General features: G+C 42.9%; 301 protein-coding genes, 1 tRNA gene and 1 pseudogene. 174 read left to right on the top strand and 129 right to left on the bottom strand.

Features of this window, described 5'->3' with window-relative positions:
- Both FHS24_RS01970 and FHS24_RS01965 read left to right on the top strand, forming a co-directional pair.
- Positions 1–490, top strand: a pseudogene (locus FHS24_RS01970) (DNA polymerase III subunit gamma/tau); the annotation flags it as partial.
- 235 nt (positions 491–725) lie between these two features.
- Positions 726–1,625 carry a LysR family transcriptional regulator gene (locus FHS24_RS01965; protein ID WP_183618283.1) on the top strand — a complete coding sequence of 300 codons (900 nt, stop codon included), beginning with the start codon at positions 726–728 and terminating at the stop codon, positions 1,623–1,625.
- A gap of 105 nt (positions 1,626–1,730) precedes the next feature.
- On the opposite strand, the gene FHS24_RS01960 is transcribed toward FHS24_RS01965, so the two are convergent.
- Entirely contained in the window at positions 1,731–2,912 is a 1,182-nt protein-coding gene (locus FHS24_RS01960) for an aspartate aminotransferase family protein (protein WP_183618281.1), read from the bottom strand.
- Positions 2,913–2,960: 48 nt separating this feature from the next.
- On the bottom strand, positions 2,961–3,164 hold the full coding sequence (locus FHS24_RS01955; RefSeq protein ID WP_183618279.1) for a DNA gyrase inhibitor YacG: 204 nt from the start codon (positions 3,162–3,164) through the stop codon (positions 2,961–2,963).
- Between the two features lie 248 nt (positions 3,165–3,412).
- Between FHS24_RS01955 and FHS24_RS01950 the strand changes: the two genes are divergently transcribed.
- A complete protein-coding gene (locus FHS24_RS01950) occupies positions 3,413–4,075 on the top strand; it encodes a class I SAM-dependent methyltransferase (protein ID WP_183618277.1) in 663 nt (220 codons plus the stop codon).
- 178 nt (positions 4,076–4,253) lie between these two features.
- Here FHS24_RS01950 and FHS24_RS01945 read toward each other — a convergent pair whose 3' ends face one another.
- Both FHS24_RS01945 and purD read right to left on the bottom strand, forming a co-directional pair.
- The gene (locus tag FHS24_RS01945; RefSeq protein WP_183618275.1) at positions 4,254–5,663 is read right to left on the bottom strand and encodes an ABC1 kinase family protein; all 1,410 of its coding nucleotides are present in this window, start codon (positions 5,661–5,663) and stop codon (positions 4,254–4,256) included.
- Between the two features lie 488 nt (positions 5,664–6,151).
- Positions 6,152–7,477 (bottom strand): phosphoribosylamine--glycine ligase, encoded by a 1,326-nt coding sequence (gene purD / locus FHS24_RS01940; protein ID WP_183619103.1) that lies wholly within the window; start codon positions 7,475–7,477, stop codon positions 6,152–6,154.
- Between the two features lie 568 nt (positions 7,478–8,045).
- On the opposite strand from purD, the gene FHS24_RS01935 reads away from it, so the two are divergent.
- Entirely contained in the window at positions 8,046–12,935 is a 4,890-nt protein-coding gene (locus tag FHS24_RS01935; protein ID WP_183618273.1) for an NAD-glutamate dehydrogenase, read from the top strand.
- A gap of 171 nt (positions 12,936–13,106) precedes the next feature.
- Here the strand turns inward: FHS24_RS01935 and FHS24_RS01930 are convergent, their stop codons facing one another.
- The 9 genes from FHS24_RS01930 to FHS24_RS01890 form a co-directional block, all read right to left on the bottom strand.
- Positions 13,107–14,153: a WG repeat-containing protein gene (locus tag FHS24_RS01930; RefSeq protein ID WP_183618271.1), complete on the bottom strand. Its 1,047-nt coding sequence runs from the start codon at positions 14,151–14,153 to the stop codon at positions 13,107–13,109.
- Positions 14,154–14,210: 57 nt separating this feature from the next.
- Complete coding sequence (locus tag FHS24_RS01925; RefSeq protein WP_183618269.1) at positions 14,211–18,161, bottom strand: AAA family ATPase; 3,951 nt, start codon at positions 18,159–18,161, stop codon at positions 14,211–14,213.
- A gap of 90 nt (positions 18,162–18,251) precedes the next feature.
- Complete coding sequence (locus FHS24_RS01920; protein WP_227671774.1) at positions 18,252–19,847, bottom strand: exonuclease SbcCD subunit D C-terminal domain-containing protein; 1,596 nt, start codon at positions 19,845–19,847, stop codon at positions 18,252–18,254.
- Positions 19,848–20,315: 468 nt separating this feature from the next.
- Positions 20,316–20,720 (bottom strand): hypothetical protein, encoded by a 405-nt coding sequence (locus FHS24_RS01915; protein ID WP_183618267.1) that lies wholly within the window; start codon positions 20,718–20,720, stop codon positions 20,316–20,318.
- 388 nt (positions 20,721–21,108) lie between these two features.
- Positions 21,109–22,710, bottom strand: coding sequence for a siroheme synthase CysG (cysG, locus tag FHS24_RS01910; RefSeq protein WP_183618265.1), 1,602 nt, complete (start codon positions 22,708–22,710; stop codon positions 21,109–21,111).
- A 279-nt stretch (positions 22,711–22,989) separates the two neighbouring features.
- Positions 22,990–23,940, bottom strand: coding sequence for an acyltransferase (locus tag FHS24_RS01905; RefSeq protein ID WP_183618263.1), 951 nt, complete (start codon positions 23,938–23,940; stop codon positions 22,990–22,992).
- Between the two features lie 313 nt (positions 23,941–24,253).
- Positions 24,254–24,892, bottom strand: coding sequence for a phosphoadenosine phosphosulfate reductase domain-containing protein (locus tag FHS24_RS01900; protein ID WP_183618261.1), 639 nt, complete (start codon positions 24,890–24,892; stop codon positions 24,254–24,256).
- A 65-nt stretch (positions 24,893–24,957) separates the two neighbouring features.
- Complete coding sequence (locus FHS24_RS01895; RefSeq protein ID WP_183618259.1) at positions 24,958–25,554, bottom strand: DUF934 domain-containing protein; 597 nt, start codon at positions 25,552–25,554, stop codon at positions 24,958–24,960.
- Entirely contained in the window at positions 25,547–27,238 is a 1,692-nt protein-coding gene (locus FHS24_RS01890; protein WP_183618257.1) for a nitrite/sulfite reductase, read from the bottom strand. Before FHS24_RS01890 ends, FHS24_RS01895 begins: the two co-directional genes overlap by 8 nt.
- Before the next feature lie 253 nt (positions 27,239–27,491).
- Here FHS24_RS01890 and sat point away from each other — a divergent pair, with 253 nt between their 5' ends.
- Entirely contained in the window at positions 27,492–28,775 is a 1,284-nt protein-coding gene (sat, locus tag FHS24_RS01885) for a sulfate adenylyltransferase (protein ID WP_183618255.1), read from the top strand.
- A gap of 84 nt (positions 28,776–28,859) precedes the next feature.
- Here the strand turns inward: sat and FHS24_RS01880 are convergent, their stop codons facing one another.
- Positions 28,860–29,393, bottom strand: coding sequence for a hypothetical protein (locus tag FHS24_RS01880; RefSeq protein ID WP_183618253.1), 534 nt, complete (start codon positions 29,391–29,393; stop codon positions 28,860–28,862).
- Between the two features lie 383 nt (positions 29,394–29,776).
- On the opposite strand from FHS24_RS01880, the gene FHS24_RS01875 reads away from it, so the two are divergent.
- From FHS24_RS01875 to FHS24_RS01855, 5 genes are all read left to right on the top strand, one after another.
- Positions 29,777–30,958, top strand: coding sequence for a sulfate ABC transporter substrate-binding protein (locus tag FHS24_RS01875; protein ID WP_183618251.1), 1,182 nt, complete (start codon positions 29,777–29,779; stop codon positions 30,956–30,958).
- A gap of 304 nt (positions 30,959–31,262) precedes the next feature.
- Positions 31,263–32,366, top strand: a complete 1,104-nt coding sequence (locus tag FHS24_RS01870; protein ID WP_183618249.1) for a sulfate ABC transporter substrate-binding protein — start codon at positions 31,263–31,265, stop codon at positions 32,364–32,366.
- A 226-nt stretch (positions 32,367–32,592) separates the two neighbouring features.
- Entirely contained in the window at positions 32,593–33,477 is an 885-nt protein-coding gene (gene cysT, locus FHS24_RS01865) for a sulfate ABC transporter permease subunit CysT (RefSeq protein ID WP_183618248.1), read from the top strand.
- On the top strand, positions 33,477–34,436 hold the full coding sequence (gene cysW, locus FHS24_RS01860; protein ID WP_183618247.1) for a sulfate ABC transporter permease subunit CysW: 960 nt from the start codon (positions 33,477–33,479) through the stop codon (positions 34,434–34,436). Before cysT ends, cysW begins: the two co-directional genes overlap by 1 nt.
- 86 nt (positions 34,437–34,522) lie before the next feature.
- On the top strand, positions 34,523–35,245 hold the full coding sequence (locus FHS24_RS01855) for a sulfate/molybdate ABC transporter ATP-binding protein (RefSeq protein ID WP_183618246.1): 723 nt from the start codon (positions 34,523–34,525) through the stop codon (positions 35,243–35,245).
- 121 nt (positions 35,246–35,366) lie between these two features.
- Here the strand turns inward: FHS24_RS01855 and FHS24_RS01850 are convergent, their stop codons facing one another.
- Positions 35,367–35,690, bottom strand: coding sequence for an ArsR/SmtB family transcription factor (locus FHS24_RS01850; RefSeq protein WP_068405491.1), 324 nt, complete (start codon positions 35,688–35,690; stop codon positions 35,367–35,369).
- A 285-nt stretch (positions 35,691–35,975) separates the two neighbouring features.
- Here FHS24_RS01850 and FHS24_RS01845 point away from each other — a divergent pair, with 285 nt between their 5' ends.
- The 3 genes from FHS24_RS01845 to bfr (FHS24_RS01835) all read left to right on the top strand — a co-directional run bounded on the left by FHS24_RS01845 (position 35,976) and on the right by bfr (FHS24_RS01835) (position 37,609).
- The gene (locus tag FHS24_RS01845; RefSeq protein WP_183618245.1) at positions 35,976–36,167 is read left to right on the top strand and encodes a (2Fe-2S)-binding protein; all 192 of its coding nucleotides are present in this window, start codon (positions 35,976–35,978) and stop codon (positions 36,165–36,167) included.
- Between the two features lie 392 nt (positions 36,168–36,559).
- The gene (gene bfr, locus FHS24_RS01840) at positions 36,560–37,048 is read left to right on the top strand and encodes a bacterioferritin (protein ID WP_183618244.1); all 489 of its coding nucleotides are present in this window, start codon (positions 36,560–36,562) and stop codon (positions 37,046–37,048) included.
- Between the two features lie 78 nt (positions 37,049–37,126).
- Positions 37,127–37,609, top strand: coding sequence for a bacterioferritin (gene bfr, locus FHS24_RS01835; protein ID WP_183618242.1), 483 nt, complete (start codon positions 37,127–37,129; stop codon positions 37,607–37,609).
- A gap of 154 nt (positions 37,610–37,763) precedes the next feature.
- On the opposite strand, the gene FHS24_RS01830 is transcribed toward bfr (FHS24_RS01835), so the two are convergent.
- The gene (locus tag FHS24_RS01830; protein ID WP_183618240.1) at positions 37,764–39,140 is read right to left on the bottom strand and encodes a DHA2 family efflux MFS transporter permease subunit; all 1,377 of its coding nucleotides are present in this window, start codon (positions 39,138–39,140) and stop codon (positions 37,764–37,766) included.
- A 290-nt stretch (positions 39,141–39,430) separates the two neighbouring features.
- Between FHS24_RS01830 and yghU the strand changes: the two genes are divergently transcribed.
- The 4 genes from yghU to FHS24_RS01810 all read left to right on the top strand — a co-directional run bounded on the left by yghU (position 39,431) and on the right by FHS24_RS01810 (position 45,708).
- On the top strand, positions 39,431–40,276 hold the full coding sequence (gene yghU / locus FHS24_RS01825; protein ID WP_183618238.1) for a glutathione-dependent disulfide-bond oxidoreductase: 846 nt from the start codon (positions 39,431–39,433) through the stop codon (positions 40,274–40,276).
- A 393-nt stretch (positions 40,277–40,669) separates the two neighbouring features.
- Positions 40,670–41,950: a DUF1176 domain-containing protein gene (locus tag FHS24_RS01820; protein ID WP_227671773.1), complete on the top strand. Its 1,281-nt coding sequence runs from the start codon at positions 40,670–40,672 to the stop codon at positions 41,948–41,950.
- Between the two features lie 598 nt (positions 41,951–42,548).
- Positions 42,549–44,225, top strand: a complete 1,677-nt coding sequence (locus tag FHS24_RS01815; RefSeq protein WP_183618236.1) for a DEAD/DEAH box helicase — start codon at positions 42,549–42,551, stop codon at positions 44,223–44,225.
- 238 nt (positions 44,226–44,463) lie between these two features.
- Positions 44,464–45,708, top strand: a complete 1,245-nt coding sequence (locus tag FHS24_RS01810; protein WP_183618234.1) for a DUF819 family protein — start codon at positions 44,464–44,466, stop codon at positions 45,706–45,708.
- A gap of 72 nt (positions 45,709–45,780) precedes the next feature.
- Here the strand turns inward: FHS24_RS01810 and FHS24_RS01805 are convergent, their stop codons facing one another.
- Positions 45,781–48,126: a WG repeat-containing protein gene (locus FHS24_RS01805; RefSeq protein WP_183618232.1), complete on the bottom strand. Its 2,346-nt coding sequence runs from the start codon at positions 48,124–48,126 to the stop codon at positions 45,781–45,783.
- Positions 48,127–48,468: 342 nt separating this feature from the next.
- Between FHS24_RS01805 and capB the strand changes: the two genes are divergently transcribed.
- The 7 genes from capB to FHS24_RS01775 all read left to right on the top strand — a co-directional run bounded on the left by capB (position 48,469) and on the right by FHS24_RS01775 (position 56,048).
- Positions 48,469–50,232, top strand: coding sequence for a caprolactamase subunit beta (gene capB / locus FHS24_RS01800; protein WP_183618230.1), 1,764 nt, complete (start codon positions 48,469–48,471; stop codon positions 50,230–50,232).
- A 40-nt stretch (positions 50,233–50,272) separates the two neighbouring features.
- Positions 50,273–52,354: a caprolactamase subunit alpha gene (gene capA, locus FHS24_RS01795; RefSeq protein WP_183618228.1), complete on the top strand. Its 2,082-nt coding sequence runs from the start codon at positions 50,273–50,275 to the stop codon at positions 52,352–52,354.
- 201 nt (positions 52,355–52,555) lie between these two features.
- Positions 52,556–53,650 (top strand): helix-turn-helix transcriptional regulator, encoded by a 1,095-nt coding sequence (locus tag FHS24_RS01790; RefSeq protein WP_183618226.1) that lies wholly within the window; start codon positions 52,556–52,558, stop codon positions 53,648–53,650.
- Between the two features lie 85 nt (positions 53,651–53,735).
- Complete coding sequence (locus FHS24_RS12680; RefSeq protein ID WP_233449072.1) at positions 53,736–54,341, top strand: virulence RhuM family protein; 606 nt, start codon at positions 53,736–53,738, stop codon at positions 54,339–54,341.
- Positions 54,329–54,727: a type II toxin-antitoxin system death-on-curing family toxin gene (locus tag FHS24_RS12675; RefSeq protein ID WP_233449071.1), complete on the top strand. Its 399-nt coding sequence runs from the start codon at positions 54,329–54,331 to the stop codon at positions 54,725–54,727. The genes FHS24_RS12680 and FHS24_RS12675 overlap by 13 nt, the downstream gene beginning before the upstream one ends.
- Before the next feature lie 97 nt (positions 54,728–54,824).
- Positions 54,825–55,568 carry a M90 family metallopeptidase gene (locus FHS24_RS01780; RefSeq protein ID WP_183618224.1) on the top strand — a complete coding sequence of 248 codons (744 nt, stop codon included), beginning with the start codon at positions 54,825–54,827 and terminating at the stop codon, positions 55,566–55,568.
- Positions 55,569–55,628: 60 nt separating this feature from the next.
- On the top strand, positions 55,629–56,048 hold the full coding sequence (locus FHS24_RS01775; protein WP_183618222.1) for a hypothetical protein: 420 nt from the start codon (positions 55,629–55,631) through the stop codon (positions 56,046–56,048).
- A 149-nt stretch (positions 56,049–56,197) separates the two neighbouring features.
- Here the strand turns inward: FHS24_RS01775 and FHS24_RS01770 are convergent, their stop codons facing one another.
- Positions 56,198–56,872, bottom strand: coding sequence for a hypothetical protein (locus FHS24_RS01770; RefSeq protein WP_183618220.1), 675 nt, complete (start codon positions 56,870–56,872; stop codon positions 56,198–56,200).
- 245 nt (positions 56,873–57,117) lie between these two features.
- Between FHS24_RS01770 and FHS24_RS01765 the strand changes: the two genes are divergently transcribed.
- On the top strand, positions 57,118–57,591 hold the full coding sequence (locus FHS24_RS01765; RefSeq protein WP_183618218.1) for a hypothetical protein: 474 nt from the start codon (positions 57,118–57,120) through the stop codon (positions 57,589–57,591).
- 180 nt (positions 57,592–57,771) lie between these two features.
- Here the strand turns inward: FHS24_RS01765 and FHS24_RS01760 are convergent, their stop codons facing one another.
- Positions 57,772–58,785, bottom strand: a complete 1,014-nt coding sequence (locus FHS24_RS01760) for a glycosyltransferase (protein ID WP_183618216.1) — start codon at positions 58,783–58,785, stop codon at positions 57,772–57,774.
- A gap of 836 nt (positions 58,786–59,621) precedes the next feature.
- Between FHS24_RS01760 and FHS24_RS01755 the strand changes: the two genes are divergently transcribed.
- Both FHS24_RS01755 and FHS24_RS01750 read left to right on the top strand, forming a co-directional pair.
- On the top strand, positions 59,622–59,837 hold the full coding sequence (locus FHS24_RS01755) for a hypothetical protein (RefSeq protein WP_183618214.1): 216 nt from the start codon (positions 59,622–59,624) through the stop codon (positions 59,835–59,837).
- A 212-nt stretch (positions 59,838–60,049) separates the two neighbouring features.
- Complete coding sequence (locus FHS24_RS01750) at positions 60,050–60,373, top strand: nitrite reductase (NAD(P)H) small subunit (RefSeq protein ID WP_183618213.1); 324 nt, start codon at positions 60,050–60,052, stop codon at positions 60,371–60,373.
- 84 nt (positions 60,374–60,457) lie between these two features.
- Here the strand turns inward: FHS24_RS01750 and FHS24_RS01745 are convergent, their stop codons facing one another.
- Together FHS24_RS01745 and FHS24_RS01740 are read right to left on the bottom strand one after the other, a co-directional pair.
- Positions 60,458–61,204 (bottom strand): hypothetical protein, encoded by a 747-nt coding sequence (locus FHS24_RS01745; RefSeq protein WP_183618212.1) that lies wholly within the window; start codon positions 61,202–61,204, stop codon positions 60,458–60,460.
- A gap of 167 nt (positions 61,205–61,371) precedes the next feature.
- Entirely contained in the window at positions 61,372–62,430 is a 1,059-nt protein-coding gene (locus FHS24_RS01740) for a hypothetical protein (RefSeq protein ID WP_183618210.1), read from the bottom strand.
- 257 nt (positions 62,431–62,687) lie between these two features.
- Here FHS24_RS01740 and FHS24_RS01735 point away from each other — a divergent pair, with 257 nt between their 5' ends.
- From FHS24_RS01735 to FHS24_RS01690, 10 genes are all read left to right on the top strand, one after another.
- Positions 62,688–63,719 carry a LysR family transcriptional regulator gene (locus FHS24_RS01735; protein ID WP_183618208.1) on the top strand — a complete coding sequence of 344 codons (1,032 nt, stop codon included), beginning with the start codon at positions 62,688–62,690 and terminating at the stop codon, positions 63,717–63,719.
- Positions 63,720–64,035: 316 nt separating this feature from the next.
- Positions 64,036–65,328, top strand: coding sequence for an NRAMP family divalent metal transporter (locus tag FHS24_RS01730; protein ID WP_183618206.1), 1,293 nt, complete (start codon positions 64,036–64,038; stop codon positions 65,326–65,328).
- Between the two features lie 393 nt (positions 65,329–65,721).
- A complete protein-coding gene (gene prpB, locus FHS24_RS01725; protein WP_183618204.1) occupies positions 65,722–66,612 on the top strand; it encodes a methylisocitrate lyase in 891 nt (296 codons plus the stop codon).
- Positions 66,613–66,727: 115 nt separating this feature from the next.
- Positions 66,728–67,867 (top strand): bifunctional 2-methylcitrate synthase/citrate synthase, encoded by a 1,140-nt coding sequence (gene prpC, locus FHS24_RS01720; protein ID WP_183618202.1) that lies wholly within the window; start codon positions 66,728–66,730, stop codon positions 67,865–67,867.
- Positions 67,868–68,118: 251 nt separating this feature from the next.
- Positions 68,119–70,752, top strand: coding sequence for a Fe/S-dependent 2-methylisocitrate dehydratase AcnD (gene acnD, locus FHS24_RS01715; RefSeq protein WP_201599027.1), 2,634 nt, complete (start codon positions 68,119–68,121; stop codon positions 70,750–70,752).
- A gap of 297 nt (positions 70,753–71,049) precedes the next feature.
- Entirely contained in the window at positions 71,050–71,427 is a 378-nt protein-coding gene (locus FHS24_RS01710; RefSeq protein ID WP_183618198.1) for a hypothetical protein, read from the top strand.
- Positions 71,428–71,489: 62 nt separating this feature from the next.
- Positions 71,490–72,746, top strand: a complete 1,257-nt coding sequence (gene prpF, locus FHS24_RS01705; RefSeq protein ID WP_183618196.1) for a 2-methylaconitate cis-trans isomerase PrpF — start codon at positions 71,490–71,492, stop codon at positions 72,744–72,746.
- Positions 72,747–72,824: 78 nt separating this feature from the next.
- Entirely contained in the window at positions 72,825–74,678 is a 1,854-nt protein-coding gene (locus tag FHS24_RS01700; protein ID WP_183618195.1) for an ABC transporter ATP-binding protein, read from the top strand.
- A gap of 118 nt (positions 74,679–74,796) precedes the next feature.
- Positions 74,797–75,387 (top strand): GNAT family N-acetyltransferase, encoded by a 591-nt coding sequence (locus FHS24_RS01695; RefSeq protein WP_183618194.1) that lies wholly within the window; start codon positions 74,797–74,799, stop codon positions 75,385–75,387.
- Between the two features lie 197 nt (positions 75,388–75,584).
- The gene (locus tag FHS24_RS01690; RefSeq protein WP_183618193.1) at positions 75,585–77,102 is read left to right on the top strand and encodes a bifunctional 2-methylcitrate dehydratase/aconitate hydratase; all 1,518 of its coding nucleotides are present in this window, start codon (positions 75,585–75,587) and stop codon (positions 77,100–77,102) included.
- A gap of 63 nt (positions 77,103–77,165) precedes the next feature.
- On the opposite strand, the gene FHS24_RS01685 is transcribed toward FHS24_RS01690, so the two are convergent.
- Complete coding sequence (locus FHS24_RS01685) at positions 77,166–77,921, bottom strand: SDR family oxidoreductase (RefSeq protein WP_201599006.1); 756 nt, start codon at positions 77,919–77,921, stop codon at positions 77,166–77,168.
- A 237-nt stretch (positions 77,922–78,158) separates the two neighbouring features.
- Between FHS24_RS01685 and FHS24_RS01680 the strand changes: the two genes are divergently transcribed.
- Positions 78,159–79,529 (top strand): DUF2868 domain-containing protein, encoded by a 1,371-nt coding sequence (locus FHS24_RS01680; protein WP_183618191.1) that lies wholly within the window; start codon positions 78,159–78,161, stop codon positions 79,527–79,529.
- A gap of 56 nt (positions 79,530–79,585) precedes the next feature.
- Entirely contained in the window at positions 79,586–81,238 is a 1,653-nt protein-coding gene (locus tag FHS24_RS01675; protein ID WP_183618189.1) for a DUF3482 domain-containing protein, read from the top strand.
- A 44-nt stretch (positions 81,239–81,282) separates the two neighbouring features.
- On the opposite strand, the gene FHS24_RS01670 is transcribed toward FHS24_RS01675, so the two are convergent.
- From FHS24_RS01670 to FHS24_RS01660, 3 genes are all read right to left on the bottom strand, one after another.
- The gene (locus tag FHS24_RS01670) at positions 81,283–82,299 is read right to left on the bottom strand and encodes an ArsA family ATPase (RefSeq protein ID WP_183618187.1); all 1,017 of its coding nucleotides are present in this window, start codon (positions 82,297–82,299) and stop codon (positions 81,283–81,285) included.
- A gap of 33 nt (positions 82,300–82,332) precedes the next feature.
- Complete coding sequence (locus FHS24_RS01665) at positions 82,333–82,626, bottom strand: cory-CC-star protein (protein ID WP_183618185.1); 294 nt, start codon at positions 82,624–82,626, stop codon at positions 82,333–82,335.
- Positions 82,627–82,738: 112 nt separating this feature from the next.
- A complete protein-coding gene (locus FHS24_RS01660) occupies positions 82,739–84,418 on the bottom strand; it encodes a carbon starvation CstA family protein (RefSeq protein WP_183618183.1) in 1,680 nt (559 codons plus the stop codon).
- Between the two features lie 302 nt (positions 84,419–84,720).
- Here FHS24_RS01660 and FHS24_RS01655 point away from each other — a divergent pair, with 302 nt between their 5' ends.
- Positions 84,721–85,389 (top strand): hypothetical protein, encoded by a 669-nt coding sequence (locus tag FHS24_RS01655; RefSeq protein ID WP_183618181.1) that lies wholly within the window; start codon positions 84,721–84,723, stop codon positions 85,387–85,389.
- Between the two features lie 90 nt (positions 85,390–85,479).
- Complete coding sequence (locus FHS24_RS01650) at positions 85,480–86,043, top strand: hypoxanthine-guanine phosphoribosyltransferase (protein ID WP_183618179.1); 564 nt, start codon at positions 85,480–85,482, stop codon at positions 86,041–86,043.
- 116 nt (positions 86,044–86,159) lie between these two features.
- On the opposite strand, the gene recD is transcribed toward FHS24_RS01650, so the two are convergent.
- From recD to FHS24_RS01635, 3 genes are all read right to left on the bottom strand, one after another.
- Entirely contained in the window at positions 86,160–88,385 is a 2,226-nt protein-coding gene (gene recD, locus FHS24_RS01645) for an exodeoxyribonuclease V subunit alpha (RefSeq protein ID WP_183618177.1), read from the bottom strand.
- 45 nt (positions 88,386–88,430) lie between these two features.
- On the bottom strand, positions 88,431–92,879 hold the full coding sequence (locus FHS24_RS01640) for a UvrD-helicase domain-containing protein (RefSeq protein ID WP_183618175.1): 4,449 nt from the start codon (positions 92,877–92,879) through the stop codon (positions 88,431–88,433).
- A 77-nt stretch (positions 92,880–92,956) separates the two neighbouring features.
- Positions 92,957–97,315, bottom strand: coding sequence for an exodeoxyribonuclease V subunit gamma (locus FHS24_RS01635; RefSeq protein ID WP_183618173.1), 4,359 nt, complete (start codon positions 97,313–97,315; stop codon positions 92,957–92,959).
- Positions 97,316–97,812: 497 nt separating this feature from the next.
- On the opposite strand from FHS24_RS01635, the gene FHS24_RS01630 reads away from it, so the two are divergent.
- The 3 genes from FHS24_RS01630 (at position 97,813) to FHS24_RS01620 (ending at position 99,408) form a co-directional block, all read left to right on the top strand.
- Positions 97,813–98,355 (top strand): hypothetical protein, encoded by a 543-nt coding sequence (locus FHS24_RS01630; protein WP_183618171.1) that lies wholly within the window; start codon positions 97,813–97,815, stop codon positions 98,353–98,355.
- 65 nt (positions 98,356–98,420) lie between these two features.
- A complete protein-coding gene (locus FHS24_RS01625) occupies positions 98,421–99,260 on the top strand; it encodes a hypothetical protein (protein WP_183618169.1) in 840 nt (279 codons plus the stop codon).
- Between the two features lie 72 nt (positions 99,261–99,332).
- Positions 99,333–99,408: transfer RNA gene (locus FHS24_RS01620), tRNA-Arg, on the top strand.
- 97 nt (positions 99,409–99,505) lie between these two features.
- Here the strand turns inward: FHS24_RS01620 and FHS24_RS01615 are convergent.
- The 3 genes from FHS24_RS01615 to FHS24_RS01605 form a co-directional block, all read right to left on the bottom strand.
- Positions 99,506–100,204: a hypothetical protein gene (locus FHS24_RS01615; protein ID WP_183618167.1), complete on the bottom strand. Its 699-nt coding sequence runs from the start codon at positions 100,202–100,204 to the stop codon at positions 99,506–99,508.
- A gap of 357 nt (positions 100,205–100,561) precedes the next feature.
- Positions 100,562–101,500, bottom strand: coding sequence for a response regulator (locus FHS24_RS01610; protein ID WP_183618165.1), 939 nt, complete (start codon positions 101,498–101,500; stop codon positions 100,562–100,564).
- Between the two features lie 33 nt (positions 101,501–101,533).
- On the bottom strand, positions 101,534–103,891 hold the full coding sequence (locus FHS24_RS01605; protein WP_183618163.1) for an ATP-binding protein: 2,358 nt from the start codon (positions 103,889–103,891) through the stop codon (positions 101,534–101,536).
- 537 nt (positions 103,892–104,428) lie between these two features.
- Between FHS24_RS01605 and FHS24_RS01600 the strand changes: the two genes are divergently transcribed.
- The 7 genes from FHS24_RS01600 (at position 104,429) to FHS24_RS01570 (ending at position 112,879) form a co-directional block, all read left to right on the top strand.
- On the top strand, positions 104,429–106,615 hold the full coding sequence (locus FHS24_RS01600; RefSeq protein ID WP_183618161.1) for an FAD-dependent oxidoreductase: 2,187 nt from the start codon (positions 104,429–104,431) through the stop codon (positions 106,613–106,615).
- Between the two features lie 188 nt (positions 106,616–106,803).
- Positions 106,804–108,111: an ABC transporter substrate-binding protein gene (locus tag FHS24_RS01595; protein WP_183618159.1), complete on the top strand. Its 1,308-nt coding sequence runs from the start codon at positions 106,804–106,806 to the stop codon at positions 108,109–108,111.
- A complete protein-coding gene (locus FHS24_RS01590; RefSeq protein ID WP_183618157.1) occupies positions 108,108–109,868 on the top strand; it encodes an ABC transporter permease in 1,761 nt (586 codons plus the stop codon). The genes FHS24_RS01595 and FHS24_RS01590 overlap by 4 nt, the downstream gene beginning before the upstream one ends.
- Before the next feature lie 117 nt (positions 109,869–109,985).
- Positions 109,986–110,618 carry an ATP-binding cassette domain-containing protein gene (locus FHS24_RS01585; protein ID WP_183618155.1) on the top strand — a complete coding sequence of 211 codons (633 nt, stop codon included), beginning with the start codon at positions 109,986–109,988 and terminating at the stop codon, positions 110,616–110,618.
- 50 nt (positions 110,619–110,668) lie between these two features.
- Positions 110,669–111,310, top strand: coding sequence for a CDP-alcohol phosphatidyltransferase family protein (locus FHS24_RS01580; RefSeq protein WP_183618153.1), 642 nt, complete (start codon positions 110,669–110,671; stop codon positions 111,308–111,310).
- A 48-nt stretch (positions 111,311–111,358) separates the two neighbouring features.
- Positions 111,359–112,177: a sterol desaturase family protein gene (locus FHS24_RS01575; protein WP_183618151.1), complete on the top strand. Its 819-nt coding sequence runs from the start codon at positions 111,359–111,361 to the stop codon at positions 112,175–112,177.
- Positions 112,178–112,225: 48 nt separating this feature from the next.
- Positions 112,226–112,879 (top strand): DsbA family oxidoreductase, encoded by a 654-nt coding sequence (locus FHS24_RS01570; protein WP_183618149.1) that lies wholly within the window; start codon positions 112,226–112,228, stop codon positions 112,877–112,879.
- Positions 112,880–113,084: 205 nt separating this feature from the next.
- Here FHS24_RS01570 and FHS24_RS01565 read toward each other — a convergent pair whose 3' ends face one another.
- Positions 113,085–113,846, bottom strand: coding sequence for a TetR/AcrR family transcriptional regulator (locus FHS24_RS01565; protein WP_233449070.1), 762 nt, complete (start codon positions 113,844–113,846; stop codon positions 113,085–113,087).
- A gap of 55 nt (positions 113,847–113,901) precedes the next feature.
- On the opposite strand from FHS24_RS01565, the gene FHS24_RS01560 reads away from it, so the two are divergent.
- A complete protein-coding gene (locus tag FHS24_RS01560; RefSeq protein ID WP_183618147.1) occupies positions 113,902–114,600 on the top strand; it encodes a haloacid dehalogenase type II in 699 nt (232 codons plus the stop codon).
- Between the two features lie 47 nt (positions 114,601–114,647).
- On the top strand, positions 114,648–115,184 hold the full coding sequence (locus tag FHS24_RS01555) for a peroxiredoxin-like family protein (RefSeq protein WP_183618145.1): 537 nt from the start codon (positions 114,648–114,650) through the stop codon (positions 115,182–115,184).
- 161 nt (positions 115,185–115,345) lie between these two features.
- Here the strand turns inward: FHS24_RS01555 and FHS24_RS01550 are convergent, their stop codons facing one another.
- Positions 115,346–116,710, bottom strand: coding sequence for an MBL fold metallo-hydrolase (locus FHS24_RS01550; RefSeq protein WP_183618143.1), 1,365 nt, complete (start codon positions 116,708–116,710; stop codon positions 115,346–115,348).
- Between the two features lie 515 nt (positions 116,711–117,225).
- On the opposite strand from FHS24_RS01550, the gene FHS24_RS01545 reads away from it, so the two are divergent.
- The 5 genes from FHS24_RS01545 (at position 117,226) to FHS24_RS01525 (ending at position 122,585) form a co-directional block, all read left to right on the top strand.
- Positions 117,226–117,825 (top strand): YceI family protein, encoded by a 600-nt coding sequence (locus FHS24_RS01545; protein ID WP_183618141.1) that lies wholly within the window; start codon positions 117,226–117,228, stop codon positions 117,823–117,825.
- Between the two features lie 84 nt (positions 117,826–117,909).
- Positions 117,910–119,295, top strand: a complete 1,386-nt coding sequence (locus FHS24_RS01540; RefSeq protein WP_183618139.1) for a cytochrome c — start codon at positions 117,910–117,912, stop codon at positions 119,293–119,295.
- Positions 119,296–119,368: 73 nt separating this feature from the next.
- Positions 119,369–121,000 (top strand): flavin monoamine oxidase family protein, encoded by a 1,632-nt coding sequence (locus FHS24_RS01535; protein WP_183618137.1) that lies wholly within the window; start codon positions 119,369–119,371, stop codon positions 120,998–121,000.
- 72 nt (positions 121,001–121,072) lie between these two features.
- Positions 121,073–121,744 (top strand): c-type cytochrome, encoded by a 672-nt coding sequence (locus tag FHS24_RS01530; protein WP_183618135.1) that lies wholly within the window; start codon positions 121,073–121,075, stop codon positions 121,742–121,744.
- Positions 121,745–121,883: 139 nt separating this feature from the next.
- On the top strand, positions 121,884–122,585 hold the full coding sequence (locus tag FHS24_RS01525; protein WP_183618133.1) for a DUF1003 domain-containing protein: 702 nt from the start codon (positions 121,884–121,886) through the stop codon (positions 122,583–122,585).
- A gap of 17 nt (positions 122,586–122,602) precedes the next feature.
- Here the strand turns inward: FHS24_RS01525 and FHS24_RS01520 are convergent, their stop codons facing one another.
- Positions 122,603–123,379, bottom strand: coding sequence for a UTRA domain-containing protein (locus FHS24_RS01520; RefSeq protein WP_227671772.1), 777 nt, complete (start codon positions 123,377–123,379; stop codon positions 122,603–122,605).
- A gap of 268 nt (positions 123,380–123,647) precedes the next feature.
- On the opposite strand from FHS24_RS01520, the gene hutU reads away from it, so the two are divergent.
- The 5 genes from hutU to hutI all read left to right on the top strand — a co-directional run bounded on the left by hutU (position 123,648) and on the right by hutI (position 131,012).
- Positions 123,648–125,381 carry a urocanate hydratase gene (gene hutU, locus FHS24_RS01515; RefSeq protein ID WP_183618130.1) on the top strand — a complete coding sequence of 578 codons (1,734 nt, stop codon included), beginning with the start codon at positions 123,648–123,650 and terminating at the stop codon, positions 125,379–125,381.
- A gap of 88 nt (positions 125,382–125,469) precedes the next feature.
- Positions 125,470–126,861 carry a YjiH family protein gene (locus FHS24_RS01510; protein ID WP_183618128.1) on the top strand — a complete coding sequence of 464 codons (1,392 nt, stop codon included), beginning with the start codon at positions 125,470–125,472 and terminating at the stop codon, positions 126,859–126,861.
- Positions 126,862–126,951: 90 nt separating this feature from the next.
- Positions 126,952–128,514, top strand: coding sequence for a histidine ammonia-lyase (gene hutH, locus FHS24_RS01505; protein WP_183618126.1), 1,563 nt, complete (start codon positions 126,952–126,954; stop codon positions 128,512–128,514).
- A 47-nt stretch (positions 128,515–128,561) separates the two neighbouring features.
- Positions 128,562–129,632, top strand: coding sequence for a formimidoylglutamase (hutG, locus tag FHS24_RS01500; protein ID WP_406947785.1), 1,071 nt, complete (start codon positions 128,562–128,564; stop codon positions 129,630–129,632).
- 24 nt (positions 129,633–129,656) lie between these two features.
- On the top strand, positions 129,657–131,012 hold the full coding sequence (hutI, locus tag FHS24_RS01495; protein ID WP_183618123.1) for an imidazolonepropionase: 1,356 nt from the start codon (positions 129,657–129,659) through the stop codon (positions 131,010–131,012).
- 159 nt (positions 131,013–131,171) lie between these two features.
- Here the strand turns inward: hutI and FHS24_RS01490 are convergent, their stop codons facing one another.
- From FHS24_RS01490 to FHS24_RS01450, 9 genes are all read right to left on the bottom strand, one after another.
- The gene (locus tag FHS24_RS01490) at positions 131,172–133,397 is read right to left on the bottom strand and encodes a PhoX family protein (RefSeq protein ID WP_183618121.1); all 2,226 of its coding nucleotides are present in this window, start codon (positions 133,395–133,397) and stop codon (positions 131,172–131,174) included.
- 217 nt (positions 133,398–133,614) lie between these two features.
- Entirely contained in the window at positions 133,615–134,478 is an 864-nt protein-coding gene (locus tag FHS24_RS01485; protein WP_183618120.1) for a hypothetical protein, read from the bottom strand.
- A 54-nt stretch (positions 134,479–134,532) separates the two neighbouring features.
- The gene (locus FHS24_RS01480; RefSeq protein ID WP_183618118.1) at positions 134,533–135,075 is read right to left on the bottom strand and encodes a DUF3124 domain-containing protein; all 543 of its coding nucleotides are present in this window, start codon (positions 135,073–135,075) and stop codon (positions 134,533–134,535) included.
- Positions 135,076–135,092: 17 nt separating this feature from the next.
- Positions 135,093–135,794 carry a potassium channel family protein gene (locus tag FHS24_RS01475; RefSeq protein WP_183618116.1) on the bottom strand — a complete coding sequence of 234 codons (702 nt, stop codon included), beginning with the start codon at positions 135,792–135,794 and terminating at the stop codon, positions 135,093–135,095.
- Between the two features lie 91 nt (positions 135,795–135,885).
- Positions 135,886–137,646 carry a TrkH family potassium uptake protein gene (locus FHS24_RS01470; protein WP_183618113.1) on the bottom strand — a complete coding sequence of 587 codons (1,761 nt, stop codon included), beginning with the start codon at positions 137,644–137,646 and terminating at the stop codon, positions 135,886–135,888.
- Positions 137,647–138,182: 536 nt separating this feature from the next.
- Positions 138,183–139,070, bottom strand: a complete 888-nt coding sequence (locus tag FHS24_RS01465) for an ABC transporter ATP-binding protein (RefSeq protein ID WP_183618112.1) — start codon at positions 139,068–139,070, stop codon at positions 138,183–138,185.
- 441 nt (positions 139,071–139,511) lie between these two features.
- Positions 139,512–140,282 (bottom strand): tRNA pseudouridine(65) synthase TruC, encoded by a 771-nt coding sequence (gene truC, locus FHS24_RS01460; RefSeq protein WP_183618109.1) that lies wholly within the window; start codon positions 140,280–140,282, stop codon positions 139,512–139,514.
- A gap of 196 nt (positions 140,283–140,478) precedes the next feature.
- The gene (gene ppiC / locus FHS24_RS01455) at positions 140,479–140,757 is read right to left on the bottom strand and encodes a peptidylprolyl isomerase PpiC (RefSeq protein WP_183618107.1); all 279 of its coding nucleotides are present in this window, start codon (positions 140,755–140,757) and stop codon (positions 140,479–140,481) included.
- Positions 140,758–140,993: 236 nt separating this feature from the next.
- Positions 140,994–141,989: a phosphatase PAP2 family protein gene (locus tag FHS24_RS01450; RefSeq protein WP_183618105.1), complete on the bottom strand. Its 996-nt coding sequence runs from the start codon at positions 141,987–141,989 to the stop codon at positions 140,994–140,996.
- Positions 141,990–142,170: 181 nt separating this feature from the next.
- On the opposite strand from FHS24_RS01450, the gene FHS24_RS01445 reads away from it, so the two are divergent.
- The 17 genes from FHS24_RS01445 (at position 142,171) to FHS24_RS01365 (ending at position 156,547) form a co-directional block, all read left to right on the top strand.
- Positions 142,171–143,889: a phosphoethanolamine transferase gene (locus tag FHS24_RS01445; protein WP_183618103.1), complete on the top strand. Its 1,719-nt coding sequence runs from the start codon at positions 142,171–142,173 to the stop codon at positions 143,887–143,889.
- A gap of 74 nt (positions 143,890–143,963) precedes the next feature.
- Positions 143,964–144,650, top strand: a complete 687-nt coding sequence (locus FHS24_RS01440) for a response regulator transcription factor (protein ID WP_183618101.1) — start codon at positions 143,964–143,966, stop codon at positions 144,648–144,650.
- A gap of 204 nt (positions 144,651–144,854) precedes the next feature.
- Positions 144,855–146,111, top strand: coding sequence for a sensor histidine kinase (locus FHS24_RS01435; protein ID WP_320158073.1), 1,257 nt, complete (start codon positions 144,855–144,857; stop codon positions 146,109–146,111).
- A gap of 198 nt (positions 146,112–146,309) precedes the next feature.
- A complete protein-coding gene (locus FHS24_RS01430; RefSeq protein WP_183619093.1) occupies positions 146,310–146,717 on the top strand; it encodes a diacylglycerol kinase in 408 nt (135 codons plus the stop codon).
- The gene (locus FHS24_RS01425) at positions 146,714–147,442 is read left to right on the top strand and encodes a PAP2 family lipid A phosphatase (protein WP_227671771.1); all 729 of its coding nucleotides are present in this window, start codon (positions 146,714–146,716) and stop codon (positions 147,440–147,442) included. The genes FHS24_RS01430 and FHS24_RS01425 overlap by 4 nt, the downstream gene beginning before the upstream one ends.
- A gap of 270 nt (positions 147,443–147,712) precedes the next feature.
- On the top strand, positions 147,713–148,321 hold the full coding sequence (locus FHS24_RS01420) for a cytochrome b/b6 domain-containing protein (RefSeq protein WP_183618095.1): 609 nt from the start codon (positions 147,713–147,715) through the stop codon (positions 148,319–148,321).
- 22 nt (positions 148,322–148,343) lie between these two features.
- The gene (locus FHS24_RS01415; protein ID WP_183618093.1) at positions 148,344–149,018 is read left to right on the top strand and encodes a response regulator; all 675 of its coding nucleotides are present in this window, start codon (positions 148,344–148,346) and stop codon (positions 149,016–149,018) included.
- Between the two features lie 67 nt (positions 149,019–149,085).
- Entirely contained in the window at positions 149,086–150,540 is a 1,455-nt protein-coding gene (locus tag FHS24_RS01410) for an ATP-binding protein (protein WP_183618091.1), read from the top strand.
- An 82-nt stretch (positions 150,541–150,622) separates the two neighbouring features.
- A complete protein-coding gene (locus FHS24_RS01405) occupies positions 150,623–151,234 on the top strand; it encodes a hypothetical protein (RefSeq protein WP_183618089.1) in 612 nt (203 codons plus the stop codon).
- Positions 151,224–151,550, top strand: a complete 327-nt coding sequence (locus FHS24_RS01400) for a hypothetical protein (RefSeq protein ID WP_227671770.1) — start codon at positions 151,224–151,226, stop codon at positions 151,548–151,550. Before FHS24_RS01405 ends, FHS24_RS01400 begins: the two co-directional genes overlap by 11 nt.
- 53 nt (positions 151,551–151,603) lie before the next feature.
- Positions 151,604–152,707, top strand: coding sequence for an FAD:protein FMN transferase (locus tag FHS24_RS01395; protein WP_183618087.1), 1,104 nt, complete (start codon positions 151,604–151,606; stop codon positions 152,705–152,707).
- Between the two features lie 75 nt (positions 152,708–152,782).
- Positions 152,783–153,475 carry a ferric reductase-like protein gene (locus tag FHS24_RS01390; RefSeq protein ID WP_183618085.1) on the top strand — a complete coding sequence of 231 codons (693 nt, stop codon included), beginning with the start codon at positions 152,783–152,785 and terminating at the stop codon, positions 153,473–153,475.
- 80 nt (positions 153,476–153,555) lie between these two features.
- Positions 153,556–154,254, top strand: coding sequence for a VIT1/CCC1 transporter family protein (locus FHS24_RS01385; RefSeq protein ID WP_183618083.1), 699 nt, complete (start codon positions 153,556–153,558; stop codon positions 154,252–154,254).
- Between the two features lie 524 nt (positions 154,255–154,778).
- Complete coding sequence (locus FHS24_RS01380) at positions 154,779–155,012, top strand: hypothetical protein (protein WP_183618081.1); 234 nt, start codon at positions 154,779–154,781, stop codon at positions 155,010–155,012.
- A 318-nt stretch (positions 155,013–155,330) separates the two neighbouring features.
- Complete coding sequence (locus tag FHS24_RS01375) at positions 155,331–155,564, top strand: ArsB/NhaD family transporter (protein ID WP_183618079.1); 234 nt, start codon at positions 155,331–155,333, stop codon at positions 155,562–155,564.
- Between the two features lie 216 nt (positions 155,565–155,780).
- A complete protein-coding gene (locus FHS24_RS01370) occupies positions 155,781–156,101 on the top strand; it encodes a hypothetical protein (protein ID WP_183618077.1) in 321 nt (106 codons plus the stop codon).
- 125 nt (positions 156,102–156,226) lie between these two features.
- A complete protein-coding gene (locus tag FHS24_RS01365; protein ID WP_183618075.1) occupies positions 156,227–156,547 on the top strand; it encodes a hypothetical protein in 321 nt (106 codons plus the stop codon).
- A 431-nt stretch (positions 156,548–156,978) separates the two neighbouring features.
- Here FHS24_RS01365 and FHS24_RS01360 read toward each other — a convergent pair whose 3' ends face one another.
- Entirely contained in the window at positions 156,979–158,118 is a 1,140-nt protein-coding gene (locus FHS24_RS01360; protein WP_183618073.1) for a M14 family metallopeptidase, read from the bottom strand.
- A 334-nt stretch (positions 158,119–158,452) separates the two neighbouring features.
- Between FHS24_RS01360 and otsB the strand changes: the two genes are divergently transcribed.
- From otsB to FHS24_RS01330, 6 genes are read left to right on the top strand one after another with little or no spacing between them, the layout of a single operon-like run.
- Positions 158,453–159,373: a trehalose-phosphatase gene (otsB, locus tag FHS24_RS01355; RefSeq protein ID WP_183618071.1), complete on the top strand. Its 921-nt coding sequence runs from the start codon at positions 158,453–158,455 to the stop codon at positions 159,371–159,373.
- Positions 159,370–160,968, top strand: coding sequence for an alpha,alpha-trehalose-phosphate synthase (UDP-forming) (locus FHS24_RS01350; RefSeq protein WP_183618069.1), 1,599 nt, complete (start codon positions 159,370–159,372; stop codon positions 160,966–160,968). The genes otsB and FHS24_RS01350 overlap by 4 nt, the downstream gene beginning before the upstream one ends.
- Positions 160,969–160,987: 19 nt before the next feature.
- Positions 160,988–162,136, top strand: coding sequence for an acyl-CoA dehydrogenase family protein (locus tag FHS24_RS01345; protein ID WP_227671769.1), 1,149 nt, complete (start codon positions 160,988–160,990; stop codon positions 162,134–162,136).
- On the top strand, positions 162,124–162,945 hold the full coding sequence (locus tag FHS24_RS01340; RefSeq protein WP_183618067.1) for a PIG-L deacetylase family protein: 822 nt from the start codon (positions 162,124–162,126) through the stop codon (positions 162,943–162,945). Before FHS24_RS01345 ends, FHS24_RS01340 begins: the two co-directional genes overlap by 13 nt.
- A gap of 34 nt (positions 162,946–162,979) precedes the next feature.
- Positions 162,980–163,696 (top strand): class I SAM-dependent DNA methyltransferase, encoded by a 717-nt coding sequence (locus FHS24_RS01335; RefSeq protein ID WP_183619089.1) that lies wholly within the window; start codon positions 162,980–162,982, stop codon positions 163,694–163,696.
- Between the two features lie 43 nt (positions 163,697–163,739).
- Positions 163,740–164,408 carry a glycosyltransferase family 2 protein gene (locus FHS24_RS01330; RefSeq protein WP_183619087.1) on the top strand — a complete coding sequence of 223 codons (669 nt, stop codon included), beginning with the start codon at positions 163,740–163,742 and terminating at the stop codon, positions 164,406–164,408.
- 44 nt (positions 164,409–164,452) lie between these two features.
- On the opposite strand, the gene phoR is transcribed toward FHS24_RS01330, so the two are convergent.
- Both phoR and phoB read right to left on the bottom strand, forming a co-directional pair.
- Positions 164,453–165,523, bottom strand: coding sequence for a phosphate regulon sensor histidine kinase PhoR (gene phoR / locus FHS24_RS01325; protein ID WP_221184996.1), 1,071 nt, complete (start codon positions 165,521–165,523; stop codon positions 164,453–164,455).
- A gap of 168 nt (positions 165,524–165,691) precedes the next feature.
- A complete protein-coding gene (phoB, locus tag FHS24_RS01320; protein ID WP_183618065.1) occupies positions 165,692–166,390 on the bottom strand; it encodes a phosphate regulon transcriptional regulator PhoB in 699 nt (232 codons plus the stop codon).
- Between the two features lie 541 nt (positions 166,391–166,931).
- Here phoB and pstS point away from each other — a divergent pair.
- From pstS to phoU, 5 genes are all read left to right on the top strand, one after another.
- The gene (gene pstS, locus FHS24_RS01315) at positions 166,932–168,092 is read left to right on the top strand and encodes a phosphate ABC transporter substrate-binding protein PstS (protein WP_183618063.1); all 1,161 of its coding nucleotides are present in this window, start codon (positions 166,932–166,934) and stop codon (positions 168,090–168,092) included.
- Positions 168,093–168,357: 265 nt separating this feature from the next.
- A complete protein-coding gene (gene pstC, locus FHS24_RS01310; protein ID WP_183618060.1) occupies positions 168,358–169,308 on the top strand; it encodes a phosphate ABC transporter permease subunit PstC in 951 nt (316 codons plus the stop codon).
- An 83-nt stretch (positions 169,309–169,391) separates the two neighbouring features.
- Complete coding sequence (gene pstA / locus FHS24_RS01305) at positions 169,392–170,306, top strand: phosphate ABC transporter permease PstA (RefSeq protein ID WP_183618058.1); 915 nt, start codon at positions 169,392–169,394, stop codon at positions 170,304–170,306.
- A 213-nt stretch (positions 170,307–170,519) separates the two neighbouring features.
- On the top strand, positions 170,520–171,299 hold the full coding sequence (gene pstB / locus FHS24_RS01300; RefSeq protein ID WP_183619083.1) for a phosphate ABC transporter ATP-binding protein PstB: 780 nt from the start codon (positions 170,520–170,522) through the stop codon (positions 171,297–171,299).
- A 142-nt stretch (positions 171,300–171,441) separates the two neighbouring features.
- The gene (gene phoU, locus FHS24_RS01295; RefSeq protein ID WP_183619081.1) at positions 171,442–172,182 is read left to right on the top strand and encodes a phosphate signaling complex protein PhoU; all 741 of its coding nucleotides are present in this window, start codon (positions 171,442–171,444) and stop codon (positions 172,180–172,182) included.
- 275 nt (positions 172,183–172,457) lie between these two features.
- Here phoU and FHS24_RS01290 read toward each other — a convergent pair whose 3' ends face one another.
- Positions 172,458–173,402 (bottom strand): bestrophin family protein, encoded by a 945-nt coding sequence (locus FHS24_RS01290; protein ID WP_183618056.1) that lies wholly within the window; start codon positions 173,400–173,402, stop codon positions 172,458–172,460.
- A gap of 298 nt (positions 173,403–173,700) precedes the next feature.
- Between FHS24_RS01290 and FHS24_RS01285 the strand changes: the two genes are divergently transcribed.
- Positions 173,701–174,402 (top strand): hypothetical protein, encoded by a 702-nt coding sequence (locus tag FHS24_RS01285; protein ID WP_183618054.1) that lies wholly within the window; start codon positions 173,701–173,703, stop codon positions 174,400–174,402.
- Between the two features lie 164 nt (positions 174,403–174,566).
- On the opposite strand, the gene FHS24_RS01280 is transcribed toward FHS24_RS01285, so the two are convergent.
- On the bottom strand, positions 174,567–174,872 hold the full coding sequence (locus tag FHS24_RS01280; protein WP_183618052.1) for a hypothetical protein: 306 nt from the start codon (positions 174,870–174,872) through the stop codon (positions 174,567–174,569).
- Between the two features lie 358 nt (positions 174,873–175,230).
- Between FHS24_RS01280 and FHS24_RS01275 the strand changes: the two genes are divergently transcribed.
- From FHS24_RS01275 to FHS24_RS01260, 4 genes are all read left to right on the top strand, one after another.
- Entirely contained in the window at positions 175,231–175,875 is a 645-nt protein-coding gene (locus tag FHS24_RS01275; protein ID WP_183618050.1) for a DedA family protein, read from the top strand.
- A gap of 362 nt (positions 175,876–176,237) precedes the next feature.
- Complete coding sequence (gene nirK, locus FHS24_RS01270) at positions 176,238–177,764, top strand: copper-containing nitrite reductase (protein ID WP_201599003.1); 1,527 nt, start codon at positions 176,238–176,240, stop codon at positions 177,762–177,764.
- A 283-nt stretch (positions 177,765–178,047) separates the two neighbouring features.
- A complete protein-coding gene (locus FHS24_RS01265; protein WP_183618047.1) occupies positions 178,048–178,950 on the top strand; it encodes a formylglycine-generating enzyme family protein in 903 nt (300 codons plus the stop codon).
- 132 nt (positions 178,951–179,082) lie between these two features.
- Positions 179,083–179,880 carry an SCO family protein gene (locus FHS24_RS01260; protein WP_183618045.1) on the top strand — a complete coding sequence of 266 codons (798 nt, stop codon included), beginning with the start codon at positions 179,083–179,085 and terminating at the stop codon, positions 179,878–179,880.
- A 196-nt stretch (positions 179,881–180,076) separates the two neighbouring features.
- On the opposite strand, the gene FHS24_RS01255 is transcribed toward FHS24_RS01260, so the two are convergent.
- Positions 180,077–181,624 carry an acetyl-CoA hydrolase/transferase family protein gene (locus FHS24_RS01255; protein WP_183618043.1) on the bottom strand — a complete coding sequence of 516 codons (1,548 nt, stop codon included), beginning with the start codon at positions 181,622–181,624 and terminating at the stop codon, positions 180,077–180,079.
- Between the two features lie 1,123 nt (positions 181,625–182,747).
- Here FHS24_RS01255 and FHS24_RS01250 point away from each other — a divergent pair.
- A complete protein-coding gene (locus tag FHS24_RS01250; protein WP_183618041.1) occupies positions 182,748–183,611 on the top strand; it encodes a universal stress protein in 864 nt (287 codons plus the stop codon).
- 220 nt (positions 183,612–183,831) lie between these two features.
- Here the strand turns inward: FHS24_RS01250 and FHS24_RS01245 are convergent, their stop codons facing one another.
- The 3 genes from FHS24_RS01245 to FHS24_RS01235 all read right to left on the bottom strand — a co-directional run bounded on the left by FHS24_RS01245 (position 183,832) and on the right by FHS24_RS01235 (position 193,396).
- Entirely contained in the window at positions 183,832–190,797 is a 6,966-nt protein-coding gene (locus FHS24_RS01245) for an ESPR-type extended signal peptide-containing protein (protein WP_183618039.1), read from the bottom strand.
- 335 nt (positions 190,798–191,132) lie between these two features.
- Positions 191,133–192,674, bottom strand: coding sequence for a sensor histidine kinase (locus FHS24_RS01240; RefSeq protein ID WP_227671768.1), 1,542 nt, complete (start codon positions 192,672–192,674; stop codon positions 191,133–191,135).
- Positions 192,675–192,688: 14 nt separating this feature from the next.
- A complete protein-coding gene (locus FHS24_RS01235; protein WP_233449069.1) occupies positions 192,689–193,396 on the bottom strand; it encodes a response regulator transcription factor in 708 nt (235 codons plus the stop codon).
- Between the two features lie 337 nt (positions 193,397–193,733).
- On the opposite strand from FHS24_RS01235, the gene FHS24_RS01230 reads away from it, so the two are divergent.
- From FHS24_RS01230 to cysE, 9 genes are all read left to right on the top strand, one after another.
- Entirely contained in the window at positions 193,734–194,267 is a 534-nt protein-coding gene (locus FHS24_RS01230; RefSeq protein ID WP_183618035.1) for a Spy/CpxP family protein refolding chaperone, read from the top strand.
- Between the two features lie 234 nt (positions 194,268–194,501).
- Positions 194,502–196,466, top strand: a complete 1,965-nt coding sequence (ggt, locus tag FHS24_RS01225; protein WP_183618033.1) for a gamma-glutamyltransferase — start codon at positions 194,502–194,504, stop codon at positions 196,464–196,466.
- A gap of 353 nt (positions 196,467–196,819) precedes the next feature.
- Positions 196,820–198,067 (top strand): NAD(P)/FAD-dependent oxidoreductase, encoded by a 1,248-nt coding sequence (locus tag FHS24_RS01220; RefSeq protein WP_183618031.1) that lies wholly within the window; start codon positions 196,820–196,822, stop codon positions 198,065–198,067.
- Positions 198,068–198,169: 102 nt separating this feature from the next.
- Positions 198,170–198,292, top strand: coding sequence for a hypothetical protein (locus FHS24_RS12495; RefSeq protein WP_265088156.1), 123 nt, complete (start codon positions 198,170–198,172; stop codon positions 198,290–198,292).
- 95 nt (positions 198,293–198,387) lie between these two features.
- Entirely contained in the window at positions 198,388–202,110 is a 3,723-nt protein-coding gene (gene dnaE / locus FHS24_RS01215; protein WP_183618029.1) for a DNA polymerase III subunit alpha, read from the top strand.
- A 55-nt stretch (positions 202,111–202,165) separates the two neighbouring features.
- Positions 202,166–202,543 carry an Hpt domain-containing protein gene (locus FHS24_RS01210; protein WP_183618027.1) on the top strand — a complete coding sequence of 126 codons (378 nt, stop codon included), beginning with the start codon at positions 202,166–202,168 and terminating at the stop codon, positions 202,541–202,543.
- A complete protein-coding gene (locus FHS24_RS01205; RefSeq protein ID WP_183618025.1) occupies positions 202,543–203,445 on the top strand; it encodes an RNA methyltransferase in 903 nt (300 codons plus the stop codon). Before FHS24_RS01210 ends, FHS24_RS01205 begins: the two co-directional genes overlap by 1 nt.
- Positions 203,446–203,562: 117 nt before the next feature.
- Positions 203,563–204,006, top strand: a complete 444-nt coding sequence (locus tag FHS24_RS01200) for a YtoQ family protein (protein ID WP_183618023.1) — start codon at positions 203,563–203,565, stop codon at positions 204,004–204,006.
- Between the two features lie 162 nt (positions 204,007–204,168).
- Positions 204,169–205,080: a serine O-acetyltransferase gene (cysE, locus tag FHS24_RS01195; RefSeq protein WP_183618021.1), complete on the top strand. Its 912-nt coding sequence runs from the start codon at positions 204,169–204,171 to the stop codon at positions 205,078–205,080.
- 109 nt (positions 205,081–205,189) lie between these two features.
- On the opposite strand, the gene FHS24_RS01190 is transcribed toward cysE, so the two are convergent.
- On the bottom strand, positions 205,190–205,732 hold the full coding sequence (locus FHS24_RS01190) for a DUF924 family protein (protein ID WP_183618019.1): 543 nt from the start codon (positions 205,730–205,732) through the stop codon (positions 205,190–205,192).
- 155 nt (positions 205,733–205,887) lie between these two features.
- On the opposite strand from FHS24_RS01190, the gene FHS24_RS01185 reads away from it, so the two are divergent.
- Entirely contained in the window at positions 205,888–206,622 is a 735-nt protein-coding gene (locus tag FHS24_RS01185; protein ID WP_183618017.1) for a glucose 1-dehydrogenase, read from the top strand.
- A 58-nt stretch (positions 206,623–206,680) separates the two neighbouring features.
- On the opposite strand, the gene FHS24_RS01180 is transcribed toward FHS24_RS01185, so the two are convergent.
- The 6 genes from FHS24_RS01180 to pheA all read right to left on the bottom strand — a co-directional run bounded on the left by FHS24_RS01180 (position 206,681) and on the right by pheA (position 213,863).
- Positions 206,681–207,214 carry a 2-amino-4-hydroxy-6-hydroxymethyldihydropteridine diphosphokinase gene (locus tag FHS24_RS01180; RefSeq protein WP_227671767.1) on the bottom strand — a complete coding sequence of 178 codons (534 nt, stop codon included), beginning with the start codon at positions 207,212–207,214 and terminating at the stop codon, positions 206,681–206,683.
- Complete coding sequence (gene folB, locus FHS24_RS01175; protein WP_183618015.1) at positions 207,204–207,614, bottom strand: dihydroneopterin aldolase; 411 nt, start codon at positions 207,612–207,614, stop codon at positions 207,204–207,206. The genes FHS24_RS01180 and folB overlap by 11 nt, the downstream gene beginning before the upstream one ends.
- 83 nt (positions 207,615–207,697) lie before the next feature.
- Complete coding sequence (rarD, locus tag FHS24_RS01170) at positions 207,698–208,660, bottom strand: EamA family transporter RarD (protein ID WP_183618013.1); 963 nt, start codon at positions 208,658–208,660, stop codon at positions 207,698–207,700.
- Between the two features lie 304 nt (positions 208,661–208,964).
- Complete coding sequence (locus tag FHS24_RS01165) at positions 208,965–211,274, bottom strand: bifunctional prephenate dehydrogenase/3-phosphoshikimate 1-carboxyvinyltransferase (RefSeq protein WP_183619073.1); 2,310 nt, start codon at positions 211,272–211,274, stop codon at positions 208,965–208,967.
- Between the two features lie 165 nt (positions 211,275–211,439).
- Positions 211,440–212,585 (bottom strand): histidinol-phosphate transaminase, encoded by a 1,146-nt coding sequence (gene hisC / locus FHS24_RS01160; RefSeq protein WP_183618011.1) that lies wholly within the window; start codon positions 212,583–212,585, stop codon positions 211,440–211,442.
- A gap of 96 nt (positions 212,586–212,681) precedes the next feature.
- Positions 212,682–213,863, bottom strand: coding sequence for a prephenate dehydratase (gene pheA, locus FHS24_RS01155; RefSeq protein WP_183618009.1), 1,182 nt, complete (start codon positions 213,861–213,863; stop codon positions 212,682–212,684).
- Between the two features lie 549 nt (positions 213,864–214,412).
- Here pheA and FHS24_RS01150 point away from each other — a divergent pair.
- Both FHS24_RS01150 and FHS24_RS01145 read left to right on the top strand, forming a co-directional pair.
- The gene (locus FHS24_RS01150; protein ID WP_183618007.1) at positions 214,413–215,354 is read left to right on the top strand and encodes a transaldolase; all 942 of its coding nucleotides are present in this window, start codon (positions 214,413–214,415) and stop codon (positions 215,352–215,354) included.
- A 154-nt stretch (positions 215,355–215,508) separates the two neighbouring features.
- Complete coding sequence (locus FHS24_RS01145; RefSeq protein ID WP_183618005.1) at positions 215,509–216,003, top strand: hypothetical protein; 495 nt, start codon at positions 215,509–215,511, stop codon at positions 216,001–216,003.
- An 87-nt stretch (positions 216,004–216,090) separates the two neighbouring features.
- On the opposite strand, the gene FHS24_RS01140 is transcribed toward FHS24_RS01145, so the two are convergent.
- Entirely contained in the window at positions 216,091–216,660 is a 570-nt protein-coding gene (locus FHS24_RS01140) for an adenine phosphoribosyltransferase (RefSeq protein ID WP_183618003.1), read from the bottom strand.
- Between the two features lie 343 nt (positions 216,661–217,003).
- On the opposite strand from FHS24_RS01140, the gene FHS24_RS01135 reads away from it, so the two are divergent.
- Positions 217,004–217,168, top strand: a complete 165-nt coding sequence (locus FHS24_RS01135) for a rubredoxin (RefSeq protein WP_183618001.1) — start codon at positions 217,004–217,006, stop codon at positions 217,166–217,168.
- A 28-nt stretch (positions 217,169–217,196) separates the two neighbouring features.
- Entirely contained in the window at positions 217,197–218,243 is a 1,047-nt protein-coding gene (locus tag FHS24_RS01130; protein WP_183617999.1) for an alpha/beta fold hydrolase, read from the top strand.
- 130 nt (positions 218,244–218,373) lie between these two features.
- Here FHS24_RS01130 and FHS24_RS01125 read toward each other — a convergent pair whose 3' ends face one another.
- The gene (locus FHS24_RS01125) at positions 218,374–219,438 is read right to left on the bottom strand and encodes a WG repeat-containing protein (RefSeq protein WP_183617997.1); all 1,065 of its coding nucleotides are present in this window, start codon (positions 219,436–219,438) and stop codon (positions 218,374–218,376) included.
- A 319-nt stretch (positions 219,439–219,757) separates the two neighbouring features.
- Between FHS24_RS01125 and FHS24_RS01120 the strand changes: the two genes are divergently transcribed.
- Positions 219,758–220,690: a DMT family transporter gene (locus FHS24_RS01120; RefSeq protein ID WP_183617995.1), complete on the top strand. Its 933-nt coding sequence runs from the start codon at positions 219,758–219,760 to the stop codon at positions 220,688–220,690.
- 132 nt (positions 220,691–220,822) lie between these two features.
- On the opposite strand, the gene FHS24_RS01115 is transcribed toward FHS24_RS01120, so the two are convergent.
- Positions 220,823–222,142: a solute carrier family 23 protein gene (locus FHS24_RS01115; protein ID WP_201599018.1), complete on the bottom strand. Its 1,320-nt coding sequence runs from the start codon at positions 222,140–222,142 to the stop codon at positions 220,823–220,825.
- Between the two features lie 661 nt (positions 222,143–222,803).
- Here FHS24_RS01115 and FHS24_RS01110 point away from each other — a divergent pair.
- A complete protein-coding gene (locus FHS24_RS01110; protein ID WP_183617991.1) occupies positions 222,804–224,237 on the top strand; it encodes an L-serine ammonia-lyase in 1,434 nt (477 codons plus the stop codon).
- Positions 224,238–224,363: 126 nt separating this feature from the next.
- On the opposite strand, the gene FHS24_RS01105 is transcribed toward FHS24_RS01110, so the two are convergent.
- The 3 genes from FHS24_RS01105 to xthA all read right to left on the bottom strand — a co-directional run bounded on the left by FHS24_RS01105 (position 224,364) and on the right by xthA (position 227,378).
- The gene (locus FHS24_RS01105) at positions 224,364–224,762 is read right to left on the bottom strand and encodes a DUF4377 domain-containing protein (RefSeq protein WP_183617989.1); all 399 of its coding nucleotides are present in this window, start codon (positions 224,760–224,762) and stop codon (positions 224,364–224,366) included.
- Positions 224,763–225,202: 440 nt separating this feature from the next.
- The gene (gene argJ / locus FHS24_RS01100; protein ID WP_183617987.1) at positions 225,203–226,426 is read right to left on the bottom strand and encodes a bifunctional glutamate N-acetyltransferase/amino-acid acetyltransferase ArgJ; all 1,224 of its coding nucleotides are present in this window, start codon (positions 226,424–226,426) and stop codon (positions 225,203–225,205) included.
- Positions 226,427–226,553: 127 nt separating this feature from the next.
- A complete protein-coding gene (gene xthA, locus FHS24_RS01095) occupies positions 226,554–227,378 on the bottom strand; it encodes an exodeoxyribonuclease III (protein WP_183617985.1) in 825 nt (274 codons plus the stop codon).
- Positions 227,379–227,695: 317 nt separating this feature from the next.
- Between xthA and FHS24_RS01090 the strand changes: the two genes are divergently transcribed.
- The 5 genes from FHS24_RS01090 (at position 227,696) to FHS24_RS01070 (ending at position 234,420) form a co-directional block, all read left to right on the top strand.
- Entirely contained in the window at positions 227,696–228,289 is a 594-nt protein-coding gene (locus tag FHS24_RS01090; RefSeq protein WP_183617983.1) for a hotdog domain-containing protein, read from the top strand.
- A gap of 20 nt (positions 228,290–228,309) precedes the next feature.
- Positions 228,310–229,107 carry an ABC transporter ATP-binding protein gene (locus tag FHS24_RS01085; protein WP_183617981.1) on the top strand — a complete coding sequence of 266 codons (798 nt, stop codon included), beginning with the start codon at positions 228,310–228,312 and terminating at the stop codon, positions 229,105–229,107.
- A gap of 26 nt (positions 229,108–229,133) precedes the next feature.
- A complete protein-coding gene (locus FHS24_RS01080; protein ID WP_227671766.1) occupies positions 229,134–229,922 on the top strand; it encodes an ABC transporter permease in 789 nt (262 codons plus the stop codon).
- Between the two features lie 398 nt (positions 229,923–230,320).
- Positions 230,321–232,018: an AMP-binding protein gene (locus FHS24_RS01075; RefSeq protein ID WP_183617973.1), complete on the top strand. Its 1,698-nt coding sequence runs from the start codon at positions 230,321–230,323 to the stop codon at positions 232,016–232,018.
- A 701-nt stretch (positions 232,019–232,719) separates the two neighbouring features.
- Positions 232,720–234,420 carry an AMP-binding protein gene (locus FHS24_RS01070; RefSeq protein WP_183617971.1) on the top strand — a complete coding sequence of 567 codons (1,701 nt, stop codon included), beginning with the start codon at positions 232,720–232,722 and terminating at the stop codon, positions 234,418–234,420.
- 118 nt (positions 234,421–234,538) lie between these two features.
- Here the strand turns inward: FHS24_RS01070 and FHS24_RS01065 are convergent, their stop codons facing one another.
- From FHS24_RS01065 to sohB, 5 genes are all read right to left on the bottom strand, one after another.
- Positions 234,539–235,408, bottom strand: a complete 870-nt coding sequence (locus FHS24_RS01065) for an SDR family oxidoreductase (RefSeq protein ID WP_183617969.1) — start codon at positions 235,406–235,408, stop codon at positions 234,539–234,541.
- Between the two features lie 213 nt (positions 235,409–235,621).
- Entirely contained in the window at positions 235,622–236,377 is a 756-nt protein-coding gene (locus tag FHS24_RS01060; protein ID WP_183617967.1) for a histidine phosphatase family protein, read from the bottom strand.
- Positions 236,378–236,461: 84 nt separating this feature from the next.
- The gene (locus tag FHS24_RS01055; protein WP_183617965.1) at positions 236,462–237,745 is read right to left on the bottom strand and encodes a phosphotransferase family protein; all 1,284 of its coding nucleotides are present in this window, start codon (positions 237,743–237,745) and stop codon (positions 236,462–236,464) included.
- Between the two features lie 177 nt (positions 237,746–237,922).
- Positions 237,923–239,173: an acyl-CoA dehydrogenase family protein gene (locus FHS24_RS01050; protein WP_406947786.1), complete on the bottom strand. Its 1,251-nt coding sequence runs from the start codon at positions 239,171–239,173 to the stop codon at positions 237,923–237,925.
- A 266-nt stretch (positions 239,174–239,439) separates the two neighbouring features.
- Positions 239,440–240,426 (bottom strand): protease SohB, encoded by a 987-nt coding sequence (sohB, locus tag FHS24_RS01045; protein ID WP_183617961.1) that lies wholly within the window; start codon positions 240,424–240,426, stop codon positions 239,440–239,442.
- Between the two features lie 455 nt (positions 240,427–240,881).
- Here sohB and aspS point away from each other — a divergent pair, with 455 nt between their 5' ends.
- The 4 genes from aspS to FHS24_RS01025 all read left to right on the top strand — a co-directional run bounded on the left by aspS (position 240,882) and on the right by FHS24_RS01025 (position 246,287).
- A complete protein-coding gene (gene aspS / locus FHS24_RS01040; RefSeq protein ID WP_183619069.1) occupies positions 240,882–242,708 on the top strand; it encodes an aspartate--tRNA ligase in 1,827 nt (608 codons plus the stop codon).
- A 67-nt stretch (positions 242,709–242,775) separates the two neighbouring features.
- A complete protein-coding gene (locus tag FHS24_RS01035; protein ID WP_183617959.1) occupies positions 242,776–243,702 on the top strand; it encodes a lysophospholipid acyltransferase family protein in 927 nt (308 codons plus the stop codon).
- A gap of 264 nt (positions 243,703–243,966) precedes the next feature.
- A complete protein-coding gene (locus tag FHS24_RS01030; RefSeq protein WP_201599016.1) occupies positions 243,967–244,683 on the top strand; it encodes a glycosyltransferase in 717 nt (238 codons plus the stop codon).
- Positions 244,680–246,287: a glycosyltransferase family 2 protein gene (locus FHS24_RS01025; protein ID WP_227671765.1), complete on the top strand. Its 1,608-nt coding sequence runs from the start codon at positions 244,680–244,682 to the stop codon at positions 246,285–246,287. The genes FHS24_RS01030 and FHS24_RS01025 overlap by 4 nt, the downstream gene beginning before the upstream one ends.
- A 51-nt stretch (positions 246,288–246,338) precedes the next feature.
- Here FHS24_RS01025 and FHS24_RS01020 read toward each other — a convergent pair whose 3' ends face one another.
- The 4 genes from FHS24_RS01020 to glnE all read right to left on the bottom strand — a co-directional run bounded on the left by FHS24_RS01020 (position 246,339) and on the right by glnE (position 252,542).
- Positions 246,339–247,319, bottom strand: a complete 981-nt coding sequence (locus FHS24_RS01020; RefSeq protein WP_183617955.1) for a glycosyltransferase family 4 protein — start codon at positions 247,317–247,319, stop codon at positions 246,339–246,341.
- Between the two features lie 2 nt (positions 247,320–247,321).
- Positions 247,322–248,320: a glycosyltransferase family 4 protein gene (locus tag FHS24_RS01015; protein WP_227671764.1), complete on the bottom strand. Its 999-nt coding sequence runs from the start codon at positions 248,318–248,320 to the stop codon at positions 247,322–247,324.
- A 160-nt stretch (positions 248,321–248,480) separates the two neighbouring features.
- Positions 248,481–249,410, bottom strand: coding sequence for a branched-chain amino acid transaminase (locus tag FHS24_RS01010; protein ID WP_183617953.1), 930 nt, complete (start codon positions 249,408–249,410; stop codon positions 248,481–248,483).
- 282 nt (positions 249,411–249,692) lie between these two features.
- The gene (gene glnE / locus FHS24_RS01005; protein ID WP_183617951.1) at positions 249,693–252,542 is read right to left on the bottom strand and encodes a bifunctional [glutamate--ammonia ligase]-adenylyl-L-tyrosine phosphorylase/[glutamate--ammonia-ligase] adenylyltransferase; all 2,850 of its coding nucleotides are present in this window, start codon (positions 252,540–252,542) and stop codon (positions 249,693–249,695) included.
- A 297-nt stretch (positions 252,543–252,839) separates the two neighbouring features.
- Between glnE and tusD the strand changes: the two genes are divergently transcribed.
- The 4 genes from tusD (at position 252,840) to FHS24_RS00985 (ending at position 254,545) form a co-directional block, all read left to right on the top strand.
- Positions 252,840–253,283: a sulfurtransferase complex subunit TusD gene (gene tusD, locus FHS24_RS01000; protein WP_183617949.1), complete on the top strand. Its 444-nt coding sequence runs from the start codon at positions 252,840–252,842 to the stop codon at positions 253,281–253,283.
- Positions 253,284–253,379: 96 nt separating this feature from the next.
- Entirely contained in the window at positions 253,380–253,703 is a 324-nt protein-coding gene (locus tag FHS24_RS00995) for a hypothetical protein (protein WP_183617945.1), read from the top strand.
- Between the two features lie 138 nt (positions 253,704–253,841).
- Positions 253,842–254,195 (top strand): hypothetical protein, encoded by a 354-nt coding sequence (locus tag FHS24_RS00990; RefSeq protein WP_183617943.1) that lies wholly within the window; start codon positions 253,842–253,844, stop codon positions 254,193–254,195.
- Positions 254,192–254,545 carry a TusE/DsrC/DsvC family sulfur relay protein gene (locus FHS24_RS00985; protein WP_183617941.1) on the top strand — a complete coding sequence of 118 codons (354 nt, stop codon included), beginning with the start codon at positions 254,192–254,194 and terminating at the stop codon, positions 254,543–254,545. The genes FHS24_RS00990 and FHS24_RS00985 overlap by 4 nt, the downstream gene beginning before the upstream one ends.
- A gap of 79 nt (positions 254,546–254,624) precedes the next feature.
- Here the strand turns inward: FHS24_RS00985 and FHS24_RS00980 are convergent, their stop codons facing one another.
- Positions 254,625–255,197, bottom strand: coding sequence for a tRNA (cytidine(34)-2'-O)-methyltransferase (locus tag FHS24_RS00980; protein ID WP_183617931.1), 573 nt, complete (start codon positions 255,195–255,197; stop codon positions 254,625–254,627).
- A 254-nt stretch (positions 255,198–255,451) separates the two neighbouring features.
- Between FHS24_RS00980 and FHS24_RS00975 the strand changes: the two genes are divergently transcribed.
- A complete protein-coding gene (locus FHS24_RS00975; protein ID WP_011280495.1) occupies positions 255,452–255,592 on the top strand; it encodes an entericidin A/B family lipoprotein in 141 nt (46 codons plus the stop codon).
- Positions 255,593–255,693: 101 nt separating this feature from the next.
- On the opposite strand, the gene hemW is transcribed toward FHS24_RS00975, so the two are convergent.
- Positions 255,694–257,019, bottom strand: coding sequence for a radical SAM family heme chaperone HemW (gene hemW / locus FHS24_RS00970; RefSeq protein ID WP_183617929.1), 1,326 nt, complete (start codon positions 257,017–257,019; stop codon positions 255,694–255,696).
- A 238-nt stretch (positions 257,020–257,257) separates the two neighbouring features.
- Here hemW and FHS24_RS00965 point away from each other — a divergent pair, with 238 nt between their 5' ends.
- The 4 genes from FHS24_RS00965 (at position 257,258) to accC (ending at position 261,666) form a co-directional block, all read left to right on the top strand.
- A complete protein-coding gene (locus FHS24_RS00965) occupies positions 257,258–257,752 on the top strand; it encodes an EVE domain-containing protein (RefSeq protein WP_183617927.1) in 495 nt (164 codons plus the stop codon).
- 345 nt (positions 257,753–258,097) lie between these two features.
- Positions 258,098–259,465 (top strand): MATE family efflux transporter, encoded by a 1,368-nt coding sequence (locus FHS24_RS00960; protein WP_183617925.1) that lies wholly within the window; start codon positions 258,098–258,100, stop codon positions 259,463–259,465.
- 251 nt (positions 259,466–259,716) lie between these two features.
- Positions 259,717–260,145, top strand: a complete 429-nt coding sequence (gene accB / locus FHS24_RS00955; protein ID WP_183617924.1) for an acetyl-CoA carboxylase biotin carboxyl carrier protein — start codon at positions 259,717–259,719, stop codon at positions 260,143–260,145.
- A 159-nt stretch (positions 260,146–260,304) separates the two neighbouring features.
- Positions 260,305–261,666, top strand: coding sequence for an acetyl-CoA carboxylase biotin carboxylase subunit (gene accC / locus FHS24_RS00950; RefSeq protein ID WP_183617923.1), 1,362 nt, complete (start codon positions 260,305–260,307; stop codon positions 261,664–261,666).
- 141 nt (positions 261,667–261,807) lie between these two features.
- Here accC and FHS24_RS00945 read toward each other — a convergent pair whose 3' ends face one another.
- Both FHS24_RS00945 and leuA read right to left on the bottom strand, forming a co-directional pair.
- Positions 261,808–262,425: a hypothetical protein gene (locus FHS24_RS00945; RefSeq protein ID WP_183617922.1), complete on the bottom strand. Its 618-nt coding sequence runs from the start codon at positions 262,423–262,425 to the stop codon at positions 261,808–261,810.
- Between the two features lie 290 nt (positions 262,426–262,715).
- Positions 262,716–264,500 (bottom strand): 2-isopropylmalate synthase, encoded by a 1,785-nt coding sequence (leuA, locus tag FHS24_RS00940; RefSeq protein WP_183617921.1) that lies wholly within the window; start codon positions 264,498–264,500, stop codon positions 262,716–262,718.
- A gap of 229 nt (positions 264,501–264,729) precedes the next feature.
- Between leuA and FHS24_RS00935 the strand changes: the two genes are divergently transcribed.
- Entirely contained in the window at positions 264,730–265,218 is a 489-nt protein-coding gene (locus tag FHS24_RS00935; protein ID WP_183617920.1) for an Lrp/AsnC family transcriptional regulator, read from the top strand.
- A 49-nt stretch (positions 265,219–265,267) separates the two neighbouring features.
- On the opposite strand, the gene FHS24_RS00930 is transcribed toward FHS24_RS00935, so the two are convergent.
- The 5 genes from FHS24_RS00930 to FHS24_RS00910 form a co-directional block, all read right to left on the bottom strand.
- Positions 265,268–266,581, bottom strand: a complete 1,314-nt coding sequence (locus tag FHS24_RS00930; protein ID WP_183617918.1) for a YbfB/YjiJ family MFS transporter — start codon at positions 266,579–266,581, stop codon at positions 265,268–265,270.
- A gap of 107 nt (positions 266,582–266,688) precedes the next feature.
- Positions 266,689–268,044: an ABC1 kinase family protein gene (locus tag FHS24_RS00925; RefSeq protein WP_183617916.1), complete on the bottom strand. Its 1,356-nt coding sequence runs from the start codon at positions 268,042–268,044 to the stop codon at positions 266,689–266,691.
- Positions 268,045–268,112: 68 nt separating this feature from the next.
- Positions 268,113–268,907: a HesA/MoeB/ThiF family protein gene (locus FHS24_RS00920; protein WP_183617914.1), complete on the bottom strand. Its 795-nt coding sequence runs from the start codon at positions 268,905–268,907 to the stop codon at positions 268,113–268,115.
- Between the two features lie 92 nt (positions 268,908–268,999).
- Positions 269,000–269,905, bottom strand: coding sequence for a peptide chain release factor N(5)-glutamine methyltransferase (prmC, locus tag FHS24_RS00915; protein ID WP_183617912.1), 906 nt, complete (start codon positions 269,903–269,905; stop codon positions 269,000–269,002).
- Between the two features lie 66 nt (positions 269,906–269,971).
- Positions 269,972–271,882 (bottom strand): AmpG family muropeptide MFS transporter, encoded by a 1,911-nt coding sequence (locus FHS24_RS00910; protein WP_183617910.1) that lies wholly within the window; start codon positions 271,880–271,882, stop codon positions 269,972–269,974.
- Between the two features lie 475 nt (positions 271,883–272,357).
- Between FHS24_RS00910 and FHS24_RS00905 the strand changes: the two genes are divergently transcribed.
- From FHS24_RS00905 to FHS24_RS00895, 3 genes are all read left to right on the top strand, one after another.
- Complete coding sequence (locus FHS24_RS00905; RefSeq protein WP_183617908.1) at positions 272,358–273,287, top strand: LysR substrate-binding domain-containing protein; 930 nt, start codon at positions 272,358–272,360, stop codon at positions 273,285–273,287.
- A 370-nt stretch (positions 273,288–273,657) separates the two neighbouring features.
- Positions 273,658–274,659, top strand: a complete 1,002-nt coding sequence (locus tag FHS24_RS00900) for an LLM class flavin-dependent oxidoreductase (RefSeq protein ID WP_183617906.1) — start codon at positions 273,658–273,660, stop codon at positions 274,657–274,659.
- 48 nt (positions 274,660–274,707) lie between these two features.
- Positions 274,708–274,860, top strand: coding sequence for a hypothetical protein (locus tag FHS24_RS00895; protein ID WP_183617904.1), 153 nt, complete (start codon positions 274,708–274,710; stop codon positions 274,858–274,860).
- Positions 274,861–274,973: 113 nt separating this feature from the next.
- On the opposite strand, the gene FHS24_RS00890 is transcribed toward FHS24_RS00895, so the two are convergent.
- From FHS24_RS00890 to ispF, 6 genes are all read right to left on the bottom strand, one after another.
- Positions 274,974–275,993 carry an ornithine cyclodeaminase family protein gene (locus tag FHS24_RS00890; protein WP_183617902.1) on the bottom strand — a complete coding sequence of 340 codons (1,020 nt, stop codon included), beginning with the start codon at positions 275,991–275,993 and terminating at the stop codon, positions 274,974–274,976.
- Positions 275,994–276,072: 79 nt separating this feature from the next.
- On the bottom strand, positions 276,073–277,032 hold the full coding sequence (locus tag FHS24_RS00885) for an AEC family transporter (RefSeq protein ID WP_183617900.1): 960 nt from the start codon (positions 277,030–277,032) through the stop codon (positions 276,073–276,075).
- Between the two features lie 273 nt (positions 277,033–277,305).
- On the bottom strand, positions 277,306–279,204 hold the full coding sequence (mnmG, locus tag FHS24_RS00880; RefSeq protein WP_183617898.1) for a tRNA uridine-5-carboxymethylaminomethyl(34) synthesis enzyme MnmG: 1,899 nt from the start codon (positions 279,202–279,204) through the stop codon (positions 277,306–277,308).
- 259 nt (positions 279,205–279,463) lie between these two features.
- The gene (locus FHS24_RS00875) at positions 279,464–280,012 is read right to left on the bottom strand and encodes a hypothetical protein (RefSeq protein WP_183617896.1); all 549 of its coding nucleotides are present in this window, start codon (positions 280,010–280,012) and stop codon (positions 279,464–279,466) included.
- Positions 280,013–280,214: 202 nt separating this feature from the next.
- Positions 280,215–280,565 (bottom strand): Grx4 family monothiol glutaredoxin, encoded by a 351-nt coding sequence (gene grxD, locus FHS24_RS00870; RefSeq protein WP_025653310.1) that lies wholly within the window; start codon positions 280,563–280,565, stop codon positions 280,215–280,217.
- 121 nt (positions 280,566–280,686) lie between these two features.
- Complete coding sequence (gene ispF / locus FHS24_RS00865; RefSeq protein ID WP_183617894.1) at positions 280,687–281,223, bottom strand: 2-C-methyl-D-erythritol 2,4-cyclodiphosphate synthase; 537 nt, start codon at positions 281,221–281,223, stop codon at positions 280,687–280,689.
- Positions 281,224–281,500: 277 nt separating this feature from the next.
- Between ispF and mnmA the strand changes: the two genes are divergently transcribed.
- Positions 281,501–282,727: a tRNA 2-thiouridine(34) synthase MnmA gene (gene mnmA / locus FHS24_RS00860; RefSeq protein WP_183617892.1), complete on the top strand. Its 1,227-nt coding sequence runs from the start codon at positions 281,501–281,503 to the stop codon at positions 282,725–282,727.
- 88 nt (positions 282,728–282,815) lie between these two features.
- A complete protein-coding gene (purB, locus tag FHS24_RS00855) occupies positions 282,816–284,207 on the top strand; it encodes an adenylosuccinate lyase (RefSeq protein WP_183617890.1) in 1,392 nt (463 codons plus the stop codon).
- Positions 284,208–284,342: 135 nt separating this feature from the next.
- Here the strand turns inward: purB and FHS24_RS00850 are convergent, their stop codons facing one another.
- Complete coding sequence (locus FHS24_RS00850) at positions 284,343–284,534, bottom strand: NF038104 family lipoprotein (RefSeq protein ID WP_183617888.1); 192 nt, start codon at positions 284,532–284,534, stop codon at positions 284,343–284,345.
- Between the two features lie 158 nt (positions 284,535–284,692).
- Here FHS24_RS00850 and FHS24_RS00845 point away from each other — a divergent pair, with 158 nt between their 5' ends.
- Complete coding sequence (locus FHS24_RS00845; protein ID WP_183617886.1) at positions 284,693–285,865, top strand: cupin domain-containing protein; 1,173 nt, start codon at positions 284,693–284,695, stop codon at positions 285,863–285,865.
- Between the two features lie 197 nt (positions 285,866–286,062).
- Here the strand turns inward: FHS24_RS00845 and guaD are convergent, their stop codons facing one another.
- The 8 genes from guaD to FHS24_RS00805 all read right to left on the bottom strand — a co-directional run bounded on the left by guaD (position 286,063) and on the right by FHS24_RS00805 (position 300,780).
- Entirely contained in the window at positions 286,063–287,496 is a 1,434-nt protein-coding gene (guaD, locus tag FHS24_RS00840; RefSeq protein WP_183617884.1) for a guanine deaminase, read from the bottom strand.
- A 99-nt stretch (positions 287,497–287,595) separates the two neighbouring features.
- On the bottom strand, positions 287,596–288,705 hold the full coding sequence (locus FHS24_RS00835) for an XdhC family protein (RefSeq protein ID WP_227671763.1): 1,110 nt from the start codon (positions 288,703–288,705) through the stop codon (positions 287,596–287,598).
- The gene (xdhB, locus tag FHS24_RS00830) at positions 288,698–291,286 is read right to left on the bottom strand and encodes a xanthine dehydrogenase molybdopterin binding subunit (protein WP_183617882.1); all 2,589 of its coding nucleotides are present in this window, start codon (positions 291,284–291,286) and stop codon (positions 288,698–288,700) included. Before xdhB ends, FHS24_RS00835 begins: the two co-directional genes overlap by 8 nt.
- Positions 291,283–292,977, bottom strand: coding sequence for a xanthine dehydrogenase small subunit (locus tag FHS24_RS00825; protein ID WP_183617881.1), 1,695 nt, complete (start codon positions 292,975–292,977; stop codon positions 291,283–291,285). The genes xdhB and FHS24_RS00825 overlap by 4 nt, the downstream gene beginning before the upstream one ends.
- Positions 292,978–293,134: 157 nt before the next feature.
- The gene (locus tag FHS24_RS00820; RefSeq protein WP_183617879.1) at positions 293,135–294,496 is read right to left on the bottom strand and encodes a uracil-xanthine permease family protein; all 1,362 of its coding nucleotides are present in this window, start codon (positions 294,494–294,496) and stop codon (positions 293,135–293,137) included.
- A 353-nt stretch (positions 294,497–294,849) separates the two neighbouring features.
- Positions 294,850–295,542 carry a 1-pyrroline-5-carboxylate dehydrogenase gene (locus tag FHS24_RS00815; protein WP_183617877.1) on the bottom strand — a complete coding sequence of 231 codons (693 nt, stop codon included), beginning with the start codon at positions 295,540–295,542 and terminating at the stop codon, positions 294,850–294,852.
- 11 nt (positions 295,543–295,553) lie between these two features.
- Entirely contained in the window at positions 295,554–298,781 is a 3,228-nt protein-coding gene (gene putA / locus FHS24_RS00810) for a bifunctional proline dehydrogenase/L-glutamate gamma-semialdehyde dehydrogenase PutA (protein ID WP_183617875.1), read from the bottom strand.
- A 703-nt stretch (positions 298,782–299,484) separates the two neighbouring features.
- Positions 299,485–300,780, bottom strand: coding sequence for an NCS2 family permease (locus tag FHS24_RS00805; protein WP_183617873.1), 1,296 nt, complete (start codon positions 300,778–300,780; stop codon positions 299,485–299,487).
- A gap of 568 nt (positions 300,781–301,348) precedes the next feature.
- On the opposite strand from FHS24_RS00805, the gene tolQ reads away from it, so the two are divergent.
- The 4 genes from tolQ (at position 301,349) to FHS24_RS00785 (ending at position 305,090) form a co-directional block, all read left to right on the top strand.
- A complete protein-coding gene (tolQ, locus tag FHS24_RS00800; RefSeq protein ID WP_183617871.1) occupies positions 301,349–302,095 on the top strand; it encodes a protein TolQ in 747 nt (248 codons plus the stop codon).
- Positions 302,092–302,550, top strand: a complete 459-nt coding sequence (gene tolR / locus FHS24_RS00795) for a protein TolR (protein ID WP_183617869.1) — start codon at positions 302,092–302,094, stop codon at positions 302,548–302,550. The genes tolQ and tolR overlap by 4 nt, the downstream gene beginning before the upstream one ends.
- Positions 302,551–302,655: 105 nt before the next feature.
- The gene (locus tag FHS24_RS00790; protein WP_183617867.1) at positions 302,656–303,669 is read left to right on the top strand and encodes a cell envelope integrity TolA family protein; all 1,014 of its coding nucleotides are present in this window, start codon (positions 302,656–302,658) and stop codon (positions 303,667–303,669) included.
- A 128-nt stretch (positions 303,670–303,797) separates the two neighbouring features.
- A complete protein-coding gene (locus FHS24_RS00785) occupies positions 303,798–305,090 on the top strand; it encodes a PD40 domain-containing protein (protein WP_183617865.1) in 1,293 nt (430 codons plus the stop codon).
- Between the two features lie 228 nt (positions 305,091–305,318).
- On the opposite strand, the gene FHS24_RS00780 is transcribed toward FHS24_RS00785, so the two are convergent.
- The 3 genes from FHS24_RS00780 to FHS24_RS00770 all read right to left on the bottom strand — a co-directional run bounded on the left by FHS24_RS00780 (position 305,319) and on the right by FHS24_RS00770 (position 309,416).
- The gene (locus FHS24_RS00780) at positions 305,319–305,951 is read right to left on the bottom strand and encodes a c-type cytochrome (protein WP_183619061.1); all 633 of its coding nucleotides are present in this window, start codon (positions 305,949–305,951) and stop codon (positions 305,319–305,321) included.
- 76 nt (positions 305,952–306,027) lie between these two features.
- A complete protein-coding gene (locus FHS24_RS00775) occupies positions 306,028–307,629 on the bottom strand; it encodes a flavin monoamine oxidase family protein (protein WP_183617863.1) in 1,602 nt (533 codons plus the stop codon).
- 347 nt (positions 307,630–307,976) lie between these two features.
- Entirely contained in the window at positions 307,977–309,416 is a 1,440-nt protein-coding gene (locus FHS24_RS00770) for a cytochrome c (RefSeq protein WP_183617861.1), read from the bottom strand.
- A 689-nt stretch (positions 309,417–310,105) separates the two neighbouring features.
- On the opposite strand from FHS24_RS00770, the gene FHS24_RS00765 reads away from it, so the two are divergent.
- Entirely contained in the window at positions 310,106–310,399 is a 294-nt protein-coding gene (locus FHS24_RS00765; protein ID WP_183617859.1) for a hypothetical protein, read from the top strand.
- 113 nt (positions 310,400–310,512) lie between these two features.
- Here FHS24_RS00765 and FHS24_RS00760 read toward each other — a convergent pair whose 3' ends face one another.
- On the bottom strand, positions 310,513–311,112 hold the full coding sequence (locus FHS24_RS00760) for a flavodoxin family protein (protein ID WP_183617857.1): 600 nt from the start codon (positions 311,110–311,112) through the stop codon (positions 310,513–310,515).
- A 525-nt stretch (positions 311,113–311,637) separates the two neighbouring features.
- Between FHS24_RS00760 and FHS24_RS00755 the strand changes: the two genes are divergently transcribed.
- Positions 311,638–312,900, top strand: coding sequence for a YeeE/YedE family protein (locus tag FHS24_RS00755; protein ID WP_221184995.1), 1,263 nt, complete (start codon positions 311,638–311,640; stop codon positions 312,898–312,900).
- Positions 312,901–313,017: 117 nt separating this feature from the next.
- Here FHS24_RS00755 and FHS24_RS00750 read toward each other — a convergent pair whose 3' ends face one another.
- Entirely contained in the window at positions 313,018–313,914 is an 897-nt protein-coding gene (locus FHS24_RS00750; protein ID WP_183617855.1) for a polyphenol oxidase family protein, read from the bottom strand.
- An 89-nt stretch (positions 313,915–314,003) separates the two neighbouring features.
- On the bottom strand, positions 314,004–315,080 hold the full coding sequence (locus tag FHS24_RS00745) for an RluA family pseudouridine synthase (protein ID WP_201599012.1): 1,077 nt from the start codon (positions 315,078–315,080) through the stop codon (positions 314,004–314,006).
- A gap of 912 nt (positions 315,081–315,992) precedes the next feature.
- Here FHS24_RS00745 and FHS24_RS00740 point away from each other — a divergent pair.
- From FHS24_RS00740 to yfaE, 15 genes are all read left to right on the top strand, one after another.
- A complete protein-coding gene (locus tag FHS24_RS00740) occupies positions 315,993–317,156 on the top strand; it encodes an outer membrane protein assembly factor BamD (RefSeq protein WP_183617853.1) in 1,164 nt (387 codons plus the stop codon).
- Positions 317,157–317,334: 178 nt separating this feature from the next.
- The gene (locus FHS24_RS00735; RefSeq protein ID WP_183617851.1) at positions 317,335–319,491 is read left to right on the top strand and encodes a DNA primase; all 2,157 of its coding nucleotides are present in this window, start codon (positions 317,335–317,337) and stop codon (positions 319,489–319,491) included.
- 697 nt (positions 319,492–320,188) lie between these two features.
- Positions 320,189–322,102, top strand: a complete 1,914-nt coding sequence (gene rpoD, locus FHS24_RS00730) for an RNA polymerase sigma factor RpoD (protein WP_183617850.1) — start codon at positions 320,189–320,191, stop codon at positions 322,100–322,102.
- Positions 322,103–322,364: 262 nt separating this feature from the next.
- Complete coding sequence (locus FHS24_RS00725) at positions 322,365–323,612, top strand: multidrug effflux MFS transporter (protein ID WP_183617848.1); 1,248 nt, start codon at positions 322,365–322,367, stop codon at positions 323,610–323,612.
- Complete coding sequence (locus tag FHS24_RS12490; protein WP_183617845.1) at positions 323,599–324,189, top strand: TetR/AcrR family transcriptional regulator; 591 nt, start codon at positions 323,599–323,601, stop codon at positions 324,187–324,189. The genes FHS24_RS00725 and FHS24_RS12490 overlap by 14 nt, the downstream gene beginning before the upstream one ends.
- A 433-nt stretch (positions 324,190–324,622) precedes the next feature.
- Positions 324,623–325,270 carry a thiaminase II gene (tenA, locus tag FHS24_RS00715; RefSeq protein WP_183617843.1) on the top strand — a complete coding sequence of 216 codons (648 nt, stop codon included), beginning with the start codon at positions 324,623–324,625 and terminating at the stop codon, positions 325,268–325,270.
- Between the two features lie 72 nt (positions 325,271–325,342).
- A complete protein-coding gene (locus FHS24_RS00710) occupies positions 325,343–326,041 on the top strand; it encodes a class I SAM-dependent DNA methyltransferase (RefSeq protein WP_183617841.1) in 699 nt (232 codons plus the stop codon).
- Between the two features lie 127 nt (positions 326,042–326,168).
- Complete coding sequence (locus FHS24_RS00705; RefSeq protein WP_183617839.1) at positions 326,169–326,549, top strand: YbeD family protein; 381 nt, start codon at positions 326,169–326,171, stop codon at positions 326,547–326,549.
- A gap of 545 nt (positions 326,550–327,094) precedes the next feature.
- Positions 327,095–329,371, top strand: a complete 2,277-nt coding sequence (gene nrdA / locus FHS24_RS00700) for a class 1a ribonucleoside-diphosphate reductase subunit alpha (protein ID WP_183617837.1) — start codon at positions 327,095–327,097, stop codon at positions 329,369–329,371.
- Positions 329,372–329,609: 238 nt separating this feature from the next.
- Positions 329,610–330,428 (top strand): DUF2971 domain-containing protein, encoded by an 819-nt coding sequence (locus FHS24_RS00695; RefSeq protein WP_183617835.1) that lies wholly within the window; start codon positions 329,610–329,612, stop codon positions 330,426–330,428.
- Between the two features lie 190 nt (positions 330,429–330,618).
- The gene (locus FHS24_RS00690; RefSeq protein ID WP_183617833.1) at positions 330,619–330,870 is read left to right on the top strand and encodes a type II toxin-antitoxin system Phd/YefM family antitoxin; all 252 of its coding nucleotides are present in this window, start codon (positions 330,619–330,621) and stop codon (positions 330,868–330,870) included.
- On the top strand, positions 330,860–331,147 hold the full coding sequence (locus tag FHS24_RS00685; RefSeq protein WP_183617831.1) for a type II toxin-antitoxin system RelE family toxin: 288 nt from the start codon (positions 330,860–330,862) through the stop codon (positions 331,145–331,147). Before FHS24_RS00690 ends, FHS24_RS00685 begins: the two co-directional genes overlap by 11 nt.
- Positions 331,148–331,186: 39 nt before the next feature.
- Positions 331,187–331,540 carry a hypothetical protein gene (locus tag FHS24_RS00680; RefSeq protein ID WP_183617830.1) on the top strand — a complete coding sequence of 118 codons (354 nt, stop codon included), beginning with the start codon at positions 331,187–331,189 and terminating at the stop codon, positions 331,538–331,540.
- A gap of 91 nt (positions 331,541–331,631) precedes the next feature.
- Entirely contained in the window at positions 331,632–332,765 is a 1,134-nt protein-coding gene (gene nrdB, locus FHS24_RS00675; RefSeq protein WP_183617828.1) for a class Ia ribonucleoside-diphosphate reductase subunit beta, read from the top strand.
- Between the two features lie 195 nt (positions 332,766–332,960).
- On the top strand, positions 332,961–333,227 hold the full coding sequence (yfaE, locus tag FHS24_RS00670) for a class I ribonucleotide reductase maintenance protein YfaE (RefSeq protein WP_183617826.1): 267 nt from the start codon (positions 332,961–332,963) through the stop codon (positions 333,225–333,227).
- A 213-nt stretch (positions 333,228–333,440) separates the two neighbouring features.
- Here yfaE and FHS24_RS00665 read toward each other — a convergent pair whose 3' ends face one another.
- A complete protein-coding gene (locus FHS24_RS00665; RefSeq protein WP_183617824.1) occupies positions 333,441–334,769 on the bottom strand; it encodes a S1C family serine protease in 1,329 nt (442 codons plus the stop codon).
- Between the two features lie 437 nt (positions 334,770–335,206).
- On the opposite strand from FHS24_RS00665, the gene FHS24_RS00660 reads away from it, so the two are divergent.
- On the top strand, positions 335,207–336,064 hold the full coding sequence (locus FHS24_RS00660; protein WP_183617822.1) for a Nif3-like dinuclear metal center hexameric protein: 858 nt from the start codon (positions 335,207–335,209) through the stop codon (positions 336,062–336,064).
- Positions 336,065–337,150: 1,086 nt separating this feature from the next.
- A complete protein-coding gene (locus FHS24_RS00655) occupies positions 337,151–338,359 on the top strand; it encodes a transglycosylase SLT domain-containing protein (RefSeq protein ID WP_183617820.1) in 1,209 nt (402 codons plus the stop codon).
- A gap of 153 nt (positions 338,360–338,512) precedes the next feature.
- On the opposite strand, the gene FHS24_RS00650 is transcribed toward FHS24_RS00655, so the two are convergent.
- From FHS24_RS00650 to FHS24_RS00640, 3 genes are all read right to left on the bottom strand, one after another.
- A complete protein-coding gene (locus FHS24_RS00650) occupies positions 338,513–341,590 on the bottom strand; it encodes a LysM peptidoglycan-binding domain-containing protein (RefSeq protein WP_183617818.1) in 3,078 nt (1,025 codons plus the stop codon).
- A 241-nt stretch (positions 341,591–341,831) separates the two neighbouring features.
- Positions 341,832–342,326 (bottom strand): nuclear transport factor 2 family protein, encoded by a 495-nt coding sequence (locus FHS24_RS00645; RefSeq protein ID WP_183617816.1) that lies wholly within the window; start codon positions 342,324–342,326, stop codon positions 341,832–341,834.
- 473 nt (positions 342,327–342,799) lie between these two features.
- On the bottom strand, positions 342,800–344,137 hold the full coding sequence (locus FHS24_RS00640) for a CNNM domain-containing protein (RefSeq protein ID WP_183619055.1): 1,338 nt from the start codon (positions 344,135–344,137) through the stop codon (positions 342,800–342,802).
- Positions 344,138–344,666: 529 nt separating this feature from the next.
- Between FHS24_RS00640 and yajC the strand changes: the two genes are divergently transcribed.
- The 6 genes from yajC (at position 344,667) to FHS24_RS00610 (ending at position 351,242) form a co-directional block, all read left to right on the top strand.
- The gene (gene yajC / locus FHS24_RS00635; RefSeq protein WP_183617814.1) at positions 344,667–344,993 is read left to right on the top strand and encodes a preprotein translocase subunit YajC; all 327 of its coding nucleotides are present in this window, start codon (positions 344,667–344,669) and stop codon (positions 344,991–344,993) included.
- A gap of 324 nt (positions 344,994–345,317) precedes the next feature.
- Positions 345,318–347,195 carry a protein translocase subunit SecD gene (secD, locus tag FHS24_RS00630; RefSeq protein WP_183617812.1) on the top strand — a complete coding sequence of 626 codons (1,878 nt, stop codon included), beginning with the start codon at positions 345,318–345,320 and terminating at the stop codon, positions 347,193–347,195.
- Positions 347,196–347,204: 9 nt separating this feature from the next.
- Positions 347,205–348,464: a protein translocase subunit SecF gene (secF, locus tag FHS24_RS00625; RefSeq protein ID WP_183617810.1), complete on the top strand. Its 1,260-nt coding sequence runs from the start codon at positions 347,205–347,207 to the stop codon at positions 348,462–348,464.
- Positions 348,465–348,640: 176 nt separating this feature from the next.
- Positions 348,641–350,065, top strand: a complete 1,425-nt coding sequence (locus FHS24_RS00620) for an MATE family efflux transporter (RefSeq protein WP_183617808.1) — start codon at positions 348,641–348,643, stop codon at positions 350,063–350,065.
- Positions 350,066–350,161: 96 nt separating this feature from the next.
- Positions 350,162–350,893, top strand: coding sequence for an AzlC family ABC transporter permease (locus FHS24_RS00615; RefSeq protein WP_183617806.1), 732 nt, complete (start codon positions 350,162–350,164; stop codon positions 350,891–350,893).
- Positions 350,883–351,242 (top strand): AzlD domain-containing protein, encoded by a 360-nt coding sequence (locus FHS24_RS00610; RefSeq protein WP_183617804.1) that lies wholly within the window; start codon positions 350,883–350,885, stop codon positions 351,240–351,242. Before FHS24_RS00615 ends, FHS24_RS00610 begins: the two co-directional genes overlap by 11 nt.
- 109 nt (positions 351,243–351,351) lie before the next feature.
- Here FHS24_RS00610 and purF read toward each other — a convergent pair whose 3' ends face one another.
- The 11 genes from purF to FHS24_RS00555 all read right to left on the bottom strand — a co-directional run bounded on the left by purF (position 351,352) and on the right by FHS24_RS00555 (position 362,248).
- A complete protein-coding gene (gene purF / locus FHS24_RS00605) occupies positions 351,352–352,887 on the bottom strand; it encodes an amidophosphoribosyltransferase (RefSeq protein ID WP_183617802.1) in 1,536 nt (511 codons plus the stop codon).
- Between the two features lie 242 nt (positions 352,888–353,129).
- Positions 353,130–353,627, bottom strand: coding sequence for a CvpA family protein (locus tag FHS24_RS00600; RefSeq protein WP_183617801.1), 498 nt, complete (start codon positions 353,625–353,627; stop codon positions 353,130–353,132).
- Positions 353,628–353,707: 80 nt separating this feature from the next.
- A complete protein-coding gene (locus tag FHS24_RS00595; protein ID WP_183617799.1) occupies positions 353,708–354,742 on the bottom strand; it encodes a quinone-dependent dihydroorotate dehydrogenase in 1,035 nt (344 codons plus the stop codon).
- A 217-nt stretch (positions 354,743–354,959) separates the two neighbouring features.
- The gene (locus FHS24_RS00590; protein WP_183617797.1) at positions 354,960–355,385 is read right to left on the bottom strand and encodes a DUF4870 family protein; all 426 of its coding nucleotides are present in this window, start codon (positions 355,383–355,385) and stop codon (positions 354,960–354,962) included.
- A gap of 154 nt (positions 355,386–355,539) precedes the next feature.
- Positions 355,540–356,109 carry a type II secretion system protein GspM gene (gene gspM, locus FHS24_RS00585; RefSeq protein WP_183617795.1) on the bottom strand — a complete coding sequence of 190 codons (570 nt, stop codon included), beginning with the start codon at positions 356,107–356,109 and terminating at the stop codon, positions 355,540–355,542.
- 2 nt (positions 356,110–356,111) lie between these two features.
- Positions 356,112–357,425: a type II secretion system protein GspL gene (gene gspL, locus FHS24_RS00580; RefSeq protein WP_183617793.1), complete on the bottom strand. Its 1,314-nt coding sequence runs from the start codon at positions 357,423–357,425 to the stop codon at positions 356,112–356,114.
- A gap of 150 nt (positions 357,426–357,575) precedes the next feature.
- Complete coding sequence (locus FHS24_RS00575; protein ID WP_183617791.1) at positions 357,576–358,034, bottom strand: SixA phosphatase family protein; 459 nt, start codon at positions 358,032–358,034, stop codon at positions 357,576–357,578.
- Between the two features lie 110 nt (positions 358,035–358,144).
- The gene (locus tag FHS24_RS00570) at positions 358,145–359,437 is read right to left on the bottom strand and encodes an NAD(P)H-dependent glycerol-3-phosphate dehydrogenase (protein ID WP_183617789.1); all 1,293 of its coding nucleotides are present in this window, start codon (positions 359,435–359,437) and stop codon (positions 358,145–358,147) included.
- Positions 359,438–359,649: 212 nt separating this feature from the next.
- Positions 359,650–360,339, bottom strand: coding sequence for a nitroreductase family protein (locus FHS24_RS00565; protein ID WP_183617787.1), 690 nt, complete (start codon positions 360,337–360,339; stop codon positions 359,650–359,652).
- Between the two features lie 19 nt (positions 360,340–360,358).
- Positions 360,359–361,465, bottom strand: a complete 1,107-nt coding sequence (gene zapE, locus FHS24_RS00560; RefSeq protein WP_183617786.1) for a cell division protein ZapE — start codon at positions 361,463–361,465, stop codon at positions 360,359–360,361.
- A gap of 126 nt (positions 361,466–361,591) precedes the next feature.
- Complete coding sequence (locus FHS24_RS00555; protein ID WP_183617784.1) at positions 361,592–362,248, bottom strand: alpha/beta hydrolase; 657 nt, start codon at positions 362,246–362,248, stop codon at positions 361,592–361,594.
- Between the two features lie 486 nt (positions 362,249–362,734).
- Between FHS24_RS00555 and FHS24_RS00550 the strand changes: the two genes are divergently transcribed.
- The 3 genes from FHS24_RS00550 (at position 362,735) to xseB (ending at position 365,166) form a co-directional block, all read left to right on the top strand.
- Positions 362,735–363,103, top strand: a complete 369-nt coding sequence (locus FHS24_RS00550) for a hypothetical protein (RefSeq protein WP_183617782.1) — start codon at positions 362,735–362,737, stop codon at positions 363,101–363,103.
- Positions 363,104–363,338: 235 nt separating this feature from the next.
- The gene (xseA, locus tag FHS24_RS00545; protein ID WP_183617780.1) at positions 363,339–364,853 is read left to right on the top strand and encodes an exodeoxyribonuclease VII large subunit; all 1,515 of its coding nucleotides are present in this window, start codon (positions 363,339–363,341) and stop codon (positions 364,851–364,853) included.
- A 67-nt stretch (positions 364,854–364,920) separates the two neighbouring features.
- Complete coding sequence (xseB, locus tag FHS24_RS00540; protein WP_183617778.1) at positions 364,921–365,166, top strand: exodeoxyribonuclease VII small subunit; 246 nt, start codon at positions 364,921–364,923, stop codon at positions 365,164–365,166.
- A 12-nt stretch (positions 365,167–365,178) separates the two neighbouring features.
- On the opposite strand, the gene pncB is transcribed toward xseB, so the two are convergent.
- The 5 genes from pncB to FHS24_RS00515 form a co-directional block, all read right to left on the bottom strand.
- Positions 365,179–366,426, bottom strand: a complete 1,248-nt coding sequence (gene pncB / locus FHS24_RS00535) for a nicotinate phosphoribosyltransferase (RefSeq protein ID WP_183617776.1) — start codon at positions 366,424–366,426, stop codon at positions 365,179–365,181.
- 282 nt (positions 366,427–366,708) lie between these two features.
- The gene (gene msrAB / locus FHS24_RS00530) at positions 366,709–368,559 is read right to left on the bottom strand and encodes a bifunctional peptide-methionine (S)-S-oxide reductase MsrA/peptide-methionine (R)-S-oxide reductase MsrB (RefSeq protein ID WP_183617774.1); all 1,851 of its coding nucleotides are present in this window, start codon (positions 368,557–368,559) and stop codon (positions 366,709–366,711) included.
- A 494-nt stretch (positions 368,560–369,053) separates the two neighbouring features.
- A complete protein-coding gene (locus FHS24_RS00525) occupies positions 369,054–369,956 on the bottom strand; it encodes an ATP-binding cassette domain-containing protein (protein ID WP_183617772.1) in 903 nt (300 codons plus the stop codon).
- 93 nt (positions 369,957–370,049) lie between these two features.
- Positions 370,050–371,981 (bottom strand): glycine betaine ABC transporter substrate-binding protein, encoded by a 1,932-nt coding sequence (locus tag FHS24_RS00520; RefSeq protein ID WP_183617770.1) that lies wholly within the window; start codon positions 371,979–371,981, stop codon positions 370,050–370,052.
- 357 nt (positions 371,982–372,338) lie between these two features.
- Positions 372,339–373,841: a coniferyl aldehyde dehydrogenase gene (locus tag FHS24_RS00515; RefSeq protein ID WP_183617768.1), complete on the bottom strand. Its 1,503-nt coding sequence runs from the start codon at positions 373,839–373,841 to the stop codon at positions 372,339–372,341.
- A 461-nt stretch (positions 373,842–374,302) separates the two neighbouring features.
- On the opposite strand from FHS24_RS00515, the gene lipB reads away from it, so the two are divergent.
- The 4 genes from lipB (at position 374,303) to FHS24_RS00495 (ending at position 377,331) form a co-directional block, all read left to right on the top strand.
- Positions 374,303–375,181: a lipoyl(octanoyl) transferase LipB gene (gene lipB / locus FHS24_RS00510; RefSeq protein WP_183617766.1), complete on the top strand. Its 879-nt coding sequence runs from the start codon at positions 374,303–374,305 to the stop codon at positions 375,179–375,181.
- Positions 375,182–375,402: 221 nt separating this feature from the next.
- Positions 375,403–375,933, top strand: coding sequence for an inorganic diphosphatase (locus FHS24_RS00505; RefSeq protein ID WP_183617764.1), 531 nt, complete (start codon positions 375,403–375,405; stop codon positions 375,931–375,933).
- Between the two features lie 178 nt (positions 375,934–376,111).
- Positions 376,112–376,576, top strand: coding sequence for a hypothetical protein (locus tag FHS24_RS00500; protein ID WP_183617762.1), 465 nt, complete (start codon positions 376,112–376,114; stop codon positions 376,574–376,576).
- A 293-nt stretch (positions 376,577–376,869) separates the two neighbouring features.
- Complete coding sequence (locus tag FHS24_RS00495) at positions 376,870–377,331, top strand: DMT family transporter (RefSeq protein WP_183617760.1); 462 nt, start codon at positions 376,870–376,872, stop codon at positions 377,329–377,331.
- Between the two features lie 301 nt (positions 377,332–377,632).
- Here FHS24_RS00495 and FHS24_RS00490 read toward each other — a convergent pair whose 3' ends face one another.
- The 5 genes from FHS24_RS00490 to FHS24_RS00470 form a co-directional block, all read right to left on the bottom strand.
- Complete coding sequence (locus FHS24_RS00490) at positions 377,633–378,520, bottom strand: SDR family NAD(P)-dependent oxidoreductase (protein ID WP_183617759.1); 888 nt, start codon at positions 378,518–378,520, stop codon at positions 377,633–377,635.
- A gap of 167 nt (positions 378,521–378,687) precedes the next feature.
- Entirely contained in the window at positions 378,688–379,725 is a 1,038-nt protein-coding gene (dusB, locus tag FHS24_RS00485) for a tRNA dihydrouridine synthase DusB (protein ID WP_183617758.1), read from the bottom strand.
- A gap of 120 nt (positions 379,726–379,845) precedes the next feature.
- Positions 379,846–381,888 (bottom strand): BCCT family transporter, encoded by a 2,043-nt coding sequence (locus tag FHS24_RS00480; RefSeq protein ID WP_183617756.1) that lies wholly within the window; start codon positions 381,886–381,888, stop codon positions 379,846–379,848.
- Between the two features lie 328 nt (positions 381,889–382,216).
- The gene (locus FHS24_RS00475) at positions 382,217–384,265 is read right to left on the bottom strand and encodes a BCCT family transporter (protein WP_183617754.1); all 2,049 of its coding nucleotides are present in this window, start codon (positions 384,263–384,265) and stop codon (positions 382,217–382,219) included.
- A gap of 219 nt (positions 384,266–384,484) precedes the next feature.
- A complete protein-coding gene (locus tag FHS24_RS00470; RefSeq protein ID WP_183617752.1) occupies positions 384,485–384,925 on the bottom strand; it encodes an HIT family protein in 441 nt (146 codons plus the stop codon).
- Positions 384,926–384,952: the final 27 nt, after the last annotated feature.

The following is a 384,952-nucleotide window of genomic DNA, read 5'->3' as shown; positions in this document are numbered from 1 at the left end:
ACCTGTTGTTGAGCCTGACGCAAATGATTCTCAATTATTATCCCAGCTTGATGACCCGCGCACCTTGTTACGTTGCGCCCTGCAAGAGTTGACGGGCGAGTGGACGCCAGACAAATGGGATTATTGGTTACAATGTGCGCGTGAAGCCGGTAGTTTGGCGCCAGATGAGTTAGCACTGGCGCGTCAAGGTATGATGACAGGTCACTGTAATGATAAAGCCGTATTCGTCACCGCAGTGGATAGCAAGCATTTACAAGCCACCTTTCAGCAGCTCGCGGAAAAATTGCAAGCACAATTTCCGCAAGCGGACATCAGCTTGCAGATAGATGGCAGTATCATGCAGGCCGATGATAAGACGCCTGAACGTCGTCAACAAAAACGCCACATACAAGCTCGTGCAGTGGCAGAGTCTAGATTACTCAATACGCCCGTCATGCAATATTTGACTGAGCGCGGCGAAGGAAAGATGGGCAAAGTTCAGTTATATTAAATAATCAGTAGTTTTACAATAGTTGTTATTTTAATAGTTAGATAATTATTAAACCTATTATAGTGAATAAAATATCAAGGTGAGATTATGTTATCGCCTTGATATTTTTGGTTTTATTGAGGGGTAAATCACCTTAATTAACCGTTAGAGGTATATTAAAAAACTGTAAGATTTATGATAATCCGCTATAATGGTTAAGTTATATTAAAAACTAAAAAGCAGCTTAGGTGAGAATATGTTAGATAATTTACGTGGTATGGCTGTGTTTGCCAGTGTGGTCGGACACGGCTCTTTTAGTGGTTCAGCTCGTGAACTGGGTATCACAACCAGTGCGGTTAGTCAGCAGATACGTTCTTTAGAAAATGAGCTGGGCGTGGTGCTACTACATCGCTCGACTCGTAAGCTCAGCTTAACAGAAGCGGGCGCAAGCTTTTATGAAGCGGCAAAAGACGTGGTTAGCGCTGCTGAGCAAGGGCGTATCAAGGTCAATCAATTACGTGATGAGCTGGCTGGTAGCTTACGCATTGCAACGACGCCTGAGCTTGGCGTCCATCACATTTTGCCAGCTCTATCAACTTGGATGTCTGCGCACGACGACCTTAGTATTACGTATTTCGCCGACAATCACTATATCGATATGATCGATGAGCGCATTGATATTGCGGTACGCATGAGCCCAAATATCAATGATTCAACGTTAAGTAATCATCCGTTATCTGATGTGCGCCAACTGTTGGTTGCCTCGCCGCAGTATTTACGTCAACATAAAAAGATCGAAACGCCAAAAGATTTGGCAGACCATCAGCTGATTTGCATCGATATTATGAAAGATGCTAGCCATGTAGAGCTTACCCAGACTGAGACTGGTAAAAAAACGCGGATTAAGATGAACTCACGTATTCATACCAATAACGTTTTTATGGCAATGACCTTAGCAAAAGAAGGTCATGGCTTAATTCGAATCATGGAAATGGACGTCAAAAAAGAGCTTGAAAGTGGCAATTTAGTCGAAGTCTTAACCGGCTATCAGCTACCAAGTTTTGTGTTATATGCTGTCACCTTAAACCGCGATCAACAACCTGCAAAAATCACCCGCTGCTTAGAGGTGTTAAAAAAGTACTTTCATGCCAATTAAGCTAAGCGCTTAATAACATTTACTCTAAAGTGCTAAAAAGCAAAAAGCCTATATATAAGCTATCTATAGGCTTTTCTAGCTTTAAACTTTTGTTAAATCAATCATTTAAAATGAAGGCTTTAATAAGTCAACCAAGCGCTCAACCACTTGTGAGCTTTCATCACGGGTCATATTAAGCGGCGGCAATAGACGAATTACATGCCCACCTGTGACGTTGATGATTAATTTTTGCTCATCACGGGCACGGTCAACTAACTTACTACAGTCCATCTTTTCAGGGAGGGCAATACCAATCATCATTCCAGCGCCGCGAGTGCTGACGTCATATTGTCCAAGTGCATCAACCACGCCCTCACGGATGAACTCTCCTTCGGTGACGGCATTGTCCATGATATCACTATTGGCAAGTACTTCATAAACGCTATGTACCACGCGACTGGCTAATGGTGTGCCACCATAGGTTGAGCCATGACTGCCAGCGCCGAACAAGCCATTGGCGCGTCCCCGCACCATGCAAGCACCAACAGGGAAACCATTACCTAAGCCTTTGGCAGTCGTTAGTACATCAGGGCGTGCGTTGCTATGCTGATACGCAAAGTACTTGCCCGTACGACCGTTACCAGTTTGCACTTCATCGAGCATAAATAACCAATTATGGTTATCGCATGCGGCTTGTAGCTGCTCAAGGTACGTAAAGCCATTCGCTGCTGTATTAAGACCGCCTTCACCTTGGATAGGCTCGACAAATACCGCACAGATATCATCATGGTCTTGAGCTGCTTGTTCAATGGCAGCAATATCACCAAAGGGCACACGGATAAAATCTTCATCTAAAGTATAAAAACCTTCACGTGCTTTAGGATTGGCGGTTGCTGATAACGACAGCAAGGTACGCCCATGAAATGATTGTTCCATGACGATGACTTTTGGGCGTTTAAACCCCTGCTGATATGCATACAGTCGCGCCAATTTTAATGCCGCTTCGTTGGCTTCAGCACCACTATTTGCAAAAAATACGCTGTCCATTTGTGCGGCATTACATAAGGCTTCGCCAGCGCGCTCTTGCCAATCGATGCCAAATAAATTGCTGGTATGTACCAAGGTCGCTGCCTGCTGCTGAATAGCCTCCGTCACCTTTGGGTGACAATGCCCTAAGCCGCATACTGCGATGCCCGTCAAGGCATCTAAGTAAGGCGTCTCATCTTTGGTATAAAGCCAACTGCCTGAACCGCATGTGAAGCTGATTGGTTGACGATTATAAGTGGGCATCAGGTAAGTAGCAGACATGTAGAACATCCTTGGAATTATAAAAGGTTAAAGAGTTAGAGTGATTGGTTAGAGCTCATCAGAAAACGGCGTAGATTCGGCAGGTAAGGTGTATTCTTCACTTGCCCATGCGCCTAAGTCGATAAGCTTGCAGTGATGACTACAAAACGGCTTATATTTATTGTCTTGCCAGGCGGTTTGATTGCCGCATTCTGGACAAGGATAGGTTTTGGGTAAGGGGTTGATACTGTTGCTAGAAGTAGATTCAGTCATAATAAAAGTGGGTATATCCTATGGGCTATCAATAAAAGCTGTCACTGACAACAGCACTGCTCATCAATAGCGAGTATGAATAAAGGTTGTAAAACCAAAACGTCATCAAACGATAATCATTAATTGCAATGAGCAATTAATGATTATCGTTTGATGAGCACGGTCGTTATATTACTATTGGGCTGGATTGACTATATAATAGCATGTGGTCGAATAATGACAAATGACAAATACCTTAAGGATAGTAGATGACTCATCATCTTGAGCTTTCACATCAGCAGCAGCGTGCCTTTCAACCACAAAAACTCTCAGCCCCACGTGATTTTATAGTGCCCGATAGATCGATCAACGCTGAGCTACCTTTGGTGTTAGAGATTGGCGCAGGGAAGGGCAAGCATGCCCTTAGCTTTGCGCAACAAAATCCTGACAAGCACCTGATAGCTATCGAGCGTACGCGTAATAAATTTGATGCTTTTGCTAAATTGGCAGCGCAACAGAAATCAAGCAATTTAAGCGCGATTCATGCTGATGCCATTGCTTGGATTGTCCATGCCATTGCGCCAAACAGTATCGAGCGTATCTTTATATTATATCCCAATCCTGAGCAACATAACCCTAACCAGCAGTGGTTAAATATGCCTTTTTTTGAGTTCTTACTTTCTCGTTTGCAGGTAGGTGGAGAAGTGGTTCTGGCGACCAATATAGAAGCATATATGGATAATGCAGAACAGCAAGCCAATGAGGTCTGGTGCTTACCGAATACGCGTCATAAGGTAGCAAGCGATAGTCAACGCACACACTTTGAAGTTAAATACTTAGCGCGCGGTGAGACTTGTTGGCAGCTAAACATGCGTAAATCTGAAGGTTATAAAACCAGATTCGATACATGGCAAGCGAGCAGTGAAGCATAGTAAGATAAATAGCCTAAGTATTTATATATACGCTACGAAAAAATGATAAGTTAAAAAATAAAAATGGATAACCTTATCTTATTAAGATATCTATATAAAATAGCCTAAGCAAATAGAAAGAAAAACACAAAAAAGACCGCCACAAAAGGGCGGTCCAAAAAATATCAACTTTTTCATACTAAAAAAAAGGCTTTACCAGTTTATTAGAATCCGTATGAGCATCTAGCACCGTTAAAAAGGTATAAGCACCGATAAACTTTCTGCTGATAAACATAAATTCTTTAGGCGGCAGATTAAACTCGAAAGACTGCATTGCTCGCGTGGCATCGTTTGAGAGGCGAGTATGCAATTTACTGTTCGCCCAAATATAACGCTGCTGCTCATCCAAACAATCAAGAGGAATATCCGGATTTAATGCAGGGTCGCTAAAAGGTTCGGTGGCCAATAAAAACAATGAGGCAATATCGGAGCGGACTTTATCACTCATGCTATCAAAGAAATCGTAACCGGTCATAGCGCGTTTCATTGCTTGATGGTCATGACGATATCCAGCTCGTAATAATCCGTGCGCAATCGTCAATAGGTTGTTATCGAATTGGCGAATGGCTCCGAAATCTAGCAACACCAGTTTATCGATCTCTTGTTCATCAGTAGCGACACGAACGAGGTAGTTACCAAAGTTCGGATCCGTCTGCATCTCGCCCCAAACAAAAATCTCTTGCATCATGATTTCAATAGCCGCTTGCCCGATAGCACTGCGGCGCTCATGCGGTAATAATTGCAGCGCTTCAGAGACAACAGTGATACCCGGCTCATAAGACATGCATAACAAGCGTTTGGTTGAGTAAGTACGATTGATTTTAGGAACGATATAACGAGGATCTTCAGCCAACCGCTCATAAAAACGCTCTGTGGTCGCAGCTTCCGCTTCATAGTCGACTTCGTGATGCAATAGGTCGCGTATCTCCTCAAACCAAGCATCGAGGGCGCGTGTTTGCGGAACGATATTACTAACCTTTAATAAGCGTTTAAATAAAGCCAAGTCAGAATTGATGGCGTCCGCTACACCTGGGTATTGGATTTTTAAGACTACTTGTTCGCCCGTCGCCAACACGGTTGCTCGATGAACTTGGGCGAGGGAAGCGGTGCCGATAGGAATAGGGTCGACGTCAAGCTCACCTAACTTTGCACCCAATAACTGTCGTAATGTCTGCTCAATTTTTGGCCACGCTAAGGTTGCGGTATCGTCATTGAGCGTTTGCAGAGCACGTGTGATTTCGGGCGGTAATATATGCTCGCCATAAATCGCCAGCATTTGACCAATTTTTACTACCGACCCTTTTAGTTTACCCAGCTCTTCTGCCAGATAATTGGCCTGTTCTTCCATAAAAATCTGATTACGTGCCGTACGGGCTTCTTTGTCCAAAAACATACCAGACACGCTATTACCTGCCCAACGACGACCGATATTTAAGGAAGTTTTAGCAATAGACATCCGACGCTCAAACCCTGACGTTTTTAGGCTGTCGATGGATTGTCTGTTATTAGACTGCTTATTATTAGAAGGTCTAGAAGTATCATTTGCCATAAATATAATCATTCATCTGGTTGCTATTGATTTGCGGGTTCAAAACCGACAATACAAGGGAGATGCGACGTACTGGTACAAAATTGTATCATATAACGGGAGGTAGTTTGAGGCGCGTGAGCTCCTGCTGTCACTTACTTTGTAAGCTAAAATATGACTTTTAATGGGTACAGCGATTAGCGGCTCATCCTACTGATAGGTTAAGTCACTAAAAATCTGGCGGCGCTTCACTCTGATGATCTTTATTCTAACACTAAGCGGTCAAAGATAGATTTTTAAAAGCAAGTGCTTCAAAAACAACCTATTGAAAACGAGCGTTAAACACTAGATTAAAAGAATCAGGAAAAAGTGTGGTCAAAAAAATACGACCTAGCGCTACACTAGGTCGAATTATTATAAAAACTCTGTAGGTTTTAAAACGCATCTCTTAAAGCAGAACTTTTAAAACTGAGCTTATAAAATCTAACGTTTAAATCAGCTCAGCCGTATTAAACGTTTTCGCGAGCAATCGCATGGTGTCCGATATCGCGGCGGTAATGCGCACCATCAAAACTAATAGCGCCCGTCACTGCCAATGCTGCTTGCTGTGCATCAGAGATAGTGTCAGCCAATGCCGTCACGCACAATACGCGCCCGCCATTAGTCACGACTTCTTTTTCATTGCTAAGCGCATCTTGATTAGAGAAAGCCGTGCCAGCATGGAATACTTTTACCGATTTTTTATTACCACTATCTAATTTTGGCAAGCCTGTAATCACATCACCTTTTGAAGAGGTTTCAGGATAGCCTTTTGAAGCAACGACAATACCTAGCGCAGGGCGCTCATCCCAATTGGCTTCGGTTGGTAATTTACCCACTAACCCTTGTGCGACCAAATCAACCATCGATGATTGCAAGCGCATTAAAATAGGTTGTGTTTCTGGGTCGCCAAAACGGCAGTTAAACTCAATCACATACGGGTCGCCTGCATCATCAATCATCAGCCCTGCATATAAAAATCCGGTATAAGGGTGACCGGCAGCTTTCATCGCATCAACAACAGGCTGGATGACTTGCGCCATAACCTTATCATGAACGTCTTGAGTGACGACTGGCGCAGGAGAGTAAGCGCCCATGCCACCGGTATTTGGCCCAGTATCACCTTCAAAAGCACGCTTATGGTCTTGGCTAGTTGCCATCGGTAAGATATTTTCACCATCTACCATGCAAATAAAGCTGGCTTCTTCACCTTGCAAGAATTGCTCAATGACCACGCGACTACCAGCATCACCAAATTTATTGTCAGCAAGCATATCGTCAATCGCTTCATGCGCTTGCTCGATGGTTTCAGCGACGATAACACCTTTGCCTGCAGCAAGACCGTCGGCTTTGATAACAATCGGTGCGCCTTGCTCATCGATATAAGCTTTAGCAGCAGTAGCGTCCGTAAACCCTTGATAAGCAGCCGTTGGAATATTATTTTGCTCCATAAACTCTTTAGCAAAAGTTTTTGAGCCTTCTAATTGCGCACAATAAGCAGTTGGCCCCCATGCTTTGATACCAGCTGCACGGCAAGCATCGACGATACCCGTTACCAATGGCGCTTCTGGACCGACAATAACCATGTCGATGGCATTATTTTGGCAAAATTCGATGACCGCACTGTGTTCATCAGCATCGGCTGCATCTTCTAACAGGACGTTTTGGCATTTAGCTTCAAGGGCAGTGCCAGCATTACCAGGCGCAACATAGATGTTTTGTACGTTGTCGCCTTTTGCACACTGCCATGCTAGTGCATGTTCGCGACCACCTGAGCCGATCACCAAAATATTCATCATACGTCTTGCCCTTAGCATTAAAAGTCATAATATTGAGTGAGTATTGAGCCAGTAAAATACGGTTCAATATAGTGCGGTATTCTAACAAAAAAACGCCGTGATTGTCATGAGTATCCACCTGCCAGCAAGTATTAGACTACATTAGGATGGTATTGTCTCATTATTAAAGGTTATCGACATCTTCGTGATTCATGAAATGATGTTGTACGCTTTAGCTATGGGCTGAGGTGCGTTACACTTTGATAGATTGGCAGTAGTAAAGACTAGAAATAATAAAGACCAGTAAATGGCTATTTATGCAATGTAAGTCATGTAATGCCAATAAATGTTAAATAAAATATTAAAAAAGGGGAAATTAACTATATACCAGATAGCTAAGTGTCATGTTAAACCGGCCAACTATGTTAAATAAGCAGGCTTGGCTAAATAAGTACGCTTGTATAACAACCATGGTTATATAGAAATATGAAAAAATACCACTGATAGCTGGCATTAAGCAATCAATAGAAACAACTCATTCATAGAAGAAACTAGAACAACAAACTTATAACAAAGGACAATGGATATGCCTAACACCCTAAATATCGCAAAAGAGCGGATCAGCCAGATAAGCGATATTGCCACCAGTTATGTGCAACAGGACAAATTATTATTTGACCATTTTATTCATAGCTATTACCAGAGCTTGCACCAAGAAGCCGCCAAAGATATTAGCAATATTGATTTGGCTGGAATGGCGCTACATCACTTCACTCTCCTCAAAGCCTATGATGGTAGTCAGCCGCAGCTCGCTATTTTAAATCCGATAGCCGAAGAGCAGCATTTTCATAGCTCTCATACCGTTATTCAAATAGTCGCTTACGATAGACCCTTTTTAGTAGATACGCTTTTGATGAGTCTGGAAGCGGAAGGTATCGACGTCCATCGTACTTACAATATCATTGTGGGTGTTGAGCGCGATGAAAATGGCGGCATCACCCATATCGAAAGCGCGCATGAAAGCGACACCTCAAAAATGTCTTTGATTCATTGTGAAATTGCTTATCAAAACAATGATGAGTTGGCAGCGCTACAGCAAATGCTACTCGCAAAAATAGATACCCTTGATGTCGTCGTTGATGATTGGCAAAAGATACGTGCCAAGCTGACGGATATAAAGGCTGAGCTGGCCGATCAAAATTTACCAGAAGTGTTTTATTCGCAGCAAGAGATTCAAGCGTTTTTGGATTGGGTATTAGAAGATCGTTTTATCTTTTTAGGCTATCGCGAATACCGCTTAGAAGGCGGCAGTTTCATTAATATTCATGACGATGTGAATGATAAGAACGATGACAGTAGTCATAAAGACAGCCATAAAAATAATGACAATGCCAATTTGGATTTATATGCCATTGGCGATAGTGGTCTTGGGCTGTTACGTGGCGGTAGTGAAGATACTTTATCAAAGAGCTTTGATGAGCTGCCAAGTAACCTCAAAAAGTTACTCACTGAGCCACGTATATTGATGTTATCTAAATCAAGCCGTGTGTCACCGGTGCATCGTCCGGTGTATATGGATTTTTTAGGTATTCATAAGTTTGATGCGAATGGCACATTGATTGGTGAATATCGCTTTATTGGACTCTTTACCGCCCAAGCCTATCAGCTTAGTGTACAACAGATTCCACTACTGCGTGAAAAAGCCAATAAAATCATGGCGATGGCAGACTTACCGCGAGACGGTCATGCTTATCACAAAATGATGCACGTGATTAATTCTCTACCGCGTGATGACCTGTTTCAAGCCAGCGTCGAAGAGTTATATCCTATCGTATCTGGCATTAGCCAATTGCAAGACAAGAAGAGCTTACGTTTATTTAGCCGCGTCGATCATTATCAGCGTTTTGTTTCCTGCTTGGTGTATATCCCACGCGATAAATTCAATACCGAACTGCGTATTAAAGTACAAAACGTCCTAAAAGACGCTTATGGCGGCATGTCATCTGGCTTTACAACGGAATTTAACGAGTCAGAACACGCCCGCGTTCATGTGCATGTGCGCACGGTGCCCGGTCAAGTAAATGAGGTAGATACGGTAGCGCTACAGGATAAGCTTTCAGCGCTGATGCAGTCATGGAGCGATCATTATCAAAAAATGCTACTTGATAATGTGGGCGAGCAGCAAGCCAATGCCTTAATGCGTCGTTTTTTAAGCTATATTCCTGCGGCCTATCAAGAGCGGTTTGATGCGCGTACGGCAGTTGAAGATACCAAGCGTTTGGCGGGCTTGAGTGATGAGCAGCCCATGATTTGGCATTTATATCAATCAACGGGCGATGCCAGCAATCAGCTACATCTAAAACTGTATGGTCGTCAAAATCCTGTGATCCTCTCAAAAGTCTTACCAGTGCTAGAAAACTTTGGTGTATCGGTCATCTCAGCACAAACCTATGAGTTTGATTTGCCAGAGCAATCGATTTGGATGCAAGAATATGAGCTGGTATTGGAGCATGTCGATACCATCAATATGCAAGTAGTACGCGCGCAGTTTGAGGATAGCCTAAAGCAAATTTGGGCAGGGCGTATCGAGAGTGACTCGTTTAATGAGTTGGTATTGACTACCAGATTAGACACTTATGACGTGGTGGTACTGCGAGCCTTGTCGCGTTATATGATGCAAGCAAAAGCCCCGTTCTCAAGTACTTATATTCAGCAAACCGTGGTAAAAAATAGCGCTATCAGCGTGGCATTAGGCGAGCTGTTTGATGCACGGATGAATCCTATATACAGTGCTGAGGAACGTGCCAGCAAGACCAGTCAAATTCAAGCGCAAATTACCACCGCATTAGCAGGTGTCAGTAGCTTAGATGAAGACCGTATCTTCCGTTGGTATTTGGACTTGATTAATGCCATGGTACGTACCAACTTCTATCAAAGAGAAGCAGATGGGCAACGTAAAGACCGTTTGTCGTTTAAATTCTTAGCGGCAGATATTCCAAACTTACCAAAACCTAAGCCGATGTTTGAGATATTTGTCTACTCGCCACGTGTAGAAGCGGTGCATTTACGCGGTGGTAAAGTCGCTCGTGGTGGTCTGCGTTGGTCAGATCGTATGGAAGATTTCCGTACCGAAGTCCTCGGTCTGGTCAAAGCACAAATGGTCAAAAATGCGGTGATTGTACCGGTTGGCTCTAAAGGTGGTTTTATCGTTAAGACCAAAACGATGGCCGATGGTCGTGAAGCCTTCCAAGCTGAGGGGATTGCCTGCTATCAGACGTTCCTGCGCGGTATGCTTGACGTCACTGACAACATTGTAGACGGGGTGATTGTCCCGCCAGCCAACACCGTGCGTCATGATGAGGATGATCCATATTTAGTGGTAGCTGCGGATAAAGGTACTGCTACTTTCTCAGATATCGCCAATGCTTTATCGAGCGAGTATAACTTTTGGCTTGACGATGCCTTTGCCTCAGGTGGCTCGGTTGGCTATGACCATAAAGCGATGGGTATCACCGCACGCGGCGGCTGGGAGTCGGTCAAACGTCACTTCCGTATGCGTGGCATGGACATCCAAAACCGTGATGATTTCACCGTCGTTGGTATCGGCGATATGAGCGGCGACGTATTTGGTAACGGTATGCTCAGATCTACTCATACCAAGCTGGTCGCGGCCTTTAATCACTTGCATATTTTTATCGACCCAAATCCAGATACTGCCGCATCTTATGCCGAACGTGAGCGCTTGTTTGAGATGCCGCGCTCAACGTGGGACGACTATGAAAAATCGCTCATCAGTCAAGGTGGCGGCGTCTTTTCACGTCAAGATAAAACCATTGCAATCAGCACTGAGATGAAAGCGCTATTTGATATCAGTGAAGATAGCCTTGCGCCCAATGAGTTAATCAGTGCCTTATTAAAGTCGCCTGTTGATCTGATTTGGAATGGGGGTATCGGTACCTATGTGAAAAGCGCAAACGAGATTCATGCTGATGTTGGTGACCGTGCCAATGACGCCGTGCGCGTCAATGGTGGTGAGCTGCGTACGGCAGTCGTTGGCGAAGGTGGTAACTTAGGGTTTACTCAACAAGGGCGTATCGAATACGCACAAACGGGTGGGCGCATTTATACTGATGCTATCGATAACTCGGGCGGCGTCAATTGCTCAGATCATGAAGTGAATATCAAGATTTTACTTGGTAAAGTGGTCGAGCAAGGCGACATGACGCTCAAGCAGCGTAATGAGTTGTTAGAGTCTATGACCGACACGGTCGCTGAATTGGTGCTGCGCCAAAATTATCTACAACCGCAAGCGCTTGAGCTTAGCCATCTGCGCGCTGCGACAAACTTAAGTGACCATCAACGCTTTATTCAAATGTTAGAAGCCGAAGGTCGTCTTGACCGCGCGATCGAGTATCTACCATCCGATGAAGAGATTGCCAAACGCCAAAAAGCGGGCACAGGCCTCACCAATCCTGAGCTGGCTATCGTCATGGCTTACGGAAAAATGTGGGTTTATGATCATTTATTATCATCAGATTTACCTGATGCGCCGTACTTCGTCAATGAGCTGCGTCAATATTTTCCTGATGAGCTGGCATCACGCTTCTTTGATGAGATGAAAGAACATCGTCTGCACCGTGAAATCATCAGTACTTATTTGACCAATAGCATCGTGAACCGTCTGGGTATCGAAGCGTTATTCCGCCTACATGAAGAAACAGGGCAAACGCTTGCCACCATTGCGCGCGGTTATGCGATTTCCCGTGATGTCTTCCATGTGTCAAAAGCATGGGATTTGCTTGAGTCGCTGGATAATCAAGTCGATGCCACCTTGCTGCTCGAGCTTGAGCTGCGTCTGCGTGATGCACTCGAAAATGGCGTGGTATGGTTTATCAATGCCTTTGGTCAAGATTTGCAAGTTGCCGATATGATCAAGCGCTTTGAGGACAGTGTCGAGAAATTGACCAAAGCAGGTGGCTTTATCGAACAGCAATTCTCAGAATACTTGCAAGAAGACGTCACAAGCTTGATGGAGGATGATCTCTCTGCTAATGATGCGGCGATGTTTGCCATGTTGCCTTATCATGTCGATGCGCTTGATGCGGCGCTTTTGGCTGAGCAGTATGAGCGCCCAGTTGATGAGATTGCGACCTTATACTTTGAGGCCTATCATGTCTTACAATTAGATTGGATGATGGACAATATCGCCACCTTACCGCAGCAAGACCACTGGGATCGCCGTGCGCGTCACGCCCTTGTCAACGAAGTCTCGCGCAGCTTACGTATGCTGATGGATACCTTGTTGACGCAAGCTGATGCCAAGCAAGCATTTAATGACTGGAAATCACGTCATGCCAGCCAACTTGCCGCCGTCACTGCAGAGATGCAAAAATTGGATAGCAATGATGAAAGTGCTATCAGCTTATCGACATTATCGGTGTTAATGAGTGAGCTTAGTGGCTTGGCTACTAAGTAGAGCTCTAAATGCAGACTATAAAGTGTAGGTAGACTGCTTAATAAAATTGCTTGAATCAGCAGATGTTTTTAAAATAAACCCCCACCGTTATTAATTAGCGGTGGGGGTTTTTATTGTGTAAGGCATATACTTATTAAAATTAAAAAACAGTAAGGCTGATAAAGTAAGCGCTTAGTCCAATTCAAGCAATGTATTTAAACGTATCATTTTGCCATTCTTTTCAACCCATACTTCATTCGCATTATCACGATAACTGTCAAACTGGGGTTCTAGTATTACTTTACCTTTATCGTTGATGATTCCAAATTTTCCCGCTTGCTTATAAGTATAGAGCTGATGATATAGCAGCTTTCTAATCGGTGCATCTGAAGAGAGAGTTAACTTACCGTTAGTATCAATAATTTGGGCGCTAACAATCTCGTCTTGAATATCTTCACTCATGCCAATAGCGCGGCTACCAGCAACTAAGGTGCTACGCAAAAAAAGCAACGGTTTGGCAGAAGTATTAAATGCTTCAATATGTTGGTTGGCAGCAAGTGGAATGATGCTCTCATTGTTTTGGTCAATCAGCGCCGTTTTATTTTTCAGTCTGACTTGTAGATATAAAGGCTGGCCTGTACAAGCATTTAACGGATTAATCGCATCATATTGCGGTCTTATGGCCCAGTAACCTCTATCATCGAGCAGTCCTGTCAGACCACTATTTTTAGCCACTATAAAATAATCTTGGTCATAATCAGAATCGTAATGCGCATGCTCGATATGAGCATTGTCTAACGGATAAACCCAGCCGCCATGGCGATTGATAATACCATGTTTGGTCTTGTCATCTGATGACTTAACGCTGACGATAAAGCTGGTCGCAATATCAGGTTCGGTTTGAATTTCATCATACTCAAAAGGTATCATAATCTTGCCAGCGGCATTTATAACGCCGTATTTGCCATGCTGTTTGGCAAGCACATAAGCATCCATCAATATATAAGCATCGGTGAGATTGTCTAGTAACACCTTGCCATTTAACTCTTGTAATTGCTGCGTGCCATCGGCTTGTTCGACCAACTTGCCAGCAAAAAGCTTATTATTTTCGATACGCTCAAAATAGCTACTGGGTAAATAACCGGCACAGCTGATGGTAGCGTGGGCAGGGTTGATAGTACTAACCATACCAATAGATAAAATAGATGCCCATGTTAAGAGCGCTAATTTATTAGTCATCGCTATGTCCTTATTACCATAATTTTTATTAACTGCCTTAACTATTGTCTTAATTTACTAGGTCTTTTCATTGGTAGCATTGGCAACTCGGCGACAGCCTTGACCACTGATTTGGCTAAAGCCGCCAGAGAGTTTTTCAACTTTAATTTGGGTTAGGATACGATCTTTTAACGCCTGTACGTGCGAGATAATGCCAATGAGTTTACCTTCTTGCTGCAAGCTGGTTAAAGTATCTAGCGCAATATCAAGCGACTCTTCATCAAGCGTGCCAAAACCTTCATCCAAAAATAACGAGTCGACGCGAATGTTGTGACTGGCCATTTGTGATAGCCCAAGTGCCAGTGCTAAGCTGACAATAAAGCCTTCACCGCCGGAGAGATTTTTGGTACTACGAATTTCACCGCCTTGATAATCATCCATGACATTGAGTTCAAGGGGATTACTGTCATCATGGACAAGCAAATAGCGATTGCTCATTTTTTGCAATTGCGTATTTGCATGACTAATCATGACTTCAAACGTTAAGCCTTGGGCAAAGGTACGATATTTCTTGCCATCAGCTGAACCAATTAGTGTATGTAGCTGTTGCCAAACTTGTAGCTTTTGTTTTTGCTCATTGATAGCAATCAGCTGTGCCTCTTGTTGGCCTTTTTGGCTGTCATTATCCTTAAGCTTTTGGTCAATCGCACCGATTTTTTGACTTAACTCGTCGATGTCTATTTGTATTTGATGGTGCTGGCCAGCAAGTATTTCTCGGCTTACATCAGTCATAGGCGTAGCAAGTTTTTGCTCTAACGTTTGCTGTGTGCTATCCAACTGTAATTTAGCTTGATGCAATGCATTATCAATCGCCAACTTACGTGTATGTAGTGCTTCACGCTCATCTTTAGGTAAGCGCGCACTCACAAAAGCGGCTTCATCTATGAACTGTGATTCTGCGAGTAAATGAGTAAATACGCTTTTCTGGGTATTCAGTGTAGACATCGCTGCCTTTAGCTCTGTTCCTAGCTGTTGTTCTCTAGCCATTAATTGCTCTAGAGACTGCTGTACAGAATCTAGCTGTCTTTGCGCTATCATTTGCTTGGCTTTGGCTTCATCAACCGCATGGCGTAATTGATTCTCTTCATTGTCTGTATCTTTATCTGCAAAAATCTCTTTTCTATTCTGTTTTAATTGTTCGATAGCATTGGTTTTATGAGCAATTAAGCGCTCTAGCTCTTTGAGCGCTGTTTCATCATTGCTAAGCTGTATTTGCTTGGTTTCAATCTGCGCGGTCAAACTGCTTAAGCTATTGGTTAGCTGCTGTTGGCTATTTTTCTGCTCATTAAATTGTCGTTTTAGCTGGTTTAGGGCGCTGCGCTGTTGACGAAGTTTTTCAATATGACGGTCATAGTCTGCGCTGTCTATTATCGTTTGTTTATCAAAATTATTACCCAATTGCTTAAGTGCATTGTGGATGTCTGCCGCATTGAGCGCTGTAGGTAAATGATCTTTATATTTATCTGCTGGGTATTTATGCGTTAGAGATGAAACAGTAGTCATCAGGGGTGCCAGCTCTGAGAAATTAGCGGCAATCTTATCTCTCATACCGTCAATCTTCTGCGAGGCAAGCTTGATGTCAGTTGTTAAGTTACTGATGTCGTGACTAACTGTTTGTTGCTGCTTTTCATCGGCTTCGATGGTAGTGCTAAGCTTTGTCGCACTTTCAGTTAGGTGCTCATATTCAACCACGATGGTTTTAAGAGACTGCTTACGTTCGGTCAGGTCGTGTTTGGCGGTGTCTAATAAGGATAAGCAGTGGTCTATATTCGTGTTAATCGCATTAATATCATCGTTTATCTGAGTAAGGGGACTGATAATCGCTACGATTGATTCAGAATAATTATTTTCAGAATCAAATATTGAAGCTATGTAATCCTGGATATCACCGTGTAAGATTTCGGATTTCTGCTGTAGTGGCGCTAGTTGTTGCTGCTGGTTGTTAAGTGTCTCTTTCTTGGTGGCATATTCGATACTGTATTTCGATAAAACCTGCTCAAGGTTGTTAATCACGACTTCTAGTTCAGCTATTTGCTGCTGAGTTTGTTGCGTCTTAGTCTGTTTTATTGTGGACGACTGGTTGTGTTCGGCATTATCATCATCAGTATTGCTACTGTCTAATAAAGGATGATGCTTGCCATAAGGATGCTCATGCGCACCGCAAAGTGGGCAGGGCAAGCCATCTTCTAGCTCTGTTATGTAGTCCTCAAGCTTAGCGACCTTTTGTAATAAATTAAGATGCTCTTGTTTTTCTTGGCGTTTAAGTTTGGTGTCTTGAATATCTGCTTGATGACCAGCAATCAATCCTGATAATGTCATTAATTCTTCGTTTAGCGTGGGTAGCGAGAGATTGGTCTTTTTTATTTGGCTATCAAGCTCAGACAGCTGCTGTAGCTTAAAACTGGCTTGCGCAATCTGAGTGTTGATCTGATCGATTTGCTCTTGCTCGCTGCGCATACTAGCAAGGGATTGTTTTTGCGTGAGTGCGGTTTGCTGCTGTTGTAAGCTGGCAAGTTGCTCGCGTTGTTGCTTAATTAACAATTCATCTGCGTCTTGCTGCTTAGATAGCTTATCGAAACGAGCTTGTAGCTGGCTTGATTGATTGTCATGCGTAAGCTTATCCGCCGCTAAGCTGATATTATCTTCTAGCAGCGCCTTCAATCGGCTACAGCTGCTGTCAAAGGTCGCCATATCTGTATCGAGATCGTTTAGCTCTTGGTAATCGCTAAAATACTTTTCTATACTGCTAAGCTGAGTCTTCGTCTCTTGCTCTGTTTGTCCGTGGCTGGCTATTTCTTGGCGTAATCGTCGCGTATTATTGACTAATACGCCTTTACGTTGATTATCATCGGCTAAAAAATGGGATTGCTGTTTTATCTCATTATCCAACTCGCGTGTCTTTGCAATAATAGGCAAAGTGGCTTGCAGATTGTCCGTGGCTTGCTTTTCAAGGAAGTTACTATCATTTAAGTGGGTTGTTGCTCGGGCAAGCGCTTCTTGCTGTGCTGGAATCTTATTAAATAAATCTTGCTGCTCGATACCAAGTCGATTGACAGACTCTCGGCTATAACTCAGTTCTCGAAATTGACTATCAATCTCTAAGGCTTTATTAGCAATATCTAGGCGCTGCGCTTCTGGAGTAAAGTCTGCCTGTGTCTGCTGTGCTGCTGCAAAATCGGTCTGATAGGTCGATAGATTTTGGTGTAGCTGCTCAACACTATCTAGCCACTGCAGTTGCTCACTCAAGGTCTTGAAGGTTTGTCGTTGTTTGCTTTGCTGTTGATTAAGGCTTTCTAACTCTGCTGCCAGTAGCTTTTCATCTTCAAGACTTAATAACGATAAGCTATTAACGCCTGCTTGTAGCTTGCCAAGTACTTCTTCCTCAAAGCGTTTCTTTTCATGAACGTTTAACGATATTTTGGCATAGATGGCAGTGCCAGTTATTTTCTCTAAAATCGCTGCTCTATCGCCAATATCAGACTTTAAAAACGCGGCAAAACTGCCCTGTGCTAGCATGATAGAGCGGGTAAATTGATTAAAATCCATGCCGATAAGGTCTTGAATATAGGCGGAAGTCTTAGATTTTTTCTCTTCTAAAATCTTACCAGTTTTGACCTCGCTGATCTCGTGTTTAATCGGTAATAAGTTACCCTTGGCTTTTTTGTGGGCGCGATGTTGATACCAGTAGCATTGATAGCGTTTAGAATCAATCTCGATGATGACTTCTGCCGAACATTCACCCGTACCCTGGGTCATGATCTCGTTCGTTGAGCCAGTAATATCGCCCAATCTTGGCGTTTGGCTATAGAGTGCTAAACAAATCGCATCCAAGATGGTGGTCTTGCCAGCGCCCGTCTGCCCAGTAATGGCAAAAATCCCTTCATTTAGAAAAGCAGGATCACTAAAATCAATGTGCCATTCGCCTTTTAGGGAGTTCAAGTTTTTAAGTCGTAGTTCAATCAGTCGCATGGGCAGGTCTTATTTTTATATAGAGCAGTTATAAAGAGAACAGTGATGAAAAGTGAAGAAGTTGTTGGCTGGCATCTAAATTCGCTGCTATTATTCAGCCTGATTATCTGCATGGCGCAGGTTATAAACGATTTGATCATATGCGTCACGTAAGGATGATTTTTGCTCATCAGGAATATTGTGAGCGGTTAGGCAACGCTCAAACACTTCTTCCTCATTTAAGTCTTGTAATGTCTCAGAAATCTGCTGTTGATTAAGAACTTTATTATAGGTGCGCGTATTTTTAATTTTTAACATCTCACACGGCAAACCATCTACCATTACCTGAATATGCTCACGCAACTCGCTGACAACATCATCACCCGTATAAATAACTTCCAGCCACACGGATTCTGTCGCAGCGAGAGACTGAATGGTTTTATCAATACTCTGCTGAATAGTGTCCAAATCACCCGATATTTGCGCCAATTTTTGAAACTTTGGTATGGGTAGGGAAACTACTTGCATCTGACGTGACTTGTTATGATGCAATAGTTTAGAGGCTAATACAGAGTTATTTGTAGAATCTTTACTCTGTATAGCGTCTATCTGATTAGAAACTGGTTCTTCAAAGCTGTTTCGCGTATTCTCTTCGCTTTCCGCCGAATCATCGAAGCCAAACAAGTCATCCATAAAATCAGTCGCCTGACTGGCTACTTTTTTAGCTACTTTTTCTACTGATTTTTCAATCTTGGCAGCTGTATTAGTAAGCTGAGGAATAATACTTTCAGACGTAGTGTTTGACGCTAAGTTTTTGTTCTTAGAATCATTTTCCATTTCGCCAAACTGTACCAGCAATACTTGTTTTTGTTGCTTAGCCTCACCAAAACCCATAGCAATAGGCGAGCCTGAATAGCGAATGCTCTCACGACCACCGACGCGCTGCGGAACATGCAAATGCCCAAGTGCCACATAGTCAAAGACTTCATCAAACATATCAGCAGAAATCTTACCGAGTGAGCCAACATAAAGCTCACGCACCCCATCATCTTCAGTAGTCGTACCACCAGCTGCAAATAGATGCCCGGTGGCGATGATAGGAATGTGACGTTGGTTCGCTTCGACTAATTCAGTTTGCTTCGCTTTGGCAATGCTAGCGACTTCATCATAATGGGTGCGGATGCCTTTAATGACGTTGGCGTCTTTGCTATCTGCGGACTCGCCAGCGCTGCTACTACGTACATCTCTATCACGCAAATAAGGGACAGCAGCGATGATGCAATGCGGTGTACCGTCTACATCGTCTAAAACCAACACCTCATCGTTTAAGTCTTCACAAGCGGTGCCAATGACGTGAACGTTTAAGAATTTTAATACATTGCTGGGGGCGTCTAAAAAAGTAGGGGAGTCATGATTGCCCGCGACGATGACGATATGCTCACAGCATGATTTTGAGACCCTGCCTAAAAATTCATAATACAGCGCTTGGGCTTTATTGCTTGGGGTCATGGTGTCAAAAATATCACCGGCGACGATTAATACATCTACTTTTTGCGCACTAATAGCATCCTGTAGCCAAGTCAAAAATGCTTCAAATTCATCATAACGCATGCGCCCATAAAGCCTGCGACCTAAATGCCAATCTGAAGTGTGTAAGATGTTTAAAGGTTTAATAGACATGAGCTTGGTATCGGCAGGTGTGAACATAGTTGAGCTTAATGATGAATAGAAGACAGCGATTATTCTAGCAAGAATTGCTGTGGTTTGCTGTGCTTATAAACTTCTTAGCAAAGCAGAATAGATCAAGTCGAATAGTGGTGTTTAGTAATATCTAAGCCATCATTAATAAGAGTATGTTATGTCATTTATTAGATTATGCACATTTTCTTTGATTGTCAGTGCTTCTGTATCAGCTTGCAATAGTTATAAAAAAGTAAGTCTTAATAACAAAGCGCATGTTGTGCAAGCTTCTGAGACTATTATAGGTGAAGTGATGGAGGTAATGAAGAAAAGGACTACAGAAGTCTCTATTAGAGATTGCTTAGAGTATTAATGCATTCTGGCTTGTTACGAACACTCTGTGAATTTTCTCATGCTTGGCTTGCGTATCCTCTCACAGTTAATCAACCCCAAAAGCCAACTTTTTATTAACATAATTATTAATATTGAATTTCATTACGGCTTAGGCTTATCGTCCCAATCAAGCAAGAATTTTCTACGCAATTCAGGGGTTAGGATTTCAATAGAATGTATAGTTGCTACTCTATCCGTTAAGCATTTTTCATTGCCAGTAGTTTGAAGTGGCGGAAGATTTTTCTTTTCAATAAAACCGCCTCCAGCGTAAACTTCTGTATCAAATGGAACTGCTGTTGCATTTAAGATTACAGTCTTTGAATCTAAGTCAACCTTGATATTACTAGCTTTCGTATCAAACACTGGAGTTATATAACCATCTTCATCGCCAAATAGAAGACATCCATTCTTCATTGTAAATTTACCTGATAATAATGCAGTTAGTTGAACATTATTACTTTCATCATAATAAGAGAATAGATCGAGTGAATTTTTCGTTCTTATCACTGGGTTAGAAGTACTACTTAATATTTGATTAGTGCAACCAAATTGAAATAGAACTCAGATAGGAATTAGGAACAAATATCTATTTATCATGTTTAATAACCTCATGGCACTGATGGTGTAGTATTAGATATTTCATGTGCATTATGTATTGAGGAAAAGTATTTTGGTAATTAGACGAGCATTTTTTTGCACCGATATCCCAAGTATTTAACCCTTAATTTAGTCTAACTGGTAGTAAATTACCATAAAGGCTTCAAGTCCTAATTAGGGGAGCGAACCATAGTTGATGCTCTCATTGGCTCTAGAGACTAAGCTGCTTAATATGTCGATGTCGTAGAGGTCTTTGATGCTATCAACAATCTCGGTAGTGGCTTGACCTTAATAGCACTTAGCCAACTACCAACTGCTCCAAACTTTCTTGTTGTTGTGCAGCCAAATTAGCCACCATAGATAACGCATGCGCTTGCTGATTCGTAAATTGTTTTGATCCATTATCCGTAGTAGCTGCTCCCTCACGTAGCCAGTTACTAACTGTATCATTAACATTCTGGTTATTGTGGTTATACCAAGCCAAATCATGATGTAAGCTAACGACGTCACCCATAATGAGTAAAGCAGGGGTTGGCAGTTGTGCTTGTTCTTGCTGAGCGACAATGGTCTCAAGCGTACCGGTCAAAACTTGCTGATTGGGCATACTGGCGTTGGAGACGATGGCAATTGGGGTATCTCTACTACGCCCAGCGTCAATCAAGCCTGTCGTCAAACGTACCAGCGAATGTAGACCCATATAAAACACTACAGTCTCGTCGGTATTTAAAAAGCTTTTAAAGTTACTATTGGGTGCGCCGGCCTTTAAAAATCCAGTGACAAAACGTACAGACTGAGAATGATCTCGATGTGTCAATGGAATACCTGCATAGCTGGCGGCAGCGTTAGCAGCGGTAATACCAGGTACGACTTGATAAGGGACACTATGCGCACGTAAGCTTTCAATCTCTTCGCCGCCACGGCCAAAGATAAAGGGATCGCCGCCTTTTAGACGTACCACGCGGCGACCTTCTTTCGCGCTATTGACTAGCAGCTCATTGATGCCAAGCTGCGCGACGGCATGATTGCTGCGTTTTTTACCGACAAATACTTTATCGGCATCGCGGCGGCATAAATCCAATACTTGCGGTGATACTAGCGCATCATAATAGACAATATCGGCCTGCTGCATAAGACGCAGCGCTTTAAAGGTAAGCAATTCTGGGTCACCAGGACCGGCACCAACGATATAAACTTCGCCCATCGTATTTTTTACAGTTTGGGATTCTATAGATGTATCATCTGCTGTATTTTTTTCGTTGATAGCGGATGCAGTGTTATCTAAATCGGCTTGTAATTGGGCAGCGGCTTCCCTTTCATTACCGGCAAACATCAGCTGACTGACTTGACCTTCAAACGCCTTTTCCCAAAACTGCCTGCGTCCTGTCAATGTTGGAATTTTGGCTTTAACTTCGCCTCGAAAATCACCTGCCAGCTTTGCCAATTTGCCATAACCTTGCGGAATTAGAGTTTCAAGGCGGGCACGTAATAAACGTGCCAGTACCGGCGCTTTACCATTGGAGGAGATACCAATCACAATGGGATTGCGATCGACAATGGCTGGAAATATAAAATCGCATAAATGAGGTGTATCAACCACATTGACCGGAATATTAAGTTCAGTCGCATCAGCATGAATTTGATGATTCAGCGTTTCATCATCGGTGGCGGCGATGATAACGCGCGCGCACGTCATATAAGCTTTATTATAATTTTCATAAATCAGTTCGTGCTTACTATCTGATAGCAAGGCTTGTATTTCAGCACTGATACTTGGTGCAAGAATCGTAATACAAGCTCCAGCGCGGCTGAGCAAGTCAGCTTTACGTAGTGCGACATCACCGCCACCGACGATCAGCACTTTGCGGTCTTCTAATTTAAAAAATAGCGGAAAGGTGTTCATAGCATCACCAATGATTCAATCAATATAAAATATGTCACCATTATGAGGTATCACAGGCGGACGCTCACCTAGTGAATTGGCATTAGCATATTCGTTTTTGTCATGTTAGTAAGGGTTTTTGATGAGATGTGGAATAGGTGAGGAGTAAAAACAGAGAATAGAGAGATAAAAAAACCACAAACTAATTTTTAAGCTCGTGGTTAATAGCTGATAGATAATAGTTACATGATGACTTGCATTAAATATTAACTAGAATAACATGCCACTAATTGCCAAATTCTAATCAAACTCACTCAGCATCTTAGTAATGCGGGCATCTTTTTGTTGCCAAATATCCTCTAACCAATCGAACATCATTTTTTTAGTGGCCTCGTCACGGTCATAACCGCCGTCCATGATGGCAGCAAATAAATCGTCTGGGATGGTTAAGCGAGTCACATCGACACCCAAGCGGCGAATATTACCTTTCCATAAATCATCATAATCAGGCGCACCATCTGGATATACGATGGTGATATCTAAAATAGAATCTAATTCATCGCCCAGCGCATTGATGGCCAATGACAACCCGCCAGCGCGTGGTTTCAATAAATGCTGATAAGGTGAGTCTTGCTTATCATGTTTTTCTTGAGTAAAGCGCGTGCCTTCTAAATAGTTCAATAGGGTAAATGGCTTTTCTTTTAATAACGCACAAGCACGCTTTGCTTCTTCGATATCCTTACCTTTGAGTGCAGGATTTTTGGCAATCGCTTCTTTAGAGTGGCGGCGCATCATTGGGAAGTCTAAAAAGTAAAAGGCTTGACCGATAACGGGAATGTAAATCAAATTAAACTTAGTGAAAAACCTTGTTAGAGGCAGGGTGTCTTGGCTAATATATTGCACAATACTCGTATCAACCCACGACTGATGGTTACTGACCAAGAGATACTGCTTATCTTCGCTTAAATCATCGGGCAGGTTGATGCGCCAGTCTTTATGAGGTAGTGCGTGGTCGATAACGGCATTATTAGTATTAATCCAATACTTAGTAATCGCAATTAAGGCATCATCGGTCAGTTTTGATCCAGTCAATACTTTCGCCGCGCCCATAGTCCAGACCGGTAGACCAACCAACGCACTATTAGCAGTAAGGACGCTAACGCCCGTGAGAAAAGAAGCCGCTTTGCCTACGACTGGCAGCTTATCGTGCAGTTTTTCATAGAATGAATCAATTTTTTTTATAAAGGCCATAACAAATATCCATATTGATGAGCGCGAGTGCCTGTCAGGTGGGGCAACTTCGTCCATGATTTGGCTTTAAAAAGTCGGCTTAATGACGTGCAGCCCACTAAGGCAAGCCATAGAATACCCCAATGTTAGACAATAAGACGTTAACAAAACGTTAATGTTTTAACAAAAGTGATTGTAGAGCGCCACTTTCATATTGATTTTTATGTCAATCATCATAGTTAACATAAAAGAAGCGATGATTTTATATCACCGCTTCTTTTTGCTTCTTTGTATTTAAGGCTATTATCGTTTTAGTTACTAATTAACTAAATACTTATAGCTGGGTATGCAAACCACACTCACGGCTTTCTTCTACCTTAGTCGGATCAAAATAATCAAACTCGTTTGGTAAGTTATGCTCTTCGAGATAAACGTCCAAATCAGCGTCAGTTTTTTCAAATAAAGGCGCAACTTTTAATACACCATCTTTTGATAAGCTAAGCACATCAAGACCTTGGCGAAATTCGGTTTGATCTTTACGAATGGCATTAAACCATACATCAGGTTTTAGCTCATCTAGTGCACGGCGGAATGGCTCAAGTTTTACTTGGTCAGTGAATTCGTCATGCTGCGGATTATCAATGCCTGGGATACCGTTCATGGTTGCATCACGATAGGCAGCTGTTTGCTTAGGAATATAAGTGATAACGTTTAAATTCAAGTCACGGATGACTTTATTAGCAAATTGATAGGTCGCATCAGTATTGTAGCCAGAATCTACCCACAGTACAGTAATATCAGGGCGCAGTGAAGCGACCAAATGCAAAATCGCTGACTCGTAAGGGCGGAAATTGGTGGTGATGATTGGGTTTTTAGCTTGTGTCAGTGCCCACGCGACGATTTCTTCTGGTGATTTGCCTTGTAAGTCTTGGTTGGCTTGGTCAATATCTAGATTTGGATGTAACTGGCTCATGGTGGATTCCTCAAGTGTTGTGAATATAGAAATGATTAATAATAAGTTTTATAGTTGATGCTACATTAAGCACCTGCAAACATGGGTAGTGCGGCGGCGTTGCGACCGTCATAACTGCTAGCAAGGGCGGTAAATGCTTGTGAAATATTAAAGTCCGACTGTAAGTCATGTTCATTGAGCACAAAGCTGTCGACGCCTACGCGTAAGAGATACGCAATTTGATCACGGCCGAACGCGCCAGCGACACGAATCTCACCTTGATAGCCAATTTGGCGTAGCGTTTGCGCAAAGCTAAAATTACGTCCATCAGCGAATTTGGGTACATGGATAACGATGAGATCCTGCTTTAATAGAAGCTCACTGAGCGCTGCCAACGCATTCGTATCTGTATCAGCGGTCACCCATAATCCAACACGGCTACTATGCTGAACTATCAACTCATACACTTCTTTGACCAAACCACTTGCCAGCGCTCCTGAACCATTCAATAGATCCGCCAGTGGCACAAGGACGTCAGGTTTTTCTTGTCTTTGCAGCAGCTCAAGTAGCGTGAGGTCTATCGAGGCAATACCATCTGGCAGGGTATCAGTGGCTAACGCATGCCAGCTGTCTTGATGGCTAATATCGACGCCCTGACTATCCAAAACATGGTGATTAGCCATAGACCTTCTCCTTAAATGGATCAATACCGACGCGCTCAACTAATTCGCCAAAGCTTTCGACATCATTGTCGGTGGTGGCGCGCAGATCGACATAGACGTCAACGATCTTTTGAATGGTATCCGCTACCGCTTCAGTAGGCACTGAGCGGCCTAGTATTTTGCCAAGTTTGGCATCGTTGCTCGAGTTGCCGCCAAGGCTAATTTGATACCAGTTTTCACCTTTTTTATCGACACCCAAGATGCCGATATCACCAGTATGATGGTGCGCGCAGGCATTGATACAGCCGGACATGTTTAAACGAATATCGCCAAGATCATAGAGATAATCCAGATCACTAAACTGCTTCTCAATTTGCTCAGCGATATTATGCGTGGTGGCATTGGCAAGCGAGCAATAATCCCAGCCTGGGCAGACAATCATATCGGTTAAGGTGTTGATATTAGGGCGCGCTAAATGCAGCTCTACTAACTGTTGCCATAGCTCGTATAACTGATTGCTTTGCACGTCAGCGAATACCAGATTTTGCTGATACGTGCCACGCAGCTCGCCAAAGCTATACTTGTCCGTAAGGTCAGCCAACGCATCCATTTGTAAATCAGTGACATCACCTGATGGGACGTATTTACCATCGACCAATCCTGCTTTTAAAGAAATAACGACTGCACGATAACCAGCGACTTTATGGGCGACGGTGTTTTGGTTATACCAATTGGCAAAGTCTTTATCAGCGCTCAATTGCTGCTGCAAGTCAGACTGAGCTTGTAGCGCATCGAAGGTCACATAATCAGGCTCGCTAAAGAAACTGCTGGCATGCTCAAAGTTGGCATCCGTCAGCGTCAGTGGCCCGTCCTTGGTATATGCTTCCCATTCGGCATCGACCAATTTGGCAAACGCAGGACCGCCCAAAGTATCGACCAAGATCTTGATACGTGATCTATATTTACTGCCTTTATCACGGCGACCATGTAGATTATAGACCCGTAATATCGCGTCCAAATAACTCAATAGATGCTGACGCGGTAAAAACTTGTTGATGACTTTACCAAGGACTGGGATACGACCGAGACCGCCGCCGACCAAGACTTCAAAACCAAGCTCGCCATCTTCATTTTTCTTTAAATGCAAGCCAACATCATGTACTTGCGTCGCTGCGCGATCTTCATCGGTGCCGATAACAGCAATCTTAAATTTACGCGGCAAAAATGCAAACTCAGGATGAAAGGTTGACCACTGGCGAATGATTTCGCAGTAAGGACGTGGGTCGGCAATCTCATTTTGATGAATACCGGCATAAGGATCAGTGGTGGTATTACGGATACAGTTACCAGAGGTTTGGATTGAGTGCATCTGTACCGATGCCAGCTCGGCTAAAATATCTGGTACTTCTTCTAGCTTTGGCCAGTTCAGCTGCATATTGGTACGGGTAGTGAAGTGCCCGTAGCCTTTGTCGTATTTACGGGTAATCTCCGCGAGTTTACGCAATTGATAGCTGGCAAGTAAGCCGTAAGGAATGGCGATACGCAACATCGGCGCATAACGCTGGATATAGAGGCCGTTTTGCAAACGCAGCGGTAAAAATTGCTCTTCTGGCAGCTCGCCTGCCAAAAACCGTTCGGTTTGGTCGCGAAACTGGGCGACTCGTTCTTCTACCAAGGTTTGGTCAGCGTAATTATATTGATACATGACGTAATCTCAATTTTTTAGACATAAAAGCAGCGACGAAAATGATTTGCGTGTGTAATCGATCTTATTGCCAGTCGCAAGGTAAACAATTCAGAGTCACATCATATAAGCTTGCGTCTGTAAACATAAATTCCTTTAAGACATATGTATATCCAAAGTCAGCATAAATTTTCATAACGAAAGTTAGGTAGCCTATGCTTATCAAATTTATTACTCCTTATTTCATCATTACCTATAAAGGTTCTAAATCAATATGACATCATCTATCGCCAATCAAGAAGGCTCTAATCAACAAACTTCCAATCAACAAGCCTCTAAACTTGTTCCGCCGCACGGTAGCAGCGAGCTTAAGCCATTGCTATTAAAAGGTGATGCGCGCAAGCAAGCGTTAAAACTTGCCAGTACCCTGCCGACTATTACCTTGAGCTCACGTGAGCGTGGCGATTTGATTATGTTAGGTATTGGTGGCTTTACCCCGCTAAATGGTTTTATGAATCAGGCAGATTGGCAGGGCGTAGTTGATAACATGCGCTTGCAAAGTGGCGAAAATGCTGGCTTGTTTTGGCCAATTCCTATCACCTTATCAGCACCTAAAGCGACTGCTGAGAGTCTAAACCAAGGTGATAAAGTTGCTTTGGTTGCGAAAGATGGCGAGATCATGGGTATCTTAAGGGTAGAAGAGACTTATACCATCGATAAAGCACATGAGTGTCAGCAAGTCTTTACCACCACTGATAGCGAACATCCGGGCGTGCAGCAAGTACTTAACCAAGGTGAGGTTAACATCGCAGGTAGTGTCGAAGTATTGAGCGAAGGCGAGTTCCCAACCTTATATCCAGAGATTTATAAAACCCCCGCTGAAACCCGTGCTATTTTGGATGCCAAAGGCTGGAAAACGGTTGCCGCTTTCCAAACGCGTAATCCAATGCACCGCTCACACGAGTACCTTGCCAAGATTGCTATCGAGATTTGCGATGGGGTATTGATTCATTCATTGCTCGGCGCGCTAAAACCCGGTGATATCCCTGCGGAAGTGCGCCAAGAAGCGATTAAAACCTTGATTGATAATTACTTTAGACAAGATACGGTGATTCAAGCCGGCTATCCGCTTGATATGCGTTATGCTGGGCCACGTGAAGCGCTATTACATGCGGTATTCCGTCAAAACTACGGCTGTAGCCATCTGATCGTTGGTCGTGATCATGCGGGCGTTGGTGATTATTATGGTGCGTTTGATGCGCAGACGATTTTTGAATATGTCGGTAAAGATGATTTGATTACGCAGCCGTTAAAAATTGGCTGGACGTTTTGGTGTAATGCTTGTAATGCCATGGCCTCTGATAAAACCTGCCCGCATGAAGCGTCTGAGCATGTGAAAGTATCAGGGACAAAGTTGCGTAAAGCGTTGTCGGAAGATGAAGAGGTGCCAGAGAACTTTAGCCGTCCAGAAGTATTAGAGATTTTACGTGATTATTATGCAGGTATCGCAAGAGAGGAACGTGCTGAGGTGAAATTAGTCGGTGCATCTGCGGTATAAAATAATTCTTAATGTTCAATAAAAAAGGTGTCAGACATTAAATCTGACACCTTTTTTATCCTCTAAAGCTAACCATTCAAGCGGTTAATGCAGCTCTAAATCCCCCTGAAGCTTCTGATACTCGCCAACGATTGAACCACCACCCGAACAAAAATAATTCAGAGTGTATTTATCTTTGCTATCAATAGACAAGGTGCCGTCTTTAAATTGGAAAAAGGCGGTACTGTCATTGACCTTACTTTGGAAAATAACACCGTGGGCATCGTCTTGACCCATTAAGGTTGCCTTGCCATCAAAATGGCAGGTTGGTTTTTTCACATCGCTACGCGCCCGTACATTAATATCAATCTGTTCGCCGTTGTCTGCGCCGTCTGCTCGTATCATCACTCCAACCCAATCAGAACCTTGTACGCGCTTAGCATAGCCTTCAGATGCATAGTCTCCAACGACTGCTTGCACAGCTGGCGTGACGGCAGTTATTGGCTGCTTAATAGTTTGATTGTTTACGCTGGGCGATACGTTATTACAGCCATTTAAGGTAAGTAAAGCTGCAGAGGTGGTTACAATGCCGGCAAAAAAGCGTGAATGGCGGGCATAACGAGGTGGAGACTTAATCATTTAAGTACCTTTGATAAGGAAGTTAGTAAAAGGGGGTAGAGCTGACTGTTATGAGTGCAACGCCTGATATACAAGAAGCCAAGGGATAGTATCCATTCTATAGAGGCTCGTCTAGATAGTAAGCAATACCATAACTTACTCAAAAGTGTCTGCTTATCACTATATCGCAAAAATACTCAGAAAAAACAAGCAGTGTAGAATAACTAACAAACTTACTTATGCCAAGTTAATAACTCGATAAGCGCATTTGTCACTAAGCGTTTCCCTCGCAGGCTGTTAGCATAACTCTCATCATCCATAGAATCGAATCAAAAGGATTATAAGCCTTTATAAGGTGGCCAATACTTTAAGAAATGTTTCTATCAACAATATCGAGAGCCGCTATGCAAGCAACGAACCGACGCATTGAAAAAGCAACTAATAAGCTTAAACTGATTAATACCCAAGCACTTATTGAGAATAAAAGTAGGCAATCAAAGGTTGCCGCTGACCGTTTTAATTTCAGCTTTAAGTTGAGTGGCGTACTCGCCGTTGCCATGCTAATGACCGGCTGTAATCCTACCGAAGCTACTCAAAGTGGTACGAGCGATAGCACAAATAGTGAGGCAAGCGATAAGCAAAATATCAGCCTACTTAACGTCTCTTACGATGTCTCACGTGATTTTTATAAAGACTATAACCCGCTATTTACAAGTATTTATCAGGGGCAGTACCCTAATAGTAACGTTGATATCCAGCAATCGCACGGCGGCGCAAGTAAACAAGCATTGTCGGTCGCCAATGGTCTACAAGCGGACGTGGTGACTTTAAACCAAGAAAGCGATATGAATATGCTGGTTGAAAAAGGGCTGGTAAAAGCAGATTGGCGCGAAGCGTTTCCTGACAATGCCGTTCCTTATAGCACCACCATGATATTACTGGTACGTAGTGGCAACCCTAAAAACATCAAAGACTGGGCAGATTTGGCACGTGCGGATATTGACGTGGTGATGCCCAATCCGAAAACTAGCGGTACGGCGCGCTATGCCTTTTTGGGTGCTTATGGCTCAGGATTGCACCAATTTAAAGAATCGGTCACTCAACCGCAAAAAACCGATGCTTTTATGAGAAAAGTACTCGCCAATGTCGTGACTTATGACAATGGCGCACGCGCTGCGACCACCAGCTTTACCCAGCGCGGGCTAGGCGATGTGCTTATTACCACTGAAAACGAGGCGCACTTGGTCGCCAAGCAATTTGCCAAAGATAAAGTGGACATTGTTTATCCTAGCTATTCCATCACCATCCATAATCCAGTGGCAATCGTCAGCTCGGTGACTGAGAAAAAAGGCTCAACTACTGCGGCAACTGCTTATCTAAAAACACTGTGGGACAAACCTGCTCAAGAGCTGATGGCAAAGATGTATCTGCGCCCGAGCAACAAAGAGGTGCTTGCAGCTCATACAGGCATCTTAAAGGATATTCAAACCTTTGAGCCAGTTGCTGTGTTTGGGGATTGGGACAGTATTATGGAGACGTTCTTTGTCGATGGTGGGCGTTTTGATCAGCTGGCGCGGGTGAAATAACGGACAGCGCTTAAGTCATTTATTAGCTGCTTTAACCCTTTTAAAGCTTTCTAAAGCAGTTTATAAGTGGTTAAAGCGCTGAATGACCATAAATAATAATGAATAAAAGCCTGGAAGCCAAAGTCTTAATTTATAAAATATTTAAGGTTGTCCATTACTTATCGTGTTTAAGTGATTGATAAGCTTACACCTATAAATCCTATATTCCGTTTTGGCAATAACATACGCATATTCATCATTAAACATAATAAGCTGGCGCTGTTAGCATACTTGCATTCACTAATTAATCCCTTTTGAGGCTGCCATGACATCATATACCACAGGTTATAAATATAAAAACAAAACGCTTAGCGTACTAAGTATCGCCGGTGTGGCGCTCACTTTGGGTATCGCAGGCTGTAGCAATAGCGAAAAGACTGAACCTACTGCCAATGCAGAAGGCACGCCTGCTACTACTGAAGGTCAAGATATTGAGCTATTAAACGTCTCTTACGATGTAGCACGTGACTTTTATAAAGACTACAACCCATTATTCGTTGACCACTATAAAGCTGAGAACCCAAACAGCAATATCTTAATCAAGCAATCTCATGGTGGCTCAAGTAAGCAAGCATTGTCGGTGGCTAATGGTCTACAAGCCGATGTGGCGACCATGAACCAAGGCTCAGATATCGAGTTACTTGAGAAAAAGGGCTTGGTTGAGGCTGATTGGGAAAGCAAATTCCCAGACAACGCTGTACCTTTTACCAGTACCATCGTCTTCCTAGTGCGTAAAGGCAATCCTAAAGGTATCAACGACTGGCAGGATTTGACCAAAGAAGGCGTTGAGATTGTCATGGCCAACCCAAAAGTGACGGGTAATGGTCGCTATGCTTTCTTAGGCGCTTATGGTTATGGTTTGCATGCGTTTAATAAAGATGAAACACAAGCCAAAAACTACGTCAAAGACATGCTTAAAAACGTCAAAGTTTACGAGAATGGCGGACGTGCAGCGACGACGACTTTCGTACAGCGCGGTATCGGTGATGTCTTGGTAACTTTTGAAAATGAAGCCAACCTTGCCGCGACTGATTTTGGTTTGGGTAAAGTGGATATCGTTTATCCTAAATACTCTATCAAGTCTGAAAGCCCAGTCGCTGTTGTGAAAACAGTGACCGATAAAAAGGGCACGACCGATGCGGCAAAAGCCTATCTTGATTACTTATGGAGCGAGCAAGCTCAGCAATTGGCCGCCAATTTATATCTGCGTCCAAGCGTGAAAAGTGTACTTGATAAAAACAGCGATAAATTGCCACCTATCGATACTTTCCGTCCAAATGACGCCTTTGGTACATGGGATGAAATCATGAGCACTTACTTCAGCGATGGCGGCGTGTTCGATCAGTTAGCCATTAATGCACCAAAGTAAGCCGCTAGGACGCTGACTGCGTAGCCCATTTATAAAGTTTTTATGAGCCTTTTATTAGATAACGTTTAAGCAGTCAGATTTGGAGTAACGTCCGAGCACATAAAGGACATGGCTACCCACGCTGTGTCCTTTAGCGCTTAAGCAGACCAATAATAAATACATTTGATATCACGTGGCACTTACGATCAGTAGTTAAGTGCCATCAGTTAGGCAATAGGACATCACTATGAGTGCAACAACTTCTCCTGCCAGCAAACCCGTCAATAAAAAAGGTTGGCTGACGCGCTTGCGCCAGCGTAATGTGTTACCAGGGTTTGGACTAAGCATGGGCATCACTGTCTTTAGCTTATCATTACTGGTGGTGCTACCGTTTGCCATGATGGCCTATACCACCACACAAATGGGCTGGACGGGCTTTTGGGAAACCATTACTCAGCCGCAAGTCACCGCTGCTATCAAACTCAGTTTATGGATGTCGTTTTTGGCGATGCTCACCAACATGGTATTTGGCACGTTGGTCGCTTGGGTACTGGTGCGCTACGAGTTTTGGGGTAAATCGTTGATTAATGCCTTGGTTGATTTACCATTTGCACTACCAACGGCGGTTACGGGTATCTCGCTTGCAACCCTTTATGCCCCTAATGGCTTAATCGGGCAGTGGTTCGCTAAGTTTGATATTCAAGTGGCCTTTACGCCATTAGGTATTTGGTTAGCATTAGTCGTCGTCAGCTTTCCCTTTATCGTCCGTGCCGTACAGCCCGTACTCGCTGAGCTATCGGTTGAGTTTGAAGAAGCAGCGGCAGTATTGGGCGCCAATCGCTTTACGACCTTTCGTAAAGTGATTTTGCCTGAGCTGTTGCCGGCATTATTAATGGGCGCTGGCATGATGTTTGCCCGTGCTACTGGCGAATATGGCTCGGTGATTTTTATCGCCGGCAATATTCCGATGCAGTCTGAGATTTTGCCATTAATCATTATCAGTAAACTTGAGCAGTTTGATGTTCAAGGCGCATCAGCTGTCGCACTCTTTATGCTACTGATCTCATTTGTGATTTTATTGACCATTAATATCGTACAGTGGAAGCTGTCTCGCCGCGTAGGAGCTCGCTAATGCAAATCTCCAATAGCTACGACTACCAAAGCAACCCAGCGACTAAAGACACGCCATGGATACGCCGTACCTTTATCACCATCGCGGTCCTATTTATGGTCATTATGTTGGTCGTGCCACTGTTCGCAGTCTTTTATGAAGCTTTTAAAAATGGTTGGCAGTTGTATATTGCCTCACTGGTCGACCCTGAAGCCTTACAAGCGATTAAATTGACCTTAATTACTGCGGCTATCGTCTTGCCGATTAATATGGTGATGGGTATTGCAATTGCTTGGCTAGTGACCCGTTATCAATTTAAAGGTAAGCAGCTGGTCACGACCTTGCTTGATTTACCATTTTCGGTATCGCCGGTGGTCGCCGGTTTGATGTTTGTCCTATTGTTCGGGCTGAATTCTACGATTGGTGGCTGGCTTGAGAGTATGGGTTTTCAGGTAATTTATGCTGTACCCGGTATTATTCTAGCCACGTTATTTGTCACTTTTCCGTTTGTGGCACGTGAGCTGATACCCTTGATGCAAACGCAGGGCGATAGTGAGGAGCAGGCTGCATTAACCCTAGGCGCTACAGGCTGGCAGACGTTTTGGCATGTGACACTGCCGAATATCAAATGGGCGCTGCTGTATGGCCTTATTTTAACCAATGCGCGGGCGATGGGCGAGTTTGGTGCAGTGAGTGTGGTATCCGGTCATATTCGCGGTGAAACCAACACTATGCCGCTATTGGTTGAGATTGCTTATAACGATTATAACTTTACCGCGGCCTTTGCATTATCGAGCTTACTGGCTGCCTTGGCGCTGGTAACCCTGCTAATACAACAAGTAATGACCAAGCTACAAGATCGTAAATTTGCCAAGTCCGAGCGTTTAGCAAGTGCGCCTGAATTGCCAGTAAGTGCCAATGCTAGCAATGCATCAAATGCTAAAGAGGCAACCTTGGCAGAAAGTAGCGGTCGTCTATAAGTAATAGCTGCATAAAGCAGACATCATAAAATCATCTGCCGCCCACATTAAGACGTTAAGCCAAAAACATAATAAGAGAACCCATTATGAGCATCGAGATTCGCAACGTTAATAAAAAATTCGGTAATTTTACTGCCTTAGATGATATCAATATTACCGTGCCTACTGGCAAGTTGACGACTTTGCTTGGTCCGTCAGGCTGTGGTAAAACCACCTTGCTGCGTATCATTGCGGGTCTTGAGTATGCAGACTCAGGGCAGATATTATTTGATGAGTTAGATGTCACTAATACGCCCGTGCAAAAGCGCCATATCGGCTTTATGTTTCAGCATTATGCGTTATTTCGCCACAAAAACATCGCTGATAATGTCGGTTTTGGCTTGACCTTGCTACCAAAAAATGAGCGCCCAAGTAAAGCAGATATTAATAAGCGCGTTGCAGAATTGTTAGACTTAGTACAGCTGCCGCAAGTTGCCAATGCTTATCCGCACCAACTATCAGGGGGTCAGCGTCAGCGTATTGCGCTGGCACGTGCTTTGGCAGTAAAGCCAAAATTATTATTACTCGATGAACCATTTGGGGCGCTAGATGCAAAGGTGCGTAAAGAGCTGCGTACGTGGTTAAAAAACATTCACCATGAGCTAGGTATTACCAGCATCATGGTGACCCACGATCAAGAAGAGGCGCGGGCTGTATCTGATGAGATTGTGGTGATGAACCATGGTCGCGTTGAGCAAGTCGGTACATCAGAGGAGCTGATTCATCAGCCAGCCAACGCCTTTGTGAGTGATTTCTTGGACTTGGTGTAATTTAGACCTAAATTACTATTTCATGGCAAAGTTTGAGAACAAAAAAAAGACCTATAAATTATAGGTCTTTTTTTATGCGCTGAAGTACTTATTATCAATACCTCTTGCTCTTGGTATTAAGCTAAGCAGGCTTCGGCATATTAATGTCTTTGGTTGATATCTGCTTATAGGTGATTTCCAAAATATCTTGGCACCATTCTGGCAAATCATCAGAAACCTCATACCACATCCACGTCCCATCACGAACACAACTCAAAATACCCAGCTTTTTCAAATGATTTAAGTGACGCGAGATGGTCGGCTGCGGTTGGTCAAGTATTTCTACCAATTCACCCACACAGCGCGATTCTTTGTTAAATAAGATTTGGAAGATCTTTAAGCGCGTTGGGTCAGACAATACTTTAAATAACTCAAGCGGTTGTATCGTAGAATTATTATTAGACATAGAACAATTCCAATATAGATTTAGTTAATAGGGGGTCAATATAACAGCAGTCATCTGTAAAATCGATTAAAAAATGAGCAAATTTACAGTTCGTCGCCATTTTACTACCTTTGGTACTTTACAGTTACACCCAAAGTTATATTCAGTTACATGAATTAAGTAAGGGTAAGAAAATTTGCAGCAATAACGAGGTGACTGAACAATACCTCAAATACTATTGTAAATGGTAATAATTATCGTTATTATAACGAATAACAAGATTGACATTTATATAGGAGCCAGCACATGTACGTATGTATCTGTAACGACGTCAAAGAAAAACAAATTAAAGCCGCAATTTCCTCAGGCATTGATACATTAGACGGTTTAAAAAACACCCTTGATGTAGCGACTTGCTGTGGCTGCTGCGAACCTATGGTCAATGATTATCTTGATGAACATCACGCCAAACTTGGTGCCTTGGCTTATGCCGTTTGAGCACTCCTTTTGGCATTTTCTATTGATATCTGCTATCAATAAAAGCGTAACAGGGCAGAGCGGCACTCACTTACATCTACTATCTGCACTTATTTAGCTTAGATCCTCTAACATCACTTCTTAACTTTATTAAATAAGTGCACAAAAAACCTCGTTAAAACACTCACATCATAATGCTTGTTATGCGAGTTAATTACGATTCTCAATTAGCATCTTATTCTTAGTTCATATCGTTACAAGCGCCGTTATTCCCGTATGCTACTATATCTGACTAACTTTGTAAGACATTTCGTTGGTTTTAATCTTTACTGATTAGTTTACTAATAGTACTTTCTATATATGTATTATTGTGAATGTATATGCGGATAAATAAAAATACAGGAGTATAAGTGATGATAGGCAGCCCAAAGGTCATTGATTATTTAAATTTTTTATTAGGTGGTGAGCTTGCAGCTCGTGACCAATATTTTATTCATTCTGAGATGTACGCAGAATGGCATTACGGTAAACTGTATGATCGTATTAGCCATGAAATGCAAGATGAGACGTTACATGCCCGAGCGATTATCCGCCGTATTTTGATGTTGAGCGGTACGCCTAAAATGAGCGTCAACGAGATTCATATTGGAACGACGGTTCCTGAGATGTTGCAGCTTGATCTTAATTTGGAGTATCAGGTACAGCAGCACCTTAAAGACGGCATTGCGCTTTGTGAGGTAGAACATGACTATGTCACCCGTGAGATGCTCGTTGAACAGCTAAAGGACACCGAAGAAGATCACGCTCATTGGCTCGAGCAGCAGTTGCGCCTGATTGATATGATAGGTCTACCTAACTATTTACAAAGTCAGATGGCGGAAGTGTCTCCTGATATTGTTTAGTATTTTATCCACTAAGCACCTTTAACACTTGTTAAAAACCATCGGTAATAAAATAATAATGAATATAGGGAGAGAAAAATGAAAGGGGATAAAGAGATAACACGTGCGCTGAATAAAGTGCTCGGTCAGTCACTGATAGCCATCAATCAGTATTTTTTGCACGCACGTATTGCACGGCATTGGGGTCTAGAGTCGTTAAATGACTCACTATACAAGCAGTCGATTGCTGAGATGAAATGGTCAGATGAGCTGATTGCACGTATTTTGCTCTTAGATGGTCTGCCGAATTTGCAAGAACTTGGTAAAGTCTTGGTCGGCGAAGATGTACCAGAGATTATCGACTGCAACCTGCGTTTAGAGAAGCAGAAGTTCGATATCATCACCGATGCGATTACCTTGTGTGAGAGCAAGCGTGACTATGTCTCCCGACAGCTATTGGTCACCCTAAAAGACGGTAACGAAGAGTATCAAGACTGGTTAGAGACACAACAGGACTTGATTAAAGATATTGGCGTTGAAAATTATATCCAATCACAAATGGATGATGATAAAGCGCCTTAAAATTATAAAAAGTGCTGATACCTGCCAGCGCATACTAAAAAGTCTTAAAGTGACTTTTTAGTATGCGCTGGCATTTTTGTGTCTAACAGATAGTCAGTTCAATATAAAAGAGCGTCGTTCAAAGTAGCGTGTAGCGTTCTGCTGGGATAAATACTTAATACAAGCCACGACCATCTTGAGGTTTAAGGCGTAAAAAGTACAATCCCGAGAGAATAGTTATGATACCAAGTATCCAGTACGTGGTTTGAAACGCCGCCAAGGTATCAAGCTCAAAGCGCTCACGTAGCAGATTCAATAACGCTGCACCAAAGGCAATGCCAAAACTAATCGCTAGTTGTTGATTGACAGCCATCAAGCTATTACCGCTACTGGTCTGCGTACCTTCTAAATCACCGATAGTGATGGTATTCATCGCACTAAACTGCATTGAGTTACAAGCACCCATGACAGTCAAGATAGGGATAAACCAAATCCAATTTGCGGCATCGTTAAACTGTGCCAAGAAAATGATAAGCACACCTATTAAAAAGGTATTGACCACCAACACCTTACGGTAGGTAAAGCGCTGAATGATTTTACTGACCCAAGGTTTGATACCGATTGCACCGACCGCAATGGGCGCAAGCAGCCAACCGGCTTGCGACGGCGAGTATTCAAACACCACTTGTAGCAATAGCGGCAATAAGAAGGGTACGGCGCTGATACCTAAACGCGTGAATAAGTTACCAGTAATACCGATGCGAAAGGTACGAATATTAAATAAGCTCAGCGGAAATAGTGGTGCTGCGCGGCGTTTGGCATGCCAAACATAAGCGCCTATCAGCATACTAGCCCCTAATGCGAGCAGTAGACCGTAAAGCCCACGACCTGTCTGTGAGCCAAATTCCACAGCAAGAGTAAAACCACAAGCGGCTGCCGCAAATAATGCAAATCCTGTCCAGTCTAGACGCTTAGTATCTTCAAATAATGCCGGTACCAGTTTTTTGCCCATGATAAAACCAAAAACACCCATAGGTATATTGATTAAGAATATCCAATGCCAACTGGTATATTGCACAATATAACCACCCAATACTGGTCCAACTAGGGGCGCGATTAACGCTGGTATCACTGCGAAGTTCATGACTGTCAAAAGCTTATTGCGTGGATAAGACTTGACCAATATCAAACGCGCGACAGGGGTCATCATCGCGCCACCAATGCCTTGTACGACGCGCGAACCAATCAAGAAATCTAACGTTGGTGAGGCGGCACACAATAGCGAGCCAATACAAAATATGATAATGGCGTATAAGAATACGCGCCGTGTGCCATATTTGTCCGCTAAAAACCCACTAATAGGAATAAAAATTGCCAAGGTCAGCGCGTAGCTGATGACGGCCCATTGCATTTTTAACGGTGATTCACCGAGAGCTTGCGCCATCTGCGGCAGAGAGGTATTTAAAATGGTGGCATCTAAAATTTGCATAAATAACGCCACCGCTAGCACATAGGGCAGGTATTTATCTTGGGTTGGGGTTAGGGTGACCATATTGACATCACTATATCTTCTGAACGCTGTTGTTAAGTCGGTCTCTAAAAGGCCGCTAAGTTGTGAGTAGTATAAAAATAACCGCCTTAGAGTTAAAGGGTAGCAAAGTAACGGTATACGCCCAGTTATTAGAAATTTACCCTGAACGCTTTGGGATTCTTTTTAATCACTCTTAAACACTAGGTTACAAGACAGGGCTTTAATCAAAGCGTCAATCCTCGCTATAGTAGGTAGCGATAAAGAGCAATCAAACAACATATAATAAAGCAATAAAAAAAGCAGGTAATCCCATGAGTAATGATAAAAACAACCATGCTAGTAGCTATACACCGCCCAAAGTCTGGACCCAAGATAAGGAAAACGGTGGTAAGTTCGCCAATATTAATCGCCCAACGGCTGGTGCACGTTATGAGCAGAAACTACCCGTCGGCGATGCGCCTTTACAGTTATATTCATTGAATACACCCAATGGCGTGAAAGTAAATATCTTGTTAGAAGAGCTTGCTGAGCTGAATGTTAAAGGGGCTGAGTACGACGCCTATCAAATCGACATCTCTGAAGGTGGTCAGTTTGGCTCAGGATTTGTCGCTATCAACCCGAACTCAAAAATACCTGCGCTGGTAGATTATTCTGCTGAGAGTAAAGATGGTGAGCCTATTGCGCTTTTTGAGTCGGGCGCTATCTTATTATATTTAGCGGAAAAGTTTGGCAAATTTGTGCCGCTTGCTGATGGTTCACAAAATAAAGCACGGGCAGACTGTCTGTCTTGGCTTATGTGGCAGATGGGTAGCGCGCCTTTCTTAGGCGGCGGCTTCGGACACTTTTATGCCTATGCGCCTGAACCGCTAGAGTACCCTATCAATCGCTATACGATGGAGACCAAACGCCAGCTTGATGTCTTGGATACGTATCTCAAAGACCACGAGTATATGTGTGGCAACGATGAGTCTGACTATAATATTGCCGATATGATTATCTGGGCATGGTATGGTCAACTCGTACTTGGCAAGCTTTATGATGCTGCCGAGTTCTTACAAGTAGAGGAGTATGAGCACCTAAAGCGTTGGGCGCAAAAAATTGCCGACCGTCCAGCGGTTAAACGCGCGGTAGACTTAGTACTTAAGCCTATTGTTTAAGCGCATTGCTGAATCTCATTACTTGAGCATATATTTTAAGCCGTCTTTCTAAACGATTATTGATGACAGATCACTCCTTTAGACGCCAGTTAAAATAGTCAATCGTCATTTATGCTATGGCCAAGCACATGGCAGAGCCTCATATGATTCAATAAAGAATAGTCCAATAAAAAAGGTTAATAGGCAATTTGCTTATTAACCTTTTGCTTGCTATATTCTATATATTATATTCTTTATTCCAAATATACTTATCTATATATTGAATTGGTACTATACTTGCGTCTTTACATAATGGTACATTAGTATAACAGATAGAAACATTGGTACGTTAAGATAGCAGCCACCGCCTTAATGGGCAGGTGTTGATATTTATTCTATTAATGAGTAATGATTATGAAGGATGATAATAAGACGACGCGTGAATCATCACCCTTAACGAGTGAGATGACAGTTGATTTTGGTTATGCTAACTATAGTAGTGGTAGTCGAAATAACAATGCCAATCAGCAGCGTCATAAAAAATCCAACCTCTTAACAGATAACGCTTATCACACAACAAATCCTATAAAAATAAAAAAGATACCCTTATTGATGACAAAGAAAATTTTATTACCCTTATTTGCAGCCATTAGCACGGCGTTATTTAGCTCAGCGGCGCTGGCTGGCGCGGCCGTTGATTTTAGCAACCAAGATTGGCAAGTAGCTTGCGATAATACTCGTACGTGCCGGCTAGCAGGTTACCAAGCAGAGAATAATAGCGATTTACCAGTGTCGTTATTATTGGTGCGCCGCGCAGGTGCCAATGCCGCAGTCGATGGCAAGGTCAAACTTGGCGGCGCAAAAGAAAGCTCAGCAAAGGCATTGATGCAGCTTGGCAACCGTCATCGCATATCCTTGTTTATTAATGATAGAGATTACGGAGAAACCAAGCCTTACTCGGTAGCGGCAGGTCATGCAGAGCTGACCTCAGCGCAAGTCAATGCGCTACTTGATGCCTTGACGAAGTCAAGCAAGATTGAGCTGGTGATTCGCAATACGCGCTGGCAGCTATCGGATAAAGGTGCCAGCGCCGTCATGCTAAAAGCTGATGAAGCACAGGGCCGAGTAGGGACGTCTAGTGCCTTTATTAGTACCGATGGCGCAAGCAAATCTAATAGTAGTGTATTGGCTCCTAAAGCTGCACCCGCGCTACGCTTGGTCACCCCAAATCCTAAAGCCATCTCTAGCAGTAAGAGAAAATTTGTCATGCGCTCATCGCAGTTAGAAGAGCTGATGAAAACCACCCTGAAGGATGCGGATACGGAGTGCCCAAACTTAGCAGACAAGTCACCTTGGCGGGTCAGCCGTCTAAATAGCAAGCAGCTGCTTGTACAGCATGATTGCTGGATGGGTGCTTATAACACTGGCATGGGGGCTTGGGTGCTCAATGACACGAAGCCTTATCAGCCGACTTTAGTGACGACGAGTGCAACCGATTACAGCAATGGCAAATTAACCTCGGTGCAAAAAGGCCGCGGGATTGGCGACTGCTTATCTAAGACCGACTGGGTATGGACGGGCAAAGCTTTTGAGAAGAGCCATGAAAGCACCACAGGCATGTGTCGCTTGATAGAGGCTGGCGGTGCTTGGCAATTACCAACATACGTGACGGAAGTAAAAGTATCACGTACATAATTAAATTTAATCAAAGCAGCAACTTGCTTAAAAGCTTGGCTTAACATCAGTTTTTAAGCATATATTTGCGGTTATAGCCCTTATTTTGCTAATAAACAGAAAAAGAGCTACTACTTGCATTTTTGTTATGCTATACTGCGTCGCCACGTTAGCTTAGACTATCGTGAATTATGAGATTGATAACATCGCCTGCGATTTTGGGTCTAGGATGACCATAAGTAATTGTTGCCGATGATTTTGTGTACTTAAATAACCCTTCATATACATATTGAAAAACACGTTATTTTTGACTCATATCTTATCTACGAACCCATATATGGGCTAGATTGGTTGTTACCAGCCGTTATCTGCTTTGGACAAAGCATGGATAATGCGCTTTTAGCGAACAAGGATGAGACACTCGGCACTACCACCAAAATACGTCAGACAGCACGAACGCCTTTATAATATTGACAAGCTTTATAAGCTTGGCTTTTGATTGTTAAGCCTTTTTTTAGGGTGATATAATTATTTTATAAATGCAGCGTGATGAACGGTTATCAGTGGTATGCATCAAGCCTGCTGAATTTACAGCAGCTTATACTTACCAAGGATTACTATGACTGACATCTTATCTGCTATCGCCGCTGAAAACGGCATCATCGAAAGCACTGATACCCCAAACACAACTGCAAATACCGATACTAATAATCAAGCGGCTACTACTGACGCTGCTGAAGAAAACAAAATCACTTTTGCTGAACTTAATATTGCCAAGCCAATTTTGACCGCGCTTGATCGCAGTGGTTATACCCACCCAACACCTATTCAAGAACAAGCCATTCCTTTTGCTCTAGCGGGTCGCGACTTATTATTGTCAGCGCAAACCGGTAGTGGTAAAACAGCGGCATTCGTTATCCCAGTACTTGACCGTTTGAGCCGTGCCACTAGCTTTGACAAATTAACCAAAGCCCTTATCCTAACGCCAACGCGTGAACTTGCTCAGCAAGTACATGACAGTGTGCGTACCTATTCTAAAGATATGCGCGGCCTATTCTGTGTGCCATTAGTAGGCGGCGCACCTTATAATGGTCAGATTACTGCTTTGAAAAAAGGCGTTCAAGTAATTGTTGCGACCCCTGGTCGTTTACTTGACCATATTAATGCTGGTCGCGTTGACTTATCAAGCCTAGAAGTTCTGGTACTTGATGAAGCTGACCGTATGCTAGACATGGGTTTTGCTGATGATATCAACGATATCTTGAAAGCTGCGCCTGATAACCGTCAAACCATTATGTGTTCAGCAACTTGGGATGGCCCAGTAGGTAAAATCGCTGCCAGCTTCACCAAAAACCCTGAGCGTGTTTCAATCAAAGTTGAATCAGCACACATCGAAGAAAAAGTGTATTACTGTGACGATTTTGATCATAAAAACCGTTTGCTTGACAAAATTGTTTGCGATAAAGAGATGGAACAAGTCATCATCTTTGCTGCGACCAAACGTAGTACTGAAAAATTAGCCAAATCTCTACAAGAGCAAGGCCATAAAGCAAGCTTCTTGCATGGTGACTTGCCACAAAGCAAGCGTAACCGTATCGTTCAAGACTTGCGTAATGGTAAATGTAAAATCTTAGTAGCGACTGACGTTGCTGCTCGTGGTCTTGACGTGCCAGCACTATCGCACGTCATTAACTATGACTTGCCACGTCAAACAGAAGACTACGTGCATCGTATCGGTCGTTGTGGTCGTGCCGGTCGTACTGGTATTGCTATCAGCCTATGTAGCATGGATGATCGTCCACAGCTAAACGCTATCAACCGTTATTTAGATCGCAAAATGGAAGTATCGGTCATCGAAGGCATGGAGCCTAAGAAGACTTATGTACCTAGCGAAAACAAAGGTAATGGTCGTGGCCGTGGTCGCGGACGCTCAAGTGGCGGCGGTAATGGTCAAGGCCGTGGTCGCTCAAGCGGTGGCTATCAAGGCAATCCTGCTAATGCTCGTGGTCGTTCAAGCGACAGCGCACCAACTGGTCAACGCGCTAGCAATGACAGCGGTTATCAAGGTAAGCCACGTGATTCATCTGGTAAACCAAATGAGCGTTCAGGTGGCAAGCCGTATCAAGGCAAGCGCACTGGTGCTCCTAGCCGTGGTGATAGCACTGGCGTTCCACGCGGTGAGCGTGCTGCAACGGGTCGTGGTCGTCCAAGTGGCAGCCAAGGTCGCCCAGCTGGTCGTGCTGACAGCCGTGGTCAAGGTCGTTCAAGCGGTGGCAACCGTAGTAACAACTCGTAATATTGTTATCGTGACTGCTTAATAATGGCATTTTATTAAATGCCATTGGTCTAGTCAGTTAACCTAACATTAAAAGCCAGATACTTGTTATCTGGCTTTTTTATGCGTCATGGTTTTATAGTAAGGCAGCTGTATTTTAATGATAAAAAATCAACTATGCTAGATCGTTGCTTGCGCGTCTTTTTCGCCTTGTCTATACTGACAGGTTTTTATTCATCGTGTGCTGCGGAGCCATCTGATGCCCGACATTTCTCATTTAGCAATTGACAATCTGCCATTAGCATTTGGCATTATCATGGCCATTATTGGTCTGGTTTTTTATACCCAAGGGCTGCCCGGTAAATTTTGGCGACGCTTTTATGCCGTATTGCCGGGTATTGTGCTGTGCTGCTTTATCCCAGCAACGTTAAACAGTCTAGGTGTCTTCGCTGATGGCATCGGTTCACAGATTTATGGCTTTACCGCTACCTATCTGTTGCCAGCCAGTTTGCTACTAATGACCTTGTCGATGGATGTCCCTAAAATCTTAGGCTTAGGTTGGAAAGCCATTGCGATGTTCTTCGCCGCTAGCATTGCCATCGTCATTAGCGGTCCGATCAGCTTAGGTATCGCTAAATGGATATCGCCTGAGATGTTTACCGACGATACCTTGTGGCGCGGATTTTCATCGGTCGCGGGCAGTTGGATTGGCGGGGCTGCCAACCAAGCGGCAATGAAAGAGTTGTTCGGTGTCAGTGATGATTTATTTGGCATGATGATTTTGGTTGATACTACCAATGCCTCACTATGGTTATTGGCTATTTTGATCATGGCCAAGCACAGCGCTAAGATAGATAAGTTTTTACGAGCTGATAGCAGTAGTATTGATAAAGTGATTGCCGCGGTTGAAAGCTATGAGCGTGACAATGCGCGTCCAGCCACTTTAAATGATTTGATGGTGATGTTTGGCTTGTGTTTCGCCATGGTTGGGGTGGCGCATTTCGTAGGCGGGCAAATAGCAGGCTTCTTTGCCCCTTACAGTTGGGCAGTACAGTACAGCTTTGCCAGCTCATTCTTTTGGATGGTGGTTATTATCACCTTGATAGGGGTAGTATTTTCCTTTACTAAAATTCGCCGCCTTGATCATGTTGGCGCCTCCAAAATCGGTACGGTATTTATCTTTGTCTTAATTGCTGCTATCGGTATGCAAATCAATCTAGCCGGTATTGTCTCGCAGTGGCGTTTGCTACTCATTGGTCTGTTATGGATGAGCATTCACGTCGTGATTATTTTTGCGGTCGCTAGGATGATTCGTGCGCCGTTTTTCTTTTTGGCGGTCGGCTCCAACGCCAATACTGGCGGCGCGTCATCGGCGCCGATTGTCGCCACGGCATTTCACCCATCACTGGCGCCAGTTGGCGTATTTTTGGGTATTTTAGGCTATGCCGTGGGTACTTTTGGTGGTTATATCAGTACGCAGATGATGCGGCTGGTGGTGGGGTAAAATTTAGCTGTATGAGTAATAATAAACAAGGCGCTCAATGATGGAGTTATATTGAGCGCCTTGTTGCATTTTTTATTCTTTATACCATTCATTGGTATCTTTAAACGCCTGCAAACTTTGGGTTTTAATTAAGGTTAGCTTCTTATCGTAAGTTTCCACTATGTTTTTATGGTTGTTTATGGCATATAGTCTGCCTTCAGGATCATAAGGATTTGTTCTAACATCATGGTATTTCATATCAAGCACCAGTTTACCTGATAAATTCATTAAACCTAAATTATTAGCTTCACCAACGGTCTCGCTGTCAGCGCTTTTATCTTTGACGACTGCTAAATAAGCGGGGTAAATAAGAGATTGTATATAATCATATTCTATTGGTGCTACAACGCTGCCGTTATGAGAAAAAATACCGTGTTTGCCATTTTTTCCTACGATGTATAGCAGTAGAAGGGCTTTGTTCTCACCCCATACAGCCTCATAGTTATTTGATAGCCCTTGTAGTTCTAAAGAATCATAAACGGCCGGTATGATGGTTTTACCCTTGTAATCAATCACCCCGTATTTATCGTCGTTTGTTTTCACGATTATATTTTTTTCATTGTTTGAGCGCTCAAATTCAGCATATTGTGACAAATCACTAATCAGTACTTTGCCTGACGTATCTATTAATACTTTTTTGCCATTTAATTGGGCAAGGATGCTGTCGTTATAGATACGCTCATACATATCCTCATATATAGGCTGAATAAGCACCTTCTTTTCTTTGACGCTGAATAAGCCGTATTTGCCGTCTTTTTCAATTACACTCATATTGTCTAAGTAATCAAGTTTATTATCCACAAATCGATAGTCAGAAAATGGCGTTATGATACTGCCAAATTTATTAGTGAGTTGTTGCTGATTGCCTTTGGTAAAGACAATACCGATATTATCCTCGGTTCCATGTGAGTCGCTAAGTGGGGTGATATCGTCATAAGTAAGTGCTTTTACTGTCTCATTATTATCTGTCAGTAAGCCATACTTATTGTCTTTTTTTACCTTTATAAACCTATTGAAATAGCTGAGTTCATCGTAAATGATGGGTATCAATACCTTGTTGTTGCTATCAACCAAACCAAACTTATGATTTATTTGAGCAATATATGAGCTATTATATGGGTTGTATAGGGTTGCTCCAAGCGTATTATCCGCTTCTTCAGCGCTTGTAGCCTCATAAATGACTTCCTCTTCAGTACTGGCGTCCTCCTCATTTTTTAATAATTGACTCTCTATTTCATGCAAAGTGTAAGTACTGTCTTCACTTAGCTCAAGGCCATCATAGAATTCACTGACCTTAAGTTTGCTATCAGCACCCTTGGTAACAATACCTATTTTTTGATTGTGGGCGGCCAAGATAGGAGCATTATATTGGCTATACTGACTGTATAAATAGTCAAAGCTCGCTGGTAGTAGGATGGCCCCACTATTATTAATGATGCCGTACTGACCAGATTTTTTATACTCATATAAATGGCTGTTTAGCAGTCTAATACTGGCGTCAGACTTCATTAGCGGTACACCTTTACCGTTTATTAGGCTTTCGGAAATAACGGTCTCTCTATTCAAATGACCAAGATTGCCAGCGCCTTTAGGAACGTAGGACTTAACACTGAATATCTGCTTATCTTCATTAAAGTTTTCGATATCTATATTTTTGGTAAAGGGTACGACGACTTTTTGATACTGATCGATTAAACCAACTTTGTCCCCTAATTTTGCCTTCATAAACAGACGTTCATTAGGGCAGGTGTCTAGCAACTCTAACTGGTCATACACAGGGGTAATCAAAGTCTGTTTTTTATCATTGATTAAACCGTATTTACCATCTTTTGAAATCATAAAGTAAGTAACGTTATTGGTTTTATCCGTATACAGATAATTAGTCTGGATATCTTTATCGAATACTTTGCTGGCAGGATAAAGCCAATCACCTGCGCCATTGGCTATTGCGGTAGCTTCTTTACTACCAAAATACTTGGTTAGATGATAAAAATTATTGTCTAAAACCTCAATAGCACCATATTTGAAGTCTAAAACCATCTTTCCAGTTGCATCAATAGCGCCAAAGTAGCCATGACGTTTGGCGACAATACGCCCATCTTCATAGGCTTTGATGTCATATAACTTGTCTTGAACGACAGCACCTTTATCATCGATAAGTTGATAATAAGCATTGTTGGCTGCCAATGTTAGCTTATGAGGGTGGGCGTTGTTTAGCTCATCAATTTCAATGGAATACAATTTACCTTGATCACAACTACAAGTGTCGGCGTGGGCGCTTTGCGTCGTTGTTATCGAAACGATGGTAAGTGATGCTAACGCTAACGATATGGCTAAGCTTAATTGACGTACCTTAGGTGCAAGTGCTTTGGCGTTCATAGTAGTTATTGGCATATTTAATAAAATTTTGTTGGTAGTAGGAGTTGAAATTTACCCTATATATAGATTCATTGGCAATAGCTTTGTTTGATTAATAGGAGATAAACAAACTTTTTATAGCTACAGCTGTACACTCACAGTCAAAAACTCTGCACGCACAGTCAATCTATTTTGCCAAAACCTCGCTATAGTGAAAAAGCTTGATCATTAGGATAGATGATAAGCCAGATAAAGCGCGCGCTGAAGGGTAAGGATAAATGGTCATATAGACCAGCATATTCTCTTATTTCTCTTATATAAATGCGCTTCTTCTGACCCAAATTTCTCGACAAGGAGTCTTTCATGAGCAACGCTCACCCCTCTATAGATCCTATTACCTTGTCTGTCGTACGTGGTGCCCTAGAAACGGCGCAGCGTGAGATGACAACCACCTTAGAAAAAACTGCCCGTTCGAGTGTCTTTAACTTAGCCCATGACTACAGTAATGCGCTGTTTGATCATTTGCCTGAGATGATTTTGCAAGGGCAAGATATTCCCATTCATTTAGGCTCACTCATGCCCGCCATGAAAGCCGTCGCCGAATATTATGGGGACGACATTCATGAAGGCGATGTGATTTATCATAACGATCCTGTGATGATGGGCAGCCATATCTTAGATTGCTGTATGTATAAGCCGGTATTTTATAAAGGCGAGCTGGTCTTTTGGACGGTCTGTAAAGGTCATGTTACTGATATCGGAGGCCCTGTACCCGCAGGCTATAACCCTGACGCCAAAGAGATATATGCTGAAGGCTTGCGCATTCCGCCTATTAAGATTTGGGAGAAAGGCGTCAGACGTCGTGATGTGATTAACCTCATACACAGTAATATGCGCTCACGCCGTAATCAAGAAGGCGATCTCAATGCTCAGTATGGGGCATGTGCCGTCGGCGAGCGTAATATGATTGCGCTGTTAGATAAATATGGTGTTGAAACAGTGCGCGGCGCGATTGAAGAGCTAAAGAACATGGCTGACCACCATATGCGCTCATTAATCTCCTCTATCCCAGATGGCGATTATCATGGCGAGGCGGTATTAGAAGACTCAGGTCATGGCTTGGGTGATATGACCATCAGCGCCGACATTGTCATCAAAGACAGCGACGTGCATATTAAAATTACCAGTCCACCGCAAGTCCCTTACTTTATCAACTCTTATGCCGGTAACTCGATGTCAGGGGTATTACTTGGGCTGATGATGTTTGCCCAAGTAGAGCCGCCGTATAACGAAGGCTTATATCGCTGTGTTAGCGTTGATTTGGGTGAGCATGGCACCTTATGTAATGCCAAAGAACCTGCACCGCATGTCAACTGCACAACCACGCCGATGGAAACTTTAACTGATGCGGTACGTATGGCATTTGAAGCAGCAGCACCAGAGCGCGTTACCGCCTCTTGGGGACATTCATCAGGGATTAATATCGCTGGTATCGACCCAAAAACTGGCGAGCAATACGTCACCATGATTTTAGCGTCTATTATTTCAGGGGCCGGAGCCACGCAGCAAATGGATGGCTGGCATGCTTGTGGGCCATTGAGCTGCTTTGGGGCGCTAAGCTCAGGGGATATCGAGCTGTTAGAGTACCAGTATCCTATCTTAATCCATAAGTATGGCTTGGCAGAAGACAGTGGCGGCGCAGGCGAGTATCGCGGCGGCTGTGGTACGGTTTGGGAAGTTGAGCCATTAGACCATACCATGACGGTTATTGCCTTTGGCGAAGGTCGTCAGCATCCTACTATGGGCGCAGGCGGTGCGGAACAAATCTCACCCGAGCTTAAGGTTGGGCGTCTAGAGATACTACATAAAGACGGGCAAACGGACTTATATAGAAAAAACACCGTTACGGAAATCACGCCGGGTGAACGCGCGCGGAATACCAATCCGGGTGGCGGCGGCTACGGCAGCTCATTTGATCGCGATATTCAAGCGGTCATCAAGGATGTACAAGAAAGGATTATCTCAATCTCTGCGGCAAAGATTGAATACGGCGTGGTGATTGACCCAGAAACTCTGATGCTAAATGAAGCTGAAACTGAGTATTTGCGCCGTCAGATAACCGCATAAAACACACATTGAACTTTCATGATTGAGTTAAGGATGACTTATGAACAACGATTTTCGTATTGGCGTTGATGCTGGCGGGACTTTTACAGATTTTGTCTTGGCAGAAAAAACCGGTGACATTCATCTGTTTAAAGCGCCATCGACCCCAGAGGATGGCACCTTAGCCATTGCCAATGGTCTACAGCAAATTGCCAACAAGTTTAACCGTCCTATCGAGGACATCATTCAAGCCTGTGACTTATGCATAAATGGTACGACGGTTGCACTGAACGCACTGATTCAAATGACAGGCGTGAAAGTGGGCTTGCTATGTACCAAAGGGCATGAAGACAGTATCGAGATACGCTTAGGGCACAAAGAAGAAGGTCATCGCTATGATGCCAGTTACCCGCCGGCACCACAGATTGCAACGCGTGACCGCCGCTTTCCTATCCGTGGTCGTATCTTAGCAGACGGCACCGAACACGAGCCGTTAAATGAGCAAGATATCCTCGATGCGATTGAAGTGTTAAAACAGCAAGACGTGCAAGCGGTCGCCATCTCTTTTGTGTGGTCTATTCGTAATACCCAGCACGAACAGCGTGCCAAAGAGCTGGTCGAGCAGCACATGCCGGGAGTGTTTGTCTGCTGCGGTAGTGAAGTATATCCGCAGATTAAGGAATATACACGGACCTCAACGACACTGGTTAATGCCTATTTAAGTCCCGTTATGGCGTCTTATGTACATAAGATTGATGATTACTTTAAGGCGCTCGGCGCTGAGCAGCCTGTGCGTTATTTTCAGTCAAATGGCGGGCTTGCAGTCGGCAATATCATGCGCGAACGAGCGGTTAATGCCATCAACTCAGGACCCGCATCAGCACCGCAAGCCGGTTTATATATTGCCAGCGCCTTTGGTATTGATAACATCATCACCGTCGATATGGGCGGTACGTCTTTTGACATCACTATGGCCAAATCTGGTCGAACCAGCTTAAACCGTGATATTGATTTTTTACGCAATCGTATTGGTGTACCGATGATTCATGTCGAAACGCTAGGCGCGGGCGGCGGCTCTATTGGTCACGTGAATAATTTTGGTATGTTAGAAGTTGGTCCACAAAGTGCTGGCGCGACCCCAGGTCCAGCGTCTTATGGTAAAGGCGGTGAGTTACCAACGGTTACCGATGCCAATCTGGTCTTAGGCTACCTAGAGCCCGATGCTGTGCTAGGCGGCTGCGTGACTTTGGATAAAGATAAAGCGCTGCAAGCGGTGCAAAAACATATCGCTGATCCATTGAAGATTGACTTGGCACATGCAGCCTTTGGTATCAGTGCCATCGTCAACCAGAATATGGCAAATGGTATTCGCCGTATTACTATTGAAAAAGGCTATGACCCTCGCGACTTTGCACTTATCTGTGCCGGCGGCGCTGCTGGCATGCATATTGTTGATTTGGCAGAAGAGATGGGTATTGGTACTATTTTGATACCAAAGATTGCTTCTTGTCTCTGCGCCTTTGGTCAAATCATCTCTGATATCAAATATAATTATCTGGCCACGCAGATGATGATGATTGCGCCAGATTCAGAGCTACAGTCGCTCAATGCCACCTTACATGAGCTAGAAAGCCTAGGAGTGCAAAAACTGCTAGAAGATGGTTTTGCAGAAGACGACATTATCATCGAGCGCACTATGGAGATGCGCTACGTCGGGCAGGTGCATGAGTGTAATGTGCTGATACCCAATGGCAAGCTTGATGCCGATAGCGTGCAAACGATTTTAGAAGCCTTCCATCACCGTCATAAAGAGCTCTATACTTATGATGAGCGTGATAATAAGGTCGAGCTGGTCAATATCGAAGTCGCTGTCATCGGTAAAATCAGTAAGCCCAAGCTACCAGAGCTTGCTAAGCAACAAGGTGATATCAGTCAAGCGCAAGTTGGTAGCCGTGAGATGATCATGGATCAAGAATACGAATGGATTGATACGCCTATTTATAATGGTGAGGAATTTGGGGCAGGGGCGCTGATTGCAGGACCGGCGCTTATACAAGAACCCACCACCACGATTGTGATCAAAAAAGGCTGGCAAGCAGAATTGCATGAGACGGGCACTTATAAGCTGACCAAAGCCGCTTAGCTTGCTGTTTTCATCGTTAACGCTTTATAGCTTTCCCATCAGGCATTAAACAAGGTTTAATGCCTGATGTTTATTTTAGGTATCATATTTAGACATCAGGGTAATAATACGTTTATGATATAGAAAATAACCGCTTAGTGCCCAATAAGGCGCTTATAAGCAGCTATTACCGCTCATTTTTTATTCATAGAGTATTCAAGGATGAATGCAGGTCACGATACAGATAAGACAAATGGCACAGCAAACAGCAATAGTCTCATGGACATTGTAGGGGACAACTCCATTTCAAATTCGTCAATACCATCAGCACTATTAACCCCATTTGCGCCAATATCTTCAACGCCTGCTATAAGTGCTCCTCAAACGTTAGACGCATTTGACTGGAAGCGCACTATCAATGACACCTATTTTGACCTCAATGTAAGCTTTCGCCAGCCAAGTCAATTTTCTGGTTACTTGCAACACGCTAGGCTTTTGGATATCGGCGTATCTCATTATCATGCCAATACCGTACATTATAAACGCAGCTTAGCAAGCAGTCAGTCTAGTGACGGCACTAAGGACAATAATAGCGATGATAGTATTTTAATCACCTTTCCTGTGACCGGAAGCGTTCGTTTTGCGCAAAAAAACCGCCAATTAACCTCAAGCCCGGGTCAGTTCTTTATTGAGTTATCAAACTTACCTTATGAGTTTTATCATCTGCAAGAAGTATCATTATATGTGATTAAGGTGCCTTTAACGTTATTAACCCCGCAGATTGGCACTATAGAGCGGCAGTTTGCCCGCAGTCTGTCCATTGATGAAGGCGCAGGCAGGCTGCTGGTTTTTCAAATCAGACAGATATTAGAGTTGATTCAGCAGCATCGATTGGCGGCTCTAGAGGTTAAAATCCTAGAGCAGCAGCTGCTTAATCTTATTGTATTAACATTGAGTGCTCCGAAAGAAGTGATGATGAGTACCAGCTCGTCCATACAGTCGGTGCATCTAAAGCGTATCGAGCATTATGTCCAGCTGCACCTAGAAAACCCTGATTTAACCCCAGCGCTGGTCGCTGCTGCTTGCCATATATCGGTCAGATACTTGCATAAACTGTTTGCTGACTTGCCCTATAGTTTTTCAGAATGGGTAAAGGAATTACGTTTAAAGCAAGCCAATCATATTTTAAAAACCAAAAGTTACGTAACCATCGATGAAGTGGCGCATAGGGTCGGTTATGGCAACCAAGGTTACTTTTCACGCATTTATAAGCAGTATTTTGGTTATACGCCGCGAGATACCCCAAGCACAGGATAGTCATTGTTATGTACTCTGCCATGTAGTCGCTGTATGATTTATGAATTGAGCATAAGCGCGTATATTAAGTTAAGGAAAAACCAAGATGACTGATGCTATGAATGATGACACAGCAAAAGTAGAGATTTATGAAAGCGCTGATGGAGAGGCGCAGGTAGACGTTCGCTTCGAGCAAGAGACGGTCTGGCTTTCACAAGCACAAATGACCGAGTTGTTTGGTCGTGACCAATCAGTGATTTCGCGTCATATTGCTAATGCTATAAACGATGAAGAAATTGCTGAAAAAAGCAATATGCAAAAAATGCATATTGCAAATTCTGATCGCCCTGTGACTTTTTATGACTTAGATGTGGTTATCTCAGTAGGGTATCGTATCAAATCTCCCCAAGGTGTGCAGTTTAGACGCTGGGCAACTCAGCGCTTAAGAGAATACTTAGTTCAAGGCTATACACTCAATCAAGAGCGCTTTGATAAAAACTCAAGCGAGCTACAACAGGCGTTAAATTTAATTAGAAAAACCGCGCAAAGTCCCGAGCTTAAAACCGATGAAGGACGCGGCTTGGTGGAGATTATCAGTCGTTATACACAGACATTCTTATGGTTACAACGCTATGATGAAGGTTTGCTTGAAATCCCGCAGGGCAAGATGGCGGTATCTTACCCAGTCCGACTGAAGCAATGGCAGCGCTGACGGATTTGAAAGCGCAGCTGATAGATAGAGGTGAGGCGACTGAGCTATTTGCTAAGCCTCGCGGTGATGGTTTGGACAGTGTGCTGGGTAATTTAGAGCAGACGGTGTTTGGTGAGCCTGCATACCCGACCATTGAGAGTAAAGCGGCGCATTTATTATACTTTATGGTCAAAAATCATCCCTTTACCGATGGCAATAAACGCAGCGGCGCTTTTTTGTTTGTAGATTTTTTACATCGGAATAATCGACTGCTCAATGATAAAGGTGACATGGTTATTAATAACACGGGGCTTGCCGCATTAACTTTGTTGGTTGCTGAGTCTGACCCCAACCAAAAAGAAACCTTGATTAAACTGATTATGAATATGCTGTCGTTAGAATCTTAATAAGTAGGCTTGTTGTCAGCATTACTTAACCCCTTAAAACAGATAACGCCAATAATAAAAAGCACGGTCTAACGACAAAAATTAGAGGATATTCAATATGTTTAGCATGATAAAAGACTGGCGCGAGCAGCGTATATTGGACAACAGCGAGTTTACCCATGCTGACTGGCTGCAAGCGGCTCAGCGTATTGTGATACTTGATAGGTTGAACGAAGATGAGCTAACACGCTTGTTTGAGCTGGCGACGTTGTTTTTGGCGGATAAGTCGATTACTGGCGCGCAGGATTTTGAGATTACCGATGCGGTTAGGCAATCTATCGCCTTACAAGCTTGCCTGCCTATTTTAAACCTAAGCCTTGAGTGGTACGCTGGCTGGTCGGCCATTATTATTTATCCAGGTTCTTATAAAAGCGAAACCACCACCGTAGATGAGTTGGGTATCGTCCATGAGGGCAGTCAGCACCGTAGCGGAGAAGCGTGGCAGCGCGGTCCCGTTATTCTGTCGTGGAAGGATGCCAAACACTCAGGTGAGCGTGATGGTCACAATGTTGTCATTCATGAGTTTGTGCATAAGCTTGATATGCTAAATGGTCGCGCCAATGGCTTTCCGCCGCTGCAACCCGATATGGATCCTGCGCGTTGGACTGAGATTATGACGCGAGACTTTGAGGATTTTCAAAGCCATCACAAATCAGGTCTTGACCGTTATGGCGCGACTAATCCTGCGGAGTTTTTTGCGGTACTCAGCGAAGTATTTTTTGAAACGCCGCAAAAGCTGATTGATGCTTACCCTGATATTTACGACATAATGGTGAAGTTTTTTCGCCAAACACCACTATGAATGAAAGGTGTCTTGGTAAAAGCAATTAGAAAAAACCATACTTACGAGAATATGAATTTCATGAAAAAATTGCTAATTTTAATTTATGCTTTGCTGATAACACATACAGCATATGCTATCAATGCTCCCTCACAATATCCTAAAGAGCTGCAAGAATTAGGAGGATATATAGATTCAACCCTCGATAAAGTCCAAAATATATCTGATAATAATGAAGATTTTTGTTCAACTCAGTCAGCTTTTGCTTTTAATATTATGGAGATGAGACAAAAAGGGGTTGAGTATAGCGACATTTATCATTTAATGAATATAAACGACAAATCAGATTTAACTACAAAAGGTATGGATAAACTAAATAGTTATAAGGGCGTTTTTGAGGAAGCGTATGATTATCCAGTATATGAAAGCAAAGAGAATAAGGGTACTGCTACTACCTTCTATATGACCTATAAAAACCATCAATGTTTACTCAGTTTATAAATGTTTTTACGGATTTTTCAGTCGCTAATTTCTAAATTATCCGTTTAATAGCTTAAAAAAGCCATAAAAGGGCAGTGTATTGATTTAATAACACTGCCCGTTATTGATTTTTATGACTGTAAGCACTTGTTTTTATAGGTAAAAATTATTTAAACCGTCCATTGCTCATTTACAATAGCAACCAGATAACGTTTGCCTTGGTACTCATCAAACACTAAGCGCAGGATACGCCAGTCCATACCAGAGTATTGCTCTGAGCCTTTATAATAAAACTCAACAAACTCTGAATTGGGGTAAATCTCTTTTAAATTATTGATCATACTGCCGCTATGCTTAAATTCATTAACGCTGATACTGGCATTGTTATATTTCTCACCAGCGACCCATGTATCTAAGTATTCTGGTAGCGGAATCACCAATGTGTCGCCAGAACCGTCCAAATCACCCCAAGTAAAGCGGATTTTGGCTTGTTGTAGGTATTGAGCGAATTGCTCACGGTTAAAGACTTTATCGGTCTCAGGGCGCACATAGGCATACATTGAAAAACGCACACCGCGAGTCGGATGGATATCATTGGTGATACGGGCAAAGTCGTCATTTGCTAGGGCACGCTGAATCCGTAATGCTTGCTGTCTAAGTGTTTGCTGGCTGGCATCAGAGACGATAGGCGCTGAGGTATTACCATTTTTCTGACTTGGTATTTTGACATTGGATTCAGCGGAAGATGAGCAGCCAGTCGCAACAAGTATGGAGATAAAGCAAGCAGCAGTCGTTAATTTATAAAAACTTGACTGAAAAATATTAGAACGAGATGACGGCATCATAAGAATATCCTTATCGTAGCTTATTAAAATTATAACGGCATTGGACCTGAGACCTAAGTAATTACTGAGTTAAAAGGGGTTTCGCTCATCAATAGTACTCATAACTGCTCAAAGTTAATAATGGTGCTGTGTAAACAAGGTTTTTGTTTGAGAAACCTTACCAACACAATTGCGCAGTAAAGTAGTAGTTTATATTTGTTTTAATGAATATAATACTAAATATGTGATAGCAGATGGAGGACGTCATGCAGAAGACACTATTTTATATAATGATGTTATTCCTAGGGTTTTCTGCTATATCTGCGACCGCCAATCTAACAGAGGCATTACAGACGGCTTTTGCCATGAAAGTCACTACAATCGCTGATATGTACCAGCAGGATGTGAATAATCAGGGTCAAGATTATCCGGTGGTATTACAACAATATGGTAACCAAGAGCTACAGGCGGCCATGCGGCTGGAGCAAGATTACTTTGCTAGAGAGCAAACGTCATGTCATATTGGTTATGACGTGTTGTGGAGCTCCCAAGATCCTGACTATGAACAAGAGAAAAAGTTTTCAGTGACCACACAAGGATTGGTTCAAGTCAGCTTGGCGCAAGGCAATGATGTGTATTATGAATTGTCCTGTGATGATTCTGCCTGCCAAGTGGCAGATGTTATCTTAGATGAGGACGGCTCATCTTTAAGAGAGCATTTGCAAAATGCTTGTCGTTAAATGAAATCTGAAACATTGATAAAAATATTTTCGAATAAGTAAAATAGAAATTAGTTAGTGCTAGATAAAGTAAGTTACTCGAAACGCTTAAGACCGTTGGTTTGTTTTCGCATAATGTATATTATGTTAAATGAAGTATATGCGATATTAAGTTCATCAATATGTCAAACATCCTTTACATTATTGCCAAGCCTTCCTACGGACACTCTCGAAATACTTTGCCGTATTTCCAGGTAATATATACGAAGACAGCCAGTGAAAATATAAAAACAATTTAAACTTAGAACTTAATTCTGGTAAATTATTATAAGCATCGAAGAAAGAGTATCTTATATTTAAATCTTTCGCTAATCTTCGATAGTCTTTCATTATCCGCCACATAACAATCCATTGTTTACTAGGATTTATGGTTGTATATTTACCTACGCTATTCACTAGATACAGACGCACAAATAATTTTTCTAGAATATCAACCTCATCTTTACTTAATGTATGTTTTAAACCCTCTTTAAACCCATATTCGGCCGTATATAGTCGGTCAAGCGTTCTTGGATTGGGTTTAGATCTAACTATAGACTCATTGTCTTCATTATACTTATAAGCAAGAATATTTGTATTTAGCAAGCTCTTTACAAAAAAAGGATATATAAAGTCAAGCGAATTATCTTCATAATAGCAATATTCTGGGTAGTAAATATCATTATCAATAAGCATTTCACGCCTATAAACATTGGACCACAACGGCACAAGACTGCCTAATAAAATTGTACGAACCTCTGTAGGATTAATATAACTACCAGGAGCTACCTCTAGACCACTCTTTTCTATACCCCTTGCCGAGTAGTTAAAATGAATAACGTCGTAATTACCGGCGCTGTACTCCTTAATAAAATCAACAGCTTCCTGCGTAATATCATCATCTGAATCAACAAACCAAACATATTTGGCTTGAGAGAGTTTTAATCCTGCGTTTCTCGCACCACCAGGACCTTTATTACCCTGCTTTATCAATTGTATATTTTGATCTGGGAAACTATCCTTATAGTTACTAAGGTCAAGATAAGTGTTATCTGTAGACCCATCGTCAACAAGAATTATTTCTACACCATCTAGAGACAATTCAGTCAGAGTTTTTAATAGAGTCAAAGAAGAAATATCTCTATTGTAAAAAGGCACTATCAGACTCAAATACATAAAGATAACCCCTCATAAAAAATAAGTTAGGTATAGCAGCCAATTTAAAATAGAAAGTACCAAAACACACTGTTTCTACTAGAAATACGTCAGCCCTACCCTATTTTTAGAAAAACTTTTTAACAGAATAAATCAATTCATCTTGAGCAATAATTTAAGAGACCAAAATACGAGCTAAACGGAATGGCCTACGGATTTTATTTCTTTCAATATTTAAGAGGTTTGTATCTTTGTCATACTTAAAATCACAAACAGGCATGTATTTGAGCAGAGGATTTAAGGTGTCATCGTTATTAATATTTGTCATTAAAACACTCTAAAAAACGTAACCGTTTTTTAGAGTAGCTTCTACATGTATGAAGTAGACTTCGATGGCAATGTAATTGTCAATAACGTAGTATTTTTATAATAGTCAAGTAAAGTAATTCTATACCTTGTATTAAACGACTTCAAATCAATATATAACTTTTAATGAATATATTGCAAGCTAAACTTTATACTATTAGCTATAAATAAACGCATTTAATCCGATTGATTGAAGAGTTAAGCAACTATCAGAACGGCAGTTTGAGCTGACGAAACAAAAAGATGTACAGAAAGCGCAAAATAAGGAATTACTTGGGTAGATATAAACAATAAGTAAACCTACCAAATTGAATTAATAGAACAGACAAAATAAGCGCAAGAGCAAATAATATAGATTATTGCAGATTCGAAAAGAACTGCGGACAGCAAATCAATCTATCGAAAAATGAGGGTGTTTTAGATTCTGGGTAACCGGATACCATTGATGTTTTAGGTGTCCATTAAGATGTCCGATTACTAGATAAACATAGATGAGTGCTCAAAATAATTCGTATTCGGTTAGTATTTCGGGTATTGCAGGTTTGAGTGTGCAGGTTTCGCCAAATCGCAAAAAATCGTATTGCCTGCGTTACGCGCATCCACACCTTGAAGGCAAGCGCCCCAAAATCATGCTATGCAATATTGATGATGCCAGCTTATATGAGGTTAAGTACAAAGCGGTGTCTATACTTAACTTAGCCTTGTAGCGAAAGGTGTTCACCCCAAAGCCCGCCACTAATAAGAAAAAACCAATAAATATGCGCACTTAAAAAACGCGCCTTATAAGGTTAAGTAAACAAGGTGACATTCAGTGAGTCGACGCTCAAGTTTTGGAACTTGTGCTTAGGTACATGTGCCACAAAATTGGTGATATGAGAGTGAATGACATCACTAGCGAGATTATCCTAAATGTGTGTGAATGGGATTTCACACCAAAGAGGCTAAGCTGTTCGCGCTTGATAATTATGACCCCTTTAGTCAGGCCAATGTATTATCTAGAGGGTTAATAGGTGGTACTACTGTTACCAACGATGCTAGAATTGATGAAGCGGTGCTATATGTGGCCTCACCTATTTATAAGCCGCGCTTTAACCTTGCTACTGGTCAATGTTTGGATGATAAGAGTGTCACGCTTGCTACTTATAATGTTGAGCTTAATACCAGTCTTGAAGATAATGATGTGGTGATAAAATATAGTCAGTTAGAAACTTCATCTGCAATATTAGAAATGGAAGTTGTCTAAGGTGTTGGTTTGCTCTCACGTATATTTTAACTAATAGCCAGCACAATAATCTGAGATAGGTTTTGAAATTAAGACCGTCTCAGATTATTCACCTGCTCTAATCTCATCCCGATACAAGATACTCTTAGCTTCTGCTTTAAAAGCCTGTTGGTTAATTTCTGGCCGGATGGCAATGTCAGATTTTTGGCTGGCCTGCTGTTCTGGATCACGGAATAAGTTATTCTGCGCCTCTTGTCTAAAATCATGCTCACTAAGTGCTGTTTTAACTTTTATAGCATTGATTTGCTCATCACTATTTTGCTTCTCATCTCGGGGTGCAATGAAACTAGGATTAGAATTAGGGTCCATTGTTACGTCTGCATTCATTTGCTTGGCAGAGTCTGCATTCTTAGCAACGGACGCACTGTTAGTCCCCAGTGGCACCTGAGAGTTTTTTGAGAGTAAGTAGTTAAAGGCAAACACGGCAAGCAAGAATACAGCGCAAAAGATAGCAATGACACTGAGAAACTTGGCATGATTAAGCGACCTACTCTTTGTAGGTTTAGAGGTTTCAGCACAAAATGGAGGGGTTGATTGGTGAGATGTGACTGTTTCGTTATAATGAATGATATCTGAGGATTGACGGTGCTCGCTCTGCTCATATACCGTAGTCGCATCCTCTGCAACATTTTCTAATGCTTTTTGCATGGTTTGTTGCTGCATGTAGCGCTCATAGGGCTGGCGCATACGGTTCCGACCCTCGATATTCAAGATAACATCATCACTATTCAGACTACTGCTAGGCAGCTCTGTAGCGATATCAGGGTTCATGTCATTACTTGAGGGACTCATCAGTCAGTACCATATTCATATATGTAATTAGCAGTATATACCCGCGTCTTTATATGATGATACGTAACCTATGATACGATGCAATGGTTTTTGGTATGAGCGCTAGGATTACCGGATAAACGGTATAAAAGCACAGATTTAGAGCCTTTCTACTCCATTAAGCCTTCTTAATCTTTGGTCTCACGAAATAACGTACTTTGTGACTCTTCTCTAAAATCCTCGTATGTAATGGCAGGCTCGAATGCCGCTTCGTCTTCTGAATTATTGGTCGTGGCTGCTGTAGATTGACCATCGGCTGCTTGTGTATTCTTGGCAGGATTTTTATTATCAACGTCTTCATTACCAGTGCTTGACACACTGGTTTGAGAATCCACAGTTGATTGATTGCTAGCATCGAGCGTATTATTTTCTGTAGCTACCTTATTGCCACTGCTGTCATTATTACTTTTCGGCGTGCCAGCATTAGCAGGTAGCGTCGGCTCAGTCGATTTATTGGTTGATAAGAATCCAGTAAAGATAAGAGCCAATACGACCGCCGCAATCAATAATGAGCCAACTATCATCCCGATGATAAGCGGTTTTTTGCTACTCACCAGCTTCTTATCTTTTGCTGGAATTAATTTAGTGGAGCTTTGTGTGGCTATATCATCGACAGCAAGGCTTTTAATATCAATACTTTCGTCTTTTTTAGAGCTTACAGAGATTTCAGTAATGTGATTCGCATCATCTAAAGGCGCTGCACTAGAAAATGAAGATGTCTCTCTGGCAGTAGTATTGTTAGTCTTGTCTGCATAGTCGTTATCTGCTTCAGTATTGGATGAGTCATTTATATTGACGATTGCTGCATGACTTTTATCCAAATACTCGTTTTCGTCGGAAAAATCTAAATTAACACCCGTGCTTGTGGTACTCGTTCCCTGTAGACTGCTCTCTTGTTGCAACTCACCTTGCTGGCTAGCAAATAATTCTAGCTCTGCTGCACTCAGAGGCTCGTATGATGAAAGCTTATCAGCGTTTTTTAGCGGTTTTAATGGCGCAAGCCTGCCTTCATTGACATTAGCTTGTTCGCGATTGGTATTATTATCGGTGCTGTCTACATTTTCGACACGCGTGATAAAGCGCTCATAAATGTTGTCTTTACGCGAACGTCTTCGTGGCTTAGCATTAGCAATTTTCGCTAAATTTGCCTCTAAATCCGCACTTTGGTTGCTTTTTTTATCGCTCATGAAGTGATACCAGAACAGTGAATGCCACGAAAAATAGATAATTGCTAGAATGAGGGTAAATACAGCTTGTTTGCACGTTTTGTCGGTATGGCTAATTTACATCAATTGTTTGCTAAATTGTAACACTATCGTTACCACACAATATAGTGGGTCGCCTCCTCTCCTTCAAGTATAATTTTACGCTTGTTCTTCCTATTTATATAAAATAGCCAGCATATCTGGTTAAATAAGCGTCGTAGACAGATGGGCATCACAATATGGATTTAAAACAGCTCAATGCTTTTATTGCTATCGCGGACCTAAGAAGCTTTAGCGCCGCAGCCACCAAAACAGGGCTATCACAACCGACGCTCAGCCGGCTGCTCAAGCAGCTTGAGACCGATATGGGCGTAGAATTGGTTGACCGGTATCATAGACCGCTGCATCTAACAGAAGCGGGTGTCTTCTTTTACGATAAAATCAGCGCGATACTGACGGAGATTGATACGGTTACTAGCATGACCCAACGCTTATCAGCGCCAAGTGCTGCTTTAAATATTGGCTTTGTGCCATCAGTGCTGTACGGCTTATTGCCCGAAGTCATCGCTAAGCTCAAGCAATCGAATCCCGATATTGAGGTCAATCTCAAGGACATCAGCTCCTATCAGCAAATTGAAGCCTTGAAAACTGGTGAGATTGACATAGGTTTCGGGCGCTTTGCCCATCAAGACCCGTGGATTCAGCAAATATTATTGCGTCATGAGCGTTATATGGTGGCGCTTCCTAAAGCGCATGCGCTTGCTCATATTGATGAGCAACGCCTGATTGATTTGGCAAATAACCGTTTGATTTTATACCATCAAACCCACCTGCCTATATCAACGACTGCCCAACCTACTAACCCTTCTATTAGGAACATCGCTGCTAACGATAAAAGCAGCAGCCGACATAAACAGTCATCTAACGATCAGCCTTCTCTCGAACCGGTGACTGAACCCTTGCTACATCTGTTTGCCCAATATGGCATCTCACCATTTATGACCACCACCGTCAGTGATTTACAAGTGGCGCTCGGCTTGGTTGCCGCGGGTGAAGGCATTACCTTGGTACCTGCCAGCTTAAAAACGGTGCGCACCGAGCAGATCGTCTATCGCCGCCTGCTGCATGAAAATGCCACCTCTCCTATTTATTTACATACTCTAAAAGACTTTGTCCATCCTAAAATCCCTGACCTGCTGAGCGCGATTTACCAAGTATATGAGCGCCGCGGTATCACTTATCGTAAGCAAAGCTTTACCTCACAGCGTTAAAGCGCATTAAACCGCTCTAAATAGCGCCAAATGGCAGATATCGGCGGCGTATTGTGTTATAAATACCCGGCAAAAAAATACTTGCTTAAAACCCTTGATATTCATATTTTATTATGCTAACTATCGAGAATGGGCATGCAAACTATTAGTAATAATAATTAGAATAATCATTATCCTGTCTAGCAGCATTATGCTAAAGTCGATACAAGACGAATCGTTTTATATTTAGATATCTAATAAATCGTTTCTCTCATGATCATTGGCAAGCTGACACAGGTAAGTGATAATTTGCCGTTTTAACCATTTCGAGGTATTCATGACCACACAACCACTCAACAACCCGAGCGCCACGGATGATGGCGCTACCGTGACCCCGCAGCAAGAAGGATTTAGCTGGCGGATTTTTGGACCCGGTATCTTAATGGCGACCGCTGCTATCGGTGGCTCGCATCTTATTTCATCGACACAAGCTGGTGCGCTCTATGGCTGGCAGCTGGCGATTATGATTATTCTGGCTAACGTTTTTAAGTACCCGTTTTTTCGCTTCGGTACCGATTATGTTTATGATACTGGCGAGAGTTTAATCGCAGGCTATGCCAAACGCTCGAAAGCCTATCTTTGGATTTATTTTCTCCTCTCTATACTATCAGCAGTGATTAGTACCGGTGCAGTATCCTTGATTGCAGCGGTGATATTGGGCTTTATGCTGCCCGCCTCTCTTGGTCTCTCCACTATGAGTTTGGCTTTAATCATCGTTGCGGTCTCATGGTTCTTTTTGATTGCCGGTCATTATAAGCTGCTCGATGGCGTGACTAAGTGGATTATGATTGCCTTGACGTCAGCCACGGTAGCAGCGGTCGTGATTGCCGCAGGCAAACCAACAGTGATGGCGGTAGATTTTGTTGCAGCCTCTCCTTGGAATCTTGCGACTTTAGGTTTCATTGTGGCGCTGATGGGCTGGATGCCAGCACCGCTTGAATTTGCTGCCATTACCTCGATGTGGACGTCAGCGAAAAGAAAAGCTGACAACACCACGCATCGCCAAGGCTTATTGGACTTCAACGTTGGCTATGCGGTTTCAGCTATTTTGGCACTGTTTTTCTTAGCGTTAGGGGTCTTTGTCCAGTATGGCTCAGGTCAAGAGATTGAGCTGGTTGGTGGTGCCTATATTAATCAGCTGATTAATATGTATACGGCAACCATTGGTGAATGGTCACGACTACTGGTCGCTTTCGTCGCCTTTATGTGCATGTTTGGTACCACCATTACCTGCGCTGATGGCTATGGACGTGCCAATGCTGAATGCTGGCGTTTGATTAAAGGTCAAAGCGAGATTAATAAAAAACAAATCGCTTTTTGGACCACTTACGCAATTGGTGGCGGACTGGTGATTATCACCTTCTTTACCGGACAACTAGGCTCAATGCTGAAGTTTGCTATGATATCGGCATTTGTCTCTGCGCCTATCTTTGGTTGGCTTAACTACTCACTGGTACGCAGTCATCAAAAAATATCAGCCGGTATGAATGCCTTATCAATTGCAGGACTGATATTCTTGGCAAGTTTTGCGCTATTGTTCCTAGCCAATCTTGCTGGATTTCTTGGTTAAATTTGATTAAAAGTACTTAGAACGCCCTTTATCATAAAAGCCCTTTTAGCTAAGCTATCAGGGCTTTTTATTTATAAGTCATATTATTTATTCATTGAACATGGAATCAAAAGATTAGAGAATCAAGCTATTTGTAACTAAATGTAAATAATAATATAGTGCAAATTTTATAATTTTAGCAAAATGAATAGTAATCTCAGCAAATCTCTAAAAAATGGATATTACTATTCATAATATGAATTAATTTATATATATTAATAATTGTATGAAGTATTAATAATGAGCGGATATAAAACACCGCTTTGTAAGCATGGATAATTGGGTATAATCAGGCACAACAATGACACCTTGCCCCATATTAATAAGATTCTCTCTCCACGTAAGGACTACGACATGACTTTATCAGCTGGCGCTCGCTTTCGCAGTGCAATGAAACAAAAAAACGATAACAACCAACCGCTACAGATTGCTGGTGCGATTAACGCATATACAGCGATGATGGCAACCCAAGTCGGTCATCAAGCCTTGTACCTCTCTGGTGCTGGCGTGGCCAATGCCTCATTTGGTCTGCCTGACTTGGGTATGACGAGCCTTGATAACGTCTTGGAAGATGCGCGCCGTATTACCGATGCGGTTGATACGCCCTTATTGGTCGATATCGATACAGGCTTTGGCGGTGCATTTAATATCGCCCAAACTATTAAGAAAATGGAAAAAGCAGGCGTTGCGGCCGTGCATATAGAAGACCAAGTGGCGCAAAAGCGCTGTGGCCATCGCCCAAACAAAGAAATCGTTAGCATCTCAGAGATGGTTGATCGCTTAAAAGCAGCACTTGATGCCAAAGTTGACAAAGATTTTGTGGTGATGGCTCGTACTGATGCCTTGTCTGTTGAAGGTCTTGATGCAGCGGTTGAGCGCGCCGTTGCTTTTCAAGAAGCGGGTGCTGACATGATTTTTGCAGAAGCATTGACTGATATCGAGATGTACCGTAAGTTTACCGATGTACTTGATATCCCAATCCTAGCCAATATGACTGAGTTTGGTCAGACCGACCTTTATACTACCGAACAGCTATATGAGGTTGGGGTTGATATGGTACTTTATCCATTATCTGCATTCCGTGCGATGAATAAAGCGGCATTAAACGTTTATCAGCATCTACTCAATGATGGCACACAAGAAAACGTTGTCGATACCATGCAAACTCGTATGGAGCTCTATGATTTCCTAAACTATCATGAGTTTGAACAAACGCTAGACAAATTATTTGCAGATAATAAGTAGATTTAGCGGTCAAAAGCGTTGGTATTACTATCAATGAGCGTGCCAACGCAGTATTTTATATTTGCAGCATCTTGATTATTTATCTCACACAAGCTACCAACAAAAGGAATTTACTATGGCAGCACAAAACCAGTCAACAAAAGTATTGTCAGGCGCAGGCCTACGTGGTCAAGTCGCAGGCAAGACGGCTTTATCTACCGTTGGCAAATCAGGCTCTGGTTTGACCTATCGCGGTTATGACGTGTCAGAACTTGCGGACAAATGCATCTTTGAAGAAGTCGCTTATATGTTGCTATACGGCAACTTGCCTACCCAAAGTGAGCTTGATGCCTATCAAACTAAATTGAAAGGCTTACGTGGCTTACCACAAGCATTAAAGGACGTCCTTGAGCGTATCCCTGCGGAAGCCCATCCAATGGATGTATTGCGTACTGGTTGCTCTATGCTTGGTAACCTTGAGATGGAAACTGACTTCTCACAAGAGAATGATAAAACCGACCGCATGCTGGCGGTATTCCCATCAATCATCAATTATTGGTATCGTTTTACTCACGACAACGTGCGTATTGAGACAGAAACTGATGATGATACGATTGGCGGTCATTTCTTACATCTACTCAAAGGCGAGAAGCCAAATGAGCTACATACTAAGGTGATGAACGTCTCATTAATCTTGTATGCAGAGCATGAGTTTAATGCCTCAACCTTTACTGCTCGCGTATGTGCCTCTACCTTGTCTGACATTCATTCTTGTATCACTGGCGCGATTGGTTCGTTACGTGGTCATTTGCATGGTGGCGCCAACGAAGCTGCGATGGATATGATTGAAGGTTTTAGCTCACCAGATGAAGCTGAAAAAGAGATGATGGCAATGCTGGCGCGTAAAGACAAAATCATGGGCTTTGGTCATGCTATTTATAGTGAATCAGACCCACGTAACGTCGTCATTAAAGGCTGGGCTGAAAAGCTCGCTGCTGACGTTGGTGACGAAGTATTATACCCAGTATCAGTACGTTGTGAAGAAGTCATGTGGCGTGAGAAAAAACTGTTCTGTAATGCTGACTTTTTCCATGCCTCGGCCTATCACTTCATGGGCATTCCAACCAAACTGTTCACGCCAATCTTTGTCTGTTCGCGTCTAACGGGCTGGGCAGCACACGTATTTGAGCAACGTGCTAACAACCGTATCATTCGCCCAAGTGCGGAATATACCGGTGAAGAGTTGCGCCCAGTACCAGAGATGAGCGCACGTTAATCCATATGTGTATTTACTATCTCGTATAAGTGCTTATGCGAGATAACCCGTTTAACTGCTAGATATATACACAATTTAGCAGTTAAACCTTATTCTTAATAACCTTACTTTCTTTTTAACCATGTTTTTTTAGCAAAGCCTTCTTCTAACTTCTAATTTGACTGATGATTTTGCTAAAAGAATGACAATTTTTTAAATTTAAACCAGCCAACAGCTAAAGGTGACTTATGGACAACGCCCTTGTACAACCGATGAATGATTCATTCAAAAAGCCATTACCTGGCACAGACTTGTATTACTTTGATACCCGTGAAGCGATCGAAAACATCGAAGCTGGCGCGTATGACAAGTTACCGTTCTGCTCAAAAGTATTGTGTGAAAACTTGGTACGCCGTTGCCCACCAGAAGACTTAACGGCTGCGCTTAAGCAGCATATTGAAGGCAAACAAGATTTAGATTTTCCTTGGTACCCTGCCCGCGTCGTTTGTCATGACATCCTAGGTCAGACCGCTTTTGTTGATTTGGCAGGTCTACGTGATGCCATCGCTGAGCAAGGCGGCGACCCATCAAAAGTAAATCCAATTGTACCAACGCAATTGATTGTTGACCATTCACTAGCCGTTGAGCATGCAGGCTTTGAAGAAAATGCCTTTGAGAAAAACCGCGCCATCGAAGAGCGCCGTAACGATGATCGTTTTCACTTTATCAATTGGTGTCAGTATGCCTTTGATAACGTCAACGTCGTACCACCTGGTAACGGCATCATGCATCAAATTAACTTAGAGAAAATGTCGCCTGTTGTGCAAGTGGTCAAAAACAAAGCCGGTGAAGAAGTTGCCTTTGCTGATACGCTCGTCGGTACCGATAGCCATACGCCTATGGTTGATGCTTTGGGTGTCATATCAATCGGTGTTGGTGGCCTTGAAGCTGAAAGCGTGATGTTGGGTAACCCATCATATATGCGCCTACCGGATTACGTTGGTGTTAAGCTAACAGGCAAACTGCAAAAAGGCATTACCGGTACCGATTTAGTACTAGCCATGACCGAGTTCCTACGTGATGCTGGCGTAGTCTCTACCTATATCGAGTTCTTCGGTGAAGGTGCGCGCCAACTGAGCGTCGGTGACCGTGCGTCTATCTCCAATATGACCCCTGAATACGGCGCAACCGCGGCGATGTTCTATATCGATGAGCAAACCATCGACTATTTACGCCTAACCGGTCGTAGTGAAGCCCAAATCAAATTGGTTGAGCAGTATGCCAAGCAAACCGGTCTATGGGCTGATGGCATGGAAAATGCGGAATACGCGCGTGTGCTTGAGTTTGACTTGTCTGCAGTCGTCCGTAATATGGCGGGTCCTTCACGTCCGCATGCGCGCGTATCCACCACGGATTTGGTTGCTAAAGGCATTGCCCATTCTCCTGAAGATAAATTACCTGAACCAAAAGATGGTCTGATGCCAGATGGTGCGGTTATTATCGCCGCGATTACCAGCTGTACTAATACTTCTAACCCACGCAATATGGTTGCTGCTGGCCTCGTCGCTCGTAATGCTAATGAGAAAGGCTTATTACGTAAGCCTTGGGTGAAATCATCATTAGCTCCTGGTTCTAAAACGGTAAAAATGTACTTAGAAGAAGCTGGTCTGATGTCTGAGCTACAAGAAATCGGCTTTGACGTAGTTGGCTTTGCTTGTACCACTTGTAATGGCATGAGTGGTGCGCTTGATCCTGACATCGAAAAAGAAATCATCGATAACGATCTGTTTACCACTGCGGTGTTATCTGGTAACCGTAACTTTGATGGTCGTATCCACCCGTATGCCAAGCAAGCATTCTTAGCGTCACCGCCATTAGTGATTGCCTATGCTATCGCCGGTAATATCCGCTTTGATATTGAAAAAGACGCGTTAGGCAAAGACCAAAACGGCAACGACGTTTATCTCAAAGATATCTGGTTCGATGATGATGAAGTTGATGCCATCGTTGCTAAAGCGGTGAAGCCTGAGCAATTCAATGCTGTTTATATCCCTATGTTTGATGAAGCCAAAAAAGACACAGGTAAAGCGTTAAGCCCACTCTATGACTGGCGCGAGATGACCACTTATATCCGTCGTCCGCCGTATTGGGAAGGCAAAATGGCAGCAATGAATAAGCTAAAAGGTATGCGTCCATTGGCGGTATTAGGTGACAATATTACTACTGATCATTTATCACCGTCTAATGCGATTTTGGGTGACTCAGCAGCTGGTGAGTATCTTGATACCATGGGTTTACCTGCGGAAGACTATAACTCTTACGCAACCCATCGCGGTGATCATTTAACGGCTCAGCGTGCGACCTTTGCCAATCCTAAGTTGCTGAACGAGATGGTACGTGACGAGAAAGGTGAGGTTATCCAAGGTTCGCTTGCTAGAGTAGAACCTGAAGGTCAAGTCATGCGCATGTGGGAAGCGATTGAAACCTATATGAATCGTGAACAGCCACTGATCATCATCGCAGGTGATGGCTATGGTCAAGGCTCAAGCCGTGACTGGGCTGCCAAAGGTGTGCGTTTAGCTGGCGTAGAAGTCGTCGTCGCAGAAGATTTTGAGCGTATCCATCGTCAAAACTTGGTCGGTATGGGCGCACTACCTTTGCAATTTAAAGAAGGTGTCAATCGTAATACCCTAAATATCGATGGTACAGAAGTATTTGATATCGAAGGCAAAGTGTCGGCTGGTGGTGAGATGACACTGGTCATTAACCGCACAGATGGCACTGTCGATAAAGCCTCAGTGAAATGTCGTTTAGATACGGCTGATGAAGTTAAAATGTATAACGCGGGTGGTATGCTACAGCGCTTTGCCAAAGAATTTATCGATGGCACGTTAGATATTGCGTAAGCGTTTGAGTTTTAAATAAGCAAAGAGCCGATGTTGTATAAATTATACGGCATCGGTTTTTTTATAATTGGCATCCTATTATCAACTGACAACCACGACATCAAAAAGCTTGTAAATTATTCAACAAATATTAGGAAGTTCGGCATAATAACAATTTATATTTTACTATTAAGAGATGTTGTTATGAGCTGGTTCAAATTGTTTATTGCGTGTGTTGTCCTTTATCTTGGTCAAAGTTACTACCTTTTATCAGAAAATAATGTAGAAAAATTTTTAGCTGAACATAATGCCTTAGCTATGCAAAATCCGGTAGCCGCTTGTGATAACTATAGCGATGACGTCGAAGTGTTTATTAATCACGATACCGGTAACGGCGCTTGGGAAGTAGAAGGTGGTAAAAATGAGATATGTGGCTATATAAAACAATCTCAGGCAGCACTTACTGTCCTACAAGCCAATACCTCAGGTCACCTCGAAAATCTAACGGTGAAGACAGGCTTCCCATGGTCTAAGGCTCATGTGAGCTATGATGAAATCAACGATGTGCAAATGAATACGCTAGGCTCAATCATCAGTAAAACGCATGATGTTATCGCTGTTAAGCGCACGCTCACTGGTCTAAGTATAGACTCAGTAAATTCTACTGGTGGCGTAAACTCACTCGGTAAACCTTAATCATTACTTTTAACCATGCTTTTGAAAATAATATTAGATAATTAATTAAAGGATTTCCCATTATGACCCAATCAACTTTACAACATACACCTTTAAAAAACACACCAAAATTTGCCCCACAAATCTCTGTCCCAGCCACCTACATGCGCGGCGGCACCTCAAAAGGCACCTTTTTTAAACTTTCTGACTTACCTGAACGCTGCCAAGTTGCTGGCGAGTCGCGCGATAACTTTCTGCTACGTGTCATCGGTAGCCCTGATCCTTATGGTAAGCAAATTGATGGTTTAGGCAATGGTAGCTCTAGTACCTCAAAAACAGTGATCTTATCTAAGTCAGATAAAGCAGACCACGATGTCAACTATCTGTTTGGGCAAGTGAATATCGCCAAACCAATGATTGATTGGGCAGGTAACTGTGGTAATTTAACCGCCGCCGTTGGCGCTTGTGCAATCAATATGTGCTTGGTAGATGCAAATAAAGTTGCTAACAGTACGGATAACGGCATTTGCGAAGTCCATATTTGGCAAGAAAATATTGGCAAAACCATTATTGCCCACGTTCCTGTCTATCGAGATGCACAAGGCAAGGTACAAGTACAAGAAATCGGCGATTTTGAATTAGACGGTGTGACCTTCCCTGCTGCTGAAGTGAAGATTGAATTTATCGACCCTGTAGATTCATCAAGCGATATGTTCCCGACCAACAATCTAATTGATGATTTTGATGTGTCTGGCTGTAGTCTAAATACTGATAGCGTCAAAGCAACTTTTATCAGTGCGGGTATCCCAACCATCTTTATGAAAGCAGAAGATTTGGGCTTTACCGGTACTGAGCTACAAGGCGATATCAACAGCGATAGCGAAACCTTGGCTAAGCTTGAAAAAATCCGTGCCAAAGGCGGTGTTGCGATGGGCTTGTTTAAAGATGTCTCCGAGGCACAAACCAGTCAGCATATTCCAAAGATTGCTTGGGTTGCTCCTGCACAAAGTTATAGCGCATCAAGTGGTAAAGCAGTTAATGCTGATGATATTGATCTCGTTGTACGTGCGATGAGTATGGGACAACTGCATCATGCAATGATGGGCACAGCAGCAGTAGCGATTGCAGCAGCAGCGACTACGCAAGGTACGCTCGTTAATCAAGCTGCAGGCGCAGGCGAATTAGGTGAAGTACGTTTTGGTCATCCTTCTGGTACGTTATTGGTTGGCGGTAAAACTGAACAAGTTGATGGGCGCTGGCAAGCCAAGAAAGTCTCGATGAGCCGCTCTGCTCGCCGTATCATGGTTGGTGAAGTGTTTGTACCAGCAGATGCGTTTTAAACGTTTATTATTTGTTCGATTTCTTTAATACTTATACTCTGAATAGCTTTTTGCTTGCGTTTGTTTTACTCTAATAAAATGCCAACTTCTCCTACTCTTAATAAATCCCCACTTGATAAGAAGCCGCCGCTCAAAAAAACGGAGCGGCGGGCGTTGCTGTGGGATATCCTTAAAAAGCTTGCTGTATTTGCAAAACCTTATCGTTTACTAATTATCGCCACACTAATATTGACGGTGCTTGGCTCCTTTACGGCGCAAGTTAATGCCTTTGTGTTGCGCTATGCCGTGGACACTTTAACCGAAATCGCTACTCTTGCCGAGCCTTGGGAAGCTGGTCTGCGCATGCTCATCATTATCAGTGCGGTGCTCTTGACCAAAGAGATATTATCGATATTTATATCTTTTGGTCAGCGCTTTTATGGTGAAAAGATTCGTATCAACCTGTCCCGTGATTTATCGCAAAAAATCATCGAGCGCATATTGACCTATCGCATGGCGTTTTATACCAGTAGTGAGAACGATAGTGGTAAATTGCAAACCCGTATCGATTATGGTGTTAGTAGCTTAACCAGTTTGGTGCAAAACTTCTTTATCGATATGCTGCCGCTGTTTGCCAGCGCCATTGTATCGCTGGTTATTATGTTTTCGACCAACGTTTGGATAGGCATGGTCGGTCTTATTATTATTCCGATTTACTTTTTTATCAGTCAAAAACAAGCGCGGCGCCTGCAAGGTTTTCGTCGTGAAATGCGCGGCTTTAGAGAAGCAAAGAGTGGTCTTGTCATCTCACTAATTAATTCTATTAGCGTCGTAAAATCCTTCGTACGTGAGTCTATTGAGGCTGAGAAGCATTTAACCATTCAAAAGGATATGACTGATAATCAGCTGCGTATTCGTAGTATTGGTTTTATTTATGATGCGATAAAAACTTTCATAGAGCAAATCGGCGTGGTGGCAATTATTCTACTGACCTCCTATTTTGTGTTAAAAGGTCAGATGACCATTGGTATGATTTTATTTCATGTCATGCTGTTTCAAAACGTTGCTGCCCCTATCCGTCAATTACATCGCATATATGACCAAATTAACAATGCGCTTACATACGCAGAAGGCTTTTTTGAGATTTTAGAGGACGATGATCAAGTTGAAAAAATCTCTGGTTTAAGTAGTAAGAACTTAAAAGGTCATATTGAGCTTAAACATGTTGATTTTACTTATCCTAATGGCACTCAAGCGCTAAAAGATGTCAGCTTTACTATCAAACCCAATCGCATTACCGCATTAGTCGGCTTAAGTGGCGCTGGCAAGAGCACGATTATCAATCTGTTGGTGAGATTTTATGAGCCTAACGCCGGCACAATATGCCTAGATGGTCAGAATCTAGCCGACTATGATACCCATGAGCTGCGGCAGAATATTGGTTTGGTATTGCAAAGCAATCATATCTTTTCAGGTACGATTAGCGAGAATATCCGCTATGGCGATATGACTGCTAGCGAAGAGGATATTATCGTGGCTGCAAAAAAAGCCTCAATCCATGAGCAGGTCATATTGTTACCAAAAGGCTATGAAAGTACAGCAAAATCTCTATCAGGTGGTCAACAGCAACGCATTGCGCTGGCAAGAATGTTCTTAAAAGACCCTCCTATTGTATTTCTGGATGAGCCAACCGCTAGTCTCGATGCGATTGCCAGCCAACAGGTGAAGAAGAGCCTAGACTTGATTAAGAAAGACCGGACAGTGATTATGGTCTCGCACAATATTGCGCAAATCATCGATGCCGATGACTTAGTCGTTATAGAAAACGGGCGTGTGGTCGAGACAGGTACTCACGAAGCATTATATGAAAAACGTGGCAAATACTTTGAGATATTCAGCGCGATGTCTGATAGTTTGAATTTGGATAAAATCAGTCAAACCTTAAATAGTTAATGTAGGGTGAAATCGTTATAATGCTCAGGCTTTGATGTGTTATTTCTGTATTTAGAATATTTATAATTTATGTTGTTACTCTATATAAGTCCTTTAAATTGTTAGAAGCTATTTGACTATGACCTGTGAATTTTCTATAAAAACCTTTGATGAGCTGACCACCGTTGATCTTTATCATATCTTAAAAGCCCGCTCGCAAGTATTTGTGGTGGAGCAAAACTGCCCGTATCAAGATATGGATGAGGTGGATTTTGATTGCTTACATCTGGTCGCCCATCAAAATGAAGCCTTGATTGGCTATTGCCGGATTATTCCGCCGCAATTTAATCATAAAAAGTCCTCGGTTAACCCTTCAGGTCCTATACCTGCGATTGGCAGAGTTTTGGTGCTAGCAGAGCACCGAGGCAATGGCGTTGCCCGTCAAATAATGCTTGAGGCCATTAATTACTGCCGTAAAAAGTATGGTAAAAAAACCATCATCATCTCCGCCCAGACTTATTTGCTAAACTTCTATGAGTCACTCGGGTTTATTGCTGAAGGTGAGCGTTATCTGGAAGACGGCCTTGAGCATGTCACCATGGCGTTGCCCATCATTAAAAAGGTAAAAGTAAAAAAAGAAAGCTCAGGGATGGTAAGTAGTATCCTCAGCTTTTTACTATTGATACTGGCGCTTTTATTCATTGTCGGTTTGGTTTATCTCATGATTTGATGGCCGCGCATCATTTCACCTTTACCTTGAATAGATTCATCAAAGATTATTAAACGATAAAACAGTCTTACACGACTTCACTGTTGTTCGATATTGAGTATGTTATTTTTGATGGATAGCTGATTAATAAATCGCTTGGAAAATAAGCCATATTTATTAATCGCTCAAATATTTGACTCAAGGAAGGGGTAACGACTATGTCTATGACTCAAAACGCTACGGTAGAGAGCAATGTCCGTCCAGAATATGACATTGAGATTCAAAAAATTGCCGATTATGTACTCAACTACTCTATTGATAACGACTCTCCTAATAGTGAGGATGCTTGGAATACTGCCCGATACTGCCTGATGGATACGCTAGGCTGCGGATTATTGGCATTGCGTTTTCCTGAATGTACCAAGCATCTAGGACCCGATTGCACTGATCAAATCACCCCTAACGGCGCGCGTGTTCCCGGCACTTCCCATCGACTAGATCCCATCAAAGCCGCTTTTGATATAGGCTGTATGGTGCGCTGGCTTGACTATAACGATACATGGCTTGCTGCTGAATGGGGGCACCCCTCAGACAACTTGGGCGGTATTTTGGCAGTGGCAGACTATATCAGCCAGCAAAACGTCAGCCAAGGTCGCGCTGCGCTCACCATGCGCGACGTGCTAGAAGCCATGATTATGGCACATGAGATTCAAGGCGTGCTTGCCTTAGACAACTCATTTAACCGTGTCGGGCTCGATCATGTCTTCCTAGTAAAACTAGCCTCGACAGCGGTGGTTGCTAAACTCTATAAATTACCACGTGAGCGCATCATGGCAGCCATCTCTCAAGCGCTTGTCGATGGACAAGCATTACGTACCTATCGCCATGCGCCAAATGCTGGTAGTCGTAAGTCTTGGGCGGCAGGTGATGCGACCAGTCGTGCGGTACGCTTGGTCGATATCACCCGTCGCGGCGAGATGGGTATCCCTGGTGCATTAACCGCGCCGCAATGGGGCTTTTATGATGTCTTATTTAGCCATACCAATAAAGATTTGGTACTCAAACCTGAAAATGAGCGCCGCTTTACCTTCCAGCGGGACTTTGGTAGCTATGTGATGGAGAATATCTTGTTTAAGATAAGCTTCCCTGCCGAGTTCCATGCTCAGACCGCTTGTGAAGCAGCAGTCATTCTGCATCCACGTATCGATGATAGGATTGATGACATCGAAAAAATCGTTCTGACTACCCATGACTCAGCCATTCGAATCATCTCTAAAGAAGGCGCGCTTGATAACCCTGCCGATCGCGATCATTGTTTGCAATATATGGTTGCGGTACCTTTATTAACGGGTGACTTGATGGCAGAAAACTATGAAGACGACTATCACGAACAGCATCATATAATGATTGATGGGTTGCGGCGTAAGATGGTTGTCGTAGAAGATGCCGATTATTCAAAAGATTATCATGACCCAAGCAAACGCTCGATTGCCAATGCTATTCAGATATTCTTTAAAGATGGCAGTAGTACTGATAAAGTCGCTGTCGAATACCCGATTGGCCATAAACGCCGCCGTGAAGAAGGCATCCCTGTGTTAGAAGCAAAGTTCCGAGCCAGTTTGGCAACACGCTTTATTGACAGCCGCTGTGCGGATATTTTTGCTCTGTGTGATGACCAACAACGCTTAGAGCAAACACCGGTTAATGAGTTTATGGATTTATTTGTGGCCAATTAATTTTAAAGCATGTAAATGATTCAGTGCATTTTTGTTTTTATTAATAGTGTTTTTACCAATCTTTTACCAAGGTATAGACTCACCTGCCCAATCGACAAAACTTCCAGATTGGGCAGCGCTCATACTATCAAGCACTTCCAATAAACGCTCGGCGCTATAGGCTGGCGAGAACAGCTTTTCGTCAGCCACATTGCCTTGAAAAGGTGAAGATAACTGGGTATCGACGGTACCTGGCTGCATGACTACCACGCAGACATCCTTTAAAGACCGACTCCATTCAATGCTCAAATTCTTCATACCCATATTTAGTGCCGCTTTACTCATACGGTAGCTATACCAACCACCCAACTGATTGTCACTAATACTACCGACACGAGCCGATATGGTCGCAAAAATTGCGGGCTTGTCAGTACTACGTTCAGCTTTTGCGAGTAATGGCTTGATATGCTTAGCAATCAGCAAACCTGCTAAGGCATTTATTTGCATACTCTGCAAAAAGAAGCCCGTCTCCAGTTGTCGTAATGCTTTTTCTGGTTGATTGCTTGTTGTATGTAATAAGCCCACACAGTTAATCACCCAATCTATATGAGTGGTGTGCTGCTTAATATCAGCAATGGCTTGTTCGATACTACCCTCATCGCTCACATCCATCGATATCCAATACAAGTTATCTGCTGCAAAGTCAGGCTGACTTTTATGATAAGTGACATATACCTTTCCATCGCTTTGTTCGTTAGCAATCCGTTGTAATAGCTCTTTAACAATCGCCTGACCAATCCCACCGGTGCCGCCAATGACTAAATAATTTTTCTGCTTCACAAGATTTTCCTTATTGCTATCTGCATTATTATCTTTTGCTAACCTGCATTCATTTTGGCGCATTTACTTTACATTTACTATGACAAAACGCTAAGAATAATAGAAGTTATCGCCGCGCTATATGAGCTACAATAATCAATGATGGATAGAATACTCAACATTTTTAAGCAAGCATTGACATAATAAAATAAAAATTATGCTTTTTAACCAACGCTTTTATAGGGATATCATCGCACTATGTTATCACCCCAAGACCAATTAACTGAGCTAGTACGTACGCTTGAGACGCAGCAGCATGTCTTTGCTACTGACCCACTACTGATTACCGAAAAGCTGCAAGGTGAGGATGGAAAACCTATCCAAAAACTGCATCGCCGCGCCTCGCGTATCGATAGTAACGGTGCGCTGGCACGTGTGCTCGGTAAGATTGACGGGCGCATAAAGGGCATCATGGTGGTCATGAGCGTGGTGTGGTGCATCTCAGGGTTTTTGGGATTGTTTACCCTACTGCAGACCAATGTGGTTAATTTCTTTTATGTGCTGGTCTGTCTGCTTGGCTTCCATACCATTATGCTTTTAGGCTGGCTAGTCATGACTTTGATTAATCAAGGCAAGCAGTCGTCAAATTGGTTTGCCAGTTTTGTCAGTCCTAGCTATTTGATACGTGGCAAAGATGATGTGACCCAAGCAGCAGTCACTCTGTACGAGCGTCAATTACAGCATAGCGGTATGCGTTGGTATTTGGGGCGATTTAGCCATCAATTATGGCTCGCTACATTAACCGGTATGCTGCTGGCGATTGTGTTTTTATTGATTGTGCGTCAGTACAGTTTTAGCTGGGAGTCGACACTACTGTCTGATCAGGCATTGATTACTTTGACTCAGGTACTTGGTTGGTTGCCAAGCATGGTAGGGTTTGGCGTGCCAGACAGTACCGCTATTATTCAGAGTCGTTTGGTAACCGATGCGATGCCGCTGTCTGTTGCGCGGCAATGGGCAGGGTTATTGGTTGGTAGTTTGCTGATGTACGGTATTGTACCTAGAGCAATTGCTTGGGCTTTTTGCGCACTGATGTTCCGTCGTAAAAAGATGCGTTTGGATATCAAGCAGCCTTATTATCAAAAGATTTTGAATTTTTGGCAGCGTCATGTGGTTGATGCTGATGATTTTAAAGAAGCGCCTGCTCCTATCGCTCCAAAAGCAACGATTAGTACTGGCAAAAAATTGGTTGCTTTACTCGAATACCCATCAGAGCAGGATAACTGGTGGCTTGAGGGTCTTGATGCCAATATTAATGATAATAGTGAGATAGAGGATTTCGGTATCGTTGATGATCGCGATGATATGAATCGCTTGACAAGCTATCTTGATAAGCACCCAGTTCAGGTGTTATTAGGTATTCACAGTAAAGCACTGCCTGACCGTGGCACTCTGCGTAAGCTTGATCGTATCGCAGAACATGCTACAGATGGGCTAATCGTACAACTGCTGAGTGATAACAGTTTGGCTAGAGATTCTTTACAGACGATACCGAACCAAGATACTCGTTATCAACAATGGCAAACCGCGCTTTCTGCGCGAAAAATTGGTCTGGTGGACACTAAGTAGCATTATGCCCTTAGCTTTACTCAATAGCTTTTATACAAATGATATGGAAACATAAGATGGATAATAATAAGACCAATGGCCAGCCCGTCGGCCTATTTGCCGACAAAGCATTAAAAGACAACCCTAGCCGCAATTTAGTGAATTCAGAGGTAGCGCCGACATCTACTGAGACTAACTATCCTGAAAGTAATAATACCGATACCAATGATTTAACTGATGATCCCGAAAATCTGACAGCGCGCTCTGGTAAAAAAGCAACCATAGCCAGTGGTGCAGCACTTAAACTAGCGGTCGTCGGTCATACCAATACAGGAAAGACTTCTATCCTGCGTACCCTATTGCGTGATGTCTATTTTGGTGAAGTCAAAAACGAGGCTGCAACCACACGCCATGTGGAGCAAGCCAAGCTAACAGATAACCAAACCGGTGAAGATTTGGTCATACTCTATGATACCCCGGGTCTAGAAGACGCCTCAGGGCTAATGGATTGGTTAGAAGACAATACTGCCAGTCGCCGTGATGGTATTGAGCGTTTACAGCAGTTTTTGGCAGCAGACATTGCCCAGGGCGGTGATGGGTTAAGTAGCAATGAGGACTACAGCCAAGAAGCCAAAGTGATCCGTCAGTTGCTGGCAAGTGATATGGCCATTTATGTCGTCGATGCGCGTGAGCCAGTACTCGGTAAATATAAAGATGAGCTGGCTATTTTATCTTGGGCCGCGATACCTGTTATGCCGGTATTTAACTTCACTGACGCTCAAGATGCCAATATAGATGACTGGCAAACGATGCTGGCAAGACGTAATCTGCATATCTCGACGCGCTTTGATTCTGTTGCTTTTGAATTTAACGATGAAATGCGTCTATGGCAGAATTTAGCCACCATGCTCACCCACTCTGAAATGCTTGAGCAACTGATGACGCGTCGTACAGAGAATTGGGCGCAGTTGTATGATGAGGCCAATATCATCATTGCGGACTTTTTGTTAAATGTCGCCGCTTTCGTCCATGAGATTAATGAAGATGATGACCCAATGCCCGTATTGGAACAAATGCAAGAAGCTGTGAGGCAAAGTGAACGGGCGATGCAGCACAACCTGCTCAATTTATATAAGTTCTATGATAATGCAGTGGCAGCTACCCCACTTGAATTACAAGCGTATCAGCAAGACCCTTTTGACCCTGAGCTTCTCAAAAGCTATGGTATTCGTACAACATCTGGCGCGGCAGCAGGCGCGTTACTAGGATTGGGTATTGATGCGGCAGCACTTGGCACGACATTGGGATTGGGTGCCGCAATAGGTGGTATCGCAGGTGGGCTATTGTCTAATACCAGTAGTATCGCCGATAGAATCACTGGGGTAAAACGTTTGTATATAGACCCTGCTACATTGACCTTGCTCGCCACGCGCGCGATTGACTTGCTCACTGCGCTACGTCACCGTGGTCATGCAGCAACTGATGCCACCCAACTGATATATAATGGCGCGAAAAATGACGCTGACATGTCAAAAATATCAAATAACGACAATGAAGATAACTTAGTGACGCCATGGCCGACCCATAAACTGCCAAGTGAACTCAAAAAAGCCCGTGGCAAACCTCAATGGTCATCACTCAGTAGTGGTAAATCTGAACAAGCTCAGCTATTACGAGCAGATATGGCATGGTCGCTGGCAAGTAAGCTACAGTCATATAAACCTGAATAATGATAGCCAAAGCCAAGCTTGACTAAAGTGGTAGATATGGTTGTTTAATGAGATGGGTGTAATAATGCACTTAAGGCGTCTGTACCGCGTACGTCCGTTTGTTGCAGATATATTGGATATAGCGGGTACTTGGGAAAGGTTTGTTCAATATCTTGCATCAATTGTTGTTGGCGCTCAGCACGATGCTGCCAAAACGCATCAGACTGGGTCGGTTCTATCAACTGATTGATAACGATTGCGGCTGGCATAAGCTTACTGTCTTCTAACTGCTCTATCGCTCGCTTTGTTTCAGCCAGTGGCAATACATCAGCAGTCATAACCAATACAATCGCAGTTTGGCTACGGTCATGCAGCAATATTCCTGCCTGACGAAACAGCTGTTTGCGTTTTTCTAGTACAGATACTGCTTGCTCCCAGCGGTCGGTCTTTTTTGCGGCAAACGGATTGGCTAAATCATTTTTATTATTGTCTTGTTTATGACTGCCTAAATGATCAGCTACAGAGCGCAGTTTTGCTTGCCTTCGCTGCTGCGATAGCAATCCATCTGTCCATGCCCCCATCATCTCAGGCAGCACTAGCAAGCGCAGTGTATGCCCTGTCGGTGCCGTATCAAAAATAACGTGCTCATAGCCGGCATCTGCTGCCGCAACCAAGTGCTGACACATGGATTCGAGCATGGCGGCTTCTTGTGCGCCAGGTGCTGATTTTGATAGCCGTAGATGCTCGCGAATTTTTGGCATCATGTCTGGGTTTGCATAGGAGGTAATGGTGCGTTCAACTTGAGCAAAATGCTCATCGACGATGATATCAGGGTTTAGTTCAATAGCGTCCAAATAAGGGGTTACGACTGTTTTTTGGTTTTTGAGCGGGACGTTTAACACATCACCCAAACTATGGGCAGGATCGGTTGAGATAATCAGTGTCTTTTTTTGCTGCTTGGCATAATAGCTGGCAAGTGCGGCGGCAGTGGTGGTTTTACCGACACCGCCCTTGCCGCCGATAAATATAATCGGCTGTGTTGCCAGTTGCTCTACCAAGGCGGGTAAAGGGTGTAATGCCATACTTGTATCTCATTTTAATTAATTCAAAGAAAACTAGCAGCAACCTACATGATCAAATGGGCATCTATCCATACCCATACGTGTATGCCATTCATGGAAGTTTTCTAAAAATAACGGTTGCAACTCTAACGTATAAAAGCTGGCTGGATTATCGATACCTAAGCTTTCCGCAAACATGAGTAGCATGAAAAAATCTTCCTCATCACGCGCGGCGCGTGCCATCGTTTGACGATAAGGCGCATGATAAAACTCGTTTAGCCCTGCCGCAAATCTTTGCCACCATGGCTCAATATTTCTTATAGGTTTTGTGATATCCCTGTTTTCCATGATCACTCTTCTTTTTCGGATGCTTATTATCTATCATGCCTATATGAGACAAAAAACGCCAGCAATTGCTGCTAGCGTTTTGTCTGACATTTCATTAATTATTTAGCAGGATTTAGAGGTTACTTTTGCCTCTGTGTATCGACCATTCTTTGCGCAGTACCGATAAGCTCTCAAACGTCACTAAGATTGTGGCTATCAAGATAATGATATCCATAATAATAAGCAGCCAATTACCATCATTGAAAAAGGTTTTTAGCTGAATCAATAACGCAAAAACCGTCATGACCAGTAAGAACGATAAGGGCCCTAAGGTATACCATACTGGTCTGCCTTTACGTAACAAGATGACTGTGACAATCATCAAGGTTAATGCAGCCATTAGCTGATTTGTCGTGCCAAATAGCGGCCAGATAATCATACCACCAGCGCCATCGATGCCACCAGCACCAAAGGCTAACAACAAACAGCTACCAACAGCAAGGAATGTTGCCACCACACTCTTATTTAGAACAGGCAGTTTATAAATCTCACCAAATTCTTGGAAGATATAACGTTGCAGACGTACCCCAGTATCCATCGTAGTACCAGCGAATAAGGCTGCCATTACTGTCAGCATCGTTTGTGATAAAACCATATCAATGCCAACACCTGCATTCAATATGGTTGCACCGCCATCGATAAAGGCACCAATAGAGCCGTCGCCAAATTTTTGATAAACCGCTTGCCAGTCACCAAGGGTTGCAAAGCCCGCAGTTGCCGCAAGTATCGCACCAAGCGCCAACATGCCCTCACCCATGGCACCGAAGTAACCAACGAAACGTACATCTTCTTCTTTATCAATCTGCTTAGACGTCGTACCCGTTGCCACCAAACCATGAAAGCCTGAAATTGCACCACAAGCAATGGTCACAAACAATAAAGGCAGCATAGATGGCGTGCCGATTGGCAATGCGGTGTTTATCGCTGGCGCGACAATATTAGGAGTCGCAATAAAGATGGCGGCGTATAATAAAATCAGACCGACAAATAACTGTAAGCCATTGATGTAATCGCGTGGCTGTAAAAGCATCCAAACCGGTAACAAAGAAGCGATTGCTGCATAGAAAAATAAAATAATAATCCAAACAGCATTGTCAGGTAAACCTAAGAATGTCTCAGGTAATACGATAGGAAACATAGGACCAAGATAGATAAGCCCATATAAAGCCGTGACCCCAATGATTGACACCCAAACCAGATTCATCTTATAGCGATAAATACACTGACCGATGATAAAGGCGACTATCAAAGCACCCCAAACTGGCAGCACAGCGGACGGGGTTTTTATCATCATATTAGCAATAGCGACGCCGAATACCGCATTTACCATTAGCAATAATAAAAAGATGACGATCATCATCAAACTACGTACACGTGTACCCATGACGGTACCGGCAATCGAGCCAATCGACTGACCTCGATTGCGCATACTTGCCCAAATGGCGGACATGTCGTGAACACCCGCCATAAAAATCGTGCCCAATACCACCCAAATGATGGCAGGTACCCAGCCCCAAATAACCGCAATGGCAGGACCAATAATCGGTGCTGCCCCTGCGACTGAAGTAAAATGATGCCCCCATAACACGTATTTATTAGTGGGAATATAATCTACCCCATCTTTCATGGTATGCGCTGGCGTGGGGATACTATTATCCAATGCCAAGATTTTAGTGGCGATAAATTTTGAGTAAAACAGATAACCGCAAAGCATAGCGGCAACAGCAAACAATAGCACGATTGCACTATTCATCTTATCTCTCCCTAGACAAGTTGTAGATAGCCTTATGAGTTCAAGCTTTTTAATTTAGAATATAAAAAATATGCTAGATTAGTGGGCGGTGAGCGACTCAGATCACCCGTTATTAGGCAAATACCAGCATCTTCCCCATATTATTACTGACAAACAAAGCATTGTATTTTAAGATTGAGGCACTTCACTAACAAGTAGCAAGCACCGTGGATCTTTTCTTAGTATTCTTTTTAAATAGTAACTGATTTGATGAGGGATGTAACGTTTATAAGACGTTAAAAACAACAAATAAGGGAGTTAGAATGACACACTATTTTGGATTCGTACCTTCAGATAAATTGAAAGCTTTGATTATTGAGGCAGAGCAAATCGTTGAATCAAACGAAAAAGTAGACTATTACCCGTATCGTGACGCCCTGACCCATCAAACGGCGCGTGACCTAACGGATAAGCTATTGGTTGGATTGGTAGATATTATTCCAAACCCTGAACGCCAGGCCTCTATGCGTAAAATCGTTAGCACCATCGAGCGTGCGACGGATACCCTACTCAATATCCTATTGGGTAAAGAGAACAATGAAGAGGTGATGCCAAGCTTTCATTTTTTAAGGGATCAAGCGACATTCATTGATAACGAAGGCGTCAAGCGCATCGGATTTAAATTATCAGAGGCAGATGCTAAAACTATTGATGCCGGCTTTGCGGCGATTACACCTGAGCACGTTGATAGAGTGGTATTTAAGAAAGCACTTGAGACGGTAAATGAAGAGACTTTAACGCATTTTATCAGTCGCTATGCTGAAACCTTAAAATTGGGCATGATTAAACGCAAGTCTGTGCCAATGGCGAAGGCAGCTATTGATAAAGGCATGTCTATGGCATTAAACAAGCTATTACCGGACCTTCCTGATAGCTCTTTGAACCGTTTGGCCAATTATTATCGTCCTTTTGTCGTAAAAAAGCCTGAATAACGAATATTAGATTTTTATTAAGAATGTAGTGTTGGGCAAATTTGCTAAAATTTGCTAAAATAGGCGGCACTTTTATCGAAGGCGCAACTCATGACCCAAATCAGTAATCAAGAAATCGAAAAAACCCTGCGCAACTCAGAGTGTCTTATCAGTAGTATCGAAGTAGCCGCTGCTTATGAGCGCCTTGCCGCCCAGCTAAACCTACATTATGCTGGTTTAAATCCAATTGTTATGGTCGTTATGAACGGTGGACTTATCCCAGCCGGTCAACTACTGACGCACCTGACTTTTTACCATCGCATGCATTATATCCATGCCTCACGCTATCGCGATAATGAAGGTACCAATGAGCTTGATTGGAAGTTTAAGCCTGATGTCAGTATTGAGGGCGAACACGTCTTGTTGATTGATGATATTTTTGACGAAGGCATTACCCTCAAAGCTATCGTAGAAGAACTGAGTAAAGAGAAACCTTTGTCTATCGAGTCTTGTGTGTTGCTAAATAAAGAGCACGATCGCAAGGTTGCAGACTTTGACGTCGATTTTGTGGGTATTAATGTCGCAGACCGTTATGTCTATGGCTGTGGTATGGATTTTCATGGTTACTTGCGCCATTTGCCTGGTATCTATGCCATTAAAGAAGACAAAATCTAAATCTGAAAATTCAAGTTTAGAAAAGCATCCTATATCGGATGCTTTTTTTTGCGCTATTTTCTTACCTTTCTATAACCTTAAACGAACTAATAATCTTAAACGGCAGAATCAACCACCTACTCTAGCAGTTTTTCAAACTGTAAGCTCAGTCCAGTTTGACGCATCGTTGGTGTTGATAATGCAGAGGTCAATGCCGAGGCGGTGCTAAAAATAGAAACTTGTTTTTTAGCGCGTGTGACAGCGGTATAAATTAACTCTTGGCTTAATAAGCGTGCATTATTATCATCAAAGCTAATTGCTACATGGTCAAATTCCGACCCTTGTGATTTATGAATGGTCATCGCATACGCAGTCGCAATCATCTCATCACTTAGCATATTGATATTTACACCCTGCTTTTTGTTCTCAAAAAACACCTGTAGTCGCCCTTTTTCTACTTGCAGGCAGATACCGATATCACCGTTAAATAGCCCTAGCTCATAATTATTTTGTAATACCATGACTGGACGACCGTGATACCAAGGTGATTTGGAAAGAGGTAGCTTTAACTGAGTCTTATGCTGCTCGCTCAGATAATTATTGATGTAATGGTCACCGCAGCGGCCATGATGCCCAGCCGTTAAAACTCGAAAACGATTAAGTAGCTCTATAAGCTCATCAAATTCAGTAAGATATTCCTTAGTTGGTATGGATTTCGCTATTTTAATCTTAGTTAGTATATTATTGGTTTGGTTGAAGTATTTGAGATAATTGTTAGACAGTATTTTGAGAAATTTATAATTGCTTAGGCTATTTTCTATCTTGTTATTAATTATGTTGCTGTTAGTTTCTTCATCATTACCCGCTGTCAGATAATAAAAACTTAATGCGTCATCCTTTTGGAGAAGCTGCCAAACAGCGTTCATATTTTTAGTACGGTTCTGACTCTTATCTGTTTGGTTAATCAGTTTAGCAAGCTTACCAATGCCTGAGTCCTCTTTAAACCGCCGACTGTCGATTAAACGTTGGTGCACGTCTTGTAGCGCCTCTATACGGCACAAATCTGCCAATACAGCCCCCGCATCGACCGCTGCTAGCTGATTGGCGTCACCAAGTAGTATCAGTCGCGCATTGGGCTTTATGGCGCTCACTAGATGATTGGCGAGCTCTACACCAAGCATCGAAGCTTCATCAACGATGACGATGTCTTCACTGAGTGGATTATCTTCATGGTAGCGTGGGCGCCCGCCCTGCCCGATGCCGAGCAAGCGATGTATGGTTTTCGCCTCTGGCAGTTGCATAGAGACACCTGCTTGCTGTATGGCATTCTGCAACGACTCTTGCATACGTTGTGCCGCCTTCCCTGTCGGAGCCGCTAATGCTAAATTGGCCTTTGACTCACTACCTTGCTCGTCTGCCGCTTGTTCTTGCTGTAGTGCCATGACTAATTGGGCAACCGTAAAAGTCTTGCCGGTCCCTGGCCCACCAGTAATAATACTAAATGCCGATCGATTGGCCATATGGATAGCATCTTGCTGCTCATCAATTAGCGACGAACTTAGTTTAATCGGTAGCTCAATAAGGTTTTGATTTTTAATACGCAGCACATGCTGCGCCAGAGCGAATTCTGCTTGCCAAGTACGATGCAGCCATAAGGTTATTTTCATGGATTGATTGTCTAAGTCCTCGTTTATCTGAAAGACAATCGGACTATTAATATCGTTTTTATCTTTTGTGTTGTTATTAAAAAGTGGGTGTTTATTTAATAAATCACTAAAATTGCTTAGGCTATTTTTTATTGAGTCAGTACTATTAGCTATACCTCTTAACGAATGATAAAGCTTCACGCAAGCTTTTCGGCGCTGATCTAATATGCGTTTGTCATAGGCTGACAGTGTGGATTGACGCATCGCTGTCTCCCATAATGACTCGTCTTCTAGCAACTCTACAGCCGATATTTCTGCCATATTTGTGCTAACGAATGCCGACCACAGTTGCTGTACTAAAGGTTGTAATAGCTGTTGCTGCCAAGCAAATAGCCCATTATCGGCATTCATAGCCTCACCGCTTGCGACGTTATCAAAAGTATCAAGCACTAAGACGGTATGCCCTTCCTCTAAACGCCGCACCAGCACTTCAAATAGTGTCTCAAACAACCAGTCTTGCATGTCACCAGACTTGTCTGAGGTATTGGGTTGTAGCTGACTTTGATAGGCAGTCTGCGTTTGTGCGCGGCGCTGCAATAAATACTGGCTAATCGTCGTCGCCCAACTATTGCCAGTGTCATCACCGACAGTATTTTGAGCGCTACTGGTTGCTTTTCCTGACTTGCTCACGCTGTTTATACTTTTAACGTCACTCATTATTTATCCATTTTTATCATTATTTTAAGATTGTTAATTTAAAAATCATAAAGCGCTAGGGCTACCAAACATCTCATCTAACGCTTTGACCAGCTCAAACGGTATTTGCCACTCGATCCGGCCATAATTCTGTGCACCTTGTGAGTCAATACCACGCAAGAATACATACTCTACTGCGCCTAAATACTGTGTTTCATTACCGACGTAATCCTTTAAACGCAAGCGTAAAAACCGATGCAAAGCGACTTGATAAATGGCGGCTTGCAACCAGTAGCCTGCTTTATTCATAGCGGCGCTTAGATTTTCGTTATTATAATTACTTAGGCTATTTCCTAAATAGTTACTTTTATAATCAACCACATAGTACTTGCCAGCGTACTCATAAACGAGGTCAATCTCACCGCGTAAGTACCGATAAATATTATTGGCATACTGCGGAGTGAGCTCAATATGCTTCTCTGGCTCATCAGACAAATAATGCGCAAAGATGTGGTTGATACCTTCAGGGGTAAAGTCTTCTGACAATCCCATGTTAAAGCCAAGCTCAGCGATACGGTTTTTAGGCGCTATTGCTTGTAAAGGCTGTCCGGAGGCTAATAGTGGAGCGGCCAATACATCTGCTACCCAAGCCATTAGCTCTTCATGAGCAACACCTAGCTGACTTGTCTCAGTCACATCGATATTGTCGGCATCAGGCTCGATAGGTAATGTCTTGCCTTGTTGTAATCGCTGCTGAGATCTAGCACTGGCATAACTGATTGGTAGCTGATACTGACGAATACTTTGATCAATAATAGCGGACCATTTGCTATTATCCGTAAAATCTATCTTTTCAAAAATCTCATGTAAAAATGTACCGGCATTTGCACCCCTCACAAAACGGAAGCGAATGTCGTCACTGAATACTAGATTGCTCTCATTACCATTTAATAAGCCCGTTTTACGCTCACCATCACTTTGAGACACCTGAGAATCAGAAGCCAGATGCATACTATCGGTTAGGTCTAAATCATCTTCTATAGCATCATCAAATATCGCTAATGCTTGACTCTTTTCACCAAGCTGACGCGATAGTGCGGTAAAGCTGGTCTTAGCCCAACCTTTAAACGAGTTTAGTTGTATCTGCGCATAAGCGCCTTGGTAATCGATACGTCGTGCTGTATCGGTAAGCGATATCGATTCAGCAACGTCAGATTTTTTGGCAGTCTTGCTCATATCGGTCAGCGTTTTAGCAATAGGCTCAATAGCGGCGTATTCTAGCCAGCCCACATAAGGCTGTAGTCTATCTGGTAATACAAACTTATGATCGGCACAACTTAGCCATTGTAGGCTTGGCTTACGCTCAGCATCAGTTTTGTTATAGCTATCTTTGAGCACCATATATAACTGTTCACTGGCACGCGTAAAGGCAACGTAGCCCAGTCGTCTGAGTTCTTCATAGTTTTCTGTCGTTTCAAACTGGGCATAATAGTCGGTTAGTTTTTCACCTTTGGCAGATTTACTATAGCGCTTGCCCTTACAGGCAGACAGGCGGCGTTCTGTCTTTTTTTCTTCTAATTCATGGTCATATAAAAACAAATTATGATTACTACGACCGCCCGCTTTAGGGCTAGCGCTATCCATACCGACAACATAGACAATCGGGAACTCGAGGCCTTTAGATTTATGAATGGTCATAAGCTGCACCCCTGACTCTGTCGGTAGTGGCTGCTGCTGCGCCCATTCTGGCGTACGGCTACTATTGATATTTTTCTTATACCAAGCGAGCAGCTCATGCTCACCGATATGCATACCATGCTGTGCTAAGATGTCGAGCAAATGACGCAAGTCCATCAAGTAGCGAGCACCGTCTTCTAGGTCAGCAAGCCCCACCCACACGTTTTGGCTCTTTGCTTGTCTATCGGATAACAAGCTATTTGCGCTAACCATAGGATTACGAGCAAACAAATAATGCAATGCCGATAAAATACCATTGTGCTGCCAATGCGAAGCCGCAGTCTTTAAATATAACTGGAAGTCTTGATAGCGTTGTTTTAATTCTGCTTGCTCGGTATCTGCTTTTCTGTCCGTTTGATCAATATTAGTATGAGCATCGCTTTCGTTTCTTTCATCGTCATCGAGCATCAAAGCTTGTACGTCATTGAGACTCATCTGATAAAAATTACTGGTCAATACGCGGTTAATGATGTCACGGCGATGCGGGCGCAGCATGGCTTCTAACAAAGCGGCTAAGTCAGCAGCGATAGGCGTATCAAAGACATTTTTTTCAGCGGTTTCTAGCGTTGGGACACCAAGCTTGCTGAGCATGTCTTCAACCTGCTTTAGCTCATGCTTACGACGACCCAGAACACCAATATCACTTGGCTTAATAGCTCGTCCTTCTATCGTTTGCTCACTTGCCAGCAATGCCGCGATATGCAACGCGGTAAGCTCAAATGCATTATGCTTGGCTTGTTTGTCATAGGGCAGATGAATCACACTAACAGGGCTATTAGATAAGATATCAGTATTTTCCGCTTGCGCCTTTACCTGCCCTTCTATAGACGTTTGCCATGAAAGTCGGGCGTTAGTATTGGCGGCGGTTATATGCTGGTAGTAGATACTCTTACCCAACTGCGCCAATTGACTGGCTTTATCAAAGCTTGCATCTTGCAATTCTGAAGTCGGTCTGCCAAACCAGTGGTTCAAGGCAGTAATCAAGCGCTCATTAGAGCGGCGATTGACATCAAGCGTCATAATCCTGTCTTTGGCAAACATGGACTTCATTGCATTATAATTGGCGACGTCACCACCACGAAACCCGTAAATCGCTTGTTTTGGATCACCAACGAGCAATAGGAAGCCGCGATTGTTACTCTGCTTCACACTATCATTACTCTTAGAAAGATAAATACGCTCAATCATGCGCGCCTGCTCACCATTGATATCTTGTGACTCATCAATCAACGCCACCGGATAATGATGGCGAATATAACGTGCAAGGCGTTCGCCTTGCTTACCTGACAATGCTTGGTTTAAGCGCACCATTTGTAGAGCAAAAGTGGTCTCACGACGCGCTTCTAATATTGATGGCAGTTTTTGGCGCACTTTTAGGGCGATGTCACGGTTAAGGTTTTCGACAAGCGCGTCAAGATACATCTCTATCTGATTGGCGTAATCACAGATTGTTTTTAAGGCTTGAATACTAGGTAAACTGATAAACGTTGCCCGCTCTTGTTCTTTATTAGCATTAAAACCTTTACCTCCTTCTTCTTTGGTTAAAAAAGCGAGAGGTAACGCATCATAAAACTTCTGTGTGTCCTCATCTAAATGCGCAAAAAACAAGGTGCCGCTTTTTTCGATAACAAACTGAATATGATAAATTCTATCAATTTTAGCACCAAGACCCGCGGTACCATGAAACCCTTGTGCCTTGCGATAGTCTTTGCTGAAATACGGCTCGACATCCTTTAAATCACAATTTTTAAACGTATCTAACGCTTGCTGATAAGCGCTAAAGTCTATCTCTGCTCCCATCTCAACATTCTCGATAGGCGTTGAGATAAATTGCATGGATTTTTGCGCGACGCCAATATGATCAGCAGGCGCAGTCAAACGATTGGTATGCTGCAATAACTGATAAATCTCGTGCTTTTGGTTAAACAGATAGCTGTGATGTGCGCGTACGGCATCATGAATGATGCTTTCTATCACTATTTGTTCTTGGTCGCTTATCTGCACGCCTTGTTGATACCCAGTTTCGGCACTATATTCAGATAGCCATTTTTGTGACAAACTATCCAAGGTACCAACAAACAGTTTATCTAATGTCGTTAGCACCAATGCACAGCGTCTCATGGCATCTGCTAATGGATAATCTTCGGTATGATCTAATAAATATATCAGCAGGTGGCTATTGATAGAATCTGCCATCAAGTCGGCGTTACCAGATAGCTTAGCCTTTTCTTCTAACCATTCTTTACGTGCCTGACGTTGCTCGGCACTAACTTTGTCATACGACTGCTCGTTCTTTAACGAGCTATTATCTGACGCTTCCGTATTAGTAATGTCTTTACTAATAAAAAGCTGCGGGTAAAGAATAGAATGCGTGCTTGGGTTAGCTTGGACGTTATTGAGCCATTGTAATAATTGATAAAAATCAACCAAGCGGTCATGGATACGTTGGCGCATCTCAGCAGCAGCGGCGCGAGTAAAAGTGGTGGCAATAATATGCTCAGGCGCACGTTTTGCTTCGATGAGTAGGCGCAAAACAATACCGGTCAAAGTCCACGTCTTACCAGTACCTGCTGAGGCCTCTATCAAATACTTACCGTTTAGCTTGATACGAATCGCAGGCGGCTCTTCTGGCTTATTAGCACTCTTTTCAATTAAATCACTAACTAAATTATAGGGGCTAGCATGACTATAATCATCATTATTAAAATCACTACTATAGCTATGACCGACATTATCTAAGCCATTAGCAGTATTGATAGCGTTGTTATATTGATCCATAAAAATCACTTGTTCAAAGTCGTACGATTAACATCATTATTATTCATTAGTCATGAAACGCTTAGCACTAAACGCCTTTATAAGGCTATTAGCGCTTCGTCCATTGCCGCAAATAAAGGCGCTGATAAGGCTGGCAGGGCGTCTTTTAACTTGGCAAAAACATCTTGTTTATAAAGAATATATTGCCATAGCTCATGCTGTGAGCAAGTGTCATAGATAATATCGCTGTTAAAGCTCGGCCATAACCAACTTTCAAAGTCACTACGCTTCGGCTGATAATCGGTATCTTTTGCTTTGGCTTCATTGAGCTTATCAAGGTAAGAAAGCGCATGAACTGGCAGCACCGTCATCGGTATCTTGCCAGCCATATGTGCAAACCTTATCCATTTAAGCAATTCTGCCAAAGCTGTATCATAAGCAATAGGCGCAAGCTCAAAGGTGGTTTTACCTTTAAACTTTTTATACTCATCGCTGCCTTTATTAAAGCGCCAAATACTCCTACCGTCACCAGCAGCAACTTGCGCGTCAGTGGTATGGCGTGCAACCTGCCAATAAACATGCGCCAACCAAAAGTGCAGTAAATATTGCGTACGTGCGCTATTGGGCCGAATATTTAACCACAGCTCAGGTGAAGATGACTGGTTTTGTGATTTATCAGGGTTAGGATCAAGGGTAGGATTATGATTAGCAACGGGCACCATACCTTTAATCTGTAATTTGCCCTGTGGATTTATATCTGGGGTCACAACCGTGGTCATGGTTTCCGCACAAGGACTTAGTAAGACTCTACTATTACTAGCACTACCATGAGCATCTATCCCTAATGACGATAGCTGATCGGCAAACTCTTGGCATTGCTGTTGCAGTTTAAGCTGCTGATACTGCAGCGTAGATTGCCGCGCTACACCAGCCGGCATGACTGGATCGTATAGTAGTTTGCTGAAAGGTTTCTTAGTCTGGCTACTGATACTTGCTTTATCATCTACCTCATCAGTAACGATATCGCTCTCTTTATTCAATTCATCGAGCAGCTGCGTATTCACGGCATAAGCGCTTAAACCTGATAATGACAAAGGCTCTTGATGCGCCATTTCATCTTCAGGTAAGACCACGTGTACCTGCTGCTCGCGTAAAAAATGCTTGGCAGGATGACGCACTTGGTAGTATAGCGACTGCATATCGACTTGGTTAATCTCAAACCGCTCATCTATACTCGCTACCGCGTCATATGGTGAAATTCTATTTAAAACAATACGTTGAGCAATATTTCTATAATCCTCGCTGCTAGGTAGATTAACCTTGATGGCTGGTAAGCTGGCGTCATCGTGAGTATGCAAGCGCTCAAACACCTCATGCCATACTTTGGCTGGAGCGTTGGTACTTTGTTGGTACAGCTTTTCCTTTTGCATAGCACGCGCCAGCAAGTCCATCAGTGCTTGCCCATCCTCTTGGCTAGCTGTTAGGTTATCTGAGTCAACGGCATCAGCCGCTGATTGCACAAATACTTCTTCGGCAAAGGGCAACGCGGGATGACGGGTCACTAACCACTGTTCAATCAGCTTGGGCAGATATCGCTGTACTTGCGCCGCCAATGCCGATTGTTCATCACCATTAGCAGTCATTAAAGATTTACTCTTAAGCTGCTCAGTTTTTAGCGGATCCCACTGCCATTGCACTTCACCTTGTAAAAACTGCAATAATTCACTCACCGGATTGGCAGGCAAGTGCTCATGAGCATCGGTCAAGCGCTGACCATTATAAAAAATCCAGCAGGCATTGCGCGCACACAGTAGTGCATCCAAAAACGCCCCATTATCATCATCTTCGCTAAACCTATCGCCGCGACGTGCCAGCCCAGATTTCATCAAATCATAACGGTTGTCACGGTCACGGTTGGGGAACTCAGCCAAATCCATATTCAGCATCACGACTAAACCAAATGGTACGTTACGCAATGCGCCAAAGCGTCCAAAGGTAATTACCCCTGTTGGCTCGGCACTAACCTGTTGGCTCTCTAACTCGTCTTCGATACTATCAAGCATAAAGCTCAGCTTTAATGGCAAATTGCTGACTTGCGATAATTTCGATTCTACTTGACTGGCTTCGAGTTGTAATGAGCTTGATAGATTCTCTGGCGTTTCATTGTCGACTGCCGTATGCGGCTGATTGTCGTTTTCGCTATGGTAGCGCTGATAATGACGGTTGGCACGTAGACTGCTCTTAAAGCCATTCATGGCATTAAAAATAGCGCGCATCGGGCGAGTTTGATCAAGGGCGCCAAAATACGGATGGATGATATGGTTCTCAATATTATTGAGCCATTTTTCGGCGTTATGACGGGCTTCAAACTCGTAACGGCAATGATGTAAGCCATTATAGACGCGGCATAAGGCTTCAATAATCGCCGCATCTGCCAAACTAATCGCTGACATAGGCACGGTTTTTTCCGCTAAAGCATTGTCTTGCCAGTTATCAGGATAGAGGCAATCACTAATCTGCGCCTCGGGCATGACTAAACCTAGTGCCACTTTATCTAACGCATGAGCAAAGCTAAACCGATAATCATAATCGTCCACGTCAAGCGTTTGCTGCAAATGCGCTTCATCAAAACCACGTACGAATCCTGCCTGCTCTAATAAATCACAGGCGCGACTCATCTGCTCATGCGTTAAGCCGAGACTTTCATATAGCGGAGGCAGCATCAACCAATCAAAAACTTCAGCCGCTTCAAAGCGAGCGCTCTCGCTCCCTAATAGGCCATAAAAACCCCGTATCGCCTCCCATAACTGGCGAATCGACTTATCGACGACACCGGTGACTTTAGCCGGTAGCGTCAGACCATCTTGCCCTTCGCCATTAACAAATACTGAGTTAATCAATTCATGATGACGATCGACATCAGGGAGTAATACCACGACATCAGACAGATGACGCGTGCTACCATCTTCGTTCGGCTCATTTAACCAACGTCCAATCATACCGCGTAACACTTCAAGCTGACGCTGCAAATTATGGCAAGAATGAATGCTTAGGCTATTATCATATTGCGATAATTGCCATTGGCGCGGCTGCTCATAGCGCTTGCCTTTTAAGCTATCGTCGCTATACCATGAGTTAGAATCATTATTATCGCTTAGGCTATTCTTATTAATAGTGTCTGCATTGTTTGAAGTGGTATTTGAATCATTCTGCATTTGCGTGCTCAGCGCAGCACTTAGACGCCCAGCGGTCGTTTGCTGCGTTGCGCTTTCATCCAGCATAAGGACATCTTGTTGCAGGTGCGCGAGTAGACTGAGCGGACGCTCGGCTTGTGCGTCAGTTGTAGGCTGATAGCCGACATCAAACTTATCTTGCCAATCAAGCTTAAAACCGTTTTTGTCTTCGTTACCCGATAGGCTTGCCAGCATGGCAAAGGTCTCACGCGACTGTTTGCCCAAACGCGATAATAGCGTGTGCCCATAATCTCGCAAAAATACACTTTCAGGGTTAATCACTTGCTGACGCTGCAGCCACTGTTTATCAACGATATCTGCCCAAAACAGTTGCGACGGATTGTAATGTAATAAAGTAATGTCCATGTAAGTGGACAAACGCTGTAAGAAATTCAACTCGTTCTGTGGTAATTGTTGAATGGTAAAAATATGTAACTGTGTTGGCAGTATCGCTTGTATATCTACCCCACTATCAGCCTTATCCTGCGCCATTATTTGCCAAAAGCGCGTCTCAATGGAAGCGCGATGCTGATACACCGAAGCAAACAATAACCGCCATAAGTGCCGCTGAGCGACTTCAAGCTCGGTATAATGCGCAACTAGCCATTCAGGTGTGCTACCAGCATACTTATCAAACTCCATGGTTAGCTTGTCTTTTTCAGCGACCAGTAGCTCGACATCAACTGCTTTATTATCAGACCATAAGGTCAGCCAGTCCTCACGGTGGGTCAAATAACGGCTAAATACCCGCGAAAAATCTGTCGCTAATGACCACAATCGCACATCTTGCTGACTACGATCGGCCTCTTCATCGAGTAACGCCGATAGCAGTGGATACAAAGGATGCTTATCATCGGCCATAATCTGTGCTTGATAATAGGTAAAGTAACCAAACAGCCGCCATTGCATCACAGCCCCAGTCAATACCGCAACCTCAGGCACCGTCACAATCTCTTGCGCGCGCTGATTGGCCTCAAGCCAGACATTGTGCTCAGCCAAGACCTTTTGCATCAAGGTCCACTGATATTGCCCCCAAAACTTGGTGGTTACCAAAGTACTGATACCTGCTTGACTGGCAATCGATTTGTCCAGCCAATCGCCCAGTACCATCGATGGCACAATAACAATAAACTCTTCAAAGATAGGCAGGTTTTTAGACTGATAAGCAGTCAGTAATTGCTCAACTAAGTGTTCGGTACGATGCGACTGAATAATAGTAAACATAAAGAATAGTCTGATTGAGTTGATAAGATGTATGCTAAAAGGATAAGTTATAGCCTCAAAGCACTATTTTGAACTGGCTATATATTTTTAATGCATATTGATAATTATTAAGAAACACACTAAAGGATACTCACTAATCTATGTTTCTAGGTCGTTACTGGACTGTATTTCTGCTAGCATACTGAGCGTAATCTAATAAATAGCCGTATAGAAATGACAGCAACGATTGACAACTAGCGACTTATTAACAATAAGCGTGAGAAATTGTAAAATAAGCGGATATTAGTGTGCCATTGATACTGGTTATTTACCAGTCTATTCATTATGGCAGAAACAGTCTGCGACAATCAGTGTCGTGCTACTATACCGCTTAATTTGTTGGAAGATTATTTATCTGTAAGACAAGATATTTTAATTGATTGTCTTATGTCACTGTTTGCCGTTGTTGATACTTCACTCTTTAATCATTTTTTATATTGACGAGATACTATAACACTATGCCTTTGCGTCCCATTGATGCCATCTTCGTTCATCCTAAACGACGTTTATATGTTGTATACTATCGCGGTGAGCTGTGGGCACTGCCGCGCATGAAAATTGATGATAGGTCATGGCAAAACAGACAGCCCTATACCGATGATAGCAGCTCGCTTTATTTAAGCATTCATCAAGCGATTAGTGACCCTGTGCTCGCCCAAAAACTACGTACTCTGAATTTACCAGCGGCGGTTCGGGGCAGTACGTTACCACGCTTTGAGGCATGGTGGGAGACAAATGGTTTTAAATGGCTCAAAGATAAGCTTGCGACAGGTGAATCGCCTCTAGCCGCACACCAAACGGTAGCGCCTAAAATAGCAGTGGCAAAAGCGATTGACAAGCAGACGGTTTTCCCTTCAAACTACCAACCTGCGTCACTAAATGACACTAGCACCATTAAACAAAAAAGTAACGAGCAAATAGCTGTTTCAGTAGAAGCGACAGATATTTTTGCTGATATGCTGGCAGATTTGGCGGACGAAGTGTTAAATCAGCACGATTAAATCTGCTACCATTCGTTATTCATTTTAATCATTGATTACTTTAACCAAAAGAAGAGCGGTAACTTATGAAAGACTACAAGCTGCTATTAGCCGGGCTTATTTTACTGCTGCTGATTATTTTTATCGCTATCTTTACTTGGTTATGGACCAGTAACCGTAAAAACATGGATCCTCTGCCTATTATGGCAAATGATAAGGATGCATCAACGGCGGCGGCAGATGATGAGAACGCCATTGCCAAAAGCACCTTGCATATACAAGCAGAAGACAATATAAAAGTGCCTTTAGATGCTATTATCACAAGCTTTCAATCACGTTATCCGCATGTGCAAGTGGTGACAAGCTACGTCTCTGCCGCAGCCCTCCTAACGCTATCTGACAGTGAATTTTCCGACAGTCATCGCACTGACGATGAGCGTGCATCCTATGTTGTGAATACCGATATAATTATTGCTAATAGTAAGCTGTCAAAAGAGCGTCTATCCCCACTGCAAGAACAATTAAAAGCGGCTCAAGATAAGTACAATCAAAGCAAAGTAAATAATAGCGCTCAAGAGGAAACAGCGGAGGATGGTCTTAATGAAAACAATGAGACTGATACTGAAGTGGCAACTCAAGCTAAAAGTGACAATACCGATACACGCAGCCTTATCTCATTTAGCTATGCGTTACAAGATACGCAAGCAGTAGATGGTGTTGTATTAACGCAAAACCCTGCTGCTATTAACTTTAGAAACTTTTTGCTTTCAAGTGCCGGACAAGATATCTTAAGTCAGCATGATTATAACAATATCGATGGCTATAAGAACGATATGGATAATTTATTCAAACCCAGCTCAAGCGCCAAACAAGCGACAGGCGAGCTGAAAGTAGATGTCGCCGACGCGCTTAGCAATGGTAAGTGAGTATAAAGCCCGCTGCTAAATGATTACTCATTGCTTTTATAATTGGATTTTTCTACAATAGCACTCCATTATGCGCTTATAGCTCAACAGGATAGAGCAGTTGCCTCCTAAGCGATCGATCGGGGTTCGAGTCCCTGTAAGCGCACCATCGAATACAAAAAAACCTTGTAGCGTAAAGCATACAAGGTTTTTTTACGTCTATAAGCTGATATTGGGGCAACTTATGATTTTATTTTTAGTGCCAATTAGTTTCGTAGCTGGTCAAGCATACCCTGATATTTGTCTTTTTTATCGGAAATTTTACTACGTTCCTCTGCTGCATTAGGCACTGACTCTTTGGAGTCTTCTACCTTCTTATCAAAGGCTTTTAGCTCAGCCTCTACCCCGTCTACAAGCCTATTAAGCATCATAGCAAGCGCTTTTTCAGAAACGTCATGCGTCATGTTAGAAGCTTCAGAGGTAAAATCATCTTTGAGCTTAGACGCCCATTGATAGATATGACCTATCGTGGCACTGTGCTTGTCATCTTTATCAGATTTGGCAGAATCCTCTTTTTCATTAGAATCAGACTTGCCGTCCTTATCAGAGATAAACTCATCCTTAAGCTTAGATGCCCACTGGTAGATATTAGCTATCGTCGCACCATACTTATCATTTTTTTCGGACTTATCATCTTCATTAGATTCATCTTCATTAGATTCATCTTTTTCATTAGACTTATCTTTTTCGCTAGTTTTATTCTCTTTGGCAGATTTAACATCTTTATCAGATTCAATCTGCTTTTCAGCATTGTAATCTTCAAAGTCGCCATCTTCATACATTACTTTATCGCCTTTTAGAACTTCAACACCCGTCACTTCATTATTTGAAGGCGCTTCGGTTGTATTTTCAAGCGACTCTAGAGCGTTCTTGATGTTGTCATTATCAGTAGACTTGTTTGACATAGTTTCTAATCCTTGCTATTGAAGTATATTTACACTCAATCATAAGGCAATACCATCTTATACTGCGTATCTCAATGTAGATTGTTTTGTTCTAAATTGGTTAGAAATGCTGCAAGAACTTCGGTTACCAATTCTGTCGTCGGCTACTGGTCATTACACAAACGCGGTTGTTGTAACTGACAGCATTTAACATCTCTGATCAATCCAAGGCTTTTGCTTAGTATAGAAAAGGAAAGTTGTGCAGGCGTATCAATATCGTAGCTTAGTTTAGGATTATCAACGGTACTGATGTAATTAGATGGCAACTTTCTTAAGTGTCATCAGCTTTGACTTGTTTTTTATTGAGCCTGCCCTATTCTATCTAATAATGCGCCAACCTCTGAACTTGGCAAAGAAACCCTTAAGTCTTTCAGAAAAATTCAAAGCCTCCGATTCTGTCACCTCTTCAACATGATGGCGAGCCGCCAGTATCGGCTGTTCTACCAATCTTTCGTGATGATCAAAAGCACGATCCAGACTGATACTCATGATAGAGAAGTTGGTCGGCCGTGGTAGACAACGATATACCTGACCCTTGTTAATTAAATCAATGACCATATGGGCATCTTTGAATTCAGTCAACATAAGAACCATCAGATCTGGCTGGATATTTTTTAAGGCATAAACAATGGGGGTAATATTTTCTTTATTGAGTGTCGAATCCGTAATAGTGACGCCAAAGCGTTTTTTTTGTAATAACTTTGCCGCCTGTTCAAGATTACTGGCCCAGCTCACAGTATAAGCACTCTTAAAGTGACTTTTTATTTGCTGATAGACGCTTTCGTCGTCATCTAATACCAATATATTGCGCTTGCTATCAGTACTGCCACCAATAACTTTTTGAGTATCATTACCTTGCGAAGTGTTTTGGGTGATTTCCTGCGTTTGCTGAGCAATTTCTGTGGCTTTATTTACGATTTGTTTAAGTTCATCATTTTGCCACGGCTTAGTGATATAACGATAAATTTCGCCCTCGTTCACAGAGTCAATCACTGCATTCAAATCTGCATAACCGGTTAGCAAAATGCGCAGCGTATTTGGTGAGGCCGCTTTGATATCACGCAACACTTCTGTACCTTGCTTATCTGGCATGCGTTGGTCGCTGATGACCACTTGTACATTATGCTCGCTGACATACTTCATCAATTCGCTAGCATCAGTGGTGGTAAATACATCATGTGACTGACGAAAATGCATTTTTAAACTACGTAAAATGCGTGGCTCGTCATCAATAAAAGCAATTTTTGGTTTTTGCATGACGCTCTCTTTAAATAAGTGATTGAAAGCCTCTCAACTTTCAAATAAGGCTAGTGAAGGTTTAGATTCATGAACAATAGACTGAATCGGCAACTTAATGGTAAACGTCGTGCCCGCGCCGACGATTGAGCTAACCTCGATGTATCCACCATGTTGCTCGATGATTTGTGCCGTAATGGCCAATCCCAGTCCTGTGCCATCGCCTGCTTTTTTAGTGGTAAAAAACGGTTCAAAAATCTTCGCCAGCGTATTTTCTTGGATACCGACGCCATTGTCTTTGACACTCACGACAATGTGCTGCTGCGCCTTATCGACAGATGAGCTGATTTGCAATATCCCTTTGTGATCAATCGGCATAGCTTGGGCGGCATTATTAAACAGGTTTAATAATACTTGGTTGATTTGTGAAGGATTACATTGAATCGGCGGCAGCTCGGCTAGATTGGTTTTGACGGCTAGAGTTTTTAAGTTATTGCGCGCCATAATCAGTGAGGTATTGATGCAATCATTGATATCGACATCCTTTACCTTAGATTCATCAATTCGAGAAAAGTCACGCAAGCTGACTACCAGCTCTGCAATCTGATCAACGCCATAAAGTCCATCTTTAATCAACTCAGCCAAGTCTTCACTGACCTCATCTTCTTTAATCTCCTCGCAACATTGTAAGGTTTGCTCTATCAGTTGCTCGACTTGTTCTTGATTAATGGTTGTCGCTTTTAAGGCCTGCAGTAATTGGTCGGTATGCTGTAGCAACTCATCAAAACGTATAAGATTATCGCCGACCAATTCCATGTTACTACGCACATAGCCCAGCGGCGTGTTGACCTCATGCGCCACACCTGCCACCATTTGGCCAAGCGTTGCCATTTTTTCGGAGCGCACCAGATGCACTTGCGAGGCTTTTAACTCATCCATGGCTTGCTGTAAGTCTTGCGTGCGGGCGGCGACTTGCTTTTCTAGATGCACATTGATTTCAGCAAGTGCGCCTTCATTCTCGACGACGCGATCAATCAGCTGATTGGTCTGCTCACTAATAATTTGAATCTCACTGACATTTGAATGAGGAAGTTTGTGCGCGCTTAATTGTTGATATTTTTTTTGCTCAATTAACACCCCCATGTCAGCCACTGACTGTGCCATGTGCTTTAGCGGCCGCGTAAAGTAGCGACGAAATACCCATGCGGTCAACAACAAGATAGGAATGAAGCCCAACAGCATGGCTTGAATCAGTTTATTAGACAGGGCATTTGCCACGCTCATTAGGTCATTATCAGGCTTGACGATGACCATCTTCCAATACGTAAACGGCATGCGGAAAACGAAGGCGGTGGCGTGCTGCTGCAACACAAAGTCATTGGGCACAGCGATGGTATCTACCAAATGACTGTTTACTAAATTAAACGTTTGGTCAATATTTAGCAGCAATAATGCTGAGAGCAACCTGGACTCTTGCTCACTGATTTTATTTAGATTGGTCGTACTTAGAATACTACGAGCAGCCAGCGTATAGCGGCTTTCATCTTTAGTTACTGCCTCATCTATCAGTGTCTGATTAATGCTATCTAGACTGTCCGCAATAGGGGCAAAGCTAGGGTTGCTCTCAGCCAACTGACGCGCCGTTACGACCTCGCCCTGACCGCTATCTTCAGTTGCGTGCATGACCATCGACTGATCTGGAAAGGTCAAAAACCGATTGTCTAGATCCACTAAAAAGACATAACCACCGAGCTTATCTTGCCACTTTTCCATTGCCTCGCCGAGGTTATCGAGTAGCAGATTGAAACTTACAACCCCATCAAAAGCTTGATTGCGGCTGTCATACAAAGCCTTGGCGCAAGTCATCATCGGCTGATTACTCACTGGATCGACATAGGCACGGCTCCAGACACAATGGTCATGACGCGCGTACATTGCAGGAATGTACCACCAATCACGATAATAGGGATTCGGAGTTTGGCGCGCTTGATTGTAACGCTCTAATGGCTGCATGCTGCCTGACTCATCACGTGCCCATACAAACGACTGGCGCTCTCGGCCCTGAGCGTACATATTGGGGTCAAACCATACGCCGCCGCCTACAATGCGTTGATCCGTTTGTTGCATGAGATTGCCAAAGGTTTCTTTATAAAGGGCATCTTGTTTTGGCAAGCCGCCCGCCATCGTACTGGTGGCTTTCGCCAGTCCATCGACATGATTGATACTTGCCATAATACTGTTAATGGCTTCATTACCCGTTTCAACCACTGTCTCTGAAGTCATCTCCAATATGCGTGGCTTAGCTTGGGTTTCGATGACCCAATACACAAGCAAAATAATAAGCACAAAAGCCAATGTTAAGATAATCAATATACGGGTGGAAATACTACCAAACCGACCAACAACCTTCATAAACACACCTAATATCTATGCGCTAACTATCATCGATAAGTCATTGAATGACTAAAGATATGAGTGTGACGCCACCGCTATTTATAATGAGCTCAAGGATACGATGACGTTATGACAATATGATGACAAAAATCGTGTTTGACCTTATGTTTGCCATTGTCTCGTTATTTGCGGCAGCGATATCTAACGCTCACATGCTATTAGCATCATAAAAACATCATAATAATTTGAACAATCACTCAAAAAATATTACAATTCATAAATGAACTATTTGGCGGGGTTCTTACAGCAGTAATTGAGCAACCGCTCAATTTAAAACAAGATTTGGACTCAGCACTAATCTTTCTCAGCTTAAAAAATCTAGTAATCAATCTCATCAATATGGCGCCTATCTATATAACTAAAAAGTAATATATAACCACCAATAACGAAAAAGTAGATTATAGTAAGACTAATGACATTTATAGATGCTTATAAATAATACTTTTTAGATTCTATCCATTGCACTCTTTGCCCCACTATTTAGCCGGACATTTCATGATTAAAAGAATATTTTTAATACTGTTAATATTGGTATTAGCGGCAAGCTTTTTTTACTTCGACCTCAACGAATTATTAACCCTTGAGGGTTTAAAAGGCTCGATGAATCAGTTCGACCAATACAAAGAGCAGGCTCCTTGGCTGGTCATTGGTGGCTTCTTTTTAATCTATATATTAGTCACCGCCCTATCCTTACCGGGAGCTGCTATTTTGACCTTGGCAGCTGGAGCGTTATTTGGTTTATGGCAAGGCTTACTAGTCGCCTCCTTTGCCTCCAGTATTGGCGCAACACTCGCCTTTTTAACCTCCCGTTATTTACTGCGTGATACGATTAAGCAGCGCTTTCCTGAACGCTTAGCAGCCATTGATGCTGGCGTTGAGAAAGAAGGCGGTTTTTACTTATTTACCCTGCGTTTAGTGCCGATATTTCCGTTCTTTTTGATCAATCTATTGATGGGTGTGACCGCAATTAAAGCGAGGACATTCTACTGGGTCAGCCAAATCGGCATGCTCGCAGGTACTTTTGTATTCGTTAATGCTGGTACGCAACTGGCGCAAATTGACAGCTTATCAGGGATTTTATCGTTTAATTTGATTGTCTCATTTGCGTTATTAGGGTTGTTCCCATTAATCGCAAAAGGGATATTAAATATGCTAAAAAAACGCCGCGTCTATAAAAACTATACCAAACCTAAAAAATTCGACCGTAATATGATCGTGATTGGCGCTGGTGCTGGCGGGCTAGTCACCAGCTATATCGCGGCGACCGTCCGAGCAAAAGTGACATTAATCGAAGCGGGTGAGATGGGTGGCGACTGCTTAAACTATGGCTGTGTACCCAGTAAAGCTCTGATTAAAAGCGCGAAAGTCGCAGAACAGATGCGCCATGGTGAGCGTTACGGCTTAGAAAATACATCACCAGAGTTCTCATTCAAAAACGTCATGAGCCGTATTCATAAAGTTATCGCTGATATCGCCCCAAATGATAGCGTCGAGCGTTATACGGACTTGGGTGTCGAAGTGTTAAAAGGCTATGCTAAATTCATCGATCCGTGGACGGTAGAGATTGCGCTAAACGATGGTGGCACGCAAAGACTAACCGCACGCTCAATTGTTATCGCTACTGGCGCGCGTCCATTTGTCCCAGACTTGCCGGGTTTGGAAGAGACCGGCTACGTGACCAGCGATACTATATGGAATAAATTTACCGAGTTAGAAGAAGCGCCGAAAAAGCTGGTCGTACTTGGCGGCGGTCCTATCGGCTCTGAGCTGGCGCAAGCTTTTGCCCGTTTAGGCTCTAATGTGACCCAGATCGAGAGAGGCACGCGTCTTATGAAAAAAGAAGACGTGGAAGTCTCTGAATTTGCACAGAAAGTACTCTTCGAGAGTGGCGTGAATGTCTTAACCGTGCATCAAGCGATTCGCTGTGAAGCTCGCGATGGTAAAAAGTTCATTATCGTTGAAGCGCAAGGCGACAGTACAGTTAAAAAAAGCGGTATAGATAAGCAAGAAATCGCTATTGAATATGACGAATTGCTTTGTGCCGTTGGACGTAGTGCGCGTTTAGAGGGCTATGGCCTTGAAGCTTTAGGAATCGAAACTGAACGTACCATCGAGACCGATGACTATCTAGAAACCCTCTATCCCAATATCTACGCGGCTGGTGATGTCGTTGGCCCTTATCAATTTACTCACGTGGCCTCTCATCAGGCATGGTATGCAGCCGTAAATGGTTTGTTTGGACATCTAAAGAAGTTTAAAGTAGATTACCGCGTGATTCCGTGGACGACTTTTATTGATCCAGAAGTCGCACGCGTTGGCTTAAATGAGCAAGAGGCTATTGAAAAAGGCATCGACTTTGAGATTACCCGCTACGACTTTAAAGATTTAGACCGTGCGGTGACGGAAAGCGCCAACGATGGCTTTATCAAAGTCATTACCCCTAAAGGCAAAGATAAAATACTTGGCGTGACCATCGTCGCTGAGCATGCTGGAGACATCATGCCGGAGTTTATACTGGCAATGAAACATGGCTTAGGACTGAATAAAATACTCGGCACCATTCATATGTACCCCACATGGGCAGAAGGCAATAAATACGCGGCTGGTGAATGGAAGCGCAATCATGCGCCTGAAACGGTATTAAACTTGCTTGATAAATATCATACATGGCGTCGAGGTTAGTTGAATTTTTATCAACTGCGCTGAAAATATATAGTCGATGTACTCTAAAAAGAACATAGCGCTACTGGGATTAGTTTTGCGCAGCCTCTGGGAACGCAGCACGCTAGTAAAATTTATACCAGTAGCGCGTTTAAATTTATATAACAGTTTTATTTTCAACTGACTATATCACCATAACGGAAACTTAAATGTACGTTATTAAATCTCTACCAGATTTGCCAACACTAAAATATCTCACGCGATATAGCGCCTATGCTATGGTGTTTAGCGTTTGTATTGGTATATCAGCAAGCACTGCATCACCCACTACCGGTAACTTTAATCAAAATTTATCATCTTGGCAGCAAATAGAGGCGCAAGGTAGCAATCAAGACGTTTACTTTTATGCCTGGGGTGGTGATCCGCAAATCAACGCCTATCTACAGTGGGCAGCCAAGCAAGTCGATGATAAATATAATATCAACTTGGTTCATGTCAAATTGAGCGACACCAGTGAAGCCGTTAGTCGTGTACTCGCAGAAAAATCCGCCAACAATAATGAGGAAGGCAGCGTTGATCTCGTCTGGATAAATGGCGCTAACTTTGCCACCATGAGCGAGAACTCATTATTACTGAAACAATGGGCGAACAAGCTGCCTAACTTTGCGCTTACCGATCCAGACAACAATCCTGCCGTTAACTTTGATTTTGGCGTACCAACTAATGGTATGGAAGCACCATGGGGTCAAGCCTCGCTGACTTTTTATTACGACAGTTTATCGACGAATAAGCCACCAACCACCTTGAATGAGCTCATCAATTGGACAGCGCAAAACCCGGGACGTTTTAGCTACCCAAAACCACCTGACTTTTTGGGCATGAGCTTCTTAAAATATGCCTTGGTTATGCTGCACGAAAAGCAGGATGCTACAACAGGAAAAAATATCAAAGCACAGCTCAACCTGCCTGCCACTGAGCAAAATACAGAGATGGTACTAGCTCCTTTATGGAAATTTTTAGATGACTTGCATCCTACCCTATGGCGTAAGGGTGAGCAATTTGTGCAAACGGGCGCGCACATGCGGCGCTTGGTTGATGATACCGAGCTTAGCTTAGCTTTTAGCTTTTCCGCGCCAGAAGTGCCTGCGGCAGTGCAGCGTTATGATTTACCCGAGAGCATTCGTAGCTATGCGATGAGCGATGGCAGTTTGAGTAATACCCATTTTGTGGCCATTCCTTATAATGCCAGTCATCCACAAGCTGCACAGCTAGTCGCAAACTTTTTGATGAGCCCAGAAGCACAGGCTAAAAAGCAAACCTCCTCTGTGTGGGGGGATAAAACTGTACTCGTCCAATCGACGCTCAATCCTGAACAACGAGCTCTATTCAAGACTAACAAGCCACATCCGAGCGCACTACCTGTTGACGCTATAAAACGTACCGTGAATGAACCACATCCGAGCTGGGTTGATGCCATTATGCAAGGCTGGCAGGCGCGTTATGGGGTCAGCCCATGAGTGAAGGTTCTAATAATAAAACGGCTGATACAAACACTGGAACGACAACGCCCTATCAAACAGACCTATTTACGCGCATTGTATCTTTAAGTCTGAAATTTTTGCTGCTACTGCTAATATTACCCGTACTCGGTGGTTTGCTCAGCGTGCTGTTACCTGCCTTTAGCTGGGTGCCCGCACTTGAGAAAACGACCGTTAGTCTACAAGGCTTTAAAGATCTTTGGCAGACGCCCGGTCTTACCCAAATGGTAGCGTTAAGCATCGCTATTGGATTGATAAGTACGCTGTTCGCTTTTGTCATGACCTTAATGATATTGGCGGCATTTTTTAATAGTGTTTGGCTAACGCGTATTGAGCGTCTGCTGAGCCCAATCTTGGTCATTCCTCATGCAGCGGCAGCCATTGCGGTTGGTTTTTTAATTGCGCCTTCTGGTATGTTTTCACGCCTTATTTCACCGTGGCTTAGTGGCTGGGATTTGGCGCCAGGCGGTATGTTTCCACATGATCCCTACGGTATCAGTATCATTTTAGGTTTGACGTTGAAGGAGCTGCCGTTTTTATTACTCATGGCACTAGGCGCTTTGGCACAACCAGAGCTTGGTAAAAAGTTACGCCAGCAGTATAAAGTTGCGCTAAATCTCGACTATTATCCCTTCACTGCCTTTTTTAAAGCCGTACTCCCAATCCTCTATCCTTTTTTACGTTTGCCTATCTTAGCCGTGCTTGCCTATGCCAGTGCCAGCGTAGAAATGCCATTGATATTGGGTCCAAACACGCCACCTACACTGGCAGTCACTATCATGCAGTGGTTTAACGATGTGGATTTAAACTTACGTATAAAAGCCTCGGCGGGCGCGTTATTACAGCTGGCGTTGACGGGTGGCTTAATCGCCTTGTGGCTTGGTGCTGAGAGAGCGATAAAAACTTGCTTTAATGGCATGTTGCTCAATGGCAAACGCAACTATGCAGATTCACTATGGCAAAAAATCACCGTAGCGTTGACCACTGTGGTGATTGGCTTTATCTTGCTGGCGCTCGTTGGTCTGGTCATGTGGTCAGTAGCTGGTTTTTGGCGTTTCCCAGCTGTATTGCCAGAGCAGTTGGTGTTATTACATTTTCAAAGCGCCTTTACGCAAATGAGTACGCCATTATTTAATACCATTACGATCGGTATCGTGAGTACCCTATTCGCCATCGTGCTGACTTTATTATGTTTGGAAGCTGAACAATTAAGTAAAAAACCACTCTCAACTTTTACCAGTTTAATTATCTATTTGCCGCTATTAGTGCCCAGTATTGCTTTTTTATTTGGTTTAGTTTGGCTACAGCAGTTGGTGAATAACCACGCGGCATTTTTGAATGTGGCGTTTACGCATCTGCTCTTTGTGCTGCCCTATGTGTTTTTATCACTTGCCAGTAGCTATCGGCGTCTAGACCCTCGTTTTGCTCATGTCGCTGCCAGTCTTGGCGCAACCCCTGCTAAAGTATTTTTGCAAGTCAAATTACCACAACTGTTTGCGCCACTGTTAATTGCCATTGCCCTTGGTTTAGCCATTAGCTTTGGTCAATATTTGCCGACGTTATTGGCAGGCGGCGGACGAATCGCCACCATCACCACCGAAGCGGTGACTCTTGCAAATGGTGCCAGTAGGCGCACCAGTGCGGTGTATGCCATCATCCAAATGGTGTTACCGTTAATTGGCTTTATATTGGCATGGGTATTGCCGAAGTATTTCTTTAAAAGTAGCACTCGTTAGAAATAATATCTATAAGCGCTCCACTTTAAAGAAACAGCCTACGTTCGTCCATATTTAGTTAAGAGTCAGGTAGCTGTGAAAATATCAGTTGTTAAAAACGTACATAAAGGGTCCTTGATGCAATCATCTTTACAGATAAAAAACTTACAGTTATATCGACAAGGTACGCTACTACTCAGCCTAGATGAGCATATTGCTGGTGGTGAAATACTGACTGTCATGGGGCCATCTGGCAGTGGTAAATCGAGCTTATTGAACTGGCTAACAGGTACCCTACCAAACGGTTTCACCGCTACTGGTGAGGTTTGGTTAAATAATAAAAATGTAAGCCATCTGCCGACGCACCTGCGCCATATTGGAGTACTGTATCAAGATGCCCTACTGTTCTCACATTTATCGGTCGCGGGTAATATTGCGTTTGCGATGCCTAAAAGTGATAGAAAGCAACGTAGTGAAAAAATAGAACAGGCGCTGGCACAAGTGGGATTAGCAGGCATGGGAAGTCGCCATCCTGATAATTTATCGGGTGGACAACAAGCACGAGTAGCGCTCCTGCGCACCTTGCTCAGCGAGCCAAAAGCGATACTACTCGATGAGCCTTTTAGCAAGTTAGATACCCAACTTCGAGTAGATACGCGGCAATTGGTATTTGAGCAAATTCGCACTCATAAACTCCCCGCTATCATGGTCACGCACGATAATAGCGATGCTGAGGCTGCAAACGGTAAAGTTATTCATTTACACCTGTAGTTTTAGAATTATAACGTTAAACATCAAAGCGAAATACAAAAGGCAAGCGCATGCTAGACAAATTTCTCACGCCCATGATCAAGCCGATACTAGCCCCTGTGGTCGTTGTATTGCATAAACGCGGTATTACAGCTGATCAACTCACGGTGACGGGCTTTTTAATCGGCATGTTAGCCTTACCATTACTTGCATTTGAGCTTTGGTATGGCGCACTGGCAGCCATTGCATTGAATCGCATTTTTGATGGTCTTGATGGTGCGCTAGCTCGTCATGCAAAGCAAAGCTCAAGTGCAGGCGGCTACTTAGATATTACGCTTGATTTTCTCTTTTATGCAGCAGTTCCGCTGGGATTTATCTTGGCAAATCCTGAGCAGAACGCCATTGCTGGTGCTTTATTACTCGCTGCATTTATTGGCACAGGCTCAAGCTTTTTAGCGTTTGCGATTGCTGCCGAAAAGTTTAAACTGGATAAACCACAGTTTAAATATAAAAGCTTTTACTATTTAAATGGTTTGACGGAAGGCACTGAGACTATTGCGCTGTTTGTTGCCTTTTGCATTTGGCCAGAACACTTTGTGTTACTCGCTAGCATCTTTGCCACGGCCTGCGCGATTACGATTTTCACCCGTATCCATGGTGGTTATCATACCCTTAAACAGTTAGAAGCTGATGCCATAGTCGGTTCAAAATAAAAAAATGGTCACAATATCCTGCTGGTTTAAACATTCAAGAGGTAAACAATGACTAACGAAGTATGGTGGCGACTTGGGTTCTTTTTGAGCATTTTAGTGATTATGATGCTGATTGAATGGCGCATGCCTGCACGTAAAGCACCCATCAAAAGCCGTAAACGCTGGTTAGCTAACTTTGGCTTGGTGTTTGCGTCATCCGTTATTGCTCGTCTAGCCGTGCCTGTCGGTCTAACGGCTGTGGCGCTCTATAATCAGCAGCATGGCATTGGACTATTCAATATTATAAATTTGCCAAGCATCGTCGTCATCATATTAAGCTTAATATTGCTCGACATTATTATTTACTGGCAGCACCGATTATTTCATCGTGTGCCTATTCTATGGCGTCTGCATAAAGTCCATCACGCCGATGCGCATGTTGATGCCAGCACGGGGCTGAGGTTTCATCCGATTGAAATCGTTTTAAGCATTCTAGTGAAGCTCGTTGCCGTCAGCTTGTTGGGCGTTCCTGCCATCACAGTACTAATTTTTGAGATTGCGCTAAATGGCTTAGCAATGTTTAACCACGCCAATATCCGCCTGCCACCTGCCATTGAAAAACCTGTTCGTCTGATATTAATGACGCAGATTTTGCACCGTATTCACCACAGCCAAAGCGTCATCGAGACCAACTCAAACTATGGTTTTAGCGTGATTTGGTGGGATTGGATTTTTGGTAGTTATAAGGGTGAAGCGAAGAAGTCTGATAACGAGCTAGATATTGGGCTAAAAGAATATCCGTCACCCAAACAGAACGCCTCGCTATGGGGGTTGCTCGTGATGCCATTTAAAAATAAAGCCTTTATAAATAAGTCATTCAAAGATTAGCATTGATTGAATAAAAGAATCTGCACAATAATAAGGAAGGAATACATTATGACCAACTCAAAAACTCCGCTTAGAATAGATATCGTATCGGATGTGGTTTGCCCTTGGTGCGCCGTTGGCTATGGACAGTTGGCTGAAGCATTGAAGCAAACAAATACTGAACATCAGATTCATTGGCATCCGTTTGAGTTGAATCCTGATACGCCAAGCGAAGGGAGAAATTGGCGTGAGCATATCGCCAAAAAGTATGGCTCTAGTAGAGAGGAGTCTGATGCCAGTCGTGCCCGAATCACTGAGGCTGGCGCAGAGGTGGGATTTGAGTTTAACTTTACCGAAGAGACTCGCACCTATAATACCTTTGATATGCATCAATTGCTGCACTGGGCAGATCAGCAAGGGCGTATGCATGAGTTGAAGCAAGCGTTATTTATGGCTCACTTTACCCATGCGAAAAACCTCTCTAGAAGAGACGTGCTAGCAGATATTGCAGCAAAGATTGGCTTAGACCGTAGCGAAGCACTTGCGATATTAGAAGATCAACGCTTTGCTGAGGAAGTACGTCAGGCTCAGCAGCACTGGCGTCAGCAAGGTATCGAAAGTGTGCCTTCCATTATCTTTAATCAAAAACACTTGATTAGCGGTGCACAAGGGGTCGAAAACTTCAAAAGTATCTTGCGGCACTTGGCAGAACTACCAGAGTAAAAAGCATTTTTGATTATTTCAAAATTGATTTGACAAAATCAGTTATTAAAATCTAGGTATAAAAAAAGGCTACTCAAAATTTAAGATTTGAGCAGCCCTTTCTTCATTTATTCATACCGATAATTGACCTTATTGCATATTGCTTGGTTCTCAACTTAGCTTTTAATCATCTTAAAAATCACTCTTGCCTAAACCAGTTAGCAGTCTATTTAACAAACGCGCCATTACGCATGTTTTCTATAGAGGTTGCCATATCTTCAGCCAATGCTTGCACCGCTGCAGTATCGACATCCCGCTGAGCAAAGGCACGCAAGCCCATCACTTCAGCCTGCAAGCGTCGCCCCAGCCTAGTCGCATCAAGATCATTATCAAGCTCGCCTAGGCGCTTTGCCTCCACGAAACACTTCGTAAAACGTGTTTCCATGCCAGCCAGTAGTTTTTCCACTTTATCTAACGCTGATTGCTCACGAGCACCAAGCTCGAGTAAGCTTTTGACCAACATACAAGCTCGACTCGGTATCTCTTGATCACAGATACCGCCAAGCTGACGCATATAAGCCGCCAATCCTAATAAAGGTGACTCGTGGCTGGCTAGTATGCGTTCAAGCTCAGTCAGCGAAGCGTTAGCATAATGATCGAGTGCTTCTTGAAACAGCCCATCCTTATTACCAAACGCTGCATAGATACTTCCCGGCCGCATATCAAGAGCTTGTTCGATATCTTTTAAGGAAGTGGCATGAAAGCCCTTTTGCCAGAACAGCTGTATAGCACGCTCCAAGGCTTCGTGACGATTGTATAGTGTGGTACGTGACATAATATCTTCCAACTTCTCAAAGCCATGACCTCTATATGAAGTCAGCATGGCTGTATCGTTTGAGTAATTAGCCAATTTTATCTTGAATGATTGCTCAAGTCCAGTTAAAGTAAATTGAACCAATTCTGCAATCTTACCCGCAGTCAGAACCATACACCCCTAACTATAAAGCTGCGGACAGCATCTATCACGATATATAGGAGCCTTTATGCCCTCTAGTCCATCACACTCAGTCATCGTATTCGATGTTAATGAGACGCTGCTCGATATCGATAGCCTCGCGCCTTTATTTGCTCGACTATTTGGTGACGATAGAATATTAAGGGAATGGTTTGCCCAATTGGTGCTTTATTCGCAAACCATGACATTGTCGAATCTCTACACTCCTTTTGGCGAGCTTGACGTTGGTGCATTACAGATGACAGCCGATATACATAGCGTTACGCTGACAGATAGCGATATTAATGAATTTAAGCAGCGTATGAATGAGATGCCAACGCATCCTGATGCTGCACCAGCCTTAACCAAACTACGTGATGCAGGGTTTAGACTGGTAACCTTGACCAATTCAGCCAGTAGCGCGTCGCCTACGCCACTTGAACTGGCAGGATTGAGTGAGTTTTTTGAGCACTCTTTTAGCGTTGAGACAGTAGAAAAATTCAAGCCTGCACCTGAAACTTATCAGATGGTGGCAAATGTATTATCTGTAGAGATGGCAGACCTCTGCCTCGTTGCCTGTCATCTTTGGGATACGATTGGCGCGCAAGCGGCGGGCTGTCAGGCAGCCTTTGTCACTCGATCTTATAATGCCTTACTGCCCGCAACCAACATCCCAACACCGGACTTTATAGCCTCAGACCTTATTAGCCTTGCTGAACAAATCATTGCTCAAAGTCAAACTTCGTAAAAGACTTATGCCAAGCCCATTAATATAAAACATCAAAGGATAGCACCATGCAATCAGATGATAGCCAAAAACTTCGCGCCGGCACTCCATTTCCTGACATACAGGTACAAATGCTAGATGGTGAGATAAAATCATTAGGCAAGCCTGAAAATGGTCACGATTGGAAATTGGTAGTGGTTTACCGCGGTAAGCATTGTCCCATTTGTACCAAGTACCTCAATCAGTTAGAGATGATAAAAGGCGCATTTTTTGATAATGGTGTCGATATCATTGCCATATCCGGAGATAGCAAACAGCAGTTAGAGGAGCATTTGGAAAAACTAACTATCAGCTTTCCGATAGCTTATGGTTTGATGATTGAGCAGATGCAGATGCTAGGTCTGTACATCTCTGACCCACGCTCAGAGAAGGAAACCGATCATCCCTTTGCCGAGCCTGGGGTGTTCGTGATTAATGCTAAAGGGGTAATTCAAATCATAGATATCTCGAACGCTCCGTTTGTCAGACCTGAGCTTGAAGCCCTTGCAAACGGCTTGTCTTTTATTCGAGAAAACGATTATCCTATTCGTGGCACACATGAATAATGGTAGGCGTACAAACTTAGCAAATACTACTGATTCACTATGCAACTGTTGCCACCTTGATACTGCCCAGTAGAATAGCATATTGAGTATTGAGTATTGAAAGCAACGCATAAGTAGAAACTTAATATCAATTGTGCGGCTTTGCAAAAGCAAGCATGATATCAATCATGCCCTGCTTTCCATGCCCCCATAGAGCCGAGATAAATATCAATATTATCAAACCCTCGGCTTGCCAGCCATCCTGCTGCTACTGTCGCCCGCGCGCCACTGCCACACATCAAAGTATAGTGATGATTTTTATCAAGTTCGCGCCAGCGCTCATTAAGTTGACCGACATAGATATGCTGTGAGCCTTCAATCGCTGTAGTGGCGCGCTCGTCAGCGTCTCGAACGTCAAGCAGTGTCCAGTTGCTGTCCTCTTTGCCTTTATTATTTATCAAACGTGCTTCAACCTCAGCGGTGTCAATCATAGGGGTTTGTTGCATCTCCTGACCTTGAGCCGCTGCTGGTACTACACCAACATAACCACCAATAATATTATCAAAGGCGATTCTTACCAAGTGCGCCATTGCTGTGGCAAGCTGTTCCTCATCTGAGGCTATCAGGACCATGCTTTCCCCTTCACCGATGAACCAGCCAGCAAAAGCAGATATCATGCCGACAGGCAAACTCATTGACCGCGGAAAATGACCAGAAGTATACGCCATTGGCTCGCGAATATCGATCAGATGATCAGCAGTGCAGGTTTGAAGTTGCTTTAGCGACAGATGACGCGGGCGCATCACTGGCGGTGGCGCCTCACCACCTTCCATGTTGAGCCGCTCCATCAGCCTAAAATACGGCGGCTGGTAATGGTTTTCACTGACTTTAAATCGAATAAAGGCATCACGATCCGTCATCTGTAAACGTGGGTTATTCACTCTCTCATGGCCGACGGTAGAAAACTCGCGTTCTGCCATGCCAGAGCCGCACACAGATCCAGCACCATGAGCTGGGTATATAATCGCCTGATCCCCTAACGCCAGTATTTTTTGTAGTGAATCATACAGCAGACCCGCGACTTCCTCGCGCCGTTCAGGATAAAAGTCAGTTCGACCAACATCTCCCACAAATAAAGCATCACCTGTAAAAACACCCACCGCCTTGTCTGGATAAGCAGTATCGAATAGCGCGTAGGCAAGGTGATCATCGGTATGACCGGGCGTTTCTAGCACTTGGATTTTAAGCTGACCAATGGCAAAGCAATCACCATCACGTACTGTTTGAGCATAGACTATGGGCTGTTCAGTATTGGGCCCATGCAATACGGTCGCCCCTGTCATGTCTGCTAAAATGAGCGCACCAGAAACCAAATCTTCATTGCGATGGGTTTCAAATATATGGGTAATTTCAAGACCTGCTGCGCGAGCTTTCTCCACATAAATCGCGCAATCACGACGTGGATCTATCACCGCCGCTTGCCCGCCTGATCCCACTAAATAAGACAGATGAGCAAGACCAGGTGTTTTAATTTTTTCGAGGAGCATAGCTGTCTCCTTATTTGAGATAGACCAATCTTAAGAAGCAGATTGCATTTTTTTTGTGCAACCAAATCCTCTTATACAGTCAGTTCAAAATAAAGCCGTTTTTATTGAAAAACCTTAAATTTGATAAATGATTAACTGCTTTTAAAACTAGCACGAATAATTATGACATATCAATATACAACAACACATATTAACAATTCGTCTTTCATAATTTCTCTTTCGTAATTGCTCGTTCGCATATAAATCCAAGACTAATGACTTGCGGCAAGTTAGAATTTTCACGGTATTTTCTACAAAGACACTTCTATCGAAAATGGCTTCTTCAAAAATTCCCCCTATTCTTATACCATTCTCATTAAATTATCTTAACGCTTTCTTCATAACATCAAGCTTATACTTTTATTGAAGTGCTAACTCATAACCGTCTTCTACACCAGACTGGCTAAAACCATCGATTACGCTCGTCATTTATGGATAAGTACTTATGGCTAAAGACTATAAAAAGGAAGCTGGCGATGAGTAATCTGTTAGAGAATAAACAAAGCCGATACTTACCGCTGCTCTTAATATTATTAACCATGGTAAATACCATAGGAGGTAGTTATGCTGCCAGTTATATCATCAACCCGAATAACACAAACGTAAGCTTTGCTATTGAACGTTTTAAGAGCCTTTCTATGACAGGCGGCTTCTATCAGGTCAAAGGACAATTGCAATATGATCCAATTTTAAAAGCAGGTGATATCTCATTGATAATACCTATTAACTCTTTGGATACTGGCAGTAAGGGTTTTAACAAAAATTTAAAAGGAGTCGATTTTTTCGATATACAGCGCTTTCCCTCTGCTCACTTTCAATCAACCAACTGGTACTTTAATAAAAGTAAGGTGACGCGTGTAGATGGCAATTTAACCTTACATGGTGTAACCCATCCTATCAGTCTAACCGCTAATGAATTCAATTGTTATCTAAATGCTACTGCTAAGAACGAGGTTTGTACTGGGGTGTTTTCCACTACGATAGACCGAACCAAGTGGAATATAAATAAACACTCATGGTTTGGTCTAACCAAAAATCTTGATTTAAACGTTCATGTTGAAGCGATGAAACAGTAGCTATTATGGGCAAATAGTTTTATTTTAGTAAGGGCAATCAAGGATGATTGATAGGCATTATTTGCTTAGGTTTATAAGGATATTATGAAGCCACTTCCTATCACGATGTCAGCATTAGCATTTAGCTTGATGTTTAGCGCGACCTACAGCCCTAATTCGAGCGCTGCTATGGCTAAAGATGTCAATCTTCCTATAACCAACCTTTCGGCTAAAATCAGCCTACCCAATGTCAGCCCTAGTAACAGCGATTTAGCCAATCGCGGTGCTTATGTGGCACGAACTGCCGACTGTATGGCTTGCCACCGCGAGGACTACAGCGGCGGCGTGGCCATCGAGACGCCTATCGGCAATATTTATTCGACCAATATCACGCCGTCTCAGATTTATGGTATTGGCAACTATACCGAAGCTGACCTTAAGAAAGTGCTACGTAAAGGTCGTGCCCTAAGCCATCAGCTGTATCCCGCTATGCCCTATCCGTCTTACCATGGTATGACAGATGATGATATCAGTGCTTTATTTGCTTATTTGCAAACAGTGTCTATCATCGATAAATCACCTGAAAAAACAACTCACCTACCTTTTCCTTTAAATATTCGCAGCTTAATGCTGGTATGGAATCTTATCAATGTACCCGCTACTCAGAATCGTGATGATCTGACGCCAGTACAGCAGCGCGGCGAGTATTTGGTCAACAATCTAGAGCACTGCGGTACTTGCCATACGCCGCGCAATATCACTCAAGGTCTTGATAATGCTCGCCATCTCTCTGGTGCGCCACTCGGTAAATGGTTCGCGCCTAATATCACCCCTGATAATGAGACAGGTATTGGGCGCTGGAGCGAGCGCGATATCGTTACTTACTTGCGGACGGGTAAGCTCGATAAACGGGCTTATGCAGGTGGGCCTATGGCGGAAGCTGTTGCTCATAGTACGCGTTATCTTACAGATGCAGATTTGAGCGCAATGGCCAATTATCTAAAAGTCGTACCCGCCATTAAGACTGATGATTATTTGATAGCCGTCAATGTTGCAAAGCTGCCAAATCCTATCAGCCAATCGATTACTTACAACTTACTTGAGCAAAAAGACCATCTAGCACAAGAAAAAGCCAAGACAGCTGCTGCTAATAATGATGGGGAAAATAGCCATTCGCCAAAATCCTTATATCTCATTCACTGCGCTAGTTGTCATGGCGTTGACGGTTATGCGCAGCCTGATGCCCGTTATGCATCCATCGTTGGCTTAAGTAGCATTCGCCGTGCTAAGCCTGACGCGCTTATCGGCGTGATTGCTTTTGGCGCAAAAGGCGCTTTTAACACGGCGCCCAAAATGCCCGGTTTTAAGAAAGACTTAAGCCATGCACAGATAGCCAGTATTGCCAATTACGTACGCGTCAATTTCGGCGGTTTGCCTAGTAGCGAAGTCACTGCTGCAGAGGTTAAACGTGTGATCAAAGAGAAAAGCTAAACCTATAGAAACCCAAACCTCCCGACTTTCTCATTGCGTTACTACTTATGATAAGCCCGATAAGGATGATTAAATGAAAGACTTGCTGTCCTCCCCGACACGGCGACAACTGCTCGCCATGATAGGTAAAACCGCTGGCGCGACCGCTATGTATCAAGCGATGACTGCACTAGGTTTCGCCTCCGAGTCAAGCTTTAAACAAGAGATAGAGCTGAAAGGCGCGCCTGCTGGCGCTAGCATCGTTATCCTTGGCGCAGGATTGGGCGGGCTTACGGCAGCTTACGAGTTACGTAAAGCAGGTTATAAAGTAACGGTACTTGAATACCAAAATCGCGGTGGCGGACGCAGCTGGACGCTAAACAGCGGCGATAAATATACGGAACTGGGCGGCGAAGAGGTCACTTGCGACTTTAAAAAGGGCAATTACTTCAATGGCGGTCCGTGGCGATTGCCGGTCCATCATTATGCGGTCTTTCATTATTGCAAAAAGTTTAATGTCGCCTTGCAGCCGTTTATTCAAACCAATGATCGTGCTTATTTGCATCGTACCAATCACTTTAATGGCGCACCGCAGCGCTTAGGTGAAGTGCAAAGTGATATTCGCGGCTATGTCTCTGAACTATTATCCAAAGCCGTTAATAAAGGCAGCTTGGATGATACCGTGACTCAAGAAGACAAAGAAAAGCTATTAGAAGGGTTAAAAGGCTGGGGTGTCCTCGATACTAACTATCGTTATGTCAAAAGTCATGAGACCAGCAAACATCGCGGTTATAGTGTTTATCCAGGTGGCGGGCTTATGCCTACTGCCAAGCCTTCAACACCGATACCGTTGAATAAACTGTTAAATTCAGGCATGTGGGCGGATCTCTACGCCAACTACACCGTTTACGTGCATCAACCTGCGATGTTCCAGCCTGTTGGCGGTATGGGGAAAATCGGCGATGCTTTCACCCGCGAGTGCCGAGATATGATTACGTTTAATGCCAAAGTTACCAAGATCCATCAAGATGAAACCGGCGTTACCGTTGATTATGTCGATAGCAGCAACTCTAACAGCGATAAGTCAGAAGGGAATAATATAGAGAGGAGCGCTAAAAGCATTCGCGCCGATTGGTGCATTTGTAATATTCCGCTGTCGGTATTGACCCAAATCGATATCAATGTCTCAGAGCCAATGAAACAAGCGATGGCGGCTGTCCCTTACGATAGCTCCTTTAAAGTCGGGCTTGAGTTTAAACGGCGCTTTTGGGAGGAGGACGAATGGATTTATGGCGGCATCACTTATACTGATCTACCGATTACCCAAATCTCTTATCCTTCACAAGATTTATTTACCTCAGGGTCGGGCGTGTTACTTGGCGCTTATGGCTTTGGCGAAGCGTCTTATAAGTTTAACTCCTTAACGCCAAAAGAGCGCATTCATGCCGCATTAGAATACGGTAAACGCATTCATCCGCAATATACCAAAGAGTTTCGCTCGGGTACCTCAGTTGCTTGGCATCGTATCCCTTGGTCACTTGGCTGCTATGGGCTTTGGAGTGAGTCAAGCCGCGAGCAATATTACGATACGTTATGTGCCATTGACCACCGAATTGTATTAGCAGGCGAACACTGCTCGCACATTCCTGCTTGGCAAGAAGGCGCAATATTATCGGGTCTAGATGCCGCTAAACGCTTACATCAAAAAGCCAAAAAACTAGGCTAGTTTAGTAGATGACTTTTAAAATCATTGGTTAGCAGACAGTATTTAATCAGTATAAAATTAAGGTAAGCAGGTATGATACAAGTAAAATCAAAGCATTTAAACTTATATAAGTCATCTCACTTGCCGGTTATATTAATAATAAGTGGCACGGCTTTTATATCAGGCTGTAGTCAACATACTAAAACCAACGCTCCCACCATTGCTAGCCTGCAAGCAACGCAGATGGTCTTTGATGACAATTTTGACAATCAAGCCAGCCGTAATAATGGCGCTTGGGGCGCGGTTTATATGTCAAAAACAGCGCTGACACGCCCTCCTATGAATATCGTCGATGTCAACTCAATACTAACGATGAGTAATGATGCGAATTTACAAAAGTGGCTGACCAAATTTGAAGGCAGCGCACAAGGTAAAACGGGGTTTTTTAGTAATGATGGCAAAAAACTTTATGACGACTCTTGCGCAGGCTGTCATATGTCTAAAGGCGAAGGCGCACAAGGAGCGGGTTATTATCCGTCACTCGCGAATAACAGCAAGATGGAGTCTAAGTACTATATTATTAGCCTGGTCATCAATGGCTTGCGCGGTATGCCCGCCTTTCATAGCATGATGAATGATGAGCAAATCGCAGCGGTCACTCAATATGTGCATAGTGATTTAAATGGTTTTACAGATAAAGTGACTGCTGCCAATGTCGCGCAGCTGCGTCATGACTTCCCGCCGGGTGCAGACCCTAGTGAATAGTTTTATTGTGAAGGATACTTTCCAGAAACCCTTTGCTTGAATTAGACAATCATAAAATAGAATCGTGTTAATGACTTGGCTCTTTATTTTAAGATAGCTCTGGGAAATAAGCCGGTAATGACTATAAAGGAATATAGCGATGAATAAAAAAAGTGGCGTTTATCACTGTATTGTCTGTGGACAAAATTATCCTATAAAAACCCTTACCCCTATAGGCACCATACGACAAGCAATTACAGAAGAGATTTTGTATGACTTACCCAAATGTTTACCTACAGACTATATTTGCCAAAATGACTTAAGCAAGTATCGAATGAAGTATGTGCACTCATCGCTAACGTCTGAAAAAGGCGAGGTGACCGTTCTTGAATCTGAATTGATTAAAAGCATGCAACAGCATGAACTCATCACCAAAAATATTGATAAAACTCTAGAGCAAAAATGGACTTTCAGTGAACGATTGGCAGATAAAATTGCAACCTTTGGTGGTAGTTGGTCATTTCTTATCTGTTTTGCTATTTTTTTAGCCATTTGGATCATCGTCAATACTGTGGTAATGGTCGCCCGTCCTGCTGATCCCTACCCGTTTATTCTATTGAATTTAATATTATCCTGTATCGCTGCCATTCAAGCACCTGTGATTATGATGAGCCAAAATAGGCAAGAGACCAAAGACCGGTTACGTTCAGAAAATGACTATCAAATTAACTTAAAAGCTGAGCTTGAAATCCAACACTTGCATGAAAAATTGGATCATCTGTTAATGCATCAATGGGATAGGCTCGCTGAGATACAAGAAATACAACTCGACTTATTATCTGAAATGAGCAAAAAGCAATAGGACAACCTCAATAAAAACTATAACTCACCAGAAAACTGATAACGATCGCCTGCATGCCACATCTTCACAAAGGTCAATACTTGACCAGCCGAATAAGTCTGACGACACAATACTAATGTCGGTGACTGAGGGGCAATCTGTAGTGCATCAGCAATCTCATTAGGTGCTGCTAAAGCTCGGATAGTATAGCTACCACGCTCAAGCGGACTCTTAGCAATGAGATAATCACTGGTATTGACCACACTAAAATCTTGCTCAATAAATTCTGGTACTTTTGTCGCATCGACCCAGCGCTCTTCAAACTGTATCGGCTGGCCATCCGCAAAGTGGATGATTTTTACTTCATATAAAATTGCTGCTTCATTATCAATATTCTCAATAGCTTTAATATCAGCAACGTCTTTTAACTCAGACGATTTAACCACCTTCTCAAGACCAAATTTACGCCGCAGCTCATCATTGAGCATAGCAGCAGTAATGCCACGCTTACTGACAACTTGCGCCTGATAATCGCGATTGGCAGACTTTAAGTCTTGAGCGATATTACGCACTTCTACAAAAGTATGATTAAACTGCTGCTGCGCAACAAACGTACCCGACCCTTGGCGGCGCTCCAATACTCGCTCCTCGCTTAGTTCTTTTAAGGCGCGGTTTACTGTCATTCGAGATACCCCAAACTCTTCTGCCAGCGCCATTTCGGTGGAGATAGCTGCGCCTGCCTGCCATTTTCCAGAATGAATATTATCTAAGATTGCGTTTTTAATCCGCTGATAGGCTGGAACTGTTTTTGTCATATCACACTTCACCTTTGTCATGCTTATCTTTAACCACCGACTGCAATTGTGCAAGTGCTGACATAATATCATGACAATTATCATAATCACTATGAAAGTAGACTATCGAATAAAGCAGACTTATAAATAATTTAGCTGCTAATAAAAAAATGCTTGCATGAAAAAATTATCTTTGATAATTTGTATATACAAATTAATAATACCACCAAATAATGCTGCTAACAAACGGCAACTAGCAAACTGTATAAACAATCACAAGGATTTGAGCATGACTACCGATAATGGATTGAGCAAAAACGCCACAAGCAACAATAATGAATTTACCCGCCGTGACGAGAGTCGCAATATCGCGGCGCCGACTGGCAGTACGCTACACTGCAAGAGTTGGCTGACCGAAGCCCCTTATCGCATGCTGCAAAATAACCTGCACCCTGATGTGGCTGAAAACCCAAAAAGCTTGGTCGTCTATGGCGGCATCGGCCGTGCAGCCCGTAATTGGGAAAGCTATGATCAGATCCTAGCATCATTGAAGGAATTAGAAGACGATGAAACCTTATTGGTGCAATCTGGCAAGCCTGTTGGCGTCTTTCAAACTCATGAAAATGCGCCGCGTGTATTGATTGCCAACTCCAACCTTGTACCGCGCTGGGCGACGTGGGAGCATTTCAACGAGCTGGATCGTAAAGACTTATTTATGTATGGCCAAATGACCGCCGGTAGCTGGATTTATATCGGCACCCAAGGCATCGTTCAAGGGACTTATGAAACCTTTGTTGAAGCCGGTCGCCAGCACTATGACGGCAGCTGGGCAGGACGTTGGATTTTGACTGCTGGTCTTGGCGGTATGGGCGGCGCACAGCCATTAGCCGCGACCTTTGCTGGAGCAACCTCTTTAAACATCGAGTGTCAGCAGTCTAGTATTGATTTCCGTTTGCGTACGGGCTACGTCGATAAACAAGCCGATAATCTTGACCATGCTTATGAGCTCATCAAGCAACATACCGCAGCTGGTGAAGCCGTTTCTATCGCCCTACTTGGTAACGCCGCTGATATCTTGCCTGAAATGGTCAAGCGCGCCAATGCAGGTGAAATTAAACCTGATTTGGTCACTGACCAAACCTCAGCTCATGATTTAATCAATGGCTACCTGCCAAGTGGCTGGACAGTTGAAGAGTGGAAAGCCGCTCAAGAAAATCCAGAGCAACACGCTGATCTAACCAAAGCTGCCGCTCAGTCTTGTGCGGTACACGTACAGGCAATGCTAGATTTACAAGAGATGGATATCCCAACGACCGATTATGGTAATAACATCCGTCAGGTGGCATTTGATGAAGGCGTAAAAAATGCCTTTAATTTCCCAGGTTTTGTCCCTGCCTATATTCGTCCGCTGTTTTGCCAAGGTAAAGGCCCCTTCCGCTGGGTCGCATTATCAGGTGATCCAGAAGACATCTACAAAACCGATCAAAAAATCAAAGAGCTATTCCCTGAAAACCAGCACATTCATCGCTGGCTTGATATGGCAAAAGAACGCATTCAATTTCAAGGCTTGCCAGCGCGTATCTGCTGGTTAGGTCTTGGTGAACGTGATAAGGCAGGCTTAGCCTTTAATGAGATGGTTAAAAATGGTGAGCTAAAAGGCCCTATCGTTATTGGCCGTGACCATTTAGATACTGGCTCTGTTGCCAGCCCAAATCGCGAAACAGAAAGCATGAAAGATGGCTCAGACGCTGTCTCTGACTGGGCGCTATTAAACGGCATGCTCAACGTGGCAGGCGGCGCAACTTGGGTATCATTGCATCATGGCGGCGGCGTTGGCATGGGTTACTCGCAGCACTCAGGTATGGTCATCGTCGCTGACGGTACTGATGCCGCAGCCAAGCGCTTGGCACGCGTACTGGTTAATGATTGCGGCTCAGGTGTGATGCGTCATGCGGATGCAGGCTATGAGCTAGCAATCAAAACAGCGAAAGACTATGGCTTAAATCTACCTATGATTAAATAGCTTACCCCATGTCCTTATATGCTTAAGTGATATCTCATATTCTTAAGTAATATAAGGACATCATCAACACTTTATCAAGGACGATAATATGTCTGAACGTGATATTTTACCCCCTGGCAGCTCCGTACCTAGAACGCCTCTAGACAGTCCAGCACCTGCTAGCCTACCGCCTGAAAAGCTGCTGTCCCAACCTGTAGCGCTGATGCAGCTAATCGTATTTAGTACTATTGGTCTGGTGATGTTCTTTGTGCCCTTTACTATAGGTGAAAAAAGCACCATTTTATTTGACCACGGGGCAACTTATCTGGTCACTCAGCAGCACTCCCTTGCTGTATTCTTACTATTTCTACTGATGATTTATGGCGTCGGCAGACCCATTTATGATGGTTCATGGCGTAAAAACATCACCAATATGATATTAACCGCCTTCAAGATTATCGGTCTGGCTTTAGCAGTGATGTATGTCAGCGATATGGCACCCGCTATCATCATGGAAAAGGACATGTTGCCATTTCTATTTGAAAAACTGGCATTACCGGTAGGCATGATTGTCCCTATTGGCGCATTAATCCTAGCTTTTTTGCTCGGTTTTGGCTTGCTGGAGATGTTTGGGGTACTCATGCAGCCTATTATGAAGCCGATTTGGAAAACGCCTGGCTCATCGGCGATTGATGCGGTTGCGTCCTTTGTTGGTAGCTACTCTATTGGGCTGCTCATTACCAATCGGGTCTTTCTGCAAAATCAATATTCTGTCCGTGAAGCCATCATTATTGCTACTGGATTTTCTACAGTGTCGGCAGCGTTTATGGTCATCGTTGCCAAAACCCTTGGTCTAATGGAGTTTTGGAATCTGTTCTTTTGGTCAACACTGATTATTACCTTTATTGTCACTGCCATTACTGCACGTATTCCTCCTATTCGAGGTTTTGATGATAGCGTTGAGCGTCTAGACTTGGACAACCAACAAGGCAATCGCTTAGCAGCAGCTTACCATTTAGGACTAGCCACTTCACGCCGTGCGACTGACCTCAAACAAATTATGTGGTCAAACTTTCGAGATGGTCTGACGATGGCAGCTGCGATTGTGCCTTCTATTATCGCGGTAGGGTTGACTGGTTTATTACTGGCCAAATATACGCCAGTGTTTGATGCCTTAGGTTTGCTCTTGTATCCATTCACTTGGATAACCGGTATGCCTGAGCCATTAGAGGCTGCAAAAGGTATGTCAGCGGGACTGGCTGAGATGTTCTTGCCTGCACTCCTGCTAACGGAAGCTGAGGTCTTGACCCGCTATGTGGCAGGAGTCGTCTCTATTAGTAGCGTGCTATTCTTTTCAGCGATGATTCCTTGTGTATTGGCAACTGAAATTCCGTTATCAGTGCCTAAGATGGTCATCATTTGGTTTGAGCGAGTGGTGCTTAGCATTCTAATCGCCGCGCCTTTTGGACATTTAGCGATATATCTGGGCTGGATAAGTTAAGATAAATTGCCCCTAACAATATAAGCACAACATCAATACCCCACCATATAATAAATACAGCTAATAACATTTAACACTAGGATTACCACCATGACTGCTATCAAACAATTAACGCTACAGCCGCGTCAACTTAGCTTTGAGATACTACGCGATATCTATGAGCAGCCTGTTATATTGACCCTGCCTGATAGCGCCTATGAGGCGATAGATGCCTCACATGAAGATGTACAAACGATTATTCGCCGTGATAAAAGCGCTTATGGTATCAATACCGGTTTTGGTCTATTGGCAAAAACCCGTATCAGTGATGACCAATTAGAACTGCTACAGCGTAACCTTATCGTGTCTCACTCAGTTGGTACTGGTGAAGCGTTACCAGCCAACGTGGTTCGACTGATTATGGTGATGAAGGTGACTAGTTTGGCACAAGGTGTTTCTGGCGTACGCCGCGCCGTGGTCGATAGCTTACTGGGCTTAATTAACAATCAAATAACCCCAAATATCCCTGCCAAAGGCTCAGTGGGTGCTTCAGGAGACCTCGCACCTTTATCGCATATGACACTGGCGATGATGGGCGAAGGTCATGTTTATGTTGGCGGCAAAAAAGTACCCGCCGCTGATGCATTGGAGCAGCATGGTCTTGAGCCCATTACCCTAGCGGCCAAAGAAGGTCTTGCCCTTATCAATGGCACGCAGGTCTCAACAGCATTGGCTTTACGGGGTTATTTTTTAGCGCGAGATTTACTGGAGACCGCAACCATCGTCGGCTCCATGTCTATTGATGCGGCCAAAGGCTCGGATGCGCCATTTGATGCGCGTATCCACGAAGTACGTGGTCATCATGGTCAAATCGAAATCGCTAAAGCGCATCGTCAGCTAATTAAAGGCAGTGCTATTCGCGCCTCCCATGATGGTGAGCAAGACGATAGAGTACAAGACCCTTATTGCTTGCGTTGTCAGCCACAAGTCATGGGTGCTTGCCTTGATATTATTAATCAAGCAGGCAAAACCTTATTAATTGAATCGAATGCAGTGACCGATAATCCGCTTATCTTTAACAATGAAGACGGTCCAGTTGCCATCTCAGGTGGCAACTTCCATGCTGAGCCAGTGGCTTTTGCTGCCGATATTTTGGCCTTAGCCATTGCCGAGATTGGCTCTATGTCTGAGCGACGTATCGCTTTGCTAATCGATGCGACTCTATCAGGCGGTTTGCCGCCATTCTTGGTAGATAATGCTGGGGTGAATTCAGGCTTTATGATTGCTCATGTGACCGCAGCGGCGCTCGCCTCAGAAAATAAATCTATCGCCCATCCCGGTAGTGTCGACAGCATTCCAACTTCTGCTAACCAAGAAGACCATGTGTCGATGGCAACCTATTGCGCACGCCGACTATATGAGATGGCACAAAACACCGCTACCATTATCGGTATTGAGCTATTGGCTGCGGGTCAAGGTATCGACTTCCATCGCGAATTAGAGACCTCAGAGCCGTTACAGACAGCGCATCAGAAACTACGCGAGCAAGTTACTTTTTATGATAAAGACCGCTACCTAGCCCCTGATATCGAAGCAGCCAAACAGCTGGTATTAGATGGCACACTTACTGAATATTGGCAGTCACTGCGTGGCGATTGGTATGAGTCTAAGTAAAAAGCATCACTCTAAATAAACGCTCTATGTATTAAAGGAGGTCGGCAATGAGCATGTCAATGACTGGGACTGGCACAACCGTTAGCCACACCGCAGCTGATATGAGTCGGTGGGCAGGGCGTGCAGAGCCGTTTGAGACAGCTCGCGCTTGCTACTGGTATCAACTAGCTCAGCCTTATACCTTTGATAAAACAAGCCAGCACATTGGGCTAATCGGTTTCGCTTGTGATCAAGGTGTCAGACGTAATCAAGGACGCGTGGGTGCAAGAGCAGCCCCACCATTGATTCGTCAGGTATTTGCCGCGCTACCAGTCATCGCTGAGTTACAACAACGCTTTGATGGTCAATTGCCAGCTTTATTAGGTGATGCCGGTGATATTCATTGTCATGATAATGATGGTTTCGCCGAGCGTGCCCTTGAGGAAGCTCAACTAAAATATGCTGACAAAGTTAGCCATATTATCCAGCAAGGCGGTCTACCTATCGGGCTTGGTGGTGGTCATGCCATCGCTTATGGCAGCTTTTTAGGATTATGGCAGGCGCTACAGCAGACAGATACTACCAATGATACAGACGCGCTGCCGCGTATCGGCATTATCAATTTTGATGCGCATCTTGATATTCGTCAGTCTGATGTCGCAACGTCTGGCACGCCATTTCGCCAGATTGCCGAGCACCTTGGTGAACAAGGTCAGCCATTTAACTATTGCTGTATTGGCGTCAGTCGGTTTTCCAACACTGCCGCGCTCTTTGACCGTGCTGAGCAATTGGGCGTGCATATCATCAGTGATGAAGAGTGTACCAATAAGAAATGGAAAAAAATTGCTGCTCAAATAGCAAGTTTCATCGATGACGTTGATATTATATATTTAACGATTGATATGGATTGCTTGCCATCTAGCGTCGTACCTGGTGTCAGTGCGCCAGCGGCTTATGGTATTAGCTTGGCGTTCGTTGAGCGTGCAGTCAAACTTATCTTGTCCTCTGGCAAGGTAAAAGTAGCTGATATTGCCGAGATTAACCCGACTTTTGATGTTGATGGACGCAGCTGTAAAGTCGCCGCTCGCTTACTAGCAACTATTATCGAGCAGCACTTACTTATCACCGAAACGCACTAGCTTCAAAATAAGCAGGAGCAGATTATGAACAACTCTAGCGCACAGATACGCGACAACAATGCTATGGATACCCTGACATCGTTTGACCACATCATTATCAATGCCAATCTCGCCACCTTTTCAGCGCAATACGGGTTTGATATTTATAGCGCCAACCAAAGCGCCAATCAAAGCAATGATCAAAACAGTAATGAAAATCAAAGCACCCCTTACGGTCAATTAGAAAACGCCGCTATCGGTATCAAAGATGGCAAAATTGCATGGGTTGGCACGCATGAACAAATAAAGCCGCACCTTACCCATTATAAAATCGATCAAATCAAAGACGTTGATAGCAACTGGGTCACGCCTGGACTCATCGATTGTCATACTCATATCGTTTATGGCGGTAACCGCAGCAATGAGTTCGAAGCACGATTGCAAGGTGCCAGTTATCAAGATATCGCGGCGCAAGGTGGTGGCATTGTCTCAACCGTTAGCTCTACCCGCGCAGCGAATGAGGAAGAATTGTTTGCGCAAAGTGAAAAACGTCTGCTCGCGCTCATCAAAGAAGGCGTGACCAGTATTGAAATCAAATCTGGCTATGGACTGGATTTAGACACTGAACGTAAAATGCTAAAAGTTGCCCGTGCGCTCGGTGACAAACACAGCATTCATGTTAGCACCACTTATTTAGCCGCCCATGCCCTGCCACCTGAGTACAAGTCCCACATGCAGGACCGCTCGGATGATTATATTGAGCAAGTTTGCCAGTGGTTACCAATCTTGCATAGCGAGGGCTTAGTCGATGCGGTCGATGGCTTCTGTGAAAACATTGCCTTTACTGCTGAGCAGATTAAGCGCGTCTTTGAAGTCGCACGCTCATTAAACTTACCGGTGAAACTGCATTCTGAACAACTATCAAATATAGGCGCTAGCGCCTTAGTTGCTGATTATCAAGGATTATCAAGCGACCATCTTGAACATTTAGTAGAAGACGATATCAAAAAAATGGCAGCAAGTAATACGGTTGCTGTGCTGTTGCCGGGCGCGTTTTATACCCTACGTGATACCAAGTTGCCACCGATTGAAGCATTGCGTCAACACCAAGTTCCGATTGCCGTTTCAACAGATTGCAACCCCGGCACCTCACCGTTAACGTCGCTATTATTAGCGATGAATATGGGCTGCACACTATTTTATTTAACCCCTGAAGAAGTATTGGCAGGCGCAACCGTTCATGCGGCACAAGCGTTAGGTCTAGCCAAGAAAGGCAAAATAGAAGTGGGTTACGATGCTGATTTAGCGTTATGGGATATAGCCCGCCCTGCTGACCTTGCTTATCAAATGGGGCTAAATCCTATTGCAGGTATTATGCTTCAAGGGCAATGGAATACATAAGCAAAGTAATAACTGAACGCATAATATATTCTTAAAACCGTCGTTTAAAAATACAATAACCAATATACTTGCATTCTTATTCTCTATAAACGGAGAAAAGGAAATCAAGCATATTGGTTTTTCGTTAACGATTAAGAAGGTTCTTAAGTGCTACTACTGTTAAGTACTAGTAGTTACGGTATCAAATGACTCAGCCAATATCACATCGCCATCTTCTCGCGTAATCATGACCGTCGCTGAGCGCGGGGTACTGCCACCTGCGACGGCACCCCAGCTATTGCCTGGATGCTGAATGTTAATAAAAAGAGTTTTAAAATCTGGTGTCATGGTAATACCGGTGACCTCACAGCCCTCAGGGCCGACGAAAAAGCGTTTGATATTATCATTACTGGCAGGCATGCCGACTCGGGTTTGCTGCCCTGCTGAAGTGGTCATAAGCGAACCATCGCTGACTTTGCCCGGTAGTGCCGCGAGCAACATACAACTACTGGTATCCGTATAAGCGCCATCATCTGTCTGAATCCATAGCACCCCGCGTGGATCAAAATACAGTCCGTCTGGCGATGATAAATCGTTGCTGTCATTTAGCTGCGATAAGTTCTCCGCTGACAAATCACTTGGCGAGGCAAACAGGTAGATATCCCATTCAAAACTTGTTGCCGCATGATCGCCGCCTGCTTCTGCCCAGCGAATGATATGACCATTATCATTACCGCGTGCTTTGTCGCCAACTTGATAGCTGCGTGGATTCGATGCTGAGAGCGGTTGATCATCACTTACGCCGCGATATTTATTATTGGTCAAGGTCACATATACCTCACCCGTTATTGGGCTGACCGATACCCATTCAGGTCGATCCATCTTGGTCGCGCCGACGACATCAGCGGCGGCACGGGCAAAGACCAACACCTCATCTTGTCCATGAAACGGCAAGACATTATTAGAGGTATCCAGTCCATTTTGACCATGGACAAGTGCTTTCCACACCCCACTGCCATCTTCATTAAAAATAGCAACATATAGCGTGCCATCGTCCAGATATTTATTGCCCACTTTTAAGCCACCGCCGATATCAGCATTTGACCACGTCGCTTTTGAGACGAATTTATAAATATATTCACCGCGGGCATCGTCGCCCATATAGAATACCACTGGCTTGCCTTGTTCAACAGGCGCATAGGCACAGTTTTCATGGGCAAAACGACCCAATGCCGTGCGTTTTTGCGGTATAGAATGTTGGTCAAAAGGGTCAATTTCGGTGATATAACCAAAGGTATTGAATGCATGACGGTAGTCATCGGCAGCACCGGCACCGACGGCAGTCATATCCCAACGTGAAAACTCGTCAGGAATAGCCGCATCTTTGGCGTCAGGTGTATGCCACAGATATTCCCAACCAGGGAAGTCCTCTATCGCCCCGTAGCGCTCACGACCATAGTTGTGTCCAGCATTCAATTGATCAGCATCTCGCCCGCGGCCAAATACGCCTAAAAAATTCTCTTCTGTGGTCAGATAAGTGCCCCAAGGTGAGAGACCTGCACCGCAGTTATTATTAATGCCACGAGTCTGAAAGCCTGTCGGATCAAACTTGGTCTTCACCAAGTCAGATCCCGCAACAGGACCTGTTAATTGGGCAGTCGTACTGCTGGTAATGCGGCGATTGTATTTCGAATTGGGTACCATCTCATAACCCATACCATCAGAGCGGCGGCGCATCTCAACCACGGCAACCCCATGACAATTGACCTCACGGCGCACGTCGCTTGCGAGGCGACGGTTTTGAAAGATTGGTGCAGCGTTACTATCTTGGATGACATGGTAACCAAACGGGCTAAGCTCACTACTGTTTACATATTCGTGGTTCATGACTAGCAAACCATTTTCTGATGCTTTGGCGTCGTACGCATTGCCTTTTTTACCAAAGAACCACATGCCATCATGGTTGTCACCCATACGCCACTCAAACGACTCAGCGGATTGCTCACGACTGTCTTTCCAATCCTCGATACCAGATATCAGCGGCATGCCTAGTGGTAATATCATCTCGGCTTTATAGCCTGCTGCCACGCTCATCGTGTCGGCCGTTGAATGCGGTACTGCCGTAAACCTCAAAGTTTCAGGACGTTTTAAGTCACCTTGTGCAGGAATAGCAGCGCTATTATCGTTACTAGGATTAACAGGCAAGCTGCTATCATCGTCGTCACTACAGCCAACCAAAGGTAGCGCCCCAAAAAACGCCGCCGCCGTCAATCCTGTGCCACCTTTTAGAATACTGCGGCGGTTCATACGGCGATTGATAATGGTTTGAAAGTCGATATTATCAGTCGGGTTAGAGTCTTCAACTACTTCATGCGCAAGCGTTTGCTTGTTATTCAATGAGGTCATGTTCAGTCACCTTTTAGGCTGGATTTAGTAGGCTGAGTTGGTATAAAAAATATCGCGGCGTTATCGTTGTAACGACCAAGATACGATTTATGTTTGAGTCTACTGAAACTCCATGACAACTTGATGACAAAATTTTAGATAATGACCTATAAAAACCACGCTGTTTTTGATATGTTAATCTAAGAATATAAAGCGCTACGTTATTTATATTTACGCCTTAAGAGCAACCTTCGACCGAATAGATAGCATCTGGTATACCGATATCAATGCTTTCTACCTCCCCCTTTAATAAGCTCCGATTATCTGCCGTCCACTCTGTTGAGTTAATTCTATAATTATTAAGCTTTTGACCGCCCTTGATATGATATTCAATTTGTATGGGCAACTCGTCTTTTTTATCATTCATTTTAATATTTTCGTCTTTTAACGACTCTCCGAGTTGGGGCTCTTTTATCACCTCGAAGTTAACGTTAGCAATCAGACTATAGTAGTCGCCATTAACCGCATATTTATCGACTTCATAAGTCAGCTTGTTATTATGCTCTTTCATCACCTCTGTCACTGCATGGCCAACATTGATGTCTGTATAAAAAGGTATGTTTGGAGCTTGAATAGCAATAAGAGCAACTTTATTATCAATGATCTGATATAGCACCGAGGCACGTTTACCGTACTCTTTATCCATATAGCTCAGTGCTGGATTATTGACGTAATAGCACTGCTCGTTGTCAGTTTCTTCCTTGATTAGTCCTAACTTATTTAGTAACTCAGGAGTGATAACCTGCCCAAAACTTAGCTTTTGGTAGCCTGATGGATTGACAGTTTTATCATTAGACGGCGCTACTATTTCGTTAGCCTGTGCTCTATTCGCAGCAGCAGAATTTATAGGCGCCGGCTTGATATGCACGTTATCTGTCTCAGCCGTATTTTCACCTATATTATCCGTTTGCGCCGTTATATTATTTGAAGAGGAATACTGCGAGTCACAACCTACTATCAGTTGCGCCGTACCGAGTAATACAATAGTAAATAGTACTGTTTTAATGGTTGGTAAAGATGAGCCTTGGGTAAAAACTAACATGGCAATTCTCCTAAATTTGGATTATCCATATTAATAAAGCGTAGATAACCATCATTACAAAACCGGCGTACCCTGCGTGCTAAAAGCAAAGCCTTTATTGCTAAAATTACCAATCATCACCGCCTCAATAATGGGCTTGACGGTTTCATCTATGCCTTCGACTTCAATGATAAATTTTGCCCCAGAGCCCCCTTTATCCTCTTCTTTTTCGACGATATAATTTAATGTCGCCATGGCGGGCAGCTCAATAGTCTCTGTTAAATATGACTTTACAAGATCGCCATCGGTACTGTAATAATCTATCTTATTAATATAGAGTGATTTTTTTAAGGTGGTATTGCGCACGCTTAAGGTCGCTGATAGTAAAACCTTACGATTATCCCTATCGGTATAAATATCTGAGTAAATTGGCACATAAAAGGTTTGTTTATAACCAAACTGGCTGTGATCGACTTTTTTAGAGTGCTTCTCAAGCTCTTGAATCGGGTCTTGGTGCTTCTCTGAAAACATGACATTCGGGTTTTGTTTCGACTCATCACAGCCGCTGAACAGCATGAGACTGGCAAGACATAGCACGGATATGCAGCACTTATTCATAACGTTATCCCTAGCGATTAGTGTACTTTAACCCCTACACTACGTAAAAAATTATTGATATGTTTGTTAGCGCCATAAACCACCAATACATCATTTTCTTGCAGTACTTGCTCTGGTGTAGCCAATCCCTGAATGCTAGGTTTGCTCTGCTGACGGCCAAAGCTGTCTTCGTAATGCTCATAGTGCATGGTACTCAATAGCTTAATATTAAACCTATTTTCTAGCTGTAATGTCGCTATTTGTTTGCCAATTAAAGGAGTAGGAATAGCAATCTCGACAATACTAAAGTTGTCCGTCAATTCGAAAGAGTCAACGAAATAACGCAATGACAGCCGTTTTGCCCAGCGCATGGCCGATTCTTTTTCAGGATGAAAAATATCGTCGACCCCAATCGCTTGTAGTACTTTTTCATGTAAGGGATTGATACTACGACTGATTAGACGCTTGGCTTTTAGGGTTTTAAACAGCGCCGTTGCCATAATATTGGCCCCTTCGTTTTCCCCAATCGCTACTACCACTATATCGGTATCCATAATAGGCAAGCCATTGACAGTATATTCGTCGGTGGCATCCATGCAGATAGTATGAGTAATAGCTTCTTTATACGCTTCAACTTTTTGCATGCTGCTATCAATGGCGATGACTTCATGACCTTGGCTCGTGAGCGCCATGCCTAATGAGGAACCAAAACTGCCCAAACCTGCAATGATGTATTTCATAATATTCCTTGTCACTCATGCCACCGTAAAAGCAGCAATCGCGACGTATTTAGTTAATGCCTAATAAGTTATTTTTTTAATTAACATTAAGTTAATTGATAGTAATCTCTTCAGTCGGATAACGATAGTTACGCTGATATCTATTCTTCAGTAGCGCAATAAATATTGTCAACATTCCCACCCGCCCAACAAACATAATTACCGAGACGACAAGCTTATTAAAGGTCGATAGCTCAGCGGTCAAATTTAAACTCAAACCAACCGTACTATAGGCAGAAAAGCATTCAAAAATCACTTTAATCAAATCAAGCTCGGGCTGATCGTAGCTGATAAGGGTGACGCCCATGCCAATGACAAATAACGACAGCCACATAATAGAAAATGCCCGACGAATAGAGATGTCAGCAATCTCGCGCTGAAACACTTCAACCTTGGTCTGACCACGGGCTAAGCTCAAGGTATTTAATACCGCAATGGCAAAAGTGCTGGTTTTTATACCACCGCCGGTAGAGTTTGGCGAAGCACCAATCCACATCAAAAAAATCGTCAGCATAATGGTCGGGAACGCGAGCGCATCCATATCGGCAATATTAAAGCCTGCAGTACGCGGTGTGGCTGCCGTAAACAGCCCTGTAATTAGCTTAGCGGAAAAACTCTGATGCTCAGCAAGTATGCCATTGTATTCAAACAGCATTACTCCAAGCAGACCAATTAACAATAAAGCGCCAGAGGTAATTAACGTGATACGGCTATTGATACTCAACAGCCACGGCTGATAACCGTAACGTGGATCATTTTGGAAAATCGCCCTTTGAGTACGGTGACGCAGATAGCGCAATAGATTGACGACAATAATAAAACCCATACCGCCAAATAAGAAAGTGGTACTAATGATAAGCTGTAAAGGATAATTAAAGCGCAGTGACTCATCGTATAAGCCGGCACTAAAGGTAGAAAACCCTGCATTACAAAAAGCGGAGATGGCATGAAATATCGCGAAAAACAGCCTTTGTGTAAAGCTCATTTCTGGTAAATCATAGATACTTATGTAAATTAAAATAGCAGCCAACGCTTCAACCCCAAAAGTCACATACAAAATAGACTTAAGGGTGGATATCATATCGCCCATCCTTCGTGAAACGTTCATTTCACTGATACTGAGCTGCGTCTCATAACTGACACCGCCTTTAAAAAAATAGCTGAAGTACGTTACGAAGGTCAGAATACCCAAACCGCCAATTTGAATTAGCCCGATGATAATCAGCTGCCCAAACGTCGTAAAACGGGTCGCCGTATCCACCACAATCAGCCCTGTCACACAGACTGCACTGGTGGCCGTAAACAGCGCATCGACAAAGGATATCGGCTCAGTGGTGGCATTGGGCATCATAAGCAATAAAGCTCCGACCAATACCACGGACAAAAAACTTAAGATAAAAAATTGACCTGGATTCAAAAAAGCCCGATTAAGACTAAAATTATTGTCCGATATCTCACGGATAAAAGTGACGAAAACGGCAATCTTAATCGCAATAAAACCATCTACCGGCATCGATAATCCAGAGCGCGCCAGCTCAAAGAAATGCACCGCCAATAGCACAACAATAGCGACACTGGTTAGTAAATCGAAAACCGCGACTTTATTGACCGATAAGCGCGACTTTGAGCGCATATAGCGCCCTACCGTCGCCACAAAACCCAATAAAATAATCGTTAAATAAAAAATATGAAAAATATGCTGTAGCCATGTCGTGAGCGTAAAACCACTATCGACTAAGGCAACTCCAATGCCAATGGCGCCAATAACAATAGTAAACTTATTCAACAGCCGATACGGTAGGGCTGGATGCATAGCCTAATTCCATGAAAGGAGTAACGATAATACTTATACGCCTTTTTTTCGCCATCCACTAAGACTGTTTTTAAATAATCGTAACCAGTTATGACGTCTTTTAGGCTTGTCTTTTATTCAACATTTAACCTCGCAGCATTTATTATCAATGCAATTATTTTGCACAGATTGATAATATATGTTGACTAAATAAAATCACTTACATCTTAAAAAGATATATCAAGTACAGGCTTTACATAGGCGTGCTCAGCTATAAAAACAAAAAAGCTTTCAAGCTATAAAAGATATAGCTTGAAAGCTTTTTGAGTACTTATTTAAAGCACTTGTTTACAGCGATTCTTTATAACAGTGATCAATATCAGATATACTTAATTAATGCTTAGTCGACTTATACAATAATGGCTTTATGTTTTTCATAATCAAAATAAGATATCGGGAAAATCTTGTCATAAGCCCAGTTATAAGAAAAGGGTTTTTACTGAATAACATCTATAGTATGTCATTTGCCGATTCAGTCACTGTAAGCCTCTAGAAGACTAGCCTTTCACAGTATCTTTTGACTTTTTCTTATCATTGACAGCGATAGTTTTAGAATCAGCATGATGAGGGCAAATATCAGACTCATACTGCCCATAGTTTTGGTTTTGAGTATATTTACTTAGCGGATCAGCTTCAGATATACCGTCGGCAAACAAGCTTAAGATATTGCGACGTTTGATATTAAGCTGATTTAAAATGGCGTTGGTGATGAAATCACTGGCAGGATTATGTATGATTTCAGCGGGTTCAGCGAATTGTGCTATTTTGCCATCCGATAGCAGTAGGATACGATCAGATAGCGTCATCGCCTCTTCTGGGTCATGGGTGACAATTAGAGTAGTCAGCTGATAGCGCACGGCAATCTCACGGATGCGCTCTTTGACGGTTTCCTTATTCACCCCATCTAGTGCAGACAAAGGCTCATCCAATAATAGTATTTTAGGTTTCATGACTAAAGTACGTGCCAGCATGACACGTTGATTTTGATGGCCTGATAGCTGATGAATGTACTTATTGAGATGGGCCTTAATATCGAGTAAGTCGATCAGTTCATCGACTTCTTGTTGTGTACTCACATTAGGATTGTTACGCAGACCGTATTCGATGTTTTGTTTGACATTAAGATTGGGGAATATAGCATAATCCTGGGCAATGGAATTAAAGCCTTTTTGTCTCATAGAGACGCGGGTAATATCTTCGCCGTCATAAGCAATTCGGCCGCCGCTGATGTCGGTTAACCCCAAAATCATGTGCAACAAAGTGGTCTTACCACAGCCGGATGGTCCTAAGATTGAAACTATCTCACCCTTGTTAATTTTGAGTGAAAGATCCTCGAATATCACCTTGTCATCATATCTCTTTGTAACCTGTCTTAGCTCTAACATAGCCACTCACCTAATCGCTTATAATTATCCATTTACTTACTTATCTTGCGTAGGTCAGCAGTGTATCTAGCAGATATGACACTTCAATGAAAAAAACAAAGGTTAGACAACCTTATGCGCGCTAAAAAGCTTAAAAAAGTGAATCGCCCCGGGATTATCGGAGACTTAACTTTATTAAAGAACACAACGATGAAAGCACGAAACTACAAACTTGAAATTAAAGAGCGAGCCATTCATATGCTGATTGAAGCAGCAAACAACTACCTTCTACATGGACAGCCGTCCAAGTCCTCAGTGGCTAAGGGGTTTTTATTGTCCGTATACCGAGATACCAACTGATCTCTCTTATATGTGCGCGAAAGATAGTTGGTTTTGTGCAGTATGTGAGTTTGCCCTGTAAATGATACAATCTCCTCAAATAACGCCTAAATTTGACACTGTCTAACCTTTAGCGCTATCTACCCAAGAAAACTCTTCCATGATGCGCATCCATTGATCGTCTAATCCCGCTTTTAGCAATAATGGCTCACCAGTGACGGGGTGGCTGAGCGCTAAAGCCTGAGCATGCAGCAGCATGCGCGTACAGTCATAGTGAGTACGAAAAAATCGTGTGTGACGTATATCGCCGTGGCTAGTATCACCCACTATGTGATGAAATAAATGTCTCATGTGACGGCGCAGCTGATGTTTACGCCCAGTTTCCGGTGTTAAGCGCATCAGACTATAGCGGCTGGTGTTATGCTTTTTTGATACCGCAAATGGCAGCTCAATTTGTGCCAAACTCTGCCAATGCGTCACCGCATCTTGAGCGGGTTTGTCCAAGTCAGCAAATTTATCGGCTATGGCATCGGGCTTAAAACTCAACGCATAATCAACGGTGCCATGCTCAGGCATAAAGCCGCGCACCACGGCTAAATATTGCTTAGTAACTTTGCGCTCAGTAAAAGCCTCGGTAAGGCTGCGCGCCACGGCTGAGCTCTTAGCAAACAACAACACGCCTGACGTCGGCTTATCTAACCTATGCACCGGAAAGACATGGCAACCTACTGCATCACGAGTGAGTTGCATGGCAAAACGCGTCTCGCCTTTATCCAGCCAACTGCGATGCACCAATAGACCCGCTTCTTTGTTGATCGCCACCAGATATTCATCTTCATAGATTATTTCTATTTGATTAGCGATTTGATTGGCGGTGCCGCTTTCGATATTCATGTTTTTAATGCCCTTACTTGCGCTGATGTTTCTTGTCTACACCATAGCTTTTAAATTCACTTCTTTCGAACGTCACAGAATAGCCATTAAAGTTTATTTGGTATAGTAAAGTCAGATACGCTGATTCAAATTTCAATTCAACGGATGTGGTGCTAAAGTCTCAACCACCTAACCATCAAAGCTCCGATTCTAACGCTTACGTCCTGTAAAGTACTTTGACCACATGCCAGCCAAATTTAGTTTTCACTAAATGAGGGGTGAAGAGTTCACCGTTGAAGCAGACTTTATCAAATGCCGGTACCATCTGACCTTTTGTAAACTCACCTAAGCTGCCGCCCTTTTTACCTGATGGGCAGGTTGAGTGTTTCTTAGCCAGCACATCAAACTGGGCACCTTTTTTGAGCTTGGCAATAATGTCGTCAGCCAGTTCTTTGTCTTTTACTAAAATGTGTAATGCGCTAGCTGTACGAGCCATAATGTAAACCCTTCATGAAATATCGATTATCAGGGCATTATACCACTACTCACTTTGGTTACTAACCTCACTTGCATGCACTACTTCATCAAAAGTCATTATCTACACAGGCGCTACTCTTTGGATGAGAATCGGTGCCTTTTGATTGGCGCTGACAACACATCCGTACAATGCATCTGGCAGACGCCCATGGAAGTGTAAGAGATATTTTTTTGGCGTTAATACCTTGAATTTACTTAGAGTAACAACGGAAACTGATAAAACTTAGCATAGATCGAGGTGCCAATCAGTACACATATAACACTGAGCCAGACCAGACGAACCTGAGTAACTGACCAACCTATCTGCCAATCAATGTTGTTACGCGTCTTTAGCCATTCTGTCACACTAATCGCTGCCGTTAGCCATAATGCTCCTACCAAGTAACCTCCCAGTACATCACTCAAATAATGCTCATTCAGCAAAATTCTGCTTAATCCTATTAATAAAGAAAAAAAGATAGTAATCACAGCTATCCGAACTTGCATGACAAAGTTGCGACTAAAACGAATGGCCATGTAAGCCAGAAATCCATATAACGCAACCGTAATCGTCGCATGTCCACTTGGGAAGGAATCTGTCCGCTCAAACAGTAAAATATCTACTGGTCGCGTTCGATGAAATAACAGTTTACTGAGGAAGGTAAATACCGTGCTTCCTAAAGTGGCTATCAATAACCCTATTAATATATAGTGTTGGCGAATCATCCAGCATAGGATACAGACTAGCAATACGATTAAGCAGGTCGTTGCAGTAGAGGCAAAGCTAGTAATGAAAATGAAGAACGTCACTACAGGCGACTCACTCAGCACACTCATCTGCTGTGACACAAAAAAGTCAGTTGCTACAATAGTATCTGAAGTAACGACATCTTCAACCAAACCAAAAAACAAAGCTAATATATAACCCATGACTAAAAATAAAACTGTCAGAGGCAATCCATAAAAGTGCTGTACAGTAAGCCTTTGCAACGAAGCATAATACAGTTTTGGATAGTTATTTTTTAAGCAAATGAGTCGCTTGCTTGTCCCAAAATATTGTTTGAGCACCATCCAATATCTCAGCCCCTGATTCAGTACTGTCTGACCATAGCGAATTACCGCATACTGTAAAGCCCATAAAACAACTATCACTAACAGAATAAGCATTCCTAAAAGAAACAACTGCTGATTTTTTTCAATGAGCGTAATCATGAGTAAGAGGTCTCTTTTTACAACTATTTTTATAGATGATTTATGAATTTTGAGAGTATCGGATACAACCTGACATTCATTATCTATTATGCATTTAATCTAGGCTTCTTAACATCTTCTTAACAGGATAATTGCTACCTTAAAACATGAAATCTATCCCACTTTATTAAGAAGTCTGTGTATGTTGACACTTCAAGCACTTAGCACTAATGCCACTAAAGCTGATACCAAGAAAGATATCATAAGTAGATCTTTTAATCGTGAGATTCATCTTAATTATCTGATTATTATCGTTGTGCTATATTTGGTTGCTACTGCCAATATGAGCTTTTTTGAGCAAGTATTAAGTATTTATCCTTTTAGTAGCAATATTGGATTTATAATTTCTATCACCTGCTTACTGTTTGGATTGATATGGCTAGTGCTGCAGCTATTGTGTTATCGACCAATTGCAAAGTTAGTGCTGATCGTGATGGTATTAATAGCTGCAGTATGCGGTTATTTTACCGATAGCTATGGGACGATATTTGACCATAATATGCTGGTGAATAGCATGCAAACCGACCAAGCAGAAGCGATGGGCTTGATAGCTCCGAGTTTTTTCATTCGCCTTTTTTTATTGGGTATATTGCCAGCTGTTATCATTGCTAAAGTTCGTATCAAGCGTACGCCTTTACGCCGCGCATTATGGCAACGAGCGCTTACTTTGATACTATCTATCGTATTAATAGCAGTCTGCCTACTGCCATTTGGCGACCAATACGCCACTTTTTTTCGCCAACATAAAGTAGTACGTAGTTATACCAACCCTATTACCCCTATTTATTCTGTCATCAAACTGGGCACCGATTATGTCGATGAATTGCGCCGTCCTGACACCTTAATCCCACATGCAACAGATGCCAAACGCACCATGCCCGTCGCTAGCAATAGTACAGCTAAGGCAAAACCTAAATTGATGGTATTTGTCGTGGGTGAAACGGTTCGCGCTGACCATGTTAGCTTAAACGGTTATGAGCGCGAGACTATGCCACTACTTGCTAGCCAGCCAGATATTTATAGCTTTAAAAATGCGACCTCTTGTGGCACATCTACCGCTTATTCCGTTCCTTGCATGTTCAGCTATGCTGATAGAAAGGATTATGATGCCAGTAGTGCAGACTATAATGAAAACGTGCTTGACACCTTGCATAAACAAGGCGTCAACGTTATTTGGCGCGATAATAATTCTAGCTCTAAAGGGGTTGCTGATAGAGTGACTTTTGAGGATTATAAAACGCCTAAACTTAATCCTGACTGTGATGGCGAATGCCGTGATATTGGCATGCTTAATGGCTTTGATAAACTGGTAAAATCAGATACAGTAAATTCGAATGCATTGCCAAAAGATACGCTTATTCTATTGCATCAAATGGGCAATCACGGTCCTGAATATTACAAACGCTATCCTAAAACCTTTGAAGTTTTTAAACCCGTTTGTAAGACCAATGAGCTGTCTAAATGTGATGGCCAGTCGATTATCAATGGCTATGATAATGCGATTCGTTATACTGATTACTTCTTGAATAACGTTATCAATACGCTAAAAGCTTATGAGCAGGATTATGATGTGGTGATGGTATATATCAGCGATCATGGAGAAAGTTTGGGTGAAAACAATATCTACCTGCATGGTCTGCCGTACAGTATGGCGCCAGATACTCAAAAGCAAGTACCTGTGATTGTCTGGTCGCCTGCGAGTAATGGCATCGACAGCACTAGCAGCAATAAAACCAGCCTTGCTAACATGATTAAGCAGCCAGTATCCCATGATTTTATTACACCCACCCTACTTGGCTTTTTTGGTATCACGACCGATGAGGTAGCTGCTGCACCGACTTTCTTTAAAGCTACCACTTAAAGTTTTGTAGGCTATTTTAAGAGTTTTAAATCTATTTTCTTAGCGCCCTGTTGGCATTTATGCACGAGACATGTATGTACAAGATACTCGTTATTGAAGACAATCCTGATATTGTTGCCAATATTTACGCTTTTTTTGAGCCCAAGGGCTTTGAGCTGGACAATGCTCATAACGGGATTAGCGGTCTGACCCTAGCCTCAAACAATCGTTATGACGTTATATTATTAGATGTCATGCTACCGGGTATGGATGGCACCAAACTGTGCAAAAAGCTCAGAGAGGAGCTACATAATAAAACGCCCGTATTGATGCTGACCGCTCGCGATACTATTTCGGATAAAGTGGCAGGCTTCGATAGTGGCGCGGATGATTATCTGGTCAAACCTTTCTCATTGGTTGAATTGGAATCGCGGATAAAAGCCCTGATACGCCGCCATCAAGACAGTCACTTTGAGCACAGTATCACAGTCGGCAAGCTGTCTTTAAATACAGAAGCACACACGATTGTGCGTGAAGGTAAACCAATAAAGCTAACGCCAACTGGGTTTAAGATATTACAGACACTGATGAGCGCTGCGCCGCGAGTGGTCAATAAAAATGAATTAGAAGAAAAAGTATGGGGTGATGATATTCCAAGTAGTGATGCGCTGCGAACCCATGTGCATGGCGTACGGGCACAAGTCGATAAACCATTTGATAAAACGATGATAGTGACTGTGCCTGGAATTGGTTATCAAATTATTGATCCAGACAAAGAATAAAAGACAATAATAATATTGAGCAACTCAGCACTATTATGAATGCGCTTACTACACTTTCATTTCGTTTTGCCTACTGCTTTTCATTAAGAAGTACATACCAGGTTAGTAAATACAATGTTTAGCATCGACTCCATTGCCAATAAATTTCGAATCTCATACTTTCTATTTGCTCTATTGCTTTGCGCCACTTTCGTCAGTATTTTTATGTATGCTGAAATGAGGCTTGAGCAAGAGCTGGTCAAAGCACGCTTGATTCAACAATTGGCGCTCAGTCAAGAAAAAGAAGGTAAGCAGCCGGTTTATATTGCCAATCCCGGTATCAAAATATATGACTATGATAGTGCTCCTGATAATTTAAAAGCCATGGCAACCGATACCGTGCAAGAAACGCCTGTCACTGTGAATACTGAAGAAGGCAATATCAGGACCAACCTGCACTTTTTTCTCTATCAACAAAATAATCAAAGCTATATTCTAACCTACTTAGAAGACAGTGCAATGGTGATGAAAAGCTATCCTGTTTTAGCGATATTTGAGCAATTAGAAGACATATTTGTCAATGCATTAACAGTTGCCGTTATTTTAAGCTTACTCATTGCCGCAATATTTTCTCAGCTGTCCTCTAGGCAAATTACTAAACCTTTATTAGACCTAAAAAATGCCGTAGAAACCAATCATCAAAACCTAACCCAACTCACGCATCTGCCATCAGAGGTTGGCGTTTTGGCACGAGCCATTGATGAGAAAAACCAAAAGCTTGAACAGTACTTAAAGCGTGAGCAATTATTTACCGGCGATGTCAGCCACGAATTACGTACGCCTCTAACCATTATTATGGGCGCATCAGAAGTGCTGGCATCACAATTGGCTGACGACAGTCACTTGAGCGAATTTACCAATCGTATTAGCAATACGGCCAAAGAAACTTCTGAGATTATCACCGCCTTACTATTACTCTCTCGTGCGCCTGAAAAACTGGACACACCGCAGACGTCTATCAATAACATTGCGGTTAATGAAGCTGAGCGTTTAAAGTATTTATTACGCTACAAGTCAGTCACTTGCACCGTCGTGGCTGAACAAGAATATTTCGCCTACGTACGACCTGAGCTACTAAAAATGGCATTAGGGAACTTGATAAAAAACGCCTTTCAATACACCGATGAAGGGGAAGTTATTATCAGTATTGATGCTGAAAAAATTACCGTCACCGATACAGGTTTGGGTATTCCTGAAGCTTTAATGCCGCTGCTATATGAGAGATTTGAGCGTCTAGAGCAACAGCATAATGACACGCAGTTCGATACAGAGGTATTGTCGACTGGTTACTCTAGTTATAAGGTTGAAGGCACAGGGTTGGGTCTTAGCATCGTGCAGCGCATCATGACGCATATGGACTGGAAGCTAACCCATCAAGCCAATACTACAGGGGGCAGCACCTTTAGTATTTATTATCAATAGTTTTATGAGAAGCTTAACGCTTTCTTAATACGCCCTATTTTATACTCAGTGCTTACTGGTTCCATTTACTCTTTTTAAATGGTTCAAAATCTACCGCATACACTGATTTTAATAGACTATTAAGAATCCAATATGAACCAAGTCAACCCTATTCATATCAACAACGATCAAACAAACTCCCATTCTAAAAACCCTGAAATGCCTAATGCTTTCATTGTGGCAGATAACTTTGCCAGTCATGCAAAAGGTAAAAAAGGACTTGCTCGTATCGTTAACGCTGCAGGGTACTCCCTAGATGGATTCAAAGCGGCTTATAAGTTTGAAGCAGCGTTTAGACAAGTGCTATGGCTTAATCTCATCTTATTCACTGTCATTATATTTATGCCTTTTGGAGTCAGCATCAAGATGATGCTAGTCATAGCCTCGTTTTTATCTTTGATTGTCGAGCTCATTAATACAGGTATCGAAGCCAGTGTTGACCATACTTCAACGGCAAAGCATCCTTTAGCTAAAATAGCCAAAGATGTTGGTTCGGCGGCACAATTTTTGGCATTATTACTACTGTTTGTCTTATGGTCAATGGCACTAATGAGTGCGGTACTTTGAAATCATATTCAGCTAATTGGGTCTGGTTAAAGCTACTCTGTTTAACCATTATTGCAACACTGACATTTGAGCATAGCGCCTTAGATGTGCGTATTAGCGAGATTTTCTATGTAAACGGACATTGGCTTTTAGAAAAAGGCGCACAGCCTTATGCCCTTATATTCTACGATGGACCTAAAGCCCTGTTAATTATATTGTCGATTTATTTGCTGATTGTGTTAATCATTAGATATAAACAACCTGTCGATGCAAACCTTTCACTAAACACCTTAAAACCTAATAGACTGATGATTCCCCTATCAGCTCGGGAAATCTGTTATCTCCTGACCATTATTATCCTAGCACCTACCAGCATTGCCTTACTAAAAGGCGTCACCCATGTTAGCTGCCCCAATCATTTGACGCTGTTTGGTGGTGAGCTGCCCTATCTCAACCTTTGGCAAAATATGGTTGCTAACACGCCAGCTAAGTGTTTCCCAGCGGCTCACGCTAGCGCAGGGTTTTCTTTATATGGATTAGCATTTTTACCTACTCTGCATAAGTATCGCTATAAAATATTTGCAGCTGTCACAGTTTTAGGCTGGACAATGGGACTTTATAAAATGCTCTTTGGTGACCATTTTTTTAGCCATACTTTGGTGTCGATGTTGCTGTCATTAACCATAGCCTGTGCGCTTGCCTGCATATTTTTTAAAAGAACTACTAATTCATTAATACTTAGATAAAGATAATTTTTAAATCTCATTCAATTCAAATTAACAGATTTTGGCGACGCAAATTTTTACTCCTTATACCTTCCATTGAATACTCCCTTCAAACACTATCTTTTATGATTCAAATTTTTATTGCCCTCTAAGCTCAGCTTAAGGTTGGTTTGTTTTAATAGTTACAACACAGGCTATTTACAATAAATCCAGCCTCATCGCGATACACACGTTTATCTTAATAGCGTGTTATCGCCAGCAAACAAACTGACTATTAAGCGAGGTACAATGATGGGCCAAAACAATCATGGTGTTATATCTAAGGATGCAAGTGAAGCCTTTTTACAACTGTCTAAAACGAAGCAAGTAAGAGTTTGGGATATCCTTGTCAGAATCACCCATTGGGCAGTCGCTATTGGTGTTATTGCAAACCTATTTTTTACAGAGGACGGTAGCAACCTGCACGCATACGTTGGATATACTGTCGTAGGGTTAGTTGTCATACGTTTATTATGGGGCTTTGTAGGGACACGCTATGCCCGATTTAGCAATTTCTTTCCTACTCCTTTACGTATCAAACGCCATTTATCAGCCCTAAGCGTCCGTCGTACCGATAAACAGCATCTTGGTCATAATCCATTGGCCGCTCTTATGATGCTATCATTATGGGCTGCGATTATAGGACTTGGAATCACAGGCTATCTGATGGAATCAGGAATGATGGGTAATGAAGATTTCCTTGAAGAGGTGCATGAGTTATTCGCAAATAGCTTGTATCTATTGGTTCCTCTACACGTTATCGCGGCGATAGTCATGAGTTACTGGCAACGACAGAATCTGATTAAAGCCATGATTACTGGTAATAAAACCATAGTAGATGAACCCTCTAAATCAGAATAAGAAAAATGATGGAGCATGGCATATGGCACGTATATTACTCATAGAAGACGATAACACTATCGCCGACGGTATTATTCTGGGTTTAAAAAGTCATGGCATGATGGTCGATTGGTTCGATAATGCAAAGCAAGGTGAGCTGGCATTACAAGATAATATGTTTGATGCGGTTCTGTTAGATTTAAGCCTGCCGCAAGGCGACGGTATGACGGTATTAAAAAACTGGCGTGCCAAACAGATAGACACCCCTGTATTGATTATCACTGCTCGCGATGCCATTGCCAATCGCGTGGCCGGACTCAATGCAGGGGCTGATGACTATTTGATTAAACCTTTTGCCTTGGATGAAGTTATCGCTCGTCTCCAAGCACTGATGCGGCGAAGCCAAGGACGTAGCCAACCTGAAATTCGCTACGGTAACGTGACTTATCAGCCGCATAGCCAACAACTCTACCATCAAGGCAATCTTATTGAGCTTACGATTAAAGAGGTGGCGATACTAGAGCAAATGCTGACGCATCCTAAGCAGATTCACAGTCGGGCAAGCTTAGAGGACAAGCTCTATGGGTGGCAACAAGATATCGAAAGTAATGCCATTGAAGTACATATTCATCATTTACGCAAAAAGCTTGGTAATGACTTTATTTTAACCAAACGCGGTGTGGGCTATTATTTAAATCCTACCTATAATCATCCATAGTGATTTAAAAGCTTAAACTTAAGCTTACAATCATAAAATCCTCCATCCCCTTTTGCCCTGTGAGCCTATGAAAAGTATCCAACAACGACTACTGACGTCCTTATTGATTGGACTGCCTTTGCTTTGGTTACTCACCTCTAGCTTTATCGCTTGGCGACTGTGGCATGAAATCAATGAGATGAATGACACCCAAATCACGCAAGTCGCCCGTTACTTAATCGGGGTATCTGCTGACGAGGAACATGATGACGACAATTACAATAGTAATGATGAACACAAAGAAAAGTCACACTCTCCAAAAATATATCATCTGAAAAGTAAGCAACTATCCGGTGATCTTGGTGAGGCTGAAGATGATTACATGGGGTTTGCCATCTGGAATAAAGACGGTCGGCTACTCATGGCGGACGAAAATGGGCAGTCATTTAAATTTCTCCCCAATCAACATGGCTTTTTAGAAGACGATCATCATGCCTATCAGCGCTTAAACCCTTTTAACCATCAATGGCGCTTGTTTTATATTCACGATGAGCATTCTGATAAGCACGAAAGCCGCGTGATTGCGGTCGGTCAAAACCTTGATTCTCGCCAAAAAATGATTGTTGATACGATGTCGGTGCAGCTACTGCCTATGCTGATTGGGTTACTGGCATTCATGGGTCTCGTCGTTTTACTCATTCGCCGTGGCTTTAAACCTTTAACAGAGGTCAGCGCCGAGCTTGAACAGCGTCAGCCACAAGATGACAGCCCCATCACCGCAGATGTCCCTAAAGAGATTCAGCCTTTGGTGAACGCATTAAATGTGTTATTTGTGAAAGTAGCTGACACTTTAGCGCGTGAGCAACGCTTTACGGCTGATGCGTCACATGAGCTACGAAGTCCGCTTGCCGCCTTAAAGTTACAAGCGGATTTATTACAACAGCAATTACTGCAATTGTCAGAGATAGAAGACGATAGCCAACTGTTCTATCACACTCAAAAAATCAGTGAGGGTATTGAGCGCGCCAATCACTTGGTTGAGCAACTTTTGACGTTAGCAAAAATAGAGCCGCAGCAGCATCTGCCAGCTGAACAATTAGAAAAACCTGACTGGTTGGCTTTAACCGACGAAGTGCTTAGTGAGGTTAATCGGCTGGCACGGGAAAAACATATCCAACTCAAACGCACGGTGCTGTGTGACCATCCTACCAATATTTTACCTATTCTGGTAAACCCAACTTTATTCAAATTATTACTTCGTAACCTCTTAGAGAATGCCATTCATTACTGCCCAGAAGGCGCTTCGGTAGAATTACAGCTAGATATAAATGCTATCCGAGTGCTTGATAATGGCACTGGCGTCGCGCCTGAGCAGTTAGCAAGGCTAAGCGAACGCTTTTATCGACCAGCCGGTCAAAGCCAAATGGGCAGCGGCTTAGGTCTATCTATTGCTAATCGGATTGTCGAGCTGCATAACCTGAACTTAGCATTTGCCAATCGCCCCTCTCCAGAAACCGGCTTTATGGTCACTATCAGTAAATAAAGCCGTCTTGTCTTAAGCTTGAGTTAATCTTCACCGCGTATGCTACTTGTATTCCCTCATGATTTTATACGGAGTACAACTTATGAGCATGCCATTATTAAAACCTCTGCTATTGACTATCGGCGCTTCTTCACTGGTCTTCTTTGGTGGTGTCATTGCATTAACGACAGCATCATCAGATTCTGCTGATAGGTTATCCATGGCAAATATCACCAATCAGCTGACTGATGCAAACCCTTCTGCATCGCCTGCTGCTACCTTATTATCCCCTCAAGCGCAGACTAATTCTGTGAAACAGAACACTGCTTTTGAGCCGCTATCTGCTGCGATGCTCACAAGCGACCAAGCAATCGCCTTAGCTAGGCAGAACCTTCCTAATGCAACCCTACAAGCGACTCCAGAGCTGGTTAACTACAACGGTACTGTCGCCTATGAGGTGCACTTAGATACCAACACCACTTATATTGATGCCAGTCTCGGCTCTATCTTGAACCCTGTTAGTACCAGTGGCGCTCTTATTGATAGCGACTATTCTAATTATGATGACGACGATGACAATAAATATGAAGACCACGATAATGATGAGGCGAAACACCATAAGAAAAAGCATAAGGATAAATACGATAAAGAGAGCGAGCGTCTGATTGCTACAAGCTATAAGCATGATAACGATGAGGATGACTATGATGATTAATTCTAAAGTAGCTGCTACTACAGCCGCTCATAAAAACCTGAAAAAAGCCGATCCTATTGCGACGTTTAAAAATAGCATTCTCATCATCTCAGTCGTTGGCACCATGGCAGGTTGGCTCATATTACTCGATCAAGAAGCCGATAGCTTACCTGTCAGCACCGCTATTCCTGTCAGCACGAGCTCTCCTAATCCTAACGTCATAGCGGCTCAAACCCCAAGTAGCGTTGATATCACGCAATTAAGACAAGTGAATGAAGTAGAAAGCCCAGCGGTTGAAGCGATAGCAGTTGTCGCTCGTACCCGTTCTTCTCGATAAATAAAAATCACGGCGCTTAAAATGATGACCAATGGTGCAACTAAGGACTTCTTATGAAAGCAAACACCAACAGTAGCACGCCACAACTGCTGACCTTTATATTGCCGGCGATGGGTTGTCAGATCCAAATCAGTTTAAATATTACGCAATTAAACTTGCAGCAAACGCCAGGCAACACAGACCAAGAGATAGTCCAAGAAATAGACCAAAAATTCGCTTCAGTTAAGAGCTATGTAAAAGAAAAACTGCTGCAGTGTGAGCATATATTCAGTCGTTTTGATAATACCAGCGAGCTGATGATACTAAATAGGCATACCAATCAATGGACTGACATCAGCCTAGAATTGTTTACTGTTTTAGAAATAGCCATTGCTTTTGTGCCAAAAACCCAAGGCTTAGTCACCCCAACATTACTAAATACCCTGTGGGATATTGGCTATAAACACTCATTTGGGACCTTAGCAAAACAACCGACGCCGTCTGTGCAAACTACTCAGCCGACTTTGCAAGATACTTCTGATAGTTCTAAAAACAACATTGGCAATCAATCCATAAAAAATATCAAGCTTCGCACGTTAGCTCATGGACAGCATCAAGTATTTCTCCCGACTGGCACAGCTCTCGATTTAAATGGTTATGTCAAAGGATGGTGCGCGATGCAATTGGCTGAATACATCAGTCAACGTTCTGACTGGCAATTTCCTTGTTTAATTGATATGGGAGGCGACATAGCGATTGGTGTGCCAAATAAGCAAGAATCTACCAAGCCTATCACATGGGCCATTGCTATCGCCAAACCCTATACTGCTGATAGCCAGCAGCTTCAAGATGAAGAAAATATCGCCATTATTCATATCAGTGCTGGCGCTGTTGCAACATCAGGTCAAGACTATCGCCGTTGGTGGCATAAAGGCCATTGGCAACATCACTTGATACACCCTTATCACGCTTGCCCTGCAAAAAGTGACGTTTTAAGTGCCACTATACTTGCTGATAATACGTTGACCGCAGAGGTCTATGCCAAATACTGTGTCATCTTAGGCGCGAAAAAAGCGCTGCAATGGCTGTCCGAACAGCATATTGCCGCTGTATTAGTCGATACCAATCATAAGGTTATGGCTTCACCTGCCATTCATCCAAACTTAATTGCCATTTAATCCATAAAACATATTTAAGTCGTTTCTATTTAAGGTTTTACTATCTTAAGTTGTTACCTTGATTGGAGAATAGCCATGCATCCTGACTCTCATCCTAATTCTAGCAATCACTTTATATTTAAATTAACTAAGACAGTCTTTCAGGCGCTATGGACGGTATTCGTTTTAAGTACGGGCATAGTCGGCGGCGTTTATGCCTTTTCGTTGTGGGGTGAAAGCCTATCGCAAATCCTTATGACCACAGATAAGCACTTTTGGTATTTGTCACGTGCAAGTGGTGTGATTGCCTATGCTTTATTTTGGTTGGCCGTTGTTTTTGGTTTGTTGCTCAGTACGCGCCTCTGTCGGTATTTTAATGCGGCAAAAGTATTTGCATTACATCAATATTTAAGCTTGCTCGCAGTAGGTTTTGCTACTTTTCATGCGGTCATTCTATTGGCTGACAACTATATGAATCTGAATATTTGGCAGATATTATTACCGCTTGGGTTTCAGACTGACCGTATCGGTGTCGCATTAGGACAATTGGGATTTTGGTTTTTGTTCATCAGCGCGTTTAGCTTCTACCTTAAAAAATACATAGGTCAATCAGCATGGCGATGGTTGCATTTTTTAACCTTTTTAGCTTATATGGGCATTAGTATTCATGTGTTTATGGTGGGCTCTGATAGCCGACTGCTAGCGCTATTATTATTTTATGCCGGTAGTCAGACAGTAGTCTTTGTACTGATTGCCTATCGCTTATATGCATTAAGGCAAGTTAGCTAATCTCTGAGCAAGTTACAGGGTAAACTGTACTACAGTATCTTTGGTTTATTATTCTTGCTTAGTTATTTTTGAGGTTATTTATGTCCCTTTCTATTCATGATGAACTGCATTTAAGCAACCGTAGTCAGTGGCTCAGAGCAGCAGTGCTGGGTGCAAATGATGGATTGATTTCTACCGCCAGTTTATTGGTTGGTATTGCTGCGGCAAACGCCAATAGCCAAACCTTACTACTGACGGGGCTTGCGTCATTGACTGCAGGTGCTTTATCAATGGCGGCGGGTGAGTATATTTCCGTGTCATCACAGGCAGATACTGAAAAAGCGGACTTGGCAAAAGAGCAACATGAACTAACGCATAACTCTGAGCGCGAGCTTCTTGAGCTGACGAAAATTTATGAGCAGCGTGGACTTGATCACGATTTAGCCCATCAAGTTGCCGTGGCTTTGACTGAGCACGACGCTCTTGAAGCCCATGCGCGTGATGAGATTGGCTTAACTGACATAAGTACCGCCAAGCCGCTTCAAGCCTCCATTGCCTCTGCTTTATCATTCATAGTGGGCGCCATCGTTCCTGTTATGGGCATTCTACTATTGCCAGCAGAGACATTGGTATGGTCGTTGGCTTCGTTAACGGTGGTTGGCTTGATTTTACTTGGTGTGGTATCTGCACGCTTGGGCGGTGCCTCTATCATTCCTGCTACTGCTCGGGTAGTAATATGGGGTGTACTAGCTATGCTGGCAACTTCGTTTATCGGCGGGTTTTTTGGTGTCGCCGTTTAACCTCTGCCATCTATACTGTAACCTCTCTTATAGCGATAAGAGTGGCTCCCTAGTGAGGACTTGAACCTTAAGCTGTAGGCTAATGGTATCAATGTTTTGACTTACTGAAATAGTCACAGTGTACTTTATGGTGTACTTAGCATACATATTCTAATCGTGATTGATGCGCTATACAGGCATCACACTACTTGTTTTAGATATGAATTTAATAACTATAAAATCGACAGCACGGCTCAAGGCTATGCTTTTCCAAAAAAATTGGTATTGATAGAGTTTTATACCCCCCCCTAGTGAGCGTTACCAGTACTAGCCAAAATACAAGAACATCATACTTCTAAAGAAGATTAGAGCAGTTAGTAACAGTTGTAACCTTTCGTCAAGTTTCATAAAGCTTTGCAAAGCCATAATCCTTTATCATTTCCTTTATCGACAGAGTAAGGCTACATCAAGACATTTTGTCTGATGGTAAGCGATACATCTTAATTAATAATTCATGCTTGATAAGCATTTGGAAGGAAATGATAATGAAAAAAATAATGATGAGTTCTATTCTAGCTGCTACTGCTTGTTTTGCGATGATTGGTCAAGCAAGTGCCGCACCTGCACCGAATTTTGTAAAACATAAAGTCTCCCATGGACAGCAACATAAAGCTCCTCAGAAAGTGGTCGTTAAGAAAGCCCCTCAGAAAGTGGTCGTTAAGAAAGTAGTCGTTAAGAAAGCCCCTCAGAAAGTGGTGTATGTTCAAAACCGCCGTTAGTTGACGTAATTTTAATCGTGTTATCTGACAAAAAACAGCTCCTAATTAGGAGCTGTTTTTTGTATCGCAGGTTATGTTAATAGGAAAGTTATCATTAAATCTCTAGGTTCAGTGCTTGTGTTTGTCTTATGTCCTGATCTACTCGTTTGTGTTATTTGTACAGAAAAAACCTTGAAGAACAAGACTGCTATTATCGAAAAAATAAGCTCAGAATACCTGCTTTGCATCTAGTACGGATAGTTCAATGCCTAAGCTTCTTAAAAAATATGTATCATTCTCAGTATAGTAATAATTATTGGTGGCACACTTAATTTTGTAATGAGATGGAAAAGCATACTTTTAGTTACCTTCGATCTTGTCCATATTATTAGTCCCAATCACTTCGATATTTGGTTTGGTCGCTATGCGGCAAAAATGGTACAAGTGAATTCCGTGTCGGTTATCGCCGTATTATTAGTATTATGTATGGTATATAAGTGCCATATTATGAAGCCGCATCCCTCTTTTATCATTACAAAGCCAAACCCTCATTTACCTATTACCTATATTTAACGAGACATTATCAGACAGGTAATAAGTACGCGCTATTCAGCCACAGTCGTTACTCTTCTTTAACTTTCATAAATCTACGCAACACCATAATCCGTTATCATTTCCTTTGTCGACAGAACGAAGTTTGATCATACTGTTTGAGCGTCTTTTTCTCAAAAAAAGATGGATAATAAAAACTAAGATTCATAGCCAGTGTCAATTAAAAAGGAAATAACGATGAAAATTATTATGTTTAAAAAAATCGCCGTAGGCTCAGTATTAGCAATCTCTACCTGCCTAGCTATGGTTGGTCAGGCAAACGCGACACCGTATAACCCTACTCACTATGGAATGAATGTAAATAATGGTCCATTGTCTAAACTGAACCTAACCAAAAAACAAAAAAGCCAAATTCAAGCGATTCAAAAATCAAATCATAACAATGGTAAAAACGGTTATAAAAATAAACATGCGGCAATCTCAAAAGTACTGACCGTATCACAGCGTAATCAGTTAGAAAAAATGAGAGCTGGAAATAGAGCAAAACGTGGTCAATAAAATGGTCACAACCAAGGTAAGTATAATCAGAACCGTCATCGTTAATTAAAAAAAGACAGGTTTGGCTTAAAATATTGTTTTATCAGCATTATGATGAGCAATGGTATATATAAAGGATCGCGCTCATGAAGAATAATTTGGTTCGTATAAAATCCCAAATATTATTTAGCTTAACATTATTCATTTTAGCCATGGTGCCCGTCACCTCTACTTTTGCCATCCTGCCCATGGCATCGGAAATTTTTCAATCTGAGTCATCTTTCACTGCGTTTAATGATGAAAAAAACCTAACGGCTGATGATATTTTTTCTACCGAAAATAGTATAACAATTGAAAATCATAGGATTATTGCTTTCAGTGAGAGAGCAACATCCTCAAATTCCATTAATGAGCGTAAGCATAAATTTGACCTTAAAAAGCAGTCAAATTTTATGAAGTATGATTGAGCTTGTAGAATAGTCGCAAGCGGTAATCTCCCACGATAAATAAGAACACTTATAAAAGGTGTCCCTATCGCTGACTTGTGTTAATGCTTAAATGAAATTCCGCACACTCTTTATAATAAGTACTTTACTGTAGATACGGCTTTAAACTGTTCAGAAATTACACTGCAACTATTTAGATAACTAAATTCGTTACCATCATTAGCCTACAGCCAAAGGTTCAAGTCCTCACTAGGGTGCTGCATCTTATATCACGACAATAAGTAGAGACTTACCCCATTTGCACCTCCCTCCCAATCCTTTAAATTTATAGATAATAGATCTCTTGCAAAAGCCCCATTCTATTGATTTCTAATAACACATTCTCAAAGACTTCCGACGACTTATGCAAGAAGTTTAATAAAATATATGATTTAAATATGACACATCAATAATTAACGCAATTCATCCACGACCGCCAGCATGGCAACCAACGAGGCTTCACCTAGCTTAATTGAACGCTCTGGTGACCAGCCTGTGTCTACATCAGGTACATTATCATTATCTTTAAATGGCATCTCTAAGGTATTGGCCAGACAATCAAACCGTTCCGCTACCCAGTGGGTGGCGACGGTCATGTTCGCGGTGCCCGGTGCATCAACCTCATAGCCAAACTCAGACTGAAAATCAGCACTGGCGAGCTTTAATACGTCTGAAAACTTATCACGTAAATGTGCAAGGCGGTCGTTATAACTTGGCGTCCCTTGCGAGCCGGCTAAGAACACATAAGGCAGCGCTTCGTCACCATGTACATCATAAAATAAGTCCACACCCGTTGCTTCCATCTTATTAATCACATGGAATACTTCAGGGCTTTTCTCTAAGCTTGGATTCAACCATTCACGGTTTAAATTCGTTCCGACAGCATTAGTACGTAGATGTCCGCGCACACTGCCATCAGGGTTCATATTTGGCACAATATAGAAGTTAGCCTTTTCTAATAACAACTTAGCAGTGGCGTTATCACTATCTAATAAGCTATATAACAATCCCTCAACCAACCACTCAGCCATCGTCTCACCCGGATGCTGGCGCGCCGTAATCCAAATATTGCGTTTATTCACATCACTATTACTATCACCATCAGCAATTTTTACTAAGATTAAGTCGCGCTTATCAAGGGTATCTCCTAAATGCTCTAAACTCACTAATGGGTGCGTTTGTACGGCAGCCAATAAGTCTTGATGACGCTCATAACTGTAAGGGGCAAAATACGCAATTTGAATGGTATCGCACTCAAGCTCTGCCACTATGGTTAACGTGCCATCTTGATAAGAAGTCGGCAGACGGAACCAGTACTCCCGATCATAGGAAGCAACCGCTTGGTAATTCTCCCAGCCCTCAAGGTATGACGCCTCCCCTGCATTGACAATATTGAGCACATATTGCTCGCCAATCTCACCTGATAGACGAAAGTTAAACCACTGGAAAAACTCGTCACCAACGTCTGGACAAATCGCTAATTGGATATCTTTTTTATCTTCTAGGCTAATAACGTCAATATTACCTGCGTCAAAATTTGCAGTGATATGCATAATCTTTCCTTAATGGTTTTTTGTAAATTTAAAGACTTATGTTAAAAAAACTTATACTAAACTCAATAGGTTGTCCATCATAGTGTAACGGAGTTTATGGCACACTCGTGATCAAGTTTGGTTGCTTATTATAGCGCTTGTTTCTTTATTATTAGCTTGATTCTTGGTTTGATTCTTGGATTGCGTATAACTAGAAATTAAGAGAACACTGCCAACACACTCATTCTTTTATATCAAACACATATTAGCTTTTAGTAGACAGTTTATTTCAAAATTCGTGCGTCTTAGAGCAAAATCTGCTGCTCTACTACCAAAGATAAATAAAGGAATATATGTGACTTCAGGAAGAAGCACCAGCGTGCATAGCGCACCTATATGCATTTCACCCAAGCACTTTGCCGATTACTTATCGCCGCAGCAAGACTATTGCCTGTTTTTAGATATAGATGGTACGCTTGCAGACTTTACCTTGAATCCGAAAGACAGCTTCATTCCTACTACCACCCTAACACTTTTAGAAAAAATACAAAGTCATAGCGTCAACATCGCGATTGTCACCGGACGCAGTCTAGCTGAAGCAAGGCAAATGCTGTCTCCTATAAAACTGCCAATTGCCGCAACGCATGGATTAGAAATGGCATTTGATGGTATCAGCGCAAGTCTTACGCAGATTAACTTCGCTGAACTGACCGCTATCAAGCAGGCTATTCGTCAATCTTGTACGCCTTATGATGATTTGTTGATAGAAGATAAACCTTATTCTATTGCCCTGCATTATCGGCAAAATCCTGCGTTAGCTGATGTGGCGTACGCCATTATGTCAACCACGTCAAAAAACCACCCTGATTGGCTATTAAAACAGGGCAAGTATGTGTGGGAGATAGCGCCCAAAGCAGCCGATAAAGGCGTTGCGATTTTAATCTTATTAAAACAAATGCACACCAATGATACTCTTTGCCCTATTTTTATCGGTGATGATATAACCGATGAAGAAGGGTTTATTGCCGTACAAGATAGTAAGCGATCTGTAGAAAAAAGCCATTTAACCAAAGGTATGGGCATCAAGGTAGGAAATGAATGCCAGCAACTGACTTGCGCCCATTATTATGTCAATGATATTCATGAGGTAACAGTTTTACTTGAGGGCTTTTTAGATTTTTGTCAAAAACGCAGCACTCTACTGCCTGACCTAGCCAATATGAATGTACCGATAAATGTTCCGGCGGTCGACAAACATACGAGGCAACTGATATGAGCCGTTTAATCGTCTTATCTAACCGAGTAAAGATGCCCGATAATAATCCTATGGCAGGCGGGCTAGCAGTAGCGTTACAAGACATCTTGACGGGCAACTCAGTCATTTGGATAGGCTGGAATGGTGACATTCTTGATAGCTCTGATTTTAGTGAAATCAATACATTTAGTAACCGTAAACAAGCTGGGACAGAAGTCACTTATATGACCACTGCCCTTACCACCCGACAATATCAACGTTTTTACTGCGGCTTTGCCAATAACGTGCTCTGGCCATTATTACATGAGCAACCCGCGTTGATTGACCAGGCACCAGAGGACTATGCCGGTTATCAAGCGGTAAACCGCCTATTTGCCAACCAATTAAAGAGCATTATTCAGCCTGACGATGTGATTTGGGTGCATGATTATCATTTTTTAAGTGTGGCCTATCATTGCAGAGCTTTTGGGATAAAAAATCGTATCGGCTTTTTTTTACATATCCCGTTTGCGCCATTAATATTTTGGCAACAGCTTGCTCAAAGCTGTGAGCTGATTAAGCATCTTGCACATTATGATGTGCTTGGAACCCAAACTCAGCAAGATAAAGCCCATTGTCTTGCGGTTTTTCAGCATTACTTAAAAGATAGCCTTTTAGAAGAAAGCCGTGTCAAAGATAGCTTGATAAACAACAGTCTTTTAGATCTTTTACCACTCAACGTTTTATACTCCAAACAGCCTGTTGCTAGAGCGCATACTGCATCTAGCATACAGTTAAAACTTCATTTAGAGTTAAAACCCCAGCATGCTTTAATAATTAATGCCTATCCTATCGGCGTCAATGTCTCAAAAATCCAACAACAGGTTAGCCATTTATTCTCGCCTTTATCCTTATCATCTATTAAGCACCCTCAGAATAACGATACGGTAAAGCCTATCTCACAGCGTATTATTGCGGTAGATAGGATTGATTACTCCAAAGGTTTATTAGAGCGTTTTTCGGGCTATCGCAACTTTTTACAGCAATATCCAGCCTACCAAAATCAGCTGCAATTATTACAAATCGCCTGTCCTAGCCGTTTAGATTTACCGACTTATCAACGACTTTATGAAGAGGTTAAACAAGCAGTTCATAATGTTAATCAGCAATTTTCGCCTAATACAGATTCTTGGCAAGCTATTAATTATAGCGAAGAAATATTGAGCCATGAGACAGTGATGACGGCGTTTTACAGTAGTGATATTGGCTGGGTAAATTCGCTACAAGACGGCATGAATTTAGTTGCCAAAGAATATATTGCTGCGCAAAATCCTGATAATCCTGGGGTGCTGATGCTTTCACGTTATGCAGGAGCCGCCGAGCAGATGCAAGCCGCAGTCATTATCGATCCGCACGAGCCAAAAAGCATAATAGAGGGTTTAAAAGCTGCCTTAATAATACCACTAGGAGAGCGAAAATCTCGCTATCAGGCATTATTACAAGGATTGCAGCAAGATAATCTACATGCTTGGCAGCAAAGTTTTTTAGACGACCTATATTTAAATAACTTATATGATAGTACAAAATATCAAACAAACAACAACTCCCCAGAAGCCGTTCAAATGTCTGGCTCATAAAAATAATTAGGAGACCCTTATGCTCGCGTTCGAGGCAGAAAATCCTTTATTGTCAGACATAAAATCTGTCATAGAAAATATCATATTTACTATTAATTCAACCAACGGCAGTGTGGTTAGCACAAATATTTTCTGTATAACCGATAAGATGCGCCATGAGATCTTAAAAATATTAGTCAGCTATAGCGATAAAATCCCTCATCCTGCCAGCGGTATGAAAAGTACCAAAGGAGATAATACTCAAACTAACTCAAACACTTTGATTCGTTGGCAAATCTTAGCGTATGTGGCCAGCATAGATTTAACGATTGCCAAATGGTTTGAATCGCATTTAGACGCTTTAAGTATTTTACATGAACTGGAATATGATGAAACAGCAGCAGGATTATGGGCAGTCTGGGCAGCAGAGGGTCGTCATTTAACCTATCAAAATGGCAAAATCAGCGGTACAAAAGCATGGTGTTCAGGAGCAAATATCGTTGATTATGGCCTAATGACCTATCGCAATGAGCATGGTCAGGCGCAATTGCTCACCGTAGATATGCAGCAAGATGGGATTAGGATTGATAATAGTGCATGGCAAGCAGTCGGCATGCAGGCTACTGATACGGCAACCATATATTTCGATCAGGTAACAGCCAGTAACGTTGGCGCCCCAAATGCGTATCTAGAACGTGTGGGATTTTGGCATGGCGCGGCAGGCGTTGCTGCTTGTTGGTATGGCGCGGCAGCTTGTCTAGCCAGTTATTTAATCACCGCTTATCAGCAAAAATCAAACGATTATAAAGCGATGTATTTGGGACAAATTAGCACGGCACTGGCTGTCACTCAGCAATATTTTCATCATATTGCTGACCTAATAGATACTGAGCCAACACAAAGTCATGAGCTTGCTATCCGCCAATTAAGGTCAAACGTTGAACAATTAGCTCGCGAGGTTATAGAGGTCGTCGGGCAAGCATTGGGCGCCGCGCCCTTTTGCAATAACGCCCATTTCGCCAGATTATCAGCGGATTTGACCGTATTTATTCGCCAAAGTCATGGCGCTTTTGATTTACATAAAATCGGTGAGCTGTCTAGTATGTTAGCCCGTGAAGCCGCTAGCAAACATACTAGCAAGAAGACCAGTGACTTTATAAATAGGCAGGGAAATATATGGCAACTGTAATTCCTAGTAAGGATGAATCCATAAGAAAAGACCATCCGATTGTTGGTGATCGTATTATTGAAGGTGATGGTACCAGTTACGACGCTTGGCAAAATTGGTCAGGGCTGCAAAACATGCCACGCTTAAATGTAGCGACAAGCTTTCCGGCGCAGCAGCAGGTTTGTATTTTTGCGCCGCATCCTGACGATGAAGTATTGGGCTGCGGCGGACTGCTACAACAGCTAGCAGCTAACGGCAATCCTATCTTACTGGTTCATGTGACCAATGGCACGCAAAGCCATCCTGACTCGCAGATTTATCCTCCAAAAGCGCTTGATATTATCCGTCCGGAAGAAAGTGTTGCAGCGTTAGAGGCATTGAGTATATCTCATCAAGTGAAGGTTATTTCTATGCATTTAACCGATGGCGACGTGTTTGCTGAGCAGGCACAGTTTCACCAAAAATTAGCAGCAATTATCCAACCTGATGATATTTTGGTAACGCCGTTTGTACATGATGGGCATCCTGACCATGAGGCAACGGGGCAAGTGGTCGCTGCATTTGCTAAGCAGCAGCATTTAGCCTGTTATCAAGTTTTAATTTGGGCATGGCATTGGGCAAAGCCTGCTGATATCCGTATTCCTTGGCACTGTGCTCACAGAGTAGACTTAAGCCCTGAGCAGTTACAGCGTAAATCCCAAGCCATTGCTTGCTTTACCAGTCAGATTACCGTTGATGAAAGTACGGGCAATCCGCCCATTTTATCAGCTCAAACTATTGCCAGAATTAGCCAACCATGGGAGGTTTATTTATATGAGCCAACACCCTAAAGTTACGCTGGAAATAGATTTTACAAACCGTCCAATGGTTTGTAAAAATGAGACGGCTGACCGCTCCCATATTGATACGCAAGATACCAACTATGCAGAAAGCTATTTTGATACTTTATACAATGATAACAGCGACCCATGGCAGTATCAGACCCGCTGGTACGAAAAGCGTAAACGCGATATGTGTCTAGCGGTATTACCAAAAACACAATATAACAATGCCGTTGAATTAGGCTGCGGTAATGGCGTATTTAGTGCGTTACTTTCGTCTCGTTGTCAGGCTTTGATAAGCATTGATGGTAATACGCAGGCTGTGCAGCTTGCCAAACAACGCTTGACAGAGTCCTCTCATGTCAGCGTGATACAAGGGGTAATTCCTGATGCATTACCGACTACTAAACCAACTTTTGATTTAATCGTTATTAGTGAAATTTTATATTATTTATCACCTAATGATATTAATACGGTTATCACTTGGATTAAACAAAATCTTGCTGTGGGTGGCACCTTATTATGCTGTCATTGGCGCTATGCCATTGATGGCTTTACGATGACCGGTGAAACGGTACATCAGCGTCTCAACCAAGCTTTTGACAAAGTAAGTAATGAGCTAGAACCTAAGCAGGGACAGAAAGTCGATACTAAAAATTCAGCCTTTACTCATCAAAGTGAAATTATCGATAGCGATTTTTTATTAGACGTTTGGCAGTACTCGCCCAAATCAGTCGCTATGCAAGAAAACTTGGTATAAGAGGATATGGCAATCAGCAAAACAAGGCAGATATATGGATGATATAAAAATTGGCATTGTCATTCCTGCTCATAATGAAGCAATGACTATTACTAAGTGCTTAGCATCAGTACAAGCAGCCATTGAGCAGCTGCCTTCCACTATTACAGCGTCTGTACTTGTCGTGCTTGATAGCTGTCGCGATGATACGCTTGAATTGGTAGAGAGCGTTGACGTGGATTATCTATGCTGTGACTATCAATGTGTGGGACAAGTACGGGATTTAGGCATTCGGCATGCTATCGCCTCTGGCGCAACATGGCTTGCCTGTACAGACGCTGATTCAGTCGTTACCCCAGATTGGCTGATACAGCAAATCGCCCATGTCAAAGACCAACCTACTGATATGATATGCGGCGTCGTGAGCATTGATAGTTGGGCGCATTTGACGCTGCAGACGCGCGAGGATTATATGGCTCATTATCAAGATAGGATGGGACATCACCATATTCATGGGGCAAATTTAAGTTTTAGCGCTGAGGCTTATCTTGCAGTTGATGGTTTTGCGCCATTAGAGTGTCACGAAGATGCTGATTTGGTAAAAAGGTTTGAGAGTAAAGGCTATGCCATCACTTGGAGCAATCGTGTTCGGGTTATTACTAGCAGCCGTTTGCAAGCTCGAACAGCAAAAGGTTTTGCGGCGTTTTTAGCCAATTTAGAAACTAATAACTGACAGTGTTTTTAAAAAAATCCTGCTAACGGCTACGAGTTTAGCAGTTAGCCTATAGGAGCAGATCGAATATGAGTGGCTGGGAAAACGGCACTAAATGTCGAGCCTTTGCCTTCTGACGATTCAATTTGTAAGGTCGTATCATATTGATATAACACATGCTTTACAATTGCCAGCCCTAGCCCTGTGCCACCTGTTGCACGACTGCGCCCGCTATCTACCCGATAAAAACGTTCGGTCAATCGTGCAACATGCTCCGGCGCAATTCCAATACCATCATCGGTGACGGCAAACCGACAACCTTCTGCAGTTTTTGCCCAACTAATGACAATATTACCTGCTTTTGGCGTATATTTAATAGCATTAATCACCAAATTGGATAACGCACTGTTTAAATACATCTCCGAGCCGTAGAGACCATCATAGGTATCTATCTGTAAATGCAGCGTATGGCCATATCCTTGGTTGTAAGCCTGTGCGTCATCATAGACATGCGTGAGCAGCTTGGTCATATCAATATAGTGCAGCTCATGCGTCTCTTCAATTTCAATCCGAGACAGCAGCAGCAAGTCATTAACCACTCTATTCATGCGCGCGGTCTGCTGCGTCATTAATTCAAACCCACGTCGCCATTGCCGCGGCATATCTTCCTGATCTGAGAAATTCTCCAGATAGCCCATTAATACGGTCAACGGGGTTCGTAACTCATGAGAGACATTTGCCACAAAGTCGCGGCGCATTTGCTCTAAGTGTTGTAAGCGGGTCACATCATAAATAATCAGCAGCTTCTCATCGCCAAAAGGCGTGAGCTCACATTTGAGGTAACGGTTAGGATCTTGCCATGATTTCATATGCACACCTTCATTGGGTGTAACCTTGTTCTCATAGTACTGGCGAAATTCAGGGACGTTAATAAAGTCAAAAACATTTTTGCCATGATCCGCTGACTGCAACAATAATAAATCTTCGGCGGCCTGATTCCACCACTCCAAACCATCATCGTCATTTAGCAAGACAACTGCATCTCGCAGTGCGCGTAAGGCACTTCTGATTTTTTTAAGCTGATCGGTGGAGTATTGCTCGATGTCTTGTTGCTCAATGTCCTTAGGCGTTATCATGTCTTTCTCTCTTCTTTATTACCAGTATAATGCTTAGCAATTATCACTCTTAGCTCTTATGGTTCTTAGTTCTTATAGTTGTAAATATTTATGATTCTTAGCACTGATTGTTCTTAGCGCTGTTTCGCTGCATTGTGAATAATGGGCTATTTTCCAAAATCGATAGCATTATTCGACCAGACTAGAAAAACGATAGCCTGTACCGCGAACTGTTTGAATCAAGGCACTGCAATCATAAGGCTGTAGTAATTTGCGTAAACGCCGGATATGCACATCAATCGTGCGATCTTCGATATAGACATTACCGCCCCAGACCTGATCTAGCAGCTGGGTACGCGTATAAGCACGTTCTGGATGACTCATAAAAAACGCCAACAATCGATATTCTGTCGGACCAATATCAATGACTTGATTATCAGCAGTGATGCGTTGGCTTTTAGGATCGAGACTAAGCTTGCCTATTTCAATTGGCTTATCGCTACTGAGTGCACGACTACGACGCAACACGGCTTTGATTCTGGAGATTAATTCACGCGTTGAAAAGGGTTTGGTCATATAGTCATCAGCGCCCGCATCAAGCCCATGAACCTTACTGTCCTCTTCACTCTTGGCCGTCAGCATAATGACCGGTATCTCAGCCAGCATCTCATCGCTTTTGAGCATGCGGCAAAAATCAATACCGCTTTTATCACCTGGTAACATCCAATCTAGCAAAATTAAAGCAGGTCTGTGGTCAACCACTTGCTGATGCGCCTCTGCGACGTCAGCCGCTTGTAAACTCTCAAAGCCCGCCATCTCTAGCGTCATTACCACCATCTCACGAATTGCAGGTTCATCTTCGACAATCAAAATCTGCTCATTGCGCATACTATCGCCTCATTATTGAAAGACAAAAAATTAGAAAATAAAAATACTAAGCACTTATCAACGCCTGCCCATTAAACGGCTTAATTATGACAGTTTGATGACACGGTGATTTGATACTTTAAATGCTATGCCTTAACACTGCGCCTCAAGCACTGTACTTTAAATATTCCACTTCAAACAGGGCTTTTTAATCATTGCACTTTAAAAATGTCACTTTAAAGACTTAGCCTTAAACACTTACGCCCTAGAAAAACCAACGGCTCATCATAACGAATTTTGCTCTAGATATCAGCTGCAATCCGCTTAAATGACCGCTCTATTAGGCTGTTTCTTTAATTGACCGACTTTTTTCATAAAAATGTCTTATTTCATCAAACTGTCATATTTGCTCGGCACAATATGCTCATTGACCACCGAGCGTCTTTGCAGCAAAACGTTGCTAACCAAACATCGTTAGCAATACATTACTAAAAACCTGGGCATCGACATTGTTATTCATAAACGCCCCATACTTAAATCTGATTACTTTTTAGGAGAAATAATGCGTTATTCATTAATGGCTTTAGCAGTCGCGAGTACCTTTACCTTAGCTGCTTGTAATCAAACCCCCAATAGTAATGAAAGCAATGAGCCAGCTACTTCGGCGCAATCAACCACCGCGTCTACCGACACCGCAAAGGTTCAACCAACAGACGCCCAATCAACAGACAATATATCGATGAACATCACCGGCGCTGGCGCCTCTTTCCCGCAGCCTATCTATGCTAAATGGTCAGATGCCTATAATAAAGCAACAGGCGGTCAAGTGAACTATCAGTCGATTGGTTCATCGGGTGGTATCAAACAAATCGTCGCAAAAACCGTTGATTTCGGTGCGTCTGATGCGCCAATGACGCCAGCTGAATTAAACGAAGCCGGTCTGATTCAATTCCCAACCGTTATCGGTGGCGTAGTACCTATCGTCAACATCGATGGCGTTGCGCCTGGTCAATTAAAGCTAGATGGAAAAATGCTAGCTGACATCTATCTTGGCAAAATCAGCAAATGGAATGACCCTGCCATCGCAGCCATGAACCCTGATTTAACCCTTCCTGATGCGGCCATTACCACGGTGTTCCGTTCAGACGGCTCGGGCACAACCTTTAACTTTACTGATTATCTAGCCAAAGTTTCAAACGACTGGAAAGACAGCGTTGGTGTCGATAAAACCGTGAAATGGCCAACCTCGGCAACGGGTGCTGGTGGTAAAGGTAACGAAGGCGTTTCAAGCTATGTGACGCGTATGAAGAACTCTATCGGCTACGTTGAATACGCCTATGCTAAGCAAAATGGCATGTCACACGTTGCTCTCAAAAATGCCGCTGGCAATGTCGTCCAACCATCCGCGCAAACATTCGCCGCCGCTGGTGACATCGATTGGTCAAAGCAAGAAGGCTTTTATAAAGTCATCACCAACTCTGAGACCGATCAAGCATGGCCTATCGCTGCTGCGACCTTTATCTTAGTTCATAAACAACCGCAAGATGCCAAACAAGTGGCAGGTGTCCTTAACTTCTTTGACTGGGCTTATGCTCAAGGCGATGATGACGCGATGAGTCTTGATTACGTACCTTTTTCAGATACGGCCGTGGCTTTATTTAAAGCGAAATGGAACGAGGTGGTAGATAGCGAAGGTAAGCCTGTTTATACCTCAGCACAGTAATTCGCAACTTCGTAATTCGAAAAGAAGCGAATTGAGAACAAGCTAACCAATGTTACCAAGCAAATACTAAAAGCGTGTTTGCTTGGTGACGTCTTAGCCGTAGTGAACTTAATAGATGGTTGTTAGATAACATAGTTTATTACGGTAAGACGCTAAAGCTAAAATTTCTAAGCTTTCACATAATTAAGCTTTCACACAATCAAGCGTTAACACCATTGATCATTAACACAATTAAAAGTTAGAGCGATAAACAACAGAGGCTTTTATGGCAGACCTAAAATCCCAACTGGCAAAACAAAAACGCTACGATGCAGTTTTTGTCAATGCCACCAAAGCATTTGCAATATTGGTGCTTTTGTCGCTTGGCGGCATCATGCTGTCATTAATTGTCGGTGCGTGGCCAAGTATCACTAAGTTTGGCTTAGGATTTTATACCAGCAATAACTGGGATACGGTGAACGATCAATACGGTGCACTTGCCCCCATTTACGGGACGGTGGTCACCTCGCTCATCGCTATCTGTATTGCCGTGCCAGTCAGCTTTGGGATTGCTATCTTCCTAACGGAACTTTGCCCCAATTTTTTGAAAAAGCCACTGGGTATTGCTATCGAGCTGCTGGCAGGTATTCCTTCTATCATCTACGGCATGTGGGGCTTGTTTGTCTTTGCACCATTTTTTGGCGATCATATTCAGCCTTGGTTTATTGAAAATATTGGTCCCCTACCTATTATTGGCAAGGTTTTTACCGGTGCGCCGATGGGATTGGGGATGTTTACCGCCTCGTTAATACTGGCGATTATGATTATTCCCTTTATTGCCGCCACCATGCGCGATGTTTTCTCTGTGGTACCAGACTTGCTAAAAGAATCGGCATACGGCATGGGCGCAACCACGTGGGAAGTCATGTTCAAAATCATCTTGCCTTATACCAAAGCAGGTGTGGTTGGTGGCGTAATTTTGGGGCTCGGACGAGCGCTTGGCGAGACGATGGCTGTTACCTTCTTGATTGGTAATGCCTTTAATATTAGCCCAAGTCTATTCACATCTGGGGTGACCATTACTTCAGCGCTGGCCAATGAGTTTGCCGAAGCGTCAAGTGAGCTGCACTTAGCGTCATTATTACATTTAGGGTTAATACTGTTTGTCATTACCTTTATCGTTCTATCAATATCTAAACTCATGCTCATGCGTATTGACCAAAAAGCAGGCAATTAAACGCACTATTTTAAATAGACAACAAAACAAACTGAAACACGCTATTTGCCGCCATTATTTGACCCAAGAAGGACAAAAAGTTCATGACTTTAGCACCAGTCACTACTCAAACGACCCAGTCAAGCCAGCTTTCTGCAAGCTTTGAAGACCGTTATAACAAGCGTCTTTATAACAAGCGCCGTTTTATTAATAGACTGGGACTTGGTTTCGCCTTATCAGCGATTGTATTTGGTTTGTTTTGGCTGATTTGGATTTTGATTACGCTGTTTATTGAAGGCTTTCAAGGTCTAATCGAGATGCCTGTCTTTATGGCAGATACCCCGCCACCGATGGGCGAAGGTGGTCTACGCAACGCTATTGTTGGTTCAGTGATGTTGGCTTTTTCGGGCTTGGCGATTGGTGCGCCGATAGGCATGATGGCTGGTATTTATTTAGCAGAGTTTTCACATGGCAGTATGCTAGGTAAAGTCACCCGATTTTTAAACGATATTTTATTGTCGGCCCCATCTATCGTCATTGGTCTGTTTATTTATGCCTTGATGGTCAAAGGACAGAGCTTTTCAGGTTGGGCCGGTGCATTGGCATTGGCGCTGATTGTAATTCCTATCGTCGTGCGTACAACGGAAAACATGCTAAACCTTGTGCCTAATACACTGCGTGAAGCTGCTTATGCACTGGGCACACCAAAATGGAAGCTGGTAAGTACGGTGACGCTTAAAGCTGCCAAAGCTGGTCTGACTACCGGTGTGCTGCTCGCTTTTGCTCGTATTACCGGTGAGACCGCGCCCTTGCTATTTACTGCGCTAAACAACCAATACTTTAGTACCGATATGAGCCAACCGATGGCCAACTTACCCAATACGATTTATCAGTTTGCTATGAGTCCTTATGACAACTGGCATGCACTGGCTTGGGCGGCGGCGCTACTCATTACCGCGACAGTATTATTCTTAAATATTGCGGCGCGCGTTATCGGTGGCAAAGACCATAGCAGATAATTCAAGGCTAACAGACACACAGCTAACAGCAAACAAGCACTCCCATTTAATAAGACTTTAAAAGAGATGGATACCATTATGACTGATTTATTAGAGAGAAAAGCGACTAAGCCGATGACAGATACCAGCAGCAAACGCCATTTACTGGATGACGCTATGTTTAACAATGGTCAGCATAAACAGCCAGATATCGCCCATCTTATCAAGCAAACCATGGCGGACATGCCAGACAACATGCCGCCTGCTAAGATTACCATTCGCGATTTGGACTTTTATTATGGTGATTTTAAAGCGTTAAAAAACATCAATATCGACATTCCAGAAAAAAAGGTCACCGCTTTTATTGGTCCATCAGGCTGCGGTAAATCAACGCTGCTACGTACCTTTAACCGTATGTATGATTTGTATCCAAGTATGCACGCTGAAGGTCAAATCACCCTTGATGGCCAAAATATTCTGGCAAAAGACATGGATGTTAATTTGCTGCGTGCGCGTGTCGGCATGGTATTTCAAAAGCCCACACCCTTCCCGATGTCCATTTATGACAACGTCGCATTTGGCGTTCGTCTTTATGAAAAACTCAGCAAAGCAGAGATGGATGAGCGTGTCGAGTGGGCATTGAAAAAGGCGGCGTTATGGCTAGAAGTCAAAGACAAACTTAAAGCATCAGGACTGTCACTATCTGGCGGTCAACAGCAGCGACTGTGTATCGCTCGCGGAGTAGCAACGAAGCCTGAAGTCTTGCTATTAGATGAGCCAACGTCAGCGCTTGACCCTATCTCTACCGGCGCAATTGAGGATTTGATTACCGATTTAAAAAACGACTATACCATTGCTATCGTCACGCACAATATGCAGCAGGCTGCGCGAGTCTCCGACTATACCGCTTACATGTATTTGGGAGACATGGTGGAAATGGGCGAAACGGATCAAATATTCACCAACCCAGCACAAAAAGCGACTGAAGATTATATTACTGGTCGTTATGGCTAAATTGCTGTTTTATTTAGAAGCGTTATTTACAGCTATTATTTAACGATGATATTTAAAGCAATTATTTCTAGCAGTCATTTATCACGCTACTCATTTTGGCAATATTTTTATGAGCAACACCAATACGATTAAGGAAGCAAGCATGGCGATAACGACAAAGCACTTATCAAAGAGTTTTGATAATGACTTAGATGAAGTTATTGAGCTGTTTATGCAAATGGGTCACATGGCAGCAGAGCAAGTCATGGTTGCGACACGTGCCTTGATAGCTGCCGATGAGGCGACCGCAAAAAAAGTGATTGAAGATGATCATCTGATCAATCAGCTAGAGATTAAAATCGATGAGCAAATCATTTTGTTAGTCGCTAAGCGTCAACCAGCTGCCAATGATTTGCGCTTAGTCATGGCGCTGAGTAAAGGCATTGTCGATTTTGAACGTGTCGGCGACGAAGCAGAAAAAATCGCTCGTATGGCCTGCCAATTGATTGAAGATGGCGCCTCTCCAAGAGGCTATTCAGAGGTTCAGCATTTATCCAATCAGGTACGCTTGATGCTGCTTGATGCGATTGACGCCTTCTCAAATATGAATCCGCAGCAGGCATTTTCGGTATTGCAAAGTGATACCGCGGTCAATGAAGAGTATCAATCTGCCACGCGTGCCTTGATGACCTATATCATGGAAGACAGCCGCCATGTGTCTAAAGTGATTAATATACTGTGGGTATTACGCGCCCTAGAACGGGTGGGCGATCATGCTCGCAATATTGCTGAGCTGGTTATCTTTTGCACCAGCGGTAAAGATGTGCGGCATACGGATTTTATGCAAGTCGAACAAATCGTCCAACAAACAACTGATGCTAGCATGAGCAGTCAGAGTAAATAGCTTTCTTACGCTATTTACTCTGACTGTCGACTGAATTGAGGGCTTATTAAGGTCTTTATTTGCTTTGGCTGGAAGACGATTAACTCAAGCCTGCATACGCTTTAAGCAATTACCTGTCACGCAACAACAAACGCTATTAACCTTTTTAAACAGCATTTAATAGTAATTATGACAATGTAAAATAAAAAAGACCGCTCAAACTGAGTGGTCTTTTTCATGGCATATATTCTGCTACCGCAGCCGCTATTTATGACAGATAACTGGACGCAAACAGCTTATTGCAAATAGCCGTTTTTAGCGGTGATATTGGGTGGCATCTCAGTTTCGCCTAACGCTTCCAGCAAATTAATCTCGATAGTACGAGATAAGGCTGTTAGCGGTAATTGGTTGGCAGCCAAACCAAAAGGCTCTTCCAGCTCTTCACTTAGCGCATCCAAACCAAAAAAGGTATAAGCAATGACGCCGCAAATTAATGGCGTTACCCAACCTAAAGAAGAAACCAAACCAAAAGGCAACATAAAGCAATATAGATAAGTCGTGCGATGCACCAATAGCGTATAAGCAAACGGCAATGGTGTGCTATGGATACGCTCGCAAGCCGATAAAACCACCGTCATCGAATTTAGGCGCTCATCCATATTTTGCAGCATATGATCTGACGTCAGGCGCTGCCGCCGACAGTAGCCAAGCTCCTTACCTAGCAGACGCAACAGATAATCCGGCAAATTTTGCGACTGCTTCATGCCGGCATGATGGATAGGCTCCACAAAACGCTCTACATCTTGCCAAGGCGAGCTGTCACGCAATCGATGGCGTAGAGCATGGGTAAAGGCAATGCTCAAATAAACCAGTCGGCGCTGGCTATCGCGCCCTTTCTCACTTTCTCGCCCGTCCTTACTCTCATCATCTATATAAGACAGCACTTGGCGTGTAAAGCTGCGCGTATCATAGACCAATTGACCCCACAGCCCTCGAGCTTCCCACCAGCGCTGATAACTGGCATTGTTACGAAAGCCCAAAAATAACGACAACGCAATCCCAAGTAAGGTAAACGGCGCAACGCTATAAGAAGAAAAGGAACTGGGAAATCCGTGCTGGATATTGGTGATAAAGGCACTAATCAGACTAATCAGCAAAATCTGTGGATAGACCTTTGGCAGAATGGAGCCACGTAAGGTAAAAAGCAGTTTGATAGCGCTTGGCTTTTGCTTGACGATCATTTTAGCGTCCTAACGAATGGTTCTTATAGAAGATAACTGTCATTTTTGCAGGTCGAAATGATAACAGACTAAGGAAGTATGAGCAGCAAAAAAGCCTGTCTATCATGTTTTAATTGGCTAGCGGTTTTTACCGCTCCTTTATTAAATAAATTTCTACAAAATAATCGGTTGTTATAATGATGTAAGGATGGCAGGCGCAAGGATACACAGCAGATGTTATCGCTTAAAAATTCGATTATAGTAGATAGGTCTATAACTCATTAATAAATTGCAGTTAAATAAATCGAGGGAATATACCATGAAAAAATTAGGATTAATTGTCGCTGTATCAGTAGGATTAAGCGCTTGTGCGGGCGGTATGAACGGTGGCACTACACCGGGCAACCAAAACAACATTGTCACTCAATATCCCGTTGAAGCAGCCATGCTCAATGTTTATACCAAAGCCCGTAGCCAGAGCTTAGTGGCGAACATCGGCAATCAAACGGCATCTGCGGATATCAAAGTTACGCCCAAAGGCAGCATGGTCTTTAATAATAAACAAGTACAAGGTGCTGAAGTAAATACTATTAACAAAGTTAACAATCAAGTCACTGATCAATCAGTCGCCATTAACTATTTTACTCTCAATCCATTGGTATTCCATGGTTTCACTGACAGCTCAGGTAAGTATTCGCTGTCGAATCAGACCACAACCATTCCCAAAATGGCAACGGTTGGCTCATCAAGCAAATTGATTACTGAAGACGTCTATGCCGATAGAAGTATGCGTAAAAAAATAGGCACTTATAACCAAGATTGGTCTTTGACAAGAGACAGTAATAATACCGCATGGTTCTGTATAGAAACTTCGGGCAATCTGCTGATCAATAACGACCCTAATGGCAGCTCATCAGAATGCTATAAAATCAATGCGCGCGGCGATATTTTAGACAGTAAAGTAACCATCAGTCAGCCATCTAATAACGGCGCTAAAACGATTACCTTTACTAGCAAATAGTCATCATATTAGCTGTAAAGGGCTATAATTTTACGGAAACTGAAATAAACTGAAATAGAAAGAGCTGCAAACAATTTGCAGCTCTTTCTATTTCAGCAATTTACTCTCATCAAAAACCTGAACATTAAAAACTTGCCCGTCAAAAGCTTAAATTATCTAAGTATTTACTGCACACCATCTGCTGGAGTTTGATCCAAATTTGCATTACTCTCATTAACAGTCACAGTGTCATCGGCTTTCTGTTCACCTTCATTACCTCCCATTCCATCTGCAGTCATACCAGTTTCGACAACTTCAGTACCTTCTGCAGTACCTTGCTCACTTGCCTCGTCTGTCACTTCGGTCGAATCTGCCACCACATCTTCTCTTTCATTACTACAAGCAGTGACGCCAACAATACTGGCAAACAATGCGATCCATAACGCCTGTCGCGCTTTTATTAATCCTACATTTGCTGTTACCCTTTTCATCTTAATCTCCTTGATAGCTATCTAAATAATAAGTGCCTAATGAAGCTTTTGTGCTAAAAAACCTTTAAGAAATATGGATAGTCTAAAATAAGCACGATTAAGAGGACCTTATGCCATAAACTTGACAGTAAATAGAAGCTTCTTGTGTGTTTTTATTAACTATTTATTAAGATAAATAAAGCATTAAGCCTGTACCGATTGCGCCCCTATTCTCAGACCGCTCTCAAACAAACGTATTGAACAACATATTTTTAGCAATATTTAATACACACTAAGCACTTAATTTGGTAAAAATAATTTTGGTAAATGCTCGTATGATTTATTATTTCTTTATTCCAACCTTGAGCGAGTTTTTACGATGGATCAAATGAGTGCATGGGTACTCGGTATCATGGCAAAATTCGGTTACTTTGGTATTATCTTTGCCATGTTTGCTGAAAATATCTTCCCGCCTATCCCTTCTGAGGTGATTATGCCAGCCGCAGGCTTTGCCGCTGCTAAAGGTGATTTGAATATTATTTTGGTAATATTAGCCGGTACGCTTGGGGCGGTGCTAGGAGCGCTGCCTTTATACTATTTAGGTTGTATCTTTGATGAGCCGCGTTTGGTTGCATTTACTAAAAAGTATGGTAAATATCTGTTTGTGAAGCCTGCGGATATCACGGCGGCAAATGCATGGTTTGATAAACATGGCAAGATGGCAGTGTTTTTTGGACGTATGGTGCCTGGGGTGCGCTCACTGATTTCTATCCCAGCTGGCATGAATAAAATGGCGCTATTACCCTTTTTAGCATTGACCGCTTTAGGGGCTAGTATTTGGACAGCGATATTGTCTTTAGCAGGCTATTACTTAGGTCAAAACTATGACGCTGTTGCAGGCATGTTAGCGCCTTATTCTAAAGCAATCGGCATCTTGATAGTGATCGCCGTAATCAGCTTACTTATTAAACGTTGTTTATCCAGTCAACAAAGTCCGGATGATAACAATAACGATGAGCATTAAAAACCTTCTCTCACTCTCGAACCAATAATTGCGTTTGATTAAGATGTCAAACATTCTCAACGTTTAAACTGTCCAAAACATTCCCTTCTAGCGCACTCAATTACAAACATACCTAGCTAAATTCATAACTCACCAGTACAAAAATCGTGAATAAATATTACAAGAATGATTCGCTTATTTTAAAACATTCATTTAAAATGAATCTTATATAAGCCAATTGAGAAGCACACAACTTTTATTATTTGATTTTTTGTTTTGATAGTGATGTTTGCTTTTCATCACAATTAGCATTGGGATGATTAGAAAAATAAAAATCGAGCTTTATTAAATGAACCACTTATTTTCAATTTTTGGAGAGCCTTATGCGCCTTTTTAATTCAACACCTTTTCATCATCAATCACTTAGCTACTCCAAGCTTGCTCTAGCATGTCTACTCGCTCTTAGCACAGCAGGGATGGCTGGTTGTGATAAATCAACCCCTGATGAAGCTAGCACAACCAAAGCAGAAACCACTCAAGCTACCAAAGATAGCAAGGCGCCAAATACTAAAAATGATGAGTTACCAGTGATTGACGCTATTATCACCCATGCACCTGACGTGCCACCACCCATCGATCGTGACTATGCAGCAAAAGTCATCGTAAAAATGGAAACTGTGGAAAAAACCATGCGTTTAGCGGATGGCGTTGAATATAATTTTTGGACATTTGGCGGTCAGGTGCCAGGACAGTTTATTCGCGTACGTCAAGGTGATGAAATTGAGTTTCATCTGTCAAACCATCCTGACTCTAAAATGCCGCACAATATTGACTTACACGCCGTGACTGGTCCAGGGGGCGGTGCCGCTTCCTCTTTTACTTCTCCTGGTTATACTTCAGAGTTTAACTTTAAAGCGTTAAAACCGGGCTTATACGTTTATCACTGTGCGGTTGCGCCCGTTGGTATGCACATCGCAAACGGTATGTATGGTTTGATTTTGGTTGAACCAGAAGAAGGCTTACCAAAAGTTGATCGTGAATTCTATGTGATGCAAGGCGATTTTTATACCAAAGGTAGCTATGGTGATAAAGGGCTCCAACCTTTTGATATGGAAAAAGCGGTGAAAGAACAAGCAGACTACGTGTTATTTAACGGGTCAGTAGGAGCACTAACGGGCGAAAACTCACTAAAAGCGAAAGTCGGTGAAACGGTTCGTCTGTTTGTTGGTAACGGTGGTCCTAACTTAGTTTCATCATTCCACGTTATCGGTGAGATTTTTGACAAAGTCAATGTGGAAGGTGGCTCTGCTGAAAACCATAATGTTCAAACCACGCTTATTCCTGCAGGTGGCGCTGCTATTACCCAGTTTAAAGTAGATGTTCCAGGCGAGCTTGTAATGGTCGACCACTCTATTTTCCGTGCATTTAACAAAGGAGCCCTTGGTATCATCGATGTCCAAGGTCCTGAAAATGCAAAAATTTACTCCGGAAAAGTGCGTGAAGAAGTCTATTTACCTGAAGGTTCAGCGGCGCAAAGCCTCGGCAACACCAACACACCAGCTCCCGTAATCACCGCTGCCAACAAGCAAGAAAGAATTAAAATGGGTAAATCTGTTTACGCCAGTAACTGTGCAGCTTGTCACCAATTGAATGGCGCTGGGATACCAAAAGCCTTTCCACCATTGGCCAAATCAGACTATCTCAACCAAGACCCCAAACGTGCCATCAATGCTATCTTGCATGGCTTAACTGGCAAAATTACGGTTAACGGTGAAGAATACAACAGTGTCATGCCAGCTGTAGCTTTAGATGATGAAAAAGTCGCTAACGTCGTCACTTATATCATCAATAGTTGGGGTAATAAAGGTGGTGAAGTCACGCCAGCAGATGTCAAAGCCGCTCGTAAATAATAGGGTTTAGACAGATACTATGGACTGTTCGATAAAGATACTGTTAAAAAACATTGTTATCGGACAGTCTTTATTCAACAACCACTTTAGTCAAATAACCAAATATTCTATCGTTACGTCAAAACGGTGCCTTACTCAATTTGAGTTTGGCACCGTCACGATAAATAAAGCGTTAAAAATAGAAATTTTTATAGTGGTTAATTCACTAAATGGCTCATTAACTAAACGGCTTGATTGATTGCTATACGCCCCGCCCTTTTTTGGGACTACTAGGAGATTAGTTATGTTATGGACTTACATCACTAACACTCGCAAAAGCAACACTCGCAGCATTAAAACTCAAAAAAACAAGACTGTAAAAATTACCACCCAAAAGATTCTGAATACGACTGCTCGCCCGCTAGTACTGCTATTGTTGGTCAGTGCACTAACCCTAACAACGGACTTTGGGTTTATAAGCACGCAAGCGCAAGCAAAAGAGCTGACCATTCAGCCGGGCACTTATCGTCCGTTATATTTGAGTAAAAATTCACCGTTAGTGGCAGTTGATACATTCAAAATTGATGAGCTGCCAGTTACTAATATACAGTTTTATCAGTTTTTAAAAGAAAACCCCAAATTTCGCCAACGAGCAATTGCGCCAATTTTTGCCGATGCCGGTTATTTAAAGCACTGGATCAATACCAAAGATATCTCTGTCCCTAAAAAGGCGGATTTTCGAAAGCCCGTGGTCAATGTGTCATGGTATGCCGCCAATCAATATTGCCGCGCTCAAAACAAGCGCTTGCCAACCGTTGAACAGTGGGAATATGTCGCACAGGCTTCTACCACCAATAAAAATGGTAGCTTAGAGGCCGGCTACAACCAACGCATCCTTGATTGGTATGGCAAATCGTCTGGTAGTAAAGACCAACTTGCCGATGTCGGACAAAGCCCTGCCAACTATTGGGGCGTCAAAGACATGCACGGTTTGATTTGGGAATGGACAGAGAATTTTAACAATAGCTTAGTGACTGGCGAATCACGTGCCGACAGCAACCTAAATCAACAGATGTTTTGTGGCTCGGGCGCAGCAGGTGCGGTTGATCCAAGTGATTATGCGGCCTTTATGCGTTATGGTTTTCGCTCAAGCTTAGAAGCCAAATATACGGTTAGCAGCCTTGGTTTTCGCTGTGCTAGTAATTAATTTGTCTCGATACAGCGCTCTATTTCAACCTAGCACCCTTTTAACATATTGCCGTTTTAACATAGCGCCCTTTTAATATAGCGCCCTACTTTTTATTCTCAATTGAATTTAATGGCCTCTAAGGATTGTCTTATGAAAACAATAAAAACCATTCAAAATACAAGATTGCAAAATACAGCGACTCACTCATTATCTCATGTGTCTCATGTGTCTCATGTGTCTCATGCTATCAAACTAACTTTGACTGCTGGACTATGTATTGGCTTACTCGCTTGTAGCAACCCTGACGCGCCTAACTCGGCGACGACACAAGACAGTCAACCTGATACTACTTCTGAGTCTAAAGTAGCGAAAGATAATCATAACGATATGAAGGACATGGACCATAAACACATGAATCATGCCGATATGAATGCGCAAGAACCGGCAGAAGCATTGGGACAAGATTATTCTATCTATCAAGCAGGCGGCGACTGGACAGACCATCGTGGCAATACCTTTGAGCTTGATAATCTTAAGGGTAAAAATCAAGTAGTGGTGATGGCTTATACCAGCTGCCAGCACACCTGCCCTATATTAGTGCAATCGATGAAACAAATGTATAAGGAGATGACGCCTGAAGCGCGTGCGCAAACGGAGTTTTTACTGGCGACATTAGACACTGAGCGCGATAGCGTTGAGGTGATGAAAAGCTTTGTTGAGCATAATAATCTTGGCGATAACTGGCGCCTGATTCGTAGTGATGAAGCTAGTACTCGTATACTTACCAATACCTTAAATATCAAGTATCAATTTGCCGATAATGGTGATATCAACCACTCTAACCTGATTTCTGTGTTAGATAAAGAAGGCCGCTTAGTCGCCCAAGGCGTCGGTGTTGCAGACTCTGGTATTAAGCCATTGATTGAGTATTTAAATAGTGACAGCTAAGCACTTAAAATCCATTCCTCTCAAGTGAGGTTGTTAAAGCTATCATTTTGACTTTTGCTTTAAATTTCTATTTAGATATTATAAAAGCATAAAAAAACATCGCTTATCTGAATAGACAAGCGGTGTTTTTAATGGTGTCATCAGCTCTGTCGCTGATTCTGGCGTTAAACCTCTAATTAGGCATTTAATTAAGCGTTTAAACCGCCAAAGCCAAACCTTTTTTGACGCGCATATCGCCGGTTTCAACATAACGTTGATGCCAAGACAATGCTTCACTCAGAATATGAGGCGTTTGCATACCAGCGGTCTGTGCAGCGCGATCATAGTAATCTTGCAGCATAGGACGATAGTCTGGATGCGCACAGTTATCAATGATTTTTTGCGCGCGTTGACGCGGTGATAAACCACGCAAATCAGCCAAACCTTGCTCAGTGACGATTACCATCACATCATGTTCGGTATGGTCAACGTGTGACACCATAGGCGTGATGCACGAAATAGCGCCACCTTTGGCAACCGATGGACTCACAAACATAGAGGTAAAGGCGTTACGAGCAAAATCGCCAGAGCCGCCCAAACCATTCATCATGTTGGTGCCCATGACGTGGGTTGAGTTGACGTTACCATAAAGGTCACATTCAATCATCGCATTGATAGCCAACACGCCGAGACGACGCGAGACTTCAGGATGGTTAGTGATTTCTTGTGGGCGCAGGATAATGCGTTTGCGCAATTCTTCGATATTGGCGTTAAAACGGTCTAATGCATCTGGGCTTAACGACATGGCGGTTGCAGAAGCTTGGGTCATTTTGCCTGACATAATCAAATCTAACATACCGTCTTGCAATACTTCGGTATAGCCAGTTAAATTCTCAAACGGACTGGCTTGCAATCCTGCCAATACCGCATTAGCAACGTTACCCACACCTGATTGGATAGGCAATAAGTTGGCTGGCATGCGACCTTTTTTCACTTCTTCATGGAAAAAGTCAATAATATAGCTGGCTATTTTATTCGAGCATTCATCAGGATCAGCAAATTTGCTATTACGGTCCGGTGAATCTGTTAAGACCACGGCAACGACTTTATCCAAATCACAGGTCAGGTAAGGCGAGCCAACACGCTCACCTGGCGTGGTGATTGGAATTGGCTTACGATATGGCGGTACACCAATATCATCGAATATATCATGCATGCCTTCTAATAACAGGCTTTGGCGGCTGTTTACTTCAAGAATAATCTTGTCAGCATTATTCAACCATGCATTATTGGTACCGATAGAGGTAGAAGGAATAAGGCGACCGTCCGGCAAAATACCGGCCACTTCAACCACTGCCACATGCATGTCACCGTAGAAACCAAAGGTACTTTGCTGAGCGACATGCGATAAGTGCATATCAAAATAATGAGTTTCGCCGGCGTTAATTTGCTTACGGAGGGCAGCTTCTGACTGATAAGGCGTGCGCATTTTGATACCATTGGCTTCAGCCAATACACCATCACATTCTGCAGCAGTTGATGCGCCGGTTAATAAACCGATTTTGAATTCTTCACCGCGGGCTTGAGCAGCTTTCATACGCTCTGCTAATGCAGCTGGGATGGCTTTTGGATAGCCTGCTCCCGTAAAACCACTCATTCCAACATTCATGTCATGTGAGATAAATGTCGCTGCTTGCTCCGCAGTCATGATTTTTTCACGTAAACCTTCATGACGGACGCGCTCTTCGTGATTAATTGCACTCATACCTTTTTTCCTAGTAACTTCCCTATTAACACCAAACCCTCAGAATAATAAATAATGAGACGTTTGATACCGAACTAACGATAAAATACAATAGAGCATATTAACAACTTTAGGATAAAAAACAAGTTGATTGTCTAAGGTTTTAATATTATCACTTAAAAATTTTCCCATATTAATTGACAATCGTTCACTATTAAAATAATCATTCGTATTTATCTTTTTTAATGACTTTGAATAAAGCATTAATTTTTTATCATAGAAGCTGCTTATTTTTTGTTCCTTATTGTTGATAATGAAATCAAATAACTACTTCATGTTAAAACGTCTTATTTATTTATCGTTGAAATTGCAATGCAAACAAGTTTTGTCATGCAAAAATTAGACTTGATTTTAGCTTTATTAATAACTCTGTATGGCAAGATATCCGATGATAACCTGATTGATAAAGCTAATTTTTATAGCAAACTAAAACATTTAACGAATAAAAATAATTTATCATATAGCTATATCTTTAAAAAAATGACAGAGCGCATAAAAACAGACTCATTTTCAAAGAACCATATAACTGTTTATTATCAGTAATGAATACCTTTAATCTCATTACATACTGTTTTTAAATAAAAAAGCCATTGAAAAAATTATAGATATCGCGTTTTTAATTAATAATAAATGAATATTCGAAACTACTAAAACAGCCTTTTATTGATTAGATACTAAAATTTATTGTTATTTAACAAATGACACATAATGGAATATTGTTCTATCTTTAAATTTTTTATTTAGCTTTAAATTTTTTATCATTTACAATCTATACCTTTAATTGAACGTTGATAAGAAGTCTCTACGATATATATACTACGCCTTGAGCATGTACTTTGCAGCTGAAATGATTTCCTCTATACGCTTAGAATACAAAGTACACGGTAAGCTGAAAATCTATGGCTGCACAGTACCATTTAAGATATTTTCTATGATTCTGCAATGATACGATTTGAGGTAAGATGGTAGCCAAAGGTGAATGATTGGTGATTTAATTGAAAAGTAGATGCTTACCATATCTTAAAAAAGCATTCTATCAATAAACCTGTTTCTCAAAGTATAGATGCAAATCTAAGGACAGATTATGATAACGGAAGAGCACGTTTTGGCTTGTATCGATGGCTCAGCAGTGACTGGATCAGTGTGCGATTATGCGGCGTGGTATGCAAAAAAGCTCAACTTAGCGGTAGGATTGTTGCACGTCAGCGATGTAGCAGCATCGGTTAGACGCGACTTATCAGGGGCCATTGGTATAAATAGCCGCCAATCTTTGCTCGATGAGTTATCGAAACTCGATGAACAAAGGGCAAAGGTCGTAAACAGCTACAGTAATGCGTTGGTACAAGATGCAAAAAGCCATATCCAAAGTAACTTTGCAGGTGTGACCGTTTGTATCTATCAACGCCGCGGTAAGCTGCTGCCAGCGATTGAGCATTTTCAAGCAAAAAACCGTGCCATCGTCATGGGTCGCCGCGGTGAAGACCATAAGAACAGCCGCATCAATATCGGTAGCCAAATCGAAACGGTTGCCCGCGCCTCAAACGTACCTGTGTTGATTTGCTCAGAGAAATTTAAAGAACCTCAATCATATATGGTGGCGTTTGATGGCAGTAAAACGGCTATTAAAGCCATACGGATGCTTGCAGAGAGTAACCTTTTACAAGGCTTGCAAGGTCATATCGTGATGATTGGTCATGATAATGAAGCGTCTAAAAAAAGCCTTATAGAGGCTATAACCCGACTAAGGACAGCAAGTTTTAGCGTAGAGTCCCATCACCTACCACAGCTTGATGCGGTTAATGGCCTACTTAGTTTTCAGCTTGAAAATAATATTGATATCATCGTGGTTGGGGCTTATGGACGCTCCAAGCTCCAGCATTTATTTTTGGGTAGTACCACGACAGAGATTATCGCCAGCACCCTATCGCCTGTTATTTTAGTACGTTAAATAGTTGATAATATAGACTTTAATATCATTAAACTTTAATATCACAACGTTAATTTTTATTGAGTTAATTTAACATCTTGTATTTTATTAGCACCCTATATTGTATTAGATAACTTACATCCATAAAAAAGCAAGGCATCTGATGCCTTGCTTTTTTTTACTTTACCTAGCGATTCAATGACTATTCAGCTTGGTTCAGCTTAACTATCTGAATAGCCAACTAGTCAAAGTGGAAACCTGCGCCGATTGCAGCACCTACGTTTCCTTGGGTGTCCGCTGTACCATTTAGCTTCATCACCCAACGTCCATCATTAGACATTTTAGAGAAGCCAATCGCGACGGCACTTTCACCATTGTACGTCGCGATACCGCCCCCTATCATGGGTTTACCGCTGATGAACGCTTGTGGCAATGAAGACATGGCCATCGCTGCTGAGATACCTGCGTTGGCGTCATCTTCGACTTCGCCAATTTTATAGCCAAGCTCATTAATGCTGTTACCCAAACCTCTGCTAACAGCGTCTAATTGCCCGAAGTTCACAGCGTCTCTAGGCGCCATGCCATCTGCAACATTCGTCACCTTAGTACCAGCGGCATTGATACCGGCAGCCGTCATGCTAGGAGCCGTTTCGGCATTGCCTGCATAGATACCAGCGGCTGTCATACTTGGGCCGTTAATAATAGTAACACCACTATTATTAACCGTCGTATTGCCAGTCGTCACGCTCTCTACGTTGATATTACCGTTCAAGTCAAACTTGATGCTACTGCCTTCCGTTGTCGTGGTGATATTATCGCCACCTTTAAATGTAAGTGGAGCAGAACCTGCTTTTTTGTTGATAACAGGACCACTATCTGCATCGAAGTTGAGTCCAGCCCCCATCTCAGCAATCACAGTTGTCTGTGTATTGACAAGAGAGAGAAACTCAAATAATTGGCTACCGTTGACAGCATCATTGCTATCAACCTCGATGTCACCCTTAGCGACGTTGGTAATCTTGTTCCCACCAGCATCAACACTAGTTTTAGTGAACTTAGGACCACCTGCGATAGTTAGACCACTGCTATTCATCATAGCATTACCAGTTTTTACGCTATCTACCGCGATGTCTTTACTTAAATTAAAGCTAACATTATTACTCTCTGCTGTTTTAGAGACCGTAATATTGTTATCTGTGTTGTTTAAGTCGACTGTATCGCTTGGTTTCACTGTACTGGTATTTGCTCCTTGGGCACTGACATTCCAACCTTTGTTAGCATCAGCTGCACTTTGTTTGACTTCGTTTAACTGTCCAACATTAACAGCGTCAGTGGTTTCTTCGCCTCTTGCAACATTGGTAATTACCTTACCACCATTGTTAAGGCCGCTGCTACTTAAGCCTACTGTACTACCACTGAAGCTGACGCCACCAGTATTTATTACGGTAGCTCCTGCTCTTAAACCAGTGGATGAGATCATAACGTCACTACCAAAGCTTGCACTATTGAGACCAGTTAAGTCTTTAGCTAATTTGACTGTTAGAGTATTGGTAATATTATCAGCAATAACACCAATATTGTCATCAGATAAATTAGTTAGGTCAGTATTACCACCCGTAGTTTTCAATACTTGACCAGATTTACGAGTAATTACAGAGGTGGGGCCAGTATTATCACCAGTGAAATCCAAGCCTCGGTTCACTGCCTCATTGGTAGTTTCTAGTTGACTATAATTAACGGCATCTAACGGATTTGAACCCGCTTTAACATTGATAACTTTTTTGTTACCAGCATCAATACCAGCAGTCGTTATACTCGGGCCACCCAAAATACTAAGGCCTTTCCCATTTATAGTAGTTACAGAAGGAAGGGTAAAAGGAAATAGACTAGGAGGAGAGGTTAAAGCAATACCTAAACCAGTAATAGTGGTCGTACCTATTAAAGTATTACCTGTAGTTACACTGCCTGTATTTCCCAAATTAAGGTTGTTATTTAAATCAACTGCAACTTTACCATTGACAACTTTGGTTGTGATGTTGCTATTAGAGCCAACAATCTGAACTACTTCACCCAGATTTTTTTGGACAGTATTATTATCGGCTGCTTTGATGCCAAAGCCTAAAGTAGTAACGTCGCCAATGGCATTCTTCACATCACCGATATTTGCGGCATTTAGCTGGTTATTTATATCAGTAAGGTTACCACCACTTGATACTTTTGTGATCTGCTGATTACCAGCATTGATGCCAGTAGCGGTAAAGCTCGGGCCATTATTAATAGTCAGACCGTTATTGTTGAGTACACTATTACCAGTCTTGACACTATTGAGGTCAATATTATCAGCCAGTTTAAATTTGATGTCATTTCCAGTCTTAGCTACTTCAATATTGGTTTCGCCAGTAGAAGTACCTATATCAATTGTGTCACCAGCTTTCACAGTGCTAGTGTTGGCACCATTAGTCTCTAAGTTAAAGCCTTTATCTAACTCTTCGATAGCGCCTGCAACGCCAGTCTGGTTATTACCATTAATTTGATAGACTGAGGTACTGACCGTACCATCAGTATTTACTATTGAACCACCACCGAAGTTATCAGCAATAGATTGCGCAGTACCAAATAGCTGGCTACCATTGATGGCATCAGTTGAAGTAGCGTTTACATTGCCTTTGTCTATATTAACGACTTTAAAACCGCCGTTGTTAAGCCCATTGTTGTTTAAAACAACAGTGTTACTTAAAGTAGAGCCCGCAATAGTAATACCAGTGTTTTTTACTTGGGTATTACCTATATTAACGCTACCATTTGTACCTAAATTGACTTTTTCGGCGAGCTCTACGATCAGACCATTGTTACCATCGTTACGTATACCGATATTCTTATTGGTTAGAGTTGTTGTTGCGGCTGCACCGCCCTTGATATTAAGAGTATCACCAAGCTGACGATTGATAACTGCTCCTCTATCACCAGCGAAGTTTAAACCATCGCTAACCGTGCTACCCAAATCACCAATCGCTTCATTAGTAGCAAATAACTGGCTACCATTAATCGCATCAGTACTAGCTGCACTTACCTCACCACTAGCGACATGCTTAATTTGACGCTCACGTCCGGATGAACCAACAGAGACCTGTGCCCCTTTATCATTCGTTGCACCAGCGTATAAATAATCCTTATTACCAATAGTAAGCTTGTCTTGGTAAGTCGCATCAGTGAGTGTGGTTGACCCTGCACCTAGTGCTACCGAGCCATTCTTACTCGCTGAAGAACCCATACCAAAGGCAGAAGAGGCATCACCTGATGAGCTTGAACGGACGCCGACAGCGGTAGAGAGATCGCCTTTAGAATGCGCTTTGACACCAATGGCAACAGAGGCCGCACCACCAGATTCAGTGTGATTACTGTAATCACCTACTGTAACAAGACCGTCTGTGCTGCCTGTATAAGTGTTGAATAGTGCATTAACCCCATTCACCTTTGAGGCGTCATCTAAATCATCACCACCGATAGCTATGGAAGAGTTGCCGCTTGATTCAACGTTTGCACCAATGGCGATAGATTGCTCTCCACTTGCTGTGGTGTTTTGACCACTCTCTCCGCTACCAATGGCAATTGCTTGTCCACCAGTCGCTGATGCATTGCCACCCATAGCCATGGCGTTTGGTTTGGTTGCACCCAAGTTGTCAGCATTACCAACTGCACCTGAATTCACACTATAGTACTTGGTTTTGTTAGCGATAACTGTGTTCGATACACTTTTTAGTTGCGCCACGTTCACCGCATCACTGTCTTTGATACCAGCGGCTAGATTGACGATCTGACGATTGCCGTCTTTAGCATTACCAAGAGAGACAGCACCAAGGCTTGTGCTGTTAGTCGCTGTAATAGCAGCTTTGTCTGCGACACTGGCATTTGTTGGCGCAAAGCCTAGTGCACCACCTGCAACGTTAGCCACTGATCTTGAACCTAGAGCCACACCATCATCTATTATAGACTGAGCACCTGCACCTAATGCTAGTGCACCTTTTCCGGTAGCTGATGATGCTATGCCGAATGCTGATGAAGCTATACCAGATGCGCTCGAATGTATGCCAATCGCTGTTGCTAAATTACCAGCAGACCGCGCTTTGGCACCCATAGCAATAGAGGCAGCTCCACTCGCTTCAGTATGTCCGCCATATGCATCCCATGACTCTAATAGGTCTCGACCAGCATATTCATTAAAAGTCGTATTGACTTCACCACTATTCAATGCACCTGTAGATATACTGCCATCGAAGTTGGTCTTAGAGGCGGTGTCTAAATCATCACCGCCAATGGCAATAGATGACGCCCCTGATGAGACAATGTTCGCACCAATAGCGATAGATTGTTCCCCACTAGCAGTGGTGTCCTGACCACTTGCACCACTACCAATCGAAATGGCTTGACTGCCTGATGCAACAGCGTTGCGTCCCATAGCCATTGCGTTTTGCCCACTGGCGCCTTGGTTGTCATCGTTGGTACCGCCACTTGAGTTGACACTGTAGTACTTGGTTTTGTTTGTTATAACCGTAGTGCTTAAATCTTTAACAGACTCATTGGTGGCATGCAACTGGCTACCATTAATCGCATCAGTACTGACTGCACTGACTTTACCAGCTGCTACATTGATTATCTGACGTTCGCTGCCCACTTTACCAACACTAACTACACCTTTCCCAGCAGACCCTTGCCCTGCATAAGTATAGTGTATTGTATTAATAGTAATGCCAGTCTCAGTCGTAGCAGCACGATCAGTAGATAAGTTACCCAATACAATACTGTTATCTTGAGTTGTAACAACATCATTACCTAAAACAAAGGTATTGTTATTACTAATCGTATTGTTATTACCAACTACATAACTACTCGTACCACTGACAATATTAGGATCACCAAATGCGCCTGAATTATTACCAATTACTTTGTTTCCAGTACCGATAGCGATGCTATCTTTACCGCTTGCCTCAGCGCCGTCACCGATGGCCACGCTCGATTCACCACCAGCCTTAGCTAGAACGCCGATACCTGTGGCATTTTTGCCAGCAGAAACAGATCCACGTCCAAGTGCTATGCTGCTGTGGCCTTGAGCTGAAGAGTTAGTACCTACTGATATGCTGTTTTTACCGATCTGTCCGTTCTGGATATTGCCGGCATTATTACCAATGGCTACTGTCAAATCATTAGTGATGCCAGCGCCTGCACCAGAACCTAGAGCAAGGTTATACTCACCTTTAATATTTGAACCAGCACCGTTACCAAATGCTGAGTTGACTTTACCGTCAACGTAGGCTCCAGCGAAGTTACCAATCGCCGTATTTCTGTCGCCCTTAACAATGACACCGGCATTAGCGCCCATTGCAACGTTAGCACTACCAATTACGTTGTTACCTGAGAAAGCACCAACAGATGTATTGGCGTGACCATCAACTTCACGACCTGCACGCTCACCCAATGCTGAGTTAGAGTTTCCATAGACATTTTTACCAGCCGCTGCACCTACCCCAGTGTTTTGCCCCACGATTGTAAAGGGGCTATATGCAGGCTTGCCATCGAATGTAGCTCTTGGCGTAGAGCCTACATTTGAACCGGCATCGACTCCTAAGGCGGTGTTACCGTCAGAAAGTACGTTTTGGCCAGATCGATTACCAACTGAGACTCCTTCCGACTGAGTTGAACCAACACCAGCGTTTAAACCTATGGCTACTGTTGTCATACCAGTTGCAGAGGCATTCTTACCAATCGCAATACTGTCCTCACCGCTAGCACCTAAGTTGTCTTCGTTAGTGCCACCTGTAGAGTGGATACTGACATATTTAATTTTGCTTGCTTCTGCAGCTGCTGCTACAGTCTTTAACTGGCTAACGTTCACTCCGTCTGTGTCAGCAGCACCTGCAGCAAGGTTAGTAATACGACGATATACAGATCCACCTATATACTGTCCGGAACTATCACCACCTATCGAAACTTCACCAACTGCATTCTCGCCTGCAACAGCACTACCTGTAGGTCTAAATGCCTGCGCACTTAAATCACTGTCGCCTGCGACAGCCATTGCACCCAAAGCAACGTTAAATCCACCGCCCGTTACTTTTGAGTCATCACCTAAAGCGACGTTACTGGTCGGTAAGAAGCTTAAACCTGGCCCAGCATCAGCATGCATCCCAACTGCTAATCCACCGTTGCGAACAATAGAACCTGACCCGACTGCAGTACCGTTTTTCGCGTCAGAGTTAGCACCCAAAGCTAGCGTATTAGGTCCTTGAGCCTTTGCTGTTTTACCTATTGCAGTAGAAGCAGTTCCACTAGCACCAATCCCGAACGTAGCATCTGCGATAGCGCCTGAGCCAATTGCAATGCTGTCCAAACCTTTAGACAAAGTCTGCTGGTTAGTTTGGTATACAACACCAGACTGTGTGCCTGTAGCGCTCGCGCCATTAATATCTGCAGAGCCAATAGCAATCGAACGGTACCCTTCTGCTCTAGCAGAATGACCCACTGCTAAGGAACCCTTACCAGTAGCAGAAGCTACGTTACCAATTGCTTGTGCAAAGTCAGCTGTCGCTGCAGATTGACGACCTAAAGCAAGTGACGTATTTCCCTTTGCTAAAGCTGCTGGCCCAATAGCAAGAGCTGCTACATTCTCAGATTTTGCTTGAATACCTAAAGCAACACCAAGATTGCTTGACGAAGCATTCATTCCTAATGATGTACCTGCTTCAGTTGCTCTTGCCCCTGTACCAATTGATGTAGAGTTGAAATTTGTTGTTAAATCAATATTCAGATTTTCGGGGTTACCTCTTTGATAAAAATGAACTGCTGGATCATTTGATAGGTCTGCAACAGAGCCACAGCCAACAGCGATACTATTATTTAAACCAGCACTCGCTTGTGAGACACCTGTGCCACACTCTGTATTAGTCTTTGATATTGCAGTTCCACTTCCTGTACCGCCAGTAATACCAGTTGCCGCAAAGACTTGGGGCGACATTAGTCCAGCAGCCATTAACCCTAACCCAATAGCTGTGAGTCGAAAAGCATTTGTAGATGAAAGATTGGATGTGGTATTGATAGTAGCGTTTGAGCTCACGCTAGATTTTGACGACTTACCACGCGCTTTGGCGTACTCAGAAACTGCCATAAAGCAGTTCAAAGACGCATTCCATATGACTTTATAATTCCGGTTCATGATGTGTACTCCCTTACAGACTTATTAGATTTGAGAAATCAAAGTTAAAATCTATTTTTAGAGAGTTGATATGACAAAATAAAACGGGTGATACATTCATAGGATGAAAGCTATATTTGGCGAATCGCTACTCGTGATTTGAGGGATTGTTACTCGTGTCAATATTTAATAAACAGTACGTCTTATTTTGTAAAATTATTATTACTCTCTGTATATTATTATTAACGAATATATAGAGAGTAACAATACCGCTCGTCGGAGATTTAATACCGCTTATCTTTTATATTCATAATAACGAATATATGTTGATAAAATACGTTATTATTCTGGATTTTTTATTTCACGGGCAGCGTTATTTTTATTACTAATCCCATTTTGCTGTCTTGACGATTATAAGCTGTGATTTGACCTTTATGGGCCATAACAACCGCATGAACGATTGCCAAGCCCAATCCGTAGCCGCCCGTTTCCCTATGGCGAGCACTATCTAGTCGTACGAAAGGCTGAAAAATACGTTCTACATCTTTTTCCGCTACCCCGCCACCCTCATCTGTGATGCTAATTTGAATAGCATCTCTTTTATTATCTAACGGTGTTTTTGTGACTTCAGCCGTGACAGTTGAACCTGCAGGAGTGTGCATAAAAGCATTACGAATGATGTTTTCAAGGGCGCTATGCAACTGTTCTTGATTGCCAAGCACGGTCAAAGACGTATCAGATGATGATAATAAAGCATCGGACGGAGTCCATTGCCAATGTATATTTTTATGCTGAAACTCAAAACAGACGTCTTTACCAATCTCAGTGATTATATCAACCATATCTACGGATTCGTTTTCTAAATTATCAATAGTATATTGCTGCATTTGCAAAGATTGAATATGAATAATTTGCTCAATAAGCTCATTCATGCGTGCCGATTCTTTATCGATACGGTCAAGATAACGGCTAGTATTGGGTGCAAAGTCACGTGTCAGTTCAGTAGCCACATCAAGACGCGCCAGTGGCGAGCGCAGCTCATGGGAGATATCACTTAACATCTGCTTACGCGCAAGCTCACTCTCAGCCAATCGGGTTGATAATTGAGCAACATCTTTTGCCAAAAGACCTAACTCATCAGAGCCCAATTCTGATAAATGGGTATTGGGTTGATAGTCGCCATCAATCATACGATGCACGGTATGTTGCACTTGACCGATGCGCCGAGTCAGCGTACGGCTGAGCCAAAAGCAGACCAATACACTAAAGAGAATAATCAGTAGCAAACGCACAGTAAAATTACCGCGTTGGAGCTCTAAGACGTCAGCAAAGCGCAAATACGGCCGCAATTGCACAATGGCCGTTTGCCCGTCTGGCAAATTTACGGATAAATCTGCCAGTTCTGGGCGATTATTAGAGTCAAAAATCACTTCTCTATTCGGCATCGCTGGATGCAGTATTTCATTAAGTAGAGAGGGCTTCTCATAGGCGCTATCATTTTTATCATTATGTGCTCTACGATTGTCAGGCATAGGATATGATAGAAAGTCACGCTCCACGTCCTGACTATTTTTTTTACGCTCTTCTATATAACGATAACGCGGAAAAATAATTGCGCCCTGCTCATCATAAATCCTGATTTGGCTCATCAGCCGACGGTCTTGACGATAAAGTTGCCTGACTGCCAATAAATCACCCGCTTGTAGCGCCTCAACTACTTCTTGACGTTTGAGTAAAAGACTGTCAATTTGCACGTCCATCCTAGCGCTGAGCTCTTTACCATTAAGCCAACGTTCTACCATGACAGAGATGATAGAAGTGATAAGCACTGTCAATAACAGACTGAGAAATAGCCGCCAAAATAGCGTAATTCGCGGCTTAAATGTAGAGGTGTACATCGATGAATCCGTCATTACAGCACCAGCTGATAGCCTTTACCACGAATCGCCTTGATAGGCTCATCATGAAAAGGTTGGAGTTTTTTACGGAGGCGTGACACATGCACATCAAGACTGCGATCGAACGGCTGCAGTTCACGCTGTAAGACATTTTGTGACAGCCATGCTTTACTTACCACCTCGCCTTTTTGTTTAAGTAGCGCCAACAATAAATCGAACTCCGTACCAGTCACTTGTAGCTCAACGCCATCTATTTGACAGATACGCTGATTTTGGTCCAAATGCAGGCGACTCTCTGGCAATGGCATATGCTCTGACGAGGCTGCACCCAAGGCGGTAATACGGCTGCGTTTAATCACCGCGTTAATACGTGCCAGCAGCTCACGCGGATTACAAGGCTTGGTAATATAATCATCTGCGCCAAGCTCCAGCCCAATAATGCGATCAATCTCCTCGCCTTTTGCGGTCAACATAATGACAGGAATATCGCTAATCGCTGGCAGCTGACGCAGGACACTAAGCCCATCTATCTTTGGCATCATAATATCGAGCACCAATAAATCATAAGGCACACTGTCATGCATCGCTACTTTTAAGCGTTCGATGACCGTCTCGCCATCATGAACACAGTCACAGCGAATCCCGTGATTATGCAAATATTCTTGCAACAGTTGGGTCAACTCTTCATCATCGTCACCCAATAAAATATTTGGCATCGTCATCCTCCACTCCTCTCTACTTTCCTGCAGCTCAGTTAAATGATTCCAAGCATGCCATAGTATGGCGCATATTATCAGGCAAGCGCTCATCAATGCGCCACAAACGTTACCTTTCTTAATATTTCATAAATGTTCGCAACTTCTAGCTGTCGTATGATAGCCGCTATCAGCAACAAACACTGACGGCAAGTAATGATTGATAGTGGCTATCCGGGACACTTGCCAATCATTACTTATCAGATAAAAATCGCTTTTCGTAGTAAATGTAGTTTTTAACGTAAATTTTGCAACATAAATAACGTTTGCTCCATAATTTAAGGTAACTATTAAGGTAATAATGATGAAAAAATTATTGATAGGCTCAGTATTGGCGATATCTAGCGTCTTAACGGTTACGGGCTGTACCAGTGTCAACGCAACCACCGATACGACTCCAGCAACAACGGCCAATATGCAAAAGCAGCATAAAGCTGGCATGAAAGATGGCATGCGTAAAGGTGGCATGAGAGGCCCTATGGCGCAGCTAGATTTGACAGCGACGCAGCAGGCGCAAATCAAAGCTATTATGCAAGAAAAATATAGTGGTCACAAAAACGATCGTACCAAATATCAAGTAGAACGCGCGCAAATGCAACAACAAATGCAAGCGTTGACCAATGCCAAAACTTTAGACACGGCAGCCGTCAATCGTCTAGCGGATCAACAAGCGGCAAAGACCAAGCAGCGGTTTATTGAGCGCGTGCAAACTGAGCACGCCATCTCGCAAGTACTAACGCCTGAACAGCGTCAAAAAATGGCGCAATTAAAATCAGAAAGAAAAGCAAAAGGTCATCATGGTTCAAAACAGCGTAAGATGCATAACCAAGCGCAGTAAGATATAAGCCATGGAATTAAAAAGAATTAGCTAGATAAAGTAATAACATTTAAAAAAGCGCATCGGTTAGCCGGTGCGCTTTTTTGTGCTTATCTCTATAATTTAACCTTTAAGTACAGAGAATTACTGCTATAGTATTTCTAATCAAAATAAGCAATCAACAGCTGCCTAATATCTGACTGCTATTTTTTATTATTTAGGACTATTACTCACCCTCGTAAAAAGGACTTTGCGATGTCAACTCTGTTTTCTCATTCTCATAGCACCCAAACGCTTACCCATAAAAAACTAAAATCTGCTGCGGTGATTATCACTAGCACACTATTACTAACGGTCTCTGCTCACGCCGCAGAAACGAAATCTACAACCGCAAAAAATACCGTCAATCCAACCTCGATTAATACCAGTGCCATTAATTTAGCGATTATGACTGATAATCCGACTGTATTGTCCGAAAATCAGCGCGTTACAAAATCAAAATCCTCTACCCTAACGCCTACCCTTGCCAAAGGCACAGCCGTCGTTAATAGCAAGACAGCCAAAACTGACCAAGCTATTTACTCAGCTGACGCTATCCACCACCCCGTTTGGGCAAAAAATGGCATGGTCGCAACCCAAGAAGCGCTGGCCTCTGAGATTGGCTTAAAGATTTTAAAAGATGGCGGTAACGCCGTTGATGCTGCTGTAGCGGTTGGCTTTGCTTTAGCTGTGACGTTGCCGCGTGCGGGCAATATCGGCGGCGGCGGATTTATGATGGTATATGATGCCAAGCAAGGCAAAACCGTAGCGCTTGATTATCGTGAAAAAGCGCCTAGTAGCGCCTCGCGCGACATGTATCTCGACAAGGATGGCAATGCGGTCAGTGACCTATCTCGCTATCATGGCCTAGCCGTAGGCGTACCAGGTACGGTCGCAGGCTTACTTAAAGCGTTAGAAGATCATGGCACGATGAGCCGCGGGCAAGTAATGGCACCAGCGATTGCACTGGCTGAAAACGGAATAGAGGTCACCGCTGGATTGTCAGAGTCATTAGAAGCGTTAAGTGACCGTCTACAAAAATGGCCAAGTACCAAAAAGATATTTTTCAAACCAAACGGTAGTGCGTATCAGCCGGGTGAGCGCTTAAAACAACCAGAGCTCGCAAAGTCTCTTAAACTGATTGCCGCGAAAGGCGCAGATGGCTTTTATAAGGGAGAAACGGCGCGTAAATTGGTCAAAGCCATCAATGAAGCAGGCGGTAATATGAGCTTGCAGGACTTGGCAAATTATGAAGCCATCGCTCGCGTACCAGTCAAGGGCGATTATCGTGGTTATGAGATTGTCTCAATGCCGCCACCGTCTTCTGGCGGTATTCATATCGTGCAGATTTTAAATATTTTAGAAGGTTATCCGCTAAAAGACTACGGTCAAAACAGCGCGCAAACCATTCACCTCATGGCAGAAGCCATGCAGCTTGCTTACGCCGATCGTTCTGAGTATTTGGGTGATTCTGATTTTATCGACGTACCTGCCAGCGGCCTAACTGCCCAGCCTTATGCTGATAAGCTGCGCGCCTTAATTAACCCAAATAAAGCCACGCCAGCAGCAACCATCAAGGCAAATAACCCTCTACCTTACGAGAGCGACCAAACCACGCACTTCTCTATCGTCGATAAAGATGGCAATGCAGTGGCTAATACATATACGCTTAATTTCTCATACGGTACTGGACTGGTCGCTGAAGGTACGGGTATCCTACTTAACAATGAGATGGATGATTTTTCTGCCAAGCCTGGCGTGCCTAATGGTTATGGTTTAATCGGCGGCGATGCAAATGCCGTGGAAGCCAATAAGCGTCCTTTATCATCGATGAGTCCAACCTTAGTGTTTAAAGATAATAAACCTTTTATCGTTACTGGTAGCCCAGGTGGTAGCCGCATTATCACCACCGTCACACAAGTCATCTCCAACGTCATTGACCACGATATGAATATCGCTGAGGCCACGCACGCGCCGCGCATTCATGACCAGTGGCTACCCGATGAGATTCGTATCGAAAAAGCGCTAAATATAGATACGATTAAAAAGCTCGAGTCAATGGGCCATAAGGTAAGCCCCCAATCAGCCATGGGCTCAACCCAGTCGATTATGATTACCCCAAATGGCGTATATGGCTCTTCTGACCCGCGTATCGTCGATGCGGCAGTGGTGGGTTATTGATTTAGTTTTGCAATGCTAAATACTATTTGGCAAAAGGCTAAATGTGTTTGGCGAAACTGAATGAGTACCATCTTTATAAAATGAGCAATCTCTTTATAAATTGCTTGAACTATCAGCTGACGGCGCTATGACAGCCATAGCCGCCGTTCGGCGATGTTTAAAGATATATTTGAATGGATAATTAAAAATAGATATCTCAGTTATTTAAATAGAGCCCTTTGCTTGTATCGATTCACCTAAGTATTTTGATTTTAGTTAGATGACAGCTATAACCTTAATTACTCCATCTTATTTAACCAATGCATGAGCAAATAAGTGCATGAGCACTATCGAGAGATTCATCGAGAACTTTTATGAGTACCCCAAACTTCGACTTACATATCATTGGCGGCGGCATTATTGGGCTGGTAACGGCAGTAATCTTACAAGCACGAGGGGTAAAGGTCGCCCTGCTAGAAGCAAATGAGGTCGGACAAGGCGCGTCATTTGGTAACGCAGGACATATCGCCCCAGAGCATGTGTTTCCGATTGCGGATGCCAGTATGCTGCGTCATATTCCAGCTATGTTATTGAATCCGACAGGTCCACTGCGCATAGATTGGCGCTATCTGCCACGCTTGACGCCTTGGGCGATTCAGCTGCTGATGAATATGCGCCCTGAGCCATTTGCCCGTATTCATCAAGCGCTATTAAGCTTAAATAATAATTGCCTACCAGCATGGTTAGACTTTGCCCATCAGTGGCATCTAGATGATTGGATAAAAGTGAAAGGTGCACTATTAACAGTTGAGAAAACCAGTAGCTTAGACCCTTTAAAGTCCCATGGCAGACGTCTTAATGATGTCGGCGTAGCTAATGAATTATTGACAAAAGAGCGCCTCTTAGAACATGAACCCGCCTTAAAAGACAACCAATTAGCGGCGTTATTTTTCCCAGGCACAGGGCATATCACCAACTTAACAGCAGTCATCAACCAGCTTAGCATCACATTTAGACAATTAGGCGGTCACATTATCGAGCATTGCCGCGTCTTTGAAGCGAAGACTAACGTTGAAGGCATCCATTTAACGACCAATCAAGGTGATATTATAGCTTCCAAAGTGATGTTATCGGCAGGTGCTCATTCTAAAACCTTGGCCAAACAGTTAACAGGCGTCACGGTTCCGCTAGATACTGAGCGCGGTTATCACTTAATGTTACCTCATGAAAGCGCACGCTTACAGATGCCCGTAACCAGTCTAGATCGGCGCTTTGTGATGACACCGATGCAAGAAGGTCTACGCTTGGCGGGCACAGTGGAATATGCAGGACTGGAAGCCCCTGCTAATATGCAGCGGGCACATATCCTCTTACAACACGCGCAGCCTATGTTAAAAACGCCATTAAATTCGGTTGATAGCGTACCATGGATGGGCTTTCGACCATCGACCTCAGACTCCTTACCAGTTATCGATAACATTGAGCGAGTGTTTTTAAATTTTGGCCATCAGCACTTGGGGTTGACGCAAGCAGTCGTTAGCGCGCAAATAATCGCGGCATACTATTTTGATGAAGCGCACGCTATCGACCCAAAACCTTATCAACTTGCCCGCTTTACATAGACAGCTTATGAAAGGCTTATCAATTAAGAAAAAACTACCGACATATCTTTAAGCATAATAGTTTTGAGCACAATAGTTTATTGCTAAGCAAACCTATTCTCAATGTCTGTCACCTCGCTGTTAGGCGCTGAATCAGTGGCTGTTATGGGTAAAGAATGCTATTATTATCCGTTAAGATTAGAAGACTTAAACCAAGCGATGAATCGCTTGTTGCCGCATCAATAATGCTAAAGCTTCGTAAATGAGCTTGCAATGTGCCATGTCTTCTGACCTTCTCTCTTAGCACCACACCCTTTTGATCGCATCCGTAAGAGTCCTCTATGGCATTTGTACACCTTGGCATCCACAGCGAATATTCAATCACCGATTCTATCGTGCGCATAAAGCCGCTTATCAAAGCAGCGGCAGCAGACAATCAACGTGCGCTGGCATTGACCGATTTATCCAACCTTTATGCCACGGTGAAGTTTTATCGTGCCTGTTTAGGCGCGGGTATTAAGCCAATCATCGGTAGTGAAATCATTATGGATAATGAAGACACGCGCTTGGTATTGCTGGCGATGAACAATGAAGGCTATCAAAATATCACCCGCATCGTATCGCTTGGCTTTACTGAAGGGCGCGCCGATGCTGCTAATCATGGTGTGCCCGTTGTCGAGCGTCGCCATGTTTTAGAGCACGCAGCCGGTGTCATTGTATTATTTACTGAAAAATCCGATGTCGGACAAGCACTGGTCGGTTCCATGCCAGAAAAAGCCGACGAGCTGCTGATAGAATGGCAGGCGCAGTTCGATGATCGCTTATATTTTGCGATTAAGCGCACCAATCGCTCAGGTGAAGATGCTTTTATTAAAGCGGCTATTCATTCAGGTGCCAAGCATCATATTCCTATCATTGCCCATAACGATGTGCGTTTCTTAGAGCAAGACGATTTTGACGCTCATGAGGCGCGCGTCTGTATCGCAGGCTCGTATGTACTTGCTGACCTCAATCGTCCACGACTCTATTCGGACGAGCAATATCTTAAAACCCAAGCACAGATGGCACAGCTATTTGCTGATATTCCACAAGTTATTGACAATACCTTGCGCTTAGCAACCCGATGTAATGTGACCTTAACGCTAGGTATTAACGTCCTGCCTGAATTTCCTGTACCTGAAGGCGAAACGATTGAATCTTTCTTTCGCTTAGAATCGCAGCGTGGGCTTGAAAATCGCTTAGACAAGCTATTTCCGATTGAATCACGTACTGACAACTGGAGCGACTTTCGCCAAAAGTACGATGAGCGTTTAGAGTATGAGCTAAAAGTTATTCTCTCAATGGGCTTTCCCGGTTATTTCTTAATCGTAATGGACTTTATCCGCTGGGCAAAAGCCAATGGCGTACCCGTAGGTCCAGGTCGTGGTTCTGGTGCTGGTTCTCTCGTCGCTTATGCTCTGAATATTACCGACCTCGACCCTATTCATTACGACTTATTATTTGAGCGATTTTTGAATCCCGAGCGTGTGTCTATGCCCGATTTCGATATTGACTTCTGTATTGAAGGTCGCGACCGCGTTATTGATTATGTCGCTCAAACTTATGGTCGAGAAGCAGTCTCGCAAATCATTACCTTTGGTACGATGGCAGCAAAAGCAGTGGTACGAGATGTTGCGCGAGCACAAAGTAAATCCTACTTCCTTGCGAGTAAGATGTCGAAACTTATTCCCAAAACACCGGGTATCACCCTCAGTCAAGCGCTTGAGCAAGAACCACAGCTCAAAGACTTAATCTCCAATCCTGACAACATGGATTATGAAGATGCCACTGAAGTGTGGGAGATGGCGATTAAGCTTGAAGGCATTTGCAGGAACGTGGGTAAACATGCTGGTGGCGTCCTGATTGCGCCGCACAGAATCACGGATTTTAGCGCGATTTATTGTGATGACGAAGGTCACCGTGTCAGCCAGTTTGATAAAGATGATGTTGAAGCAGTTGGGTTAGTAAAATTTGACTTTTTGGGTCTGCGTAACTTGACCGTGATTGATGCTGCTGTCAGAAATATCAACCTGCGTCGTGCAAAAGAAGGCAAAGATGCGTTGGTGTTAGAAGACCTACCGTTAGATGATAAAAAAGCCTACAAGCTCTTGCAAGATGCTAAGACCACTGCCGTCTTTCAGTTAGAAAGTATGGGTATGAAAAAGTATCTGGCGAAATTACAACCGACCAATATCGAAGACGTTATCGCCATGTGTGCGCTATATCGTCCGGGTCCGCTCGATGCTGGCATGGTAGAGATGTATATCGACCGTAAGCATGGTCGCGAGGAAGTCATTTATGACCATCCAAACCTTGAGCCGATTTTAGAAAATACCAACGGCGTTATTGTCTATCAAGAACAGGTCATGCAAATCTCGCAGGTTATGGCAGGCTATAGCTTGGGTGGCGCTGATATGCTACGCCGCGCCATGGGTAAAAAGAAACCTGAAGAAATGGCTAAGCAGCGCGATATTTTCGTGACTGGTGCTACCGCACAAGGGATTGATGAAGTCACGTCAGGTGGTGTCTTTGACTTGATGGAAAAATTCGCCGGCTACGGCTTTAACCGCTCGCATTCTGCTGCTTACGGCGTGCTCGCTTATCAAACTGCTTATTTAAAACAATACTACCCTGCTGAGTTTATGGCAGCGGTACTAACTTCCGATATGAACAACACTGACAACGTGGTGTTCTTTATCAATGACTGCCGTGAAAACTTTGATTTAACCGTCGTTAATCCATCGGTAAACCGCAGTGAATGGCATTTTGTTGCTGATACGCCGACCAATATTATTTATGGCTTAGGAGCGATTAAAGGCGTTGGTGAAGGTGCCGTCGAATCTATCGTTGATGCACGCCGCCGTGAAGGTCCGTTTAAAGACTTATATGATTTTTGCCGCCGCGTTGATATCAAAAAAGTCAATAAACGCACGCTTGAAGCCTTGGTCAGTGCTGGCTGCTTTGATGACTTTGCAGCGACTTTACGTCCAGACTTGCCAAGCGACGAAGCTTACGAGATTCGTGGTGCGCTGATGAGTCAGTTGCCAAGTGCCGTACAAGCGGCGGAACAAGACCGTCAAAACCGTGAAATTGGTATGATGGATTTATTTGGTGAAATGGATGGTGTTGTTGCTGCGCCGCCACTTGTTATGACGCCAGAGCTGATTTGGGGTGATAAACACCGCCTAAAAGCTGAGAAAAACACCTTAGGTCTCTATTTAACCGGACATCCTATCGATGAATACCGTGAGGAGCTCAAACGTTATACCTCAGGCGCCCGTCTCGATAAGCTGACAGACACTGGCTATAATGGCAGCTGCTATTTTGCTGGTTTAATCATTGATATTGCTAACTTCGGTACGCGTAACGTCATCACCTTAGACGATGGCACGTCACGCTTAGAAGTCAGCTGTTATGCTGAGCGCTTTAACCGCGTAAAAGAGCAATTAAAAATAGATGAAGTGGTCATCATTAAAGGCAGTATTCGTGAGCGTGACGGACGCCTGTTTGCCCGCCTTGATAATGCCATGAGTATGGTGGATGCGCGCCTGCGTTGGCTGAAAAAAATCAGCATCAAAGTTCACGGCAGTGATATTAATCTGCTGACACGTATGCAGCCGCTGCTCAAATCCGCCCAAGCAGACATCATACCAGCGCCGCGCTTGTCTTATAACGATGAGCAGGACGAGCAAGGCAATAGTGGTGGCGGTGGTAACGGTGCTTATGACCCGTCGATGGGTGGCAGCCTATATGATGAAGATGGCAATGATTTATTGGCACTAGAAAATGATATGCATCAAGATGCGCTGCATCAAAATAGCAATGGTTATGCCAATAATGCCCTTAGCAATACCGATGCCTCTATTAACGATAACTGCCTGCCGCTTGGATTGAGCATTTATGAAGAATATGGCATTGCCAATGTAGGACTATCTGAGCATTGGCGCGTCTACCCTAACGATGATAACTTACAGCAATTAAAGAGCATGGTTAGCGAAGACAATTTGCACTTCCATTATAGCTAACCTGATTGTTAGTTAACTTAATTGCTGTAACTTTTACTTTATTGGACACATGATCATGACTGAAAACCCGAATAATAATATGAATGCTCAACTTAATGAGATTATCAATGACGAGCAGTTTGATGACATGCGTGACTTGTTGGAAGAAGACTTTATCGATTTGATACAAGTGTATTTTACCGACAGTCAGCAGCGCATTATCGACTTAAGAAGCGCACAACAAAAAGATGACAACGCCAATGGCTATGAAATTGCTCATGCGCTAAAAGGCGCCAGTGCCAATTTGGGCGCAACCCAATTGATGCATCTTAGTGGGCAATTGCAAGAAGCTTGCCGCGAGCGCCTTATCAGCGACAAAGCGGAACTTATTGAAGCGGTTGCAGTAGCGTTGCAACGTGTTGAGCAAGAAATAAACCAAAGACTGGGGTTGTAATGAATTACGATTCTTCCTCAACCTTAGCAGCAACCGTTAATCATACGGTAAGTGACTATTTGTCTTGTGTGCAAATCATCATGGTTAATACCACTTTACCTGCCAATATTGGTTCAGCAGCTCGTGCTATGCATACCATGGGTTTATCGCGTTTGACTGTCGTTGACCCTAAGCTGCCCATTGATGAGACCAGTGTTTCTCATGCCGCCGGTGGCAGTGATTTGTTATCATCAGCGACCATTACACCGACGTTGGAATCGGCGATAGCGGATTGCCAGTTGGTATTTGCGGCCAGCAGTCGTAGCCGTCATTTACCGCGCCCTGTGGTGACGCCAACGCAAGCTGCCAAAATCATGTTTGATTTTATCGATAAGCAAACCGCTCTCGATGTAGCTGATAATAATGAAAACGCTAAACTGCGTGAAAATTTTCAATCTACAAATAAGCCCAATATTGCTATCTTATTTGGGCGTGAAGACCGTGGATTGACCAATGAAGAGCTGGCTTACGCCGATTATCATATTCAAATCGATGCCAATCCTGCTTATCCTGTACTCAATGTAGCCTCAGCCGTACAAGTGATTGCCAGTTTTATCTTTGCTTATGCACAAACCCATGCCCAAACGACTAACAACAGCCTAGATAATGATAAAGATGCAACGGTTCAGCCAACATTGGATGTACATCTGCGTCAACAATGGGATGAGCCCGCGATTAGCCAACAGCAATTACAGCAGCTGACTCAGCGCACGACTGAGTTGATGGTTCAGCGTGGACTGGCCGATAGTGAAAACCTAAAGTCTTTACCGTCGCGCCTATCACGACTGGGCTCGCGCTTACAGCTTGATCAAAAAGAATATCAGCTATTAAGCGCTTTAATTGCTAAGCTTGCAAAGGATTAAAGCTTCTAAGTTGCAAGGTTTAGAGTATTGATTTCAAGACATTGAGTGCTTGGTGTTAGCGGCAGTAGTCTTACTGTTTTGCAAGTCAGATGGTTGAATAATAAAAAGGAATGAACAATGAATTGGACGGTTTATTTATCTGGAGAAATACACAGCGACTGGCGACAAAAAATTATGCAAGGCGCGAAAGAGCACGGTCTTGCTATTACTTTTACTTCCGCTGTGACTGACCATGAATCCAGCGACGCGGCTGGTGATGTGCTCGGTAAAAATGACAATGGATTCTGGCGCGACCATCAGTCATCAAAGGTTAATGCGATTCGTACCAAAAATATGATTCAAAAGTGTGACATCGCTATCATTCGCTTTGGTGATAAATACAAACAATGGAACGCCGCCTTTGACGCGGGCTACTGCGCCGCATTAGGCAAGCCTTATATTACTTTGCATGCTGAAGATATTATTCATCCGTTAAAAGAAGTCGATGCGGCAGCAATGGCATGGGCGCAAACGCCTGAACAGGTTGTCGAATTGCTAAAATATGTGACTAGTAATAGTTAACTAGCATATATAAGTCACATAGGATTGTTTGTAGGCAAATCACCACTGCTTGCGAGTTTATCTATAAGCAATCTGGTTTAATTTATCACTCATCGCTATATTTTGTACTGTTAAACTGCTATAACTAAAAAGATTGTTATTAAAAATACGATAGGACGCCTTATGTCATTGCCAGCCAAATTATTCAAATCGCTTGCCAGCGTCAAAAAAGACCTAAAAGAAGATATCGATGCGGTATTCAACCGTGACCCAGCGGCACGTAATAGCCTAGAAGTCATCTTGACCTATCCTGGCATTCATGCGCTTGTTTTACATCGTGGCGCCCATTATCTTTGGAATCATGAACAAAAACTAGCTGCGCGCGTTATATCATATGGCTCACGCATCGTCACCGGTATTGAGATTCATCCGGCTGCCAAAATAGGTAGGCGCTTCTTTATTGACCATGGCGTCGGGGTTGTGATTGGCGAAACGGCAGAGATTGGTAATGATGTCACTTTATATCATGGCGTCACCCTTGGCGGCGTTTCGTGGAATAATGGCAAACGTCATCCAACGCTAGAAGATGGCGTGACAGTTGGTGCGGGTGCCAAAGTATTGGGTCCATTTACTGTCGGTAAGAACGCTAAAATCGGATCAAATGCGGTCGTTGTCAAACCTGTACCAGCGGGCGCTACTATGGTTGGCAGTGCAGCACGTATGATTTCAGATCATCACGACGAAAAAGGCAATCCCATCGCAACCAAAGTCCAAGACGCCAAACAGCAAGAAAAAGTCGCGCATGCTGGCAACACCGACAAAAATAATGTCAAAGACACAGTATCAAATACCAAACGCACTACGACCTTTCAGGCCTACGGTATTGACCCCTCTTCTCAAGACCCTGTCGCAGAAGCCTTTGCTAAAATGCTTGAGCACATCCAGCAATCAGAAAACCGCTTAGATCAATTGCAAACTGCAATGTGCAAAATCGATCCTAATTTTTGCAAAAAGGAATACGATAAGCTGTGCTTAGAGGATTTAGATGTGATTGGTCGTATTGATATGGGTGCAGCAGGCGCTGAGCAGAAGTAAACTGCTAGCGATAGTCCAAACTAAATACAAAAGAGGCCAAACAGCCTCTTTTGTATTTTAATCAATTGATAAATAGCGCTTTATCGACTAACTACTTAACAGACAATATTTATAAAAATGATGAGTCAGGCTGCGTCAAAAACTCTATTTCTTCGCTACTCGAAACCCGTCCTAAAATGTCATTGCGATGCGGATAACGACCAAATCGATCGATAATCACTTTATGTTTTATCTCAGCCTCTATGGTATCGGCATTGGTATATTGCTCAAACAAGGGCACTGCTCGTTGATGAATCAGTTTCGACTCACTATGCATATACGGCATGAGTATAAACTTATGAGCTTCTACGGTTTCAAGCGTTTCTAATGCCCCAGCAGTAACCGCTTCTTGAGCGAGCGCTAATGTCATACTATCTTGAGCAAAGGCCGCTGGCGTATCACGATAAATATTTCGCGAGAACTGGTCTAATATGATAATTTCTGCCAACCTACCTTCAATGCTAGCTCGCCAGTCATAAAGCTCTGACGCCGCCGCTTGTTTAAGTAAGCCCGTAAAACGCTCTTTGAGCAAATTATCAAAATCTGCGTCTTTCTCAAAAAACTGTTGGCTACCGACCTCTTTAAAACAAAAATCTAATATCACTTTATACATCGTTTTCTCAAACTCACTATTTAAAGGTATAATTAAAAGGCGTAATTTAAAGCTATTGTCTAAAAATATTAACTTATGGTTTCATATCCACTAAGGTATATTCAGCTATGATGGCTTATACTTTTCATTATCCATAAATAAAGATAGGAAACATCATGGCTCGTTTACAAGATAAAGTTATCATCATTACTGGTGCTGCTCAAGGAATGGGCGAAACTCATGCGCGTTTATGTATGGAAGAAGGCGCTAAAGTGGTATTGACCGATATCAATTCTGATAAAGGCGATGCATTGGCTAAAGAGCTTGGTGATAACGCCCTCTTTATCAAACATGATGTCACCAATGAAGATGATTGGGCACAAGTCGTTAAAGCAACCCAAGATAAATTTGGTAAAATCGATGTATTGGTCAATAATGCAGGTATCACCACGCATAAGTCCATTTTAGATACCTCAGTGGACGACTATCGTAAGATTCTAGAGATTAACCAAGTATCGGTCTTTTTAGGCATGAAAGCGGTCATTCCAACGATGAAAGCAGCCAAACAAGGCTCTATCATCAATATCTCATCGATTAATGGTTTGGTTGGCGGCGCTATCGGCTATACCGATTCTAAATTTGCGGTACGCGGTATGACCAAAGCGGCAGCATTAGAGTGCGCCCCTCACGGCATTCGCGTGAACTCCATTCATCCAGGCGTCATTGCCACACCGATGATTATGCAAGGTGATACCAAAGATGCGGTAGAAGCTTTTGCCAAAACTATTCCAATGAGACGTGTGGCGCAGCCAGAAGAAGTCAGTGGCATGGTGCTCTTCTTAGCCTCAGATGATTCAAGCTATTCTACAGGCTCAGAATTTATCATTGATGGTGGTTTGACGGCGCAATAATAATTTTGCGATTAGCCATGTGCTCTTTAGAAAAATATTATCCTACAATAAACCCTTCTTAACCTTTTGAATAACTATCTAAAACTAACTCTTCAATCCCTGCTCTTTCATGGGTTTTAAATGGATATCGATCCGCCATTATTAACCATTTTCTGCTTAGGCTATTCTTTTTATCATCTAATTTTATTAGTAAAATATCGATATCCATGGTGACTATTTTCATAGGATTTTTTATTGACTCAGATGAACGCCGTCTACCGCAATCACTTTCAAATTTCTTAAAGGTGTGCTGCAACTGTTGCAAGGTCATAACAGATGTAAGGATTAGATAAACACACTGATTGGTATAATCGGGTTTTGGCAGCTCAGGTGTTGCCGTAAAATCAGGGTTTTGAAATGCCATGGACAGCTGTATTTCACCTAAAACGGCTAATTTCTCTCGAACGCGTGGTAAGTATTTTTCAGCTTGATAGTTACTACCCAAAGCCAATAGTACTGCTGTCACCGACTGCGTTTGCAGCTGTTCAGGCGCACACTTTTTTAAGTCATCAAGATTCAAATTAGCTAGATTTTTATGCATCTTACGCATCATCGCCATTGCTTACAGTTGGCTTGTCAGCACCGGCTTTTGCATAGCGTGTGATTTGCACCCCAACCGCATCAGCCTGCTGAATAGCAGTCGGCTTGGCAATACTTAACGTTATTTTATGACAGTTGTATTTTGCGAGTAGCTTATCAGCAATTTGCCCAGCCAAATGCTCCAGCAACTGTGCCTTAATCGCTTGGCACCATTCGCTCACATCATCACAGACCGCTTTGTAATTGAGCGCATCATTAACATCGTCTGAAACAGCAGCTTTACTAATATCTGTTTCAAGCGCTATATCAATTAGGAGCGGCTGCGTAATGGCGCGCTCCCATGCATAAACACCGATGACGGCTTCTACTGTTAAACCTTTGACAAACACCACATCAGATTCGGTATGAAACATGCGCTCATCCTTATTTATTAATTTTTTAACTGAGCTTTTTAATTTAGGTCTTTAGCTCGAAATTTTATCTACTTTGTTGTTTTTTACTTACTCTGCTGCAAAGCTTCTTCGCGCAAGCGCTCGGCTTTTAGCGCCTTACTAGGACGATGACGCCACAAATCAATGCTGAATAATAGCAGCCCGAGCCAAATTAAACCAAAGACAGCTAGACGGTTTAGGTCAAAAGGCTCTTTATAATAGAATACCGCCAAGAAGAAAATAAAGGTCGGCGTCAGATAATTCATAAAGCTTAAAATACTATAAGCAACCAGTTTAGTCGATCTATTAAATAACAGTAACGGTATCAGCGTAATCGGACCTGCCAGCATTAATAACCAGATGTTTGGCGTAAACCAAAAGCTCAGCTGACTACTGACCACATCGGCTTGCCAAAACCACCAAATAAAGATAGGTACCAGCATGGTAGTTTCAACAAACATCGCATCGACCGCAGTCAATGGCGTTTGGCGTTGAATCGTGCCGTAAGTACTAAAACTAAAAGCAAGAATAAGTGATAACCATGGCAAGCTACCGAGCATCACCACTTGAATGACCACAGACAATAGCGCAAACCCAATCGCGACCCATTGCAAAGTACGTAGGCGCTCTTTGAATAAAATCATCGATAGCGCCACGCCAACGAGCGGACCAATAAAATATCCTAAGCTCGCCTCAAGGATTTGATCGTGATTTACCGCCCATACGTACGTGAGCCAGTTGGTAGCGATAATGATACCGGACAAAAACGTCAACGCTATCCACTTTGGATTCTTCTTTAAAGTATCTATCCACTGCCAGCGCTTGGTCACGACTACGACGATGAGCAAACAGGCAAACGTCCAAACAATGCGATGACCGATGATTTCTGTCGCGTTATAAGCGGCCAATTGTTTAAAATATAAAGGAAATGCGCCCCATATACAAAAAGCGATTAGCGCAGTGACGATACCACTTCGTGTGGTTTTAATGGGAGCGACTGGTTTTTTGACAACATTTTGAGTAGTCATAAGGCAAGACAACTTAAATTAGAGCAAAGCGCGACCTCACCTAATGTTTATCAATAATGAAAACTTAGCGGTAAGAGCGCAGGGTTACTACATATAGGATAGAAAGTAAAAAGCAATGCGTTAATACCAGTTAAGTATCAACACATTGCTCACGACAACAACTTTAAAAAATGACTTTTACGTCAAGGTTTGCAAGTAACCTTTTATATTTTATTGAATCCTGAAAAACAGCGTTTTAAGATTCAATAACTCAAAAACTAAAACTTCAAAAGCTAACAATAAGGCTTACCATATTAAGATGGCATTAAGCCGCACCATTATCCACTTTAATAGACATACCGATTTGGTTGGCAAGCTCAGCAAATCCTGGGAAACTGGTATTGACGGTTTCAACGCCTTCGATGGTAATCTGCTTCGATGCGCGCAAGCTAGCAACCGCAAAGCTCATGGCAATACGATGGTCATGGTGTGAGGTGATATATCCGCCGCCAAAGACTGGCTGACTATTATTCACTTCATTAATATCAACATTACTGCCCTTACCTTCAATAATTAGACCATCTTCGGTAACCGTACAATCAATACCTAGCGTTTGTAGACCCTCTGCCATGACAGCAATACGATCCGACTCTTTCACGCGCAATTCTTTTGCCCCCGTTAATACCGTACGACCTTCTGCACAGCTAGCAGCAATAAATAATACTGGAAATTCATCAATTGCTAAAGGTACTAAGTGTTCTGGAATCTCGATACCTTTTAGGTTTGAGCTACGAATAGTGATATCAGCGACTGGTTCGCCGCCGACATCGGTCTCATTACTTAAGCTGATATCAGCATTCATCAGTTTTAAGATATCGATGATGCCGGTGCGTGTCGGATTAATACCGACTTGCGTAAGGGTCAGCTCGCTACCTTGACTGATAGCCGCAGCGACCATAAAGAATGCCGCAGAGGATATATCAGCAGGCACAGCAATGTCACCGCCTGTAAGCGTACCACCACCTTCGACACTGACACGATTGCCATCCACAGTCACTGGATAACCAAAGGCTGAAAGCATACGCTCAGTATGATCGCGGCTAACTTCAGGTTGAAGAACAGTCGTTGTACCTTCTGCCCATAAACCTGCTAGTAGTAAACACGACTTAACCTGTGCAGAGGCGACTGGCATATCATACTCCATACCTTGGAGCGGCTGGCCAACAGTGTCACGGCCAATGATACTAAGCGGCGCGGTACCACTATGACCGGTACTTTGGATAACAGCACCCATCTCTCGAAGAGGTGCTGCCACACGCTCCATCGGGCGCTTGTTCAAACTGGTATCACCTGTCAACACACTGTCAAATGACTGTGCCGCTAAGATACCGGCTAGCAGGCGCATACTGGTACCTGAGTTACCCATATATAAAGGCGTTTTGCTTGGCTTTAAGCCATTCATACCAACACCGTGAATGGTTAACTGCCCATTATCAGGACCTTCAATGGTCACGCCCATATCTCGGAATGCTTGCAAAGTAGCAAGCGCATCTTCCCCTTCCAAAAATCCAGTAACCTTGGTGACACCTGTCGCAAGGCTACCAAGCATGATACTGCGATGCGAGATAGACTTATCACCAGGAATGGTAATAGTGCCAGAGACGGTGTTGCTTGGGGTAATATTATAAGAAGCTGACATGGCAGAAGTATCCGTATAAGGGGTGCTGGCTAACATATGGCCAAAATGTCGCCGTGCGGCTTGCGCGCGGCCCAAAAGTCCCATCAGGGCGGTTGAATCTTTATCAATGATAAGCTGGCGCATGGTCTGTAGATAAACGCCATACTCGTCAAGGGCGCTGACAATCGCGCTATGATTGGCAAAAAATATATCATGCCACATTTTAGGATCGCTGGCAGCGATGCGGCTAAAGTCGCGAAAGCCGCCCGCGGCATAACGAAACATATCTAAATTATCATCATGACTCGCCAGCTGCTCGACCAAATTAAACGCCAGCAGATGCGGTAAATGACTGGTGTGCGCCAAGATAGCATCATGATGCTCAGCATCCATTGACATGACAGTCGCACCTACCACTTCCCATAATTGACGTAGCCTGTTAATTGCTGAAGGATTGGTCGTTGGCAGCTCACAAATGATTACGCTATGATTGGCAAATAAAGTGGCGCGCCTAGCATGATACCCTGAATTTTCAGCACCAGCAATCGGATGCGCAGGTACGAAACCCGTTGGCAATGAGGTAAAGACCGTTTTTGCCGCCTCAATGATATTAACCTTGGTACTACAGACATCAGTAATGATGCAATCATCAGCAAGCTGTCGATTATCCATGGCGGTTTTAATATCAACAAATACAGCATCTACCGCTTGTACTGGTACGGCGATGACAATCAGGTCACTGCCTAATACCACTTCACTTAATACAGCACTACCCGCGTCTAACAAACCTTGCTGAATGGCTTCATCGATGCTTGGTGCATGTCTATCAACTGCCACCAAGCGCTCGCTTAAAACATTGTCTTTAATGGCTTGAGCAAGGCTGGCACCAATCAACCCTAGACCAATTACACAAACTTGCTTAAATAACGGCGGCTGAGTATGGATAGAGGATTGCATATTATTATTTTGAGTGTTTATATTGTTTTGCTGGCGACTCACGGCGTTTCTCTTTCAACAAACCAACATCACTAGGCGTAAAGCTAGCTAATATTGGCATCATAAAATTGAATAATTAATCGAATTAGTTAACTCTTAAATGACAGGTAGCTCAGTTTTTATCAGTCATAAGTCATCAGTTAAGATTGAACGCAAGGTATCAATCAGGCGCATATTATCTTCTGCAACCCCTATCGTGATGCGCAGCCAATTGGGCAAGCCATAACCTTCTAATGGACGCACGATAACGCCCTGCTCCAGCAATGCTTGATGAATAGAAGCAGCGGTTATATCTTCCATCTCAACCTCTATTTCAACCATGATAAAATTGGCATGCGACTTAATAAAACCCAAACCTAACGCGTCGAATTGTTTTTCTAACCAGCGCATTTGCTCTTGGTTATTGAGCCTAGATTCTTCAATAAAATCTTGGTCGGCAAGCGCCGCAGCGGCGGCAGCGAGTGCCACCCTGCTGACGTTAAATGGCTGACGAATTCGATTGAGTAAATCCGCTACTGGCACTGAGCTTAGCGCATAACCAACTCGCAAACCCGCCAATCCATAGGCTTTGGAAAAGGTACGTACAATAATCACGTTATCAAATTCATCTAATAGTGCCCTATTGTTACTCTCAGGGCTATATTCGATATAAGCCTCATCTAACACCACCAATACTGATCGTGGCACACTAGCGACAAACGCACGTAACTCTTCATGTGCAAGCTGGGTGCCGGTTGGATTATTAGGATTGGCGATAAACACCATCTTGGTATTAGGATTGTCCGCTACCGCCTGACTCATCGCCTTTAAATCATGACCGAAGCGACTGGCAGGTATTTCTATGCCTGTCGCTCCCTGCATTTTGGCCAGCATCGGATAAATGATAAAAGCGTATTGGCTATAAATAATGGCATCGTCACTACCGGCAAAACTACTCGCTAGAATATATAATAAATCACTAGAACCATTACCCAAGGTAATTTGCTCGACATTGACATCATTGACATCAGCAAGCGCTTGCTTTAGATAATAACCATTGCCATCAGGGTAACGTGCCAATTCACCCAATTGCTCGGTAATCGCGAGCGTAACGTGCGGTGAGCAGCCCAGCGGATTCTCATTACTGGCAAGCTTTACCACATCTGAGACGCCGTACTCTCGTGTCAACTCTTCGACCGGCTTCCCCGTCTGATAAGGCATCAGCCCTAAGATACTGTCATAGGCAGGCACTAGCGGTAATAAATTTGACTCTGTCGACTGAGGTGACTGCATGATTTATCCTTAAAGGTGATAACGCATCTGCTATTGGTTAATACCTGTTTATTAATTCCTGCTAGCTGTTTGATAAATACTTTAACTAAGCCAGCTTTATAGCACGGCTTTTGGATAAGAACCTAGAATACGCAAATCTTTGACCAATGGTCGGATATCAGCAATCGCCGCACTCACATTTGCGTCTTCAATGTGTCCATCCATATCGATAAAGAATACGTAAGCCCATTTGTTAGGACGTTCAGGGCGGGTCTCGATACTGGTCATCGATACGCCATGATAAGACAAAGGCTTTAATATTTCGATCAGGGCACCCGCTTTATCATGCGCTGAAACCATAATCGAGGTCTTATCTTGACCAGATGGCGCAATCGCTTCATGACCGATGATCAAGAAACGCGTTGTATTGCTAGGATTGTCTTCGATATTTGAGTAAAGCTTATGTAAATCATACTCTGCAGCAGCCACATCACCGGCAATCGCCGCTGAATGCCATTCGTTTTTGAGACGACGGGCTGCTTCGCCATTGCTTGATACCGCCACGCGCTCGACATTTGGATAATTAACATCAAGCCAATGACGGCACTGCGCCAATGACTGCTGATGCGAGTAGATACGGCTTAAGCCATCTATCTTAGTATGTTCAGCAACCAAGAAATTCTGGTGAATAGGCAACTCAACTTCACCGATTATCTTTAACGTAGAAGATAAAAAACCATCTAAGGTATGATTGACCACGCCCTCTGATGAGTTTTCGACTGGCACCACACCATACATCGCCGTGCCCGCTTCAACCTCACGGAAGACGTCAGTAATGGTATTTAGTGGCACAGTATCAGCAGCTTTACCAAAGTGCTTTAATGCTGCAGCATGGGTAAAAGTACCAACAGGGCCCAAAAACGCAATACGTTGCGGTGCTTCTAAGTCTAGGCAGACAGACATGATTTCACGGAATAAGCGTGCCATTTTTTCATCGGCAATAGGTCCAGTATTACGTTCCATCACCGCCTTCAACACTTGCGCTTCACGCTCAGGACGATAAAAAATAGGATTGGTTTTTTCAGCATCAACACTATTGGCAACGTGGTTTTTCTTCACTGTTGCCACTTGCTGAGCAATTTTGGCACGATTGTTAATCAGCGTTTGAATTTCGCAGTCTACCGTATCAATACTTTGGCGCAATGTATTTAAAAATTCTTTATCAGTTGCAGCCTCGCTGACGCTTGCAGGGGTTTGGTTTAGATTGTCTAGATTTTGCTCTGGTGACTGCTCACTCATTACCGCCCATCCTTTTTCTAATGTTGTTACTAAAGTTTATATCTGTTAGCGATGACTATCTGTGCAATATGATTGTTTTAATAATAAATGCTTGCTTACTTTTGATGTTTCGCGCGAGCCAAACAGCTGATCGGCTCTACTATAGCAAAAACTATCGACAGTGCCCATTCGTAAATGCGCGTAAAAGGTCAATTTGCTATAAATCTTAGCACAGTTATGCCCTATAGCGACTAAGCTCCATGAAACTATCAGGCTACAGACGCTTAAATCTATGATACAGTTTAAAGGCTCTTATTAAAGGCGCATAGTTTTAACAACGTAAGAGCTCTGGCAAGGCTTAATTTTAATAGCGTATAAGTTTTAACGACGCTTAAACTCAATAGGTTTAGGTTTAACAAACGCTAAAGCGCTATTGCTAAGCAAACTCCCGAGCAACACCACCACCATGACAAACTGCTTTGTGAATAAAAAATATCATGGACCGCAAACTTAAATAACACCTCTAAATAAGAACATAACAACGTTAATTGACCATACCAAGGATATCTGATGAGCGCATTACAACAGCTTCGCACCATGACCACCATTGTCGCTGATACGGGCGACCTTGCCGCCATTGCGCGTCTAAAACCCATCGATGCCACTACCAACCCCAGTCTCATTACCAAAGCGCTCATTCATCCAGATAATGAAGCCATGCTGTCAGAAACCATGAGTCGCCATCGCGGTGATATCGATGCGGTGATTGATGAGCTGACCATTCAAATTGGCTGTAATATTCTGGCATTGATTGAAGGCCGTGTTTCGACCGAAGTCGATGCACGCTTGTCTTATGATACCCAAGCGACCATTGATAAAGCCCTAAGCTTTATGGAAGCCTACCAAAAAGCAGGTATCGATTCAGAACGTGTATTGATTAAGATGGCGGCAACGTGGCAAGGGATTGAGGCCGCGCGTTATCTTGAAACTCAGGGCATTCACTGCAACCTGACGTTATTATTCGGTCAGCATCAAGCGATTGCCTGTGCCGACGCTGGCGTGACCCTGATATCCCCTTTTGTAGGTCGTATTTTAGATTGGCAAAAACGCCAGCAAAATCGTCTAAACGTCCCAGCTTCAGATGATATGGGCGTACAATCGGTCAAACTTATTTATCAGTACTACAAACAGCATGGCTATAAGACGCAAGTAATGGGTGCAAGCTTCCGCTCGACTGAGCAGATATTAGCACTCGCAGGCTGTGATCTCTTGACCATCGCGCCCAATCTTATCGATGAGCTGGCAACGATGGATATTGAAGTCACACGCCAGCTGTCACCAAGCATGTCAATGGATTTGGCGGATATGGCTAAAGTCAGTCTAACGCATGATGAATTCAGTGCCGCTTATCAGCAAGATACGGTCACACAAGACTTACTACCTAAGGGTATCGATGGCTTTATCGGTGCGCGTGATGAGCTTGCAAAAATGCTAGCAGACATGCGTGATTAACCGCGCTATTTATTATACGTTCTAAGCGTCTGCCTACTAATCACGAGTGCAAAGATTGCCTCAACGTGAACCGCTTGTCATAAAAGAAATTTGCCTGCCCCTATTAAGTTGGCTATGATGAGCGACTTTATATAACAAAAAGCAAGGCTCGATTATGAAACGGCTAGCAGTGATATTAGCAGGTAGTACGCTTGCAATGAGTGCCCATGCGGTAAACTGGTTAGAGGTATCAGAAAGTCAGACTGGCTCTATTTTTAGCTTAGATTTAGATTCTATCGAACGCTCAGACATTCATATTATTGACGAAAAAACGGTCGAAAATATTACCGTCTCGATTCGTAGAACCTATCCTGCGCCAAAAACCGTGGTCATAAAGGATAGTAAAGAAAAAGATAACAAAGAAGGTAAAGAGAAACAGACTAAAGAAACAGACATTAATCATAGCGACCAGCAACTACTCATCTCTTGTAAGGATTCTAGTTACTATCGGCGCGCTTACGTCAACTACGCTGCTGACGATAAGGTGTTAAAATCTTGGCAATCAGAGAAGCCGATATTGACGACCAAAGACTTTAAGGTGACCAAGCCAAAAACAATTAGTCGCATGTTAGTGGAACAAGCGTGTACAAGTTATCAGAAAGACAAGTAACGCAAGTTAAGACGAAAAAAACACATGCAATTAAAAAAGCGCGCTGAACTATTCAGTGCGCTTTTTATTATGCGAAAAACCTCTTCTCTAAGCTTTTAAAACCGTATAAACAGGCACAGGGAATTCACCATGCAAATCAACAAGGTCTAACAATACCAATGCACCGACCACAGTATGCTCAGCAGACTTGCACAGCTCATAAGCGGTGGTGAGCGTGCCGCCAGTAGCTAAAATATCATCGACCAACAGTACGCGCTCAGGTGGTAAGTTATTTTGCATCTCAAGCGTGTCTTTACCATATTCTAAAGCATAAGCTTTGTTGGCGACTGGCGGTGGCAACTTACCAGGTTTACGCAGCAAAATCATACCTTTACCCAATCGACCTGCTAGCAAACTGGCAAACACGAATCCACGCGCTTCTACTGCACCTAAGCAATCTACTTCATCTAGCAAACCCGCAGGCAGTACAGCAAGCAACTCATCAATCACAGCATTAATATGACTGCGTAGTAACGGCGTAATATCATAAAAATCAATGCCAACTTTTGGGAAGTCTGGTACTGTGCGAATGATTTGCCAAAATGGATGATCAGTATTGAGTGTATGAGAGGATTTAGTTGTGGTATTAGCTGATGGAACGGCGGCAGTAGCGCTCATGATAACCCTTTGCGTATAGTACTGGAAGAGGATATGACAGTGATAGTCAATATCTCAATTGATAAAATTGGTAGCAAGAATTATAGCATAATCGACTTTATTGAGGATATAAAACTGGCCGATTTAGCACTGCTAAAACCATGAATCTAATGCTGCATGACTTGATAAAAGCTGGTTAATCTCAATATACAAGTGTAAACTTAACTATGAAAATTACGGTTATATGATAAACTACGTGCGTTTTTACGGTCTAAATATTGACTATAGTAGTCAATATAAGCCTTAAAAAAATACCTAGTAACACTGGTAGTAATAACAGTGAAAATAATCGATAGGACTATTTATGAAACGTTATGAATGTATTGTCTGCGGCTGGATATATGACGAAGAGCTCGGCTGTCCTGAAGAAGGCATCGCGCCTGGCACTAAATGGGAAGATATCCCTGATGATTGGATTTGCCCAGAATGCGGCGTTGGCAAGCTTGATTTTGAGATGCTCGAACTTTAAGCCAATGACCGTTTAAATAGGATACTTCATGACACAATCAAACCCCATCAATAGTGCGCCTAGGATTTTAGAAGCGCCTGAGATTTCAGAGGAAAATGGTAATTACCCAACCCCTGAATGGCAGCAATTTGGCGACCATAATTGGCGTGCATCCGACTTAAGCGAGCACCTTCATCAAGCAATGATAGATATTGGTGACGGTATCGAGCTGTGCGTTGAGGCGGGTGGTAACCCAAATAATCCGCCACTACTCATGATTATGGGACTTGGCTCACAGATGATATTTTGGCCAAATAACTTCATCAAGCGCCTTATCGATGCTGGTTTTTTTGTGATACGTTTTGACAACCGTGATATCGGCTTGTCCTCTAAAGTACAGATTGATGGTTTGCCACGTATTAGTCAATTAAAAATGATGATGCGCCTGCAAACAGGATTGTCGAATAAAGGCGCGCAGGTTGCTTATAACTTAACCGATATGGCGGAAGATACGGCGCGTTTAATCAAAGCCTTGCACCTAAGTAAAACGCATCTACTTGGCGCTTCTATGGGCGGTATGATTGCTCAAATCGTCGCCGCGCGTTATCCAAGTTTGATACAGCGCATGGCCTTGATGTTTACCACTACCAATCGCGCCTTTCTAAAACCGCCTAAGCCAAGACAGTTATATACCCTCATCAATCGCCCTGAGAGCCATTCTGAGCGTGATATTGTGCGTCATAGCGTCTGGTTTATGAAGACTGTCGGCACGCCAGGACACGTCAATGTGCGTATGGTACGCGACATCGCCAAGATACGTTATCAGCGTAATTTCCACCCACTCGGTACCGTACAACAGCTCAATGCTATTTTAGCTTCAGGTTCGATTAGCAGATACAGTAAGCAAGTTAAAGCGCCGACGATTGTGCTGCATGGTAGCGCAGATGGGCTACTACCTGCCTCGCAAGGAAGGGTGGTTGCAAAAACTATTCCCAATGCAAAATTCCATTTAATCGAAGGTATGGCGCACGATATTCCCGAATATTATCAGCCTTATATGGTCGACTTGATTAGTAATCATCTATTAGAAAAGTAATGTTCTAAGCACCATGCTATTAATTGGTGAGCCATAAAAAAGAGTGTCAAAGCGATAAGTTATCCATCGTTCTGACACTCTTTTTTTACCTGAAAATTTAAGCATGATATAAAATAATAACTGTCAAAGATTAATCACAACCGACACTAGCGCCCTCTTTATCAATACACATTTTAGCGCCGTTTTTTAAATTACCAATCCATGCTTTGCCATTTGTGAATACAAATGCTGGCTGACCTTTATAACTATCGCCTACACTCACACCGCTCTTATCAAAGCGAAAAGGAATCACCAACTCGCCGCCTAAATTAACAAAGCCCCATTCATTATCGATACGCACGCCCGCTAGTCCTTCAGAAAATGGTCGCACCTCATCAAAAGAGTAAGTAATCATGGTGACATTATTATCATCCACAAAGCCCCATCTGCCATCTTGTTGCCGTGGCTGCAGCGTGGTAAAACGACTAGATGGCGCTGATTGCTGCATCTCTTTGGCGCTTTCGTTAGCATTATTACTATTGCTAGCAGGGGCTCTTGTCATCGATGTTTGGCTATCAGCCTTAATATTCGAATTCGAGTCACGCGTGGGTTTGCCATTTTTATCCAACCAGCTTATGGCTTGGTTTTTACGTACCTGCGTCATGCCGCCGCGATAATCATCGATATCACTAATCGCGGCAGAAAATGGCACGATTGTCTTATTGGCGGTATCGATAACCCCATAATGACCGTTTTGTTTGACCACGATGCGACCTTCAGACACGGGACGCGCCCAACCTTGACTCTCCTTGAGCATATCGTACATCACAGGGATAGCCTCGTGACCTTGCATATTGACGTAACCCACCCGCCCGTTACGCAGTACGGGCAGCAATCCGCCCGATATTTTATCGGCATCTACTTTTTGATAGCGGGATAAATCAACCACGCTTTTACCTTTTTTATCAATTAAGGCAACTGGCGCGCCAAAGTCTTTTATCGCTAAAAAATAGCCGTTACTGGCTGTACAAGAGACATTTTTATAATAACTTTTGGGGATTTTACAGCTGGCTGCTTGCGCATTTGACATCAAAAGAGGCGTAGCAGCGATGATGCTCATCACAAACAGGTTCACAGCAAAACTGCCGCGCGACAATTGCGGCGGTAATGTAGATAAAGAGAGTATTTGTCGTCTTGATATAGAACGTAGCAGCATAAGCAAACCCAGGCTAAAAGTAATAAAGGCTATTTGAATATTTAAAGCATGTCATTATTCTAAAACATTACGGATTTCAAATACAGATAGGTAGTAGAGTAACAAATGGCGACGTTTGCGCCAATGCTATTCCTGTAAGGAGATGATTGCTTTGTTTATACACAGTGTGTGTTAAGTCATCATAAAATAAATCGTCCTAAAGCATTCCATTTCAAGTGCAAAACACTGACAATACAGATTGTTTAAGTCATCTTTCTAGCAAGCAACAATTAAAAAACATCTTAAAAAAAGCATCATAGTAATGAGATAAGGATATTGCATGGCTACTGCCTCTTCACGCTCTGCCGCTACTGGCTTAGTCATTGGTTGTGTTATTTTCGGTTTGGGTAGCTTGATTGTCGCTCATGTCGATATCGGTGGCTGGGCGATGTCATTTTGGCGGCTGGCTATTTCAGGCGTGGTATTTGCTATATTGGCTAAAGTAACGGGGCAGCGATTACCGCGCTCAAAGCGTGCTATTTTTTACGGTTTATTATCGGGTGCATTTTTAGGACTCGATTTGGCACTATGGCATGAGAGTATTTATGCGGTCGGCCCTGGTATCTCAACCTTACTCAACAGCTTGCAGATTTTCTTTTTAGCGGCCATTGGTTTTTTATACTTTAATGAGCGCCAATCTATCTTGCAGCTCATCAGTTTGTTTTTAGCTATGTTAGGCGTTGCGATGATAGGCAGTCCTGAGTTTGCGCAAAATACCGCCGCGACTTGGGGTTTCGTTACGGGCATTGTCTCAGGCGCTATGCTTGCCGCATCGATGACCTTTATCCGCAAAACTCACGATACTGAGCCAACCCCGATATTCATGCTCATGCAACTGATTAGCATCGGCGGCGTAATGGCGATGATTGTCCCGATGTTCGTGTTCGATATGGGTAATATTTTGCCTAATACGTGGTCTGATATTGGGTGGGTGTTAATTTATGGCACAGTGATGCAATGCTTAGCTTGGGGGCTTATTGCCTACTCTATTCCTAAATTGTCTTTAGCATTGACAGGGCTGCTCTTATTAACCGAGCCGATTGCTGCCTTGGTGATTGACTATAGCTGGCTTGATAAACCGATTAATACCTTACAATGGAGTGGCGCATTGCTGACCATGTTTGCTATCTATTTAGGTTCATTAAAACCCAAACCGCGCGCGCTACGACGTTATCGGTTTTTTTCACGATTTTATAAACGTGACTATAAATAAAGAACGCGGCAAATAATAATGTTTATAAATAAGCGTCGTAACAAATAAAAGCCACAATTATTATTGTGGCTTTTATTTATCAGTATATTAAGTTCTTTAATTCTATGAATAAAACATCAATTTTTTTGGTGGTTAGTCTTTTTGTCTATTAAATAAAGCATTAAGCACAATCGCTGCTAAGGTAGCCGTACCAATACCGCCCAAGTCAAAGCCGCCTAAATGTAAGCTAAAATTACCTGTACCCATAATAACAGTCACCGCAGCAATGATTAAATTGCTGTTTTTACTAAAGTCGATACGATTGTCTATCCAAATCTTTGCCCCTGCAATCGCAATCAAACCGAACACCACAATAGATGCGCCACCCAATAAAGCCGCCGGTATCGTTTGAATAATTGCACCAAATTTTGGTGATAGCCCAAGCAAGATAGCAACCAAACCGGCTACCACAAAAATCGTCGTGCTATATACTTTGGTCACGGCCATGACACCGATGTTTTCTGCATAAGTGGTTACGCCTGTACCACCAAAACCTGCCGAAAACGTTGTCGCTAAGCCATCAGCAAAAAATGCCCGACCCATATAAGGCGTCACTCGTGCTTTAGTCATACCTTCCACTGCTTTAAAATGCCCCAAGTTTTCGGCCACTAAAATAAAAGCAACAGGCGCAATTAATATAATCGCACTCATCTCAAAACGCGGTGAATGGATACTTGGCAGACCAATCCATGACGCTGCTGATACACTGGTAAAGTCAATCGGAACGCCATAACCGAGCACATTGGTCATGACAAAATAGGCGATATAAGACAATATCAAGCCAACCAACAGCAACAGACGGCGCAGCATACCGCGGGTAAATACAGCCACCCCACTGATAAGCAATACTGTCAGCGTGGCCATCCATGCATCAAACTGGTTGGCAGATACCCCTTGAATGGTCACTGGCGCTAAATTCAAACCAATAATCATTACAATTGCACCGGTAACAATAGGCGGCATCAGACGCTCAATCCAGCCTGTGCCCGTTTTCATAACCAACAAACCTATCAAAGCATAAATGATGCCGCATGCCATGATACCGCCCAAGGCGACATTCAAATTGTTATTAAATCCTACGCCTGCATAAGCCGTCACTGCAATAACAGGACCAATAAAGGCAAAACTTGAGCCCAAATAACTGGGCATACGCCCGCCGGTAATCATAAAAAACATCACCGTACAAATACCGGACATCAAAATGGCTAAATTAGGGTCAAAGCCCATTAATAATGGCGCCAGCACCGTCGCCCCAAACATCGCAAATGTATGCTGCACACCTAACAAAACGCTCTTTGCTGGTGGCAAATACTCATTGATACCGACCGGATCACGATCCAAATCACCGCCATACGGACGCCACGTTGGAAACCAACGACCATTATCAAAGTCTGGATTGTGCGGATAGCTCATCGCAGCTGCATCGATGCCAGCCGCTTCTAGAGCATTGTGAGGAGCAGATGCTTGGGTGCTATTTTCGGGTTTTGGAGAATGAGGTTCGGGAGTTGTCATGCGCTGTCCTATTTGAGCTGAGAGAATACGAGTCAGCTAAAAACTGTGAGAAATACAACTGTGAGAAATACAACTATCAATTAAGTCAAAACGATGACAGCTAAGTCATGCTAATTATCAACAACTATAGAGGAATTAAAAAAACGATAACAGCAGAAAAGTGGTTTACTTTGGCCAAATGCAGACCGTTAACTAGGTTCTATTAAAAATAGTTTAAGGCTTTCTGCGACGTTGCTCACTATATAGTGCCAAATAGCACCAATAAGCTTACAGGATGTTACACAGGTAGTAGCTGCGTGCATGATAACGGAGTTCTATGATAAATAAAAGTTATTATTCAGCAGGTCTCTGTACGCCTATACTGGGAGACATTTATAGATAATATCCCATATTTTTTAATATACTCAAATTTATTGAAGAGCGCATTCCAATAAACGTCTGCCCTTGTCATCGTGTTTATTTATCAAGGCTTTTGGGGCCATTATCTATTACCTTTTTTCACACCAGTACTCAAGCCTATCTATAACATACGCTGATGCACTGACAATTTATTGGTATTTATATGATTAGTGTTTTCGACTTATTTAAAATTGGTATTGGACCGTCAAGCTCTCACACGGTCGGACCTATGGTGGCGGCCAACTTATTTTTGACGTCATTGCTTAAGCAGAGCCCATTAACGACGATTAAAAATATTGAAATAGAGCTTTATGGCTCTTTGGCCGCTACCGGTAAAGGGCACGCAACCGATACGGCGATATATTTGGGCTTACTTGGACATACGCCGAGCACCATTGACACCCGCTTGACTGGCGAATATCTAGCACCTATTTTTGCTGATAAGCAGCTTAATTTATCCGGCGAACATATTATCGAATTCGATAGCGAGCGTGATATGTATTGGTACGATGATACCGTATTACCTTATCATCCTAATGCATTGACTATCCGCGCGTTATTAACCGATGGTAGCAAGTACCAGCAGACTTATTATTCAGTTGGTGGCGGCTTCGTTATCAATGAAGATGATGCGAATAATCCCGATGAAGATCACGCCAGCCCAACGATTGATATCGTTCCCTACCCTTTTAATACTGCTGCAGAGTTGCTTGAACAATGCCGTGAGCATGATTTAAGTATCAGTGAGCTGGTACTCGCTAACGAGTGTCACTATCGCAATCAAGCCGATATCTTTAGCTATTTAGATACGATTTGGGAGGTGATGCAGGACTGTGTGACTCAAGGTTGTAAAAACAGTGGCATTTTACCGGGCGGACTTGATGTTAAACGCCGCGCCCACGATTTACATAATCAACTATGCGCTGAAAAAGACTTGCCTATCGCCAAAACCGATAAGCTCGCAGCAATGGATTGGGTCGATTTGTATGCCCTTGCCGTCAATGAAGAAAATGCCAATGGCGGTAAAGTTGTCACGGCACCGACCAATGGTGCGGCGGGTATCATTCCTGCTGTCTTGCACTATTATCGTGATTTTTTAACCGATTATAACCAAGATGGCGTCCGTAAGTTTTTATTAAATGCCACTGCCATTGGCAGCTTAATTAAGCAAAACGCTTCTATATCTGGTGCTGAAGTTGGCTGCCAAGGTGAAGTGGGTTCAGCCTGTGCCATGGCAGGTTCGGCATTGGCAGAGATTATGGGTGGCTCGCCAGCCAAATGCTTAAATGCCGCCGAAATTGGTATCGAGCATAATTTGGGTCTGACTTGTGACCCGATTGGCGGCTTGGTACAAGTCCCTTGTATTGAGCGTAATGCAATGGGCGCGGTAAAAGCCATTAATGCTGCCCGTCTTGCCTGCCGCGGCAATGGTCAGCACTTTGTTTCTCTAGACAAAGCGATTGAAACCATGAAGCAGACAGGCGCTGATATGTCTGATAAATACAAAGAAACCGCACGCGGTGGTCTTGCTATTTATGCTGATAACCGCATCCCCACTGCTACCCGTGGCGTTAGTGTCAATTACAGTCAATGTTAATCCAAATAATGACTTTCATTATTTAAAATTAAAACCCAAAAAAGCCTCTAATGATTAGAGGCTTTTTTATAAGTAGTTAACTATTCTAATTTGACAGTATTATCTAATGCTAATTAGGTCTAGAAGTTATTCAGCAGTTTTTGAAACCACTTCGTTTAGAATCCAAACTGGCTTAACCACCTGAGTCGCTTCATTCATAACCGCTTCTTGGCGTACATCTAAAATATAGCGATAATTTGGCTCATAAGTGAAGCCCTGAATATTACCGTTTAAAGGTGTGTAGTTTTTCTGATAAGTCTGACGATACTGTAGGCACTCTGACTCAATTTTATTGCCATTAGCATCTGGCAGCTCACAAACTGCTTTTAGAGGTGCTATTTCTATTTTAAAGCTTGGAATGTTAACTACTTTGACATTCATTGCTTCGCCTTCAACCACCATAGTACGCTCATCGTTCATACCCATGGTAGAACAACCTGATAAAACAAAAGTCGTCATCAATGCAGCAATTGCTAATTTTTTCATTATTAAATCCTCAGTTTATTAGTATTAATCATTACCTTTTGAACTCATTTTAATCAATTGTCATTATTCAAAAGGTAGTAGGCATTTATGAAGATACTGTGAATGAAAGTCTCAGTTTTAAATCCACTCTAACTATAGAGTTAAAGCTATAAAATTAAGACAAACTCGATTCAAGTTAAATAACCCAATCTCCATCAGTACCGCCTATTGTTTACTGCAGCTAGTATAAGTCGTCGAACCCCTTAGCCTCTATAACTGCTTTGTAACGTAACGTCAGCTTTTGCAACTGATGTTAATAAACGGTTTTTATTCATGGACTTTTATTAACAGTGATTTATTAATGAGAGAAATCGCAGTATTGAATAATTCGGTATTGGACATAAAAAAAACGCTCAAAACCATTTCAGCTTTGAGCGTTTGTATAAAAATATAAATGATTTTTAGCTACGATAATCCGCGTTTATTTTGACGTAATCGTAAGATAAATCGCAGGTATAAACGGTATCGTGAGCATCACCGCGTGCCAAATCAATATGAATAGTAATCTCAGGACGACTCATAACCTCTTTGCCAGCCGCTTCCGTATAACTCGGAGCCACGCCACCATTTTGACAAATCATCACTTCATCTAGATAAACATCGACTTGCTCGGTATCAAGGTCGTCGATACCCGCATAACCAACCGCTGCTAAGATACGACCCCAGTTGGCATCACTGGCAAAAAAGGCTGTCTTGACCAGTGGTGAATGGGCAACCGCATACGCCACATCGCAACATTCTTGCGTGGTATAGCCACCCGTGACTTTTACCGTCATAAACTTGGTGGCACCTTCCCCATCTCGTACAATCAATTGTGCCAAACGTACAAACACTGACTTTAAGGCGTCAAATATCGGCTGATAATGCGGATGCTCTGGGCTATCAATAATCTCCGAGCTCGCTGTTCCGGTTGCAATTAAGACGCAGCAATCGTTGGTTGAGGTATCACCATCGACAGTAATGCGGTTAAAGGATTGCTCATTAATCTTGCTAAGCATTTCTTGCAATAAATCAGCGGCGATATTGGCATCAGTGGCTACATAGCCCAGCATGGTCGCCATATTGGGGCGTATCATGCCCGAGCCTTTTGACATGCCTGTAACATGATAGCTGATAGCATCGACATCAACCTTTTCACTGGCAAGCTTTGGAATGGTATCTGTCGTACGGATACCATTGGCCGCGACCAGCCAATTATCAGCAGCCAAATTAGCTAAGGCATTGTCTAAGCCTGCGATAACCGCTTCACTGTTTAGTGGCTCGCCTATCACCCCTGTCGAAAATGGCAAAACAGTACTGACATCCACGCCAGCTTTAGCAGCTAGAGCGCCACAGATATCAAGCGCGCGGCGTTTACCATCAGCGCCCGTACCAGCATTGGCATTACCCGTATTGGTGATTAAATAACGCGGGCTGGCTTTAGCAAAGTGTTCACGTAAAACGCGCACCGGCGCAGCACAAAAGGTATTTCTAGTAGTCACAACCGCAGTGTTGGCGCTATCAGCAATTTCAATCACTACCAAATCATCGCGGTCTTTGTAGCGCACGCCTGCAGCGGTGGCGCTTAGTTTAATCCCATCAATAGGATAAATCGTATTGGGTATTGCAACGTTGCCGACAGCCATCATTCAATCCTTATTCATCAATGCTGATGCATTATTTATTGGTTATAAGTTATCTTTATAAAATCTTAGTTGTACACTCTTGGTTGTAAAGCCTGCTGTTAAAAACATGATGTTAGTAATCAAGTTATTATACTTTACTTAGGTCAAACGCTGCCCAAATTGGCGCATGATCAGAGGGTTTTTCCATGCCGCGCAGCTCATAACTAATACCTGCATCGACGCAGCTGTCTATCAGATCTGCCGTACATAAAATGTGATCGATACGCAGTCCACGTTTAGGCTCATCATTAAAGCCGCGACTGCGATAATCAAACCAGCTATATAATTCGGTACTCTCTGGATAATGCAGACGATAAGTATCGGTCAGCTCGCGTGACATCAAGTCACTATACCATTCACGCTCTTCAGGTAAAAACGAAGTCTTTCTATTTTTCAGCCAGCGTTTTGCATTGACCTCACCGATACCAATATCGGTATCTTCTGGGGCAATATTCATATCACCCATAATAATCAGCGAACGCCCTTCTGCTTTTAGCGTATCGATATAGGTCATCAAATCTGCATAATAAGCACGCTTCATAGGAAATTTGGTCGGATGATCTTGGCTCTCTCCTTGCGGGAAATAACCGTTAAGCACATCCACTTCACGTCCATCAAATACATAACGCGCATGGATAAAGCGTTTTTGCGCCTCTGCATCTTCACTCGGAAAGCCTTTTTGCACAAAAATAGGCGCAACTTTCGATAATAACGCCACGCCATAATGCGCTTTTTGACCAAAGTACTCGACGTGATAACCCAAGCTCTCGACATTTTCGAGTGGAAATTGCTCATCATGCACCTTGGTTTCTTGCAAACCCATTACATCAGGGTCGATTACCTCTCGCACCGCCTCTAGCTGGTGTTGACGAGCGCGGATACCATTGATATTAAAACTGACAAAACGGGTCATAAACTGTCCTATACTAATGAATTAAAACAAAATACTGCTATAAAAGAGTATTGCTATTTAAACGACCTACACTTTAAAAGTGTAACCATTAAATAGTGCGGCTATAAAATAAAGCAGAGCGGCAATATATAAAGGTTTATGATAACAGACATCAGCAAGGCTATCTGTTGCACGCCCTTATCTCTTACGATAGAGTAGCTGTTAAAAACAGCCACAGATGCGTTATCGATTTTTTTATTTTTATAACCATATCTATAAATATTTAAACCCTAAAAATAAATTATTAAGTAAATTTACTGAGCAACATTATGACAATTATGAATAAAAATACCCATACACCACCTATTAGCGCAAGCACACCGCTATTTGCCACTGATTATAATGTATATATTAACCATACTGATGCGGGCGGCATAGTTTACCATGCCAATCATTTAGTATTCTTTGAAAACTGTCGCCGTGATTGGTTTACCAAGCTTGGTTTAAATGGCTATTTTTTGCAGACCGATGATGGTGAGATTCAGCATTTTGTCGTCAGCCAAGCAGACCTGCAATACAAAAAAGCCATTCTATTAGATGAAGTCATTAATGTACGTATCGATAAGGTCGAATTAAAACCTGCCAGTATTGTATTTTATCAAAGCATTCATCGCTCAATGCCAACTGTAGATGCAAATGATGATGCTCAGGCAAACACTGCTGTTTCAAACAGCAATTATTCTAACAATACCTTGTTAAGCAGCACTAAAATCGTTATCGCTTGCGTACAAAATCAAATCACGCCAGCTTCTATATCTGATTCTGGTTCTGATGCGACTGCCAACCATAGTGCACCTATGCGTCCTATTCGCGTACCGCAAAAATTACGCGAGACCATTGAGCAAGCGCTCATACAACACGCTGGCAAATAAAACGATTGAACGAATAGTCTATGAGCGCCAATAAGACGGATAATAAGGCTTTTATGCTAGTATTTGAAGATATTTGGGTCCATAGCAAGCGTGCGACTCCGCTCCCTACTTACCGCCGATGGTTCACAAAAAGACAGAAGAGTTCAGCTTCCGACGATGCTTTATCCATTAATAACCGTGCATTGATAAGTGGTGCCAGTGGTACATTACTGGCTGGGCAAGTGACGGTTTTGACGGGCGCTTCTGGCAGTGGCAAGTCTGTCTTATTGCGCGTACTAGCAGGGCTGCTGCCTATGACAACCGGCGACGTTTGTCTACAAAGCGATGCGAAAAATAGGGATACTCGTGATAGCATTCATGAAATAGCACCCATGCATTGGCGCTCGCAGGTTGCCCTTCTCGCGCAGCAGCCTCAATTACTAGAAGGCAGCGTCATTGATAACTTGCAATTACCCTATCGCTTAGCACGCCATCAACAAAAGCACTTTAATATCGACTGGCATATCGAGCAGCTTGAGTATTTAGAGCGCACCCCTGACTTCTTACAACAAGACGCCAACACTTTATCAGGTGGCGAACGGCAACTGGTCAATACGCTGCGTTTATTACAATTAAACCCGCAAGTATTGTTATTGGATGAACCTACTGCAGCCTTAGATGTCGATACGTCGGCGAAACTTGTGCATTTGCTTATCAGCTGGCTACGTCGTGAATCGATGCGCACATTACTGTGGGTGACTCATGACACGCACGATATTATGCCATTAGCAGATAAGCATTGGCATATGCAAGCAGGCGTCTTAACCAAAGTAGATTAACTTTGCCTTTATAACGAGCTCCCGTGATGAGTACAGATAACATGCAAATCGTACTGACTTATGCTGATATTGCGCTTGCCAGCAGTTTGATTATCATCGTGCTGCTCGTGTCATGGTTTTTACATCTAAGATTGACCAAAACACTTGTCATTGCAGCCCTCCGTACAGTGATACAGCTTAGCTTTATCGGGCTAATATTGGCATGGATTTTTGCTCGGGAACAATGGTACGAAGTCCTAATTATTTTGACCATCATGACTTTGATTGCTGGTAGCGCTGCCAAAAATCGGGTTAAACGCACTTATAAAGGTCTGTTAGTTGATACGTTAATCGCTGTCAGTACATCAGCAGTATTGGTTACGGTCATCGCTATTAGCCTTATTTTACAAGTGCAGCCTTGGTATACACCGCAATTTATCATTCCTATACTCGGCTTAATACTTGGTAATTCCTTGACCGCCATCTCCTTGACCAGCAACCAGCTTATCGAAAACCTACATGGGCAACAAGGGCGCATCGAGATGATGCTAAGCCTCTCTGCCAAACCATTTGAAGCGGTACACGAACAAATACGAGCGGCTATCATCAATGGCATGACGCCCACCTTAAACTCGATGCTGGTTGTCGGCATTGTCAGCTTACCGGGTATGATGACTGGGCAAATACTTGCGGGCGCAGACCCCACCCAAGCTGTGCGTTATCAGATTGTAACTATGTTTTTAATCTGCGTCAGTAGCACCCTTGGCTGTACGATAAGCGCTTTACTGATTTATCGGCGATTTTTTAATAAGAAACAGCAGTTCGTCCTACCATAACGACCGTTGGTCATAAATTTATTGCATAATTAATAAATTTATTTATCCGCATTTTATATGTACTGGGCAGTACGCTCATGCTAATATTGCCTTTACTTAGATTCATGCTAATGTATTGCTTAAATGTATTATTATATGGACGATACATTACTTTTTAGTTGCGAATAATTGGTAAAAACGCTTTAAAATTGAATGTCACTTTTAAGATGATCATATTCATTTAAAACCGATGCTTTTATCATTCATCAAAACTGAACAACAGACATTGGTAGTCCGTCAATAGATAAGGATATTATCAAACTCAGCGGCAATTGTTTTAAGTCAGCGCTGGTTTTTTTATTGACACGGATATGACTGCTTAACGATAGAAACTTAATTGAACTTCCAGGACGCTGACTATGACGTTGAATAAACCTTGGCTTGCCCAATATCCTAAGAGTGTGCCTAAAACTATCGATCCCGATAGATATGGCAGCATCATGGAGCTCTATGAAGAGTGCTTTGACCGCTTTCGTCTGCATCCAATGAGTATCTGTATGGGCGTGACCCATACTTATGATGACATTGATAAGGCATCTCTTGCGGTTGCTGCTTGGTTACAGGCACAAGGACTTCCTCAAGGGAGTGTGGTTGCACTGATGATGCCAAACGTACCGCAGTATTTGCCAACGATGATTGGTATTTTGCGCGCAGGTTATGTTTGTACGCCAGTCAACCCTCTATATACGGGGCGCGAGCTGCGTCATCAGTTAAATGACTCAGGCGCTCAGGTTATCTTTGTGGTTGATAATTTTGCTCAAGCGCTCGAGCAGGTCATTGATGAGACCAATATCAAACGTATTGTCTTATCAAAAATGGGCGATATGATGGGTCTAAAAGGTATTTTAGTAAATACCATTATCCGTCAAGTCAAACGCTTGGTGCCCAAATACAAGCTCAACGACCCTAAGCATGAAGTGACTAAATTCCCAGACGTGCTAAAGAAAGGCAAGCACTTGCCCTTCCAAAAGCCAAAGATGTCATTGGATCAAAAAGCCTTTTTACAATATACCGGTGGTACGACGGGCTTATCTAAGGGTGCCATTTTATCTCAGCGTAATATCGTCGCAGGAGCCATGCAGTCAGAAGCGTGGACGCGTCCTATTACCTCAGAGATTAATGAGGTTTATATTAATATGGTGATGGCATTACCGCTATATCATATTTTTGCCTTTATGCTGAGCTCATTAGGTATGCGTGCAGGCTATACTTTCATCTTAGTACCCAATCCACGCGATATTCCCGGCTTTATTAAAACCTTATCAAAACAGCCCTTTCATATCTTCCCAGCGGTTAATACCTTGTTTAAAGGGTTACTCGATCATCCAAACTTTAAAGACCTTGATTTTAGCTCACTGCGTATCTCGCAAGCAGGTGGTATGGCGGCGACCGAACAAACAGCAGCGCGCTGGCTAGAGGTTACTGGCTGCGCTATGATTGAAGGTTGGGGTATGACTGAAGGCGTGGCTGTCGGTACAGCCAACGTCATTACTGACCGTAAGTTTAATGGCACGATTGGCGTTCCTGTCCCGAGCGTTGATGTCATCATCATCGATGATGAAGGCAATCGTGTTGGCGTCAATCAAGCTGGCGAGATGTGCGTTAAAGGTCCAAACGTCACCTCAGGCTATCTGAATAGAGACAGTAGTGATGACTTTACCAAAGATGGCTATTTCCGTACTGGCGATATCGTCAGCATGGATGAAAAAGGCTACTTTAGATTATTAGACCGTAAAAAAGACATGATTTTGGTCTCGGGATTCAATGTCTTCCCGAACGAAATCGAATCAGTCATGCTAGATTGTAAGGGCATTCTTGACTGTGCGGTTATCGGTATTCCTGATGAGCGTCAAGGCGAAGCGGTCAAAATCTATGTCGTCCCTGCGGACAACAATGTCACTAAAAACTCTATTAAAGAATTTGCACTAGATAATTTGACCGGTTATAAATGTCCGCGTCATATCGAGTTTGTGACTGAATTGCCAAAAAGTAATGTGGGTAAAGTACTGCGTCAAAAACTGCGCGAGAAACACATCGCTGATAATCCACAGCGCTAATCTTATTCATAAAGAAGTCATAAAAAGAGCGCCCTATCTTCACTATAGGGCGCTCTTTTTATGCTTTAACCATTTCTCTTTACTACTAAAACCTTGCGGTTTGTAACTACTCAGTTAGCTAAACTAAGATAAAATTAATAATTTTATAGGACATTTTTACTGAAATTAATAACTTATATTTGTAGTACTATGTACTAGATTATTTGACTGCCCTCTTATCTTATATTAGCAACCACTTATCTACTTTAGCTTGCAACACAGTTTTTTTGTTTTATCAAACTGAATTATAAACTAATAAGTTCTTGTATAGGAATAACAGATTCAATTGCAGTTATGTTAATGTATTGCCAAAATATGTTACGCTATTATTTATTAAATTATATTGATAGTATCTTCAACTGAGGTTAATCGACCAACCTTGTCTGGATATAATATTTTTTCAGTACTAACTTTAGTATTAACAGCACTCACTAGCCGTTTAATCTACTTAAGTGCTAATTCTTGGTAGTTAAATATTTTTTAATTAAATAATCTTGTAATCAATGATATTTGTATAAAGGCCACCGTATTTTAGCAGTCTGTGAATAAATAGGATAACACTCGGCAATCCATCGATGATAGGGCGATGATGGTATTGTTGACAGGGACGTGACTACTTTTTTATAGAACCTTAACTTATCGCACATTTAAGGACGCTAAGTATGACCATTGATAAGCCTTGGCTTGCTCAATATCCAGCAAACGTACCAAATACCATCAATCCTGATCAATACGAAAGTCTTATAGAGCTATATGAAGAGTGCTTTAACCGTTTTCGTATGCATCCTATGACCATCTGTATGGGCGTGACCCACACGTATGGCGATGTTGATCAAGCCTCTCTTGCCGTTGCCGCATGGTTACAAGCGCAAGGTATTCCTAAAGGCAGTGTCGTGGCGCTTATGATGCCAAACGTGCCACAATATCTGCCAACGATGATTGGTATTTTGCGTGCAGGCTATGTTTGTACGCCTATCAACCCTCTGTATACCGGTCGCGAGCTGCGTCATCAATTAAATGATTCAGGCGCTCAGGTTATCTTTGTGGTTGATAACTTTGCTCAAGCGCTTGAGCAAGTCATTGAAGAGACAGATATCAAGCGTATTGTCCTATCAAAAATGGGCGATATGATGGGTCTAAAAGGTATTTTGGTCAATACCGTTATCCGTCAGGTTAAACGCTTGGTGCCAAAGTACAATCTTAATGATCCTAAATACAACGTCACCAAATTTCCTGACGTGCTAAAAAAAGGTAAAAACCTACCTTTCCAAGCGCCAAAAACTTCATTGCAACACAAAGCTATTTTGCAATATACCGGTGGTACGACAGGCTTGTCTAAAGGTGCTATATTAACTCAGCGCAATGTCGTTGCCGCTGCGATGCAGTCAGAAGCGTGGTATCGCCCGATTACTTCAGATATTAACGAGGCTTATATCAATATGGTCATGGCGTTACCGCTATATCATATCTTCGCCTTTATGCTGAGCCTACTCGGTATGCGTTCGGGTTATACTTTTATATTGATACCTAATCCACGTGATATGCCTGGATTTATCAAGACCTTATCAAAACAACCGTTCCATATTTTCCCTGCGGTAAATACCTTGTTTAAAGGGTTGCTTGATCAGCCAAACTTTAAAGACTTAGATTTTAGCTCGCTACGTATCTCGCAGGCAGGCGGCATGGCAGCGACCGAACAAACAGCAGCGCGATGGTTAAAAGTCACTGGTTGTCCGATGATTGAAGGTTGGGGAATGACTGAATGTGTAGCCGTCGGCACCAACAATATTATCACCGACCGTCAGTTTAATGGCACCATTGGCACCCCAGGCCCCAGCGTAGATATTGTAGTTACCGATGATAATGGTAAGCACGTAGGTGTTAATCAGGCGGGTGAGATGTGTATCAAGGGGCCAAATGTGTTTTCAGGCTACTTTAATAAAGACAATACTAACGACTTTACTAAAGATGGCTACTTCCGTACGGGCGATATTATCAGCATGGATGAAAAGGGCTATATCACCCTACTTGATCGCAAAAAAGACATGATTTTGGTCTCAGGCTTTAACGTCTTTCCTAATGAAATCGAGTCGGTCATGCTTGATTGCAAAGGAATTGTTGAATGTGCGGTCATCGGCATTCCTGATGAGCATCAAGGTGAGGCTGTCAAAATCTATATCGTCCCTGCCGATAATAATGTCACCAAAAGTGACATCAAAGAGTTCGCTATCGACAACTTAACGGGCTATAAATGCCCACGCCATATCGAATTTGTCAGCGAGCTACCAAAGAGTAATGTGGGCAAAATACTACGCCAAAAATTGCGTGAAAAACATATGCTAGATAATCCACAAGCTTTGTAGCATTTAAGACTTTAAAGTTCCAAAAGTAATAAAAGCCCGCTACATGAAATGTAGCGGGCTTTTTGTTGTTTTAATTTTGCTTTTACTGTATCTAGCAGAAATAGCAAAATAACTGGTATCAGCTGATCTTATTAACCACTTGTAGTGGTAAATGCTTCATGGCTTGACCGACAATCGACCACGGTAAACTTGGCACACAAGCTTCGTTTACTCTTGTCTCAATCGCAGCAACGATTGCTGTGGTGCCGGTCTCTGCATCGACTTCAAACGGTAAAGGTTTGGCATTCTCATTGATTTCCGTGCGAACATAGCCTGGATAAATGGTGGACACTTGAATCGGCAGATTGGTTAATAGCATATCAGCACGGATGCCTTCTGCTAAATGCGCCAAGCCCGCTTTACTTGCGCCATAAGCGGTCAAATGCTTAGGCAAGCCGCGCATCGCCGACATACTTGATATCACTACCAGATGACCGCTATTTTGTGCACGGAATATATTCATCGCCGCTTCACATTGTGCGAGTGCAGAAACAAAGTTAATCTCAACAGTACGGCGGTTGGTATCAAAGCGCCCTTTACCAATACGCCGACTATCACCGATACCAGCATTCACCACCATACGATCGATATGCCCAAAATCCGCCGCAAAGGCATCAAACACTGTAAAAATCGCATCGTAATCGCTGACATCTAATACTCGATATTCGACACGAATATCAGGGTATTGAGCCAATAATTTTGCTTTTAAATTCTCTAAGCGGTCGGTACGGCGGGCACAAATAGCAAGATTATAGCCAAGTTTAGCAAAAATTTTTGCCATACCCTCGCCCAATCCTGAGCTGGCACCAGTGATTAAAATTGTTTTGCCGCGTCCAACTTGCTGCTTATTCAAGCCTTTTAGATAACGAGCTGGCTGAATGGCACTAAATAGCTGATTTTTACTGTGCTTGGCACTATTGGTGACCAAATTTATCAATGTATTTTTCATGGAACGTCCTATTTGTGTCAATTTAAAACACTGTCAATCATTTATAATAGCGCAAATCTATGGCATGACCTAAAAGCATTATGCAAAGCGGCTACCTGCTTAAAGTAACCGCTTTGTCGTTCTTTAAATGATGGCTTAAGTGCTCGCTTAAGTAATGGTTTAATTGATAACTTTAACCATATTTATAATACTTCACTACGACCATGTACTAATTTACCGCCATGTCACAAAGCGCTTGCCCTCAGAAAACAGATGACTATATTCATTTAAAGACAATAAGCGCGTGCGCTCATTTTTAAGTGTAAGAGACGTCACGCCAGTGTTGACCAAGCTTTTATTGATTTGATACGCCGTCGAACTGCCTTGTTGCAATAACTGCGCGGTAATAGCAGCGATAATACCGCCTGAGGTAAATACCAGCACTGTATCATCACGACCCAACTGTAAGTTAGCAACTTGCAGACGCACTTGCTCAAGCGCGTACTTTGCGCGCTCACTAAACTGCACCCAGCTCTCGATATAGTCACTATCGTTTTCACCTGCATGCCAGCGCTGCATCGCGGCATCAAACAGCTCAGCTAACCGCGTAGAAGGCACTTCTGCTTGCGCGATCTCAGCTGCAATTGCCGCACGATTACTAAAAGCTGGATTGGATTTTATTAACACATCTTTATGATTAAATTCATCAAATTGTGGCAGTACATAGCTATCAGGCTGATTCATATCTATTTCAGGCGTGCGAAGCGTATCTGTATCACCCACACAAGACTGATAGCTTTGCCAAAAATGCTGTGCCGAGTCTTGTTGCCTGACCAGGCTACCAGTAAAAATCGCATCGATGCGGCGCTGAGTGTTTGCATAGTGTTGACCGAGCATTTGCGCTTGCATACCGCCAAGCTTTGAGAGCTGATCGTAGTTTTCTTGTCCAAAGGACGCCTGACCATGACGGGCCAGAAGGATGGTTGTCATAAAACACTACCTTTTATCATAATTTTTGCATGCGTTATTAACCTACCGTTTTCTAACGCTTCTCTACAGCATTTCTATAAATAATTACTCATCTGATGATGGCGACGGTTTAGCAAAATAACCTTTTGGTAAAATACCTTTAACCACCTTTTGTACAGGAGCTGGTAATTGCTCAATGGTAGCAGCGTCGATACCAATTTCTTTTAATTGTGGCTGCACATAAGTATTGAATAAAGCCTCACCCTCATACTGCGCAATCAGCTTGAGACATTTGGCATGTAATACATGGACAATGAGCCAAAAGTTTTTAAACGCTGGATTGGTGGTTTGTTTATTATAATAGCGATAGTAAATTTGCTGCACGATACCAGCTAAACGGAACAGACCGAACACTTCATAAAACGTCCAATTTTCTATCTTGAGGCCCGTTTGCTGCAGGTAATAATCAACCACCTCATCACGGGTCATCATACCTTCTAAGTGCGTTGGCTGACGGCGTGACTGCTGCATGATGATGTTATCATCTTCTTCGACCCAATAAGCCAATGCACTCCCCAAATCCATCAAAGGATCGCCCAAGGTTGCCATTTCCCAATCGAGTACGCCAATGACCTTGGTCGGATCAGTAGCATCCAAAATCACATTATCAAAGCGCCAGTCATTATGAATCAAGCAGGTTTTACTATCAGCAGGCGTATGCTTACCTAGCCACTGACGTACTAGGCCAAAGCTAGGGACATTAGGCGTTTTGGCTTTGACGTAACGTTTATCCCAACCAGTCACTTGACGCTCGCAGTAACCTTCACCGCGCCCAAGGTTGACCAAGTCAGGATGCTTTTTATAATCGACTTGATGTAAATCAATCAATGCATCAATGACATTGGTACATAAAACACGCGTTTGCTTTACATCTAAATCAATGCCTTTTGGCAAATTGGCACGAGGAATGATACCTTCCATACGCTCCATGACATAAAAATCGGCACCGATGACGGACTCATCAGTGCATAGCGCGACCATTTTAGGCACATAAGGATAGGCGTCTTTTAAGGCCTTTTGCACGGTATATTCACGTACCATATCGTGCGCTGATTTGGCTTTAGTGCCTTTTGGCGGACGACGCAAAATCAAATCTTGGTCTGTGCCCTGACCATTATATTGCAAGCGATAAGTCCAGTTTGAAGCGCCACCTGAGAATTGAGTAACGGTTGGCTCGCCTTCTATATTAACGCCTTGCTCGCGTAGCCAATTGCTAACCGCCTGTGCGTCAAGCTCCTCGCCCTCACGCACTTCGCCGCCTTTATCTAGGACTTTATTAACGGTTTGTTTGTCAGCATCGCTGTTGTTGGCAGGATATTCAGTTGCCATAAGACATTCCTTATCGTGTGGTCAGTTATTTTTATCAAAAATTACAGTGATGAAAAATTCACCATTAAGTGATTAATGGTGAATTTTAATTGAACGTTAAGTTGAGCGCATGACTATATTGTTAATTAGAAAAACAGCTATGAAGATCAATAATCATACGCTTGCTAGAGACTAAGCCTAGGCTTTAGTAGGTTTCGACGAACGACTAAAACCCTGACGCTTTAATTCTAATTTCGCAATCATGGTTTTATGAACTTCATCAGGACCATCGGCTAAACGTAGCGCTCGTGCTTGCGCAAAGAAAGCAGGCAACATCGTATCTTGACAAACGCCCATACCACCATGAATTTGAATCGCCATGTCGACCACTTCTTGCAATACCGTTGGTGCAACCACTTTAATCGCAGAGATTTCAGTGAGTGCTGCTTTGGTGCCTTGCGCGTCCATTTTCTGCGCCGCATATAAAGTCAGCAGGCGTGCTTGGTCAATTTTGATACGCGCTTCAGCAATACGCTCAAAGTTACCGCCCAGTTGTAGCAATGGCTTACCAAAAGCAGTACGCTCCATGCCGCGTTTTACGGCCAGCTCTAGCGACTTTTCAGCAGCGCCAATACAACGCATGCAATGATGGATACGACCTGGTCCTAGGCGACCTTGGGCAATCTCAAAACCCATACCTGGTCCACCGATAAAGTGGCTGACGGGCACACGTACATCATTAAAGCTGACTTCGCCATGTCCGTGCGGCGCATCGTAATCACCAAATACTTTTAGCATACGCTCGATATTGACGCCTGCCGTTTTGGCTGGTATCAACACCATCGAATGCTGATGATGACGGTCTTTAGTGTCATCAGGGGTATACGCCATCACAATCAAGATATCAACTGCAGGGTCACCCAGACCTGATGACCACCACTTGCTACCGTTGATGATAATCTCATCGCCATCGACGACAGCAGTAGCTTGCATATTAGTCGCATCACTGGAGGCAACATCAGGTTCAGTCATACAGAATACAGAACGCGTTTTACCTTCTAATATTGGCGTGAGCCATTTGTCTTGCTGATCCTCAGAACCATAACGCCATAGCAATTCCATATTGCCGCTATCGGGCGCATTACAGTTGAATACGTAAGGCGCAAGTAAGCTGCGGCCCGTCAGCTCAGCAATCGGCGCATAATCGGTGACTGATAGCCCAGCGCCGAGCGTATCATCAGGCAAGAATAAATTCCAAAGACCTGCCTCACGTGCTTGTTTGCGCAAGCTCTCGTATTTTTCTGGCCAATGCCATTTTGTCCAGTCGCCATCGGGATTTTGCGCATGACAATCCGCCCAAAACTGTGCTTCGATTGGCTCGATATCGGTTTCAATAAAGGCTTTAACTTTAGCATGCATGGCTTGACCATGTTCTGTTGCCGTAAACATTAAGGTATTACTAGACATAATGACTTCCTTTTCTTTACTCATGGTTAATGACTTTAATAAATTTCACACTGAAATTTTAATAAAATATTATAGTGTACGTACGTATACTCTGTTCTGTATGCCACATTTATAACACAGCATTTATAATTAAACAGCAAAAAAGGCGCGACCCGCTAGGACACGCCTTTTACAAAATGCAAACAATGCACGACTAAAAAATGAAACGTTAAAACGTCACCTACGAGTCATCACAATGATATCTAAGATTATTTTAGGATATTCAAACGACTGTTTAACTCAAAACGTGCCAAGGCATCTGGCAATTTATCAATCGCTATGTTGAGTGTCGCCTCTGCTGCTTGTGACAGCCCCAACTTTTCTGCAAGGGTTGGTTTTTGACGTGAATGCAGTGCATACACCTCATTGTCTTCCATAAGCTCTAAAATATAGCTGTCTGAGGTTTGTAGGCTATCAATTAAATTAAGCTTTAACGCATCTTCACCATACCAGTGTTCGCCAGTCGCGACTTTAGCGACATCCAATGTTGGACGATAAGTATTGACAAAATGCTTAAATAACTCGTGCGTCTGCTCAAGCTCTTCTTGATATTTCGCGCGGTCTTCAGCGTCATTTTCACCAAATACGGTCACGGTACGTTTGTAATCACCCGCGGTAAACATCTCATAATCGACATCGTGATTTTTTAGCCATTTATGAAAGTTTGGTAATTGCGATACTACACCGATAGAGCCAATCACAGCAAAGGGTGCAGCCACGACATTGTCGGCCACACAGGCCATCATATAACCACCACTGGCCGCCACTTTATCAACACAGACGGTGAGTTTTAGACCTGCGTCTTTTAAACGTGCCAATTGTGCTGCTGCCAAACCATAACCATGAACCAAGCCGCCGCCCGACTCTAGGCGCACCACTACCTCATCGCCTTTATTAGCAGTACTGATTAAAGTGCTGATTTCTTCGCGTAAATGCTTCACCGCCGTGGCTTTAATATCGCCATCAAAATCAAGAACAAAGACTTGCTGTTTATCATCGCTATTATTCTTTTTATTTTTGCTTTTACTTTTTACTTTTAATGCTTGTTTGGCCTTTTTAGCCATGGCTTTTTTTAACTGTTTAAGCGCCGCTTTACCTTGCGTCGCCTCCATCAGGTCTTCACGACGTTGCTCTTGGCTTTTATTCAGATGGATAACTCTTAGCTCAACAGGATTTTTAGAAGGATGAAAAAGCATGAGCGGAATTCCTTGTTATTTAAAATGGATAATTGAAATTGTTTTAATAAGGTTTGATAAGTTAGCCTGATATGCGCACAGTAGCTAGTATTTTCAAGCAAAATGACAATATTTAACTGATGGCCAATGTTATGGTATGAATACTATAAACACATGGCGAGCACCTCACTCCCTCATCACGAACCAGTAAGATGCCATATCTGCTAAACATGGCTTACTCTTAGCGCTTTGTATCGCAACCGCTGGTTGTATAACAAAGGCAGATTAGGCATAATATGTGTTTACACCAAATTTTCTGCAGCCAACGTGATGACCATTTGTCTTATATCGCGTTATTTGTGCTTTTTTAGCTAAAGGCTGGAATCGCACGGCGCATGTATCACACGCTAACGGCTGCATTATTGTATTTCGAATTGGGCTGACAACTGGATAATTATATTATGACGCAAAGCACTATGACGCATAGCGAATACCGAGACGAATATTGCGGCGCTGTAACCGAAAGCTTCATCGATCAGACCATTAGTATCGTAGGCTGGGTACATCGTCGTCGCGATCACGGTGGCGTGATTTTCTTAGACATGCGTGACCGCGCTGGTATCTTGCAGGTCGTCGTTGACCCTGACACGCCAGAAGCCTTTGCAACTGCTGATGCGGTACGTCCTGAATATGTGCTAAAAATCACTGGTCGCGTACGTCGCCGTTATGAAGGTACTGAAAACAATAATATGACCAGTGGTCAGATTGAGCTGCTGGGCAAAGAGATTGAAGTATTGGCGAAATCTGAAACACCGCCTTTTCCATTAAATGATGAGAAAACCACGGTATCAGAAGACTTGCGTCTAAAATATCGCTACCTTGATATGCGCCGTCCGCAGATGCAAGAGCGTATGGTTTTCCGTGCTAAAGCCACTTCAACGATTCGTCGTTATTTAGATGACCATGGTTTCTTAGACGTTGAAACGCCTATCTTGACTCGTGCAACGCCAGAAGGCGCGCGTGATTATCTGGTACCTTCACGTACACGTCCCGGTAACTTCTTTGCCTTGCCGCAGTCGCCACAGCTATTTAAACAGCTATTGATGGTGTCAGGATTTGATCGTTATTATCAAATCGCTAAATGTTTCCGTGACGAAGATTTACGTGCTGACCGTCAGCCTGAATTTACCCAAGTGGATATTGAGACTTCTTTCTTAAACGAAGAAGAGATCATGAATATCAACGAAGGTTTAATTAAGCATCTATTTAAAACTATGATGGATGTTGAATTTGAGCAATTTCCACGTATGACTTATGCTGAAGCAATGCGTGACTATGCCTCAGACAAGCCTGACTTACGTATTCCATTAAAACTGGTCGACGTAGCCGATTTAATGAAAGACGTTGATTTTAAAGTATTTGCTGGTCCTGCGAACGATCCTAAAGGTCGCGTTGCTGCTCTACGCATCCCCGGCGGCGCTTCATTAAGCCGTAAACAAATCGATGCTTATACTAAGTTTGTGAGCATTTATGGTGCACGTGGTTTGGCTTATATCAAAGTCAATGACGCTAGCAACATCAATAATGGCGTCGACAAAGAGTCTGGTCTACAGTCTCCTATCATCAAAAACATGACTGATGACGTATTGGTCAGCTTGATTGAACGTACTGGTGCCCAAAGCAATGACATTATCTTCTTTGGTGCGGATAAAGCCAGTATCGTCAATGACGCAATCGGCGCACTACGCCAAAAGATTGGTCTAGATTTAGAAATGACCACTTGTGAATGGGCGCCACTTTGGGTAACTGACTTCCCAATGTTTGAAGAAACTGACGATGGTCGTTGGACGTCAATGCACCATCCGTTCACGAAGCCAAAATGTTCTGTTGAAGAATTAAAAACCAATCCTGAAGCGGCACTTTCTATCGCTTATGATATGGTACTGAATGGCACAGAAGTTGGCGGTGGTAGCTTACGTATCAATACCTTTGATATGCAGCAAGCCGTACTTGATGCTTTAGGTATCGGTGAGCAAGAGGCTCAAGACAAGTTTGGCTTCTTACTTGACGCCTTGAAATTCGGTGCGCCTCCGCATGGTGGATTGGCCTTTGGTTTGGATCGCTTAATTATGCTGATGGTCGGCGCGGACTCTATTCGTGATGTCATAGCCTTCCCAAAAACCAAAACTGCTGAGTGCCCACTCACTCAAGCACCTGCTGAAGTCGATAGCAAGCAGCTACGTGATCTTGGTATCCGTGTGCGCGAAAAAGCACAGGCTGACACCAACAAACCTGCGCAATAAATAGTCAGATAATGCTTAGTTACTTATTATCTGACTGGTTACGTGATTCATCACCGTGTGAACGGTCATGAATCCGTATCATATCTTCAAATTCGTGCCACTGTCTGTCTTGCAGATGCTGGCACGTTTTGTTGCTTGGGTAATATTGCGCCTACCAAATGCTAGCATTATGAGTACTGTTAGTATCAATATGGCATTGATTGCGCCATCGTTATCTAAGCGACAAAAGCAAGCCTTAACCAAAGACATTATTTATCATCAATGTTTAACCACTATTGAATCTGTTAAGAGCTGGGCAATGCCACCTGAATGGAGCATTGCTCAGATTTGTGACGTTTATAATAAAGAGTTTTTATTAGAAGGGCTTGCAAGTCCTAACGGCATGCTAGCGATTGTCCCACATCTCGGTACGTGGGAGATGATGAATGCTTGGCTTAATCAGTTTGGTTCGCCTACTATTATGTATAAGCCCGTTAAAGGTAATATTACAAATGATTTTGTCCTGCAAGGTCGTTCAAAGCTGAATGCGACTCTGGTACCAACCGATGGTAGCGGCGTCAAAGCCGTATTTAAAACCCTTAAACAAGGTGGCTTTAGTATTGTACTGCCTGATCATGTGCCTGATCCATCAGGCGGTGTGATTGTGCCTTTTTTCGGGATTGAGACCTTGACCAGTACGCTTGCCTCCAAACTTGCGAGCAAAACCAAATGTGCGTTGGTCGGCTTATCTTGTATTCGTCGTGATGACGGGCGCGGCTTTGATATCTATTGTTATAAGTTAGATGACCCTGCCCTATATGACCGCAATACTGAAACTGCGGCGTATGCGCTCAATCTTGCCATGCAACATATGATCGAAGATAAATGCAGTCATTATATGTGGGGTTATCGCCGTTTTAAGCACATACCTGTTTTAGACAATCCTTATATCGCTGACAAAGAAGCCTTAGCAGCGTTTATTCATAATCAAAACTCTAAGTATACAAAATCTTAAGCTATGAATAATCAACAGCGTATAGTAAGTAAAAATAATATCAAGATCTAACACTTAACACTTAAAAAATAATGTGAATAATAGCCGTGTTAATATCAGCTAACGTTTACATTATTTCTATCCTTCTAAGTTGTAGTTTTTTTAAAATTCGTTCTTCATTTATATAAACATGAGTGCATGATGGCAACTGACGTAAAGCAAAACTTATCAATAGACTCAGACCTAATAGATGGCAAAGACTTTGAGCAACGTTATATTATTTGTATGAAATGGGGCGATAAATACGGTGCAGAATATGTCAACCGTCTTTATAACATGGTCAGTCGGCACCTGACTTTAGATTTCCAAATGGTCTGTCTCACCGATGATAGCACCGGCATCGATCCTGCCATTCAGTGCTACCCGATTCCAGAGATGGATTTGCCAGCGGGTCCTGAACGTGGTTGGAAAAAACTCACCACTTTTAAGCCAGAATTATATGACCTAAAAGGTGTCGCCTTATTTTTAGACATCGATATCGTTATCGTCGATAATATTGATGCTTTTTTCACTTATGAAGCTGAGCATGAAGACAGCGTTGTTATCATTCGTGACTGGAAAAAGCCATGGCGCATGATTGGTAATAGTTCGGTTTATCGCTTTAATATTGGAATGGGCACTTACCCTGATTTGCTCGCAAATTTTGAGCGCAATTTCGACAGCATTCGTCAGCAAGTCCGCCATGAGCAAGCCTACTTATCTAACTATCTGCGTGAGCATCATCATCTAGAGTACTGGGATAAAGACTGGTGTGTCAGCTTTAAATATCAGTGTATTGCCCCTATTCCATTTAACTTTGTGCGGCCACCGACGTTGCCTGAGGGTGCAAAAATAGTTATATTTCATGGCGAGATTAATCCACCAGATGCCATTAAAGGTGGCGGCGGTAAATGGTATCGTCATGTTAAACCAAGTCCTTGGTTAAAGGAGCATTGGGTATGAAGCATCATAAAGTTACCAGATCGCATCGCCTCTCTATCGTTATGATAGTTAAAAACGAAGCCAAAAACCTTGCTATATCATTACCTGCTTTACAGGGACTAGCGGACGAGATTATTGTATTAGACTCAGGTAGTACAGATAACAGCCAAGCCATCGTAGAGCAGTACGGTGGTAAATGGCATATCAATACCCATTGGCAAGGGTTTGGTAAACAGCGTCAATTAGCACAATCTTATGCAACAGGTGATTGGATTCTAGCATTAGATGCTGATGAAGAAGTAACTCCTCAGCTTAAAGATAGTATTCTCGAAATTATCTCACAAAAACCAAATGATACCGTATATGGCATTAAGAGAATTGACTGTATTTTTGGGCATGAAATTGATAATCGCTACTGGTCATTAAAAGCTCACTGGCGATTATACCCAAGAGGTTTTTCATATAATGACAATTTAGTACATGAGTCAGTCATTTTAAATGGTGCTAAAACTGACACTATAAATGGTTTTTTACTACATCATACTGCTGAGACGCCTTTATTTTGGCTGCAGAAACGCCTGGATTATGCCAAAGCATGGGCAGATGACCGCTATACTATTGGAAAAAGAGTATCGATGACTTCAGTTATCACTCATACATTTTGGTCATTCATCAAACAATATTTAATTGATGGGCGTTTTTTAAAAGGTAGATATGGTTTAGTTTATTCATTGCTATTTACACAATATACTTTTAATAAATACGCCATTTTATACGACCTTATTCATAATAAAGCAGAAGAAGCCTTTCTTGACTCTGTTAATACAACTTCACAATTAAAGATAATTGACCTTTCAAGAAAACAAAGTACAGTCTCTTTAGTGATGATTGTCAAAAACGAATCTAAACATTTGAAATCATGTTTAGATACAGTCTATGATATTGTCGATGAAATCATTATTTTAGACTCTGGTAGCACAGACAATACTCAGAAAATTGCTGAAGATTACGGAGCTAAATGGTTTGTTAATACGGATTGGCAGGGCTTTGGAAAACAACGTCAGCTAGCCCAAAGCTATACAAGTAGCGACTATGTACTTGTATTAGATGCTGATGAGCGTTTAGATCAAGAATTACGTGAGTCAATTGTTAGTGTATTAAATAAACCTCTACAAAACGATAAGGTGTTCAGCGTCGCACGTGTGAATCAATTTTGTGGAGTAGAGGTGCAAAAACGCATTTGGTATACAGATAAATTAGCTAGACTATATGCAAATCAAACATTCAAATACTCACCCCTAGAGGTACATGAATCTTTAGATCAGAATGGTATACATACTGAAGTCCTAAACGGTTATCTACCTCATATTACTAATGATAACTTACATCACTTTTTGGTTAAAAATATTCGTTATAGTCATGATTGGGCAAAAGAAAAGCATCAAGATGGTAAAAATATTCTATTAGTTGAATTACTATTTCGCTCTTGGTTTTCATTTATCCGTGAGTATCTTATCCGCGCGGATATACTAGGTGGTGCATATGGGTTTATATTAGCCTTTGCCTCGCTTGGCTATACAATGGATAAATATATAATGCTTTCGCAGATGAATAACGAAAAATAAAAATAAGTGTTAAAAAGCTATCATGTTAAAATCCTTTTAAGCTTAAACCTGTTAGCTGACCATTATTAGCCTATCTTTTATATTAGCTTTGGCTTTTGGTTTTTGAGAGTTAAGCGTCTCACCAGCAAGCACTCTTTCATAACAATGTAAATATCCTTTTGCCATTGCCGTATGACTAAAATACTGTTTTGCATGGTTATGGCAGGCATGTCTATCAAATTGATCAGTATTCCTCACTGACTCAGTCAATACACTATAGCTGTCTGATAAAAGACCAATATCTTCTTGAGTAATTATATCTGGTAACGCGCCAAACGATGTGGCAAACACAGGGCAACCCAAATATAAGCTTTCAATGACAGCCAGTCCAAATGGTTCATGCCATAATACAGGGAATATCAAACCTTTAGAGTTACGCACTAATTTATTTTTTTGTTCACCACCAATCATGCCATGAAAGGTCAATGCTGACGAGGGATAAAAATATGGATTTCGGCGAATATTGAAACGTTTACCTCCTAGAATATGCATCGGCATATCTGCTTTTTGTGCAATTCTTACAGAGCCTTGTAAGTTTTTGATACGCCACGAAGCTTTAGCGAGAAAGTGAACATAATGTTTAGGATTAAAGTTGGGCTCCCCATAGTCAGGCCAATATAACCCGTTGTGAACGAAACACGTAGCATTATAGTTATCAGCATGTCTACTTGATAAATAAATCGTATTAATTGGATACTCTTTTTCAACTTCACTATTGCTATGTTCAGTACATACAAAAGGAGTATTAATATCTCCGTCATAGGGATAATGAAAATGGATAATATCTGCCCAGCCTTCGATTTGGCTTTCTAATGATTTTTTTTCATCAAAATACAAGGCGTCAGGATGTGTATTCTTATTCTTAGTAATGAACTTAACTTCATGTCCCAAGGATTTTTGCCCTTGATATAGTCCCCATAAAACACGTTCAGTACCTCCATAGTCTATTGGTGGAATACTAAGCTGCGTGAGAAGAACATGTAATATTTTCATGCTTAATCCTTTAAACTAAAATCATATAGAAGATTCTGAGCAATTGCAGGCGGCTCGTCATGTAACGCATGACCATTTAAAACTTGTTTATAATAATATAAATAATTCCTGCTCATAATAAGATGATTAAAAGTTTCTCGTGCATAATCATGACAACGCTCACGACTAAATTGCCCAATATTATTCAAGGCATCGACCATAACACTTTTACTATCAGTGCTTATTCCAACATCTCTAGTAATTATTTCAGGTAAAGAACCACAGTTACTACCAATGACAGGGCACCCTAAATATAAGCTTTCTATCATTGCTAAACCGAAAGCCTCGTAATTAAGCACGGGAAAAATCAAGGCTTGAGAGTTACGTATTACTTCATTCTTCTTATCGCCTCCAAGCATGCCATAAAAATTCAAATCATTTCCCGGATAAAAATAAGGTTTATATTTTCCATTTTTACGCCATTTTAAACAATAACGTTTACTACCGATAATATGTAAGCTTTTTTTCGCTTTTCGAGCAACTTCCACACTGTCTTTTAGGTTCTTGTCTTTATATTTTGCGTTAGCAAGAAAATGAATGTAATTACCTGAATGAGTTAAATTAGGTTCGCCATAATCATCCCAATATAACCCATTGTAAACATAAGCTTTACCACCACTTCGCTCCGCATGCAGCTTTCCTAGAAAAACTGTATTTTTGGGAAAAGATGCCGGTGTAACTTGCTGATTATGCGTTGTACAGATAAAAGGGGTCCTAAGCTCACCTTCATATAAGAAATGAAAATGAATAATATCCGCCCAGCCTTCTACTTGCTCTTCGAGAGTATTTTTTGGGTTATATAAAAGTGCATCCGGATGACTACTCTGATGTTTAGTCAAAAACTTAACCTCATGCCCTAACTCTTTCTGCCCTTTATATAAAGCCCAGACAACACGTTCTGTACCACCGTATTTCAGAGGTGGAACAGGCATTCGTGTAAGTAATACATGTAGAATTTTCACAAATACCTCATAATTGAATAACTTTTTATTGTTTAGAGTGTTTAATATTCCAAACACGTAATACTGGAAAACTCAGGTTTTATCAATAGCTACATATATTAATATAAGAAAAGCTGAGCAATTATGCTCAGCTTATACAACCTACTTGAAAACTCTGTTCTTAATCAATAAAGCTTAACCAATGCATATACTGCTCATTGCGACCATGAACTACATCAAAGTATAAGGTTTGCAGTTTCTCAGTCAGCTCACCACGACCACCATTACCGATAACACGGTCATCGTATTCACGAATAGGCGTCACTTCAGCAGCGGTACCGGTCATAAAGATTTCATCCGCCAAGTAGAACTCATCACGAGTGATGCGGCGCTCAACGACTTTGATACCCAAGTCTTCAGCAAACTGAATGATAGTACGACGGGTAATACCATCTAGCGCGCCACCACCTAAGTCAGGTGTATGCAGTACACCGTCTTTGACTAAAAATAAGTTCTCACCAGCACCTTGGCAAACATAACCCTGAGGATCCATCAAGATAGCTTCGTCATAGCCATTACGTGTGACTTCTTGATTTGCCATGATAGAGACTGGATAGTTGCTAGATGCTTTTGCTTTACACATAGTCACATTAGTCATGTGATGAGTAAATGACGAGGTTTTTACACGGATGCCGTTTTTGATACCGTCTTCACCCAGGTAGGCGCCCCAATGCCATGCTGCAACCATCGCATTTACGCTATTATCACGTGATGATAATCCCAGCTTTTCGGCACCGAACCAAATCAGCGGGCGAATATAAGCTTCTGCCAAGTTATTTTGCTTGACCACATCTTTTTGCGCTTGCTCAAGTGCCGCTGCATCAAATGGTACACTCATTTGAAAGATTTTTGCAGAACCCAATAGGCGATCGGTATGGTCTTTTAAGCGAAAAATCGCCGTACGGTTGTCAGCAGTCTGGTAAGCACGCACACCTTCAAACACCGCCATGCCATAATGCAGGCTATGCGTCAGTACATGGATTTTGGCATCTGGCTGTTCAATCATCGTGCCATTCATCCAAAGCTTACCTTCTTGTGTTGCCATATTCATTTAATAGTCCTTATGCTAGCGCTGACGTCTAACTTTTTTTGTTGAGTGTTAAGTAGATATTTTAATTAAAATAGTATGCTGATACTGAGTGTCTATCTTCAGGTGCAATTCTTTATATACACATTTAATGTGCCAGCGATTATATCACCGGCACGCAAAGCGAATACAATATTTTAGTTTATCACTGCATGGCTTTTATTCATATACCCTTGGATAGAATGGCTATCGAAGCGCTATGCTTCTTGTCGTATCATTTGGCCGCATCATTATAATGCAGCAACTTTACTCTGCCGATTCTACGCCCATCAGATGTTGCCACTGCGCTTGTACCAGTGCTCGCGTTTCTGTCCATAATGACTCATCAACCAATAACGACTGTTCGGATAATGCCAATTGGTGCGTCGCTGCACGTATGCGTAAATAAGCATCGGTCAAATCCTGACACACCTGTGCCTCCCAAATACCCAAAGTCGCCATCTCTTCAAAAATACGGACGTTGTCACTCCACTTAGTCAAGCTTGGATGCTCATGCGAATAGGCCAGTACTGCAAACTGCGCGAGAAACTCAATGTCTACAATGCCACCAGCATCTTGCTTAAGGTGGAACTTGCCGGCTTGCTGTTGCCATTGACTGGTACCCAAATGTTTTTGCATTTTAATACGCATACTGGTGACTTCAATACGAACTTGCTCAATCGTACGCGGTAATGCCAAAACAGTACGACGAATGTCACAAAAACGGGCGGTCACGCGTTTGTCACCGCAGATTGCCCGCGCCCGTACCAACGCTTGATGCTCCCAAGACCAAGCCTTCTCAAGCTGATAAGTCTCAAACGCATGACAAGAAACCACCATCATGCCGGCATTACCTGAGGGACGCAGACGCATATCGACTTCATAAGCGCGGCCATCACGGGTTTGGGTATTAAGATAGGTCATCAGCTTTTGCGCCAATCGTGCCGCAAACTTCATACCACTGACTGATTTCTCACCCGTGGTCATACCCTGCTCTTTTATTTTATGCAAAAAAACCAAGTCTAAATCTGATGAATATGACAGCTCCAACCCGCCAAGCTTGCCATAGCCAATAATAGCAAAGCCGCAATCCGCTTCTGTGACTGGATCGCCATCTTGGCCAATTGGATAGCCATAGCGTTTGACGATTTCGGCAAAGGCACGCTCAAGCGCGGCCTCGAGTACCACAGCAGCAATATAAGTCAGTGAGTCTGACACTTTCATAATTGGGCGTTCTGCCAATACATCACTGGCAGCCACTGCCAACACTTGGTTCTTTTTAAATAGACGCAGTACGCTGAGTAGCTCTTCTTCATCGTTAGGCTCTACGCGCAATAACTGTTGACGCAAAATATCACGTAGCTCCGGCTTGTCCGGTAAGTGACGATAGCGCTGCTGTAAAAAGGTATCTAAAAGTACGGGATACTGCGCCAATTCTTTTGCAATCCAAGGGCTGGCTGATAACATTGGAATCAGCTCAACGGTGGCATTAGGATTTTCTGCAATCATGACTAAGTAGATAGAACGGCGGCAAATAGCTTCTAGCAAGGTAATTAAACGGGGCAAAGCGGTATTAGCAAGTTGCTGCTGTTCTTGATGCGCAAGTAGCGCATGCACGATTACAGGATAGGCGTTATCCAAACGCTCACGCGCTTCATCGCTCAAATTGGCAACCATTTTTGACTGCCAAAAGCCTTGTAGCAGCGCGCGGTTTTCTTCAGTTAATACCTCATTTAAGCGCGCAACCTGCTCATTTAGATGTTCAGGCTCAAGCTCATCATCCTCTTGATCGGGTATCTGCCGTTCGGTGACCATACGCTCAAACGGTACATTAACATGATAGCGGTGTTGATTGAGTGTCGCTAATAACCCTTCCCAATTATCAAAGCCAAGGGTAAGTGCCAGATTATGCTGCCACTGTGTGTCATGCGGCAAGCGCTGCGTTTGCTGATCATTAATCGCTTGAATACCGTGCTCAAGGCGACGTAAAAAACGATAAGCAGCTTGCAGCTCTTGATAAGTTCTCTCCTCTAAATACTCAAGCTGACAGAGCGCCTGCATCGCCGCCAAACAAGACTTAACCTGTAGCTGCGGATGCCGCCCACCATAAATCAATTGAAAGGCTTGGACGATAAACTCAATATCTCGAATACCACCCGCGCCAAGCTTTATATTATCCAAATCCTCACGTTGAGCGACTTGATTCTGAATAAGAGACTTCATCTCTCGCAGGGCTGAAAAGGCACTATAGTCAACATAATAGCGAAACACAAAAGGCTTAATCAGTGCTTGAATGTCGTCATAAAACGGCTGCTCTATATGCCCAACCACACGGGCCTTAAGCCAAGCAAAGCGCTCCCATGCCCGCCCATGCTGAGCAAAGTATTTCTGTAATGCTGATAAATGAATCGCCAAATCACTGCCATCACCCCAAGGACGCAAACGCATATCGACTCGAAACACAAAACCATCAGCGGTATTATTATCGAGCAGTCTGATAATACCTTGACCAAGCCGCGTCATAAAACGCTTATTATCAATACTGCGCGTGCCTTTTGCTTTGTCACCATCCGTCTCACCGCGCGCCTGATGGACAAAAATAAGATCGATATCACTGGATAAATTCAGCTCATGCGCGCCAAGCTTACCCATCGCCATAATCGCCATATCATCGACTTGCACATTACCTTTAGCATTAATAAAGGTCGGTTGCCCATATTGCGCCATCAGCTGCTGGTAGGTATAGTCTTTGGCAAATAAAATGCAGCCATCCGCAAACTCAGACAGCTCATCAGTCAATTGCTCAAGCTCAATGACGGCCAAGGCATCTTGCCAAATCCAGCGCATCATCAACAGCATACGCAAATGCCGCAAGCCGCTCATCACTTTGTCTTCATTGGCAAGTTGGTAATTCTCATCCAAGGTATAATCTTGAATCAAATCGTCAATTTGCTGGCGTGTTAAGGTGCTTTGTAACGGATAACTGCGCAAAAACGTCTGGCAAGCGCCCGTTCGACTTTGCCAAACCTGATAAGCAAACTCGCTGGCAGTCTGTAGCACTTGTAGCTGCTCTGCTGTGGGCTGAAAGCCTGTACCACTAGGCACGGTAGATAGCATAACGACGACAACTCCTTGCAGCATAAAGCTATAAAAACCACATCAATCGGAAAAATTGTTTTCTATAATGTTAAAACAACGGTATACAATCTTATTTTAGGGTTTTTATAGTAGCATAAATTCTCAACCATGCTATTAACAGCACCCTATTGACTAAAAAATGAGGAACGCACGAAAATTTCATGAATAATGCTACAATAGCTAATGCTTGAAAGGCTTAAAAAACTTGAGTTTTAAGAACCTTAAGGCGCTGCGCTTTTTTCTTCATACTCATTAATCATAGGTGACACCGCGATTATGACGACCACGACTCCGCTATTATTGATTACAGCTGATCCCAGCCATCCGTTGGCGCATATTGCACTACGCTATGCTCGTACTTACTTACAAACCACTGAAATAAATAACCATGATAAAACGGATAATAGCGACCACCATGCAGACCCGCACGCGCCGTTAAATATTTTTTTCTATGCGGATGCTGCCAATACGGCCAATCGATTACGCTGGCAATCAGCAGACCAGATGAATATCACTCAAGAATGGCAAAAGCTTGCCAAACAGTATCAGTTGACACTCCCTGTTTGTGTTAGTACGGCCCTCAGCCGTGGTATTTCAGATAGTGAAAATAGTACCCGTCATCAGTTAGATAGCGAAAATCTGGCAGCTGGTTTTAAGCTGGTTGGACTGAGTGAGCTTGCGATGATGATGCAAAGTGACTGTCGTTTGATACAGTTTTAATGAGCATTGGAATTATAGTTCGCTGTACAAACAATCAGCCCTTAAACAATCAGCTTAGCAATAATGGTTAGCGATACCTAAGATTAGGAAGACATCATGAAATTACTCATTCGCTTGCAAACCCCTACTGAGATGTCAAGCTATGAAGGCTGCGCGCTGGCTTTGACTTTAGCTACTTTTGGCCATGAGGTACAGCTGTATTTGGATGCGCCTGTATTTGGGTTTTTGATGCAGCCTGATTCACGTCTGCACGGCATGATTCAGTCGCTTGAATTATATGACATGCCAGCCGCTTGGTTACCTGACGATGTGTTTAGCGGTTGGATTACGGGTATGCTACCAACTGATTTGGCGACGCAACTGACTTTGATGCCAGAGGTAATAAATTCGCAAGATTTTGACCAGATTCTGGTTTTTTGATACCAGTATTTAGAAATATCAACAATTAAAATTCTAACTTTCAAAACACTATAAATCTCAAATATTAGTGCGAATTTCTATTCTTAACACTTAGCTTAATATGACAACAAATATAGCAAGCAAGCGGACACGATGATTATGGCAACTTTATACCAATTACATTGCACTATGGACACGCTTAGACGCAGTACAGAACAAATGGCATCGACGTGGCGTGCGGGTGACAGCATCATATTATTAGGTGCAACGGTCGCTTTTATTGACTGGTTTAATGCTTACTTGGGTGACCTTGAGAGCATTGAGATAGAAGATATTGCTGCTATTTACGCCCTGACTGAGGATATAGCGCAGCTGAGCGACAATACAAGGTCTAAGCTTAATCTCACTGCCAAATTAACTGCTGTTTTAAGCGATAGTGAATGGGTTGCCTTGACTCAAAACAGTCTTGTTGACGGTAGCAATTTCGATAAAGTGGTAACGATTGCTCTATGAATAATGACAATGCCATCACTCCTATCACAGCAGCGCTCAACGTTGAATTAGACCAAGACGGGCATTTATGTGACCATACGATTTGGACGCCTGCTATCGCGCAGCAGCTAGCTAACACCTTAGAAGTGACTATCAATGCTGAACATTTAGCTATCTTGCAGCAGGTACGCGCATTTTTTGTCAAATTTAATCACGCGCCTGCTACCCGTCCGCTGATTAAATGGCTACAGCAAACCTTACCCGATCATGACATCAGTAATCAAAAGCTACAGCAGCTATTTAATACTGGCTTGGTCGCCCGTCATGTCAATCGTCTTGCTGGCTTACCAAAACCGCCTAATTGTTTATAAAAAACGTACTATAAAAAAAGAGGTTAAAAAAATTAAACCAATGATTTTATTTGACCTTTTTTTAACTTAACTACCTTCTCTATTTCGGATCATAAACCGTCAATGTGCTATAACCGATACTGCGCCCTTCATCGCCGTCAAACCCTTGCTGTCGCCAGACTTCATACAAGCATATTGCCACGCTATTAGACAGATTTAAACTGCGCGAGTCCGCAAGCATAGGCAAGCGCAGCCAGTTATCAGCACCAATATCGGCACGAATATCATCTGGCAGCCCTGCCGTTTCAGAACCGAAAACTAAAGCAATATGATTTGATGATGGCCTAGTAGTCGACTGGTTATCTGTATGGTCAGTCTTCTGCACGCTAAAATCATACTCATAAAATGGCTTGCTGAGCTTAGTCGTAAGCGCGGTAATAATATCGCAACCAGCAGCTTGCAGCGCCTGTTTGGTCATTGCCCAGTCATCATGTACTTTCAGGTGGGCATACTCATGATAATCCAAACCAGCGCGGCGTAGCTTCTTATCGTCGAGCTCAAATCCTAACGGTCTGACCAAATGTAGCTGCGCCCCACTATTGGCACACAGACGAATGATATTACCCGTATTACTAGGCATTTTTGGCGCTACCAACACGATATGGATGGTCATACGAACTCCGTAAATGGTGTGAACTTGATATTGGGCGTATATAGCAGGCGTAATCAAAAGTTACAGTTTACTGCCAATAATTACATTTTGATACTGTGCTCTGATTTTAACTTTGATTATGATGGCTGTAACGGATAACGAGATAATCTAAAAACATTATCATCCTATCCTGCAACCCCTCAGTAAAACTTAAGCAAAATGCTAGGTTTTACTGTTATTACTTATAAAACCCTGTCTTTTTTGAGGAAAAAATTATGAAAAAATTGGTTATCGCATCTTTGGCTGCTATGTTTGTATTAACTGGTTGTAATACTTTTAAAGGTCTAGGTCAAGACGTATCAAGCGCTGGTAGTGCTGTAAGTGGTACTGCACAAGAAGTACAAAACAAAATCTAAGTTTTAAACATTTAGATTACTTAAAGGGCTTATCATTGATGTGATAAGCCTTTTTTAATCAGTTAGATTTTTTATTATATAAACTAAATTAATATACTATTCTATAAAAATGCTCTTAATATTTGATTGAGATATCTTTTGCCAAGTTCTGTCGGTTGCAGCTGTTCAAGACTATCTATTAGTAAACCTTGCTCGATTAACTTAGCAACTTGCCTTTCAATGCTGTCATAGCTTAGACCCGTACGTGCTTTAAATAACGACCATGCTACGCCATCGTGTAAACGTAAAGCATTGAGCATAAATTCACTCACCAATTCCTCTTCATCAATAGCTTGCCAGCCAACCATTTTTGGCGCTATTATTAATGCATTACCTTGCTGACTATCTTGTTTATTTTCCATATAATCTTTTGGCATACGAGATTTACTAAAGCGATAAATACCTGCTTGAGTGTTTTCGTTATCTATATCCCATTCATAAGACGTCAGCTCATTGCTGATATTTTGTCCGATATTGTCTTGTCCAACCGTTACTTTACCGTGCGCCCCAGCGCCAATTGCCAGATAATCGCCAAACTGCCAATAATTGACATTGTGACGGCAGGGTCTATCGGTCGCACCTGCCCATGCCGACACTTCATAATTGTAATAGCCCAAACTTTCAAGCAATGCCTGACCCGCTTGTTCAATATCTGCCAAGCTATCCTCATCGGGTAAAATCGGCTGACTGCGATAAAACACAGTATTTGGCTCAATCGTTAGCTGATACCAAGAGATATGAGTCGCGCCTGCTTCATGCGCCATTTGAATATCGTCTAACGCCTCGCTCATAGTTTGCTGCGGTAGCCCATGCATCAAATCCACGTTTACGCGCTCAAATCCAGCGCTACGAGCGGCTTTAATGGCAGAAAGCGCTTGGGTTGGATTATGAATACGCCCCAGCGTGGTGAGCTGCTCAGCAGAAAAGCTCTGTACACCAATCGAAAGACGATTTATCCCTACGGCTAAATACTCAGCAAATGGCGCATGCTCAAGGGTGCCTGGATTGGCCTCCATCGTTACTTCAATGTCATCTGCAAACTTAAAAATCGCTCGCAAACCGTTAAACAGACGTTGGTACTGGATAATAGGCAGCAGCGACGGTGTACCACCACCGATAAATATGGAGCTGATCTCACGTCCTTGGGTCAATCTCTGTTGCATAGCAGCATCTTGCAATAGTGCATCTACATACTCATCATACATAGACAGCTGACTGTCTACTGGTAGCTCATGTGAATTAAAATCACAATAAGGGCATTTTTTGACACACCATGGAATATGAATATAAAGTGCCAACGGAATATCTCTGATATTGAGCACGCTTGTATTATTACGATTAACAGATCCAAGATTGTTAGAAAAATGAGACGATTTGATATTTGACATAAGCGGACTTATCTATAAAGGGGTAGCTGCGGTCATAAGCAGAAAGTAGCGCTAGGATAACGGCTGTGCGAGCTAAAGAAAAGCATAATCATCATAAATCAGGCATAAATCAGTGACACAAACTGGCTTTTAAGCTGATAGCTAGAAAAGCTTAATAGACATATAAGATGAGAATCTATGATTAGCAGCTTTTAAAATCATCACTACTAGAATAATAACTCTTAAAAGGATAATGACTATGGCCTATTGGCTTATAAAATCTAATCCAAGCTGTTTTAGTATAGAAGACTTACAACGTGCAGGCACAGAAATGTGGGATGGCGTCCGTAACTACCGCGCCCGTAACTTTATGCGTGACGATATGAAAATTGGTGATAAAGCGTTTTTCTACCATTCAAGCGCCAAGCCTTCTGGTATCGCTGGTATCGTGACCATTAGCAAGACTGGATATCCTGATACTACTCAGTTTCATCCCGAACATCGCCATTATGACCCTAAAGCAACTGAGGATGAGCCGCGCTGGTATATGGTCGATGTGACTTTCGAGCAAGCTTTTATGGATATATTGCCCTTAGCGCAACTTAAGTTTTTACCGACGCTTGAAGATTCCTTGTTGCTGAGAAAAGGCTGTGAGCAGCTGACCATTCTTCCGCTTGAACCCAAGCATTGGAACACGATTATAGATATGGCAGAAGAGCTTAATCTCATACCGAATGAGGCTAACTCTATTTGACGCTTACTGCCTGGCTTACGACGCCTTAAAATTCAAGAAAGAAGCTATGCTTTAGTTTTAACAAACACTTCTAAAACGTTGACATTCGACTTTAGCCTGTTTACCATTTCTCTCATCATGACCTGTCAATTCTGCTTGCGAATTGACGGGTTATTTTTATTTTAGGCTTGCCAATTTTGTTTTTTTACTTAGCTAGCCTATTGTTACTTAGATTGGGCTTGCTCATATTATTTATCGGAGTATTATCGTCGCACCAATCCTATTTTACTGTCTTGCTATTAACTTGTTGATGGCAGCATTTGCTCATCTACAATCATTACCGCAAAGAATAAAAAGTTGCTTATTATGGTTTTCCCATTATCTTTCAGAGATTTTAAAAGTTATAGCTTACGCTTAGGCGTACTTGCACTCCCTATTTTAATTACCCAGTTTTGCCAAGCCGCGCTTGGGGTTGTCGATGCCATTATGGCCGGTCAAGTCTCTGCCCTTGATTTGGCGGCAGTGGCCGTCGGTTCCGGTATTTGGCTGCCATTATTCTTATTGGCAACAGGTATTTTGATTGCCACGACGCCGCTTATTGGTGAAGCAATCGGTCAAAACCAGCACAGCCAAGTACCACACATCACCCAGCAGTCTTTATGGACGGCTGGTGTTATCGGCATCCTCGGTTTTATTATTGTTAATTTAGCACCCAATATACTTGGGGTGATGGGTGTGCCTGAAAACATTCAACCCATCGCTTCCCAATATCTACGTGGGGTATCGTTCGGTTTCCCTGCGATTGCGGTCTATGCGGTACTGCGCAGCTATTGTGAGGCGCTTGGTCGACCGGAGCCTGTGACGGTTATCAGTATCATCGGACTGCTTGCTGATATCCCGCTTAACTATATTTTTATCCATGGTCTATTTGGCATGCCTGAGATGGGCGGCGCTGGTTGCGGAGTGGCAACCGCAATAGTCCTTTGGATTAACGTCATCCTATTAGCAACTTATACCAGTTTTACTAAGCGCCAGCAGTTTGCCAGTACACGCTTCTTTTATGCTTTTGCCAGTCCCAATCGCACGCAAATAAAAAAACTATTAAAGCTTGGTATCCCGATTGGTATTTCTATCTTTTTTGAAGCCAGTTTGTTTAGCTTGGGAGCCTTGGTAATAAGTCCCTTAGGCGAGCTTGCAACCGCCTCGCATCAGGTAGCGCTATCGGTGACCTCGCAGCTGTTTATGATTCCCATCTCAGTCGCGATGGCGCTGACGATTATGGTGTCCAACCGCTTTGGTGAAAAAAACCTGATGGCATTACGTCAGGTGCAAGCGACGGGTTTGATATGGACAGTAATGATTGCCCTTACTTGTATGCTTGGTATTTGGTTATTTAGACCGCAATTGGCCGCCGCATTTACCGACAATCCCGATGTTACAGCGCAAGCCATGCATCTACTTATCTTTGCGCTGGCTTATCAGTTATTTGATGGTTGGCAGGTCAATGTCGCCGGTATATTACGCGGTATGCAAGACACCACCATACCGATGTGGGTAACGCTATTTTGTTATTGGCTTGTTGCCCTACCACTTGGTATTTATCTGGTACGCTTTACTGACGTTGGCGCACAAGGTTTTTGGATGGCACTTATCACCGGATTATTCCTCTCTTCCATCTTGCTTACCATACGTTTGCGCTATCAGCAAAAACGTTTAACGATGATGTGGGCTTAATGCCGTAATTGCTTTTATCCAATCGTAGCGTCTAGTAACCATTACTAGCGCTACCTTGTCACATAGACTATGATAAATCATTGAGTATTTCTTACGCTTAAGAATAGCTTACGTCATAATATGTAAAAAAACTCAGTTAACAACTGTACATCGATTGCTCATTGGCGTGAATATAGGTATCATTAGCAATTACCAACACAATATTTAGTTACACTATTTTCTCGAATTTAGTACAAGGCAAAAATACAATTATGGATATTGAAAAAATACGCACCCTGATCGCACTCATGGAAGAAAGTGAGCTGGTTAATTTAGAAATCAGCTCAGACGATGAGCATATTAGCTTAACTCGTCACTATGATGCGCCTGCACCAACGATGATGGCCGCTCCTGCTGTTGGCGCTGCGCCAATCGCTGCTGAAGCCACAGCAACTATCAAAGCTGGTAGCGTTGAGACATCGCCGATGGTTGGTGTTTTCTATTCCGCCCCAAGTCCTAACGATCCACCGTTTGTAAAGGTTGGACAAAAAGTACAAGCGGGTGACACGCTTGGTATTATTGAAGCTATGAAAATCATGAATCCTCTTGAAGCGACTCAAAGCGGTATTGTGGATGAAATCTTAGTGAACAACTCTGATGTTGTGCAGTTTGGTCAGCCGGTCATACGCTACAAAGCGTAACGCTGTTTTCCAACCCTTACTTTGTAATGATTGAGACCTCGTTATTATTGATACGACATCAGCGCTCAATTTACCTAAATGAGTTGTATCGTCATTTATTTTTATGATGTCTAAAATAGCGACTTTATCAATGACTGCCGCTTCAACAAGGATGACCCCATGATAAAAAAACTGCTCATCGCCAATAGAGGTGAGATTGCCCTACGTATCGTTCGAGCTTGTAAGGCGCTCGGCATAGAGACTGTCGGCGTCTATTCTACCGCTGATGCAAATTTGATGCACTTACGCTTTGTTGATGAAGCAATCTGTATTGGCAAACCCAATGCCAACCAAAGTTATCTTGATATTAATACCATTTTGACCGCTGCTGAAATTACTGGCGCTGATGCCATTCATCCTGGTTATGGCTTTTTAGCTGAAAATGCTGAGTTTGCTGAGCGTATCGAAGAAGCTGGATTGACCTTCGTTGGTCCTAACGCCGATCATATCCGCTTAATGGGCAATAAAGTTTCCGCCATCAATGCCATGAAAAAAGCAGGTGTACCCACGGTACCCGGTTCAGTTGGTGCGGTGACCATGCACAATGCAGAAGAGCAAGCACGTAATATTGGCTTTCCGCTCATCATTAAAGCAGCTGCAGGCGGTGGTGGTCGTGGTATGCGCGTCGTTGAGCGCTTTGAGGAAATTATTGGTCAGGTGCAAGCGGCAAAGCAAGAAGCTGAATTGTGGTTTGGCGATGATACCGTCTATATGGAGCGTTATCTACAAAATCCGCGCCATGTAGAAGTACAGGTACTTGGCGACGGCAATGGTAATGCTATTCATCTTTATGACCGTGACTGCTCTTTACAACGCCGCCATCAAAAAGTATTAGAAGAAGCCCCTGCCCCTGATATCCCTGACGATGTACGTCAGCCTATCCTCGATGCCTGCGTCAAAGCTTGTAAACTGGTCAAGTATCGCGGTGCTGGGACATTTGAGTTTTTATTTGAAAACAATGAATTCTTTTTTATCGAGATGAATACACGTGTACAGGTTGAGCATACCATTACTGAGATGATTACAGGGATTGATGTGGTCGTTGAGCAGCTTAAAATCGCGGCGGGCTACGGATTATCTTATCGTCAAAGCGAGATTGAGGTTCAAGGGCATGCGATTGAATGTCGTATCAATGCTGAAGATCCAGTGACTTTTATGCCATCACCCGGTACTGTCACTCAGCTGTACTCACCTAGTGGGGCTGGCGTTCGCTTTGATTCACATCTCTATCCAGGCTATGAGATTCCAAGCTACTACGACTCGCTCATTGGCAAGCTTATCTGTCATGGTCAAACGCGTCAGCAAGCAATATCTAAAACATTGCATGCACTTGATGAATTGGTGATTGAGGGTATTAAAACCAATATACCGATGCATCGTGATGTGATTTTGGCTGATGACAAATTTGTCCATGAGGCACAAAATATTCATTATCTTGAAAGAGAATTATTAACGGCCAATAAAGACAAGGCTGATTCGTAAGCTTTCTAAACTCTGTTGTTTTACAGCAAAGTTAATAAAAAAACCGCTATCTATTTGGATAGTGGTTTTTTATTGCGTCTGGTTTTTATAAATCAGAGTTTCAAATTTCACAGATGATAATTTATAGATGACAATAAAATATTATGGCAACACTCTAGTGAAATTCATAAAGCACTCGGTACCATCAGGGTCGGCACACCACTGCATCTGATTGCCGTCATGGTTTAAAAATGCAATCAACGCTTCATCGGTCTGATCTATCTGGTTGCCTGAGCAATCTACCTCATTATTATCATAGACCGTCTTGAGAGCAATAATAGGCAGACCCTCTTCACGGTGGGTGACTAAATAACGACCGTACGTCCATTCTTTACCGCTGACCGCCCACATCTCATTATCCGCAGCAAAGTTATATAACTCACGGCATTGATTGGATTTAGCTGCTGAAGCTATGAGCTTTTGACTAGTGCTCGGCTTGATATTAACAATACGCTTCTCATTTTGAGTCAGTAGTCCATCTTTCGTATCAGCATTTACTTTTGGTTCAGCACTTTTTTCTTTTTGCTGCTTTGACGCCGCTTGTCTGGCCTCCGCTTCTTTAGTCATTGTGATGCTACTGTCTAAATCTATCTCCCACTGTCCAGCAATAGCGGGACTAATATGCGTGGTAATCGTGGGCTTACTAACGACTTCACCATTCGCTGGCAATGAAGCTAAAATAGATGCCAATGTAAATGAAGCAAATGATATAGGTTCCATAATTAACCTTGTTTTTCTAGTATTATAATAATGAATGATATATACATTAGCGTAAGTCTTAGACACTAAAAACACAAGTAACATTATGCTATTAGTCGTAAAGACGCAGTTGAGCACTCACTTAGTTATAATGATTTCAATATAAAAACGGTACCTTTAAAATAGCGTTCTGCTAGGATGAATTCTTACATAAAAAATAACGTCATGGCTGACTTGCTAATTGCAAAAGCCATGACGCTATAAATTATCGTATTGAATCAACTGTCTTAATATTAATAGTATGAAACTTATTAAGCAGCGACAGTATTTACTGCCTGAGCAAAGGCGGATAAAGCACCTTTAAGCATCGCCGATACGGTACTGCTACAAGTACCAATCCCTGAATAAACATCGCCGTCGACATTTAGTTGAATGTAAGCAGCAGCGTTGGCATTGGTTTTGTTGTCATTATTGGTATCATCATCAATGCCATCACCGCTATTATGCTGCGGATTAATTGCATGCTCAGCGTAATTAATGACATGAATAGATTTACCCGTGTGCTGTGCAAGTCCGTCAATAAATGAAGACAAAGGACCGTTACCCGTACCATCAATAGTGATGGCGTCACCATTCATCTGTACTTGACCGTTAAAGTACACCTCGCCACCTTTATTATTAATACTATAATCTAAAAGCTCAAAGCTGCCTTGCTGCAAATAAGTGTCTTCAAAGGTTTGTAAGATTTCATCATTCTGCAGTTCACGAGCAGCGCTTTCCGCTTGTTTTTGCACGACACCACTAAAGTCAATCTGCATCCAACGTGGCAAGTTAAAACCATAGTTACGCTGTAAGATATAAGCAACACCGCCTTTACCAGATTGGCTATTGATACGAACCACGTCTTGATAGCTGCGACCGATATGCGCCGGATCAATTGGTAAGTACGCCACGTCCCAAACATTTTCGGTCTGCTCGGCATGCTGTTCATTATAATCGAGGCATTTTTTGATAGCATCTTGATGTGAGCCACTAAAGGCGGTAAAGACCAATTCGCCAACATACGGATGACGAGGATGGAGTGGCAAGTTGTTACACTCACTCACCACCTGTACAATTTCACTCATATTACTAAAATCGAGCTCTGGATCAACGCCTTGGCTAAACAAGTTCATTGCCATGACCATGATATCCATATTGCCAGTACGCTCACCATTACCAAGCAAGGTTCCTTCAATACGATCAGCACCAGCAAGCACACCAAGCTCAGCAGCAGCTACCGCACAGCCACGGTCATTATGGGTATGCAAACTGATAGTCACATGCTCACGTTTGGCAAGATGACGGCAGAAATACTCAACTTGATCAGCAAATACGTTTGGCGTTGATGCTTCAACCGTCGCGGGCAAGTTTAAAATCACTTCTTGACCATTTTCAGGCTTCCAAACATCACAAACTGCGTCACAGACTTCGACCGCATATTCCGTTTCAGTTTGGCTAAAGCTTTCAGGTGAATACTGGAATACCCATTCTGTTTCTGGATATTTGGCTGCATATTCAACCAATAAATTAGCACCGGTAATCGCAATCTCTTTAATTTCAGCTTTATTTTTACCGTATACTTTTTCGCGTTGGATACGGCACGTTGAGTTATAAACGTGAACGATGGCACGTTTCGCTCCTTTTAATGACTCAAAAGTACGAGCAATCAAATGCTCACGCGCCTGCACCAAAACTTGCAATGTGACATCAGCAGGCACATGGTTTTCTTCAATTAACTTACGTGCAAAATCAAACTCAACTTGTGCCGCTGATGGGAAACCAATTTCAATCTCTTTAAAACCAACGTCCACTAAGGTTTTAAAAAAGCGCATCTTTTGTTCAATCGTCATCGGATCAATCAGTGCTTGATTACCATCACGCAGATCCACGCTTGCCCAAATTGGTGATTTCTCAATCGTTTTGCTCGGCCAGCTGCGATCTGTCAGCACAGGTGCAAATGCAAAAGGGCGATATTTACGGAAATCGAAAGCGGCGTTTTTTGGGGTAACTTTTGCAGAGGTACTGTCTGCATGGCGTGTTGCTTGATTAGGCATAATCAATCCTTAGATAACATAAAGAGCTGAGTTGAATTGTAGATTTTAGCTGGGCAACTAATGACCAAATCATTCTTTATCATACGAGATAATAAAAGTTTATGCCATTATAATAACAAAGTTTCTGCGTTAGAAATCAGCTTTATTTCAACCAAAACTATAGTAATTTAGTGAAAAAACATACAATTATGACTATAATTGCCTTAATTCACCAATAAGATGATATTCGATGTTAAATAACCATACGGAAAACTCTTTCGCTATAGATATTGACGACACCGACAAACAGTTATTACGCTTATTACAAACCCAAGCACGTATGAGTATTACCGAGCTTGCCGAGCGGGTCAATTTATCTGCCACCCCTTGCGCGCGCCGTATTAAACGCTTAGAAGACTCAGGTATTATCACAGGCTACCATACCCAGACAGACGCACAAAAACTCGGTTACCCTCTAGCGGTATTTATCGCGATCAGTATGGATCGCCATACTGCCGACCGTTTTGAGCATTTTGAAGAAAAAATTCAAAGTTTCGATGAGTTGGTTAGCTGTAGTATTGTCACCGGTCGCACTGAAGATTACTTAATCAAAGTGCGTGTACGCGATATGGCGCATTATGAAGAGTTTTTATTGCATAGGCTCAATCGTATAGAAGGCGTCGCCCAAGTGCATACCAGCTTTGAGCTACGGGAAGTGTTTAGCCGTAGCGTGGTTTAATTTGAAGTTAATAAGGCTGTGGCTTTTAACTTTCTTTTAATTCTAGTTATCAATTAAATGAGGAATGGCGCTGGGTTTGACGCTGAAAAAAGAAGACCAGTAGCAACCCTACTAATAAACCGCTAGCAGCGACCAATAACCCCGCATTAAAATTGTCATGTTTACCTGCCAGCGCTACCGTGACCAGTGGCCCTATGAACTGCCCTACTGCATACGCCAAAGTTGCCAGCCCAATCAATAAATTTGAGTAAGCGGGATTGATATTTTTAATCAAATTGAGCGTCATTGAAACCATACCGACAAAGGTTAAGCCCAAAATCACCGCATTACCGTATAAACCAAGAGCACCATCAGACCATATTGGCAAACACATACCAAACGCTTGTAATAACGTTAAACCCATCAAAGTTTTGGTTTCGCCAATTCGCCTAGCAAGCGCGCCCCAAATAGGGTTCGATAGCATGGCAAAGATGCCTACCACAAGCCAAATCAGTAACCCTGCATAGCTTTGTGTCGTAAGACGCTGAGTTGCCATCACCGGCAGAAAAGTCGCCGAAGTAATATACCCAAACCCTGCCAGCACATAACTTGCCGACAGTAATGCAATCGCCTTGGTATGACCGGCCGCCGCTTCATATAAAGAACGTTTAAAATTAAGATAAGTTTGCTGTACAGATATGCGCTGATTGCTGTGGTTTGATTCAGCGGCTTGTTGCTGAGAATATTTAAATTGGGATGTTGGTGATTTACATACTTTTGATGAAGATGCGTTTTGCGGTCTGATGGCATAGAGCAGCCATAATAACGGTAGACTGATAATTCCTGCTGCCAGCCAAATGATATCGAAATGATAGCCGAGCGTTAACAAGCACCAAGTCAATACAGCAGAGGCGCTAATACCGACGCCAATACCCGCATAATGCAAGGCTGAGAGTACCGAGCGGCGCTCCTCACTAAAGCTTTGAATCACCAAAGATGAGCTCAAAATCATTGCCAATCCACTGGCGATACCAGATAGCAGCCGGATGAGATACCAGAGATTTAATGACATATTTGGTACCACCAATAGCATGGTGGTAACGATACTGACTGCTGTCCATGCTATGAGCATTTGCCATGTCAAACGCTGGGGCACAAACATCGCAATGAGTGCGCCAATGAAATAACCACTATAATTGACCGAGGCCAGCCAACCTGCAATGACCGTCGATAACGATAATTGAATCATGATATCAGGTAAGGTTGCGGTAAATAAAAACCGCCCAAACCCCATAACTACCGCCATACAATACAGCCCTATACAAGCAACCGCCATTTCATTGGTAATGATAGTAACAACACGGCTTTTAAATACAGTCATCATGACAGAGCCATTTTGTGGCGAGAAGCACACAATCCTTTGTGTTAAAAGCAGTTTATATACAGCCAATCAAAGAAAGAATAAAAGAGTTCTAAATATAACGCTTAGTATTAAGAGATATTTCGGATTGAACGACTTGCCTGCTCAGCTGTTTCTGCTTGACCTAACATTTGCACCCGCTGATCGCTAAACATATCCATATCGGGAGCAAGCGTGCGCATAAAGCGATCAAAATAGAGCATTTGCTTGGTCAATAAGGCAAAGTCACGTGGGAAATGAATACCATGACGCTTGCCGACCTCAACAATCTCTAGCATCATTGTATTTAACTCATCGGCTTGCTCTTTACTATTAAAAGGCACACCACTGGTAAAAGCCTTGTCCTCAGCCATAATGGTTTTCATCATGCGCTGCAAATCATTGCCCAATGCCACCACATCTACCTGATTGTCGCTATGGGTCATCTCCATATCAATCATATGGCGCGCCATTGCTTGATAATCACTGTCTTGCATCGCTTGCATCATACCCATACAGGCGCGCCAACTCTCAGCCTTTAATTTACCAACGATACCGAAGTCTAAGAAGCCAATACGCCCATCAGTTAATAGCATCAAATTGCCCGCGTGCAAATCCGCATGGAAACTATTGCATAGCATAAGACTGGCAAACCACGTATTAAGCGTATCTGCCATTACTTGTGCAGGGTCATTACAATACTGACGCATGGCTGATTCATCTACCATAGAGACGCCATATAAGCGGCTCATAGTCAGTACACGCTTGGTGGTGAGCTCTTCATAGACGCTCGGCGCAACGACGCGTGTATTTCCTGATATCGCTAAAAATTGCTGGAAATCGCGAATATTTTGCGCCTCAGCGATAAAATCGGTTTCAGCAAGCATCCGAAGACGAATCTCATCAATGATTGGCGCAATGCTGGCAAAGCGCATAGAAGGCATTAACAGCTCAACCAACTTGGTCACACCATGCAAAACTCCCAAATCGGTTTGCATAATGGTTTCAACGCCCGGTTTTTGCACCTTTAATACCACTTCATCGCCATTATGCAAACGCGCCGCATGAACTTGGGCAATAGAGGCTGATGCCAATGGCTTTGTGTCAATATGAGCAAACATCTCCTCAAGCGTTAACCCATCAACAGCCAGCTCTTCTTTCAATACCTGTTCAATATAAGTGTAGGATAAAGGCGTCGTTTGATCCAGACAGCTTTGGAATGCTTGCACATATTCACGCGGGAATAGTGACGGCGTACTGGCAATAAATTGCCCAATTTTAATGTAAGTCGTACCTAATTGTTCAAAGGTTTCCTTTAGCAGCATGGCATCAGGTTTTTCACCTCTTGCGACTCTAAGCGCTGACAAACCAGCAACGCTTGCCGTTTGGCGAACACGATTAACGACATTAAAGGTATGCTTTAATAAATGCGGACGATGAATTTTCATAAAAAACAACTATGGTAATAAAAAGGATGTTACGAGGATACAGATATTTAAAAAGGTTGAGCAATTTGCTAATGTTTGGCACAAATCGGACAATACGCATCTTTGCGATAGCCCATCATCCGCTGCTGCATCTGGCTACCATCCCATATTAATAGCTTATTTGTCAGTGGATTTTTGGTTAATCCTAGATATTGTAGGGCGGCATTTGCTTGAAGATTACCCATGATAGCAGTCGTACTAGCAAGTACCCCTGAATTGGCACAGGTACGTTCATCAGCCTCTGCATCAAGTACCACAGAACCAAAGACGCAATGATAGCAGCCTGTGTCCAACTGCGGCTCATATAATGCCAACTGCCCTTGCATGGCTATCGCTGAAGCGGATAATAAAGGAATCTGATAACGAACACTAATGCGATTGATGATATCTCGGGTGGCAAAATTATCAGTACAGTCTAAAAGCAGGTCAGGCTTGCCAGATGCCATATCAAGCAGCTCATAAGCATTATCTTCGCTCAACCTTGCCACTGTCCCACGGGCACTAATCAGAGGATTAATCTTGGTGAGCATCTGCGCCGCTGTTAGCGCCTTAGGTTTACCGATATCTTCAGGTAAAAATAGTGTTTGCCGTTGCAAATTACTGGCTTCAATCACATCATCATCTATTAGATGCACTCGCCCCAACCCTGCCCGTACGAGCGTCTCAGAAGCAGGGCAACCAAGACCACCTGCACCAATCATAACCACTCGCGATGCTTTCAAGCGTAATTGAGCATCGATATCCCAACCATCAAGCAATATCTGCCGTGCATAACGTAGCAGCTCTTCATCTGCTAGCTGCCCCGTTTCTTTTGAGTGCGCCATACTTTCCACCACAATTTGTCACCACGAGTTATCATCAAAAAATGTATTACTAAAATAACGGGAGTCTAAAACCTATCCACTACAATAATTAACTACGATAGTTGGCCCAAAGTCACTCTGTCATTCCCACCAAAATCCTGAACAGTATGAACAGACTCAAAGCGATTGTCTAAAAATAGCTGACGAACTTTCGAACCTTGATCAAAACCATGCTCAATTGCTAGTAGGCCACCCTTAAGTAAATATTGCGGAGCATGTTGGACAATATGCTCGATATCGGCAAGTCCATGATTGGGGGCACTTAACGCGCTAATCGGCTCAGCGACTAGTCTTGCTAAATGCGCATCTTCTTCATCAATATAAGGCGGGTTAGACACAATCACATCGAATAATGGCTCATCCTGAGTAGCCAGCGCGTCATACCAACTGCTTTGGATAAACTTAATATCAGCAACCTCATTTACCATTGCATTATGACTAGCGACTTTTAGCGCCTCGGATGATAAATCAACGGCAATAACATGCCAGCTCTCTGCTGAACTATTTTGACAGCTTTGTTTTAACTCATGCGCTAAGCTAATAGCAATACAACCTGAGCCAGTACCTAAATCTAATAGGCGTTTCAGTTTATTTTCGTTATCGACACTTTTCGGTCGAGAGTTTATCCACGTTAATACTTTTTCAATCAATATCTCAGTATCCGGTCTCGGTATTAACGTATGCTCATTCACTTTAAAGTTCAGCGACCAAAACTCTTGCTGACCAGTCAAATATGCCAAGGGCGTGCCCTGCTGCATCTTAGTCACACCTTTATGAAATTGCTCAAGCTCGCCATCGGTCAGCTGATAGTTTTCATCAGTGATTAAAAATGAGCTTGGCTGCTCAATGACAAACAACAACCAATCAGTGAACCAAAATGAAGGTATATTGCTATTTTCACTCTCGTTTAACCACTGCTGAATCTGCTGCTTTATTTGACCAATGGTAGCTGATGCCATAAATAACTCGTAAAATTACTGTTTACTGAATAAGCCTGTCGAACTGGTTATACTTTATTGTCTTAGCTACTCTGAGGCACGTGGTGGCTCTTTGGTATCCGTTAGATTCGGATTGGCTTTTGTCAACTTATCACCAATACCTTTGCTGCCTTCACCATCACTGTCGCCATAAATATCGTCGTTATCACCAATGACGATATGTTTATCGACAAAGTAAATCAGCGCTAAAATTGGAATACCAATCGCAAAGGTAAAAATAAAGAAGAATGGATAGCCCATACTATCTACAATAGAGCCTGAATAACCACCCATGACCTTAGGAATCAAAGTCATCAGTGAAGAGAAAATAGCATACTGTACCGCGGTAAAACGTATAGAGGTCAATGCCGATAAGAAGGCAATAAATACCGCGCTAGCAAGACCAGCTGCTAAGTTATCAAATATCACCGCCATATACATGATGGGCAAACTGCCAGGATTATAGGTCAGGACCACAAATAATAAATTAGTCGCACAAGCAAGGACAGCGCCAATCATCATGGCATGCATGATGCGAAAACGCTGCGCCAACAGCCCTCCTAAGAAACCACCAGCAATGGCCATAATCACGCCAACCAATTTTACCGCATTGGCAATATCAGTTTTACTAAAGCCCATGTCTTGATAAAAAACGTTTGATATTACCCCTGCCACAATGTCTGAGATACGGTATAAACCAATCAGTGCTAATAACAATAACGCCTTTTTTCCATAGCGTCTAAAGAAATCTAAGATAGGCTCAATCCACGTTGCCATCGCAATTTCTTTTTTCACTAAACCGACTTTTACCAATGCATAACCTGCTGCCAGTGCTGCTGCTAAGCTTACTAATAAATGCAATGTCTCACTAATAAAGCTAACAAACACACCTTCAAACTCTGGCAATACTTGCCCTATTAATACATAGGCCGCGATAAATGCTACGACGGCAAATACAAACAGTAAAACCAATCTGACGTAGTCTTCGCGCGTTTCAGCCACCAATGGTGCTTTATTAATAATCTTAGGTTGATTAATCATAAAGTACAATAGCAGCAATGGGGCACACACAACCAACGCTATAAAGTAGAACTTAATACTGGGCATTGCCATTAGCGGTATCAGGGCGATAGTACTATCAAAAACTTTATTAATAAGGATATTGATAAGATATATGACGCCGAATAACAAGGCTGGTATTAACAGTAACGCTGAGTATATTAAGAAAATTTTGAGATTACTTTTTTGCTTATGACTTTGTAAAATCTCAGCGGTTGGCTCATAACTGGCAAAGGTGGTCAATATACCCAAGGTCATAACCCCAGCCATAATATAATAAGTATTACGCCACGCTTCATAACTATAAAAGCTTTCCGTCGAACCAAAATAATCTGCTAAATATAGCGCGCCTGCCCCAGCGACAATCATACCAACACGGTAACCTGACACATAGATAGAAGACAAAATAGACTGCATCGATGGCGGTGCCAGCTCAATGCGGTAAGCATCAATGACGATATCTTGCGTGGCAGAAGAAAAGCCAAGTAGAACTGCCGCGCCAGCCATATAAACCAACACGTCTTCACTAATAGGGTTGACCGTCGCCATCAAAAAAATAGCCAATACGATGAGCAGCTGTGATACCACCATCCAACTACGGCGGCGGCCCAACCATTTGGTCAAAAAAGGTACCGGTAGCGCGTCGATTAATGGCGCCCAAATAAACTTAAATGAGTACCCCAATGCCGCCCAGCTGAACATGGTAACAACACCACGGTCAATGCCTGCTTCTCTCAGCCATAATGACAGACTGGAGAAAATGAGCAAGATAGGAATACCGGCTGAAAACCCTAAAAACAGCATGATAATGACACGTGGGTCTAGATAAGCTTTGGCGGCTTCTCCCCATGATTTTTTGGCAATCGGTTGATCAGGCGTTACAGGTTGGACAGCAGACATAATAACTCACCAAAAATTGAGATAAATAACACAACTGCGCACAATTTTTATCAATCATTTCTTATTGATAATAGATAAAAAGGATCGATAAAAATTGCTCAGCGTTGCATAAAACCATCATCAGTACAAAATTGAATTATGGTACTTGAGAACACGAACCTTGACTAGATGTTTTTGCATTAACTTAATGACCACAGTATTTAGCACCGTCATTTATTTCATTACGGTAACGTCGTGTATCAAAATCTCACTTAAGTATTAAAAATACCTATTTTTAATCGCATCTTGCTTTTAAGCTCTCTTGCCATTTTAAGTAAAACAAACTAGCCCATATTCCAAATTAACATAAATTCATAGCTATTTATTATATACAAGAATAATAGCTTTGATTTACACTAGCAACTTACTGAGTATTTGTACGTTTTTATTTTTATATACAGATAGGTTTTGTATATTTATACCATAGGGTTAAGTGATGGCAATCGACGTAGTGGTCAATCAGCGGCATCTACAAATCCAACTCAAGCAGTTGGAAACAGTGTGGCATACGGTAATTAATGGCTATAATTTAAGTCAAGCAGCAACCGTGCTGCACACCAGCCAATCGAGTCTATCAAAACATATTGCAGCACTTGAAAACCAGCTTAAAACCGAAGTGTTCGTGCGCCAAGGCAAACGTCTAACTGGGCTGACGACCATGGGCACAGCGCTTATGCCGCACATCGAATCTATCTTTGCTGAAATTCGTACCATTGAAAACCTCAGTCTGGATTTTAATAATCCCAATATTGGCACGCTGACAATTGCCACCACGCATACGCAGGCGCGTTATGTATTGCCAGAAGTAGTCAAAGAGTTTAAAGAGCGCTTCCCCAAGGTTAATTTAATCCTGCAACAGGCAGATCCTGAAACCATCGCTCAGATGGTCATTCGCGGGCAGGCAGATATTGGTATTGCCACTGAATCGTTATTACACAATAACTATTTACGTTGCTACCGCTATTATGACTGGACGCATCGCGTCATTGTACCAAGCGACCATGAGCTGGCAGGACTGGAATCGATTGATTTACCAACGCTTGCCAGCTATCCAATCGTGACTTATCATGGCGGCTTTACGGGGCGCGGCGCTATTGATAAAACATTTAGCGACGCAGGACTTGAGCCTGACATTGTACTCGCAGCGCTTGATGCCGATGTGATTAGCACTTATGTTGGATTGGGATTGGGCATTGGTATTATTGCCGAAATGGCATTTGAGCCAAGTCATTATCAGAATTTGACTGCTATTCCTGTTGACCATTTCGGACGTTTTACCAGTTGGATGGCCGTACGTGATGATGCAGAAATTCGTCAATATGGACGCGCCTTTATGGAGCTATGCCAAAAGCAATTTAGCCAGTAACTTTTAACTTAGTCAGTAGCTTATTAAGCAGCGGCGCTTAGGCAATTAATAGCGACTTCAAGCATCATTGTTTAACAATCATCTTTTTAACAAATACAAACGGCACCGCTATCTATTGATAAGGGTGCCGTTTGTATTTTTTCTTTTATAAGACTATTTATTTCGGTAAAAAATCTGTGCGGTACTCTTATATACGCCTCGAATTATTACGATTTGTTATTACCTTGAGCGTTGACCTTTATATTCTCTATAACTGCCCCATCATATGAGCTATTGAATAATCAGAATGCTTTTTATTTTATTACTGATGTTTAAAAAAACTAACTATAAAAATGTCGTTGAATAGCGCCATCATAACAATAGGTGAATCATGAGCAATACAATTCCATTATCCTTTTTAGACTTAGCACCCGTTCCTGAAGGAAAAACCATCGCTGAAGGCATTGCACAGACGGTTGCTATCGCGCAGCAAGCAGAAAAATCTGGCTTTAACCGTTATTGGATGGCCGAGCATCACAACATGCCTGGCATAGCTAGTGCAGCGACTTCCGTGCTGTTATCGCATATCGGCAGTCAAACCAAGCGTATACGCATTGGCGCTGGTGGCGTCATGCTGCCCAATCATGCACCGCTGGTTATCGCCGAGCAGTTCGGTACTTTACAGGCGCTATATGGTGACCGCGTAGATTTAGGTCTAGGCCGCGCACCGGGTACAGATGGTGCTACTTTTCAGGCACTGCGTCGTCAAATGCAAGATGCCGATCGTTTTCCACAAGATGTACAAGAACTGCTGTATTTCTTAGGCGATGGCACCGATGACAGTCCTGTGCAGTCATTCCCAGGGGCTAAATCAAATATTCCTATTTGGATACTGGGCTCGTCGCTTTTTGGCGCGACCTTAGCAGCACATTTAGGCCTACCATACGTTTTTGCCTCACATTTTGCTCCGCAGATGCTGGGTCAAGCCATCACCGCGTATCGTGAACAGTTTAAACCATCGGCGCATCTTGCTAAGCCCTATGTGATGCTAGCGGCAAACCTGTTACTTGCCGATGATGACGAGACCGCACAATATCACTTTACTTCAGCGCAGCAAAGCTTCGTGCGTCTACGTCGCGGCGAACGCGGACAAATGCCAATGCCAACTTACGATATGGACAGCATATGGAGCCCTGCCGAGCAAATGATGGTAGACAGCGCTTTATCCGTCTCATTTGTCGGTTCTGTAGAAACGGTCAAACCGAAACTTGCTAAATTCCTTGCGCAGTATCAGCCAGATGAATTGATTGTCACTGCCAACGTTTATGATCAAGCAGCGCGTTTACGTTCACTGGAACTTACACCTGAGCTAAACTTGTTTACTTTACAATAGACCGCCCTGCTCGCATAATTATTGATAAGCCCTAATGAGATTACGGTCATGAAACCCTCGGCCTTTATCGATTTATCAATATTATTATATATTGTGGCCTTTATTGCGGTGATGGTCGTTGCCGGCTATTTTACTTATCATATTAGCCCCAAGCGCAAACAGCGTACTGAAAAAAAACGTAATAAAGATAACTTTAAATAAATGACACTCGATGTAAAAAGCCCCCTTCTCTAATTTGAAAAGGGGGCTTTTTAATGGTAATAATAGTTGGGATAAAAACATTCAAATATTGACGTTAAAAGCCGTCAGTATTCTTACCAATCAACTGCAGCACCAAAGGTTTTTTGTTTGGCTTGTTTGGCCACATATAAAGCCACGGCTGCATCAAAACTTGCTGCGCCGACCGATTTAAACAGAGTTATACCTGACTCTGATTTTACTATCTTTTCTGTTACGAGCGCTTGTAAATCGCCACTAAGGTCATCCCATGTCCATGCGCAATCAGAACTATCGTGAGCTTGGATTAAATCACCTGCTTCATGGCGACTACCCGCTAAGTCATCAACCACCACCATATTACTATTGGCGATAACCTCATTACTGATCTCTTTCATCAACGGCTGATATGCTCCTACCGCATTGATATGTACATCGGCCTTGATATGATTGCTATCAAATAAGCCTTCTGTCGCCCGTGTCGCCACATTGATAATATCGGCATCACAGATAGCATCATTGATATCTTTGCAAATGCTTATATCAACGCTCCATTGACTGTAATCACGCTCAAAACGCGTTTTAAATTGCTCAGCGCCTTCACTGCTTCTATTCCACAAATAAACGGTTTTAATCTCAGGACGTACTGTCAATACCGCATGCAATTGCTCATAAGCCATACCGCCACAACCAACGACAGCCACACTTTGACAATCAGGCTTTGCCATATATTTGGTTGCAATACCTGACAACGCCGCGGTACGCACTTGAGTAATATAAATGCCATCCATAATCGCTAATATGGCGCCAGTATCATTATCAGATACGGTAATAAGGGCAGTAGTCGTTGGCATATTGCGGCTAGGATTATCAGGGCAAATGGTCACCAATTTCACGGCAGTATATTCTTTTTCACCATCATAAATCGTGGCGGGCATCGATAGATGCGACCCTGAGCTGTGTTTATCATCTTCACTAAAAGTCTCAATGACTAAACGCTCAGGCGCTTTAATCCACTTAGGATGCGCCGCTTGTTGATGTAACATCGCTTCAATGGCGTCAATGGCCGCTTGCATATTGAGATATTCGGTCACGACTGCTTGATTTAATAACTGCACGTTGGGTGCTCCTTTTTATCAATTTATTATTTAGTTTATATCCATAATTAAACGCGATGACTAAGCATAATGATTGGTGCTATATCCACCCTAACACACGTAGTATTGCCGCACCAATCGCCATGCCAAACATTCCTACCACGGTTGTAAATGCTAAAATATTAGCGGCCAATATATCATTCCCACCCATGGCCTTTGCCATCACATAACTGGCAGCTGCCGTCGGTGATGCTACCATCAAAAACAGCACGCCCATATGCACGCCTGATAAACCAAAGCTTAACCCAACAGCGATCGCCACAAAAGGGGCAATAACGATACGGCCAATACTAGCCTGCATGGACAGCCCAGACGGGTGCAACATCGACTTTAAATCAATACTCGCACCAGCGCAAATCAGTGCTAACGGTAATGCTACCGCTGCCAATAAATCGCCCGTCTTATGAATCACGCCCGTAATAGGCGGCAGCGGTAACGCTTTGTAAGCAAATGCCGCTACCAACGCAATGATTAATGGGTTGGTAAACAATTTCTTGATAATCATTATGCTGCGACTGAGCCACGTATCGGCTGCGCTTTTGGACACACGACTGAGTGTAATAACTGCTAAGATATTAAATAATATCGTCACCACACCCATATAGACGGCGCCAATACTTAAGCCCTGCTCTCCGTAAGCGTTGGCGACGGTTGCTAGCCCGATAATCGCCATATTACTGCGAAAGATACCTTGTACAAACACACCTTGGTCGGCAGGCTTACGGATAAAATAACTGGCATAAATCTCGGCGCCAATAAATAGGATAAAGGTCACCAAAATACCAGCCACAATTAAAATCATTTGCTTAGCGTAATCGACCTCACTATCGACAACGCTAAAAAACAATAAGCAAGGCAAACAATAATTAAAGACAAAGCTGGATGCTTGATCGATAAAAGCTTGACTCGCCTCACCACGCCGCTGCATAAAAAAACCCAACCCCATCAAAAAAAGGTTAGGCAGTACAATGGTGATGGCAAAAATAATAGCAGCGGTCATAAATAAGCTCAATTCGGTGACAGGCCCACCATACTATGGACAACAGCGACATAAATTAATGAATGATAAATAGGATGATTGGTCACATGAGTATAGAGACAAAACAGCAAGCAAGACAAGCTGGTATGCGACTTTCTTTTCGTAACGGCGATATTTTGACAAAAAAAGCCCATAACGATTTCTCATTATGGGCTTTTTTTACGCTTTAAGCTGATAGTTGTTGCTACGTTACTTTTCTATCTTACCTTTTTACTTTTATCTCTCAACTTATGACTATGAAGCATTTAATGCCGCCTGTACTTTTTTCTGTTTTTTAACGGTCATCGCTAGTAATTGAATGGCTGCAGGCGTGACACCGCTAATACGTCCAGCTTGTGCTAAGGTTGCAGGACGAATTTGCGCCAGTTTTTGCACAATCTCATTGGACAATCCTGACACGACACTATAATCAAAATCCATTGGCAATGCAGTATTTTCCAAACGCTTCATCTGATCAATATCTTCTTGCTGACGGTCAATGTAGCCGGCGTATTTCACAGAAATCTCGATCTGCTCACCGACTTGGCTATCGACCTCTGAACCCGTGATGGCCGCGATATCATTAAAATGTATCTGTGGGCGTTTCAATAAGTCATAAGCGGTAGATTCTTTAGACAGTACCTCTCCTGTGTGCTCGGTGACTTGCTGACCTAGAGCATTAGCAGGGGTTGCCCAAATATCTTTAAGACGTGCAGTTTCTGAAGCAATAGCTTCCATTTTTTCTTCATAAGCTTGCCAGCGCACGTCATCCACTAAGCCTAATTTGCGACCGGTTTCGGTTAAACGTTGATCGGCATTGTCTTCACGCAACAGCAAACGATACTCGGCGCGGCTGGTAAACATACGATATGGCTCAGTAGTACCATGCGTAATCAAATCATCGACCAGTACGCCAAGATACGCTTCATCTCGGCGCGGCGTCCAAACATCAAACTCACTGTTTTCACAGGTGACCAATGCCGCATTAGTACCAGCTAATAGACCTTGCACGCCCGCTTCTTCGTAGCCTGTTGTCCCATTGATTTGACCAGCAAAATACAAGCGATCAATCGATTTAGTTTCAAGCGTTGGCTTTAGATTTTGCGGATCGAAATAATCATACTCAATCGCATAGCCTGGACGGGTGATATGAGCATTTTCTAAGCCTTTCATACTATGGATAAAGTCTAATTGCACATCAAACGGCAAGCTGGTTGAGATGCCATTTGGATACAACTCATGCGTGGTCAAACCTTCTGGCTCAATAAAGATTTGATGGCTGTCTTTATCCGCAAAGCGGTGAATCTTGTCTTCAATAGACGGGCAATAACGCGGCCCTACTCCCTCGATTTTTCCAGAGAACATCGGTGAGCGGTCTAGATTCTCACGGATGATATCATGGGTACGCGCATTAGTATGCGTAATATAGCAGTTGACCTGTTCAGGGTGCATGGATACATCACCCATGTAGCTCATCACTGGTAAAGGCGTATCACCGGGCTGTACGGTCATCACACTAAAGTCAACGCTACGTGCATCGATACGCGCGGGCGTGCCTGTCTTTAGACGTCCAACTGGTAACTTTAGCTCACGCAAACGGTCAGCAAGTTTGATAGAAGGCTGGTCGCCTGCGCGTCCACCTTTTGAGTTCTCTAAACCGATATGAATGACACCGCCTAAAAAAGTACCTGAAGTCAGTACGACAGTTTGGGTGTTAAAAATAATACCCGTTGCCGTCACAACAGCCGTCGCGCGACCATTTTCGACCAAGATATCGTCAGCCGCTTGTTGGAATATATCAAGGTTTGGCTGATTTTCTAACGTATGACGAATGGCGGCTTTATAAAGGATACGATCTGCTTGCGCGCGCGTGGCACGAACGGCAGCACCCTTACGGCTATTTAGCACCCGAAACTGGATGCCAGATTTGTCAGTCGCCAATGCCATCGCGCCACCAAGCGCATCAATCTCACGCACCAAATGCGACTTACCGATACCACCAATCGCAGGGTTACAGCTCATCTGCCCCAGCGTCTCGATATTATGCGTTAAAAGTAAAGTTTGCGCCCCCATACGTGCGGCTGCCAGAGCAGCTTCTGTGCCAGCATGACCGCCGCCGATCACTACCACGTCGTAATTTTTTGGGTATTGCATGTATGCCTCACTTGACTTTCAACGCTACCATGAGGCAGAGGCTATGTTCAAATAGCATGGCTACCGGTAAATAAACGTCAGTCGAATTTAAAAAAGAGATAACGACTCAGATGAGCCATTAAAGATAGGTTAGATAGCCGGTAATTATAACAATTTTTTGCCGCTTAAAAAACGTTATACGAAAAACTATTTAAATTAACTATTATTCAAATTAACGATGAAGGTGCATCAATAGAAGCTTGATGAGCCTAGGTGGGATTTATTTACCCGGACTGAGCGGTACAATACGGTCGGACTGCCCACTTGCCAGCATATGGTGGCTGCCATAACCTTCTGGGTTAATCTGCAAATAGGCATTCATTTGCCCAATAGCATCACCATCATCGCTAGCCAAGATTTGCTCTTTAATCATCTCAACTGGCGGTAATGGCAAGTTTTTTAACAAAGCCAAACGTTGAGCGTTATCGCCTTTATTGACCACAAGCTCGATAAGTTGACGCGCATCGATGGGTAAGTCCGGGGTATTTTGCGCCAATAATGCCAAATGATAGGCACCAGCAGCATCTTGATCAGCAACGATACGCTGCTCAATAGCAATATAAGTTGCTTCAGTTGCGCCGCCTGCCACGCTCAGCTGATGGATACATTTAAGGGCAGAATTTGGCTCATTGTCTGCCATATCAATTAAGCGGATTGATTCGTTTTTTAAATGCTCGCGGCGTTTTTCGATGGCTGCTTGTTCAGCCGCCTCTTGTTGCTCCGCTAATTCCGGGTTTGATAATTCACTGTTTAGTGATTGATTATTCATATAATTCTCTCTTTTATTCAAAATATACTTTTCTTGGACACTATATGGGGCTACAACCTATAAAAACAATAAATTGCATAGACAATAAAAAACCCGAATAGCCATTCCAATCTACTAAGGAAAGCTACTCGGGTTTACTGTACTTCAATACTTCAAACTATTTATTGAGACATATAAACTGCCCAATAAAAGCGCTTAAATATTAAGCAGCAGGACTATTCGCTTCAACCAAAGGCTTAAGCTCGCCTGATTGATACATTTGCAAAATGATATCTGAACCGCCCATCAACTCGCCATCAATCCATAACTGTGGAAACGTCGGCCAGTTGGCGATTTTTGGCAATGTTGCACGGATTTCTGGGTTTTCTAAAATATTAACAAAGGCAAATGGACGACCAATTTGCGTCAGAACTTCAATCGATTTGGCAGAAAAACCACACTGCGGGAACTGCGGCGTGCCTTTCATATAAAGAATGACTTTATTATCTTTAATTTGATCACGAATCAGCTGTTCAACATCGTTTGCAGCAGTATTTGGGGTTTGCTCACTCATAAAAGCTCCTATGTATTAAAACTATTTATCAAAAAAAGATATTTCACATTAAATTTGGCATGTAGCTGCTACATGGGGCAATTGCCATTATATTGCAACCATCATAGATCATTATCAGGGATTAAGCGTCCGACACATTAACATCAGAAACATGATCGCTCGCCCGATTTATATTCGATACCAATAATACCACGGCATTGGCCATGATGCCCTCTTGCCGACCAGTAAAGCCCAGTTTTTCAGTCGTTGTGGCTTTAATGCTGACATTACTCACATCGGTTTGCAAGTCACTGGCGATATTTTCGCGCATCGCTTGATTATAGGGTGCCAATTTTGGGCGCTCACACATCACCGTGATATCAGCATTGCCTAAAGTATAACCGGCGACTTGCACTTTACCATACACATAACGGAGTAGGACGCGCGAATCCAAACCGGCGTGCGCGGCATCGGTATCTGGAAAATGCTGCCCAATATCACCAAGTGCCAATGCGCCAAGCAGGGCGTCAGCAAGCGCATGCAGTACTACATCCCCATCAGAATGCGCAAGCAAACTATGCGTGTGCTCTATCGGCACACCTGCCAGTATGACATATTGCTGCTGCTGACCATTATTATGAAAAGCATGAACATCAATACCTTGACCAATTCTTATCATTATTATTCCAAGTAAATTAGGGGTGATTAAAATAATTTAGAACCACTATCTAAATTTCTCAAGCGCTTTTACTCACGGTAGGCGCGCATAGGTCGCCACCGCTTTCAATTAACTGTTATAATATGACCCTTATTTTATCACAATACCTAGACCAAAATACCCAGTCCAAAAAACGAGATGACCTTATCCGCTGACTAAGTCTATCACTCTTAGTCGTTTTATTAATGAATAGCGTCATTTCCAATTTTGGATAACGTATAAACTGTTGAGCAATTTTATGTCAGCCACGCCAAACACCTCAAGCCTGCCCGTTTCAGACTCTTTTAGCGTCCATCGTCCTTTGACGCTTGTCGATATCGACAATCCTAGCAGCAAGCACGTGATTGTCGGGATGTCGGGCGGCGTCGACTCTTCCGTCTCTGCTGTTTTGCTCCAGCAAGCAGGCTTCAAAGTGGAAGGTCTGTTTATGAAGAACTGGGAAGAAGATGACGGCACCGAATACTGTACGGCAATGGATGACCTAGCAGACGCGCAAGCGGTGTGTGACAAAATCGGTATCAAGCTGCATACCGCCAACTTTGCGATGGAATATTGGGATCGCGTTTTTGAGCATTTCTTAGCCGAATATAAAGCCGGACGCACCCCAAATCCAGATATTTTATGCAATAAAGAAATCAAGTTTAAAGCATTCTTAGACTATGCTTTGACCCTCGGTGCTGATTATATTGCCACCGGTCACTATACGCGCCGCAGCCTGAATTATGAAAACAACAAAGGCGAAACCGTCGCCCAGCTACTGTGTGGACTAGATAATAATAAAGACCAAAGCTACTTCTTACATGCGGTCGGCGGCGATAAAATCGCTAAGACGCTATTCCCAGTAGGTGAGCTTGAAAAACCAGTGGTACGTCAAATCGCTGAAGAACATGACTTGGCAACAGCTAAAAAGAAAGATTCTACCGGTATTTGCTTTATTGGTGAGCGCCGTTTTAAAGACTTTTTACAGCAGTACTTGCCAGCACAAAAAGGCGATATCGTCACTGATGATGGTCATGTGATAGGTCAGCATGACGGCTTGATGTATTATACTTTAGGTCAGCGAGGCGGCATCGGTATCGGTGGTGTCAAAGACCGTCCTGAAGAGCCTTGGTTTGTACTGGCAAAAGATTTGGACAAAAACCGTTTAATCGTCGGTCAAGGTCATGAGCATCCGATGATGCTAAGTAATGAACTGCAAGCTTATAAGCTTGACTGGGTCGATGGATTGCCGCCTACCGATATTTTTAGCGCGGAAGGTTTACGCTGTATGGCAAAATCTCGCTATCGTCAGCCTGATCAGGCCTGCCGTGTTTACGCGTTAAATGATGATGGCTCTGAGGTTCGTGTGCTATTTGATGAGCCGCAACGTGCCGTTACTCCTGGTCAATCAGCGGTATTTTATATCGATGAGGTTTGTCTAGGTGGCGGTGTGATTGCCGCTATTGATGCGCCTTGTGGGTTTTAATGTCGGATAATTTTCAACCTTTCTTTATTTTCCGGCTTATTTTTATTACTTTTAATCCTTTAATTTTTATAACTATCGAGGCATCACTATGACTCCACTTACCGCACTCTCCCCAATCGATGGCCGTTACGCATCTAAAGCCGACAGCTTGCGCCCTTATTTATCTGAATTTGGTCTGATTAAAGCCCGTGTTACCGTCGAGATTCGTTGGTTACAGTCATTGGCGGATAATAGCGCGATTGGTGAGTTGGCAGCGTTTGATGCCGATACCAATGCCTTTTTAAACAGCATTGTTGACGACTTTAGTGAAGCAGATGCACAAGCTATTAAAGATATCGAAGCGACGACCAACCACGATGTAAAAGCGGTTGAGTACTTTATTAAAGATAAGTTTCGCGGGAATCAGCAGTTAGAAGATAGCCTAGAATTCATTCACTTTGCCTGTACCAGTGAAGACATCAATAACTTATCTTATGCATTAATGCTAAAAGACAGCCGCGAGATTGTGGTTGCTAAAATGCAGCAAGTAACCGATAGCATTGTTGATTTAGCGATTACTCACTCTGAGCAACCGATGTTGTCACGTACGCATGGTCAAACCGCTAGCCCAACGACGCTTGGTAAAGAGATGGCAAACGTGGCTTATCGTCTAGCTCGCCAAATCAAACAAATCGGTCAAGTTGAACTGTTGGGTAAAATTAACGGCGCTGTTGGTAACTATAATGCTCACTTCTCAGCCTATCCTGATGTTGATTGGCAAACTCATGCTGAGCAATTTATCAATGAGCGTTTAGAATTGACCTTTAATCCTTATACCACGCAAATTGAGCCGCATGATTATATCGCTGAATTGTTTGATGTGGTAAGACGCTTCAATACGATTCTAATCGATTTTAACCGTGATATTTGGCAATATATTAGCTTAGGCTATTTTAAGCAACGCCTAAAAGACGGTGAAGTGGGTTCTTCTACCATGCCGCATAAAGTCAATCCGATTGATTTTGAAAACTCAGAAGGTAATTTGGGCGTTGCCAATGCGATGCTCGCACACTTAGGTGAAAAGCTACCTATTTCACGTATGCAGCGTGATTTATCAGATTCTACCGTACTGCGTAATATCGGTGTTGGCTTAGCCCAAAGTATGATTGCGTTTGATGCGTGTCTAAAAGGTGTGAGCAAACTTGAATTAAATGCGCAGCGCTTAAATGATGATTTGGATCAAGCACAAGAAGTGTTGGCAGAGCCGATTCAAACGGTCATGCGTCGCTACCGTGTCGAAAACCCATACGAGAAGCTAAAAGCTTTGACTCGTGGTAATGCCATGACTCGTGAGGCCATGCTAACCTTCGTTGAAAGTGATGAGTTGAATGCTGTGAGCGATGCGGATAAAGCACGTTTACGTGAAATGACACCTGCGACCTATACTGGTAATGCGGCTGAACAAGCACGCTCTATCAAAGAGTGGATTGCTAAGATTTAATAAACACTGCCGTTACCTTAAAAAAGATATCAATGACTATTCATTGATATCTTGCTAAACAACAACCTTACTTTGAATGCTATGATTTATCCTTAAAGATGCGTCTTTAATGGTACATAGCTTTTGAGTAAGGTTTTATTTTTTATCCTTTTTATCTTCGTCATCACTATCGCCCGGTATAATAGCTTTACCAACAGCGACGGTGCCTTTTACCACGCCTTTGGTGGTTTTATAAGCGATTTTAGCCGGTACGGTCACTATCTTATGGACACAAGCTTGTAATAAAAACACGCTAGCGATAATGACGATAAAATGCAATTTTTTCATAAACTTCCTACGATTGATGGGATGTTCTGACAGTAGCTATTGATATTGACACTGTAATACTCACTATCAGATAGGCAATAATCATAAACTATTAAAACTGTCCTATAAAGCTCTCCTCACTATTAATCTTATACCCATTTTTAGATATGGATTTATCAATGACCTCAATCCCTCTTTGTTTACCCGACTCTATTACTCCTGAGCAATTCTTGAACGAGTATTGGCAAAAAAAACCATTACTTATTAAACAAGGTTTGCCACAATTAGTCGGCATGTTCGAGCCAGAAGACATGCTTGGCCTTGCGCTTGAAGAAGACGCTTCAGCGCGCTTATTAACTCAAGCCGCGAATAAGCAAGAAGGATTGCCACAATGGCAACTTAAAAAAAGCCCATTGGTTGAAACTGATTTTGATAAGTTACCAGAACAATGGACCGTGCTGGTACAGAATATGGAACAGTGGTCACCTGAGCTTGGTCAATTATGGCAAGCGTTTGACTTTATTCCGCAGTGGCAACGTGATGATATTATGGTCTCTTACGCACCTAAAGGTGGCTCAGTGGGCAAGCATTATGACGACTATGATGTGTTTTTAGCACAAGGGTTTGGCTCACGTCGTTGGCAGCTTGGCAAATTCTGTGACAAGAGCACAGAGTTTGTCGCCGATGAACCAATTAGATTATTTGATGATATGGGTGAAGTTATCTTTGATGAGATACTAGAAGCTGGTGACGTGCTTTATGTACCGCCGAAACTCTCGCATTTTGGCGTCGCACAAGATGATTGCCTGACATTCTCTTTTGGCTGTCGTCGTCCAAACCTTATGCAAATCATTGATAGCTTGGCTGATATCGCAACCAATGATAGCGATTTATTTATCCCGATGCTATTGCCACAAGCGCTGCAAGCGTCTGGCGAATTGCAAGCGGACAGTATCGATGCGATTAAAGACCAGTTATTACAAATGCTGCAGTCTGAGCGTGGCTCAGATATCATTCGTCAAGCAGTGTCGGAAGTCGTGAGCAAACGTCAATATGATGCGCTAATTCCTGAAGAGACGTTAGATACTGATGAGTTAATGCAAGCATTATCAGAAGGTGCAACGCTGCAAGCAGACTATAGTAATCGCCTACTCTACAGCCAGAATAACGATGACCTCAAGCTATATGCCAATGGTCAACGTATCGATGGTCTTGATGCTGCGGCAACATCCATACTAGTACGTTTGGCTAATGGTGAACATTTACAGAGTCAAGATGTGATGGATGTTGACCCAGATGAATTAAGCGAGTGGTTAGAAAATGGCTGGGTATGGATTGATTATGCTGAATGATATGCAAGCAATGTCTTTAGCGATTGAAGGTTAAACGTCGTTAATAATTAAAAATGATCAGTGTTTTTTTACTCAACTTGAAAGCTGTAGTGAAAAAATACTGATTGTCATTTAAAAATGTACCTTAACTCCTAAAAGTTCTGCAATTTAATGTCTCTACGCTCCTCGCACATGAACTGATTCTATATCACTTAACCTTATGCTGTAGCCACTTTTTTATAACGGCTTACCCCTGCAATAACTGTCTCATCAATCACCCTATCATCACCGAGCATCATCAATACAAATAATCGTTCTTCCAGTGTTTTAGTCTGTGCAATACGTCTTTCTAATAAAGGCGTCGCCGCCATGTCTATTACTACAAAATCGGCTTCCTTATTAGGCATAAAGTTACCGATTTTATCATCTAGCATTAACGACTGCGCATTGCCCAAAGTAATCTGGTATAGCCCTTGATGAGCGGACAGTTGATTGTTTTGTAGCTGCTGAACTTTATAAGCTTCCGACAAAGTTACTAACATTGATAGACTGGTTCCCGCCCCTACATCAGTCGCAATACTGACGCTGGTATAGCTTAATGTTTTAGGTAAATCAAATAATCCACTACCCAAAAACAGATTGGACGTTGGACAGTGCGCTATCTGCGTACCAGTTGCGCGTAGCCTTTCGTATTCTGCAGTCTCCAGATAGATACCATGTGCCAAAGTGGTGTATCGACCCAACAGACCCATATCTTCGTAGACATCTAAGTAGCCTTTATGCTTGGGATAGAGCTTACGCACAAAAGCCATTTCATCACGGTTTTCTGCCAGATGTGTTTGCAGATAAACATTGTCATAGCTGGCATATAACTCGCCTGCCAATTGCAATTGTTTTGGCGTTGAGGTAATAGCAAACCTTGGGGTAATAGCCACATGTTGGCGTCCACGCCCATGCCAATTATTAATAATATTTTGCGTGTCTTGAATGCTCTGCTCAGCAGGTACACACAGATGCTCAGGCGCGTTTTTATCCATCAACACATTGCCAGTAATCATGCGGGTATTAAGCCTGTGACTTTCAGTAAAAAAGGCTTCTGCAGATTGCGGATGGCTAGTACAAAACACCATAGCGCTGGTTGTACCATTAGCCATTAACTGATTCAAAAAGAATTGCGCCGTATCATGCGCAATCTTTGGATCAGCAAAATTGGCTTCAGTGACAAAAGTATAATTATTAAGCCAATCAAGAAGCTGCTCACCGTAAGCCGCAATCATATCTATCTGCGGATAGTGCACATGGGTATCGATGAAGCCCGGCATAATTAATTTATTACGATAGTCATGAATCTTTACCGGTGCTTGATTATTAGCTTCAGCATAATTCGCTAGTATTGTTTCGCTACTACCATAATCTATAATGCAGCCTGCCACATCATCGACAATCAGCGCACCGTCAGCAATATACTCAGGATAGACGTTCACGCCCGCAATAACTGGTAGTAGCGTGATGTTTTTATCAATGGTTGCTGTATTTGGATAATTAGAAGATGTTGAGTTGGGTTTTTCAGCATGCGCACGCTCAGCCACTTGATTCAGATCATCTTCGGTAAGATAGTGCAGGAGCTGCGCTTGATAAATATGTAGAGCCATGGGTAAATCTCCCGTCACTTGATCATACCGAACGTTTTAGTTGGAATATAAATTAATGGTAAAGGTAGAAATCAGTATTGATGGTCTATATCTTATGGCTTATTTTTGATGATAATGTTGCAAAATTTGTGCGGCAATAGATACGGCAACGGCCATAGGTTCTTTACCACCAATCGGTAATCCTATTGGCATAGTTAGTTCATCGACTATTTGCTTATCATAACCACGTTGCAGCAGACGACTTTTAAAACGTTCCGCTTTAGTTGCCGAGGCAATACAACCAACATAAGGCATTGAGACTTTTGAGCGACCATTATCTAGCTCGTTATCTGAACCATTATTATAAAGATTGTTTGCTAAATTTTTTGCCTCTGAACCAGCATCCAACGCGGCACGTACTAGCTCAAAGTCCAGACTATGATCATGGGTCATAACCAAAATAAAACGCTGACCGCTTTGTTTAAGAAATGGTTCAATAAACGGGCGAATGAAATCAACAGGATCATCATCAATATGCGCACGGATATGGGTAGGAAGATTATAAAGCTTAGGCTGAGTTAAACTAGGCTGGGTTTCTAATTCTTGGGATAATTCCTCTGTTTGGGTAGATGTATTTGGTAAATTAGAATTGTCTAATAAATAGCGCTCAAACATCTCAGGGCGATTGTCAACCCAATCCACTTGGCAAGGTAGCTCTGCCAGTATCGTCATCAATGCTGCTGCCACGTGCCCTGCCCCAAATACCAATATCGACATCGGTGGCATCACGTTAAAACATTCAAACATAATGGTGACACTACCACCGCAGCACTGCGCCAACTTCGCACCTAGCGGATAATGTTTGGTATAAACAGTATCGCGTCTTACCACTTTAGATGGCGTCGAATCACTGTCGTTATCATTGTCATTGTCGATATTCTTGTTGACACCTTTATCTCTTTTAGAAGCTTTTGGTACGGTTGTATCTATCTCACCATTTAGCAATTGCCGTGCTGTCGAGATTACATCATGCTCAAGGCCGCCGCCACCAAGCGTATCGCAGCAGTTGTCATGGGTAATCACCATTTTTGCTTGTAGCGCTCGGGGCGCAGAACCATTGACCGCAACGATAGTCGCCAATACGTGCGCAGACCCTTGCTGCTGATACTGGGCTAGACCATCATACCAACGTACTGGTATTGGCATAGGTGGCAATGATGAATTATTCACTGTGCGTCGGCTCACTATGGGCAGGGCCTCTAGCCGTTGATACGTTAGGATGCTCTATCGCTTCTGGCTGCTCGTCGACTGTCTGACCCTCGACCTCTGACGGTTTGATATCTTCGGCATGCGGCACAAGTTGTGGCTTAACTTTATTGTCGTCAATACCGCAGTTGTCCTCCTCATCTCTAGTCAAGTTATCAATCGCATCAAAGTTTATATTCGTGTCAATCTCCCACTCCTCGCCTTGCATGCGCATCACCGCTTTTAATACTGCCTCTGGGGTTGCAGGCACCGTAAGATCTGGGTTTTTCTTATAAACACCCAAGCTTGCGACTGCATTATTGATAGCACACCAAACGCTAGCTGCCAGCATAAAAGGTGGCTCGCCAACTGCTTTAGAATTGTAAATGGTTTGCTCTTCATTTTTACGGTCGTACAGTTTAACTGTAAATTGTTTTGGTAAATCGTGCGACGTTGGAATTTTATAATTGGCGGGACTATTAGATGCTAGCGCGCCCTTTTTATCCCAAGTAAGCTCCTCAGTTGTCAGCCACCCCATACCTTGCACAAAGCCACCTTCAATCTGACCAATATCGATAGCGGGGTTAATCGACTGTCCTGCATCATGTAAGATGTCGCAGCGCAGTACTTTATACTCACCAGTTAAAATATCTATTTCAACCTCAGCGCACGCCGCGCCTAAAGCGAAGTAAAAGAAGGGTCGACCCCACGCTTTAGAGCGGTCGTAAAATATCTTTGGCGTTTTATAGTAACCAGTTGAAGATAAACTAACGCGGTGCTGATACGCCAACTGCACCATTTCAGCAAAAGTAAAATCTTCCTTATCACCAATATAGACATAATTGCGCTCAAAGCGTATGTCTTCTTTTGCCACTTCAAAATACTTAGCGGCAAACTCGACGATACGTGCCTTAATGGTTAAGCAAGCATTTTGCGCTGCTTTACCATTGATATCGGTGCCAGATGAGGCCGCGGTCGGCGAGGTATTGGGTACTTTATCGGTACGCGTTGCAGATACTTTTACGGTATCCAAATCCACATCAAACTCATTGGCGACTATTTGAGCAATTTTGACAAATAGCCCTTGCCCCATCTCTGTCCCGCCATGATTAAGGTGGATGCTGCCATCAGTATAGATGTGTACCAGAGCACCTGCTTGATTGAGCGTCTGCACGGTGAATGAGATGCCAAACTTCACAGGCGTTAGGGCAATGCCAAGACGCTTATCGCTGCCTTCAGCTTCGGCTTGCTCATTGGCTTTTATAATCTGCTGGCGACGCTGATCATAATCACAATCTTTTGCCAGTGTCTCCATAATCGTTGCCAAATCAAAATGCTCGATTGGCTGACCATAATGAGTACTTTGCCCATTTTGGTAGAGGTTCGTCAAACGCACTTGCAAAGGGTCTTTGCCTAAAGTATAGGCAATATGATCCATCATATATTCGGCCGTCATCAGACCTTGAGGCCCGCCAAAACCTCTATAGGCAGTGTTCGACACCGTGTGCGTTTTGCAGCGATGTCCTGCTACCTGCGCGGCTGGATAATAGTAAGCGTTATCACAGTGGAACATCGCTCTATCGACGATAGCATCGGACAAGTCTGGTGCATAACCACACAAGCCAGCAAGCTGCATATCGACCCCAAGGATTTGTCCTGCCTCGTTGACACCTACCTCATAACGGTTGGCAAATTCATGGCGTTTACCGGTCACAACCATGTCATCTTGACGATCCAAGCGCATACTGACAGGTACATTGTGACGCTTGGCGACGATTCCACAAAAGCATGCCCATGCAGCGGCTTGGGTTTCTTTGCCGCCAAAGCCGCCACCCATTCTGCGTACTATCGTATTGACGGCATGAAATGGCAAATCCGTCACCTCAGCGACCAGCTGCTGCACTTCACTCGGATGCTGTGATGAGGTATAGACTTCAAGCCCGCCATCATCGCAAGGCACGACATAGGACACTTGTCCTTCCAAATAAAAGTGCTCTTGTCCCAGCATATGAATATGGCCTGCAATACGCATAGGTGCATTTGCAAGTGCCGCTTCGGTATCACCGCGCTGCATGAAGTGGCTGGGACGTACAAACTGCTCCTGCTCTAAGGCCTCGTCAATACTCAGTATCGCTGACAATGGTTCATATTCGATGACTGCTTTGAGCACCGCCTTTTTAGCAGCACGGTGAGTGGTTGCAACGACTAAAAACAGCGTCTGACCCACGTATTCTGTGATCTCACCTACCATCAATGGCTCACCGTCAAACACCGCGCCGATATCCGTCTGAGCGGGTAAGTCTTTAAAACTTAAAACATCAATCACCCCGTCAGCCGCTCTAACAGCGCTGAGATCCGTACTGGTTACCCGAGCATGAGCGTGACTGCTTTTACCGACTGCCAGATGTAAGGTACCTTGCGGCTTTAAGATATCATCCACATAAGTTGCTGTTCCCATGACGTGGCTTATCGCACTATCATGTTTGGCAGAAGTGCCGATTTTGTTTTTAGGCGGACGTACGCGGCGAATGCTATAAGTGTCAAATAAGGATGATTGATGGCTCATGATGATTCTCTCTCAGTTTGCGTCTCTTTCAACAATTGCTTGCCACACTTAATTAGTAAACGTTGCACCACATGCAAGCGATACTCACGGCTTGCTCTGACATCTGTTAATGGCGAGACATCCATCGGTAGTGCTTTTGCAGCTTTCTTAAAACTTGCAAGCTCAAGGGGCTGACCTACGAGTGCTTGCTGGCAATTTTTTGCTAATAAGGGTATAGCCGCCATACCGCCGAGACCGATTTTTGCATGGTCGATAGTCATACCATCTGCTGACAAATCGATTCTTACGGCAACCAAACAAGCGGAAATATCATCTTCATAACGCTTACTAATTTTATGAATAAATAGATGTTGATTAGCCTGCATCAGTGGCATATGAATAGCAACGATATAACTGCCTGCCCGTAGCTTTGTTTTTTTATAATCTAGAAAAAATTCTGATAAAGGTATTATCTCGTCGACATAGGATGTTTTGTTATGTTCATTGCTTTCATCCTTAGCACTGGCATCTTCGCCACCAATATCTCTATTATTGGGATTACAATGACGCAAATGAATGCGTGCCTCTAACGCCAGCAAGATTGGTGGTAAATCTCCGATTGGCGAGGCATTAGCAATATTACCGCCAAGCGTACCCATATTACGTATTTGCGGTGAAGCGGTTCTTGCGAATAATGCTGCAAAGGCAGGAAAGTTATGTTCCAGTATTGGCAGCATTTGCTGATATGTCATGCCAGCCCCAAACGTCAATTCTTGTACTGATTTTTTATTATCAGTGTACTTATTTAATTCAGACAATGACCACACTTTTAGTTTATCAATAGCAGACAGCTGAATAATCACTTCATGGTCAACCAAGTGCTGGGTAATGCTTAATCCCAAGTCCGTACCACCCGCCCAAATTGTTGCACTTGGATATACAGCTAATAACTGATTAAACTCATCCACTGTCTTTGGAATGAATAGCTGCAGCGACCCTTCACTCAGTGCAGGCTCAATAGTTGACGCTTGATTCGATTTATTGAACGACTCGTTTTTAGGTAGCGACTTACTGTTACTTGCCATCGCATCCGTCGCTAAGCTTATCGTTAAATCTTTTGCTACCATTTCATCAGCGTCTCTTTGCTGACCAATTTTACCCATTGTTAGACCTGCTTCGATAATGGGTCGATAACCGGTACAGCGGCATAGGTTGCCTGAAATTGCGGCGACAATATCATCATAGCTTGGGTCATCATTTGAGCTACCCTGCTTGGCATTCTTTTGTTGTTGCATACGATTATTTTCATAAAGATTCGCCAGAGACATCACAAAACCAGGAGTACAAAATCCACATTGCGAGCCATGGCAATCAACCATTGCCTGCTGTGCAGGATGCAATAGCGCCCGCTCTGGATGATGTGCTGGATTGTCCGCTAGGTAAGAAGCGGTCATTAAATGATGACCATCCATCAACGACAATATAGCAATACAGGAGTTAAAGGTATAAAAAGGAGTGCTGTCACTAGAATCGCTCATCGCATGATTAGGCAAACGTTGCGCCATAATCGTACATGCGCCACAATCCCCACTACCGCAGCCTTCTTTAGTATCAGTTTGATATTCGTGCAAGCGCAGATACTCAAGTACCGTCGTATTCGGATTGAGGTGGCTTATCTCATGGTACTTTCCATTCAGATAGAAACTAATCATAGCAATACTCGGCTAAAAAATTGGGCTTTGTGAAATTAAATAGCTTACATAGATTGTTAATAAAAACACTTGCTTGATGGCGCAAACCAATCAATTAACACTTAATAGCTACCACACAATAATATTTACCAATCACACTTCTATTAAATATTTACTTTTATATATCAGCGTCTTGGGTATCTTCTGGCAAAAATAAACTCAATGCAATGGCAGTAATCGCACCTATTGCGACAGGCGATATCAGCACGTTACGTATTGATTCAGGCATTTGTGATAATACCTCAGGTACCATAGACACACCGATACCGATGCCCACAGAGGTAGCAATAATCAACATATCACGGCGATCAAGCTTAGCGCTAGCCAAAACCTTTATACCAGCTACCGCTACTGTCCCAAACATAACCAATGTTGCGCCACCAAGTACTGGCTGCGGCATCATTTGCAATATGGCACCAAAGATAGGAAACAACCCAATGATAATCATAAGAGCCGCAATATAAATACCGACATGACGGCTGGCGACCCCAGTAAGCGCAATGACGCCGTTATTTTGACTAAAGGTGGTCGATGGCATGCTATTTAAGGTGGCAGCAATCATAGAGTTGACCCCATCTGCCAATACCCCACCTTGAATTCTATTAAGATAGACAGGACCTTTGACAGGCTCTTTTGATACTACAGCATTGGCTGTTAGATCGCCCGTCGTTTCAAGGGCGCTGACACAGTACAAGATAGCTAATGGAATAAAAGAGGTGATATCAAACTGAAAACCAAATTTGAATGGGATAGGAATGGTAATAAAACCAACATTGTTTAATGAAGAAAAATCTAATCTGCCCATAAAAAAAGCAGCTAGCATTCCTAAGATTAAGGCAATGACAATAGAGGAAAGTCTTAATAGTGGGTTTTTTGAGCGGTTAAATACAATCACTGACACCAGCACAACCATACCTAAAAACAGATTTTGCAAACTGCCAAAATCTTCGGCACCGAAACCACCTGCAATATCAGTCATGGCGACTTCAATAAGCGGAACACCGATGAGAATAATAATGGTACCAGTGACCACAGGGGTAAATATTCTTTTTAATTTATGAATAAAGCGGCTAAGAACAATTTCAACAAAGGCGGCACAAAAACTAACGCCAAAAATAGTAGCTAAAATATCTTCTGGCGAACCACCTCGGCCTTTTACAATCAGTCCAGCAGCGATAATAGCGGTCAAGAAAGCAAAGCTAGTACCTTGCAAACTGAGCATGCCAGCGCCTATAGGACCTATTTTTTTACATTGAATATATGTTCCGATGCCAGATGAAATGAGCGCGCAGCTGATTAGATAAGGCACATAATCGCCCAAACCTAGGGTTCCTGCGACAATCAAGGTAGGAGTAACAATAGCGACGATACTAGCCAGCAGATGTTGTAAAGCGGCAAAGCTTGCCGGCCAAAAGCTAGGCTTGTCATTGAGCTGATACATCAACTCGGCGTTTTTCTGAGGCTCTAAAGATTGAGACATTTTAATCATCCTTGATTAATATGACCTTAAATCTATTAACAATCCTTGTTAATAGTTGTAGGCTGCTCTAGTGAGCTTTTGCACCTTATTATTAGTCATAGCATTAATTAAAAGATGACTATTTGGTCAGGTTTTATTTATAGTATCACCACTATTGTTCGCCTACAAGCTAAAAAATTATGGATTCAAAAGGTTTTTAACTTCTATTCAAAATAGTAAATACTTTAAGAAGACTATAAAAAAACGGTCAGTAATCATTTACCAAAGCGCTTGGAAAACAATTACTGACCGTCATGTGTGATTCTATTTTTTATCTACTGGCAATAATTTAACTTTTTAGCTATATGAGATTATTACTCCGTCCCAAGCTCTAATAAGCTCGCATTACCACCAATCGCTGTGGTATTAATGGTTCTTACCCTTTCGGTGACAAAGCGATAGAGGTAATCAGGCGTCAGCATCTCTGAAAAGCCTTCCATATCAGTGACGCTAATGACTTGCGTCAAGATACCGTCAGTATTGGCAAGTCCTTGACTGATGGCTTGTACTTCGCTGTTATTGCCTGAGACTGCAACTTGAGCCAAACGATCGATATATAGCAGCGTCACGGTTTGCGAATCGTTCGCCACACTCAATACATCGTCGCTGATACCAGTGTCATACAGTATCTTTGCTGCCTCATTGCACATCTCATCTTGGCTTGGGCAATGTAGTATCACCTCGTTACCAGTCAATAATGCGGCGATTAACTGCCCAAGTACTGCCATTGCGCGTGCAGACTCACCGCCGATGACCATAGTTTTGCCACGAGCGGTTACGTATAAATCGTTAGACTCACCCGTCGCGCCCGTCATACGCTGTACTTCGTCTAAGCTGGGCGCGGCACTCAATAAATGAGTGAATAAACGCTTTGCTTTATTGACATCGCCAGTCAGCAAGGCCAATTTTGCAATAGCTGCTTGTAGATACGTCGCGCGATTGACCGCGCCAAGTAATCGCCAAGATTCACAAACTTGGGCATGATTCTTTTTAAATTCAGTCGCCATCTTGCTACTCCTTATGCGATTTGTGTTTGAGTGAGTGATTCAGTCGTTATTGACTCAGAACGCAGCTGCATCAAGCGAGCCACATAATGTGGACCACCTGCTTTTGGACCTGTACCGGATAGACCACAGCCACCAAATGGCTGAACGTTGACGACGGCACCAATTTGGTTACGGTTGATGTAGGTATTACCGACAAACGCACGGCGCTCAATATGCTCGGCAATATTTTCAATACGGCTATGAATACCTAAAGTCAAACCAAAACCAGTACCGTTAATGGCATCGATAAGCTTGTTAAGGTCAGGTGCTTTATAACGTAATACATGCAATATCGGACCAAAATGCTCGCCACCGATGACATCGATACTTTTGACCTCAATCGCTGTTGGCAAGACGAAGGTAGAGTGCTCTTCGCTGACAACCGAGCTTGCACTGATAGGTGTCTGCGCCAAAATATTTGCGGTTGGCTCAGCGCTCATACGTTCGATATGCGCCTCCAGACTGCGCTTGGCATCCGCATCAATCACCGGACCTACGTCTGTGGTTACGTGCAGTGGATTACCGACGACCAATTCTGCCATAGTACCTTGTAGCAATTCGATTAAATTATCCGCGACTTCTTCTTGCACGCATAAGATACGACAAGCTGAACAACGTTGGCCGGCCGAGCCAAAGGCTGACAATACCGCATCTTTAACCACTTGTTCAGGTAATGCGGTTGAGTCAACAATCATGGCATTTTGACCACCCGTCTCAGCAATAAAGACTGGTAGCTCGCCGTTGGCTTGCACATGATTGTTTAAGCTTTGGTTGATACGCTGCGCCGTTTGGGTTGAACCGGTGAAGATAACACCTGCAATATTATCCGCTGCCGTCAAAGCACCACCAACATCGCCTGCACCCATCACTAGCTGTAATGCTTCTGCTGGCACACCTGCTTGGTACATTAACTGCGCACCAAAATGAGCAATTAAGCTGGTCTGTTCAGCAGGCTTAGCTACTACTGTATTGCCTGCTGCAAGTGCCGCCACGATTTGACCCGTATAGATCGCCAATGGGAAATTCCAAGGGCTGATACATACAAAAGTACCGCGCGCTTTATAAACCTGACGAGAGTCTTTCCCAGACAAATCTGTAAACTCATGGACTACGTCGTCTAAACGCTCTGCTTCGTCGGCATAAAAACGGCAAAAATCAACCGCTTCTTTGATTTCATCGATACCGTCTTGCATGGTTTTACCAGCTTCAATCTGGCATAGCGCCATCAATTCAGCATAGTTTTCTTCATATAAATCTGCTACTTTACGCAATATAGCAGCTCGCTGCGCTGCCGGTACTGCTTGCCATGCACTTTGCCCTGCTACCGCCACATCGATAGCTTGAACGGCCAAATCCGCATTGGCATATTTGACATCACCAGCGATGACTTCATGATTCCAAGGCGCACGCACTTTCTGAGATTCAAGCTTATGGGTGTTACCATCCGCTTCGTACTCATCAACTGCTTTACCATTAATAATAGAAGTCGCTGACCACGTTTTATGTAGATGGCCATCAATAGCAGCTTTAAACGGGAGCCATTGCGATTCTACAAAGATATTGGGACCGAAACTGGCACGGCGCTCGCCATAGATATCTAACGGCAGCGGGATATCAGGATTATGTAAAGTATCGTTGGTCAATAATTTGTCGTACGGATGCACGGTTAGCTTATCAATCGGATAAGATTTGTCTAATAACTGGTGGACAAACGAGCTATTGGCACCATTTTCAAGTAGACGACGTACCAAATATGGTAGCAAGTCTTTATGCGCGCCAACGGGCGCATAGATACGTACTGGAATTTGATAAGCTTGTAAGATATGGTCATAAAGCGCATCGCCCATACCGTGTAGGCGTTGGAACTCAAAATCTCTATGCGCACTCATGGTCATAATCGACGCTAGCGTGTGCGCATTATGCGTGGCAAACTGTGGCCAGATTAGCCCGCGTAAATGTTCGGATAATAAGAAACGCGCGCACGCAAGATAAGCGGTATCGGTACCTTCTTTACGCGTCCACACAGGATAGCCTGACAGACCTTTTTGCTGCGCCAGTTTAATCTCAGTATCCCAATATGCACCTTTTACCAAACGTACTGGAATACGATCGCCGACTTCAGTTGCCAAGCGCGCTAGCCACACTAAAATAGCAATCGCGCGTTTTGAGTAACCTTGTACTACAATACCTAAGCCATCCCAATCCGCTGTCAAATTATCGCGATATAGAGACTCAAATAGTTTTAACGATATCTCAAGACGATCAGCTTCTTCTGCATCGATACTGATATCGACATTGACCTCACGCGCCGCTTCAATCAATAGCAAACAGCGTTGACGCAATAGTCCCATGACCTGCTCTTCTTGGGTTGCTTCATAGCGCGGATGCAAGGCAGATAGCTTAATAGATACCGAAGGCTTTGGCATACCCTCTTTAACTTTAATACTGGCAGTCGCTTTAATCGCATGCAGATAGTCATTAAAGTATTTTTCAGCGTCTTTATGAGTAATAGCTGCTTCACCTAGCATATCAAATGAATAGGTATAGCCTTTATTACGATAAGGTTGGCTGTTTTTATTAGCGTCTTCAATGGTTTCACCCAACACAAACTGATGACCCATGATACGCATGGCTTTTTGCATCGCACTACGAATGACTGGCTCACCCATTTTTTTAGTCATACGGTCCAAAAATCCAGATGCTGTCGTGTTACTATCAATGCTGACCACACGGCCGGTCATCATCATGCCCCATGTCGAGGCATTGACCATAAAACCGTTGTCGTTTTTTAGATGTTTTTTCCAGTCAGCCACACTCATTTTGTCATGAATCAGCGCATCGGCAGTATAATTGTCTGGTACGCGAATCAATGCCTCAGCTAAGCTCATGAGCAGAATACCTTCTTGGGTATCAAGGCTATATTCAAGCAATAATGAGTCAACCATTTTTACAGCTTTGCCATCATTACGTACGTGCTCGACCAGTTGGCGCGTCTGCGTGGCAGCGGCTTCACGTTCGCTATCTGTCGGCTTGGCAAGTGGCAATAACTCGGATAACCAACGTTCTTCATCCACGCTATATAAAGGTGAAATACGGGCGTGCAGCGTTTCTGACGACTGGGCAATATAGTCTGGCGCTAGCAAATCTACCGGCTTAAATAAAATCGGCTCTTGCGGGGTAAACTGGTCTACTGGGTTCATAACAACTCCATAACTATCGTTTAAAAACCATAATAAATAGCGCGCTGGGAATTCTGATTATTTTGAAAAATACTTATAACCATCATTAAATTGAATACATGATTAAATTAAATAATAGTCTTAAATGGATATTTACAGCAATAATCAAAAGGCCAAACCACACCATCACAAAACGAGAAAATCCAGCATAGGCTGGAAGCGGTCAAGTAGGTCGTTTTAGTGTTAAACGGGCTACATTAACAATATAAAGGCAACAACTAACAGCTAAGCGACATTAGTGCCTTCTTCTTGTTAGTAGTGAATGGAGAGTAATGCTCAGATGCGGTATCGTTTTAATAAAACCTAATCTGTCATCTTATATGACGCAAATTCACTGTAAGAAAAACCTCTACGGCGTTGATTGAGGTGATGCGCTTAGCTTAGTTATGGTAGCATGAAAAAAAGCCTCAAAGCCCCGCTGTTACTTATCTTAACCAAGAAAGACATTCTTTAAAAACAATTGGTTATTAACCTCGCAGCAAATATCACGATTTGGTTATATATCTAAATGTCTGACGTCCATTTAACTGTTTTTTTGAGGCCATAATTGGGGCTTTCTATCTCAATTGTTCACGTTTTACCTATAATTTATCTATAAAAAAACCCTCTTTATCATTCTAGTAGATAAAGAGGGTTTTTCATGGTGAATACACTATTTAATATTTTATAAGAAGATAATCTTAACCAATAAAACGGCTGTTAAGAGCCAAACAGGAATACTCACATCAGAGAATTTACCAGCGATTACCTTGATAGCAGTATAGGTAATAAAGCCAAGTGCAATACCGTCAGCGACCGAATAGGTCAAAGGCGTAAATAACAATACCACCACGACTGGCGCCGCTTCTGTTAAGTCATGCCATTTAACGTCTTTTAATGTGCCCATCATGAGTACTGCCACATAAAAGATAGCTCCTGCTGTCGCATAACCAGGAATCATTGCAGCAAGTGGTGAGAAGAACACACTGAGTAAAAATAGCACGCCAACGGTCACAGCCATCAGTCCAGTACGACCACCGGATGCGATACCTGAGACACTTTCGATATAACTGGTCGTTGATGAGGTACCCAGTAAAGTACCTGCCACAGTCGCCGTCGAATCTGCTAGCAGCGCTTTACCCATATTAGGGATTTTACCATCTTTACCAATCAAACCTGCTTGACTGGTGGTTGCAATCAGCGTACCTGCCGTATCAAATAAATCCACAAATAAGAAGGCAAAGATAACACTAATCATTGCTATATCAAACGCACCAGCGATATCAAGCTGCATAAACGTTGGGGCAATAGACGGCGGTGCTGAGATGATACCTGCAAACTGTGTATTACCGGTGATAAGACTAATAAGCGCTACCAGTAAAATACCAATAGTGACCGCGCCTGGTATCCTTTTATGAGACAACCCAACAATAATAATAAAACCAAGTGCTGCCATTGCCGGCGCAAATGTTGTCATATCACCAAGACCTACCAATGTCGCATCGTTATTAACGATGACACCAGCAGTTTGCATGGAGATAAATGCCAAAAATGCACCAATACCAGCGACAACGCCTTGTTTGATACTGTCTGGAATAGAATTAATAATGATTTCACGGATTTTAAATAAGCTTAGTAGGACAAAGATACAACCTGACAAAAATACCGCGCCAAGCGCCGTTTGCCATGTGTAACCCATGCCCAAAACCACGCCATAAGTAAAGAAGGCGTTAAGTCCCATACCTGGTGCTTGCGCAACTGGCAGGCGGGCATAAAACCCCATAATAAAACAACCAATAGCGGCGGCAAGACAGGTGGCAACAAATACCGCGCCTTTATCCATACCTGCATCTGCAAGTACGTTAGGGTTGACAAATATGATGTAAGCCATGGTTAAAAACGTGGTTACACCAGCTAAAATCTCTGTTTTGATCGTGGTATTTTCACCATTGATCCCAAAATAGCGTTCGATTGCGTTCATAAGAGTCGCTTCCAAATAGCAGTAAGTAAATTATCATTATCCACCTGCGTTGATAAGTGCCGTTTTGCGATAGCGACCATCAATGCTGCTTTTAAATCAAACATATAAAAATACATCCAAATTGCGACGATAAATGACGCTTCCAAATTGCGACTATAAATGACGCTTACAAACTAAGATTCGAGATGATGTTTTTAATCCTTTAGCCACATATAACTTTGGCAAATGCAGAGCCACCATGAAAAGCGATAGCAACAAACAATTACATTCTAGTGAAATTGTCTTACAATTTCAATTAATGTCATCGCTTTTTAAATGAATGGGTACAATTAGCTGTCGATATAGTCAGCCAGATAAAACTCATTCACTATTATATTTTTGGACAAAGCGTTAAATTTACATTTAACACTTTAATAAATGACCTTTTTATCATTTCACAGTACACTACGGGGTTATAGCGAGCTGGCAGAATGCACGTATTGTGAAAATACTACCCGCCCCTAGCCGCTATAAGCATTTAACCATTAAAATAAAAGCCTTTATTATTAATTACCCATGAGCCTAACCCATGCCTGAATCATTAAATATTGTTGACCTTATCACCCAAGCCAGTCTATTGGTACAGATTGTGATGGCATTGTTATTATTAGCCTCGTTGCTTAGTTGGGTGATTATTTTTCGTATGAGTGCCCGTTTGGGTACGGCCAAAAATTTCGACCAGCAGTTTGAAACTTGGTTTTGGTCAGGAGAAGATTTAGCTAAGCTCTATCAAGGCGTGCAAGGTTCGCCTGAGCGCCAAGGACTTGAGCAGATTTTTTATGTTGGGTTTTCTGAATACTTAAGAATGCATAAAAAACGCCAGCCTAAAGATGACATCATCGATGGCGTTGAACGTAAGCTTCGCGTTGGATTGGGTCGTCAGCAGCAGTTGTTAGAGTCAGGACTGACTACGCTGGCAAGTATTGGCTCGGTAGCACCTTATGTGGGTTTATTTGGTACGGTTTGGGGCATTATGAATGCCTTTTTGGGGTTGTCACAGAGCGAACAAGCGACCTTAGCCACTGTTGCGCCCGGTATTGCTGAAGCCTTGATTGCCACCGCCATGGGTTTGTTTGCGGCTATTCCTGCGGTATTGGCTTATAACCATTTTACCGCCAAATCAAGCCGCCTATACGACTCACGCGCCTTATTCTGTGATGAGATGACGGGGATGCTACAACGCGAAACCAGTATCGAAAATCCACAGCCTAGTACGCAAGTCAGCCAAGTTAATCAAGGCACTCAGGTAAAAAGCACTCAGGTAACCGGTCTATGAAACAAAGTCCCTATCGCCGTGAGAAAAAAGCGCTCAATGCGGAGATGAACGTTGTTCCTTATATCGACGTAATGCTAGTGCTACTTGTTATCTTTATGGTCACAGCGCCGATGCTGATTACGGGTGTCGACGTTGATTTGCCAAAAGAGCAAACCAATACCATGAGCCAAAGTCAGCTACCCGTGATCGTGTCGTTAACGGGCAGTGGCGAGATTTTTATCAGTTATGAGAATAATATCGACTTGCCGATTAGCGAGCCGGAGCTGATTGATACGTTATCCAATCTGCAAAATCAAAGTAGCGAAGTAGGTGCACAGCCTTTACAGGTGATGATCAATGCCGATCAAAACAATCAGTATGGCGCTATCATGACCCTGATGGCAACCTTGCAACAAGCAGGCATCCAAAAGGTAGGACTATTGACAGGCGCGCCTTTACCCGCGCCTGCATTATAATATCACCCACTTTTAGCTCAGTTGGTTATAATAAAGTAGATAATTTGATGAAGCTCTTTTTTCAGTCTCACGTTCTTGAGTACCCTATTTTCGAGTATCAGTGCCATGCGTAATGGACCAACCGTTTATGTGCCGACCGAACCTGAAGGTAACGGGCTAACCTTGCCTACGTTGCTCAGTTTGCTGGCGCATGGTCTTGTGATTGGCATCCTGATTTATACCTATCAGAATATGGAAGTCGAGACCGCCGGCACTATTGAAACTGTCATGATATCGCCTGAACAGTTGGCTGAGATGCAAGGACAGATACTTGCCAATCGTGCAGCAGCGGCCAGTGCCATGCAAGCCGACAGCGGTGCAAGTGGCTCATCCAGTAATATGCCAGAAAATAGCACTGATGGCAGTGTCAGTTACGACAGCCCAACTCAGCCCAATTCTCAGCGTGTGCCCGTTTTTACCCGTTCTGATGATTCCGCTAGTCGCCCCATGCTGATGAGCGAAGAACAGCACCAACGCCTACTTGAGCAAACTCAAGAGTATGAGCGCAATATGGCAGAGTGGGCATCGCAGTTAGATGAGTCTGTACTAGAAGAGCATGAGCAAATTGAACAAGATAAGAGACAACAGCTTATTGAAGAGCAAAAAAGGCTTGGGGATTTTCGCAATAAGCAAAATAATCCGCCTAAGATTAAACGCCCTACGGCCAACGATAGAAATATAGAAATCAATACCGGTGGTTCTGGTAGCGCAGGTCAAACCTTTAGCCTAGGAGATGATGGACAGTCGACGCTATCTGGTGACGCTACGACTTCAAGTACCGCAAAAGGCAGTAGCCGCTCGGCATCCAGTGGCAGCCGCGGTGCCAGTAACAGTGAAATTATCAACCTCATCAAACGCAACTATAATCCACCGACGGCAGCGAAAGGCTCGACTCAACGCGCCACCTTAACCATCACTGTCAATGCTAGTGGTAATGTGGTTAACGTCTCTGCCTCAGGACCTGATAGTGCGGTCAATGAAGCTGCTAAGCAGGCAGTGTTGAATACCGGCAGCTTACCGATTGATGCCGATGATCCTAAATACCCTACCTTTACTATACAGTTTAAGGGCAGCAATTAATCAGTTGCCCTAAGACGATATTATTGCTAACTTTAGCTAATGCAACCTATATATGCGGCGATATTATCGTTATCGTTAGTTTACCGCCTTTAAAAAACATTATCCCAACCTAGGAGTTCGATTTGGTTATGCGCATCCATAAAAAACTATGCATCTCTTTACTTGCCAGCACCTCAAGCTTATTGCTTGCTCCTAGCGTCTTTGCCGCACCCGTCGTTCTAGAGTTGGATTATGAGATTCCAGTGCAGCAAAACCAAGTGGCTTTTGTACCATTTGCTGGTGACACTACCTTATCGCCTATTATCTTAAATGATTTAAGTAAAACAGAGCTAAAAGTCACCAGTCAAAACCTACCGCAGCAGCCGCGTAGTAGTAGCGAGTTGGCGGGCACACTACCTGTATGGCAAAGTATGGGTATCCCTTATCTTGTGGTCGGTAGCACGCGCAGTAATCGCGGCAAAGTCGTCACCGATTATGAAGTTATCGATATCAAATCTGGGCGCGTGATAGAAGGCAAACAAAGCCTCACTGCTGATAATAATAAAGAAAGCATGCGTTACGCAGCTCACGTTATCGCTGATAAAGTATATGAGCTTATCACGGGCATTCCCGGTGACTTCTCAGGACGCATTGCTTATATCGAAGAGATTGGCACTGGCAAAGAGAAGATATCGCGCCTAAAAGTGATGGATGCTGATGGCGAAAATGCCAAAACCATTACAGAAGTGGCAGGCTCTATTTTCTCGCCTACTTGGTCACCCGATGGCAATCGCATCGCTTATTCAGTCCAGCGCGATAAGTCTTACCCTGTTATTTATGTACAAAGCGTGAGCGGCGGCGGTGCAACGCCATTAACACCCTTCCCTGGTAGCAACCTTAGCCCCTCATTTTCACCCGATGGCAGCAAAATACTGTTTTCTAGCAGCTTTGAAGGCAGTGCTGATATTTATGAGATGAGCGCTAGCGGCGGTACGCCTCGACGTATCACCAATTGGCCAAGCAGTGAAGTGCAGCCGAACTACGCACCTGATGGCAAATCTTTTGTATTCGTCAGTGACCGTGCAGGGTTTAACAAACCGCGTATTTATCGTTATGAATTTGGCTCAGGACGTACGACTCAGGTATCAAGCAGTGGCTATGCGACCAGCCCGCAGTTCAGTAGCGATGGCTCACAAATTGCTTTTTTAAGTGGTCGCTCAGCTGCCATCATGAACAGTGGCGGCGCGGTCACTGCCAATTTAGGCAATACCGGTATCGACGAAGCTCCAAGCTTTTCGCCCAATGGTAAGCGCGTGGTTTACGCTTCAAAGCAAGGCGGTAAAGGCGTACTGACTATTAAATCACTCAATGGTGGCGAATCATTTGGTAAATCTGGTCAAGGTACTATCCGCTCGCCAGTTTGGTCAGCGAGTCCTAAGTAGCTTATGAACTTATTAATTTGTTATTTTACTAATTAAGCAAATCCTAGAAATCAAATCTATAAATATAAAAAAAGCGCCTAATAAATTCATTAGGCGCTTTTTTTGACTTGGAACAATAGAGCAATTTTTATAGCAGCAATCCATGATACTAAATACTGGCTATTCTAAAATTATCTATCCTAGAAACCAGTCCTTAAATACTATTGGCTAAAACATTAACCGATTGCTTTACTCGTCACTTGGATCGCTAGCTGGTGGAACCGCGTGTCTTAGCTGTGCCACATCTTCAGCGGTAACCGTATCAGTATAACCATTTAAATCACTGACCACATACTGAGTGACCGCTGCCATCTGTTCATCGTTCATCATCTTATGGAATGATGGCATACCTCGGAAGCCATTAATCAAGATATCAATAATATAATACTTCGACTGCATTTTGCTGTTATTGGCGAGAGGCGGATAATAACCTGCGCCATAAGCACCCTCGCCTTTATGCATATGACAAGCGGCACAAGAGTCATGATATAGCTTTTTACCATCTGTCGTCACAAAAGCATTCGTTCCTTCAAACTTGGCATCCCATTCGGCAATACTTGGATCGTTATCCATAGTGGGAAGTGAGCTGCTATCAACGATGTTGATAGCAGGCGCGGCAAGCTCCTCACGGCTCATATAAACACCGCCCCACGCTCCCGTATTACGACTTGCTTGATAGTCATTGGTTGTCAGGGAATCTTGATCTTGTACAGTAGAAATGGTCACTTCATCATCTGACTGTTGACTACAGCCTAAAAGTGCTGCACTGCTCATCACACTTAGCAGCATCGCAGTCAAAAGTTTGGGGGTCATGTTTTTCATGACTTTTTTCTTCACGACTGCCTTATTCACGATTGCATTGTCCATGATAGCCTCTGAATTTTTATAGTTATTCATATTAACCCAGCATTTTTGCTTTTTTATGTAGGCGCTTAGCGGCATCCATACCAGATAAAATAGCGCCTTCTTGCCATGCCGGAATGTGTGAGCAATGCTCGCCCGTGAGTACAATACGGTTATCAATACTACACAAGGTGTCATAATGCTGACGACGAGTCGATTCATTCCAAATACCATAACAACCTAGTGTCCACGGGATACGGTGCCATACTACTGATGTACCGGCGCGGAACTCTTTTGGATACTGAGGATGGATATATTTACCGTAAGCCAGCGCAACATTGATACGCTCCTGCGGGGTTAAGGTATTAAACTTATAAGAGGTTGGACCGTAACCATAAGCGCCTAATAACACCCCCGTACCCGTTTTAAACATATTTTCTGAAGGATAAGCAATCTGGGCTATCGGCATATCAGTATAGGTCAAGCCGCCATAGATCCACTCATCCTCTTCCCAAAAGCGGCGATTGAACTCTAAGCCAACTTTATAAGAAGTCTCGTAAGGCACTGCTGCCATGGCTTCTTTCATTGGTTTTGAGACGTTAATATCGATTTGAGTCAATACTGTCAGCGGAATATTACAGACACACCAATCAGCGCGAATAGTTTTGGTTGCGCCATCAGGGCTATTGCTATCGACATAATCGACTGTCACGCCAGTCTCATCTTGGTGAATCTTTGTAACTTTGGCATTAAACTCAATCATATCACGGCATTCACGGGTGAAAGCATCACCGATTTTGCCCATACCGCCCACTGGCTGAAACATCGTTGGTTGATGACCATAAGTCATATGATTGCCATAAATATCCGCCCACATGCCCGAGTCTAATATCTCACTGATAGGCAAAGGCTTCGATGGCTTCTCATCAGGCATCAAGCCACCACCTGGGAAAACGCTATAGCCACGATGCTTACTGGTCGCATTGCTGGCACGGTAACGATAGTCTTTATCGAGTACGCCCCAACCTTTTAAGCCTTCTAGTAGCTTCTCTTTATCCTCAGTATTAACCGAACGATCTAAACCACCGACGTTCACTGACTTTGACAGCAGTTCCGCTACATGACCTTGGATGTCATTTTTTATATCACCTAAACGCTGCGGCACACCATTGAAATGGGTAGTACGATGCAAATAAGCACGATCATTGGTTTGCACAAATGGTTGCATCTCAACGCCGAACTGTTTGCAATAGTGGAAGACGGCATAGTGATGACTAGGCAGACGCCATGGTCCACCATTAAAATAGTTACCTTCTTCAAAATCGCAGGTAACTTCTTCGCCGCCAAGCTCGGTATATTTATCACCGCTATTAAGCGTCCAACTACGACCGCCGCCACGGTTCTGGAACTCGAGCACTTTGACATCATAGCCCGCTTTACGTAGCTCGTAAGCAGCGGTCAGGCCGCCAAGTCCAGCGCCAAGAATGACGATACTAGCACCCGGCGGTGCACCCTTAAGGTCCATGGTTTCCTTAAAGCTCGACTCTGATGCAAATCCTAACGTCGTCATTGCCTGATACATCGCGGTTGCGCCCGCTGTTTTACCAATCATCGAAAGCAGTTGGCGCCGCGTTGGTGATTGAAGCATGTCTTTCATAATAATATCCTTAAAGTAGACGTTCGTGCATAACGGTAAACACAGGTTCTTAGACACTGGCTCTTAGACAGTGGTTCTATTGATAAATACTTATCTTTATTAATAAGTATTTATGCTATTTATCCGCTTGGCATAATTCTGCGCTTATTTGCCAAGCTGCCCTACGCTACCGTATTGCCGTGAATCCCTGCCCTATAATAATTGTTTTATAATAGCTGCCTAAAACGCATTTATAAGATTAATAGTCCGCTGTTTGATTGAGTTTCTTGCTATTTGTATGACGTCAATTGAGCATATTTAAGTCAAAACAATTTCAATAAAAGTCATTACAAATAGCTAATGTCCAATTAACGGCGGCGCTTAGAACGTAAAATGGCTCGTATAATAAATATAATGACCGCAATAGCGACGAGAATACCGATGATTGCCAATAAACCTGCATACTTGATTAAGAAGGGTTTATCCACCCCTGTGTTAGCGATGCGATCGACATCAGCAGCACTTACCTCACTTTTAGTAAGCCCACCAAAATTGACACGTACGTAATTGGCAATGCCAGCAATTTGATCACTGTTCAGCTCTTCTGAGAATCCCGGCATGATAGGCGACGTATCAGTCGCTCCCTCTACCCCATGAAGTATCATGTTAACAAGGGCATCAGGCTTTTCACGGCGAATACTGCTGAGTCCCACGATAGGCGCATAACGCGCATCAGGCTGACCGTAACCATCGACACCGTGACAGCTACCACACGCTGCTAGATATAGCGATTCTGGTGAATTGCTACCATTGCTCACCTCTGTTTTTGCTTGCGCTAAATAATCTTTTTGCGCAAGTAAGTCATGAGTAATAGATTCATTGACGGGCGTTGGCAAGCGCGATACATCGACAGCAGAGACTTTATCGTCTGTTTGAATGGCAGGTACGGCTTTTAGGTAAGAGGCAATGGCACTCAAATCTTCATTCTTTAGATATCGCGTACTATGCGCGACTGCCTCACCCATGGGACCACCCGCATAAGCGCGTTGGTCTAGCTCACCGGTACGTAGATAGGTGATAATATCTTGCTCACTCCAACTGCCAATACCGCTCGACTCATCAGGCGTGATATTTGGCGCATGCCAATGACCAAGCTGAGCACCTGATAAGTACATTTTTTTATCAAAACCCATGGTGCTATTACGCGGGGTATGACAAGTGCCGCAATGCTCTAAATTGTTGACCAGATATTCACCGCGTTTTTGCGTCTCGTTCAGTCCGTCGCGCTTTTCAGTAGACGGTACATTAAGAAAATTCCAGCCAAGCATTAAGCTGCGAATATTAAAAGGAAATGGTAAATTGGTTTTGTGCTTCGGGGCTTCATCGACTGCCGGAACAGTTTGCAAATAAGTAAACAATGCGCTGATATCTTCTTCTTTCATACCGCTATAAGAAGGATACGGCATGGCTGGATACAGCATATGGCTCGGTGCACGACCTTTTTGCAAAGCGTTCTTTAAATCCGTTTCGGTATAATCGCCGATACCGTAACGTTTAGAGGGGGTAATATTGGTTGAATAAATCTCTCCCATCGGAGTTTCAATCGCTGTGCCGCCGGTGTAATCCTCACCATGGCACGCCATACAGTCAGCAGCACGGGCAATATATGCACCGCGGTTGACAAGCTCGCTATTGGCAGGGCTTACATTGGGTAAGCTGGCATTAGGAAGGTTAACACCTTCAGCCATCACGGCACTGGAGGTAATACCAATGGCTAGCATCGATAACATCACAGAAAGTGGCTTCATAATATCCTCATATAGCTGGCACCTAGGGTGTTGTAATTATTGTTGGGATAAGACATTTGATATTGGGCAAGTTTTTATAACTGATGATTTATAATGCCCAATGGATAATCCATTAAATGAGGTAGCAAATCGTCCAGTAAATGCTTCATAAAACAGGGTAATAAAAACAATCTAACAAAGATAGTTGCTAAATAATGTCTACTCACCTCACTAATGTAAGACTATTTCACGACTATTACTTGAATAGTAACGCATTGACTGCATGTTTTTACAAAACTTAAAGAAACGTTGAATCATTGCCAAATCCTAATAGATAATATGCTTTTCTATATTATAATTAAAAATAATTAGAATAATCCTTTAGAAAACAATCACTAAAGTCCGATAAAACTTATTTTAATTCATAAAAACGAATATAATAAATTATTTACCTAATAAAATTAGACTTTTTTGCTTATCATTATCAATTATGAGTGTACATAATAGATACATAGCAGTTAGGGAGATTTACCTTTCTATGGCGTTATACCTCCTGTTCTCTATAGCTTATGTATTATGTCTACCTTAATAACCAATACTCTTTTGCCTTATCCTTTATTTTGTTTATGATAAGCGCCATGCTAACGTCGCTCATTATTTTAACGTTACTAACTATCTTGACGTTGCTAACTATTACCTGAGATGTCCTTATGAAATCATTTACCTTTATCTGTCTACTTTTAGCGACGATGCCCCTGACAGGTTGCCAGTCTTTCCAATTTGTCGAAAGCCCTATTCCTGTCAAAAGTATTCCCGCGAAAGCTTTCGCTGTCAAAGATGTACCACTGACAGCTGTGCCGAATGACAATATCTCTACCTCTATTGCCCCATTAGTTATGATTATTCCTGCTAAGAATACTGTTGATAACCCCTTTATCATTGATAATAATGTTACTAGAACGATTACAGTTAAAAAGATATCAACACAAAATCATGCTCAATAAAAAAAGCAGATATCGATTGATATCTGCTTTCTTGCTTTGCGCTTCATAAAGCCCTCAAAATACTAATAGCGCCTGAGTGACTGCTTACGCTAGTTTCTAGAGGCTTTCATCTGCTATCTAGGCTGATGCTTAATAATGGTCTTCGCTAAATGCTCACCAAACCACATAGCCGTATCAATATCGCCTTTCCCTGGAGTTTCTTCAGGTGGACCATCAAGCGACTGGGTCATCAAACCCAAATTACTCGATAAACGATTTAAATCATGAGGCTCATGTCCCGTCGGTCTGAGCGGCAATCCTATCCAGTTCATCCCATGCTGCATGCTATAAAGACAAATCTGCTGTAGTACAGCAAGCTTATCGCCGCTAAGCCCACCTGAGTTGGCGAAACCGGCTGCCCATTTGCCTTGCCATTTGCCGTGATACCAACGCTTGGATGTCGCGTCCATAAAAGTCTTAAAGCCTGCTGTCACGCTGCCCATATATACGGCACTACCAAAAACCAACAAATCTGCTTGATCTAAAAAATCCCAATCGACATCATTGACATCAACAGCTTTGGCTTGTGCCTCTGGCAATTGCTGGCGCGCGCCCGTTACTATGGCTTCGGCAACGCGCCTAGTATGTCCATAATTACTATGGTAGATGACCGCCATCGATACGTTAGGCGGATTGTCTGTGGAAGCTGAGGAAGACGTGATAGATGTAGTCATACGAACTCTAATAATGGATTGGGTGAATAGTAGTAATTCTGCAAATGTTAAATAGTTTTTATTGTAAATACTTTATTTTGCTACTGTTATGTAGCAGTTAGCTATTATATAGGACAGCGGACGCATTAATTCATTGATATGAGGCAAGCTTTGATAAATTCAACCTTGATTAAGCTGCGGTATTTTTCGGTGCTTAATTTGTGAGGTAGGAATACATAATGATTAAAACCTAACTCAAACGTAAAATCAAATTGATTGAATTCAATGACAAAGAATATGTATTTAGGTATATACATGCTTCGGCATTCATTTAGGATTAGCATTCATTAAAACTTAAATAGTTATTCCATATATGAATATGATAATTCCTGCTCTTCTTGTAGTGACTCTTTAAAACGGGTCTATCATATAGCCCTTATTCAATCATACCTAGAAAAATCTGTTGGATATTCCAAATACCCTATCATAAATAATGATACAAACAATGAACTCTGAAACATTATATCAGAGAAGGATGTGATTCCCTTGACGACTATAACGACGAGCGTTCAGCCCGTGAACGATACACAAGACCCGATTGCTAAAGAGACACTGGCTTTAAATAATCCACAAAAACCATTGATAATAGGTGGCGCTATTGTTGGTATTATCCTGTTGGTCTATTTGTCTATTACCCAGACTACCGCCCAACCGCTGCTTTTCGGTATCGGCTTGTTGCTCGGCTATACCTTATTTCATGCGCGCTTTGGTTTTACTTCTGCCTTTAGACGCCTGATGTCGGTTGGTAATGGACAAGCAATGCGCTCTCATATGTTGATGTTGGCCGTTGCAGTTACGTTGTTTGCGCCCATTCTCGCTTATGGAACGACGATTTTTGGCAGCTCGGTCGCAGGTTATGTGTCACCAGTTGGTGTCAGTCTACTGGTCGGCGCTTTTGTATTTGGTATTGGCATGCAGCTTGGCGGTGGCTGTGCTTCTGGTACGCTTTACGCAGTAGGCGGCGGACGTTCGGTGATGTTTATCACCTTTATTTTCTTCGTCATTGGCGCGACCATTGGTGCTTATCATCTGCCGTTTTGGACAGAAGAGATGCCCTCTTTTGCGCCTTTTTCTTTAGCCACCTCTACTGGTCTTGGTTATAGCGGTGCTTGGGTATTGTCTTTAGTGCTGTTTGCTTTAATTGCGTGGGTTACGCTCGTTGTTGAGAAAAAGACCAAGGCTCCAAAGATGGCTCCCGTTCCAACTGAGTCAGGTTGGAGACGTATTTTTCGAGGTTCTTGGCCATTGTTCGCAGCCGCCATTGTCTTAGCGATATTAAATGCTTTAACCTTGCTCACACGTGGTCAACCATGGGGCATTACTTCTGCATTTTCATTGTGGGGCTCTAAAATCGCCAGCAATTTTGGTGTTGATGTTGCCAACTGGGGCTATTGGCAAGGGGCGAATGCCGCCGCATTGAACGCATCTATTTTCGCTGATTCAACCACCGTCATGAATATCGGCATTATCATTGGTGCTTTTATTGCCTCAGCAGCCGGTGGTTTATTCAAATTCACCCAGATTACTTTGGGGAATTTCGCCGCTTCGGTGATTGGCGGGTTAATGATGGGCTATGGCGCACGTTTGGCATTCGGCTGTAACATCGGTGCTTACTTCGGCGGCATCGCCTCTTTTAGTGCTCATGGTTATATATGGGGCATCATGGCGATGGCAGGGACTTTTTTAGCCTTATATCTGCGTCCTTTATTCGGGCTATCCGTGCCAAAATCAAATGATTCTGTATGCTAATTCCTAAAGTATAATTTTAATAAAAAAAATAGCAGACTAATGATAAGCCTGCTATTTTTTATTGCATCATCAATATAATGCGCTTTATTGTTTAAAAACTATCGCCAATTATTTGCATCAACAAACAGCAAGGCTGCGGACAATGACCAATGCCATACGTCCTGTCGCAGGCTGCTGAAGGTGCGTTTGACGCCGATAAGAATAATAATGCGGGTCAGCATAACTGCAAGGTACAGCGGAGTCATTGCTGACTATAATCCCTTCACTATTTAATTGATCAGCAGCAAGCATTGGTAAGTTCAGCTTAATTTTATCCGCCTCAGAAGCTAAGACGTAACGTTGTTCAAAACTCTCTAGATGCTGCGCTACTAAGGTTTGATTTTCGATACACCCTGTTAACAGCTTATCTCGCACTTGTCTGCCGACTTCATAATTCTCTTGACTAATACAGACACCAATCCATGCCATGATTGGTTCAAAGCTATTAAAGCGTTCGACCGTCGCTTTAATAACACCACATGCCAGTCCTTGCCAGCCTGCATGTATGGCGGCTATCTGCTCCGTTGCTGGCTGATATAAAACAATCGGCACACAATCGGCGGTCATAATCGCAAGCCCTAAGTTCACTTGGCTGCTAACCATAGCATCAGCATCGAGCGGACGCATAGTCAGCGCGGTCACATCGATATCATGAATCTGCTTACCATGAACCTGATTGAGCCAGTGCAAGCTATCAATCGACTGGCGCTGATTTTCTACTAATTGCTCATTGATAGCGTTCAGTAAATGCATGCGATTGTTTAAGACGGTCTTTGCATTGTCATTAACATGAAAGCCTAAATTTAGCGCTCCATAACTTGCCTGGCTTTTCTGGTCTGTTTGCTGCTGATTTTGTGAATTAGCAGCAATAGCGTCAGCATTATCATCATTACTAAAAGCCGCTGTTTGGAAAACAGCCACCTCATTAAGCTGAGCGAGCAAGGTAATAGGAAGCTTGTTTATTGTGCTAGTCATGGTCGATTTACCACACTTCTCATTATCGTTATTAAGGCATTACCGCTAATTTATGCTTTTTTAAATAAACATCATGAAGTCATTAATGATTATTCTTCGTCATAGCCATCGCTTAAAACTGCCATCAATTGCTGCATATCTTCAGGGATTGGCGTTGTGACTTCGATGTCTTCGCCAGTCGTTGGATGAACAAAGCCCAAGGTATAAGCGTGCAATGCTTGGCGCGGGAAATTATTAATCGCTTGACGCTGGGCTTCTGTTAAACCGGCACGCAATTGACGACGACCCCCATAAACACGGTCACCGACTATCGGATACGTAATATGGCTAAGATGTACTCGAATTTGGTGCGTACGCCCTGTCTCTAGACTGACGTCTAGCAGGCAGTAGTTGTCGTTAAGCGGCGTCACGGTTAATAAATGGGTGACCGCTTCACGTCCTGCCGTCATCACCGTCATTTTGGTACGCTGATTGCGATGGCGGCCAATAGGCGCGTCAATACGACGATGACGCAATAAACTTGCTGCATCCCCTGCTACCACACACTGATAATGACGATAGACAGATTTGTCTTTTAGCTGCTCCATCAATGCCATTTGCGCGGGCTTGGTTTTACCGATTAGCAATAGCCCCGAGGTATCTTTATCAATACGGTGCACCAATCCGGCACGCGGCAGATGGTGCTGCTGCGGATAGTGATACAGTAGTGCATTGACCAAGGTGCCGGTTTGATTGCCAGCGCCAGGATGGACGACCATACCGACTGGCTTATTAATCACTAAGACATCATCGTCTTCATAAACCACGTCGATATCGATGTTCTCTGGCTGATCTTCACTATGCTGCTCTAAGGTCGTCGATAAATGCAGGACGTCACCAGCTTTGACACGGATTTTTGGTTTTTGCACACTGCCGTTATAAAGTAAGCTGCCGTCAGTGATCCAGCCTTGTAGCTGCGCACGCGAAAAGTCGGTAAATACTTTTGATGCCAATTTATCAATACGTAAACCAGCTTCCTCTTCTACTACCGTATGTGTGACATCAACGATGACAGGGACGACTTGCCCAGCGACTGACGCTGCATCATCATCGCCGTCTTCATCTTCTTCATCAAGTAGCTCGCCATCCACCAATTCATCTAGCTCATCATCGGACAGCTCTTGCATCTGCTCATCAGGCGCACTTTCATGGTCAGCAAGCAGCTCATTATCCTCTAATAACTCATTGGGTATCGTCGATTTTTGCACGGGTGAACCTTTCGTTGGTGAATTTTTCATGGCTAAATGTTGCGCGGATAACTCTTGCGCAGATAGCGTTTCTGATGTTAGTGGTGATGGTGATATATTAGCATCTAGTGGTTGATTCTTAGGTAAATTGGTCGTCATAGCATCATTATTCATAGCGGATTCATACATGGTAAAGTCGCTTACACTGTTTGGTAAGCCGACCTCATAAGAGAGCAGACTAACGCTTGCTGACCGTCAAAAATAAGTGCGGTCAAAAAAAGCAAAAGTCACATCGTCATAGTGTAACATGCTGAACGCCTAAGCCCTACAGAAGCTGCGCGTTATCTATGATTTTATCATTATCATGTGACAGGTTTTCAGCCGTCATATACTAGGCATTACTCGGTAGATTAACTCTCTAAAATATAACATGGCTGTAATTTACTGTATATTTGTCCCTGTCAGCCATATTCAATATCGCTCGTGACAGCGGCTCATGCTACACTACGGAACAATGTCACCATGGCCACCATACATAAAGCATTCGCTGTTTAACTACAAAATAGATAACGAAAAAATAGACGAAGCAAAGGTTATTCTATAAAGTAAGCCATGTTTTGCTGTATGCTATGGCACTGAATTTTTAAAATAAATATATTTTATTCATACGAGCAAAACTGCATTCGATAAAAATCCTGTTGTTAATGAGTGCACTTACTTATAGCGTCTACTCACTAACAGACAGTTAACGAATGCCGCAAGCATCGTTTTTTGATTATTACCCTTATTATCCTTTTATTATTTAGCCTAATAGCGTCGCTGCTATTACGCGTCTTGTGTCGGAGAAGAAGTATGCAAGCTGTTGGCAATACGTTTATCAAACTGTCCTCAATCACCCTACTTGCCCTAAGTATCAACTTGGTGGGTTGTCAAACGTTTAAAAACCTAACCGGCGGTAAAGACGTGGATGCGGTTGAAACTGCTGAGAAGTCAGAGCAAGGTTATTATAACGAAGCCATCGCCCAGATTGATAAAGGTCGCTATACGCAAGCTGTTGAAGATTTGACCAATCTGCGCACCTTTTACCCAACCGGACAATATGCCGAACAAGCATTGCTCGATATGATGTACGCTCAATATGAAAGTGGCAAGTTTGAGACCGCTGCCGCCAGTGCTGAGCAATTTATTAATTTGTATCCCTCTAATCCGCAAGTCAGCTATGCTTACTACGTGCGCGGCGTGGCCAATATGCAAGGCTCGTCAGAAGGTCTAAAACTGTTTAAGCTCAATCAAGCTGAGCGTGATACCGCGTATTTGCGTATTGCCTTTGCCAACTTTCAAGAGCTTATCAATAAGTACCCTAACAGCCCTTATGCGCCAGATGCCGCTCAGCGTATGACCTTTATCTATAATCAGTTTGCAGAAAGTGAGATGAGCGCGGCGAATTGGTATGTCGAGCGCGAAGCCTATGTCGCTGCGGTAAACCGTGCCAAGTGGGTGTTTCAATACTATCCATTAAGCGAATCTGTGCCTGACGCTATTGCAGTACTCGCTTATAGCCATGAAAAACTCGGTCTTAATGACTTGGCAAAAGAATATAAAACGCTATTGCAGATTAACTATCCAAACATGCTAAGCGCTGATGGACGTGTCAAACTCAATACCAAGCGTGAGCGCACTTTGTTTAATAAATTGACCTTTGGGCAACTGAACCGTTTTAACAAAGACACCTCAGTTGCGACGGGCGATTACAATGGTGCTACCAAGACCCAAGTTATCCGTAATGCCAGCCAATTAAGATTGCCTAGTAATAATGCGGCAGCTGCAAATGCTAATGCACCGCTAAATATGTCTCCTAAGCGTGCCAATAGCGGTATCAATGTCGGCTTAGGTCTACCTGAAGCATCAGCTGAACGCGTGACTAGTCAATCGAGCACTGGGGATGCCGCTAGAGAAGCTGATGTCGATCCACAAAACATGAATCCTGTACGCCGTACCACATTACCTGCGGAGTAGTCTCATACTACCCTCGTCTATCTTAGACGCTTAGCGCCTATCATCAAAAATAAGGCCAACATTTCGTTGGCCTTATTTTTCTGTTTTTACTTCTTATACTTTTTATCTACTGTCAGTCTTTATTTCTAGCTGATTGTCGATGCTTAATATAATTGACCTATGGTAAACTGTTTTTTGTATGAGCATTCCTAACCATATTCTTGAGCAATTAAATAGCCAAGCTGACTTAATCAGTATCATTGGGCGTCATACCACGCTTAAACGTGCGGGTAGTGAGTACAAAGGCTGCTGTCCGTTTCATGGTGAAAAGTCGCCGTCTTTTTATGTCAATCCGCAAAAAAATATCTACCACTGTTTTGGCTGTAGTGTTGGTGGTAACGCCATCAGTTTTTTACGTGATTATGAAAACTTAACCTTTATCGAAGCGGTTAATGAGCTGTCTAAACAAACGGGCATCGAAGTACCAAAAGAAGAACAACAAAACGTCAGCTATCAGCGTGCCCCAGTTAAACCACAAGCTAAACCAAAACCCGCTATTGAGCCAACAACATTGGCAGCAGCAACGCGCCCGCGAGAAAATGATAGTCAGTCATCCATAAACGTGCAAACTGCTGATACGCACCTGCCAGCTTATAACGACAACTATGGCAATTATCCGCCATTAGATGCTTACGATTCCGTTCCTTATGCGATGAATGGTTACGATACTAGCTATGAAGAAGGTGATGCCAACTATCAAGACGATAGTAGTTATCCACCTGCATGGTTGACCGGTGATGCTGATACTACTGCCCTCTACGATGACAATAGTGTCTCTGATAAAGATGGCAATCTTTATGAGCTATTAGAGCAAATCCAGCAGTTTTATCAGCACAATCTCACTATTCATCCGCATGCCAAGCATTACTTTTTATCACGTGGCATCACAGAAGATATTTTTGAAACCTTTGGTTTAGGCTATGCGCCATTTGGCTGGCAGCATCTTGAGCATCAATTCCCGCAGGATATTGAAGGGCTTAAAGCTTTGGGCTTGGTACGCAAATCAGAATCAGGGCGTGATTACGATTTGCTTCGTGATCGGGTTATTTTCCCGATTCGCGATAACCAAGGTCGCACCATTGGTTTTGGTGGTCGCGCGCTTGATGACGAAGTAAAACCCAAATATATCAACTCATCTGACTCACCTGTCTTCCATAAGCAGCACGTACTATACGGCTATTACGAATCTCGCCAGCAGCGCGCTGACAACTGGATAGTGGTCGAAGGTTATATGGATGTCATTGCCCTTTATCAAGCCGGTATCTATGGTGCTGTTGCGTCTATGGGAACGGCGATTAATGAGAGCCAAATATCGCGGCTGTTGACATTAAACCCTACTCTAACTTTGAGCTTCGATGGTGATAGCGCGGGGCAAAAAGCCGCTTGGCGTACCCTTGAAGTCGCTCTGCCCGTGCTTGGCGATGATAAAGAGCTGCGGTTTTTAACCTTACCTAACAATCATGACCCTGATACTTTTATAAAAAGTCAGGGCGCAGATGCGATGCGTGAGCAAATCGCTACGGCCATGCCGCTATCGCAATATATTTTTGCTTATTTAAGTGAGCGCTACGACTTAACCTTGGCTGAAGGTAAAGCTAAGCTCATGTCGCAAGTGCGCGCGTTGACCACCGCCCTACCTAAAGGCAGTAGCTTTCGTTATCTATTGAACAATGATATTTATCAAAAGCTTGGCGGTAAACGTAATCAAAACAAAGATGCCAAAGACGCGCTGCTAGATTTTGATGGCGATATGACCATCAGTCAGCAATTGCAGCTGTGTTTCTTATTCCAGCCGCGCGCCTTGAGTGATGATCCTATCGAAGCCATTTGGCAGCAGGCAGGTATTAATGATTTGCAGCTGCCGGCGCATATTAAACAAAAAGCCTCTGCTGATATATTACGTCCACTGGCATGGGAAGACCTGCAAGATAATGCGCTGCTCGATATCGTCAGTACCATTAAGCGCTGTCTTGATTATTTGCCTAAAGACGCTAATGCAGCGGCGCACTTTATTTTATCCAATGTCAAACCCAGTACCCAAGAGACGCTTAGCCGTGATTGGGGCGGATTTTATAAAGCCCTTACCACGCGCAATATCTTGAGCCTTGATGGTTTGGTTGAAGAATTGGTCAGCCAGTTGATTGAACGTCAAATGAAGAAGAAAACACAAGATTTGATTAAAAATCCTGACAATATAAAGCTGGCGATTGTCCGTAAACAATCGCAGTTATTAAATGATTGGTTACGCGCGCAGCAAGCAGAGCAATCGGCACAAATGGCAACGGTGAAATCTTAACGGTTAGGCTAGGACACGTCCTAGATTTTATTTATGGGCAGCAACCCTTTAAAAGCATCGCAGTTGCCCCCACTATTAATGATTATGCCCAGTTGCATATACCGCCCTCAATCAGACTACTAATAAAAAACCAATGGGCGAAAAATAATTGGTAATATTATTAATAAATACCAGATAAATGCTAGATAAATAGCAGCGAGCATCACTAGCTCGTGCTTGATTATGCTGGTCTGTGTTAAACTGTGTCGCTAACTATTTATAGATCGACTTAATAGATGACGATAAACCCGCATCATTAAGCATCGTTTTAGCTAAAAGCACAGCTCTAGGCATGCATTTTTAAAGCGCTTTTTAAAACATAAATTTTAAAGCGCTGTATTTTTGAATTATCATTTTTTAGCCCATAATATTTTTTAGTGTTGTTTTTTAACTAATAGTATTTTTCAGATAACCGTATTTTTAGGCAACTGGATTTTTAGGTAAGATTATTTTGAAGTATTTTGCGCATGATCAATTTTTAGCGGTTTTTTAGTATTGTAATTGTAGTATTTTGAGCCTTTATTCATATCCACTCATTTTTGTTATTACTGACAAGCTTTACGCCATATTTTGATGAATCGATTGATTATATCAACGCACTGAGCGAGCGATAGCGAGTCACAATATAAAAATGTCCGATGCAAGCAAGCGAGTATTTATGAACGATAAGTCAGTTTCTAAGTCCACATCTCAACTGGCCACCTTAATCCAAATGGGTAAAGAGCAAGGGTATTTAACCTATGCTGAGGTGAATGACCAACTGCCCGACTCTATTACTGAAAGTGATCAGATTGAAGATATCGTGCAAATGCTAACGGACGTTGGCATTAAAATTTTTGAATCTGCGCCCGACGCCGATGACATCTTGATGAACGATGATTCAAGTGATGATGACATGGCAGCCGATGAGGCAGCAGCGGTTTTGGCTTCGGTCGAGACTGAGCCTGGTCGCACCACTGACCCTGTGCGTATGTATATGCGTGAGATGGGTACGGTTGACCTCTTAACCCGTGAAGGCGAGATTGCCATTGCCAAGCGTATCGAAGAAGGTATTCGTGACGTGCAGCATGCGATGTCTTACTGGCCGGGTACGGTACAGTTCGTCCTTGACGAGTACCAAAAAGTCCAAGACGGTGAGAAAAAATTGTCTGACGTCATCACAGGTTTCTTAGACCCTGAAACCGAAGAAGACAAAATCGCTGCCCAGGAAGCCAAAGAAGCGGCGAAGGAAGAGCGCGAGCGCATCAAAGAAGAAAAAGAAAATCCGCCTGTTATCAAACCAAAAGCCAACGCCAAAGCTGCGCTTGACGATGATGACGAGGATGAGGAAGTTGAAGAAGCCGAAGAAGAAACCGGCGGTATCGATCCAGAAGAAGTACGCTTACGTCTGGAAGAGATTGAACACTTATTTATCAAAGCAAAACAAGCCTTGCTTGATTATGGCCGTGGTAGCGTAGAAGCCGATACGGCTTATGCTCTACTTGCTGAACGCTTTATGATGTTGAAGCTTAATAATCGCTTGTCAGACCAAGTCATGGCTATCATGCATGACGTCTATGATGATGTGCGTAAACAAGAGCGTCAAATCATGCGTTTGGTGATTCGCCGTGGTCGTATGCCGCGTGATGAATTCCGTAAAACTTTCCCTAGCAATGAAACCAACGTAGATTGGCTGATTGAGCGCATAAAAGGCAAGCCAGCTTTTGCAGGTACGCTAGAAAAAGTCACCGACGATGTGATTTTACTGCAACGTAAAATTCGTGATTACGAGCAGCAGCTCGACATGAAAATTCACGACATGAAAGACGTTGCCCGCCGCATGGCTGTCGGTGAAGCCAAAGCGCGCCGTGCCAAAAAAGAAATGGTCGAAGCTAACCTACGTCTGGTTATCTCTATCGCTAAGAAATACACCAACCGTGGTTTACAGTTCTTGGATCTTATTCAAGAAGGTAACATCGGTCTGATGAAAGCGGTTGATAAATTCGAATACCGCCGTGGTTATAAATTCTCAACCTATGCTACTTGGTGGATTCGTCAGGCAATCACCCGCTCTATCGCTGACCAAGCACGCACGATTCGTATCCCTGTGCATATGATTGAGACCATTAACAAGATAAACCGTGTCTCGCGTCAATTACTGCAAGAGATGGGTCGCGAGCCAACGCCTGAGGAATTAGGCGAACGCTTAGAGATGGACGAAGTTAAAGTCCGTAAAGTGCTAAAGATTGCCAAAGAGCCTATCTCTATGGAGACGCCAATCGGTGACGATGAAGACTCGCACCTAGGTGACTTTATCGAAGATGGTACGATTTCAAGTCCTGTTGATGATGCGACCGCAGCTGGTCTGCGTGAAGCGACGCGTGACGTCTTGGGTAATCTAACTGAGCGTGAAGCACGTGTCCTAAAAATGCGCTTTGGTATCGATATGCCAACCGACCACACGTTAGAAGAAGTTGGTAAGCAGTTTGATGTGACGCGTGAGCGTATCCGTCAGATTGAGGCTAAAGCCTTACGTAAATTACGTCATCCATCACGTTCTGAGCACCTACGCTCTTTCCTTGAAAATGACTAATTGAAATAGTATTGCTAAGCATATATCAACATTCTTAATGACAAACCAAAAAAGCTGAGCATGTCTCAGCTTTTTTGTGCCCGTTATTTAATGGCTGTTATTTAATAGCTATTAGCTTTTATCTATTAAATATAGAGCCGCTATAGCACTACATAAGCAATTAATTCATAAAAATATTGCCTTTATCTAAAATTATCAGTATAACTACCTACCGTTCGGTAGTTAAAAAATTAAATAAATAAATAGTTAATAGTGCACTCTTATGAATAAGCAAACCAATGTAAAACACATCAGTATCAAAACCGTCATCTCTCTTGCCATCATTGTGGCGCTTGGCCCTGCAGCGATTGATATGTATTTGGCCGCAATGCCAAATATGGCAACAGACCTCAATACTTCCTACGCCACTACGCAAATCACTTTGACCGTCTTTCTTATCTTTATGGGTTTAGGACAGCTGGTATTTGGTCCCGTATCTGATGCCATAGGCCGAATAGCACCATTATTTGCAGGCTTGCTAGCGTATATTTGCGCTTCCGTGTGGGCGATATGGTCACAAAGTATTGAAAGCCTAATCTTTGCCCGCATTTTGCAAGGTCTTGGCGCCTCTATGGCTATCGTGGTCGTAATGAGCATGGTACGTGATCTCGTCGATGGACCAAAAGCGGCACAGATTTATGCTTTATTAAATACCATTGTGGCATTAGGTCCAATTGTCGCGCCAGCAATCGGCGGTATCGTCGGTGCGCATTATGGTTGGCGCGGCGTTATGCTTATTCTGGCGGTGTTAGGTATGATTGTGCTAGTAAATACGCTGTTGAATATCAAAGAAACCTTGCCAAAAGACAAGCGTATTCAATTAAATATAAAAAATATTACAGGCATTTATGTCGGCATACTAAAGAACAAAACCTTTGTCTTTAATCTATTTGCGCTATCCGCAGTGTATTTCTTTTTATTTGCCTACATCGGTGGTTCTGCTTATGCCTATCAAACAGGCTATGGTCTTAGCCTAGAGCAATTTGGTTTTGTCTTTGGCTTGACCAGTATCAGTCTAATTTTAGGTGCGTCTTCTACCGCTTATTTGGTCAAAAAAATATCGGCGTCACATTTGGCTTTAATCGGTGCCGGTGTCATGATGCTCGGTAGTGCCGTTTGCATCATCGCTTATCTGCTATCGATGGGTTTGGTCGGCATTGTCACTGGCATTGCTTTAGGTTTATTTGGTCTTGGTATATTGGAAGCGACGTTGATGGCAATTGCAATGGACTCGCAGCGCAGCGCTTTGGGTTCAAGCGCGGCTTTATTGGGCGCCATTCCTATGTTACTCTCATCCACTGCCACACCCATCGCGGGACAACTGGTTGAGATGAACACCTTATATTGGTTAATATTGCTAGGTGCCATGGGACCGATTATTTTGGCATTGGTCTATCTTGGTTCTAGAAGCTTAAAACCTTATAACAATGTCGCCACAACATCATTAGAGGAGGCCTATGCAAAGCCATAAACCTCGCTCAAGCGCTAAGCAACGTATTATTGATGCCGCTTTTGAGCCTTTCTTTATGCATGGCTATGAGGGCGCGTCACTTAGTGATATTGCCAAGGCTGTGGGCATTCGCAAAGCCTCTCTCTATACACACTTTGCCAGTAAAGAAGCGATATTTTTAGAATTACTGCAAGATGCGCTCGAGTCAGAATGTGCATTTATTAAGTCATGCTTTGCTATGACTAATGAACTTTCTGCTCCCGGTGAAGCGTATTGCCATGCTTTTGAAGCGCGTTATGAAAGTGCGATTACCTTACGGTTTTTAATTCGCATGGCCTATGCAGCACCTGTGCATCTTACTGATACCAGCGCGGCGACTTTTAACGTTTATATTGCAGTGCTGACTGAGCAAATACAACTGGCTCTAAAGCCTTATGAGCTTGATGCTGAGCAGCTAGAGCTTTATACCGATGCTTATCTAGGCGTTATCGATAGCTTAAGTGTGGAGCTGCTATATGCAGAAGGCTTATATGAGCGGCGGTTTAAAGCCATGTTGATGCTTTACCACACTGCTATTGAACAGCTCGATAAAAAATAGATTTTTCAATGTAGGTCGCCTTTATTTATTGCTGTTTGAGCATCACTTGCTAATGATGGCTGAGTTCGCCTATCATAGAGCTGAGCTGCTTAAGCTATTTTGAAATACTGCCTTTAAACATTGTTTAAATATGGGCTGCTTAAACAACAGCAGCTCAAAGCTATTAGAATTTTACATTTATGATTAAAAAATAAACCTTGTCGGGGTGCTTTGATTTTTGACGCTTTAGCTACAATCAAAATCATGGCTGAGAGTTACCCGCGAACCTGATGCAGTTAGCACTGACGTAGGAAACAAGCGTGTCGATATATAATTCACATTTACTTTATATTTTGCCAATCTATGTAAATTAGACTGGCAAATTTTTTGTGCCTTATCACTTCTCGTTTCCTACCATTTGCTTGCTCGCGTTTTATAAAAGTAAGTAAAAACTATGGATTACCAAACGCTACGTCACAATTGCCCCATATGGGATGATTACATTCAGCACGATTTCGTCAAGCAATTGGCTGCCGGCACACTCGCCCCTGATAACTTTCGTCACTACCTTGTGCAAGACTATTTATACTTAATTCACTATACCCGCGTGATGGCGCTGAGCGTATATAAGAGTGACACGCTGGCACACATGCGCGTCGGTCAAGCGGGTATCAACGCCATGCTCGATATGGAAATTGGCATGTATCTGGATTTCTGTCGTCAGTGGAATATACCACTTGATGAAGTAGAGAATGCTGCTGAATCTGCTGTAACCATCGCCTATAGCCGCTATATATTAGACGCTGCTATGTCAGGCTCACTTGCTGAACTCTATGCAGCGATTGCACCTTGCTTAATGGGCTATGGGGAAATTGGCAAACGTATCAAAGATGAGGGTTTTATCACAGGCAACCCTTACCAGCCATGGATTGATGTATTTTCTAGCGATGAGTTTCAAGCGATTACCGCCCAAAATGAAGCGCAGATTAATACGCTGTTAGCCGATGCCAGCCCTGCTCAAGCAAACAAGTTCCAACGGCTATTTAACACTGCCGCGCGTATGGAAGTTAATTTTTGGCAGCAGGCGTTAGATTTGTCATAGCCTGTACCTTTCATATTCAAAAATCCGACTAATTCCTCAATATAATAACGAACATACTCAAGGAGAAACATCATGGCCGCATTCGATGAACACGCAAGCGCGTATGACAGCTGGTTTTTTGACAACCAAAACTTACTCACCAGTGAGCTAAAGCTGGTCGCTCACTTCTTAGATAAAGACAGTGAGATATTGTCTATCGGCTGTGGTAGCGGTCTTTTCGAATCACTGTTAGCCAAAGATTACGATATACATATCACACACGGTATCGAGCCTTCGAAAGACATGGCTGAAATCGCTGAGAAGCGCGGCTTACAAGTGGATATCAGCCCTGCCGAAACCTGTGAGATTGAGCCCAATAAGTTTGACATCATCATGTTTAACGGCAGTGTCAGCTATATCAGTGACTTGGATACCTGTATTAAAAAGTCCTTTGATGCTCTAAAGACTGGCGGCAAGCTTATCCTGATTGATGTGCCAAAAGAAAGCGGTTTTGCCAGCTTATATAATTTGGCCAGTGCGGTAGATACGTGGGAGCATCCATTACTCGAGCACATCTCCCCCGCCGACCCTTATCCTATTGAACTGGTTAAATCAGCAAACTGGCGCACCTCTGATGAAAAAATCGCGTTGATGCAAGCCAATGGCTTTGTCGATTTTGAATATGCGCAAACTTTATTAACCCATCCTATGTATGCCAATGACAAAGTACAAGAGGTCATCGAAGGTTATGATCGCGGTGATTATGTGGCAGTGTGTGGTTATAAAAAATAGCGATTTTAATATGAGTTATTACTGGTCAACCCTTGAATAATATGATGAGTGTCCTTATAAATGGTGAATAAAGCGCTAACCTGCATAATCCATAAGCTCATATTTTCAAAAAAATAAGGACAACATCATGACTGATGATCCAAAAGACACGACTAACCCAAATCAAACGTCTAAAAGAGAGGTCAAGGTGACAGAACTGGTCGCCAATGACGGTATCCTAAAAGGCAAAAAAACCGACGTGCAAAATCCTGAACTTTGGCAGTTCCCGATGAACTACCCACTCAGCATCATCGGTCATGAAGGTGAGCACGACAGCTTACTCAATGAAGTAAAGCTTATCCTAGGTAGCCAGTTTCCAGAGTTTGACTTAGCTTCTATGGAAGTCAAGCCGTCAAAAACAGGACGTTTCCATTCGGTTCGTGCCAATTTATACTTAACCACCGTTGAGCAAGTGAATACGCTTTATGCGTCACTCGATAATGCAAAAACCGTACGTATGGTGGTCTAATCACAGTTTTATCAATTTAAGAAAAACCAGCCCTTTTTTCGTCCGAATCGTCACTCATATGGGTGGCGATTTTTTATTGTCTGGGGTACAATCTCCACCCGAAATATGCGCGCCATTCAGCAGATTTGCGCTCCTTAATTTACCCAACAATAAAAAGTAAATCCGCGCCATCTTTTACAAAACTTTTATTATTTATCTTGTTCGCGTCTAACCCTTATCCCATCGTCCTTTGCCAAAATTCGGACACGCTTTACCCTCTGGTCAACATAGTTTGCCACTAAAATCAATATAGCATTTTCAAAATTTTCCCGCTATATTGTGTCCACCTACTAACAAATACGCTATATGTAGTGCTCAGTGATTTAAACCCTCACTATGAGCAATGGCATCGTTTTGCCTAAAAAAACACTCTGCTGTGACAGGATGTTATAGCGTGACAAAGATAGCGTGATAAAGAATGTTTGCCAGTATTAACCGCGCAGCATCACTATAAATTATTAAATAATCATTAAATGATTACCAAGCAATCAACTTACGAGGTCAGCATGACACATATCGATAAAATCCAAGTAACCAAACGTGACGGACGTTTAGAGCCTATTGATTTAGATAAAATTCACAAGGTTATCGAGTGGGCAGCTCACGGTTTAGATAATGTGTCGGTGTCACAAGTGGAGCTAAAGTCGCACATTCAGTTTTATGAAGGTATAAAAACTCGCGACATTCACGAGACTATCATCAAGTCTGCGGCTGACCTTATCTCTGAAACCACGCCTGATTATCAGTATTTGGCGGCGCGTTTGGCTATCTTTCATTTACGTAAGATTGCTTATAATAAATTCACACCACCGCATCTGTATGACCATGTCAAAAAGCTAACGGATGCCGGCAAATACGATGAGCATATCCTAGCCGATTATAGCCGCGCTGAATTTGATGAATTAGAGGAGTATCTTGATCATTGGCGCGACATGAATCTTGCTTATGCAGCGGTTGAGCAAATGGCAGGTAAATACCTCGTGCAAGACCGTGTTAGCAAAACGGTTTATGAAAGCCCGCAGTTCTTATATATGCTGGTTGGTATGTGTCTATTTGCCAGCTATGAAAAGTCAGAGCGCTTACACTACGTCAAACGCTTCTATGATGCGACCTCACAATTCAAAATCTCATTACCGACACCTATCATGTCCGGTGTACGTACGCCGTCACGTCAGTTTAGCTCGTGCGTTTTGATCGAATGTGGTGATAGTCTAGACTCTATCAACGCGACCACTAGCGCCATCGTGCGTTATGTATCGCAGCGTGCTGGTATCGGCATCAATGCTGGTCGTATTCGCGCCCTTGGTAGCCCTATCCGTGGCGGTGAAGCGCAGCATACTGGCTGTATTCCATTCTATAAACTGTTCCAAACGGCGGTTAAATGCTGCTCACAAGGCGGCGTTCGCGGCGGTGCTGCGACGTTATTTTACCCATTGTGGCATTTAGAAGTTGAGTCGCTATTGGTATTGAAAAATAACCGCGGCGTCGAAGACAACCGTGTCCGTCATATGGATTATGGTGTCCAGTTAAACAAAACCATGTATACCCGTTTGATCAAAGGTCAAGATATCTCACTATTTTCACCAAGCGACACACCGGGTCTGTATGATGCCTTCTTTGAAGATCAAGACAAGTTCGAAGAGCTATACACCAAATACGAGAACGACCCAAGCATTCGTAGCCGTCAAATTCCAGCGACAGAGCTGTTTAGCTTGATGATGCAAGAGCGCGCCAGCACCGGTCGTATCTATATCCAAAACGTTGACCATTGCAACACGCATAGCCCATTTGACGCGACGGTTGCGCCTATTCGCCAGTCAAACCTATGTATGGAAATCGCCCTACCGACTAAGCCACTTGATAACATCAATGACGAAACAGGTGAAATCGCCCTTTGTACCCTATCAGCGGTCAACTTGGGTAAAGTTGAAAACGTTAGCGATATCGAAGAGCCAGCAGAATTAATCGTCCGCGCCCTTGATGCACTGCTCGATTATCAAGACTATCCTGTTAAAGCCGCTGAAAATGGCAGTATGCGTCGCCGTACCTTAGGTGTTGGCGTGATTAACTATGCGTATTACCTTGCGAAAAATGGTGTCCGCTATTCAGACGACAGCGCGCTTGCTCTAACCCATCAAACGTTTGAAGCGTTGCAATTTTATCTCTTAAAAGCCTCAAATAAATTGGCAAAAGAGCAAGGCGCGTGCCCTGCCTTTAACGAGACCACCTACTCGCAAGGTATCCTGCCGATTGATACTTATAAGAAAGACTTGGATAAAATCTGCCAAGAGCCGCTCCATTTAGATTGGGAAACGCTGCGTACTGAAATCACCACTCACGGTCTGCGCAACTCTACCCTAACTGCTTTGATGCCGTCTGAAACCTCTAGTCAGATTGCCAACGCCACCAACGGTATCGAGCCACCACGCGGTCTGGTGTCTATCAAAGCCTCAAAAGATGGCATCTTAAAGCAAGTCGTCCCTGAGATTGATAAGCTAAAAGATCAGTATGAGCTACTATGGCAAATGCCGAACAATGACGGTTACCTAAAGCTGGTCGCTATCATGCAGAAGTTCGTCGATCAAAGTATCTCTGCCAACACCAACTACGATCCCGTTCGTTATGAAGGTGGCCGTGTACCGATGAAGATATTGCTAAAAGATCTGCTAAACGCGTATAAGCTTGGCGTGAAGACGTTGTATTATCACAATACGCGTGATGGTGCGAATGATGCCCAAGCGGATATGGAAGATGATTGTGCTGGCGGTGCATGTAAGATTTAGATTCAAGCCTGAAATAAATGATGCAGATAAAACCTTAGTTTAATCTGCATCGCTATTTCTAAGACTCGTAATGACATGATCTAATAAAGCGAGGTAACTTTTGAATTTATACAAATACAGAGAGTTGAATGATTTCACACGGGAATCTTTGAAAAAAAACTACTTTTGGGCACCTTCAAAAGAAACATTGAATGACCCATGTGAATGCTACTATTCTACTGAATCTTATGACAAAATCATGGCTTTCACTGCTCTGCTAAATATAAATGAGAGTAGAAGTGCTCTTAATAAGAGTTTTTTTAATGTTCAGGAGATGGTTAAAGGCTTAGGTATATTTTCGCTCAGCAAATCTTACAATATATCTTCTTTGTGGGCTAGCTATGCAAAAGACCATACGGGAATTTGTATTGAATATAACTTAGAAGATTTAATTGGTAAGAATAATGATCTTTATCAATATTTCGATGTGATGTACTCAGATACTCCGCCTGATATCGGGGTTGAAGACATTAACAACGATACTTTATTACAAAAAATGATTGGCACTAAACATTTTGACTGGGATAAAGAACAAGAATTTAGAATGGTTTGTCATAATCAAGGTAAAAACTATCATCGTTCTGATGCGATTCGAAGCATAATTTTCGGATTAAAAACACTTGGTGAAAGCAAAAATGAACTTATGAAGCTATTATGCAATAGAGATATTAAGTTCAAACAGTTAGTAAACGATGGTAAAAGCTATGGCTTGCATACACAAGATATTATTAATCCATTTGATGAAAAGTCTAAGATAAATAATTCCGAGAAAACTGATTTCGAAAACTTAGTTCCCGATGAAGCTTACATTAAAGATGAATATAAGCTATTTATACCGTACCTATATAAGGCAGCTGCGTTAATGGAATCTGACCCAAATTGTATTGAAGTATTTAATATGGATTTCTCAGAAACCTCGACAATTAAAGACCCTATAATTTATATAAATTTTAAAGAAAAAGGGTCGATTTATCCTTTTAGCCAAAAGATGTTTCGTATAAAAGAAATGTCGCTATAGTTGTAGCAAGCGTATGGGTAGAGCTTGCCATAAGCAATATTTTAATTAGATAATTCGTTGCGTTTCATCCTTCGATGCTAGTCTACCTTATTATGAAAGTATTTAAAATTAACACAGTAACAAATAAGACCTAATTTTCGTGCTAATATTAGACCTATATTTAGAGCATAATATTAGCGGAGAATGAGTAATGCAACCAATATTTGCAACACAGACAGCCAGCATCTCAGAGTTAAAGACTAACCCTTCGGCACTGATTAAACAGTCGGATGGTGAATCCATTGCTATTTTAAACCACAATAAACCCGTGGCTTACTTGGTTTCCACAGATATGTATGAACGCATGATGGAAGCGATGGACGATATGGCATTGAGCCAAACGGTTAGCGCCCGAATGAATGACGGGCAAACACCTATAAAGGTAATGTTGGATGACTTATAATCTTGAGTTTCATCCTTTAGCATTAAAAGAATGGAAAAAGTTAGCGCCCAGTATTCAGCAGCAGTTTAAGAAAAAATTACAGCAGCGCTTATTAAATCCTCGTGTTCCTGCTTCAAAACTTTCAGGACATACAGATGCCTATAAAATCAAATTACGCACCATAGGCTATCGTCTGGTTTATACCGTCAAAGATGATGTGGTTGTGGTTTATGTATTAGCAGTAGGCAAAAGAGAGAATAACAAAGTATATGATGCGCTTGCGACACGCCAACCATAATTAAAACATAGACAGAATAAAGTGACGGAGGTCATAGACGTGCAATATACCGCAATCATCAAAGACGGTGGTTTGTTTATCCCTAACGTATTTCCAGACCTAAACGATGGTGGCTCGCATATCGTCCAAGTAGAAGTCGATATTAATGAGGTTCGTCAACAATTGAACAGCAGCGCAGTACCAAAGATGGACGCGCCAAGACAAGCAAAAAAGCCAGCCAAGAAACCAATAAAAAAAGAAACACTCAAATCCGCAGACGTAGATTTAAGTACACTGCGTAAGAGCGCTATCGATGAGCTAGAAGGATTGGATGATAGTGAGCTTAGCGAGATATTTAAAGCTTATATGAATGATGGACACGAACCAACACAAATATCACTAGAAAACCTATAACGTATTTTTGCTGATATATTAAAAATCGCATTTTAAAAACAGTAAATCCAATTTTAGATTAACTATTTGTATAACTTATAAAGGTAGAACGATGACGTATTCGATTTTTTCCCAAACGCCAAACAATGCTTTGCTCGAACCCATGTTTTTTGGTCAGCCGGTCAACGTAGCACGTTATGACCAACAAAAGCACCCTATCTTTGAGCAGTTGATTGAAAAGCAGCTGTCGTTCTTTTGGCGTCCAGAAGAAGTTGATGTGTCAAAAGACCGTATGGACTACGGCAATTTGTCGTCACATGAGCAGCATATTTTTATCAGCAATCTAAAATATCAGACCTTACTTGACTCTATCCAAGGTCGTAGCCCAAACGTGGTATTGTTGCCATTGGTATCGATTCCTGAGCTTGAAACGTGGATTGAGACGTGGACATTCTCTGAGACCATTCACTCGCGCAGCTATACCCATATCATTCGTAATATCGTTAATGATCCGGGTATTGTCTTTGATGACATCATGCAAAACGAGCACATTTTAGGGCGCGCTGCTGACATCGCCAAGTACTATGATGATTTGTACTACGATTCACAGCTCTACAATATGTATGGTGCTGGCACGCATACCGTCAATGGCAAAGAAGTGACGGTCAGTCTAAAATCGTTGAAAAAACAGCTGTATTTATGCTTAATGGCAGTTAACGTGTTAGAAGCTATTCGCTTTTATGTGTCGTTTGCTTGCTCGTTTGCCTTTGCTGAGCGTAAGCTGATGGAAGGTAATGCCAAGATTATTAAATTAATCGCTCGTGATGAGGCGCTACATTTAACGGGTACGCAGCATATACTTAACCTTATGCGCATTGGTCGTGATGACCCAGAGATGGTTGAAATTGCCAAAGAGTGCTATCAAGAAAGCATCAATATCTTTACTAAAGCGGCTGAGCAAGAGAAAGAATGGGCCGGCTATCTGTTTAAAGATGGCTCAATGATTGGTCTAAACAAAGACATCCTTTGTCAATATATCGAATTTATTACCAACTTACGTATGGAAGCAGTTGGCTTGCCAGTGGCATTCCCGAATTCTAAATCAAATCCGATTCCGTGGATTAATACTTGGTTGTCTTCTGATAACGTCCAAGTTGCGCCGCAAGAGACTGAAATCAGCTCGTACTTGGTCGGTCAGATTGACTCAGATTTATCAGACAGCGACTTTGATGATTTTGAGCTTTAAGAGCATTGAGGTTTAAAATCGTTGAATTTTAAAAGCTTTGAGCTTAAATAGCCTTAAAAGTTAATCGCATGATTGTAATGGCTTAATCTTACTATTTTAAGGTTAGGCCAATGTTATTTTAGGAAGATTTTATCATTAAAAAGAACCATCAAATTGACTGTTCATATGATGGGAAAATTGAGAGAAGGTTGAATTATGACTTGGGTAATGACGAGTAAGAAGCAATTCTACTTGCATGATGACGAAAGTCTGCTCGATGGATTGCTACGCACCGGACATGATATCAATTATCAATGTAAGGAAGGCTACTGTGGCAGTTGCCGTATCAAGCGCATCGCCAGCTCACACGTTATTGATTATCCGTTTGAGCCACTTGCTATGATTGAAAAAGATGAAATCCTGCCCTGCTGTTGTCGGGTGCAAGGGGTGATTTATATCAATGATGAGTCTTTTGCAAAATAATAGCCACTGTTAATATAAGCTGCTGTTAATATAAAATATTATTAATAAAAGCTGTCATCAATAAAAGCCATTGTTTAAAAAGCTGTTATTTAAAAAGTCCGATAAAAAAAGCGCGTTATCTTAAAGATAGCGCGCTTTTTTATTATTTATTAAACTCTAAAACCGTTTTGATTAAAGTTTACGTGAGGGAGCCTAGCGTTATAAAACATGGCGTTATAAAGGTGCGCCATCTCTTTCAAATAACTGCAATAGCTCTTCGCGCATACGGTCACGCTCAGCTTCTGACATCATGGGCACTTCTGCTCTCTCGCCTTGTAGACTTGGATCTTCCATACCGCCAAGCGTTTCATCATGAATCACAACAGGGCTCGCCATTGGCTCTTGTGCCGGACGCTCCTCTAGCAGTATCTTCACTTGGGCATTTTTACCGCGGCGTAAGATTTGCGCGTTGAGAGTAGTATTTGGCGCTTTACGAGCAACATACTGAATCAAAGTATTGGCATCCGTCATCTCAACGCCGTCAATCGTCAGGACGATATCACCAACGCGTAGACCACTTTTAGCAGCAGGACTCTTAGGAACGACATTCAGCACTTCTACCCCAGTCGAGGTTTCTAGCTGGGTTGGGTCGCGTAATTGTGACTGTATCTCAATCCCTAACCAACCACGGCTGACCTTACCGTCTTTAATCAGCGCATTCATCACTTGCTCAACGATTGCCGTAGGAATGGCAAAGCCGATACCCATCGAGCCACCAGAACGCGAGAAAATCACTGTATTGATACCGACCAACTCACCGTGCGCATCCACTAGCGCGCCACCTGAGTTACCAGGGTTAATAGCGGCATCGGTCTGGATAAAGTCTTCAAACTTATTGACCCCAAGCCCCGTACGACCTGTCGCTGATATAATCCCTTGGGTTACAGTTTGCCCAACCCCAAATGGGTTACCAATCGCTAGCGCTAAATCGCCCACGCGAATAGGATCTTCACGGAAACCAAGTGGCGTTAGACCCGTCATATCGACTTTAATCACCGCCAAGTCACTGTCAGGATCAGTACCGATGATTTGCGCACGGCTCTTACGCCCGTCATTGAAGGCAACGGTAATCTCATCGGCTTTTTCGATGACATGAGCATTGGTGACGATATAGCCATCTTCTGACACAATCACACCAGAACCTAAGTTGGTATTACCCTGCTCTTGCGATGGGCCACCATGAAACTCAAAGAAGCGGCGCAACACCGGATCATTCATATAAGGATGCTCGGCCATCGTTTGGGTGGTATAAATATTCACCACTGATTGTGACGCACGGGCTACAGCATTATGATAAGAGGAAATAGGCGCTGGCGTATCAGCCACAGGCGCTGACGCTTGCTGCTCAGCAGGCGTGGTTCTAGGTGGCTCCCAAGCTTGCTCTGATGCCGCCTTCATACTCGCAAACAACCAGATAAATGCTACAGTGACCACAAGTAACAAAATCCAAGGTAACCATTTTACCAGACCAGCCTTGTCATTGGTGTTCCGAGATGACGACATATAAAAACCTCTATATTATTTTAGAAACAGTATTTGTAACGATGTTTTTGTAAAAGTAACAATAGCTTTGTAGAAAAAGTAAATCAGGAATAAACCAAAATATTTCTGAGCAGTCCGCTGTGATTGGGCGTAAAACCAGATAGGATACGCGCTATGAATCATATAGGCTCAGGTATGCAAATTATAACTGGCAACACGGACAAATAGTAACGCATCGTGTACCGTTTCAGTTATTCGCCTTGTCTACTCTTTTACAGCGCCATGCTAAAATGGTGATGATAAAAGCCCTAATTATTTATAACATCATAATTTATAAATAGATATTTTGATTATTTAATATAAATACTCAAACCATTTAAGCAGTAAAATTGAAGCTGTTATAAAACCAATGACAAAACTAATATAGTGCAGAACTGCAACAATTATAAGGAAAGAGCATGACCACGCACAATACCTTAAACCCATCCGCAAGCGAATTTTCAACCCAGATATCAGATACGGCGATTAGCGCGCAAGCCTTAACGGAGTTTTGTGACGAATACTTATCAGCACCCGCCTTTAAAGACTATGCACCTAATGGTTTACAGGTAGATGGTGGCCGACCTATCCAGCGCATCGTCACAGGTGTCACTGCTTGTGAGGCGTTAATTGACGCCGCGATTGAGGATAATGCCGATGCTATTTTGGTGCATCATGGTTATTTTTGGAAAGGCGAGCCTGTGCCCATCACCGGTATGAAAGGTCAACGTATCCGTAAACTGATGCAACATGGTATCTCTTTGATTGGCTATCATCTGCCGCTTGACGCCCATCCTCGCATTGGTAACAATGCAAAGCTAGCTGAGTTACTTGATATGAGCATCATTGGCGCGCTTTATCCTACCGAATCACATCCGGTTGGTAATATTGCCACTTGCAGACCGCAAAGTACTCAAAGTCTAATCACCCAGATTACCGATACGCTAGGACGCCTGCCCTTACATATATCTGCTCATTATCAAACTTCAGATAACAATCAATCCTATGGGAAAAATAATAGACTTATCGAACGGGTGGGTATTTGCACTGGCGGCGCGCAAGATATGATTGAACAAGCGGCACTGATGGGCTGCGATGCATTTATCTCAGGTGAGATATCAGAGCGCACCACACATATTGCTCGTGAGCTTGGTATTGATTATTTTGCTTGTGGGCATCATGCAACAGAGCGTGGCGGCATCCAAGCATTAGGGGAACTGGTTGCTGAACAATTTGGCTTATCGGTGACTTTCATAGATATCAATAATCCGGCCTAATATTAAGCCAATTTATCGTATTTATTATAATTTTCGTGGATTTAATGCTGTTTCAGCACTGTTTAAATGCTAATTTTTCACATTTTAAGCGCCATGTAGGCGCTTTATCCCCTATCGCAATCGCTTTTTTTGACGTTTATTGTCAGTAGATTAGTAAAAACGAGGTCATTTTTTACCGTTTATAGCGCTATTGTTAAGTTTTATCGCTAATTTATTAACTCTACTTGAATAATATAGTGAATATCCGCATATTAGTACCTGAAGAAAGAACGTCTTGTCATGAGACTTCCCATTTTTTTATAGCTTCCGGTTATGGTGCTAAAACAGTGTTTATCATCTAAAAGCCTATTTTTAATTCATTGGGTTTTTAGCAGTGAATAATCAAATACTATTTTTGTATGGTTAATTTTTAATTAGTTTGTTTTCTAATTAAATAGCTTTCTAATTAAATAATACACCCTGTTTTTAGCGTCGCGATACTGCTTAAGCACTATCTACTTGCTACTTATTTTTAATGAGTCGTTAGATAGAGTGTGTGCTTGTTATTATCGCTGGACAGTACATATTATTGATCCTCTACTCTACTACAAACTATTTAAAGAGTGGCTGGTTAATAATATAAGCGTTGCAACGATTAAGTGTAGCTGTACCGCGCTTATGCTACGTTTTTGTCTCAATAACTTATTCATGACCTTACCTATGTTTACGATAGTTGAATAACAGGTCTTTTATTCAGTAGCAACCCCAGTATCGATGAAGGAATCATCCGATCTATACCCTTCGCGGTGTTGTACGTCCTTTTTGTAGAATAGTTTTTAAAATAATTTCTATTTTAAAAAAATGACAGTGGGCATTGGCTAACTGATTGAGAGACTTGAGCGCTGACGCTTATATAATGAATGTTAGCGCCACTATATGTAAACAAGATGACATTGTGCTTATTTTATTTATAAGGGCGATATTATCTAAAATGCAACGCCAGTTTATGCCACTTATATAGCAATACGCTTTTGATAAGTATATAAGCAGCATAAATCGACGAGGCATTTTTATGGTATGTAGGATGGCTAAAATTAGGAGACATCCATGCAGCGTATTACTTATCGTGTGAAAGTATCTGCGCAAGGGGCCAAACGCCGTATCTCATACTTACTGCGTCCATCTAAGCGCCTACTGCACACCAAAAGTAACATCGTTCCAGCCGTTGCACCTATTAAAGTAACTCGTTTTGCCAAAACTAAAAAGTTGGCACAAGTATCTAGCATCGCCTTGCTCTCTCTACCTGCTGAGAGTCTGATGACGATGGGCGCACCCATACCAGCTTATGACCATGTCATGCTGGAGAACACTCTGACCATTGCTGCTGTACCAGGTGATAGCACCTACTTTGCGACCGATGGTTTTCAGCACGGTTTCGGCTACGACTTAGTGCGTAGCTATGCAGATGAGCTTGGGGTAAAAATCGATTTAAAAGCTTATGCCAGTGAAGAAGCGGCATTAAGAGCCTTAAAATCAGGCGATGCCGATATGGCATTGACCACTGCCAGCACCCAACTAAAAAGCCAGTTAAGTTTATCCTCAGTCAATGTCAGCTGTGGCTATGATGCCAGCTTGACCAAAAATGGTCTACATCCTAAAGTCAGCTGGACGTTTAATTCAGCCAATGACCCATTATCACAAAAAGCCAGTTATTTTTTATGTGATAGCATGAAGCTTGAGCATACTCAGAAATTGGCAGCGTTTTATAATCAAAACCTATTAAAAGATGCTTATAGTCAGGACCATTTCAAAAAGACTTTAACTGAGAAACTACCCGACTATCAATCTTCTTTTGAAGAGCAAGCGCGTAATTACAACCATGATTGGGAGTTACTGGTGGCAATGGGCTATCAAGAGTCACATCTTGATGCTAATGCTGTCTCACCGACAGGGGTACGCGGCTTAATGATGCTGACCAATAATACCGCCAAAGCTATGGGCGTATCTGACCGCGTTGACCCTTACCAAAGTATCGGTGGCGGCGCTCGGTATTTGGAACAAGTCAAAGAGGACTTCGCCGATGTACCAAAGACCGATCGCATCTGGTTTGCGCTAGCAGGTTATAACATGGGTCCTAATGCGGTAAAAAGTATCCAGCGTAAATTAAGGGCGCAAGGAATCGATGATAAAAGCTGGGCAAATATATATGCCTACTTATCTGAGAACAGAGCCTCAAATAGCCGTTATGGCCAAGCAATGCATTATGTAAGTAATATCAGAAGCTATCTTGAGACCATTAAAACTCAAACGGTTTAATAGCTTCTTTTTAAAAGACTGTTAGTAAAAGCTTTTAAATACAATACGTATAGAATCTTGTTAATAAAAAACTTTGTTAATAAAAAAGCTGCTCTTATAAAAGAGCAGCTTTTTTTAATGCTTAACCTTTATTAAATACGGCTACATTCTACATTAGCGATTCGGTACGGTTAAACGTTGACCGCGTTGTAGCATGGTATCTACAGCGATATTATTCATATCCGCGAGCTCTTTGGTTGAAACGCCATATTTACGAGCCAGTCCAATCAAGCTATCGCCTGAGCCAACGGTATAGCTCACCGTCGCTTTTGGTACTTTAATCGTTTGACCACGTTGTAACTGGGCATTGGTCGCCAAATCGTTTATCGCCGCTAAATCCTCTACCGAGATGCCAAATTGACGTGCTAAGGCAATAAGACCATCACCAGATTTGACTTTGTAGCTCTCAGTATTACCAAGTTTTTTGCCGCTACTGGTTGCGGTAGTAGAACTATTGGTGGTTTCTGCACTAGCACTGCTGCTGCTCTTGTTACTGGTGCTACTAACATTACTATTAGCTGTGCTAGGAGCACTCACTGTCCCATTGGCAGGAATGGTAATCGTACGACCCAGTATTAAATTAGAATTGGTCTTCAAATTATTAGCAGCTGCTAAATCACCCAAACCTATATTGTAACGCTGCGCGACGCCCGTCAAGGTATCACCCGATTTGACTTTATAACTGACTGCTTTGTCATTGAGCTGACGCTCTACCAAATCTTTAGACACCGGCACTTTAATCGTTTGACCACGTTGCAAGCGGGCTTTAGCATCAAAGCTGCTATTCACAGCTGCCAGTTCTTCAGGACTAATCCCAACGCTATTTGCAATACCAATTAAAGTATCACCTGATTTGACTTTATAGTTGGTCGTTGCCACTGAGCTTGACGTACTGGCAGTAGCATTGATGCTTGTGCTACTCGACGTGTTATTAGAAGTAGTAGGCGCAGGCGTAAAATCGACATTGGCTGGTACTTTTAAGGTTTGACCAACGTATAGTGAATCGGTCGTGCCCATATTATTTAGCGTCGCCAAAGTGGTAGTCGGTACATTAAACTGGCGTGATAAAGCAATCAGACCATCACCAGGTTTGACTTTATAATTCTTGGTTACCGTGCTCGACTTACTAGGTTTGGTCGATGGTGCAGCAGGCGTAGTTGCAGGCGCGGTCACTTTACCAGGAACCAGCCATAGTTTTTGACCGCGTAGCAAGTCCGCTCTACTGCTCAAATTATTATAAGTAGCTAGCTGAGTTACCGATAAACCAAAGCGATTGGCTGTACCGATAAGCGTATCACCACCTTGTACCACATAGCTTTCAGGTTGGCTTGCCGCTGTAGTACTGGCATTGCTCAATGGCTCGATAGATTTGGCGTTATATAAGTATAACGTGCTGCCCGCTAGCAGATTGGCGCTAGCATCTATTTGGTTCCATTCAGCGATATCACGCCAGTTGACACCCGCACGACTGGCTATATTTGCTAAAGTATCTCCACGTTTTACCGTATAAGTGCTACGTGTACCCTGTGGTTTTGGCTTGCTAACCGAGGTTTTTGGGAAACTTAATTTCTTTTCTTGACCACTGGCCTCCAGTACCGACTGCTGCGTCTGTACCGCTGATAAATTGATATTACCATCGGCATTAATGACTTTGGTTTCAGGCGTACTGATGCGAATCTGACTGGCGATGAAATCGCGCTCTTCTTTGCTTAGTGGCGGCTCTTGGATAATAGTATTGTTTTGAGTAATTTGTGCCGATGTAGTCGGTAAGCTATTGCTACTTTTTAGCTCAGCATTAATCTTTTTGGTTTCGGCTGAAGTCAGCGGCGGCTCAGTACGAAATGAGGTATTGCTGCTATAAACGGAGCTGCTTGTCGGTGAAACCGTCGGCGGAATATAACTGGTAGTTTGCTGCGGTACACTGGCACTCGCCGCATAATCAGCAAGAGCACTACCGGTAGAAGGCAATGATCCACCACTGGTATATGGCTTACTGTTGTAGCTAGGCGTAGTAGAAGTAGAGCCTGAATAGCTTGGCGTGCTACTGCTACTGGTGTTACTAGAAGCAATCACATTACTACTGCCATTACCTCTTAAGGCGCTCAATTTTGCATCTGTCGTCAAGCTGACATCATTAGGAATAATGATACGCTGTGGACCTGATGAATCAATACGGGCTGAAGTCAGCGCGGTATTCAGTCTTTCTAGCTCGTCATAACTGACACCAGTCACCTGTGCAACTTCAGCTAAGCTAACGCCATAGTTTACTGGAACACTACGGAAATGCTGACGGTTAGCGATAGCAGGCAGATAAACACCATACTGCTCAGGTTTAGCGACGATTTCAGCAACCGCTAAAAAGCGCGGTACATAGTTCATGGTTTCAGTGGGCAGTCTTAGCGACCAGTAATCGGTCGGCAAACCGCGTGCAGCGTTGGCATCGATGGCTTTTTGCACACGACCAGGACCAGCGTTATAAGCGGCCAGTGCCAGCTCCCAACTACCAAATTGGTTATGCAGTGCAGTCAAAAAGTCATAAGCGGCACGTGTTGATTCAATCACGTCACGGCGACCATCATAAGTGCTACTTTGATTTAGACCATAGATACGCCCCGTACTCGGAATAAACTGCCATAAACCTGCCGCCGCCGCACTACTGGTACCACTTGGATCGTAGGAGCTCTCAATCACAGGCAATAACGCAAGTTCGGTTGGAATATTACGACGCTCGGCTTCTCGAACGGTATGGTAAAGGTAGCGACTGGCACGCGCGGTCAAACGGTTGAGATAGTCTTGACGACTGGTAAACCAACCTTTTTGCGCTTCGATACGCTGATTATAAACAGGCTGGCCACCATTCATACGGTAGCCTGCACGCAGACGATTCCATAAATCACCATATTGTTGAATGGCAAGTTTGTTGCCCTCAACCATAGTCATGTCAGTAGCTTCTAATAAATCAGCCAGCTCATCTAGGCTTTCAGCATCTAAGAACGCCGTTGAATAATCAGCCCCAGCACTTGGCTTAGCGACTTGAGTGACAGGACGCTTAGTAACCACAGCTGAGCTGCCGGTCGCACCCGTCTTTTTCACCGCTGACGTATTACTACAAGCGCTGATAAGTAAAGTCGACACCGCAAGCGTCAGTGGTAAAGCAATAAATGAGCGAGATTTTGATGACACAGTAGACATGATAGTGGAATTTTCCTAACAACAATAAGTGATAAAATAAAGTTAATCGACAGTATAGTACGCAATATCAAACAAAGACCAGCCTATTATGAAAGATAATGAGTAGAATTTAATCCACTCATTATCTTTCAATGTTTAAATAGCGGTATTAGTACGACTTATTAATTAACTCTGCTAGCGATAGCTCATCGATGACTTATGACATTACTTACTAATATAGTAGCAATTATAGTAGTAATGATTAATTAATCGCCACTTGTGACACAGCGCGTAAAAGCACCGCATTACCAGTCGATAAAGTAAGCGTTACTCTCGATGTCGTGACAAATGAAACCTTTTGTCCATCTTTTACCCAACTTTCATTGGTAGTGACATTAGCTTTTGCTTGCTCGCCAGTAATGACAATATTATCCACATTAATATCGTAGCGATAATTTGAGGTATTACTCCAACTGTTTTGCAGTAATTTTAGATAAGCATCTTTATCGAGACTGGTAGACTTGCCTTTTCTTGACATAGAAATCAGCGCATCGTCAGATACGAGGCGCGCGACCTGATTGATACTTTGGCTATTGGCTGCTGACTTCATGGCCGTCGCATAGTTTTGCACCAAAGCTTCGGTCATGGTTGCTGCCTGCGCGCTAATAGCCATGGTACTGGCAGCCGCCATTATCGCAGTCACGCTAGCGCTTTTCATCAATAGAGCCAACAGCCCTTTTCCCCATAATCTTTTCATGATATTCCTTAGTGATACTGTTATCGTCTATCGTCATGGTTAGGTGTAACTTTTATCATGCCATCATACAATGACGCTTAACGGTGATGTATCATTTAATTATAAAGTGCTGCTCTCGTAAATAGACATTTATCATATAAATTAAAACAAGTCATACTTTTATAGATCATTCTCTTGTAAGAATAAGCCATGCATTTATCAGTTAACTACTTTACATTTGGCTAAATCTAAGACTTCTAGCAGCCTATTGTTATGATAATTTCAGCCTATCACTAAATTCTCACAGCTATGTGACACCCTGTGTAATTATTGCGAATACCGTCAAAGATGACAGCCTAGAGTAAAAAATGACAGCTTAGACTAAATGCCATTATTAAGTAGCATTACTAAATATCATGAAATATCAAATACATTGCTATTTATAAAAACTGCCTAAATAATTCATAACTTAGGCAGCCTTATCGAACGCATTTCTACTGCTTATTCTCAGTAGGTATTTCTTCATACTGCTCATCATCACTCAGCTTCATGCCCAAGCGCTCAACGCGTCTGTCCATCATCTGCCGAGCTAACGCTTGCATGTCCTCGACACGGTCTATTTCATCGACAATCTCAAGACCCAACAAGGTCTCAAACACATCCTCTAATGTCACTAAGCCTTTGACCTCGCCATATTCACCAACGGTAATTGCGATATGAATACGGTTTTTTAGCATCAACTCTAGCAAATCAAACAATTTCATCTTTGAAAATACAAAGGTAATATCACGTTTGAACTGCGTCAAGGGTTTATGTACCGCATGATTGACCTTAGCCAACAGCATGTCGGTCTTTAATACAAAACCTGTGATATTGTCTAAATCGCCATCATAAATCGGTAGGCGCGAAAAAGTGAGTTTTGGTCGGTCGACCAATAGCTCAGCAACCGTTTTATTTTCTTCAAACGCCAGCATCACCGAACGCGGAGTCATAATATCTTCAACTTTAATGGCACCAAATGCCAATAAGTTACGAATGATACGCGACTCTAATGGGTCGATTTGTCCTGACTCTTCGCCAATACTAGCGAGCGCCGCAAACTCTCTGCGACTAAAGGTTACGGGCTCTTTGCCTCGTACCAATAATTTGGTCAGTTTTTCTGATATCCAGATTAATGGGTATAGCAGCAAAATAATACCGCGTACAAAATACGCCACCATGCCACTTAATTGACGCCAATAGACCGTGCCCAACGTTTTTGGAATAATCTCAGATAAAAATAAAATAGCCAAGGTCATAACGGCAGAAAATAGTCCAAACCAAGCGCTACCAAAAACAATGGTCGCCTGTGCACCAGCTCCAATAGAACCTAAGGTATGTGCAACCGTGTTTAAGGTTAAGATAGCCGCTAATGACTGATCGATATTATCAATCTTTAAGCGTCTTAGCATGTTTGCTTTTTTGAGGTTAGTCTCTTGAACATCAGCGATATATGACGGCGTCATACTAAGCAATGCCGACTCTGCCAACGAGCAAACAAATGAGATACCAATCGCTACTAATACAAATAAGATGAGTAGTAGAACGCTGGTTGGGCTTGGATCTGCTAAGCCATCGGCAGCCAGCGCCGATTGCGGCACTAATACAGTGAGTAAGAGCGTTATCATTGCAGATAACGTAGCAAGCCGTTCTATAACAAAACGCGGCATATTAAGGCGCATCATACTGAAGCAAGTTTTACTTAAACGAGCATAACCGCTCATCGTCGGGGGAGGTTCAGCGGATGCGTCTTTACGACAGGCGCGCGGACGGTATAAACGAGGTACAGATATAAAAGAGGTGAACAAGTTAGGTAACCTAAACAAAGAAGTAAAAGGAAGTCACAATATATCATGAGCTGACGGTAGCAGATAGAAAATAATAGCTGATAGCGTCTAATTTTTATCTATCTAACGACCAAAATCACGCTCAAGACAGCCTATTATACTCGCATTTATAGCGATATAAACCCTCGTTTAATCGTAGCATCGATAATGGCATTTCATAGTAAATCACTATTTATATCAAAGATATCATGTATTAAATAAAGCTATTTTACAACTATCATGAAGCTATAAGAATTGATATATCCACTTAATATTTGGCTTTTATGATTGTTGAGCGTCAGAGCACTCTGCCCTTTAGCTCCTATCATCCTATCCTTTTGAATAGTAAAACGGCTGTTAGCCTATATATTAACGATTAGGACGCTAAATAGGTAACAAAAACATGCCTAGTCTATGATTAACAGTTACCAAGTCTGGTAATTTTTGCTACTATGCGTCTAAATTAATTGTTATCTATAACTTGTCGAGAGAAACTATGTTGTTATTTATCCAAGCCGCTCATGCTGCTGAAACTGCCGGTGCGGCATCACTATTTGGTCAAATCTTATTGCCAGTTGCCTTTTTTGCCATTTTTTACTTTTTGGTGATTCGTCCACAGTCAAAACGTACCAAAGAGCACCGTGCTATGGTCAATTCATTGACTGTTGGTAGCGAAATCATCTTTGCTGGCGGCCTTATGGGTCGTATCAAAGCGTTAGAAGGCGATTATGCGGTTGTAAGCTTAAATAACAATACTGACGTTAAAGTACAACGTGCTTCTGTTATTTCAGTATTGCCTGCTGGCACTATCGAAAGCGTCTAAGCCTTATCGATCTATTTGATGATTGTCAAACATGAATTATTAAACATTGGTTGTGACTAATTGATGACCATTATCAATTAATAGTTGTAATGACTTTAAAATGACCGTACATTATTTACGGTCATTTTTGGCTTTACTGCTTTACGCTTTACCGTTTTTTGCTTTACTATCATCGCGGATGATCACAGTGGTGCATGATTCAGTACGACTACTAAAACAATATAGTAGCTCTCCATTTAGTCACTCACCCTTGTTATCGCTAACTTCCCATCTGCTAACTTGTGGCCTGCGTCGCCAGTAGTTTATCAACTTAAAGAAGTGATTATGCAATATCCCGCTTGGAAATACTTACTCATCATCGTCGTGCTCATCATTGCCGGTCTATATGCGGCTCCTAACCTCTATCCTGATGAACCTGCCGTACAGATTACCAGTGCAGCAGCAGGTACGCAGCTGTCTGAAGGTATCTTGACTCAGTCTCAAAGCTTACTCGAAGAAGCAGGCTTGAACAATCATGATGGTACCTTTGAAGGCAATAGTGCGCTGGTGCGTCTCGACAATCCAGTCGATCAGCTAAAGGCTCAGGAAGTGCTGCGTCAGAACCTAGGCGAGGACTATGTAGTCGCGCTGAACTTAGCTCAGACTACTCCTGAATGGCTACGTGATATCGGCGCAAGACCCATGAAACTCGGGCTTGATTTGCGCGGTGGTGTGCGTTTTGTGCTAGAAGTGGATATGGACAAGGCGCTCGAACAACGCTTAACCAGCGCCAGTCGTGATATGCGCCGTGACCTACGTGCTGAACGTATTGCGGTTAAAGGCATCAAAACAGAAAAACGTGGCGTGGTGCTACATTTTGCTGATACTGATACCCGTAACCGTGCGCAAAACGTTCTGCAAGGCTCAATGGGTAATACATTCTCTTTACAGTCTTCTATTGATGAGCAAGGCCCTGCACTGATTTTAGCTTATAACGATGCAACCTTAGATGAAATCAACAGCTACGCGGTCAACCAAAACTTGACAACCCTACGCAATCGTATTGCTGAGCTTGGGGTGACCGAAGCCTTAGTACAATCACAAGGTGCCAGCCGTATCGTGGTTGAGCTACCAGGTGTACAAGATACTGCAGAAGCAAAACGTGTCCTTGGTCGTACAGCAAACCTTGAATTCCGTATGGTCGCTGAAGGCGCCGAAAATTATATGGGTGGCATTCCTCCTGCTGGTACCGAAGCATTTCCATTTGAAACGCTTGATGGTCCACCAGTGTTGCTAGAGCGTCAAGCAATTGTCACCGGTGACAAGGTCACGAACGCGCAGACAGGTATTGATGAAAGCGGCTCGCCTGAAGTAAGTATTACCCTAGATAGTGCTGGCGGTAAGCTGATGCAAAACGCCACACGTACTGCTGTCGGCAAGCAAATGGCCGTATTGTTTATCGAAAATAAACAACGTATCGCTTATGAAGAAGACCCACTGACTGGCGAAACCGTGGAAGTACGTACGCCTTATGCTGAAACGAAAGTCATTAACCGTGCCAACATTCAAGCGGTACTGGGCTCATCATTCCGTATTACTGGGCTTGATAGTAGTGCTGAAGCTGCTGAGCTTGCGCTATTGCTACGTTCAGGTGCATTGGCAGCACCGATGTATTTCGTTGAAGAACGCACTATTGGTCCATCACTTGGTCAAGAAAATATCGACAAAGGCCTATTCTCTACCCAAGTTGGTTATCTACTGGTCTTCGCCTTTATGATTGTTTTCTATCGCTTATTTGGGGTGATAGCTAATATTGCCCTAGCGATTAACGTCATTATAATTATTGCCATTATGTCAATTTTAGGCTCATCACTGACCCTACCCGGTATTGCTGGTATCGTCTTAACCATCGGTATGGCAGTCGATGCCAACGTCCTGATTTTTGAGCGTATACGTGAAGAGCTGGCAAACGGGGTCAGACCAAAATCTGCTATCGTGGCAGGTTTCGATCGTGCCTTTAGTAGTATTTTCGATGCCAACATCACCACGTTATTGGTCGCGTTTATCTTATTTGCGATTGGTACGGGTCCGATTAAAGGCTTTGCGATTACCCTCGCGATTGGTATTGTCAGCTCACTATTTACCGCGATTTTGGTAACCCGTGCGCTGGTACAAATTGCTTACGGTAAGCGTAAATCTATCAAACGTCTGAGCATCGGTTAGGAGAAAACTATGGCCATCGATAATAACAACCCTTTAGAACAACAGAACAATCCTGAACCGAATGGCTCAAATAGCGAAGCTAACACGCGCCGCCGTAAGAAACCGCGCCGTGATGGTAAAGGTAGTAACACCCAAAGCAATAAGTCTTCTAAGACGAGCTTGAGTAAAAGTAAAAATCGTCGCGGCGGTAAAGATTCGGGTCAAGACAGCCATGCATTGGCCACACAAGCAATGGATCCTAATCTAAGCAATAATTTAGACATAGGTGATGCTGAAGATAATGCAGCAGCAGAAGCTGAAGGTGGCATCAAAGCCATTGGTGATCAACGTATCATCCCATTCATGAAGTTAGAAAAGCCGATGGCCCTTCTATCGCTGCTGATGGTGATTGGTAGTATTATCGCCATTGCCGTCAATGGTCTAAATTTGGGGCTTGATTTCACCGGCGGGGTTTCAGCCGATGTGCGTTATGAGCAGCCTGCTGAGCAAGTCGAAGTGGTTAAAGCCTTGGCTGATAATGGTTTTGATGATGCCGTCGTACAGTATTTAGGGACGCGTCAAGAGCTTTTAGTACGCCTCCCACCTCAGTCTGACAACGTTGACGGACTTAATGCCAGTCTGAGTAAAGCACTGGCACTGCCTAATAATAATGTTGAAATCAGTAACGTTAATATTATCGGTAGCCAAGTAGGCAATGAAGTTTACCTAAACTCTGTCATGTCGCTGGTACTGGCATTGGCCTGTATGCTTGGATATGTTGCCCTACGCTTCCAGTTTAAGTTGGCGCTCGGTGCCGTACTGTCGCTATTTCATGATGCTATCGTGACCATCGGGATCTTTGCATTATTTGGCTTCCCGTTTGACTTAACAGTCTTGGCGGCGATTTTGGCCTTGATTGGTTATTCATTGAACGATACGATTGTTGTCTATGACCGTATTCGTGAGAACTTCCGCCGTGTCCGTGGTATCACGCCGCGTCAAACGATTGACTTGTCATTAACAGAAACGCTGCGCCGTACGATTATGACTATCTCAACGGTACTGTTGGTTGTCCTCGCAATGTTATTCTTAGGCGGTGATGGCTTATACTGGTTCTCAGTTGCGCTGTTTATTGGTCTACTTGCTGGTACCTATTCATCGACTTATATCGCAAGCTCTATTCCATTAAGAATGGGTTTATCACGTGATGACTTTATCGTTAAAGTAAAACCTGAGTTTGAAGAAGAAATCGTGACCTTTAATGATCCAAAAATGTTTGAGCAAGACTGATACTTATATCAAAGCCAGTAACTAAGCTTTTTAGTTATTAAGCTAATAAGCGTTATCATGACAAAAGCACCTAAACTCTAGGTGCTTTTGTCTTTATGCTATTTTCATTTATATTTTAATATCATTTGATAAGTGGTCAGAAATATTTTCTGCCTCGTTATATAAGCGACTATGTTATGTCATCTACCGTGCCGCCAAGTGCTATGCCACCTATTGATACTCGCTATGCGCGCATCGTTGCGATTGCATTGCCTGTATTATTGGCCAATCTTGCAATGCCGCTACAAAGCGTCATTGATACGGCGATTGTCGGCAATATGAATGACACTGCGAAGCTTGCTGGGATGGGCTTAGCCATACAACTGCTGTCTTTAATACTGGTCAGCTTTAACTTCTTGCAATACGCATCATCTGGTCTTTCTGCACAAGCATTGGGTCAACTGGCTAACAAAGATGCCTCTAGCAATAACAATGCGCCATTAAACCCATCTAATCGAATGCCATCACCACTGCTATCAATTCTACAACGTGCTTTGTTACTCGCTTTTATGATTGGCACGGTTTTGCTTATCGCAAAACCTTGGTTAATTGATTTCGGTCTACAAGCGCTCTCCGCCAATCCTGATAGCGGCGCTGCAGCAAAGACTTATTTAGATGTGCGTTTTTGGGGTGTTATCGCTGAGCTGATGAATTTTGCATTTATTGGCTGGTTTGCCGGTCAAGGCAAGACCCGCTATATGCTGTATCAGCAAGGCTTTATAGCCGTTCTTAATATTATTCTGACCTTGTTTTTTGTTTATGTGATGCAGATGGGCTTGGTTGGGGTGGCGCTCGGTACCACTATTGCCTTTTGGCTTGGCGTAGTTCTAGCATTATGGCTGAGCCGTCGACATCTACAAATATCTTGGCGAGTGTTGTTTACCGCCAATAAAGAACATTTCACCAAAGATAAAATGCTTAGGCTATTTTCATTAAATAAAGATATTTTCATTCGCACGCTAATTTTAACGGTAAGCTTTGCTTGGATTACCCGCCTGTCTGCCCAAAGCGGCGATATCATACTGGCCGCCAACGCCATCTTATTACAGGTATTAAGTATCTCAGCCTTTGCCCTTGATGGCGTGGCAGTCTCTGCAGAAACCTTAAGCGGACAAGCTGCTGGGCGACGTGACTGGCCACGGTTTCGCATTATCGTCAAACGCACAGGCGTTGTCAGCTATGCGCTTGCCATAATGCTTAGCGCGATATGGTGGCTTGCCATGCCGACTTATTTAAAATTGATGACTAATATTGAGCCGGTTTTTGCGCTTGCTTATGACTATCACCTTTATGCCGTACTACTGCCGCTTGTGGGCGTTGGCGCTTATTGGTTAGATGGGATATTTTTTGGTTTAACGGCAGGTAGTGTCATTCGGAATGCCGCACTTATATTGGCGGTTATCTTTTTTCCTTTAAGTTGGCTACTGTACCAACAATGGGATATGACCGGCATCTGGCTGAGTGTTTGGTGCTTATTATTATTAAGATTGATTATCCTTGGTGGGTTTTTGTACCGTGCCCATCAAACAGGTAGCTATGAAAAATTGCAGCCTGAAGCCTGATTATTAAAAGCATTTAGCTAAAATCATGCTTGTATAATGAATTTAAAAAAGAATCAGTAAACGATAAATCAAAGTAAGAAAAAATTAGGATGTCACGTGAATACTCAATCAAATGAGATAAATCAAAATCAAGCCTTCCATTACGATTGGGTAGAAGGCTTTAAGAAAAGTTTGCCAGTCGCCATGGGTTATTTACCTGCAGGGATTGCCTTTGGCGTGCTCGCACAAGTGGCTGGTGTGCCGGTGTGGGCTACTATTATGCTAAGCGTGGTCTTATATGCAGGCGCGGCGCAATATGCTTGTCTGCCGATGCTAAGTGCCGGATTACCGATTGGCAATATCGCAACCAACATTGCTGCTATTAACTTGCGTCATGTCTTTTATGGCATGCCGTTATTACAATATCTACCAAAAAACAAGATAGCCAAAACCTATTGCTTATTTGCCTTAACTGACGAGACTTTTTCGGTAATGACCAGTTTGCCAAACGAGTCGCGACAATCCCTGATAGTGCCTATCAGCTTATTTAACCAACTCTGGTGGGTATTAGCTGGTGCGATTGGTGTGATGATTGGTAGTACTCTCAGTGATTTGGTGCCGCATTTAGACTTTGCCTTAGTCTGCCTGTTTGCAATTTTGGCTTATGAGCAGTTTCAAAGTATTAAACGCTATTTCCCGATTGGTATTGCCGTCATTGCCTTAGTGATTGCCTCATTGTTTACTAGCAATTGGTTGTTATTGGTAGCGATTACGCTTTGTATGCTGATGATTTTAGCCCGTGGATTTTGGGTGCAGCGCAGTGTGATAGGAGGCAATCATGACCAGTAGTTATCTAATTTTTGCAACTTTAGCGATGGCTGCAGTGACCTTTATTACTCGTGCCCTGCCCGCTTTAATCCCTAAGAAGCTATTGGATACGCCTTGGCTGCATCGATTAAATGAAAGCTTGCCGCTCTCTGTCATGGTATTGCTGATTTTAACCAGCCTTTCCTATCAAGGTTTATCAGAACATGCGGGATTAAATAGTGCTGAAGTGCATTTATTAATGGCGCAAATTGGGGCATTACTATTGGTACTATTTATTTATCATCTTAGTCGTCAGTTACTCGTTAGTATGATAGTCGGTATTGCCGCTATTAATGGTTTTTTATGGTTATTCACTCACTTATTAGGCTGATTGAATCTGATCCTTCATCATATTTATTTTTAATAATAAAAAAGGCTGGAATCATCAAGATTGCAGCCTTTTTATTTTGCGATTATTTTATTCTAGGATATTTGGTCTGTTATAGCTCTTCGACGCCCATCATATCGACTGGAGTATCAGCAACGATTTGCACACCTTTCTTGCCAGTCTTAGCGGTGTCATTACGCTGCTCTTGTAGATGCTCAAGATAGGCTTCGTTGATTTGTCCAGTAATGTAGCAACCGTTAAACACCGCACAATCAAAGCCTTCAACTTTGCTATGCTTAGTATCTTTGACCGCTTCAATCAAATCATCCAAATCTTGGAAGATTAAACGGTCAGCACCGATAATCTCGCGTACTTCTTCAACGCTATGACCTGAGGCGATAAGCTCGCTACGCACTGGCATATCGATACCATAAACGTTTGGATATTTAACCGGAGGCGCAGCACTGGCAAAGAATACTTTACGGGCACCGGCATCACGTGCCATTTGGATAATTTCATGACACGTCGTACCGCGAACGATTGAATCATCAACCAAAAGCACGTTTTTGCCTTTAAACTCAAGCGGTACCGCGCTGAGCTTTTGACGCACTGATTTTTTACGTTGCTGCTGACCTGGCATAATAAAGGTACGACCGATATAGCGGTTTTTCATAAACCCTTCACGGTACTTTACATTCATCTTTAATGCTAGCTCCATCGCTGAGGTACGCGAGGTGTCAGGAATAGGAATGACCACGTCGATATCATGATCCTCGCCCCATTCAGCAAGGATTTTATCGGCCAGTTTTTCACCCATACGTAGGCGTGATTTATAAACGGAGATATTGTCCATAATCGAGTCTGGACGAGCAAAATACACATATTCAAAGATACAAGGCGTGTATTCTTTTTGCTCGACGCACTGATAAGTATGTATTTTATGGTCCAAATCAATAAAGATAGCTTCGCCTGGTTTAACGTCACGAACAATACTAAAGCCTGAACCCGTCAAGGCGACTGACTCTGACGCGACCATATATTCTGTGCCGCCATTAGCCGCCATGCGCTTACCGTAAATCAGCGGACGGATACCATTTGGATCACGGAAGGCCAGCAAACCATGACCAGTAATCAGGGCAACTACGCCATAAGCACCTTCAATGCGCCCATAAACCGCTGTCACTGCTTCAAAGATATCCGCAGGCGTTGGATTGGTTTTATCCAAATTTTGCATCTCATGCGCAAGGACATTTAGCAACACTTCAGAGTCTGAATCGGTATTTAAATGGCGGCGATCTTCTTGATATAAAGACTTAGCCAAACCTTCAGCATTGGTCAAGTTACCATTGTGTGCAAGGGTAATACCATAAGGCGAGTTGACATAAAAAGGCTGTGCTTCGGCACTACTTGAGGTGCCAGCGGTGGGGTAACGGACATGACCGATACCAAACTTACCCACCAGCTTTAGCATATGACGGTTCATAAACACGTCACGTACCATGCCATTTTCTTTACGTAAATAAAGACGCCCGTCCTGTAAAGTCACAATACCTGCCGCATCTTGCCCGCGATGCTGTAACATGGTTAAGGCATCATAAAGAATTTGGTTGACTGGCTCATGAGCTGCGACCCCAACGACTCCACACATAGTTGTATCCTATTTTTTACCACACATTGATAATACAATAACGGTATAACTGCTGACAAAGTTATAAAACATATTGCCTGCCATTTACCGCCAAGCTGACGATTTTTCTGATTAAAAATCCTATAGATAATAAATAAGGCCTATTATCCATAAGACAAATTGTTGATGATTGGTAGAGGTGTATTTTACGAATATTAAAGGGGATTGAATAGCCTTTTATGAGCATTTATGACTGATAACACTTAGGACTGATTGACCTGATCCCACGCCAAGCCAAACATATCTGAGACCAACTCTTTACCCATAGGGGCATAAGGCAGTAATTCAGGCGCAAGCACCGAGGTTTCCCATTGCGGCATTTGCACCAATAATGGCGCGCTGACGCTAAGAACGACTAAAACCATGAGGACGTTTTTTGCCGCCCCAAGTACCCCGCCTGCCATTTTATCAAGGACCCCAAGACGTAAGGTTTTGAGTACTCCGGAGAATACGAATGCAACTAGGTGCATAATGGCTAAGATGGCAATCACAATCACTAAAAAAGCCATCGCCATTTGCAAAACGGGATTTTCTACCATACCTGATAATTGCGGTGCGACGGAACCCGCCAATCGAGTGGCAGCAATAAGTGCGATAAACCAACCCACCAAACCGACAGCCGTCTTAATCAGACCTACCTGAAAACCACGCCATAAGCCAATCAGAACAACCACAGCAATCACAATGTCTAAACCACTCATGTTTATCGCCTCATTTGTATCTTATATCGGGTATTTCAGTAAAGTTGAAAAGCTTGCAGTTTTAACAATCTTTAAAAGAATTAACCTTCCATGGCATCATAATAACCACCGATGGATTGAATGCAGGACTGTACCAACCCAGGCCCTTTATAAATAAGCCCTGAATACAACTGTACCATATCTGCACCTGCCTCGATTTTCTTGACGGCTTTAGCACCGCTATCGATACCGCCAACGCCAATCAAAGCTACCTTACCACCGAGCTGATCGGAGAATTGTTGTAAAATTTGCGTACTAATGTGGCTGACTGGACGTCCGGATAAGCCACCTGCTTGGTCGCCATCAGGCAAATCTTCGACGCCTACGCGGCTCAAAGTAGTATTGGTGGCAATCAAACCATCAATCTCAAAATCCAACAGCTGCTGGGAGATATAATCGACTTGTAACGGCTCTAAATCAGGAGCGACCTTTAATACCAAGGGCACGTAAAAGCCATATTCGGTTGCCAACTGATTGTGGCGGTTTTTAATGGTGTCTAATAATTGGGTTAGCGCTTCACCACTTTGTAGGTCGCGCAAATTTTTGGTATTAGGAGAGGAGATATTCACAGTGATATAAGACGCATGCGGATAGACACGCTCTAAACAATAGACATAATCATCAGCCGCATTTTCAACCGGTGTCGCCGCATTTTTACCGATATTAATGCCGATATTGCCTTTGTATTTACAGCGCTTTACGTTTTCAATCAGGTAATCAACGCCTTGATTATTAAAGCCCATCCGGTTAATAATGGCATCGGCTTGCTTGATTCTAAATAGTCTTGGTCTATCATTGCCGACTTGCGGCTTTGGCGTAATGGTTCCCACTTCGATAAAACCAAAACCCAACTCTGCCAGCGCATCGATATAATCGCCGTTCTTGTCCAATCCGGCAGCAAGTCCAACGGGATTGGCAAATTGCAAACCCATACAGTCGGTTGGCTGCATTGACTGACCATATACTAAGCCCAACACACGCGCTTTATGAGCTTTATCTAATAAAGATAAGGTCATCTCATGCGCGTGTTCAGGGTCCATATTAAACAAAAAAGGGCGAAGTAAGGCGTAAGACATAGTAATGACAGACCCTGCTTGAAAAGAAATAATGAATAAGAAAAACGAATGAGGTCAAGCGCAGCGATTATATCAGCTTAACTGAAATAAGACCAAAGTTTCATAGGACAAATTGCGCTATATCCTGCGAATAAATAATCGTTAACGCTGTCAATTGACTTACTTAAGCTAGTTAATAAGCTGATATCAGACAGCATTATTTATTCGTGTTTTTATATTAGGGAACTGGGCGGCCATCAGTGAGCGCAATCCAACCACGTACAATACGGTACAGATGCCAAATAAAAGTAAAGCCCATAATAACAAAGCCCAAACTGGCCAACAATAATGAGCCGATGGCAATATTATTACTATCAGCAAACATGCTTACACCAAAACCACCTAGGGCAAATGTGATGATAAATACACCAATAACAAAAAAGACGATGCTATACCAAAACGTTTTAATCTGCCAATCAAAGTGCGTAGCAAGCCATGTATTATCAGCATCACGGCGTTTGGCATAATTCATAAAAATAGGCACAATCCAAAGCAGTCCCGCGGTAAAATAGCTGAGCACATATAGCAAATACGTGATGTGATTATAGGTAATCAAAGAACGGCGCTTATTATCACTCATAGTATTATTGGTATTGTTTATCATACTGTCACTCGTTATATTCTGTAGTGTGTAGCTATTATTATTGTGGTAAATGAGCAAGGTTTCAATGCAGCATATTTTAAAATATAAAGGTGCTTAAACATCAACTTGTTAGGTGTTAAAAGTTGTTAGGCATAAAGGTTGTTAAGCATACCTCTTAAGAAGTTACGGTCGCCTGTACCTGAATCGCTTTAGTGACCAAATCTTGCTGCATCGATAGTTGGGTGAATTGCCAACCTTGCTGCTCAAGCTTACCCAGTGCGCCGCTCACCACCGCTTGGCTTGGATGATTAAAGCTTAATTGCACCGCATCGCCAGCAGCAATGACCTGCGCATCGGCAATCCCTGAATTACTTAACAGCGAAGTGATACTGCTAGCAGGCGACATTGCATCTACGCCATCTGCACTACTAGCAGCATTCAACGCATTGCTATCAACATTACCAGCTTGGGCACGTAACCAAAAATAATCGGCGACCTGCTCTTGATACTCACTTTTACTCTCATTTGCTGCTTGATGGACGCTATAACCGCCATAGCCACCGACAAATAACAGCAAAAATGCTGACAATAACAGCAAGGCTAATTGGTCGCGCGCAGACAAGGCGTGCCAACGTGTCGCTAGGATACTTTGATAGCTACTCATGCGCGTTGATAAAGCACTACTTCGAGGGCGAGTGTTAGTACCAATAGTGCTGCGTTTGGCGAGGCGCTGTAATCTTTTCATGGTTACCCTTTATTGCTAACGCTACTATTTTTTTCTACCACATCAACGGTCACTTGACCACTGAACTGCCCTTGCTCATTGCCGTTCACTTGTTCTAATTTGGCGTTTAAGCCTTGAGAAACTAGCGTATTGGTAAATTGATCCAGACTGCCGCGGTCTGGTGCAATCAACGTAAAGCTAAGCGCGCTTGGCTGCATGACTAAAGCCTGCGCACGTAATGACGACTGTTTAATCAACGGTGATATACGTGCCAATACCGCTATGTGAGAGTCAGGCGCTTGGCTGTCACTACGCAGTTTTGGTTGCAATTGCACTTGTAGCTTTGTGCGCGTACTAAGCGGCTCATTTGGAAACCAAACCTGATACTGAGCGACAATCTCAGTTTTAGTCGCCGCGGTCGCAGCTTTATACTGATACCATTGCACTCCATCGGTCGCCATCTGTAATACCAATGCTGACAGCGCGACCATCATCGCCACCCGCAGATACGGTGATAGTTGTGAATCGGTCGATTTAATAAAAAAGTTCAGCGCATGACGTTCAGGAATTTCAAGCGGTTTAGGAGCTATAGGAAGCGTGGTTAATAGTAATTGATGCTCCGCAATCATTGCCGCTGTTTGAGTAGAGGCACTGGCTGTCGTTGTAGATTTTGTTAAATCAATACGATCGCCAAGTACTGGCTCATTAGTAAAATCTTCAGCCAGACCATTACTAGAAGCGTCATTCGAATCATTAAAAATATCGTCGATAGCTGGCAATAGCAGCACTTCGCTCAGATGCGGAAAACGCTCAAAGATTAAAGGCAAGTAACTTACTGCCATTCCTTGATGTAAGGACTGGCGCAGCAGCATGGTTTGTTGGTCTTGGTACAATATGATTTGCTGCCCTGCACCCTCTTCTGGTATTGGCAATAATAGAAAATCAGGCAGTAACGTTACGATGTTCATGCCAACAAGCTTAGCGCTTTGTTGCCAGGATTCGATATCGCTTTGAGCCAAAGCATAAAGATGATGACTGCTATTCTCAGTCATTTGGCGAATGGCTAACTGTTCAACTGGTGTCAGAGAAGTTTCTTCAAATAAATACTGCTTGCCGCTCATGCCCAATTGTTTGAGCTGGGCAGTATTCAGCTCAGAGTCTACTTGTAAGACATGGCTTGAGGGAAAATACAGACAAACAGATTTTTGGCTATTGGTTTTATAACTACCATAAATGTCATGCAGCTGTTGCCAGCCGTCAATCAATTGCCATTGCTTTATGTCTTCATGCCAGACCGCTAAAGGACTGTGCTGCGCTCTTAACCAAACATGTAACACCAAATGTGTCCTTAATTATCAAAGCTGCTGTTTAAAGTCATTGCTTATTGAAGCTGCCATTTAAAGCTACTGTCTATTAAAATGGTTATTCGCTAAAACTGCGGTCTAGAAAAAATTTAGAAAGTTTTCTGAGCGTTTAGATTATTGTTACTAATAAGGTTGAGCTGGGACAAAGCGATCAATCTCGGTTGCCATACCCGTCATCACAAAATCCATTTTAAACGCACGCGCTTCTGCAAGAGAAAATGATTCAGGGTAATCACCCGTTAACAAGCCAGCGATGTGAGCGACAATAGACATATGACAGACGACCACCAAACACTCTGCTTCAATATTGCCAATATCGATGAGCGCCTGACGGGCATCGTCAGAAGGTGTAATATTCTCTTTTATTTGTGATGGCACGTTAGGCGCACGTAACTGTAATGCTGCCAGCGTCTGCTGCGCTCTCTTATAAGGACTCACGACAAAACAATCAGGTTGATAATGAGTGGTAATATACTCTGCCGTTTGCACAGCTTGCTGCTGACCAAAGTCAGTCAACTGACGCGCACTGTCTGGGCGTGTTTCATCTTCTGCTTGACCATGACGTACTAAGATAATTTTCATAATCTTAACTACCTTGTTTGTTACTTTTATCTGACTACTCTGATAATAATAAGCTTGTGACGATGAAACTATTTTAATACTAGAACAGCTATCTTCTGCCTAACGCCCTATTACTGATTATCGTCATCATCTTTTTTATGCTTAGCTTTGCTTGCCGTTTGCATTTGCGCCGTTAGTGAAGCATTGCTATGGTCATGCTCCATGACAAATTCAACATCACTACGGAAGCCCGCTTCCATGAGATGTAAAGCAACGCCAAGTGCCGCCTTGTCTTCATAAATGACCGCATGTAAGGCGTGAGTAATGGGCATATAGATGCCTTCTTTGGTGGCTTTTTCATGAACCTGCTGAATGGTATTGACGCCCTCCGCGGTTTGACCCAGTTTTTTGACGGCGGCATCAATTGTCATACCGCGACCGAGCATATTACCAATACGATAGTTACGACTCAGCTCTGAGCTACAGGTGGCATATAAGTCACCCACGCCAGACAGACCTAAAAAGGTCAATGGATTGGCACCAGAATGAACCCCAAAACGGCTCATTTCTGCTAAGCCACGGGTCAGTATCATGGCTTTGGTATTTTCACCGACTTCATAAGCTGCCGCCATTCCCATTGCAATGGCATAAATGTTTTTTAGCGCGCCGCCAAGCTCGACACCGCGAACATCATCACTGGCAAACACTCTAAAGAACGCACTGTGTAGGGCCGCTTGTACCGCATGGCGTAATGCCTCAGAGTCACTAGCAATCACCGTAGCAGACGGCATGTTTTTCATGATTTCAATTGCTAGATTTGGTCCTGACATTACGCCAAAGTTCACTTCTGGCAGCTCATCTTTAATGATATCACTCATTAAAGCAAAGGTATCTTTCTCCATACCTTTAGTCAAAGAAACGATAGACTGTCCGCTAATAAAGGGCGCGATATTTTTAAGGGTTTCGCGAAACGCAAGGCCTGGAACCGCAATAAAAATAATATCGGTATCTTTAACCGCAGCTTGTAAGTCGTGACTGTATTTAAGGCGATCATCAAGCTTATAACCAGGTAGGTATTTTTTATTGGTCTGCGTCTTTGCCATTGCTTTAACTGTACGCTTATTGCGTACCCACAGCGTGGTATCACATCCATTACGGGCAGCCAGGTTTGCCATCGCGGTACCAAAACTACCGCCACCTAAAAACACCAAACGCAACTTAGTAGGATTATTATGAATTTCTGCCATATTTTTTGCCACGGCAGATTCCACCGCGCTAGGATTTAACTTCTTACGTCCAAGCCCAGATTTAGTGGCACGCTCAATGATACCTGACAACAGACTGTTTTGTTTTTCCGCGGCTTTACTTTCTGTTTGATTGTCATCTATATTTGCCTCTATATTTTTATCATTAGCGCTGGTCATATTCTTTTATCCGTGTTGACTGACTGAATTATGAGTAGATTTGATGCTGAGTATACAGGGAGACTAACGGCATGTTTCAACAATTATTGATATAAAACCGCTATTTTAATCGAACACCCTGATTAACTGACTCATCATTTTCTTTAATGAATCAGTTTACCGCCAAGATTGCCCTGCCATAATATCTCTGTAACCATACTACTGTATTGCCTTTACGACTCGAAGCGTAGCAATGGCTCAATATCAATGGGCTTGCGCGTGGGCATATCACAAGGACTGCTGCCAGTATAAACAAAAGCCGTGACATAATCATCTGTCCCAACGCCAAAGTATTCTTTAACGGCGGGCTCATTGCATAGCAAGCCGGTACGCCAAACGGTACTAAACCCTTGTGCTTTTAGCGCCAAAATAAGGTTTTGGACTGCAGCGCCAGTGCTTAGCATTTGCTCAAAAGGTGGCACTTTTTTATGCACTTGCATCTGGGTGACGACCGTAATAATCACCGGCGCACGTAACGGCATATTATAGGTTTTTTGGCGAGTTTTCTCAGACAGCGCTTCACCCTCTTTAGCCGCTTGTGCTTCTGCGGCCGCTAAAAAGGCACGACCCAAGTCATGACGCGCATTTCCTTGGGTCACAATAAAGCGCCACGGTTGCAGTTTTTTGTGATCAGGCGCAGTAACCGCACAATCAATAGCCGCTTTAATCTGACTTTCTGTCGGCGCTGGAATACTCAGATTGCCAATACTGCGTCTCGACTTAATCCAATTAATCAGCTGCTCATCGGTCACTTGTGCATTTGTTACTATGGGGCTTTCGGTATTGTTTTGCGGCGCGCTTTTATAGAATGGCTCATCGCTATTATCGTTATTCTCTTCTAAACTATCTGCTGAATTACTCATGACTTGTCCTTATTTTTTATTATGCTGCATCCGTATCTTCGACTCGATGCTCCATTTTTAAGTAATCTTCTGACTGCATCTCAAGTAAGCGTGAACGCGTACGCTCAATCTCAAACGCTAACTTTTGTCCTTGATACAGCTCAAGAATAGATTGTTCTGCTCGTACCAATAGTTTGACGCGGCGATCATAAAACTCATCAACCAGATAAATAAAACGGCGGGTCGGATCACGCAAATCATCATCAAGAGCAGGTACGGCGTTGATTAAGACGGTGCTAAACTGCTTAGCAATTTCGATAAAATCAGCCGCCGAACGGGGTTCCATACATAAATGACGAAAGTCGCAAAATAGAATATCTTCGGTACGTGCATTAATTCTAATCTCGCGACCATTAATAACAATGGGTTCGTTACTGATTTTTTGATTGTTAGATAAGCTGGCGAAACGGTTAGCAAGCCAATGGTGATTGGCTTTGGTCATTGGCGACTCATATAGCTCTGCTTGCTGCAAGACACGTAGGCGATAATCAATACCAGAGTCAATATTCATCACCGTGGTATGACGCTCAACTTCAGCGATAGCCGGCATAAAGCGGTCACGGTGCAGACCATCTTTATAAAGTCCTGACGGCTCAATGTTTGATGTCGCGACCAAAGTTACACCGCGATTAAACAGCATGGTAAACAAATCACCTAAAATCATGGCATCCGAGACGTTGGAGACAAAAAACTCATCAAAGCAGATAATCACCGCTTCTGCATAGATAATATCCGCAACTTTTTCTAACGGATCGCTCTGACCTTGCAAATTATTCAGCTCTTTATGAACACGCTGCATAAAGTGATGAAAATGCTGGCGGATCTTACGCTCAATGGTCAAAGAGTCGTAAAACATATCCATCATCCATGTTTTACCACGACCTACCCCGCCCCACATATACAAGCCTTTGGGCGCGACAGGTTTTGCCTTTAGAAAGCTAAAAAAACCTTTTTTTTGTTCGACGCTACTATTGAGCTGATGATAAAGCTCATCTAAATAGCTCATCGCCTGATATTGTTGCTCATCTCGAGTAAACTCATCAGTGCTAATGGCCTGCTCATAACGTTGCAAGGGAGATAAACTCATAATACGACTCATCATTAGACAAAATAAATATAAAAATGGTTGATGTTATTTTCTTAACCATATTAAAGCAGAAATTCTATCGCTAATTGGCTACACAACATCGAGTGGTAATATCTAGACAATTAACTATTTATCACCAAAGCTATGTTCTTCTAACAAGCCTTTAAGCTCAGATAAACGCCCATGGAAAAAGTGCCCAGCGCCATCAATGACACTTACAGCCAGCCCTAAGCGCTCAGCAAAATCCTGCATAATAGCAGGATCAATCACCTCATCCGCATTACCATAAATCTCAAAGGTTTTATCAGTGGGTAAGCTCAAATCACCGGTGTCATTTTTTTCAACAGATGGCGCGATAAGGGCAACTTTTGCTAGCTCAAAATCACTCAGTCCCCAAATATGCGGCGATACCATGACTTGCTCAGCAACGCGTGCAGTCACGTAGCCGCCAAAAGAAAAACCACCTAACCACAATTTTCGTGCATTGGTTTGTTCTGCAATCCATTGTAGCACGGTCATTGCGTCCACTACTTCCCCTTCCGCATAATCGTGCTCGCCAGTCGACTGCCCGACACCGCGAAAGTTAAAACGTACCACATGCATACCATTATCACGAGCAAACCGATACATCGTCGTGACCACTTTATTATTCATCGTACCATCGAATAACGGATTAGGATGGCAAAGTAGCGCCACCGTATCGGTATTTGGATCGTGAGGATTGTCTTGTTGCCAAAGGGCGTTGACTTCGAGCACGCCAGCAGGAGCAGGAATCAGTTGCATAGAATTACTTACTAATTAAGAATGAATAGTCCAATTATCCTAGATATGGTTTATATTTCAAGTGATTTGCTGTGTATGGCTGACGTCTGTGACATTTTCTGCTAAATGCGAGAGATAAAGTGGTCAAAAAATAATCATTAATATCATAGCGAGCATTCGTGCCGTTTGAGTCTTGAATATATTACTACTCCCTGACTTTCTATATCACTTTCTTATACTAGCTTAAGTTTATCCCAATCTTAATATGTAATATAAGCGCAATACCGCACACAATAACCGTCTAGACACTCAATACACGAATGAGTTAGATTCATACTGTTTGTTAAGTCACATATTGTTAAATGGTATTTTTTTAAGCCTTAATCGATAAATGACATAGTAGTCGACGTCATACCGGCCCAATATGTACTTAGTTTGATTTGTATAACTCTATCTATATTTGATATTTATCTTTTAGGTTCAATTTATAGAAATAAGGAAACAGCTATGAATACTTTTAATAAAACCTTTACGTTAACAGCCACGTTAGCAGCGGCATTAGCGTTAAGCGCTTGCCAAAGCACGCCTTCTTCGCCGGTTATCCAACGTGCCAATTCTATTTATGAGACCACTGGCATTGCCGATACCAAAGTAAAAGCCCAACAAAATGCGATAGATAGCGCGCAAAAAACTTGCCGAAACAAGCAGGTTATTATCGTTGATGACAAAGTCAAATATAATGGTATTCTAAACGAACAAACTGGCCGTATGATTGGGCAAGCGGGTGCGGTCATTGGTTCGATATTTGGTACGGGCTCACCAGACTTATCACGTAAAGATGATTATGAGTATATGATTAATTTCCGTTGCCAATAAGACATTTATTATTTAACAAAGTTTTTAGCTAATTAGCCAATAAGTCTGCGAGATAGATAGTATATTAATCGCTGCTTGTTGGCTTTGCTTTTTGTAGCGACAATTTTGGGGTAAACTACCCTACCTAATGTTGCAAACATTCTAATCAATTTATCAACAACCAGACTATAAATAGCCACAAACAAACAGTTATAAGCAGTCAGTTTCTCAATCTCTTCACCTTTGGTCTATTATTATGCGCAAACCCAACCTGTCACATACGAAACAAGCTAAGGTTTTAGCACCTGCCAAAGATTTAGCGACCTTAGAGGCTGAACTGGCTGAGCAAGAAAACAGTCTCGAAGTCAGTTTAGAAGATACTGTTTTGAGACTGAGCGACTACCTATCCGCGGTTGATATGGTCATCAAGCAAACCTTTAATCACCGCGTATGGGTCAAAGCTGAGATTCGGAATTTATCAAGCAAAGGTGGACATTATTACTTTGAGCTGGCGGAAAAAGATGATGATGGCAAAGTCATTGCTAGCTGCCGTGGTAACCTTTGGCGCTTTAAAGCTGCGCGCGTCTTGGCAAAATTTGAGCGCGCAACGGGCATGCCACTTGACCGTGATTTAACCGTATTGCTCAAAGTATCGGCAGGCTTCCATGCGCAATATGGCTTTTCGCTTACCATTGAAAATATTGACCCAAGCTACACCTTAGGTGACTTGGCGCGGCAATATGCGGAGATGGTTGACCGCTTGACGGGCGAAGGCTTATTAAACCTGAATCAGCAACTGCCTACCCCATTTGATATAGAGCATGTGCTGGTCATTGCCCCTGAAAAAGCCGCCGGATTGGGTGACTTTCAGGCTGATGCCGACCGCTTAGCTCGCACAGGTGCGTGTCATTTTCATTATTATCACGCCACCTTTCAGGGTAATCATGCGCCAAGCGAAATCCGTCAAGCTATTGTTAGTGCCCAGCAGCAGTTTTCTGACACTTATCAGCGCCTGCCAGATTTGTTAGTCATTATTCGTGGCGGCGGTGCCGTCGGCGATTTGGCATATCTCAATGATTATGAGCTTGCCGCTCTCGTTGCCGAGCAGCCTATCCCTGTGTGGGTTGGCATTGGGCATGAGCGTGACAAAGTTATCTTAGATGAGGTGGCGCATACCAGCTTCGATACGCCGTCAAAAGTGATTGCAGCTATCATGGCGCATTTAGCACAGCTCGTCACGCAAACGCTGCAATACCAAGCGCAAATCAAACAGGCAGCGCAGCGTCAATTAAACACCGCTGAGCAACAGACGACACGACAGTTGAGCCAAATACAATCACAAACGATTGGTCAATTGACCGCTCTACAAAAAGACAGTGATTACGCCTGGCGTAGTATTCAGCAAAGTGCTCAGCGTCAGGTGAAGCAAGCAGCAAGACTAACCAGCGATTTGCGCACACAAACTCAAGCCTCTGCTTATCAGCAGTTAGCAAGCGCATCGACACACAGTCAAAAAAACCAAAAGACAATTATGCAAAGTGTCCAGCAGCAGTTGCTACAAGCACGACGTGATAGCGAACATCTGAGGGATATTGTACTCTTGCATCGTCCTTCTCGCGTGCTTAAGCAAGGTTATACCATGCTGACTGATGCAAAAGATATAAAAATACTAACCAGCAGTACGCAGCTTTATGCTGAGCAAACGGTACATATCGTCTTAAAAGATGGTAAGGCAAAAGCACAGATTATTGATGTTGATATGAACAAATAAGTAATAAAGCCTACCGTTAATCCAACTTAATTGAATACTTTCTTTTATTTTAAAATTAGGAAACCTTATGACAACCCCTACTCGCAAACGCAAAAAAGCCGCCCCAAAAACTTTCAAGGCGGCTTATGATATTTTAAAAACCAATGCCGCTGAACTACAGCAGCAAGACGAGCCAGATATCGATAATCTGATGACCACTGTTGAAGAATCGATTGCTGCTTATCGCGTTTGCGAAACCCGTATCAATGCCGTGCAACAAGCTCTAGATGCCGCCTTCGCTGAAGAAGATACCACAGAGAATAGCGACATTTAAGTTAAGTCAATTCTATTCAGGCTCATCGACTTCAAATACTTGGCGCAAATAGGCAAGATACGTATCGTTATTGATCATGGTCTTGCCTGGACTGTCCGACAGCTTAGCAACTGGCTGCCCATTACACTCAACCAATTTCAAGACGATATTTATCGGGGTGATGCCCATATCATTGGTTAAATTGGTGCCAATGCCAAAGCTGGTTCTTATTTGACCTTTGAAGTATTGATGTAAATCCCAAGCCTTATTTAAATCCAAGCCATCACTAAAGGTTAAAATCTTGGTTCTTGGGTCTATCTTTAATTTCTTATAATGAGCAATGGCCTTGTCACCCCAGATATACGGGTCGCCACTATCATGACGCAGACCATCAAATAGCTTGGCAAAATACAAATCAAAGTCGCGTAAAAACGCATCCATGCCAACGACATCGGTCAGCGCAATACCCAAATCGCCGCGATATTCATGCACCCACGCTTCAAGCGCGGCTTTTTGTGAATCACGCAAACGCACATCCAATGCCTGAAATGCCTGCATAAACTCATGTGCCATCGTACCGATAGGCGTCATGCCGAGTTCTTTTGCTAAATAAACGTTGGAGGTTCCGCTGACGATTTTTGGCTCTGCTTTATGTAAAGTCTCAACCACATGCGCTTGCCATACTTTACTAAAACGTCTACGAGTCCCAAAGTCAGCGACGATAAATGGCGGTGTTTGTTTATTACGGCTATAGTTTGCTTGCTCTTCTGCATAGCGATGCAACAAAGCCACTTTTTCATCAAGCCTACGCTGCCCTTCTTCAATGACGCTGGCATTTGATAACGCACTAAAATACAGCTCATTGACTATCGCTAATACAAACACCTCAAAGAACATCGCCTGAATCATCGGCCCTTCAATATCGATACATAAACGATTTTTGTCATCGATACTGACCGTGATGAAACGACGTTTTAGCTTAAATAATTCCAAATAATCCACGAAATCTGAGCGCATAAAGCGCAACTTACGTAAATACTCCAGCTCATCTTCTAAAAATCGCAATTCACATAAGCTGTCTAGCTGTTGCTCTAAATCTTCTTTGATATCCGCCAAAGGATAAACCGTATCTTGATTATTGCGGCAGCGGAAACGATAAACACCATGGGTCTGCGGAAACTGATGCAGCATGGCTTGCAACATGGTAAATTTATATAAGTCGTTATCGAGCAAAGAAGTAATAATAGGTTCAAAAGTTTTAGAAGTATGAGTAACGGTCATGTTACAGCCTTAAATACAAAAATGAAAAGCCGCCAAACAAATCCAGCGACGAAATAGGTATCAATAACTATCAAGGTGCTAATAATAGAAAACGTTAAGATTTTGAGTATAACGAAGTTTGTCGCGTTTTTCATAATTCAACGCTTATAACAGCAAAAATACAACGATAATAAACGTATTCATTATGTAGCTATAGCCTATAAATTTTAGACATCCGCCATAAAAAAGACGTTAAGCCTATACTTAACGTCTCTTCATGAGTTTAATTATCAAGGTTAATCATTAAGGCTTTGCGGGCTTAACCAATTTAACCAAGGGCGCATAGCCTGACTGCGGCATCACATCGACTGGGATAAACTGTAGCGCTCCGCCGTTGATACAGTAACGCAGCCCGCCACGGTCTTTTGGGCCATCAGGGAATACATGACCCAAATGCGAGTCTGCTACCCGCGAGCGAATCTCAGTACGCACCATGTTAAAGGCGGTATCGTCGTGTTGGGTAATGACTTGCTTATCAATTGGCTTGGTAAAGCTTGGCCAACCGCAGCCAGACTGGTACTTATCGGTTGATAAGAATAATGGCTCTCCGCTTACAACATCGACATAAATACCCGGCGCAAACAAGTCATCGTATTCATGACTAAAAGCGCGCTCAGTACCGGCATCTTGCGTGATGTTATATTGTGCTTTGGTCAGAGTATTTTTCAGTGCGCCTTTATCAAAATTGGCATAGCGCTTGGGATCCAAGGTTTCAGCGACTGTGCTCACAGGTGCAAGCTTGGTACGTGCGCTGCCCTCAGGCTTATCATCGGCGAGGCTTAAATCGACATGACAATAGCCATTTGGATTTTTTGCCAAGTAATCTTGATGATACATCTCAGCCAAGTAAAAATTGTCTAGCGGCTCATTTTCCACCACAACTTTTTGTTTATACTGACTTTGGACGCGCTTAAGAGCGGCATCAATCACCGCTTTGTCTGCCTTATCAGTATAATAAACGCCAGATCGATACTGGACACCGCGATCATTGCCTTGTTTGTTTAAGCTGGTTGGATCTATCACGCGCAAGTAGTATTTCAAAATAGTATCGAGATCAGTTTTATCGGCATCATAGGTTACTTTAACGGCTTCGGCATGACCTGAGCCACGAATCACTTGCTCATAGCTTGGATTGGCTGTATCGCCATTGGCATAGCCTGATACCGCATCGACGACACCTTCGACGCGCTCCATATAAGCTTCGACCCCCCAGAAACAGCCACCTGCTAGGTAGATTGAGCGCGTATTAATCGCTTTACCTTTATCGTTATAGTAGACACCATCCTTTTGCTTGATGGTTTCAATCTTACTGTTGTTATCTAATGGTTGTGCGTTTGCCGGTTTCGCATTGCCTGCTTTTAGCTCGGCAAAGTCATTATCAGCGTTTTCAGCGAGGGCATAGGCTTGCTCTGCCGATATATTACCTTTGACCAAATGCACCAAGTTGCCATTTTTATCCAGTATCGCCCAGCTCGGATAAACTTGTACGCCAAGCTTGTTGATCAGCTCGCCTGATGCATCCGCTAATACCGGTAGCTTCGGATAATCAGCTTGCACGCCTGCATACCAAGTACTAAACTCGCCATCGGCTTTTTCATTCAAATGACCAGGGCTGGCAACGGTGACGACATTTAAGTCGGAAAATTTAGGATCGGTACGCCATTCTTCGGTTTCTGCAAGCGTCCCTAGGCATAGTGGACACCAACTTGCCCAAAATTTAATTAAGGTAGGTTTATTAGGATCAATAACGGCTGCACCTGTTTTGCCTAAACCCTCTGTCAGTTGCGGCAATGCCTGCATCTGCCCTAGCATGTCAGACGGTAACATATCACGTGAGCTTTTCACGCCACTGTTTTGGCTACCTGTATTAGCACTGCTACTGCCATTGCTCTTAGCATTGTTTTCTGCACTGCTCATTTGCCCACAAGCAACTAATATCCCTGCACTTAATACAGTTGTTACCCCAAAAGCACTGACATTTTTTAGCCAACGCGATGCTGCACGCGGTGAAGATGTCGCTAAATCACTAGCGTTATTGCGCTTATGATAACGATTTTTTTTATGCGACTTACTATCTTGTTTGTCAGGTAACATGATGGATCCTTTTTACAAAGTCTTGCAAGCGGACGCTTAGATTAAACGGTCTTGTTATGCTAGTCATTAGGATAAATATGCGTAGACTAAATGCGTTAATAGCGTTATAAAAGCCAGACACGATATATAAAGATAATGAGATAAAGGCGGTTAGGCAAAGATAATTAAAATTTAAGATAAGCATAAAAAACCTATCTACATTAGATTATCTTAATAGTATAACCCCGTAATAGAGTTTACTTTAATAATTAATGGCGGGTTACTACACTTTTTTAACAACTCAGTAAGGTTGTTGATATAGAAAAGTAGAGATATGGGAGTAGTGGAAGCAATAATGATGCCTAGTCACTTTTATATGAGGCTAAATGAGAGGAAAATCAATATCTTCAAGGCAATCAATCCCTTACCCATTGATTGAACGCCTAAAGTTAAATAAATTACACAAGCAAAATTAGAGAAAATGAATCATAGAACGAAGCCAGTGCATGAGTGAATTAATTTTTAGCCCTCATAAACTGTGCAACATAATCATCGGCTGGATTCTGGCGTAAATCATTTGGCGTACCGGTTTGCACTAAGCGTCCACCATTTAAAATACTAATACGCTGACCGACTTTGACGGCTTCATCGATATCATGGGTGATGAAGACAATGGTCTTATTGAGCCGTGCTTGTAGCTCAAGTAATTGGTCTTGCAATTGCGCACGAATGAGTGGATCAAGCGCGGAAAATGCTTCATCCATCAGCAAAATTGGATTGTCTGTTGCCAGTGCGCGCGCCAGCCCAACACGCTGCTGCATACCACCAGAAAGCTCATCAGGATAGCTGTGCTCTAAATTAGGCAGTCCGACTTCATTAAGCCAATGTCTTGCAACTTCATGACGCTCGCTCACACTCATCTTACGTACACGCAGACCGTAAGCGACATTTTGCATCACCGTCATATGTGGCACTAAGCCAAAGTGCTGGAAAACCATGCTGACGGTTTGCTGACGGTAATGCTGTAGCTCTTTATCATTAAGCTGTAAAATATTAATAGCCGAGTTTGTATTGGCATCGGTTTGGGACGAACTTTCCTCTGCCATCGGGCTTTGCGCATTGTTATTACTTTTTGCGTTAAGGCTAGTATCAACCCATATCTTGCCACTGGTCGGATCAATCAAGCGATTGATATGCCTTATCAGTGTTGATTTTCCAGAGCCTGACAACCCCATAATACAATGCAATTCACCCGCCTTAATATTCAAATTGATATCATATAGCCCGACCGAGTAGCCCGTTTGCTCCTTGACCGCAATGCTATCCATACCCTCAGCCAATAACGCCAATGCAGACTGTGCTTGCGAGCTATTGGCATTATAAATCTTACTGATATTCTCTAGCTGGATATGATTCATCGTTGCTCTCGCTATTTGTATTTTTTATTCAGATTGTTTCGTGATTATCACTTTTATAGATTGTGATATTCACTTCTAATATAGAGCACACTGCTAACCAATCGGACGTTTGCCGGCATCGATAGTTTTTTGCCGCGCACGTTTACCTTGACCAAATGCTTGCGTGATACGGTCAATGATAATAGCAACAATGACAATCGCTGTACCAGCTTGCAAGCCCTGACCGATATTGAGCGTTTGGATAGACTGCAAGACATCTTCGCCAAGACCAGGGGCACCAATCATAGAAGCCAATACCACCATAGAAAGTGACATCATTACCGCCTGATTAATACCCGCCATAATACTGGGCAGCGCTTGGGGTAATTTAATCCAAATAAGTAGCTGTAAATGCGTACTACCAAACGAGCGCCCTGCTTCGACCATCTCATGGTTGACTTGGGTAATGCCCAAAGTCGTCAAACGAATCAGTGGCGGCAGTGCATAAATAATGGTGGCAAATAGCGCTGGCACTTTACCAATACCAAACAGCATCAGCACCGGTATGAGATAAACGAAACTTGGCATGGTTTGCATGACATCTAGTATGGGCGTCACAATCTTACGCAGGATTTTACTACCCGACATCGCAATGCCAATAGGAATACCAATCACTACCGTGACCAACACCGATACGATGAGCAGTGCAAAGGTATCAATTAAAGCGCCCCAGAGTCCAAAGGCACCAATAAGAAACAACCCTGCCCCGCATGCCAGCGCAAACCAAATTTTGCGCACGCCGAACCACGCCAATACCGTCACAAGCGTAATAATTAACCAAGGTGGCATAATGGTTAACAAACGCTCAATAGGTAGCAATAGATAGGTTAACGCCACCGTACTGATGGTACGGAATACGCCACCGTAGTTTTGGACAACGCTTGCTAATGTATTGTTAAGCGGAGTCTCAAGTGACCATGAAGGGAAACTTGATGATATAGCTAATCGGTTATTGCTAGAGGAAGTCGTATCAGCAATAACAGCCTCGCCTGTTAGGTTAATACCCAACTTAGCAGCGAGACTCGTGGCGGCTTTATCAGACAACCACGGTTGCCAAATTTGTGGATTCTCACGCAAAAATGTTAAGGCTTGCTCATCACCACTACGTTTACTCTCGCTCATCTCTAAGATAGCGCCGTTGAGCTCATCGGAGCTAAACTGAACCTTTTTGAAGACATCAGCCAGTTCGGGATTAGACTCAATAAAGGGTGTCGATACGGCGATACCTAAAGGCGATACGGGAAATCCAGAGACGCAATTGGCTGTGCCATCAGCAAGTAGCAAGTCTTGCCAACAAGCATCGTCATGGGCAGGAAATGCTAATGGCGCAAAGTCGTATTTTGCCATCAATCCCGTAGGCTGCCAGTAGTAGAATAATAGTGGTTTATGCTGTTCAAAAGCAGAGGCAATCTCAGCATCAAGCGCAGCACCCGTTCCAGGATGGGCATTATTAAAAATACCTTCCAAACCTGTATTTTTAAGCAAACGGCTATTAAAAATCTCACACGTCCAACCAGATGGACAGTTCATAAAACGTGATTTTCTTGGGTCTTCAGGGTCTTTAAATAGCTCAGCGTACTTGGGCAAATCTTGATAACTGCGTAGACCCGGGTTTTCTTCTAGGACATATTTGGGTACATACCAACCTTGGGTAGCGCCGCCCTTCAACGTATCGCCAATGACTGCTACTTTATTCTGCTCAATGGCTTTTTCCATGATTGGCGAGCGTCCAACCCACTGCTCCCCAATCACTTGAATGTCGTTTTGGGACAACGCTGTCTCGAGCGCAGGACCGGCGCCCGGCACCTCTTCAATCGTACAATCATAGCCATCTTCAACGATATATTTAAGTACCCCAGAGATAAACTGACCGCTCTCCCATGTCAGCGCGCCAAATTTGATGGGTGCGTCGCAAGCTGCAGACGCTGATACCGGCAGCAACAACGTACTCATACACAGTAAACTTAACGCAATCCATTGGCGCATGGGATATCCTATTTGTGATTTTTATTATTAGTATTAACGCTAAAGTTAATAGCACTGATACCTTAAACTAAAAGTGTATTGCTTATGACAAGCTTCGTTACTGTTGCCTAAATTAACTATTACTGGTCAATCTAAGATTGGCACTACAATCGTTTAGGCTTACTACAAAGTGTAGCGATTTATAGATAGGATGACAAATGCTCATTAATTTAATTGTTGGTTTTTAACTATTAGCAATTAAATTTTAGGCAAAAAAATAGCACCTACCTCAGTAGATGCTACTTTTTATAACGTTGCTGGTTTACCCAAGAACCACTTGGACATTGGTTATTTTAATATCAGCTATTTTAACCTCGGCTACTTCAAAAACAGCGCCATGGCTTTTTTAAACAAGCCGCCGTATGGCGGTAACAAAATATTGAGGCCATTCAGCTTAGATTGTACAAAGACAGACTTCATATGACTAAGACGTTCAAAGCCAGCTTTACCGTGATAAGCACCCGTACCTGAGTGTCCAACACCGCCAAACGGCAAATCATGCTGCGCCACATGCATAATGACTTCATTGATACACAAGCCACCCGATACCGTGTGGTTGCGCACCCGATCTATCTCACTATTGTTATCACCAAATACATATAGCGCCAATGGGCGTGGGCGCTCATTGATAAAACGAATGGCATCATCAAGGGTATCGTAATGCATTAACGGTAAAATCGGTGCAAAAATCTCGTTTTGCATGACATCGCTATCAGGCGCAGGCTCACTAACAATCACTGGTGGCATCAGGCGGCTGTCAATATCAGAGTCAGCATCAGTCAGCGGATGAACCTCATCGCCTGCTAAACCATCAAGGTAGCCTTGTACACGTTTAAACTGCTCACCATTGATAATGTGCGAATAGTCAGGATTGTCTTCAATATTGGGATAGTGTTTTTCCATCCACTCTTTTGCCAGACGAATAAACTCTTCATGATATTGACGCTGAAGCAGCACATAATCAGGCGCAATACAGGTCTGACCAGCATTGAGGGTTTTACCCATCATCACGCGATTGACCGCGTTTTCTAAGTTTGCACCTTCTAAAACGACGACAGGCGATTTACCACCAAGCTCAAGCGTAACCGGCGTTAAATTCGGTGCAGCAGCAGCCATCACCTTTTTGCCTACCGCGGTTGAGCCCGTATACAATAAATGGTCAAAGGGTAATTGACTAAAGGCTTCAGCAATTTCAACTTCGCCAATAACAACAGAAACCATATCAGGTGAAAAATAACGCGAAACAGTTTCTGCAAACGTTTGGGCAAATTGCGGTGCTGCCTCGCTCATTTTAATCATAATGCGATTGCCTGCTGTCAGCGCATCAATCATGGGTCCAACTGCTAAAAATAGCGGATAATTCCAAGGTACCATAATACCGACCACGCCTAACGGCTGCGGCTGTATCTCATTATGAGCTGGCATATAAAGCGCTGAAATCGATACACGCTGCGGCTTCATCCATTTTTTACCATTTTTTCTAGCATGACTGATACCAGTAAAGCTCGGAAACAACTCGGCAAATTGGGTTTCTGACTGGCTACGATAACCAAAATCAGCGCTAATCGCTTTGGCAAGTAGCTCTTGATTGTCGCTTAGCATCACCTCTAGATTGTCGAGTTGATTTTCACGAGTGGCCCAATCATTGATGGGCTGCGTGCGGCTCAAATTTTGTAGGCGTAAAAATTGCGCCTGCATGTCAGCGACGGTCTTAATGATACTAAGGGATTCATTTGCATCATTGGCATAGTTTGAAGCTTGCGCTTGGTTGGTTGGCGTCTGCTCGCTTTGGAAAAGCGTGTTCTGGTTGTTATCGGTCATTTATCTTCCTTGTCATAGGCGTTAGAGTCGGCACGCTGTAATAGATTTAAGACTCTGAATACTTGATCGGGCGCTATATATGCCGACCTTATCTTATAGGTCACTTACATATTCGCCGCCAATTAATAGCTTTTAATTAACAGTATTCAATAATGCAGGCAGATGAGATTCCATTCAATACCATTCAACATTATTTTATTTAATGCTGTTTAATGTAGCGCATCGACCAATGAATGAACAGCACCTTTAATTGACTACTGGGTTTGCATGAAATACGTGTCAGTTAAAGCCTATATTGCAGGAATTTATCAGTATTTTTACTGCTGCTGAATGGAGATAACGGATAGCGCAGCTGATGCAAATTTAAAGTTGGGCGAAAATATGAAAGCTGCTACACTGAATCTCAGCTATAATTTGAACACTCTATTCTTAAATAATAAAATCATAAGACAGTCATTCTCATGCAAAATGCCGCGCAACCTCTCAATGATATGTTGGTCAGCAAATCGCTCTCAGCTGCCGATTACGTCCCCACTCTTGATGCCATGCTATCACGTACATTGGCGCGTATTGCCCTCAAAAAAGAGCAAGGGCTGCGTACCGCTGATGAGCTATGGATTGTCGATCATAATGATGTTTATACGCTTGGACAAGCTGGTAAAGAAGAGCATATCCTGCAACGTACCAATACGCCTATTATCAAGACCGACCGCGGTGGTCAGGTAACATGGCACGGGCATGGGCAGCTGGTTATCTATTGGTTGTTTGATTTGGACAGTTTGGGCTGGAGTGTGCGCAATATGGTATCGCACGCCGAGCAAGCGATTGAAGACGTGATAAATGACTGCTTAAAAAGCCACGCCTCTAATCACAATACTATTAGCGCCCATGCCCGCCGTGATGCGCCCGGTGTTTATTTATATAGCCATATCAATACTGACAGCAACGAGAGCTATCAACCACTCTCTAACACACCTCCTGATGACGCCATTATGCTGGGCAAAATCGCTTCTCTTGGTTTTAAAATTAAGCATGGTTTTAGCTATCATGGGGTCGCGATTAATTTAGATTGTGATTTATCGGCCTTTAATGCGATTAATCCATGCGGCTATGCTGGGATGCAAATGCTACGATTGGCTGACTTTGTTGCCATGAATGAGCAAACGGAAGATGAGCAAACGCGCGTACAGTCAGCTGAAAAATCTCTTCAGCCAATTGCAAACCCACTACAGCTAACATCTAACGCTTTAAGCTATGAGCAAGTCACGCAAAAGCTTATCGATAATATTGCTCAGCGCCATGCTGGACATATCCAATTACGTGCGCTCGCCCCAAAGTAATTTCTCTAAGTCTTTCTTATACTGTTTTTTTAATACAGTTTTTGCATAATCCTTTTTTGCATAATATCGTGCACGCTTAGACTTAAGCATTGTGAGAAAATTTGAGTCAAACTTGTTATAATCGCAGGCGGCACAAATTGGGCACAGCAATAATCCTAGTGCGCCAACATTTAACCCTTTATCGTTGAAGTATTCATAACAAAAGCACCTTGGAGCAATTTATGGCAGATTTTAATAAAATTTTAGACGCAGGCGACGTCGATGGCGGCATCATTAATGTGGTCGTAGAAATTCCAGCTGGTAGCAGCCATAAAATTGAATGGAATCGCGAGTTGGCCGTATTTGAGCTTGACCGTGTAGATCCACAAATTTTTGCCAAACCTTGTAACTATGGTTTTATCCCGCAAACCCTTGATGAAGATGGCGATGAGCTTGATGCCCTAATCATCACAGAACAGCCTTTACCGACTGGTATTTTCTTAAAAGCAAAAGTCATTGGCGTGATGAAATTCGTTGATGATGGCGAAGTCGATGATAAAATCGTCGTCGTACCTGCTGACGACCGTGATACAGGCAATGCTTATAACAGCCTAGAAGATTTGCCAAAGCAGCTCATCAATCAGTTACAGTTTCATTTCAGCCACTATAAAGACCTTAAAAAAGCCGGTACAACTGTGGTCGAATCTTGGGGTGACGTAGCAGAAGCTAAAGAAGTCATCAAAGAGTCTATCCAACGCTGGAAAGACCTATAAATTATCCCAGATAATTTAAAGAAGCGTTTATTGCAATTTTTTATTAAAATACGCTAAGTGTCATAAAAAATACCGCAAACATGATAATGGTTGCGGTATTTTTTTGCTTGAATTTTGTGGCGATAAAATGGTTATAATACCCTCACCTATCTAGTATCCCACTCAAATAAGGACTGTCATGTTTGACTCTGATTCAGGCTCAACGCCCGCCAATAAAAAACTGCCAAAAGCCGTTATGATGATGATCGAAAAAGGCAATTTGGTGCAGGCGATTAAAACATTGGCTGCCGATGAGAATATCAGTATGGATGCCGCTAAATCTCGAATAGATGCTTATGAGCTTGCGCTAAAGAACAAGCAGCAGCAAACCCTCACGACTATCGCCAACAAACAAGGTATTCCAAGCCAAGCCTTTAGCTTTGATAGAGAACAAGTTGAAGAAGAGTCTGAGCGTCTAACAAAGACTCGCGTTAAAACCACGCCAACGGAGCAAGGCTTCCAAAGTCTACAAGATGGCGTTGACAGTCAGCTCAATGACTTGGGCTATAAAAAGCCGTTAATTCCTTATTGGGCAAAGCGGCTATTGGTCATTGCTGTGGTTATGGCAGGATTATTTTGGATAATGTGGGGTGTGTTTGGCTAGTCTGTTATAAGTGGTTCCATTATAGCAGTCTGTTTTAAGTGGTCTGCTAATAGGTTTGAAAGGTGAAATAGCTGGTTCCCTTAGGGTATACATAAATATTTTAGAAGCACAAAAAAGAGATCATCACTAAACAACATCAAATCGTTAGTTAATGATTGCTTATAAGACGAAGTTTAGTTAATGGAAACTGATAAGCTATTAATTGATAGATTATTATTAACAGTGTGTAATGAAAATTCATATTACACGGGCTAAACTAAAGTCCTTTATAAATAATATTAGGCTGAAGTCATTTGAAAATTCTTCCTTATGTGCTCATTAGCCTTCTTGGCGGTGCCATTGTTCCGTTACAATTGGCTATCGTAAACGCTTTCCGAGAAAGTACACAAGCCTCGCAAATACAATCTACCTTTTATTTATATTTAGGAGGTGCATTAGCCTCTTTGGTGTTGTCATATCTTATGAGTGGTGGTATCAAGCCCCCTCTCATTGAAAACGCGACGTGGTGGATGTGGTTGCCAGGATTTTTAGGCAGCTTCTATATTCTATTTATGTTTATTGCAGCGCCTAAAATAGGTGCTGGTAATACGCTGCTTTGGGTTTTCCTTGGACAGATGTACTTCGCACTTATTCTCAACAGGACAGGCTTATTTGGTTTGGAGGTAAAGACAATAGACATCTATAAGATTTCTGGATTGGCTTTAGTTACTCTTGGCGGAGCGATATTAATATATGGTGAGACTAAAGCTAAGTGATTAACCGCTATCTAAGACCTGCTGGAAGCCTAATTTTTGCAGATAAGACAGATAAAATATGTGTATTAAGTACACCATAAAGTACACTACGATTCTCCAAAAAATTCAGATTACTGGTATCACTTGCCTAGAGCCTAGTATTCAAGTCCTCACTAGGGAACCATGCTTTGTTCCCATAACGGTGATTATGTCAAATAAAAAAATCCACAACCTTACCCATTTATATAATTAAAATAATTTTAAGACATTAAAAAAGAGATACCGTGGCATCTCTTTTTTTAAATTCATCAGACATATTATCTTAGTGATGTTCACCCGGTAAAATTCTGGCAAAGGCACGCTGAGCAAGGTTTGGTTTTTTATTGCTAGTCAACCCAGCACGGGTGCTTGGAAAAATACGATAACCCATCGATTGAATACCAACGTTAATTGCTGGTGCTAATGAATAAGTCGCCGACGCAAATTTACCCATGTTACTGGCAATACTATTTGGTTTATGGACAATCGCTTTGGCAACCATCATCGCCGCTTCATCAGGCATAAGCGCAGGCATGTAGCGGTATAATTTAGTAGGCTCAATCATAGGCGTACGCACCAATGGCATAAAGATATTGGTAATCGTAACATTATCGCCTTTTACTTCAGCAGCCAAGCAGCGGCTAAAGGCATCCAATGCCGATTTTGAGGCAACATAAGCGGCAAAACGCGGACTGTTTGCCAGTACACCAATCGATGAGATATTAACGATTTGCCCACTCTGACGTTCAATCATCGTCGGTAAAAATCCAAGGATGATTTTGACTGCGCCAAAATAATTGATATCCATGGTACGCTCAAAATCATGGAAACGATCTATAGACTCGTGAACCGAGCGGCGAATTGAGCGACCAGCGTTATTGACTAAGACATCAATATGACCGAAATCTGACAAAATTTGGGTGCTAACTGTTTCAATATCATCCATATTGGTCAAATCACAAGGGTAGTAACTGGCCTTGCCACCAAGCTCCTCGATACTCTCTTTAACAGCTTTGAGTTTGTCTTCGGTACGTGCCAATAAAATGACATGAGCACCGCATTCGCTGAGCAGATAGGCCGTACGCTCACCAATACCGCTTGATGCCCCTGTTATAATAATATTTTTATCTTTGACCGCCTTACTGATTGCTTTTTTTGAGGGATTGGCCATAAAAAATCCTTTTTGTAAATGATACGTCCATTAATATTCACTTAAAGCATAGCAAATATCGTTGGAGTAAAGTTAATAAATAAGCCGTAAAGTGTATTTAATTCGATGAATACTTGCAGTGAGATGCTGATTAGCAAAATTATTGCCTAAACTGGCGGCTTTTTCCGTTATTCATGTGCGTGCAAAAAATCTTCGACCACTCGAAACTGCCCAGCGGTGCTCTCCTCGCCATACATAGCTTGACGAAAAGCATTAGAATTCGGAATACCGGTGGTATACCATGCGATATGTTTACGAGCAATACGGCAGCCTGAGTATTCACCATAGAAGCCATATAGCTCTTGCAGATGCGACAATACAATTTCTTTGATTTCGCTAACACTTGGCGCAGCCAGACTCTCACCAGTACGTAAATAATGCTCGATATCACGAAATATCCAAGGCTGCCCTTGAGCGGCACGTCCAACCATCACCGCATCACAGCCCGTCAGCTCATAGACTCTTTGGGCTTTTTGTGCGCTATCAATATCACCATTGGCAATGACGGGAATGCTGATGCTTTCTTTAACCTCACGGATCAGATCGTAACGCGCCTCGCCTGTATACATATCTTCGCGCGTACGCCCGTGAATGGCAATCGCGGCAATACCCGCCTGCTCAGCCCGCTTCGCCACGCGCAAAATATTCTCACGGCCATTTTCATAGCCCAAGCGGGTCTTTAAAGTGACAGGCGCATTGACGCTATTGACCGCAGCATCTAATAAACGCGCGACCAAATCTTCGTCTTGCAGCAATGCCGATCCTGCCAGTCTCCGGCAAACTTTTTTGGCAGGACAGCCCATATTAATATCAATAATCTGCGCACCATTATCAATCTGATAGCGAGCCGCTTCGGCAAGTTTATCCGGCTCAGCCCCTGCTATTTGTGCAGAGATAGGCGCTATCTCGTTATCAAAATTGGCACGGTAAAGTGATTTTTTGCGCGCATAAAGCGCCGTATCAGCGATTATCATCTCACTAACCGCGTGACCTGCACCAAAGGATTTGCATAGTCTACGAAATGGGTTATCCGTCACGCCAGCCATCGGTGCGACCATCAAACGATTCTCAATCGTCAAACCTCCAATAACTAAGGGCTGCAATAATGGATGATCATTGGCGATTTGTGCTGATGAGTGATTAGACACTGGATTATTTATAGGCATAAAAAACGGCTTGATTCATGGTGAAAACAAGCCGTTATTCTAAGGGTTCTTAACTTTAATGCAAGTCATTCACGTGAATAACTTGCCCTAATAAGTATTAAATTTTAATAGCCAAACCAACTATTTATCAAACACACTGCCCTGCTCTAAGGTAATGTCATCATCATGCTCTTGCATACGCCACGGTAAGCTATTAGGCGACTCATCTAAAAAGTACAGATATTTTTCGAACTGATCGATGATGTCATTAATCACTGATTCAGACTGGTAGCCATACAAATCATAAGTCTGACCGCCACGGCGCAGATAAACTTGTGCGCGGTAAGAGTGTTCTTGTGATGTTTTAGTGCTCGTACCTTTTTTATAGTAGTCAGGCGCATCTCGATGCGTCAAGCGTACCTCATACCAGAACTCCACATCATCGCCACGTTGCAGCTCCAATACCGCTCGATTATTGGTGTCATCATAGTTCACTTCAGGTAGCCAGCCAGTCTCTTTAAACTTTTCAGCCACTTCAGTCATCGATGACATGACAGTACCTTTAATATAATCTAAAACATCCTCGCGGCTTGGCTGTTCAGTGATGTAATCAATCCGATCACGCCAAGCATCAAGCTTGAGCAGATGCGGCGGCAAATGATTTTCGTTCGCCAAACTCTCATTGCGATGCCCCTCGATGCGTAAGGCTTTCCACATACCATACATAGCAATCAAAATAATAATGGTAAAAGGTAAGGCGCTGACGATAGCTGCTGTTTGCAGAGCCTGTAGACCCCCTGCCAGCAAAAGCACAGAGGCCACAACGCCTAGTATCACCACCCAAAACGTGCGCTGCCACGCTGGCGTATCACTACGTCCTCCTGCGGCGAGCGAATCAATCACTAAAGACCCTGAATCAGACGAGGTGATAAAAAAGGTGATAATAAGCACGACTGCCAGAGCTGATACTACTTGAGTAAAAGGCAGATTCTCAAGTAGCTTAAACAAAGCAATCGCTTGATTATTCTGTACTTCAGTAATTAATGACTCATAGCCTTGTACCATAATCATATTTAGCGCCGTATCACCAAATACGGCAAACCAAAAGAAGGTAAAAATGGTTGGTACCAGCATCACACCCGCGATGAACTCACGGATAGTACGACCACGGCTGATTTTAGCGATAAATATGCCGACAAACGGTGACCATGAAATCGTCCATGCAAAGATAAACAGCGTCCAACTGGTAATCCAATCACCCTGCTGATAAGCCTGTAAGCTAAAGGTACGCTCAACGATATTGCCCAAATAACTGCCCGTATTTTCCATAAAGGCATTTAGAATAAATACGGAAGGTCCAACGATAAACACAAACAACATCAGCGATGTTGCCAGTATCATATTCAAGATAGAGAGTCTTTTTACCCCTTTATCCATACCGGCCAATACTGATATCAGAGCCAAACCAGTAATCAAAGTAATGGCAATGACCTGAACGGTAGTATTCACTGGGATACTAGGGACTAAATAATTTAAGCCCGTATTAATCTGCGAGACTGAAATACCTAAGCTGGTTGCCAGTCCAAATAAAGTACCCAAAATGGCAAATATATCAACCGCATGACCGATAGGACCATATATTTTTTCACCGATAATAGGATAAAGCGTCGAACGCATCGATAACGGCAAACCTTGACGAAAAGCAAAATAAGCCAACGTCAGCGCGACAACGCCGTTGATTGCCCAAATATGGAATCCCCAGTGAAAATAAGCAATCTGCATTGCTTCTTTGGCAGCAGCAATGGTTTGGGGCTCTGACAGCGGCGGCGTTGCAAAATGCAGCACAGGTTCAGCGACACCATAAAACAGCAGCGCAATGCCGTACCCTGCCGAAAATAGCATCGAAAACCATTCAATGAAGTTGTATTGTGCCTCGCCATGATCAGGACCAAGCTTAATATTGCCATAAGGCGAAAACGCTAGCACCACGATAAATATCAAAAACAGCGCGGTTGCCAACATATAAAACCAACCGAAAGTCTCAGTGGTAAAACTCAGCACTTGCTCAAACAAGCCACTAGCCAGTTGTGGATTGACTGAAGTGCCGATCACTAGCAATATCATGACAATCGCTGTTGGTATAAATACAGGCATCAAAATAGTAGAGCGTAGATTTTTACTCATAAAATACTCTCAACAAATTATAAAATGGTATATATACCTAATACTGTTATATAACTATCCATTTTTCAAAGTATTAATGTGTCTATGGTATACACAAATAACAGTTGTTGATAATTAAAATCTCTTTAGAACGATAAAACCCCACCTAAAAATGACTGCTAACAGCCATTAAATACGTCATGTATATAATGGCTGTAGTGATATATTTATTAATAATAGATATATTGGTAAAGGTACTTTTATAGAAGAATAATTAAGCGCTAAAAAAAAGGCAACTTTTCAGCTGCCTTTCTTAATTTAAATACGAAAAATATATTTATCAAACAGACTACTTATCAAATACGCTACCCTGCTCAAGTGTGATGTCTTCATCATGCTCCTGCATACGCCACGGCAAAATATCTGGCGACACATTAACAAAGTGTAGATACTTCTCAAACTGATCAATAATGTCATTAATTACTGACTCTGACTGATAACCATACAAATCATAGGTTTGACCGCCACGGCGCAGATATACCTCAGCGCGATGGTGATGCTCTTGTGGCAATGTATTGGCCATATCCTCAGTATAGTAGTCAGGAATCTCATGTTCGGACAAACGAACCTCATACCAGAACTCAACGTTTTCGCCACGTCTCAATTCGAGCACTGCACGATTATTAACTTCATCATAATTAACGTCAGGTAACCAGCCTGCTTCTTGAAACTTTTCAGCGACTTCCGTCATCGATGACATGACAGTGCCTTGGATATAATCCAACACCTTGTCACGCGTTGGCTGACTGGTCATATAGTCAATACGGTCACGCCATGCATCTAGTTTGAGCAAATGCGGCGGCAGATGGTTGTCATTGGCTAGACTCTCATTGCGATGCCCTTCGATACGTAGCGCACGCCACATGCCAAATGTCGAAATCAATATAATGACTGCAAAAGGCAGAGCACTAACAATAGCAGCAGTTTGTAACGCACTTAGACCACCCGCGATGAGTAGCGCTGCGGCGACAGCACCTTCGGTGACCACCCAAAACGAACGCTGCCACCATGGCGTATCACTGCGCCCACCTGCGGCGAGCGAATCAATGACCAATGACCCTGAGTCCGATGATGTCACAAAGAAAGTAATAATTAATAATACGGTTAATGATGAGACGATTTGGGTAAATGGCAAGTTCTCTAGCAATTTAAACAACGCTATCGCTTGGTTATTCTGCACCTCACCGATTAACGCATCGTAACCATCTACCATAATCATATGTAGCGCGGTATCACCAAATACTGAGAACCAAAAAAAGGTGAACAGCGTTGGCACGAGCATCACGCCCAGTACAAACTCACGAATGGTGCGACCACGACTAATCTTTGCAATAAACAAACCAACGAAAGGCGCCCATGCAATCGTCCATGCAAAGATAAATAACGTCCAGCTACCGATCCAATCACTCGACTGATAGGCTTGTAAACTAAAAGTACGCTCAACGATATTGCCCAAATAGCTGCCGGTATTCTCCATAAAGGCATTCAGGATAAATACCGATGGACCAACGATAAATACGAATATCATCAGCGCTGTTGCCAATACCATATTTAGGATAGACAACCGTTTAACACCCTTGTCCATTCCAGCCAACACAGAGACGAGGGCCGCTGCGGTAACCAAAGCAATGATAATGACTTGCACAGTCGTACTTACTGGAACCATTTCAGGCAATAAGTAATTCAAACCCGCATTGATTTGCGCCACTGACAGACCCAAACTGGTGGCGATACCGAACATCGTGCCTACAATCGCAAACACATCAACCGTATGCCCAATGGGACCATATATTTTGTCACCAATTAATGGATATAACGTTGAGCGCACTGATAATGGCAAACCATGGCGAAAAGAAAAATATGCCAACGATAACCCTACCACGCCATAAATCGCCCAAATGTGGAATCCCCAGTGAAAATAAGCAATCTGCATCGCTTCTTTGGCAGCAGCAATGGTTTGTGGCTCTGAGAGTGGCGGACTGGCAAAATGTAGTACAGGTTCGGCGACGCCATAAAACAGTAAGGCAATGCCGTAGCCTGCTGAAAACAACATGGCAAACCATTCCAGAAACTTATACTCAGCTTCCGCATGGTCAGGCCCAAGTTTGATGCTACCATAAGACGAAAAAGCCAAAGCAACAATAAATACCAAGAATATGGCAACTGCCAACATATAAAACCAACCGAAAGTATCGGTGGTAAATGCCAGTACTGAACTAAACAATTCGCCAGCAGCTTCCGGATTAATCGCAGTGCCAATCACCAGCAACAGCATAATAGCGGCGGCAGGTAGAAATACTGGCAATAAAATAGTGGAACGGGAGGATTTGTTCTTCATAAGCAGATTCATATCTTAGCTATCAAATAGACTTAATATTTACCATAAACCGACTACAAACCCCAGTATTGCTGCCCATTTGTCACATTACTTGAACTATTGTTACAGCACTATTACCTAAAAACAAAAAAGGCAACTTGTTAGTTGCCTTTTTATTGTTATCTGAAGGATAAGTGATATTTGCTATTTTACTCATAACGCAGATTGGCGCTTTTAAAATTAGGCATTAATAACTTCTGCTAATTTTTTTGCCATTTCAGCAAGTTCACCCTGATCTGCCTGCGTCACAGCATGACGCCCTAGCTCATGAATACTCGATGGAATCAGGTGCACGTGATAATGGAAAACAGTTTGACCTGCTTGCGAGCCATTTAACTGCATTTGAATAATACCTTCACGTTCAAACACTTGACGCTGTGCTTGCATCACCTTTTTAGAGGTCATCAAAACAGCTGCGGCATATTCTGGCTCAAGGTCGACTAAATCAACGGCTTTTTGCTTAGGAATCACCAATACATGACCTTTTGCTTGCGGCATAATATCCATAAAGGCGAGGGTTTTATCGTCCTCAAAAACCTTGTGATAAGGAATATCACCGTTTAGCATTTTGGCAAAGATATTATTGTCGTCGTATTTGGTTTCCTGATTGGCTTGTGTCATTATTTTTTCCTTTAGTTGTTAACTGTT

The sequence above is a fragment of the Psychrobacter luti genome, from assembly GCF_014192115.1.
Lineage (GTDB): Bacteria > Pseudomonadota > Gammaproteobacteria > Pseudomonadales > Moraxellaceae > Psychrobacter > Psychrobacter luti.
This window is presented reverse-complemented; position numbering and strand designations above follow the sequence as displayed.

Bases quoted from the DNA above. Each gene is read 5' to 3' on its own strand.
- FHS24_RS01110 (WP_183617991.1), top strand. From the start codon at position 222,804: ATGATTAGTGTTTTCGACTTATTTAAAATTGGTATTGGACCGTCAAGC.
- FHS24_RS01575 (WP_183618151.1), top strand. From the start codon at position 111,359: ATGACTAACGAAGTATGGTGGCGACTTGGGTTCTTTTTGAGCATTTTA.
- yajC (WP_183617814.1), top strand. From the start codon at position 344,667: ATGTTGTTATTTATCCAAGCCGCTCATGCTGCTGAAACTGCCGGTGCG.
- cysG (WP_183618265.1), bottom strand. From the start codon at position 22,710: ATGAACACCTTTCCGCTATTTTTTAAATTAGAAGACCGCAAAGTGCTG.
- FHS24_RS00935 (WP_183617920.1), top strand. From the start codon at position 264,730: ATGTTAAATAACCATACGGAAAACTCTTTCGCTATAGATATTGACGAC.
- FHS24_RS00490 (WP_183617759.1), bottom strand. From the start codon at position 378,520: ATGGCCAATCCCTCAAAAAAAGCAATCAGTAAGGCGGTCAAAGATAAA.
- FHS24_RS12680 (WP_233449072.1), top strand. From the start codon at position 53,736: ATGACTGATGCTATGAATGATGACACAGCAAAAGTAGAGATTTATGAA.
- tusD (WP_183617949.1), top strand. From the start codon at position 252,840: ATGACGACCACGACTCCGCTATTATTGATTACAGCTGATCCCAGCCAT.
- FHS24_RS00610 (WP_183617804.1), top strand. From the start codon at position 350,883: ATGACCAGTAGTTATCTAATTTTTGCAACTTTAGCGATGGCTGCAGTG.
- FHS24_RS01905 (WP_183618263.1), bottom strand. From the start codon at position 23,940: ATGGCCTTTATAAAAAAAATTGATTCATTCTATGAAAAACTGCACGAT.
- FHS24_RS01255 (WP_183618043.1), bottom strand. From the start codon at position 181,624: ATGAGTGCAATTAATCACGAAGAGCGCGTCCGTCATGAAGGTTTACGT.
- secD (WP_183617812.1), top strand. From the start codon at position 345,318: ATGCAATATCCCGCTTGGAAATACTTACTCATCATCGTCGTGCTCATC.
- mnmA (WP_183617892.1), top strand. From the start codon at position 281,501: ATGTCAGCCACGCCAAACACCTCAAGCCTGCCCGTTTCAGACTCTTTT.
- FHS24_RS01490 (WP_183618121.1), bottom strand. From the start codon at position 133,397: ATGACCTCATTGAATAACAAGCAAACGCTTGCGCATGAAGTAGTTGAA.
- FHS24_RS01875 (WP_183618251.1), top strand. From the start codon at position 29,777: ATGCAAGCAACGAACCGACGCATTGAAAAAGCAACTAATAAGCTTAAA.
- FHS24_RS01050 (WP_406947786.1), bottom strand. From the start codon at position 239,173: ATGTTTACGGCAACAGAACATGGTCAAGCCATGCATGCTAAAGTTAAA.
- hutU (WP_183618130.1), top strand. From the start codon at position 123,648: ATGACTACCGATAATGGATTGAGCAAAAACGCCACAAGCAACAATAAT.
- FHS24_RS01410 (WP_183618091.1), top strand. From the start codon at position 149,086: ATGAAAAGTATCCAACAACGACTACTGACGTCCTTATTGATTGGACTG.
- FHS24_RS01035 (WP_183617959.1), top strand. From the start codon at position 242,776: ATGAATCCGTATCATATCTTCAAATTCGTGCCACTGTCTGTCTTGCAG.
- FHS24_RS01405 (WP_183618089.1), top strand. From the start codon at position 150,623: ATGAGCATGCCATTATTAAAACCTCTGCTATTGACTATCGGCGCTTCT.
- FHS24_RS01420 (WP_183618095.1), top strand. From the start codon at position 147,713: ATGGGCCAAAACAATCATGGTGTTATATCTAAGGATGCAAGTGAAGCC.
- FHS24_RS00995 (WP_183617945.1), top strand. From the start codon at position 253,380: ATGAAATTACTCATTCGCTTGCAAACCCCTACTGAGATGTCAAGCTAT.
- mnmG (WP_183617898.1), bottom strand. From the start codon at position 279,204: ATGCAATACCCAAAAAATTACGACGTGGTAGTGATCGGCGGCGGTCAT.
- FHS24_RS01540 (WP_183618139.1), top strand. From the start codon at position 117,910: ATGAAGCCACTTCCTATCACGATGTCAGCATTAGCATTTAGCTTGATG.
- FHS24_RS01650 (WP_183618179.1), top strand. From the start codon at position 85,480: ATGACCCAAATCAGTAATCAAGAAATCGAAAAAACCCTGCGCAACTCA.
- FHS24_RS01920 (WP_227671774.1), bottom strand. From the start codon at position 19,847: ATGTTCACACCTGCCGATACCAAGCTCATGTCTATTAAACCTTTAAAC.
- FHS24_RS01440 (WP_183618101.1), top strand. From the start codon at position 143,964: ATGTACAAGATACTCGTTATTGAAGACAATCCTGATATTGTTGCCAAT.
- FHS24_RS01345 (WP_227671769.1), top strand. From the start codon at position 160,988: ATGCTCGCGTTCGAGGCAGAAAATCCTTTATTGTCAGACATAAAATCT.
- nrdB (WP_183617828.1), top strand. From the start codon at position 331,632: ATGACGTATTCGATTTTTTCCCAAACGCCAAACAATGCTTTGCTCGAA.
- tolQ (WP_183617871.1), top strand. From the start codon at position 301,349: ATGCCTGAATCATTAAATATTGTTGACCTTATCACCCAAGCCAGTCTA.
- FHS24_RS01700 (WP_183618195.1), top strand. From the start codon at position 72,825: ATGCCAACTTCTCCTACTCTTAATAAATCCCCACTTGATAAGAAGCCG.
- hutI (WP_183618123.1), top strand. From the start codon at position 129,657: ATGAACAACTCTAGCGCACAGATACGCGACAACAATGCTATGGATACC.
- FHS24_RS00760 (WP_183617857.1), bottom strand. From the start codon at position 311,112: ATGACTACATCTATCACGTCTTCCTCAGCTTCCACAGACAATCCGCCT.
- FHS24_RS01570 (WP_183618149.1), top strand. From the start codon at position 112,226: ATGACCAACTCAAAAACTCCGCTTAGAATAGATATCGTATCGGATGTG.
- FHS24_RS01760 (WP_183618216.1), bottom strand. From the start codon at position 58,785: ATGTATTTGAGTCTGATAGTGCCTTTTTACAATAGAGATATTTCTTCT.
- FHS24_RS01430 (WP_183619093.1), top strand. From the start codon at position 146,310: ATGCCTAATGCTTTCATTGTGGCAGATAACTTTGCCAGTCATGCAAAA.
- FHS24_RS01770 (WP_183618220.1), bottom strand. From the start codon at position 56,872: ATGATGCCGTCATCTCGTTCTAATATTTTTCAGTCAAGTTTTTATAAA.
- FHS24_RS01655 (WP_183618181.1), top strand. From the start codon at position 84,721: ATGACACACTATTTTGGATTCGTACCTTCAGATAAATTGAAAGCTTTG.
- FHS24_RS01010 (WP_183617953.1), bottom strand. From the start codon at position 249,410: ATGAATATGGCAACACAAGAAGGTAAGCTTTGGATGAATGGCACGATG.
- FHS24_RS01965 (WP_183618283.1), top strand. From the start codon at position 726: ATGTTAGATAATTTACGTGGTATGGCTGTGTTTGCCAGTGTGGTCGGA.
- FHS24_RS01690 (WP_183618193.1), top strand. From the start codon at position 75,585: ATGTCTATGACTCAAAACGCTACGGTAGAGAGCAATGTCCGTCCAGAA.
- truC (WP_183618109.1), bottom strand. From the start codon at position 140,282: ATGAATATCGAAAGCGGCACCGCCAATCAAATCGCTAATCAAATAGAA.
- hutH (WP_183618126.1), top strand. From the start codon at position 126,952: ATGACTGCTATCAAACAATTAACGCTACAGCCGCGTCAACTTAGCTTT.
- FHS24_RS01520 (WP_227671772.1), bottom strand. From the start codon at position 123,379: ATGACAAAAACAGTTCCAGCCTATCAGCGGATTAAAAACGCAATCTTA.
- pstB (WP_183619083.1), top strand. From the start codon at position 170,520: ATGGCGGACATGCCAGACAACATGCCGCCTGCTAAGATTACCATTCGC.
- FHS24_RS00820 (WP_183617879.1), bottom strand. From the start codon at position 294,496: ATGTCTCAATCTTTAGAGCCTCAGAAAAACGCCGAGTTGATGTATCAG.
- FHS24_RS01935 (WP_183618273.1), top strand. From the start codon at position 8,046: ATGCCTAACACCCTAAATATCGCAAAAGAGCGGATCAGCCAGATAAGC.
- FHS24_RS00930 (WP_183617918.1), bottom strand. From the start codon at position 266,581: ATGATGACTGTATTTAAAAGCCGTGTTGTTACTATCATTACCAATGAA.
- FHS24_RS00515 (WP_183617768.1), bottom strand. From the start codon at position 373,841: ATGACCGATAACAACCAGAACACGCTTTTCCAAAGCGAGCAGACGCCA.
- FHS24_RS01635 (WP_183618173.1), bottom strand. From the start codon at position 97,315: ATGTTTACTATTATTCAGTCGCATCGTACCGAACACTTAGTTGAGCAA.
- FHS24_RS01145 (WP_183618005.1), top strand. From the start codon at position 215,509: ATGAAACGGCTAGCAGTGATATTAGCAGGTAGTACGCTTGCAATGAGT.
- FHS24_RS01250 (WP_183618041.1), top strand. From the start codon at position 182,748: ATGATAACGGAAGAGCACGTTTTGGCTTGTATCGATGGCTCAGCAGTG.
- FHS24_RS00710 (WP_183617841.1), top strand. From the start codon at position 325,343: ATGGCCGCATTCGATGAACACGCAAGCGCGTATGACAGCTGGTTTTTT.
- FHS24_RS01850 (WP_068405491.1), bottom strand. From the start codon at position 35,690: ATGTCTAATAATAATTCTACGATACAACCGCTTGAGTTATTTAAAGTA.
- phoU (WP_183619081.1), top strand. From the start codon at position 171,442: ATGGCGATAACGACAAAGCACTTATCAAAGAGTTTTGATAATGACTTA.
- prpC (WP_183618202.1), top strand. From the start codon at position 66,728: ATGGCAGCACAAAACCAGTCAACAAAAGTATTGTCAGGCGCAGGCCTA.
- xseA (WP_183617780.1), top strand. From the start codon at position 363,339: ATGCGCAAACCCAACCTGTCACATACGAAACAAGCTAAGGTTTTAGCA.
- ppiC (WP_183618107.1), bottom strand. From the start codon at position 140,757: ATGGCTCGTACAGCTAGCGCATTACACATTTTAGTAAAAGACAAAGAA.
- FHS24_RS00525 (WP_183617772.1), bottom strand. From the start codon at position 369,956: ATGAATCATATCCAGCTAGAGAATATCAGTAAGATTTATAATGCCAAT.
- nrdA (WP_183617837.1), top strand. From the start codon at position 327,095: ATGACACATATCGATAAAATCCAAGTAACCAAACGTGACGGACGTTTA.
- FHS24_RS01960 (WP_183618281.1), bottom strand. From the start codon at position 2,912: ATGTCTGCTACTTACCTGATGCCCACTTATAATCGTCAACCAATCAGC.
- FHS24_RS00590 (WP_183617797.1), bottom strand. From the start codon at position 355,385: ATGATAAACAATACCAATAATACTATGAGTGATAATAAGCGCCGTTCT.
- FHS24_RS01400 (WP_227671770.1), top strand. From the start codon at position 151,224: ATGATGATTAATTCTAAAGTAGCTGCTACTACAGCCGCTCATAAAAAC.
- FHS24_RS00805 (WP_183617873.1), bottom strand. From the start codon at position 300,780: ATGAACGCAATCGAACGCTATTTTGGGATCAATGGTGAAAATACCACG.
- rpoD (WP_183617850.1), top strand. From the start codon at position 320,189: ATGAACGATAAGTCAGTTTCTAAGTCCACATCTCAACTGGCCACCTTA.
- xdhB (WP_183617882.1), bottom strand. From the start codon at position 291,286: ATGAGCCATCAATCATCCTTATTTGACACTTATAGCATTCGCCGCGTA.
- FHS24_RS01590 (WP_183618157.1), top strand. From the start codon at position 108,108: ATGAGTGAAGGTTCTAATAATAAAACGGCTGATACAAACACTGGAACG.
- dnaE (WP_183618029.1), top strand. From the start codon at position 198,388: ATGGCATTTGTACACCTTGGCATCCACAGCGAATATTCAATCACCGAT.
- FHS24_RS01200 (WP_183618023.1), top strand. From the start codon at position 203,563: ATGAATTGGACGGTTTATTTATCTGGAGAAATACACAGCGACTGGCGA.
- FHS24_RS00565 (WP_183617787.1), bottom strand. From the start codon at position 360,339: ATGAGTAATTCAGCAGATAGTTTAGAAGAGAATAACGATAATAGCGAT.
- FHS24_RS01070 (WP_183617971.1), top strand. From the start codon at position 232,720: ATGACCATTGATAAGCCTTGGCTTGCTCAATATCCAGCAAACGTACCA.
- FHS24_RS01675 (WP_183618189.1), top strand. From the start codon at position 79,586: ATGGATAATAATAAGACCAATGGCCAGCCCGTCGGCCTATTTGCCGAC.
- FHS24_RS01780 (WP_183618224.1), top strand. From the start codon at position 54,825: ATGTTTAGCATGATAAAAGACTGGCGCGAGCAGCGTATATTGGACAAC.
- FHS24_RS00470 (WP_183617752.1), bottom strand. From the start codon at position 384,925: ATGACACAAGCCAATCAGGAAACCAAATACGACGACAATAATATCTTT.
- nirK (WP_201599003.1), top strand. From the start codon at position 176,238: ATGCGCCTTTTTAATTCAACACCTTTTCATCATCAATCACTTAGCTAC.
- pheA (WP_183618009.1), bottom strand. From the start codon at position 213,863: ATGAGTGAGCAGTCACCAGAGCAAAATCTAGACAATCTAAACCAAACC.
- FHS24_RS01945 (WP_183618275.1), bottom strand. From the start codon at position 5,663: ATGGCAAATGATACTTCTAGACCTTCTAATAATAAGCAGTCTAATAAC.
- FHS24_RS01695 (WP_183618194.1), top strand. From the start codon at position 74,797: ATGACCTGTGAATTTTCTATAAAAACCTTTGATGAGCTGACCACCGTT.
- FHS24_RS00695 (WP_183617835.1), top strand. From the start codon at position 329,610: ATGGCTTTCACTGCTCTGCTAAATATAAATGAGAGTAGAAGTGCTCTT.
- FHS24_RS01265 (WP_183618047.1), top strand. From the start codon at position 178,048: ATGTTATGGACTTACATCACTAACACTCGCAAAAGCAACACTCGCAGC.
- FHS24_RS01735 (WP_183618208.1), top strand. From the start codon at position 62,688: ATGGATTTAAAACAGCTCAATGCTTTTATTGCTATCGCGGACCTAAGA.
- FHS24_RS01525 (WP_183618133.1), top strand. From the start codon at position 121,884: ATGAATAAAAAAAGTGGCGTTTATCACTGTATTGTCTGTGGACAAAAT.
- FHS24_RS01820 (WP_227671773.1), top strand. From the start codon at position 40,670: ATGAAGGATGATAATAAGACGACGCGTGAATCATCACCCTTAACGAGT.
- FHS24_RS01630 (WP_183618171.1), top strand. From the start codon at position 97,813: ATGCCTTTGCGTCCCATTGATGCCATCTTCGTTCATCCTAAACGACGT.
- FHS24_RS01895 (WP_183618259.1), bottom strand. From the start codon at position 25,554: ATGGCTAATCACCATGTTTTGGATAGTCAGGGCGTCGATATTAGCCAT.
- FHS24_RS01120 (WP_183617995.1), top strand. From the start codon at position 219,758: ATGGCTACTGCCTCTTCACGCTCTGCCGCTACTGGCTTAGTCATTGGT.
- acnD (WP_201599027.1), top strand. From the start codon at position 68,119: ATGAATGATTCATTCAAAAAGCCATTACCTGGCACAGACTTGTATTAC.
- FHS24_RS00570 (WP_183617789.1), bottom strand. From the start codon at position 359,437: ATGACCAGCGCTAATGATAAAAATATAGAGGCAAATATAGATGACAAT.
- capB (WP_183618230.1), top strand. From the start codon at position 48,469: ATGAGCAACGCTCACCCCTCTATAGATCCTATTACCTTGTCTGTCGTA.
- FHS24_RS01055 (WP_183617965.1), bottom strand. From the start codon at position 237,745: ATGGCAACTGAATATCCTGCCAACAACAGCGATGCTGACAAACAAACC.
- FHS24_RS00685 (WP_183617831.1), top strand. From the start codon at position 330,860: ATGACTTATAATCTTGAGTTTCATCCTTTAGCATTAAAAGAATGGAAA.
- FHS24_RS01465 (WP_183618112.1), bottom strand. From the start codon at position 139,070: ATGTTAGAGCTAAGACAGGTTACAAAGAGATATGATGACAAGGTGATA.
- FHS24_RS01805 (WP_183618232.1), bottom strand. From the start codon at position 48,126: ATGAACGCCAAAGCACTTGCACCTAAGGTACGTCAATTAAGCTTAGCC.
- FHS24_RS01375 (WP_183618079.1), top strand. From the start codon at position 155,331: ATGAGATGGAAAAGCATACTTTTAGTTACCTTCGATCTTGTCCATATT.
- FHS24_RS01815 (WP_183618236.1), top strand. From the start codon at position 42,549: ATGACTGACATCTTATCTGCTATCGCCGCTGAAAACGGCATCATCGAA.
- ispF (WP_183617894.1), bottom strand. From the start codon at position 281,223: ATGATAAGAATTGGTCAAGGTATTGATGTTCATGCTTTTCATAATAAT.
- dusB (WP_183617758.1), bottom strand. From the start codon at position 379,725: ATGCCTATAAATAATCCAGTGTCTAATCACTCATCAGCACAAATCGCC.
- phoR (WP_221184996.1), bottom strand. From the start codon at position 165,523: ATGATAACGCCTAAGGACATTGAGCAACAAGACATCGAGCAATACTCC.
- cysT (WP_183618248.1), top strand. From the start codon at position 32,593: ATGAGTGCAACAACTTCTCCTGCCAGCAAACCCGTCAATAAAAAAGGT.
- FHS24_RS01755 (WP_183618214.1), top strand. From the start codon at position 59,622: ATGAGTGCTCAAAATAATTCGTATTCGGTTAGTATTTCGGGTATTGCA.
- FHS24_RS01025 (WP_227671765.1), top strand. From the start codon at position 244,680: ATGAAGCATCATAAAGTTACCAGATCGCATCGCCTCTCTATCGTTATG.
- FHS24_RS12490 (WP_183617845.1), top strand. From the start codon at position 323,599: ATGCAAAGCCATAAACCTCGCTCAAGCGCTAAGCAACGTATTATTGAT.
- phoB (WP_183618065.1), bottom strand. From the start codon at position 166,390: ATGCGCAATGAGCAGATTTTGATTGTCGAAGATGAACCTGCAATTCGT.
- FHS24_RS01150 (WP_183618007.1), top strand. From the start codon at position 214,413: ATGAGCGCATTACAACAGCTTCGCACCATGACCACCATTGTCGCTGAT.
- FHS24_RS01450 (WP_183618105.1), bottom strand. From the start codon at position 141,989: ATGATTACGCTCATTGAAAAAAATCAGCAGTTGTTTCTTTTAGGAATG.
- FHS24_RS01340 (WP_183618067.1), top strand. From the start codon at position 162,124: ATGGCAACTGTAATTCCTAGTAAGGATGAATCCATAAGAAAAGACCAT.
- FHS24_RS01235 (WP_233449069.1), bottom strand. From the start codon at position 193,396: ATGACGATGCCAAATATTTTATTGGGTGACGATGATGAAGAGTTGACC.
- FHS24_RS00725 (WP_183617848.1), top strand. From the start codon at position 322,365: ATGAATAAGCAAACCAATGTAAAACACATCAGTATCAAAACCGTCATC.
- FHS24_RS00910 (WP_183617910.1), bottom strand. From the start codon at position 271,882: ATGTCTGCTGTCCAACCTGTAACGCCTGATCAACCGATTGCCAAAAAA.
- FHS24_RS01740 (WP_183618210.1), bottom strand. From the start codon at position 62,430: ATGAGCGATAAAAAAAGCAACCAAAGTGCGGATTTAGAGGCAAATTTA.
- purB (WP_183617890.1), top strand. From the start codon at position 282,816: ATGACTCCACTTACCGCACTCTCCCCAATCGATGGCCGTTACGCATCT.
- FHS24_RS00965 (WP_183617927.1), top strand. From the start codon at position 257,258: ATGGCCTATTGGCTTATAAAATCTAATCCAAGCTGTTTTAGTATAGAA.
- FHS24_RS00750 (WP_183617855.1), bottom strand. From the start codon at position 313,914: ATGACTAGCACAATAAACAAGCTTCCTATTACCTTGCTCGCTCAGCTT.
- msrAB (WP_183617774.1), bottom strand. From the start codon at position 368,559: ATGTTACCTGACAAACAAGATAGTAAGTCGCATAAAAAAAATCGTTAT.
- FHS24_RS01085 (WP_183617981.1), top strand. From the start codon at position 228,310: ATGAGCGCCAATAAGACGGATAATAAGGCTTTTATGCTAGTATTTGAA.
- pstA (WP_183618058.1), top strand. From the start codon at position 169,392: ATGACTTTAGCACCAGTCACTACTCAAACGACCCAGTCAAGCCAGCTT.
- FHS24_RS00785 (WP_183617865.1), top strand. From the start codon at position 303,798: ATGCGCATCCATAAAAAACTATGCATCTCTTTACTTGCCAGCACCTCA.
- bfr (WP_183618242.1), top strand. From the start codon at position 37,127: ATGAAAGGGGATAAAGAGATAACACGTGCGCTGAATAAAGTGCTCGGT.
- FHS24_RS01190 (WP_183618019.1), bottom strand. From the start codon at position 205,732: ATGTATAAAGTGATATTAGATTTTTGTTTTAAAGAGGTCGGTAGCCAA.
- putA (WP_183617875.1), bottom strand. From the start codon at position 298,781: ATGAACCCAGTAGACCAGTTTACCCCGCAAGAGCCGATTTTATTTAAG.
- FHS24_RS00900 (WP_183617906.1), top strand. From the start codon at position 273,658: ATGAGCAATACAATTCCATTATCCTTTTTAGACTTAGCACCCGTTCCT.
- FHS24_RS01555 (WP_183618145.1), top strand. From the start codon at position 114,648: ATGCAATCAGATGATAGCCAAAAACTTCGCGCCGGCACTCCATTTCCT.
- FHS24_RS00595 (WP_183617799.1), bottom strand. From the start codon at position 354,742: ATGTCTTACGCCTTACTTCGCCCTTTTTTGTTTAATATGGACCCTGAA.
- FHS24_RS00475 (WP_183617754.1), bottom strand. From the start codon at position 384,265: ATGAAGAACAAATCCTCCCGTTCCACTATTTTATTGCCAGTATTTCTA.
- FHS24_RS00555 (WP_183617784.1), bottom strand. From the start codon at position 362,248: ATGCAACTGATTCCTGCTCCTGCTGGCGTGCTCGAAGTCAACGCCCTT.
- FHS24_RS01595 (WP_183618159.1), top strand. From the start codon at position 106,804: ATGTACGTTATTAAATCTCTACCAGATTTGCCAACACTAAAATATCTC.
- FHS24_RS01930 (WP_183618271.1), bottom strand. From the start codon at position 14,153: ATGACTAATAAATTAGCGCTCTTAACATGGGCATCTATTTTATCTATT.
- FHS24_RS00745 (WP_201599012.1), bottom strand. From the start codon at position 315,080: ATGCAAGAGCTGTCCGATGATGAGCTAGATGAATTGGTGGATGGCGAG.
- FHS24_RS01435 (WP_320158073.1), top strand. From the start codon at position 144,855: ATGTATGCTGAAATGAGGCTTGAGCAAGAGCTGGTCAAAGCACGCTTG.
- FHS24_RS01580 (WP_183618153.1), top strand. From the start codon at position 110,669: ATGCTAGACAAATTTCTCACGCCCATGATCAAGCCGATACTAGCCCCT.
- purD (WP_183619103.1), bottom strand. From the start codon at position 7,477: ATGAATATTTTGGTGATCGGCTCAGGTGGTCGCGAACATGCACTAGCA.
- FHS24_RS01485 (WP_183618120.1), bottom strand. From the start codon at position 134,478: ATGTTAGTTTTTACCCAAGGCTCATCTTTACCAACCATTAAAACAGTA.
- pncB (WP_183617776.1), bottom strand. From the start codon at position 366,426: ATGACCGTTACTCATACTTCTAAAACTTTTGAACCTATTATTACTTCT.
- accC (WP_183617923.1), top strand. From the start codon at position 260,305: ATGATAAAAAAACTGCTCATCGCCAATAGAGGTGAGATTGCCCTACGT.
- FHS24_RS01210 (WP_183618027.1), top strand. From the start codon at position 202,166: ATGACTGAAAACCCGAATAATAATATGAATGCTCAACTTAATGAGATT.
- FHS24_RS12495 (WP_265088156.1), top strand. From the start codon at position 198,170: ATGTCTGTCACCTCGCTGTTAGGCGCTGAATCAGTGGCTGTTATGGGT.
- FHS24_RS01765 (WP_183618218.1), top strand. From the start codon at position 57,118: ATGCAGAAGACACTATTTTATATAATGATGTTATTCCTAGGGTTTTCT.
- FHS24_RS01090 (WP_183617983.1), top strand. From the start codon at position 227,696: ATGAATAAAAATACCCATACACCACCTATTAGCGCAAGCACACCGCTA.
- xseB (WP_183617778.1), top strand. From the start codon at position 364,921: ATGACAACCCCTACTCGCAAACGCAAAAAAGCCGCCCCAAAAACTTTC.
- hutG (WP_406947785.1), top strand. From the start codon at position 128,562: ATGAGCATGTCAATGACTGGGACTGGCACAACCGTTAGCCACACCGCA.
- FHS24_RS01480 (WP_183618118.1), bottom strand. From the start codon at position 135,075: ATGAATAAGTGCTGCATATCCGTGCTATGTCTTGCCAGTCTCATGCTG.
- pstC (WP_183618060.1), top strand. From the start codon at position 168,358: ATGGCAGACCTAAAATCCCAACTGGCAAAACAAAAACGCTACGATGCA.
- FHS24_RS00665 (WP_183617824.1), bottom strand. From the start codon at position 334,769: ATGTCGTCATCTCGGAACACCAATGACAAGGCTGGTCTGGTAAAATGG.
- FHS24_RS01135 (WP_183618001.1), top strand. From the start codon at position 217,004: ATGAAACGTTATGAATGTATTGTCTGCGGCTGGATATATGACGAAGAG.
- FHS24_RS00690 (WP_183617833.1), top strand. From the start codon at position 330,619: ATGCAACCAATATTTGCAACACAGACAGCCAGCATCTCAGAGTTAAAG.
- FHS24_RS01670 (WP_183618187.1), bottom strand. From the start codon at position 82,299: ATGGCATTACACCCTTTACCCGCCTTGGTAGAGCAACTGGCAACACAG.
- FHS24_RS00945 (WP_183617922.1), bottom strand. From the start codon at position 262,425: ATGGAACCTATATCATTTGCTTCATTTACATTGGCATCTATTTTAGCT.
- FHS24_RS01950 (WP_183618277.1), top strand. From the start codon at position 3,413: ATGACTCATCATCTTGAGCTTTCACATCAGCAGCAGCGTGCCTTTCAA.
- FHS24_RS01475 (WP_183618116.1), bottom strand. From the start codon at position 135,794: ATGAAATACATCATTGCAGGTTTGGGCAGTTTTGGTTCCTCATTAGGC.
- FHS24_RS01925 (WP_183618269.1), bottom strand. From the start codon at position 18,161: ATGCGACTGATTGAACTACGACTTAAAAACTTGAACTCCCTAAAAGGC.
- FHS24_RS01600 (WP_183618161.1), top strand. From the start codon at position 104,429: ATGATTAAAAGAATATTTTTAATACTGTTAATATTGGTATTAGCGGCA.
- FHS24_RS01615 (WP_183618167.1), bottom strand. From the start codon at position 100,204: ATGTCAAACAAGTCTACTGATAATGACAACATCAAGAACGCTCTAGAG.
- FHS24_RS01395 (WP_183618087.1), top strand. From the start codon at position 151,604: ATGAAAGCAAACACCAACAGTAGCACGCCACAACTGCTGACCTTTATA.
- FHS24_RS01530 (WP_183618135.1), top strand. From the start codon at position 121,073: ATGATACAAGTAAAATCAAAGCATTTAAACTTATATAAGTCATCTCAC.
- FHS24_RS00600 (WP_183617801.1), bottom strand. From the start codon at position 353,627: ATGAGTGGTTTAGACATTGTGATTGCTGTGGTTGTTCTGATTGGCTTA.
- sat (WP_183618255.1), top strand. From the start codon at position 27,492: ATGACATCATCTATCGCCAATCAAGAAGGCTCTAATCAACAAACTTCC.
- FHS24_RS01845 (WP_183618245.1), top strand. From the start codon at position 35,976: ATGTACGTATGTATCTGTAACGACGTCAAAGAAAAACAAATTAAAGCC.
- rarD (WP_183618013.1), bottom strand. From the start codon at position 208,660: ATGACTACTCAAAATGTTGTCAAAAAACCAGTCGCTCCCATTAAAACC.
- FHS24_RS01560 (WP_183618147.1), top strand. From the start codon at position 113,902: ATGCCCTCTAGTCCATCACACTCAGTCATCGTATTCGATGTTAATGAG.
- zapE (WP_183617786.1), bottom strand. From the start codon at position 361,465: ATGAGTTTATCTCCCTTGCAACGTTATGAGCAGGCCATTAGCACTGAT.
- FHS24_RS01020 (WP_183617955.1), bottom strand. From the start codon at position 247,319: ATGAAAATATTACATGTTCTTCTCACGCAGCTTAGTATTCCACCAATA.
- FHS24_RS01260 (WP_183618045.1), top strand. From the start codon at position 179,083: ATGAAAACAATAAAAACCATTCAAAATACAAGATTGCAAAATACAGCG.
- FHS24_RS01730 (WP_183618206.1), top strand. From the start codon at position 64,036: ATGACCACACAACCACTCAACAACCCGAGCGCCACGGATGATGGCGCT.
- hemW (WP_183617929.1), bottom strand. From the start codon at position 257,019: ATGTCAAATATCAAATCGTCTCATTTTTCTAACAATCTTGGATCTGTT.
- FHS24_RS01075 (WP_183617973.1), top strand. From the start codon at position 230,321: ATGACGTTGAATAAACCTTGGCTTGCCCAATATCCTAAGAGTGTGCCT.
- sohB (WP_183617961.1), bottom strand. From the start codon at position 240,426: ATGCTTTTTCATCCTTCTAAAAATCCTGTTGAGCTAAGAGTTATCCAT.
- FHS24_RS01140 (WP_183618003.1), bottom strand. From the start codon at position 216,660: ATGAGCGCTACTGCCGCCGTTCCATCAGCTAATACCACAACTAAATCC.
- FHS24_RS00885 (WP_183617900.1), bottom strand. From the start codon at position 277,032: ATGACCGCTGCTATTATTTTTGCCATCACCATTGTACTGCCTAACCTT.
- FHS24_RS01180 (WP_227671767.1), bottom strand. From the start codon at position 207,214: ATGATGCGTAAGATGCATAAAAATCTAGCTAATTTGAATCTTGATGAC.
- FHS24_RS01880 (WP_183618253.1), bottom strand. From the start codon at position 29,393: ATGATTAAGTCTCCACCTCGTTATGCCCGCCATTCACGCTTTTTTGCC.
- argJ (WP_183617987.1), bottom strand. From the start codon at position 226,426: ATGGCTGTCGGCAACGTTGCAATACCCAATACGATTTATCCTATTGAT.
- FHS24_RS01360 (WP_183618073.1), bottom strand. From the start codon at position 158,118: ATGCATATCACTGCAAATTTTGACGCAGGTAATATTGACGTTATTAGC.
- FHS24_RS00825 (WP_183617881.1), bottom strand. From the start codon at position 292,977: ATGATTAGTTTCTATCTGAATGGAAAGTACCATGAGATAAGCCACCTC.
- FHS24_RS00815 (WP_183617877.1), bottom strand. From the start codon at position 295,542: ATGGCGACTGAATTTAAAAAGAATCATGCCCAAGTTTGTGAATCTTGG.
- FHS24_RS00990 (WP_183617943.1), top strand. From the start codon at position 253,842: ATGGCAACTTTATACCAATTACATTGCACTATGGACACGCTTAGACGC.
- FHS24_RS00520 (WP_183617770.1), bottom strand. From the start codon at position 371,981: ATGCGCCAATGGATTGCGTTAAGTTTACTGTGTATGAGTACGTTGTTG.
- FHS24_RS01220 (WP_183618031.1), top strand. From the start codon at position 196,820: ATGAGTACCCCAAACTTCGACTTACATATCATTGGCGGCGGCATTATT.
- FHS24_RS01165 (WP_183619073.1), bottom strand. From the start codon at position 211,274: ATGCAATCCTCTATCCATACTCAGCCGCCGTTATTTAAGCAAGTTTGT.
- FHS24_RS01545 (WP_183618141.1), top strand. From the start codon at position 117,226: ATGAGTAATCTGTTAGAGAATAAACAAAGCCGATACTTACCGCTGCTC.
- grxD (WP_025653310.1), bottom strand. From the start codon at position 280,565: ATGAGTGAGCAAACCCCAAATACTGCTGCAAACGATGTTGAACAGCTG.
- FHS24_RS01470 (WP_183618113.1), bottom strand. From the start codon at position 137,646: ATGCATCCAGCCCTACCGTATCGGCTGTTGAATAAGTTTACTATTGTT.
- FHS24_RS01370 (WP_183618077.1), top strand. From the start codon at position 155,781: ATGAAAATTATTATGTTTAAAAAAATCGCCGTAGGCTCAGTATTAGCA.
- FHS24_RS00895 (WP_183617904.1), top strand. From the start codon at position 274,708: ATGAAACCCTCGGCCTTTATCGATTTATCAATATTATTATATATTGTG.
- FHS24_RS00500 (WP_183617762.1), top strand. From the start codon at position 376,112: ATGTTTGACTCTGATTCAGGCTCAACGCCCGCCAATAAAAAACTGCCA.
- yfaE (WP_183617826.1), top strand. From the start codon at position 332,961: ATGACTTGGGTAATGACGAGTAAGAAGCAATTCTACTTGCATGATGAC.
- cysW (WP_183618247.1), top strand. From the start codon at position 33,477: ATGCAAATCTCCAATAGCTACGACTACCAAAGCAACCCAGCGACTAAA.
- FHS24_RS00980 (WP_183617931.1), bottom strand. From the start codon at position 255,197: ATGACCATCCATATCGTGTTGGTAGCGCCAAAAATGCCTAGTAATACG.
- FHS24_RS01790 (WP_183618226.1), top strand. From the start codon at position 52,556: ATGAATGCAGGTCACGATACAGATAAGACAAATGGCACAGCAAACAGC.
- FHS24_RS00845 (WP_183617886.1), top strand. From the start codon at position 284,693: ATGACCTCAATCCCTCTTTGTTTACCCGACTCTATTACTCCTGAGCAA.
- FHS24_RS01205 (WP_183618025.1), top strand. From the start codon at position 202,543: ATGAATTACGATTCTTCCTCAACCTTAGCAGCAACCGTTAATCATACG.
- FHS24_RS01610 (WP_183618165.1), bottom strand. From the start codon at position 101,500: ATGCAAAAACCAAAAATTGCTTTTATTGATGACGAGCCACGCATTTTA.
- FHS24_RS01390 (WP_183618085.1), top strand. From the start codon at position 152,783: ATGCATCCTGACTCTCATCCTAATTCTAGCAATCACTTTATATTTAAA.
- tolR (WP_183617869.1), top strand. From the start codon at position 302,092: ATGAAACAAAGTCCCTATCGCCGTGAGAAAAAAGCGCTCAATGCGGAG.
- FHS24_RS00925 (WP_183617916.1), bottom strand. From the start codon at position 268,044: ATGAAAATTCATCGTCCGCATTTATTAAAGCATACCTTTAATGTCGTT.
- FHS24_RS01415 (WP_183618093.1), top strand. From the start codon at position 148,344: ATGGCACGTATATTACTCATAGAAGACGATAACACTATCGCCGACGGT.
- FHS24_RS01830 (WP_183618240.1), bottom strand. From the start codon at position 39,140: ATGGTCACCCTAACCCCAACCCAAGATAAATACCTGCCCTATGTGCTA.
- capA (WP_183618228.1), top strand. From the start codon at position 50,273: ATGAACAACGATTTTCGTATTGGCGTTGATGCTGGCGGGACTTTTACA.
- lipB (WP_183617766.1), top strand. From the start codon at position 374,303: ATGCAAAATGCCGCGCAACCTCTCAATGATATGTTGGTCAGCAAATCG.
- purF (WP_183617802.1), bottom strand. From the start codon at position 352,887: ATGTGTGGAGTCGTTGGGGTCGCAGCTCATGAGCCAGTCAACCAAATT.
- FHS24_RS00480 (WP_183617756.1), bottom strand. From the start codon at position 381,888: ATGAGTAAAAATCTACGCTCTACTATTTTGATGCCTGTATTTATACCA.
- FHS24_RS01130 (WP_183617999.1), top strand. From the start codon at position 217,197: ATGACACAATCAAACCCCATCAATAGTGCGCCTAGGATTTTAGAAGCG.
- FHS24_RS01890 (WP_183618257.1), bottom strand. From the start codon at position 27,238: ATGTATCAATATAATTACGCTGACCAAACCTTGGTAGAAGAACGAGTC.
- FHS24_RS01080 (WP_227671766.1), top strand. From the start codon at position 229,134: ATGAGTACAGATAACATGCAAATCGTACTGACTTATGCTGATATTGCG.
- prpB (WP_183618204.1), top strand. From the start codon at position 65,722: ATGACTTTATCAGCTGGCGCTCGCTTTCGCAGTGCAATGAAACAAAAA.
- FHS24_RS00550 (WP_183617782.1), top strand. From the start codon at position 362,735: ATGAATACTTTTAATAAAACCTTTACGTTAACAGCCACGTTAGCAGCG.
- glnE (WP_183617951.1), bottom strand. From the start codon at position 252,542: ATGCTATCTACCGTGCCTAGTGGTACAGGCTTTCAGCCCACAGCAGAG.
- pstS (WP_183618063.1), top strand. From the start codon at position 166,932: ATGCGTTATTCATTAATGGCTTTAGCAGTCGCGAGTACCTTTACCTTA.
- FHS24_RS12675 (WP_233449071.1), top strand. From the start codon at position 54,329: ATGGCAGCGCTGACGGATTTGAAAGCGCAGCTGATAGATAGAGGTGAG.
- FHS24_RS00780 (WP_183619061.1), bottom strand. From the start codon at position 305,951: ATGAAAAACATGACCCCCAAACTTTTGACTGCGATGCTGCTAAGTGTG.
- FHS24_RS01900 (WP_183618261.1), bottom strand. From the start codon at position 24,892: ATGAGCCAGTTACATCCAAATCTAGATATTGACCAAGCCAACCAAGAC.
- FHS24_RS01565 (WP_233449070.1), bottom strand. From the start codon at position 113,846: ATGGTTCTGACTGCGGGTAAGATTGCAGAATTGGTTCAATTTACTTTA.
- hisC (WP_183618011.1), bottom strand. From the start codon at position 212,585: ATGCAGTCACCTCAGTCGACAGAGTCAAATTTATTACCGCTAGTGCCT.
- tenA (WP_183617843.1), top strand. From the start codon at position 324,623: ATGGATTACCAAACGCTACGTCACAATTGCCCCATATGGGATGATTAC.
- FHS24_RS01510 (WP_183618128.1), top strand. From the start codon at position 125,470: ATGTCTGAACGTGATATTTTACCCCCTGGCAGCTCCGTACCTAGAACG.
- FHS24_RS01660 (WP_183618183.1), bottom strand. From the start codon at position 84,418: ATGAATAGTGCAATCGTGCTATTGTTTGCTGTTGCCGCTATGCTTTGC.
- FHS24_RS01535 (WP_183618137.1), top strand. From the start codon at position 119,369: ATGAAAGACTTGCTGTCCTCCCCGACACGGCGACAACTGCTCGCCATG.
- FHS24_RS00975 (WP_011280495.1), top strand. From the start codon at position 255,452: ATGAAAAAATTGGTTATCGCATCTTTGGCTGCTATGTTTGTATTAACT.
- folB (WP_183618015.1), bottom strand. From the start codon at position 207,614: ATGTTTCATACCGAATCTGATGTGGTGTTTGTCAAAGGTTTAACAGTA.
- FHS24_RS01380 (WP_183618081.1), top strand. From the start codon at position 154,779: ATGAAAAAAATAATGATGAGTTCTATTCTAGCTGCTACTGCTTGTTTT.
- FHS24_RS01745 (WP_183618212.1), bottom strand. From the start codon at position 61,204: ATGAGTCCCTCAAGTAATGACATGAACCCTGATATCGCTACAGAGCTG.
- FHS24_RS01030 (WP_201599016.1), top strand. From the start codon at position 243,967: ATGAAATGGGGCGATAAATACGGTGCAGAATATGTCAACCGTCTTTAT.
- FHS24_RS00875 (WP_183617896.1), bottom strand. From the start codon at position 280,012: ATGAATAATCAATCACTAAACAGTGAATTATCAAACCCGGAATTAGCG.
- ggt (WP_183618033.1), top strand. From the start codon at position 194,502: ATGTCAACTCTGTTTTCTCATTCTCATAGCACCCAAACGCTTACCCAT.
- FHS24_RS00960 (WP_183617925.1), top strand. From the start codon at position 258,098: ATGGTTTTCCCATTATCTTTCAGAGATTTTAAAAGTTATAGCTTACGC.
- FHS24_RS01775 (WP_183618222.1), top strand. From the start codon at position 55,629: ATGAAAAAATTGCTAATTTTAATTTATGCTTTGCTGATAACACATACA.
- FHS24_RS00740 (WP_183617853.1), top strand. From the start codon at position 315,993: ATGCAAGCTGTTGGCAATACGTTTATCAAACTGTCCTCAATCACCCTA.
- FHS24_RS00850 (WP_183617888.1), bottom strand. From the start codon at position 284,534: ATGAAAAAATTGCATTTTATCGTCATTATCGCTAGCGTGTTTTTATTA.
- FHS24_RS01385 (WP_183618083.1), top strand. From the start codon at position 153,556: ATGTCCCTTTCTATTCATGATGAACTGCATTTAAGCAACCGTAGTCAG.
- FHS24_RS01240 (WP_227671768.1), bottom strand. From the start codon at position 192,674: ATGTACACCTCTACATTTAAGCCGCGAATTACGCTATTTTGGCGGCTA.
- FHS24_RS01230 (WP_183618035.1), top strand. From the start codon at position 193,734: ATGAAAAAATTATTGATAGGCTCAGTATTGGCGATATCTAGCGTCTTA.
- FHS24_RS01955 (WP_183618279.1), bottom strand. From the start codon at position 3,164: ATGACTGAATCTACTTCTAGCAACAGTATCAACCCCTTACCCAAAACC.
- FHS24_RS00770 (WP_183617861.1), bottom strand. From the start codon at position 309,416: ATGAAGCCACTTTCTGTGATGTTATCGATGCTAGCCATTGGTATTACC.
- prpF (WP_183618196.1), top strand. From the start codon at position 71,490: ATGACCCAATCAACTTTACAACATACACCTTTAAAAAACACACCAAAA.
- FHS24_RS01245 (WP_183618039.1), bottom strand. From the start codon at position 190,797: ATGAACCGGAATTATAAAGTCATATGGAATGCGTCTTTGAACTGCTTT.
- FHS24_RS01365 (WP_183618075.1), top strand. From the start codon at position 156,227: ATGAAGAATAATTTGGTTCGTATAAAATCCCAAATATTATTTAGCTTA.
- FHS24_RS00920 (WP_183617914.1), bottom strand. From the start codon at position 268,907: ATGGCGCACTCAAAAGAAACGGGGCAGCTAGCAGATGAAGAGCTGCTA.
- FHS24_RS00575 (WP_183617791.1), bottom strand. From the start codon at position 358,034: ATGAAAATTATCTTAGTACGTCATGGTCAAGCAGAAGATGAAACACGC.
- FHS24_RS00775 (WP_183617863.1), bottom strand. From the start codon at position 307,629: ATGAAAGACATGCTTCAATCACCAACGCGGCGCCAACTGCTTTCGATG.
- FHS24_RS00705 (WP_183617839.1), top strand. From the start codon at position 326,169: ATGACTGATGATCCAAAAGACACGACTAACCCAAATCAAACGTCTAAA.
- FHS24_RS01280 (WP_183618052.1), bottom strand. From the start codon at position 174,872: ATGAAAAGGGTAACAGCAAATGTAGGATTAATAAAAGCGCGACAGGCG.
- FHS24_RS00790 (WP_183617867.1), top strand. From the start codon at position 302,656: ATGCGTAATGGACCAACCGTTTATGTGCCGACCGAACCTGAAGGTAAC.
- xthA (WP_183617985.1), bottom strand. From the start codon at position 227,378: ATGACCCGTTTTGTCAGTTTTAATATCAATGGTATCCGCGCTCGTCAA.
- guaD (WP_183617884.1), bottom strand. From the start codon at position 287,496: ATGGCTCTACATATTTATCAAGCGCAGCTCCTGCACTATCTTACCGAA.
- FHS24_RS01605 (WP_183618163.1), bottom strand. From the start codon at position 103,891: ATGAAGGTTGTTGGTCGGTTTGGTAGTATTTCCACCCGTATATTGATT.
- FHS24_RS00765 (WP_183617859.1), top strand. From the start codon at position 310,106: ATGAAATCATTTACCTTTATCTGTCTACTTTTAGCGACGATGCCCCTG.
- FHS24_RS01065 (WP_183617969.1), bottom strand. From the start codon at position 235,408: ATGAAAAATACATTGATAAATTTGGTCACCAATAGTGCCAAGCACAGT.
- FHS24_RS00655 (WP_183617820.1), top strand. From the start codon at position 337,151: ATGCAGCGTATTACTTATCGTGTGAAAGTATCTGCGCAAGGGGCCAAA.
- gspM (WP_183617795.1), bottom strand. From the start codon at position 356,109: ATGAAAAGATTACAGCGCCTCGCCAAACGCAGCACTATTGGTACTAAC.
- FHS24_RS01285 (WP_183618054.1), top strand. From the start codon at position 173,701: ATGAAAAAATTAGGATTAATTGTCGCTGTATCAGTAGGATTAAGCGCT.
- FHS24_RS00645 (WP_183617816.1), bottom strand. From the start codon at position 342,326: ATGAAAAGATTATGGGGAAAAGGGCTGTTGGCTCTATTGATGAAAAGC.
- bfr (WP_183618244.1), top strand. From the start codon at position 36,560: ATGATAGGCAGCCCAAAGGTCATTGATTATTTAAATTTTTTATTAGGT.
- secF (WP_183617810.1), top strand. From the start codon at position 347,205: ATGGCCATCGATAATAACAACCCTTTAGAACAACAGAACAATCCTGAA.
- FHS24_RS00620 (WP_183617808.1), top strand. From the start codon at position 348,641: ATGTCATCTACCGTGCCGCCAAGTGCTATGCCACCTATTGATACTCGC.
- FHS24_RS00505 (WP_183617764.1), top strand. From the start codon at position 375,403: ATGGCAGATTTTAATAAAATTTTAGACGCAGGCGACGTCGATGGCGGC.
- FHS24_RS01060 (WP_183617967.1), bottom strand. From the start codon at position 236,377: ATGACAACCATCCTTCTGGCCCGTCATGGTCAGGCGTCCTTTGGACAA.
- FHS24_RS01185 (WP_183618017.1), top strand. From the start codon at position 205,888: ATGGCTCGTTTACAAGATAAAGTTATCATCATTACTGGTGCTGCTCAA.
- FHS24_RS01585 (WP_183618155.1), top strand. From the start codon at position 109,986: ATGCAATCATCTTTACAGATAAAAAACTTACAGTTATATCGACAAGGT.
- FHS24_RS01105 (WP_183617989.1), bottom strand. From the start codon at position 224,762: ATGAAAAAATTAGCAATTGCTGCATTGATGACGACTTTTGTTTTATCA.
- FHS24_RS01445 (WP_183618103.1), top strand. From the start codon at position 142,171: ATGTTGACACTTCAAGCACTTAGCACTAATGCCACTAAAGCTGATACC.
- aspS (WP_183619069.1), top strand. From the start codon at position 240,882: ATGACGCATAGCGAATACCGAGACGAATATTGCGGCGCTGTAACCGAA.
- FHS24_RS01275 (WP_183618050.1), top strand. From the start codon at position 175,231: ATGGATCAAATGAGTGCATGGGTACTCGGTATCATGGCAAAATTCGGT.
- FHS24_RS01750 (WP_183618213.1), top strand. From the start codon at position 60,050: ATGGGATTTCACACCAAAGAGGCTAAGCTGTTCGCGCTTGATAATTAT.
- FHS24_RS00735 (WP_183617851.1), top strand. From the start codon at position 317,335: ATGAGCATTCCTAACCATATTCTTGAGCAATTAAATAGCCAAGCTGAC.
- FHS24_RS00660 (WP_183617822.1), top strand. From the start codon at position 335,207: ATGACCACGCACAATACCTTAAACCCATCCGCAAGCGAATTTTCAACC.
- FHS24_RS01115 (WP_201599018.1), bottom strand. From the start codon at position 222,142: ATGAGCTATCCGCACAATCCAGACTTTGATAATGGTCGTTGGTTTCCA.
- FHS24_RS01290 (WP_183618056.1), bottom strand. From the start codon at position 173,402: ATGATCGTCAAGCAAAAGCCAAGCGCTATCAAACTGCTTTTTACCTTA.
- FHS24_RS01810 (WP_183618234.1), top strand. From the start codon at position 44,464: ATGCCCGACATTTCTCATTTAGCAATTGACAATCTGCCATTAGCATTT.
- prmC (WP_183617912.1), bottom strand. From the start codon at position 269,905: ATGGCATCAGCTACCATTGGTCAAATAAAGCAGCAGATTCAGCAGTGG.
- FHS24_RS00650 (WP_183617818.1), bottom strand. From the start codon at position 341,590: ATGTCTACTGTGTCATCAAAATCTCGCTCATTTATTGCTTTACCACTG.
- FHS24_RS00985 (WP_183617941.1), top strand. From the start codon at position 254,192: ATGAATAATGACAATGCCATCACTCCTATCACAGCAGCGCTCAACGTT.
- accB (WP_183617924.1), top strand. From the start codon at position 259,717: ATGGATATTGAAAAAATACGCACCCTGATCGCACTCATGGAAGAAAGT.
- FHS24_RS01640 (WP_183618175.1), bottom strand. From the start codon at position 92,879: ATGGATCAATATAACAACGCTATCAATACTGCTAATGGCTTAGATAAT.
- FHS24_RS01125 (WP_183617997.1), bottom strand. From the start codon at position 219,438: ATGCTGCTACGTTCTATATCAAGACGACAAATACTCTCTTTATCTACA.
- leuA (WP_183617921.1), bottom strand. From the start codon at position 264,500: ATGCCTAATCAAGCAACACGCCATGCAGACAGTACCTCTGCAAAAGTT.
- FHS24_RS01665 (WP_183618185.1), bottom strand. From the start codon at position 82,626: ATGGAAAACAGGGATATCACAAAACCTATAAGAAATATTGAGCCATGG.
- cysE (WP_183618021.1), top strand. From the start codon at position 204,169: ATGTCATTGCCAGCCAAATTATTCAAATCGCTTGCCAGCGTCAAAAAA.
- FHS24_RS01855 (WP_183618246.1), top strand. From the start codon at position 34,523: ATGAGCATCGAGATTCGCAACGTTAATAAAAAATTCGGTAATTTTACT.
- recD (WP_183618177.1), bottom strand. From the start codon at position 88,385: ATGAGTGACGTTAAAAGTATAAACAGCGTGAGCAAGTCAGGAAAAGCA.
- FHS24_RS01550 (WP_183618143.1), bottom strand. From the start codon at position 116,710: ATGCTCCTCGAAAAAATTAAAACACCTGGTCTTGCTCATCTGTCTTAT.
- FHS24_RS01870 (WP_183618249.1), top strand. From the start codon at position 31,263: ATGACATCATATACCACAGGTTATAAATATAAAAACAAAACGCTTAGC.
- yghU (WP_183618238.1), top strand. From the start codon at position 39,431: ATGAGTAATGATAAAAACAACCATGCTAGTAGCTATACACCGCCCAAA.
- FHS24_RS01350 (WP_183618069.1), top strand. From the start codon at position 159,370: ATGAGCCGTTTAATCGTCTTATCTAACCGAGTAAAGATGCCCGATAAT.
- FHS24_RS00905 (WP_183617908.1), top strand. From the start codon at position 272,358: ATGGCAATCGACGTAGTGGTCAATCAGCGGCATCTACAAATCCAACTC.
- FHS24_RS01710 (WP_183618198.1), top strand. From the start codon at position 71,050: ATGCAAAATCCGGTAGCCGCTTGTGATAACTATAGCGATGACGTCGAA.
- FHS24_RS01335 (WP_183619089.1), top strand. From the start codon at position 162,980: ATGGTTTGTAAAAATGAGACGGCTGACCGCTCCCATATTGATACGCAA.
- FHS24_RS01625 (WP_183618169.1), top strand. From the start codon at position 98,421: ATGAAAGACTACAAGCTGCTATTAGCCGGGCTTATTTTACTGCTGCTG.
- FHS24_RS01680 (WP_183618191.1), top strand. From the start codon at position 78,159: ATGTTATCACCCCAAGACCAATTAACTGAGCTAGTACGTACGCTTGAG.